We start from the raw sequence: 459347 nt of genomic DNA, 5'->3' as shown, positions 1-459347 counted from the left end.
TTGCGCCGAGATGGCCGCCCGCGCCTCGCTGTTCCGCGAAGAAAGCCGCTGGGGCCTCTACCACCACCGCGTCGACCACCCCGAGCGCAACGACGCCGAGTGGTTCTGCCACTGCCACCTGAAGAAGGGCGATGACGGCGCCATGACCAGCTTCAAGAAGCCGGTGGAGCCCTACCTGATCGCCCTGGATGCGGAAGAACAGAGTGCCTACGACCGCCTGCGGGTGAAGACCGAAGCCGCGTAATCCGCGCTTTTCATTCAACCTACATCCCAAGAACACAGAGAGCCCCAAGGCTCCAAGGACCCGTGACATGGCCTTTCAACCCCAGGAAATCTTCTTCCGCAGCAGCGCGCCGGTGACGGTCGACGAAGACAAGTGCATCGCTCACAAGGGCTGCACCGTGTGCGTCGAGGTCTGCCCGATGGACCTGCTGGCCATCAACCCGGCAACCCAGAAGGCCTTTATGGCCTTCGACGAGTGCTGGTACTGCATGCCCTGCGAGAGGGATTGCCCGACCGGCGCGGTGAAGGTGGAGATCCCCTACCTGCTGCGCTGATCCGCTTTACCCACAAGAACGACACCCGCCATCCGGCCCGCCGCCGGACGCCTTGCCTGCAAGACCCCTCGTTTCCCACCACCGACGATGTGGCGGAGACGACAACCAGACCAATGATTCGAGGGGAACCATGAGCCTACGTGCAACCATCGCCGGCCTCGCGCTGGCCGTTACCACCGCGTCCGCCTCCGCCGAGACCATCCGCATCGCCATCGGCACCCAGGACACCACCATCAACTGCGCCACCGGCGGCTTGCTGATCCGCGAGCTGGGCCTGCTGGAGAAGTACCTGCCCCATGACGGCAGGTACAAGGACGCCCACTACGAGGTGGAGTGGAAGAACTTCACCAGCGGCGCGCCGCTGACCAACGAGATGGTCGCCGGCAAGCTGGATTTCGGCGCCATGGCCGACTTCCCCGGCTCCTTCAACGGCGTCGCCCACCTCGACGCCGGCAAGCGCAGCCTGTTCATCAGCGTGCTTTCGGGCAGCACCCGGGGCAGCGGCAATGGCATCGTGGTGCCGGCCTCATCCAGCGTGCAGTCCATCGCCGAGCTCAAGGGCAAGACCATCTCCGTGCCCTTCGCCTCCACCGCCCACGGCATGCTGCTGCGCGCCATCGCCGCCCAGGGCTGGGACCCGGAGAAGGACGTGCGCATCATCGCCCAGCCGCCGGAGATCGCCGGCTCCGCCCTGCGCAGCAACCGCATCGAGGCCCACGCCGACTTCGTACCCTTCGCCGAGCTGTTCCCCAACCGTGGCTTCGCGCGGAAGATCTACGACGGCTCCCAGGCCGAGGCGCCGACCTTCCACGGCGCGCTGGTGGACGCCGCCTATGCCGAGAAGTACCCGGAAGTGGTCACCGCCTACCTGCGCGCCAGCCTGGAGGCCGACCGCCTGTTCGCCGCCGAGCCGGAGAAGTACAGCGAGCTGATCGAGAAGGTCACCGGCATCGAGGCCGAGGTGAACTACCTGTTCCACGGCCCCCTCGGCCTGCAGACCCGCGACCTCACCTGGAAGCCGGAATACCGCCAGGCGGTGGCCACCTCCATCGACACCCTCAAGCTGCTGAAGAAGACCGACCGCGGCCTGGACACCGGCACCTTCATCGATGACCGCTTCATCCGCGCGGCCTTCAAGGACGCTGGGCAGGACTACGACAAGGCGCTGAAGAACTACGCCCCGCTGCCGCTGGTGGCCAAGGACGCCGCCACCGGTAAGCCGATCACCGACTTCAAGCGCCTGGCGCAGATCTGGGTGCGCGGCGAAGACAAGGTGCGCCACTACGCCTCCCCGGAAGCGGCCCTGGCCGCCCTGGCGCAGCTGGAGCAGGAGGGCAAGGACATCCGCGCCATCTACGCCCAGGCCACCGACAGCGGCATCAAGCTGCTGGCCAACCAGGCCTGGTTCGTGCGCAACGACAAGGGCGAGCTGTCCGCCTTCCTGCTCAAGGACCAGGCCGAGCGTTACGCCCAGGCCAATGGCGGCACCGCGCTGGACTTCACCCGTGCCAACCAGAAGCAGGCCCTGGCCAGCCGCTGAATACGTAGGTCGGTGCTGAGCGGGGCCCTGCTGGGTCGCGCTCCGCTTGGCGCCAACCTGCAGGAGAAGCCCATGACATCCCTCTTTCGCTGGCCCCTGCGCCTCGCGTCTCTGGCCGCCTGCCTGCTGTTCTGGCAGCTGGCGGCCACGGCGCGGCTGGACCTGGGGCTGATCACCTTCAGCTACGTGCCCACCCCCGGCGCGGTGCTGGAGGCCGCCTGGCAGCTGGTGCATTCCAGCAAGCTGCTGCCGCACCTTTCCAGCAGCCTGGCGCGGGTGTTCGCCGGCTACCTGGCCGCCGCCATCGTCGGCGTGCTGTTGGGCCTGGCCATCGGCCGTTCGCGCTGGGCCGAGTACAGCCTGCTGCCGCCCCTGGAAGTGCTGCGGCCGATCCCGGCGGTGGCCTGGATTCCCCTGGCCATCCTGATGTTCCCGTCCTCGGAGCTGTCGATGGTGTTCATCACCTTCACCGGCGCGCTGTTCCCCATCCTGCTCAACACCGTGCACGGCGTCGAAGGCGTCGACCCGCGCCTGGTGGCCTCGGCGCGCAGCCTGGGTGCCGGGCGCCTGGCCATCCTGCGTGAGGTGATCCTGCCCGGCGCCGCGCCGAGCATCGTCACCGGCCTGGCCATCGGCATGGGCACCTCGTGGTTCTGCCTGGTCACCGCCGAGATGATTTCCGGGCAGTTCGGCATCGGCTATTACACCTGGGAGTCCTACACCATCCAGAACTACCCGGACATCGTCGTCGGCATGCTGCTGATCGGCCTGCTGGGCATGGGCAGCAGCGGCCTGGTGAAGCGCCTCGGCGGCCTCGCCACGCCCTGGTACCGCACGCGGAGGAACGCCTGATGAGCGCCTTCGAACAGGTCGTCGAATCCGGCCGCATCGAGGGCCGGCAGCTGTCCATCCGCCTCGGCGAGGGCGCCCAGGCCTTCGACGCCGTGCAGGCGGTGGATTTCTCCATCGCCCCCGGCGAGTTCGTCTGCATCCTCGGTCCCTCGGGTTGCGGCAAGTCCACCCTGCTCGGCGCCCTGGCCGGGCACCTGCGGCCGCGTACCGGCACCCTGGAAGTGGACGGGCGCGCCGTGGCCGGGCCCTCGCCGGAGCGCGGCATGGTGTTCCAGCACCACACCCTGCTGCCCTGGCGCAGCGTGCTCGACAACGTCGCCTTCGGCCTGAAGATGCAGGGCATCGGCAAGCACGAGCGGCGTCGCCAGGCCGCCGAGTTCCTGGGCCTGGTGGGCCTTGCCGACTTCGCCGGGCGCTGGCCCGCGCAGCTCTCCGGCGGCATGCAGCAGCGCGCCGAGATCGCCCGCGTGCTGATCAACCGGCCGCGCCTGCTGCTGATGGACGAGCCCTTCGGCGCCCTCGACGCGCAGACCCGCTCGCGCATGCAGGAGCTGCTGCTGGATATCTGGACGCGCATCCGCACCACGGTGGTGTTCGTCACCCACGACATCGACGAGGCGCTGTTCCTCGCCGACCGCATCCTGGTGATGAGCCCGCGCCCCGGCCGCTTCATCGAGGACCTGCGCCTCGACTTCCCACGGCCGCGCCGCACCAGCCTGCTGACCAGCCCCGGTTTCACCCACCTCAAGCGCCACTGCCTGGAACTGCTGCGCCACGAGGAAGGCCGCGAACTGCCGCGCCTCACCCCGCTCGGCCTGCCCACCGACCACCCGCCCTTGCGAGTCGCCCTATGACCCACCGTGAAACCGCCAACCCCGACATTCTCGACCTGCTGCCGCGCCTCGCCGACGACGATGCCGGCGTGCGCCGCATCGCCCTGATCCAACTGGCCGACCTGGAGGACCCCGAAGGCCTGCCCTGGCTCACCGACGCCCTGGTGGCCGACGCGGCCGCCGAGGTGCGCGCCGAGGCCGCGCGCCTGCTGGAGGCCTGGGAAGAGCCCGATGTGGTGCAGGCCCTCTGCGCCGCCCTGGCCGATGGCGACGAAGCCGTGCGCCTGGCCGCCGCGCAGAGCCTGAGCGAGCTGAAGAGCCTGGATGCGGGCGAGCTGATCCTGCCCTGGGTGCGCCATGCCGACGCCTTCGTCCGCACCAGTGCCTTGCGCGCCCTGCGCGAGCTGCGCCTGGACGCCGCCGCCACGCCGGCCCTGCAGGCCCTGGAGGACGGTGATGCCGGCGTGCGCCGCGAGGCGGTGGGCATCCTCGGCTGGCTCAAGCGCAGCGATGCGCTGCCGGCCCTGGCGCGCCTGGCCAGCGATGACCCGGACACCGACGTACGCCGCGCCGCCACCGGCGCCCTGGGCCTGGCCAGCGACGCCAGCGTGCTGCCGGCCCTGCGCGCGGCCCTGGCCGACGAGGCCTGGCAGGTGCGCGAAGAAGCCGCCACCACCCTCGGCAAGGTGGGCCTGGACGAGGCCGGCCCGGCCCTGCTCACCGCCCTGGATGACGCCTATTGGCAGGTGCGCCTGCGCGCCGCCCGCGCCCTCGGCCGGTTGCGCCACCGCCCGGCCGGGCCGGGGCTCGCCGGGCTGCTGGTGCACGGCATCGCCAACCTGCGCAAGGAAGCCGCGCTAGCCCTGGGTGAGCTGGGGGATACCTGGGCCGTGCCGGCCCTGCGCGCGGCGGAAGCCGACGGCGACCCGGAAGTGCGCAAGGCGGTGCGCATCGCCCTGGTGCAACTGCAAGGAGCGGCCTGATGGACGCCCCCGCCGGCCTGCGCAATGCCCGCAGCGAAGGGCGCCTGACCCTGGAATGGCGCGATGGCGAGCAGCAGGCCATCAGCCACGCCCGCCTGCGCGGCGCCTGCCCCTGCTCGCAGTGCAAGGCGGCGCGCCTGCGTTGCGCCATCGCCCTGGTGGACGAGGCCGTGCGCCTCACCGCCATCCACCCACAGGGCTACGGCGTGCAGCTGGTGTTCAGCGACGGGCACGAGCGCGGGATCTATCCCTGGGAATACCTGCGGGGGTTGGCCGAGGCGCCGACGGTCCCGGGCTGAAGCCCGGGCCACGGTGGGGCGACACCTTCGTAGGATGGGTCGGGCTGCGTTCCGCGAGCGAAGCGAAACCCATGCTGTTGCCGGGCACTCCGCAATGATGGGTTTCGTACCTCTCTACCCATCCTACGGGAGCGGTTCACGCGCTTCCGGGTGAGTCGGCGCTTAGAAATCCACTTCGAAGTGCCAGCGGATTTCCTGCTCGGCGAGGGCGTTGAGCACCCACTCGTATTCCTGCAGGTCTTCGAGGAAGTCGGTGGAATTGGACAGCGCGCGTGGCTCGGTGACCAGGTGGCCCTGCAGGGCACGCACGGTCTTGAGGCCGTCCTCGGCGGCGAACCATTGCTCGTCGGGCAGGCTGTCGCTGAGGTCCAGCGCCTCGCCTTCTTCCAGCAGGTCGGCGAAGTCGCCCGGGTCCTGGCTGACGAACGCCCAGAGGGATTTCACCTTGAGCCGTTTGCACAGCTCGTCGAGCTCGACCTCGTCCACGCTGGCCACGGCTTTGCCGTTGACGAAGTCATCGATGCCCGCGAGGGGCTTTTCAGGAACTATGTAGATGGCTGCACTCATGGCTGACGGGCCCTGTCTATGTTGGCTCTCACTCCGATTAGGCAGCCAGCATAGCGACAGTTCCCCCCGAAAAAGGGGGGAACGAACAGGTTTGCCAAAGGGTTCACACGCGTTTCAGGAACTGCGTTGCGACCTCAGCACATGACGACAGAAGCCTACGCAGACGATGACGAATACCACTAGGCCCAGCCACTCGGCGGTGCTTGCGAAGCCCGCGCCTACCAGGGCCAGGGGCGCGTCCTTGCCGCTGCCGCCGATCAGCCCGGCGAGCAGGATGCCCATCAGGCTCTCGCCGACGATCAGCCCCGAGGCCAGCAGCACGCCGCGCCGACGCGGGACTTCGGCATAGGCCTCCGGGTCCTGCCCGGCGGCGATGGCGCGCTTCTGCAGGCGGCTGTCGATCAGCCAGCCCAGCGCGGCGCCGATCACCAGGGTCATGCCGATGGTGGGCGGCAGGTAGATGCCCAGGCCCACCGCCAGCACCGGCAGGCTGGCCTTGCTGGTGCGGCGCAGGGCCAGGTCGACGAGGATCAGGGCGACGCCCAGCACCACGCCGATGAGGATCATGTTCCAGTTCAGCGCGTTCTTGAAAATGCCGCTGGCGATGGCCGTGAGCAGGGTCGCCTGGGGCGCGGCCAGGGCTTGCTGCGGGTCCATGCCCTCACGGGGCAGGGCGCCGGCGAAGCCGTAGGCGTTGTAGAGCAGGTCGAGCACCGGCGGGATGACCAGGGCGCCCGCCAGGCAGCCGACGATCAGCGCCACCTGCTGGCGCCAGGGCGTGGCGCCCACCAGGTAGCCGGTCTTCAGGTCCTGCAGGTTGTCGTTGGAGATGGCGGCGATGGCCAGCACCACGGCGGTGGTGAACAGGGCCAGGGCGATGGCGACCTTGCCGCCGGCCAGTTGCAGCAGGCCGGATTCCAGGCTGCCCATGCCGAGGATCAGCAGCGAGACGAGGATCACCGCGATGATGCCGATGCCGGAGATCGGGCTGCTGGAGGAGCCCACCAGGCCGGCCATGTAGCCGCAGGCGGCGGCGATCAGGAAGCCGAAGACGAAGGCGAACAGCACGCAGCCGGACACCAGGCCCCAGAAGCCGAGGCCGGTGAGTTCCGGCGCCGCCTCGTGGAGGAAGAAGCCGAACACGCCGAACAGGGCCAGCAGCAGCACGCCCGCCAGCAGCAGGATGGCCCGCGCCGACATGTCGCGCTCGGTGCGTTCGGTGCTGATCTCGCCCTTGCCGCGCACGGCCTGCAGCGAGGTCCACACGCCCTGGGCCATGGGCTTGAACAGGGTGGCCAGGGTCCAGAGCGCGGCGATGCCGATGGTGCCGGCACCGAGGAAGCGCACCTGGGAGCTCCACAGCTGGGTGGCCAGCTCGCTGATGGCCTGGCCAGCGGCCGGGGTGGCGTTGACCGTGAGCAGCGGCACCGCGACGCCCCAGCAGATGAGCACGCCGACGAGGATGGCGATGCCGGCGGTGATGCCCATCAGGTAGCCGGCGCCCACCAGGGCGAAGGAGAAACCGGTGGTGAAGCGGAAGGCCGTCTGCCCGGCGGTGGCCCAGACGCTGATGCCCTCGCCCAGCACCTTGAAGCCGCTGCTGCACAGGCTGAAGGTCGCAGCCACCAGGCCGCCACCGAGGATGTCGCGCAGGCCGGGCTCGTTCTTGTCTCGCGTGGCCGGCTTGCCATCGGTTGCGGCTTCGTCGTCGCTGCCGACGCGGAGGATTTCCGCCGCCGCCACGCCTTCGGGGTAGGGCAGTTCGCTCTGCACCACCATCACCCGGCGCAGGGGGATGGTGTAGAGCACGCCGAGGATGCCGCCGATGGCGCAGATGGCCGCCGTCTGCCAGAAGGGGAAGCCCGCCCAGTAGCCGATCATCAGCAGGCCGGGGAGGATGAAGATGATCGAGCTCAGGGTGCCGGCCGCCGAGGCCTGGGTCTGCACCATGTTGTTTTCGAGGATGTTCGAACCCTTGAAGTAACGCAGCACCGCCATGGAGATCACCGCAGCGGGGATCGACGAGGCGAAGGTCAGCCCGACCTTGAGGCCGAGGTAGACGTTGGAGGCGGTGAACACCAGGGTGATCAGCGCGCCTAGGACCAGCCCGCGCAGAGTCAGTTCGGGCAGGTCGAGATGGTCGGGGACGCGGTCCGTCATGGGGCTCTCCAGAGGTATTCCGGCGCGCATTCTGCCGGCAGGGGAAAGCCTAGACCAGCGGGTGCGGCCATTGGTTGCAGGGAACGGACGTGAACGTGCAGGGATCGGTCATGGTGTTCGCGCTGACACCCTGTAGGGGCGAATTCATTGGCTCTGTCTGCGTTAGCTGTTGTGGTTTTAATGCAAGCGCTCAAGCTTGGCCTTTTCCGGGCGCCCAAGGGTTCGTGCCACCGCCACCCCATGGGTTTCGCTTCGCTCTACACCATCCTACGAAAGCCTGTGCGCACCACGTGGCGATGCGCTGGACGAAGAAAGGTGGGGCAGCCGCCAACGCCCCTCCAGGAGGCCGAACGCAGTCGTTGCGCCGGGGGACGAGCGGCATGGATGCCGCGAGAGGCGCGCCAGGCCATGGATGGCCCATCGCGCCGGCCCCCAGAGCGGCGATGGAGTGAGGGAACCCGACGCAGTCGGGCCGGATGATGGGGCAAGCCCTTTTGGTTTCTTTTGGGGCGACTGCCAAAAGAGACTCGCCCGGGGGGGCGAAATCAGAAGCACCAACAAAACTCGGCAATCAGCTGGGCTCAATTCTTCTAGCAACACTTAACGCAGACAGAGCCAATTCATTCGCCCGAGGACCGCGTAGCGGTCCCGATCAATCCACGCAGGGCAGGCCTTCGGCCTGCTTGGCGACTGAAGTCGCCCCTACAAAAGCGCGGTGGAGCCCCTTAGAACGGCTTGTCGCCAAGGATGGTGGCGCGGTGCATCACGCGGCGGGTGGGGCGGTAGTCGTCGACGGCGAAGTGCTGGGTGATGCGGTTGTCCCAGAAGGCCACGTCGTTCTCCTGCCAGCGCCAGCGCAGGGTGAACTCCGGGCGGGTGGCGTGGGCGAAGAGGAAGCGCAGCAGGGCGTCGCTTTCCGCCGCCGACAGCTCGTTGATGCGGGTGGTGAAGCCTTCGCTGACGAACAGCCCCTTGCGCCCGGTGACCGGGTGGGTGCGCACCACCGGGTGGCTGACCGGCGGGTGCTTGCGCTTGGCCGCTTCCAGCTTCTCGCGTTCCTCCGCCGTCAGGCTGAAGCGCTCCTCGGGGAAGGAGCGGGCCAGGTCGTGGGTGGCGGTGAGGCCTTCGAGCATCCGCTGCAGCGGCGCCGACAGCGCCTCGAAGGCGGCGCTGCTGCTGGCCCAGAGGGTGTCGCCCCCCACCGGCGGCAGCAGCTTGGCGCTGAGCACGGCGCCCAGGGCCGGGGTTTCCATGAAGGTCACGTCGGTGTGCCAGAGGGCGTTGTCGCGCACGTCGGTGACGGCGGTGTCGAGCACCAGCACTTCCGGCTGCTCGGGGATGTTGGGGTAGATGGGGTGGATGTGCAGGTCGCCGAACTGGGCGGCGAAGCGTGCCTGCTGGGTGGGCTCCAGGGGCTGGGCGCGGAAGAACAGCACTTGGTGCTTGAGCAGGGCGGCCTCGATGCCATCGCGGTGTTCGGCGCTCAGCGGCTCGCGCAGGTCGACGCCGCCGACGAGGGCACCGAGGGCGGGGCTGAGGGGGGTGATGTGCAGGGGCATGACGGGCCTCGATCAGTGGTTCTGCCCGTGCCAGGGCACGAGCTTGCGTTGCAGGGTGCGCAGGCCGAGTTCCAGGGCGAAGGCGACCAGGGCGATGACCAGGATGCCGAGCACCACGACGTCGGTGACCAGGAACTGCGCGGCCGACTGGACCATGAAGCCGAGGCCCTGGGTGGCGGCCACCAGTTCGGCGGCGACCAGGGTCGACCAGCCGACGCCGAGGCCGATGCGCACGCCGGTGAGGATGTCCGGCAGGGCGCTGGGCAGGACCACGTGGCGGATCAGCTGCGCCTGGGTGGCACCGAGGGACTGCGCGGCACGCAGGCGCGCCGGGTTGACGTTGCGCACGCCGGTGGCGGTGGCGATGGCGATGGGCGCGAAGATGGCGAGGAAGATCAGCAGCACCTTGGACAGCTCGCCGATGCCGCACCAGATGACGATCAGCGGCAGGTAGGCCAGCGGCGGGATCGGCCGGTAGAACTCGATCAGCGGGTCGAAGATGCCGTGGGCGACGCGGTTGCGGCCGATGGCGATGCCCAGGGGGATGGCCGTGAGCACGGCAGCCAGCAGGGCGGTGCCGATGCGCGCGAGGCTCGCCAGCAGGTGCGCCCAGAGGCTGGAATCCATATAGCCCTGGGTGGCCAGCAGCCAGCCCTTGCGCAGCACCGCCTGGGGGCTGGGCAGGAACAGCGGCTCCACCAGGCCGGCGGTGGTGACGGCCCACCAGGCCAGCAGCAGGCCGGCGAGGGTCAGGCTGCTGATGGCGAAGGTGGAGAGGCGCCAGGGGCGCGGTGTGGGCGCCGCTGCTTTTTCCAGCAGGGGCAGGTCGAGGCTGCTCATGCGCTTCTCCTTTGCCGTTCGGCGAAGACCTGGGCGAGGACGTGTTCGCGGGTTTCGATGAAGCGCCGGTCGGACTTGATCGCCCGCGCGCTTTCACCGGCGGCGTAGCGGCGGCCGAAGTCGAGGCTCAGGCGCTCGCTGATGCGCCCCGGATTGGGCGACAGCAGGATCAGGTCGGTGGCGAGGAATACCGCTTCCTCGATGTCGTGGGTGATCAGGAACACCGGCTTGGCGGCACGCTGCCAGACCTGCAGCAGCAGCTCCTGCATCTGTTCGCGGGTGAAGGCATCCAGTGCGCCGAAGGGTTCGTCCATCAGCAGCACACGCGGGTCGGCGGCCAGGGCGCGGGCGATGCCGACGCGCTGGCGCTGGCCCCCGGAGAGCTCCCAGATCTGCCGCGTGTCGAAGCCGGCGAGGTCCACCAGGGCGAGCATCTCGCGGGCCTTGGCTTCACGCCGGGCGCGGGGGACGCCGGCCAGTTCGAGGCCGAAGGCGACGTTGCCGAGCACGTTCTGCCAGGGCAGCAGGGCGTCGTCCTGGAACACCACGCCGCGCTCGGCGGAGGGGCCCTGCACGGGCTTGCCGTCGAGGCTGATGCGACCGTCGCTGGGTGGCACGAAGCCGGCGATGAGGTTGAGCAGCGTGGTCTTGCCGCTGCCGGAAGGCCCCAGGGCGACCAGCAGTTGCTGTGGCCCGAGGCTGAGGGAGATGTCGGTCAGTACCGGCTCGGCCGTGCCGGGGTACTGTGCGCTGATGCGCTCCAGCTGGAGTAAGGCCATTTTCTTTTGCGCTCTTCTGAATGTGTCGGATCGAGCGAGCTGGAGTGGGGCCAGTCGCAAACGACCGGGGCTGCTGCCTGTGAGCAGGCCCAGGTCGTTTCAACCACGCCCCGCCGGCGCGCAGCCGATCAGTTGGTGACGTACTTGGCGCTCACGTAGGGGGCGTAGTCCGGCAGCACCGCATCGACCTTGCCCTGCTCCTTGAGGAAGGTGGCGGTCTGGTTGATGGCCTGGGTGGTCGGCGCGCCGAGGGCGGTGGCCTGGTCGGCGGCCAGCGGGAAGACGTTGCCCTGCAGCAGCAGCGGGATATCCTCGGCCTTGGCGCCGGAGAGCTTCACCACCTTGTCGATGTTGGCCTTGTCGGCCAGCCAGGCTTGCGGGTCCTTGCGGTAGGCGGCGTAGGCGTCGAGGGTGACCTTGGCGAAGGCGCGGACCACTTCGGGGTGCTTCTCGGCGAAGTCCTTGCGCACGATCCAGGCGTCGAAGGTGGGCGCGCCCAGCTTGCCCAGCTCGCCGGAGCTGATCAGCACCTTGCCGGAGGACTTGGCCACGCCGAGGGCCGGGTCCCATACATAGGTGGCGTCGATGTCGCCACGCTGCCAGGCGGCGATGATGGCCGGCGGCGCGAGGTTGAGGATGGTCACCTTGCTGGGGTCGATCTTCCAGTGCTTGAGCGCGGCCAGCAGGCTGTAGTGGCCGGTGGAGACGAAGGGCACGGCGATCTTCTTGCCGATCAGGTCTTCGGGCTTGGCGATGCCGGCACCGTTGCGGGCGACCAGGGCTTCGGCGTCGCCGATCTGGGTGGCGATGAGGAAGGTCTGGATCGGCAGCTGGCGGGTGGCGGCGGCAGCCAGGGGACTGGAGCCGACGTAGCCGATCTGCACGTCACCGGAGGCGACGGCGGTGATGACTTCGGCGCCACCATCGAACTTGCGCCAGTCGATCTTCGAGTGGCTGGCCTTTTCATAGGCGCCATCGGCCTGGGCGACCTTCGCCGGGTCGACGGTGGTCTGGTAGGCGACGGTGAAGTCCGCGGCCTGCGCGGTAATGGCCAGGCCGCCGAGGGTCAGTGCCGCCAGCAGGCGACGGGGGAACAGAGAGCTGATCATGGTGGTGCTCCTAAACAGGCGACGGGCCGGTTTGGAGGCCGGGCCACGGGACGGGAATCGGGGTTTTCTCAGGGGGTCCGGTGGTCCGGTGAAGCGAAATCTAAATGATCTAAAAACCTCTCAATAAATACTATTTGGTTATTAGTTTATGAGCGGTCGTCAGGGTGTCGGCGCCTTTACAGGCCAGGAGAGGTGTGGGACTGCGAATTCCGTCCGCTGCTGCGTCATTGGGGATGGCGCAAGACGGCCAAAGTCGGTAATTTGCGCGCCCTTTCGAGTAACCGAAGTCGCCTCTCCCAGGGGCAGCTCCCCGCCAGAGGGAGGTTATCGGCTTATTTATGCGATTTAGTTACAAGAACGTGACGATAAATTCTTTTTAAGAATTAAATCCCTTGCCCTAGATTGGCCGCCACCTGAGGCAGGCCTGCTGGCAAGGCGCTACGGAAAATTTATGACCAGCGGGTCATACCGCATCGCTATTTACTTGTGTATATAGCGTTGTCCGCCTCACCCATCAGAACAACCTAGAAACACGCACCACTGGAGCATTGCATGAACAAATCTACCCTGGCCCTGGCCATCGCTGGCGGCCTGCTGGCCCAACAGGCCGTCGCAGGCGGTTTCGTCGAAGACAGCAAGGCCACCCTCGGCCTGCGTAACTTCTACATCAACCAGGACAACCGCGAAGGCACTGCCAACCCGTCCAAGCAGGAAGAGTGGGGCCAAGGCTTCATCTTCAACTACACCTCCGGCTACACCGAAGGCACCGTAGGCTTCGGCGTCGACGCGCTGGGCCTGCTGGGCGTACGCCTGGATTCCGGCAAGGGCACCCACTACAACAACGGCAGCGATAACTACGGCGGCATCGTGTTCCCGTCGGAAGGCGATGGCCGTGCCGTGGACGATTTCGGCAGCATCGGCGTGACCGGCAAGGTCCGCGTCTCCAAGACCGAAGGCCGCCTTGGCACCCTGCAGCCCAAGCTGCCGGTCGTGACCTTCAACGACGGTCGCCTGCTGCCGCAGACCTTCGAAGGTGGCCAGGTCACCTCCAACGAAATCGACGGCCTGACCCTGATCGGCGGCCAGCTCGAGCACGCCAAGGGCCGTAACTCCAGCGACGCCCGTGGCCTGTCCATCGGTGGCGCCAACAACGCCCAGACCGGCAAGTTCGAGAACAAGTTCTACTACGCCGGTGCTGACTACAAGGTCACCAAAGACCTGACTGCCCAGTACTACTACGGCAACCTCGACGAGTTCTACAAGCAGCACTTCCTGGGCCTGACCCACGTGCTGCCGGTTGGTCCGGGCTCCCTGAAGTCCGACCTGCGCTACTTCTACAGCACCTCCGACGGCCTGAACTCCAGCGCTGCCGGCCGTAGCCAGGGTTACCGCAGTGCCGGCAAATGGGCCAGCAACGATCCGCTGCGTGGCGAAGTGGACAACCGCACCTGGAGCGGCTTCTTCACCTACACCCTGGGCAGCCATGCCGCCAGCCTGGGCTACCAGCAGGTGTCCGGCGACAGCGCCTTCCCCTTCCTGAACCAGGGTGACGGTGGTACCGCGTACCTGATCACCGACCGTCAGATCGGCAAGTTCCTCAGCGCCGGCGAGCGCACCTGGGTGGCCGAATACGGCTACGACTTCACCAAGGCCGGCGTGCCGGGCCTGAAGGCCATCGCTACCTACCTGAAGGGCAGCGGCATCGACAACGCCACCGGTGGCGACCTGGGCGAGTGGGAGCGTGACTTCCGCCTGGACTACACCCTGCAAGACGGCCCGCTGAAAGGCCTGGGCCTGTCCTGGCGTAACGCTGCCTTCCGCAGCGACGTGGGTGGCACCACCCGCGACCAGGACGAAAACCGCCTGATCGTGAGCTACACCCTGACCCTGCTGTAAGCAGCGTTATCGAGCCCCGCTTCCGCCCCTGGCGGAGGCGGGGCTTTTTTGTGGGCGCGACTCGGAGAAGGGCATCGCTCCGGCTTTCGTCGGATGGGGCGGGCGGCGTTCCGCGAGGTACGACCCATCGATGCGGAGTGCCTTGCGACCGCATGGGTTTCGCTTCGCTCTACCCATCCTACGGGTGGCCGCCCGACCCCTGCTACACGTGCTGGCGGGTGTTTGGGTGGGTGGGGATATATAGCTCTTAAAGTTATAAATAAATTGTTATTTATTCTTTTTGATTTCCTTCGAGGCTGGGCATAGTGGGCGCACAGAACGACGAATCCAGTCTCAAGGAGCTGCACAGATGAGCATCAGACTCGGCGACATCGCCCCCGACTTCGAACAGGAATCCAGCGAAGGCCGCATCCGTTTCCACGAGTGGCTGGGCAACAGCTGGGGCGTGCTCTTCTCGCACCCCGCCGACTTCACCCCGGTGTGCACCACCGAGCTGGGCCTGACCGCCAAGCTCAAGGACGAATTCGCCGCCCGTGGCGTCAAGGCCATCGCCCTGTCGGTGGACCCGGTGGACTCGCACCTGAAGTGGATCGACGACATCAACGAGACCCAGCACACCGTGGTCAACTTCCCGATCATCGCCGACGCCGACCGCGCCGTTTCCGGCCTCTACGACCTGATCCACCCGAACGCCAACGACACCCTCACCGTGCGTTCGCTGTTCATCATCGACCCGAACAAGAAGGTGCGCCTGATCATCACCTACCCGGCCAGCACCGGGCGCAACTTCAACGAGATCCTGCGGGTGATCGACTCCCTGCAGCTCACCGACAGCCACAAGGTCGCCACCCCCGCCAACTGGCAGGACGGCGACGACGTGGTGATCGTGCCTTCGCTGAAGGACGAGGACGAAATCAAGCAACGCTTCCCCCGTGGCTACAAGGCGGTCAAGCCCTACCTGCGCCTGACCCCGCAGCCCAACCGCTGATGCGGGCGCCCGTGCCTGCACGAGCAGGCCCGGGCGAATGGATGTACGAGCAGGGTTCGGACCGGTGCGCCGGTCCGTTTTTTATCGAAGAGGAACAGTCCCGATGTTGGTGGTAACCCTTTCCGGCAGTCCCAGCCTGGAGTCGCGTTCGGCAGCCCTGCTGACCCGCGCCCGCCAGTGGCTGGAGCGGCATGGGGTGGAACTGGCGGGTTTCGCGGTACGGGACTTCCCGGCCGAGGACCTGTTGCACGCACGCTTCGACAGCCCGCAGGTGCAGCACCTGATCGAACAGGTCGGCCGCGCCGACGGGTTGCTGGTGGCGACGCCGGTGTACAAGGCGTCCTTCGCCGGTGCCTTGAAGACCCTGCTCGACCTGTTGCCCGAGCGGGCCCTGGAACACAAGGTCGTGCTGCCCATCGCCACCGGTGGCAGCAAGGCCCACATGCTGGCGGTGGATTACGCACTGCGGCCCGTCCTGACGGCCCTCAAGGCCGAGGAAGTGCTGCACGGCATCTTCGCCGACGACAGCCAGGTGGAGCGCCAGAACGGTGGCGTGCAGCTGGCTCCGTCGCTGGAGCAGCGCCTGGATGAATCGCTGGAGCAGTTCCAGCGGGCCCTGGCCAGAAGGCCGCGGCCACTGGCCCCGGATGCCCTGCGCAATGCGCGCTGGAGCATCTGAGCAAGACGACACGACACTCCCTCGGGGGTGACAAGAACAAAGCCTTACTCGCCCGCCAACGGGCAAGCAGGCGCAACCACTACCCAAAGCAGAGTTCGAGGAGAGCGCCATGCGCACCATCACTTTGCGTCGGAGCCTGGTCGCCCTGTTTGCAGCGGCCATCACCTTCGGCGCCATCACCCAGGCACAGGCCGAGACCTTGCGGATCGGCTACCAGAAATACGGCACCCTGGTGCTGCTCAAGGCCAAGGGCTCGCTGGAGAAGCGCCTGGCCGACCAGGGCATCGAGGTGAAATGGACCGAGTTCCCCGGTGGCCCGCAGCTGCTGGAAGGCCTCAACGTCGGCTCCATCGACTTCGGCGTCACCGGCGAGACCCCGCCGGTGTTCGCCCAGGCCGCCGGTGCCGACCTGCTCTACGTTGCCTATGAGCCGCCGGCGCCCACCAGCGAGGCGATCCTGGTGCCGAAGGATTCGGCCATCCAGTCGGTCAAGGAACTGGCCGGCAAGAAGGTCGCCCTGAACAAGGGCTCCAACGTGCACTACCTGCTGGTCCGTGCCTTGGAAGATGCCGGCCTGAAGTACAGCGACATCCAGCCCGTGTACCTGCCCCCGGCCGATGCCCGCGCCGCCTTCGAGCGTGGCAGCGTCGACGCCTGGGTGATCTGGGACCCCTTCCAGGCCGCCGCCGAGCAACAGCTGCAGGCACGCACCCTGCGCAACGGCACCCAGCTTGTGGATAACCACCAGTTCTACCTGGCCACTCGGGCGTATGCGACCCAGCACCCGCAGGTGATCAGCACCCTGGTGGAGGAAGTGCGCGCCGTGGGCGAGGACTCCAAGGCCGACCCGGACAAGGTGACCGAACAGGTCGCACCGCTGCTCGGCCTGCCCAGGGACATCACCGCCATCGCGGTGAAGCGCCAGGGCTACGGCGCTCAGTTCCTCACCCCGGAGGTGGTCACGGCGCAGCAGAAGATCGCCGACACCTTCACCGACCTGAAGCTGATCCCGAAAAAACTCAGCATCAAGGACGTGATCTGGACGCCGCCCGCCAAGGTCGCCCAGCAGCCGTGATGTGCGCCTTGCCCCGCGCCAGGACGGCGCGGGGAAGGTCCTGATACCCGTAAACGAACCATCATCGCGCGGCTACGCCACGCCGGCGCGCTCACTCTGGAGTTATTGCGATGAGCCTCAACATCTTCTGGTTCCTGCCTACCCACGGCGACGGCCACTACCTCGGCACATCCGAGGGCGCCCGCGCTGTCGATCACGGTTACCTGCAGCAGATCGCCCAGGCCGCCGACCGCCTCGGTTTCGGCGGTGTGCTGATCCCCACCGGCCGTTCCTGCGAGGATTCCTGGCTGGTCGCCGCCTCGCTGATCCCGGTGACCCAGCGCCTGAAGTTCCTCGTGGCCCTGCGCCCGGGGATCATTTCGCCCACCGTCGCCGCACGCCAGGCCGCCACCCTCGACCGCCTCTCCGGTGGTCGGGCCCTGTTCAACCTGGTGACCGGGGGCGACCCGGACGAGCTGGCCGCCGATGGCCTGCACCTGAACCATGAAGAGCGTTACGAGGCTTCCGTCGAATTCACCCGCATCTGGCGCCGCGTACTGGAGGGCGAGACCGTCGACTACGACGGCAAGCACATCCAGGTGAAGGGCGCCAAGCTGTTCTACCCGCCGCTGCAGCAGCCGCGCCCGCCGCTGTATTTCGGCGGTTCCTCCGAAGCTGCCCAGGACCTGGCCGCCGAGCAGGTCGAGCTGTACCTGACCTGGGGCGAGCCGCCGGCCGCGGTGAAGGAGAAGATCGAGCAGGTGCGCGAGAAGGCCGCCAAGCTCGGCCGCAGCGTGCGCTTCGGCATCCGCCTGCACGTGATCGTGCGCGAGACCAACGAAGAGGCCTGGGCCGCCGCCGACCGCCTGATCGCCAACCTCGACGACGAGACCATCGCCAAGGCCCAGGCCGCCTTTGCCCGTTTCGATTCCGTCGGCCAGCAGCGCATGGCTGCCCTGCACAACGGCCGCCGCGACCAGCTGGAAGTCAGCCCCAACCTCTGGGCCGGCGTTGGCCTGGTGCGTGGCGGTGCCGGCACCGCGCTGGTGGGCGATGGCCCCACGGTGGCGGCGCGGGTCAAGGAATACGCCGACCTGGGCATCGACACCTTCATCTTCTCCGGCTACCCGCACCTGGAAGAGTCCTACCGCGTGGCCGAACTGCTGTTCCCCCACCTGGACGTGGCGCGCCCGCAGACGGGTGACGGCCTGGCCTTCGTCAGCCCCTTCGGCGAGATGGTCGCCAACGAGGCGCTGCCCGAGCGTCGCCTCAAGGTCTCCCAGAGCTGAGGATGCACAGATGAACCTCCAATCCATCCTCCAGCGCCTGGCGCCCTGGGCCTTGCCCTTCACGCTGCTGGCCGCCTGGCAGATCGCCGTGGAAACCGGCCTGCTCTCCACCCGCATCCTGCCGGCGCCCAGCGCCGTGGTGACGGCGGGCTGGCACCTGCTCTCCAGCGGTGAAATCTGGACCCACCTGGCCATCAGCGGCTGGCGCGCCGGTATCGGCTTCGCCATCGGGGGCGGCATCGGCCTGCTGCTGGGCTTCATCACCGGCCTGTCGAGATGGGGCGAGCGCCTGCTCGACAGCTCGGTGCAGATGATCCGCAACGTGCCGCACCTGGCGCTGATCCCGCTGGTGATCCTGTGGTTCGGCATCGATGAGTCGGCGAAGATCTTCCTCGTCGCCCTCGGCACCCTGTTCCCCATCTACCTCAACACCTACCACGGCATCCGCAACGTCGACCCGGCGCTGGTGGAAATGGCGCGCAGCTATGGCCTCTCCGGTTTCGGCCTGTTCCGCCAGGTGATCCTGCCCGGCGCGCTGCCCTCGATCCTGGTGGGCGTGCGCTTCGCCCTCGGCTTCATGTGGCTGACCCTGATCGTCGCCGAGACCATCTCCGCCAGCTCCGGCATCGGCTACCTGGCGATGAACGCCCGCGAGTTCCTGCAGACCGATGTGGTGGTGCTGGCGATCCTGCTCTACGCGGTACTCGGCAAGCTCGCCGACGTCGCCGCCCGTGGCCTCGAACGCCTGTGGCTGCGTTGGCACCCGGCGTACCAGGCCAAGGGAGGTGCGGCATGAATGCCCTGTCCACGCCGCAACGCCTGAAGCGCGGCATCCCGCTGGCGATACGCAGCATCGGCAAATCCTTCGGCGAGCGCGAAGTGCTCAAGGACATCGACCTGCTGATCCCCGCCGGCCAGTTCGTCGCCGTGGTCGGCCGCAGTGGCTGCGGCAAGAGCACCCTGCTGCGCCTGCTGGCCGGGCTCGACAAGCCCAGCCGTGGGCAACTGCTGGCCGGCTCCGCGCCGCTGGAAGACGCCCGCGAAGACACCCGCCTGATGTTCCAGGACGCCCGCCTGCTGCCGTGGAAACGGGTGATCGACAACGTCGGCCTCGGCCTCTCCGGCAACTGGCGGCCCAAGGCCCTGGAAGCGCTGGAGGCCGTGGGCCTGGCCGACCGCGCCCAGGAATGGCCGGCGGCGCTGTCCGGTGGCCAGAAGCAGCGCGTGGCCCTGGCCCGTGCCCTGATCCACGAACCGCGCCTGCTGCTGCTGGACGAACCGCTGGGCGCGCTGGATGCGCTGACCCGCATTGAGATGCAGCAACTGATCGAACGCCTCTGGCAGAAGCACGGCTTCACCGTGTTGCTGGTCACCCACGACGTCAGCGAGGCCGTGGCCATCGCCGACCGGGTGATCCTGATCGAAGACGGCGAGGTCGGCCTCGACCTCGCCGTGGACCTGCACCGCCCCCGCGCCCGTGGTTCGGCGCGGTTGGCGGCACTGGAGGCCGAGGTGCTGGAGCGGGTGCTGTCGCAACCCGCCTCGCCACCGGAGCCGGAACCCTTTTCACCCTTGCCCACGCAGTTGCGTTGGGCGCTCTAAGAGCAGCCGGAAGCTCGAAGCCGGAAGCCTGAAGCAGGCAGTCCTCTTCAAGCTTTCAGCTTCTGGCTTACAGCTCATTTTCGACCCCAGGAGAAAACACCATGACCATCAAAGCCATCAACGTCCGCAACCAGTTCAAAGGCACCATCAAGGAAATCATCGAAGGCCCGGTGCTGTCGGAAATCGACGTGCAGACCGCCGCGGGCATCGTCACCTCGGTGATCACCACCCGTTCCGTGCGCGAGCTGGAGCTGGGCATCGGCTCCGAAGTGATCGCCTTCGTGAAATCCACCGAGGTGTCCATCGCCAAGCTGTGATCCGCTGGATGAGGTTGCGTCAGCTGCCTTGTGCCGACATGAAGAGCCCCCGCGCATGCGGGGGCTCGTTCGTTTGGGGGACACGTGTGTGCGAATTCATTCGCGATGCGGACCGCAGGGCCGCCCGGCAGTATCGGGATCGCTACGCGATCCTTCGCGAATGAATTCGCTCACAGAGGCGTGGTTTGTAGGATGGGTAGAGCGGAGCGAAACCCATGCGGTCTTGGGCACGCCCGATGATGGGTTTCGTACCTCTACCCATCCTACGGGTAGCTGGTGCCTTGTGTCGGAATGAAAAAGCCCCGCATTTGCGGGGCTTCGTTCATCCGGGTTCGGCTCAGCGCTTCTGCGGCGCCGGTTGCTGCTGGGTGATGCAGTGGATGTTGCCGCCGCCGAGGAGGATTTCGCGGCCGGGGACCATCACCACTTCGTGCTGCGGGAACAGGCGCTTGAGGATGGCTTCGGCTTCGGCGTCCTTGGGGTCGTCGAACTTGGGCGCGACGATGCCGCCGTTGACGATGAGGAAGTTGACATAGGAGCCGGCCAGGCGGATCGACGGGTCGCGCTCCTGGGTGCCGGCCACCAGGTCGACGCCGGCGCATTCCTCGTCCGTGGCGTAGAGCGGGCCGGGGATCGGCATCTTGTGCACCACCAACTGGCGCCCCTTGGCGTCGCGGGCTTGCTCCAGCACCTTCATCGCCGCCTGGCAGCGCGGGTAGTTGGGGTTGGCCGGGTCGTCGGTCCAGGCCAGCAGCACTTCGCCCGGGCGCACGTAGCAGCAGAAGTTGTCGACGTGGCCGTCGGTCTCGTCGTTGTAGAGGCCGTCCGGCAGCCAGATGATGCTGTCCACCGCCAGGTGGTCGCGCAGCACCGCCTCGATCTCCTCGCGGCCCAGGTGCGGGTTGCGGTTGCGGTTGAGCAGGCATTCCTCGGTGGTGATCAGGGTGCCTTCGCCATCCACGTGGATGGAGCCGCCTTCCAGCACGAAGCCTTCGGTGCGGTAGCCCTGGAAGCCTTCGATGCGCAGCACCTTCGAGGCCACCTGGTCGTCGCGGTTCCACGGCGAGTAGAGGCCGCCGTCGAAGCCGCCCCAGGCGTTGAAGGCCCAGTCCACGCCGCGCACTTCGCCGGTGTCGTCGGTGACGAAGGTGGGGCCGGTATCCCGTACCCAGGCGTCGTCGGTGGTGATTTCCACCACGCGGATGTTCGGCTCGTCCAGGCGCTGGCAGGCGTTCTCGTACTGGCCGGCGCTGACGCAGACGGTCACCGGCTCGAAACGGGCGATGGCGCGGGCCACGGCGCTGAAGGCGGCCTGGGCGGGTTTGCCGCCGAGGCGCCAGTTGTCCGGGCGCTCGGGCCAGACCATCCAGGTGCGGCTGTGGGTTTCCCATTCCGCCGGCATGCGGAAGCCATCGGCGCGGGGGGTGCTGTTCAGAGGTTTCATGGGGGTTACCTGTGGTCGCCCGGCGAGAGGCGCTGCGGTGGCTGTTGAGTGGGCCCCGCGCTGGCGGGGGCCACTGGAAAGGGGTGTCAGGACTCCAGGGAGCCGTCCAGGGTCTTCAGCGGGCCGTACAGGTTCGGGCGACGGTCACGGAAGGTGCCCCAGGCGCTGCGGGTACGTTCCAGTGCGTCGAGGTCGAAGCTGTGCACCAGCACGCCTTCCTCGGTTTCGTTCAGCTCCTCGACCTTGGCACCGAACTGATCGGCGATGAAGGAGGAGCCGTAGAAGGTGATGTCGTAGCCGTCCTGCTCTTCGCGGCCGATGCGGTTCGACGCCACCAGAGGCATCAGGTTAGCGCCTGCGTGGCCCTGCTGCACGCGCTGCCAATGGTCGCGGGAGGTGATGCTGGCGTCATGGGGCTCGCTGCCGATGGCGGTGGGGTAGAACAGCACCTCGGCACCCAGCAGCGCCATGCTGCGGGCGCACTCGGGGAACCACTGGTCCCAGCAGATGCCGACGCCGATGCGCGCGTAGCGGGTGTTCCACACCTTGAAGCCGGTGTCGCCGGGGTTGAAGTAGTACTTCTCGTGGTAGCCGGGGCCGTCCGGGATGTGGCTCTTGCGGTACACGCCGAGGTTGCTGCCGTCGGCGTCGATGATGGCGATGCTGTTGAAGCGCGCGCGCCCGGCCAGCTCGAAGTAGCTGATGGGCAGCACCACCTGCAGCTCGGCGGCCACTTTCTGGAAGTGGGCGATGGCGGCGTTGACCTCGGTGGCGGTGGCCAGCAGCAGGTAGTCGGCGTTGGGCTTCTGGCAGAAGTAGGGGGTTTCGAACAGCTCCTGGATGAGGATGATCTGCGCCCCCCTGGCGGCCGCCTGGCGCACCAGTTTCTCGGCGTTGGCGATGTTCGCGGCGCGATCCCAGGAGCAGGCCATCTGGGTGGCGGCGACGGTAACGATGCGGGACATGGAAACACCTCGTCAGGACGATTGCTGTCGATGAACGGGCGCAGGTCGCCCGGGGATGGCGACTTTATAATCGATAAAAATCTGCTTTAAAAGCGATTTAAATCGGTAAAAAGAAAATTATCGCCAATAAAACGGATTTTTATCGGATTAAGGGTGGATAAAAATCGAGCGATTTCAGGGGGTATCGGCAAGCCCGATGGCCCGCTTGGGCAGGAAGGGCGGCAGGTAGAGGCCGAGGTAGGCATCGAACACGCGCATGCCTTCCTCGGCGAAGCGCGGGGTGATCTCGCCGTGCAGCTGCACCGAGCGGGCATAGACGCGATCACCCAGCTCCATGGCCAGGGCGAAGACGTCGATGTCATCCGGCAGCGCCGGCAGCTCGAAGTGGCGCTCGAACAGGCGGTGCATCAGGCGGCCCAGCTCGATGTCGTGCTGGCGGTCGGCCTGGGTCACTTCGGTGAGGCCGTGCTGGGCGAGGATCAGCTGACGCGCGGCGGTGTCGTCGGCGTAGATCGCCAGCATGCGTTCTTCCACCAGGCGCGAGAGGTCGCGCCAGCTGCCCAGGCGGCCGTGTTCCACCGGCTCCTGCAGGCAGGCGCGGAAGGCGGCGTGCACCTCGGCGGTGAGGCCTTCGAGGATGGCCGGCACGCTGGCGAAGAAGTGGTAGACGGAGGAGGGCGGCATGTCCGCGCGCTCGGCCACGCTGTAGATCGACAGGTTGGCCACGCCTTCCTCGGCCAGCAGCGCCCGTGCGGCGTCGAGAATCCCGGCGATGCGCAGCTGGCTGCTGGCGCGGGGTTTGCGGGTGGTGGCGGGACGTGGCATGACGGGCTCCTGGGCGACGCGCTATTGGACGTCAGGGCGGGAGCCCGTGCAAGGCTTGCGTCAGTTGTCGCCGGCGGGTTCCACCTTGAGTAGCACACCGTCCTGGCCGACCACGCGGACCTGGGCGCCGACGGGCAGGTCGGGCCCGACCACCAGCCACACCGAATCGCCGGCCTTGATCTTGCCGCGCCCGCCTTCGATGGCCTGGTGCAGGGCGAACTGGCGGCCGACGAATTCCTGGCCCCGGCGGTTCAGCCCCGGCTGGTCGGAGGGCTTGGCGGCGCTGCGCTGGCGACGCCACCAGTAGACGGCGGTGCACACCGAGAGCACGCCGAAGAGGAGGAACTGCACCTCCCACGGGATGCCCGGCACGAGGAAGGTGAGCACGCCCACCGCGGCGGCGGCGAGGCCGATCCACAGCAGGTAGCCGCCGGCGCCGAAGACTTCGAGGATCAGCAGCAGGGTGCCCAGGGCCAGCCAGTCCCAGAAGGACAGGGTCTGCAGGTAGCCGAGCATGGTCAGACCTTCTTGTCGCCGAAGGTGGCTTTGACGATCTCGCCGATGCCGCCCACCGAGCCGATCACCTGGCTGGCCTCCAGCGGCATGAGGATCACCTTGCTGTTGTTGGCGCTGGCCAGGCTGCCCAGGGCCTCGACGTATTTCTGCGCGACGAAGTAGTTCACCGCCTGGACGTTGCCGTTGGCGATGGCCTGGGAGACCACGCGGGTCGCCTCGGCTTCGGCCTGGGCGGCACGCTCGCGGGCCTCGGCTTCGAGGAAGGCGGCGGCGCGCTCGCCCTCGGCACGGAGGATTTCCGCCTGCTTGTGGCCTTCGGCGGTGAGGATGGCGGCGGAGCGGGAGCCTTCGGCCTCGAGGATCTGCGCGCGCTTGAGGCGCTCGGCCTTCATCTGGCTGGCCATGGCTTCCACCAGGTCGGCGGGCGGGCTGATGTCCTTGATCTCGATACGGGTGACCTTGATGCCCCAGGGCGCGGTGGCTTCGTCGACGGTGCGCAGCAGGCGCTCGTTGATGGCATCGCGCTGGCTGAGCATGGCGTCCAGCTCCATGGAGCCGAGCACGGTGCGGATGTTGGTCATCACCAGGTTGCGGATGGCGTGCTCGAGGTTGTTCACCTCATAGGCCGCCTGGGCCGCGTTGATCACCTGGAAGAAGCACACGGCGTCGATCTCGACGATGGCGTTGTCGGCGCTGATGGCTTCCTGCGGGGGGATGTCCAGCACGGCTTCCATGACGTTGAGCTTGCGGCCGATGCGGTCCATCACCGGGACGATGATGTTCAGGCCCGGCTTGAGGGTGTTGGTGTAGCGGCCGAAGCGCTCCACCGTCCACTCGTAGCCCTGCGGCACGACCTTGAAGCCCATGAAGACGATGGCCACGGCGAGCGCGACGAAGAGGAGTACGACTGTGGTGATGCCCATGACTGTTCCCTGTAGGTGAGTGCCGGCAGCGGCCTTTCTCGGTGGCCCGCCCGGATTCTGCGCCGGGCGGCGGTGGTTACTTCTGTTCGCTTTGCGGGGTGACCCGCAGCACTTCCTCGACCGTGGTGAGGCCGGCGGCGACCTTCTGCGCGCCGGACAGGCGCAGGCTGCGCATGCCTTCCTTGAAGGCGTTGCGGCGCAGGCCGACCAGGTCGGTGTCGGCGGTGATGTAGCTCTTCACCGAGTCCGACAGCAGCATGATCTCGTAGACCCCGGCGCGGCCCCGGTAGCCGGTGTCGCGGCATTCCAGGCAGCCCACGGCGCGGTGCGCCCCGGTGGGCAGCGGTGCGCTCCAGGGGCGGGTGAGGTTCTGCCAGTCCTCTTCTTCCAGCTCGATGGGCGCCTTGCAGTGCGGGCACAGGGTGCGCACCAGGCGCTGGGCCATGACCCCGAGCAGGGTGGCGCGCAGCAGGTAGTAGGGCACGCCCAGTTCCAGCAGGCGGGTGATGGCGCTGGGGGCGTCGTTGGTGTGCAGGGTGGAGAGCACCAGGTGGCCGGTGAGCGCCGCCTGGATGGCCATCTCGGCGGTCTCCAGGTCGCGGATCTCGCCGACCATGATGATGTCCGGGTCCTGGCGCATCAGCGCGCGCACGCCGCTGGCGAAGGTCAGGTCGATGTTGTGCTGCACCTGCATCTGGTTGAAGGCGCCCTCGATCATCTCGATGGGGTCTTCGATGGTGCAGACGTTCACCTCGCTGGTGGCCAGCTGCTTGAGCGTGGTGTAGAGCGTGGTGGTCTTGCCCGAGCCGGTGGGGCCGGTGACCAGGATGATGCCGTTGGGCTGGTTGGTCATGCTCTGCCAGCGCTTCAGGTCGTCCTGGGAGAAGCCCAGCTGGTCGAAGCTCTTGAGCAGCACCTCGGGGTCGAAGATCCGCATCACCATCTTCTCGCCGAAGGCGGTGGGCAGTGTCGACAGGCGCAGTTCCACCTCGCCGCCTTCCGGGGTCTTGGTCTTGACCCGGCCGTCCTGGGGCTTGCGCTTCTCCGCCACGTTCATGCGGCCGAGGCTCTTCAGGCGGCTGACGATGGCCATCGTCACCTGGGGCGGGAATTGGTAGACGGTGTGCAGCACGCCGTCGATGCGGAAACGCACGGTGCCCTGTTCGCGGCGCGGCTCGATGTGGATGTCACTGGCGCGCTGCTGGTAGGCGTACTGGAACAGCCAGTCGACGATGTTGACGATATGCGCGTCGTTGGCGTCGGGTTCCTGGTCGTTCGCCCCCAGTTTCAGCAATTGTTCGAAGTTGCCGACGCCGCTGATCTTCTGGTCCACGGCATTGGCACCGCTGACCGACTTGGCCAGGCGGTAGAACTCCACGGTGAAGCGCTGGATGTCCGCCGGGTTGGCGACGATGCGCTTGATCGGGCGCTTGAGCACGTGGGTGAGGTTGCCCTCCCAGCTGTGCACGAAGGGCTGGGCGCTGGCGATGGTGACGCTCTCGCTGTCGGCGGCCACGGCGAGGATCTTGTGGCGCTGGGCGAAGGCGTAGGACATCAGCGGGGTGACCGCGGCGACGTCGATCTTCAGCGGGTCGATGCGCAGGTAGGGCTGGCCGGCGTACTCGGAAAGCCAGACGGTCAGGGCTTCGAGGTCGAGCTTCTTGCCGGGGCGCTTGAGGTCGTCGACCTGCTGGCTGGCGAGGAATTCCAGCGGGTGCTGCTGGTTGTTCACCGCGCTGCGGCGAATCGCCATGCACTGCTCGGCGGTGTCCTGGGCGATCCGGCCCTGGTTCACCAGCTCCCGCAGGAGGTCGTTGAGGTCCAGCCAGCGATCCTGGGCGGCTGAGGCAAAAGCGGACATGCAGGCTCCTTGGTCACGCGATCCCGGTCAGGGAAGAGTAGCCAACGCACTCTTCCGTGGAGGGTGCACAGGATGCCCGAATCGGCGCCTCGGGGCGAAGGGCATTGCGTGATCGGGTGCACCGAACGGCGTGGTCAGGATGCCGCAGGCTGCACATCCACCGAAAACACGCTGACCAGGGAGCGCATTTTCTGCGCGATGACCTCGGCGCGGTGGAGAGTCAGGCCGTCCTGGCGCACCCGCAGCAGCAGCTCGTCGCCCTGGCGGCTGGACTCCAGCCACTGCGGCACCAGTTGCAGCTGGGCGAAGTAGCTGAGCAGGCGGCTGAGGATGTCCGCTTCGGCCTCGGCGAGGATGGTGAAACTCAGGGTGCGCGCCTGGCCGGGCAGGTGCGCCGGGTTCCATACGTCCTCCCGGGGCGCCAGGGCGGTGGGGAAGGGCGGCGGCAGGGTGACACAGGGCGATTCTTCGAGATCGAGCATGGGGGCGGCTCCGGAGGCGACGGCCTATTTTCCGGGCGCCGAGGGGAGAATTTCTGCCTGTTTATTGGTCGTTTCGGCTTATTGAGGAATAGAATTTCCCCGATATCCGAATATTGGGGTTTTTCATGCCTGTCGAACTCGATCCCTACGACCGCCGCATCCTCGAACTGCTGCAGGAGGACGCCGGCATCGCCACCGCCGAGATCGCCGAGCGCATCGGCCTGTCCCAGTCGCCCTGCTGGCGGCGCATCCAGCGGCTCAAGGAGGAAGGCGTGATCCGCCGCCAGGTGACCCTGCTGGACCGCCGCAAGATCGGCCTCAACGCGCAGATCTTCGCCCAGGTGAAGCTCAACGCCCACGGCCGCTCCAACCTCACCGAATTCGCCGAGGCGATGCAGGGCTTCCCCGAGGTGCTGGAATGCCACGTGCTGATGGGCGCGGTGGACTTCATGCTGCGCATCGTCACCAAGGACATCGAGGCCTACGAGCGCTTCTTCTTCGAGAAGCTGTCGCTGGTGCCGGGCATCCAGGAGGTCAACTCCATCGTCGCCCTGTCGGAGATCAAGTCGACCACCAGCTTGCCGGTAGGCGGGTAGTGCTGGGGCCTTCATGGGCACCCTTGTAGGGGCGACTTCAGTCGCCAAGCGGGCCGTAGGTCCGCCCCTCGAGGTCACGATGGGGCCGCTGCTCGGCCCTTGGGCGAATGAATTGGCTCTGTCGGTGTTAGCTGTTGTGGTTTTAATTCAAGCCCTCAAGCACGGCCCTTTCCGGGCGCCCAAGGGTTCGTGCCACCTCCACCGCATGGGTTTCGCTTCGCTCTACACCATCCTACAAAAGCTTGTGCGCACCACGTGGCAATGTCCTGGGCGAAGAAAGTTGGAGCAGCCGCCAACGCCCCTTCAGGAGGCCGAACGCAGTCGTTGCGCCGGGGGACGAGCGGCATGGATGCCGCGAGAGGCGCGCCAGGCCATGGATGGCCCATCGCGCCGGCCCCCAGAGCGGCGATGGAGTGAGGGAACCCGACGCAGTCGGGCCGGATGATGGGGCAAGCCCTTTTGGTTCCTTTTAAGGCGATTGTTAAAAGGGACTCGCCCGGGTGGGCGAAACCAGAAATATCACCAGAGCTCGGCAATCAGCTGGACTCAAATCCTCTAGCAACACTTAACGCAGACAGAGCCAATGAATTCGCCCCTACCGGTCATGGCCCTGGCCTGCATCTGCGTTGGTACGACGGGACCGCTGCGCGATCCAGCGATAGGTATGGGACGGTTCCCTTGGCATGGCGCGGCGAGCGCCGGATTTTCATGCCATGACAGGTACGCGATGGTGACTGGCTTATCAGCCAGGAGCCATGTCATGAACACGCCAGGATCAACGCTGGATACCGCCTTTGGCGATATCGCACTGATGATTGCCAGTGCCCGCCAGCGTGCCTATCAATCGGTCAATGCCGAACTGATCACGCTCTACTGGCGAATCGGGCGCCATATCAGCGAGAAGCTGGAGTCATCGGAATGGGGCGAAGGGGTCGTCGAGCAACTAGCGAAGTACCTGGCGCGCACCCAGCCGGGGCTACGCGGGTTCACCCGGCGCAACCTGTTTCGCATGCGCCAGTTCCACGATGCCTGGCCGGATGAGGCAATAGTGTCAGCGCTGCTGACACAAATACCCTGGACCCACAATCTGCTCGTGCTTGGCCAATGCCATACCCCCGAGGAGCGCGGTTTCTATCTGCGACTGGCTATACGGGAACGCTGGTCAAGCCGGGAGCTGGAACGACAGTGTCGGGCTGGATTGTTCGAACGCTCGCTGAACAGGCCTGCCAGCGCATCGAAAGCCCTGCGGCAACGGCAACCGGATGCCGTAGATGCCTTCAAGGATGCCTATGTCTTCGAGTTCCTGGATTTGTCCCCTGGGCACGGCGAGGCGGAGTTGCATCGTGGCTTGTTGTTCCGCCTGCGGGACTTTCTGATCGAGCTGGGGCGGGACTTCTGCTTCATTGGGTCCGAATACCCGTTGCAGGTCGGTGGCCGTGACTTCTTTCTTGATCTCTTGTTCTTCCATCGAGGCCTCAACTGCCTGGTGGCCATCGAACTCAAGGTGGGGCGTTTCGAGCCGGAATACCTGGGGAAGCTGGATTTCTATCTGGAGGCTCTGGACCGGGATGAACGCAAGCCTCACGAGCAGCCCGCCATCGGTGTGCTGCTGTGTGCCAGCAAGGATGATGAGGTGGTGGAGTACGCCCTCAACCGTTCCCTGTCTCCGGCGCTGGTGGCCGAGTATCGAACTCAGTTGCCGGATCAGGAGCTGCTGCAGCGCAAACTCCAGGAGTTCTATGCGCTCGATTCACGGGACTAACCCATGAAAAAGCCCCGCATCGGCGGGGCTTTTTCTGGGTGGTGCGGATCAGGCGTTGAGGCCGGTGGCCTCGTCGGCGCCGATGTGCACGTTCATGCACTGCACTGCGGCACCGGCAGCGCCCTTGCCGAGGTTGTCCAGGCGCGCGACCAGGTTGAGGCGGTCGGCGGAGCCGAAGACGAAGAGGTCGACGCGGTTGGTGTCGTTGCAGCCCTGGACGTCGAAGAAGCCGCCGTCGAGGTTGCCCTCGTCACCGGCCGGCATCACCCGCACGAACTGCTCGCCGGCGTAGTGCTGGCGGTAGATCTCGGCGATCTCGGCGGCGCCGGCCTTGCGTGCCAAGCGCTCGGTGTAGAGCGGCACGGTCACGGCCAGGCCCTTGAGGAAGGGGCCGACGATGGGGTTGAACACCGGCGCCTGGGCCAGGCGGGCCTGGACGCGCATTTCCGGCAGGTGCTTGTGCTCCAGGCCCAGGGCGTAGGGGCGCGGGCTCATGAGCCTGGCGTCGTTGCCGGCCTCGTACTGGGCGATCATGCCCTTGCCGCCGCCGCTGTAGCCGGTGAGGGAGAAGGCCGAGAGCGGGTAGTCGGCGGGCAGCAGGCCGGCGTCGATCAGCGGGCGCACGGCGAGGATGAAGGCGCTGGCGTGGCAGCCGGGTACGGCGATGCGCTTGCTGGTGCGGATCTTCTCGCGCTGGCCGGCGGCCAGTTCCGGCAGGCCGTAGGCCCAGTTGTCGTCGGTGCGGAAGGCGGTGCTGGCGTCGATGATGCAGGTGTTCGGGTTGGTCACCAGGGACACCGCCTCGCGCGAGGCGACGTCGGGCAGGCAGAGGAAGGCGACGTCGGCGGCATTGAGGAAGCGTGCGCGCTCTTGCGGGTCCTTGCGCTTGTCATCGGCGATGCGCAGCAGCTCGACATCGGCACGGCCGGACAGGTAGTCGAGCAAACGGAGGCCGGTGGTGCCTTCCTGACCATCTACGAACACTTTGAAAACCATGGCGGACTCTCTCGGACAGACGAATGAAGAGCGGGGCGCGCATTGTAACCAGCGCGGCGGCGCCTTGGCCAAGCGCGTCGGCGGATCAGTTCCGCGAGGCGTCGGGCGGCGTGGCGGTGGGGGGCGGTGTCAGGCCCATGGAGACATAGATGCTGGTCAGCGCATCGACCCCCATGTCGGCCGGGCGCAACCAGTCCACCGGTACGTAGAGCAGGCCGCCCCCCACCGGGATGGGCGCGGTGGGCACCAGGATGGCGCAGTAGGGCCGGCCTTCCAGTTCGATGGGCGCGGAGCTGGGCTGCAGGGCGAGCACCGCCGCGCCGTCGCCACCGAAGAAGCACCAGACCGGCTGCATGGTGGTGATGTCGGCGTTCTTTTCCTTGTCGAGCATGCCGACGAAGCGGTCGGCGATGTTGTAGACGTTGCCGATCAGCGGGGTGCGCCGCAGGGTCTGGTCGAACAGCCAGGCCAGCGGCCGGCGCAGGCCCAGCTGCACGGCCAGGCCCAGGGGATAGAGGCTGCCCAGCAGCACCAGGGTGCCGACGAACCAGGCCAGCACCGGGCTGCTGGCGAACGGCTGGCCGAGGGCGGCGAGCAGCTGGCCGATCAGGGTCGAGGGGCCCACCAGGCGATTGAGCAGGCTGACGATCCAGGCCAGCAGCGCCAGGGTCAGCACCAGCGGCAACAGGGCCAGCAGGCCGGTCAGCCAGGTGCCGAGCAGGGATCGGAAGCTTTGCTTGAACATCGGGTGGGTTCCTCGTCGGCACCGCGCGGGCGCGCGGTGCCGGGTCGCATCACTTGAGCAGCTGTTTCCAGCTCTTCAGCGTCAGCACGTGGTGGGCCTGGGTGACACGGGCTTCGAGGGCTTCCTCGTCGATCGGCTGGCTCGCCAGTTCGGCCAGCTTGTTCAGCTCGCCGTAGCAACGGTCGGTCTCGGGGATTTCCAGCAGCACGCTGCGGGCCAGGCGCAGCCAGACCAGCAGGCGCTCGATGCGCGGCAGCTGCTCGGCGAGGTCTTCGGGCTGGCGCTTGTAGCGGTCCAGCTGCAGGTCGCGGGCTTCGTCGCCCAGCAGGCGCGGCAGCCATTTGCCCAGCGCCGCCTTGCCCTGGCGGTTGCCACGGTCGTTGCGGTTGGCGGTCCAGCCGCGGGCCAGCAGCCAGCTGGAGGCGTCGAGGGAGAACAGGCCCCAGCGGGTGCCGGCCAGTTCGTCGGCGAACTGCTGCGGCGCGGCCTTGCGCGCGGCTTCGTCGTCCTGGCCGGCGGTCAGGCGCGGGCGCCAGTCACCGATCAGGGCGTCCAGGGCTTCACGCAGGCCATGGCTGGTGGCGCGCGGTGCGGCCTGGCCGAGGCTGCCGAGCAGGGCGCGCAGGTCGATCAGTTGCTGCAGCCATTCGCCGAGCAGCTTCCAGTGGCCGTTGAAACGGTATTGCTCGGCCAGGCGCTGGCTGCTGCCGAGCAGGTGCCAGGCGATGGCGGCGATGGCGTCGTCCAGGGGCATCTCGGCGTCCAGCACCGGGGCCGGCAGGGCGACGCTGTAGCTGTTGGCGTCGAACAGGCGGTAGCCACGCTCGGCCTTGCTGATGTCGCAGGGCATCAGGGCCAGGTCGGCGGCCAGTTCACGGGCCAGCTCCAGCAGGGCTTCGGGCTCGCCCTGGCGAAGTTCCAGCTCCAGCTCGCAGATTTCTTCCTCGGCCTTGCCGGCGATGACCTTGCCCAGGTCCAGGGCGGCTTCCACCACCACCTTGGCCTTGCCACGGCCCCAGGCGATCTCGGCGCGCTCGCGGACGAAGTCGGTGGTGAAGATCGGCGCCAGGGTCTTCTTGTCCAGCTCGGCGAGGCTGGCGGGCCAGCAGTCGTCACCGAGTTTCTTCGGGTCGAGCTTGGCCTTGGGCAGGTACCAGTCCCACTCGTTGCGCTCGGAGAGGCCGGCCACGCTCTGGCCACGGCTCTTCAGGGTCTGGATGAATTGATCACCGTCGCGGCGCAGGCGCAGGGCGACCTTGGCGCGCGACAAATCCCGCTCGGGGGTGTCGTAGTACTGGTTGAAGAGCTCGCGCTTCTCCCAGCCGCTCTTGTTGCGCTTCTTCAGCAGCGGGTGGTCGCGGAGGGCTTCGAGGGTCTCGCGGCTGGCGCGGAGCTTGATTTCGGTTTCTTTTTGCATGGCCGGAGTTTTATCAGTCGCAGCACGGGATGGCTGCCGAGGCGATGAAGTCTACAGGACGCCGAGGCGCCCTGCCGGGCGGTTTCGCCGCTGGGAGGTTGTCCCTATGATGAGCCCTCTTCCTTGGAGGTAACCGATGCCCATTCCAGACCTGAAGAGCCAGTTCGCCGCACTGATCGCCGCCCCTTCGGTGAGCTGCACCCAGCCTGGCTGGGACCAGTCCAACCAGGCGGTGATCGACCTGCTGGCGGCCTGGCTGGGCGAGCTGGGCTTCCGCTGCGAGGTGCAGCAGGTGGCGCCCGGCAAGGCCAACCTGCTGGCCACCCTGGGCAGCGGCCCCGGCGGCCTGGTGCTGGCGGGGCACAGCGACACCGTGCCCTTCGATGCCGCGCTGTGGAAGACCGACCCGCTGCAGCTCGCCGAGGCCGATGACCGCTGGTACGGCTTGGGCAGCTGCGACATGAAGGGCTTCTTCCCCCTGGTGATCGAGGCGGTGCGCACCCTGCGCGACCAGTCGTTCCGCCGCCCGCTGATCGTCCTGGCCACCTGCGACGAAGAGAGCTCGATGTCCGGTGCCCGCGCCCTGGCCGCCGCCGGGCAGCCCCTGGGCCGCGCCGCGGTGATCGGCGAGCCCACCGGTCTCAAGCCGATCCGTCTGCACAAGGGCGTGATGATGGAGCGCATCGACATCCTCGGGCAGAGCGGCCATTCCTCCGACCCGAGCCTGGGCCGCAGCGCCCTGGAGGCGATGCACGAAAGCATCGCCGCACTGGTGGCCCTGCGCGGCGAGTGGCAGCGCACGTTCAACAACCCGCTGTTCAACGTGCCCCAGCCCACCCTCAACCTCGGCTGCATCCACGGTGGCGACAACCCCAACCGCATCTGCGGCCAGTGCAGCCTGGAGTTCGACCTGCGCCCGCTGCCGGGCATGGAGCCGGAAATGCTCCGCGCGGCCATCCGCCAGCGCTTGGCGCCGCTCGCCGAGCGCCATGGCGTGGCCATCGACTACCAGCCGCTGTTCCCCGCCGTGCCGCCCTTCGAGGAGCCCGCCGGAAGTGATCTGGTGCGCCTGGCCGAACGTCTTACCGGGCATGCCGCAGAAGCGGTGGCCTTCGGCACCGAAGCCCCGTATCTTCAGCAGCTTGGTTGCGAGACCCTGGTGCTCGGCCCCGGCGACATCGCCTGCGCCCACCAACCCGATGAACACCTCGAACTGTCACGCATCGAACCTACCGTGGCGCTGTTGCGCCAGCTCATCCAGCACTACTGCCTGAACCCCGCCGACAAGGCCTGATGTGGAGGGAATCCGTTGATGTTCCTGCGACGACGATAAACGCGACGCCCCCGACTCCGTCTCCGGAGTAGCACCGCTCATTTCGCCAACGTTCACAGGCTCACGGAATCCATGCACGACTACGTCAACTGGCTGCGCCACGCATCGCCCTATATCAACGCCCACCGGGACTGCACCTTCGTGGTGATGCTGCCCGGCGAAGGCGTCGCCCATCCGAATTTCGGCAACATCGTCCACGACCTGGTGCTGCTGCACAGCCTGGGGGTGCGCCTGGTGCTGGTGCACGGCTCGCGCCCGCAGATCGAGGCGCGCCTGGCCGCGCGCGGGCTCACTCCGCACTTCCACCGCGACCTGCGCATCACCGACGGCCCCACCCTGGAGTGCGTGATCGACGCCGTGGGCCAGCTGCGCATCGCCATCGAGGCGCGCCTGTCCATGGACATCGCCGCCTCGCCCATGCAGGGCTCGCGCCTGCGTGTGACCGGCGGCAACTTCGTCACCGCGCGGCCCATTGGCGTGGTCGATGGCGTCGACTACCACCACACCGGTGAAGTGCGCCGCATCGACCGCAAGGGCGTTGGCCGCCAGCTGGACGAGCGCTCCATCGTGCTGCTCTCGCCCCTGGGCTACTCGCCCACCGGGGAGATCTTCAACCTCGCCTGTGAAGACGTCGCCACCCGCGCCGCCATCGACCTGGGCGCGGACAAGCTGGTGCTGTTCGGCAGCGAACGCGGGCTGATCGACGAAGCCGGCAAGCTGGTGCGCGAACTGCGCCCGCAGCAGGTGCCCAGCCACCTCGTGCGCCTGGGCAACAGCTACCAGGCCGAGCTGCTGGACGCCGCCGCCCAGGCCTGCCGCAGCGGGGTCAAGCGCAGCCACATGGTCAGCTACGCCGAAGACGGCTCCCTGCTCACCGAGCTGTTCACCCGCGACGGTGGCGGCACCCTGGTGGACCAGGAGCAGTTCGAGTCCCTGCGCGAAGCCACCATCGAGGATGTCGGCGGGCTGATCGACCTGATCACCCCGCTGGAAGACCAGGGCATCCTGGTGCGCCGTTCCCGCGAGGTACTGGAGCGCGAGATCGGCCAGTTCAGCATCGTCGAGCGCGACGGCCACATCATCGCCTGCGCGGCGCTCTATCCCATCGCCGACTCCGAAGCCGGCGAGCTGGCGTGCCTGGCGGTGAACCCGGAATACCGCCACGGCGGCCGTGGTGACGAGCTGCTGGAACGCATCGAGGACCGCGCTCGCGCCCTGGGCCTGAAGACCCTCTTCGTGCTCACCACCCGCACCGCCCACTGGTTCCGCGAGCGCGGCTTCCAGCCCAGCGGCGTGGAAAGCCTGCCGGCGGCGCGCGCCTCGCTGTACAACTACCAGCGCAACTCGAAGATCTTCGAAAAGGCGCTCTGAGGCTGCTCCTACAGAACTGAGGGCGCGTGCCGTAGGGTGTGCAGCACACCCTACGTCTGGAGTGAGCGACGGCTGCCCGCTCCGAGGCCCCTCTTCCAGTGGACTCGTGAAAGGGCCCGGCACCGGGCCCATCGCGGCTGAAGCCGCTCCCACAGGGGGGAGTCCCGCTCACACCATCAGGGCAATATCGCGAACACCCGCGCCGGGAAGCCGGTGCCCCGGGCGATCTTCGGGAAGCTCACCACCACCAGCGCGCCGGCTTCCGGCACCTGGTCCAGGTTGGCCAGCAGCTCGATCTGGTAGTGATCCTTGCCGAGGATGTAGGACTCCAGCGAATAGTCGTCCTTGCTGGTGGCGATGCCGGGGTCGGTGTCTGTGGTCTCGTGGCCGGAGGCGGTGATCTTGCGCGTCTCGTAGAGGTACACCAGCGCCTCCTTGCTCCAGCCCGGGTAGTGGGCCACGCCCTGGGCGTCGGCGTTCTGGATCTTTTCCTGGCTCGGCCAGCGCTTGGACCAATCGCTGCGCAGGGCCACGAAGGCGCCTTCCGGCACCGGCCCGTGCTTGGCCTCCCAGGCCTTCACGTCGGCCAGGGTCAGCACGTAGTCGGGGTTCTTCGCCGCCTGCTGGTGGATGTCCAGCACCACCAGCGGCAGCAGCTGTTCCTTCACGTCGATCTGGTCGATGCCGCGCAGGCCCTTGTGGAAGTGCACCGGCGGGTCGACATGGGTGCCCCACTGGCCGACGTGGGTGTAGAGGTCCACCTGGAAGCCGTCCTTGTCGACGGTGTAGAGCGTCTTGCGCTGGGCGTTCTCGAAGCCCTTCCAGTGCGGCACCTGCTCGTCGTAGGCGTGGGTCAGGTCGACCCAGGTCTTGGTTTTGAGCGTGGCGTAGGTGTCCCAGAGGCCGGGTTGCGCGGCCTGGGCCAGCAGCGGCAGGGACAGCGAGGCGGTGAGGGCCAGGCGGCCCAGGGTGCGTATCGACATGCGTGACCTTCTCCTTGGTTGGGATCGGGCCGGTATGGGCGCTCTGCCTATACTGGCTGACTCATAACTTAGAAGGGGAAACGCGATGTCGTCTAAGCACTTGATCGAATATGAACATGCCAGTCCGGAAGTACGCGCCGTCTATGACGACATCATGGCCACGCGCAAGGTCGACCAGGTGAACAACTTCTGGAAGGCCCTGGCCCAGCACCCGGACAACCTGCGCCGCACCTGGGAGAGCCTGAAGCAGGTGATGGCCCCCGGCGCGCTGGACCCGCTGACCAAGGAGCTGCTCTACGTGGCCGTCAGCGTCACCAACAACTGCGCCTATTGCATCGGCTCGCACACGGCGGCGGCGCGCAAGGCGGGGATGACCGAGGCGATGTTCGGCGAGCTGCAGGCGGTGATCGGCATGGCCAATGAGACCAACCGGCTGGCGACGGGTTACCGGGTTCCGCTGGACGCGGCTTTTCGCGAGGACTGATTCAGGCGATCCGCGAGGGACGCTGCAGCTCGTACTGGTCGTGGCCATCGTCCCAACCGGCTTCCCAGGCCGCGGCGAGAACTTCGGCGGGGTAGGGCTGCTGGTTGATGGACTGGCCGGTGAGGCCCGCCATGTAGCCTTGCTGATAAGCCTTGTTCAGGCTTTCGAGGCTCCATTGGGTGGCATCGTCGGGATGGGCGTCTGGGGGCGCCATGGGCAAAGCTCGCAGGCTCTGGATTTGTGCTCATGCTAGCTGCCGGTTTTCCGGCGCGGGTGGCCGCCTGTCCCCGTTGGAGCCCCAGCTTGTCGGTTTTGTGACAGGCCGCGCCTTTTTGGGGCGCGTGGGTTCGCGGGTGGTTCTGGCCTCGCTGGGCGCAGGTGCAATCCGTAGGTTGGGCTGAGGTACGAAGCCCAACGCAGCGGGGTCAAACCACGCACCGTTGGGCCTCGCTGCGCTCGGCGCCAACCTACGGTTGATGCGTAGCCCGGGCTTCAGCCCGGGGGCGGCAAGAAGCTCAGTTGCTCAGCAAACCGAGGATGCTGGCCTGGTAGGCGGCGACGAAGGTATCGAAGTCGACATCGGGCTCGGCTTCCAGGCGTGCCTGTTCCTCCAGGGACTGGCGCGCCATGGTTTCCAGGCGTTCCTGGTCGTCCGGGGCCAGGGCCTCGGCGCGGAAGTATTCGGCGTGCTGCCGGCTGTAGCGCAGGGCGAACTCGCTGAAGCTCTCGCCGCGCTCGCGCAGTTCGGCCAGGACCCGGGCCGAGGGCGTGAGGCTGGTGTCCGCGACCTTGAGGCGTTGGGCCTGGAGGGCTTCGGCGTGGGCCTGGCCGCCCTGGGCGCGGTCCAGCAGGTCGGCGGTGCGGGCGATCTGGTCGAGCAGTTCACCAGCCCATTCCTGGAGGCCGATTTCCTGGCCGTTGTGCTGCAGGTGCAGACCGGGGCGGCGGCCTTCCTTGACCACGCGCTGGAAGTTGTCGGTGCAGTCGCGGCATTCGCCGCCGGCCAGGGGCGGGCTGTCCTGCAGGGCGCAGAACAGCAGGAAGGCGTCGAGGAAGCGCGACTCTTCCAGGTCGATGCCCAGGGGCAGGAAGGGGTTGATGTCTAGGCAGCGCACTTCGACGTATTGCACGCCACGGGCCATCAGCGCCTGGATCGGGCGCTCGCCGGTGTAGGTGACGCGCTTCGGGCGGATCGACGAGTAGTACTCGTTCTCGATCTGGATCACGTTGGTGTTCAGCTGCACCCATTCGCCGTCGCGCTTGGTGCCGATCTCGGCATAGGGCGGGTAGGGCGTGGACACCGCCTGGCGCAGGCTCGACAGGTAGCTGTCGAGGTTGTTGTAGCAGGGCGTGAGGCCGGACTGGGCGTTGTTCTGGTAGCCCAGGTCGCTCATGCGCAGGCTGGTGGCCCAGGGCAGGAACAGGGTGTCGGCGTCGAGGCGGTCGAGGTCGTGGGGGCGGCCACGGAGGAAGTTCTGGTCCAGCGCCGGCGCCGCGCCGAACAGGTACATCAGCAACCAGCTGTAGCGGCGGAAGTTGCGGATCATCGCGATGTAGCGCGCCGACTGGAAGTCGCGGTCGCTATGCTCGTCGCCTTCGGCTTCCTTGAGCAGGGGCCACAGGGCTTCGGGCAGGGAGAAGTTGTAGTGGATGCCGGCGATGCACTGCATGGTCTTGCCGTAGCGCACGGCCAGGCCGCGGCGGTAGACGTACTTCAGGCGGCCGATGGGCGAGGTGCCGTAGCGGGCGATCGGGATGATCTCCTCGCTGGGCAGGCGGCCGGGCATCGAGGCGCTCCACAGCAGCTCGCCGTCGAGCTTCTGGTAGGTGAAGCGATGGATCTTCTCCAGGTCCGCCAGGGTGTCGGCCGGGTCGTGCTCGGTGGGGGTGATGAACTCCAGCAGCGACTCGGAATAGTCGGTGGTGATCTGCGGGTTGGTCAGGGCCGAACCGACGGCCACCGGGTGCGGCGTCAGGGCCAACTGGCCGTTGTCTTCGACGCGCAGGCATTCGCGTTCGATACCGTGCAGGCACTGGGTCAGCAGGGACAGGTGGGCACGCTCGCCCAGCAATGCCAGGCGGCGGGAGAGAAGGTCGCTCAATTTGGAATCCTGTGGGTCCCAGGGACAGTCGCCCCAATATGAGGGTGGACTGGTCGGTCTACAAGGGGCGGACATGACTGCGTTGTCGCTTTGTCCAGAATAGAGCCTCGCCGTCCTGGCGCTTACAGCTGGGCGAAGGTGCCTTGCCCTTTAGCGACCAGCTTGTCGCCCTGCAGCACATCGGCTTCGACCACCAGGGTCCGCGAGCCGGCGTGCACTACCCGCGCGCGGCAGAGGATGTCACCCTCGGCCACGGGGCGGATGTAGTTGATCTTGCATTCGATGGTGGCGCTGCGCCGCTCGAAACCATGGACGCTGGTGCAGGCCAGGCCCATGGCGATATCGAGCAGCGAGAAGATGGCTCCGCCGTGCATCACCTGGCCGCGATTGCGCAGGTGCTCGCCCATCGTCAGGCGCGCCTCGGCGACGCCGTCGCCCAGGCTGACTGGTTCGATGCCCAGCAGCTTGCTGTAGGCGCTGGCGGTGTGCAGGTCGGAGATTTCCATCTCAGCTCACTTCTTCTTGATCTGCTTGGCGTTGGCGAACAGCGAGGCCATGGCGTTGTTCGTCGGCGCCGCCTGTTGCTGCTGGCGCGGTGCGCCGCGATCCGCACGCTGGCCGCCCTGGGGACGACCGCCGCCGCGCGGGCCATCGACCTTCTCGCCGGGGGTGTCGCTCATGCGCATGGACAGGCCGACGCGGTTACGCGGGATGTCCACTTCCATGACCTTGACCTTGACGATGTCGCCGGCCTTGACCACTTCGTACGGGTCCTTGACGAACTTCTCCGACAGCGCGGAGATGTGCACCAGGCCGTCCTGGTGGACGCCGATGTCGACGAAGGCGCCGAAGTTGGTGACGTTGGTCACCACGCCTTCCAGCACCATGCCGGGCTTGAGGTCCTTGAGGCTCTCGACGCCTTCCTGGAACTCGGCGGTCTTGAACTCGGGACGCGGGTCGCGGCCGGGCTTGTCCAGTTCCTTGAGGATGTCGGTGACGGTCGGCAGGCCGAAGGTCTCGTCGGTGAACGTGGCCGGGTCGAGGCGCTTGAGGAAGCCCGAGTCGCCGATCAGCGAGCGGATGTCGCGGCCGGTGTCGGCGGCGATACGCTGCACCAGCGGGTAGGTTTCCGGGTGCACCGCGGAGGCGTCCAGCGGGTTGTCGCCGTTCATCACGCGGAGGAAGCCGGCGGCCAGCACGTAGGTCTTCTCGCCCAGGCGGCTGACGTTCTTCAGCTCCTCGCGGGTCTTGAAGGCGCCGTTGGCGTCGCGGTGGGCGACGATGTTCTGCGCCAGGGTCGCGTTGAGGCCGGAGATGCGCGCCAGCAGGGCGGCGGAGGCGGTGTTCACGTCCACGCCCACGGCGTTCACGCAGTCTTCCACCACCGCGTCCAGGCTGCGCGCCAGCTGCAGCTGGGACACGTCGTGCTGGTACTGGCCGACGCCGATGGACTTGGGCTCGATCTTCACCAGCTCGGCCAGGGGGTCCTGCAGGCGGCGAGCGATGGACACGGCGCCCCGCAGGGACACGTCCAGGTCGGGGAATTCCTTGGCGGCCAGTTCCGAGGCCGAGTACACCGAGGCGCCGGCCTCGCTGACCATGATCTTGGTCATCTTCAGGCCCGGCATCTTGCTGATCAGTTCGCCGGCCAGCTTGTCGGTCTCGCGGCTGGCGGTGCCGTTGCCGATGGCGATCAGGTCCACGCCGTGCTTGGCGCAGAGCTTGGCCAGGGTGGCCAGGGTGTCATCCCACTTGTTGTGCGGCACGTGGGGGTAGACGGTGGCGGTTTCCAGCAGCTTGCCGGTGGCGTCGACCACCGCGACCTTGCAGCCGGTGCGCAGGCCCGGGTCCAGGCCCAGGGTGGCGCGCGGGCCGGCCGGGGCGGCCAGCAGCAGGTCGTGCAGGTTGCGGGCAAAGACGTTGATCGCCTCGGTCTCCGCGCCTTCGCGCAGTTCGCCCAGCAGGTCGGTTTCCAGGTGGGTGTAGAGCTTGACCTTCCAGGTCCAGCGCACCACCTCGCCCAGCCATTTGTCAGCGGCGCGGGCCTGGTCCTTCACGCCGAAGCGCTCGCCGATCATCACTTCGCAGGGGTGCATGGTGCCCGGCAGCTCGTCGCCGACCTTCAGGGCGACGCTGAGCACGCCCTCGTTGCGGCCACGGAAGATCGCCAGGGCGCGGTGCGACGGCGCGCCCTTGAGGGCCTCGTCGTGCTCGAAGTAGTCGCTGAACTTGGCGCCTTCCTGTTCCTTGCCGGCCACCAGGCGGGCGGTGAGGGTGGCGTTGTCCTTGAGGAAGCTGCGCAGGCTGGCCAGCAGGGTGGCGTCTTCGGCGAAGCGCTCCATGAGGATGTACTTGGCGCCTTCGAGCACCGCCTTGGTGTCGGCGAAGCCCTTTTCGGCATCGATGAAGCGGGCGGCTTCGGTTTCCGGCGCCAGGGTCGGGTCGGCGAAGAGCGCGTCGGCCAGCTCGCCGAGGCCAGCTTCCAGGGCGATCTGGCCCTTGGTGCGGCGCTTCTGCTTGTACGGCAGGTAAAGGTCTTCGAGGCGGGTCTTGGTGTCGGCCAGCTTGATTTCGCGGGCCAGTTCCGGGGTCAGCTTGCCCTGTTCCTCGATGCTGGAGAGGATCGCGCCACGGCGGTCCTCCAGCTCGCGCAGGTAGCGCAGGCGCTCTTCCAGGTTGCGCAGCTGGGTGTCGTCCAGGCTGCCGGTGACTTCCTTGCGGTAGCGGGCGATGAAGGGAACGGTGGAGCCTTCATCGAGCAGGGCAACGGCAGCGGCGACTTGTTGCGGGCGCACGCCCAGCTCTTCAGCGATTCGGTTGTTGATGCTTTCCATATGAAAAAGACACACCTGATGACCAACGAAAGACCGGCCGGGCCTGGCCTCGGCCGGGAAACAAGCGGCGCATTATAAACACCCCGTTGCGTTGGCCAGGGCACCGTTCGGGGAAAAATCTGCTAACAATGGTCGAGCCGCGCGACACCGGCGCTGAGTAATAATGCCGCGCTTGAGAAACCAGGAGAGAACATGAGCAGCATCCCCAATGCCGAGGGCGAAAAGATCCTGATCGTCGACGACGACGCGCGTCTGCGTCGTTTGCTCGAGCGCTTTTTCGAGGAGCAGGGCTACCGCGTGCGCGCGGTGGAAAACGTCGAACAGATGGACCGCCTGCTGGCCCGCGAGCTGTTCAACCTCGTGGTCCTGGACCTGATGCTGCCCGGCGAGGACGGCCTGTCCGCCTGCCGCCGCCTGCGCGCATCGAACAACCAGGTGCCGATCATCATGCTCACCGCCAAGGGCGACGAGTCCAGCCGTATCCAGGGCCTGGAACTGGGCGCCGACGACTACCTGGCCAAGCCGTTCAACCCGCGCGAGTTGCTGGCGCGGATCAAGGCCGTGCTGCGCCGCCAGGCACCCCAGGTGCCCGGCGCTCCCGCCGCTGCCGACGAGAGCGTGAGCTTCGGCGAGTACGAGCTGTCCCTGGCCACCCGCGAGCTGAAGAGGGGCGAGGACGTGCACATGCTCACCACCGGCGAGTTCGCCGTGCTCAAGGCCCTGGTCCAGCACGCCCGCGAGCCGCTGACCCGCGACAAGCTGATGAACCTGGCCCGTGGCCGCGAATGGGACGCCCTGGAGCGCTCCATCGACGTGCAGATCTCCCGCCTGCGCCGGTTGATCGAGCCCGACCCGTCCAAGCCCCGCTATATCCAGACCGTCTGGGGCGTCGGCTACGTGTTCGTGCCCGACGGCAACAAGTGACCCACCCCGCCGCGCCCGTATTCCCGGGCGCGGCACTGCTGTGCAAGGCGCCTGAGCCTCCTGCCCGGAAAACCCGATGAAAGCGCCGTACTGGTTCCCGCAGAGTTTCTTCTCCCGCACCCTCTGGCTGGTGCTCATCGTCGTGCTGTTTTCCAAGGCCCTGACCCTGGTCTACCTGATGATGAACGAGGACGTCCTCGTGGACCGCCAGTACAGCCACGGCGCGGCCCTGACCCTGCGCGCCTACTGGGCGGCCAGCGAGTCCGAGCGGGACGACCTGGCCAAGGCCGCCGGCCTCAAGCGGGTGACCCGCGACGCCGTGCCGCCCAGCGAGCAGCACTGGCCCTACAGCGAAATCTTCGAGCGGCAGATGCAGACCGAGCTCGGCCCCGAAACCGAGGTGCGCCTGCGCGCCAAGAGCCCGCCGGCGCTCTGGGTCCAGGCCCCGGCGCTGGGCCCGGACTGGGTGCGCATCCCGCTGTATCCACACCCCTTGCGCGGGCAGCGCATCTGGAGCGTGCTCGGCTGGTTCCTCGGCATCGGCCTGCTGTCCACCGCCGCCGCCTGGATCTTCGTGCGCCAGCTCAACGCCCCGCTCAAGCGCCTGGTGTTCGCCGCCCGCCAGCTCGGCCAGGGTCGCAGCGTGCGCCTGCCGGTGAGCGACACCCCCAGCGAGATGACCGAGGTCTACCGCGCCTTCAACCAGATGGCCGAGGACGTCGAGCAGGCCGCCCGCGAGCGCGAGCTGATGCTGGCCGGCGTCTCCCACGACCTGCGCACGCCGCTGACGCGCCTGCGCCTGTCCCTGGAGCTGATGAGCAGCGACAGCGAGCTGACCGAGGACATGGTCCGCGACATCGAGGACATGGACGCCATCCTCGACCAGTTCCTCGCCTTCATTCGCGACGGCCGCGACGAGCGCCAGGAAGAACTCGACCTGGGCGAGCTGGTGCGCGAGGTGGTGGCGCCCTACAACCAGCACGAGGAGCGCGTGCGCCTGTGCCTGGAACCGCTGCCGCCGTTCCCGCTGCGGCGCGTGTCGATCAAGCGCCTGTTGGTGAACCTGATCGAGAACGCGCTGCGATATGGCGGCAACGGCGTCGAAGTGGCGGCGTTCGTGGCGGGCGATCACACCGCGCCCTATATCGTCCTCAGTGTCCTCGACCGCGGCCAGGGCATCGACCCGGCGGAGCTGGGCGACATCTTCAACCCCTTCATCCGCGGCGATCGCGCCCGTGGCGGCAAGGGCACCGGCCTGGGCCTGGCCATCGTCAAGCGCATCGCCTCGCTGCACGGCGGCAGCGTCGAGTTGCGCAACCGCTCCGGCGGCGGCCTTGAAGCCCGCGTGTGCCTGCCCATCGGCCTGCTGCTGCCCCGCGACGCCGCCTGATCACCGCGCCCCGGCCGCCTGTGCCGGGGCCTCCGCGCCGCCGGCCGCGCCTTCCGTCAGGCGGCGGTCGGCGCTTGCGTTTGTATAGTGTCACTTTGCCTTGACCCACGTACTCTAGGCGCCCTGGACTATCCTCTAGCGCGCGTAGACATGAGGTCACAATGCCCGCCGCTCAAGCCCGCTTGCCCAACTGGACCTGGTGGTCGTCACTCCCGTTGCTGCACATCGCCACCTGGCTCTCCCTGGGCACTCAGGTTTCCGGCGGCGTGGCGCTCTGGTACCTGCCATTTTCCCTGGGCCTGGTGGGTTGCCTGTGGTGGGGCCCCCGGGTATTGCTCGCAGTCTTTCTCAATGCCGCGCTGAGCGCGCCGCTGTGGGGGCTGGACTGGCGCCTCGCGCCCTTCTACGCCCTGCCCGAAACCCTCAGCATCGCCGTCGGCTGGCTGCTCCTGCGGTCGTCGCGCTTCGATGTCGCCCTGGCGGATTTCTCCAGCCTGCTGCGCTTCATGCTGCTCGGCGTGCTGGTGCCGGTGACCCTGGTGTCCACCGGGGTGCAGGGCAGTCTTCTGCTCACCGGGGTGATCAAGCCCGAAGCCTGGGGCACCGCCAGCCTGCTGATGTGGCTGGGCGACAGCCTCACCACCCTGGTCATCGCCCTGCCGCTGCTCACCTACCTGACGCCCTGGTTGCGCCGTCGGCGCTGCGCCCTGGGCACTTACTCGGGGCTGCCCGAATCGATGCTCAGGCTGCCGCCCTGGCCGGTGCTGCTGGTGTTGTGTATCGCACTGCCGCTGGCCATCGCGGTGATGCCGCTGCTGCTGACCCTGCCGCTGATCGGCCTGGTGATGCTCAGCCTGGCGCTGGTCTGGGGCTTCCCCGGCGCCCTGTGCGGCGCCGGCCTGACCACCGCCACCGTGCTCGCCCTGCCGATCCTCCGCGAGCTGGGCGAGGCGCCGCAGTGGCTGGAGCCGCAGCGCATCGAACTGCACCTCAGCGTGCTGCTGCTGATGGTCTCCACCCTGCTGGTGGGCCGCTCCCTCAGCGACCTGCGCCTGGAGCTGCGCCGCCGCAACGAGATGCAGCAAGCCCTGGCGCTGAACAGCCTGGCCCTGGAAGCCAGCCCGCTGGGGGTGATCATCGTCGACGCGCGCCAGCCCGACTTCCCCCTGACCTACTGCAACCCCGCCTTCCAGCGCATCACCGGCTACAGCCGCAAGGAAGTGATGGGGCGCAACTGCCGCTTCCTGGTCGGCCATGACCGCAACCAGCCCGACCTGCCGCGCCTGCTGGCCGCCATCCGGCGCGGCGAGCCCTGTCAGGTGGTGCTGCGCAACTACCGCAAGGACGGCAGCCTGTTCTGGAACGAAGTGACCCTGGCGCCGATGCACGACGACCATGGCATCAGCCACTTCGTCGCCCTGCAGCACGACGTCAGCCGCCGCGAGATGCTCGCCGAGGAGTTGGGCGTGCGCCGCGAGGAACTGCTGCGCCAGACCCACCTGCTGAGCCAGACCGAAGCCATCGCCGACATCGGCGGCTGGGTGCTGGAGCTGCCCGGCGAGCAGATGTTCTGGAGCGAAGGCACCTTCCGCATCTACGACCTGGACCCCGTGGGCGGCGCGCCCAACCTGGAACAGGCGATGAACTACTTCGACGAGGACAGCCGCGCCCGCGCCCAGGCCACCCTCGACCATGTGCTGCGCACCGCCGACCCCTTCGACATCGAACTGCGCATCGTCACCGCCAAGAGCATCTACCGCTGGGTGCGCCTCAAGGGCCTGGCCGAGCACGACGGCGAGCAGGTGATCCGCATCTACGGCGCGGTCCAGGACCTCACCGAGCTGAAGCGCGCCGAGCGCCGCCAGCGTGAGCGCGACGAGCGCCTGCACCTGTTCTTCGAGGCGCCGCTGATCGGCATGGCCCTGTGCTCGCCCGAGCACTGCTGGGAAGAGGTCAACTTCAAGCTGTGCAGCATCCTCGGCCGCTCCCGCGAAATGCTCCAGGGCGCCGATTGGCTGAGCATCACCCACCCCGACGACCGTGGCGCCGAGCTGGCCCTGCTGCACCAGGTGCGCAGCGGCCAGCGCGACGGCTACGAGCTGGACAAGCGCTTCCTGCGGCCCGACGAGAGCGTCATCTACACCCGCATCAACGTCCGCGCCGTGCGGGACGCCGACGGCCGTCTCCATGCGCTGCTGGCCCTGGTGGAAGACGTCAGCGCCCGCCGCGAGGCCGAGGCGCGCTACCGCATCCTGGTGGAGCACGCCCCCGAGGCGATCCTGGTGTTCGACGTCGAGCGCGGCATCACCGAAGCCAACGAAAACGCCGCCCGCCTCTACGGCCTGCCCCGCGAGGAGCTGATGGGGCGCATGCCCACCAGCTTCAGCCCGCTGCTGCAGGCCGATGGCCGCCCCTCGCGGGATGTCGGGCACGCCTACGCCCAGGCCGCGCTGGCCGGCGAGGCGCCGGTGTTCGAGTGGCTGATGCGCGATGTCGCCGGCCGCGTGCGCCCCTGCGAAGTGCGCCTGGTGCGCTTGCCGGGTGGCGGCGCGCCGTTGATCCGCCTGAGCATCACCGACATTTCCGAGCGCCAGCGCTACCAGCGCGAGATCGAACGCCTGGCCTACAGCGACGAACTCACCGGGTTGCCCAACCGCCGCCTGCTCCTCGACCGCCTGCAGCACGCCATGGCCCGAGAAGTGCGCGAAGGCCGCTACGGCTCGCTGCTGTTCATCGACCTGGACCACTTCAAGACCGTCAACGACAGCCTTGGCCATCCGGTGGGCGATGCCCTGCTGCGTGAAGTCACCGCGCGCCTGGCCAGCTGCCTGCGGGCCGAAGACACCCTGGCGCGCCTGGGCGGCGACGAATTCGTGGTGCTGCTCGAAGCCCTGGCCGACAGCCCCGAACAGACCGCCGAATACGCCGCCGAAGTGGGCACCAAGCTGCTCCACAGCCTGCACGGCAGCTACCGCATCGGCGAGCACGAGCTGTCGGTCAGCGCCAGCATCGGCATCGCCCTGCACCCCTTCGAGCGCCAGGGTGCGGCCGACGTCCTCAAGCAGGCCGACACCGCCATGTACCGGGCCAAGCAGGGCGGCCGCAACGCGCTGCACTTCTTCGCCCCGGCCATGCAGGCCGCCATCGACCAGCGCCTGCAGCTGCAAAGCGAGCTGCGCCAGGCCGTCGCCCGGGGCCAGCTGTTCCTCGAATTCCAGCCGCAGCTGTCCCTCGCCGACGAGCGCGTGGTGGGCGCCGAGGCCCTGCTGCGCTGGCGCAACCCCACCCGGGGCGTGGTGCCGCCGAGCCAGTTCATCGCCCTGGCCGAAGAGACCGGGCTGATCCTCGAACTCAGCGACTGGGTGCTCGACCGCGCCTGCGCCAGCCTGGCCCAGTGGCTGCCGCAGTGGCCCGAGCTGGTGATGGCGATCAACGTCAGCCCTCGCGACCTGCGCCAGGGTGATTTCGTCGCCCGGGTCAGCGACTGCCTGCAGCGCCACGGCGTGCCGGCCCAGCGCCTGGAGCTGGAAATCACCGAAGGCAGCCTGCTGGAAGACGTCGAGCAGTGCATCGCCGCCATGCAGGCGCTCAAGCGCCTGGGCGTGCGCTTCGCCATCGACGACTTCGGCACCGGCTATTCCTCGCTCACCTACCTCAAGCGCCTGCCCCTGGACCGCCTGAAGATCGACCGCAGCTTCGTCGAAGGCCTGGAACTGGCGGGCAGCGACGCCGCGCTGGTGGACACCATCCTCGCCATCGGCCACAACCTCGGCCTGGAATGCGTGGCCGAAGGCATCGAAGCCCGGGGCCAGTACCACAGCCTGCGCGCCCTGGGCTGCGCCCTCGGCCAGGGCTACCACTTCAGCCCGCCGCTCGATGAGGCGGCCTTCCTCGACTGGCTGCGGCAGCGCGCCCCTTGAGCCTGTTCCCGCATGCAGGGATGCCCGGACATGCGGGGCCGGCGCTGCAAAGCGTCGGCGCTGGTCTTAACTTCAACTGGGGTCGCCACCTGAGCATCAGCCTGGTGGCGGCCAATACCCTCAAGGATGTGGTGCCCGATCAGGACAGCGGACAGGTCCTGGCGCAGATCGTCATCCGTTAATCGTTTTTCTCAGGAGACCCACGTAATGACCACGCTGCTGCTGTACAAGGAAATCAAGGCGCTGAACCGCGAGGAGCACCGCTCGCTGAAACTCGCCAGCCTCCAGAACAGCGAATTCGCTTCCAGCACCCACCTGGTGCCTCTGGCGGGCCTGGAGTTCTTCCAGGCGTCGCGCCACTACCCGATCGTGTTCATCGGCGAGGGTGCCCAGGCCGTCCCCATCGCGCTGCTGGGCCTGAAGGCCGGCCACAACGGCTACGTCGACGCCAACAACCTGTGGCAGGAGAACTGCTACATCCCGGCCTTCGTGCGCCGTTATCCCTTCGTCCTGGCCCAGGACAGTGCGGAGAACTTCACCGTCTGCTTCGACGCCGCCTACTCGGGCTGGAACGAGGAAGAAGGCCGCGAGCTGTTCGACGAAGAAGGCCAGAACAGCCCCTTCCTCGAAGAGATGATCCAGTTCCTGCAGAACTTCACCACCGAGATGGAGCGCACCCGCCGCTTCGTCGACAAGCTCAACGAGCTGGAACTGCTCTCCACCCGCAGCCTCAAGCTCAGCCACAGCAATGGCGAGAGCTTCGTGCTGAGCGACTTCCTGGCGGTGGACGAGGAGCGCTTCCTGGCCCTCTCCGACGACAAGGTGCTGGACCTGCACAAATCCGGCTTCCTCGGCTGGATCTACGCCCACCTGATCTCCCTGGGCAACGCCAACCAGCTGTTCGCCCACTACCTGGCGAAGAAAGCGGCCGGCGAAACCACCACCCATTGATGGGTGCGGCTCCGCTCCCGGCCGGGGGCGGAGCCTGTTTCAGCACAACGACTTCCTTGATGCATCCGTAGGTCGGGTGAAACCCGGCGGCTTTTGTGTGGGCGCTGGATGGACTCGGCGTATGGCGGGATGTGCTGGGTGCGACCCCGTTGGTGGACGTGAAGAGCGACGTCCACAGTTGCCATGTGATTGGGGATTCGCGGGTTTCACCCGCCCTACGGGAGCGCACCGGGTAGGTCGGGTGCAACCCGGCGGGACGGGCTCAGCCCTTGCCCTTGGTACGGGTCATATTGGGGCCGGCGTGTTTTTCCAGGTGCTCGATGATGATCCCGGCAACGTCCTTGCCGGTGGTCACTTCGATGCCTTCCAGGCCGGGGGAGGAGTTCACCTCCATCACCAGCGGGCCGTGGTTGGAGCGCAGGATGTCGACGCCGGCCACCGACAGGCCCATGACCTTGGCGGCGCGGATGGCGGTCATGCGCTCTTCCGGGGTGATCTTGATCAGGCTGGCGCTGCCGCCACGGTGCAGGTTGGAGCGGAATTCGCCCGGCTTGGCCTGGCGCTTCATCGAGGCGATGACCTTGTCGCCCACCACGAAGCAGCGGATGTCGGCGCCGCCGGCCTCGCGGATGTATTCCTGCACCATGATGTTCTGCTTCAGGCCCATGAAGGCCTCGATCACCGATTCCGCCGCCTTTTCCGTCTCGCACAGCACCACGCCTATGCCCTGGGTGCCTTCCAGCACCTTGATCACCAGCGGGGCGCCGTTGACCATGCGGATCAGGTCGGGGATGTCGTCGGGGGAGTGGGCGAAGCCGGTCACCGGCAGGCCGATGCCCTTGCGCGAGAGCAGTTGCAGGGAGCGCAGCTTGTCCCGCGAGCGGCTGATGGCCACCGATTCGTTGAGCGGGAACACGCCCATCATCTCGAACTGGCGCAGCACGGCGCAGCCGTAGAAGGTCACCGAGGCGCCGATGCGCGGGATCACCGCATCGAAGCCTTCCAGGGGCTGGCCGCGGTAGTGGATCTGCGGCTTGTGGCTGGCGATGTTCATGTACGCACGCAGGGTGTCGATCACCTGGATCTCATGCCCGCGCTGCTGGCCGGCTTCCACCAGGCGACGGGTCGAATACAGACGCGGGTTGCGCGACAGAACGGCAATTCTCATTGGGCACCTGGAAGGGAGTCGAAGGCCGGTAGGGTCGGCTTGTCCTGTACGTAGCTAAGGGCCGGGTTGACCACCAGTTGGCCGTCCACCAGGGCTTTGGAACCGATCAGCACGCGATAGCGCATGGTCTTGCGGCAGGCCAGGGTGAACTCGATCGGCCAGGCGCGATCGCCCAGGGCGACCGTGGTGCTGATCACGTAGCGGCTCTGGGCCTGGCCGTTGGAGCTTTTGATGGTCTTCACCGACACCACCTGCGCCTCGCAGCGGTGACGCCGCTGCACCAGCGTGCCGAGGTGCGCGGTGAAGCGCACCCAGCGCTCGCCGTCGCGCTCGAAGGGCACGATGTCGCTGGCATGCAGGGTGGAGGTGCTGGCTCCGGTGTCGATCTTGGCGCGCAGGCCGACCATGCCGAGTTCCGGCAGGGCTATCCATTCACGCAGGCCGATCACGGAGAGTTGGTCGAAAGTCTTCAATGCAGGCTTTCCGCTAAAGTTGTCGGCATTCTAGTTGCCCCTTGTGACAACTGCATCCGGCCCGGCGTGCGCCCGGGACGCAAATTTTCAGGTTGCGAGCCAGTGCAGCCTGCCAGCATGGAAACCGTGGCATGAGCGACAAAGACGACGACAAGGTACGCCTCGACAAATGGCTGTGGGCGGCACGCTTCTACAAGACCCGCGCCCTGGCCAAGGAAGCCATCGACGGTGGCAAGGTCCACCACCGGGGCGACCGCTGCAAGCCGTGCAAGGAGCCGCGCATCGGTGACGAGTACGTGATCCGCACCGGCTTCGACGAGCGCACGGTGGTGGTCCGCGCGCTGTCCGTGGTGCGCCGTGGCGCGCCCGAGGCGCAGACCCTCTATGAGGAGACCGCCGACAGCGTGCGCCGCCGCGAAGAGGCGGCCGCCATGCGCAAGGCCGGCGCCCTGGGCGTGCAGACCGAAGGCCGGCCGACCAAGAAGCAGCGCCGGCAGATCCACTACCTGCGCGGCGGCTCCGGTGACTTCGTCGACGATTGAGCCGCCGTGGGGCCGGTAGACAACCGGCGCTTGGTCGCCTCGGGGGTTTGCACCTAAAATCGCCAGCCTTTCGGCCGAGCAGGCCCCCAGACGCAGCGAGTCCGTCATGTCCGATAACACCCAGCGCTTCCTTTTCGACGATACCGACGTGCGCGGCGAAATGGCCTCCCTCGGCGAGAGCTACGCCCACGTGCTGGCCAAGCACCCCTACCCGGAGCCGGTGGCGCAGCTGCTCGGCGAAATGCTCGCCGCCGCCTCGCTGCTGGTGGGCACGCTGAAATTCGACGGCCTGCTGGTGCTCCAGGCGCGCTCTTCCGGCGCCGTGCCGCTGCTGATGGTGGAATGTTCCAGCGACCGCGAACTGCGCGGCATCGCCCGCTACCACGCCGAACAGGTGGTGGCTGGTGCCGGCCTGCACGAGCTGATGCCCGAAGGCGTGCTGACCCTCACCGTGGACCCCAAGCAGGGCCAGCGCTACCAGGGCATCGTCAGCCTGGAAGGCGCCAACCTGGCGGAAAGCCTCTCGGCCTACTTCGCCAACTCCGAGCAGCTGCCGACCCGCTTCTGGCTCAACGCCGATGGCCGCAACGCCCGGGGCATGCTGCTCCAGGCCCTGCCGGCCGACCGCCTCAAGGACCCGGAAGCCCGTGCCGCCAGCTGGCAGCACCTCACCGCCCTGGCCGACACCCTCACCGCTGAGGAACTGCTGAGCCTGGACAACGAAACCGTGCTGCACCGCCTCTACCACGAGGAGCAGGTGCGCCTGTTCGACCCCCTCGCCATCAGCTTCCGCTGCAGCTGCTCGCGCCAGCGCTCGGCCAACGCCCTGGTCAGCCTCGGTCACGCCGACGCCGACGCCCTGCTGGAAGAGAACGGCGGCACGGTGGTGATCGACTGCCAGTTCTGCAACCAGCGCTACAGCTTCGACGCCGCCGACGTGGCCCAGCTGTTCGCCGGCGGCGGCAGCGCGGCTCCATCAAGCACAAAACACTGATCGGAAGCCGGAAGCCGGAAGCCGGAAGCTAGAAGTTGGAGGCTGCGCTGCTCTTTCTTCAAGCTTCCAGCTTCAGGCTTCCAGCTGCTTTTCATAAGTCCCCTACCAATTTGTAGTGTGTCGTAGCGCCCCCCGGGCCTGTGGATATCTCCGCCAGCGCCCGTCTGGCCTCGTCTTGACGCTTGCCGTTCCGCTCGTGACCAGTGAGTTGGAAATGGTCATTTCCAGCTATCCGTTCGTCGGTCGAGCGCGTGCCTGAGTCGCGCTGCCGGGTGCCCGGTCTGACTGAAACGCCCGTATCGTCTGCCTTACGTCCAGTCATCTCGCCTAAGCCATAGTTCCTCTGGCATAATCCGGCGCACTTTTTTCGCTGTAGCGGGTCGCATAGCCCACTACATATTTGATTGGAGGACTCGGCCTCTCGCCGACGGGGAACCACATGACGCAAGCCAATACCGCCGTGTACACCGATATCAGCGCCGCGCAACTGGTCGAAGAGGCCATTCGCCGTGGCGAGGGTGAGCTGGCCGCCAACGGTTCGCTGGTAGTTAGGACCGGTCACCGCACCGGCCGTTCTCCGGCTGACCGCTTCATCGTCCAGGAGCCGAGCACCGACTCCAAGATCGCCTGGGGCGCCATCAACCGTCCGTTCCCGGCCGACAAGTTCGATGCCCTGTGGACCCGCGTCGAAGCCTATGTGACCGAGCGCGAGCGTTTCGTTTCCCACGTTCACGTCGGTTCCGATCCCGAGCATTACCTGGCGGTCAAGATGACCACCGAGACTGCCTGGCACAACCTGTTCGGCCGTTGCCTGTTCATCAACCCGGAACAGTACAACCCGCAGGCCCGCCAGGAATGGCAGATCATCAATGCCCCGAACTTCGTCTGCGAGCCGGAGCGTGATGGCACCAATTCCGATGGCTGCGTGATCCTCAACTTCGCCGCCAAGAAAGTGCTGATCGCCGGCATGCGCTACGCCGGTGAAATGAAGAAAGCCATGTTCTCCGTGCAGAACTTCCTGCTGCCGGAAAAAGACGTGCTGCCGATGCACTGCGCCGCCAACGTCGGCGAAGACGGCGACACCACCCTGTTCTTCGGCCTGTCCGGCACCGGCAAGACCACCCTGTCCGCCGACGAAAGCCGTTACCTGATCGGTGACGACGAGCACGGCTGGGGCGTGGGCACCGTGTTCAACATCGAAGGCGGCTGCTACGCCAAGTGCATCGACCTGTCCGCGAAGAACGAGCCGGTAATCTGGAAAGCCATCCAGTTCGGTGCTGTTCTGGAAAACGTCGTGCTCAACCCGGAAACCCGCCTGCCCGACTACAGCGACGACAGCCTGACCCAGAACTCCCGCGCGGCCTACCCGCTGGAGCTGGTTGAGAAGCGCGTCGAGGCCAATCGTGCCGGCGAGCCGAACGCGGTGATCTTCCTGACCTGCGACCTGACCGGCGTACTGCCGCCCGTGTCGATCCTCAACAACGAGCAGGCGGCCTACCACTTCCTCTCCGGCTACACCGCCCTGGTGGGTTCCACCGAGATGGGGTCCGGCGGCGGCATCAAGTCGACCTTCTCCACCTGCTTCGGCGCACCGTTCTTCCCGCGCCCGGCTGGCGAGTACGCCGAGCTGCTGATCAAGCGCATCAAGGGCTTCGGCTCCAAGGTGTACCTGGTCAATACCGGCTGGACCGGTGGTGGCTACGGTGTGGGCAAGCGCTTCAACATCCCGACCACCCGTGGCGTGATCGCGGCCATCCAGAGCGGCGCTCTGATCGGTGCCGAAACCGAGCACCTGCCGCTGATCAACCTGGACGTGCCGAAGGCCGTTCCGGGCGTCGAGACCAACCTGCTCAACCCGCGCAACACCTGGGCTGACAAGGCTGCCTACGACGAAGCCGCCAAGGGCCTGGCCGAGAAGTTCATCGAGAACTTCAAGAAATTCGACGTCTCCGACGCCATCCGCAACGCCGGCCCGCAGCTGTAAGCGAGCCCGTTGTAGAAGAAGCCGCCTCCGGGCGGCTTTTTCATTGGTCGCCACGGGAATTACCGGGTGCTCGGAGTCGAGAGTGGGGTAGGGTGGATGGCGCTTTTCCCATCCACCGGCGGCGCCTGAACCGGGCGGCGATGCCAGGAGCGGGCGATGATGGTTTCGCTGCGCTCTACGCCATCCTACGGGCATACAGGCCAACGCCCTGCACTGTCGCGGCGCTGCTGCGTTGCGCTTCTGGCCATGATCGACGGCCCCTTTCGATGGAGTGAAGCCATGCCTCGCAACACCCTCGCCGCCACCTTCGGCTACGACGCCTTCCGCCCCGGCCAGGAAGCGGCCATCCGCTCGGTGCTGGCCGGCCGCTCGACGGCGGCGATCTTCCCCACCGGTTCCGGCAAGTCGCTGTGTTACCAGCTATCGGCCCTGCACCTGCCGCACCTGACCCTGGTGGTCTCGCCGCTGCTGGCACTGATGCAGGACCAGCTGGCCTTCCTCCATCGCCACGGCATCGCCGCCGCCAGCATCGACTCCGCGCAGAGCCGCGAGGACGCCGCCGCCGTCATGGCGCGGGCGCGTTCGGGCGAGCTGAAGATCCTGATGATTTCGGTGGAGCGCCTGAAGAACGAGCGCTTCCGCGGCTTCATCCAGCAGGTGCCGATTTCCCTGCTGGTGGTGGACGAGGCCCACTGTATTTCCGAGTGGGGCCACAACTTCCGCCCCGACTACCTGAAGCTGCCGGACTACCAGCGCCAGTTCGGCATTCCCCAGGTGCTGTTGCTGACCGCCACGGCGACCCCTGCGGTGATCGCCGACATGCAGAAGAAATTCGCCATCGCCGACGTGGACGTGGTCACCACCGGCTTCTACCGCAGCAACCTCGACCTCGCCGTCGAGGCGGTGCCCGGGCCGGCCCGCATGGCGCGCCTGGTGGACTGGCTGGCGCCGCGCAAGGGCCAGCCGGGCATCGTCTACGTCACCTTGCAGAAGACCGCCGAGCAGGTGGCCGAGGCGCTGGTGCGCAGCGGCCTGTCCGCCGCCGCCTACCACGCCGGCATGGGCCATGAGGCGCGCGAGGCGCTGCAGCGGCGCTTCATGGCCGGGCAGGTGGACATGATCGTCGCCACCATCGCCTTCGGCATGGGCATCGACAAGAGCGACGTGCGCAACCTGGTGCACTACGACCTGCCCAAGTCGGTGGAAAACTACAGCCAGGAGATCGGCCGCGCCGGGCGCGACGGCCAGCGCTCCGAGTGCCTGGTGCTGGCCAACCGTGATGGGCTCAACGTGCTGGAGAACTTCGTCTTCGGCGACACGCCGGAGCGCGATGGCATCCTCCGCGTGCTGCAGGAACTCAAGGGCGCGGCCGGGGAGGGGGGGCGCTGGGAGCTGACCCTCAACGCACTGTCGGACCAGAGCAACATCCGCCAGCTGCCGCTCAAGACCCTGCTGGTGCAATTGGAACTGCGCGGCATCATCGCCCCGCTGTTCGCCTACTTCGCCGAATACCGCTTCAAGTACCTGGTGGAGCCCGAGGCGCTGGTGGCCAAGTTCGAGGGCGAGCGGCGCCAGTTCGTCGAGGCGCTGGTCGCCACCTCGCAACGGGCGCGCACCTGGAGCACGGTGGATTTCGACCGGCTCTACAACGAGCACCAGGCCGAACGCGCGCGGGTGGTCAAGGCCCTGGACTTCTTCCAGGAGCGCGGCTGGATCGAGCTGGAAAGCAAGCAGATGACCGAGGTCTACGCCTCGCTGCGCAGCGACTGGGACACCGACTCGCTGGCGGACGAACTGCACGGTTACTTCAAGCGCCAGGAAGCCAGCGAGATCGGCCGCATCAACGCCATGCTGGCGCTGTTCGCCAGCGACAGCTGCCTCAGCCAGCGCCTGGCCGCCTACTTCGGTGACCACCAGGCACCCGCCCGGTGCGGCCACTGTTCGGTGTGCCGGGGCCAGGTGGCGCGCTTGCCCGAGCCGGCGGCGCTTCCCGCGCTGGAGGGGAAGGATTTTGCCGCGCTTTGCAGCGGTTTCCGCCAGCGCCAGCACGAATACGACGGCTGCGATGCGGGGGCGGAGAGCCTCACCCGCTTCCTCTGCGGTATCGCCACGCCGATCTTCACCCGCTTGAAGGCCCGCAACCTGCCGGGCTTCGCGGCGCTGGAGGACTATCCCTACGCGCAGGTGCGCGACTGGGTCAGCCGTCAGCTCGATCTGTAGCCTGGGCTTCAGCCCAGGGATCCACCACGGCCCGTACCCGGCACGGGCCATGGCCTGCCTACCGCCTCGTCAGGCCACCAGGGCCCGGTCGGTGAAGCTGGGCTGCTGCACGGCCTGGTAGGTGGAGATGGCCTGGTTGGCCAGTCGCGGCGTCACCAGGCCCAGGTCGGGCTGGGTGAAGGCCTGCGGGTTGCCGTCCAGCTGCAGACGCTGACGGGCGATGAAGTCCCCGGACAGCGGGTTGTCGGGGTTCAGGTCATCGGTCTGCTGGGCTTCGACGTAGTCGGCGATCCGCTGCTGCTGGAGCTGTTGCTGCTGCAGCCGGGCGGTCTCGGCGGCGTTCTCGCGGATCTGCTGGGCCTGTTCCTCCCGCAGCGCCTGTGCCCGTTCCCGGGCCAGCTGCTGGTTCTCCTCGAACTGCTGCTGGGCTTCTTCCCGGGCGATACGCGCCCGCTCGTTCCGGGTGTCGATGGCGTTCTGGGTGGTGACGCCGGGCTGGGCGGTGATCGCCAGCGGGTCATTGGTCCGCGGCAGCGGGGTGTTGGTGAACAGGGTCGGTCCTGTCGGTGTGATTGCGATAGCCATTGGGTTCTCCCTGGTTTTTCGGCCTGGGAGCTTCAGTCTACGGCGAGGCAAACCCTTCTTTTAGGCCGATCCCGCATAAGGCTGGTGACTCGATCGTCTAGCACTTTTCTCCCCTGCGCCTGTCCCGCCGCTTCGCTCTGGAGCGTCCCGTCGCGCCTGCATCGCCCGGCTCATGGGGGCTGCCGGCGATCAGCGTGGCGGAAGTGAATCGGCAAGGTTGTACGGACGTGCGGAAAAGGCCCTGGCAACCGTTCGTCGGTAGGCCCTCAGCCGGGTTCGCCCAATTCGAGGATCTGCCCGATCAGCCACTGCAGCGCCGCGTCCCGCTCCCGTGCCTGCACGCTGACCACATCCAGGTGGAAGGGCCCCACGGCGAAGGGCAGTTCGTGCAGCTCCAGCGGCAGCAGGCGGGCGAAGTACTGGGCCAGTTGCGTGGGCAGCACCGCCACCAGGTCGCTGCCGGCGACGATGTGCGCCGCCTGCAGGTAGTTCGGAGTGGTGTAGAGGATCTGCCGCGTCAGGCTGCGCTCGGCGAGCCATAGGTCGACCATGCCTTTGGTCTGGCCGCCATGGACCCAGAGGTGGCGTAGCCTGAGGAAGTTTTCCAGGTCCGGCTCACCGCGCAGCAGCGGGTGATCGCGGCGGGCGGTGAGGCGCAGGGTTTCGCTCATCCAGCGGCGGCTGGCGAAGCGTGGCGGAATGCTCTGGAAGCGGCCGAGCACCAGGTCCAGTTCGCCCTTGTCCAGCGCCTCGGCGGGGAGGCTGGGGCTGAGGTGGCTGATGGCGATCTGCACCCCCGGCGCCAGCACCGCGAGGCGTTCCAGCAGGCGGGTCATGCAGATCAGCTCCACGTAGTCGGTCACGGCAATGCTGAAGCGCTGGCGGCTGCTCGCGGGGTCGAAGGCCTCGCCGGCGGAAAGGCTCTGCTCGATCTGCGCCAGGGCGGTGCGGATCGGCGCCTCCAGGGCCAGCGCCCGTGGCGTGGGCTGCATGCTGCGGCCCACGCGTACCAGTAGCGGGTCGCCGAGCATTTCGCGCAGGCGGTTGAGGGCGTTGCTCACCGCTGGCTGGCTGAGGGACAGGCGCTCGGCGGCGCGGGAGACATTGCGTTCACGCAGCAGGGCGTCGAGCACGCGCAACAGGTTGAGATCGAACGTGGAGATATTCACCGTGGAAATACGACCTATCACAAGACTAAATTTCAAAAATAGTACCGGCTTCCTTAAGGTGTCTGGCGATTTTCGTTTCCCCGCGCGCAGGCCTGCGCCCTGTCAGAACAACAAGAGGACGATGCGATGACCCAGAGCCCCAACGACATTCGACAAGCCGCCGTGATCGGTGCCGGCACCATGGGCCGGGGCATCGTCATGAGCCTGGCCAACGCCGGCGTGCAGGTGCTGTGGCTGGACAACAACCCGCAGATGCTGGTGCAGGCGCTGGGCGTGGTCGCCGACACCTACGCCCACAATGTGCGCCAGGGCCGCATCGACGAAACCCAGGCCGCCGCCCGTCGCGCCTGCATCACCCAGGTGGCCGACTACGACGCCCTGGCCGATGTCGACCTGGTGATCGAGGCGGTGTATGAGAACCTCGAACTCAAGCAGCAGATCTTCCGCGAGCTGGACGCCCGGCTGAAGCCGTTGGCGATCCTCGCCAGCAACACCTCGGCGCTGGATATCGACGCCATCGCCGCCGTCACCGCGCGCCCGGAGCAGGTGCTCGGCCTGCACTTCTTCAGCCCTGCGCACATCATGAAGCTGCTGGAGATCGTGCGCGGCGCCAAGACCGCCAAGCCGGTGCTCGACGCCGCCCTGGTGCTGGGCCAGCGCATGGGTAAGGTCAGCGTCATCGCCGGCAACTGCGACGGCTTCATCGGTAACCGCATGCTCAGCACCTATGTGCGCGAGGCGCGGATGATGCTGCTCGAAGGCGCTTATCCCCATCAGGTGGACGCCGCCCTGCAGGGCTTCGGCTTCGCCATGGGCCCGTTCCGCATGTACGACGTGGTCGGCATCGACCTGGAATGGCGCGCCCGCGAGCTCTCCGGCCAGGGCCAGGACGACCCGGCGGTGCAGGTGGACAACCGCCTCTGCGCCCTCGGCCGCTTCGGCCAGAAGTCGCGCATGGGCTATTACCGCTACGCCGAAGGCAGCCGCCAGGCCGAGCACGACCCGGAAGTGGACGCGCTGGTGCTGCAGGTGTCCGAGCAGCTCGGCTTCGAGCGCCGCAGCATCGGCCAGGAAGAAATCCTCGAGCGCTGCCTGCTGGCCCTGGTCAACGAAGGCGCGAAGATCCTCGAAGAGGGCATCGCCGCGTCCAGTGCCGATATCGATACCGTCTACCTCAACGGCTACGGCTTCCCTGCCGACAAGGGCGGCCCCATGAGCTGGGCCGACGGCCAGGGCCTGGAAGCCATCCGTGAGCGCCTGGAATACCTCGCCGGCCGCTTCGGCCTGCACTGGCAACCCGCCGCCCTGATCCAGCGCCTGGCCGCCGAAGGCCGCCGCTTCGCCGATTGCCAAGAGGACGCCTGAGATGAGCTACACCGCCCCCCTGCGCGACATGCGCTTCGTGCTCCATGAGGTCTTCGACGTCGCCGGCCATTGCGAGCTGCTGGGCAACGGCCTGGACCGCGAACTCATCGACGGTGTGCTGGAAGAAGGCGCGCGCTATGCCGGTGAAGTGATAGCCCCGCTGAACCGCGCCAGCGACGAAGAGGGTGTGACCCTCGAAGGCGGCGCCGTGACCACGCCCAAGGGCTTCCGCGAGGCTTACAAGCAGTACTGCGACAACGGCTGGGCCAGCATGACCGGCCCGGTGGAGCATGGCGGCCAGGGCTTTCCGCAGATGGTCGCCGCCAGCTTCCACGAGATGCTGATGGCCGCCAGCCTGTCCTTCCGCGTCTATTCCGGCCTCACCGAAGGCGCCGTGCTGGCGCTCTACAAGCACGGCAGCGAGGCACTCAAGCAGGGCTACCTGGACAAGATGGTCGGCGGCACCTGGACCGGCACCATGTGCCTCACCGAGCCCCAGGCCGGCACCGACCTGGCGCTGCTGCGCAGCCGCGCCGAACCCCAGGCGGACGGCAGCTACAGGGTCAGCGGCAGCAAGATCTTCATCAGCGGCGGCGAACAGGACTTCTCGGACAACATCGTCCACCTGGTGCTGGCGCGCCTGCCTGATGCACCGGCCGGGGTGAAGGGCATCTCGCTGTTCCTGGTGCCCAAGTTCGTCGCCAACGCCGACGGCACGCCCGGCGCGCGCAACGCCCTGTCCTGCGGCGCCATCGAGCACAAGATGGGCATCAAGGGCGCCGCCACCTGCGTGATGAACTTCGACGGCGCCACCGGCTGGCTGATCGGCGAAGCCAACCAGGGCCTGGCCTGCATGTTCACCATGATGAACGACGCGCGCTTCCAGGTCGGCCTGCAGGGCCTGGGCATCGCCGAGCGTGCCTTCCAGGGTGCGCTGGCCTACGCCCGTGAGCGCCTGCAATCCCGTGCCCTGACCGGCGCCGCCGAGCCCGACAAGGCCGCCGACCCGATCATCCACCACCCCGATGTGCGGCGCATGCTGCTGACCCAGAAGACCCTGGTGGAAGGCAGCCGCCTGCTCGCCGCCTACTGCGGGCGTCAGCTGGACCTGGAACATGGCCACCCCGACGCGGCGGCGCGCAAGGCCGCCGGCAAGCGCGCGGCGCTGCTGATCCCCATCGTCAAATCCTTCTTCACCGACATGGGCCAGGAAGTGGCCAGCCTCGGCGTGCAGGTGTATGGCGGCCACGGCTACATCCGCGAATGGGGCATGGAGCAGCTGATGCGCGACAGCCGCATTACCCAGATCTACGAAGGCACCAACGGCATCCAGGCCCTCGACCTGATTCGCCGCAAGCTGATGGGCGACGGCGGCGCCGAGCTGTACGCCCTGCAGGACGAACTGGCCGCCATGGCCGAGGCCCAGGCCGGCCGCGCCGAGCTGGCGGAACTGGCCGGCGCCGTGCTGGCGCGCCTCAAGGAATGGCGCGACCTCACCGCCACCGTGCTCGACCGCGCGCGCCATGATCCACAGGAAATCGGCGCCTGCTCGGTGGACTTCCTCCAGTACTCGGCCTATGTGTTGTTGGCCGGGCTCTGGTTGCAGGCCGCCGCCCGCGCCCAGGACGCTCTGGACGGCGGCACCGGCGAGGCGGACTTCTACCAGGCCAAGCTGCACAGCGCGCGCTTCTACGTGCGCCGCCTGCTGCCCCGCGCCAGTGGCCACCGCGAGTCGCTGCTGGGCGGCGCGGACTGCCTGATGGCCCTGCCGGAGGCGCATTTCGCGTTCTGATGGAGTCCAACCGGCGGGGAGGGCGGTCAAGGCCGTCACCCCCGCCTGTGCAGCACCCGCTCAGCCAAACCCGACAGCACAACAACAAGAGGCCACCCCATGCAGCCCTTCAGCTTCGCCACCACAGCGCAGATCCTCTGCGAATCCGGCTCCGCCCTCCGTCTGGCCGAGCTGTGCCGCGAGCGCGATGCCCATCGCGTGCTGATCGTCACCGACCCGGGCATCACCCGGCTGAACATGCTCGACCCCATCCTCCCGGGCTTCGCCGCCGCCGGCGTGGCAGTGGAGATCTTCGACCAGGTGCAGGCCGACCCGCCCGAGGCGGTGGTGCTGCAGGCCGTGGAGCAGGCAAAGGCGCTTAAGGCTGAACTGGTGATCGGCTTCGGCGGCGGCAGCTCCATGGACGTGGCCAAGCTGGTGGCGCTGCTGGCCCACCCCGACTGCAAGCAGGCACTTAAGGACATCTACGGCGTCGGCAACGCCCGGGGCCGGCGCCTGCCGCTGATCCAGGTGCCGACCACCGCCGGCACCGGCTCGGAAGTCACCCAGATCGCCATCATCACGACCGGCGAGACCACCAAGATGGGCGTGGTTTCGCCGCTGCTGCTGCCGGACCTGGCGGTGCTCGACGCCGACCTCACCCTCGGCCTGCCCGCTGCGGTGACCGCCGCCACCGGCATCGACGCGATGGTCCACGCCATCGAGTCCTACACCAGCCGGCACAAGAAGAACCCCATGTCCGACCTGCTCGGCCGCGAGGCCCTGCGCCTGCTCTGCGCCAACCTCGACGAGGCGGTGCACAACGGCCGCAACCGCGAGGCGCGCCAGGCCATGCTGCTGGGCGCCTGCCTGGCCGGCCAGGCCTTCGCCAACGCCCCGGTGGCGGCGGTGCACGCCCTGGCTTATCCCCTGGGTGGGCACTACCACATCCCCCACGGCCTCTCGAATGCGCTGGTGCTGCCCCATGTGCTCGGCTTCAACGCCGAGGTCGCCGCGCCGCTCTATGCCGAACTGGCGCCCCTGGTACTGGGCCGCAAGCTGCAGCCCGGCAACGCCCTGCACCTCACCGAGCAACTGATCTTCGAGCTGGCCGACTTCAGCGAGCGCAGCGGCCTGCCCACGCGCCTGCGCGATGCCGGCGTCGCCGAGGCGATGCTGCCGCAGCTGGCCAGCGACGCCATGTTGCAACAGCGCCTGCTGGTGAATAATCCGCGCGAAGTCAGCGAGCGCGATGCCCTCGCGATCTACCAAGCCGCCTATTGAAAGGACCTTCATGAGCCAGCCTCAGCACCTGCGCAGCGACTACCGCCACTTCCAGCCGATCACCACCCGCTGGCACGACAACGATGTCTACGGCCACGTGAACAACGTCGTCTACTACGGCTTCTTCGACAGCGCGGTGAATACCTACCTGATCGAAGTGGGCGGCCTGGACATCCACGACGGCGAGATCGTCGGCTTCGTGGTCAGCTCCTCCTGCGACTACTTCGCCTCCATCGCCTTCCCCGAGCGCATCGAGGTGGGCCTGCGCGTCGGCAAGCTGGGCAACAGCTCGGTGCAATACGAACTGGCCATCTTCAAGGTCGGCGAAGACGAAGCCTGCGCCGCCGGCCGCTTCGTCCACGTCTTCGTCGACCGCACCAGCAACCGCCCCGTGCCCATCCCCGAACGCCTGCGCGCCGCCCTGGCGGAACTGGTGGTCCCGGGCTGATCGCAGTGCCGGCACAACCATTCCCGGGCTGAAGCCCGGGCTACGGCTCGTCATTTCGTAGGATGGGTCGGGCGGCGTTCCGCGAGGTACGAAACCCATCGATCCGGATTCGCCGGCTACCGCATGGGTTTCGCTTCGCTCTACCCATCCTACGGTGAGCCCCTCTCGGATGGCTTCGGGCAGCGGGGTATCCCGCAGCATCCTGCCTGCCGGGTTTTTCACCAGATCGACTCCGAACGACCGGAATGGCGACATTGGCGGGGTGCGCTGACCGGTCGCTCTACCCTAAATGGGCTTCTGCCCGCAGAATGCGCGGCAAATCCGTTGCGCTTCCACTGACTGCAGGGCAGAGACCTTGCGGCCTGGTGCTTCTTCCATCCTGCCGGGCCAGGGTGGCGCGACGGGGCATCTTGGGTATCGGCCGTGCTTGCGGCCCCTGTTCAGTGAATCTGCCATGACGTCTGAAAAACGCTCCATGTTCCAGCGCGTGAAAGGCACCAGCCTGGTCACGCGCATCCTTATCGGCCTGGTGGCCGGTGTCCTGCTGGCGGTGTTCCTGCCGGCGGCGGCCCAGGCCGTGGGCCTGCTCGGCAAGCTCTTCGTCGCTGCGCTGAAGGCTGTGGCGCCGGTACTGGTGTTCGTCCTGGTGATCGCCGCCATCGGCAACCACAAGCCGGGCGAGCGCACCCATATCCGCCCGATCCTGTTCCTTTACCTGATCGGCACCTTCTCGGCGGCGGTGGTGGCGGTGCTGGCTTCCAGCCTGTTCCCCTCGACCCTGCACCTGAGCGCGGCGGCCAATGACCTGGCGCCGCCCGGCAATATTTCCGAGGTGCTGCTGAGCCTGCTGGGCAGCGCGGTGGCCAACCCGGTGACGGCGCTGATGCAGGCCAACTTCATCGGCATCCTGGTCTGGGCCGTGGGCCTGGGCATCGCCATCCGCCAGGGCAGCGAGACCACCCGTGCGGTGTTCAGCGACCTGTCCCACGGCGTGTCGCTGATCGTGCGCGTGGTGATCGCCTTCGCCCCGCTGGGCATCTTCGGCCTGGTGGCCTCGACCCTGGCGGAGAACGGCCTCAAGGTGCTGGCCGACTACGCCCACCTGCTGGCGGTACTGCTGGGCTGCATGCTGTTCGTGGCCTTCGTGGTGAACCCGCTGATCGTGTTCTGGAAGATCCGCCGCAACCCCTACCCGCTGGTGCTGACCTGCCTGCGCGAGAGCGGCATCACGGCCTTCTTCACCCGCAGTTCGGCGGCCAACATCCCGGTGAACCTGCAGTTGTGCGAAAAGCTCGGCCTGCACGAGGACACCTACTCGGTGTCGATCCCCCTGGGCGCGACCATCAACATGGCCGGTGCGGCGATCACCATCACCGTGCTGGCCCTGGCGGCGGTGAAGACCCTGGGCATCGCGGTGGACATCCCCACGGCCATCCTGCTCAGCCTGGTGGCGTCCATCTGCGCCTGTGGCGCCTCGGGTGTGGCCGGTGGTTCGCTGCTGCTGATCCCGCTGGCGTGCAGCCTGTTCGGCATCCCCAGCGAGGTGGCGATGCAGGTGGTGGCGGTGGGCTTCATCATCGGCATCCTCCAGGACGCCGCCGAAACCGCGCTGAACTCCTCCACCGACGTGCTCTTCACTGCAGCGGCCTGCATGGCCAGCGGTGATGTCGACCAGCCGGCCGAAACGCGCCTCGGCTGATCTCCTCCGGCGCGTACCTCAGGGTGCGACGCCGTCCTTTCCGGCGGTGGCGGGTTCAGCGAACCCGTCGCCGCTGTTTGGGAACTGCCCCGGCAAGTCGGACTCCAGTTCGATGACCAGCCGCCCGGGCATCTTCGCCTTGTCGATCAGGTAGCCGTGATGGCGCAGGAACAGCGCCTGGAACGAGCCGTCCGCGCGTATCTGCTCGAAACCCTCGGTGAAGCGCTTCACCAGCAGCTGATTGCCTTTGGCGAAGGTGAAGTACACCGGCATGGGGTATTTCAGCGCCAGGTGCTGTTCCACCGTCAGGTCCGGCAGCGCGGCGCGGTTGGCCTCCACTTCGGCCCAGGCTTCGCTGAGGCCGCGGTGGAAGTAGTCGAAGCGACGTTGCTCGAGCATCGGCAGCAGGTTGCCGGGGTTGGCCATGCCCAGCACCGGCAGCTGGTTGCGGGCGAAGAGCGGGAAGTCGCTCCACTGGCTGCCGAAGCCGCCGGTGAGGCGGCGCAGGCCGTCGAGGTCTTTGACGCCGGCGAAATCGGCCTGGCGATCCTTGCGGATGATCAGCACGCGGTAGCCGAGCAGGCCCTGGTGCATGTCGACCGGCAGCATGCGGAAGTCGGCGAGGCGCTCGCGGTTCGGCGGGACGTAGGCGAGGTCCACCTGGCCGGCCTTGAGCATGGCCAGGCAACGCTCCTGGGACGGGTCTGGCGCCTGGCTGGTGACGATGCTGGCTTCGCCGTAGCGCTCGGCGGTGCGGGCGAGGATGAGGTTGGCCAGTTCGATGCGGTAGGCGTAGGTGACGGGGCTTTGCTGGCAGACGCGCAATTGCTGCCCGGCGAAGGCAACCGGGAGCAGGGTGGGGAGGCAGAGCAAAGCTATGGCGTAGCGGATGAAACCCATGGCGTGTCCACGGCGACCGGCGTGCATGCGCCAGCAGAGTAATGACGGAAGATTACAGTCTTCTCAGACGCTTCGCCCGCTGACTGTTGAGCATCACGACACCCGGCGCTATTCTGGCTCGCGGTCGGCAGTTCACCCAGGCGTCACCGGTGCCCATTCGGGCAGCTAAACCTGCCACGAGCCCCAGGCTCACCCTCGACCGACACTCGTCCCCGTGCCGCGTCGGAACCCGGCGACCCCCGACATCCTCTTCCGAGGACTTGGCACACACGAGGAACGAACTGTGTCCAAGACGCTTATCCCTTTCGCTACCGATGACATGTCTGCGCTCGCCCGCTCGCTGGTCCGCCAGCTGGAGGAGCGCGAACGGCCGCCCGGCCATGTGGAGATGCTCAACCTGCTGGCCCGCGCCCGGGGGTTTCGCAGCTTCCAGGCGCTGCGTGCGAGCCAGATGGCCGAACGACAACTGAGCCAGCCGCCGGCCGACGTTGCGGTGGACTACGTGCTGGTGCGCCGCCTGCTGCGGTACTTCGACCAGCAGGGCCGCCTGCGCACCTGGCCCGGCAAGCACAGCCACCGACGCCCCTGCCTGTGGATGACCTGGATGGCCCTGCCGCCCCGTACCGCGATGAGCGAGCGCGAGGTGGACGGGCATATCCGTGAGGTCGCGAGCCTGGGCGACCACGTGCTGTTGCGCCGGGAAATGGTGGATGCCGGCTGGCTGATGCGTACGCCGGACGGGCGCGAGTACCGCCGCGTGGAGTTGCGTCCGGAGCCGCTGGCGATGGCGCTGCGTGAACAGTTGGGCAGGCGCTCGGCCTGACGGAAAGGGCGCGCAGGGACGCGCGCCTTCAGGCCTCGTCGAAGTGGCTGGTGAGCAGCAGGCAACCCAGGGGCGCGGTATCGACTTGCAGGCGCGGCCAGCGTTGCAGCCAATCCTTGGCCTGCAGTCGTTCGGCGAAGACCGCCTGACGCGGGTGCAGCGGGTTGGGGGTGATGCGCAGGTCGAGCAGCCCGGACTGCACGAAAGGGGTGGCGATCTCGATGCCGCCACCCGGGCGCAGGCGCACGCCGATGGCGGTCTGTACCTCCGGCCAGTGGCTCATGGCGTCGCGGCTGTCGCGGTAGGGGTCGTCGCCGTTACGCAGGTGCATGCGCGCCTGGTTCTTCACCGACCAGGGCAGGTGCCCGGCCATGCGCCGCAGGGCCTGCTCGATGCGCAGGTCGGCTTCGGGGTCGAGGTCATCGGGGTTGAAGTGGATCAGGTCGAGATCGGCCAGCGGCGTGGCGTCGCGGTAGCCGTGCAGGCGGTCCCAGGCGAGGTTGCGGACGAAGCCGGCGGCCAGCCAGGCGTCGCGCAGGCCCAGGCTGGCGACGCAGCGCAGCGCCAACAGGCGCTGGGCGTCGCCACGCAGCCAGCGCTGCAGGTGGGGCAGGGGATTCTGGTAAGCCACCGGCAGCACCGGCCCCCGCAGCGTGCAGTGCGGAGGCTGGGTGTGTGGCTCCATGATGCTCAATCGCGGTGCCTGTGCTTGCGGTGCTTCTTGCTGCCGCTGTCCTTGTTCAGCTCGCTGGCGATGGCGCCGCCTGCCGCACCACCAAGGCCCGCGCCGATGGCGGCTCCGGTGTTGCCGCCGAGCTTGTTGCCCACCACCGAACCCCCGGCGGCACCCAGGCCACCGCCCAGCGCGGCGCCGGTCTTGTTGCCGTCACGCGCGGTGATGGCGCCACCGGCTGCGCCGCCGAGGCCGGCACCGATGGCCGCACCGGTGCTGCCACCGATGGATTGGCCGACGACGTTGCCCAGCGCACCGCCGAGACCGCCGCCGAGGGCGTTCTTGGTGGTTTCGCCGGCGACCACGGCTTGGGTCGCGAGCAGGCTCAGGGCCAGGGCGGGAAGAGTGAGGCGCATCGGGTGTTTCTCCAGGCAAGGTCACGAGGGCCACCTGCACTGCAGATGGCCCTCGAAGATTAAGAGGCTGTGAATGTGACGGGAGTTCTGTGAGGGGGGCCGATCGACCGGGATTGGCGACTAACGGTCGCGATCAGTCATCCCAGTCGTGGTGGTGGCGGTGCTTGTGCTTGCGGTGGCCCCAGCCGTGGCCACGGCCATGCTCGTGGCGATCGCCACGGCGGTCGTAGTAGCGACGATCATCGCGGTCGTCGTCGCGACGGCTCTCGTTGCCCATGTAGTTGCCCAGTGCGCCACCGGCGCCACCGCCGGCCGCTGCGCCGATCAGGCTGCCGGTGTTGCCACCGACCTGGCGGCCGATGACGTTGCCGCCCGCCGCGCCCAGTGCGCCGCCGAGGGCCGCTTCGGTGCGGTTGCGTCGGTCGGCGCCGACTGCGCTACCCGCTGCACCGCCGACGCCGGCACCGATGGCCGCGCCGGTGTTGCCACCGATGGACTGACCGACGGCCGCGCCCAGTACCCCGCCCAGCGCGCCACCCACCCCGGCTTCGGTGGTGCCGCCGGCGAAGGCGCCGCCACTGACGAGGCAGAAAGACAGAAGGAGGATCGAGGATTGCTTCATGGAGAGGAGAGCCTCTGTTGTTTGGACGAGGCGATAGTTGCCAGCGGAACGGCCCCGTACAAGCGCCTCCCGACGAATTGCACAGGGTTTTTCACATTCTCTAAATAATTGTTTTTGCTGGAGAACTTTGACTGTTTTGGCGATGTCAGAGCCCTATTCCAGAACCGCGTTTCGGGCCTTTTTCGGGCCCTTTCCTGATGGCATTGCGCCTTGTTCCTGCACCCCTTCAGTGGGGGTGATTCCGCTTTTTTCCTGGCCCTTCGATGCGTGTGATCGGTGCGATCTGCGCGTACCTGCACCTGTGTGCGAGCGGGGAGGGAGTAAGTGCGCGCAGCACACCCTACGGGAGGCTCCGTGCTCCCTTAGGGTGTGATGGGCAGCGATCCGTCAGAGGATGCGCCCGCTTTCCTGCGCTGCCTGGATGCGTATGGCGATGAACTTGGAGGTGGGCGTGTGGCTGCCGACGCCGAAGCTGTCCAGGGGCACCAGGGGGTTGGTTTCCGGGTAGTAAGCGGCGGCCTGGCCGGCCGGGATGTCGAAGGCCAGCAGGGTGAAGCCTTCCACCTTGCGTTCGATGCCGTCGTCCCAGAGCGAGACCAAGTCCACTTTCTGCCCGCTCTGGTAGCCCAGGCGTTGGATGTCGGCTTCGTTGGCGAACACCACCTCGCGCTGGCCGCGTACGCCACGGTAGCGGTCGTCGAGGCCGTAGATGGTGGTGTTGTACTGGTCGTGGGAGCGCAGGGTCTGCAGGATCAGGTCGGGCTTGAGGCCGCTGGCGCGGATGCGTTCGTGGATCAGGGTTTCCGGCAGCGGGTTGGCCTTGAAGTTGGCGCGGCCGCTGGCGGTCTTCCAGGTGCGGGCGCCGGCGCTGTTGCCCAGGTAGAAGCCGCCCGGGTGTTGCACGCGCTGGTTGAAGTCGGCGAAGCCGGGGATGGTGTCGGCGATCAGGTCGCGGATGCGGTCGTAGTTGGCGATCATCGCGTCCCAGTCCACCGGGTGGTTGCCCAGGGTGGCCTTGGCGATGCCGGCGACGATGGCCGGCTCCGAGCGCATCTCGCGGGACAGCGGCTCCAGCTGGCCGTTGGAGGCGTGGATCATGCTGAAGGAGTCTTCCACCGTCACCGCCTGCGGGCCGTGGGCCTGGTGGTCGATGTCGGTGCGGCCGAGGCAGGGCAGGATCAGCGCGTCGCGGCCGACGGTGAGGTGGCTGCGGTTGAGCTTGGTGCTGATCTGCACGGTGAGGTCGCAGTTCATCAGCGCCTGGTGGGTGCGCGGGCTGTCCGGCGTGGCCTGGGCGAAGTTGCCGCCGAGGCCGATGAAGACGCGGGCCTCGCCGTCGAGCATGGCGTTGATGGCTTCCACGGTGTTGTGGCCGTTCTCGCGGGGCACCTTGAACTGGAAGCGCTTCTCCAGCGCGTCGAGCAGGGCCACCGGCGGGCGGTCGTTGATGCCCATGGTGCGGTCGCCCTGCACGTTGCTGTGGCCACGCACCGGGCACAGGCCGGCGCCGGGGCGGCCGAGGTTGCCGCGCAGCAGTTGCAGGTTGACGATTTCCTGGATGGTCGGCACCGAGTGGTGGTGCTGGGTGATGCCCATGGCCCAGCAGATGATCACGCGCTCGGCGCGGCGGTACATGCGCGCGGCCTGCTCGATCTCGGCGAGGGTCAGGCCGGATTGGCGCTCGAGGTGTTCCCAGGTGGTGGCGTCCAGCTCGGCCAGGTAGGCGTCGACGCCGTCGGTGTGTTCGGCGATGAAGGCGTGGTCGAACACCGCCGGCTGGCCGGCGGCCTGGGCTTCGCGCTCCCACTGCAGGAGGAACTTGGCGATGCCGCGGAGGGCGGCCATGTCGCCGCCCAGGGCCGGGCGGAAGAACGCGGTGTTGAGCGGGGCGGAGCCGTTGGTGAGCATTTCCAGGGCGTGCTGGGGATGCTGGAAGCGTTCCAGGCCGCGCTCCTTGAGAGGGTTGAAGGCGACCACCTGGGCGCCACGCTTCACCGCCTCGCGCAGCGGTTCGAGCATGCGCGGGTGGTTGGTGCCGGGGTTCTGGCCGAGGACGAAGATGGCGTCGGCATGCTCGAAGTCGGCGAAGGTCACGCTGCCCTTGCCGATGCCCACGCTTTGGCCCAGGGCCACGCCGCTGGCCTCGTGGCACATGTTCGAGCAGTCGGGGAAGTTGTTGGTGCCGTAGGCGCGGACGAACAGCTGATAGAGGTAGGCGGCTTCGTTGCTGGCGCGGCCGGAGGTGTAGAACTCGGCCTGGTTCGGGTCGGGCAGGCGCTTGAGGTGGCTGGCGATCAGGGCGAAGGCGTCGTCCCAGCTGGTGGGCAGGTAGCGGTCGCTGGCGGCGTCGTAGCGCATCGGCTGGGTCAGGCGGCCCTGGTATTCGAGCCAGTAGTCGCTCTGCTCGCGCAGCTGGCTGACGCTGTAGCGGGCGAAGAAGGCGGCGTCGACCCGGCGCTTGGTGGCTTCCCAGTTCACCGCCTTGGCGCCGTTCTCGCAGAACTTGATGCGGCCGTCTTCGGGGGAGTCGCCCCAGGCGCAGCCGGGGCAGTCGAAGCCGCCGTTCTGGTTGGTCTTGAGCAGGGCACGCAGGTTCTTGAACGGCTGCTTACTGTCCAGCCAGAAGTGCGCGACGCTCTTCAGCGCGCCCCAGCCGGCGGCGGCGCCGTTGTAGGGCTTGTAGCGGGGATGCACGGGTTGCAGGCTCATGGCTGTACTTCTTCTGTCCGGGGCGCCGGGCTGTAGACCCGGGGCGCGCTGTGATGGGGCAGGTGGATCAGGTTCAGGTTGTGCCGGCGCGCCCATTGCACGGTGAGCGCAGTGGGGGCCGAGAGGCTGACCAGGGTGCCGAGGCCGGCACGCACCGCCTTGTGGATAAGTTCGAGGCTGCAGCGGCTGGTGACCACGGCGAAACCGGCGCGCGGGTCGAGCTTCTGCCGCAGGACGGCACCGATGAGTTTGTCGAGGGCGTTATGGCGACCGATGTCTTCGCGGCACAGCACCAGTTCGCCTGCGGCGTCGACGAAGAGCGCGGCATGCAGGGCGCCGCTGCGGCGGGCCAGGTCCTGCTTGGCGGCGATGCGCTGGCGCAGGTCGGCCAGGTGCTCCGCCGGGGGCAGCGGTTGCGGTTGCAGGACCTTGAGCGCGGGCAGCGCCTGTTCCAGGGCTTCGACGCCGCAGAGGCCGCAGCCGGTGGTGCCGGCCAGTTGGCGGCGCTGGTCCTTCAGGGCCCAGAAGGCGCGGTTGGCGATTTCCACCTCGGCCTGGCGGGCGTCGTCGCAGCCACCGAGGCGGCTGTCATAGATGTCATCGATCGAGTCGACGATGCCGGCGCTGAGGCTGAAGCCGACGAGGAAGTCTTCCAGATCGGCGGGCGAGACCATCATCACCGCGTGGCTGATGCCGTTGTAGGCGATGGCCAGGGCGCATTCCTCGGCCAGCAGGCCCTCGCCGGACGCAGCGGCACCGCCCAGTTCGGCATAGGCATAGCCCCGCGCCTGGGTCACGGGCTCGGTGTCGTTGAAAGCGGGAGTGGAAAGCTGGCGTGGCACGGGTGGCGCCCCTGCGACGGATTGACACAGGCAGCCTAGGCGCTGGTGCCGGGGTCCGTCTAATCGCTATTGCCGATACTCTGATCGACGCCATCTATCAAAGCGGGCTCGAACAGCCGGCGGGCCTCTTCGAAGCAGGCATCCGCCAGGGCCGAGCGGGTCTGCCCACGGCGCTGGATGAGCCCCAGCGGGGCCAGGGTGTGGGCCTGCTCGATGGGCAACAGGGCCAGGTGTTCGGTGAGTTCGTCGAGGCCGCTGGCCAACGGCATGATGGCGCAGCACAGGCCGACGTTGACCGCCTGCAGCAACTGGTGAACGGCGTCGGTTTCCAGGCGCGGCTGCGGCGCCAGGCCCCGGCTGCGGAAGCCGTGGTCGATGGACTGGCGGAAGTGCATGCCGCTGGAGAGCAGGCCCAGGGGCAGGCCGGCGAGGGCCTCCCAGGCCAGCTGCGGGGCGTCGAAGGCGAAGTGGCGCCGGTCGTACAGCAGGCCCATGCGCGTGTCGGCGATCTCCAGGCTGTCGAAGTGTTCGCGATCCAGGCGGTCGAGGTAGGAGAGGCCGAGGTCGAGCTGGTTGCGCGCCAGGCGTTCGAGGATCTGCTCGGAGCTGAGGGCGAACAGCTGGAAGCGCAGGTCGGGATGCTGCTTGGCGAAGGCTTGCACCAGGCGCATGGGGTCGTAGCCCGCCAGGGGCACCACGCCCAGGCGCAGGGTGCCCACCAGGTGGCCGCGACAGGCGGCGGCCTCGGCGTGCAGGCCGTCATGGGCGGCAAGCAGGGTGCGGGCCCAGGCGAGCACGCGCTGGCCGGCATCGGTGAAGCCTTCGAAGCGCTGGCCGCGCTGCACCAGCTCCAGGCCCAGCTCCTCTTCCAGGCTGCGCAAGCGCATGGACAGGGTGGGCTGGGTGACGTGGCAGCGCGCGGCGGCCTGGCCGAAGTGGCGGGTCTCGTCGAGGGCGACGAGGAACTTGAGCTGCTTGATGTCCATGGTCGCTCCCGCCGGGCTAGAGCCCGTCCACCAGTTCGCGGTAGCCGTCGACCGCGGCGAACTCCTCGGTGTCCTTGAGCGCGCCCCGGCTGTCGGGCTGCAGCACCGCCAGCAGGTGGGCGACGCCGTAGGCCAGTGCGCTGCGCAGGATCGGCAGGCTGTCGTCGATGAACAGCGTACGCGCCGGGTCGAAGGGCGAATCCGCCTGCAGGGCGTGCCAGAACTGCTGATCTTCCTTGGGGAAACCGTAGTCGTGGGAACTGATCAGGCGATCGAACCAGGGCGCCAGTTCGACCCGTTCCATCTTCAGCGACAGCGAGTCACGGTGGGCGTTGGTGATCAGCACCACGCGCTTGCCGGCGCGGCGCAGGGCGGCGAGGAACAGGTCGGCGTCGGGGCGCAGGGCGATCAAGTCGGCGACTTCGCGCTTGAGGTCGCGGATCGACAGCTTCAGCTCGCGGCTCCAGAAGTCCGTGCAGTACCAGTTGAGCCGGCCGGCGTGGTGCCTGAACAGCGGCACCAGTTCGGCGTCGGCCGCCTCGCGGCTGATGCCGTGGTGTTCGGCGTAGCGCTGGGGCAGGTAGTCCAGCCAGAAATGGTTGTCGAAGTGCAGGTCGAGGAGGGTGCCATCCATGTCCAGCAGGACGGTGTCGATGGCGGACCAGTTGAGCTGTGGCATGCGTGTCCGGGGCTGTAGGTGGGAGGGCTGTCGCGATTGCACCCTGGACGGTCGTCGGCGTGCAATCTCCTACGCAGATAATCGGAAAAGCCGGGGTATGATAACCCGCCGGTCATGCCAAGGAGTTCCGTTATGCGTCAGAAGCCCACCGTGCTCGCTCGCGAGATCGTCGCCAGCAGCCGCCTGTTCCGTGTCGAGGAGCTGCAGCTGCGCTTCTCCAACGGTGTCGAGCGCACCTACGAGCGTCTGGTGGGCAAGGGCTCCGGCTATGGCGCGGTGATGGTGGTGGCGATGGTGGACGCCGAGCACGTGCTGCTGGTGGAGGAGTACTGCGCCGGCACCGACGACTACCAGCTGTCGCTGCCCAAGGGGCTGATCGAGCCGGGCGAGGACGTGCTGGTGGCGGCCGACCGCGAACTCAAGGAAGAGGCGGGGTACGGCGCGCGCAAGCTGGAGCTGCTGACCGAGCTGTCGCTGTCGCCGGGCTACATGAGCCAGAAGATCCAGGTGGTGCTGGCCCGTGACCTTTACGAAGAGCGCCTGCCGGGCGACGAGCCCGAGCCGCTGGGCGTGGAGAAGGTCAGCCTGCGCGAGATTTCCAGCCTGTTGCAGCACCCGCAGTTCAGCGAGGGGCGCGCCCTGGCGGCGCTCTACCTGGCCCGCGACCTGCTGGGCCAGCGCGGGGAGTTCCTCCTATGAGCCATCCGCTGCTGCCCGCCGTCATCGAGCTGGTCGGCCTCGCCGGCCAGGCCATCCTGCCGTTCTGGCGCGCGGACGTCGCCGTGGTCGAGAAGGCCGATGCGTCCCCCGTTACCGCTGCCGACCTGGCCGCCCACCGCATCCTCGCCGCCGGGCTGGAGACACTGGATGCCAGCATCCCGGTGTTGTCCGAGGAAGCGGCGGACATCTCCCTTGCCGAGCGCAAAGGGTGGGAGCGCTGGTGGCTGGTGGACCCGCTGGATGGCACCAAGGAATTTATCTCCGGCTCCGAGGAGTTCACCGTCAACGTCGCGCTGATCGAGCGCGGGCGCGTGGTCTTCGGCGTCGTCGGCGTGCCGGTCACCGGCCGCTGCTACCTCGGTGGTGCGGGCCTGGGTGCTTGGCGCATCGATGCGGGCGAGCGCGAACCGATCAGGGTGCGTATGGCCCCTGCACAAGCCTTCACCCTGGTGGCCAGCAAGCGCCATTCGAGCCCCGCGCAGGAACGCCTGCTGGCCGGGCTGGGGGAGCGCTTCGGGGAATTGCAGCTGGCCAATATCGGCAGCTCGCTGAAGTTCTGCCTGCTGGCCGAAGGGGCGGCGGATTGCTACCCGCGCCTGGCGCCCACTTCGCAGTGGGACACCGCTGCCGCGCAGGGCGTGCTGGAAGGCGCCGGTGGCGAGGTGCTCGACCTGGCCGGCGAACCGCTGGGCTACGGCGCCCGCGAATCCTTCCTCAACCCGTCCTTCCTGGCCCTGCCGGCGGCAGCCGCATGGCGTGGCGAGCTGCTGGAGCTGGCGCGCGCCCTGGATTGATCCGGAACGCGCCTGTCGGGCCATCACGCAGGGTGGCGCGGGGTTCCACCCACCCCGCTTACCTCGTGACGATCAGTCGAGCATGTCCTTGAAGCGCTCGTCGGTGCCGTAGAGCAGCGGCTGGGCGAAGCCCGGGACCTTGATGCCCTGGGCGGTGACTTCCAGGGCCTTGTCGTCGATCAGGTCGTTGCCGAAGTTGTAGATGATGTCCAACTCACCCTTGAGCGCGCGCTCGTCGTACTGGCGGGCGGCGGCGCGGGTGGCTTCGCGCTTTTCGCTGTAGGCGGCGAAGGCCTTCTCGCCGTGGCGCTTGCGCAGCATGTTCTCGGTCAGGCGCGGGGAGATCACCACACCGCTGGCGTTGTTGCCGCCAAAGCCCTTGGAGTTGATGAAGCAGATGTCCAGGCTGCGCTGATCCAGGCGCTGGTCGCGGGTGGCGATGGACAGGTGCTGCTGGTGCACGTCGTCGGCGACCCGGTCGATGGTCTTGATGCCCGGCAGGATGCCGTAGCGGAAGGTGCCGAGGGCCGAGACCACCTGGTCGCCGCTGGCGGTGGCCAGGCTGTGGCCGACGAAGGCCTTGACCGCGGTGATGGGCCAGGACTCGATGCCGAAGGCGCTGGCGACGCGGTCCAGCAGTTCGGATTCGGTGACGCGGTTGGCCGGGGTGCTGGAGCCGTGGGCGTGGACGAAGCTGTGCTGGCGCACCGTCTCGCTGCCGAACATCTGAGTGGCGCTGGCCACGGCCTTGGCCAGGGTCAGGTAGTTGCCCGGGCCGGGCGCGGAGATGGATTTCTTGAAGCCGTCGGCGTTGATGAAGACATCGGTGACCGCGCCATGGATATCGGCGCCCAGCTCCAGGGCCAGGGCGTCGTCCATCAGCACCACGTACTGGCTGGATTCGGCCAGGGTGAAGCCGCAGTTCTCGCCGAAGGGACGGCTGGCGCGGCGGAAGTCCACGTCCTCGCGGCCGCCGACCTGGCGCAGGCCGTCTTCGGTGGCCAGGGCGCCCATGGCGCCATAGCCGTCGATGCATTCCTGGTTGATCGGCGCTTCGGCGTTGCCCACCAGGGCGACCCGCGCGCGGCCGGAGCCGATCAGCTCGATGGCTTTCTGCAGGTTGTAGAGGAAGGTGGCGCAGGCGCCGGTGACGCTACCGGTGGTGCCGACGCTGCCCAGCACGTAGGCGTTGATGAAGTCGGCGGGCATGGTGTTGAGGCCCAGGGGCAACTGCTTGGCGGTGACGCGGCCGCCCTTGAGGCGCGACTGCATGAGGCCGCCGAAACCGTTCTCGTCGAGCTGGCTCATGATGCTGCCGGAGAACACCGCGACTTCGTCGGGCTGCACGTGGTCGACGATGCGCTGCCAGGGCAGGCCGATGGAGCGGATGGCGTCGGTGGCGGCCACCACGGACATCTGCAGGCCGCGCGGGTGGAAGCGCGAGTTGTACAGCTCGCCCGGTTCGAAGCCGGTGGGCAGCTGGCCGGCGGATTTCACCGGTAGGGCGCGGAAGCTCTCGACCTTGAACTCGGTGGCGTCATTCAGGGTGACGCGCACCTCGCCGGATTCCAGCGGCTCCACCGACCAGCTGGCCGGCAGCGGCTCGGGCAGCTGCTTGCGCGAGGTGATGAAGCTGATGCGGGTGCCGGGCTCGGCGGCGACACCGATGTTCTTCTGCCAGGGGGCGGCGTCGACATCCAGGTGCTGCTTCTCGATACGGCGCACCAGGGTGGAGGCGAGGATGCGCTCGCCGAAGCGCGACTCGATGTCGGCGAGGGTCAGCGGGTTGCCGTCGGCGTCCAGGTACTGGCCGTCGACCACGGTCACCAGTTTGGTCATCACCGCCAGCCCGGCCAGGGTTTCCTGACGCGTGGCGGCGTCGACGGACTCGATCACGGTGCGGCGGAAGCCGTGGTGGAACGAGCTGCGGCCCGCTGCGTTGTAACCGCCGAAACCAACGATGACCGGAAGTCGTGACATGACTCGGAAACTCCTCAAATGGACCATTGCCTGCCGAGGCCGGGCCGAGCGCGGTGAAGAGGGGCCGTGAAGGCCGCGGGTGCGGCTGGCCAGGGAACGCGTCGGGGATATCCGGCCACCGGGGACGAACCCGGTGGCAGCTCGAAAGATTCGAATGCCTAACCTGACGCGGCAGCTGACTGTCGAGTCACTTGAGGATTGATCGGTACTGCCCGTGTGCATGAATTGCAGGCGCAGTCGCGAGGGCGGGGAGGAGGAGCCGGAGCCGCTGGCGCGGCCCCGTGGGTGAGGGCCTCAGCGGTAGCTGATGCCGGGGTTGGCGGTGCTGACGCGGGTGCCGGCCTTGCCCTGGACGATGGCTTCGATATCGGCGAGGGAGCCGATCACCGCGGCACGGCCGGTGTTGCGGGCGAACTCGCTGGCAGCCTGGACCTTGGGCCCCATGGAGCCGGCAGCGAAGCCGAGGCGCTCGAGTTCGTCGGGGTGGGCTTCGGCGATGGCCTTCTGGGTCGGTTTGCCCCAGTCGATGTAGGCCGCGTCGACGTCGGTGGCGATCACCAGGATATCGCTCTCCAGTTGCTCGGCGAGCAGCGCGGAGCAGAGGTCCTTGTCGATCACCGCCTCGACGCCCTTGAGCTTGCCGTTGTCGTCATAGAGCGTGGGGATGCCGCCGCCACCGGCGCAGATCACCACCGAGCCTTTTTCCAGTAGCCATTTCACCGGGCGGATCTCGAAGATCTGCTTGGGCCGGGGGCTGGCCACCACGCGGCGGAACTTGTCGCCGTCGGGGGCGATGGTCCAGCCCTTTTCCTCGGCGAGGCGCTCGGCCTCTTCCCTGGCGTACACCGGGCCGATGGGTTTGGTGGGTTTCTGGAAGGCGGGGTCCTTGGCGTCCACTTCCACCTGGGTGAGCAGGGTGGCGAAGGGCACTTCGAAGGGCAGCAGGTTGCCCAGTTCCTGTTCGATCATGTAGCCGATCATGCCCTCGGTCTCGGCACCGAGGACGTCCAGCGGGTAGGTGCTGACCGCCGTGTAGGCGGCGCCCTGGAGGGCCAGCAGGCCGACCTGGGGCCCGTTGCCGTGGGCGACCACCAGCTCGTTGCCGGGCTGGATCTTGGCGATCTGCTCGGCGGCGATGCGTACGTTCTCGCGCTGGTTCTCCGCCGTCATGGGTTCGCCACGGCGCAGCAGGGCGTTACCGCCCAATGCGACGACTATTCGCATGATTGTTCTCCTGTTGCGTTGGAGAAGGAGCGATAGGCTGCTTCTTTTCCGATATCAGGGATATTCCAGGAAGCCACAGGGGATGATGGCGCGAAGGCAAGCGAGCAGCGACGACCCGTACCCCGGTACGGTGAGGAGCCGCGCAGCGCAGCCGACAAAGCCAGCGCCCCTGTGGATATCTGGAATCAGACGTCGGCGAGGGTCGAGACCAGAATCGCCTTGATGGTGTGCATGCGGTTTTCCGCTTGCTCGAAGGCGATGCAGGCCGGGGACTCGAACACGTCGTCGGTCACTTCGATGCCGTTGGCCAGGTGCGGGTACTGCTCGGCGATCTGCTTGCCGACCTTGGTCTCGCTGTTGTGGAAGGCCGGCAGGCAGTGCATGAACTTGGTCCGTGCGGTGCCGGAGGCTTTCATCATCTCGGCGTTGACCTGGTAGGGCAGCAGTTGCTTGATGCGCTCGCCCCAGGCTTCCACCGGTTCGCCCATGGAGACCCAGACGTCGGTGTGGATGAAGTCGACGCCCTTGACCGCCGCCTTGGCGTCTTCGGTGACAGTGATGCGCGCGCCGCTTTCCTCGGCGAATTTCTTGCACTGGGCGATGAACTCTTCTTCCGGCCACAGCGCCTTGGGCGCGGCGATGCGCACGTCCATGCCCAGCTTGGCGCCGATCAGCAGCAGCGAGTTGCCCATGTTGTTACGGGCGTCGCCCAGGTAGGCGTAGCTGATGTCGTGCAGCGGCTTGTCGCTGTGCTCACGCATGGTCAGCACGTCGGCGAGCATCTGGGTGGGGTGGTATTCGTCGGTCAGGCCGTTGAACACCGGGACGCCGGCGAACTTGGCCAGTTCTTCGACGATTTCCTGCTTGAAGCCGCGGTACTCGATGGCGTCGTACATGCGCCCGAGCACGCGGGCGGTGTCCTTCATGGTTTCCTTGTGGCCGATCTGCGAGGAGTTGGGGTCGATGTAGGTGACATTGGCGCCCTGGTCATAGGCGGCGACCTCGAAGGCGCAGCGGGTGCGGGTGGAGGTCTTCTCGAAGATCAGTGCGATGTTCTTGCGTTTCAGGTGCTGCTGCTCGGTGCCGGTGTACTTGGCGCGTTTCAGGTCGCGGGAGAGGTCCAGCAGGTACCGCAGCTCACGGGTGCTGTGATGCATGAGGCTGAGCAGGTTGCGGTTGTGCATGTTGAAAGCCATGGTCTTTCTCCTTTTGGGCAGGTCGGAATCCGGTTCCCGTCAGAACAGCTCGTGGCTGGCGGGAAGGGCGGCCGCGGGTAGCGGCCGCCGGGGTTCGGCTTTTTGGATCAATAGTCGATCGGGTCGCGCAGGATCGGGCAGGTCATGCAGTGGCCACCGCCACGGCCGCGACCGAGTTCGCTGGCGCTGATGGTCACCACCTCGACACCGGCCTTGCGCAGCTGGGTGTTGGTGTAGGTGTTGCGGTCATAGCCGACCACCACGCCGGGCTCCAGGCAGACGACGTTGTTGCCGTCGTCCCACTGCTCACGCTCGGCCTCGAAGCTGTCGCCGCCGGTCTGCACCACGCGCAGCTGCTTGAGCCCGAGGGACTCGGCGACCACGTCGATGAAGCTCTTCTCCTCGCGACGGATGTCGATGCCGTAGGGGCGGCTTTCGTCCGGGCGCAGGATGAAGGGGACGATCTCCTTGACCACTTCCGGGAAGACCGTGACCAGGTCGCGGTCGCAGAAGGTGAAGACGGTGTCCAGGTGCATGGCCGCGCGGGACTTCGGCAGGCCGGCGACCACCACCTTCTCTACCGCGCCCTTGGCGAACAGCGACTGGGCCAGCTGGCCGATGGCCTGGCGCGAGGTGCGCTCGCCCATGCCGATGAGCACCACGCCGTTGCCGATGGGCATCACGTCGCCGCCTTCGAGGGTGGCGCTGCCGTGGTCCTGGTCGGGGTCGCCGTACCAGACTTCGAACTCGGCGTTGGTGAACTCGGGGTGGAACTTGTAGATGGCGGTGGTGAGCAGGGTTTCCTGGCGTCGCGCCGGCCAGTACATCGGGTTGAGCGTCACCCCGCCGTAGATCCAGCAGGTGGTGTCGCGGGTGAACTGGGTGTTGGGCAGCGGCGGCAGGATGAAGCTGGAGTGGCCCAGGTAGTCGCGGTACATCTTGACCGCGCTGACGCCCTCGCTGTCCGGCAGGTCGGAGCCTGCGACACCGCCGATGAGGAACTCGGCGAGTTTGCGCGGCTCCAGGCCTTCGAGCCAGGAGCGCACTTCGTTGGTCAGGCCGACACCGACCTGGTTGGCGGTGATCTTGCGGTCGAGGATCCACTTCAGGGCTTCGGGGTTCTGCACGATGTCGGTGAGCAGGTTGTGCATCTCCATCACTTCGATGCCGCGTTCGCGCATCTTGGTGACGAAGTCGAAGTGGTCGCGCTTGGCCTGGTTGACCCAGATGACGTCATCGAACAGCAGCTCGTCGCAGTTGTTGGGGGTCAGGCGCATATGGGCCAGACCCGGCGAGCAGACCATCACCTTATGCAGTTTGCCGGCTTCCGAATGAACGCCGAGTTTGACTTTGGACATGGCAGGTCTCCTTACGAGTTACAGAGTCAGGAAGCCGTCGTAGAGGCCGTAGGCCGCCGCGAGCGCGCCGATGACCACGGCGGCGAAAATCAGCTTCTCAACGTTGGTGAAGATGGGTTGGCCGAGCTCGTGCTTGGCCTTGGCGAAGAGGATCGCGCCGGGGGCGTAGAGCAGGGCCGAGAGCAGCAGGTACTTCACGCCGCCGGCGTAGAGCAGCCACACGGCGTAGACCAGGGCGACGCCGGCGATGGCGAGGTCCTTGTTGCGGTCACGGCCGTCCTGCTCGTAGGTCTCGCCACGGATGGGCAGGAGCAGGGCGTAGGCGGCAGACCAGAAGTAGGGCACCAGGATCATCGAGGTCGCCAGGTAGATCAGCGAGAGGTAGGTGCTGGCGCTGAACAGCGTGACGATGAGGAACAGCTGGACCATGGCGTTGGTCAGCCACAGGGCGTTGGCCGGCACATGGTTGGCGTTCTCGCGACGGAGGAACTCCGGCATCGTGTGGTCCTTGGCGGCGGCGAAGAGGATCTCCGCGCACAGCAGCACCCAGGACAGCAGGGCACCGACCAGGGAGATGATCAGGCCGACGCTGATCAGCACCGCGCCCCAGTGGCCGACCACGTGCTCCAGCACCGCCGCCATGGACGGGTTCTGCAGCTTGGCCAGTTCCGGCTGAGTCATGATGCCGAGGGACAGCACGTTCACCAGCACCAGCAACAGCAGCACGGTGACGAAGCCGATGATGGTGGCCTTGCCGACATCGCTGCGCTTCTCGGCACGGGCGGAGAAGATGCTCGCGCCCTCGATGCCGATGAACACCCAGACGGTGACCAGCATCATGTTGCGCACCTGGTTCATCACGCTGCCGAGGTCGGGGTTCATCGAGCCCCAGATGTCGGCGGTGAAGATGTCCAGCTTGAAGGCGAACAGGCAGATCAGGATGAACAGGAACAGCGGCACGATCTTGGCGACCGTGGTCACCAGGTTGATGAAGGCCGCCTCCTTGATCCCGCGCAGCACCAGGAAGTGCACGGCCCAGAGCACCACCGAGGCGCCGATGATGGCCGCCGGGGTATTGCCTTCGCCGAAGATGGGGAAGAAGTAGCCGAGGGTGCTGAACAGCAGGACGAAGTAGCCGACGTTGCCCAGCCAGGCGCTGATCCAGTAGCCCCAGGCCGAGGAGAAGCCCATGTAGTCGCCGAAGCCGGCCTTGGCGTAGGCGTACACGCCGCCATCGAGGTTGGGTTTGCGGTTGGCCAGGGTCTGGAACACGAAGGCCAGGGTGAGCATGCCGACGGCAGTGATGCCCCAGCCGATGAGGATGGCGCCGACATCGGCGCTGGCTGCCATGTTCTGCGGCAGCGAGAAGATACCGCCGCCGACCATGGAACCAACTACCAGCGCCACCAAAGCGCCTAGTCGGAGTTTTTGGGTGGAGTCTGACATCTTGCACCTCCAGTAGGAGTAGGAACTGTGCTTAGTTGGCTCTTCCTTTCGGGGAAGAGTTATGACGTAGGTCAATAGCTAGCTATCAATCCGCGCGGGACAATTTCCTTACAGAGTTCGGAGGGAGCGTGGCGGCTTCGGAGGCATGCTCGGAGCGAGCAAAGTAGAGGGGGCGGCAGGCCATCCCAGGCGGCGCCCCGTTCAAACTAGTTGGTTTTCGTGACAGTTCAAGTTGTAAGTATTTGTTGTAAGAAACATGGCGAAATGCCATTTGCTTATATGGGAATTGTCAGGGATTGAGTTGATTCCGAACGGATATAAGTCAGCGAGGTAGACAGTTTCTTACTTCAACTTTCCATAGGAGGTTGAATATGTTTCGCCCGGGACACCTTGAAATAGTCAGGGACCCTGTAGGCCCTTGGCCTGGTTATCACATCGATCTGGACTATGAGGTCGAGCAGCGCGACTGGGGGACTTACGTGCGCTTCGATCTCAGGGGCGATATCAGCGGTCGTTCATTCCAGGAGTGCTTCGAGTTGCACCGCGACGTTGCCTACAACTTCCTGCAGAGCGCCTGCCGGCGTCTGCGCCACCACGGCCTTGAGCCGCACCTGATGGTGCCCCTGGCTGGGCACCGGGACCACGAACGGGTGTTCGCCGACCTCCGGGAGAAATTGCACGCCGAGCCGGGCACGCCGGTTGATCTGGAGCGCTTTCTGCTGGAGCGGCCCTAGGTTCTGTACGAAAAGTGCCTGCGCTCGGTGATGCTTCGTTGAAAACGGGTTCGGAATGCTCATTTACAGCTCGTAAACTCCGCTTCCTCACCCGTTTTCGCCTCGCCTGACCGTCGCTCGACGACTTTTCGTACAAACCTAGGGAAGGCGGATTTCCGCGAGACAGAAACGACGAACCCGGCGCGAGGCCGGGTTCGACGTGGAAGGCGATGGGCTGATGGACCGTCGCCTGCCGCCAGGGCCGGGGAGGACCGAGGCTGCGCTGGGGAAAGAAACCCGGTGGCGGCTTGTGGCCGTTGCGGGCGGGCATCCCGGGGAGGGGGGCCCTGGTCAACGCCTAAGCGTTGAGATGCGGTGCATGGAGCAAGGCCTGTGCCAGCGCCCGAGAGGCCCGCCATTGCTGGCGCGGGCGGTGGGCAGCTGCTTTCTTTGAGCGGAAAGTCGCCGATCAGTCCTGTTCTTCTGCGGGATTTCCGCCGCCAAAGCTGATGTTGTGCTTGCGCAGCTTGTCCGAGAGCGTCTTGCGCGGCAGGCCCAGGGCTTCGGCCAGGCTGCGCATCGAATTGTGCGGGTTGCCCAGCTCGGCCAGGATCAGCGCCCGCTCGAAGGCTTCCACCTGCTCGCTCAGGCCGCCGCCGTTGCTGGCGGGCAGGTCTGGCGTGCCGTTGTCCAGCGCCAGGTCGAGGCCCAGGGCGAAGCGCTCCCCGGCGTTCTGCAGTTCACGGACGTTGCCTGGCCAGTCGTGGGTCAGCAGCAGGGCGCGCTGGGAGCTGTCCAACGTACGTTGCGGGCTGCCGTGACGAGTGGCCGCCGCTTCGGCGAAGTGCTGGAACAACAGGAGGATGTCTTCGCCGCGCTCGCGCAGCGGCGGGATGCGCAGGCTGGCAACGTTGAGGCGGTAATAAAGGTCGGCGCGGAAGCGACCCTGGTCGGCGGCCTGGCGCAGGTCTTCCTTGGTGGCGGCGATGACGCGGATATCGAGGGGGATCAACTGGTTGGCGCCGAGGCGCTCGACCACCCGCTCCTGCAGCAGGCGCAGCAGCTTGACCTGCACGTCCGGGCTCATGCTCTCGATCTCGTCGAGGAACACGGTGCCGCCATTGGCGTATTCGAACTTGCCGATGCGGCGCTTCTGCGCGCCGGTGAAGGCGCCCTGCTCATGGCCGAACAGCTCGCTTTCCACCACCGACTCGGCCAGGGCGCCGGCATTGATGGCGACGAAGGGGCCATCGCGGCGTGCGGAGAGATCGTGCAGGGCGCGGGCGACCACTTCCTTGCCGGCGCCGGTCTCACCGAGGATCAGCACGTCGGCGCTGGTGCCGGCGAGGGCACCGATCTGCTCGCGCAGGCGCTGAGCTGCTGGCGATTGGCCTACCAGGCGGCCACTGAGCTGCTGGCGATCGGAAAGGGCCAGGCGCAGGCTGCGGTTTTCCAGCACCAGGCGACGCAGGTCGAGGGCGCGGCGCACGCTGTCGATCAGGTCTTCGCTGGCAAAGGGTTTTTCGAGGAAGTCGTAGGCCCCGGCGCGCATGGCCTGCACCGCCAGGGGGACGTCGCCGTGGCCGGTGATCAGCAGCACGGGCAATTGGGCGTCGCGCTCGTGGAGCTGGCCTAGCAGCTCGAGGCCGTCGACGCCGGGCATACGGATATCGCTGACCACTACGCCCGGCCAGTCGGCGGGCAGGCGGGCGGCCAGGCCATTGGCATCGCCCAGGGTGAGGACCTTGAGGCCGGCGAGGTCGAGTGTCTGGCTCAGGGCCTGGCGCAGGTGCGGGTCGTCGTCGACCAGCAGGACCTGGATGCCGGCTTCGATGGGCTGGGTCATGCGGAGTGGTCCTCGGGTGAGAGGGGGTTGGCGCCGGGGATGGCGGAGCGCAGGTGCAGGGTCAGCAGGGCACCGCCTTCGGGGTGGTTGGCCAGCAGCAGTTCGCCGCCGAGGGCGCGGATCAGGCTGTCGCAGATGGCCAGGCCGAGGCCGAGGCCCTGGGCACTGGTCTTGGTGGTGAAGAAGGGCTCGCGGGCCCGTTGCAAGGCTTCCTGGCTGAAACCGGGGCCGTTGTCGCGCAGGCTCAGGGTCACGCCTTCGGCATCGGTCTCGGCGCTGAGCCAGATGCGTCGGGGATGGGGCTTCTCGCCCAGGGCGTCGAGGGCATTGGCCAGCAGGTTGCCGAGCACCTGGCGCAGGCGGGTTTCGCCGGCCTGGACCCAGAGCTGGGCTTCGGGCATGTCGCGGATCAGCTCCACGTCCATCGCCCGGCGGCGCTTGGCCAGCAGCGACAGGGCATCGTCCAGCGCCGGTTGCAGGGCGACGCTTTCCGGGGCGTGGCGGTCGCGCCGGGCGAAGGCGCGCAGGTGGGCGATGATCGAGGCCATGCGCCCGGTGAGTTCGCTGATCTGCCGCAGGTTGCCGCGGGCGTCGTCGTAGCGTTCGTGGTCCAGCAGCACGCCGGCGTTGTCGGCGTAGCTGCGGATGGCCGCCAGGGGCTGGTTGAGTTCGTGGCTGATGCTCGCGGACATGGTGCCGAGGGCGGAGAGCTTGCCGGCCTGGACCACTTCGTCCTGGGCGCGGACCAGTTCCTGTTGGGCCTGCTCGCGCTCCAGCACTTCCACCTTGAGGCGGCTGTTGAGGGCTTCCAGGTCCTGGGTGCGCTCCTGCACGCGCAGCTCCAGCTCGCGCCGGGCACGGGCGTCGAGGGCGATGCGGTCGAGGTAGTGGCGACGGCGCTGCATCATCAGGCCGAGCAAGAGGAGAAGGGCGAGCAGGGTGGCGGCGGCGATGGCATCGGTAGTGCGCACCTGGCGGTCCACCAGCACCTGCGGGGCGAGGATGCTGACCGTCCAGCCGGTTTCGCGCAGCTCACGGCTCTGGGTGATCCATTCGCCCGGACGCAGGCGGATGGGCTCGGGGGATTGGGTCGGATAGGGCTGGTTGGCGGAGATGGCGGCGCGCTCGGCGTTGTCCAGCTCGCGGGTGGCATGGAAGCGCCATTGCGGGCGCGAGGTGATGATCGCCACGCCGTTGGAGTCGGTCACCAGCAACTGCTCGGGGGTGTTGCCCCAGAGGGATTCGGCGTCATCCAGGTCGACCTTGACCACCAGAATGCCGATAATCGCCTGGCCGTCGCGCACCGGGCTGGCATAGAAATAGCCGCGCTTGCCGGAGGTGGTGCCGAGCCCGAAGAAGCGGCCCTGGCGGCCCATGAGCGCCTCGCGGTAGTAGGGGCGGAAGGCGAAGTCGCGGCCGACGAAGCTGTCCGTCTTGTCCCAGTTGGAGGAACTGAGAGTGGTGCCCTGGGGGTTCATCAGGTAGATGACGTCGGCGCCGGTCTCGTCGCGTACTTCGGCCAGCAGGCGGTTGGCGGCGTCCAGGCGGGCCGGGTCCTTTGGGTCCGCCAGCTGGCTGCGCAGGGCCGGCAGGTCGGCGAGGATCGGCGGCAGCACCTCGAAGCGGCGCAGGGTGCCCAGCAGGTTGGCGACGTAGAGGTCGAGGGTCTGCCGGTTCTGCTCGGCCAGGGCCTGGTTGTAGTAACGCTCAGCCAGGTGGTGGGCCGGCCACAGCAAGGGCGCCAGGACCAGGGCCAGCAGGACGAGGCTGCGCCAGCGGGGACGATAGGGTAGGGCGTTGGCGGTCATGGGTGTCGGAATGCGCCGGGGATGCGGCGCATTATGACACCGGCGGGCTCAGCGAGGGTGACGCAGGCACTGGTCCAGGCCCAGGCGCCAGTCGGGCAGGGCGACGTCCCAGTCGCGCAGCAGTTTGCCGCCGTCCATCCGCGAGTTGAGCGGGCGTTGGGCAGGCGTGGGATAGGCGCTGCTGGGAATGGGCTCCAGGCTGGCGCAGGGCTTGCCTTCGGCCTTGAGCGTATCGGCTATGGCACTGGCGAAGCCGAACCAGGAGGTCTCGCCGCCGGCGCTGAAATGGTAGGTGCCCCAGGCTTGGCGGCCGTCCTGCCAGCGCTGGATCAATGCGGCGGTGGCCGTGGCGATGCTGCCGGCCCAGGTGGGCGCGCCGATCTGGTCGGCCACCACGCGCAGGTGATCGCGCTCCTGCAGCAGGCGCTGCATGGTGAGCAGGAAGTTGCGGCCGTGCAGGGAGTAGACCCAACTGGTGCGCAGGATCAGGTGCGCAGCGCCGACCGCGCGGATCGCCGCTTCCCCGGCCAGCTTGCTGCGGCCGTAGACGCCCAGCGGGTTGGGCGGGTCGTCCTCGGTGTAGGGTGCGTTCTTGCTGCCGTCGAAGACGTAGTCGGTGGAGTAGTGGATCAGCGGTGCGCCCAGGGCGGCGGCTTCCTCGGCCAGCACGCCGGGGGCGGTGGCGTTGAGGGCGAAGGCGGCCTCGGGCTCGCTTTCGGCCTGGTCCACGGCGGTGTGGGCGGCAGCGTTGATGATCAGTGCGGGGCGCTCGGCGCGTACCAGGCGGCGGATGGCGTCGCTGTCGGCCAGGTCCAGGCGGTCGCGACCGAGGACGAGCAGTTCGGCCTGATCGGCCAGGGCCAGGCGCAGTTCACGGGCGACCTGGCCGCTGTGGCCGGTGATGAGGATCTTCATGGGAATACGTCGGCCTCTTCGAAGCTCAGGCCGGCCTGGTCCTTGGCGGAAAGCTGGGGCGCTTCGCTGAGCTGCCAGTCGATGGCCAGGGTCGGGTCATCCCAGCGGATGCAACGCTCGTGGGCCGGGGCGTAGTAGTCGGTGGTCTTGTAGAGGAACTCGGCGAACTCGCTGAGCACCACGAAGCCATGGGCGAAGCCTTCCGGAACCCAGAGCTGGCGCTTGTTCTCGGCAGACAGGTTCACGGCGACCCAGCGGCCGAAGTTCGGCGAGCTGCGACGCACGTCGACGGCGACGTCGAGCACCTCGCCGGCGGTGACCCGCACCAGCTTCCCCTGGGCCTGTTGCAACTGGTAGTGCAGGCCGCGCAGCACGCCCTTTTGCGAGCGCGAATGGTTGTCCTGGACGAACTCACGCTTGAGGCCGGTGGCCTCTTCGAAGGCACGGGCGTTGAAACTCTCGAAGAAGAAACCGCGCTCATCGCCGAACACGCGGGGTTCGAGAATCAGCACTTCCGGCAGTTCGGTGGCGATGGCCTTCATGCCTGCTCTCCTGCCAGCTTGTAGAGGTATTGGCCGTAGCCGGTCTTGCCGAAAGCCTTGGCCCGCTCCAGCAGCAATGCCTTGTCGATCCAGCCGTTCTGGAAGGCGATCTCTTCCAGGCAGGCGACCTTGAGGCCCTGGCGGTGCTCGATGGTCTGCACGTACTGGGAGGCCTCCAGCAGGCTGTCGTGGGTGCCGGTGTCGAGCCAGGCGAAGCCGCGGCCGAGCTTCTCGACACACAGGTCACCGCGCTTCAGATAGGCGTTGTTGACGTCGGTGATCTCCAGCTCGCCACGGTGGGAAGGCTTCACCGCCTTGGCAATCTCGATCACCTCGTTGTCGTAGAAGTACAGGCCGGTGACGGCATAGCTGGACTTGGGCTTGGCGGGTTTTTCTTCAATGGATGTGGCGCGACCTTGCTCGTCATATTCGACGACGCCAAAGCGCTCCGGGTCTTTGACCCAGTAACCGAAGACGGTCGCGCCTTTCGGATTGCTGGCAGCTTTTTGCAACTGCTCGGTGAAATGCTGGCCATGGAAGATGTTGTCGCCAAGGATCAGGCAGACGGTGTCGTCCCCGATGAACGCCTCGCCGATCAGGAAGGCCTGTGCCAGGCCGTCCGGCGAAGGTTGCTCGGCGTAGCTGAAGCGCACGCCGAACTGGCTGCCGTCACCCAGCAGGTTGCGGTACTGGGGCAGGTCCTGGGGGGTGGATATGATCAGGATCTCGCGGATACCGGCGAGCATCAGCACCGAGATGGGGTAGTAGATCATCGGCTTGTCGTAGATCGGCAGCAGCTGCTTGGACACGCCAAGGGTGATGGGGTGCAGGCGGGTGCCGGAGCCACCGGCGAGGATGATGCCTTTCATGCTTGAGCTCCCAGGCGTTCACGTTGATAGCTGCCGTCCTGTACGCGACGGCACCATTCCAGGTTGTCGAGGTACCACTGCACGGTCTTGCGCAGGCCAGTCTCGAAGGTTTCCTGCGGCGTCCAGCCCAGTTCATGCTTGATCTTGCTCGCGTCGATGGCGTAGCGCAGGTCGTGGCCCGGGCGGTCCTTCACGTGGGTGATCAACTCGTCGAAGCGGGTGATGCCGTCGGGTTTGGCCGGGGCAAGCTCTTCCAGCAGGGCGCAGATGCCGCGCACCACGTCGATGTTCTTCTGCTCGTTATGGCCGCCGATGTTGTAGGTCTCGCCGACCTGGCCACGGGTGACTACTTCAACCAGGGCCCGGGCGTGGTCCTCGACGAACAACCAGTCGCGTACCTGCAGGCCGTCGCCATAGACCGGCAGCGGCTTGCCTTCCAGGGCATTGAGGATCATCAGCGGGATCAGCTTCTCGGGGAAGTGGTAGGGGCCGTAGTTGTTGGAGCAATTGGTCAGCAGCACCGGCAGGCCGTAGGTGCGGTTCCAGGCGCGGACCAGGTGATCGGACGCAGCCTTGCTCGCCGAATAAGGCGAGCTGGGCGCATAGGGCGTGGTCTCGGTGAACAGGTCGTCCACGCCATGTAGGTCGCCATACACCTCGTCGGTTGAGATGTGGTGGAAACGGAAGGCCGCCTTGCGTTCGGTATCCAGCCCCATCCAGTAAGCGCGGGCGCTTTCCAGCAGGGCGTAGGTGCCGACAATATTGGTCTGGATGAACTCGGCCGGGCCATCGATGGAGCGATCGACATGGGACTCGGCGGCCAGGTGCATGATGGCGTCGGGCTGGAAGCGCTGCAGGGCGGCGTTGACGGCGTCGCTGTCGGCGATGTCGGCGTGTAGGAATGTGTATCTGGGATTGTTGGAGATTGACGCTAATGAGTCAAGATTACCAGCATAGGTCAACTTATCGATATTAAGGACGTGATGATTTGTATTGATTAGCAGGTGGCGAATGAGTGCTGAGCCGATGAAGCCGGCACCGCCTGTAATGATGATGCGCATGTTCTAGATCCGGTGGTTAACGTTGTTGGCGTAAGCCACGGATATGGTGGTGGGTTACGCAGGGTCTTCCAAGACTCGTAAGTCTGTACAGTGTCGTACTCAAATAATACGTGTGTTGGCTTGGGGCTTAGAGTTTTCCTAGGCTAATTTGAAAAAACGCGATTGTGAGAGTTTCAATGCCGGCGCTGCCATTAATTATTCTAGCATGTGAACATTGTGATGACTCACATCAATCAGGTCATCTCAGGCCAGAAACGGCTTCGATGCCTTCATCGATTCGCCAGAAGTGTTTGCGCTCGGAGGTAGTCCTCTGGAATGCCAATGTCGATGAAGGTTCCTTCGGTTATGAATACCTCGACTGTTGAATGCTCAATCTCTGGCATCAAGTAATCAGTCTCGATGGAAAAGGGGCGGTTTGGGGAGAAGCCCGCTAATGCATCCGTTGCCAGTACATAGCAACCTGCGTTGATCAATCCTAGCCCCGCAACTCCTTTCTCGGCGAAATTGGCGACCCGCCTTCCTTCTACTACGAGCAGTCGGCCATAGCGTGTGGTATCCGGCACCTGCCGGCCGACTACGATCGGGCATTGCTTCGCTTGCCACTGGCGCTCAAGCAATTCGACCTCAAGATCGAGAAAGGTATCGCCGTTGAAGACAAACACATGATCCTGTGTGCAACTGGTCATGGCTAGCTTCGTTGCCCCACCGGTGCCAAGCGGCGTGTCTTCCACCACATACGCTAAGTCTAGTCCTGCGAACTGCGGACCAAAATGGCCTGATATCTTTTCAGCCATGAAACCCAGAGAGAGAACCACCCGCGAAAAACCTTTTTGCGCGAGCGAACTAAGCAAAGTTTCCAAAAATGGGCGCCCAGCTACAGGAGCCATAGGTTTTGGCACGTCGGCTACAATTTGTCGCAACCGTGTACCGAACCCGCCCGCTAGAACAATCGCTTCCATTAGGAGGGTTCCTTGAACAGTGCACGTTCTACTAGGCCACACAAGATATGGCCCAATACGGCATGGCCTTCTTGGATTTTCGGTGTGTCAGCCGACGGTACGTCCAGATAATAGTCGCATAGTTCCTTCATCGGGCCACCACGATTGCCGCTCATGCCAATGCAGACAACACCGTGGTTCTTCGCCTCTTGCAGCGCGGCAATCACATTAGGTGATTTACCCGAGGTTGAATAGGCAATGAAAATGTCACCCTTTTGCGCATGCGCCTGAACTTGGCGTGCAAAAAGTTTTTCATAGCCATAGTCGTTGCCGATCGCAGTGAGAATTGATGTGTCCGTCGTCAGTGCTATCGCGGGCAACCCCGGCCTGTCAAAAGCAAAACGGCTGACAAACTCCCCTGCAATGTGTTGGGCATCAGCTGCACTGCCACCATTCCCGGCCAGCAATAATTTGTTTTTGCTCTTCATGGCGTGAATGCATGCTTCGGCCGCCGCCTCCAAACGCGCCAGTAACGCCTTATCCGCCAGCATGTTAGACAGCACCTGCTGGGTTTCTCGAATTTGGTCCAAAATGTATTTTTTCATGCAATTCGCCATGCCTGTGTTCCATGTTTTGTGAAGTGGCAATTGCTCACCTGCCCACCAAAGCTATTCAGGGTGCGGATTACATCCATCCGCTTCTCTGTGGGTACAAAGAACCACATGAATCCACCACCACCTGCCCCAGACACTTTTCCTGCTAAAGCGCCTACCTGAATGGCCTTGTCGTAGATTGCATCAATGTGAGAGTTGGACACGGTTTTGGCCGAGCGCTTCTTGTTCTCCCACCCCAGACGCATGGATTCGACCAAGCCTGGAAAGTCCCCACGTAATAAGCACTCCTTCATTGCTAGCGCTTCGCGCTTAATACCATGCATCGCTTCTACAGCGTCTGCAGCACCGAGTTTCACATTACTGCTCTGGTCGGCGATGATATGTGCTGATTCCCGTGATACGCCGGTAAAGTAGAGCACCAGAGACGACTCTAGTTCGCAGATAATCCAGTTTTTGATCCGCAGCGGATTTATAAGGGTGAGTTCATCGGCATGGAACTCCATGAAGTTGAATCCCCCAAACGTCGCCGAGTACTGATCTTGCCGACCTCCTTGTAGCCCACAGTCCACTCGCTCAATCTGGTAGGCCATACGAGCGATGGTGTAGTCGTCCATCGGCAAGTTCAGCAGCTCCACGAATACACGGATCATCGCGACAACGAGCGTGGAGGAAGAGCCCAACCCAGACCCGGCAGGGGCGTCACAGAAAGTACTCAATTCCAACGGGATCGCTTTACCTCCATTGAAATTTCTTATGACGTGGTTGTAGACAGCCTTGTGTAAGTCGAGTTTGCCATCAAGCGGTAGAGGTGCTTTCACTGGTATAACTGTTTCGACACACTGATCGGTAGCGATGAAACGAATCACAGGCTCATTTAATGTTTTGACTACGGCATAAGCGTAGCGGTCGATAGTTGCATTTAATACAAAACCACCGTATAGGTCGCAAAACGGCGACACATCGGTTCCTCCGCCAGCCAAGCCGAGGCGTAGAGGTGCACGAGCGCGGAAAATAGGCATCTTATCTCTCTGGTCAACGATTCAAGGGAATACGGCCCTTGGCGATTTCGCTGCGCCAGTGGTTCAGCAGGTCTTCAAACATTTTTCTAACGGGGATCTCTGGTGTCCATGCGATCGCTGCGCGGATCTTAGTGTTATCGAACATCTGATAGTCGGCGTCGATCGGCCGTAGGCGATCTTGATCGGTTACAACTTTGATGTCGGTGCGAACGCTGAGCCCAAGTAGAATTTCAATGACTTCCGGTAGTTGGAAAGCCTCTTCTCCCGCGATGTTGAAGTAGTCGCCGCAGGCGATCTTGCCTTGTGCGCTCGCTTCGAGCAGAAGGAAGTAGGCTCGAACGGCGTCGCGTGCATCCTGGAACGTGCGAGTGCTGGAGAGATTGCCTACGCGAATCTCTGGTATTTGATATCTGGCCTCAATCAACGCGATCTGTTTTGCTACCGTGCTCTCAAAGAACACGTCGCTGCGCCGAGGTCCGGAGTGTGTACCCATGCGGGTTACGAAGGTACGTAGTCCGTACGCCTCGCCATAGAAACGACCTAGATAGTCCGTGCCGATCTTGCTGATGCTGTAGGGGCTTGCTCCGTGAAATGGCGTATCTTCCGCAAGCGGCATTCCGGGTTTTGCGCGTCCGTAGACTTCACTCGAAGAGCAGATATGCACGACTGGATCGTAACTGTCGGCTTCTTTTTGCTGGCGAACGGCTTCCAGCAAATTCGCTGTACCGATGATATTGGTCTGCAGTGTTTCGATCGGAATGTCGAATGAAGTCTTCGGGTACGACTGCGCCGCCAGATGCGAGATGTAATCCGGTTTAACAACCTTGAGCATGCGTGCAATAGCCGGGTAATCATTCAGGTCAGCGTAGTGCAGGCTTATACGGTCCTTGCGATTAATTCGATCGGTCAAGTGATAGAGATTATCCATCGACTCCTGCCATCGCATCATACCGACGACTTCGTATGGCGTATTCTCAAGTACAAAATCAGCAAACTGCGAGCCCACTTGCCCAGTGATCCCAGTTATCAGTATTTTTTTGGTCATGAAAATCTCGAATTATCTGAAAGCGATGTAAATTCAAATCGGGCTGCTTCATTAAGCGTACGCGGTTGCCGTCCAAGCAGTCTGGCAAAGACCGGTGAGGTCATCGCAATGATTTGGGGCCGGTTTTTAAAGAAGTCTTTGCTGGGCTCTGTAACCTTGAAGCGCAGTTCATAGAGGTGGGCCTCGCGAAGGCACTCGGCGAAATCGACCCGGGAAAGCACCTGTGGTCCGCCAAAGTTAATTATCTGCTCGGGTACTTCATTCCAGCGTGTTGCCAACGCCAATGCGCCCTGAATGACATCTTCGCGGTGAACAATAGCCCGAAAAAAAGGATGGAATAGTTCGGCTTCTTCATTTCGCTCAGTGCACCCAATCAGGTAACGGCTAAACTTATCCTCTTGAGAAAATACGTACGAAAGTCGGATCGTTTTAAATAACTCCATACCCAAGAAGCGCTGCTCTAGTTCGCGCTTCATTTCTGCATATTCGCCGGCCGGAGAGCATGCTGTTGTTTCGTCGAATTCATCTTCGTGCTCACCGTAGACGGTGTCGCTGGAGAAGAATATGACGCGGGCGCCACGATCGATGGCGCTCTGGATGAAGTCCGATGTACCCGTGACATTCACATTCCTCGCTCGATTGTAGTCATGAGCACAAATGTCAGGTGCTGAAATAGCAGCAGTTAGCAGAACAACATCGCCGGAGCGGATCTTGCCGTAGTCAAACCCAGCGGGCGCATCCAAACGAAGCGGCAGAAGGTCTTCCCCGCCCGAGGATGAAGTGCCAATGGTAGAGCCAACCTTGTTTGCATTCGCAAGCAAGGAGGCACCGATATAGCCCGTGGCCCCCACTATGAATAGAGTTGGATTGCTTTTCACTGGCAGACAGCCTCCCTGCTATTGTTTGGTTGCGACGAAAATATACTGCTCGCGTCCAAGATAACCCTGCTCTTCTGACCAGTAGGCAAGGCAGCGGACATTGCTGAAGCCGACGCTGCGAAGCTTATCCAGCATTTGCCATCCAAAGTACCGGAAGCACAATGCGCCGCCTTCTGGGTCGACGGGATTTCCGTGATACTCGGGAGGCATGTGATGTGTAATTGTGCCGTCCTCTTCAAGCGTCGCTCTTATGATATCCGTCGAACTGTCCGCCGAGAACGGCACCGAGAAAATAAGCATGCCGCCTGATCTCAGAACACTAAATAGTGCACCGAACGCGCGATCCGGGTCGGGTACATGCTCAAGTACATCGAAAGACAGTACTCGGTCGAAAGAACCTTCGGCGAAACTCAAGTTCATTACGTCTTCATGACGGATGCCGTCGACTAGGCTGCCGGGCTGATGAGATGGTCCGAAGTATTCACTTCCTTGTATCCCCGGGTAACGCTCAGCAAGCCATTGGTAGGTTTTTGTAAGCCTCTCAGTGATGTAAATCTGGCTGTCTGTCTCGGGTGGAGCATAAGTATGCAGAACGTTGAGCGCTGCTCGCATGCGGTTAACCAATCCGCAATGCTCGCACTGCATGTGTTCCCGCCAATTCGGCATCGGCCTGCCGTCTGGGGTATTACCAGTCGAGTACATGAAGCTCGTAAGGAAGCGGGTATGGGTGCCGCAGGCGCAGCAGAAGCCGGATGTCCTGAAGCCGTCCGAACCATCGGTGGGCAGCAAGGTCTGTTCGCGAAGAACTCTCTGCTGGTAGTCATTCCCCATCTTGGCTGCGTGCTTTTCAAAGGCCTCCCAGCAGTCAAGTTCCACGACGTTATGGATCGCACGCCAGCCATTGGTGACAGCGAATAGAAGATTACGAACGCGCTTCTCAATGACACCTACCGAGTAATTGGCTTGCGCGAATCTGTAGCCTTCAGTGCTCAATATCTCCCAGCGCTCGGCATTCTGATAGGCATCACATACTGCGTTGGCAAACTCTTCTGGAGAGCCGCCTACCAGCACGTTCAGGCCTGCAGTGAGCCTCATGCCTTCGACTGCCATAGGTGTTGCCACGCAGGGAACTCCATAGCAAAGACTGGTACCGATCTTGCCTTTGATGCCAGCGCCGTACCGCAGCGGAGCAATTGTGAGTCGAATGTCAGCGAACATCGGCTCTAGGTCTTTAACGAAACCAAGGATCTCGATTCCGGGAGTTGCGGCGAGTTTCTGGATCTCCTCAGGCGGGTGCGCGCCGACTACTTTGAAGCGGATATCGGGAATTTGGCGCTTTATGATTGGGAAGATCGATTCTGCGAAGTAAAGGACTGCGTCGATATTGGGTTTGTGTGGGAAGCTACCAATGAACAGGATGTCACGGCGCTGATCGTAGCTCTTGGTAGTCCCTGGAATGTCCTTGAATACCACTGGCAAGACGGCCAGTGGAGCCTCTGGCCTATGCTCGCGAACCGTGTACAGTTCGTCATTACTAAGCAAAATAGTTAGGTCGCATTTGTCGATTAGCTCGAGCTCTTGATCGCGCAGGACCAGTGCAGCTTGACGAGCGAGCTCATCATTAGTCAATTCAGCTTGTCGCAACTCACGCAGATAGTGAAGGTCGACGGTATTAAATATCAGCCGAAGATCCGGGGCATATGCTTTGATCGTCTCAAGATAAGGCCATACGACAGGGCCGCGTGCCATGACGCAAACATCGTATTTGGCTGCGTTTTCTTGTAGCCACTCTTTCACAGACTGAATTGCAGGGTACACAATCACATCAATGTTGGCCGCAGTCAGATCTTCGTAATAACCTTCTTCGTACTTGAGCCCACATGGTACAAAAGTGACCTTGTAGCCAATTGAGTCAAAGATCTGCAGAAGTAGCGCTGCTGTAACCGAGGCAGCATCCTGATCGGGTTTGGGGATTGCCCAATCCAAGTACAGGAGTCGCCTCGACTTATCGTCGTGCGTGTCCGTTTGATCTAATCGCGGCATCGGCGGCATGATGGGCGGAGCTCTAAAGCCGCTGAGTTCCACTGCTTTTGTTTTTACGTAGTTCCAGCCGTGTCGTTGATAAGCAGACCATGCACGCACTATAAGCGGTGCCCATCCACCCGATAGACGCCTTGCAATCGGGAATGCCAGACACAACATAGAATAGCGGCGTCGAAGTACCGTAATGACGCCGGGATGAGTATAGTCAACCTCGGCTGCACCCCCAGCGGAGGACACTAATAGAGTTTGCTGAGTTGCTAGATCTAACTCCTTGGGTGTATGGAGATTCACCCCAGCCGCACCGTCCCAGCTATATGCATAGGGGAGGGAGCGGTAAAAAGCATGTCCTTGCTTGTATACCTCCTGCCGGTAGGCGTCGAGCAGCTCGCGTAATACTCCGATGTTGTCGATGGTAACTTGCTGGCTGTGCCTTGAGAAGGTCGTCACGTCATCCAGCTTGTTGCCGCTGAAATGCACAAAACATAGAGGTTTATCATTGGCAAGCCACTGATCGGCTTTTCGAGTAATTTTCCGCTGTGGAAGGTTCCAATATGCGACGTTATACCCTGGGTGATGCAGAATCCGTGTGCCAGGAACAAAAGCTGGGAGTAGATCTGCCCACTTTTGATCAACAAACAAGCCGTCCTCCAGGCGGATGACGCAGTCCTTTTCTAGGCGCCGGCTCCACCACTGAAGGAATGACCGGACCTGTGGTGTATTGCTGAGTGCCAGAAAACCGAGGTTGTAGATTCCGAACTGCAGCATACTTCTATCATGTATCTGATCATGCTCGGCCGGCTGCAGAATATGCGGAGTCATCACTGCCTCTGCGCCATTAGCAAGAAGCTGGTCGACTTCATGCATTCTGTCGACAAAGAAAAGGTCGGGATCGAGGTAGACAACAGACGTGAATTGGAATTTTTCCATCAAACGCAGGAAAGCAAAAGGCTTTACCGCTGTATTGAACTCTGTGATGTTGTAGCGACTCACCATTTCGGAGAGGTTAGGCAGCTCAAGATCCTCAAGGTACATGAACTCGAATGGTTCTTTTGCCGGGTCAAACAGGCCGTCAACTTTGTCGCACAGAACTAGAAAAAACCTAGAGCTAGGATAGTGTGGTCGAATTGATTTGTGCAGTGCTCGTGCATGCGCCAAGAAATTTTTTGAGCAGATAGTGAAGAAAGCGTTAGGCCCTGCTTCAGTTGCTTGATTTTCGCTTCCTTGTTCTATGTAACCAATGTCATTTTTTCTGAACATAACACTTACTTTCCGTAGTGGCGCAGTTAATTTCCAGGATTTACTTTGGCGTATGGCTCGAATAATTGTGTCGCGCTCTACCACTGCTTTACTTAAACTGCCGATCTGTATAATACGCTCTGCCATGGTTTGACTCAAAACATCGCTTTGCTCGTCGCGCTCTACCATGGCTTGATTCAGCTCGTCGATCTGCGCGTTGCGCTTTGTGACGGTTTGACTCAGCTCGTCGATCTGCGCGTTGCGCTTTGTGACGGTTTGACTCAGCTCGTCGATCTGCGCGTGGCGCTCTGTGACGGCTTGATTCAGCTCGTCGATCTGCGCGTTGCACTCTGTGACGGCTTGATTCAGCTCGTCGATCTGCGCGTTGCGCTCTGTGACGGCTTGATTCAGCCCGTCGATCTGCACATTGCGCTCTGCCATGGCTTGGCTCAGGCTTGCAATTTGCTGTTCTCGCGTGATCAGCAACTCCCGCATACGGTAAGCGTCCTCCAGAATGTCCGAGGCGGGCTGTACTAGTTCTTTCGTCGCGGGAAAAGCCTTATGGCGGGACGTCTCCAAATATTTACGTGCCGAGTCTACTAGCACACCATATTGATGAAATATCTCTAAAACCTGATCTTCTATTTTCCTGAAGCCGGCTTTTTCTCTGCTGTCAAAGATGGCGCGGTGTAGTTTTGCGTCGGAAAAATCGACTGATTTTATCCCGATTTCTTCCAGCTTTACGAGGCACTGCGTCCGGTACTCAGCGGATGTACTTAGCTCATCCATATCGATGAATACATCGCAGTATTGTTCGCCACAGACAAAGGAATGCAACCATGAGCCGAAGAAAAGAAAATAGTCTTGCTCCGGAGTAAGAGGGTGCAAAAGGCTGTATGCGATTTTCTCTTGTGTGTTGCCCTCATACAATGGCGGTGCGCCACTTTTCATGAGTACTGCTTTCAGGTGGTCGGGAGTATTGTTTTGCGCATAAATAATGCGTGGTGTGCTGGCGATGTATGGATCAACTTTATATGAGTACCACTGATCCCAAGGGTTGCGCAGCAGAAAGACATTGCTTGACTTGTAATTTTCTTTCAGCCAATCAATTCTACCGGAGGTTCTGGTGCATTGAAGAACTGGGAGTTGGGATGCGCCCTCCTTCAGTATATCTATGTATGTCTTCATATCGGGGGCTTCGTCACCCGAGCTCAAGAAGTAGTAGTCAAAGCTGAATTTTGGGTCGAAGGATCGCTTAATGTCCTGCAGGAGGCTGGCGTATTCGTCAAAATATCCGCCCTCCAAAAAATTATGACGCAAGATCGTTTTTAGCTCTTCCTTCCGGCTCGCCATTTGATCCCATGAATTTGCAAGAGAAGCAATGACCTCATGCATGGGCTCATGATAGATATGAACTTTTCCGGTTCGCTTCAGTGCGTTATAAAAGTAGGTGCTACCGGAGCGAAAAAGCGAATGTACGAAGGTCACAGCCTGTACCTTCGACTCCCTCTCCACACTAGAAATCACGGGGCTTCCTCAGTTACTTCAATTCTTGGATTCAGGTTTACCATGCCGCCCATATTGAAGTCGTCATTTTGGGTGGCCTTGAATATAAGTGCATCCATGCGACGCTGTAGATAGACAAGGCCGTCACTATTGGCCGCTGTGTGAACTCCGCATGTTAGGTAAAAAATCCCCGGGCCAAGGTGATTAGTTAGATGGAACTCTATCCGTAGTTTATCGCCCTCTAGAAATGATCGTTTAGATACAGGATGGGGCTGCGTGTTGGTACCGAAAATACAAACACCTTCTCGGTTAGTGATCATCATTCCGAATACGGGCGTGGTGACCGCTGCAAAAAATGTAACCGTATAAGAGAACACATAAGAGGTGTTTGGGGTTAATATGTTCGTTTGTTGCTGATGCTGGCTCGTGATGGAAATATCGCTAATTTGCGCTCTACCATCTCCATATGTCTTTTCATTGGTCTTAAGCAGGTCTTGGTCTAGCACCGCCTGACTTTGTTCTGATGAGGCAGGCAGTTTTGCCGTCTGCGTCGTTTCTGCGTTTCTGGATGCGCCGAACAGGTCACGTTCATATGAAATGCAGACCTGCTTGGCAGCTCCAAATTCGATAGCGACCCCCCGTGCCAGATACAGGGCTTCGCTGCAGATTTTCTTCACAGTCTCCATATCATGGCTGACGAATAGTAGTGTTACGCCAGCATCACTTAAATCGCTAATCTTCCGCATGCACTTACGTTGAAATGCAGCATCGCCAACTGCAAGCGCCTCATCGATAATTAGAATTTCAGGTGCTACATTGATGGCGACGGCAAAGGCAAGTCGTACCACCATTCCGCTGGAGTATGCTTTGACTGGTTGGTCAATGAAGTCACCGATGTCAGCGAATGAAACAATTTCGTCGAACCGGGTGTTGATCTCATCTTCGGCCAATCCGAGCACTGAGGCATTCATGTATATGTTTTCACGGCCCGTGAACTCTGGGTTAAACCCGGATCCGAGCTCCAGCAAAGCAGCGACACGCCCATTGGTGGTAATACTCCCTATAGTTGGATTGAGCGTGCCGCAGATAATCTGTAGTAGCGTGGATTTACCACTGCCATTACGGCCGACGATACCAACTGTAGCGCCTTTTTTTATCTCGAACGAGATGTCTTTCAGCGCCCAGAACTCGCGGTAGTGTTTTCGAGGTGTGATTCCAAGTAATCGCTCTGCGCGTGGTAATACAAACTGCTTGAGGCGATCGCGCGGAGTCTCGTAGATCTGGTAGCACTTACTCAAGTGTTTAACTTGAATAGCGATATCATTGCTCATGTTGGTGTTGCCCTACTATCGATGCGCTCGAATAACGTATGGAACTACAAAACATCGGAGAATCCTTTGCGGGTCTTCTGAAACCATGCAAAGCCGAGCCAGGATATGGCAATAGTGGTGATCCAATAGATCAGTAGCATCCAGAAGTTTGGAAGTTTACCCCAGTACAAAACATCTCGGCTCATTTCGATAACAGGGGTTAGCGGGTTTAGATAAAGAAGGCGTTGGTAATTTTCTGGTAGGGCGCTAGCGGGGTAGAAAATGGGGCTCAAGAACATTAGCATGGTAACTATAATGCCAATGAACTGAGTTACGTCTCTCAAGAATACACCTATAGAGGCCAAGGCCCAGCTGAGGCCCATTATGAGAAGTGAAAACGGAATGATAATCAGTGGGAATAGTAGGGCGGTGATATGGGGAGCGCCAAATAGAATTGCGTATACTGTAAGCCAAACACTTAAACTTATACATACGTGGTAGAGCGCAGATAGCAGACTTACAAAAGGCAGTATCTCCAAGGGGAAGACTACCTTTTTGACATAGTTGGGATTGGAGAGGATAAGACTCGGGCCGCGGTTGATGCACTCGGCAAACAGATTGAAGACAATCAGACCGGCAAAAAGCAGGAGAGCAAACTCGGTTTTTGAGTCGCCCCCTCCGCTCCAGCGCGCCTTAAACACTTCACTAAAAACAAAAGTATATACCGCTAGCATGCAGAGTGGATTAAAAAAAGACCAGAAAACCCCAAGGGCTGAGCCTCGGTAACGGCCCAGGACTTCGCGCTTGACCGAGGCGTGAATTAGGCTTCTGTTTCGCCAAAGGCTAGCCGCCATTTCAATGGGGGTAGCGGGGAAATTACGCATAAGATAAAAACTCGGCTTCTGTAAAAACTCCGCCATGAAGATCATTGGCAGAAATGGCTGTGAAGCGCTCAGTGAGACAGGGATGAGTCGAGAAACGACTTGCTGGCCATTTATGCGGGCACTTTTCAACAGTGAGATGAGAGGCATTCAAGTAGCCGGCCCTAGGAGCTTTGACCTCCTTGTAGGCGCGAGAGCCCTGCTGCTCCATCGAATACGGCTTGCAGAAGTATGCGCAAAGCAGGGCGGTTGCTTTGAGTTGTACCAGCTTGAGTTCTACCGAACGATCTAGTGTTGGTATAGCTACTACGCCCACGAAAACGTCTTCGTGGTTGATAGGACCTTTCAAAAGTCTATGTCCCTATAGTGTGTTGCAAGAGATTTGTTACGCGCTCGCTCGGGGGAATCCCCTCCTGCTAGCAGTGCAAACCTTCCCATTATTGGCCGATGCATCTAAGCCAAGACCCTCTTCTACTTGGCGCTCGCTCCAGCATTTGTCAATGCTAGAGTGCAGTAGGCTAGTGCTGTCTTTCTCACATCTTTGCCCTACTGCTTGGCTGTCATGCCAATCGGCCGCCTCTTCAGTGGTACCTGTCAATGATACCGTCCCTGCTGCTTGGCTACAATTTTACTACCTGTGATCCCTTTGCGTTGTGGTTGAGAGGGGTGAAAGGTCCCCCAGCCGCTTAGCGCAGCGTGTTTATACTGTCAGCCATTTGCGCTTGGAGCTCCCTAAGCCTAGGTCAGCGAATGGCTGAGGGGAAGAGGTCAGCTTTCAGCACGGGACACTGGGCCGCCTAGCGAACTTGACCGTCGCATCGAGGCCGTCGTCCTGTCGGTCTAAATTAAGCCAGTACGATGTGTATCGCTCAGGTCACGGCCAGAATAATCATAGCCGATACCGAGTGTGTCCTTTTTCGATAGGAGAAAGCCGATGTGCGGTGTCATCTTTTTCTCTGGACTTAGCCCTAAGTTAGCACGGTCCTATTTAACTTATAAACATCGGTTACTTCATTCTATGATTTTTCTGTTCTTCGGTAGGTCAGGCGCTGAGGTCCGGCCAGAAGCTTGGTGATAAAACAAACGTTGAGAACAGTGCGCTCCTCGAGTTGGGGTAGTCTCGCAGGAAGTGCGAAATGGGGAATATATGGGGCGGCCTGGGATTAATGACAATGTACCGACGTAACTAATACGCCCCAGTGGAATGTGCGCGGCAGAAAATTTCTTGGGCGTCGAGAGGCGCGTGCGAAACAAATGCCGGAGTGTGATTGGGGAGTCTGCTTCTTTTGGGGGGGGGGGCTGAATGAAGTAGTCAGTAGTAGGTCTAGCCGAGTTGCATGTTTCTGGATCTTCGACCACCTAGATAGCTCGAGATTACTTCAAAAAGAGCTTTTGGCCTCTGGGTTTTGTTAATCCCGTCAAGTAGTCCGCCCGAAATATTTTTACTTATTGCGGTGGGGAGGTGTGCGACTATTCGACTCGAGACTCTTCAGTTTTTAGATGTTACTGTGTTCGGATTTTCAGGCTAAAGCCCTAGCACGATATGAGTGGTCTCTATAATTTATCTGTTTCAGCATCAGGCATCTGCAGCAGAAATAATCTGTATGCAGGATGAAATCAGTACCCACTAATTTTTAGTGCCGCTCTCAAGGTCGAGACGCAAATATAATGCTATATAAGTTACTAGGGTCAGCGTCAGTCTCTAGCGATACCATCTTTGAGTAGTATTTCTGGTTGAATTGATATGCGACAAGTCAGTAGTCAAGTACGGGGTACATTTCTGCCCAATTGAGCGGGCATACTGATTGGCACGTTGCTCGATGTGGAGCCGTGCATCCCTTACCGTTGCTCAGCTCAAGCTAATCCTTCAGTGGTGAAGGCAGCTATGTCTACTAAATTCGGTTGAGGAGGCGACTCAGAGACCGATGCGCGCTCAGCTAGCTCTGGAAGCAGTAGGGCAGGAAATTCATGTCTAGTCCTGAAATAGGTTTACACCTTTCAGGCCAAGCTCCATACCTCAAAGCGCCCGATGCACCGCATCGGGCGTTTTGTATTTTAGAGCCAGGTGAGGCCGCTCCCGGTTATAGATATCGACGGCTTCGCGCACCATGCGACGCGCCTGTCCGAGGCCGGTGGGAGGGTGCTCCAGCAACTCGTTCTTCAGGATGCCGTTGACGCGCTCAGCCAGCGCATTCTGGTAACAGTCGTAACCATCGGTCATCGAGCAGGTTGCCCCGTGCTGCACGTGCAGGCGTTGGTACAGCTCCGAGCAGTACTGGATGCCTCGGTCGGAGTGATGCACCAGGGGGGTCCGCGTCGTGCGGTACCGCAGCGCCTGGCTGTAGGCCCGGGCCACCGACTCGGCATGCAGGCTGTCGTGGACGTGATGGCCGACGATCTTGCGCGAATAGGCATCGGTGACCAGGCTCAGGTACAGCGGACCGCTCTGGCTCGGCAGATAGGTAATGTCCGCCACCCATACCTGCTCCGGGGCGCAGGGCAACACCTGCTGCAGCCCTGGCTTGAGCAGATTCGGATGACGATAGAACCGGTGAAAGCTATGGGTGGTCTTGTGGTACGCCCGCTTGGGTTTGACCAGCAGGCGATGCTCCGCCAGCACCCTAAACAGGCGATCCCGGCCCACATGGAACGCGATCCTGGCCTGATCCTGCAGCAAAAAATGCAACTTGCGCGCCCCCAGACGGGGCTGCCGCATCCGTACCTCACGCACGACCTGGGCAATCAGCGAATCTTGCTCGGAACGCTGGTCCGCCGAGTGGTTACGCTGGTAATAGGCTTGGCGACTCAAGCCCATGAACTGGCAAGCCCTGCTAACGCTCAGCGCTAGGATTTGCCCTTGCGTGAGGACTTGCCGGGACGCTTTTTTACAACGGATACGCCGTAGTCGTTCTTCAGTACGTTCACGACCGCTTCGAAGAACTGGGCCTTCTGGCTCATGACTTCCAGCTGCTGCTCCAGCTCCTTGATGCGCTGCTCCGGCGTCAGTGGCAGGTTGGGTTCGGACATCGGCTTGCTCCTGGCGGATCGAATGGAGGCTCCCTGACTCCAGTCCTGCCGACCATGCTTGCGTAACCACACCAGCACCGTCGAGCGGCCCTGGATGCCGTAGCGAGCCTGAGCCTCCTTGTAGCTCATTTCGCCTTTTTCGACCTGATCGACCACTGCCAGTTTAAAAGCCTGCGTGTAATCACGCTGACTGCGACGGATACCTTCTGCCATCGGGGCTCTCCTGAAATAAGGGCGAAGGTGTAAACCTTATTCAGGACGGGACATCATGCACAAAAAAGCCCCGCATCACTGCGGGGCTTTTTCATGTTTGGTGCCGGCACCAGGAGTCGAACCCGGGACCTACTGATTACAAGTCAGTTGCTCTACCAGCTGAGCTATACCGGCAAGGGGCGGCCATTATAGCGATTGGTTGAGCCGAGTAAACCACCTGTTGCTGCCGCTCAGAATCAGAATGCGCATGCTTATGCACAAGTGAGTGGTTTTTGGCACGAAAGTACTCGTGAACTGTGATCTGGGTCGCGGAATGGCGTAACTGGCTGTTTTTCTGATGATTTATTTTTTGCTCAAAAAGCGATCAATTCTCAGCAGGCCTTGCCCGGATGGGCGTTCGGGCAGTTGCTCATCATTCATCAACAAAGTTATCCACAGGTTCTGTGGGCAAATCGCTGCGCTCCGCGAGTAGCAGGAGGTTGCGGGGGGTGAGGCGGTGTTCGCAGAAGCGGCCGGCCTGCACCCGGTAGCCGCGTTCCTGAAGGAGCAGGGCGCGGTCGAGCAGCAGCCAGATTTCCAGGGGGCGGCGGTAGAGGGCGCGCAGCAGCTCCAGGTTGCGTACCTGGGCCAGGCGTTGCCAGCCCCGGGCCTCCAGCCTGGCCCAGTCGCGCGGAGCAGGCGCAGCCAGGCCCTTGAGCTGGGCGAGGTCGTGGCAGTAGCGCTCGAGGGTTTTTTCCAGCCAGCTCACCGGTAACGAGGGTGTGGGCAGGTACTGGTCGAGGCCGCGTTGTTCCCGCTGCAGCAGGTCGAAGGCCAGGCGCCTGGCCATGGACTGGTCGCGTTGGCGGCGGACGCGCGCACCGGCGGTGACGGTTTCGCTCTGTACCAGGCGCAGGTCCCGCCGATCCGGGCGCAGGGTGGAGCGTTGCGCGGCGGTGGAGAGGGGCTGGTAGTGCTGTTCTGTGATGCGGTTGTAGCAGCAGGGGGCGATGGCGAGTTGTCCACAGCCCTGGTCAGTGGCCAGTTGCAGCAGGCGCACGTGCAGGTCGCCGCAGGCGTGCAGGGCGATGGTGGTGTGTTCGGGATGCAGCTGCGTTGCCGCGTCGACAGCCAGCACATCTTGTAGGCGGTGCGAGGCCGCGAGACCGAGCCGGTCGCTGAGGCGTTGGCCGTCTTCCACCAGCAGCGGATCGAACTCCAGGCAGGTGAGTGCGGCGTCGGGGTGCGCCAAGGTGCGCCCAAGGTGGCCTTTGCCGGCGCACCAGTCGAGCCAGTGGCTGGGTTTGTGAGTGAACCGCAGGCTGCCGGCGAAGGCCTGGATCTGCTGCCATTTGCGACCGGGCACGTCGAGACAGAGGGCTGCTGGCCACTGGCGCTCGAGGGCGTTATCGAATGCGCCGGTGTCGGCCAGCTCGTGGGAGCGGGCCGCCAGTTCAGGGAAGGGCGCGGGGGCATCAGGCAGGTGCAGCAGGCCGTGGCTCGCTTCCGCCTGCTCCAGGCTGCGGCCGCGTAGCCAGCGGGCCAGTTCGGGCAGCTCGTCTTCCCAGCCCAGGCGCAACTCGGTGAAGGGTTCCGGGTGCCACAGCGGGTAGCCCTGGCTGAGGAACTCATCCAGCGCTGCGAAGCGTTCGAGCAGCAGGGGGCCCTGAAGGGGCGCGGGGCTTGGCATGGAGTGTGGAAGGAGAAAGACGATCGGGCCCGCAGTATAGCGCTGCCCCTTGTGGCGAGGGGCAGCGGGCGGTCAGCGGCCTTGGCAGGCGTCGACCCGTAGCCAGCGTTCCAGCAGGCGGAAGGCACGGATGAGCACGAAGGCGATCACCAGGTAGAAGACCCCGGCGACGAAGAAGAACTCTGGTGCCATATAGGTGCGGGCAATGATGGTACGAGCCATGCCGGTGAGTTCCAGCAGGGTCACGGTGCTGGCCAGGGCGCTGGCCTTGAGCATCAGGATCACTTCGTTGCTGTAGGCCGGCAGGCCGATGCGCGCCGCACGCGGCAGGATGATGTGCACCAGGGTCTTGAATTGCGACATGCCCAATGCCCGCGCCGCTTCGATCTCGCCCGGCGGGATGGCCTGGATGGCCCCGCGGATGATCTCGGCGATATAGGCCGCCGTATGCAGGATCATGGTGATGACGGCACACCAGAACGGGTCGCGCAGGTAGGGCCAGAGCGGGCCCTTGCGCACCAGGTCGAACTGGGCGAGGCCGTAGTAGACCAGGAACAGCTGTACCAGCAGCGGCGTGCCGCGGAAGAAGAAGATATAGCCGTAGGGCAGTGCGCGCACGTACCAGTGGCGGGAGGCCCGGGCGATGCCCATGGGCAGGGCGAGAATCAGCCCGGCGACCACGGCGATAGCCACCAGTTCCAGGGTCAGCAGTGCCCCGTCGAACAGGCGCGGCAGGTACTTGATGATGACGTCCCAGTTCATGCCGCGCTCCTTTTGAAGCCGCGTCCGGCACGTTTTTCCAGCCAGTGCAGACCAATCATCGCGAGGATGGTCAGGCCCAGGTAGATGAAGGCCGCCACCAGGTAGAAGGTGAAGGGCTCCTTGCTGGCGGTCACGGCGATCTGCGAGCGACGCATGATTTCCTCAAGGCCGATCACCGAGACCAGTGCGGTGTCCTTCATCAGGATCATGAACAGGTTGCCAAGGCCCGGCAGGGCGATGCGCCACATCTGCGGCAGGATCAGGCGCCAGAGGATGCGCGAGCCGGAAAGGCCCAGCGCCAGGCCGGCCTCACGGTGCCCTTTGGGGATGGCCAGGATGGCGCCGCGGAACACCTCGGTGGCGTAGGCGCCGAAGCACAGGCCGAGGGCAATGGTGCCGGCGGCGAAGGCCGACAGCTCCAGGCCAGGCAAGTTGAGTTCTTCGCCAATGGCCAGCATGAGGTTCACGGTGCCGAAATACATCAGCAGGACCCAGAGCAATTCGGGCACACCGCGCACGATGGTGGAGTAGGCCCCGCCAAGCCACTGCAGAGGCTTCATGGGGGAAGTCTTGGCCAGCGCACCGAGCAGGCCCAGCACCAGACCGAGCGACAGCGCTGAAAGCGCCAGCTTGATGGTCATCAGGGTGCCGGCCGCCAGGGCGGGGCCGAATCCGTAGAGGTCGAGGTTCATCTGCAAGGCTACTGCTGGGGACCGGCGCCGCGTGGGCGGCGCCGGTCAGGCGGGCATCAATAGATGCTGAAAGGGAAGTACTTGTCGTTGATCTTCTTATAGGTGCCGTCAGCGACGATTTCCTTCAGTGCGGCATTCAGCTTCTCGCGCAGCGGGTCGCCCTTGCGCACGGCGATGGCGATCTTGTCGTTGTCGAACACCGGCTCGCCCTTGAATTCGAAGCCCTTGCCGGCGTCGCTCTTCAGCCATTCCCAGTTGACGAACTTGTCGGCCAGGACGCCGTCGAGGCGGCCGGAGGACAGGTCCAGGTAGGCGTTTTCCTGGGTGTCGTAGAGCTTGATGTCGACCACGTCGGCCATGTTGTCTTCGAGCCAGGTGCCGGCGATGGTGGCGCGCTGGGCACCGATGACCTTGCCTTTCAGGCTGGCCTTGTCGGTCTTGAAGTCAGCGTCCTTGGGAGCGATGAACTGCAGCTTGTTGGTGTAGTAGGCGTCGGTGAAGTCGACGGCCAGCTTGCGCTCTTCGGTGATCGACATGGACGCGGCGAGGAAGTCGAATTTCTTGGCGTTCAGGGCCGGGATGATGCCGTCCCAATCGGAGGTGACCACTTCGCATTCGGCCTTCATCTTGGCGCAGAGGGCCTGGGCGATCTCGACGTCGAAGCCGCCGACCTGGCCGCTGGCGTCGATCAGGTTGAAGGGTGGGTAGGCGCCTTCGGTACCGATCTTCAGTTTATCGGCGGCGACGGCACTGGTCCCGAAGGCCAGGGTGGCGGCAGCGGCCAGCAGGATCTTCTTGTAGTTCTTCATGCGATGTTGCTCCGTGTTTAGCGATTGCTGGACATGAATTGTTTACAGCGCGCCGAGGTCGGGTTGTCGAACACCTGCTGTGGCGGCCCCTGCTCTTCCACCAGGCCCTGGTGGAGGAACACCACCTCGCTGGAAACCTGGCGGGCGAAGTTCATTTCGTGGGTTACCAGCAGCATGGTCCGGCCCTCGTCGGCGAGCGCGCGGATCACGTTAAGCACTTCTTGTACCATCTCGGGGTCGAGCGCCGAGGTGGGTTCGTCGAACAGAATCACTTTAGGCTGCATCGCCAGAGTGCGCGCAATAGCCGCGCGCTGCTGCTGGCCGCCGGAGAGCTGGGCGGGGTAAACGTGGCGCTTATCGGCGATGCCGACCTTGGCCAGCAGGGCCTCGGCAACTTCGGTGGCTTCTGCCCTGCTCTGGCCGAGCACGCGGCGCGGCGCCTCGATGATGTTGTCGAGGACCGTCATGTGCGGCCACAGGTTGAAGTTCTGGAACACGAAGCCGATTTCGCTGCGCAGCCGGTTGATCTGCTTGCCGTCGGCGGCGACCAGTTCGCCGGAGCGGGCGGGTTTCAGCTTGAGCTCTTCGCCAGCGACGATGATCTGGCCCTGGTGGGGGTTTTCCAGCAGGTTGATGCAACGCAGGAAGGTGGATTTTCCGGAGCCGGAAGAACCGAGGATGGAGATGACGTCACCATCACGGGCGGTAAGGGAGATGCCCTTGAGCACTTCAAGATCGCCGTAGCGTTTGTGCAGGTTGCGGATTTCTAGCGCGGGCGTGGCCTCGGCCATGGGGGTTCCTCTTATTGTTCGGATGCGCTCCGGCTGCGATCGGCCTTCCTGGCGAAGGAGGCCAACCTAGCATAGGCCCCAAGGGGCGCCAAGGGCGGTACTGGCACCGCGCCGGCTCGCTTGTGGGGCTTGTCGCATGGATGCAGCCGATTGTCGCGCAAACGCAAGAAAAGACGGTTTTTGCCTGGGTTCGACGCAAAGGCGGCGCACCCTACGCGCAAAACGCTCGCAATTCCAGTGCCAGGCGCTGGCCAGAGGGGGTGTTTCAGCGGGCCTTGCCGCGCCCTTCCAGCAGGCTGGAGACCTTCTCGCGCAGTTCGTCGATGGAGAAGGGTTTGGCGATCATGTCCATCTGGGTGGCCAGCTCGCTGCCGTCGATGCTGACGATCTCGGCATAGCCGGTGGCGAACAGCACGCGCAGGCCCGGGCGCAGGTCGCGGGCCACGGCCGCCAGCTCCTGGCCGTTCATGCCGGGCAGGCCGATGTCGGTGAGCAGCAGGTCGATGGTCGCGTCGCTGCGCAGGATGGCCAGCGCCTGCTGGCCGTCGCAGGCCTCCATCACCTGGTAGCCGAACTCTTCCAGCACCTCGACCGTGAGCATGCGCACCACGTCGGCGTCTTCCACCACCAGAATGGATTCACGATTGGCCGCCCCTGTGGGCTGCTCGACTGGGCTTTGTTGTTGTTCCGACAAAACGGGACCTCGCGGTAGATAAAGGCTGACACGGGTGCCTTGGCCGGCGCCGCTTTGCAAGCGGACCTGGCCACCGGTCTGTTTGATGAAGCCATATACCATGGACAGCCCCAGCCCGCTTCCCTGACCCAGTGGTTTTGTCGTGAAGAAGGGTTCGAAGGCGTGGCTCAGCACCCTCTCGTCCATGGCTCGGCCGGTGTCATGCACTTCCAGCAGCAGGTAATCGCCCGGGTTCGGCTCCGCGCCTTCGGCGCTTTCTTCCGGGATGCTGGCGCGGATCAGCAATTGGCCACCGTCGGGCATCGCCTCGCGGGCATTGTCCACCAGGTGCTCCAGTGCCTTGCACAGCTGTTCGGCGTCGCACAGGACTGTGGCGGGCAGCGGGTCGACCTGCAGCACCAGCTTCACCGCCGGCCCGGCGCGTTCCGCCAGGTGCGGGCGATGTTCGGCGAGCCAGGCATCAAGGCGGATCGGCTGTATATCCAGGGCCTGGCGGCGGGCGAATGACAGCAGGTTGTGGGTCAGCGTGGCACCGCGCTCGGCGGAGTCGGTGGCGGCGTCGATGAAGCGCTCGAGGTCCTGGCGGGATTCGTCCGGCAGGCGTCGACGGATCAGGTCGAGGCCGACGCGGATGCCCGCCAGGAGGTTGTTGAAGTCGTGGGCGATGCCGCCGGTGAGCTGCCCGACCGCTTCCATGCGCTGGGCATTGCGCAGCGCCTCTTCGGTGCGTCGCAGCACCTCGGCGGTGCGTTTTTCCTCGGTGATGTCGCGGCCGTTGCCGTACTGGATGTCGTTTTCCGGCGTGGCGCTCCAGGACAGCCAGCGGTAGCTGCCGTCGCGGTGGCGCAGGCGGTTCTCGAAGCGCCGGATCCTCAGGCCCCCGGCCAGTTCCTGGCGGGTCTGGTCGGTACTGGGGATATCGTCCGGGTGCTCCAGCCAGTGCGTCGTGCGACCCAGCAGTTCTTCCTCGCTCCAGCCCAGGGTCGTGGTCCAGGCCGGGTTGATGCTGAGCAGGCGGCCCTGCTGGTCGGCGACGCAGAGCAGGTCCAGGGAGAGGTTCCAGATGCGGTCGCGCTCCAGGGTGCGTTGGTGCAGGCGGTCCGTCTCTTCGGCCTGGCGGGCCGCCCGTGCCAGGTCGCCGCTGAGGCTTTCCGCCAGCTCGTCGAGGAAGCGCCGGTAGCGTGCATCCAGCGGGCGCCGCGGGCTGATGGCACACACCAGCACGCCCAGGGGGCGATCATCGGCGCCATCGGCAATAAGGGGCAGCACCCGCGCGCGGGTGACCGGCTCTGGCCAGGGCGGCAGCGACTGCGGTCGCTCCAGCTCGATATCCAGGGTGTCGCCAGCGGCGGTCGCTGCCCAGGGCGCCGTGCCCGGGGCCAGCTCCAGGGGAGCCAGCGCATCGCCCGGTTCCAGGCCGCTGCAGAGGGCCAGCTCGGCCCGCCCTTCGGCGTTGAGGCGGTAAAGCAGGCAGAAGGGCAGGTCGGCGGCGGCGCCGCGGAGCACCTCCTCCGCCAGGTGGCAGGCCTCTGCGGGGCTGGCAGCGGTGCGGGTACTGGCGCGCAGTTCGCCCAGCAGCCGGCTGCGCCGCGCTTCGATGACCTGCACGGTGGTTTCGATGACGGTGTTGAACAGGCCGGTCGGGCGGCCGTCGAAGCCGAGAATCGGGCTGACGTTGTAGTTGAAGTAGCACTCCTCGACGTAGCCGAAGCGCTGCATCGGCAGCAGCCCGTCCTCGACGTGCACCGCGACGCCGGTTTGCATGATGCCGTCGAACATGGGCTCGAGCGTGTCCCAGATATCCGCCCAGGCTTCCCGCGCCGGCCGGCCCAGGGCCCAGGGGTGCTTGTCGCCCGGGATGGCGCTGTAGGCGTCGTTATAGAGGAGGTGATAGTCCCGGCCCCAGTAGATGCACACCGGGAAGCGCGAATTGAGCCCCACGCCGAGGATGGACTTCAGCGGGGCGGCCCAGTCCTGCAGGGCACCCAGCGGGGTGATGCCCCAGTCGTGGGCGCGGATCAGCGGTGCCATTTCCCCTACGCTGTTGAGGAAGTCCCCTGCTGCGGCAGCGGTGGGTGGCGGGGCGGGGAAGGCGTGATCGTTTGAACTCGCGTCCATCTGTTCTTCTGCGGCGCTCGTGCGCTTTTCGGGGCTGATCGTCTTAGAAGTTCCCGGCTTGGAAAGATTCCGTATTTTTTAATGAACCTTTTTCCCCCTCCCGGTGTTCCAAGCGGAACCTCTGCCCTTGGTGTCGATGTGCCATGTGAAGAGGGTGATTGGTTAAAGAAGGTCAGCGCATTAACATGCGGAACCCTCCGATATCCCCAACAGATCGGTGATTTTAGGCACCAGGCCAGGGAACACAGATGACCACCATGAACTCCACCGACGAGAAGAGCTTTCGGCGCATCCTCGCGCGCAACGTCGCCCTGCCGCTGGGCGTCGGCGTGCTTGGCGCCATGCTTTTCGTCGCGCTGATCTCCTACCTGCTTTATGTGCTCAGCTGGGTCGAGCACACCGATATCGTGATCAGCAATGCCAACGACGGCCTGCGCCTGTCCGTGGACCAGGAGTCCGGCCTGCGCGGCTACCTGATTTCCGGCAACGCCACGTTCCTGCAGCCTTATGAGCAGGCGCGGCCGCGCATCAAGGCGGCCATGTCCGGCCTGCGCGAGATGGTCAAGGACAACCCGCCCCAGGTGGAGCGCGTGCGCACCATCGAGGCGCTGCAGGAGGAGTGGGACCGTTTCGCCAAGGAGATGATCGACCGCAAGCGCGATGGCCTGAACGTCGTCGATGCCGTCAGCGAGGGCCGGGGCAAGCAACTGGTGGATGCCGTTCGCGAGCAGTACCGCATCTTCATCAACCTGGAGCGCCAGCTGCGCCACGAGCGCAACGAGAAGGCCAGTGATACGGCCATCCTCACCATCGCCCTCTACCTGCTCTTCAGCCTGAGTTTCAGCGGCCTGCTGGCGTTCTTCGGGCGCCGCGAGCTGTTGTCCCTCTCCACCACCTACAGCGAGTCCCTCGCCCAGCAGCGGGCCCACAGTGAGCACCTGCAACGCCAGGCCTGGCTGCGCGACGGCCAGGCGCTGCTCTCCGAACGCATCATCGGCCAGCAGACCCCGCCGGTGCTGGGGCGCAACATGCTGGAGTTCCTGGCCGGCTACCTGGACATGGCGGTGGGTGCGCTCTATGGCCGTGACGAGCACGGCAGCCTGCAGCGCGTCGCTTCCTACGGTTTCTCCCGCGAGCTGGAGAGCCGCGAGCAGAACTTCGCCAGCACCGAGACCCTGGTGGGCCAGGTGGCGGTGGAAAAGCGCATCCGTGCGCTCGACGCCCTGCCGGCCGGCTATATCAAGGTCAGCTCCGGCCTGGGCGATGTGGAGCCCCAAGCGGTGCTGCTGGTGCCGACCTTCAGCGATGGCGAGGTCAATGGCGTGATCGAGCTGGGCTTCCTGCGTCGCCTCGAACCGCGTGATTCGGCGCTGCTGGAGATGATTGCCGGCAACCTGGGTACTGCCCTGGAAGCGGCTCGCTACCGCCAGCGCCTGCAGGTGGTGTTGGAGGAAACCCAGCAACTGAACGAAGAGCTGCAGGTGCAGCAGGAAGAGCTGAAGACCGCCAACGAGGAGCTGGAGGAACAATCCCGCGTGCTGCGCGAGTCCCAGGCCCACCTGGAGACCCAGCAGGCGGAGCTGGAGCAGACCAACGAGCGCCTCGGCGAGCAGGCCCAGGAAATGGCGGCCCAGCGCGACGACCTGGACAACAAGAACAGCGCGCTGAACAAGGCCCAGGTGGAGCTGGAAGCGCGCGCCGAGGAGTTGCAGCGGGCCAGCCGCTACAAGTCCGAGTTCCTCGCCAACATGTCCCACGAGCTGCGCACGCCGCTGAACAGCTCGCTGATCCTGGCCAAGCTGCTGGCGGACAACCAGGCCGGCAACCTCAACGACGAGCAGATCAAGTTCGCCGAGTCCATCTACTCCGCCGGCAACGACCTGCTGAACCTGATCAACGACATTCTCGACATCTCCAAGGTCGAGGCCGGCAAGCTCGACGTACGCGCCGAGAACACCAATGTCCAGCGCCTGGCGGAAGGGCTGCGGGGTGTGTTCCAGCCCCTGGCCGACGAAAAGCGCCTGGCCTTCCACCTCGACATCGATGCCGATGCGCCGGACGTGCTCTACACCGACCGCCAGCGTGTGGAGCAGATTCTCAAGAACCTGCTGTCCAACGCCCTCAAGTTCACCGACAAGGGCGAAGTCGGCCTGCGCGTCAGCCGTGCCCGGGGCGGTATCGCCTTCGCCGTCAGCGACACCGGCATCGGCATCCGCGGCGACCAGCTCGGGCCCATCTTCGATGCCTTCCACCAGGCCGATGGCACCACCAACCGCCGCTTTGGCGGCACCGGGTTGGGCCTGTCCATCTCCCGTGACCTGGCGGAGCTGCTCGGCGGCTCCATCCTGGTGTCCAGCGAGCCGGGCAAGGGCAGCCTGTTCACCCTGTTGCTGCCGGAAACCTACCAGAGCCGTGGCGAGGCCGAGGCCGTGCCCCTGGCGGTGGTCGAGAGCCGGCCGTTGCAGCGCGTGGCACCGCCGCCGGCACCGGATGCGCCGCGTGCCGAGCCCATCCCCAGCTTCCCGGATGACCGTGGTCAGGCCGATCTGGGCGGGCGCTGCGTGCTGGTGATCGAGGACGAGCCCAAGTTCGCGCAGATCCTCTATGACCTGGCCCACGAGCTCGGCTACCGCTGCCTGGTGGCCCATGGTGCCGACGAGGGGTACCAGCTGGCCGACGGCCATTCGCCCGACGCCATCCTCCTGGACATGCGCCTGCCGGACGAATCCGGGCTCTCGGTGCTGCAACGCCTCAAGGGCAACCCGCACACCCGCCACATCCCCGTGCACGTCATCTCGGTGGAGGACCTCAGCGAGGCCGCCATGCACCTGGGCGCCATCGGCTATGCGGTCAAGCCCACCACCCGCGACCAGCTCAAGGATGTGTTCGGCAAGCTCGAGGCCAAGCTCACCCAGAAGGTCAAGCGCGTGCTGCTGGTGGAGGACGATGCCCTGCAGCGCGACAGCATCGCCCGCCTGATCGGCGACGACGACATTGAAATCACCGCCGTCGAGTTCGGCGAGCAGGCGCTGGAGCTGCTGCGCTCCACTCTGTTCGACTGCATGATCATCGACCTCAAGCTGCCCGACATGCAGGGCAACGACCTGCTCAAGCGCATGGGCAGCGAGGACATCTGCTCCTTCCCGCCGGTCATCGTCTACACCGGGCGCAACCTGACCCGCGACGAGGAAGCCGAGCTGATGAAATACTCGCGCTCCATCATCATCAAGGGCGCGCGCTCCCCCGAGCGCTTGCTGGACGAGGTCACGCTGTTCCTGCACAAGGTCGAATCGGAGCTCTCCAGCGAGCGGCAGAAGATGCTCAAGACCGCCCGCAGCCGCGACAAGGTGTTCGAGGAGCGGCGCATCCTCCTGGTGGACGACGACGTGCGCAACATCTTCGCCCTCACCAGCGCCCTGGAGCAGAAGGGCGCGCGGGTGGAGATCGCCCGCAACGGCCGCGAGGCCATCGACAAGCTCAATGCGGTACCGGAGATCGACCTGGTGCTGATGGACGTGATGATGCCGGAGATGGACGGCTACGAAGCCACCCGCCTGATCCGCGAGGAAGCGCGCTGGGCCAAGCTGCCGATCATCGCTGTCACCGCCAAGGCGATGAAGGACGACCAGGACCTGTGCATGCGCGCGGGCGCCAACGATTACCTGGCCAAACCCATCGACCTGGATCGGCTGTTCTCGCTGATCCGCGTCTGGCTGCCGAAGCTGGAGCGCATCTGAGATGCCCGAACGCACCCAGGAAATCGAGCTGCGCCTGCTGATCGAGGCGATCTACCTGAAGTACAGCTACGACTTCCGTGACTACTCGGGCTCCTCCCTCAAGCGCCGAGTGCTCTACGCCCTGAACCAGTTCGAGTGCGCCACCATCTCGGCCCTGCAGGAGCGCATCATCCACGACCCCCAGGCGTTCCACGAGCTGCTGCAGTACCTCACCATCCCGGTCAGCGAGATGTTCCGCGACCCCAGCTACTTCCTCGCCCTGCGCCAGGAAGTGGTGCCCATCCTGCGCACCTACCCCTCGATCAAGGTATGGATCGCCGGCTGCAGCACCGGTGAGGAAGTGCACTCGATGGCGATCCTCCTGCATGAGGAAGGGCTGCTGGAGCGCACGCTGATCTACGCCACCGACATCAACCCGCAGTCCCTGGAAAAGGCCCGGCGCGGCATCTACTCCCTCGACGACATGCGCCAGTACAGCGAGAACTATCGCAAGGCCGGGGGGCGGGGGTCGCTGTCGGACTACTACACTGCGGCATACGACGGCGCGTTGTTCGACAAGGCGCTGCGGGAGAACGTCACCTTCGCCGACCACAGCCTGGCGACCGACGCGGTGTTCTCCGAGACCCAGCTGATCTCCTGTCGCAACGTCCTGATCTATTTCAACAAGCAGTTGCAGGACCGCGCCCTCGGGCTCTTCCACGAGTCCCTGTGCCACCGCGGCTTCCTCGGCCTGGGCAGCAAGGAGAGCCTGGACTTCTCCGCCTACGCCAACCGCTTCGAGGCGCTCAACCGCCAGGAAAGGGTGTTTCGCAAACTATGAGCACGCAGCAGTGGGACGCAGTGGTGGTCGGGGCATCCGCCGGTGGCGTGGAAGCGCTGCTGACGGTGTTCAGCGGCCTGCCCGCCGACTACGCGCTGCCGCTGGTCTGCGTGCTGCACCTGCCGGAGTCCCGTGACAGCCTGCTGGCCGATCTTTTCTCCCGGCGCCTGGCGCTGCGGGTGAAGGAAGCCGAGGACAAGGAAAGCCTGCGCCCCGGCACCCTGTATTTCGCCGCGCCCGGCTACCACCTCTCCATTGAGCGCGACCACAGCCTGTCCTTCAGCCGCGAAGAGCCGCTGCACTACTCGCGGCCGTCCATCGATGTACTTTTCGAGTCGGCCGCCGACTGCTTCCAGGAACGCCTGGTGGGCGTATTGCTCACCGGCGCCAACCAGGACGGCGCGGCGGGCCTGGCGGCGATCAAGCAGGGCGGTGGCCTGACCGTCGTCCAGGACCCGCTCGAAGCGCAAGTGCCGACCATGCCCGAGGCCGCCCTGGCGAGCCACGTGCCCGACCATATTCTTCCGTTGCGCGGCATTCGCGCACTCCTGGCCCAACTGGACCCCGCCCATGCCGACTAGCCAAACGAGCAAGCTGCTGATCGTCGACGACCTGCCGGAGAACCTCCTGGCGCTGGAGGCGTTGATCAAGGGCGAGGGACGCCAGGTGTACCAGGCCAGCTCGGCCGACGAGGCGCTGGCGCTGCTGCTGGAGCACGAGTTCGCCCTGGCCATTCTCGATGTGCAGATGCCCGGCATGAACGGTTTCGAGCTGGCCGAGCTGATGCGCGGCACGGAAAAGACCAAGCACATCCCCATCGTCTTCGTCAGTGCCGCCGGGCGCGAGCTCAACTACGCCTTCAAGGGCTATGAGAGCGGCGCGGTGGATTTCCTCTACAAGCCCCTGGACCACCACGCCGTGCGCAGCAAGGTGGCGGTGTTCGTCGAGCTGCACCGCCAGCGCAAGCTGATGGCCTGCCAGCTGGATGCCCTGGAGCAGGGCCGCCGCGAGCAGGACGCGCTGCTGGCCGAGCTGCGCGCCACCCAGGCCGAGCTGCAGCGCGCGGTGCAGATGCGTGACGACTTCATGTCCATCGTCTCCCACGAGCTGCGCACGCCGCTCAACGGGCTGATCCTCGATACCCAGCTGCGCCAGATGTACATGGCCAAGGGCAATGCCGCGGTGTTCAGCGAGGACAAGCTCAAGGCCATGTTCGACCGCGACGAGCGGCAGATCAGAAGCCTCATCCGCCTGATCGAGGACATGCTCGATGTGTCCCGCATCCGCACCGGCAAGTTGTCGATCCGCCCCGAGCGCACCGAGCTCGGGCGCCTGGTGCGCAACGTCACCGAAAACTTCGAACAGCAGATGCAGGGCGTTGGCTGCGAGCTGAGCCTGGAGATCGACGGCGAACTGCACGGCGTGTGGGATGCCTTCCGGATCGAGCAGGTGGTCAGCAACCTGCTGAGCAATGCCCTGCGCTATGGGCCGGGCAAGCCGATACGGGTCCGCGTGCAGGGGGAGGGTGGTGAGGCGCGGGTGGAGGTCAGCGACAATGGCGTCGGCATCTCGCCTGCCGATCAGCGCCGCATCTTCCAGCAGTTCGAGCGGGTCAGCGGCTCGGAGAAGATCGCCGGCCTCGGGCTCGGCCTGTACATCTCCGAACAGATCGTCACCGCCCACGGTGGGCGCATCGACGTCACCAGCGAGAAGGGCGAAGGCGCCACCTTCAGCCTGGTGCTGCCCCTGGGCTGACCCCTTTCACTCCACCTGCGACTCGTCCGGGTCGCGGGGCTGCTCGCCGTCATCGCGATCTGGGTCCACGGGTTCGGGATCGCGGCCGGGGCTCTGCGGGTCCTTGTCCACCGGCAGGTCGTCTTTTCCAGTCATGTCGCACCTCCTCGGGTCATGCTGTTTCGAGCCTGACCGGCGTGAGGGCGTTCAAACAGAAACTCGGATTGGCGTCTGCCGATGCTAAATCGCAGGCAACAAAAAACCCGCACTAGGCGGGTTTTCTGTTTGCTTCCAGCTGATGCCAGCACCACCTGAAAGCTTGAAGGTGGTGCCCAGGGACGGAATCGAACCGCCGACACGGGGATTTTCAATCCCCTGCTCTACCAACTGAGCTACCTGGGCAACGGGGCGCTATTAAACGGATTTCAGAGGGGGTCGTCAAGCGTGTTTCGAAAAAATTTTTCAGCCTTTACGGGCGCTTACGCGCTCGGGGGTACATAACCGTCCGCCTGGGCGTATTCCTCGCCGGAGAAGAACTTATCCATCTCGGCCTGGAGGAACTTGCGGTCTTCGGCGTTCATCATGTTCAGGCGACGTTCGTTGATCAGCAGGGTCTGGTGCTTCTGCCATTCGTCCCAGGCTTTCTTCGAGACGTTGTTGAAGATGTCTTCGCCCTTGGCGCCGGGGTAGGGCGGGCGGTCGAGGCCGGGCAGTTCTTCGTTGTACTTGCGGCACTTGACGGTGCGGGTCATGGCTTTTCTCCTGCATTCAATACATCGGCCGCGCGCTTGAGCAGCTTCTTCACCGGGGCGGCGAGGCCCAGGCGCGGCGGGGTGGCGAGGTTATACCAGAGCCAGTCGGCATCGGCCACGACGCCTTGATCGCCTTCCACGTGCACCAGCCAGGGCTCGATGGCCAGCTGGAAGTGGCTGAAGGTGTGGGTCAGCTCCGGCAGCGCCTCGCGCTCGCCCAGGCGCAGGGCGTGCTGGCTGGCGATGGGGTCAAGGGCGGCCAGGTCGTCCAGCTCCGGCAGGCTCCAGAGCCCGCCCCAGAGCCCGGTGGAGGGGCGGCGGTAGAGGAGGATGGCGCCTTCGCGGTTGGCCAGGATGGGCATCAGGGTGCGCTTCTGCGGCAGCTCCTTGCGCGGCTTGGGGATCGGGTAGCGGATCTCCAGCCCCAGCATGTGCGCCTGGCAGCCGCTCTGCAGCGGGCACAGCAGGCAGCTGGGCTTGCTGCGGGTGCAGAGGGTGGCGCCCAGGTCCATCATCGCCTGGGTGTAGTTGTTCACCCGCTCCCGGGGCAGGAAGCGCTCGGCCACCGCCCACAGCTGCTTGGCCACCTTGGGCTCGCCCGGGTAGCCCTCCTGGGCGACGTAGCGGGCCAGCACGCGCTTGACGTTGCCGTCGAGGATAGGCGCGCGCAGGCCCATGGACAGGCTGGCGATGGCCCCGGCGGTGGAGCGGCCGATGCCGGGCAGCTCGGCGAGCTGTTCGACATCGCGGGGGAACTCGCCGCCGTGCTGCTCCATGACGATCTTCGCGGTCTTCTGCAGGTTGCGTGCGCGGGTGTAGTAGCCCAGGCCGGTCCACAGGTGCAGCACTTCGTCCTCGGGGGCTTCGGCCAGGTCGCGCACGGTGGGCAGGGCGGCCATGAAGCGGTCGAAGTAGCCGAGCACGGTGCTGACCTGGGTCTGCTGCAGCATGATTTCGGAGACCCAGACGCGGTAAGGGGTGATGCCCAGCTGCCAGGGCAGGTCGTGGCGGCCGTGGCGGTCGTACCAGTCGAGGACGGCGCTGGAAAATTGCTCGGGGCTCATCGCTTGAACAGCCCCTTGAGCGCGTCTTTGAGTTCCGGGCTGACCTTGTCGCCCAGCTTCTCCTCGAGCTTCTCGCTGATCTTGTCGCCGGCCAGCTTGGCGGCGATCTTGCCCATGCCGTCCTTGTCCAGGCGGCAGGCCTTGGCGCCGATCTCCAGCGGGCCACGGCAGTGCAGCGGCCATTCGATGCCGACGTAGCGCTTGTTCACCTGGCAGGCCGGGTCGGGCATTTCGCCCTTGTCGCCTTCGATGGTGATGCCGACGCGGTAGTCGAGGCCGAGCACGCGCAGGTCCACATCACCGTTGCCGTTCAGGCTGAGACCGGGAATGCGTGCCTTGAGGTCGGGGTTGCTGGCGACGCCACGGTTGAACACCAGGCTGCCCTGCAGCTGCTCGAAGGGGGTTTCCTTGCCGCTGTAGGTGGTGGTGAGGGCCTTGCGGTTGAGGGTGGCGATGCCCTGGCACAGCTGCTGTTCGAGGTTGGCGTCGAGCAGCGCGCCGTCGTTGAGGACGAAGCTGGCGGTGCCGTTGAGGCCGTCGACCCAGGCTTTCTGGCTGTTGCCGCTGGTGGTGATGTCGGCGCTCAGGTCCAGGGCGCCTCGTACCGGTGGCTTCTGCTCCAGGGCGGTAAGGATCTTCTCCACCGGGATGTGGTTGATGCGCTTCTGCGCGGCCAGCAGCGGTACCGGGGGACGCACGTCGAGGCTGGCCTTGGCTTCGAAATCACCGCCGTAGAGGGCGCCGCGCATCTGCTCCAGCTCGATCAGGCCGCCTTTGCCGCGAGCTTTGAGGCGGGCATCGCCCAGGGGCAGCTTGTCGAAGGTCAGTTGGCCGAAGACGAGGTCGGCTTCCAGGTCGAGTTTGCGCAGGGGCTCCAGGGGCAGTACCGGCTCTTCGCTCCAGGCGTGCTGGCTGGGCTTGTCGGGCAGCGGCGTGGTGCCGGCCTGGCCGGCAGCGGCGACGGCACCTTGCACTTCGGCCTGGCGGGCACTGGTGTCCTTGTCCTTCTTCTTCGGCGGCAGGTAGCGGTCGAGGTCGAGCTTGTCGCCCTTGAGCTGCACGCGCAGGGCCTGCTTGTCGAGGTCGGCGATGGCCAGGCGACCGCTGAAGGTGCTGTCGTCCAGCTTCAGGTTGAGCTGCTCCAGGGCGAGGCTGGTGGGCGTGCCGGCCAGCTTGGCGGCCATTTCGAATTTCTTCAGGGTGCCGGCGTCCTGCATGGCAGGCAGTTCCACGCCGAGCCCGGTGAGGAACTCGCGCAGGTCGAGCTGGGCGATGGACAGGCCGCCTTCCAGGCGCGGGGTCTTGTCCAGGTCATGCACCTTGAGTTCACCCAGGGCGCGCAGCTGGTTGGCGGAGAGCTTCAGGCCGTTCCACTCGGCGACGTTGGCGGCGAGGTCGGCCAGCAGCTGGCCCTGGGCGTTGAAGGTGAGGGTCTTGCCCTTGAGCGGCTCGCCCGAGGCTTCGCCGCTGAGCTTGGCGTCTTCGAGCTGGTAGCGCTTGAGGGCACGGTCGAAGCGCAGGCTGGCGGCCAGTTCGGTCTTGGCGCGCATCAGCGGCTGGTTGCTGCCGAAGAAGGCGGTGAGCTTGAAGGGGATGCTGGCGGCTTCACGGATGGCGCCGGTGGTCAGCTCGATGCTTTCGGCGCTGTATTGCTTGCCGGTCCTGGCGTCGGTGTAGTCGACGCGGGCGTTGTTCACCGTGAGGCTGTCGATATCCAGCTTGATCGGGCGCGCCGGGGCGTTGTCGGGCTGCTGCGCCGGGGTTTCTGCCGGTGCGCCGGGCTTGGCGGCGTCGGCAGGCGCGGCTTGGGCGGTCTGTGCCGGGCGGCCGATGTCTTCCCAGTTGCCGTGGCCCTTTTCGTCCCGTACCAGGGTGAGGTTGAGGCCTTCGACGCGGATGTCGCTCATCTGCACTTCCTTACGCAGCAGCGGCAGCACGCGCACGGAGAGGCCGAGCATCTGCAGGTCGGCGAAGGGCTTGTCCGGGGTGGCGGCGCTGGCCAGGGTGGTGTCGTGCAGCTCCAGGCCCAGCCAGGGGAACAGGCTCCAGCCGATGTCGCCCTTGAGGTCGAGTTCCAGGTTGGCCTTGTCGCGGGCGATCTGGCGGATCTCGTCCTTGTAGTCGTTAGGATCGAACAGGTGGGTCAGGGCGAAGCCCAGCGCCACGATGATCAGCAACAGTCCGAGGAGGAAGAGGCCCAGGATTTTGCCGATGGATTTCATGGACGAGTCCTTGTGGTGGGTGCATGTGGAGTGAGGGCGCCGAGTATAGCGCCAGCGAGGTCAGCTGTTTGGATGATGAAATCGCCCGGCGGTTCACCGCCTGCCCCAGCGAACCTGGCGCGCGCTGCACCGGCATTTGGCGCGAGCGGTCGGGAAGGGCGGTGGGGCGCTGATCTAGTCTGGCCGGCACAGGTACGACAATGACAATGACGAGGTGCCCATGAACGTGGCGGTGCTGGCCTTCCCGCTCTACATCCTGCTGATGCTGCTGGAGCTCGCCTACGAGCGGCATTCCGGCCGCTCCACCTATCGCCTGGCGGACGCCGCCACCAGCATCAACACCGCCGTATTGCGAGTGCTGCTGGAAGGGCCGCTGCGCCTGCTGCTGGTGCTGCCCTACGCCTGGCTCTACGAGCACGGGCGGCTGCTGGAGCTGGACGCGGCCTCGCCCTGGGTCTGGCTGGGCGGCTTCATCGCGGTGGATTTCTGCTTCTACTGGGCCCATCGCACCCTGCATCGCTACAACCTGCTGTGGGGGGCGCACCAGCCGCATCACTCCAGCGAGGACTTCAACCTGTCCACCGCGCTGCGCAAGGGCGCCTTCCAGACCGCCTTCGACTGGCCCTTCTACCTGCCCCTGGCGCTGCTCGGCTTGCCCCTGCCGCTGTTCCTGGTGCTGCTGGGCGTGCAACTGACCTACCAGTTCTGGATCCACAGCCAGCATGTGGGCCAGCTCGGCTGGCTGGAGAAGGTGTTGGTGACGCCTTCGCTGCACCGCGTGCATCACGGCCAGAACGATTGCTACATCGATCGCAACCACGGTGGCGTGTTCATCATCTGGGACAAGCTCTTCGGCACCTTCACCGAGGAGCGCGAGCCGGTGATCTACGGGGTGACCACGCCGGTGCGCACCTTCGACCCGATCCGCCTGCAGTTCAGCTGGTGGCGGCTGCTCTGGGACGACGCCCGGGCGACCCGTTCCTGGTGGGACAAGCTGCGCCTGTGGTGGATGCCCACCGGCTGGCGCCCGGCGGATGTGCGCGAGCGGCCCTGGCCGAAGATGACCGACGAGCGTTTCGAGAGCGCCTACCCCCGGCAACTGGTGGCCTATGCCTTCGTGCAGTTCCTGTTGATCAACCTGCTGGCGCTGGGTTTTCTCGCCTGCGTACGTCGCGCGGCGGTGTGGGAGCCGTGGCTGCTGGTGGTGGCGATCCTTTCCGGCTGCCTGAGCCTGGGGCTGCTGTTCGAGGGGCGCGGCAATCTCTGGCGGGTCGAGGCGCTGCGCCTGGTGGCCATGGCCGGCCTGGCGCTGGGCTGGGGCGCCTGGCTGGCGCCGGGGCTCTGGTGGCTGGGGCTGGTGCTAGCGGGATTGTGCCTGGGCAGCCTGGCCTGGCTGATGCTGCTGGGCCGCACGGCGCAGGGCGCCGCGACGGCCTGAGGCTCAGAAACTGACGAGCGGTAGGTGGGTGCGGGCGGCCAGGGCCTGGCTTTCCAGGTGCCCGGCGGGTGCGGCCAGGCGCAGTTCGCAGCCGGCTTCGCGGGCCATGTGCTGGGCTTCGTCGAGCAGGCGGCGGGCCACGCCGCGCTGGCGGGTGATGGCGCGCACGCAAAGGTGGGACAGCTGCCAGTGGCCTTCGCCCCGCTGCAGCAGGGCTGCGCCGAGCAGGCGATCGTTGAAGCGGCCGGTCATCAGGCTGCCTTCGGCGAGCGCGGATGTGACCAGGTCCTCAGTCCCGGCAAAAGGTGCGAACAGCCATTCCGGGGCGTCGGCGTAGATGCGGGCGAGGTCATTCCTGTCCTGGTCGCTGATTCGGTCGGGTGTTTCGACGATGACGGGCATGCGTGTCCTTATTGAGGCGCGGGCGGTGACGGCGGGATAATACGCGACGCAATGCCGCAGTCTCGTGGGACTTGCGGTTTTGCGTGTGGCCCGTGCTTGGGGAGCAACCAGTTTTGTACGGGCCGCCCACCTGCGTGCACCTATAAAGGATAAATAATCAATGAGCAGTACCTTGAGTCTGGACGGCAAGGCCGCCCGGCCGGCGTTCCTGTCGAAGGAACGGACGGTGGCCCGGCAGGGCTTCAACCGCTGGCTGGTTCCGCCGGCGGCCCTCGCCATCCACCTGTGCATCGGCATGGCCTACGGTTTCTCCGTGTTCTGGCTGCCCCTGTCCAAGGCCATCGGCGTCACCGCGCCGGTCGCCTGCGCCCCTGAGCTGGGCTTCTTCGCCCAGGTCTTCGCCAGCGATTGCGACTGGCAGATCTCGATGCTCGGCTGGATCTACACCCTGTTCTTCATCTTCCTCGGCTGCTCGGCCGCCATCTGGGGTGGCTGGCTGGAGCACGCGGGGCCGCGCAAGGCGGGCCTGGTTTCGGCCTTCTGCTGGTGCGGTGGCCTGCTGATTTCCGCCTTCGGCGTCTACATCCACCAGATCTGGCTGATGTGGGTGGGCCTGGGCGTGATCGGCGGTATCGGGCTCGGCCTCGGCTACATCTCGCCGGTCTCGACCCTGATCAAGTGGTTCCCAGACAAGCGCGGCATGGCTACCGGCATGGCGATCATGGGCTTCGGCGGTGGTGCCATGGTCGGTGCGCCCCTGGCTGCCGAACTGATGAGCCACTTCGCCTCCGCCGATAGCGTTGGCGTCTGGCAGAGCTTCGTGGTCATGGCGGCGATCTACTTCGTCTTCATGGTCGGTGGCGCCCTGGCCTACCGCGTGCCGCCGACCGGCTGGAAGCCCAAGGGCTGGACCGCGCCGGTGAAGAAAGCCAACAACGCGATGATCACCAAGGGCCACGTCCATGTGAACACCGCGTGGAAGACTCCGCAGTTCTGGCTGGTCTGGGCCGTGCTCTGCCTCAACGTGTCCGCCGGCATCGGCATCATCGGCATGGCGTCCCCGCTGCTGCAGGAAGTCTTCGCCGGCAAGCTGATCGGCAACCACCTGAGCTTCAACCAGCTCGATGCCGCCCAACTGGCGCAGATCGCCGCCATCGCGGCGGGCTTCACCGGCCTGCTGAGCCTGTTCAACATCGGTGGCCGCTTCTTCTGGGCGTCCTTCTCCGACCTGATCGGCCGCAAGGCGACCTACTTCGTGTTCTTCGCCCTCGGCTTCGTGCTCTACGCACTGGTGCCCTGGACCGGCCACCTGGGCAGCGTCGCGTTCTTCGTGTTCTGCTTCTGCCTGATCCTGTCCATGTACGGCGGCGGCTTCGCCACCGTGCCGGCCTACCTGGCGGACCTGTTCGGCACCCAGATGGTCGGTGCCATCCACGGTCGCCTGCTGACCGCCTGGGCCTTCGCCGGCATCCTCGGCCCGGTGTTGGTGAACTACATCCGCGAGTACCAGCTGAGCATCGGCGTCGAACGCGCTGCGGCGTACGACATCACCCTGTACATCCTCGCCGGCCTGCTGGTGCTGGGCTTCATCTGCAACATGCTGGTGCGCCCGGTGGATCCGAAGTACTTCATGACCGACGCCGAACTGGCCGCCGAGCGTGCCATCGGCCATGACGCCGCCAAGGAAGCCGCGGACCTGGAGTGGTCGGCCGACCCGTCCAGCAAGCCGCTGGTGATCGCGGCCTGGCTGGCCGTGGGCCTGCCGCTGGCCTGGGGCGTGTGGATCACCCTGCAGAAGACAGCCGCGCTGTTCAGCTGAGTGCCACACCTGTGAATCGCCGGGGCCGACTTCATGTCGGCCCCGTGCGTTTCGGCCCCCTGTAGTCCTCCCGCCGATCGGCTTCAAGCCCGTCGCATTCTCGGCCTATAATGTCGCCCCTTTTGCCCAATGATTTTGCGGAGCTGGTGATGGCCGAACGTAAGGCATCCGTCGAACGCAACACCCTGGAGACCCAGATCAAGGTCTCGATCAACCTGGATGGCACTGGCAAGGCGCGCTTCGATATCGGCGTGCCCTTCCTCGAGCACATGCTCGACCAGATCGCCCGCCATGGGCTGATCGACCTGGACATCGAGTGCAAGGGTGATCTGCATATCGACGACCACCACACCGTCGAAGACGTCGGTATCACCCTCGGCCAGGCCTTCACCCAGGCCATCGGCGACAAGAAAGGCATCGTCCGCTACGGCCACTCCTATGTGCCGCTGGACGAAGCGCTGTCGCGCGTGGTGATCGACTTCTCCGGCCGCCCCGGCCTGCAGATGCACGTGCCCTTCACCCGTGCCACGGTCGGTGGCTTCGATGTCGACCTGTTCCAGGAGTTCTTCCAGGGCTTCGTCAACCACGCCCTGGTGTCCATGCACATCGACAACCTGCGTGGCCACAACACCCACCACCAGATCGAGACCGTGTTCAAGGCCTTCGGCCGCGCGCTGCGCATGGCCGTGGAGCTCGACCCGCGTATGGCCGGCCAGATGCCCTCCACCAAGGGCGTGCTCTGATGCAGACGGTCGCTGTCATCGATTACGGCATGGGCAACCTGCACTCGGTCGCCAAGGCGCTGGAACACGTCGGCGCCGGCCGGGTAATGGTCACCAGCGACGCCGACGTCATCCGTGAGGCCGACCGCGTGGTCTTCCCCGGTGTCGGCGCCATCCGTGACTGCATGGCCGAGATCCGCCGCCTGGGCTTCGACGAGCTGGTGCGCGAAGTGAGCAAGGACCGCCCGTTCCTCGGCATCTGCGTCGGCATGCAGGCGCTGCTGGAGCACAGCGAGGAGAACGGCGGTGTCGACTGCATTGGCCTGTTCCCCGGCAAGGTGCGTTTCTTCGGCAAGGGCATGGTGGAAGACGGTGAGCTGCTGAAGGTGCCGCACATGGGCTGGAACGAGGTGGCTCGCACCCTCGACCACCCGCTCTGGCACAACATCCCCGACCAGGGCCGCTTCTACTTCGTGCACAGCTACTACATCGAGGCGGGCAACCCGCGCCAGGTCGCCGGTCGCGGCCACTACGGCAAGGATTTCGCCGCCGCGCTGGCCGAGGGCTCGCGCTTCGCCGTGCAGTTCCACCCGGAGAAGAGCCACACCAATGGCCTGCAGCTGCTGCAGAACTTCGCCGCCTGGGACGGGCGCTGGTAAGCCATGAGCCGCGCCAAGAAGGCCCCCGTACTGCAACTCGATGCCGCCCAGACGCAGGACGCCGTGCTGGCGATCAAGCAGTTCATGGCGGAGCGCTTCGAGCTGGAGCTGGGTTCCTTCGAGGCCGAGGAAGTGCTGGATTTCTTTGCCCGGGAATTCGCCCCGAGTTTCTACAACAAGGCGATCTTCGATGTGCAGGCGCACCTGAAAGACAGGTTCGAAAGCATCGAGAGCGATTTGTGGGCGCTCGAAAAAGGTAGCTGAAAGCGACAGGCAGCCAAGCTGCAAGAGACACGAATGCGCCTGCTTGCAGCTTGAGGCTCGCAACTTGTCGCTCTTTTTGACGTTAGGAAAAAAGACATGTTGATTATCCCCGCTATCGATCTGAAGGACGGCGCCTGCGTGCGCCTGCGTCAGGGCCGCATGGAAGACTCCACGGTGTTCTCCGACGACCCGGTGAGCATGGCCGCCAAGTGGGTGGACGGCGGTTGCCGCCGCCTGCACCTGGTGGACCTCAATGGCGCCTTCGAAGGCCAGCCGGTGAACGGCGAGGTGGTCACCGCCATCGCCAAGCGCTACCCGGGCCTGCCGATCCAGATCGGTGGCGGCATCCGCTCCCTGGAAACCATCGAGCACTACGTCAAGGCCGGCGTCAGCTACGTGATCATCGGCACCAAGGCGGTGAAGCAGCCGGAGTTCGTCACCGAGGCGTGCAAGGCCTTCCCGGGCAAGGTCATCGTCGGCCTGGACGCCAAGGACGGTTTCGTCGCCACCGACGGCTGGGCTGAAGTCAGCACCGTGCAGGCCGTGGACCTGGCCCGTCGCTTCGAAGCCGACGGCGTCTCCGCCATCGTCTACACCGACATCGCCAAGGACGGGATGATGCAGGGCTGCAACGTCGAGGCCACCGCGGCCCTGGCCGCCGCCAGCCGCATTCCGGTGATCGCCTCCGGCGGCATCCACAACCTGGGTGACATCGAGAAGCTGCTGGCGGCCAAGGCCCCCGGCATCATCGGCGCCATCACCGGCCGTGCCATCTATGAAGGCACCCTGGACGTCGCCGAGGCCCAGGCCTTCTGCGATGCAGTGGCAAGCGGCAAGCCATAAGCGACACGTAACGGCGCTGCTGGTCCTGGCTTGCTCCTGAAGCTTGCCGCTTGCAGCCTGCAGCTGTTTTTCGGAGAAAAAGCATGGCCCTGGCTAAACGCATCATCCCCTGCCTCGACGTGGACAACGGCCGCGTGGTCAAGGGCGTGAAGTTCGAGAACATCCGCGACGCCGGTGACCCGGTGGAGATCGCCCGCCGCTACGACGAGCAGGGCGCGGACGAGATCACCTTCCTCGACATCACCGCCAGCGTCGATGGCCGTGACACCACCCTGCACACGGTGGAGCGCATGGCCAGCCAGGTGTTCATCCCGCTGACCGTGGGCGGTGGCGTGCGCACCGTGCAGGACATTCGCAACCTGCTCAATGCCGGTGCGGACAAGGTTTCGATCAACACCGCCGCGGTGTTCAATCCGGAGTTCGTCGGCGAAGCCGCCGCGCGTTTCGGCTCCCAGTGCATCGTGGTCGCCATCGACGCGAAGAAGGTTTCCGCGCCTGGGGAAACGCCGCGCTGGGAAATTTTCACCCACGGCGGACGCAAGCCCACAGGCCTGGATGCCGTGGCCTGGTCGAAGAAAATGGAAGACCTGGGCGCTGGCGAGATTCTGCTCACCAGCATGGACCAGGACGGCGTGAAGAGCGGCTATGACCTCGGCGTCACCCGTGCCATCAGCGAAACCGTGGGCATTCCGGTGATCGCCTCCGGTGGTGTGGGCAATCTGGAGCACCTGGCGGCCGGCATCCTCGAAGGCAAGGCCGACGCGGTGCTGGCGGCGAGCATCTTCCATTTCGGCGAGTTCACCGTCCCGGAAGCCAAGGCCTATCTCGCCAGTCGCGGCATTGTCGTGCGCTGAGCACGATTCTTGCCTTTAATTGAGCTTCGGCTGCAACCGTGATCCGGTTCGCAGCCTGGGCGGCTGACGTCGTTACCCTGTACCCACGGGGACCGACTCAGCGGTTTTTCCCATCCCTCCTTACAAGGTAGTTGTATATGTCGAAACGCCTCCTGCTCGCTTTGGCGGGCACTCTCATGGTGCTGGCCGGATTCGCCCGCGCCGACGTGGATGAGAATTACTCGGTGGTGCTGCTGACGGAGAATTTCCCGCCCTACAACATGGCGATCAACGGAAAGAACTTCGCTCAGGAAGACAACGTCGACGGCATCGCCGTGGACGTGGTCAAGGAAATGTTCAAGCGCGCGGGCATCAAGTACAACCTGACCCTGCGCTTCCCCTGGGATCGCATCTACAAGCTGGCGATGGAGAAGCCCGACTACGGCATCTTCGTCACCGCCCGCCTGCCCGAGCGTGAACAGTCCTTCAAGTGGGTCGGCCCCATCGGTCCGGATGACTGGGTCCTGCTCGCCCGTGGCGACAGCACCATCAGCCTCTCCAGCCTGGAGCAGGCCAAGCAGTACAAGGTCGGCGCCTACAAGGGCGACGCCATCTCCCAGGCCCTGGCCGAGAAGGGCATCGAGGCGTCTACCTCCCTGCGCGACCAGGAAAACGCCAAGAAGCTGGAGAAAGGCCAGATCGACCTCTGGGCCACCGGTGACCCCGCCGGCCGCTACCTGGCCAAGCAGGAAGGCGTTTCCGGCCTGAAGACCGTGCTGCGCTTCAACAAGGCCGAGCTGTTCCTGGCGCTGAACAAGGAGACCCCTGACGAGGTGGTCAAGCGTCTGCAGGACGCACTGGACAAGATGCGCGCCGAGGGCGTGGTCGACCAGATCCTCAACAGCTACCTGTGACACCCAGCGACCGGCCAAGAGCCGGTCGCTTGCCATTGGAAGGCAGGACGAGTGGTGCCGTACGTCCGTGGGCTTGCTTGCCCATGCAGGGAAGTCGCTAGCCATAACCACAAATTCAAGCGAGCGGATGACAATGCATAAACTGATGAGAAGCGCCCTGACCCTGGGCCTGATGTTCCTGGCCTTCGGGGCCCGCGCCGAGCTCCCGGCCGACTACAAGGTCGTGCTGCTGACCGAGAACTTCCCGCCCTTCAACATGGCGGTGGACGATAAGAACTTCGCCCGTGATGACGGCATCGACGGCATCAGCACCGATATCGTCCGCGAGATGTTCAAGCGCGCGGGCATCCAGTACACCCTGACCCTGCGCTTCCCCTGGGACCGGCTCTACCGCCTGACCCTGGACAAGCCCAACTACGGCCTGTTCTCCACCACCTTCACCCCCGAGCGCCAGCCGCTGTTCAAGTGGGTCGGCCCCGTGGCCAAGACCGGTTGGGTGCTGCTCGCCGCGCCGGGCAACAACATCAGCCTCAAGGACCTGAAGAGCGCCGGCCAATACCGCATCGGTGCCTACAAGAACGACGCCGTCAGCCAGTACCTGGAAAGCCAGGGCCTGTCCCCGCAGAACGCCCTGCGTGACCAGGAAAACGTGAAGAAGCTGATCAAGGGCCAGATCGACCTCTGGGCCGCTACCGACCCGGTCGGCCGCTACCTGGCCAAGCAGGAAGGCGTCACCGGCCTGCAGACCGTGCTGCGCTTCAACGATGCCGAGTTGTACCTGGCCTTCAACAAGGACACCCCGGACGAAGTGATCGAGCGCCTGCAAAAGGCCCTCGACCAGATGCGCGCCGAAGGCTTCGTCGAAGAAGTGACCAAGAACTACCTGTAATCCCGCCTGCCGCTACCCACCTCGCAGGGTGGGTAGCGCTTGCACCGTTCTGGTGCGCCTAGCGCTACGCTCCGGGCCTCGCCCTCTGTGCGGGCCGCCTTCCCCGAAATGAACGTTCCGACACAGGCCGATCGGCGGACTTCGCCGTGCGCGTCAGTCCAGGCGGTAGCTGTGGATGCGCGGGTCCGGGTTGACGTCGTACCAGTCGCCTTCGGCCCAAAACACCCGGTCGGTGTGCGGGTCCAGCCCCTGCACGCCGAGGTAGCCCTCGATGGCGAGGCGGCTCCAGCTCCGCCCCCAGTCACGTGAATAGAACACCGCATCGGAGGAAATGGTCGCCGGCTCGCCGTTGGCCTTGGGGTAGAGCCACAGGGGGACGCTGTAGCTGCTGTCGGTATTGGCCAGCAGCACCCCCTTGCCGATGCTGAACCCGCGCAGGCCGGTGCTGGAGGGCAGCGGCCAGAACGGGCTGGGCAGGCTGCCCCGGGCTTGCCAGGCGAGGGTCTGCCGGTCCAGTTCGGCGACCCGGGTGGCCGCGTCCCCTTCGCGCTCGATCACCGCGATCACGCGCTTCTCGTCGTTGCTCACGACCTCGTCCAGGTGCAGGCCGAACTCCCGTTCCAGCGGGCCCATCCGCCACTGGCCGCCTTCCCGTACCAGGCGGGCCTTGCTGGTGACGAACACCGGGGTGGTCAGGTACTTGCCGCCCGGCTCGCCGTAGAGAAAGGACTGCGAGACCCAGATCGCCGCGTGCTGGTCGTCGAACTGTCGGATGTGGCTGGTGATGCGGCCGTACTCGCCGTTGTAGTCGCCCCAGTTGACGCCGTCCGGCGCCCGGCTGCGGATGTCCGCGAGGCGGAGCAGCAGGTCGTCGCTGGCGGTGATCGCCTCGCGGGTGGTGCCGAGGTCGGGCGAGTAGTAGAGGCCGCCACGCAGGTCTTCGGGCTCGCCATAGGTGCTGCTGCTCTGCGGCAGGCTGGCCCAGGCCCAGACCTGCCGGTTGTCGAAGAAATAGGGGTCGAGCGCCCAGGCCAGGTCGTTGGCCTCCGCCAGCAGGCCCTGTTCCAGGGGAGCCCAGCTGGCGCCCTGGTCGTCGCTGCGCAGGACCACCGTCTGCTGGATGTCCGCCTGCTGCGCGCCCTGGGGGCGGTTGACGCCGGTGAGCAGGAACAGGGTGCCGCCATCGGGCGTGGCCACCAGGCAGGCGGTGTCGCCGAGGCGGGCGACCTGGACGAACTCACCGTTGGCGTCGAGCCGCGACAGGTAGGTGGTCTGCGGATCGCTGGAGAGGCCGCCGCCGAAGAGGCCACCGAAGCCTGAGGGCTCCTCGTCGTCCGGTTCGGCAGCGCCGCCGCGGATCAGTGCGTCGAGGTCGATGCCGGGCTGGTCCTCGGCCTTTTCGGCGCGGTCCATTCGGCCGACCAGCCAGGTGTTCTTCGGTGTCGCCAGCACGCCGGTGCAGTATTGCTGGCGGGCCCGCTGCTCGACGCGGCTGGTGGTGCCCACGACCTCTTCGCCCGGGCTGGCACCGCCGAGTTCCAGCTTGGCGCTGACGATGATCCAGATATAGCCCGTGGGCACCGCCGCGGCGATGACGAACGCCAGGAGGAGGAAGGCCTTGATCAGGGAGACGCGACGGGACATGGAGCGGCATCCTTGCAGGAGAGGCGCTGAAGCCTAAAGACTCGCCGCACGTTTGCCCAGCCGCGATGCCGGGGAACATGCGCTGGCGCACGCCGGCTCAGCGATAGACCCCGGCCTTGCCGTGGGCGGCCATGGCGCGGTTGCTGCGCAGGGCGATCATCTGTTGCACCCTGATCAGTTCGAACCCCTGTGCCTTCAGGCGCGGCAGCTCGCGTTCGAGCAGCGCCAGGGTGACAGGGTGCGGGTGGCCGATCATCACCGCCGAGCCCTGCTTGCGAGCGAGCTTCAGGGCTGCCGCGAACTGGGCGGCGACGGCATCGGGGTGCATGTCGTCGTCGAGGAAGATGTCTCGCGAGAGGCTGGCCAGGCCGATCTTCTGCGCTTCAGCGGCGGCCACGGTGGAGGCGCTGGTGCGACTGTCGACGAAGAAGCGGTGGTCGCCCTGCAGGCGGTGCATCAGCCAGGCCATGGCCTGGGGCTGGGCGGTCATGCGGCTGCCCATGTGGTTGTTCAGGCCCTGGGCGTGGGGCACCACGCGCAAGGCGGCGTCGAGGCGGCGCTGCAACTCGTCCACCGGCATGCCCGGGTGCCAGGCGAAGGGGCCGCCGGCCGGGTCCATGGGCAGGTGCAGCATCACCGTTTTGCCGGCGGCGTGGGCGGTATTGGCCAGCTGGGTGGCGTGGGGCGCGTCGGGGATGATCGACAGGGCCACCGGGCCGGGCAGGGCGAGCACGCGGCGGTCGCGCTCGGGCGTCTGGCCGAGGTCGTCGATCACCAGGCTCAGGCGAGGGTGCTGGCGGCTATCGAGCGGGGTTGCCGGGGCAGGGGGAACGGTCTTTGCGGGCTTGTCGGCCTTGGCGGGCGGGGGTACCGGGACTGCCACCGGGGCAGGGGTGACGCTAGGCGCGGCGCTGGCCGGTTGCTCGGGGCCAAGTCGGATAGGGCCGGGCTGGATGGGTTGCGGCTGGGTGGGCACCACCTGCTCCGGCGCCGAGAGGGGCAGCCGGGGCAGGGGCGGGAGGGGTTCGCGGGCCTGGGTCGCCGACGCGCCAAGCAGCAGCGCCAGCAGCCAGGCTCCCCGGCTCACCTCAATCCCCGCGGGTGACGTTCAGGCCCTTGAGCAGGTTCAGCGCCTGGCTCAGCTGGTAGTCGTCGTCCTGCGGGCGGGCCTGTGCGGACTTGGCCTTGCCGGAGCTGGGTTTGTCCGCGCCACCGTTGCCGTTGCCGAGGTGGCCGGCGAGGTCGGCTTCCTTGAAGTTCTCGCTGTCCTGCTCGCGGGTGACTTTGGCGCGGGCCACTTCCACGTCCGGGACGATGCCCTGGGCCTGGATGGAGCGGCCGTTGGGGGTGAAATACAGCGCGGTGGTGAGCTTCAGGGCGCGGTCGTTGTTCAGCGGCAGCACGGTCTGTACCGAGCCCTTGCCGAAGCTGTCGGTGCCCATCAGCACGCCACGCTTGTGGTCCTGCAGGGCGCCGGCGACGATCTCGGCCGCCGAGGCGCTGCCGCCGTTGATCAGCACCACCAGCGGTACGCCTTCGCTGGCGTCGGCCGGGTCGGCGGAGAAGCGCAGCTCGGAGTTGGCGATACGGCCCTTGGTGTAGACGATCAGGCCCTTGGTGAGGAAGTGGTCAGCCACTTCCACCGCGGACTGCAGCACGCCGCCGGGGTTGTTGCGCAGGTCGAGGACCAAGCCGGCGAGCTTCTTGTCGCTGTTTTCCTTGCGCAGCTTGGCCAGCGCCTTGCCCACTTCCTCGCCGGTGTTGACCTGGAACTGGGTGATGCGGATGTAGCCGTAGTTCTTGTCCAGCAGCTGGCTCTTCACGCTCTTGACCTTGATCACGGCGCGCTTGAGCTCGACGTCGAAGGGCTGGCCGCCCTCGCGTACCAGGGTCAGGACGATGGGGCTGCCGGCCTTGCCGCGCATCTTATCCACGGCTTCCATCATCGACAGGCCCTTGGTGGGCTGGCCGTCGATCTTGACGATCAGGTCGCCCGGCTGGATGCCGGCCTTGGATGCGGGGGTGTCGTCGATGGGCGAGACCACCTTGATGAAGCCGTCCTCGGTGCCCACCTCGATGCCCAGGCCGCCGAACTCGCCGCTGGTGCTTTCCTGCAGTTCCTGGAAGGCCTCGGGCTCCAGGTAGGCGGAGTGCGGGTCGAGGTTGCTGAGCATGCCCTTGATGGCGTTCTCCAGCAGGGTCTTGTCGTCCACCGGCTCGACGTAGGCGGATTTGATCCGGTCCAGCACCTCGGCGAAGGTGCGCAGCTCGTCCAGGGGCAGCGGTGCCTTGCCGTTCGCCATCGGCGCCTGGGCGGGTGCCGTTGCCGGCGGCTCCTGGGCGGCGTTGGCGAACGAGGCGCCACCGATCAGTGCCAGGGCCATGGCCAGGGAGGTAAGGCGGGACAGATGCGGCATGCGAATCAACTCCTACTGGATGAAGTGGCGCTTATCCTTGCGCTCGGCACCATTGCGCGGGGTCGCTGGGGCGGCCCTGCTGGCGAATGGCGAAATACAACGCGGGCGTGTCCTGCCCGCCACTGGTGCCGACGGTGGCGATGGATTCCCCCGCCTTGACGATGTCGCCGGCATTTTTCAACAGGCTCTGGTTGTGCCCGTACAGGCTGAGGAAACCGTTGCCGTGGTCGAGGATGACCAGCAACCCGGCTCCACGCAACCAGTCGGCGAATACCACGCGCCCCCCATGTACGGCACGCACCTGGCTGCCTGCGCTGGCGCCGATGAGCACGCCATCCCACTTAGTTCGTGCGTCTTCGCCGCGAGGAGTTCCAAATCTTGCAACGAGACGGCCGTCGACCGGCCAGGGCAGCTTGCCCCGGGCGCTGGCGAAAGGGCCGCCGTAATTGCCCCCGGTGCTTGAAACCAGGGGCCCGGAGATGGATTTGGCTGTGGCCGGGGAGCGCTTGAGCTCGTCTTCCTGGCGCTGCCGTTCGGCCAGCTCGCGCTTGTGCGCTTCCTCGGCTTCGCGGGCCTGGCGGGCAAGGGTTTCCTCGATGGTCTTGAGCACCTTGCCGAGGTCGGCCTGCTCCTGCTGGCGCGCCTTGAGCTTCTGGTCGCGGTCGGTCACGTCCTTGTTGAGCTTGGCCAGGGCCAGCTGGCGCTCCTTGCGCAGGCCGGCGAGCTGCTCGCGACGGCCGTCCAGGGCGCTTTTCTGCTCGATGAGCGCGGCCTGCTGGGTGGCCATGTCGCGCTCGACGTTGGCCAACTGGCGCAGGGTCTCGTTGAAGGCGTCGAGCTGTTCCAGGCGGGCCTTGCTGAGGTAGTCGTAGTAGGTGAGGGTGCGGGCGAATTTCTCGGGGTGCTGCTGGTTGAGCAGCAGCTTGAGGTATTCCTGCTGGCCGCTCTGGTAGGCCGCGCGGGCCTGGATGCCGATCAGCCGTTGCTGTTCAAGACGCGCGCCCTGGAGTTTTTTTTTCTCCTGGTCCAGGCGCTTGACCTCGTCTTCGCCCTTGTCGAGCTCCTGCTGCAGGTCCTTGACCTGTTTCTCCAGCTGGCCCATGTCGGACTCGGTCTTCTTCAGGTCCTGCTGCACGCCGCTCTTTTCCTGCTGCAGCTGCTGCAGGAGCTTCTTCAGCTCGGCGACGTCCTTGGCGGCCTGATCCAGCTGCTGCTGGGTCTGCGCGCGCTCATCGGCGATGGCCGGGGTGAGCAGGCAGGCAAGGAGGAAGAGGGCGAGGACGCGAAACATGGGGAGGTGCGGCACCAGGGAGGAGGACCGGCCTAGTATGCCCGTCGCGCTCGGCAAAAAAAACGCCCCGAAGCCTGAGCTTTGGGGCGTTCGACACGAAACCGCTGCGCCGGTGGTCGGCGCGCTGCTCATTTCAGCTCGACGATGGTCTTGCCGGTCATCTCGGCCGGCACCGGCAGGCCCATCAGGGTCAGCAGGGTCGGCGCCACGTCGGCGAGCACGCCGCCTTCGCGCAGGCTCACCTGGCGCTTGCCGTAATAGATGAAGGGCACCGGCTCACAGGTGTGCGCGGTGTGCGCCTGGCCGGTCATTTCGTCTTCCATCTGCTCGACGTTGCCGTGGTCGGCGGTGATCAGCGCTTCACCGCCGACCTTGTCGAGGGCCGTGGTGATGCGGCCGAGGCAGGTGTCCAGGCACTCGACGGCCTTGACCGCGGCCTCGAACACGCCGGTGTGGCCGACCATGTCGCCGTTGGCGTAGTTCACGATGATCACGTCGTAGCGCAGGTTCTCGATGGCGTCGACGATGCGGTCGGTCACCTCGGGGGCGCTCATTTCCGGCTGCAGGTCGTAGGTGGCGACCTTGGGCGACGGGATGAGGATGCGTTCCTCGCCTTCGAAGGGCTCTTCGCGGCCGCCGGAGAAGAAGAAGGTCACGTGGGCGTACTTCTCGGTCTCGGCGATGCGCAGCTGGGTCTTGCCGTTGGCGGCCAGGTATTCGCCCAGCACGTTGTTCAGCGATTCGGGCTTGTAGGCGCTGGGCGCGGGGATGCTGGCGGCGTACTGGGTGAGCATCACGTAGCCGGCCAGGGCGATCTCGCGCTGGCGCGGGAACTCCTTGAAGCCGGGCTCGACGAAGGCGCGGGACAGCTCGCGGGCGCGGTCGGCGCGGAAGTTCATGAAGATCACCGCGTCGCCATCTTCCACCGGGGCGGCGTCGCCGATACGGGTGGCCTTGACGAATTCGTCGCTCTCGCCGCGCTCGTAGGCGGCGGCCAGGCCTTCGGCGGCGCTGGCGGCGGTGAACTCGGACCGGCCTTCGGTGATGAGGTTGTAGGCGGCTTCGACGCGGTCCCAGCGGTTGTCGCGGTCCATGGCGAAGTAGCGGCCGATCAGGCTGGCGATGCGGCCCTTGCCGAGGCGGGCGAAGGCGTCGTCGAGCAGCTTGATGGACGGCTCGGCGCTCTTCGGCGGGGTGTCGCGGCCGTCGAGGAAGGCGTGCAGGTAGATCTTCTCGGCACCGCGCTGGGCGGCCAGTTCGGCCATGGCGACCAGGTGGTCCTGGTGGCTGTGCACGCCGCCGTCGGAGAGCAGGCCCATGAAGTGCACGGCCTTGCCGGCGGCGACGGCCTTGTCCACGGCTTCGACGATCACCGGGTTGGTGAAGAACTCGCCATCGCGGATGGCCTTGGTGACGCGGGTGAAGTCCTGGTACACCACGCGGCCGGCGCCGAGGTTCATGTGGCCGACCTCGGAGTTGCCCATCTGCCCGTCGGGCAGGCCCACGTCCATGCCGCTGCCGGAGATCAGGCCGTGGGGCTGGGTGGCCAGCAGGCGGTCGTACACCGGTTTGGTGGCCGCGTAGATGGCGTTGTATTCGGGACTGTCGCTGTGACCGAAGCCGTCCAGGATGATCAGAACCAGGGGTTTGGGCGTGGCTGTCATAAGTCCGACTCGCATGGCACAAGAAGATCAAAAAGGGAGCGGCATTTTACGTACAAGTTCCTTGTACGTCACCGCCGTGCGGGGTTTGGTGGACCTGTGGTGCTGTGTATACTGGCCGGCATTTTACCGTCCCGGGACCCGTCGATGTTCGCCCACCTGATTGAATTTGCCACTAACCACTATGTGCTGAGCGCATCCTTCGTCGTCCTGCTGGTGCTGCTGATCGCCCACGAACTGCGTCGTGGTGGCCGCAGCATCAGCACCCGCGAGCTCACCGCGCTGGTCAACGGTGGCCAGGGCATCGTCCTCGACGTGCGCAGCAACAAGGATTTCGCCGCCGGTCGCATCGTCGACTCGCTGAACATCCCCTACGAAAAGCTGGCTGCTCGCCTTGCGGAGCTGGATAAGCATAAGGACAAGACCATCATAGTGGTCGACACCATGGGCCAGCACGCTGGCACTGTCTGCCGTGACCTGCAAAAAGCCGGCTTCACCGCCCTCAAGCTGTCTGGCGGCATCGGCAGCTGGCGCGGCGAAAACCTGCCGTTGGTGAAGTGAATATGGCTGCCGTCGTCATCTATTCCAGCGATTGGTGCCCTTACTGTATCCGGGCCAAGCAATTGCTCGGCAACAAGGGCGTCCAGTACGAAGAGATCCGTGTCGATGGCAAGCCCGACGTCCGCGCCGAGATGACCCGCAAGGCGGGGCGTACCTCGGTGCCGCAGATATGGATCGGTTCGACCCATGTGGGCGGCTGTGACGACCTTTATGCCCTTGAGCGGGCGGGCAAGCTGGATGCTCTGCTCAAGGCGTGACCCCACTAGAAACGTACGAACAAGAAGGCTCTGCCATGACTGAACAAGCAAGCAACGGCGCTTCCCAGGAAGCCCAGAACCCGCAATTCTCGCTGCAGCGTATCTATGTGCGTGACCTGTCCTTCGAGGCCCCCAAGAGCCCCGAGATCTTCCGTCAGGAGTGGACCCCGAGCGTGGCGCTGGACCTGAACACCCGCCAGAAGTCGCTGGACGGTGATTTCCACGAAGTGGTGCTGACCCTCTCCGTGACCGTGAAGAACGGCGAAGAGACCGCCTTCATCGCCGAAGTGCAGCAGGCCGGCATCTTCCTGATCAAGGGCCTGGATGCGGCTTCCATGAGCCACACCCTGGGTGCCTTCTGCCCGAACATCCTGTTCCCCTACGCCCGCGAAACCCTGGACAGCCTCGTCGTACGTGGCTCCTTCCCGGCGCTGATGCTGGCTCCGGTGAACTTCGACGCCCTGTACGCGCAGGAAATGGCGCGCCTGCAGGCCGCCGGCGAAGCCCCGGCCAACGCCTGATCCGCGCTGGATGAAAAAAAGCGCCCCTCGGGGCGCTTTTTTGTGGGCGGGCGATGGCCCTCAGTCCAGGCTGAAACCGTGCTGGCGCCAGGCCTCGTAGACCGCCACCGCCACCGTGTTGGACAGGTTCAGGCTGCGGCAGCCGGGGCGCATGGGCAGGAGCAGGCGCTGCTCGGGCGGCAGGGCGTTGCGCACCTCCTCCGGCAGGCCGCGGCTTTCTGGGCCGAAAAGAAAGGCGTCGCCCTTCTCGAAGGCAACCTCGTGGAACAGCTGCGTGCCCTTGGTGGTGAAGGCGAACACGCGGGGGTGCCCCAGGCTCGCCAGGCAGCTTTCCAGGTCGGCGTGGCGCTGCAGGGTGGCGTACTCATGGTAGTCCAGCCCGGCGCGGCGCAGGCGCTTGTCGTCGAGCTCGAAACCCAGGGGTTCGATCAGGTGCAGGTGGCAGCCCGAGTTGGCGCACAGCCTGATAATGTTGCCGGTGTTCGGCGGAATTTCCGGTTGAAAAAGGATGACGTGAAACATGCGTGGCCCCCAGCGCCAAAACCGGCGGCATTCTACTCCCGATGAGGACCCGAGGCGGCGCATGTGGCCGCGCTTTTTAGGCTCGTTGGCGATTTTCGGACTGCTGGTGGGCATGATGATCGGCCGCCTGACCGCGCCGGGGCCCGTCCACCTGGAACGGGTGGAGGAAGTGCCGGGCGGCCTGGCGCTGTGGTTCAACGACGAACCCCGCCAGCATGCGGAGCACATGGACGGCGCGCTGGCCTTTCTCTTCGATGCCAGCGCCGAGCCGCAGCAAGGCCACCTGCAGCTGGGCGACAAGCCGCTGAACTGGCGATTGCAGATGAGTCGGAACGGGCTGTTGCTGCACTTCGTGGCCACCCGCCCCCTGCATGGGGAGTGGAGTGGTGCCGAGGTGGACGGCAAGTGGCGGCTGCAGATCAGCCTGCGGGAGGGATAAGAAAGGGGATTCCCCGGCCTGCCTGTACCAAGGTCCCCGAAACGGGTCGTCGCATCGTGCCCGGCGCCGCTTTCAAAGCGCCCGTGGCGGGAGAAGAAAGGGGAATCCCCGGCCTGCCTGTACCTGGGTCCCCAAAAGGGGTGTCGCTGCGCTGTCCGGGCCTGTGGCTGCCGTTACGGCGTGGCGGTGTAAGAAAGGGGGTTCCCCGGCCTGCCTGTACCAAGGCCCCCAAAACCGTTCCCCTTCGCCGTGCGCGCGGAGCCTGGCTCGACGCGGTGACGCTGGCAGCGAAGGGTCTTGCATAAAAGAGGGATCCCCGGCCTGCCTGTACCAAGGTCCCCGAAACTGGTTGTCTCTACCAATGCAGGGGGTGTGCCAGTTTTTATTCGTGATGCCTGTTCAGGCTCGCTTCGCATCGCTCTTCAGCTCTGAAAGTCCCGTAATTCCTGGCCTGTAGCGTTTCGCGCGCTTTTCCGTTGTTACTCGACATGACCGCCTTCAGGCCGTTTCTCGCGGATTCCTGGCCATTTTCTGAGCACGTTTTTGATGCGCCGAAGCGGTGCGTGGCACCAGCGGGGATCGTTTTTTAGCGACTGCAGCCCGGCCGGGTGCAGGTCGCGCAGGCGTCTGGATGGCTGCTCTACGGGGAGTTCGGGGCGTGGGAGGGCAAGGGAGGGAGCAGGAGCGAATCCATTCGCGGTGGGCCTTTCCGAGGGGCTTGGGGATCGGCCAGCGATCCGTCGCGAACGGACTCGCTCCTACAACGCGGAGGGCGGGGTGCCGCCGGATGCGTCACGCGGGCCAGCAGGCCCGCGTATGGAAGGGGGGAGGGGGCGGAGAGAATCAGGCGTCGTCGCCGTCGTCCTCGTCGCCGCCGTCCACCTTCATGCCCAGTTCCTTGATCTTGCGGGTCAGGGTGTTGCGACCCCAGCCCAGCAGCACGGCGGCGTCGCGACGGCGGCCGGCGGTGTGCTTGAGGGCGGTCTCGATCATGATCCGCTCGAACGATGGCACGGCGCTGTCCAGCAGGCTGGATTGGCCACGGGCCAGGGCCTGGTCGGCCCACTGACGCAGGGCCTGTTCCCAGTTGGTGACCGGGGCGGCGTCCTGGGGCTGGGTCAGCAGCTCCGGCGGCAGGTCGTCCACATGCACTTCACGGCCCGAGGCCATGACGGTGATCCAGCGGCAGGTGTTCTCCAACTGGCGCACGTTGCCCGGCCAGGGCAGGTTCTTCAGGTATTCCTCGGTCTCCGGCTTGAGCAGCTTGGGCTCTACGGCCAGCTCCTGGGCCGCACGGGCGAGGAAGTGGCGGGCCAGCGCCGGGATGTCTTCCCGGCGGTCCGACATGCGCGGGATATGAATGCGGATGACGTTGAGGCGGTGGAACAGGTCCTCGCGGAACTTGCCGGCCTGCACCAGGTTTTCCAGGTTCTGGTGGGTGGCGGCGATGATGCGCACGTCCACCTTGACCGGGGTGTGGCCGCCCACGCGGTAGAACTCGCCGTCGGCGAGCACCCGCAGCAGGCGGGTCTGGGTGTCGGCGGGCATGTCGCCGATCTCGTCGAGGAACAGGGTGCCGCCATCGGCCTGCTCGAAGCGGCCGCGTCGCTGGTTGGCTGCGCCGGTGAAGGCGCCTTTCTCGTGGCCGAACAGCTCGGATTCCATCAGGTCCTTGGGGATCGCCGCCATGTTCAGGGCGATGAAGGGCGAGCTGGCGCGGGGGCTGTGGCGATGCAGCGCATGGGCCACCAGCTCCTTGCCGGTGCCGGATTCGCCGTTGATCAGCACGGTGATATTGGAATGGCTGAGGCGGCCGATGGCGCGGAACACCTCCTGCATCGCCGGCGCCTCACCGATGATCTCGGGGGTGGGCGGCTGGCTGACCGGGGCTTCGAGGCTCTGCTGTTCCTGGGCGTGCTGGTTGGCGCGCTTGACCAGTGATACCGCCTCGTCGACGTCGAAGGGCTTGGGCAGGTATTCGAACGCGCCGCCCTGGTAGGACGCCACGGCGCTGTCCAGGTCGGAATGGGCGGTCATGATGATCACCGGCAGGCGCGGGTGCAGCTCGCGGATGCGTGCCAGCAGGTCCAGGCCGCTGGAGCCGGGCATACGGATGTCGGAAATGATCACGTCGGGCTGCTGGCGACCCAGGCGGGTGAGCACGCTGTCGGCGCTTTCGAAGCTCTGGGTGGTCATGCCTTCCTGTTGCAGAGCTTTTTCCAGGACCCAGCGGATGGAGCGGTCGTCATCGACGATCCAGACGGTTTCACTACGAGTCATGAGGATGTGGCTCCTTGTTCCAGCGGCAGGAAGATCGAGAAGACGGTGTGGCCGGGGTGGCTCTCACACTCGATCAGGCCCTGGTGCTGGCTGATGATGTTCTGGGCGATGGCCAGCCCGAGCCCGGTACCGTCGGGGCGCCCGCTGACCATGGGATAGAAGATGGTTTCCTGCAGTTCGGGCGGGATGCCCGGGCCGTTGTCGATGATCTCCACCTTTGTCACCAGGCGATGCCGGGTGTGGCCGATGGTGAACTGGCGCAGGGTGCGCGAACGCAGGGTAATGCGCCCGAGGCGCAGGTCGTTGTTGGCGGAGATGGCCTGCATGGCGTTGCGCACGATATTGAGCACGGCCTGGATCATCTGCTCGCGGTCGATGAGCACATCCGGGATGCTCGGGTCGTAGTCGCGCACCAGAGTGATGCCGCCCTGGCTCTCGGCTTCCACCAGGCTGCAGACGCGCTCCAGCACTTCGTGGACGTTGGTCATCGCCAGGGACGGCAGCTTGTTGGAGCCGAGCATGCGGTCCACCAGGTTCCGCAGGCGGTCCGCCTCTTCGATGATGACGTTGGTGTAGTCCTTCAGGTGCTCTTCCGGCAGTTCCCTGGACAGCAGTTGGGCGGCACCGCGAATGCCGCCCAGGGGGTTCTTGATCTCGTGGGCGAGGCCGCGCACCAGCAGCTTGGTGGTCTCCTGCTTGGACAGTTGCGCCTCTTCCTTGGTGATGCGCAGCAGCCGGTCGCGCGGGTGTACTTCCAGCAGCAGCAGGGTGGCGCCCTTGTTGAGGATGGGCGTCACCGCGTAGTCCACCGTCAGGGTCTGCCCGGCGAGGGAGGTGAGCATGGCTTCGCGCTTGGTGAAGGGGTGCGCCTCTTCCACCGCCTGGCGCAGCGAGGTCAGCGCCTCGGGGGATTCGGTGAACAGCTCGCTGATGAACTGGCCATGGCTGCGCTGGCCGCTGACGGCCAGAAGCATTTCCGCCGCCGGGTTCATGTACTCCAGCCGCAGGTCGGCATTGAGCAGGATCACCGCGGTGGTCAGGTTGTCGAGCAGCAGTCGGTGCAGGGCGTCGTTGATGGTCATAGGTCGGGCATCTCGGCGATGGGCAGGAAAATGCAAGAAGCAAACCAAGCCCTGAAAAGACGCGCTGAAATAGGCAACCAGCCGCTTGCGGCTGCTTTTCAGCGCAGCGCGGCGGTGCGCGGGCGAACCAAAATGGGGAGAGTATAGAAATCGGTGCAGCGTGATGCACCATTGCGGTGCATCACTGGATCAGAAGAACGGGAGGATGCCGATGATGCCTTTGTCCGGCTCCTTGGGCTTGTCCTTGAGCGGGCATTCGGGACGCACGCCGTAGTCGTCCTTCTGGCAGGGGCGGGCCTGGCGTTTCTGCGCCAGCGAGATGCGCATCATGTGCACCGGCTGGTTTGGCGTGCGCTCGATCACGCGACTCTTGTCGTCGATGATCTCCACCGCCAGCTGGTGGGTGCCGCGATCCAGGTTGGTGATGGGGAATACCGGGCTGCGGCCGGGCTCGCCCTGGGGCTTGCCGTCCAGCACCAGGCGATAGCTGTGGCCATCGCGCAGGCCGGGCTCGCTCATGGCGGTGACGATGAGGTTGCCTTCCATGTCCCGCAGCGTGGCGTCCGGCTCGGGCACCAGGATGCGCAGCACCTGGTAGCCCAGCTCGCGGGGAATGGCGGCCGGCGGCAGCACGGCGGGGGCCGTTGGCTGGGCGGTCATGCCGTTGGAGGGCGCCAGTTCGATGCGCTCGGCATTGCCGGGCTTGGGCCGGTCGGTGAAGACGCGGTTACCTTCCTCGTCGACATAGGTGTAGACCTGGGCCATCGCCGGCAGGCTGGCGAACAACAGGCAGAGCAGGATCGTGCGCATGGGTTAGTTGGCTGGCTTCGGAGTGGGTTTCGGAGGGGGCGGCGGGCGCAGCGCCGGGCTGCTGGTGTTGACCCGCTGCACGGTGAAGGTGACGGTTTCGCTCTGTTGCACGACCTGGTCACCGGCCAGTACCTGGACCGCGAGGCTGTGCTCGCCACGGTCGGCGTTGACCACCTGCAGGCGCGGCACGTTGACCTTCTGGCCCGCGGGCTTGCCGTCCAGCAGCAGCTGCAGCTGATGGCCCGGGCGCAGGCGCGGAACCAGCTGCACGCCGACGGAGAAGGTGCCGTTGTTGGCGCGCAGGGCTTCTTCGCTGGGGGCGTCGGTCAGGCGGAGTTCCTTGTACGCCGCTTCCGCCGCCTGGTCTTTCGGGGTGGCGACCTGCGTCACGGGCTTCTGCGCTTCCACGGTGTTGGTGGTGGGCAGGCTGACCTCTTCGGTCTTGGTGCCATCCGGCGGCTGGTTGGTGAAGACGGTATTGCCGTTGGCGTCGGTGTACTTGTAGATCTGCGCCGTGGCGGGGAGCGTCAGCGACAGCAGCAGGCAGGCGAGCAGGAGGCGCATGGGCCGGTCTCCTCTGGATGATGCCGCTAAGCCTTGCACCCGCGCGCCAAGCTGGCAAGTTCGGCCTGATGCGGCTGTGCGGCGCAGCCGGAAAATCGCTCGGTTCGAGGGCGTTGTTGCACGCAATCCATGCCACAAAAAAAGAGGCCTCCCGAAGGAGGCCTCTCAGTCCGTGCCGCTTGCGCGGCACGTTGCCTATGCAGGCAGCGGGATCAGACGCTGTAGTACAGGTCGTATTCCAGCGGGTGCACGAAGGTGCGCACCTTGATTTCTTCTTCGCTCTTCAGCTCGATGTAGGCATCGATGAAGTCGTCGCTGAACACGCCGCCCTTGGTCAGGAACGCACGGCCCTTGTCCAGCTCTTCCAGCGCCTCTTTCAGGCTGCCGCAAACCTGCGGGATCTCTTTCGCCTCTTCCGGCGGCAGGTCGTACAGGTTCTTGTCGGCCGCATCGCCGGGGTGGATCTTGTTCTGGATGCCGTCCAGGCCGGCCATCAGCAGAGCGGCGAAGGCCAGGTAGGGGTTGGCAGCCGGGTCCGGGAAGCGCGCTTCGATGCGGCGTGCTTTCGGGCTGGACACGTACGGGATACGGATCGAGGCGGAACGGTTGCGGGCGGAGTAGGCCAGCATGACCGGGGCTTCGAAACCGGGAACCAGACGCTTGTACGAGTTGGTCGACGGGTTGGTGAAGCCGTTCAGGGCCTTACCGTGCTTGATGATGCCGCCGATGAAGTACAGGGCGGTATCGGACAGGCCGGCATAGCCTTCACCTGCGAAGGTGTTCTTGCCGTCCTTGCCGATCGACAGGTGCACGTGCATGCCCGAGCCGTTGTCGCCGTACAGGGGCTTCGGCATGAAGGTCGCGGTCTTGCCATAGGCATCGGCGACGTTGTGCACGCAGTACTTCAGGGTCTGAACTTCGTCAGCCTTGGCGACCAGGGTGTTGAACTTCACGCCGATTTCGTTCTGACCGGCAGTCGCCACTTCGTGGTGGTGAACTTCGATGACCAGGCCCATTTCTTCCATGGCATTACACATGGCAGTACGGATTTCGTGGTCGTGGTCGCACGGCGGAACCGGGAAGTAACCGCCTTTGACGGCCGGGCGGTGGCCCTTGTTGCCGCCTTCGACGTCCTGGTCGGTCATCCACGAGCCTTGCTCGGAGATGATCTTGAACATGGAGCCGGAGATGTCGGACTTGAACTTCACTTCGTCGAAGATGAAGAACTCGGGTTCCGGGCCGACGAAGACGGTGTCACCGATACCGGTGGTCTTCAGGTATTCCTCGGCGCGCTTGGCGATGGAGCGCGGGTCGCGATCGTAGCCTTGCATGGTGCTCGGCTCGATGATGTCGCAGACCAGGATCAGGGTCGGCTCTTCGGTGAAGGGGTCCAGTACGGCGGTGCTGTCGACCGGCAGCAGGATCATGTCGGAGGCTTCGATGCCTTTCCAGCCATGGATGGACGAGCCGTCGAACATCTTGCCGACTTCGAAGAACTCGTCGTCCAGCGCGTCGCGTGCCGGCATGGTCACGTGGTGCTGCTTGCCTTTGGTATCGGTGAAGCGCAGATCAACCCACTTCACGTCATGGTCTTTAATCAGTTGAAGCGACTTCGACATGGTGTCCTCCAGGTGGTCGGGGGTGGCTGTCGTGCGAGCCCCCCAATAAAAAGGTGAAGCCGGGGCGGCATAGTCCGCCAGGGCAACCTGCCTCACAAGGGAGCAAATTGCGTGCCAGTGCCCTGGAATGGGCAAAGGCCCTAGAACTCACGCGGGCCGGGGCCTGCCGATTGATTGTGTACAGTTTTGCGCACCAATTCCGTGCTCCGTGCGTCGAGATTGCACCCGTTTGGTGCGTCGCGAAGAGGTGTGATTGATTTTGGTCAAAGCTTGAACAATTTCCGCTATAATCCGCGCCCCTCTTTTTTCAGCGTCCCAGCCAGTGCTGTTTTCATGAAACTCATCATCAAGGTCTTCCCCGAAATCACCATCAAGAGCCGGCCGGTGCGCAAGCATTTCATCCGCCAGCTCGCGAAGAACATTCGCGTGGTCTTGCGTGATCTCGACCCGGAAGTCGAGGTGAGCGGCATCTGGGACAACCTGGAACTGGTCACGACGCAGACCGACCCCAAGCTCCTTGCGGAGATGATCGAGCGCCTCACCTGCACGCCCGGCATCACCCACTTCCTGGAGGTCAACGAGTACCCGCTCGGCGACTTCGACGATGTGCTGGAAAAGTGCAAGCTGCATTACGCCGACCAGATTCCCGGGAAGATCTTCTCCGTGCGCTGCAAGCGTGCCGGCAAGCACTCGTTCACCTCGATGGAGCTGGAGAGCCATGTCGGCAGCCGCCTGCGCCGTGAGTGCAACGCCGCCGGCATCTCGCTGAAGAACCCGGAAGTGGAAGTGCGCATCGAGGTGCGCGACCAGCGCCTGTTCGTCATCCACCACCAGCACGACGGCCTGGGCGGTTACCCGCTGGGCTCGCTGGAGCAGACCCTGGTGCTGATGTCCGGTGGTTTCGACTCCACCGTCGCCGCCTACCAGATGATGCGCCGCGGCCTGATGGCGCACTTCTGCTTCTTCAACCTTGGCGGTCGTGCCCACGAGCTGGGCGTGATGGAAGTGGCCCACTACCTGTGGGAAAAGTTCGGCCGCTCCCAGCGCGTGCTGTTCATCAGCGTGCCCTTCGAGGAAGTGGTGGCCGAGATCCTCGGCAAGGTCGACAACAGCCAGATGGGCGTGATCCTCAAGCGCATGATGCTGCGGGTTTCCACGCGCATGGCCGAGCAACTGCGCATCGAGGCGCTGGTCACAGGCGAAGCCATTTCCCAGGTGTCCAGCCAGACCCTGCCGAACCTCTCGGTGATCGACTCGGCCACCGACATGCTGGTGCTGCGCCCGCTGATCGCCAGCCACAAGCAGGACATCATCGACACCGCCACCCGGATCGGCACTGCCGAGTTCGCCAAGCACATGCCCGAATACTGCGGCGTGATCTCGGTGAACCCCACCACCCGCGCCAAGCAGAGCCGCATCGAGTACGAAGAGACGCAGTTCGACATGGCCGTGCTGGAACGCGCCATCGAGCGCGCGCGCCTGATCCCCATCGACCGGGTGATCGACGAGCTGGGCCAGGACCTGAAGGTGGAGGAGGTGAGCGAGGCTCTGCCGGGGCAGATCGTCATCGACATCCGCCACCCCGACGCCCAGGAAGATGAACCGCTGGAGCTGGCGGGCATCGAAGTCCAGGCCATGCCGTTCTACGCGATCAACAGCCGCTTCAAGGAACTGGACGAAAATCGCCAGTACCTCCTCTATTGCGATAAAGGCGTCATGAGCCGCCTGCATGCTCACCATCTGCTCAGCGAGGGGCATGCCAATGTGCGCGTTTATCGCCCGGCCTAAACAGCCCGGGCTGTACGGCGGCAGCATCCGCCACCGCCCCCCCGACCAGCGGGCGGGCTGAATCGAACGTTTTTCATACAGGCCGCCTAGACTCAGCGGCGAACCGAATCCTCTGATCGAGATGCACAAGTGATCGAAAAACTACGCAACATCGCCATCATCGCCCACGTCGACCATGGCAAAACCACCCTCGTCGACAAGCTCCTGAAGCTGTCCGGCACCCTCGACCGCAAAGAAGCGGAAAGCGAGCGCGTGATGGACTCCAACGACCAGGAAAAAGAGCGCGGCATTACCATTCTGGCGAAGAACACCGCCATCAAGTGGAACGGCTACAACATCAACATCGTCGACACCCCCGGCCACGCCGACTTCGGCGGTGAGGTCGAGCGCGTGATGTCGATGGTCGACTCCGTGCTGCTGGTGGTCGACGCCCAGGACGGCCCCATGCCGCAGACCCGCTTCGTGACCCAGAAGGCGTTCAAGGCCGGCCTGCGTCCGATCGTCGTGGTCAACAAGATCGACCGTCCGGGCGCGCGCCCTGACTGGGTCATCGACCAGATCTTCGACCTGTTCGACAACCTCGGTGCCACCGACGAGCAGCTCGACTTCCCGATCGTCTACGCCAGCGCCCTGAACGGCATCGCCGGCCTCGACCACGAGAAGATGGACGACAACATGGACGCGCTGTTCCAGGCGATCATCGACCACGTCCCGGTTCCGGACGTCGACGTCGACGGCCCGTTCCAGATGCAGATCTCCCAGCTGGACTACAACAGCTTCCTCGGCGTGATCGGCATCGGCCGCATCGCCCGCGGCAAGATCAAGTCCAACACCCCGGTGGTCGCCATCAGCGACGACGGCACCAAGCGCAACGGCCGCGTCCTGAAGATCATGGGCCACTCCGGCCTGCAGCGCGTCGAAGTCGCTGAAGCCGAAGCCGGCGACATCGTCTGCGTCAGCGGCATGGAAGAGCTGTTCATCTCCGACACCCTGTGCGACCCGCAGAACGTCGAAGCCCGTCCGCCCCTGACCGTCGACCAGCCGACCGTGAGCATGACCTTCCAGGTCAACGACTCGCCCTTCGCCGGTAAGGAAGGCAAGTTCGTCACCAGCCGCAACATCAAGGACCGTCTGGAGAAGGAACTGCTGCACAACGTTGCCCTGCGCGTCGAAGCGGGCGAGTCCGCCGAGAAGTTCAAGGTCTCCGGCCGCGGTGAACTGCACCTCTCCGTACTGATCGAAACCATGCGCCGCGAAGGCTTCGAGATGGCCGTAGGCCGTCCGGAAGTGGTCATCATCGAGAAGGACGGCGACAAGCAGGAGCCCTACGAGAACGTCACCATCGACATCGAAGAGCAGCACCAGGGCTCGGTGATGGAGCAGATGGGCCTGCGCAAGGGCGATCTGACCAACATGATCCCCGACGGCAAGGGCCGTGTACGCCTGGAATACACCATCCCGGCGCGTGGCCTGATCGGCTTCCGTAACAACTTCCTGACCCTGACCTCGGGTACCGGCATCCTGACCTCGACCTTCAGCCACTACGGCCCGATCAAGGCCGGCGAAGTCAGCAACCGTCAGAACGGCGTACTGGTCTCCATGGCCACCGGCACCGCCCTGACCTACTCGCTGGAAACCCTGCAAAGCCGCGGCAAGCTGTTCCTCGGCCCAGGCGACGAGATCTACGAAGGCCAGCTGGCCGGCATCAACAGCCGTGACAACGACTTGGTGATCAACCCCACCAAGGGCAAGAAGCTCGACAACATGCGCGCATCGGGCAAAGACGAAGTCATCGCCCTGGTTCCGCCGATCCGCTTCACCCTGGAGCAGGCGCTGGAATTCATCGCCGACGACGAGCTGGTGGAAGTGACTCCGAAGTCCATCCGCCTGCGCAAGAAAATGCTGAACGAGAACGACCGCAAGCGCTACGAGCGCGCCAAGGTCTGATCTCCGATCAGTAACTGAAAAGCCCCCGCCGGAGCGATCCGGCGGGGGCTTTTCATTGAGAGGCCTGCCGCCCCTGGCTGTCCGCTGTTCATCAGGAGAGAACCATGAAAGTGACTTCCCTGGCTGGCCTGGCAGGGCTGGCCTTGCTGATCCTCGGCTGCGCATCACCGCGCGCCCTCGACACCCGCCATCTCACACGCTTCGACGAGTACCACGCCAACCTCGAGATCGCGGGCCAGCGCTACACGCTGGATGCCTACATCGTGATGTTCCAGAAGCCCTTCTATATCACCGTGCAGCGGGATGACCGCCGCCCCATGTCGATCGATGAGGCGGCGCGCGCAGCGGAGGAGTACATCAAGCCTCGGGGATGCACGGAACCGCTCGTCCGTCGTGCCGATCTGGACCGCAGCAACGCTGACAAGACCCAGTGGATGGTCGGTATCGAGTGCTGATCCGCAAGGAGCGCATGAACCTGGTCAGGGGCATCACCGAGGCCGACACCGACGGGGATGGAGATGCACCCGGAGGCGGGGTTCGGCTCACCACCGTGCGATGAGGCTGGCGCCCAACAGGGGCGGCTTTCTCGATCCACTCGGAAGGCGCTGCAGTCACTGCGACGGTCGGGCCAGCAGTCGGATCATTGATTGCGTCCTGCCGCCCGTGGCACCGGCAAACCCCGCTATACCCCTGCCCATCAGGCAGGGGCACGGACTCAGAAGGCGCGCACCACCTGGGCCCAGACGCGCGGCGTGCGTTCCACGTCGCTCTCGGCTTCGGCGTTGCCCAGCTTCCAGGCCGCCACGGCATTGACCTGCCAGCCATGGGACGCCCACAGGGCGCCGAAGCCGGCGCCGGAGAGGCTGCGGTGGTTGTCGTCCGCCGTCCAGGCGTCCTTGTTCAGGCGCACTTCGCCGTGGTCGACGAAGGTGGACAGCTGCCAGGCCTCGGTGAGGGCGTAGCGCAGCTCGACGTTGGCCAGCCAGCCCTGATCGCCCGAGGCCTCGCCCTGGGGGTAGGCGCGAACGCCGTAGGCGCCGCCCAGGTAGAGTTTCTCGGAGCTGTCCAGGTTGCCGTCGGCCCACTGGCCCTGGAGCTGGGTATAGAGGCTGAAGCGGTCGCTGAGGCGCTGCAGGCGCACCAGGCTGGGGTTGAGCTTGTGGAAGCGGCCACGGGTGCCGGCGGTGGCGTCGTCGGCGCGCTGGGCCTGGGCGCCGTCGAGGGTCAGGCTGCCCTGGCTCCAGCCGAGGGCGAAGCTGTTGATGCCGCCGCCGAGCAGGTCGTCACGGCTGTTGCCGTTGAGGGTCAGAGTGACGACGCGGGCGTGCTTGTCGCTCTTCTCGTCGAACAGGTCGATGTCGTCCTTCAGGCGCTTGTCGTCGAACTGCAGCTGGGTGAACAGGCTGAAGTCCCGCGAGCGCACCAGTGGCTGGATGGCGTAGACGCTGGCGATGCGCGCGTTGCCGTGGGCGCGCAGGTCCTCGAAGTCCTTGCCCAGCTCGTAGTCCATGTCCGAGTAGGCGACGCCGAACTGGGTGGCCCAGGGGCCGAGCGGCAACTGGTAGGCCACGCGGCCGTAGTGCTGGTCCTCGTCACTGCCCATGGCCCGCAGGCTGAGGCGGTCGCCGAGGTTGAGCGGGTTGTTCAGGTTCAGGGTGCCGCCGAGGCGGTACTGGCCGACGAAGCGGTTGCCGTAGTTGTCCATGTCCACCGAGCCGGTGACCAGGGGCGCCTTCTGCAGGCCCACCAGCAGGTCGGTGGTGCCGGTGCTGGCACCGGGTCGCAGGGTGGACTTCACCTCCACGCCGGGGGTGTCCTGCAGCAGCAGCAGGCTGCGCTCCAGGGGCTGGCCCTGCACGGCATCGCCGGTTTTCAGCGCGGCCAGCGGCGCCAGCGCGCTGCCACCCAGGCCCACCGGGTTGTCGACACGGACCTCACCGTAGCGCCCTTCCAGCACGGCGATCTTCACCACCCCGCCATCGATCTCCTGGGCCGGTAGGTAGGCACGCGCCAGGGGGTAGCCCTGTTCGCGGTAACGCCGGGTGATGCGGTTGGCGGCCGCCTGCAGCTGGCCGACGCTGAGTTCCTTGCCGGGCAGGTCGGCCAGCAGGCCCAGCAGCTCTTCGCTGCCCAGTGCGCTATTGCCTTCCAGGGTGAAACCGTTGACCTGCAGGCGCGGACCGGCCTCGGCCGACGGGTCGGCGGGCGTGTCCGGGAGGTTGATCGGCAGGGACTGCCGGGGACTCAGTTGCAGGGGCTGCTGGTCGAGGCCTTGCTGCACCTGGCCGGCATCCGGAGCGGTGGCGGCGGAGACGGACAGGCTGAGCAGCGAGGCGGCAAGGCCGGCCAGCACGGGAGTCGAACGCATCTTCAGATTCCTTCGGGAAGACGAATGCCGTTGTTGACGAGGTTGAGCTGCGCGCCGAACTCGGCCGGTGCGAATAGAGCCGGGGTGACCACCACCAGCGGTCGCTCGGTTTCGCTGCCGGGTTGCTTGCCGGTCATCTGCGCGGCAGGCACGCGCGGGTCAGTGACGGTGCTGACGGGCAGCGTCCCGGTGACGGTGAGCATGCCGTCAACGTAGGTGATGTCGTAGTTGCCCAGGCCGGTGCCCTGGGCGTTGCTGGCGACGATGGCGTAGTTGCCGGCCGTGGCCCCGGCCCCGGCCCCACCGCTGTTCAGGCTGACGCCGCTGATCTGGTCGCCGGCCACCAGACCCGCACTGGAGAAGCCACTGAGGCTCGCCACCTGGCCGGCGGTCTTGCTGGCATTGCCGGCGGTGATGGCCAGCGCGGCCCTGTCGATGGTGAGGGTACCGTTGCCGTAGGTGATGTCGTAGTTGCCCAGCCCACTGCCCTGGGCGTTGCTGGCAACGATGGCGTAGTTGCCGACGCCAGCATTGAAGACCGACCCCAGGCTGGCGAGATCCACACCGCTGACCTGATCACCCGCAATCAGGCCCGAGGTGCTGAAACCGCTCAGCGATGCCGTCTGGCCGTAGGTCTTGCTGGCATTGCTGGCGGTGATGGTCAGCGCTGCCTTGTCGATGGTCAGGGTGCCGGCGAGCATCTCGATGTCATAGCCGAACTGGCTGGAATAGAGCCCGCTCGCGCGCAGGTTGGCGCCAGTGTAGGTGCCGGCGTTGGCGCTGCTGGCGGTGTAGAGGGCGCTGCCGCCGACCAGGGCCGGGTCGTAGCCGATGGGGAACACCAGGGCTCCCATGCTGCTGGTGGCGGTGCCGTCGTAGGTCTTGCTGGCATTGCCGACGTTGACGCTGAGGGCGGTCATGAAGCTGCGCAGCAGGGGTGCGCTGTGGCCCTCGTACATGCGCCAGGTGGCACCCGTGCCGCCGGCGTCGTCGATGCTCCAGCCGGCCGCCACAAAGGGCGCCAGGGTGGTGAGCTGGGTGCTGGTCAACCCCGATACGCCCGAGGCATTGCCGGCCCCGACGCCCTGTGCCAGGCCGCTGGTGGTGGTGTTCCAGAAACTGCCGGTGGCGGTGCCGGCATTGCTGCCCACCAGGCCGCCGACCGCGCCGACGCTGGAGCTGGCCGTGCCCGTGGAATAAACACGCAGCAGGCTGCCGTCGTTGAACCCGACCAGGCCGCCCGCCGTGGCGCTGCCCTGGGCGCTGCCGGTGGCGTAGCTGTCGCGGAGGATGCCGGTGCTGGTGTTGCTGCCCGCCAGGCCGCCGCCATTGAGACCGCCGCTGGCACTGCCTGTGGCCAGGGACTCGCTGAGGGTGCCGGCGTTGGTGCCGACCAGCGCGCCGACGTTGCCCGTACCGGTGACGCCGGTGTCGCTGCCGACCCGCTCGATCACACCGGCCGATGCGTTGTAGCCCACCAGGGCGCCGGTGTAAGTACCGCCGACCACGCTGCCGCCCACCAGGTTGAGGTTGCCGACATAACCGGCGTTGTAGCCGAACAGGCCGCTGTAGGTGCTGCCGGGGCGATTGATGGCCAGGCCGCCGATGCGGTGCCCCTGCCCGTCGAACCGGCCGGTGAAGGGGTTGGCCAGGCTGCCGATGGAGAGGAAGCCGGTGCCGCTGTTCCACAGCGCACTGCTGGAGGCGTCGATATCGTTCGCCAGAACGAAGCGGCTGCCCGCCAGGCTGTTGGAGGCCAGCCCCTGGAGCCCATAGACATCGGCGATGCGGTACGGGGTGGCGGCGCTGCCGTCCCCGGCCAGGGCCCGTATGAAGGTGGCGCTGGGGCTGAGGCGGAAGTCGGTTACGTTGAAACTCGGCAGGCTGGCCGCCACCTGGTTCCAGGTGCCGCCGGTGAGATTCAGCACGCCGAGGTTGACGCCTCCGTTGCTGGTCGCGGTGCCGGCAGCAGACAGGGTCAGGCTGCCGTTGGCGGCGTCGATGCCATCACCCAGGAGGATGTTGCCGCTGTTGCTGGTGCTGAGGGTCAGCCCGGCGTTGTCGCCCCAGGTCAGACGGTCGGCCACGCCGAGGTTGCCAGCCGCCGACAGCTGGCGGGTACCGCTGATGCCGAAGGCACCGCCGCTGTCGAGGCTGAGCAGCCCGCCGGAGCCGAGGTCGGTGTCCAGGCTGTAGCTGGCGGGAGTGGCGCTCAGGTAGAGGCCATAGCCGGTATCGGTGAGACCGCCGAAGTCGGAGAGCGCGAGGAAGCCCAGGTCGCTGTCGGCGTAGCTGCCCCGAGCGGCCAGGTAGCGGCTGCGGGTTGCCGTGAGGCTGCCCTGCCCGGTCACCAGGCGCATGGCCGAGGCATAGATGTCCAGGCCCTGGATACCGAGGTAGCCGACACGATCACTGAACGCGGCACCCTGGCTGGAACCACCCTCCAGGTAGGTGAGCGTGCCATTGCTGTCGAAGCGGCTGGCTTCGCCAAGGACGTAGTAGTAGCCGTTCGCCCCGGTGGAGGCGCTGCCGATCAGTTGTCCACCCGACACGGCACTGACGGTGGCGCCAGCGAGTGCCGTGCTGCCGGCGTCGCTGAACACCCGGCCGCTCACGGCGTTGGGTGTGGTGCTGTAGCGCCATTGCAGATACGGATAGAGGTTGGTGCCGATGCCCCAGATCGAGGAGGCGAAACCGGCCGGCAGGCTGCCCTGCAACTGGGCGGTGGTGCGTCCGGTGATTCCAGCCGCCACACCACCGGCGCTGCCCAGCGTCTGGCCGCTGGTCTGGATGTCCCAGTAGGCGTTGGTGATGGCACTGCTGCCACCGTTGTTGTAGCCGGCGAAGCCGCCCATCTGGCTGCCGCCGGCGACGTAGCCGGTGGAGTAGCTGTTGCCGATGGTGCCGTTGACGAAGTTGACCCCGACGAAGCCGCCGATGTTGCTGGCGGAGCCTTGGCCGATTACCGCGCCGGTGGCGTAGGAGTCGGTGATGCTGCCTTCGTTATGGCCGACGAAACCGCCGATGGGGCCCGCCGCCGCCCTCACCGTGCCAGTGGCGTAGGACTGGCTGATGGAACCGCCATCGCCGCTGTAGCCGTTGGCTCCGACCAGCCCACCGACATAGCCGAGGCCGTTGTTCGGGTTGGTGCCGGTCACATTGCCGGTGGCATAGGCGCGCGTGATGCTGCCGCCGTTGAAATTGAAGCCGACCAGGCCGCCGATCTGGTAGCCGGCGCCGGTGACGTTGCCACTGGCGGAGGCATCGGCGATGGCGCCGCCGTCGTTGGTGCCCACCAGCCCACCGGTATTGGCCTCGCCAGTGCTGGTGCCGCTGACGGTGGTGCTGGCTGATGCGCTGCCAAGGGTCCCGCCCGTCATGTAGCCGACCAGCGCACCGACACCGTCGTTGCCGGTGACACTGCCGCCCACCAGCTTGACGTTGGCCAGGGTTGCGCCGGAGGTGTAGCCGAACAGGCCCACGTAGTTGGTGCTCGCCCGGTTGATGGCCAGGCCGCTGAGGCCGAAGCCCTGTCCATTGAAGCTGCCGGTGAAGCTGCCGGTGTCGCTGCCCAGGGGCTTGAAGCCCGATGCACCCCAGACATCGCCGTAGTAACCGTTGCCGCCGGCAGCAAGCGCGGCGCCCAGGTCGAGGGAGGTGCCGAGCCGGTAGTTGCCGGCCAGGTTCGTGCCGATCAGTTGCAAGGCATGGGGGGTGTACACCGCGGTGGAGTACTCGCTGCGCAGCATCGGCCGGGTATCACCCTCGAACATCACCCAGGTGTTGGCGAAGTCGAAGCCGTTGTAGGTGGACTGGGTGCGGGCATTGGCCGAAGTGATGGCGGTGCCACCGCTGGCGCTGCTGGCCTGCCCGGTGCTGTTCACGTCCCAGTAGCTGTTGGCGAAGGTGATGGTGGACAGGAAGGTGCCGCCGATCAGGCCGCCCGTGGCGGTGTAGCCCTGGACCCGGCCGCTGGCGTAGGTGTTGGTCAGGGTCGCCGAGTCGAAGACATTGCCCACCAGCCCGCCGGCGAAGGCGCTGCTGTTGCTGATGGTGCCGGTCACCGACCCCGTGGAATAGGCATCGGCCAGGGTGCCGTTCTGCACAGTGCCGGCCAGACCGCCCACGTTGTTCAGGCCCGTCACGCTGGCGGTCGAGGACGCCCCCTGCAGCGTGCCATTGGTGACCTGGCCGACCAGGCCGCCGACGTTGGAGCCGTTGCCCAGCACCGAGCCGGTGACGTGGATGCCCGACAGCGTGCCGCTGAGGGACCCGCTGATGGCGCCGACGGTGATATTGCCGGTGATGGCGGCATTGGACAGGGTCAGGTCGCGCACCTGCCCGCTGACGGCCTGGAACAGGCCCACGTTGTTCTCGGAACCACGGGCGATGGTGAGGCCATCCACGGCGTGACCGAGGCCGGTGAAGGTGCCGCTGAAGCCTTGCAGCGGCGCGAAGCCCTGGCCGCCGTTCCAGGTGCGCGTGGCGCTGGCGTCCAGGTCGGTGGCGAGGGCGTAGTAGCCACTGGCACCGACACCCTGCAAACCGGCGAGGTCATGGATCAGGGTGTAGCTGGTGCCCCCCAGGCTGAGGCTGGCGTTGCTGCCCGACAGGGTGACGCGGGCGCCGCTGCCCAGCCGGTAGCCGTTGCCGTAGACCAGCGAGAGCCCCGCGTTGGTGCCGGTGGCGGTGATGTCCTTGTTGATGATGACGCTGCCGGCGGCGTTCAGCGTCAGGGTGGTGTCGGCGCTCCAGCTGATGGGCGCATCGACGGTGATGTTGCCGGCCTGGCTGCCACCGACTCCGGTGGTCACCGTCACCCCGGTGCTGGCCAGGGCGTTGGTCAGGGTGTTGACGTTGAGCACGCTGTCGTTGGCGTTGCCGTTGAAGCCACCCATGCCGGTGCTGCCGGCAGTGGAAATGGTCACGTTGTAGGGGTCGATCAGCCATTCGCCGGTCTTGCCCTTGCCGGGCTTGGCCAGGGTGGTGACCTTCACGTCATCGGCAACCTGCACGTGGGCACCGCTGGTCTCGATGAAGCCACCATTGCCGCCGTTCGCGGCACTGGCATCGAGGGTGCCAGCCACCTTGACCACGCCGCCGTCGAAGTCGCCCATGAGCATGATCTTGCCGTTCTTCTCGCCCAGGGTGCGGGCCTCGATCACGCCGGTGTTGTTGACCACGGTCTTGAGCAGCGCATCGCCGGCATCGGCCGTGAGCAGCACCTTGCCGCCGTCGGCGCGGATCAGCTTGTGGTTCTCCACCAGCGCATCCGCGGCGGCGCCGTCCACCTGGACGTTGAGCAGGCCGTCGCCGGCAAAGTCCAGGGTCACGGCATTGCCGGCCGCCAGGGCCACGCTGCCCTGCTGGGCGACGATCACCCCCTGGTTGCTGACGGTGCCCCCCAGCAGCGCCACGGCGCCGCCATCGGCTGCGGTGAGGGTGCCCTGGTTGACCACGGTCGCCGGCGTGCCGTCGCCCTTGAAGCGGTAGTTGCCGCGTTCGAAATCTTGCGGGTCGATGTCGAGGGTCGAGGCCACCAGGCCGCCGACCTGGACCTGGGCACCGCTGCCGAACAGCACGCCATTGGGGTTGACCAGGAAGACCCGGCCGTTGGCATCCAGCTGGCCCATGATCTTCGAGCCGTCGCTGCCCACCACGCGGTTGAGGGCGATGGAATCACTGCCGGGCTGGTTGAAGGTCACCCGCTTGCCGGCGCCGATGTCGAAGCTCTGCCAGTTGATCGCCAGCTTGTTGCTGGACTGGTCGATGACCATCTGCTGGGCGTTGGGCTGGCTGATGGCGCCACTGCCGGAAACCACCTGGCCGCCGGTCGGCAGGTCGGCCGCCAGGCCCGCCACCGGGGCCAGCAGCGCACACGCCAGGACCGCGCCGGAGCCCGCCTTGCGTCTCCGGGCATGCTCATCGGCGACACACCAGGCGCGCAGACGGGGATTCCAGACCAGCGAGAAGGCTCGATTCATGACAGCAGTCCTTTGACGGCAAGAAGGGCTCGAGAAAGCCGCCGCTGTATATCACGGCGACTTTTACCTAGGAATTGGCTGTCAGGAATTTTTTACATCATGAATTTTTGGCGTCAGCTGATTGACTCGAATACCCGTATCTCGTCCGCCATCACCCGGTTGCGCCCGGCCTGCTTGGCCTGGTAGAGCAGCTCGTCCGCGCGCTTGAGCACGTCCTGCACGCTGCGCCCGCCTCGGGGTGACCAGTGCACCACACCGAGGGAAACGGTGATCTGCCCCACCGGGTCGATCGGGGTGGCCTCCTGCCGGGCGCGGAAGCGCTCGGCCACCTCTGCTGCCGTGCGCAGGGGCGCCTCGGGCAGCAGCAGGATGAACTCCTCGCCGCCGACACGGCACGGCAGGTCCCGCTCCCGACAGCTCTGGCGCAGCAGGTCGGCGAACTGGCGTAGCACATCGTCACCCGTGTCGTGGCCGAAGGTGTCGTTGACCCGCTTGAAGTGGTCGATGTCCAGGCTGATCACGGAGAACGGCGTGCCCAGCCGTTGCCAGGCCTGCAAGCGCTCCTCCATGGCGCGGCGGTTGGCCAGCCCGGTGAGCGGATCGCTCTTGGCCTGCTGGTCCAGTTGGCCGAGCTTGGCCCGGGTAACCTCCAGCCCGGCCAGCAGCGCCTGCTTGATCATCCAGGCCTCGGCATACCAGGCTTTCACCCGCAGGGCCTTCTCCGCCCGCTCGGGCTGCGCGGCGCTCTCGGCCAGTTGCCGCAGCGGGCGGCTGATGCGCGCGGAAATCCACAGGATCAGCCCGATGCCCAGCAGGCTCATGGGCAGCAGGCCGGCGAGCAGGCGCTTCATCAACTCCTCCAGCGCCGCCTGGGCTGCAGCCAGGGGCTGCTGCGCCACCACGCCCCAGCCACTCAGCGGCACGCTGGCGTAGCCGGCCAGCATCTCCACGCCCCGTGTGTTGACCGCCTGCATGGCGCCGCTCTCGCCCTTGAGCACCGCGTCGACGATGGGGTTGGCGCCCAGGCGCTCGCCAACGCGGCTGGCGTCGGGGTGGAACAGCACCTTGCGGTCCGGGTCCACCAGGTAGACGTTGGACGCGTCATGGTGGAAGTGCTGGCTGACCAGCGAATCCAGGGCATTGGGCTTGCCCAGGTAGATGGTGCCGCCGATCAGCCCCCGGTACTGGCCATCGGGGCCCCAGATGGGGTGGGAAACGAAGACGATGAGATTGCCCGCCAGGGAGCGGAACGCCGGGCTGACCATCGCCCGGCGCTGCTGCAGGGCCTCCCGCGAGCGCAGGGCCTGGCCGTTGATGCCCAGGCTGTCCGGCTTGGAGGCCACCACGGTGCCCTCGGCATCGGCCACCAGCACGGTGTTGAAGCTGTGGTCCTGCGTCAGCAGGCGCTCCGCTTCCAGCGCCATCTGTTTCGTATCGCCCGGCACGTTGCCCAGCAGGTTGGCGCTGAAGCGCAGGCGCTCCAGGTCACCGGCCAGGTTCTCGTTGATGCTGGCGGCGAGCTTGGCCGCATAGGCGCGGTTGGCCTCCAGGGCGTTCTGCACCAGTGCCTGGCGCTGGATGCCATAGGTCACCAGCAGGTTGTTGGCCAGCGTCGCCAGGGTCGCGGCAAGGACGAACAGCAGGATGAGATTGCGCAGGTTGAGCTTGGGGGGCGGCCCGAACGGCATGGGTCATGTCCCGATGGGTCTAGCGCTCAAGGCGACTGCGATCCTTGCAGCGGGTCCTACGGGCGACGCATCGTCGTGGTGAGCGAGCGGGCTTTGGCCAGGGCCGTCACAGGCCCGTAGAAAAACCCGGGAAAACGTGTGGATTTTACTCTTCGGGCAAGGTGAAACCAAGGCCGAAACGGCGAGGTGCACATCATATGTGCGCTCCAGGATCGGGCGACACCGCTGGCCCGGGGCTGCGCTGGCAGGCTGGAGATGGGGCGCACCGAACCGAGCCGGGCTCGGTGGGTGGGTGCGGAGACTTTCAATGCTCCCAGCGCCCCGGCGCATAGGAAAACATCGGCAGCGACCAGCCGAAACGGATCGCCGAAAGTCGCAGCAGCAGGCCGACGCTGAAAGAGGCGAGCAGGTTGAGGTCGTCGTCGACGCCTTGCTGGCGCAGGCCGAGGTAGAACAGGGCGACCAGCAGGGAGACGCTGGCGTAGAGCTCCTGGCGCAGCACCTGCGGGGTGCGGTTGCAGAGGATGTCGCGGAGGATGCCGCCGAAGATGCCGGTGATGATCCCGGCCATGACCACCACCGGCAGGGCGTAGTCCAGGCCCAGGGCGACATTGCAGCCGATCACGGTGAAGGCGATCAGGCCCATGGCGTCGAGCACCAGGAACAGCTGTCGCAGGTGGTGCATGAACCTGGCCAGGAGCATGGCCGAGAGGCCGGCGCCGATGGTGAGGAAGATGTATTCGGGGTGCTGGGTCCAGCTCACCGGGTAGTGGCCGAGGAGGATGTCGCGGACGGTGCCGCCGCCGAGGGCGGTGAGGAAGGCGATGAGGCTGACGCCGAACAGGTCCATATTGCGCCGGCCGGCGGCGAGGGCACCGGACATGGCTTCGGCGACGATTGCAATCAGGTAGACGTAGGTGAGCACACAGAACTCCTGCGTTGTGCTGCCCCTCCCCCTGTCCTGTGTACCTGAGAGTTTGCGCGGCGTGGGCCGCTTGCCCCTTCGGTGGGCCGCTCGCGGGCGGCCGCTCTCCAGTTGGCGATCATGGAACCCGCAGTGACTTCTGCCTGAGCGATTATGGGAGTTTGCGCCTTCGGCGGAGGCGCATGGCGCCTCGCTCTCCTGCGGGGGCGCGGATTATAGGGGCGCTGACGAACTTGTGCGAGTGGTCAGCTTCCGCGCCTGCACCTGTCAGGTGCGGAAGGCCCCCAGCCCGCTTTTCAAGGCACGTGCCGTCTCGCCCAGTTCAGCGGCGGAGTGGTTGATGGCGTCCACATCCTGGCGGGTGTGCTCGAAGGCGCCGCGCATATCGCCCAGGCGGCCGGACATATCGGCCACCGCATGCTGGATGTGCTCGCTGCTGGTCAGCGCCTGCTCGACATTGGCGTTCACCTCGCCCATCTGCCGCACCAGGGTGTCGAGGGCTTCCAGCGCTTCGTCGGCGTTGCCCGCCAGGGCGCGCGAGCGCTCGGCGGTGCTGCCCATGCGCTGGGCAATCTGGCGGATGGCACCGGTGACCTGGTCGATCACCTTGTGCGCATCGGCCAGCACGCTCTTGGTCTGCCCCGCCAGCTTGCGCACCTCGTCGGCGACCACGGCGAAGCCACGGCCCGCCTCGCCGGCGCGCGCGGCTTCGATGGCGGCGTTGAGGGCCAGCAGGTTGGTCTGCTCGGAGATACCCGCAATCATCTGCAGCACCTGGCCGATCTGCTCGGCCTCACGGCTGAGGCCGTCGAGGTCGGTGGCCAGCTCGATGTTGGAGGAGGTGCTGCCGTGCACATCGGCGATCAGCTGTTGCAGCTCCTGGTGGGCGCGGCTGAGTTCGGCGCTGGTGCGTTCGAGGTTGCTGCGCACCGCGCCGGCCAGGCTGTGGGATTGCCCGGCGGCCTGCTGGATCGATTGTCCGTGTTGGTCGACGTCGGCCAGTTGGTGCGCTGCCTGCTGGATCTGCTGGGTGATGTCGTCGGCGCGGTGCAGGAAGGTTTCCGCCAGCTGCTGGTTGCTGTCGGCCATGCCGAGGGCGCCGGAAAGGGTTTGCCGCAGGTCCTGCAGCAGGCCGGACAGGCGCGTACCCATCTGCCCGAGTTCGTCGTTGCTGGTGACTGCCAGGGAGTGCGAGAGGTCGCGCTCCTGGGCGATGCGGTTGAGCTGCCCGGTGAGCTGGCGGATGGCGTGGACCAGCATGCGCGTGGCCAGCCAGGACAGCAGCAGGCCGATGCTCAGCGTCACCGCGCCGATGAGCAGCAGGCTGCGCAGGCTGTCGGCGATGGCCTGGTCGAGGCTGCTCAGGGTGACGTCCACGCCCACCACGTAGGGCTGGCCGCCGCTGGTGCGCATGGGCAGGAAGATCGAGCGGAAGGTCCCGTAGCTGTCGGTGTACTCGTCGAACTGCGCCTGGTTGCTGCGCGCGGCCTGGATCACCGCCGGGCTGGCGTCGGTGTACTCCTCCAGGTGCTTGGCGTAGCTGTCGCTGGCGATCTCGCTGCCGCTGGCGCCGTCGGAGAGGTAGAACACCCGGCCGCCGCTGTCGACCATCAGGGTGTAAGCGAACTTCAAGTCCACCTCGCCGGCGTACTCGCCGAGGTTGCGCACCTGTTCCAGATACTCGCCCTCGCGCAGGCCATCGGCCGTCCGCGCCCGCTCCAGGTAGTCGTTACCCAGCAGGCGCGGCACCGCATGAGCTGCCGCACGCAGGCGGTTGTCCATCTGCTCGCGGATGTCCAGGGACTTCACGTACTGCGCGTAGCTGATGAAGGTGGCGATGCTGATCAGGTTGACCAGGGTGAAGGCCAGCAGAATCTTGGTCTGCAGGCTGACGGAGCGCAGCGATGACATCGGTTCAGTTCCATCCGAGTGGAGAGTCCAGCCGCTCTTGCAGTGGCTTACTTTTGTTTCGGAATACTCTGACAGAACTTAAGTGGCAAGTGGCCAGTTGAACCCTGGCGTTTTTTGAAAGAGGAGCCGCGCTGGGGCCGTCGTGCAGGCGTCATGCCCCGTTCCGCTGTTCGATGCCCGTCTTCATGACCCCCTGCAAGCTCGCGCCGACAGGGGGCCTGATACGGGCAGTGCCCTGGTTACAGCGCCGTCTTGCAGCTCACGCCCACGGCCTTGAACGCGTTGATCACGTCCGCCGTCGGCAGGCTGCGGTTCTGTGCCGACTTGATCACGCCGCAGGCGCCCTGGTCGAAGGTGCTGGTCTCGGTCCAGTAGAAGCGGTTGGCGTCGACGAACACTTCAAAGGCCTTGCGGGTGTTCCAGCCGGTCGACTTGGCGAGCAGGTAGAAGGCGCGGTTGTACACCCCGCTGGAGTGGTGCACGTCGATGCCTTCGTAGTAGTCGCTGGCCCGGTCGATGGAGCTGCCGTCACGGCTGGGCTGGTCCATGTAGCGCAGCGAACCGTTGCCCTTGAAGATATCGGCACCCACCTTCCAGTCGTTCTGCCCCTTCATGAAGTACTCGGCGGCTTCGCCGGCCATGTCCGAGAAGGCTTCGTTCATGCCGCCGGATTGCCCCTCGTAGACCAGGCCGGAGTTCAGCTCGGTAAAGCCGTGGCTGACCTCGTGGGCCGACACGTCGAGGGAAACCAGCGGGTAGAAGCGGCTCTTGCCGTCGCCGAAGGTCATGGCCTGGCCGTCCCAGAAGGCGTTCTCGTAGCCGTTGCCGTAATGCACCTTCATGTACAGCTTCTTCTCGTTGAGCGGACGCAGCCCGCCGAACCAGTTGCCGTACATCTGGAACACCACGTTGCCGAAGTAGTGGGCATCGTTGAGGGGCGAGTAGGCGCCGTTGGTGAGCTTGTACTCGTTGTACGGGCAGGCGAAGCGGAAGGCTTTGACGCTGGTGTTGTTGGTGCTGTTGTTGAGGTTGACGGTGATCACGTCACCGCTGTTCATCTCGCAGCGGTTGTTGACGATCAGCGGGCCGTACTGGGTGCCGTAGAGGTACTTGCCGGTCTTGGCGTTGCCGCCCGGACCAGTGGCTTCGGCGTGGTTGAGGCCTTCCCAGCGCTGCAGGACCTGGCCGGTGTTGGCTTCGATCATGAAGTGCGGACGGGACGGCTCATCCCCGCCGACGAAGAACGACACCACGTAGGCGAGTTGCGCCTGCTTCTGCTCGTTCAGCCGTACCACCAGCTCGCTCTGCTCGTTGCTCACCGGCTGGCTGCTGGCGACCAGGGCCTTGGCCTGTTGCAGGGCCTGCTCCTTGGTCAGGGTGGGGGTGGCGTCACGCACCAGGTCCTGCTCGATGCCTACCAGCATGCGGCCCGTGCGCTTGGTGGCGCCGTTGCGGCTTTCGGTGATGGCTTCGCCCCAGACCCGCACGCCCTTGTAGTACTGCTGGTAGCGGGTGACCTGGGTGCCGTTCGGCAGCTTGGCGCTGGTGCCCTTGTCGAGCTCCTCGGGTGCCAGGCCCAGGTCGGAGTGGATGTCGCTGCCACCGGCTATTCCTGCCCGTGACGGCAACTTGGCTACGTCCACCAGCTCGGCCGCGAGTCCTATCGCGGGAGAGGCGAGAGTGGCCAGGATCAGCGTTTTTCCTATGAACTTCCTTTGCATTCTGTAGCTCCTTGGTGATGGTCGGAGGGTATCTCCGTGGTGCTCCAGTGGCCTTGTGGGCGCTCTAGGAGCGAGGTATCGCCGGTGCCCGGCGGATGGCCGGTTGGGGTGGCGATAAGGAGGAAGGTATAGACGCCAGGAAGGGGATATCAACGCTCGAATGCATAAATAATCGCGATATTTGCTGCAAATTTCGGCAATAAGGCGGCTATTTGTCGTGAATTGACAGGGTGTCAATTGCTAGCCGTTGCGCTTGCCCGGGTGCCGTGGCGATGACGGATGGGCTCGCAAGGGGGAGCCCGGTCCGGGATTCGGGGCTGCAGGGCCCGGAATACGGGAGGTTGCCCCGGCAACCGCGAGCGGGAGCCGGCGACAGCGAAGCGAGGGAAAGGAGGTGGGGCGACGGAGAAGCGAAGCCCTCGGCCTTCGGTCGGATCACCCAAGGCCTGCGGGAGCTGCCGACGACTGGTCAGTCGGAAGATGTGCGGCGATCGTGTCGATAGAGCCAGGCGAGCGGTGGCAGCAGGGCGAGCAGGGCAAAACCGTCGACCCACAGGTGCGCCCAGATGCCCCGCTGCGCGGAGAGCAGCATGTCCTGCGGGGCCCACAGCAGGATGCCGACCATCATCCAGCCCCAGGCCGAAGCGTTGCGCCCACGGTCGCCGATGCGCACCAGGGCGAACATGAACACCGCGTAGCTTTGCATCGTGGCGCCGAACAGGGCCTGCCACCACAGCTGCTGATCGCGCGCGCCCGCCGGCACTGCGCCGGTCCAGAAGGCGTGCTCGACGCCCTGCTGATAGGCCTCGAACAGCGGCAGGTGGTTGAACCAGGTGAGCGCGAGGCCGGCACAGAGATGGCCGAAGGCGGCGGCATACAGCCAATAAACGAGGAGCTGGCGGAGGCGTGCGTGCGGGGTGGTCATCGACATTCCGTGTCCTGCTGGAGCATGGGTGGTGGCGGAGTGTAGCGACTTTGCCCCCACGCCATTGGGATGCGTTGCGCGGGAGCGCTTACTCCCGGGCCGTATCGCCTTTCTTGACGAAGTTTTCACACGTGCTTGTGCAGAGTCCGTGCGGTTCCTGCCGGTTCGCTCGGCAGCCTGTATCCGACTGATGGAGTTCTTATGCCGTCGCATGCGCGTGATCAAGGGGCCCGGACATTCGACTGGGCCGGTCTGGGCTGGTTGTTTCTGTTCTTCTGGTGCTTCTCCGGCCTCACCCAGGTGCTGATCCTCGCCACCGATACCAGTGGCTTCACCGGCTTTCGCCAGGCCTTCCTGCTCAGCGGCCTGTGGCTGATCCCGGTGCTGCTGTTCCCGGCGCGCACCCGCACCCTCGCTGCGGTGATCGGCGTGATGCTCTGGCTCGCCTCGTTGCCGGCGCTTTTCTACTTCCTGGTGTACGGCCAGGAGTTTTCCCAGAGCGTCATCTTCATCATGTTCGAGTCCAATACCGCCGAAGCCGGCGAGTACCTGACCCAGTACATGACCTGGTGGATCCCCCTGGTGCTGCTGGCCTACGCCGGCGTCGCCTGGCTGATCTGGCGGCGCCTGCGCCCGGTGTACCTGCCCCGTGGCAAGGCGCTGGCGATCAGCGCGGCCTTGCTGGTGGCGCTGCTCGGCTACCCGGTGACCAAGCAGATGATGGTCAACGACAGCTTCGAGCAGGCCATGGACGGCATCGACAAGCGCCTGGAGCCGGCGGTGCCCTGGCAACTGGCGGTAGGCTACCGGCAATACCGCCAGCAGCTGTCCAACATGCAGGACCTGCTGGAAGGCAACGCCCGCATCGCGCCCCTGGCCAACCTGCACGACATCAACGGCAACCAGCCGTCGACCCTGGTGCTGGTCATCGGCGAATCCACCAACCGCCAGCGCATGAGCCTGTATGGCTACCCACGCTCGACCACGCCGAACCTCGACAAGCTGCGCGGCGAGCTGCAGGTGTTCGACAACGTGGTCACCCCGCGCCCCTACACCATCGAGGCGCTGCAGCAGGTGCTGAGCTTCGCCGACGAGAGCAACCCGGACGCCTACCTGAGCAAGCCCTCGCTGCTGAACATGATGAAACAGGCGGGCTACAAGACCTTCTGGATCACCAACCAGCAGACCCTGACCAAGCGCAACACCATGCTCACCACCTTCTCCAAGCAGGCCGACGAGCAGTTCTACCTGAACAACAACCGCAACCAGAATGCTCGCCAGTACGACGACGATGTGTTCGAGCCCTTCGCCAAGGTCCTCGCCGACCAGGCGCCGCGCAAATTCATCGTGGTGCACCTGCTGGGCACCCACATGAGCTACCAGTACCGCTACCCGCCGGAGTACGAGCGCTTCACCGATCGCCAGGGCGTGCCGCCCAACGTCACCGACGACCAGTTGCCCACCTACAACAGCTACGACAACGCCGTGCTGTTCAACGACCACGTGGTCTCCACCCTGATCGAGCGCTTCAAGGCCACCGACCCGAACGGCTTCCTGCTCTACCTGTCCGACCACGGCGAGGCGGTGTTCGACCCCGAGCACCCGCAGGTGCTGGGGCGCAACGAGGCGGCGCCCACCGCGCCGATGTACACCATCCCCTTCATGGTCTGGACCAGCCCCGCCTGGCAGCAGAGCCACCCGCGTAATTTCGCCGGTACCTTCGACCGCCCCTTCAGCAGTGCCGGGCTGGTGCACACCTGGGCAGACCTCGCCGGCCTGCGTTTCGACACGCTCGACCCCACCCGTAGCCTGGTCAGTGCCGACTTCAAGGCGCGCCCGTTGATGATCGGCAACCCCTACACGCCGAAGACCATGATCGACTTCAGCCTGATCAAGCCCAAACCCAAGGCCGCCGCCAAACCGGTGGAAGTGGCAAAGGAGGGCGACCAGCCCCTGCAGAGCGGCCCGCCCAGCACCCGTGGTTGAGGTGAGATAGCGTCCGGCCCCGGCCTTGACTGTGCCGGGGCGTCTGTCTGTCAGCTTTTTGCTTGGAAATCCGACGGGCCGATGGAATGGCGCCGTAGGCTGTTGCATCATTCCGCCCCTGCAACGCCTTCCCCCACTCAAGGATTTCCACATGGCCGGAGCCAGCCTGCTCACCCTGCTCGACGATATCGCCAGCGTCCTCGACGACGTTTCCCTGATGACCAAGGTCGCCGCCAAGAAAACCGCCGGCGTACTGGGGGACGACCTGGCCCTCAACGCCCAGCAGGTTTCCGGTGTGCAGGCCGAGCGCGAGCTGCCGGTGGTCTGGGCGGTGGCCAAGGGCTCGGCGGTGAACAAGGCGATCCTGGTGCCGGCTGCGCTGCTGATCAGTGCCTTCGCGCCCTGGGCGGTGACCCCGCTGCTGATGGTGGGCGGTGCCTACCTGTGCTTCGAGGGCTTCGAGAAGCTCGCCCACAAGTGGCTGCACAGCGCCGAGGAAGACGAGCAGAGCCATGCGGCCCATGTCGAGGCGCTGGCCAAGACCGACGTGGACGTGGTGGCCTTCGAGAAGGCCAAGGTCAAGGGCGCGATCCGCACCGACTTCATCCTCTCCGCTGAAATCATCGCCATCACCCTAGGCACGGTCGCCGAGTCGTCCTTCGGTGTGCAGGTGGCCGTGCTGGTGGGCATCGCCGCGATCATGACCGCCGGCGTGTATGGCCTGGTGGCTGGCATCGTCAAGCTGGACGATCTGGGCCTCTACCTCAGCCGCAAGGCCAGCCAGGCCGCGCAGAGCATTGGTCGCGCCATCCTGCGTGCCGCGCCCTACATGATGAAAGGGCTGTCGGTGATCGGCACCGCCGCGATGTTCCTGGTGGGCGGCGGCATCCTCACCCACGGCATTCCTGCGGCCCACGAGCCGATCCATCACCTGGCCGAAGCCGCGGGCGCCGCTGGCGTGGTGGTGCCGACCCTGATCAACGGCGTGGTCGGCATCGTCGCCGGTGCGCTGGTGCTGGTGGTGGTGAGCCTGGCCAAGAAGCTGTTCGCCAAGGGCTGATAGCCGCCCATGAAAAACGCCCCGCTGGCATCGCCCGCGGGGCGTTTTCGTTTTCAGGGGCTTCGGGTCGTAGCCCGGGCTTCAGCCCGGGGGGCCGGGGCATCGCGGATGAATCCCCTCCCACAAGGCAGCATCCTGGGTGGGCGCTACTTGCCGAGGTGGGTAGGGCGGGTGAAACCCGCCTTGGTCGAGGTCGCGGGATCAGGCGTTGGGCTTGAAGGCGCAGTAGCCGGGGCGCGGACCGATCCTGGGGTGGTTGCGGCAGGTTTCCGGGCGCTTGTCGTAGATGGTGCACAGGCGCGACTTGCGGTCGAGGAAGTAGCAGTCGTTGTTGGCCATGCGGGCCAGGGTGAAGATGCCCGACTTCTGGTTGAAGCGTTCCACCAGGCCGTCCTTCATCAGGCGCTTGGCGATGTTCTTCGGCGGCTCGCCGCGCTCGAAATCGGCCACCAGCTCCATGCGGATCAGATCGCTGATGCGGGCCTCCACCGGCATGGTGCAGCAACTGGAGACGCAGGCGTGGCACATGCTCTTTTCGTAACGGATCCAGGTTTCGGTGCGATCGATGTCGGCACCGACGATGAGCATGGTTTTCATGGCTTGGGCGCGGGCTTGGGGCTGGGAGGGCGCGCATCATAGCGGGATTGGCGAATTTGTGAACAGTTTGCCGCCGGCCGGCGAGACGATTTCTACTCTCTGTGCGCAATCGGATGAATTTTCTGTGTCTGTGAGATGGCCAGCATTCGTCTGTAGGGAGTGTTCCGTTTCGCTCGATATACTGGCGCGTCGCCATTTACGCCGGGCGGCGCCGTTGAACGTGCAGGGATCTGGCGTTTCTTCTCAATCACTTGGGAATTCAGTGCATGCAATGGATCTTCATGCTGGTGGGTCTGGCCATGGGAGCGGCAGCCGGTGAATCGATCACCGGAGCCCTGCTGGGCGGCCTCCTCGGATTGGGCCTCGGGCAGGCGATCCGCCTGCACGGGCTGAGTACGGAAAACGCCGCCCTGCAGAAGCAGCTGCGCGAGTTCGCGGCCCGTTTCGATGTCGGTACGCAGGCCATCCATGAGCGGCTGCTCAAGGTCGAGCGCAGCGGGGTGCAACCCGCCGCTCCCGCCGCGCCGCCCACCGAGGCGCCCGTGCCAGTGCCGGAAGCGCCCGTCGCCCATGCCCAGGCCGCCGCGCCGGAGAAGCCGGAGCAACCGGTGGACGACAGCGAGCTGGTCTGGGAACTGCCTGCGGAGCTCGAGCCGGAGCCCCTGGTGGTCACCCCCCCACCGCGCCAGCCGGATGTCAGCGACTGGACCCTGGAACCTCTCCCCGAGCCCCTGGCCGAGCCGCTGCCAACGCGCCAGCCGGAACCCATGGTCGCCCGTGCCCCGGTCACCCCGCCCCCACCACCGCCGCCCCGCGAGCCCTCGCTGTTCGAGCGGGGCTTCGAGGCCGCGCGCAACTGGCTGTTCGGTGGCAATACCGTGCTGCGGGTCGGCGTGCTGCTGCTCTTCCTCGGCCTGGCCTTCCTCCTGCGCTATGCCACCGAAGGCATGGTGGTGCCCATCGAGGTGCGCTATGCGGGCGTCGCGGCTGCCGCCATCGCCCTCCTGGGGCTGGGCTGGTGGCTGCGCCGGCGCAACCCCAACTACGGCCTGATGCTGCAGGGTGCGGGCATCGCGGTGCTCTACCTGACGGTGTTCGCGGCGATGCGCCTGCACCCGCTGCTGGACCCGAAGATGGCGCTGATCCTGCTGATCGTGGTGACGATCTGCTCGGCCATCCTCGCCGTGCTGCAGGATGCCCTGGGCCTGGCCGCCGCTGCGGCGCTGGGCGGTTTCGCCGCGCCGATCCTCACCTCCACCGGCAGCGGCAACCATGTCGCGCTGTTCTCCTATTTCGCCCTGCTCAACGCGGGCATCTTCGCCATCGCCTGGTTCAAGGCCTGGCGCCTGCTCAACCTGATCGGCTTCGTCGGCACCTTCGGCATCGGCTTCGCCTGGGGCATGCGCTCCTATAAGCCGGAGCTGTTCGCCAGCACCGAGCCCTTCCTGGTGCTGTTCTTCCTCATGTACCTGGCCATCGGCCTGCTGTTCGCCCGGCGCAAGCTGCGCGAGGCGGCGGCCGCGCCGGATGGCGAGCGTGATGCGCTGCTGCGCTGGTCGGCGCGCCAGGGCGACTACATCGACGGCACCGTGCTGTTCGGCCCGCCCCTGGTCGGTTTCGGCCTGCAGTACGCGGTGATCCACCACATCGAGTTCGGCGCCGCCTTCAGCGCCCTGGCCCTGGGCCTGCTGTACATGCTGATCGCCCGGGTGCTGTCGGGCCGCGCGCCGGGCCGCGCCTTGTTGCTGGTGGAAACCTGCATGGCCCTCGGCGTGGTGTTCGGCACCCTGGCCATCCCGCTGGGCCTGGATGCGCGCTGGACTTCCGCTGCCTGGGCCGTGGAAGGCGCCGGCATCTTCTGGTTGGGCCTGCGTCAGCGCCGGCCGCTGGCCCGCGCCTTCGCCCTGCTGTTGCAGGTGGGGGCGGCCCTGGCCTTCCTCGGCAGCCTGCGCGTGGGCGTCGACAGCCTGCTGGACGGTGCGGCGCTGGGCGCGCTGATGCTCGGCGTGGCGCTGCTGTTCAGCTTCTGGCAGCTGCGCGGTGCGCAGGAGGAAGAGGCGTCCGCCTGGGAACGCAGCGGCTTGCCGGTGCTGGCCTGCAGCGGGCTGGCCTTCCTCTACCTGATCGCGCCGCTGTGCCTGCGCGCCGAAGGCACCGCCATCGTCTGGGCCCTGGCCGGCCTGGCGACCCTCTACGTCGGCCTGCGCCTGGCCTCGCGCACCTTCCTCTTCAGCGCCTTCGCCGTGCAGCTGCTCGGTGGCGCCGTGTTCCTCCTGGGCATGGACCGCAGCGGGCTGGGCAGTGGCAGTGCGCTGGGCTGGAGTGGCCTGGTCACCGCCTCGCTGATCGGCCTGGCGCTGATCGGCGGCATGCTGGTGGCGGCTCGCGACGACATGGTGCGCAACGACAAGCGCCTGCTGCACAGCATGTCCCTGGTGCTGCTGGTGGGCCTGGTGTTCATCAACCTGGCGGTGCTCTTCGTCCTGCCCTGGCGTACGGCCAGCGCGGTATGGGGCGGCAGCGGCCTGCTGATCGTCTGGCTCAGCCTGCACCTGCAGCTGCGCGCCAGCTTCGTCTTCGGCCTGGCGCTGCAGGTGATCGCGGGCCTGAGCTTCCTCGCGGTGAGCCCGTTGCTGCTCGGCCAGTTAAGCACCGAGGGCTTGCGCCCGCTGGCCCACGCCGGCTTCTGGACGCCGCTGGTGCTGTCCCTGGCCGCCCTGGCCGGCGCCTGGCGCCTGCACCACGAGACCCGTCGCGAAGACCCGCGCCTGCAAGGCCTGAGCCTGGGGCACCTGTCGCAACTGCTGCTGGTGTGGAGCGCGGGCTGGTGGACCCTGACCTGGGTCGCCGAGATCGCCCGCTTCGCCGCGCCGGAACTGCAGGTGCCCCTGGTGCTGCTGGCGGCGGCGGTGACCGTGGCGCTGTGGATGCTGCTGGCGCTGCGCACCCAGTGGCGCACCCTGGCGCTGCTCTGCCTGCTGCTGGTGCCGGGTGCGCTGGTGGTGCTGATGCTTGCCTGGAACCCGCATTACCACCCGGCGGCGGACTTCGGCTGGCTGGGCTGGGGCGCGCTGTTCGCGGTGCACCTGCTGGCCCTGCGCAAGCTCCACGGGCTGCTGCCGGAAGGTCCCCGCAGCGCCGCCCACGTGCTGGGTTGCTGGTTGATCCTCGGGGTGCTGGCGCTGGAGCTGCGTTACCTGCTGATGCTGCTGTCCGAGCATTACAACGCCTGGCGCTGGCTGGGCTGGGCCCTGTTGCCGAGCCTCTACCTGCTGCTGGTCACCCGGGTGTCGCGCCTGCCCTGGCCGGTGGTCGCCTTCCCGCGCGAATACCGCCTGTGGGCCGCCATGCCCCTGGCGGCGATGATGCTGGCCTGGTTCTGGATCGCCAACGCCTGGAGCGACGGCAGTGCCGACCCGCTGCCCTACCTGCCGCTGGTCAACCCGCTGGAGCTGGGCCTGCTCTTCGCCCTGCTGGGCGTCTGGCTGTGGCTGCGCGAGAACCTCGGCGAGTTCGGCTTCGACACCAGCATCCAGCGCCTGGCGCCGCAGCTGGTGGTGGGCGCCTCGCTGTTCGCCCTGGCCACGGCCATCGTCTTCCGCAGCGCCCACCACTGGGGCGGCGTGCCCTTCGTGCTGGATGCGCAGCTGGATTCGATGCTGGTGCAGGCCGGCCTGTCCATCGTCTGGACCAGCATCGCCCTGGGCCTGATGATCGGCGGCCACAGGCGCGTGCATCGCGAGCTGTGGCTGGTGGGCGCCGCGCTGATCGCGGTGGTGGTGGCCAAGCTGTTCTTCGTCGAACTGGGTAACCGGGGCGGCCTGGAGCGGATCATTTCCTTCATCGGCGTCGGCGTGTTGCTGCTGGTCGTCGGTTACTTCGCGCCGCTTCCGCCCAAGCGGGCGGCGCCCGAATCGGAGCAGGTCAACGCATGAGCCGTTTCCCCCTCTTGCTGAACATCTGCCTGGGCCTGCTGTGCGTGACACAGCCGGTGCAGGCCCAGGACAGCCTGGACGACTTCGCCGCCCGGGTACCGCTCAAGGTCGAGGGCAATGGCCCCTGGTACCGCGTCGACCTGCCGATGTCGCTGCATTTCCTCGCCCGTCATGCTGACCTGCGTGACCTGCGCATCTTCAACGCCGAGGGCGAGCCCCTGGCCTATGCGCTGGCCCGGGGTGAGTCCCAGGTCACCCGCAGCGAGCAGGAGCTGGAACTCAAGTGGTTCCCCCTGCGCGGCCCGGCCGATACCAGCCTGGGTGCGCCTCGGGTGCGGGTGGAACGCAGCACAACCGGCACCGTGGTCGAGGTGCTGCCGGAAGACCCGGCCGCCAGCGGCGAGCGCCTGCGTGGCTGGTTGCTGGACGCCAGTGGCATGAAAGCGCCCCTGGAGAAACTGGTGATCGATTGGAGCGAGGAGGGTGAAGGCTTCCAGCAGTTCACCATCGAGGCCAGCGACGACCTGCAGAGCTGGCAGTCCTGGGGCACCGGGCAGATCGCCCGGCTGAGCTTCGGCAACGACCATATCTACCAGCGTGAAGTGACCCTGCCCGGGCACAAGGCGCGCTACCTGCGCCTGCTCTGGCTGGACCGCGAAGCGCCGTTGCTAACCGAAGCGCGGGTCACCGGTGCCCGCCAGGAAAGCAGCCCGGCGCCGATGGTCTGGTCCGATCCGCTGCCCGCAGGCAGCCCGGCGGCCGGCGAGTACAGCTGGGACCTGCCCTTGCCGCTGCCGGTGGAGAGCCTGAAATTCTCCCTCGAACAAGCCAATACCCTGGCGCCGGTGCGGCTCCAGGCGCGGAGCAACGACACCGCGCAATGGCAGGCGCTGACCTCCGGGCTGCTCTACCGCCTGCCCAAGGACGGCGAGGAGGTGCTGCACGACCGGCTCGAACTGGACGGCTGGATGCCGGTGCAGCACCTGAAGATGAGCGTGGACCAGCGCGCCGGCGGCTTCGGCGCCAAGGCCCCGACCCTGCAGGTAGGCATGCGTGCGCTGCAACTGGTGTTCCTGGCCCGGGGCACGCCGCCCTATACCCTGGCCGTCGGCAAGCCCGGCGCGGCCAGCGCCGAACTGCCGTTGACCACCCTGGTGCCCGGCTACGGCCCCGGCAGCCTGGCGAAGATGGGCAGCGCCCAGCCCGATGGCGACCTGCGCCTGGCCGAGGCCAAGGCGGTGGTGGTGGCCGAGGAGAAGGGCTCGGCATTGGCCTGGAAGCGCATCGGCCTGTGGGCCGTCCTGTTGCTGGGCGTGGGGCTTCTGGTGCTGATGGCGCTGAGCCTGCTGAAGGGCCAAAGCAAGGGGGGCTGAGGCCGCTCGCTGAGCGAAGTTGTCACGTAGATACTGGCTTTTTGCTGTATCTTGGCGCCGTTGCGCGACAGGGGTCGCGCAACGTTCCTTTGCGTCAGGTACGACCGGTGCTCGACTTCATTTCGCAGCTGCAAGCTGCCCGCCTCTTGGGCCAGTCCTTCTTCGGGCGGCCGGTCATTCGTCGGCTCGCCGTGGGGCGCCCGGCATGAGCATGTGCAGCGGCTCCGGCTGGGCGCTGACCACTCCCGTCCTGTTCACCGGGATGCTGAGCGTCGGCATCATGTTCCTGGCCCGCTGGATCGGCCGCCAGCGCTACTTCCCGGGCCGCGCCAGCTTCGTCGTCCTGCATGTCTGCATTCTCTGGTGGCTGACCACCGCCGGCCTCGAACTGGCCGCCCAGGGCGCCTCGTGCAAGGTGTTCTGGGCCAGCATGGCCTGGCCGGGGATCGTCGCCGTGCCCACGCTCTGGGCGGTGTTCCTCTGGCAATACGTCAACAGCATCCGCGAGCCTCTGGCGCCGCAGCGCTACCTGCCCCTGGCGATCGCGCCGCTGGCGGTATGGGGCCTGGCGCTGCTCAACCCCTGGCAGGCCTTCTATGGCCCGGCCACTGCGCCGGCTTCCAGCCTGCCGGGTGCGCCGGTGGTGTACGAGCACGGCGTGCTGTTCCACGGCACCGCGGTGTACGTCTATGTGCTGATGCTGTTCTGCCTGGCGGTGGTGAGCCGAGCGGTGATCACCAGCCACGGCCTGCATCGTCGCCACTACCTCGCCTTCGCCGTGGTCACCTGCGTGCCCTGGGCGGCCAACATCAGCTACGTGGTGTTCGGCTGGACCCTGTTCGGCTTCGACCCGACGCCCTTCAGCTTCGCCTTCACCCTGCTGGCGTTTTCCTGGCTGATCCTCGGTGTGCGCCTGTTCGACCTGTTGCCGGTGGCGCGCCACCTGTTGTTGGAGGAGCTGCCCGATCCGGTGCTGGTGATCGATGCCAAGGGCCGCGTGATCGAGGCCAACCCCGCCGCGCTGCGCCTGGCGGGCTTGCGTAACGGCTGGCAGGGCAGGGCGCTGCTGGGCTGGCCGGTGATCGGCGTCGAACTGCATGGCCTGCTGCAGGCGCAGGCCGGTGGCGAGCCGATGCTGACCCTGGGCGAGCCGCCGCGTTACTTCGAGGTGCGCGCCCGGGCCATCGAGCGGGTCACCCGCACCGGCAGCCATGTGCTGGGGCGGATGGCCTACTTGCGCGAGGTGACCGAGCGCCACCGCAGCGAGCTGCAACTGGCTGAGGCCCTGGCCCTGAGCGAGCAACGCCTGCTCACCATCTCCAGCCTGCACGAGCAGCTGCAGGAGCAGGCCCTCTGCGACCCGCTCACCGGGCTCTACAACCGCCGCTACCTCAACGAATTCTTCGCCCGCGAGCAGGCCCGCAGCCTCCGTGAGGAAACCCCCATCGCCCTGGCCCTGATCGACCTGGATCACTTCAAACAGCTCAACGACCGCCACGGCCACCTGGTGGGCGACGACGTGCTCAAGGGCGTCGCCGGCTTCCTGGAATGCAGCCTGCGCAGCACCGACGCGGTGTTCCGCATCGGCGGCGAGGAGTTCCTGCTGATCCTGCCCGGGGCCGACAGCGAAGAGGCGCGCCTGCGCCTGGAAGCCATCCGTCGCGAACTGGCCGATACCGGCCTGGCCACCCGTGGCGGCAAGCTGCACGTGACCCTGTCCGCCGGCCTGGCCATCTGGCCCAGCCAGGGGCAGAGCCTCGACGAGCTGCTGCAGGTGGCCGATGCCGCGCTGTACGACGCCAAGCGCAACGGCCGCAACCAGGTCTGCGCGCTGGCCCGGGTGAGCCTCTGAGCCGTCGCTGAACCAGTTGGCGTTTGCTGCGTCAGATGATTCTGCGTGCCGCCCAGAAGGCCTCCGGCGCCTCTGCTCCGGGCATTGCAGAAGGCTGCCGAGCGGCTTGCAGCATTGCGGCGCGAGTCGCGCTAAACTGCGCGCGTTTTTACTTCCCCTCTGGAGCCTCTTCCATGTCCCGCGTAACCCTGAGTCGCTATCTGATCGAGCAGACCCGTAGCCACAACACCCCTGCCGATCTGCGCTTCCTCATCGAGATCGTGGCGCGTGCGTGCAAGGAAATCAGCCATGCCGTTTCCAAGGGCGCCCTCGGCGGCGTGCTCGGCAGCATGGGCACCGAGAACGTACAGGGCGAGGTACAGAAGAAGCTCGACGTGCTCTCCAACGAAATCCTCCTGGAAGCCAACGAGTGGGGCGGCCACCTGGCCGGCATGGCCTCCGAAGAGATGGACAACGCCTACCAGATCCCCGGCAAGTACCCCAAGGGCGCGTACCTGCTGGTATTCGACCCGCTGGACGGCTCTTCCAACATCGACGTCAACGTCTCGGTCGGCACCATCTTCTCGGTGCTGCGCTGCCCGGACGAGTACCTCTCCCAGAACGATAGCCTCAACGAGCAGGCCTTCCTGCAGCCGGGCACCAAGCAGGTGGCCGCCGGCTACGCCATCTACGGCCCGCAGACCATGCTGCTGCTGACCCTGGGCGACGGCGTCAAGGGCTTCACCCTGGACCGCGAGCTGGGCAGCTTCGTACTGACCCACGACGACATCCGCGTGCCGACCGCCACCGCTGAATTCGCCATCAACATGTCCAACCAGCGCCACTGGGAAGCCCCGGTTAAGCGCTACGTGGACGAGCTGCTGGCCGGCAAGGAAGGCCCGCTGGGCAAGAACTACAACATGCGCTGGATCGCCTCCATGGTGGCCGACGTGCACCGCATCCTCACCCGTGGCGGCCTGTTCATGTACCCCTGGGACGCCCGTGAGCCGGAGAAGCCCGGCAAGCTGCGCCTGATGTACGAAGCCAACCCGATGTCCTTCATCATCGAGCAGGCCGGCGGCGCCTCCACCGATGGCCGTCAGCGCATCCTCGATATCCAGCCCACCTCCCTGCACCAGCGTGTGCCGGTGTTCCTGGGCTCCAAGGAAGAAGTCGAGCGCGTTACCGGCTACCACCAGGAATAAGCCATGCAGCCCTGGCAGCCGTTGCTCGACTGGTGGTTCGGCGATTTCGCCGACGCTGCCGAGACGGCTGCCGCGCGCCAGGGCCTGTGGTTCGGCAAGCGCGACAGCCAGGACCAACACGCCCGCCAGTGCTTCGGCAGCCAGGTGGAGCAGGCGCTGGACGGCGGCCTGGCCGACTGGGCGGAACAGCCCGAGGGCTGGCTGGCGCTGATCCTGCTGCTGGACCAGCTGCCGCGCATGCTCTTCCGTGACCAGCCCCGCGCCTATGCCGGCGACAGCCGTGCCCTGGCACTGGTGCGCGACGGCATCGCCCGGGGCCTGGATGCGCAGCTCACACCAATCCGCCGGGTGTTCGTCGAGATCGTCTTCGAGCACGCCGAGGACTTGGCCACCCAGGAACTGGCCGTGCAGCGCTACACCGCCCTGCGCGATGCCGTTTCCCCTGCCGAGCGCGAGCTGTTCGACGACTTCCTCGACTACGCCGTGCGCCACCACGCGGTGATCGCCCGTTTCGGCCGCTTCCCCCATCGCAACGCCATCCTCGGCCGTGCCTCCAGCGTCGAGGAAGCCGCTTTCCTCAAGGAACCCGGCTCGCGCTTCTGACTCCAATGGGCATTCCCCGTGGCGCTGTGCCAAGCTTGCCGCGGTATTCCCCACACCACGGAGTCATTCATGCAACTGCGCATCCTCGCCCTGCTGTCCGTCTGCGTCGCGCTCGTCGCCTGCAACAAGATCAACCAGGAGAACTATTCGAAGATCAAGGCCGGCATGGCCAAGGCCGAGGTCGAGCAGATCATCGGCGAACCCACCGAGTGCTCCGGCGCCGTGGGCCTGACCAGCTGCACCTGGGGCGACCAGAAGGCCTTCATCAGCATCCAGTTCGCCGGCGACAAGGTGATGATGTACCAAGGGCAGGGCCTGAAATGATCCGTCTTGCGCTGCTGCTTGGCGCGCTGCTGCTGGCCGGTTGCGCCGGCTCCAGCGAGCCCGCTGCGCCACCGCGCACGGTGGGTTCGGTGGATCTGCAACGCTACCAGGGCACCTGGTACGAACTGGCGCGGTTGCCGATGTTCTTCCAGCGCCATTGCGCACAATCCGAAGCCCACTACAGCCTGCAGCCGGATGGCGCGGTCGGCGTGCTCAACCGTTGCCGTACCGCCGAAGGCGAATGGCAGGAAGCCCAGGGCCAGGCCGTGCCCCAGGTCGCCGGGCAGACCGACAAGCTCTGGGTGCGCTTCGATAACTGGTTCAGCCGCCTGGCGCCGGACCTCACCAAGGGCCAGTACTGGGTGCTTTACCTGGACGACGGTTACCAGACCGCGCTGGTGGGCCACCCGGACCGCACCTACCTCTGGTTGCTGTCACGCGCTCCCGAGGTGCCGGAGCACACTCGCGCGCACCTGCTGAAGCTGGCCCGCGACCAGGGTTACGACACCGATGCCCTGATCTGGCGTACGCCGGACGACGAGATGCCGCGCTGAGGGTCACCCCAGCAGCGCGCGCAGCGTGTCGGCGAACTCTCGGGCCGTCGCCTCTTCCTCGGGGTGACGGCCGTCCTGCACCACCCAGCGCCCCGCCACCATCACATCGCGTACCTGACGATCGCCGCCGGCGAACAGCCAGCGGTTGAGCAGCGCATCGTCCGCAGCGGTGGCGAGGTAGGGGTCGTTGCCATCCAGCACCAGCCAGTCCGCGCGCCTGCCCACTTCCAGGGCACCACCGGGCTGCCCCAGTGCCTGGGCGCCGCCGGCCAGGGCGGCCTGGTAGAGGGCGTCGCCCACGCGCGGCTGGCCGGGCTGGTGCAGGCGGTTGCGGCGTTGATCGCGCAGGCGCTGGCCGTATTCCAGCCAGCGCAGTTCTTCCACTGGGCTCACCGACACATGGCTGTCGGAGCCGATGCCGAAGCGCCCGCCCGGGCCAGGTAGTCCACCGCCGGGAAGATGCCGTCGCCCAGGTTGGCCTCGGTGGTCAGGCACAGGCCGGCCACCGCGCCGCTGCGGGCCATCGCCTCGACCTCGTCGGCTTCCGCGTGGGTGGCGTGGACCAGGCACCAGCGCGGATCCACGTCGACGTTCTCGTACAACCACTGCAACGGGCGGCGGCCGCTCCAGGCCAGGCAGTCGTCCACTTCCTTGCGCTGCTCGGCGATGTGGATGTGGATGGGGGCATCGCCCGCATCCGCCGCCAGCACGGCGTCGATCTGCTGCGGGGTGACCGCGCGCAGGGAGTGGAAGCAGGTACCCAGTATCTGGTCGGCCGGCAGTGCCTCGCGCAGGCGCTGCTGCAGGGCGAGGTAGCCGTCGGTGCCGTTGATGAAGCGGCGCTGGCCGTCATTGGGCGCCTGGCCGCCGAAGCCGGAATGGCTGTAGAGCACCGGCAGCAGGGTCAGGCCGATGCCGGTGCGACGGGCGGCCTGGCTGATGCGCAAGGCCAGCTCCGCCGGGTCGGCATAGGGGCGGCCGTCGCGGTCGTGGTGCAGGTAATGGAATTCGGCGACGCCGGTGAAGCCCGCCTTGAGCATCTCGATATAGAGCTGCCGGGCGATCACTTCCACCTGCTCCGGCTGCATGCGGCCGACCAGGCGGTACATCAGGTCGCGCCAGGTCCAGAAGCTGTCATTGGGGTCGCCCGCCACTTCGGCCAGCCCCGCCATGGCGCGCTGGAAGGCGTGGGAGTGCAGGTTGGGCATCCCCGGCACGACCGGGCCTTTCAGGTGTTCGGCGCCATCGGCCGTGGCGCCCGGCTCGACGCGGCTCAGGCGGCCGTCCGCGGCCACCTCGAAACGGACGTCCCTGGCCCAGCCCCGGGGAAGCAGGGCTCGTTCGGTGAAGAAGGCTGGCATGATTGGCGACCTGCGAAGGTTGTTATTTGTATATACATATACAGACGTATATCGAGACCGTAAACTCGTCCAGACCCCCGGCCGCCCCCGCCGGGCACGCCGCCAAGGAGTGATCCCCGTGCCCAACCCGTCCGTCGACATCCCGTCCTTCGCCGTCCAGCCCGGCGAGGCGCCCGCGCCGCTGTACGCCCGCGTCAAGCAGATGATCTGCCGGCAGATCGACGACGGCACCTGGCCGCCGCACCACCGCGTGCCTTCCGAGAGCGAGCTGGTCAACGAACTGCGCGTCAGCCGCATGACCGTCAACCGCGCGCTGCGCGAGCTGACCGCCGAGGGCTACCTGGTGCGCATGCAGGGTGTCGGCACCTTCGTCGCCGAGCCCAAGGGCCAGGCGGCACTGTTCGAGGTGCACAACATCGCCGAGGAAATCACCGCGCGGGGCCATGCGCACCGCTGTGAAGTGATCGCCCTGGGCGAGGAGCTGGCCGGTTCCGAGCGCGCCCTGGCGCTGGATGTGCGCGAAGGCCAGCGGGTGTTCCACTCGGTCATCGTGCATTTCGAGAACGACGTACCGGTGCAGATCGAGGACCGCTACGTCAACGCCTCGGTGGCGCCGGACTACCTCAGGCAGGACTTCACCCAGCAGACGCCCCACGCCTACCTGTCCCAGGTCGCGCCGCTCACCGAGGGCGAGCACGTGGTCGAAGCCATCCTCGCCGAGGCCGACGAATGCCGGCTGCTGCAGATCGAGCGCGGCGAACCCTGCCTGCTGATCCGCCGCCGTACCTGGTCGGGCCGCAATACCGTGACCAGCGCGCGCCTGCTCTACCCCGGCTCGCGCTACCGCCTCGAAGGGCGGTTCGGCTCATGAGTGCGCCCCAGGTCCTGCGCGCGGTCGACTACCCGCGCATGCCGTGGAAGAACGGCGCCGGCTCCACCCAGGAAATCCTCCGCGACGGCGGCGCCGACCTCGAGGGTTTCGGCTGGCGCCTGTCCATCGCCGATGTCGGCCAGCCCGGTCCCTTTTCCGCCTTCACCGGCTACCAGCGCGTCATCACCGTACTGGAGGGTGACGGCATGCGCCTCGTGGTGGATGGCATGCCCTCTCGCGAGCTGAAGCCCGGCGACGCCTTCGCCTTCGATGGCGGCAGCCGCGTGGAGTGCGAGCTGCTGGGTGGCGCCATCCGCGACTTCAACCTGATCTACGCCCCGCAACGCTTCGGCGCTCGCCTGCAATGGCAGCGCGTCAACGGGCCGCTGCGCCTGTTCAGCTCCGCCCGCACCCTGGTGCTGTTCAGTGCCGGTGAGGGGCTGGATGTGCAGGTGGGCGGCGAGGCGCTGCACCTCGGCCGCCATGACTGCCTGCACCTGGAAGGTGACGGGGCCTTGCGCGAACTGGTGCTCGACGCCCTGACCGTGGTGGATTGCTGCCTGATCGAGCTGCAGCCGCGCTGATCCCGTTGGGTCGTACATGACAACCCAGGTTGGCGCCGAGCAGCGAGGCGCCAACGGTGCATCGCCTGATTTGGCTCGGCTCTGCTGCGGCCAGCTGCCTGCCTCGGCGAAACGCCTCCCGGCCCAGCCTGCGTTTCCCTCCCCCTGTTTCGCCGCTGCGTTACCGAACGCCCCATTAGCGTGCATGAAACGCTGCGCTTCGCCCCACAAGCGCGCCCCGGTAACAGGTCGGCTACTTTCCCTTCTGCTCGTCATCGATTCTCCGTCCACTGCCGAGGCCCATGTCGTTCGCTGCTTCCAGGGGTTCTGCGCGAGCAGCTGAAGCCTGTTTCGCCGAACTGGCCTTCCACTTGCATATGCTTGTATGTACAAGTTCATATGTGTGTAGATATCCGGGCACGATTCCCGTCCCTCTGCACCCCACGCCTCCCAGGAGCCTGCCATGACCAAATTCCGTGATGTCGAGATCCGCGCCCCGCGCGGTACCCAGCTCAACGCCAAGAGCTGGCTGACCGAAGCGCCGCTGCGCATGCTGATGAACAACCTGGACCCGGAAGTGGCCGAGAACCCCAAGGAGCTGGTGGTGTACGGCGGCATCGGCCGTGCCGCGCGCAACTGGGAGTGCTACGACGCCATCGTCCGCACCCTCAAGGAGCTGAACGAGGACGAGACCCTGCTGGTGCAGTCCGGCAAGCCGGTCGGCGTGTTCAAGACCCACGCCAACGCCCCGCGCGTACTGATCGCCAACTCCAACCTGGTGCCGCACTGGGCGACCTGGGAACACTTCAACGAACTGGATGCCAAGGGCCTGGCCATGTACGGCCAGATGACCGCCGGCAGCTGGATCTACATCGGCAGCCAGGGCATCGTCCAGGGCACCTATGAAACCTTCGTCGAGGCGGGCCGCCAGCATTACGACGGCAAGCTCGCCGGTCGCTGGGTGCTCACCGCCGGCCTCGGCGGCATGGGCGGCGCCCAGCCCCTGGCCGCGACCCTGGCCGGCGCCTGCTCGCTGAACATCGAGTGCCAGCAGAGCCGCATCGACTTCCGCCTGAAGACCCGCTACGTCGACGAGCAAGCCAAGGACCTGGATGACGCCCTGGCGCGCATCGCCACCTACACCGCCGAAGGCCGCGCCATCTCCATCGCCCTGCACGGCAACGCCGCCGAGATCCTCCCCGAGCTGGTGCGCCGTGGCGTGCGTCCGGACATGGTCACCGACCAGACCAGCGCCCACGACCCGCTCAACGGCTACCTGCCGGCCGGCTGGACCTGGGAGGAGTACCGCGACCGTGCACAGAGCGACCCGGCTGCCGTGGTCAAGGCCGCCAAGCAGTCCATGGCCGTGCACGTGCAGGCCATGCTCGACTTCCAGAAGCAGGGCATCCCCACCTTCGACTACGGCAACAACATCCGTCAGATGGCCAAGGAGGAGGGCGTGGCCAACGCCTTCGACTTCCCCGGCTTCGTCCCGGCCTATATCCGCCCGCTGTTCTGCCGCGGCGTCGGCCCGTTCCGCTGGGCGGCGCTGTCCGGTGACCCGCAGGACATCTACAAGACCGACGCCAAGGTGAAGGCGCTGATCCCCGACGACGCCCACCTGCACCGCTGGCTGGACATGGCCCGCGAGCGCATCGCCTTCCAGGGCCTGCCGGCGCGCATCTGCTGGGTCGGCCTGGGCCAGCGCGCCAAGCTCGGCCTGGCGTTCAACGAAATGGTGCGCAGCGGCGAGCTGTCGGCGCCCATCGTCATCGGCCGCGACCACCTCGACTCCGGCTCGGTCGCAAGCCCCAACCGCGAAACCGAGGCCATGGCCGACGGCTCCGACGCCGTGTCCGACTGGCCGCTGCTCAACGCCCTGCTGAACACCGCCAGCGGCGCCACCTGGGTGTCGCTGCACCATGGCGGCGGCGTGGGCATGGGCTTCTCCCAGCACTCGGGGATGGTCGTCGTCTGCGACGGCACCGACGAGGCCGCCGCGCGCATCGCCCGCGTGCTGACCAACGACCCGGGCACCGGCGTGATGCGCCATGCCGACGCCGGCTACCCGATCGCCATCGACTGCGCCCGCGAGCAGGGCCTCAACCTGCCGATGATCGGCAAGGGGGAATGAGCATGTTCGACCTCCATCTTCTGCCCGGCCGACTGACCCTGGCCCAGCTGCGCCAGGTCCATCTCGGGCCGGTGCGCGTGAGCCTGGACGCCAGCGCCGACGCGCCTATCGAGGCCAGCGTCGCCTGCGTCGAGCGGATCATCGCCGAGGACCGTACCGCCTACGGCATCAACACCGGCTTCGGCCTGCTGGCCTCCACCCGCATCGCCCGCGAGGACCTGGAGAAGCTGCAGCGCTCCCTGGTGCTGTCCCATGCCGCCGGTGTCGGCGAGCCACTGGACGACGCCCTGGTGCGGATGATCATGCTGCTCAAGGTCAACAGCCTGGCCCGTGGTTTCTCCGGCATCCGCCGCAAGGTGATCGACGCGCTGATCGCCCTGATCAACGCCGAGGTCTACCCTCACATCCCGCTCAAGGGCTCGGTGGGCGCCTCCGGCGACCTCGCCCCCCTGGCGCACATGTCCCTGCTGCTGCTCGGCGAGAGCCGCGCCCGCCACGAGGGCCAGTGGCTGCCGGCCACCGAGGCCCTGGCCATCGCCGGGCTGGAGCCGCTGACCCTCGCCGCCAAGGAGGGCCTGGCCCTGCTCAACGGCACCCAGGCCTCCACCGCCTATGCGCTGCGCGGGTTGTTCGAGGCCGAGGACCTGTTCGCCGCCGCCACCGTCTGTGGCGGGCTCAGCGTCGAGGCCATGCTCGGTTCGCGGGCGCCCTTCGATGCGCGCATCCATGCCGCCCGGGGCCAGCGCGGGCAGATCGACGTCGCCGCCGCCTACCGCTCGCTGCTCACCGAGAGCAGCGAGGTGGCGCGCTCCCATGCCCAGTGCGACAAGGTGCAGGACCCCTATTCCCTGCGCTGCCAGCCGCAGGTGATGGGCGCCTGCCTGACCCAGATGCGCCAGGCCGCCGAGGTGCTGGAGGTCGAGGCCAACGCCGTTTCCGACAACCCGCTGGTGTTCGCCGAACAGGGTGACGTGGTTTCCGGTGGCAACTTCCACGCCGAGCCCGTGGCCCTGGTCGCCGACAACCTGGCCCTGGCCATCGCCGAGATCGGCTCGCTCTCCGAGCGGCGCATCTCGCTGATGATGGACAAGCACATGTCGCAGCTGCCGCCCTTCCTGGTGGCCAACGGCGGGGTCAACTCCGGCTTCATGATCGCCCAGGTCACCGCTGCCGCCCTGGCCAGCGACAACAAGGCGCTGGCCCATCCGCACAGCGTCGACAGCCTGCCCACCTCGGCCAACCAGGAAGACCACGTCTCCATGGCGCCGAACGCCGGCAAGCGCCTCTGGGCCATGGCCGAGAACGTGCGCGGCATCCTCGCCGTGGAGTGGCTGGGCGCCTGCCAGGGCCTGGATTTCCGCGAAGGGCTGAAGAGCTCGCCGAAGCTGGAGGAGGCCCGCGCCCTGCTGCGGGGCCAGGTGCCCTACTACCAGGAGGACCGTTTCTTCGCCCCGGACATCGAGGCCGCCAGCGCGCTGCTGGCCAGCGGTTGCCTCAATGCGCTGATGCCGGAGGGCCTGCTGCCGAGCCTCTGAACTCACCCCAGCGGGCCGTGCGCTCGGCCCGCCTGACACAACAAGAACAAGGAGTGGTTATGAACGCGATCATCCTGGCCGTACTGGTCATGGTTGCACTGTGCATGCTGAGGGTCTCGGTGGTCTTCGCCCTGATCGCCTCGGCGCTGGTGGGCGGGCTGTTTGCCGGCCTGCCGATGGAAACCGTGGTGAAGTCCTTCAACGAAGGCCTGGGCGGCGGCGCCCCCGTGGCCCTGGCCTACGCGACGCTGGGGGCCTTCGCCATCGCGTTGTCCCGTACCGGCCTGTCCCAGCGCTTGTCCGCCAACCTCACCGACCGGCTGGGCGAGGGCGGCGGGCGCTTCATCAAATGGGCCATCCTGCTGTCCATGGTGCTGGCGGGCATCGCCTCGCAGACCCTGGTGCCGGTGCACATCGCCTTCATCCCACTGCTGGTGCCGCCCCTGCTGCACGTGATGAACCGCCTGCAACTGGATCGCCGGGCGGTGGCCTGTGCCATCACCTTCGCCATTACCACCACCTACATGACCTTGCCCCTGGGCTTCGGCGCGATCTTCCTCAACGACATCCTGGTGGCCAACATCAACGGCGCCGGCAGTGGTCAACTGGTGTCCCGCGAGATGGCGCCGGTGGCCATGCTGATTCCGGCGCTGGGCATGGTCTTCGGCCTGGCTCTGGCGTTGCTCTGGAGTTACCGCCAGCCCCGCGCCTATGCCGACCGTCCGGTCGCGGGCGAGGAAGGGGAGGCCCCGGCGCGCCTGTCCCGCCGGCAATCGGCGATGGTGCTGCTGGCGCTGGTACTGGCCCTGGTGGTGCAGCTCTGGACCGGCTCGATGGTGTTCGGTGGCCTGGTGGGGTTCTCGCTGGTGTCCATGAGCGGGGTGATCCGCTGGAACGAACAGGACGGGGTCTTCCTCCAGGGCATGCGGCTGATGGCCCTGGTGGGCTTCATCATGATCGCCGCCTCGGGGTTCGCCGGGGTGATGAAGGCCACCGGCGAAATCCAGTCCCTGGTGGCCCATTCCGCCGAACTGGTGGGCGGCAACCGCGCCCTGGCGGCGTTCATGATGCTGGTGGTGGGGCTGCTGATCACCATGGGCATCGGCTCGTCCTTTTCCACCGTGCCGATCATCGCCGCCATCTACGTGCCGCTGGCCGTAGGCTTCGGCTTCTCGCCTCTGGCGACCCTGTCCCTGGTGGGCACCGCTGCGGCCCTGGGCGATGCGGGGTCGCCGGCGTCCGACTCCACGTTGGGGCCGACGGCGGGGCTGGCCGCCGACGGCCAGCACGATCATATATGGGGCACCGTCATACCGACTTTCCTGCACTTCAACCTGCCTTTGCTGGCCTTCGGCTGGGTGGCGGCGATGGTGCTGTAGAGGGGGACTTCAATCCGTCAGGCCACCGCCTGGAGCGGTGACCGCTGTGAGGCCGCGCTGCAGGTAGGCGCGGTGTGGATCGCCCTGCTGGTCATTGCCTGGTTCATCTGGGTGCGGCCGGGCGCTGGTGAGGGGCGGCAGGAGATGCCGCCCGTGTTGAGTCTGGATGACTGAGTGGTCGTACGCGGGATGAGCGGGGCGCCTGGGCGAACCCGCCATCCACGAGAATTCGTCGTCGCCGACGTACGGGAACCGGCTCTGGCCGGTTTCCTGCCCGGAAGCCGATGGCCTGCCCTCCGGGCATTTGCTCTGCCTTAACCCTTACCAAGTTCGAGGAGCGTCGGAACATGCGATTCAACAAGAAAGTGCTGGGCCTGGTGTGTGCCGTGGGACTGCTGGCGGGCCATGGGACCGCCCAGGCCGAAAGCTGGTGCGGAGCCGGCAAGCCGGTGAAGTTCGCCGGTCTCAACTGGGAGAGCGGCATGCTGCTCACCGACCTGCTGCAGGTCATCCTCAAGCAAGGCTACGGCTGCGAGACCGACAGCCTGCCGGGCAACTCCATCACCATGGAGCAGGCCCTGGGCAACAACGACATCCAGATCTTCGCCGAGGAGTGGATCGGCCGCAGCGACGCCTGGAACAAGGCCGAGAAGGCCGGCAAGGTGGTGGGCGTGGGCGCACCGATCGTCGGTGCCGTGGAAGGCTGGTACGTGCCGCGTTACCTGGTGGAGGGTGACGCCAAGCGCGGCCTGGAAGCCAAGGCGCCGACGCTCAAGGCCATCGCCGACCTGGGCCAGTACGCCGAGCTGTTCCGCGACCCGGAAGAGCCGTCCAAGGGCCGCTTCTACAACTGCCCGGCCGGCTGGACCTGCGAGCTGGAGAACAGCGAGATGCTCAAGGAGTACGGCCTCGAGGACAGATTCACCAACTTCCGCCCCGGCACCGGCCCGGCGCTGGATGCCGCGGTGCTGTCCAGTTACCGCCGTGGCGAGCCTATCCTCTTCTACTACTGGTCGCCGACACCGCTGATGGGCCAGGCCGACCTGGTGAAGCTGGACGAGAAGCCCGGCGTCGACAAGCGCGTGACCATCCAGGTGGGCCTGTCGAAGACCTTCCACGACGAGGCGCCTGAGCTGGTGGAGATGCTCAAGAAGGTCAACCTGCCCATCGACCTGCTGAACCAGAACCTGGCGCGCATGGCCAAGGAGAAGATCGCCTCGGACAAGCTGGCCAAGGCCTTCCTCAAGGAGCACCCGGAAATCTGGCACGCCTGGGTCAGCGAGGATGCGGCGAAGAAGGTCGACGCATCGCTCTGACGCCTGACGGCACCCGCGCATCCACTCACCCGGAGAGCTCCCGATGTTTCCCGAACGCTTCACATTTTCCATCGCCGACTGGGTCAATGGCTGGGTCGATGCGCTGGTGACCAACTACGGGGATGTGTTCCGGCACATCTCCGACACCCTGCTGTGGGCCATCGTCAACCTGGAGTGGCTGCTGCGCGCCACGCCCTGGTGGCTGATGCTGGCGCTGGTGGCGGCCATCGCCTGGCACGCCACCCGCCGCGTCCTGCCGACCCTGGTGATCACCGGCCTGCTGTTCCTGGTAGGCGCGGTGGGGCTGTGGGACAAGCTCATGCAGACCCTGGCGCTGATGCTGGTGGCCACCTTCATCTCGGTGCTGATCGGCATCCCGCTGGGCATTCTCTCGGCGCGCAGCAACCGCCTGCGGGCGCTGCTGATGCCGCTGCTGGACATCATGCAGACCATGCCCAGCTTCGTGTACCTGATCCCGGTGCTGATGCTCTTCGGCCTGGGCAAGGTGCCGGCCATCTTCGCCACGGTGATCTACGCCGCGCCTCCACTGATCCGCCTCACCGACCTGGGGATACGCCAGGTGGACGGCGAGGTGATGGAGGCGGTCAACGCCTTCGGCGCCAACCGCTGGCAGCAGCTGTTCGGCGTGCAGTTGCCGCTGGCGCTGCCGAGCATCATGGCCGGGGTCAACCAGACCACCATGATGGCGCTGTCGATGGTGGTGATCGCCTCCATGATCGGGGCCCGTGGCCTGGGCGAGGACGTGCTCATCGGCATCCAGACGCTCAACGTCGGCAAGGGCCTGGAGGCCGGCCTGGCCATCGTCATCCTCGCCGTGGTCTTCGACCGCATAACCCAGGCCTATGGCCGCTCCCGCCATGAGGCCAGCCAATGAGCAAGATCCAGGTGAAGAACGTCTACAAGATCTTCGGCCCGCGTGCGGAGGAGGCCATGGCGCTGATCCGCCAGGGGCGCAGCAAGGCCGAGGTTCTGGCCGCCACCGGCTGCGTGGTGGGGGTCAACGACCTGTCGCTGTCCATCGAGGCGGGGGAAATCTTCGTCATCATGGGGCTGTCCGGCTCGGGCAAGTCCACCCTGGTGCGCCACTTCAACCGCCTGATCGACCCCACCAGCGGCGAGATCCTGGTGGATGACGAGGACATCCTGCGCTACGACATGCAGGCCCTGCGCGACTTCCGTCGGCGCAAGATCAGCATGGTGTTCCAGAGCTTCGGCCTGCTGCCGCACAAGAGCGTGCTGGACAACGTCGCCTATGGCCTCAAGGTGCGCGGCGAGAGCAAGTCGCAGTGCCAGGAGCGTGCGCAGCACTGGATCACCACCGTGGGCCTGGCGGGCTACGAGAAGTCCTATCCGCACCAGCTGTCCGGCGGCATGCGCCAGCGCGTGGGGCTGGCCCGGGCCCTGGCGGCGGACACCGACATCATCCTCATGGACGAGGCCTTCAGCGCGCTCGACCCGCTGATCCGTGCCGACATGCAGGACCAGTTGCTGGAGCTGCAGAAGGGCCTGAACAAGACCATCGTCTTCATCACCCACGACCTCGACGAGGCGGTGCGCATCGGCAACCGCATCGCCATCCTCAAGGACGGCCAGCTGATCCAGGTCGGCGCGCCCCGTGAAATCCTCCACCAGCCCGCTGACGACTACGTCGACCGTTTCGTCCAGCGCCGTGTGGCCAACCTGTGAGGGCGGCATGGATACCGTGAAGACCAGCAGCACCACCCTTGAAACCACCGTCTTCGGCAACGGCCCGCTGCGCTGGCGCGACGTGGTCGATGTGGCCCGTGACGGCCGGCGCCTGGAGCTGGCCCCGGCAGCCTGGGCGCGCATCGACAACGCCCACGCCATCGTCCGCCGCATCGTCGAGCGTGGCGAGCGCGCCTATGGCATCAGCACCGGCCTGGGGGCCCTGAGCGACATCCTGTTGGAGGGCGACCAGCTCGCCGCGCTGTCGCGCAACACCCTGCTCAGCCACGCCTGCGGCGTCGGCCCGGTGCTGGAGGACGAGCAGACCCGCGCCATCATCTGCTGCGCCATCGCCAACTACAGCCAGGGCAAGTCCGGGCTGCAGCCGCAGGTGGTGGAAGGGCTGCTCAACCTGCTCAACCGCGGCATCACCCCGTGCGTGCCGTCCCAGGGCTCGGTGGGCTACCTGACCCACATGGCCCATGTCGGCATCGCCCTGCTGGGCGTCGGCGAGGTGAGCCATCGCGGTGTCGTGGTGCCGGCCGCCCAGGCGCTGGCCGCCGAAGGGCTGCAACCGCTGCAGCTGGGCGCCAAGGACGGGCTCTGCCTGGTCAACGGCCTGCCCTGCATGACCGGCCTGGCCTGCCTGGCCCTGGCCGACCTGGAGCACCTGCTGCGCTGGGCCGACGTGATCGGCGCCATGAGCTTCGAGGCCCTGCGCGGCCAGCTCGCCGCTTTCGACCCGGCGATACTCGAACTCAAGCCGCACCCAGGCATGCAGAAGGTCGGCGCCAACCTGCGCGCGCTGCTCGCCGGCAGCGAGGTGATCGCCGCCAGCCAGGGCCTGCGCACCCAGGACGCCCTGAGCATCCGCTCGATCCCCCAGGTGCACGGCGCCTGCCGCGACCAGTTCGACCACGCCGCGCGCCAGGTGGAGACCGAGCTCAATTCCGCCAACGACAACCCGCTGGTGCTGGGCACGCCGGACCACTACCGGGTGATCTCCCAGGCCAACCCCCACGGCGAGTCCGTGGCCATGGCCGCCGACCTGCTGGCCATAGCCGTGGCCGAGTTGGGCGGCATCGCCGAGCGGCGCCTGGATCGCCTGGTCAACCCGCTGGTCAGCGGCCTGCCGGCCTTCCTCGTCAGCCGGCCCGGGGTCAACTCGGGGATGATGATCCTGCAGTACGTGGCCGCCGCCCTGGCCGGCGAGAACCGCCACCTGGCGCAGCCGGCGGTGGTGGACAACTTCGTCACCTCCGGCCTGCAGGAAGACCACCTCAGCCTGGGCACCAGCGCCGCGCTGAAGCTCGGCCGCGCCCTGGGCAACTGCCGGCAGATACTGGCCATCGAGTACCTACTGGCCGCCCAGGCCCAGGAGTTTCTCGGCGAGCTGGCCACCGGTGCCGGCACTGCGGCCGCCCGGGCGCTGTTGCGTGAGCGGGTGCCCGCCTACGAGGAGGACCGCTGGCTGGCCCCCGACATCGGTTCGGCCGTGGCGCTGCTGCGCGACGGGCCGGCTTTGGAAACGGTTTCCACACGGACAGGAGGATTGCAATGAAGAGGTTCTGGCACGGCTGCCGTCTCGCCACCCTGCAGGGCGGGCGCTACTCGATGATCGAGGACGGGGCCCTGCTCGCCGACGGCGAGCTGATCCGCTGGGTCGGTCCGCTGGCCGAGGCGCCCGACACCACGGGCGCCGAGCGCATCGACCTGGGCGGCGCCTGGGTCACCCCGGGGCTGATCGACTGCCACACCCACCTGGTGTTCGGCGGCGACCGCAGCGCCGAGTTCGAACAGCGCCTGGAGGGTGTCAGCTACGCCGAGATCGCCGCCAAGGGCGGTGGCATCGCCAGCACCGTGCGCGCCACCCGCGAGGCCAGCGAGGATGAGTTGCTGGCCAGCGCGGTGACACGCGCCCGGCAGCTGCTGCGCGACGGCGTCACCACCCTGGAGGTGAAATCCGGCTACGGCCTGGACCTGGCCAGCGAGCGCAAGATGCTGCGGGTCGCCCGGCGCCTCGCCGAAGCGCTGCCGCTGACGGTGACCACCACCTGCCTGGCCGCCCATGCGCTGCCACCGGAATACGCCGGGCGCGCCGATGACTACATCGAGCGGGTATGCACCGAGATCCTGCCGCAACTGGCCGGTGAAGGCCTGGTGGATGCGGTGGATGCCTTCTGCGAGCACCTGGCCTTCTCCCCGGCCCAGGTCGAGCGGGTGTTCCAGGCCGCGCGCGGGCTGGGCCTGCCGGTCAAGCTGCACGCCGAGCAGCTGTCGTCGCTGCACGGCTCCAGCCTGGCGGCGCGCTATGGCGCGCTGTCGGCCGACCACCTGGAGTACATGACCGAGGAAGACGCCATCGCCATGGCCGCCGCCGGCACCGTCGCCGTGCTGCTGCCCGGCGCCTTCTACCTGCTGCGCGAGACCCAGCTGCCGCCCATCGACGCCCTGCGCCGCCACGGTGTGGCCATGGCGGTGGCCAGCGACCTCAACCCCGGCACCTCGCCGGCGCTGTCGCTGCGCCTGATGCTCAACATGGCCTGCACCTCGTTCCGCCTGACCCCGGAAGAGGCCCTGGCCGGCGTCACCCTCAACGCCGCCCGCGCCCTGGGCCTGGCCGAGCGTTGCGGCAGCCTGGAGGCGGGCAAGCTCGCCGACTTCGTCGCCTGGGACATCGAGCGCCCGGCGCAACTGGCCTATTGGCTCGGTGGCGACCTGCCCAAGCGGGTGGTGCGCCACGGACAGGAGATCGACCTTGGATAACGTCCTCGACTTCACCCCCGGCCGCGTGCCGCTGCTGATCAGCATGCCGCACCCCGGCACCCGCCTGACCCCGGCGGTGGAAGCCGGCCTGGTCGACGGCGCATGCTCGCTGATCGACACCGACTGGCACATCCCACTGCTCTACGATTTCGCCGCCGAGCTGGGCGCCGGGTTGCTGGCCGCCAACTACTCGCGCTACGTCATCGACCTCAACCGCCCGGCGGACGACAAGCCGCTCTACGCCACCGCCACCACTGGTCTGTTCCCCGACGTGATGTTCGACGGCCAGCCGCTGTTCCGCGACGGCGCGGAGCCTTCGGCCGAGGAGCGTGCCGGCTACCTGGAAGGCATCTGGGGGCCCTATCACGGCCACATCGCCGAGGAGCTGGCGCGGCTCAAGCGCGAGTTCGGCTATGCCCTGCTGTTCGACGCCCATTCGATCCGCGCCTTCATCCCGCGCCTGTTCGATGGCCACCTGCCGGACTTCAACCTGGGCACCAACGCCGGCGCCAGCTGCGACCCGGGCCTGGCGGATGCCCTGGTAAGCGTCTGCGCCCGCGCCGAGGGCTACAGCCACGTGCTCAACGGCCGCTTCAAGGGCGGCCACATCACCCGCCACTACGGCCAGCCCCAGGAACACATCCACGCCGTGCAACTGGAACTGGCCCAGCGCACCTACATGAACGAAGTGGAACCCTTCGCCTTCCGCGAAGACCTCGCCGTGCCCACCCGCAAGGTCATCCGCCAACTGCTGCTGGCGATGCTCGCCTGGGGGCGGGAGCGGTACGGGAAATAGCCGGGGCCGCTTCGCGTCCCTTGGGCGAATGAATTCGGGCGTGCGTTGAAGGGCTTTCGTAGGATGGGAAGAGCGCAGCGAATCCCATCGATGGCCGGGGTGGCACTCTCGTAGGGTGGGCCGGGCGGCGCTCCGCTTCAGCCCACCGTTCGTTTTTTTCGCGTATGAATTCGCTCCCACAGGAGCCGTTCCGGGCTAGGTCTGCAACCCGAGATGGCGGATGGTGGGCAGGGTGGGCGCGATGCGGTCCCAGGTGTCGTCCAGCAGCTCGGCGGGGTAGAAGGGCAGGGCGGCCAGTTCTTCGCGGCTGATCCAGGCCAGCTCGCGGATGTCGAATTCGTCGCCGCCCAGGCCCTTGAGGTTGGCCAGGGTGGGTTCGCCGTGGCGGGCGTCGATGCGGTAGAACAGCTCTATATGGAAGCGGCCCATGGCCGGTTCGGCGAACTCGCGGACGTAGACCAGCGGGCCGACTTCCACCACCAGCCCGGTCTCTTCGAAGAACTCGCGCTTCACCGTGTCGCGGGTGCAGGCGTCGGTATCCGATTCGAAGCCGCCGCCCGGTGGTATCCAGTAGGTGTCGTCGCCGACCACGTGCTTGACCAGCAGGATGCGCCCGGCCTCCACCAGCAGGCCGGCGGCGCGGATGCGGTGTTGCAGCTTGGGGGCTATTCCCAGGTGAGCCGTGCCAGTTTCCATTCGCCGTCCTCCAGCCACCATTCGAGCTTCACGGCGTAGTGCCGCGCGGCGTCGGGGAGCAACCCCTCGGCGCCGGCCAGCCCCACCTGGGCCTCGGTGTAGCCCTTGGTACTGTAGGTCGGGTCGATGCGGTTGGCCTTGCCCAGGGCCAGGATGCGCACATTCTTGTGCCGCAGGAACAACAGCGTCATGGTGCGTTTGGCCCATTCACGGTCGAACTCCTGCTGGGCGCTGAACTGCGGGTGCAACTGGTCGATCACCGCGCTGGTCTTCTTCGCTTCGAGGTTGTCCTGCAGCTGCTGTACCGCGGCATCCAGCGCAGCGGCGGGATCGTCGCGGCCGCACCCGGTGAGCGCGACTAGAATCAATGCGATCGCGAAAATCATCTTCCCAGGTGACATGCCTAACTCCCTTTTCCTCGTTATGATGCCCGGCAGGACAGGTGGCGGAGACCCGCAAGGGGTCGAGCTTACGCAGAGTATCGGAGCCCAGAATGCAGACTTTGTTTCCGGAGATTAAGCCCTACGCCCGTCACGAGCTGGCGGTGGACGAACCGCATGTGCTCTACGTCGACGAGAGCGGTTCGCCCGACGGCCTGCCGGTGGTGTTCATCCACGGCGGCCCGGGCTCCGGTTGCGACGCCCTGAGCCGCCGCTTCTTCGACCCCAACCTGTACCGCATCGTCACCTTCGACCAGCGCGGCTGTGGCCGTTCGACGCCCCATGCCAGCCTGGAGAAGAACACCACCTGGGACCTGGTGGCCGACCTGGAATGCATCCGCGAGCACCTGGGCATCGACAAGTGGGTACTGTTCGGTGGCTCCTGGGGCTCGACCCTGTCCCTGGCCTATGCCCAGGCACACCCGGAACGTGTGCAGGCGCTGATCCTGCGTGGCATCTTCCTCTGCCGTCCCCAGGAGATCACCTGGTTCTACCAGGCGGGTGGCGCCAGCCGCCTGTTCCCCGACTACTGGGAAGACTATGTCGCGCCGATCCCGGCCGACGAGCAGGGCGACCTGCTGCAGGCCTTCCACAAGCGCCTGACCGGCAGCGACCAGATCGCCCAGATGCACGCCGCCAAGGCCTGGTCCACCTGGGAAGGTCGCACCGCCACCCTGCGCCCCAGCGGCCCGGTGGTGGAGCGCTTCAGCGAGCCGATGCGCGCGCTGTCCATCTCCCGCATCGAGTGCCACTACTTCGTCAACGATGCCTTCCTCGAGCCCAACCAGTTGCTGCGCGACATGCACAAGATCGCCCACCTGCCGGGCATCATCGTGCACGGCCGCTACGACGTGATCTGCCCGCTGGACAATGCCTGGGCACTGCACCAGGCCTGGCCCAACAGCGAGTTGCAGATCGTCCGTGATGCCGGCCACGCCGCGTCCGAGCCGGGCATCACCGATGCGCTGGTGCGCGCCACCGACCAGATCGCCCGCCGCCTGCTGGACCTGCCGCCGGAAGAAGAGGCCTGATGAAGGGCTTGCTGCAACGGGTCTCCGCGGCCCGCGTGGACGTCGCTGGCGAAACCGTCGGTGCCATCGACCAGGGCCTGCTGGTGCTGGTGGGTGTCGAGCCCCAGGACAGCCAGGCCAGCGCCGACAAGCTGCTGCACAAGCTGCTCAACTACCGTGTGTTCGCCGATGCCGAGGGCAAGATGAACCTCTCCCTCGGCGCGGTGGGGGGCGGCCTGCTGCTGGTGTCCCAGTTCACCCTGGCCGCCGACACTCGCAGCGGCCTGCGCCCGAGCTTTTCCAGCGCCGCGCCGCCCGCCCTGGGCGAGGAATTGTTCGACTACCTGGTGGCGCAGGCGCGCCTCAAGCACCCGCAGGTGGCGACCGGCCGCTTCGGCGCCGACATGCAGGTGCACCTGGTGAATGACGGCCCGGTCACCTTCCTGCTGGAAAGCTAGGCCTCGCGCTCCACCCGTCCGAATCTGGCGTACTTCTTGCCTCTGACTCGCCATCCACGGCGCGGGCGGTTAGCATCTGCCGCCTGCCCGTCGTCCGTGGGCTGCCAACAATAAAACGATCTGCCCAATCAGGAGTAAGAATGAAGAAGCTTCTCGCATCCCTGTTGCTCTCCGCCTGCGCCGTCACCGGCCTGGCACACGCTGGCGTCGTCGATGATGCGGTCAAGCGCGGCACCCTCCGCGTCGGCATGGACCCGACCTACATGCCCTTCGAAATGACCAACAAGCGTGGCGAGATCATTGGCTTCGAAGTCGACCTGCTCAAGGCCATGTCCAAGGCGATGGGCGTCAAGCTGGAACTGGTTTCCACCAGCTACGACGGCATCATCCCGGCCCTGCTGACCGACAAGTTCGACATGATCGGCTCCGGCATGACCCTGACCCAGGAGCGCAACCTGCGCCTCAACTTCTCCGAGCCCTTCATCGTGGTCGGCCAGACCCTGCTGATCCGCAAGGAGCTGGAAGGCAAGATCAAGTCCTACAAGGACCTGAACGACGCCCAGTACCGCATCACCTCGAAGATCGGCACCACCGGCGAGATGGTCGCCAAGAAGCTGATCGCCAAGGCCAAGTACAACGGCTTCGACAACGAGCAGGAAGCGGTGATGGACGTGGTCAACGGCAAGGCCGATGCCTTCATCTACGACGCCCCCTACAACGTGGTCGCGGTGAACAAGGCCGGCGCCGGCAAGCTGGTGTACCTGGAAGAGCCCTTCACCTACGAGCCCCTGGCCTTCGGCCTGAAGAAGGGTGACTACGACAGCATCAACTGGATCAACAACTGGCTGCACCAGATCCAGAAGGACGGCACCTACGATCGCATCCATGCCAAGTGGTTCAAGAACACCGCCTGGCTGAAGGATATGGAGTAATCGCAGCCGCGAAGCCCTGACGCTTCACGCTGCAGACGGCAGGTTCCGGCTCACGAGGCCGGGCCTGCCTTTTTGCCTTCTATGGCCTCCCGCCATGAAAGAGATAGCCCGTGACTAGAAAACAACGTCGCACCTGGCCCTGGCACGTACTGACCGGCCTGATCCTGGTCGTGGTCGCCTATGGCCTCTGGTATTCAACCTCCCTGATTTCGTACGAGTGGCGCTGGAACCGCGTGCCGCAGTACTTCGCCTACCACGCCGAAGAAGCCCAGCGCGCCGCCGAGTACGCGCGGGTCGATGCCATCGCCGAGGAGGGCGCCAACGCCCGGGTGACGCTGGTCAACGATGCCGGCGAGGAACAGCAGCTGGTCATCGCAAAGGACAGCCTGCAGGTTTCCCAGGGCGATGACGTCGCCGAGGGCGATGTGGTTGGCGTGACCCGCCACTGGGCCGCCGGGCCGCTGCTCTGGGGCCTCTGGACCACCCTGTGGATATCCGTCCTTTCCGGTGCCTTCGGCCTGGCCATCGGCCTGTTCACCGGCCTCTGCCGGCTTTCGCCGAACCCCACCCTGCGCGACCTCTCCACCGTCTATGTCGAGCTGGTGCGCGGCACGCCGCTGCTGGTACAGATCTTCATCTTCTATTTCTTCATCGGCACCGTGCTCGACCTGTCCCGCGAGTTCGCCGGGGTGGCGGCGCTGGCGCTGTTCACCGGCGCCTACGTCGGCGAGATCGTCCGGGCCGGCGTGCAGTCCATCGCCCGTGGGCAGAACGAGGCGGCGCGTTCCCTCGGCCTGTCTTCCGGGCAGTCGATGCGCCACGTGATCCTGCCCCAGGCCTTCAAACGCGTGCTGCCGCCCCTGGCCGGGCAGTTCATCAGCCTGGTCAAGGACACCTCGCTGGTGTCGGTCATCGCTATCACCGAATTGACCAAGAGCGGCCGCGAGGCGATCACCACCTCCTTCTCGACCTTCGAGATCTGGTTCTGCGTCGCCGCCCTGTACCTGGTGATCAACCTGCCCCTGTCGCAGATCGCCAACCGCCTGGAACGGAGGCTTGCGCAAAGTGATTGAAGTCCGTGAGCTGATAAAAGTCTTCGATGCCCGTGGCCATGAGGTGCGCGCGGTGGATAACGTCACCACCCAGGTGGCTCGTGGCGAAGTGGTGGTGGTGATCGGCCCGTCCGGTTCCGGCAAGTCCACCTTCCTGCGTTGCCTCAATGGCCTGGAAGAGCTGGACTCCGGCTCGGTGAGCATCGACGGCGTCGACCTCGCCAACCCGAAGACCGACGTGAACGCCTACCGCCGCGAGGTGGGCATGGTGTTCCAGCACTTCAACCTGTTCCCCCACATGACGGTGCTGGAGAACCTCTGCCTGGCGCAGAAGGTCGTGCGCAAGCGCGGCAAGGCCGAGCGCGAGGAGAAGGCCCGGGCGCTGCTGGCCAAGGTCGGCATCTCGCAGAAGGTGGACGAGTACCCCTCGCGCCTCTCCGGTGGCCAGCAGCAGCGCGTGGCCATCGCCCGTGCCCTGTGCATGGAGCCCAAGGTGATGCTGTTCGACGAGCCCACCTCGGCGCTGGACCCGGAAATGGTCGGCGAGGTGCTGGACGTGATGAAGCAGCTGGCCGTCGAGGGCATGACCATGGTCTGCGTCACCCACGAGATGGGCTTCGCCCGCGAAGTGGCCGACCGCGTGCTGTTCTTCGACCACGGCAAGTTGCTGGAGGATGCGCCGCCGGCGCAGTTCTTCGACCAGCCACAGGACCCGCGCGCGCAATCCTTCCTGCGCCAGGTGCTGTAACGAAAAAAAGGGCCGCGATGCGGCCCTTTTTCATGGTGTGGCGAATCAGCGAGATTTTGCAGGCTATGCATCGCGAGGTTCGTTGGCGGGATACAGGTCATTTTCCTCAAGCCAGTCCAGCGCCAGTTGCCGGATGGCATTGGCTTCGAAGGTGTACCAGGCCTGCAGTACGTCCGGATAACCCATAAGCACGTTCTTGAATGTTCTGAACGGCTTCCGGCCAGACAGGGCGTGTTCGAGGGCAAGATAGATTTCCTGCTGCGTCACCGTCTGTATGAAGTCTTCCATGATGGTGAAGCTGATTGCCGAAGTGATCGGCTCGATCAGCAGCATTCGCTCGGGTTCGGATTCAAGCAGATTCGCAACTTCGGGGTCTGGAACTTCCGAGTACATCAAGAGGACCTTGCCGCTCAGAAGATCCAGGTAGTGATCCAGATCTTCTCCGTTGGTGTTGAGGGCGAAGGCCAGTTCGTCGAGGTCGATGGTCAGTGGGCGCATGACGGGGGCCTTGGGGGAAGGATGACCGCGTGATCCTACCCCCGGGGCGCCGTTTTGTCAGACGCGGAAGCGCCCGACCATGGTGTGCAGCTCGTTGCCCAGGCGCGCCAGCTCGACGCTGGAGGCGGCGGTCTCTTCGCTGGCAGCGGCGGTCTGCTCGGAGACGTCGCGCACGCTGATCACGCTGCGGTTGATCTCCTCGGCCACTGCGCTCTGCTGCTCGGCGGCCGCGGCGATCTGCTGGTTCATTGCCTGGATGGTGGACACGGTGCGGGTGATGCTGGCCAGGGAATCACCGGCGCGGCGCGCCAGTTCCACGGTGCTGTCGGTGAGGGCGCGGCTGCTTTCCATCATGCTCGCGGCCTGCTGGGTGCCGTTCTGCAGGCCGCCGATCAGCTCCTGGATTTCTTCGGTGGATTTCTGCGTGCGCTGGGCCAGCCCGCGTACCTCGTCGGCGACCACGGCGAAGCCACGGCCGGCTTCGCCTGCGCGGGCGGCCTCGATGGCGGCGTTGAGGGCCAGCAGGTTGGTCTGGTCGGCCACCGCCTTGATCACGTCGAGCACGCTGCCGATCTTCTCGCTCTCGCGCTTGAGCTGCTGCACCGATTCGGTGGAGCGCGCCACTTCGGTGGCCAGGCGGTCCATCTGCTGCACCGCCTCCAGCACCATGCGGTTGCCGGCATTGGCTTCGCGGTCGGCGGCGAGGGCGGCTTCGGAGGCTTCCTCGGCGTTGCGCGCGACTTCCTGCACGGTGGCGGCCATCTCGTTCATGGCGGTGGCGACCTGGTCGGTCTCGACCTTCTGGCTGTTGACCCCGGCGCTGGTCTGCTCGGTGACGGCGGAGAGCTGTTCGGCGGCGCTGGCGATCTGGGTGACGCCGTCGCCGATGTGGCTGATCAACTGGCGCAGGTTGCCGGCCATGGCCTGCAGGGAGCGCTGCAGCTGGCCGAGCTCGTCGCGACGGTCGGCCTGCAGTTGGCCACCGAGATCACCCTGGGCGATGCGTTCGGCGAAGGCCAGGCTCTGGCGCAGCGGCTGGATGATCTGCCGGGTGATGACCCAGGCGGCGCCGATGGCCAGGAGCACGGCGAACAGGGTGGTGACCAGCAACTGGCCGCTGGCGGCGCTGGCGTCACCGCTGCGCTCGTCCACTTGCTGGCTGTACAGCGCCTGGCTGAGGTCGCGCATGACCTGGGCGTGGTCGGCCATGGTGGCGCTGGCCTGGCGGCTGGCAGCGGCGCCGTTGCCGAACAGGCGGATGGCGTCCTGATAGGCGGCGAAGGACTGCTGCGCACTCTGCAGGGCTTCCAGGCGCTCGCCGCTGGTGCCGGCGATGGCCTTCTGCAGGTCGGCCTGCATGGTGGCCAGCGCCGCGAGGGCCGGCTGCTCGGATTCGGGGGTCTGCTGGAAGACGAAGCCGCGCACCAGGTAGCGGATCGACAGCAGCTGGCGGTTCAGCTCGAACACCTCGCGGGCCTGGCCCAGCAATTGGCTGTCGCTGCTGTTGAGCGCCAGTTCGTCGAACAGCTGGTTCTGCAGCTTCTCGAACACCTGCAGGCTGGACTCGGCGGATTTGACCAGCACGGCGCGGGCGGCGTTGCGGGTTTCCTGGGCGCGGATCAGGTCGCCCAGGGACTGGCGGTAGGCGAGCACGGCGGCATTGAGGCCAGCCAGGCGGCGTGCGCCTTCCCCCTCGGCGAACTGCGGGCGCATGTGCTCGTTCTGCTGGAGCATGCGGTCGACCAGTTCCTCGATGTTCTTCGCGTGCTGCATGTCGCCGTTGGCGAGGAACTGCAGGCGCTCGGCGCGGGCGTCCTTGATCAGGTTGTCCACGGCGCCGACGGCGACCATCTCGTCGCTGCTGGCGATCATGCGGTCGATGCCGTGGATGCCGGTGAGCATCACCGTGAGGGTGAGCAGCAGGACCAGGCCGAAGCCGGCCACGAGTTTTTTGCTGACGGTGAGGTTGGCCAGCAGTTGCGTACACCAGTGGTACATGGATTTCTCCCGGAAATGAGCTGCGCACGGCAGTGCTTGTGGCGCTGCCGTGTTCGAGTGGGGTAGGGGCGTCTTTCGAGTTGTTGGAGCTGGGCGCGGGTGGCTGGCTGAAGGGGCCACCGGAGCTGCGACCAGGGACGCAAGGTGCGGGAGAGTAGCTGGCGGCGTAGCGGCGTCGCAAGCCTGCACGGGCATTGCGCCCTGGCCGCGAAACGCGTGCCAGGGCTGGCGGGTTATACGCGGAAGCGCGAGACCATCGATTGCAGTTCGTTGCCCAGGCGCGCCAGTTCGACGCTGGAGGCGGCGGTCTCCTCGCTGGCGGAGGCGGTCTGCTCGGAGATGTCGCGCACGTTGATCACGCTGCGGTTGATCTCCTCGGCCACCGCGCCCTGCTGCTCGGCGGCTGCAGCGATCTGCTGGTTCATCTGCTGGATGGTGGAGACGGCCTGGGCGATGGTGCCCAGGCGGCGACCGGCGCGGCGGGTCAGCTCGACGGTGCTTTCGGTCAGGCTGCGGCTGGTGTCCATCAGGCTGGCGGCCTGCTGGGTGCCGCTTTGCAGGCCGGCGATCAGCTCCTCGATCTCCTCGGTGGACTTCTGGGTGCGCTGGGCCAGGCCTCGCACTTCGTCGGCGACCACGGCGAAGCCACGGCCGGCATCGCCCGCGCGGGCGGCCTCGATGGCGGCGTTGAGGGCCAGCAGGTTGGTCTGCTCGGCCACGGACTTGATCACGTCGAGCACGCTGCCGATCTTGTCGCTTTCCTGCTTGAGGCGGCCGACGGCGTCGTTGGAGCGGCCCACTTCGGTGGCCAGGCGATCCATCTGCTCCACTGCGTCGTTGACCGCCACCTCGCCCTCGCGGGACAGGCGGTCGGCGGAGCTGGCGGCTTCGGAGGCCTGTTCGGCATTGCGCGCGACCTCCTGCACGGTGGCGGCCATTTCGTTCATGGCGGTGGCGACCTGGTCGGTCTCGACCTTCTGGTTGTTGACCCCGGCGCTGGTCTGCCCGGTAACGGCGGAGAGCTGCTCGGCGGCGCTGGCGATCTGGGTGACGCCGTCGCGGATGTGGCTGATCAGCTCGCGCAGGCTCAGGGTCATGCGCTGCATGCTCTTCTGCAGCTGGCCGAGTTCGTCGGCGCGATCGACCTTGAGGTCTTCGCTGAGGTCGCCCGAGGCGATGCGCTCGGCCACGCCCAGGGTGCGCTGCAGGGGCAGGACGATCTGTCGGGTGATGATCACCGCGGCGGCGACGCCGATGGCCAGGGCGACGGCGATGGCGGTCAGCAGCATGCTGCGGGTACGGGTGGTTTCCTTGATGCGCTTGGCCGACTGGCCCTCGAACAGCTGGTTGCTGACCTGCAGCAGCTTGTCGCCCTGGGCGGCCATGCTCTGGAAGTGCACCTGGGTGTTGTCGGTGGCGGCGCGGAAGGCGCTGATGGCGCTGCGGTAGGCCTTGAGGCCGGCGGCGACCTTGGCCAGGTCCTCGTCCTCACCCAGGGTTTCACCGAGCTTGGCCTGGCCGGCCAGGGCAGTGTCCACGGCGCTGAGGGCGGCCTGCTCCAGGCTCGGGTCGTTGCTGTAGGTGTAGCCACGCACCTGGAAGCGCGCCTGCTGCACCGAGAGGCGCAGCTCGCTGAGCTGGCGGTACTGTTCGAGGCGCGAGGCTTCGTCCAGGGCGATATCGGCGAGGATGCGCTGCTCGATTTCACCAATGGCCTGGACGGCCGCGTCGGCGCTGGCGCCCAGTTGGGTGCGTGCCGCTTCGCGGGCCTGGTAGGCCTGGGCGAGCTGGCCGAAGGCTTGCTGGTAGGTGTTTACCGCCGCTTCTTCCTGGCTGATCAGGTCGCGGTCCTTGGGATCGCTGAGCTTCTTGTTGAGCTCCAGGGCGTAGTCGTCGATGGCCTTGAGGGCGGCGTTGACCTGGTCGGCCGTGGCCGGCTCCTGCTTGATCTGGTACTGCAGGCGGGCGACGCGCAGGTCCTTGGTCAGTTCGCTGAGCTTGGCGCTGGCGCCGAGCTTGTCGCCGCGCTGCAGGGTGGCGTCGAGGGCCAGCCAGCCGGTGAGGGTGATGAGCACGGTGAGCAGCAGTACCAGGCCGAAGCCAAGGGTCAGCTTGAGGTTGACACTGATATTGCCGAACCAGCGGAACATGAGGACTTCTCCAGCGAACGAGGCAGTGCTGGGGTTATCGGCAGGCGCAGGCGCGGCTTGAAGCCAGAGGCTTCAGAACAGGCGGGCGAGCAGGGCAGTGACGGCGGTTTCCACGCGCAGGATGCGCTCACCCAGTTGCACCGGGTCGAGGCCGGCTTCCTGAAGCTTTTCCACCTCGTAGGGAATCCAGCCACCTTCCGGGCCTATGGCCAGGGTGATGGGGCCTTCCACCGCGCGCGGGCAGGCGGGCCAGGGGCCGGGGTGGCCGACCAGGCCGAGGGTGTTGGCGGTGATGGCGGGCAGGCGATCCTCGACGAAGGGCTTGAAGCGCTTCTCGATCACCACCTCGGGCAGCACCGTGTCGCGGGCCTGCTCCAGGCCGAGGATGAGCTGTTCGCGGATGGCGTCGGGTTCGAGGAAGGGGGTTTGCCAGAAGCTCTTTTCCACCCGGTAGCTGTTGAGCAGCACCAGGCGCGGGACGCCCATGGCGGCGACCGTCTGCAACACGCGGCGCAGCATCTTCGGCCGTGGCAGGGCCAGCAGCAGGGTGAGCGGCAGCTTGGCCGGTGGCGCCTGTTCCAGGCTGAACTGCAGTTCGGCGCGGTCGGCCTCCAGGCTCAGCAGGCGACCTTCGCCCATGGCGCCGCCGAGCAGGCCGACGCGCAGGCTGTCGCCGGCTTCGGCGCGGTGCACTTCATGCAGGTGCTTGAGGCGACGACCCTGCAGCAGGGCGCGATCGGGGGCGATCAGGTCGCCCTCTTCGAGCAGCAGCAGGTTCACGGCTGGGTGGCGGGCGGCTGGTCGCCGGGCTCGTCGGTGCTGTCCTCGGGGTGATCGCCACGTTTGCGGATCAGGCCGCCGAAGAACACGCCGACCTCGAACAGCAGCCACATGGGGATCGCCAGCAGGGTCTGGGAGAAGATGTCCGGCGGGGTGAGGATCATGCCGACCACGAAGCAGCCGATGATCACATAGGGGCGGATCTTCTTCAGGTAGGCGACGTCGACGACGCCGATCCAGATCAGCAGCACCACGGCCACCGGGATCTCGAAGGCGACACCGAAGGCGAAGAACAGGGTCATGACGAAATCGAGGTAGCTGCTGATGTCCGTCATCATCGACACGCCTTCGGGAGTGACGCTGGCGAAGAAGTGGAAGATCAGCGGGAACACCAGGAAGTAGGCGAAGGCCATGCCGGCGTAGAACAGCACGATGCTGGAGACCAGCAGGGGCATGGCGATGCGTTTCTCGTGCTTGTACAGGCCGGGCGCGATGAAGCCCCAGACCTGATGCAGGATCACCGGCATGGCGAGGAACAGTGCCACCACCATGGTTAGCTTGAACGGCGTGAGGAAGGGCGATGCCACGTCGGTGGCGATCATGGTCGCGCCTTCGGGCAGGTACTGGCGCAGCGGCGCGGAGACCAGGGTGTAGATCTTCTGGGCGAAGTAGAACAGCCCGGCGAAGATCAGGAAGATCGCGGCCACGCAGCGCAGCAGGCGGGTACGCAGTTCGGTGAGGTGCGAGACCAGGGGCATTTCCTGGTCCAGTTCCGGCTTGTGATCGCTCATAGGGGGCGTGGCGGCTGTGGCTGTTCGGTGGGCACGACGGGGGCGGCCGGTGCGCTGGCCGGGACGGCTTCAGCGGCGGGCGCGACGGGGCTCGCCTCGGCCGCCGCTGCTGTCGCGGGTGCGGGCACGGCCTCGGGGGCCGGCTGCGGGGCGGCCGGCGTGGGCACGGGCTCCGCAGCGGGAGGCACGATGCTCTCCTTGATCTGCTTCTCCAGCGCCATGATCTGTTCGTTATGCAGCTGGCGACGGATTTCGTCGGCGCCGATCTCGCGTTCCACTTCCTGCTTGATGGCGTTGAAGCTGCGCTTGAGGCGGCCGATCCACAGGCCGGCGGTGCGGGCGGCACCGGGCAGGCGCTCGGGGCCGAGCACCAGCAGCGCCACCAGGCCGATCAGCAGCAGTTCACCAAAGCTGATACCGAACATGCTGGGTCAGTCCTTGCGCACTACCGGCTCTTCGACCTTCTGTGCCTGGCCGTCGATGGTGTGCGGCTGGTTCAGCGGGGCGCCGGGCTGTTGCGCTTGCGGCTGGGCGGCAGCCTGCTGTTCGGCCTTCTGGTCTTCTTCGGTGTTCATCGCCTTGCGGAAGCCCTTGATGGCCTCGCCGACATCCGAACCGAGGTTCTTCAGGCGCTTGGTGCCGAACACCAGGACGACGACGATCAGAATGACCAGCCAGTGTTTCCAGTCGAAAATACCCATGGTTTGCTCCTGAGGCTAATGCGTTATGCGGAAGGCTGGCGGGCGGCTTTTTCAGCGTGCCCGGACAGGCCGAAGCGACGATCCAGTTCATCGAGCACCGCCTGGGGATGCTGGCCGAGGGCGGCGAGCATGACCAGGCTGTGGAACCAGAGGTCGGCGGTTTCGTAGATCAGGTCGCTGCAGTCGCCGCTGACGGCGGCGTCTTTGGCGGCGAGGATGGTTTCCACCGATTCCTCGCCGACCTTTTCGAGAATCTTGTTCAGCCCCTTGTGGTACAGGCTGGCCACGTAGGAGGAGTCCGCTGCGGCGCCCTTGCGCGCTTCCAGGACCTCGGCGAGGCGGGTAAGGGTGTCACTCATGGGTGTGTCCTGCGTGGTAGATCGCATCGGGGTCCTTGATGACCGCGTCGACGGTTTTCCAGTCGCCATTCTCGAAGACGCGGTAGAAGCAACTTTCACGGCCGGTGTGGCAGGCGATGCCGCCAAGCTGTTCGACCATCAGCACCACGACGTCGGCGTCGCAGTCCAGGCGCAGCTCGTGCAGACGCTGCACGTGGCCGGATTCCTCGCCCTTGCGCCATAGCCTGCCACGGGAGCGTGACCAATAGATGGCACGGTTCTCGGCGACGGTGAGCGTCAGGGATTCGCGGTTCATCCAGGCCATCATCAGGATGCGGCCGGTCTTGTGGTCCTGGGCGATTGCCGGGACCAGACCATCGGCATTCCAGTGAATTTCTTCCAGCCAGTCGTTCATTTCGGTTTCCACGAGCGGGTCAGGTGCGATGCACGGCCTGACCGGGGCGGCTAGTGTGCCAGCGCCGGCGCTGGCTTGGCTATCGGCGCAATACCAGATACAGACCACCGGCCAGCATCAGCCAGGCGGGCCAGGCTGCGGCGTGTTGCTCCAGGCCGAGGGTGGCGGCACCGACCAGCAGGGCGGCGCCGATCAGGCGCAGGGCCAGGCCGTCACGGGGCTTGTGCCAGGGCGGCGGCGGGTCGGCGGCATGGGGCTGGCTCATGCGCTCCAGCAGGTCGCGGGTCATGTTGGCGACATGCGGCACCTGTTCGACCTGGGACTGCAGGTTGTGCAGCAGGGTCCTGGGGCTCATGCGCTCGCGCATCCAGCGTTCCAGGTAGGGCTGTGCGGTGCTCCAGAGGTCGAGGTCCGGGTACAGCTGGCGTCCCAGGCCCTCGATGTTGAGCAGGGTCTTCTGCAGCAGCACCAGTTGCGGTTGCACTTCCATGTTGAAGCGGCGCGCGGTCTGGAACAGGCGCAGCAGCAGCTGGCCGAAGGAGATGTCCTTGAGCGGCCGCTCGAAGATCGGCTCGCAGACGGTGCGGATGGCGGCTTCGAAGTCGTTGACCCGGGTTTCGGCGGGCACCCAGCCGGAGTCGATGTGCAGCTGGGCGACGCGACGGTAGTCGCGCTTGAAGAAGGCGATCAGGTTGCGCGCCAGGTAGTCCTGGTCCTCGGGGGTGAGGCTGCCGATGATGCCGCAGTCGATGGCGATGTACTGCGGGTTCCAGGGCTGGCGGTTGCTGACGAAGATGTTGCCGGGGTGCATGTCGGCGTGGAAGAAGCTGTCGCGGAAGACCTGGGTGAAGAATATCTCCACGCCGCGTTCAGCCAGCAGCTTGAGGTCGGTGCGCTGGTCGGCGAGGGTGGCCAGGTCGGTGACCGGGACGCCGTAGATGCGCTCCATCACCAGCACCTTGGGGCGGCACAGGTCCCAGTAGACCTGGGGCACGTAGAGCAGCGGCGAGCCTTCGAAGTTGCGCCGCAGCTGGCTGGCGTTGGCCGCCTCGCGGAGCAGGTCGAGTTCGTCGTAGATGGTCTTTTCGTAATCGCTGACCACTTCCACCGGGCGCAGGCGGCGGGCGTCGCTGGAGAGGCGCTCGGCGATGCGCGCGAGGATGAACAGCCAGGCGAGGTCCTGGCGGATGATCGGGCGCAGGTTGGGGCGGATCACCTTGACCACCACTTCCTCGCCGCTTTTCAGCTGCGCGGCGTGGACCTGTGCCACCGAAGCGGAGGCCAGCGGGGTGACGTCGAAGCGGGCGAAGACTTCGCTGACGCGGGCGCCGAGCTGCTCCTCGATGCGGGCCACGGCCTGCTCGGGGTCGAAGGGCGGGACCTGGTCCTGCAGGCGCGCGAGCTCGTCGGCGATGTCCGGCGGCAGCAGGTCACGGCGGGTGGACAGCAGCTGGCCGAACTTGATGAAGATCGGCCCCAGGCCTTCCAGTGCCAGGCGCAGGCGTGCGCCCCGGGAGAGTTCCAGGCGCTTGCGGGGCAACCAGCGCCAGGGCAGCAGGTAGCTGAGGGCGCGCAGCCACCAGGGCAGCGGCAGGTCGAAGACCAGGTCATCGAGGCGGTAGCGGATGACCACACTCTGGATGCGCAGCAGACGGCGGACGGCGAGCAGCTTCATGCGTTGGGTTTGCTTTTCTGGGTCAGGCGCCCGATGCGGGCGTCGAGGCGGTCGAGGTCGACCTTGAGGCGGTCCAGTTCGGCGAAGCGGGCATCCGCTTCACGCTGGCCGACCAGTGTGCGCGATTCTTCGGCCAGGTAGTCGGCGAGGTTCAGGCGCAGGCTGTCGAGGCTCTGGGTGGTCCAGTCGACACGGCTGCGCAGGTGGGCGCCGAGCAGTTGGCTGGCCACCGGGCCGAGCCAGCGGGACAGCTCGTATTCCCAGTCCAGCTCCAGGTCCTGGAGGATGCCGGCGAGCTCCATGAGCGCGGCGCTATCGCCGTCCAGCTCGACTTCCGGGCGGTGCAGGACGGCGGTCTTTTCGCGGCTCAGGGCCAGGCGCAGCAAGCTGGCGGCCGGCGCGCGCAGGCGGCAGTCGGCCGGTGCGGCCCAGTTCGCCGCCAGTTGCAGGCCGTCGCCTCCGGGGAGGATGAACAGCTGCAGGGCGGGGGCCTGGCAATCGATCTCGATCACCTTGCCTTCGAGGCGCGACAGGCGCGGCAGCGCGGTGCCGTCGAGCCTGAGGACGCGGTTGATGCCGTGTTCGACGCCGGCGAGCAGGGCCTGGGTAAGCATCAGGGCTTGATGCCGCGGTGCAGGGCGACGATGCCGCCGGTCATGTTGTGGAAGGTGGTGCGCTCGAAGCCGGCCTCCACCATCATGGCCTTGAGGGTTTCCTGGTCGGGGTGCATGCGGATCGACTCGGCCAGGTAACGGTAGCTCTCGGAGTCGTTGGTGATCAGCTTGCCCATCAGCGGCAGGAGGCTGAAGGAGTAGGCGTCATAGGCCTTGGACAGCAGGTTGCTGGTGGGCTTGGAGAACTCCAGCACCAGCAGGCGGCCGCCGGGCTTGAGCACGCGCAGCATGGAGCGCAGGGCGGCGTCCTTGTGGGTGACGTTGCGCAGGCCGAAGGCGATGGTGACCACATCGAAATGGTTGTCGGGGAAGGGCAGCTGCTCGGCATCGGCCTGGACGAAGCTGACGTTGCCGGCGACGCCGCTGTCCAGCAGCTTGTCGCGACCGACCTTGAGCATCGAGGCGTTGATGTCGGCCAGCACCACTTCGCCAGTGCTGCCCACCAGGCGCGAGAACTGGCGGGTGAGGTCGCCGGTGCCGCCGGCGATGTCGAGCACGCGGTTGCCCGGGCGTACGCCGGAGAGCTCGATGGTGAAGCGCTTCCACAGCCGATGGACGCCCGCGGACATCAGGTCGTTCATCAGGTCGTACTTGGCGGCCACGGAGTGGAACACCTCGGCGACCTTGTCGGCCTTCTGGCTCTCGGGAACGCTCTGGTAGCCGAAGTGGGTGGTGGGTTCGGCATCGCTGCCTTTGCGCGGATCGTTCATGTCGCTGCCCCGGAAGAAATTGGCGGCCATTTTAGGCGCGGTTGGCCTGCTTTGTCTTGGCCCCGAACGGTGCCGGTTCGCCAGGGCCCACGGGCGGCCTGCTATAGTCGCGCGACCTTAAGTCGCAGTCAGGAGTTGGCCCATGGCCCGCATCAATGTCGAACGTTCCCACAACCTGGGCCGCAGCGCCGTCCGGGCCAAGGCCGAGCAGCTCGCCGAGCGCCTCGCCCGTGAATACGACGTGCGCTATCAGTGGCGTGGCGACACCCTGGAGTTCAAGCGCAGCGGCGCCGACGGGCAGATCGAGGTCAGTGACGACAAGGTGAATGTCGAGGTGAAGCTGGGCCTGCTGCTGTCGGCCATGAGCGGCAGCATCAAGCGCGAGATCGAGAAGGCGCTGGACGAGTACCTGGCCTGATGCCGTGAGGGCCCTTTTCACGGCACGTGGAGAGGGCGGGCACGGCGCGTTTCACCCAACCCGCGGCTAGTATGCGGTTTCTAATTTTCCTCGTTAACGTGCACCTCAAGCCCTGAGAAAGGGCGAGTCCTCCATTACCCGAGTGAGGTGCACCATGGCCAAAGCTGCCGTCGTCAAGAAGAAAGTCGAAGAAACCAAGACCACCGTCCTTTCCGATGTCCGTCTCTATGCCCGCAAGATCTGGCTGGCTGGCCTGGGTGCCTACGCCAAGGCCGGACAGGAAGGCGCCGACTACCTGCGCGACCTGGTGAAGGCCGGCGAGAGCGTCGAGAAGCAGGGCCGCAAGGTCGTCGATGCGCGCGTCGAAGCCGCCAACAGCCAGATCGATTCGGTGAAGGGCAGCGTCAAGGGCTCGGTCACCGGCGTGAAGGAAAAGGTCGAAGTGCAACTCGACAAGATCGAAAAAGCCTTCGACAACCGCGTCGCTGTCGCACTCAATCGCCTGGGTATTCCCTCGCGACAGGACGTTGAGGCACTCTCTGCTAAGCTTGACGAGCTGAGCGCGTTGCTCGAGCACGTCGCGCGAACCAAATAAGGAGAGCAGGATGGCTGGTAAGAAAAAAACCACGAAAGAAACCAACTCCTGGATCGGCGAGATCGAGAAATACTCGCGCCAGATCTGGCTGGCTGGCTTGGGGGCCTACTCGAAGGTCAGCAACGACGGCACCAAGCTGTTCGATACGCTGGTCAAGGATGGTGAGAAGGCTGAAAAACAGGCCAAGACCGAAGTCGACAAGCAGGTCGATGCGGTCAAGTCCCGGGTTGGTTCCCGCGTCGGCTCCGCCAAGTCCAAGGTCGATGAGGTCAAGGACAAGGCGATCGGCAAATGGGGCGAGCTGGAAGAGGCTTTCGACAAGCGCCTGAACAGTGCCATCTCCCGTCTCGGCGTTCCTAGCCGCAACGAGGTGAAGGACCTGAACAGCAAGGTCGACAGCCTGACCCGGCAGATCGAGAAGCTCACCGGCGTCTCCGCCAAGTCGGTCAAGCCGGCTGCCAAGCCCGCTCCGAAAGCTGCCGCTAAACCGGCCGCCAAGGTCGCCGCCAAACCTGCTGCCAAGACCGCTGCGGCGAAACCCGCTGCCAAGCCCGCCGCTAAACCGGCTGCGAAGCCGGCCGCCAAGGCTGCAGCCAAACCCGCTGCGAAGACCGCTGCGGCGAAACCGGCTGCCAAACCGGCCACCAAGCCCGCGGCGAAACCTGCCGCCAAGGCAGCAGCCAAGCCTGCGGCGAAGCCGGCAGCGGCCAAACCCGCAGCCGCTGCCAAGCCTGCAGCTGCGGCAAAACCGGCTGCCAAGCCGGCGGCGAAGCCCGCTGCAAAACCTGCTGCGAAGAAGCCTGCGGTGAAGAAAGCCGCTGCGCCGAAACCGGCAGCTGCCAAGCCGGCGACCCCGGCCGCAACCCCGGCTCCGGCCGCTGCACCGAGCGCTCCCGCCGCCACTCCGGCGCCGTCCGCTCCGGCCAGCACGCCAAGCCAGTCCTGATCGTCAGGGACCACAGACGCCCGGCCTTGTGCCGGGCGTTTGCGTTTCAGGCTTCCAGATAACGCCGGGCCATGCGCTCGGCGGCCTGGCGCGAGTCGTCCTGCAGGTGGGGGGCCACCAGCATCATGATCTGGTAGACCACCAGGCGTACTTCGCCGTCGTTGCCGAGAATGCGCTGGTAGTCGAGGGAGAACAGCAGGGTGAGGGTGATCTGCTCCACCAACTGGCCGAGGGATTCGGTGTCGCTGACCAACTGCTCCCGCGCCTTGAGCCGCGCCAGCAACGAGGCCAGGGTGCGCTTCAGTGCGTTGAGCCAGGCGCGCATGCCTCGGGCCAGCTTGGGCAGGCGACCGGCGAGGTTGGAGAGGTCCTGGAAGAGGAAGCGGTACTGCGCCAGGCGCTCGACGATCAGGTGCAGGAACAGCCAGTAGTCCTCGACACCCAGCTCCACGTCCTCGGGCGGGTCGAGCAGCGGCGCGAGCTCGTCCTGGAAGCGCTCCAGCAGCGCCATCACCAGCGGTTCCTTGCCATGGAAGTGGTAATAGAGGTTGCCCGGGCTGATGCCCAGTTCGGTGGCGATCTCAAGGGTGGTGACGTTGGGTTCGCCTTCGCTGTTGAACAGCATCAGGGCGCATTCGAGTATCCGGTCTCGGGTCTTCATCCAGTCTTCTTGTCGTCGTTGCATGCGGTCGGCCGGGTGTTCCCCGGCCGGCCGAACGTCTTCAGCGCACGTGCACGTAGGTGCCGGGTGCCGCCTCCATGGGTGGGTGGGCCTGGTTGCCGAGGGTGACCAGGGTTTCGCGCTGCTCCCCCGAGCGCGCCTGGATCCAGCTCAGCCACTCCGGCCACCAGCTGCCCTGCACGTTCTTCGCGTCGTAGTACCAGGCGCGGTGGTCCGAGCTGAGCTTGCCGTTTTCCAGGTAGTTGGCCTTGGGGTTGCCCGGTGGGTTGAGGATGCTCTGGATGTGCCCGCTGTTGGACAGCACGAAGCGGCTATCGCCACCCAGCAGCCGGGCCGAGCGATAGACCGCGTCCCAGGGGGTGATGTGGTCGTTGATGCCGGCCACGCTGAAGCTGTCCACCGTGACCTTCTGCAGGTCGATGGGGGTGCCGCAGATTTCCAGCGCGCCGCCCCGGGTCAGCGGGTTGTGCTTGAAGAAGTCCAGCAGGTCGCCGTGGAAGGCGGCGGGCAGGCGGGTGTTGTCGTTGTTCCAGTAGAGGATGTCGAAGGCCGGCGGCTGGCGGCCCAGCAGGTAGTTGTTGACGAAGTAGTTCCACACCAGGTCGTTGGGGCGCATCCAGGCGAAGATCTTCGCCATGTCGCGGCCGTCCAGTACGCCGTGCTGGTAGGAGCGGCGCTTGGCCGCCTCCAGGGTCTGTTCGTCGGCGAACAGCGCGGCGGGGCTTTCGACCTGGCTGTCCAGCAGGCTGACCAGGTAGCTGGCGCTGCTGACCTTGCGCAGCTGGCGCTTGGCTTGGAGGTGGCCCTGCAGGGCGGCGATGGTCAGGCCGCCGGCGCAGGCGCCCATCAGGTTGACGTCCTTGCTGCCGGTGATGGCGCGGGCCACGTCGACCGCCTGCTCCAGCGCCTGCACATAGGTGGACAGGCCCCATTCGCGGTGACGGGCGTCGGGGTTGCGCCAGCTGACGATGAGTACCTGCAGCCCGTTCTTCAGCGCGTACTGGACGAAGCTCTTCTCCGGCGAGAGATCGAAGATGTAGAACTTGTTGATTTGCGGCGGGACGATCACCAGAGGCTTGAGGTACTGCTTCTCGCTCATCGGCTTGTACTGGATCAGTTCCAGCAGCTCGTTGCGATAGACCACCGACCCGGGCGTGGTGGCCAGGTTGCGGCCGATCTCGAAGGAGTGCTTGCTGACCTGGCGCGGCATGGCGTTGTTGTTCAGCACATCGTCCAGCAGGTGGCGCGCGCCATTGAGCAGGCTGAGGCCGCCGGTGTTGAACAGCTCCTTCACCGCGAGAGGGTTGAGCAGGCTGTTGGAGGGCGCCATGGCGTCGCTGACCAGGGCCAGGACGAAGCGCGCGCGGGCGCGGTCATCGTCGGTGAGGTCGCTGTCCTCGACCCAGGCATAGAGTTGTTTCTGCCAGGCCAGGTAGGCCTGCAAGCCGCGACGGTAGAACGGGTTGTGGCTCCAGGAGGGATCGGCGAAGCGCGCGTCCTGCGGGTTGGGCTTGTGCGGGGTGTCGCCCATCAATACGCGGCCCAGCTGGCCGCCGAAGGCGAGGACGTGGCGGGCGCTGTGCACGGGGTGCTTCAAGCCCTGCAGGGCGAGGGTGCGGACGGTGGAAGCCAGATCCTTGCCTCGCAAGCCGACAATGGCGCTCTGCGCGTTCATGTAGTTAGCGGGGACCGGCAAGGCTCCCGACACCTGTTTCTCTCGCATGGGGGCAACGCTCCGTAATCAATCCGTCGTCAAGGAGGTTTAGGCAAGGCTCGTACCACTGAGCGCAATAGGTGCATTCCAGACTACTGCGCGGGAAATTCAAGTTCGTTACAGCGGGCGTTTTGCCGCGCGAATGCGGTGCTGCCGCCCCATCATGGAGCGGAGGCACCGCCGAGCGCGGGCTTCAGGGATTGCGCAGTTGCATCGGCTGCGGGTGGATTACCGCGCGCTGACGCTCCTGGGCGAGGAACTTCATGATGATCGGCGCCACCGTTTCCGCCCGGGTCACGAGGAACAGGTGACCGTCGTCGATGACATGGAGTTCCGAGTTGGGGATGCGCCAGGCGAGCATGCGCATGTTCACCAGCGGAATGATCGGGTCGTCGTCGCCGGCCAGTACCAGGGTGGGTTGGCGGATGCGGTGCAGCCAGTGGATGCTGGTCCAGCCGAGGCCGGCGAACAGCTGCCAGTAGTAGCCGAGCTTGCCGGAGGAGCGCACCTTGCTGGCGTGGGCCATGGCCAGGGTCGGGTCGCGGCGGAAGGCGCCACCGTAGATGTCCGGGGCGATGTGCACGCCGTAGGACGGCTGGATGTAGCGCCGCGGGCTGGCCATGCGCCAGAGCACCTTGGGCTTGCCGGGCACCATGATCGCGCCGGCCGAGGTGGCGGCGAGGATCAGCTTCTTGCAGCGCTCGGGGTAGTCGTGGGCGAACTGCTGCGCCAGGGCGCCACCCCAGGACACGCCTATGGCGTTGACCTGGCCGTAGTTCAGATAGTCGAGCATGCGGGCGGCGAGCTTGGCCAGGCCGGGGAAGCGGTAGGGCTTGCTCGGCGTGGAGGACCCGCCGACACCGGGCACGTCGAAGGCGATCACCTCCTGGTCCGGGTCGAGCGCCTGGACGAAGGGGAACACCAGCTCGAGGTTGGCACCGATGCCGTTGAAGATGAGCAGCGGCGTCAGGTGTTCCTTGCCGGGCCTGACGGCGGTGCGGATGGTCTGGCCATCGAGGTCGATGGTGCGGAAGACGAAAGGTTGCGGCATGCGCGGGCCCCTATGGATTGAAACGACGGGAGGCACCCGCGAGGGGCCTCCCTGTAGCGCCAGGCCGAGCCTGGTTCAGGCCGCCGCCGGTATTGGCGGTGGGCCTGGCTGGCACGTCCGGGTGCCGGGGCAGCAATGCGCAATGCGCGCGATCAACGTTCGTGGACATAGGTCCCTGGCGAAGCCTCGCCGGCCGGGTAGGCCTTGTTGCCGAGGGTGAAGCTGGCTTTCTTGGTCTTGCCCGAGCGCTCCGCCAGCCAGGTTTGCCAGTACAGCCACCAGGAGTCGGCGTGCTTGGTGGCGTTTTCCTGCCACTCCTTCGGGTCCGCCGGCATCTCGCTGTTGGTGGAGAAGCGCGCCTTGGGGTTGCCCGGGGGGTTGAGGATGCTCTGGATGTGCCCGCTGTTGGACAGCACGAACTCGCATTTGCCGCCCAGCAGGCGGGCGGAGCGGTAGCAGGCTTCCCAAGGGGTGATGTGGTCGGTGGTGCCGGCCACGCAGAAGAAGTCGCAGGTGACCTTCTTCAGGTCGATTGGGGTGCCGCAGACCTCCAGCCCGTCGGGGCGGGTCAGCGGGTTGGTCTTGAACATCTCCACCAACTCGCCGTGGAAGGCGGCGGGCAGGCGCGTGGTGTCGTTGTTCCAGTAGAGGATGTCGAACACCGGCGGCTCGTTGCCGAGCAGGTAGTTGTTCACCCAGTAGTTCCAGATCAGGTCGTTGGGGCGCATCCAGGCGAAGACCTTGGCCATGTCCTTGCCTTCCAGCACGCCGGACTGGTAGGAGCGGCGCTTGGCGGCCTCCAGGGTGGTTTCGTCGGCGAACAGCGCGACCTGGGTGTCCAGGTTGAAGTCGAGCACGCTGACCAACTGGGTGAAGGCGTTCACCTTGTGCTCGCCGATCGCCTGGTAGTGGCCCAGCAGGGCGACCGTGGTGATGCCGCCGGAGCAGGCACCGAGCATGTTGAGGTCCTTGGCGCCGGTGATCTTCAGCACCACCTCGATGGTTTCCTTGAGCGCCTCGATGTAGGTCGACAGGCCCCATTCGCGCTGGGCCTTGGTCGGGTTGCGCCAGCTGACGATGAAGGTCTGGATGCCGTTGCGCAGGTTGAAGCGCGCCAGGCTCTTCTCCTGGGACAGGTCGAAGACGTAGAACTTGTTGATCTGCGGCGGCACCACCAGCAGCGGGCGCTCGTGCACCTGCTCGGTGATGGGCTTGTACTGGATCAGCTCCAGCACGTCATTGCGGAAGACCACGGCGCCTTCGGTGGTGGCGAGGTTCTTGCCGACCTCGAAGGCGTCCATGTTGACCTGGCTGGGCATGCCGCCGTTGTTGACCAGGTCCTTGGCCAGGTGCGAGAGGCCGTCGAGCAGGCTCTTGCCGCCGGTTTCGAAGAAGCGCTTCACCGCCGCCGGGTTGGCCATGGTGTTGGTGGGGGCCATGGCTTCGGTCATCAGGTTGATCACGAAGTGGCCGCGGCTGGTATCGGACGACGACAGGTCGCTGTGCTCGATCCACTGGTGCAGTTCCTTGCGCCAGGCGAGGTAGGTCTGCAGGTAGCGCTTGTAGAGGGGGTTCTGGCTCCAGGCCGGGTCCGCGAAGCGACGGTCGTCGGCTTCCGGCTGCAGGGCCGAAGAGCCGAGCAGGACGTTTTTAAGCTCGACCCCGAAATGGGCGACGTGCTTGGCACTGTGGAAGGGCTGCTTGATGGCCTGCAGCATGACCATGCGCGCGGAGGTCAGCAGATCCTTGCCGCGGATGCCGATCACCGGGTTCAGCCCGAGGGTATTCTCAGAGGCTTGGCGCTGCAGGTCTTCATTGTTCTTGTTGCTCATCTACGACGCTCCATTGTCCAGAGGCGGATACCGGGTGACTGCTGTACGGGACAGTTAAGCGTGCCTGGTACTGCTCGGGTTACCGGGGGTGCGAAGAGAACTTCGCCGATTTCTATGAACCTGTGGTTGCCAAATGCATGGAACCTGCCAGTTCTTGGTTACCCGAGTTTGTGGATTTGCGCAAGCTGGCCCTGGGTCGGGCGCGCGCCGGGGAGTATGTCGCGAGCTTCTAGAAAATGCGCTCTAACCTAGTGCGGCATGGCCAGAAAGGGGCTGGCCGGCGCACCGGGTCAGAGCATCAGGCGGACGACGCTTTCGTCGGGATCGCGGGAGCGGCCGGCGGCGGAAAGCTGCTGCAGGTAATCCTCCCAGAGCGCTTCCTGGCGGACGGCGAGCTCATGGAGGTAGTCCCAGGTGAACAAGCCGCTGTCGTGGCCGTCGTCGAAGGTCAGTTTCAGGGCATAGTTGCCCGCCGGTTCGACGCCGACGAGCGCGACCCGCGCCTTGCCGTACTGCAGGATCGGCTTGCCGTGGCCCTGCACCTCGGCCGAGGGCGAATGCACCCGCAGGAACTCCGCCGGCAGGCTGTAGCTCACATCGCCATAGCCCAGCACCAGGGTGCGGGAGGCTTTATGCAATTCGATCGAAGTGGGGATGCGCATGGGTGTTAGTCCGAGTGTCAGCAGTGCTTGAAGCTTGAAGCTTGAAGCTTGAAGCGGGAAGGGCTCCTTCTTCAGGCTTCCCGCTTCAGGCTTTGAACTTTAGAGAATATACCGCGACAGATCTTCGTCCTTGGCCAGCTCGCCGAGGTGGCTGTTGACGTAGGCGGCGTCGATCAGGATCGGCTTCTCGTCGTGCTGGGCGGCCAGGTCGCCGGCGCTGAAGGAGACTTCCTCCAGCAGGCGCTCCAGCAGCGTGTGCAGGCGACGGGCACCGATGTTCTCGGTCTTCTCGTTGACCTGCCAGGCGATCTCGGCCAGGCGCTTGATGCCTTCCGGTGCGAACTCGATGTTCAGGCCTTCGGTCTTCAGCAGGGCGCTGTATTGCTCGGTGAGCGAGGCGTGCGGTTCGGTGAGGATGCGCTCGAAGTCTTCGGGCGACAGGGCCTTGAGCTCCACGCGGATCGGCAGACGGCCCTGCAGCTCCGGCACCAGGTCGCTGGGCTTGGACAGGTGGAAGGCGCCCGAGGCGATGAACAGGATGTGGTCGGTCTTGACCATGCCCAGCTTGGTGTTGACGGTGCAGCCCTCGATCAGCGGCAGCAGGTCGCGCTGCACGCCCTCGCGGGAGACATCGGCGCCGCCGACGTTGCCGCGCTTGGCGACCTTGTCGATCTCGTCGATGAAGACGATGCCGTTCTGCTCCACCGCTTCCAGGGCGCGGGCCTTGAGTTCCTCTTCGTTGACCAGGCGCGCGGCTTCCTCGTCACGCACCAGTTTCAGCGCTTCCTTGACCTTGAGCTTGCGGCTCTTGCGCTTGCCCTTGCCCATGTTGGAGAAGAGATTCTGCAGCTGGCTGGTCATCTCCTCCATGCCGGGCGGGGCCATGATCTCGACGCCGGCGGGGCTTTCGGCCACTTCGATGTCGATCTCCTTGTCGTCCAGCTGGCCTTCACGCAGGCGCTTGCGGAACAGCTGGCGGGTGTTGGAATCCTCGCGGGCGGGCTCGTCACCGAAGCCGCTGCGGGCCGGCGGCAGCAGGGCGTCGAGGATGCGATCCTCGGCGGCGTCCTCGGCGCGGAAGCGCACCTTGTGCATTTCCTGCTCGCGCATCATCTTCACGGCGGCGTCGGCCAGGTCGCGGATGATCGATTCGACGTCACGGCCCACGTAGCCCACCTCGGTGAACTTGGTGGCTTCGACCTTGAGGAAGGGCGCGTTGGCCAGCTTGGCCAGGCGACGGGCGATCTCGGTCTTGCCGACGCCGGTCGGGCCGATCATCAGGATGTTCTTCGGCGTCACCTCGGCGCGCAGCTCGGCCGGGAGTTGCATGCGCCGCCAGCGGTTGCGCAGGGCGATGGCCACGGCGCGCTTGGCGTCGTCCTGGCCGATGATGTGACGGTTGAGTTCGTGGACGATCTCGCGGGGTGTCATGGACATGTACGGAAGCTCCGGTCTGGACGGCCTCACTCGGCGGCGTCCAGCTCCTCGATGGTGAGGTTCTGGTTGGTGAACACGCAGATGGAGCCGGCGATGTTCAGGGCGGTCTCGGTGATCTCGCGGGCGGACAGCTCGGTGCGCTGCAGCAGCGCGGTGGCCGCGGCCTGGGCGAAGCCGCCGCCGGAGCCCATGGCGATCAGGCCGTGCTCGGGTTCGACCACGTCGCCGTTGCCAGTGATGATCAGCGAGGCGTCCTTGTTGGCCACGGCGAGCATGGCTTCCAGGCGGCTGAGGGAGCGGTCGGTGCGCCAGTCCTTGGCCAGCTCGACGGCGGCGCGGACCAGGTGGCCCTGGTGTTTCTCCAACTGGCCTTCGAAGCGTTCGAACAGGGTGAAGGCGTCGGCGGTGGCACCGGCGAAGCCGGCCAGCACCTGGCCGTGGTAGAGACGGCGGACCTTCTTGGCGTTGCCCTTCATCACGGTGTTGCCGAGGGAAACCTGGCCGTCGCCGCCCATGACGACTTTGCCGTTGCGGCGGACTGAAACGATTGTGGTCAAGGGGAGAGTCTCCACGCAGCGGGGCGAATTGCCCGAATGGAAACCCAGATGGGGGAGGCGGCGCGGCTTTTCAACCGCGCGCCTACGAATAGCCGATCAGCGTGCCTGTCGTTGTTGCAACAGGAGATTACCGAAGCCGCTGCCGGCCAGCTGTTTCTGTGCGCCAGCCAACTGCTCACGGGTGGCGAAGGGGCCGACCAGCACGCGGTACCAGGTCTCCTCGCGCACGGTGCCGGATTCAACCTGGACGTTCTGCCCCAGGAGGATGATCTGTGCACGTACGCGGTCGGCGTCGTCCTTCTTGCGGAAGGAGCCGGCCTGGAGGAAGAACTGGGTGACCGGCGCCTTGGCCACGGTGGGCGGGGGCGGCGGCACCTGCCCGGCCAGGGCGGCTTCGGCGCGGGCGGCGTCGATCTTCGCGGCTTCCTCGGGCGTCACCGGCTGGGTGGGCGTGGTCGGTGGCGTGTCCTTGGGCATGGCGTCCGGCGGCACTATGACTTCGGATTCCGGCAGCAGCGTGTAGAAGTCGTATTTCGGCTTGGTCGGTTCCGGCGTCGTCTGGGGCTGTTGCTGGCCACCCGCTTGCGGGCGCGGCGTCGGCTTGCCGTTCGCTGCCTGCTGCTGCTCGGGCTTGGTGCGACGGATGTCGTCGCGACCGGGCTCGAGCTTCATCAGCATGACCACGAAGCCGCCGATGACCAGGCCCATCGCCAGCCAGACCCAGCCCGGCACCGGCTTCTTCGGCGGTGCCTGGTAGCGGCTGGCCCCGCGCTTGGGTGCTGCTTTCTTCTTCGCCATAGTCCGTTACATGCGTTCCAGGGGTTGCAGGCCGAGCAGCTCCAGACCCTGTTTGAGGGTGCGGCCGGTCAGCGCGGCGAGGCGCAGGCGGCTTTGCTGGGTGGCTGCTTCCTCGGCGGCGAGGATCGGGCAGTTCTCGTAGAAGCTGGAGAACAGGCCGGCCAGGTCGTAGAGGTAGGTGCAGAGGATGTGCGGCACACCCTTGGCGGCGACGTTGTTGAGGGTGTCGGCGAATTGCGCCAGCTTGCCGGCCAGGGCCTGCTCCTGTTCGGCGGCGAGGATGATCTGCCCGCCGATCTCGTCGATGCCCTTGCCCAGCTTGCGGAACACGCTGGCGGTACGGGTGTAGGCGTAGAGCAGGTAGGGCGCGGTGTTGCCCTCGAAGCTCAGCATCTGCTCGAAGTTGAAGCTGTAGTCGCTGGTGCGGTGTTTGGAGAGGTCGGCGTACTTCACGGCGCCGATGCCGACGGCCTGGCCAATCTGGCGCAGCTCGGCCTCGTTCAGCTCCGGGTTCTTTTCCTTGACCAGGGCGTAGGCGCGCTCTTCGGCTTCGTTGAGCAGGTCGATCAGCTTCACGGTGCCGCCGTCGCGGGTCTTGAAGGGCTTGCCGTCGGCGCCGTTCATGGTGCCGAAGCCCATGTGTTCCATTTCGAAGTCGGGGCGCACGAAGCCGGCCAGGCGCGCGGCGGCGAAGACCATCTGGAAGTGCAGGGCCTGGCGCTGGTCGACGAAGTACAGGGCGCGGTCGGCCTTGAGCACGCCGCTGCGATAGCGGGTGGCGGCCAGGTCGGTGGTGGCGTAGAGGTAACCGCCGCCGGCCTTCTGCACGATCAGCGGCAGCGGGTCGCCTTCGGCGTTCTTGAACTCGTCCATGAACACGCAGAGGGCGCCGTCGCTCTCGGTGAGCAGGCCTTTGGCGCGCAGGTCGGCGACCACATTGGCCAGGTCGTCGTTGTAGGCGCTCTCGCCCTTGACGTCGGCCATGGTGAGCTTCACGCCCAGGCGGTCGTAGACGGCCTGGCAGTGGCTCAGGGAAATGTCGTTGAAGCGGTTCCACAGGCGCAGGCACTCGTCGTCGCCGGCCTGCAGCTTGACCACCAGCTCGCGGGCGCGATCGGCGAATTCGCTGGATTCATCGAAACGCTTCTTGGCGGCGCGGTAGAAGCCTTCCAGGTCGGCCAGTTCGGCGTCGCTGCCCACCGGCTGTTCCTGCATGAAGGCCAGCAGCATGCCGAACTGGGTGCCCCAGTCGCCCACGTGGTTCTGGCGGATCACCTCGTCGCCGAGGAACTCCAGTACGCGCGCCACGCCGTCACCGATGATGGTGGAACGCAGGTGGCCGACGTGCATCTCCTTGGCCAGGTTCGGCGCGGAGAGGTCGACGACCACGCGCTGGGCCGGGCCGGCCTTGCGCACATTCAGGTGGGCATCGGCCAGGGCGGCGTCCAGGCGCTGGGCCAGGGCCTGGGTGTTCTGGAAGAAGTTGAGGAAGCCGGGGCCGGCGATCTCCACCTTGCTCACCTGGTCGTCCTGGGGCAGGGCGGCGATGAGTTTTTCGGCCAGGTCGCGCGGCTTCAGGCCGGCCGGCTTGGCCAGCATCATGGCGATGTTGCTGGCGAAGTCGCCGTGGGTCCTGTCCTTGGTGTTTTCCACCTGGATGGCCGGGCTGAGGCCCTCGGGCAGCACGCCTTCGCTGGCGAGACGGGTCAGGGCTTGCTGGATCAGCTGGCGAATGGTGTCTTTCATGTTCTGCTCTCGGCCGGGGTACGGCGGCGCCTGGGCGCTGGTTGAAAACTGGGCATTATCGGTGCGCGGAGCCCGCAGCTTCAAGCGGCAAGCGCCAAGCCGCATGTGGGAAGCCCTTGGCGGCGGCCCTGGAACGCGACCTGCCGCTAGAAAAGATCGATCGGGTCGATATCCAGTGACCAGCGCACGCTGCGCCCGCCGGGCAACTGCTCCAGGGCCAGGCTCCAGGGCGTCAGCAGGCGGTGCAGGGTGGCGCGGGCGTTGGCCTGGACCAGCAACTGCGCACGGTGCTTGCCAGCACGGCGCTCCATGGGGGCGGGCACCGGGCCGAGCAACTCGATGCCGGACAGACCCTGTTCGGCGAGCAAATGTTCCGCTTCGGCGCAGGCGGCATCGAGAAATTCCTCGGCCTGCCCGGGCTTGTGCGCTTCGGCACGCAGCAGCGCCAGGTGGGCGAAGGGCGGCAGGCCGGCGGCACGACGCTCGGACAGGGCCTGCTCGGCGAAGGCGAAGTAGCCCTCCTCGGTGAGTTGCACCAGCAGCGGGTGGTCGGCGAGGTGGGTCTGGATGATCACCCGGCCCGGCTCTTCCGCACGCCCGGCACGGCCGGCCACCTGGACGATGAGCTGGGCCATGCGCTCGCTGGCGCGGAAGTCGGCGGAGAACAGCCCGCCGTCGGCATCGAGGATCGCCACCAGGGTGACACGGGGGAAGTGGTGCCCCTTGGCGAGCATCTGGGTGCCCACGAGGATGCAGGGTTCGCCCTTGTTGATGGTGGCGAAGAGTTTGTTCATGGCGTCCTTGCGCGCGGTGCTGTCGCGGTCGATGCGCAGCACGGGGACGTTCGGGAAGAGGATGTTCAGGCGCTCTTCCGCCCGCTCGGTGCCGGCGCCGACGGGGCGCAGGTCGACCTTGGCGCAGTCCGGGCAGGCGCGGGGCTGGCGCTGGGTGTGGCCACAGTGGTGGCAGCGCAGCTCGCCGGAACGCTGGTGCAGGGTCATCCGAGCGTCGCAGCGCGGGCATTGGCTGATCCAGCCGCAGTCATGGCACAGCAGGGTCGGGGCGAAGCCGCGGCGGTTGAGGAACACCAGCACCTGCTGGCCGGCCTTGAGGGTCTGCTCGATGGCTTGCTGCAGCGGCCCGGAGAGGCCCGAGTCCAGTGGTCGGCTCTTGATGTCCAGGCGCAGGAAGCGCGGCTGGCGGGCGCCGCCGGCGCGCTGGGTCAGGCGCAGCAGGCCGTAGCGGCCGGCGTGGGCGTTCTGCAGGCTTTCCAGGGAAGGCGTGGCGGAGCCGAGGAGGATGGGGATGTTGTCCTGGCGTGCGCGTACCAGGGCCAGGTCGCGGGCGTGGTAGCGCAGGCCTTCCTGTTGCTTGTAGGAGGCGTCGTGCTCCTCGTCGATGATGATCAGGCCGGGGTTCTTCATCGGCGTGAACAGTGCCGAGCGGGTGCCGATGATGATGTCGGCCTCGCCGTCGCGGGCCGCCAGCCAGGCATCGAGGCGCTCGCGGTCGTTGACCGCCGAATGCAGCAGGGCGATGCGTGCGTTGAAGCGGCGGGAGAAACGCTCCAGCGTTTGCGGGCCGAGGTTGATCTCGGGGATCAGCACCAGTGCCTGCTTGCCGGCAGCGAGGGTTTCCCGGATCAATTGCAGGTAGACCTCGGTCTTGCCGCTGCCGGTGACGCCGGCGAGGAGAAAGGCGTTGAACTGGCCGAACGTGGAATACACGGCGTCGTAGGCGGCGCGTTGTTCGGCGTTGAGCGGCAGCTCGGCCTGGGCCAGCCAGTGCTCGTGGCGCGGCGCGGCGGTGCTGCGGCGTGTCTCGATGTAGACCAGGCCCTTTTCCTGCAGCAGGTCGAGGCTGTCCTTGTTCAGTTGCAATTGGCCGAGCAACTGGTGGGCGACGCCGTGGGGGTGCTGGGCGAGGGTGGTCAATGCCTGTCGCTGGCGCGGTGCGCGGGCCAGGCGCGGGTCGTCGGCGCGGGCGCCTTCGCTGACATGCCAGAAGCGCTCCTGGCGCGCTTCGGCCGGCTCGCCCTGGCGCAGCAGCACGGGCAGGGCCCAGCTGAGGGTGTCGCCGAGGCTGTGCTGGTAGTACTGGGCGGTCCACAGGCAGAGCTTGAACAGCTCGGCGGGCAGCGGCGGTTTCTGGTCGAGCAGTTCCAGGGCCGGGCGCAGTTTGTCTTCGGGGACATCGCTGTGCTCGGCCACTTCCACCAGGACGCCGATTACCTCGCGACGGCCGAAGGGCACGCGCAGGCGCACGCCGGGCTGCAACTGCCGGGCCGATACGCCAGCGGGCGCGCGGTAGTCGAACAGGCGGCGCAGGGGCGAGGGCAGGGCAAGGCGCAGGATGGCGTTGGGCACGGGGGTCTCCGAATGGGCGCGGCGATCCTAGCACGGCCGCACGTCGCCAGGCGTGGCGGCCGACTTGCGTGATGGCGAAGCTCTGGTATTATCTCGCGCCTGTTTCCGTGCGGTGCTCGACATAGGGTCGGGTGGCGGCACGCCAGACCTGAGGATCAAGCCATGAAACCGGAAATCCATCCCGAATACGTAGCGATCGAAGCTACCTGCAGCTGCGGTAACGTCATCAAGACCCGCTCTACCCTGGGCAAGAACATCAGCCTCGACGTTTGCTCCGAGTGCCACCCGTTCTACACCGGTAAGCAGAAAGTCCTGGACACCGGCGGCCGTATCGATCGCTTCAAGCAGCGTTTCGGTGTATTCGGCGCCAAATAAGCGACCGAATAGCCGGGAAGGCTTCGATGAAACCTTCCAGCTGTACAGAGAAAGGCGCCCGATGGGCGCCTTTTTCGTTTCCGGTGTTCGCCCGCCCCTGCGCAAGGGCGGTGATTGACCGGCCCCCGGCTGCAGCGTAAAAACCGCATAGCCCCGCAGGACGCAGTGGTTGCGCGAGCGGTCGCCGAGGTGATCCATGCCCGCTTTGCCTATTCTGCTGCTCTGCCTGCTGCTCTCCCTCCTCACCGGCTGCGCCGTCAACCCGGCCACCGGTGAGCGCAACTTCGTGATGATGAGCGAAAGCCAGGAACTCGACCTCGGCAGCCGCTACAACCAGCAGATCCAGAAGGAATACCCGCGCTACGCCGATGATCGGCTGCAGGCTTATGTGCAGCGGGTGGGCGAGCGCGTGGCGAAGCACAGCCATCGCGCCAACCTCAATTACATCTTCACCGTTGTCGACTCGCCGGACATCAACGCCTTCGCCCTGCCGGGCGGCTACATCTATATACATCGCGGCCTGATGGCCTACCTGAACTCCGAGGCGGAGCTGGCGGCGGTGCTGGCCCACGAGGTGGGTCACGTCACGGCGCGCCATAGCGTGCAGCAGCAGAGCCAGTCCCAGGCCTGGAACATCCTTGGCCAGGCGGTGGCCATCGGCACCGGCGTCAGTGCTGCGGGCGACCTGACCAATGTGCTGGGCGGCGCGATGGTCCGGGGGTACGGCCGTGACATGGAGTTGCAGGCCGATGGCCTCGGCGCACAGTACCTGGCCCGCAGCGGCTACGACCCCCAGGCGATGATCGAGGTGGTCAAGGTGCTGAAGAATCAGGAGGCGTTCGCCCGCGACGAGGCCAAGCGCAAGGGGCAGGAAGTACCCGAGTCGGGCAGCTACCACGGCGTTTTCGATACCCACCCGGATAACGACACGCGCCTGCAGCAGGTGGTCGGGCCGGCTCGCGCCTTGGCCGGTGGGCAGCAGGAGGTGAATCGTGATGCCTACCTGAAGGCCATCGAGGGCTTGCCCTTCGGTGACTCCGCCGAGTCGGGCATCCAGCGCGGGCAGCAGTTCTATCACGTCGGCCTGGATTTCGCGCTGCGCTACCCGGATGGCTGGGGGCTGATCAACAGGTCTGATGCGCTGATCGGTCACACCGCTGACCAGCAGGCCTTCATCGCCATGCAGTTGGCGGAGCGCACCCCGGGGCTGACGCCTGCGGAGTTGCTGCACAAACGCGGGGGCCGCCAGCGCCTGGTGATGGAGGAGACGTTCAGCAAGGATGGCGTGATAGGCGTGACGGCGGTGATTCCCGGCGATTCCGCCCGACGTGTGGCTGTCGTCTTCAAAGGGGATCAGGCGTATCTCTTTATCGCTGGGATGAGAGGAAGGGCCTCCCTGGAAACGGAGGATGCGAACTTCCTTTCCGTCATCCACAGCTTCCGCTCGCTCAAGCCCGAAGAGAAGAACCTGGCCCAGCCCCTGCGGCTGCATCTGGTGCAGGTGAAGGCCGGTGAAACCATCAGGAGCATGGCTCGCGGCGCTGGTTTGCCGGGGGATCCCGTCGAGCTGGAAAATCGTATCCGATTGATGAATAATTTGTATCCAATCGGCGAGCCGAAAGCCGGGGATTGGCTTAAAGTCGTACGTTAGAGGGCTTGACGCAGCGTGACTGAACAGTCTTGTCGCCCCCCGGTATCTTGCGTATCCTCGCCCGTCCGTCTGTCACAACAGTAAAAGCGGAATGCCAAAATGTCTGATCTGAAAACTGCCGCTCTCGAGTACCACGCCCAGCCCCGTCCCGGGAAACTCAGCGTCGAGCTGACCAAGCCGACCGCCACCGCCCGCGACCTGTCGCTGGCCTACAGCCCGGGTGTGGCCGAGCCCGTCCGCGAGATCGCCCGCGATCCGGAGCTGGCCTTTAAGTACACCGGCAAGGGCAACCTGGTGGCAGTGATCTCCGACGGCACCGCGATCCTCGGTCTGGGTAACCTCGGCCCGCTGGCCTCCAAGCCGGTCATGGAAGGTAAAGGCGTGCTGTTCAAGCGCTTCGCCGGTGTCGATGTGTTCGACATCGAAGTCGACGCCGAGAGCCCCCAGGCCTTCATCGACACCGTCAAGCGCATCTCCATCACCTTCGGCGGCATCAACCTCGAAGACATCAAGGCCCCCGAGTGCTTCGAGATCGAGCGCACCCTGATCGAGCAGTGCGACATCCCGGTCTTCCACGATGACCAGCACGGCACCGCGATCGTGACCGCTGCCGGCATGCTCAACGCTCTGGAAATCGCCGGCAAGAGCCTGCCGGAAGCCAAGATCGTCTGCCTCGGCGCGGGCGCTGCAGCCATCTCCTGCATGAAGCTGCTGGTGAGCATGGGTGCCAAGGTCGAAAACATCTTCATGATCGACCGCAAGGGCGTGATCCATGCCAGCCGCGACGATCTGAACCAGTACAAGGCGGTCTTCGCCCATGAAACACCCAAGCGCACCCTCTCGGACGCGCTGGAAGGTGCGGATGTGTTCGTCGGCCTGTCGGGTGCCAACCTGCTGAGCGCCGAAGACCTCAAGCGCATGGCGCCGAACCCGATCGTCTTCGCCTGCTCCAACCCGGATCCGGAGATCCAGCCGGAGCTGGCCCACGCGACCCGTAACGATGTGATCATGGCGACCGGTCGTTCCGACTACCCGAACCAGGTCAACAACGTGTTGGGCTTCCCCTTCATCTTCCGTGGTGCCCTGGACGTTCGCGCTACCCGCATCAACGAAGAGATGAAGATCGCCGCCGCACTGGCCCTGCGTGACCTGGCCAAGCTGCCGGTACCCAAGGATGTGTGTGATGCCTACGGCGTGGACTCCTTGGAGTTCGGCCGTGAGTACATCATTCCGAAGCCCATGGACAAGCGCCTGATCACCATCGTTTCCGATGCCGTGGCCAAGGCTGCCATCGAGTCCGGCGTGGCGACCCTGCCCTACCCGAAACACTATCCGCTGAAGTCGGTGGATGACGTGTTCAACGGTTGATCCGTCAGTCGATGAAAAAACCCGCCTCACGGCGGGTTTTTTATTGGCTGCTATTTCGTTCTGGGGTGAAGCAAAAAGCCCGTCATGGAGACGGGCTTTTGGTTGACACCCGTGATCAGAACAGATCGATGGGTGCTGCTTCGTCTGCGGGCAGTGGGCTGCCCGGGGCGCTCATGCCTGGGTCGAACTCGCTCATCGGCGGCGGTGAGTCCTCGCTCTTGAACAGTTCGAAGAAGGCGTTGGGTGCACCTGGCGCGGCGGCTCGGCCGCTCAGGGGGTCGATGCGCAGGGTGAGTATGCCTTCGGGCTCGGGCAGCACGTGCTCCGGTTTGTCCTTCAGGGCCGCGCTCATGTAGGTCATCCAGATGGGCAGGGCAACGGTGCCGCCGTACTCGTGGCGACCGAGGCTTTCCGGTTGGTCGAAGCCGACCCAGACGGTGGTGACGTAATCGGCGTTGTAGCCGGAGAACCAGCTGTCCTTGGATTCGTTGGTGGTGCCGGTCTTGCCGGCGATGTCGCCACGACCCATGGACAGTGCGCGTCTGCCGGTGCCGCGCTTGATCACGTCCTGCAGCATGCTGTTGAGGATGTAGGTGGTGCGCGCGTCGACGATGCGCTCGGCCACCGCCGGCTCCTGATGCTCGACGCTGGGTAGGCGGCTGTCTGGTGCGGCGACCGTCTGGGCGACCTCGGTGCCTGGCGCGTCGTCTTTCGGCACGGAAGGCGGGTTGGCGGTGAAGATCACCTTGCCGTCCCGGCTTTCGATGCGATCGATCAGGTAGGGCTGGATCTTGTAACCGCCGTTGGCGAAGGTGCTCCAGCCGCTGGCGATCTCCATGGGCGTCAGCGTGGCGGTGCCCAGGGCCAGGGACAGGTTGCGGGGCAGTTCCTGTTTGTTGAAGCCGAAGCGGCTGATGTAGTTCAGCGCGTATTCGATGCCCACAGCCTGCAACAGGCGGATCGATACCAGGTTGCGTGACTTGTAGAGCGCCTCGCGCAGGCGGATCGGGCCGAGGAAGGTGTTGTTGTCGTTCTTCGGGCGCCAGACCTTGTCCAGGTACTCGTCGACGAAGACGATGGGGGCATCGTTGACCAGGCTGGCGGCGGTGAAGCCGTTGTCCAGTGCGGCGCTGTAGAGGAACGGCTTGAAGCTCGAGCCGGGCTGGCGCTTGGCCTGGACGGCGCGGTTGTAGTTGCTTTGCTCGAACGAAAAGCCGCCGACCAGGGAGCGGATCGCGCCGTTCTCCGGATCCAGGGATACCAGTGCGCTTTGAGCGGCCGGCTGCTGGACGAAGAGCAGGTTGCCATCGGCCTGGCGCTGGACGCGGATCAGGTCACCGACCTGGGCGACATCGGCCGGTTGCTGGGGGCGTGGGCCGAGGCTGTTGGTGTTGAGGAAGGGGCGAGCCCATTTCATGCTGTCCCAGCCGACGGTTTCTTCCTTGCCGCCACGGGTGAGCACGAGGAGGCCGCTTTTCTCCACCTGGGTGACGATCGCCGGTTCCAGGCCGCCAATGGTTCGCTGCTTGGCCAGCTCCTGCGTCCAGCTTTCGCGGGTCATGCCGGGGAAGCGCGATTCCGGGCCACGATAGCCGTGGCGCTGGTCGTACTCCATCAGCCCGCCGCGCAGTGCGTTGTTGGCCGCTTCCTGCAGGTCGCTCGGCACTGTGGTGGTGACGCGGAAGCCTTCGGTATAAGCCTCGCTGCCGAAGCGGCCGACCATCTCGGCGCGGGCCATTTCGGCAACATAGGGCGCGTTCACTTCCGGCGTCGGTACGTGGTAACTGGCGTCGATCGGCTCTGCTATCGCCTGGTCGTAGCGTGCCTGGTCGATGCGGCCGAGCTTGAGCATGCGGCCAAGGATCCAGTCGCGGCGCTCCTTGCTGCGTGCAGGGTTGACGAGCGGGTTGAAGCGCGAGGGGGCCTTGGGCAGGCCGGCGATCATCGCCATCTGCGCCAGGCTGACATCACGGATCGATTTGCCGTAGTACACCTGGGCGGCAGCTTCGATACCGTAGGCGCGGTTGCCGAGGTAGATCTTGTTTACGTAGAGCTCGAGGATTTCATCCTTGCTGAGCTCCCGTTCTATCTGCAGGGCGAGGAGTATTTCATTGATCTTTCTGGAGAAACTTCTCTCGCTGGTGAGGAAATAGTTCTTCGCCACCTGCATGGTGATGGTGCTGCCGCCGCTCTGGATATGACCACTTTTCAATAATTGCGTGGCAGCGCGCACCAGGCTGGTGAGGTCGACGCCATAATGGTTGGCGAAGTTGTCATCCTCGGCAGCCAACAATGCCTGGATGAATTCCGGTGGTATGTCCGCGAAACGGATGGGCGCACGGCGCATCTCGCCGAATTCGGCGATCAGCTTGCCGTCGCTGCTGTACACGCGCAGCGGGATCTGCAGCTGGATGCTGCGTAGGGAATCGACAGAAGGAAGAGTCGGGCTAAGGTAGAGGTAAGCGCCGCTGAAACTGAGCAACAGCCCACAAAAAACGGCGACGCAGGACCACCAGAAAAACTTCAGCAGGCGTATCAAGGCTCTTGGATTTCCAGATAAAAGAATGAGTTAAGCGGAAGCAGATCTTAAAAGGGAAAAACTGTTCACATTATAAGCGTTTTTTTTCCTGGGTCGCCATTTGCGCTTCTGTCAAGACTGTTATTTAATGTGGAAAAACATAAATCGTCCGTAAGTCTCGGATGCTGATAGGAAATCGGTCGTGCTAGGGCTCTTCAACAAGAAAGCGAATACGCTGCTGGGGATCGACATAAGCTCGACCTCAGTCAAGCTCCTTGAATTGAGTCGCTCGGGAAGCCGCTACAAGGTAGAGGCCTACGCCGTCGAGCCGCTCCCACCGAATGCTGTGGTCGAAAAGAACATCGCCGAACTGGAGGGGGTCGGCCAGGCGTTGTCCCGTGTTCTGAGCAAGGCGAAAGCCAGCTCCAAGTCCGTGGCTGTTGCCGTGGCGGGCTCCGCTGTAATCACCAAGACCATCGAGATGGATGCCGGTCTTTCCGACGACGAGTTGGAAAACCAGCTGAAGATCGAGGCGGACCAGTACATCCCTTACCCGCTCGAAGAAGTCGCCATCGACTTCGAGGTGCAGGGTGTGTCTTCGCGCAACTCCGAGCGGGTTGATGTGCTGCTTGCGGCATGCCGCAAGGAGAACGTCGAGGTCCGTGAGGCGGCGCTGGCACTGGCAGGTCTGACCGCCAAGGTCGTCGATGTCGAAGCCTATGCGCTGGAACGTGCCTATGGGCTGCTCGCTGCGCAGCTGGGCAGTGGCCATGACGAGCTGACTGTCGCGGTAGTGGATATCGGCGCGACCATGACGACGCTGAGCGTTCTGCACAATGGGCGGACTATTTACAGCCGCGAGCAGCTTTTTGGCGGGCGCCAGCTCACCGAGGAGATTCAGCGACGCTATGGCCTGTCCGTGGAAGAGGCTGGTCTTGCCAAGAAGCAGGGCGGTCTTCCGGATGACTACGACAGCGAAGTGTTGCAGCCGTTCAAGGATGCAGTGGTCCAGCAAGTGTCTCGCTCGCTGCAGTTCTTCTTCGCTGCGGGTCAGTTCAACGATGTCGACTACATCCTCCTGGCGGGCGGTACTGCGTCCATTCCTGATCTGGATCGGCTGATCCAGCAGAAGATCGGCACTCCTACCCAGGTTGCCAACCCCTTCGCGGAGATGGCGCTGAGCGGCAAGGTCAATGCGGGTGCATTGGCCAGTGATGCCCCGGCGCTGATGATTGCCTGCGGACTGGCGATGAGGAGTTTCGACTGATGGCACGCATCAACCTACTTCCCTGGCGGGAGCAGCTACGCGAGGAGCGCAAGCAGCGCTTCCTCGTGGCCCTGGCGGGTGTGCTGGTGGTTTCGGCTGGCCTGGTGTTCCTTGGCGATCAGTACCTGAACGCCGAGATCGAGAACCAGCAGGCGCGTAACGAGTTTGTGCGCAAGGAAATCGCCGTGCTGGATACGCGGATCAAGGAGATCAGCGAACTCAAGACCCGTCGTCAGCAACTGCTTGAACGGATGAAGATCATTCAGGACCTGCAGGGCAACCGCCCCATTATCGGTCGAGTGTTCGATCAGTTGGTTCGCACACTGCCGGATGGTGTTTATTTCAGCGGCGTGACGATGAAAGGGCAGAGTATTGCGATTGTCGGTGCGGCCGAATCCAACAACAGGGTTTCGAACCTGATGCGTAATCTTGATGCATCCGAGTGGCTGACTGCGCCGAACCTGACTGAGGTGAAGGCAATAACTGCCGGCGCTGTCGATCAGGCGAATATCTTCCAGTTGACTGTGCAGCAGACCCAGCCTGCTGTCGATGCAGAAGGAGTCAAGAAATGAGCTTGGCTGACTCCCTAGAAAGCTTGCGCAAGGTTGACCTGAACGATCTTGATTTCAATAACGTTGGCTCTTGGCCGGCTGCTGTCAAGGCAATAGCCTGTGTGCTGTTGATGGCTGCCATTCTCGCTCTAGGTTACAACTTCCACCTCAAGGATCTTGAGGTGCAACTCGACCAACAAAGAGCTGAAGAATTGGCGCTTAAGGAACAATTCTCCACCAAAGCATTCCAGGCAGCGAATCTGGAGGCCTATAAAGACCAGATGAAGGAAATGGAAACTTCCTTCGGGGCTCTTCTTCGCCAGCTGCCAAGCGATACCGAAGTGCCTGGCCTGTTGGAGGACATTACTCGAACCGGGCTGGGAAGTGGTCTTGAGTTCGAAGAGATCAAATTACTTCCTGAGGCAGCCCAGCAGTTCTACATCGAACTGCCAATTCAGATCTCCGTAGTGGGTAGTTACCACGACCTGGCAACTTTCGTCAGCGGTGTTGCCAGCTTGCCGCGTATCGTTACGTTGCATGACTTCACCATTGCGCCAGCGGGTGCTGACAGCACTTCCAAGCTGCGTATGAGTATCTTGGCCAAGACCTATCGCTATAACGACAAGGGGCTGCAGAAATGAATATCAGCGCCCGTCTTATTCTTTCTGGTCTGCTGTTGGCGAGTCTTTCCGGTTGCGGAAATAGCGGTGACTTCGCTGATCTTCAAGCGTACATGGATGAGGTTCGTGCTCGTCCGAAGGGCTCGATCGAACCGCTCCCGAAGTTTCAGCCCTATGAGGCATTTACTTACAGCGCGGCGGCCTTGCGCAGTCCTTTCCAGCCGCCGGTCAAGATCGACTTGGCGAACAGGATAAAGGGCAGCAAGGATGTGCATCCGGATGAAACCCGGGTCAAGCAATTCCTTGAGGGCTTCAATATCGAAGCATTCGAGATGGTAGGCACGCTTTCCAATGAAGGGGGCATGTTTGCGCTTGTTCGGGGTGCTGGAGGGGTGCACCGAATAAGGGTTGGCGATTTCCTGGGCCGCAATGACGGCAAAGTCATCGCTATCAATGAATCCAAGATTGACGTCGTCGAGATAGTCCCGGACGGAGAGGGCGGCTGGCTGGAGCGCCCGCGCAGTCTCACGCTCAAAGAGCGCTCTTAAGGGCGGGGTGACTTATGAACAACAAACACCGGTCTGCACAACGGAACCAGATAATGAACAGCTCGCTTTCGCGCCTCGGTATTTCTCTATTGGCCGTCATGTTGTCGCCAGTACTGCTGGCCGCTGACCTGCAGGGCCTCGATGTAGCGGCGTTGCCTGGTGGCAAGGTCGAACTGAAACTCGCTTTTGATGAGCCTATTGTGGCGCCGCGTGGCTATACCATCGAGCAACCGGCGCGCATCGCTCTGGATCTTCCCGGGGTGGCCAACAAGCTGGGCAGCAAGAACCGTGAGCTCGGCGTCGGTAACGCGCGCAGCGTCACTATCGTCGAAGCTAAAGACCGTACCCGGTTGATCGTCAATCTAGCGACACTCGTGCCTTACAGCACGCGTGTTGAGGGTAACAATCTCTTCGTCATAGTTGGTGAAGCAGCTGTTGTCGGTCAGCAAGTTGCCAGTTCCGCTCCTGTGGCGGCGCCTGCCGCAGCTGCGCCCGTCAAGGCTTTTGCGGCGGTCGGCAAGGCAATCAACAATATCGACTTCCAGCGCGGCGATCAGGGCGAGGGCAATGTTGTCATCACTCTGTCCGACCCGACTGTGAGCCCGGATATTCAGGAGCAGGGTGGCAAGATCCGCCTCGACTTCTCCAAGACCCAGCTTCCCGAGTCTCTGCGTGTCCGTCTTGATGTGAAAGACTTCGCGACCCCTGTTCAATTCGTCAGTGCTTCTGGCTCCTCGGGGAACGCCAGTATCACCATCGAACCCACTGGCTATTACGACTACCTGGCGTATCAGACCGACAACAAGCTCACCGTCAGCATCAAGCCGTTGACGCAGGACGATGTCGAGAAGCGCAAGAACGAGCGCTTTGCCTACTCCGGCGAAAAGCTTTCGCTGAACTTCCAGGATATCGATGTACGTTCGGTGTTGCAGTTGATCGCCGACTTCACCGACCTCAACCTGGTGGCCTCGGATACCGTGCAAGGCAATATCACGCTGCGCCTGCAGAATGTGCCCTGGGATCAAGCGCTGGACCTCGTCCTGAAGACCAAGGGTCTCGACAAACGCAAGGTGGGTAACGTGCTGCTGGTTGCTCCGGCAGACGAGATCGCTGCGCGTGAACGCCAGGAGCTCGAGTCTCAGAAGCAGATTGCCGAACTGGCACCGCTGCGTCGCGAGCTTATCCAGGTGAACTACGCCAAGGCGGCGGACATCGCCAAGCTGTTCCAGTCCGTGACCAGTGGCAACGAATCCTCGGATGAGCGCGGCTCGATCACTGTGGATGACCGCACCAACAGCATCATCGCCTACCAGACCCAGGACAAGCTGGACGAACTGCGCCGTATCGTTGCGCAACTCGACATCCCGGTTCGTCAGGTCATGATCGAGGCCCGTATCGTCGAAGCCAACGTGGACTACGACAAGTCGCTTGGTGTGAACTGGCGAGGCGCTCGTGTTGGTGACAATAACTTCGTCATTGGTGGCGCAGGCGCAGGCCGCCCGACTGCTACTACGCCTACCGGCGCACTGGGGACATTCGTCGATATGGGGGCTGATGGGGCCACCTCTTCCCTCGGCATTGGCTTCGTAACCGACAACACCATCCTTGACCTCGAACTCTCTGCCATGGAGAAGACCGGTAACGGCGAGATCGTATCCCAGCCGAAGGTTGTAACCTCCGACAAGGAGACTGCGAAGATCCTGAAGGGCGCTGAAATCCCATACCAGGAGGCCAGCTCCAGCGGTGCCAGCACCACGTCCTTCAAGGAGGCTGCCCTGTCCCTGGAAGTGACTCCTCAGATCACGCCTGACAATCGCATCATCATGGAAGTCAAGGTGACCAAGGATGCCCCGGACTTCTCCAACGCGTTGAATGGCGTACCGCCGATCAACAAGAACGAGGTCAATGCCAAGGTTCTGGTCAGCGATGGCGAAACCATTGTGATCGGTGGTGTGTTCTCCAATACCCAGACCAAGGCGACCGACAAGGTTCCGTTCCTCGGTGACCTGCCGTTCCTCGGCCGCATGTTCAAGCGTGATATCGTTCAGGACAAGAAATCCGAGCTGCTGGTCTTCCTCACCCCGCGTATCATGAACAACCAGGCTATTGCGGTGAGTCGCTGACATCAGTGCGTAATTTGATCCTCGTTGGCCCGATGGGAGCTGGAAAGAGCACCATCGGGCGTTTGCTTGCCAAAGAACTGCGCCTGCCCTTCAAGGATTCCGATAAGGAAATCGAGCAGCGGACGGGCGCGGATATCCCCTGGATATTCGATGTCGAGGGCGAGCAGGGCTTTCGCGATCGCGAGCAGTCGATGCTGGAAGAGCTCTGCCTCGCTGATGGCGTGGTAGTCGCGACCGGTGGCGGTGCTGTCTTGCGCCCAGCCAACCGGGAAGCGCTCAGGGGTGGCGGTCGCGTAGTCTATCTGCACACCTCGGTGGAGCAGCAGATCGACCGCACTTCCCGCGACCGCAACCGGCCTTTGCTGCGCACTGCCGATCCAGGTCGGGTGCTGCGTGACCTCATGGCTATCCGTGATCCCCTCTACCGCGAAATCGCTGACATCATCATCGAGACCGACGAGCGGCCGCCGCGCATGGTGGTGCAGGAGATACTCGAACGATTGCAGGCGCTGCCACCCCGTTAAAGCAAGGGCGGAACTGCGCTATCCTAGTGCCCTTTTCATAGCGGGGGCCCCATGCGGACACTTCAGGTCGATCTTGGCGAGCGTAGTTATCCCATCCATATCGGTGCTGGCCTGCTGTCGCAGGTCGAGCTCTTCGCGCCCCACATCGCCGGCAAGCAGGTGGCAATCGTCACCAACGAGACCGTCGCCCCGCTCTACCTCGAACAGCTGACCCGCACGCTTTCCGCCTACAAGGTGCAGCCGATCGTGCTGCCCGACGGCGAAGCCTTCAAGAACTGGGAAACCCTGCAGCTGATCTTCGATGGCCTGCTCACGGCGCGTCATGATCGTCGTACCACCGTCATCGCCCTGGGCGGTGGGGTGATCGGCGACATGGCTGGCTTTGCGGCGGCCTGCTACCAGCGCGGCGTCGACTTCATCCAGGTGCCCACGACGCTGTTGTCCCAGGTGGATTCCTCCGTGGGTGGCAAGACCGGTATCAACCACCCGCTGGGCAAGAACATGGTCGGTGCCTTCTACCAGCCCCAGGCTGTGATCATCGATACTGCGACGCTGCGCACGCTTGCGCCGCGCGAGCTCTCCGCCGGCCTCGCCGAAGTGGTCAAATACGGCCTGATCTGCGATGAGCCTTTCCTGCTTTGGCTGGAAGAGCACATGCCAGCCTTGCGCAGCCTGGAGCAGGAACCCTTGACCGAAGCCATCGAGCGGTCCTGTGCCGCCAAGGCGCGTGTAGTGGGTGCCGATGAGCGCGAGTCCGGCGTGCGTGCCACCCTCAACCTCGGCCATACCTTCGGCCACGCCATCGAGACCCACATGGGCTATGGCGTCTGGTTGCATGGCGAGGCGGTTTCGGCCGGTACGGTGATGGCCCTGGAGATGTCCCGGCGCCTGGGCTGGATCAGCGAAGAGGAGCGTGATCGCTCGATCCGCCTGCTGCGCGATGCCGGCTTGCCCATCGTGCCGCCGGAGGAGATGACGCCTGCGCAGTTCCTCGAACACATGGCAGTTGATAAGAAGGTCCTCGACGGTCAGCTGCGCCTGGTGCTGTTGCGCGCGATCGGCGAGGCCGATGTGACGGCGGATTACCCGCGAAATATTCTGGACGACACCCTGAGCGCGGACTACCGCGCCCTGGCTGACCAGCTTGGAGAGTAAAAAGAGTCCCATGACCAGCCTGCACGCCGATGAGGCCTTCCTGGCCCACTACCAGTTCACCCACGACCCCTTCGCCGCGCGGGTACCCGGCTTCAAGTTCTATCCCGCCCAGCGCAAGCCGGTGCTGGGGCAGCTGCATCACCTGGCCCGCTACAGCCAGCTGCTGCTGGTGGTGACCGGTCCCCAGGGCAGCGGCAAGACCCTGCTGCGCCAGGCGCTGGTCGCCAGCACCAACAAGCAGGCGGTGCAAAGCGTGGTGATATCCGCCCGTGGCGCAGCCGAGGCCGGTGGCCTGATGCGTTTGGTCGCCCAGGGGTTGGGTGTGGCGCAGACCGACTCGCGTTCCATCCTGGCCCAGGTCGGGCAGCTGGCGCTGACCGGTCAGGAGGTCTACCTGCTGGTGGATGATGCCGAGGAGCTCGACGATGCGGGCCTCGACAATCTGCTGGCACTGGCTGCGGGTAACAGTGAAGCGCGTCCGCACGTGTTTCTCTTCGCTGATTCCAGCCTGCTGCCGCGCCTGGAACTGCTGGCCGATGGTGAAGAACGTTTCCACGCCATTGAACTTCTGCCCTACAGCGAGGACGAAACCCGCGAATATCTGGCGCAGCGGCTCGAGGGCGCCGGACAGGGGATTGAGCTGTTGACCGAAGAGCAGATCGAGGACGTTCATCTGCAATCCGGTGGTTGGCCCGGCGGCATCAATCAGTCCGCTCGTGAACTGTTGGTCGAGGCCATGCTCGCCGAGCGGGGGGCCTCGCGCAAAGGAGGGTTCAGCTTGAATCTACCGAAGAAGCACCTGCTGGCACTGGGGGTCGTCGCGATTGGCGTGGTTGCGGCCTTGGCGATGCAGAATCGCTCGGATAGCCCGGCGTCCACCCAGCCCACCACTGCGCAACTGCCCATGGGGCAGCAGCCGGCACCCACTGCTGAAGCGCCCGCTGGCCAGGCCCCGGCACCGGGCGGTGCACCTGCCGTCGAGTTCGCCGGCTCCTCGCAACCGCTGCCGTTGCCCCTGGTGGGCGAGGCCCAGCCGGTGATCCGTGAACCGCTGGCCCAGGCCGCTGGCCAGGATGATCTCGATGATGGCGGTGCCCAGCCCGGTTCCCAGGCGACCATCCCGCCGACCGTCACCACGGTAGCGCCGCCCGTTGGCGCCGTTGCGGGTGCCACTCCGGCCGTGCCGCCGGCTCCGGTGATCACCCAGCAGCCAGCGGCGGTCAAACCGATCCAGCCGATCGCCACCGCGCCGACCTCGGCTTCCTCCGCGCCTGCTGCGGTTCCGGCAGCGCCCGCCAAGCCCACCGTTGCGGCCACCCCGCCAGCCAAGCCGGTCGAGAAGCCTGCTGCAGCCAAGCCCGCTGCCGCGCCGACCGTGGCCAGCGCCGGCACCGCATCCGCCGGTGCAGGTGATGGTTGGTACCGCTCCCAGGCTGGCGGCCACTATGCCGTGCAGATTCTCGGCACCAGCTCCGAAGGCAGCGCCAAGGCGTTCGTCCAGCAGAACGGCGGCGAGTACCGCTACTTCAAGAAGGTCCACCAGGGCAAGCCGCTGTACGTCGTCACCTACGGCAACTTCGCCAGTCGCAACGCCGCCCAGGCTGCGATCAAGGGCCTTCCCGCCAAGGTCCAGGCCGGCAAGCCCTGGCCCAAGAGCTTCGCCAGCATCCAGCAGGAAATCGCCCGCTGACAGCGGGCGCCCCCTCCCTCCCGCCTCCGTGACCGGAGGGTCGATAGCACGACCTTCCGGTCTAATCCTTCGGTTTGGCGACATAAACTTTCATTGGATCGTCGTGAAGATTTGTGACGAGCCAGGTGGATATGTACAATGACCTCCCTTTTGCCTGCGCAAAGCTGGCGCCTAGTCCTGCGCGTGTGGTAAGTGGTTGAACTACAAAGCAATTTTGCCTTTTTAACAAGGCAGTTCCTGGTGAGAGTTCCCTATGAAAGCAGGTCTGTACCATCCTGATGAGTTCAAGGATAACTGCGGTTTCGGCTTGATCGCCCATATGCAAGGCGAGGCAAGCCACCATCTTTTGCAAACCGCTATCGAAGCACTGACCTGCATGACCCACCGCGGCGGTATCAACGCCGACGGCAAGACCGGTGACGGTTGCGGCCTGCTGATCCAGAAACCCGATCTGTTCCTGCGTGCCACGGCCAAGGCCGAGTTCGCGGTCGAACTGCCGGCTCAATACGCCGTTGGCATGGTCTTCCTGAACCAGGACCAGGCCCGCGCCGAAGCCGCCCGTGCCAATATGAACCGCGAGATCGAAGCCGCCGGCCTCACGCTGATCGGCTGGCGCAAGGTGCCTACCGACACCAGCGTCCTCGGTCGCCTGGCGCTGGAGCGCCTGCCGCAGATCGAGCAGGTGTTCATCGGCGGTGAAGGCCTCTCCGACCAGGAAATGGCCATCAAGCTGTTCAGCGCCCGCCGTCGTTCCTCGGTGGCCAACGCCGACGACAGCGAGCACTACATCTGCAGCTTTTCGCACAAGACCATCATCTACAAAGGCCTGATGATGCCGGCCGACCTGCAGCAGTTCTACCCGGACCTGGGTGACGAACGCCTGCAGACCGCCATCTGCGTCTTCCACCAGCGCTTCTCCACCAACACCCTGCCGAAGTGGCCGCTGGCGCAGCCCTTCCGCTTCCTCGCCCACAACGGCGAGATCAACACCATCACCGGCAACCGCAACTGGGCCCTGGCCCGTCGCACCAAGTTCGCCAACGACCAGTTGCCCGACATCGACGAGCTCGGCCCGCTGGTCAACCGCGTAGGTTCCGACTCCTCCAGCATGGACAACATGCTCGAGCTGATGGTCACCGGCGGCATCGACCTGTTCCGCGGCCTGCGCATGATCATTCCGCCGGCCTGGCAGAACGTCGAGACCATGGACGCCGACCTGCGTGCCTTCTACGAATACAACTCCATGCACATGGAGCCCTGGGACGGCCCCGCCGGCGTCGTGCTGACCGACGGCCGCCACGCCGTCTGCCTGCTCGACCGCAACGGCCTGCGCCCGGCCCGCTGGGTCACCACCAGCAACGGCTACATCACCCTGGCGTCCGAGATCGGCGTCTGGGACTACAAGCCCGAGGACGTAATCGCCAAGGGCCGCGTCGGCCCGGGCCAGATCCTCGCTGTGGACACCGAGACCGGCCAGGTCCTGACCACCGACGACATCGACAACCGCCTCAAGTCGCGCCACCCCTACAAGCAGTGGCTGCGCCAGAGCGCCGTGCGCATCCAGGCCAAGCTCGACGACGACCATGGCGTGGCCAGCTACGACAGTGACCAGCTGAAGCAGTACATGAAGATGTACCAGGTCACCTTCGAGGAGCGTGATCAGGTCCTGCGCCCGCTCGGTGAGCAGGGTCAGGAAGCCGTCGGCTCCATGGGCGACGACACCCCGATGGCCGTGCTCTCGCGTCGTGTGCGCTCCACCTACGACTACTTCCGCCAGCAGTTCGCGCAGGTCACCAACCCGCCGATCGACCCGCTGCGCGAAGCCATCGTGATGTCCCTGGAAATCTGCCTGGGCGCCGAGCGCAACATCTTCTCCGAGTCCCGCGAGCACGCCACCCGCGTGATCCTCAGCAGCCCGGTGATCTCCCCCGCCAAGTGGCGTGCGCTGATGAGCCTCGACCGCGAAGGCTTCGAGCGCCAGGTCATCGACCTCAACTACGACGAGTCCGTCGGCCTCGAAGCTGCCGTGCGCAACATCGCCGACCAGGCTGAAGAAGCCGTGCGCTCCGGCAAGGTGCTGCTGGTCCTCACCGACCGCCACATCGCCCCCGGCAAGCTCCCGGCCCACGCCTCCCTGGCCGTTGGCGCGGTGCACCACCGCCTGACCGAGAAAGGCCTGCGTTGCGACTGCAACATCCTGGTCGAGACCGCCACCGCGCGTGACCCGCACCACTTCGCCGTCCTGGTGGGCTTCGGCGCTTCCGCCGTCTACCCCTACCTGGCCTACGAAGTGCTGGCCGACCTGATCCGCACCGGCGAAGTCCTGGGCGATCTCTACGAAGTCTTCAAGCACTACCGCAAGGGCATCTCCAAGGGCCTGCTGAAGATCCTCTCGAAGATGGGCATCTCCACCATCGCCTCCTACCGCGGTGCGCAGCTGTTCGAAGCCGTCGGCCTGTCCGAGGAAGTGGTCGAGCTCAGCTACCGTGGCGTCGCCAGCCGCATCAAGGGTGCGCGCTTCGTCGACATCGAGGCCGAGCAGAAGCTGCTCGCCAATGAGGCCTGGAACAACCGCAAGCCGATCCAGCAGGGCGGCCTGTTGAAGTTCGTCTACGGCGGCGAATACCACGCCTACAACCCCGACGTGGTGAACACCCTGCAGGCCGCCGTGCAGCAGGGCAACTACGAGAAGTACAAGGAATACGCTGCCCTGGTGGACAACCGCCCGGTGTCGATGCTGCGCGACCTGCTCAAGGTGAAACTCGCCGAGCAGCCGCTGCCCCTGGACCAGGTCGAGCCGCTGGACGCCATCTTCAAGCGCTTCGACGCGGCCGGCATCTCCCTCGGTGCCCTGTCTCCGGAAGCCCACGAGGCTCTGGCCGAGGCAATGAACCGCCTCGGTGGCCGCTCCAACTCCGGTGAGGGCGGTGAAGACCCGGCGCGCTACGGCACCGTGCGCAGCTCCAAGATCAAGCAGGTCGCCACCGGCCGCTTCGGCGTCACCCCCGAGTACCTGGTCAACGCCGAAGTGCTGCAGATCAAGGTCGCCCAGGGTGCCAAGCCCGGCGAAGGTGGCCAGCTGCCTGGCGGCAAGGTCAACGGCTTGATCGCCAAGCTGCGCTATGCGGTCCCCGGCGTGACCCTGATCTCGCCGCCGCCGCACCACGACATCTACTCCATCGAAGACCTGTCGCAGCTGATCTTCGACCTCAAGCAGGTCAACCCCAAGGCGCTGGTCTCGGTGAAGCTGGTGGCGGAAGCCGGTGTCGGCACCATCGCCGCCGGCGTGGCCAAGGCCTATGCCGACCTGATCACCATCTCCGGCTACGACGGCGGCACCGGCGCATCGCCGCTGAGCTCCATCAAGTACGCCGGCAGCCCCTGGGAGCTCGGCCTCGCCGAAACCCACCAGACCCTGCGCGGCAACGACCTGCGCGGCAAGGTCCGGGTGCAGACCGACGGAGGCCTGAAGACCGGCCTCGACGTGATCAAGGCCGCCATCCTCGGCGCCGAGAGCTTCGGCTTCGGCACCGGCCCGATGGTCGCCCTGGGCTGCAAGTACCTGCGCATCTGCCACCTGAACAACTGCGCCACAGGCGTGGCCACCCAGAACGACAAGCTGCGCAAGGACCACTTCATCGGCACCGTCGAGATGGTCACCAACTACTTCACCTACGTCGCCGAAGACACCCGCGAGTGGCTGGCCAAGCTCGGTGTACCGAGCCTGGGCGCGCTGATCGGCCGTACCGACCTGCTGGAAATGCTCCCCGGCGAGACCGAGAAGCAAGGCCACCTGGACCTGTCCCCGCTGCTGGGCAGCGACAAGGTCCCGGCCGACAAGCCGCAGTTCTGTGAAGTCGAGAAGAACCCGCCGTTCGACCAGGGCCTGCTGGCCGAGAAGATGGTCGAGATGGCCAAGGCTGCCATCGACGCCAAGAGCGGCGCCGAGTTCGCCCTGGATATCTGCAACTGCGACCGTTCCATCGGTGCCCGTGTCTCCGGCGAAATCGCCCGTGTGCACGGCAACCAGGGCATGGCCAAGGCGCCGATCACCTTCCGCTTCAAGGGCACTGCGGGCCAGAGCTTCGGCGTGTGGAACGCCGGTGGCCTGAACCTGTACCTCGAAGGCGACGCCAACGACTACGTCGGCAAGGGCATGACCGGCGGCAAGCTGGTCATCACCCCGCCCAAGGGCAGCCCGTTCAAGACCCAGGAGTCGGCCATCATCGGCAACACCTGCCTGTACGGCGCCACCGGCGGCAAGCTGTTCGCCGCGGGCACCGCAGGTGAGCGTTTCGCCGTGCGCAACTCCGGTGCCCACACCGTCGTGGAAGGCACCGGCGACCACTGCTGCGAATACATGACCGGCGGCTTCGTCTGCGTCCTCGGCAAGACCGGCTACAACTTCGGCTCGGGCATGACCGGCGGCTTCGCCTACGTGCTCGACCTGGACAACAGCTTTGTCGACCGGGTCAACCACGAACTGGTGGAAATCCAGCGCATCAGCAACGAGGCGATGGAGGCTTACCGCAGCCACCTGCAAAGCGTGCTGGCCGAGTACGTCAAGGAAACCGAAAGCGAGTGGGGTGCCCACCTGCTGGAGAACCTGGACGACTACCTGCGCAAGTTCTGGCTGGTCAAGCCCAAGGCCGCGAACCTGGCGTCGCTGCTCTCCAGCACCCGAGCCAACCCGCAATAACAAGCAGCCCAAGCCGCGAGCCCGAGCGTGATGCACGCCGGGCCCGCCGGCTAACCGTGATGAGTCTTGCAGCTTGCAACTTGTAGCTTGCCGCTGCTGTTAAGAGGTTTTTCAAATGACTGAACGTCTGAACAACGACTTCCAGTTCATCGAGGTCGGGCGCAAGGATCCGAAGAAGAAGCTGCTGCGTCAGCGCAAGCGCGAATTCGTCGAGATCCATGACCTGTTCAAGCCGCAGCAAGCGGCTGACCAGGCGCACCGTTGCCTCGGTTGCGGCAACCCCTATTGCGAGTGGAAGTGCCCGGTGCACAACTTCATTCCGAACTGGCTGAAGCTGGTTTCGGAAGGCAATATCCTGGCCGCCGCCGAACTGTCCCACCAGACCAACACCCTGCCGGAAGTCTGCGGCCGCGTGTGCCCGCAGGACCGCCTCTGCGAAGGTGCCTGCACCCTCAACGACGGTTTCGGCGCGGTCACCATCGGCTCGGTGGAGAAGTACATCACCGACACCGCCTTCGCCATGGGCTGGCGCCCGGACATGTCCAAGGTCAAGCCCACCGGCAAGCGCGTCGCCGTCATCGGTGCGGGCCCGGCCGGCCTCGGCTGTGCCGACATCCTGGTGCGCAACGGCGTGACCCCGGTGGTGTTCGACAAGAACCCCGAGATCGGTGGCCTGCTGACCTTCGGCATCCCCGAATTCAAGCTGGAGAAGACCGTCCTCAGCCGCCGCCGTGAAGTCTTCACCGGCATGGGCGTCGAGTTCCGCCTGAACACCGAGATCGGCAAGGACGTCACCATGCAGCAACTGCTGGATGAGTACGACGCCGTGTTCATGGGCATGGGCACCTACACCTACATGAAGGGCGGCTTCCCGGGCGAAGACCTGCCGGGCGTGCACGACGCGCTCGACTTCCTCATCGCCAACGTCAATCGCAACCTCGGTTTCGAAAAGGCGCCGGAAGACTTCATCGATATGAAGGGCAAGCGCGTCGTCGTCCTCGGCGGCGGCGACACCGCGATGGACTGCAACCGCACCTCCATCCGCCAGGGCGCGAAGTCGGTGACCTGCGCCTACCGCCGCGACGAAGAAAACATGCCCGGCTCGCGCAAAGAGGTGAAAAACGCCAAGGAAGAGGGTGTGAAATTCCTCTTCAACCGCCAGCCCATCGCCATCGTCGGCGAAGACAAGGTGGAAGGCGTCAAGGTGGTCGAGACCCGTCTCGGCGAGCCGGACGCCCGTGGCCGTCGCAGCCCCGAGCCGATCCCGGGCTCCGAGGAAATCATCCCGGCGGAAGCCGTGCTGATCGCCTTCGGCTTCCGCCCGAGCCCGGCTTCCTGGTTCGAGCAGTTCGACATCAGCATCGACAGCCAGGGCCGTGTGGTCGCACCCGAGCAGAACCCGTTCAAGCACCAGACCAGCAACCCGAAGATCTTCGCCGGCGGCGACATGGTCCGCGGTTCCGACCTGGTGGTGACGGCGATCTTCGAAGGCCGCAACGCTGCCGAAGGCATCCTCGATTATCTGGGGGTCTGAGCCAGTCAAGCTGGAAGCCTGAAGCTGGAGGCTTGAAGGGCGCGTAGGGTGGGTAGAGCGCAGCGAAACCCACGCGGTCGCTGTTCGGCATGACCCGAATGCTGGGCCGGTGAAGCGTGGTCCACCCTACGATCCGAGCGTCGGTGCGATGTGTTCCCGGGCTGAAGCCCGGGCTACGTGTGGAATGCGGAAATAAATAACTCCGGGGGTTGACGGTCTCCGTCGATCCCCCAGGCTTTTCCAGCTTCCAGCTTCCAGCTTCCAGCTTCCAGCTTCCAGCTTCCAGCTTCCAGCTGGCGTAGGCTTCGAGCGCGTCAAATGGTCGCGATAGACAAAAGGCACGGCACCCGCCGTGCCTTTTGCGTTGGGCTTTGCGAAAATGCCCGCACTTTTTCGTTGGACACTGCCATGACCGTCTTGAAGAACGACCGTTTCCTCCGCGCCCTGCTCAAGCAGCCCGTTGATGTCACCCCCGTCTGGATGATGCGCCAGGCCGGTCGTTACCTGCCGGAATACCGGGCCACCCGCGCCAAGGCCGGTGACTTCGTCAGCCTGATGAAGAACCCCGAGCTGGCCTGCGAGGTGACCATCCAGCCGCTGGACCGCTACCCGCAGCTGGACGCGGCGATCCTCTTCTCCGACATCCTCACCATCCCCGACGCCATGGGCCAGGGCCTGTACTTCGAGACCGGCGAAGGCCCGCGCTTCAAGAAGGTGGTCAGCAGCCTGGCCGACGTCGAGGCCCTGCCGATCCCCGATCCCGAGCAGGACCTGGGCTACGTGATGGACGCCGTGCGCAACATCCGCCGCGAGCTCAACGGCCGCGTGCCGCTGATCGGCTTCACCGGCAGCCCCTGGACCCTGGCCACCTACATGGTCGAAGGCGGCTCCAGCAAGGACTTCCGCAAGTCCAAGGCGATGCTCTACAACGATCCCCAGGCCATGCACGCCCTGCTCGACAAGCTGGCGAAATCGATCATCGCCTACCTCAACGGGCAGATCCTCGCCGGCGCCCAGGCGGTGCAGATCTTCGATTCCTGGGGCGGCAGCCTCTCGGCGGCGGCCTACCAGGAGTTCTCCCTGGCCTACATGAAGCAGATCATCGATGGGTTGATCCGCGAGCATGACGGGCGTCGCGTCCCGGTGATCCTGTTCACCAAGGGCGGCGGCCTGTGGCTGGAATCCATGGCCGACAGCGGCGCCGAGGCCCTGGGCCTGGACTGGACCTGCGACATCGGCAGCGCCCGCGCCCGCGTCGGTTCCAAGGTCGCCCTGCAGGGCAACATGGACCCGGCGGTGCTCTACGCCAACCCCGCCGCCATCCGCGCCGAGGTGGGTCGTATCCTCGCCGCCTACGGCCAGGGCAGCGGCCAGGTGTTCAACCTCGGCCACGGTGTCACCCCGGAAGTCGACCCGGCCAACGCCGGCGCCTTCTTCGAGGCCGTCCACGAGCTGTCGGCGCAGTACCACCGCTGAGTGGCACTCGCCCATGAAAAAGGCCGCTGATGCGGCCTTTTTCCTTTCTCAGTTCACCTTGATCAGTTCCGCCCTGCGGTCCTCGGGGATCTGGTCGATGGTGAGCAGCGTCAGGTCCTTGCCGCCGGCCTGGCCGACCAGCTGGTTGCCCAGGTCCGCCGCGGTGTTTTCCGGCAGCTTGTACATCGCGCCGGTCAGTGGGTCGACGATCAGCATGCCGATCAGGCCGCCGAACAGCAGGTTGCCCCAGTACCAGCCGTTGAGGCTCGAATTCAGCTTGATCTCCTGGTCGGCGAAGCCTTCCTTCTTGAAGGCGATGGTGTAGTTGGCCTTCTTGAAGTAGCCGCGGCCGGACTTCAGCGTCACCGTCCCCGGCGTGGTGCCGCTGTGGATGACGTTCCCCGTGCTGTCCTTGATCTCGAAATTCGCCCCCACCGGCGTGCTGCTCACCGATACCGGATAGGCGCTGTCACTGACGATGCTGGCGCACCCGGAAAGCAGCGTGGTGGAGAGGGCGAACGAGAGAAACAGGTTCCTTTGGAAGTTGCGCAAGATCAGCTCCTTGTCGTCTTGGCGTATGCCCGGGCCCTGATGGCTTTTCGCGTTGCGCGTGGGCAGCGGCACTATACGAAGGTGGCAATTTGATGTCATCTGCGCCGTTCATCGACAAGGAGCGCCTATCTCCGTAGTGCTCAGGAAAGGCGGATATCGCTTATCCCCAGCAGCTCGGCCTGCTGGATCACCTCTTCCTCGGTAGCGTCCGCCGGCGGCATCACCAGGCTGTTCTCGGCGTCGGCGAAGTGCAGCACCAGCAGGTGCATGGCGGCTTCCCCGGGGGCGGGCCGCCGGTCCAGCTCCAGCGCGTGGTGTCGCGGTTCGTTGTGGAAGCGGTAGTGAAGGGTGAATGTCTGTTGGGGCATGCCGGGTCTCCTCGAGGGCTGGGTCGGTCTCGATTGAGTTGACTTTTAGGTCAGCTAATTCGTTCAGGGCATTTCCCGCGCCCATGAAAAAGGCCGCTTGCGCGGCCTTCCCCAACAGCAGCAACGCCTTACTTGACGTTGGCGATGGCGCCCTTGAGGGCTACGCCGGCCACGAAGGCGCCCGCGTGGCACTCGTACTTGGCGGCGTCCTTGTATTCCTTTCTCTTGTAGTTGCTGGCGATGTCCACCACCGCGTTGGCGCCGGCCGCCTTGGCCGCGTCCTGCAGGCGGATCAGGGCGGACTGCAGCACCCAGCGGCAGGCTTCCTCGTCGCTCTTGTTGAAGGCGTTGGTCTTCTGGTTGGTGGTGATGTTGGGGTTGATCACCGTCACCTTGCCGGCCGGGGTGTTGCCGGCCAGGTAGAACTTCACGCTGCCATCCAGGCGACCCGCTTGCACGGCCTCGGTGACCACGGTGTTGAAGTCGAGGTAGTGCACGGTATCGCGGGCCTGGCTGATACCGGGCAGAACAGCGGCGGACAGTACAGCAACAGCGGTCCAGGTCTTGAGGCTCATGGTGTCTCCTTGACGGTCTTGTTGGGATATCGGTTGTTTTCTGTTCAGCGCCAGCGACGGAAGATCAACGAGGTGTTGACCCCACCGAAGGCGAAGTTGTTGTTCATCACGTACTCGTTGCTCATCTGCCGGGGCTCGCCGCGCAGGTAGTCGAGCTCGCCGCAGGCCGGGTCCACGGCATCCAGGTTGAGGGTGTGGATGTACTGGTCGCTGTTCATCATCTCGATGCTGAACCAGGACTCCAGTGCGCCACAGGCACCCAGCGTGTGGCCGAGGAAGCTCTTCTGCGAGCTGATGGGCATGCGCGCGCCGAACAGGCTGCTGGTGGCCAGGGATTCCGCCACGTCGCCCTGCTCGGTGGCAGTGCCGTGGCCGTTGACGTAGCCGATGGCCTCGGGCGCGAGGCCCGCGTCCTGTAGGGCCAGCTCCATGGCGCCGCGCATGGTCGCCTGCTCCGGCTTGGTGGTGTGCTGGCCGTCGGAGTTGCAGCCGAAGCCGACGATCTCGGCGTGGATCTTCGCGCCACGGGCCAGGGCGTGCTCCAGTTCTTCAAGCACCAAAATGCCGGCACCTTCGCCGATCACCAGGCCGTCGCGGCCGCTGTCGTAGGGGCGCGGCGAGGTGTGCGGGGCGTCGTTCTTCAGGCTGGTGGCGTAAAGCGCGTCAAACACCATCGCCTCGGTGGGGCAGAGCTCCTCGGCGCCACCGGCGAGCATCATCGGCAGGCGGCCGAACTTGATCGCCTCATAGGCATAGCCGATGCCCTGGCTGCCGCTGGTGCAGGCGCTGGAGGTGGGGATCAGGCGGCCCTTGAGGCCGAAGAAGATGCTGATATTGGCCGCCGCCGTGTGCGGCATCATGCGCACGTAGGAGTTGGCGTTGAGGCCGTCCGCCACCGAGTTCAGCAACATGTTGCCGAAGGCCTTGATCTCGTCGGTGCTGCCGGTGGACGAGCCGCAGGCCACGCCCATGCGCCCATCCTGGATCATCGCATCGCCACTCAGCCCGGCATCGGCCAGCGCTCGCTCCGCCGCGTAGACCGCCAGCTTGGAAACGCGGCCCATGCTGCGCATCTGCTTGCGGGTCCAGTGCGAGGGGGTGGCGAAGTCGTCGATGGGCCCGGCCAGGCGGGTGTTCAGCTCGGTGAAGCGGTCCCACTCGTCCATGCGGCGGATGCCGCTGCGGTTGCCCAGGAAGTTGGCCGAGATGCCGGCCCAGTCGTTGCCCAGGGAGGTGACGCCGGCCATGCCGGTAATGACGACGCGTTTCATCAGCACAACCCACCATTAACAGCGAGGACCTGGCGGGTGATGTACCCCGCCTCCTCGGACATCAGGAAATTCACGGCGCCGGCCACTTCCTCCGGCGTGCCCATGCGCTGGGCCGGGATCATCTTGAGGATCTCCTCCACCGGCACCTGCTCGTCGAGGATCTCGGTGTCGATCAGCCCCGGGGCCACGCAGTTGACGGTGATGCGGCGCTTGCCCAGCTCGATGGCCAGGGCCTTGGCGGCGCCGATCACGCCGGCCTTGGAGGCGCTGTAGTTGACCTGGCCACGGTTGCCGATCAGCCCCGAGACCGAGGTGATGCACACGATGCGGCCCGGCTTGCGGCGGCGGATCATCGGCATGCACAGCGGGTGCAGCACATTGTAGAAACCGTCCAGGTTGGTGCGCAGCACGCTGTCCCAGTCCTCCTCGGTCAGCGCCGGGAAGGCGCCGTCGCGGGTCAGGCCGGCGTTGCACACCACACCGTAGTAGGCACCGTGGACTTCGACATCGCCCTCCAGCTGCTCGCGGCAGGCGGCGCGGTCGGACACGTCGAACTGCAGCACCCGGGCATGGCGGCCCAGGGCCTCGATCTCGGCTTTCACCGCCTCGGCCTCATCGCGGCGCGAGCGGCAGTGCAGCACCAGGTCGAAGCCGGCGCGCGCCAGGCGCAGGGCGATGGCGCGGCCGATGCCGCGGCTGGAGCCGGTGACCAGGATGGTCTCGCTCATGGTTGGGGTTCCTCCAGGTAACGGGCCACCTGCGGCGGGCGGAAGACATTGAGGCGGGCGAAGGCAGCGATGCCGGGCCCGTCCAGCTGGCATTCGAAGACGCCCATGCCGTTGTCGTCCTGCAGCGTCCGGGTGGCGCGGATATGCAGCTCGACGCCGGCCGGGAAGCGGTCGACGTCGCATTGAAAGTTGCGGGTGCCGAGCAGGAAGCCCAGCTCCACGGGTTGCCCCGCCTGGCGTGCCTGGCAGCCGGCGTAGGCGGCGATGCTCTGGGCCATCAGCTCGACGCCGACCCAGGCCGGCAGGCTGCCGTCGTCCTGGCTGAACAGCCCGGGGCGCACGGTGGCGGTGGTTTCCACGTCCTCGTCGCCGAAGCGCAGCACGCGGTCGATGAGGATCATGTCCCCGGCGTGGGGGACCAGCTCGGCAATCGGCCAATCGTTCATGGCGCATCTCCGATGATCAGGCTGATGTTGCTGCCGCCGAAGGCGAAGGAGTTGCTCATCAGCCGGCGGCCGCCGGCTTTCTCCAGCGTGCCGCCGTGGCGCACCAGGTGCAGCGCGGGCAGCTCCGGGTCGGCGTCGCCGTCCCACAGGTGCGGCGGCAGCAGGCGGTCGCGGTTGTGTTCGCTCAGGGCCAGCCAGCAGAAGGCCGCCTCCAGCGCGCCGGCGGCGCCCAGGGTGTGGCCGGTCAGTGGCTTGGTGGACGACACCGGCACCCCCGCCGGGAACAGCGCGGCGGTGGCCTGGCTCTCCATGGCGTCGTTGTGCGCAGTGGCGGTGCCGTGCAGGTTCAGGTAGTCGATGCCTTCGGCACAGGTGCCGGCGTCGGCCAGGGCCTGGCGCATGGCGCGCTGGGCGCCGATGCCGCTGGGTTCGGGGGCCGAGATGTGGTGCGCGTCGGAGCAGGCGCCGGCACCCAGCAGGGCGATGGGACCCGGCTCGCGGTCGAGCAGGAACAGCGCCGCGCCCTCGCCGATATTGATGCCGTTGCGGTTGCGCGACAGCGGGTTGCAGGGCTCGGCGGAAACCGCCTCCAGCGCGCTGAAACCATTCAGGGTCAGGCCGCAGAGGGAATCCACGCCGCCGCAGATCACCGCGTCGCACACGCCCAGGGCCAGCAGCCGGCGTGCGCTCATCAGGGCGCGGGCGCTGGAGGTGCAGGCGGTGGAGATGCAATAGGCCGGGCCGCGGGTGCCCAGCCAGGCGGCGAGGAAGGCCGCTGGTGCGGCCAGTTCCTGCTGCGGGTAGCGGTAGTCGTCCGGCAGGGTGCCGCTGCGCAGGTGCTCGCCGATGCCTTCGCTGGCTTCCTGGATGCCCGAGGTGCTGGTGCCGAGGACGATGCCGACCCGGTCCAGCCCATGGCGCTCGATGGCGGCGCGCAGTTGCGGCTCGATCTCCAGGGCGGCGGCCAGCAGCAACTGGTTGTTGCGGCTCTGGCAATCCTCCAGCCCAGCCGGCATGGCCGGCAATTCGCCGGGCACGGCGCCGATGCTCAGTTCGCGCTCGGCGACCCAGCCACCCTGGCGGCGCATGCCCGAGGCGTCGCCGGCGAACAGCGCGTCGGCCACTGCCTGCTTGCCCTGGCCCAGGGCGCAGACCAGGCCCAGGGCATTGAGATTGGCGGTCATCGGGGGTCCTCGTCGAGGGCAGTGATTCGGTAATGCGGGCCATCGCGGCGCTGCAGGTCGAAGTCCTGCGGCGCGCGGTAGGCGATGCTCCAGCGGCCGGCCAGCTCGCGGCGGCCATCTTCGGCGATGCGTTGCTCGATGCCCGCGTAGGCCGCTTGCAGCGCCTCGGCCGGGGCCAGGGCGTAGAGCAGCGCGGCGAAGAGTTCGCGGGCCTCGTCGTTGGGCGGCAGCAGGCCGTCGTTGCGCCAGTTGCCGTCCTGCAGCAGCTGGCGCGACAGGGGCACGCCCAGGGGGTCGAACAGCGACCAGCGCAGTGCCGGCCCTTCGGCCTGCACCACCAGCAGCCAGTCACGCACCTCGCCGTCGGCCTGGCGCTGCACCTGCAATGACTGCGGCAGCTCCAGCCTCGGCGGCCGCTCGGGCACCGGCGTACGCGCCGCGCAGGCGGCGAGCAGCAGGCACAGGCCGGCGAGCAGCAGGCGTCTCATCGGCCGTCATTCTCCAGGGGCTTGCGTGCCACGGCGTTGACCAGGGTCTCGTTGCGCTGGCCGGGCGGCGGCGGGTTGCGCAGGCCCCAGCGCTCCAGCAAGCCGAAGTCGGCGGAGCGGCTCCACCACAGGTAGGGGTAGGACACGTTGCGCGGCTCGAAGGCGAAGCCCTGGCCGCGCAGCATCTCCAGGTATTCTTCGGCGGTGCGCTGCACGTGCATCGGGTGGCGGAACAGCCAGCGGATCACCCAGGTGTCGATGTAATAGCGGGTGGACTCGGCGAACAGCAGGTAGCCGCCCGGCTTCAGCACCCGCCAGAACTCGGCCAGGGCGCGCTCCTGCTCCACCAGGTGATGGAAGGTCTGGTGGCAGAAGAGAAGGTCGACGCTGGCGTCCGGCAGGGCGATCTCGGCGCAGTCGCTGCTCACCAGTTGCACTTCCAGGCCCAGGCGCTCGGCCTCGGCGCGGGAGCAGTCGAGGCTGTGCGGGTCGGCGTCGAGGCCGATCATCCGCGCGGGGGCGAACGCCGCATTCAGCAGGCCGAAGGACTTGCCCTGGCCACAGCCGGCGTCCAGCAGCACCGGCGCTTCCGGCAGGGGCTCGGCGAACAGGCCCTTGAGGTCGTTGATCGCCACGCGCAGCACGTGGTGCTGCCAGGTGTGGCTCTGCAGGAACCAGAAGCCGAAGCGGGTCTCCTCGACGTAGGTGGCGGCGGCGCGTTCCATGGTCGGCTCCCTCATTCGCTGGCGCAGAATTCGCTGATCATCCGCAGCCGGCGCTTGGGCTCGGCGACGAAGGGGTTGCGCTCGTCCCAGGCGTAGCCCGCGAGGATCGAGCAGATCATCCCGCGGATTTCCGGCGAGCCGCCGGCATGGAAGATCACATCCTGGAAGCTGCCTTCGTACCAGCCTTCGACATAGGCGCGGAAGGTGTCCACGCCCTTCTTCAGCGGGATGGAGAACTCGCTTTCCCAGTCCGGCGTCTCGCCGTTGAGCTGCCGGTCGAGCACGGCCGCGGCCATGCTCGCCGAACGCATGGCGATGGTCACGCCGGAGGAGAACACCGGGTCGAGGAACTCGGCGGCGTTACCCAGCAGGGCGAAGCCCGGGCCGTGCAGCGATTTGACGTTGGCCGAGTAACCGCCCAGGACGCGGGCCGGGGTGTCCCACACGGCATTGGCCAGCAGGCGGCGCAGGTTCGGCGTCTCGGCGATGAAGCCCTTGAGGCAGGCGTCCAGGTCCTCGGGGCGGCCCGCATAGTGGCTGGGCTCGCCCACCACGCCCAGGGAGCAGCGGCCGTTGCTGAAGGGGATCAGCCAGAACCAGATGTCGCGGTGCTCGGGGTGGATGCTGATGAGGATCTTCTCGCGGTCGAAGCCGGCATCGTCGATGCGGTCCTCGATGTGGGTGAACACCGCCTGGCGCACCGGGAAGCTGGAGGGCGCTTCCAGGTCCAGCAGGCGCGGCAGCACCCGGCCGTAGCCGCTGGCGTCGAGGACGAAGGCGGTCTCCACCTGGTACTCGCTGCCGTCGAGGCGGCGCACGGTGAGCAGCGGGCAATCACCCCCGAACTCGGCGGCGACTATCTCTTCCTCGTAGCGGATTTCCACGCCCTGCAGTGCGGCCTGGTCGGCCAGCAGCTTGTCGAAGTCGGCCCGCTGCACCTGGAAGACGGTGCCCTTGCCCGGGGTGAATTTGTCGCGGAAGTCGAAATCGGTGTAGCGCTCGCCCCAGGCGAAGGCCGCGCCATGCTTGATCTGGAAGCCGGCGGCCATGACCGCTTCGAGCATCCCCGCCTCCTCGATGAAGTCCAGGCAATGGGACAGCAGGCTCTCGCCGATGGAGAAGCGCGGGAAGCGCTGGCGCTCGAGGATCAGCACATCGTGGCCCTTGCGCTTGAGCAGGGCGGCGGCGATGGCGCCGGAAGGGCCTGCACCGATGACCACGACCTGACGCTGCTGGATTTCAATGGGCTTCATGGGGACTCCTTTCCGGGGCGGGGGCTGCGGGCGCGTGCGCTCTGCGCGTCAGGGCCGGCAACAGGGTGGCGATCAATCCCATCAGCATCAGCGCGAAGTACAGCTGCGCGCTGATGATGTGCTGCTGGAACAGAAGGTTGAGAAAAACGATTTCGGTGAGGCCGCGGGTGTTCAGCAGCACGGTTTCGCGCCACTTCACCGGGCTGGCCGCCAGGCGGCCCTCGGCCCAGGACAGGCCCAGCCAGTTGCCCGCCAGCTTGCTGACGATGGGCAGCACCAGCAGGGCGCCGAACTGCAGCCAGGAATAGTTCTGCCAGGCCGTGTGCCAGTCGATCTGCAGCAGGCCGAAGGCGAGGATCAGCGGCACCGCCAGCCACACCTGCACGGCGTGGAACACGCCGGCCGGCAGCGGCAGGCGGAAGGGCAGGCGCAGCGCCGCCATCACCAGCAGGTAGGCGATGCCGAACACCAGGGCGTTGAGTTTGAGCTGCTGCAGGGGCAGCAGCAGGGCGAAGAACGCCAGGCTGTAGACCAGCGGCGCCCGCACCCGCGCCAGGTACAGCGCCAGCGGCAGCAGCGCTGCCAGTAGCGGCCAGAGCAGGGAGGTGGGCGCGGCGCTGCCCTGGGCCAGGCCGAAGATGCTCCAGCACATCAGGTCCATCAGGATCGCCGCCTGCAGCAGGCGACGGATGCTCGCCTCGTCGTAGCCCAGGTGGCGCAGGTAGAGGAACAGCACGGGGATCGCCGTCAGGGCGAACAGCAGCCCCACGGCGATGGCCGAGAGCAGGCCGTCGGCCGGCAGCAGCCAGAGGGCACAGCCCAGGCCGCAGAAGAACGGCAGGAAGAAGCTCGGCAGGGCGATTTTCACGCTGGAGGCCTGCAGGCGCAGGTCGATCACATCGCTGAGGATGTGCCCCAGCAGCAGGGTGAAGGCCACTCCGTAAAGCGACTGCAGCCAGGGCGCGGCGAGCACCTGGGCGTTGTCCAGGCCCACGGGCGCGCCCAGCCAGAGCATCACCAGCGGCAGGCCGAAACTGGCCAGCAGCAGCTGGCTGACGATGGGGATCAGGCCCAGCTTGCGGCCCACCCAGGTGGCCAGGGCGAACAGCGCCAGCAGGCCGATCCAGAACAGCATGACGCTCACGCCGGCACCTCCTTGCCATGGGCTTGTGCGGCCTGTGCCCAGGGGGCGAGCAGGAAGCAGAAGAACAGGCCGAGGCTGATGGCCAGGCCGAAGTTGGCGATGGCCGGGGTCTGGCTGAGCAGCAGGAGGCCGAACGACAGCCAGCTGGTCATGCCCGACAGCAGGGTGCCCAGCAGGCTCACCGCCGCACCGCCCACCGCTTCGCGCATGAGGATGGCGTAGTCGACGCCGATGGCGGTGATCAGCAGCAGGCCGAACAGGCTGAACAGGGTCAGCGGCTGGCCCAGCCAGCCGAGGCAGGCCAGGGACGCCAGCGCCGCCAGCAGCGGCAGGGCGACGATGCGCAGCGAGCCGCCGAGGCCGAAGGGGATGCACAGCAGCACGAGAATGGCCGCGCAGGAAGCCAGCTTGAGCTCGGCGGCGCTGAACTGGGTGGCGGCGAACAGCTGGTTGAGCTCGCCGATGCGGTCGATCAGTTGCACACCGTCCAGACCTCGCGCGGCATCGGCCATCAGCGCCGGGGAGGCCAGCCCTTGCAGGCTGACGATGCCGGCGGCGCGGCCCTGGTCGTCACTGCCGAGCCAGAGCGGGCGCCAGGCCTCGCCCAGGGGGCCGGCCAGGGCTGCATCCAGCGTTTGCGGGGCTTGGCTGCGCAGCCGGTTGACCTCGTTCTCCAGCACCCCGGCGGGGATGCCCAGGTCGAGCAGCGCTTGCCAGTGCTGCGGCAGCCGCGCAAGCGCGTCGCGCAGTGCCTGCTGTTCCGCTTCGGGCGCGACCAACTGGCTGAGGGCGCGGTAGCCCTGCAGGTTGCCGTCGGCCACCGCCGCGTCGAGGCGCTCGGCCAGCGCGGCCTGGCGCTGGAGCATCTGCTCCTGGCTGTCGCCCCGCACCAGGAAGAACTGGCTGGTGGGTTGCAGGCCGGTGAGGCGGGCGATCTCGCGGGCCTCATCGAGCAGGCGCGGCTCGGCGCCGAGCCACTGGCGCAGGTCGTTCTGCGGCTGCACCTGCCACAGGCCGGCGGCGCAGAAGGCCAACAGGGCCAGCAGCCAGGGCAGGCTGCCGGTGCGCGCCAGCAGGCGCTCGCGGCAGGCCAGCAGGCGCTCGGCCAGGCGCAGGGGCGCGGTCGGCGGCGCCAGGCGCAGGTTGCCCAGCAGCGCCGGCAGCAGGCACACCGAGCAGAGGTAGGCGGTGACCAGGCCGGCGGCGGAGAACACCGCGATCTGGGTCAGCGCCGGGAAGGGGGTGAAGGCCAGGGCCAGGTAGCCGATCAGGTTGGTGCCCAGGCTCAGGCTGAGCCCCGGCAGGGTGTCGCGTACTGCCTGCCAGGCGCGCCAGGGTTGGCCGGTCCAGCTCTTGCTCAGGTAGTGCAGCGGGTAGTCGGCGGCGACGCCGGTGAGGCTGGCGCCGAGCACCAGGGTCAGCGCGTTGATCTCGCCGAACACCAGCACGCAGGCGGTGCAGCCCGCGCCCAGGGCCAGGCCCACCGGCAGCAGGCTGAGCAGGGTGCGCGGGCGGCGGAATACCACCAGCATCAGCAGCAGGGTGCCGAGGCTGGCGCCCCCGCCGATCAGGCTGATTTCACGGGCCGCCTTGGCCTGGCCGGCGGCCGCGTGGAGCAGGCCGCTGGCCGCCAGCAGGTGGCCGCCTGCGGCTTCGATCTGCTGGCGGGCGCCGGCCACTTCGCCGGCTAGCCAGGGCGGTGCCTGCATATCGAAGGCGCCGTTCTGGGTGCGGGCACGCAGCAGCACCCAGGTGGTGTCGCCGTCCTGCACCTGCAGTGCGCCACTGGCCAGCTCCGTCTGCACCCGGCTGGCGGGCACCAGGGCCTTCTGCGCGAGGCCGGCGATGCCCAGCCAGTCGTCCTCGGCAGGCACCAGGGCGACGGCGGAGAAGGGGTCGAAGAGGCGTTCGGCGCGCTGGGCGATGAAGCGTTCGGGCGCCTGCTCCAGCAGCCGGCGGTCGGCACGGGGCAGCAGCGCCAGGCGGCTGTCCTGCAGTTGCTTGCGCAGGGCGGGCAGGTCGGCCTGCAGGCTCCACTGCACGCGCTCGAAGCGCGGTTCGCCTTGCCAGCGTTCGGCGATCTGCCGGGCCAGGGCCTGGGCGCGCCCGGCGTCGGTGTGGCCCACCAGCAGCAATACCTCGCGGTTCAGCGGCTCCTGCATGCGCTGCTCGGCGCGCTGCACCCAGGCGTCACCGGCGCCCTGGGGCAGCAGGGCAAGCATGTCGGCGGCCACCGGCGGGCCGTTGCGCCATTGCCAGGCGGCCAGCGCCAGCAGGGCCACCAGGCCCAGCAGGAACAGGCGCGGCAGCAGGCGTTCAGGGCGCAAGGTCGCGTGCCTCCGTGGCATCGAGGGCGTCGCCTGGCTGGCTTGCCGGCAGGCGCAGCACGGTGCTGTCGCCTTGGGTTTCCAGCAGCTCGATGCGTTCCACCAGGGCGCCGCCCTGGATCTGGATGGCGCTGAAGATCTGCTTGAGCAGCAGCGAATTCGGGGTCAGTTGTAGCTGCCAGTGGTCGGCGTCGCCGCTGAGTTGCAGCTGGAAGTCGCGGGCCAGGCCCTGGTGGTCGCCCTTGAGCACGGCGAGGAACAGGCGGCTCTGCTGGGCGGCGACGTCCTGGCCGGGCTGCGCCTGCCAGTGGCCGTCGACGCGGCGGGCGATGCCGGCGGCGCCGATGCGGTAGTCCTGCTGCAGCGGCTTCTCCAGCAGCCAGAGCAGCCCCTGCTCGCGGGAGAGCACGAAATGCCCTTCGCTGGTCAGCGGTCTGGGCAGGGCGCGCAGGTGTTTTTCCTGCACGAAGGGGCCGCGCACCACGGCGGGCTTGCCCAGTTGCGCGGCGAGCTGGTCGAGGTCGAAGGCCTGGGCGAGCGAGCCCGCCAGCAGGGCCGGCACCAGCAGCAAGGCGCGCAGCAGGCGGGCGGTCATGGCAGCGCCCGCTCCACGGCTTCGACGAACACCTTGGGCGAGGCCAGCAGCATCTCGCGGGTGGCGATCTCCACCGCCACCTGCACGCTGCTGCCCGGGTCAGGCGCTCGCCGGTGGCGGCGTCGGTGATCAGGTAGTTGATCTTCAGGCGGTTCTCCCACTCCACCAGATCGGCGCGCACGACGATGGTCTGGCCGAAGCGGGCGCCACGGATGTAGCGCAGCTGCAGGTCGATGATCGGCCAGGCATAGCCGGCGTCACGCATCTGCGAATAGTTGTGGCCGAGCTTGTCGAGCAGGGCGCAGCGGGCGACTTCGAGGTACTTGACGTAGTGGCCGTGCCAGACCACTTCCATCATGTCGACGTCGAAGAAGGGCACGAGGACTTCCACCTCGGCCTGGATCACCCCGGCGCTACGCATAGAGCCTCCAGTGGCGGGCGCGGATGCGCTCCAGGCACAGGCGCAGCTCGCCTTCCAGGGCGCGGTCCTCGATCACCGGCGGGAAGTCCCCGGCCAGTTGCTGGTGCATGGCGGTCAGCGGCTCGGGCAGGGCGCGCGGATTCTCGCGCTGGCGCAGCCAGACGCCCTGGTTGGCGGCCAGCAGGGTGGCGGCGGCCACCTGTTCGGTGAGCTCCAGGCTGCGCAGGGCATCGCGGGCGGCGATGGTGCCCATGCTGACCTTGTCCTGGTTGTGGCATTCGGTGGAGCGCGAGAAGACGCTGGCCGGCATGGTGTTCTTCAGCGCCTCGGCGGTCCAGGCGCTGGCGCCGATCTGCACCGCCTTGAAGCCGTGGTTGATCATGGCCGTGGCCTGGGGCGCGCCGGAGAGGTTGCTCGGCAGGCCGTGGTTGTAGCGCACGTCCACCAGCAGGGCGAGCTGGCGGTCGAGCAGGTCGGCGACGTTGCCCACCAGGTTCTTCAGGCTGTCCATGGCGAAGGCGATGTGGCCGCCGTAGAAGTGGCCGCCGTGGAGCACGCGCTCGGCTTCGGCATCGATCAGCGGGTTGTCGTTGGCGCTGTTCAGCTCGGTCTCGATGAACTGCCGCAGCAGGCCCAGGCTGTCGGCCAGCACGCCCAGCACATGGGGCGCGCAGCGCAGCGAGTAGCGGTCCTGCAGGCGGTGCAGCGGCGGCGTCGGCGCGTCGATGGCCAGGTCCTGGCGCAGCCAGGCGGCCACCTGCATCTGTCCCGGGTGCGGCTTGGCGGCGAACAGGCGCTCGTCGAAGTGCTCCGGGTTGCCTTCCAGCGCCACCACGTTGAGCGCGGTGATGCGCGTGGCCAGTTGCAGCAGGTAGTCGGCGCGGGCGTAGGCGAGGCAGGCCAGGGCGGTCATCACGGCGGTGCCGTTCATCAGCGCCAGGGCTTCCTTGGGGCGCAGCACCAGCGGCTGCCAGCCCAGTTCGGCGTGCACCTCGGCGGCGCTGCGGCGCTGGCCCTTGTGGAACACGTCACGCTGGCCGGAAAGGGTCGCGGCGACATAGGAAAGAGGGGTGAGGTCGCCGCTGGCGCCCACCGAGCCCTCTTCCGGGATCACCGGCAGCACGTCCTGGTCGATGAAGGCCTGGAGGCGCTCCAGCAGTTCGACGCGTACGCCGGAAACGCCATGGCACAGCGACTGCAGGCGCGCCGCCAGCACCGCGCGGGTGGCGGCCTCGTCCAGCACCTTGCCCAGGCCGCAGCCGTGGAAGGTGAACAGGTGGCGCGGCAGGGCTTCGACCTGCTCCAGCGGCACGGCCACCACGCAGGAGTCGCCATAGCCGGTGGTGACGCCGTAGATCACGCCTTCCTTGTCCAGCAGGGTGTCGAGGAAGCGCGCGCCCTTGGCGATGCGCTCGCGCCAGGCGGCGTCGCCCTGCAACAGGGAGGGGGCGCGGCGCTGGGACAGGGCCACGACCTGCTCGATGGTCAGCGGCAGTTCGCCGAAGACCACGGGTTCAGGCTGATGTGTCGTCATGTTCGTTCCAGAACGGGTAGAAGTTGAACCATTGCTCGGGCGCCTTCAGGCACAGCTCGCCGAGGCGCTGGGCATAGCGTTGGACCCAGCCTTCGATCACCGCGTCACGTTCGCCACGGCGCCACTGCACGGCGTCGGCGAAGGGTTCGAGGAACACCTTGTAGCGGCCGTCGATCTTCAGGCAGGTCATCAGGTTGAGCGGACACTTGAGCAGCCCGGCCAGCAGCCAGGGGCCCTGGGGGAAGGCGGCGGGGTGGCCGAGGAAATCGACCTGGGTGGTGCGCCCGCCGTGCAGCGGCACGCGGTCGCCGGCGATGGCCAGCCATTCACCGCGCTCCAGGCGTTCGCTCAATTGCAGCATGATCGCCGGGTCCAGCTCGCTGACCTGGATCAGCCGCAGGTGGCTCGCGCCGGCCTCACCCAGCAGGCGGTTGAAGCGCTCGGCGTGGCGGGTGTGCACCAGCACGTTCATCTGCACCTTCTCGCCCAGCTCGGCCAGGGCGCGGCACACCTCCAGGTTGCCCAGGTGGGCGCCGACCAGCAGTTGGCCGCGCCCGCCGCGCAGTTGCTGGCGCAGGCCGGTCGGGTCCACCAGCTCGATGCGTTCCAGGGGCAGCTTGCCGCGCCAGATGTCGAGCTTGTCCAGCAGGGCGTCGGCGAAGGCCATGAACTGGGCGAACACCGAACGGAGGGTCGGCGCCAGCTCCGGGCGACCGCTCCAGGCGGCGAGGTTGGCCTGGTAGCGGCGGGCGCTGCGCCGGGCCTTGGTGCCGAAGAGGAAGAAGTAGAACACGATGACGTAGAGCAGCGGGCTGAGCACGCGACGGCCCAGGTGACGCACCGCCAGGGCGGTGAACTTCATCAGCAGGAAGCTGCCGCGTTCGTCCTGGCGTGCCCAGTGCCCCTCGCTCATGGCCGGCACCTGCGCCAGAGGATCAGCGGGGCGCGCAGGAGCATGCCGAAGAACAGCTTGGCGTGCATCTTGGAGATCAGCGCGTTGTCGTGGAACAGGCGGAAGTGCGAGAGCCCGTCCAGTGGGTAGTGCACCTTGGTCGGCAGCCAGTGCATGGGCTGGTTGCGCCAGGCCAGGCGCACGAGGATCTCCGGGTCGAAGTCCATGCGCTTGCCCAGGCTCGCGGAATCGATCAGCGCCAGGGTCGGCGCCAGCGGGTAGACGCGGAAGCCGCACATGCCGTCGCGGATCGACAGCGACAGGCTGTTGATCCACACCCAGACGTGGGTCAGGTAGCGGGCATAGAGACGGCTCTTGGGCACGCTCTTGTCGTATTGCGGGTAGCCGCACACCAGCTCCGCGGGGCGGGACTCGGCGGCGGCGAGGAAGCGCTGCACGTCGTCGAGGTCGTGCTGGCCGTCGGCGTCCACCTGCAGCGCGTGGGAGAAGCCCAGGCGCCCGGCCTCGCGCAGCCCGGCCATCACCGCACCGCCCTTGCCCTGGTTCACTGCCAGGCGCACCAGGTGGACATCGGGCTGGGCGGCCAGCGTGTCCATCACCCGTGCGCAGTCGGCGCTGGAGGCGTCGTCCACCAGCACGCAGGGCAGGCCGCGCTGGCGCAGGGCGTCCACCACCAGGGGCAGGGCGTGTTCGTGGTTGTAGACGGGGATCACCGCGCAGGGCTTAAACATGCGCGGCCACCAGCAGGATGCGCCCGGAGGAGCAGGCGGCCTCGCCATTGCGGAAGGCGAAGTAGAGCTTGCCCTTGTCGGCATCGAAGCGCAGGGACAGCTGCAGGCGATCACCGGGGCGTACCAGTTGCTGGAACTTCAGCACTTCCATGCCGGCGAAGCGTGGCGGCAGGTCCATGAGCTGGCGGGCCAGCTGCTGGGCCCAGTCGATCTGCACCACGCCAGGCAACACCGGGGTGCGCGGGAAGTGGCCGGAGAAGTGCGCCAGGTCCAGCGGCACCTCCAGCTCCAGCTGCCATTCGCCGTCGATCTCGCGGCTGGCCAGCGGCTCCACCGTTTTCGGGCGCGGCGCCTTGACCAGGGTTTCCACCAGCGCCTGGGGCAGCTTGCCCTGGCTGCTCCAGGGCAACTGGCGCAGCAGGCGCCAGCGGCGCGGCAGGGCGATGGCTTCGCAATGGCCGGCCAGGTGGCGGCGCAGGGTTTCGGTGACGGCGCGACGGCCCTGGTTGCGCAGGGCGTGGATGCCCTCGGCACTCAGGGCCACGAGGGCGCCGAGGAAGGCGCGGCCTTCCTGCACCACGCCCAGGCGGGCTTCGGCCACCCAGGGGTGTTCGCCCAGGGCCTGTTCCAGCATGGGCAGGGAGATGCGTTTCTCTTCCAGCTTGACGATGCGGTCGAGCCGGCCGAGCAGTTCGAAGCGGCCGTCGGCGTCGATGCGCACGGCATCGGCGGTCTGTTCGCGGTGGCCGGCGGGCAGGTAGGGCGAGGTGAGGTGCAGCGCGCCTTCCTCGTCCTGGCCCAGCTCGACGCCGGCGAACGGCTGCCACAGGGCGCCGCCCTGGCGCCAGGCGATGCCGCCGGTCTCGGAGCTGCCGTAGATTTCCGTGGGCCACTGGCCGAGGCGCTGCTGCAACTCGGCAGCGGCGTCGGCGGGCAGGGCGCCGCCGGAGGAAAACACCCGGCGCACGCCACCAAGGGCGGGCCAGTCGAGGTTGTCGCCCATGCGCTTGAGCAGGGCGGGGCTGGCGACCCAGGCGAAGTCGCCGGCCTCCAGGCTGGCCTGCTGCATGTCTTCGGCGAAGGGCTGGGCCCGGCGCACGAAGGGGCGGCCGGCGCACAGGGGCCAGAGCACGCGGAATAGCAGGCCGTAGATGTGCTGGGCGGAGACGCTGGCCACCAGGGTGGCGCCGACCAGGTCGCCGCCCCAGAGCGCTTCCAGGGCTTCGACTTCATTGGCCAGTTGGCGCAGGGTCTTGTCGATCAGCTTGGCTTCGCCGCTGGAGCCGGAGGTGCACAGCACCAGGCGGCAGGCGTCCAGGTCCAGCGCGGCGGGGGCCAGGGGCTCGGCATCGAGGCCATCGAGGGCGTCGAGCCAGAGGTCGCAGCGTTCGCCGAGGCGCTTGCGGGTCTGTGCCTGGGCGTCGGCCGGCAGCAGCACCTCGATGCCGGCGCGCCAGGCGCCCAGCAGGGCGGTGGCCAGCTCGGCGCCGTCTTCCAGGTACAGGGCGACGCGCTGGATGCCTCGGGCCTGGAAGGCACCGGCCAGGCGCAAGGCGCGCTGGACGAGGGTGGCCTGGTCCAGCGCCGGGGCGAGGGTGACCGGGCGGTGCGCGGCGGTGTGGAGTAGCAGGTCCTGGGGGGCGATCCAGTTCACGCGAACCTCCGCACACGCTGGCGCACCAGCCACTCGCCGGCGAACAGCAGGCCCATCAGCAGGTAGGCGATGAAGCCGGTGTAGAGGGTCCACCAGCTGAGTGGCGCCCAGAGGGTGAGGGCCGCAGCCATCAGGCCGTTGGCCAGGAAGAACAGCGCCCAGACGGCGGTGACGCGGCGGGTGTAGCGCACCGCCACCTCGGGCAGCTCGGGCTCGCGCAGGCGCGCCAGGCGTTCCACCAGCGGCATGCCATGGACCAGGCTGGCGCCGAACAGGCCCAGCAGCACGGCGCTCATCAGCACCGGGTACCAGCGCAGCAGGTCGGCCTGGTTGACCAGCCCCAGCAGCAGGCAGAAGCCCAGGGCGGCGATGGCCGTCCAGCGGTTGCCGGGGCGTTGCGCGGCGCTGAGGCTGCGGGCCAGCCAGAGGCCGCCCAGCAGCAGGGCGAACAGGCGCGGCGACAGGTGCTCCATGCCGTAGTACACGGCGAAGGGGTAGCCCAGCCCGGCCAGCACCAGCAGCAGCCCGATCAGGCGGCTCATGCGGGCTCGTTCACCAGGCGGTGCACGGCCTCGACCACGTCGCTGACGGTGCGCACGGCCTTGAAGTCCTCGGCGGCGATCTTGCGGCCGGTGTGGCGCTTGATGTGGTCGATCAGGTCGACGGCGTCGATGCTGTCGATCTCCAGGTCCTCGTAGAGGTTGGATTCCAGGCTGATCTGCGCCGGGTCCAGCTCGAAGAGTTCGACCAGGGCGTCGCGCAGGGTGGTGAAGATCTCGTCACGGGTTTGCATCGCGGTCTTTCCTCAAGCGGCTTTCTGTGCCGAGACGAAGGCCGCGAGGCTGGCCACGTTGGCAAAGTGTTTGCGGGTGTCCTTGGCATCGGCGTCGATCTTGATGCCGAAGCGCTTCTGGATGGCCAGGCCCAGTTCCAGGGCGTCCACCGAATCCAGGCCCAGGCCTTCGCCGAACAGGGTCTGTTCGGCGTCGATGTCGTCGGGGCCGATGTCTTCGAGGCCCAGGGCCTCGATGATCAGGTTCTTGATTTCAAGCTGCAGAGCGCTCATCCAGGCCGAGCTCCTTCATGAAGTGTTGATGCAGATGGTCGTTGAGGCGGCGCGAGGCGATCGGCGCCGGCCCCTGTGCGGCGAAGCTCTGCGGGTCGATGTCGTGACCGACGCGCAGGTGGAAGTGGAAGCGCCGTGCCGGGATGCTGTACCAGGGCTCGGCCTTGGTCAGGGTGGTCGGGGTCACGGTGATGGTCACCGGGGTGACGATGCGGGCGCCGCGCAGGGCGATGGCGGCGGCGCCGCGATGGAACTGCGGGGCCTGGCCCGGCGTGGTGCGGGTGCCTTCGGGGAAGACGATCAGGGTCTGGCCTTCCTGCAGGGCGGCGGCGGCCTCGTCGAGCATGTCCATGCTGCCGCTGTTGCTGATGTACTGGGCGGCGCGGATCGGGCCACGCATGCAGGGGTTGTCCCACAGGCTCTGCTTGACCACGCAGTTGGCATCGCGGATCAGGGCGATCAGCACCACCACGTCGATCAGCGAGGGGTGGTTGGCGATGATCATCTGCCCGGGGCGGCCGAGGCGCTCGGCGCCTTCCACTTCATAGGTGAGCACGCCGCTGCGGTACATGAACTGCACGAACAGCCAGAACAGCCGGCTGGTGGTGGCGCGGGCGCGGCGGCGGCGGTCGAGGGCGCTGCCGGGCAGCAGCGACAGCAGCGGGAACACGACGATACGCAACAGCACGCCACCGACCCCGAACAGGGTGAAGGACAGCGCGGTGGCGATCAGGCGCCACCAGTAGGGGGCGTTGGGGCGGGCGTTCAGGGCCGGTTGCGTTGCCAGGTCCATTTACGGCTCTTCCATTGATGCTGACGGTGGGGCAGATCGTTAAGCAGTGCTTGCAGCAGGCCCAGTGCATGGGGCCAGGGTTCCGGCGCCTGTTCCGGCGCTTCGGGGGACAGCTTCAGCTGCCACTGGTCCCCGGGCGCGAGCCGCAAGGCGACGGCGTAGGGGAAGGGCACATCCTCCACCCAGGGGCGGTAGATGTCCGGTGGGCACTCCTCGGTCACCACCAGCAGCACGGCCGGGGCGCCTTCGGCGAGCATGCCGGCGGCTTCCAGGGCCGCGTGCTCCAGGCCGTCGCCTTCGGCGGCCAGGGCGGTCATCTCGCTGGTATCACCCCGCAGGATCGACCACTGGCCGATGATCGCGTTGTGCACGGAAAGGCTGAACTGGGTGGGCGACAGCGGCTCGCCGCGCGCCAGGTCCTGCAGCAGGGCCAGGGTGCGGGGCGTTTCGCCGTGGCGCGAGGCGAACACCATGGGCAGTTGCTCACCCTCGGCGGCCAGGGGCCAGGCGACGCTCATCGCCATGCGTGCGAGGCGCGACAGGCGCCGCCGCTGCATGGCGGGAAGGAAGGAGACATCGGGTTGCACAGTGAGGTCGGCAGGCGCGAACGGTTGCCTGCACCAGGCGCGCCAGTCGTCCTCGCTTTCCAGACCCGGGGCCCAGGCACGCCATTGTTCGATACTGAAGTGAGTCACGCTAAGAGCTCTTCCCGGCCCCTGTGGGCGTCCTTGTCGACTGGCAATCCCTGAACGACAAAGGCCTTGTCGATGACGCCATAGCAAAGTGCCGCATTATCCCCGACCGTCGGGTTACTTCGCAAACTTCAGACACAATCTTCAGATGTAAGGCACATAAATTCCCGCTGGTAAGAAAGGCCCGTCAGTGCTCGCCCTTGTCACGGGCTTTGCATAGAATCCGGGACTATCCAAGGGACCCGGGAGGTGTGCGATGCGGCGAGTGGTGTTCAATCAGAAGGGCGGCGTGGGCAAGTCGAGCATCGCCTGCAACCTGGCGGCGGTGAGTGCATCGGAGGGTTATCGCACGCTGCTGATCGACCTCGACACCCAGGCCAACTCCACCCACTACCTGACGGGCCTGACCGGCGATGACATCCCCATGGGAATCGCCGACTTCTTCAAGCAGACCCTGTCGTCCGGGCCGTTCGGCAAGAAGGGCAGGGTGGATATCTACGAAACCCCCTTCGACAACCTGCACGTAATCACCGCCACGGCGGAGCTGGCCGACCTGCAGCCGAAGCTGGAGGCCAAGCACAAGATCAACAAGCTGGCGAAGTTGCTGGACGAGTTGGCCGAGGATTACGACCGTATCTACCTGGATACACCGCCGGCCTTGAATTTCTACACAGTTTCGGCGCTGATCGCGGCGGATCGCGTATTGATCCCCTTCGATTGCGACAGCTTCTCGCGCAATGCCCTCTACGGCCTGCTGGCCGAGATCGAAGAGCTGAAGGAAGACCACAACGACGGCCTGGAGGTGGAAGGCATCGTGGTCAACCAGTTCCAGCCCCGCGCCAGCCTGCCCCAGCAACTGCTGGACGAACTCATCGCCGAGGGCCTGCCGGTGCTGCCGGTGAACCTGATGAGCTCGGTGAAGATGCGCGAATCCCACCAGGCCTGCACCCCGCTGATCTATCTGGATCGCAGCCACAAGCTGACCCAGCAATTCGTCGAGCTGCACAATCTTCTAGAAGCTTGAAGCTTGAAGCTTGAAGCTTCCGGCTTCCGGCTTCCGGCTTCCGGCTTGCCGCTTGCGGCTTTGCCGCCTACTTCACCACCAACACATCACAGGGCGGGCGCTGCAGATAGTGCAGCGCCAGGCTGCCCAGCAGGGCCTGGGAGATCATGCTGCGGCCGTGGCTGCCGAGGGTGATGAACTGCGGCTGGGCGGCGGCGATGGCGTCGTCCAGGGCGCGGGGCAGTGAGCCGTGGGTGACGTCCAGGCTGACCGTCGGCGCGGCCGTGACGTTGCCCAGTTCGTCCTTCAGCAATTGCTCCAGCAGCTCGCGCTGGGTCTTCAGGTATTCGCTGGAGCTGCCCGCTTTGGCCAGCAGGCGGCCGGTAATCTCCATCACGTTTACCGCCTGCAGGTGGCCTTCGGTGGTCAGCAGGCTACAGGCGCTGCGCAGCGCATCGCAGGCGCAGAGGGAGAAGTCCAGCGCGGTGAAGCCCTTGCGGTAGGGGGCCGGCTTTTCACTCACGGCCAGCAGCAAGGGGATGTCGATATGCCGGGCCACGCGCTCCAGGGTGGTGCCGATGAACAGCTCCGGTGCGTTGTGGTGGTGGTTGCCGATCACCAGCAGGTCGGCCTGGCTCTCTTCCACTTCTTCGAGAATCTGCAGGGCCGGGCGGCCCTTGCGCAGCAGTACTTGGGCGGGCGGTGCGCCGAGCTGCTCCAGGCGCTGCTGGAACAGGCGCTGGGCGCCTTCGCGCAGGTTGTCCTGCAGGGCGTTGGGCAGGTGGTCTTCGAGCACGTGCAGCAGGGTCAGGCGGGCGTCGTACTGGCGCGCCAGGTCCACGGCACGTTGCAGGGCGAGGTCGGCTTCGCGGCTCAGGTCATGGGCGATGAGGATATGGCTGAACATGGGTGGCACCTCCGGGTGAGGTGCCACTGTGGGGCAATTGGCCGCACGGCAAGTTGATCCAGGGCAATCCGTCCGAGGCTCAGTGGGCGCGCAGCTGGTACAGCCCGCGGCTCTGCGCCACCACCTCGCCGGTGGCGTCCACCAGTTCCAGTTCCAGCAGGTAGTCGGCCTTGCCGTTGGCGCTGGCCTCGGCCTGGATGCGCTCGATCTCCTCGGCGCCGATGCGCGCCTCGACGCTGATATCACCCTTGGCCGGGCGGCGGAAGCGCAGGCTCATGTCCTTGATGATGGGGTAGAAGCGGCGGGTGTCGAAGCTGGTGATGAACAGCGCGCCGCCGGGAATCTCCGCCAGGGTGAACAGGGCGCCGGCATACATGGTGCCGATGTGGTTCTCGTTGCCGGCCAGGGGCGCCAGCAGCTTCACGTAGCCCGGTTCCAGGGCCACGGCCTTGAGGCCCATGCGGCGTACGAAGGCGATCTTGTCTTCGGTGAAGTGGCGGGCCATCTCTTCGTTGAATTGCATGACGAACTCCGGCAGGACGAATGCCAGGAGCCTAGCCGGATGCGCGTCGGCGGCAATGACCGGGACGGCCAGCGCGGGTGACCGAAACGATCAGGACCCGGCCGTTAGGTGGGACTTTCACCGGGAGGTTGAGCCTGTAACGGACGCGCTTCATTGCCTAGGGTAGTAATGGGCCTGCGCATGTCGCGCTCGCTCGAACCAGCAGGGAACGCCCATGAACACCACCTTCAAACCGCAGGGATTCAATACCGTTACCCCGAACAGCATCGTCAGCGACCTGGCCAGTGCCGTCAGGTTCTACCAGGCGGTGTTCGACGCGGAAGAGCTGCTCCGCCTGACGACGCCGGACGGCAAGGTGGTGCATTGCGAGCTGAGGTTCGGCGACTCGCGGATCAACCTCGGCGAATCGATGGAAGGCTGGCCGGAACAGCCGCTGCTGGCGCAGATCTATGTGCCCGATTCGGACGCGACCTTTGCCCGGGCGATACGCGAAGGCGCCCGGGAGCTGAGCCCGGTGGCCGATATGTTCTTCGGCTCGCGGGAAGGTCGGGTCATCGACCCGTTCGGCAACACCTGGACCATCTCCACCCACAAGCGCCAGGTCTCCGCCGAGGAGATGCAGCGGGCGCTGAACGAGATGTACACCGGGCAAGGCTAGTCGGAGCTGCGCCCGCCCCGGCGTTCTAGATGCCCTGGCTCTTCAGCCAGCCGAGCAGTTGCGGCAGGGGCAGGGCACCGCTCTGGCGGGCGACTTCGACACCGCCCTTGAACAGGATCAGCGTGGGAATGGAGCGGATGTTGAGCTGCCCGGCCAGCTGGCGGTTGGCCTCGCTGTCCAGCTTGCCCAGGCGGCAGCGGCCGTGGAGCTGGGCGGCGGCCTGCTGGTAGGTGGGGGCGAAGGCCTTGCAGGGACCGCACCAGTCGGCCCAGACGTCCACCAGCAAGGGCAGGTCGCCGCGCAGTTGCTTGGCGAAGCCGGCTTCGTTCAGGTCGAAGGGCGTGGCAGGGACCACGGCGGACTTGCAGTGACCGCAGCGGGGCGAGTCGCCCAGACGCTCGGCGGGAATGCGGTTGAGCCCGGCGCAGTGGGCGCAGGGGATCATCAGGGGGTCGGTCATGGTCGGCTCCGGAACAGATTCCCCTGATCTGGAGCCGACCCGCCGAATATCAACCCCTGGGCATCAGCCCCGTGCGGCCTCGAGGGACTGGGTGAGGTCGGCGAGGATGTCGTCGATGTGCTCGATGCCGATGGACAGGCGCACCATGTCGCGCGGCACGCCGGCCTTTTCCAGCTCCTCGTCGTTGAGCTGGCGGTGGGTGGTGGAGGCCGGGTGGCAGGCCAGGGACTTGGCGTCGCCGATGTTCACCAGGCGCACCACCAGTTTCAGCGCGTCGATGAAGCGCGCGCCCGCCTCGGCACCGCCGACGATGCCGAAGGACAGGATCGCCGCCGGCTTGCCCGCCGTGTAGCGCTGGGCCAGTTCGTGCTCGGGGTGGTCCGGCAGGCCGGCGTATTTCACCCAGGCCACCTGCGGGTGGGCCTGGAGGAAGTGGGCAACCTTCAGCGCGTTCTCGGTGTGGCGCTCCATGCGCAGGGGCAGGGTTTCCAGCCCCTGGAGGATGAGGAAGGCGTTGAACGGCGACAGCGCCGCGCCCATGTTGCGCAGCGGCACCACGCGGCAGCGGCCGATGAAGGCCGCGGGGCCGAAGGCTTCGGTGTAGGTCACGCCGTGGTAGGAGGCGTCCGGGGTGTTGAGCAGCGGGAAACGCGCCTTGTTTTCGGCCCAGGGGAACTTCCCGGAGTCGACGACGATGCCGCCGATGCTGTTGCCATGGCCGCCGATGTACTTGGTCAGCGAGTGCACGACGATGTCCGCGCCGTGTTCGAAGGGGCGGCAGAGGATGGGCGTGGCCACGGTGTTGTCGACGATCAGCGGCACGCCATGGCGGTGCGCGGCGGCGGCCAGGGCGGCGAGGTCGATGATGTTGCCCGCCGGGTTGCCGATGGATTCGCAGAACACCGCCTTGGTGCGTTCGTCGATCAGTGCTTCCAGGGCGGCGATGTCGTCGTGGGCGGCGAAGCGTACCTGGATGCCGGAGCGCGGCAGGGTGTGGGCGAAGAGGTTGTAGGTGCCGCCGTAGAGCTTGGCCACTGAGACGATGTTGTCGCCGGCTTCGGCGACGGTCTGGATGGCGTAGGTGATGGCGGCCATGCCCGAGGCCACGGCCAGGGCGCCGACGCCGCCTTCGAGCGCGGCGATGCGCTTCTCCAGCACGTCGTTGGTGGGGTTCATGATGCGGGTGTAGATGTTGCCGGGCACCTTGAGGTCGAACAGGTCGGCGCCGTGCTGAGTGTCGTCGAAGGCGTAGGAGGTGGTCTGGTAGATCGGCACCGCCACCGCACGCGTGGTCGGGTCGGGGCTGTAGCCGGCGTGGATAGCGAGGGTTTCCGGTTTCATTGTGGCTGCGTTCCTTCGGGGCTGATGAAGGAGCGCAGCATGTGAAAGCGGAAGGGGTGCGGTCAATGACCTGGAGCAATCAGCGGCTGGCGCGGCTAGACCGAAAAGTTCGGTGGCTAGAACCGCCCGATCAGCGCAGGGCCATGTAGATGTTGAAGGCGCTGATTAGGGTGATCAGGGTGCCGACCAGGGTCAGCAGGGTGCGCGCCGGCAGCTTCTTGCACAGCATGGCGGCGAAGGGCGCCGCGAACAGGCCGCCGAAGACCAGCCCGGCCACCAGCATCCAGGTGTTCAGCTCACCGGCCAGGAGGATGAAGGAGGTGGCGCTGGAAATGGTCAGGAAGAACTCGGCGAAGTTCACCGAGCCGATGGTGGTGCGCGGGTCGCTGCCCGAGCCCAGCAGGCTGCTGGTGACCACCGGGCCCCAGCCACCGCCGCCGGCGGCGTCGACGAAACCGCCGAACAGGGCCAGCTTGGCCACGTGCTTCGGCGCCCGGCGCTGGGCCACATGGCGGTAGGCCTTGCTGAGGATGTACAGGCCCATCAGCAGCAGGTAGGCGGAAATGAAGGGCTTGAGCGCGGCGCCGTCGAAGGTGGTGATCAGCACGGCGCCGAGCACCGCACCGATGATGCCGGGCAGCAGCAGGCGCAGGAACAGGGATTTGTTGACGTTGCCCAGCTTCACATGGGAAATGCCCGAGAGCCCGGTGGTGAAGACTTCGGCGATGTGCACGCTGGCGCTGGCAGCAGCGGGGGAGGCGCCGGCGGTGAGCAGGAAGGTGGTCGCGGTGATGCCGTAGGCCATGCCCAGCGCGCCATCCACCACCTGGGCGAGGAAGCCCACGGCCACCGCGCTCCAGAAGGTCGGGCTGCTGAGGGTGCGTTCGATGATGTCCAGGCCGGCGGCCCCGCCGTGGTCGCCGAAGAACAGGCGCCAGGCGAGGAAGCCCAGCAGGCTGACCAGCACCAGCACGGCGAACCACATCGCGGCGCGCAGCACCGGGTGGTTGTCGGGGTGGCTGACGAAGTCCTCGACGGGGGGGATGCCCAGTGCCTCGTGCTCGGTGTTGATCGGGCTCTGGCTGAGGTCGAGATTGCGGATCTTCATGCGGGGTACGGTGCCTGACAGTGGGTGGTAGAACAGGCTGGAATAAGCAGGCGGCGAAGATAAGCGGCTTTGCTTAGAGAGTCTAAGAAGATTTCCGCAGGTTCATATTCCATTTTCAAAGGTTCGGGTGGCCCGTTGCGGCTGTACCTGCCCATCGCCGGATAACTGTATGTCCAGGCAGCACGCCTGCCTGGGCTAGGCTGGGATTTTGCTCGGGAGAACGCGTCATGAGGTTGCTGGGTGTACTGGGTGGCATGAGCTGGGAGTCGACCCTGAGCTATTACCGCCTGCTCAACGAAGGCGTGCGCGATGCGCGGGGCGGCCTGCATTCGGCGCCGCTGCTGCTGCATTCGGTGGATTTCGCCGGCATCGCCGCCCTGCAGAAGTCCGGTGGCTGGGACGAGGCAGGGCGCCAGCTGGCTGCCGCTGCGCAAGGCCTGGAGCGTGCCGGCGCCGGGGCCCTGCTGCTGGCCACCAACACCATGCACAAGGTGGCGGCGGCGATCGAGGCGGCGGTGGACATCCCCCTGCTGCACATCGGTGACGGTGTGGGGGCGGCCCTCAAGGCGCAAGGCTGCGAGCGGGCGGCGCTGCTGGGTACGCGCTTCACCATGCAGGAGGATTTCTACCGGCAACGCCTGGGCGAGCGCTTCGGCATTCGCGTGCAGGTGCCGGATGCGCCGGCGATGGTGGAGATCGACCGGGTGATCTTCCAGGAGCTGTGCCTGGGCCGCTTCCTGCCCGAGGCGCGGGCCTTCTACCTGGCGCAGCTGCAGCAACTCAAGGACGAGGGTGCCCAGGCGGCGATCCTCGGCTGCACCGAAATCGGCCTGCTGCTGGACGGTTGTGATTCGCCCTTGCCCCTGGTGGACAGCACCGAGGAGCATGTACGCATGGGGCTGGACTGGTTGCTGGCCGGGGGCTGAAGACGGGAGCGGGGACGATGCGCACAGGGATCATCCGGTGGCTGGGGCGTGGCGCCTTGCTGATGGCATTGGCGGTGCTGTTGGTCTTCGCCGTGCGGGTGCTGGATATCCAGGGCGAGCCGGCGCTGCTGCCCTGGCACCGCTTCGTGCCGGACGAACTCGATGAGCGCGCCCTGGACCAGGCCGACTGGGCCGCGTGGATGGGCGCCGAGGCTCAGTCTTCGACCAGGTGCGCCAGCAGGTCAGCGAGCGCCTGGAGCCCGAGGAACGGGTGCCGGCGAACCGCTACTTCCCCGGTAGCCCGCTCTACCCCGGGCACTTCCACCAGGACTGGAACCGCTCCTATGTGCTGCGCCCGGAAGGCGAGCCGGTGGGCGCGGTGGTGATGCTGCATGGCCTCACCGATTCGCCCTACAGCCTGCGCCACCTGGCGCTGCGCTACCGCCAGGCGGGCTTCGTGGTGGTGGGCTTGCGCCTGCCGGGCCACGGCACGGTGCCGGCGGCGCTGACCGACGTGAGCTGGCAGCAATGGCTGGCCGCCACCCGCCTGGCCGTGCGCGAGGCCCGGCGCCTGGTGGGCGAGCCGCGGCCGTTGCGGTTGGTGGGTTACTCCAATGGCGGCGCGCTGGCGCTGAAGTATTCCCTGGATGCCCTGGAGGACCCGGCGCTGCCCCGGGCCGAGCGGCTGGTGCTGCTCTCGCCCATGGTGGGCGTGGCCGGTTATGCGCGTTTCGCCGGGGTGGCGGGCTGGCCGGCGGTGTTCCCGGCCTTCGCCAAGGCCGCCTGGCTGGATCTGCTGCCCGAGTACAACCCGTTCAAGTACAACTCCTTCCCGGTCAACGGCGCGCGCCAGTCCTACCTGCTCACGGCGGCCCTGCAGGAACAGCTGCAGCGGGCCTCGCACCGTGACGGCCTGAGTGCGATGCCGCCGCTGCTGACCTTCCAGTCGGTGGTGGATGCCACGGTGAGCACGCCAGCGGTGGTGGACGGGCTCTACCGCCTGCTGCCGGACAACGGCAGCGAGCTGGTGCTGTTCGACATCAACCGCTCGGTGGATTTCGGCCCGCTGCTGCGGCCGGAGGCGAGCCTGGCGCTGGCGCGCCTGCTGCCGCCGCCGCCGCGCAACTACCGCACGGCGGTGGTCACCAATGTCACGGCGAGCAGCCGCGAGGTGGTCGAGCGGGTGACCGAAGCCGGTGCCCGGGAAGAGTGGGTGACGCCGCTGGAGCTGACCTTCCCCCGTGAGCTGTTCTCGCTGTCCCACGTGGCCGTGCCCTTCCCCGAGAGCGATGGGCTGTACGGTCGGCGCCCCGACCCGGCCGATGACTTCGGCATCCACCTGGGTGACCTGTCGTTGCGGGGCGAGCGGGGTGCGCTGGTGATGGACATGGGCGCGCTGCAGCGTGCCACGTCCAACCCCTTCTTCCCTTACCTGCTGCGGCGCGTGGAGCAGACCCAGGGGCTGGCCCGCTGAGGCCCGCCGAGGGCTCGGAGGCTCAGGAGGAGCAGCTGATTTCCAGGTGCTTGCCCCATTCGGGCGGGCGCTCGGCGTAGCTTTCCATGCCCGGCTGCTCGTCGAACGGACGGGCGAGCACGGCGTGCAGCTGGCGCACCTCGCTGTAGTCGCCACGCTCGGCGGCCTCGATGGCGCGCTGGGCCAGGTAGTTGCGCAGGATGTACTTCGGGTTCACCGCGTGCATGCGCTGGCGGCGGGCGTCCTGGTCGTCGCCTTCGCGCGCGGCGCGCTCGACGTACTGCGCGGCCCAGGCGTCGAAGCCGGCGAGGTCGACGAAATCGTCCCGAAGCACGGCCACCGCCTGCTCGGGCGCGCTGTCGCCCAGGCGGCGGAAGAACAGGGTGTAGTCCACTGCGCTGGTCTGCATCAGTTGCAGCAGGCGCTGCACCAGCGCTTCGTCGCCATCCTCTGCCTGGATGAAGCCCAGGCGCCGGCGCATGTGGTCCAGCCAGGCCGCCTGGTACAGCGGCAGGAACAGCTCCAGCGCCTCGCGCAGGGCCTCCACGGCGATGTGCGGCGTCAGCGCCTGGGCCAGGGCGGCGAGGTTCCAGTGGGCGATGGGTACCTGGTTGCTGAAGCTGTAGCGCCCGCTGTCGTCGGAGTGGTTGCAGATGTGGTTGGCGTCGAAGTCGTCGAGGAAGGCGTAGGGGCCGTAGTCGAAGGTGATGCCGAGGATCGACATGTTGTCGGTGTTCATCACCCCGTGGCAGAAGCCATAGGCCTGCCAGCCGGCGATCATCTCGGCGTTGCGCTCGATCACCGTGCGGAACATCGCCAGCCAGGGTTCGTCGGCGTCGAGGCACTCGGGGAAATGGCAGGCCAGCACGTGCTCGCCGAGGGTCTTCAACTGCTCGTGCTGACGGGTGTAGTAGAAGTACTCGAAGTGGCCGAAGCGCACGTGGCTGGGGGCCAGGCGCATGACCATGGCGCCGCTTTCCTTCTTCTCGCGGTACACCGGGGTGCTGGAGCCGGTGACGCACAGCGCGCGGCTGCTGGGGATGCCCAGGGCGTGCAGGTGTTCGCTGGCGAGGAACTCGCGGATCGAGCTGCGCAGCACCGCGCGGCCGTCGCCCATGCGCGAGTAGGGCGTCTGGCCCGCGCCCTTGAGGTGCAGGTCCCAGTGCTCGCCAGCGTCGTTGACCACCTCGCCCAGCAGCAGGCCGCGGCCATCGCCGAGGCGCGGGTTGTAGCTGCCGAACTGGTGCCCGGAATAGACCATGGCGCGCGGTGCCGCGTCGGACCACAGCTTGTGCCCGGCGAAGAGCTCGGCGAACACCGGCGTGTCGGCCTCGGCCGGGTCCAGGTCGAGCAGCGCCATGGCCGCCGGGCTCGCCACCACCAGGTGCGGGTCGGCCAGCGGGTCGGGCAGGACTTCGGTGGAGAAGGCATCGCCCAGGCGGGCGAAGCGGTTGTCGAACTGCAGGTCGTCGAGTCGTTTCATGGGCTCAGCTTGTCACGCGGCCGGAGCCGGGGGAAGTCGCGGGGACCGGTGGTCCCCGCGTGGCAGCGGCCTACTTGGCCTGCTCTTCGGCGGCGTCGGCGGCAGCTTCCTCGACCGGGGCGTGGGCCTCGACCTTGCGGCTGAGGATGACGTCCATCTTCGGCACCGAGGAGATGTTGATGTTGTGCTCCTGGAACAGCTGGTCGATGCGCCGGTTCAGCTCGTCGGTGGCTAGGCCACGGTCGCCCAGCTCGCGCACGTAGATCTTCAGCTCGTGCTCCAGGGTGGTGGCGCCGTAGGTCTTCAGCTGCACGTTGGGGGCCGGGTCGCGCAGCACGCGGGTGTTCTCCTGGGTGGCCTGCAGCAGCAGCTTGCGCACCAGTTCCAGGTCGGCACCGCGATTGACGTTGTAGACCAGCACGATGCGGGTGACGGTGTCGGTCAGGGTCCAGTTGATCAGCTGGCTGGTGAGGAAGGTCTGGTTGGGGACTATCACCTCCTTGCGATCGCTGTCGGTGATGTGCGTGGCGCGGATGCGGATGCGGTTCACCGTGCCGGTGACGGTGCCGATGGTCACCAGGTCGCCGATGCGCACCGGGCGCTCGAACAGCAGGATCAGGCCGGAGATGAAGTTGGCGAAGATCGCCTGCATGCCGAAGCCGATACCCACCGAGAGCGCGGCCACCAGCCACTGCAGCTTGTCCCAGCTGACCCCGAGGGTGGACAGGGCGCTGACGAAGCCGATGCCGGCGATGGCGTAGGAGAGCAGGGTGGTGGTGGCATAGGCGCTGCCCTGGGCGAGCCTCAGGCGCGACAGCACCAGCACTTCCAGCAGGCCGGGCAGGTTGCGTGCGAGCACCGTGGTGATGCCGGCGATGATCAGCGCGCCGAGCACGTCGAGCAGGCTGATGGGCACCTGGGTGGCGGCGTCGCCGGTGCCGGCGGCGTACTGGTAGAGGGTCACTTCGTCGAGGTAGGCGAAGACGCTGATCAGGTCGGCCCAGACCAGGTACATCGCGGCGATGAAGGTGCCGAGCAGGGCCAGGCGGATCAGGCGCAGGGACTGCTGGTTGACCTGCTCGATGTCGAGGGTCGGCTCTTCCACCGCCACTTCCTCGCCTTCGGCGTTCTCCTTGGTCTGCGCCTGGCGCTTGGCCAGGGCACGGGCGTAGGCCAGGCGCCGGGCGGCCACGGCCAGGCCACGGACGAAGGCGGCCTCGATCACCAGCGTGAGGATCAGCAGGTAGAGCGTGTTGATCAGGCGGTCGGTGAGCTTGAGCGAGGTGTAGTAGTAGCCGAAGCCCACGGCGACGATGAACGCCAGTGGCAGCAGGGTGAAGCCCAGGCCGATGAGGAAGCGGAAGGGCGAGGTGTGCTCGCGCATCGGCTCGGCCAGCAGCAGATTGCTCAGCACCAGGGCCATCAGGGCGTAGCAGGAGATGACGACGATGATGCCGATCACATCCTCGGCCAGGGCCTGGGGCTGGTGCTCGGCGACGGTGACCACGGCCACCAGGGCCATCACCACCATGCCGAGGCGGCGGATCTGCTTGCTCAGCAGGGACACCTGCGGGCGCGGCCAGCGGAAGTGCAGCTCGGCGACGCCGCCCGGGGAGAGGATGCGGTACAGGGTGTAGAACACCAGCCAGGCCTGGGCCATTTCCATCAGCGCGGCGCCGAGGGTGGCGTTCTGGCCACGGGCGTCGATCTGCAGGGCCAGGCCGCAGAGGGCGAGGAACAGGGTCACCGGCAGGGCCAGGAGGACGTTCAGCAGCAACGCCAGGGGCGTGTGCATCTGGCTGTCGCGCTTGTAGTGGCCGATGTCCTGGTGCAGGTCGGTGAGCTTGGCGTAGATCCAGCTGCGCCGCCACAGCAGCGCACCGATCATCAGCAGCAGGGGGACGAACAGCCAGGGGCGGTCTACCAGGCCTTCGCCCAGCTCGGCCAGCCCTGAACCCCAGGGCACGTCGGCGAGCTGGCGTTGCAGGTAGTGCGGGGCGTTCTTGATCCAGGAAAGGTCCAGCGGCTTGTTGCTGGGAATCCAGAACATCTGCTCTTCCAGGGTCGCGCGCAACGCCTGGGAGGTACTTTGCAGCTGCTTCTGGTTGAGCTGCAGGGTGATGGATTCGTTGAGCAGGGCGTTGAGTTCGCGGCTCAGGCGGTCGAACAGCTCGGTGCGGGTGGTGGCCAGGTCGAGCAGGGTGGCGCGCAGTTCCGGGGTGACCTGGTCGGCGGGCTGGCGGGACAGCAGGTCGTCGACGTAGGCCTGGGGGCTGTTGAGCTTGTCGCGCTGCTGGCTGAGTTCGAACTGGTAAAGGCGGATGTCGGCGATCTCGTCGGCCAGGTCGCCGTCGAGCTTGAGGTGCGGCAGGGCCTGCTTCTGCTGGTAGAGGATCTTCGACAGCAGCAGGCTGCCCTTGAGCACGCTGATCTGCTCCTCCAGGGCCTGGTCGGCCTGGCTGAGGGTGTCCAGCTGCTGGCGGGTCTGCAGGTTCTGTTGGGTCAGCTCGTTGAGGCGGTCGGTGGCCCGCAGCAGGTAGTCGGAGAGCTTGAGGTTGGTGGCGCTCTCGGCGGCCAGCAGGCTGTCGGGCGTGGCCTTCTGCGCCTCGCGGGAGAGTTCGGCGACGGTCTGCTCGGAGCTTTCCCGGCGCTTGTCGTTGATCAGCGACTGCAGGGCCTGGGTTTCCTGCTCCAGGCGATGGATGCGCTCCACCAGCAGGTCGCGGCGGCTGTTGCCGAGGTCCTGCAACAGGCTGTTGCCGGCCAGCTCCTGGCGGCGCAGTTGGGTCTGGGCGTCGAGGGCGGCGAGTTCGGCGTTGTACTGGTCGCGCTGCTCGTCGGAGAGCGCCTTGCTGCCTTCCTTGCCGATCTTGAGGGTGGCGTTGATCTGCTGGGCGCGGGCCTGGTTGCTGGCGATCTCGGCCTGGGCGCGCTCGGGGCGGGTCTGGGCAGTGATGATCAGGCTGTTGGCCTCGGCCAGGTCCTTCTGCCAGTCGGCCAGCTGGGTGCTGCGCTGGTTGAGCAACTGGTCGAGCTGGGCCAGGGACGACTTGCTGTAGCGCTCGGTGACGTCCACCGGCTTGCTGGCCTTGAGACGGGTGAATTCGCGCTGGGCGTCGCTGGTCTGGCGCGGGGCGTCGGTGAGCTGGCGCTTGAGGTCGGCCAGGCGCTTTTCGCTCTCGGCTTCGTTGCCCAGCAGGGTCAGGGTCTGTTCCAGCACCTGCTGCACGGCCTTCTGCTCGGCTTCGGACAGCTTGCGCTCGGCCAGGGTGTCCAGACTTTGCTGGACCTTGGCGCTGGTCGGTGGTTCGGCGGCGTGCAGGTTGGTCACACCGAGGCTGAAGCCGATGAGGGCGGCGGCAATGAGGGGGCGCAGGAAAGACATGGTCGCTGGGGGCGGCTCTGGGAAAAGTGCGGTTAATGATATGCCAGGCGCGGCGCCCGTGGTGGGACGTGCCGCGCCTTCAGAGGAACAGTCCGGGGCCTGGACGGCCATGACCTTCGGGGAATTTGACGCCCACCTTGCGCACCTTGTTCCCTTCCATCAGGGCCACGGTCCAGGTCAGGCCGTTCCATTCCACCTGGTCGCCGACGATGGGCTCGCCGCCGATCTCGTGGGCGATGAAGCGTCCCAGGGGCTGGGTGCCGTCGATGTTCTCCAGCTTGAGGCCGTAGAGCGAGGCGACGGCGGAGAGCTGGGCATCGCCTTCGAGGACGAAGTCGCCGAAGAAGCGCAGGTCGAGGCCGCGCTGGGGCGCCTGGCTGAACAGTTTGCCGAGGGCGGAGAGGTCGTGCTCGTGGCCGACCACGCAGAGGATGTCGCCCGCCTCCAGCACGGTACTGCCCGAAGGGTGGAGCAGTTCGGTGCCCCGGAACAGCGCGGCGATGCGGGTGCCTTCGGGCATCTTCAGTTCGCGCAGGGCGGCGCCGATGCACCACTTCTCCGCGCCCAGGCGGTAGACGAACAGCTCCCACTCGCTGGTGGGGTGGATCTCCAGCCCGGCGCGGGAGATGGGCGCCGGCTCCGGCGGTACCGTCACCCGCAGCAGCCTGGCCGCCAGCGGCAGGCTGGCGCCCTGCAGCAGCAGGGAGACGAGGACGATGAAGAACGCCAGGTTGAAGTACAGCTGCGAGTGGGGCAGGCCGGCCATCATCGGGAATACCGCGAGGATGATGGGCACCGCGCCGCGCAGGCCGACCCAGGCGATGAAGGCCTTTTCGCGGTCATGGAAGGCGCGGAAGGGGATCAGCCCGATCATCACCGACAGCGGGCGGGCGAAGAGGATCATCCACAGCGCCAGGCCCAGGGCGGGCAGGGCGATGGGCAGCAGGTCGTGGGGCGTGACCAGCAGGCCCAGCACCAGGAACATGCCGATCTGCGCCAGCCAGGCCATGCCGTCGAGCATATGCAGGATGCTGTGGCGCGAGCGGATCGGGCGGTTGCCCAGCACCAGCCCGCAGAGGTAGGCGGCGAGGATGCCGCTGCCGTGCAGGAAGTTGGTGAGGGCGAACACCAGCAGGCCGCCACTCACCACCAGCAGCGGGTAGAGGCCGTTGGGCAGGTTGATGCGGTTGATCAGTTGCAGCAGCAGCCAGCCGCCGCCGAGGCCGAGCAGGGCGCCGATGCCGAACTCGCTGACCAGGTGGCCGAGGAAGGACAGGCTGATTTCGCTCTGCCCCTTGGCCAGCATGTCGATCAGGGTGACGGTGAGGAACACCGCCATCGGGTCGTTGCTGCCGGACTCGATCTCCAGGGTGGCGGTGACCCGTTCGTTGAGGCCCTTGCCGCCGAGCAGGGAGAACACCGCCGCGGCGTCGGTGGAGCCGACGATGGCGCCGATCAGCAGGCCTTGCATGATGTCGAGGTTGAACAGCCAGGCCGCGGCCATGCCGGTCAGCCCGGTGGTGATCAAGACGCCGACCGTGGCCAGCGACAGCGCCGGCCACAAGGCCACGCGGAAGCTGGAGACCCGTGTGCGCAGGCCGCCGTCGAGGAGAATGATGGCCAGCGCCAGGTTGCCCACCAGGTAGGCCAGCGGGTAGTTGCTGAAGCCGATGCCGCCCGGGCCATCGATGCCGGCGACCATGCCCACGGCCAGGATGATGACCAGGATGGGGATGCCCAGGCGCGAGGAAACCGAGCTCACCAGAATGCTTGCGCCGACCAGCAACGCGCCGATCAGGAACAGGCTATTGATGGTGGCTGCATCCACGTATTGAAGCTCCTGGCAATGATGTCGGGGGTGACGCTGGAGGGATGCATGCAGCGTGCATGCCAGCTGGATTCTAACCTGCTACCCGCAACGCGCCGCAAGCGCTGATCGGCATAAATCCACAGGTTTTTTGAACAGGGCCGAAGCCTGTGTTCACGGATTCGACCAGGTGGTCAGGATATTGTCCGAGGTCGATTTGACGATCCGGGGAATGCCGGTGCCGAGCCGGTCATCGGTGGGCTGGCCGATTCGCAGGCAAAAAAAGCCCCGCATGTGCGCGGGGCAGGGAAACCCTGAAAAGTTGAAATCAGAACCAGGCGTCGCGCATTTCCAGGCAGGTGTCGTCGCGGGCTTCGAGAATGGCCAGGGCGTGGTGCACACCCGGCACTTCCCAGGTGAGGAAGTAGCGCGCGGCCTGCAGCTTGCCCTTGTAGAAGTCGGCGTCGGCGGCGTTGCCACGGGCCAGGCCTTCTTCGGCGCGGATCGCCTGTTCCAGCCAGCGCCAGCCGATGACCGCGTGGCCGAAGGCGTTGAGGTACAGCGCGGAGTTGGCCAGGGCCTGGTTGACCTTGCCCTGCATCAGGTCGCCGAGCAGGGCCAGGGTCACGGCGGAGAGGCGCGACACCAGTTGCTCCAGCGGCTGGCGCAGGGCGTCGAGGGAACCGTGGGCGCTGGCGCGCTGGCAGGTGTCGTTGATCAGGCGGGTCAGCTGCTTGAGGCCGGCACCGTTGTTCTGCGCCACCTTGCGGCCCAGCAGGTCCAGGGACTGGATGCCGTGGGTGCCTTCATGGATGGGGTTGAGGCGGTTGTCGCGGTAGTACTGCTCCACCGGGTATTCGCGGGTGTAGCCGTGGCCGCCGAGGATCTGCACCGCCAGTTCGTTGGCCTTGAGGCAGAACTCCGAGGGCCAGGATTTGACGATGGGGGTGAGCAGGTCGAGCAGCTCGTGGGCCTGCTTGCGCTCCTCCTCGGTGGCGAGGGTCTGGGTGTCGTCGAACAGGCGGGCCGAGTACAGGCCGAGGTCGAAGGCGCCTTCCACATAGGCCTTCTGGGTCAGCAGCATGCGGCGCACGTCGGCGTGCTCGATGATCGCCACCTGGGCGCTGGTCGGGTCCTTGCCGTCGGGCAGGCGGCCCTGGGGGCGCTCGCGGGCGTATTCCAGGGAGTAGAGGTAGCCGGCGTAGCCGAGCATCACCGCGCCCATGCCGACGCCGATGCGTGCCTCGTTCATCATCTGGAACATGTAGGACAGGCCGGCGTGGGGCTTGCCCACCAGGTAGCCGACGCAGTCGCCGTTGTCGCCGAAGTTCAAGGCGGTGGAGGTGGTACCGCGGTAGCCCATCTTGTGGAACAGGCCGGCGAGGATCACGTCGTTGCGCTTGCCGAGGGAGCCGTCGTCGTTGACCAGGAACTTGGGCACGATGAACAGCGAGATGCCTTTGACCCCGGCGGGGGCGTCCGGCAGCTTGGCCAGCACCATGTGCACGATGTTGTCCGACAGCGGGTGGTCGCCGCCGGAGATGAAGATCTTGTTGCCCTTGATGCGGTAGGTGCCGTCACCGGCCGGTTCGGCGCGGGTGCGGATGTCCGACAGCGAGGAGCCGGCGTGGGGCTCGGTGAGCGCCATGGTGCCGAAGAACTTGCCGTCGATCATCGGCTGCAGGAAGCGCTGCTTCTGTTCGTCGCTGCCGAAGCTCTCGATCAGGTTGGCCGCGCCCATGGTCAGGAAGGGGTAGGCGGAGCTGCCGACGTTGGCCGACTGGAAGTGGGCGAAGCAGGCCTGGGACAGCAGCGTGGGCAGTTGCATGCCGCCCTGCTCGAAGCTGCGGGTGGCGTTGAGGAAGCCGGCTTCGAGGAAGGCGTCGACGGCGGGCTTCACTTCCGGGATCAGCGTGGCGGCGCCGTTGTGGTACTCCGGCTCGTTCTCGTCGCCCTTGCGGTTGTGCGGGGCGAAGTATTTCTCGGCGATGCTGCGGGCGGTGCCGATGGCGGCGTCGAAGGTTTCGCGGTTGTGGTCGGCGAAGCGCTCGCGCTGGGTCAGGGCTTCGGCGTCCAGCACTTCGTAGAGTTCGAAGGCCAGGTTGCGGGAACTGAGCAGGGTCTCGGACATGTCGGATCTCCGGTTGGATGGCCGGAGTCTAGATCGGTGAATGAAGGTCGCCTAGCAACATCCATAAGGGTGATAAAGCGGCAAAACCCGGCCAGCGTCGCGGCTGGTAAACTGCGCGCCTCGCGAGGATTCCCACACCATGAACTACCGTCACGCCTTCCATGCCGGCAACCACGCCGATGTGCTCAAACACCTGACCCTGGCCCGCCTGATCGCCCTGCTGTCACGCAAGGAGGCGCCCTTCGCCTACCTCGACAGCCACGCCGGTGTCGGCCTCTACGACCTGGCCGGCGACCAGGCCAACCGCACCGGGGAATGGGAGGAGGGCATCGGCCGGCTCTGGGGCCAGCCCGACCTGCCGGAACTGATGGTGGACTACCTCGGCGTGCTCCACGCCCTGAACCCCGATGGCGCGCTGCGCCACTACCCCGGTTCGCCGGAGCTGGCACGCCAGCTGACCCGCCCGCAGGATCGCCTGCACCTGAACGAAAAGCACCCGGAAGACGGCCAGGCGCTGAAGGAGAACATGGCCGGCGACCGCCGCGTCGCCGTGCACCTGGGCGAAGGCTGGCACCTGCCCCGCGCCCTGCTGCCCACGGCGGAGAAGCGCGCGCTGATGCTGATCGACCCGCCCTTCGAAAAAGCCGACGAGCTGGAGCGCTGCGTCACCGCGCTGAAGGAAGCCATCGGCCGCATGCGCCAGACGGTCGTGGCGATCTGGTACCCGATCAAGGACCAGCGCCAGCTCAAGCGCTTCTACCAGGGCCTGGAAGCCTCCGGCGCGCCCAAGCTGCTGCGCGTGGAACTGATGGTGCACCCGGCGGACAACGCCCTCGGCCTCAACGGCTCTGGCCTGGCCATCGCCAACCCGCCATGGGGACTGGAAGAGGAACTGCGCCAACTGCTGCCCTGGCTGAGCGAAAAGCTTGCGCAGAGTCAGGGTGGCTGGCGGTTGGATTGGATTATTGCGGACAGTTGATAGCTTGAAGCTTGAAGCTTGAAGCTTGAAGCTTGAAGCTTGAAGCCAGAAGCCAGAAGCCAGAAGCCAGAAGCCAGAAGCCAGAAGCCAGAAGCCTCAGGCCGGTGCTCCTTCTTCCAGCTTCAAGCTTCCCGCTTCAAGCTCTAAACCGGCATACAAACGCCCGTCCCCCCCAACCCGCAATACCCCCCCGGATTCTTCGCCAGGTACTGCTGGTGATACGCCTCGGCGTAATAGAAGGTCGGGGCTTCGTCGATTTCGGTGGTGATGGTGCCGAAGCCTGAGTTGCTCAGTTCGGCCTGGAAGCGGGCTTCGCTGGCCTTGGCGGCTTCCAGCTGGGCGGCGTCGCTGCAGTAGATGGCCGAGCGGTACTGGGTGCCGATGTCGTTGCCCTGGCGCATGCCCTGGGTCGGGTTGTGGGCTTCCCAGAATACCGAGAGCAGCTTCTCGTAGCTGATCACCTGCGGGTCGAACACCACCAGCACCACTTCGGTGTGCCCGGTGAGGCCGGAGCAGACTTCGTCGTAGGTCGGGTTCGGGGTGTGGCCGCCGGCGTAGCCGACCGCGGTGGACCAGACGCCTTCCTGTTGCCAGAAACGGCGCTCGGCGCCCCAGAAACAGCCGAGGCCGAACACCGCCTGTTGCAGGTGGGCGGGGAAGGGGGCTTGCAGCGGGCGGCCGTTGACGAAGTGGGCGTCGGGCACCGGCATCGGCGATTCACGGCCGGGCAGCGCCTGTGCCGCCGTGGGCAGCTCGATTTTGTGAGCGAGGATCTGCGAGCGCAGGACCATGGCGTTCTCCTGATTGGGTGGCTGGTCGATAGACCTGCGGGAATGGCCGATGTTACAGCAGGCTCAGGGCTCAGGGCTCAGGGCTCAGGGCTGCGGGCGGCAGGGGTAGCGGCGCAGGCTTTCCAGCAGCAGGTGCCCGGGAATGGGCTGGTCGAATAGGTAGCCCTGGCCGACGTCGCAGCGCTGGCGGCGGAGGAAGGCCAGCTGGGAGGCGCTCTCGATACCTTCGGCGACGACCTTGAGCTTGAGGTTGTGGGCCATGGCGATCACCGCGGAGGTGATTTCCATGTCGTCCTGGTTGTCGGGAATGTCCTTGATGAAGCTGCGGTCGATCTTGATGACGTCGATCGGGAACTTCTTCAGGTAGCTGAGGGACGAGTAGCCGGTGCCGAAGTCGTCCATGGCCAGGGTCAGGCCTAGGGTCTTGAGACGGTTGAGCTGGTGCTTGGTGTCGTCGGTGGCTTCCAGCAGCAGGCCTTCGGTCAGTTCCAGTTCCAGCAGGCCCGGGGGCAGTTGCTCCTCGTGGAGGATGGCGGCGATGGAGCCCACCAGGTCCGGGTCGCTGAACTGCTTGGGCGAGAGGTTGATCGCCACCTGCACATCGCCCATGCCCGAGGCGCTGAGGCGCCGGCTCATGCGACAGGCTTCGCGGATCACCCATTTGCCGATGGGGATGATCATCCCGGTTTCCTCGGCGACGCTGATGAACTGGTCGGGGCGGATCATGCCGCGCTCCGGGTGCTGCCAGCGCAGCAGCGCCTCCATGCCCAGCAGTTGCCCGGACTTGAGGCACAGCTTGGGCTGGTAGAAGACTTCCAGCTCGTTCTGTGCCAGGGCGCGGCGCAGGTTGTTCTCGACGAACAGCTTGTAGCTGGCCTCGGCGTTGAGGGTTTCGGTGAACAGTTGCAGCTGGTGCTTGCCGTTGGCCTTGGCCTTGTGCAGGGCGAGGCCGGCGTGCTTCATCAGGGTCTGCGGATCACGCCCATGCTGGGGCGCGCAGGCCAGGCCCAGGGAGCCGGTGACGCTGATCAGCTGGTTGTCGACGAACAGCGGCTTGTCGAGGGTGTGGAGGATCTGCCCGGCGGTCTTCTGCCCGCTCTCCAGGTCGGCGCCATCGAGCAGCACTGCGAATTCGTTGCTGGCGAAGCGCGCGAGGATGTCGCCCTGGCCGAGGGTGTTGCGCAGCCGGCGGGCGAGGCTGACCAGCAGTTTGTCGCCGGTCTGGTGGCCGAGGCTGTCGTTGATGCGCTTGAAGTTGTCGATGTCCACCAGCAGCAGGCAGAGGGGCGACTCGTGGTCGCTCTGGAAGCGCTCTTCGAGGCTGCGGATGAAGTAGGGACGGTTACCCAGCCCGGTGAGGTTGTCGGTGTAGGCCAGCTTCTCGATGCGCTGCTGGGCCAGCTTGTTGTGGGTGACGTCCTCGTAGATGCCGATGTAGTGCGTCAGTTCGCCGTTCTCGCCGAACACCTTGGAGATGGACAGCTGGCCCCAGTACGGCTCGAGGTTCTTGCGCCGGCTGCGGAACTCGCCCTGCCAGCTGTTGCTGGTGGTGAGGCTGGAGCGGGCGTCGAACAGCAGGTCGCTGAGGTTTTCCAGGGCCGGCAGCTCGGAGAGGCGGCGGCCGTGGACTTCGTCGGAGCTGTACTGGGTGATGGCGGTGAAGCTGGGGTTGACGTATTCCACCAGGCCGTCGCGGTCCACCAGCAGGAAGGCGCTGGCGCTCTGTTCGACGGCGCGCTGGAACAGGTGCAGGGCGTTGGTGGCGTCGAGGCGTTGCTGGTTGACCAGAACCTGGGCGAACTGGTCGGCCAGCTCGCCGGCGAAGGCGATTTCATCGGTCTGCCAGACGCGCTGGCCGCCGGTGTGTTCCAGGCACAGCACGCCGACCACCTCGCCACCGATGCGCACGCTGGCATCGAGCAGGGCGACCACACCCTGGGGCTTGAGGTAGTCGTCCACCAGCTCGATGGTACGCGGGTCGCGCTGGGCGTTGTGGGCGTCGATGGCGCGGCCGCTGTGCAGGGCTTCGAGGTACTGCGGGTAGCGGCTGACGTCGATGGCGCCCGGGTGTTCGTGGTGGTCCTGGTCGCGCCGGTAGAGGGTGATGGCGCGCAGCAGGTCGCCATCGAACATCCACAGGGAGGCGCGGGAGACCTCGTAGGCCTCGCAGGCGGCCTGGGTGATCAGCTTGGCCGCTTCCAGGGCCGGGTCGCCGGGGCTGTAGCGGTGGCGGGCCAGGCGCACGATCAGGCTCTGCTGCGCGCGGGAGCGGATCAGGTGCTGCAGGTGGTCTTCCTGGGAGCGCTGGTAGAGATCCAGGGAGCTTTTCAGGCGCTGGTTCTGGGCTTCCAGTTCGCTGAGGCGATGGTCATCGTCTTCACGGTCGTCGACGTCCACCGGCAGCAGGTAACCGCGCAGCAGGTTGCGGCCGTGCTGCTGGAAGGCTTCGCCGAGTTCGAGGATGGTGCGCACGCCGTCGGGGGTGTGCAGGCCGTACTGCACTTGGTAGCTGGCGCTGCCGGTCAGCTGACGCTGGATTTCGTCATGCAGGCGGTAGCGCGCTTCGGGGGACATCAGGCTGGCGTAGGGCGAGCCGACCAGGGCACATAGCTCGGTGGCCGGCAGGCCGATCTGGCGTTCGCAATTGGGGTCGAGGAACAGCAGCGCCCAGCTGGCCTCGTTGAGCCGCTCGAAACGCATGAGGCCAAGCCGCGAAGGGACTGGCAACTGCGTCACAACCTCGGCCACCGTACGGCTGGCGGCATCGGGATGGCTTTTCATCGGGCGGGTGGGTTCCAGTATGCTGACCGAGTCGGGCCTCGGCCCACTTCATATTATGGCGTCGGGCAAGGGTGCATCATGCGGATGGGGCTGACAAGACAACTTGGTGGGGCTTTGGTGCTATGTGGGCTGTTTTTTTTATCACCGGTCTCGGTGGCCGCTGCTGAGCCTGTTCTCAGCAGCGCCGAACAGACCCGTTACCTGACGGAAATCAAGCGTCTCTACCTGACCGACGACGAGCGCAAGGCGCTGTTTGCGCATACCAATGCGCTGCTCAGGACCTACGCCCTGAGCGCCGGCTACCAGGTGGGTTCCAGCGACCGCCGCGACCTGGAGTACCAGGTGAGCCTGGCCAAGCCGGGCGAGTTGATGCTGCGCGAAGAGGTGCGTGCCACCTCGGGCACCGGGGTTTCGGTACGCAACCGTTTGCTGCCGGTGTTCGGCGTCGATCCGAGCATCAGCTACGCGTGCCCTCGCGAAGGCCAGGCCTGTGTGCTCAACGTGCCCGGCTCCACGGAACCGATGCTGACCATCGTCCGGGATCTCGATGGCGCCGGACAACTGGCCAAGGCCTTCAGCTTCCTGATTCGCAATCTGCAGAAGGGCTGACCTGGCTGCAGCGACGAAGCCCATCGGCACCGGCTGATGGGCTGCATGTCTTTCCTCTCTTCTGAACGCACGATACGGGCTGCCGTAGGACGACGCCTGGGCGATGGGCGTGGGTTTCCTTCAGTGGTATTTCCAGGCAAAAAAAACCCCGCCTAAAGGGGCGGGGTCGAGGTGCGAGCGTGGCGTGCTCGCGATGAAGCAAAGGTTTACAGCAGCATGGTGCGGATATCCGCCAGCACATCGCCCAGGCGCTTGGTGAAGCGCGCGGCGGCGGCGCCATTGATCACGCGGTGGTCATAGGACAGCGACAGCGGCAGCATCAGGCGCGGCTGGAAGGCCTTGCCGTCCCAGACCGGCTGGATGGTGGCCTTGGACACGCCGAGGATTGCCACTTCCGGCGCGTTGACGATCGGCGTGAAGCCGGTGCCGCCAATGTGGCCGAGGCTGGAGATGGTGAAGCAGGCGCCTTGCATGTCGTCCGCCGAGAGCTTCTTGGTCCGGGCCTTCTCGGCCAGGGCAGCAGCTTCGGCCGCCAGTTGCAGCAGGCTCTTCTGGTCGACGTTGCGGATCACCGGGACCAGCAGGCCATCCGGGGTGTCCACGGCGAAGCCGATGTGCACGTACTTCTTGCGGATCAGCGCCTTGCCACTGGGGGCCAGGGAGCTGTTGAAGTCCGGCAATTCCTTGAGCAGGTAGGCGCAGGCTTTCAGCAGCAGCGGCAGCACGGTCAGCTTGACGCCGGCCTTCTCGGCCACGGCTTTCTGGGCGACGCGGAAGGCTTCCAGCTCGGTGATGTCGGAAGAGTCGAACTGGGTCACGTGCGGGACGTTGAGCCAGCTGCGGTGCAGGTTGGCGGCGCCGACCTGCATCAGGCGGGTCATCGCCACTTCTTCGATTTCACCGAACTTGCTGAAGTCCACGGTGGGGATCGGCGGAATGCCGGCACCGCCGGTGGCGCCTGCGGCAGCGGCCGGGGCCTCCTTGGACTTCTGCATCACGGCCTTGACGTAGGCTTGCACGTCTTCCTTGAGCACGCGGCCGTGCGGGCCGGTCGCGGTGACCGCGCCCAGCTCGACGCCGAATTCACGGGCCAGTTGGCGCACCGCCGGGCCAGCATGGACCTTGGCACCGTTGGAGCGGGCCGGGGCGCCGGCGCTGCCGGCGGCAGCGGCCGACAGCGAGGCGATGGCGTTGACCTCGGCGGCAACGGCCGGGCTGGCGCCTGCCGGTACGCGATGGACCGGTTGGCTGTCCTGCGCGGCAGGGGCCGGAGCGGCGGCCGGGGCGGAGCCCTGGGTGCGCAGCTTGAGGATCAGGTCGCCGGTACCGACTTCGGCGTCCAGCTTGACCACGATGCTCTCGACCACGCCAGCGGCGGGCGAGGGGATCTCCATGCTGGCTTTGTCGGATTCCAGGGTGATCAGGCTCTGGTCGGCTTCGACGCTGTCGCCGGCCTTGACCAGGATCTCGATGACCTTGGCCTTGCTGTCGGAGCCGATATCCGGGACGTGGACGTCCTGCACCGATTCGGCAGCCGGAGCGGCCGGAGCCGCTGCGGGAGCCTGGGCCGGTGCCGGTGCGGCGGGAGGTGCTTCAGCGGCCTTGGCGGCAGCGGGTGCAGCGCCTGCAACGCGCAGCTTGATGATCAGGTCGCCGGTGCCGACTTCGGCATCCAGCTGGACCACGACGCTCTCGACCACGCCAGCGGCGGGCGAGGGGATCTCCATGCTGGCCTTGTCGGACTCCAGGGTGATCAGGCTCTGATCGGCTTCGACGCGATCGCCGGCCTTGACCAGCACTTCGATGACCTTGGCCTTGCTGTCGGAGCCGATGTCCGGGACGTGAACGTCCTGGACGCTTTCACTGGCGGGGGTCGCCGATGCCGGTGCGGCAGCGGGCTTCTCTTCCGCCTTGGGGGCGGCAGCCGGTGCCTGGGCCGCGGGTGCCGCAGCGGCGGCGCCCTCGACGTCCAGTTCGATCAGGTCGTCGCCTTCCTTGAGGCGGTCGCCGATCTTCACCTTCAGGCTCTTCACCACGCCGGCCTTGGGCGAGGGGACTTCCATGCTGGCCTTGTCGGATTCCAGGGTGACGAGGCTCTGGTCGGCTTCGACGCGGTCGCCAACCTTGACCAGGATCTCGATCACTTCGCCTTCGCCGCCGATATCGGGTACGCGGATCAACTCACTCACAATGCGTCTCCTCAGCAGTCCAGGGGGTTGCGCTTATCGGGGTCGATGCCGAACTTGGCGATGGCCTCGGCCACCACTTTCGGTTCGATGTCGCCGCGATCCGCGAGGGCTTCCAGTGCCGCCAGGACAACCCAGTAGCGGTCCACTTCGAAGAAGTGGCGCAGCTTCTTGCGGCTGTCGCTGCGGCCGAAGCCGTCGGTACCCAGGACCTTGAATTCCTTGCTCGGCACCCACTGACGAATCTGTTCGGCGAACAGCTTCATGTAGTCGGTGGAGGCCACGACCGGACCCTTGCGGCCATTCAGGCACTGCTCGACGTAGGTCGACTTGGGCTTCTGGCCCGGGTGCAGGCGGTTGTGGCGCTCGATGGCCAGGCCATCGCGGCGCAGTTCGTTGAAGCTGGTGACGCTCCAGACATCGGCGCCGACGTTGAACTCGTCGCGGAGGATCTTCGCCGCTTCGCGGACTTCGCGCAGGATGGTGCCCGAGCCCAGCAGCTGCACGTGGTGCGCGGCTTCCTTCTTGTCCTCTTCGAGCAGGTACATTCCCTTGATGATGCCTTCCTCGACACCGGCCGGCATGGCGGGCTGGGTGTAGGCCTCGTTCATCACGGTGATGTAGTAGAAGACATCCTGCTGCTCTTCGGTCATCTGGCGCATGCCTTCGCGGATGATCACCGCGAGCTCATAGCCATAGGTGGGGTCGAAGGTGCGGCAGTTGGGGATGGTGCCGGCCAGCATGTGGCTGTGGCCGTCCTCGTGCTGCAGGCCTTCGCCGTTGAGCGTGGTGCGGCCGGCGGTGCCGCCGATCAGGAAGCCACGGGTACGGCTGTCGCCAGCGGCCCAGGCCAGGTCGCCGATACGCTGGAAGCCGAACATCGAATAGAAGATGTAGAACGGCAGCATCGGCTGGTTGTGGCTGGAGTACGAGGTACCGGCGGCGATGAAGGAGCTCATGGCGCCCGCTTCGTTGATGCCTTCCTCGAGGATCTGGCCCTTCTTGTCCTCGCGGTAGAACATCACCTGATCCTTGTCGACGGGCTCGTAGAGCTGGCCGACGGAGGAGTAGATGCCCAGTTGGCGGAACATGCCTTCCATACCGAAGGTACGGGCTTCGTCCGGGATGATGGGGACGATGCGCTGGCCGATTTCCTTGTCCTTGACCAGCTGCGAGAGGATCCGCACGAAGGCCATGGTGGTGGAGATTTCACGGTCGCCGGAGCCGTCGAGGATGGCCTTGAGGGTATCCAGCGGCGGGGTCGGGATGCTGAAGCTCTTGGCGCGACGCTGGGGCACGAAGCCACCCAGTGCGGCACGGCGCTCGCTCAGGTAACGGGCTTCGGCGCTGCCTTCCTCGGGTTTGAAGAAGGGCAGGTTTTCCAGCTCGTCATCCTTCACCGGGATGTCGAAGCGGTCGCGGAACGACTTCAGGCTGTCGACATCGACCTTCTTGGTGTTGTGCGCGGTGTTCTTCGCTTCGCCGGCACCGGTGCCATAGCCCTTGATGGTCTTGGCCAGGATAACGGTGGGCTGGTCCTTGTGGTTGACCGCCTGGTGGTAGGCCGCATAGACCTTGTACGGGTCGTGGCCACCACGGTTGAGCTTCCAGATCTCGTCGTCGGAGAGGTCGGCGACCATCGCCTTGAGCTCGGGGGTGTTGAAGAAGTGCTCACGGACGAACGCGCCGTCCTTGGCCTTGTAGTTCTGGTACTCGCCGTCGATGACTTCGTCCATGCGGCGCTGCAGGATGCCGTCGACGTCCTTGGCCAGCAGCGGGTCCCAGAAGCGACCCCAGATGACCTTGTTGACGTTCCACTGGGCGCCACGAAACACGCCTTCGAGTTCCTGGATGATCTTGCCGTTGCCGCGAACCGGGCCGTCGAGGCGCTGCAGGTTGCAGTTGATGACGAAGATCAGGTTGTCGAGCTTCTCGCGGCCGGCCAGGGAGATGGCGCCGAGGGATTCCGGCTCGTCGCACTCGCCGTCGCCCATGAAGCACCAGACCTTCTGCTTGCCGGCGGGGATGAAGCCGCGGCTTTCCAGGTACTTCATGAAGCGTGCCTGGTAGATCGCCTGGATCGGGCCGAGGCCCATGGATACGGTGGGGAACTGCCAGAAGTCCGGCATCAGCCAGGGGTGCGGGTAGGACGACAGGCCGTTGCCATCGACTTCCTGGCGGAAGTTGTTCATCTGGTCTTCGGTGATGCGGCCTTCCATGAAGGCGCGGGCGTAGACACCGGGGGAGGCGTGGCCCTGGAAGTAGATCAGGTCGCCGCCGTGTTCGTCGGTCGGGGCCTGGAAGAAGTAGTTGAAGCCGATGTCGTAGAGGGTCGCCGAGGACGCGAAGCTGGAGATGTGACCGCCCAGGTCGGAGTCCTTCAGGTTGGTGCGCATGACCATGGCCAGCGCGTTCCAGCGTACCAGCGAGCGAATGCGGCGTTCCATGAACAGGTCGCCAGGCATGCGTGCTTCGTGGGTGACGGGGATCGTGTTGCGATAGGGCGTGGTGATGGCATAGGGAAGCTGCGAACCGCTACGGGTAGCGAGTTCACCCATACGGGTCATCAGGTAATGCGCGCGGTCTTCGCCTTCTTTGTCGAGAACCGATTCCAGGGCGTCCAGCCATTCCTGGGTTTCGACGGGATCGAGGTCTTGCATGGCTTGCTCCAGGGCGGAAAGGCTTCCAGAATCGGACGCCTATGTTCACTGCCAGCCTTTTGGGCGGGCAGAAGCTAATTCTTGGATTTACCGGGGGTCGAACCGGCCTTGTGTAGTTTTACTACATTTCGACGGCCGTTTCAGCACTCTGGACACAATCTTTCGTAGTAAAACTACAGATGGGCGGTGCAAGGCCAGCAACCACAGGCCCGGCGTACGCCGATCACAGGATAGACCATGAGCCTGCCCCCGCTTGTCGCCCTTCCCCCGCAATTGCAATCGCTCGCCGACCGTGCGCGCCAGGCTTTCACCTCCGCTGGGGAGGGCCTGCCGGAATCTCCGCGGCGGGTGTTCGAGGGCTGGCCCGACGAACGGCAGCAGGCATTCCAGCGGGTGTGCGCAGCCAGTGACTTCGTGGCCGAGCAGGCGCAGCGCGATCCGGCGATGCTCATGCAGCTGGCGGAATCGGGCGAGCTGGAATGTACACTTAAATCCAATGAATTGTGTACACAATTGGATTCAGTTCTTGCTGAGTGCGAGAGTGAAGATGAGCTGGCGCGCCGCCTGAGGCGCTTTCGCAACCGCCAGCAGGTGCGCATCATCTGGCGCGACCTGACCCGCCAGGCGGACCTCGCGGAAACCTGCCGCGACCTTTCCGATCTCGCCGACGCTTGCATCGACCGCGCCTACCACTGGCTCTACGAGCGCCATTGCGCGCAGTTCGGCACCCCCACCGGGCGCCGTTCCGGGCTGCCGCAGCACATGGTCATCCTCGGCATGGGCAAGCTGGGCGCCCACGAACTGAACCTGTCCTCGGACATCGACCTGATCTTCGGCTACCCGGAAGGCGGCGAGACCGAGGGTGCCAAGCGCGCCCTGGACAACCAGGAGTTCTTCATCCGTCTCGGCCAGAAGCTGATCAAGGCGCTGGACGCCATCACCGTCGACGGCTTCGTCTTCCGCGTCGACATGCGCCTGCGCCCCTACGGCTCGTCCGGCGGGCTGGTGCTCAGCTTCAATGCGCTGGAGCAGTACTACCAGGACCAGGGGCGCGACTGGGAACGCTACGCGATGATCAAGGCGCGGGTGGTCGGTGGTGACCAGCAGGCCGGCGCGCAGTTGCTGGAGATGCTGCGGCCCTTCGTCTATCGCCGCTACCTGGACTTCTCGGCCATCGAGGCGCTGCGCTCGATGAAGCAGCTGATCCAGCAGGAAGTGCGCCGCAAGGGCATGACCGAGAACGTCAAGCTCGGCTCCGGCGGCATCCGCGAGGTGGAGTTCATCGCCCAGGCCTTCCAGCTCATTCACGGCGGGCGCGACCTGAGCCTGCAGCAACGCCCGCTGCTCAAGGTGCTGGCCACTCTGGAAGGGCAGGGCTACCTGCCGCCGGCCGTGGTGGCCGAGCTGCGCGATGGCTATGCCTTCCTGCGCTATACCGAGCACGCCCTGCAGGCCATTGCCGACCGGCAGACGCAGATGCTGCCGGACAACGACCTGGATCGTGCTCGCGTCGCCTTCATCATGGGCTTCGATGACTGGGCGGCCTTCCATGAGCGATTGATGTACTGGCGCGGCCGTGTCGAGTGGCACTTCCACCAGGTCATCGCCGACCCGGACGAAGACGAGGACGCCGGCCCGCAGGACGCCTGCATCGGCGGCGAGTGGCTGCCGCTGTGGGAAGATGCCCTGGATGAAGAGAGCGCCTGCCGGCAACTGAGCGAATCCGGCTTCCTCGACCCGCTGGCGGCCATGAAGCGCCTGATCGACCTGCGTAACGGCCCGCAGCTGCGTGCCATGCAGCGCCTCGGTCGCGAGCGTATGGACGCCTTCATTCCGCGCCTGCTGACCATGGCCAGCGAACACGCCAACCCTGATCTGGTGCTGGAGCGCGTGCTGCCGCTGGTGGAGAAAGTGGCCCGGCGCTCGGCCTACCTGGTGCTGCTCAGCGAGAACCCTGGTGCCCTGGAGCGCCTGATCACCCTCTGCGCCGCCAGCCCCTGGATCGCCGAGCAGATCGCTCGCTATCCGCTGTTGCTGGACGAGTTGCTCAACGAGGGCCGCCTCTACCACCCGCCGCTGGCGCCCGAGCTGGCGGCCGAGCTGCGCGAGCGGCTGACCCGTATCCCCGAGGACGACCTCGAGCAGCAGATGGAGGCCCTGCGCCACTTCAAGCTGGCCCACAGCCTGCGGGTGGCGGCTTCCGAAATCGCCGGCACCCTGCCGCTGATGAAGGTCAGCGACTACCTGACCTGGCTGGCCGAGGCCATTCTCGACCAGGTGCTGGCCCTGGCCTGGCGGCATACCGTGGCCCGCCACGGTGTGCCGCGGCGGGCCGACGGCAGCGGCTGCGACCCGGATTTCATCATCGTCGGCTACGGCAAGGTGGGTGGCCTGGAGTTCGGCCACGGTTCCGACCTCGATCTGGTGTTCATCCATGACGGCGACCCGCAGGCTGAGACCGACGGTGCCAAGCCCATAGACGGCGCCCAGTTCTTCACCCGCCTGGGTCAGCGCATCATCCACCTGCTCACCACCCAGACCACCTCCGGCTCGCTCTACGAGGTGGACATGCGCCTGCGCCCCTCGGGCGCGGCGGGCCTGCTGGTGAGCTCCCTGGGCGCCTTCCAGCGCTACCAGGAGAACGAGGCCTGGACCTGGGAACACCAGGCGCTGGTGCGTGCCCGCGTGCTGGTGGGCTGCAAGCGCGTGGCGACGGCCTTCGAGGCGGTGCGCCTGGCGGTGCTCGGCCGCGAGCGCGAGCTGGACACCCTGCGCCAGGAGGTCAGCGAGATGCGGGCGAAGATGCGCACCACCCTGGGAACGCGCGAGACCGCGGCGGGAACCGCTGCGAACGCCTTCGAAACCACCGCTCCCTTCGATCTGAAGCAGGACGCCGGCGGTATCGTCGATATCGAATTTATGGTGCAATATGCGGCCCTTGCCTGGTCGCGACAGCACCCGGAGCTGGTGCGCTACACCGATAACATCCGCATTCTCGACGGCCTCGAGCAGGTCGGGTTGCTGTCCGGTGAAGCGGTCAGCCTGCTGCAGGAGGCCTACAAGGCCTATCGCTCCGCCGCCCACCGGCAGGCGTTGCAGAAGCAGCCGGGCGTAGTGAGTGGTGACCAGTTCCACGCGGAGCGCCAAGGCGTGATGCGGATCTGGCGTGAGTTGGGCTTGAGCTAACAGGCCGTTGAAGAACGTAGACGAGGCAGCCGATACAAGGCGAAAACGGCCGAAAAAGCGCAGTTTACGTGTGGTAAATGAGCATTTTGAGGGCGTATTCAACGCCGTAGCGGCAACGCAGTTAGTTTTTCAGCAGCCTGCTAACTCGCCGAGCTGAATCAATCGAATCCTTGAGGAGCTGGCAAATATGTCGATGGCCGATCGTGATGGCGTGATCTGGTATGACGGCGAACTGGTGCCGTGGCGCGAAGCGACCACTCACGTACTGACCCATACCCTGCACTACGGGATGGGCGTGTTCGAAGGCGTGCGCGCCTACAACACCCCGGACGGCACGGCGATCTTCCGCCTGCAGGCACACACCGACCGCCTGTTCGACTCCGCTCACATCATGAACATGCAGATCCCGTGGACCAAGGACCAGATCAACGAGGCCACCCGCGCCGCCGTGCGTGAGAACAACCTCGAAAGCGCCTACATCCGCCCGATGGTGTTCTACGGAAGTGAAGGCATGGGCCTGCGTGCCACCGGCCTGAAGGTCCACGTCATCGTCGCCGCCTGGAACTGGGGCGCGTACATGGGCGAGGAGGCGCTGCAGAAGGGCATCAAGGTGCGCACCAGTTCCTTCACCCGCCACCACGTGAACATCTCCATGACCCGCGCCAAGTCCAACGGTGCCTACATCAACTCGATGCTGGCCCTGCAGGAAGCCATTTCCGGCGGCGCCGACGAGGCCATGATGCTGGACCCGGAAGGCTACGTGGCCGAGGGTTCCGGCGAGAACATCTTCATCATCAAGGACGGTGTGCTCTACACCCCCGAAGTGACCGCCTGCCTCAACGGCATCACCCGCAACACCGTGCTGCGCCTGGCCGAAGAGCAGGGCCTGAAGCTGGTCGAGAAGCGCATCACCCGTGACGAGGTGTACATCGCCGACGAAGCCTTCTTCACCGGCACCGCCGCTGAAGTCACCCCGATTCGCGAAGTCGACGGCCGCAAGATCGGCATCGGCAGCCGTGGTCCGGTGACCGAGAAGCTGCAGAAGGCCTACTTCGACCTGGTGACCGGCAAGACCGCCGCGCACGCCGAGTGGCGCACCCTGGTCAAATAAATAGACAAGGCTGCAAAGTGCAAGCCGCAAGCCGCAAGCAGTGGGTACTGCTTGAAGCTTGCGGCTTGTCGCTTGAGGCCCCGAAGCTGCCTTTATGAATATTCTGATCGTTGGCCCCTCCTGGGTGGGCGACATGGTGATGGCGCAGACACTCTTCCAGTGCCTGAAGGCCCGCCATGGCGACTGCCAGATCGACGTCCTGGCACCCGAGTGGAGCCGGCCCATCCTCGAGCGCATGCCCGAAGTGCGCCAGGCCCTGAGCTTTCCGCTCGGCCACGGCGTGCTGGAATTGGCCACGCGCCGCCGCATCGGCAAGTCCCTCGCCGGTCGTTATGACCAGGCGATCCTCCTGCCCAACTCGCTGAAGTCCGCGCTGGTGCCCTTCTTCGCGGGCATCCCCAAGCGCACGGGCTGGAAGGGCGAGATGCGCTACGGCCTGCTCAACGACATCCGCAAGCTGGACAAGTCCCGCTACCCGCTGATGATCGAGCGCTTCATGGCCCTGGCCTACGAGCCCGGCGCCGAGCTGCCGCAGCCCTATCCGCGGCCGACCCTGAACATCGAACCGGCGAGCCGCGACGCGGCCCTGGCCAAGTTCGGTCTCAGCCTCGACCGCCCCATCCTCGCCCTGTGCCCCGGCGCCGAGTTCGGCGAGGCCAAGCGCTGGCCGGCCGAGCACTACGCCAAGGTCGCCGAGCTGAAGGTCCGCGACGGTTGGCAGGTCTGGCTGTTCGGCTCGAAGAACGACCATCCCGGTGGCGAAGACATCCGCATGCGCCTGATCCCGGGCCTGCGCGAAGAGGTGATCAACCTCGCCGGGCAGACCAGCCTGGCCGAGGCCATCGACCTGATGTCCTGCTCCGGCGCCGTGGTCTCCAACGACTCCGGCCTGATGCACGTGGCCGCTGCGCTGAACCGCCCGCTGGTGGCCGTATACGGCTCCACCTCGCCGCTGTTCACCCCGCCCCTGGCGGAACAGGTGGAAGTGGTGCGCCTGGGCCTGGAATGCAGCCCCTGCTTCGACCGCACCTGCCGCTTCGGCCACTACAACTGCCTGCGCCAGCTCAAGCCGCGCCCGGTGATGGATGCCCTGGGGCGCCTGGTGGCCGATCCGGCCGAGGTCGCTGAATGAGGGTTTTGCTGGTCAAGACCTCGTCCCTGGGTGATGTGATCCACACGCTGCCGGCGCTCACCGATGCCGCCCGGGCCATCCCCGGCATCCAGTTCGACTGGGTGGTGGAGGAGGGGTTCGCCGAGATTCCCGCCTGGCACCCGGCGGTGGCGCAGGTCATCCCGGTGGCCATCCGCCGCTGGCGCAAGAACCTGATGCAGACCATCCGCAGTGGCGAGTGGAAGCGCTTCAAGGCGCGCCTGCGCGAGACCCGTTACGACCTGATCATCGATGCCCAGGGGTTGTTCAAGAGTGCCTGGCTGACCCGTTACGCCAAGGCGCCCGTGGCCGGGCTGGACCGCGAGTCCGCCCGCGAACCCATCGCCGCGCGCTTCTACGACCAGGCCCACTCCGTGGCCTGGGGGCAGCACGCCGTCGAGCGTGTACGCCAGTTGTTCGCCAAGGCGCTGGACTACCCGCTGCCGACCACCACCGGCGACTACGGGCTCAGCCGTTCGCAGCTGGCCGATGCACCGGGCAGCGCGCCTTACCTGCTGTTCCTGCATGGCACCACCTGGGACACCAAGCACTGGCCGGAAGCCTACTGGCGTGACCTGGCCGAGCGGGTCTGCGAGCACGGCTGGAACCTGCGCCTGCCCTGGGGCAACCCGAACGAGAAGGCGCGGGCCGAGCGCATCGCCGAGGGCTTGGAAAACGCCGCAGTGCTCCCCAAATTATCCCTGGCCGGCATGGCCAAGGTGTTGGCGGGCGCCCGTGCCTGCGTGGCGGTCGACACCGGCCTGGGCCATCTGGCAGCGGCGCTGGACGTCCCGACCCTGTCGCTCTACGGGCCGACCAACCCCGGCTTCACCGGTGCCTACGGCCGTTCGCAGGTGCACCTGGGCAGCGACTTCCCCTGTGCGCCCTGCCTGAAGAAGACCTGCACCTACCAGCCGACCGAGGAAGACAAGCGCCGCTTCGACCTGAAACGCGAGCAGCCCCTGTGCTTCACCCGGCTGAATCCGCAGCGCGTGGCCACCCAGCTGGAGGCCCTGCTGCTGACCGAGGACACTCACTGATGCAACTGGCATTCGTGCTCTACAAGTACTTCCCGTTCGGCGGCCTGCAGCGCGACTTCATGCGCATCGCCCAGGATTGCCAGCTCCGTGGGCACGCCATCCGCGTCTACACCATGATCTGGGAAGGCGACATCCCGGACGGTTTCGAGGTGCTGATCGCGCCGGTCAAGGCGCTGTTCAACCACAAGCGCAACGAGAAATTCACCGCCTGGGTCGAGGCCGATCTGGCCAAGCGCCCGGTGGACCGGGTGATCGGCTTCAACAAGATGCCCGGCCTGGACGTGTACTACGCCGCCGACCCTTGCTTCGAGGACAAGGCGCAGACCCTGCGCAACGGCCTGTACCGCAAGTGGGGCCGCTACAAGCACTTCGCCGACTACGAGCGGGCCGTGTTCGCACCTGAGTCGAAAACCGAGGTGCTGATGATCTCCGAGGTCCAGCAGCCGCTGTTCGTGAAGCACTACGCCACGCCGGCCGAGCGCTTCCACCTGCTGCCGCCGGGCATCGCCGCCGACCGCCGCGCCCCGGCCAACGCCGCCGAGATCCGCGCCGAGTTCCGCCGCGAGTTCAGGCTGGCGGACGACGAGCTGCTGCTGGTGCAGATCGGCTCCGGCTTCAAGACCAAGGGCCTGGACCGCAGCCTGCGCGCACTGGCCGCGCTGCCCAAGGCGCTGAAGAAACGCACGCGGCTGATCGTCATCGGCCAGGACGACCCCAAGCCCTTCATCCTGCAGATGAAGACGCTGGGCATTTCCGACCAGGTCGAAATCCTCAAGGGGCGCAGCGACATCCCGCGCTTCCTGCTGGGCGCCGACCTGCTGATCCACCCCGCCTACAACGAAAACACCGGGACCGTGCTGCTGGAGGCGCTGGTCGCCGGGCTGCCGGTGCTGGTGACCGACGTCTGCGGCTACGCCCACTACATCGACGAGGCCAGGGCAGGCCGCGTGGTGCCGAGCCCCTTCGAACAGGAGCAGCTGAACCGCATGCTGGCCGACATGCTCGACAACGATAACGCCCGCAACGAATGGGCCCGCAATGGCCTGGCCTTCGCCGCTGCGGCGGACCTCTACAGCATGCCGCAGCGCGCGGCCGACGTGATCTTGCAGGCGCGCCCATGAAGCTGATGCTGGAACAGCCCTTCAAGGACCTGTGGGCGGGGCGCGACGCCTTCGCCGAGGTCGAGAAGCTGCAGGGCGAGGTCTTCCGTGAACTGGAGGCCCGGCGCACCCTGCGCACCGAGGTCGACGGGCGCGGCTACTTCGTCAAGATCCACCGTGGCATCGGCTGGGGCGAGATCTTCAAGAACCTGATCACCGCCAAGGCGCCGGTGCTTGGCGCCGGCCTGGAGTGGGCCGCCATCCAGCGCCTGCAGCAGGTGGGGGTGCCGACCATGACCGCGGTGGCCTTCGGCGAGCGGGGGGGCAACCCCGCGCAGCAGCACTCCTTCATCGTCACCGAAGAGCTGGCGCCGACCGTCAGCCTGGAAGACTTCAGCCTCGACTGGCAGCAGAACCCGCCGCCGCTGAAGCTCAAACGCGCGCTGATCGACGAGGTGGCGCGCATGGTGCGCGAGATGCACCGCGCGGGCGTCAATCATCGTGATTGCTACATCTGCCACTTCCTCCTGCACACCGACAAGCCGGTCACGCCCGGGGACTTCCGCCTCTCGGTGATCGACCTGCACCGCGCCCAGGTGCGCGCGAGCACGCCGCGCCGCTGGCGCGACAAGGACCTGGCGGCCCTGTACTTCTCGGCGTTGAACATCGGCCTGACCCGCCACGACAAGCTGCGCTTCCTCCAGGTCTATTTCCAGCAACCGCTGCGCCAGGTGCTGCGCGAAGAGATCGCTCTGCTGGCCTGGATGGAACAGAAGGCTGCGCGCCTGCTGGTGCGCTACCAGCGCAAGTACGTGGAAGGAGCAGCGGATTGAGCGATTGGAAACTGGCGCCCGGACTCGACGAAGGCGTCGCCGGCCTGTTCGCCGACCTCGATGCGGTGTTCGCCCTCAAGGGCGACTGGATCACCGGTGACCCGCTTTCCGAAGTGCTGCGGATCGAGCATGCGGGCATCCGCTACTACGTCAAACGCTACTGGGGGGCGGGCAAGGGCCTGCGCCGCTGGATCGGCCGACCGCGGGTCAAGGCCGAATGGCAGAACCTCAAGAGCTTCAGCAAGTGGGGCATCCCCACGGCACCGCTGGTGGGCTGGGGCCTGGAGCGGCGCTGCGGGCTTTTCCACCGTGGCGCGCTGATCACCCGTGAGCTGGAGCGCACCGCCGATATGGCGGCGCTGGCCCTGCGTGACGACCCGCGCCTGGACGATGCGGCCTGGGTGGATGGCGTCAGCCGCCAGCTGGCCCGCGCCACTCGCGCCATGCACGACCACCACTTCGCCCATAACGACCTGAAGTGGCGCAACCTGCTGGTCAACGACGAGGGCGAGCTGTTCCTCATCGATTGCCCCACCGGCGCCTTCTGGTTCGGCCCCTTCCTGCGGCGCCGCATCACCAAGGACCTGGCCTGCCTGGACAAGGTGGCCAAGTACCAGCTGAGCCGCACCCAGCGCCTGCGTTTCTACCTGCAGTACCGCGGGCGCCAGCGCCTGAACGTCAGCGACAAGCGGCGTATCAGGCAGATCATCGGCTTCTTCGAGGGACGCGAATGAGCGACTTCATCGCCGCCAGTGACCGCGACATCCTGGCCCGTCATGGCCTCGACAACTTCGAGGCGCTGTGGAACCTGCAGCTCGAGGCGGTGGACGCCCCCAATACCGGCCGTGGCGGCTGGAGCAGCGTGTTCCGCCTCGACCTGGGGGACGCTGCCTATTACCTCAAGCGGCAAAGCAACTACCTCAGTCGCAGCTTGGCGCGCCCGTTCGGCGAGCCCACCTTCGCCCGCGAATTCCGCAATATCCAGCGTTACCAGGTGCTGGAGGTCCCGGCCTTGCGCGCGGCCTTCTTCGCCGAGCGAGAGGTGCACGGTGAGCGCCGCGCCATCCTGCTTACCCGTGCCCTGGACGGCTGGACCGAACTGGCCGAGCTGCTGGAGCGCTGGTCCAGCCTGGGCGAGGAGCCGCGCGCGGCGATCATCCTCGCCGTCGGCGCGCTCGCCCAACGGTTGCACGCGGCCGGCCAGGTGCATGGCTGCTTCTACCCCAAGCACATCTTCCTGCGCGAAAGAGGCGGCCACTACGAAAGCTGCCTGATCGACCTGGAGAAGACCCGCCCGCTGCTGCTGGGGCGTCGTGACCGGGTCAAGGACCTGGAGCCGCTGGTGCGCCGTGCCAACGCCTGGGGCGAAAGCGAGCTCCGCGAATTGCTGGTGGCCTACCTGGGCGCCGAGCACTCCAGCAGCGATATCGATACCTGGGTCCGACGCCTCGGCGCGCGTCGCCGCAACAAGGAGCGTCGCGCTTGAAGCTGGCCGAACTTGCCGGCGCCGGGCGCGCACCGAACCTGCCGTTGGCCGTGGACGCTGCGGATGGCCTGGAGCTGGTCCGCCTGTTCCGCGTGCTGCCCGGGCAGCGTTATGTCGGCCTCGCCCGCTGGCAGGGCCGCGAGGTGCTGGCCAAGCTGATGGTCGGCGCCAAGGCCGAGCGTCATTACCAGCGGGAGTTGGCCGGCGCAAAACTGCTCGCCCAGCAGGGGTTGCCGACGCCGGCGCTGCTGGCCGAAGGCTTTGCTGCGGGGCAGGGCGGCTGGCTGCTGTTCGACTACCTGGAAGGCGCCAGCAGCCTGTGGGACGAGTGGCGCGCGGTGGAAGCCGAGGCGCCGCTCTCCGATGGCCAGCAGGCCGTGCTGGGTGAGGCGCTGGCCCTGATCGGGCAATTGCATGGCAAGGGGCTGGTCCAGGAAGACCTGCATCTGGACAACATCCTTCGCCACCAAGGCGCACTGCAGCTGATCGACGGTGGTGGCGTACGCGGCGAATCCCCCGGGCAGAGCCTGGCGCGGGACAAGGTGCTGGCCAATCTCGGCGTGTTCTTCGCCCAGCTGCCGGCGGACCTCGATCCTTTCCTCGAAGAGTTGCTGGTGCACTACCTGCTGGCCAACGGCGAGCACGCGTTGCCGCTGGAGATGTTGCAGAAGGAGATCGCCCGGGTACGCCGCTGGCGCCTGCGCGACTTCCTCGCCAAGGTCGGCCGTGATTGCAGCCTGTTCAGCGTGGTCGGCTCGGCCTTCGGTTTCCGCGCCGCCCGGCGTGATGCGCTGGATGCCCTGTCGCCGTTGCTGGACGACCCCGACGCGGCGCTCGCCGCCGGTCGTCTGCTCAAGGGCGGTGGCACCGCCACGGTGGCGCAGGTGGAAGCCGGCGGGCGGCAATTGCTGCTCAAGCGCTACAACATCAAGGGCCCGCTGCACTGGCTGAAGCGCTTTTGGCGCCCCAGCCGTGCCTGGCACAGCTGGAAGGAGGGCAATCGCCTGGCCTTCCTCGGCATCGCCACCCCGCAGCCCCTGGCCATGATCGAGCGCCGCTGGTGCTGGCTGCGCAGCCGCGCCTACCTGATTACCGAATATCTGCCCGGGCACGATATAATCGCCCGTTTTCAGGAAGCCCAGGCCGATCCGCAAGGCAATGGCTTGCCGGCCGAAGCCGATCTGCAGGCGCTGGACCGCTTGTTCGCCGCGCTGATCCGTGAGCGCATCAGCCATGGCGACCTCAAGGGACACAACCTGTTCTGGCAGAACGGCGCCTGGTGCCTCATCGATCTGGATGCCGTGCAGCAACACCGAAGCGAGCGCAGTTTCGCCCGGGCCTACGCCCGCGACCGTGCCCGCTTCCTGCGCAACTGGCCCGCCGATTCGGCGTTGCACCAGTTGCTGGACCGACGTTTACCGAAAGACAGCTTCAAGCCGGGTGCTTGAAGCTGGAAGAAACAGCCCCCTGGGCCGTGAACCATATGACCGCTGGCGCCTCGTGCTTCCCGTTTCAGGCTGCCAGCTGCTTTCAAGAGGCTTAACACTGTGGCACTGACGATTCTTGGCCTTTCTGGCGCCCTCAGCCATGATCCCTCCGCCGCGCTCTACATCGACGGCAAGCTGATCGCGGCCGCCGAAGAAGAGCGCTTCGTGCGCGACAAGCACGCGAAGAACCGCATGCCTTACGAATCGGCCAAGTTCTGCCTGGAGCAGGCCGGCATCAAGCCTTCCGACGTCGATGTGGTGGCCATTCCCTTCGCCCCCATCAGCCTGTTTGGCAAGGCCCGCTGGCAGTACGCCAAGCGCTACTGGTACGCCCCGGACCGCGCCCTCGACGCGATCCTCATGGGCAACCGCCGCTACAAGCGCTACCGCAACAAGATCGTCTGGTGCCTGGAGCAACTGGGCTTCGACGCCAAGAAAGTCAAGATCGAACCGGTGGAGCACCACCTGGCCCACGCCTCCAGCGCCTACCACTGCTCCGGCTTCAAGGAGAAGACCGCGATCCTCGGGATTGACGGCAAGGGCGAGTACGCCACCACCTTCTTCGGCTGGGGCGAGAATGGCAAGATCCACAAGATCAAGGAATTCTTCGACCCGGATTCCCTGGGCGGCCTCTATGGCGCGATCACCGAGTACCTCGGTTTCGAGATGCTCGACGGCGAGTTCAAGGTCATGGGCATGGCGCCCTATGGTGACGCCGCCAAGTACGATTTCTCGCGCCTGGCCAAGTTCGAGAACGGCGAGCTGGTGATCAACACCGAATACGCCAACGTCATCGGCTTCCGTCGCTACAAGGAAAACGGCAAGGGCTACTACTTCTCGCCAAAGCTGATCGAGTGGCTCGGCCCGAAACGCCAGGGCGACATCGCCGACGACCCCTACATCCACTACGCCGCCAGCATGCAGGCCCTGTTCGAGAAGCTGGCGCTGGAGATGATGGAGTACTACCTCGGCGACATCCTCCGCGAGACCGGCAAGATCGCCTTCGCCGGCGGCTGCGCGCTGAACGTCAAGCTGAACCAGAAGATCATCGCCCGCCCGGACGTGAAGGAGCTGTTCGTGCAGCCCGCCTCCGGTGACGCCGGCACCGCCGTTGGTGCCGCCGCCTACATCTCGCACAAGCGCGGCGTGCCGGTGGAGAAGATGGAGCACGTCTACCTCGGCCCGGCCTTCTCCAACGAGGACGTCATCGCCGCCTGCGCCAAACACCCGAACAAGCCGGTGTTCAAGCGCATCGAAAACACCCCGCAGCGCATCGCCAGCATCATGGTCGCCGGCAACCCGGTGGCCTGGTTCCAGGGCCGCATGGAGTTCGGCCCCCGCGCCCTGGGCGGTCGCTCCATCATCGGCTGCCCGAGCATCCCCGGCGTCGCCGACCGCATCAACGAACAGATCAAGTTCCGCGAGCGCTGGAGGCCCTTCTGCCCGTCGATGCTCGACACCGTGGCATCGCAAATGCTCAAGGTCGACCACCCGAGCCCGTTCATGACCTTCACCTTCGAGGTCAATGACGAGTGGAAGGAGCGCGTCTCCGAAGTGGTGCACGAGGACGGCACTTCCCGCGCCCAGGTGCTGGAACGCCGCCACAACCCGCGCTGGTACGACCTGATGAAGGAGCTGGAGAACCTCACCGGCAACGGCGTCTCCCTGAACACCTCCCTCAACCGTCGCGGCGAGCCGATGATCTGCTCACCCACCGACGCGCTGAACATGTTCTACGGCTCCGATCTGCAGTACCTGATCATGGAAGATGTGTTGGTCGTCAAGGATGGCGTGGATTGGTATGACAATGTCGGATAGTCCGCTGATAAGCGTCGTTATTCCCGCTTATAACTATGCGAAGACGCTGTCGCGGGCCGTGTTGTCGGTTCTGCCGCAGCTTGAGGGCGCCTCTGCAGAGTTGTTGGTGATCGACGATGGCTCGACTGACTCGACGCCGCAGATCGTGGACGAATTGCAGGCCAAGTATCCAGGGTGTTTCAGATCGATTCGTAAGCCGAACGGTGGTCTTGCGTCGGTCAGGAATCTGGGGATTGTCGAGGCACTCGGCACCTATCTGGTGTTTCTGGATGCGGATGATGAGATGGCGTCGGATGGTATAGAGGCCCTCGTATCGCATATCGAGGCGCATCCCGAGAGCCGCCTCGTCATTGGCGCACATTGGTCGGTCTTCCCGGATGGCAGAAAGAGCCTGCATACGCCCAGGGTGCTGCCTGAAGGGGCAAGGGCGCGGGTTCGCGGCTACCTGCTGGACAAGACGATCTCCATTTCCAACGGCGCGTGTGCCATGCACCGGGAAGTCTTCAGGCTAGGAAACTACCCTGAGCAGTTCCGTAACTCGGAAGATATTCCCGTTTTTGCTCAAGTTCTGGCTCGCTATCCTTGCACTGTTCTCGAGCGCCCAGTCGCCCTGATCCATAAGCACGACGACAGCCTGCGGCACAATGTTCAGCATGCCCATGCCGTAGGGTTGAAGCTGGTAGAGGAAATGTTCGATTCACCGCGTTTGCCGGGTGAGTTGCATGATCTTCGCCGCGAATATACTGCGCAGCGCTGCCTCTCCCTGTTCCGAACCTTCATGGCAGTTGGCGACGTGGGGGCCGCTAAGCGTTACTACCGCGAGGCCGTGCGGACGAACTGGAAAGTTTTATTCAATCTTTCCTATACCCGTAAAGCACTTCGCCTGATGTTCAGAGGCTAATAGCCCAAGCGAACTCTACCTACCCAAACACCGCTACTTTTTATCCTTTGGGAGAGGACATGCAAGGCTTCATGCTTCAGTTGAACCGTTTATCCGCCGCGCAATGGACCTTCGTTATAAGTCTGTTGCTGTCCGGACTGGCCATGTACTTCCAGCCGGTTATCGGCAAGGATGCGGCCTTCTACCTCGATATATCCCAGCATTTCCTCGATCAGGATCTGGCTAGCGCATTCAGCCGCTTCGACTGGCCCTGGTTCCCTGTGCTCATCGCTATCAGCCATGCTCTTACCGGTATTGGTCTGGAGACTGTCGCGTATCTCTGGTGTGCGCTGTTCATGGCCGGGGCCTGTGCCCTGATGGTGGATATGGTGGTCCGTCGCCTGCCTGGCTCCGGCTTCTGGGCCTGCCTGGTGGTGCTGGCAATGCCGGCGTTCAATGCCTTCCGCGGCGAGATACTCCGAGAGTTCGGCTTCTGGTTCTTCAGCGTACTGACGCTTTGGTGCGCTATGCGCTGGCAGGATCGAGGCGGCTGGTTGGGGGCGCTGGGTATCCAGGTGTCCGTGGTGCTGGCGGCACTGTTCCGCTTCGAGGCTGTCCTGCTGATGCCCGCTCTGGTTCTGTGGCTGGTGCCTGGATTGCGGACCCGTGATGGCTGGTTGCGCATGGTGAAGTTGGTGGCTTTGCCGCTTTGCGCGGTCATCGTGATGATCTTGCTACTCCGAGGAATGCTGCATCTGGACCGCATCGAGAACTTCCTGGCTATGGTCGATCCGCAGCAGGTGTTCTCCAAGTTCAATGCAGTCAGCGACCGCCTTGCCAGTACCGTGCTGATGAAGTACTCGGCAGACGATGCCGGCAAGATACTGGTATTCGGCATGCTTGGTGTCACTTTGCTGGCTTTCGCCAAGCTGCTCGGGCCTTTCACCATTCCCTTCCTGACCCGTACGGGGTGGCGTGGGGTGAGGTCTAGCCTGAAGACATTCGATCTCTTTGCCTGGACCTGGCTTTGCTACCTGCTGGTGCTGATGTTCTTCTTCGTCCAGCAACTGTTCATCAATTCGCGCTATGCAAGTTTCCTCGATTGGCTGGCGGTACCGCTGGTGATCGCTGGCGTGTTTGCGTTCGTGCAGCGTTTCCCCAGGGTCGGCAAGGGACTGGCTGTGCTGGCCGTGCTTGTGTTGCTGGCCAACGTAATCTCCCTGTCGCCCAAGAAGACTCACTACATCGAAGCTGGTCATTGGGTGGCCGAGCATGTCGAGCCAGATGCATCCGTCTACTACTCGGATCCGCGCATCGGCTACTACGCCGGGCGAGGCTACGAGCTTCGGGCTCTGGAGCAGGAAGAGGCGCTAGGTGATGCCGGTCGTGGAAAATTCACCTACCTGCTCATTGAGGCCAAGTCGGATGACGCGGAGGTCGTGCAATGGTTGGCGGCCAACGGCAAGGTGCTCCTGGCGCAGTTCTCCAATGCCAAGAAGAAGGCGACCGTACTGGTACTAGGGCCCGCTCGTTGATCGAGCCCTGCTCAACTGCGCCGAGGCTATACCAGCGCCTGGATGCCCTGATCCAGGCGATCAGCGGCCTCGCTACCGCAGCGTGTCGCGTAGCCTTGTAGAAGTGCGGCACGGTGCTCCAGGGCAAGCCATTTCCGGTCTTCTTCGTAGCGCAGCAGGTGTTGCAGGTTACGTCGGCGCAAACCCCTGCTTAGGGCGCGTGTTGCGATGCGCATGTCAGAGAAGTCGATCAAGCCGAAACTCATGTCCGGAAGCAGCAGCACGTTGCCCAGATGAAGTGAGCGGAAATACACGCCCTGCTCATGCAGCAGGCCGAGGAACTCGCCGAATTTGCGGACTTCCGCTTCACGCTCGACCTTCTCCAGGGTTCGCCAATGGCTGCGTAGTGTCTGCCCAGGCAAGGGCCGATAGATGACTCCGTTCAACGAACGAGATGGCACCTTGAAGGTATCGATGATCTGTGGGACGGGAATGTCCATGCGCGCGAGTTTCGCCGCATTGCTGTGGAAGCGACCAGCCTGGGGAGACCAAAGCGCTGACGAAAGCAGGCGCTTGCGGCGGAACAGCTTCAGATAGTCGCCGTCTACCAGGCTGGCCACCTTCACGCCGTGCCCATCAGCCTCGATCGTGGTGGCATCACTCAGAAGTGAGTCGAGTTGGTGCTCGTCAAGCGATCTCATTGTCCTGCTCTGAATTGAAACCTGTGGGAATGCGCCGATTCAGGCCGCAGGCGGCGCATCTTAAAGCATCCCCACCGAAGAGGCAGCCCGCGCTGTGGTAAGCTCTGCGCCTTTTCTGCCACCCCCAGGCTGAGCGAATGACCGAGCAACAACTGACGGAATCCCAGCCGTCCAGCATGAAGATCTACCTGCGGCTGCTGAGCTACGTCCGCCCTTACATCTGGCAGTTCGTGCTGAGCATCGTCGGCTTCGTGATCTTCGCCACCACCCAGCCGATGCTGGGGGCGATCCTCCAGTATTTTGTCGATGGTCTCAACGACCCGAGCGTGGTGCTGTTCCCCAATGTGCCGGTGTTGCGCGACCTGCAGTTGCTGCAGATGGTGCCGCTGCTGATCGTGCTGATCGCCGCCTGGCAGGGTGTTGGCTCGTTCCTCGGCAACTACTACCTGGCCAAGGTTTCCCTCGGCCTGGTGCACGACCTGCGCGTTGCGTTGTTCAACAACCTGCTGGTATTGCCCAACCGCTATTTCGACAACCACAACTCCGGGCACCTGATCTCGCGCATCACCTTCAACGTCACCATGGTGACGGGGGCGGCGACCGACGCTATCAAGGTGGTGATCCGAGAGGGCATGACGGTGGTCTGCCTGTTCGCCTACCTGCTGTGGATGAACTGGAAGCTGACCCTGGTGATGGTGGCGATCCTGCCACTGATCGCCTTGATGGTGACCACGGCCAGTCGCAAGTTCCGCAAGCAGAGCAAGAAGATCCAGGTGGCCATGGGCGATGTCACCCACGTGGCCTCCGAGACCATCCAGGGTTATCGCGTGGTGCGCAGCTTCGGTGGCGAACCTTATGAGGAGGCGCGCTTCCTCGATGCCAGCCAGAGCAACACCGACAAGCAGTTGCGCATGACCAAGACCGGCGCCATCTACACGCCGATGCTGCAGCTGGTGATCTTCTCCGCCATGGCCGTGCTGATGTTCCTCGTGTTGTTCCTGCGTGGTGATGCGTCGGCCGGTGAGCTGGTGGCCTACATCACCGTGGCGGGCATGCTGCCCAAACCCATCCGTCAGCTGTCGGAAGTCAGCTCCACGGTGCAGAAGGGCGTGGCGGGTGCCGAAAGCATTTTCGAACAGCTGGATGAGGTGCCGGAGACCGATACCGGTTCCGTCGAGCGCGAGCGGGTCGTTGGCCGGCTGGAGGTGCGTGACCTGAGCTTCCGCTACCCCGGTACCGAGAAGGCCGTTCTGGATAGCATCAGCTTCACCGCCGAGCCGGGGCAAATGATCGCCCTGGTGGGGCGCTCGGGCAGCGGCAAGTCCACGCTGGCCAACCTGATCCCGCGTTTCTACCAGCACAGCGAGGGGCAGATCCTCCTCGACGGTGTCGAGGTCCAGGACTACCGTCTGCGCAACCTGCGCCGGCATATCGCCTTGGTCACCCAGCAGGTCAACCTGTTCAACGACTCGGTGGCCAACAACATCGCCTATGGCGACCTCGCCGGTGCGCCGCGCGCGGATATCGAGCAGGCGGCCGAGGCGGCCTATGCCAGCGAGTTCATCGAAAAGCTGCCTCACGGCCTGGACACCGACGTCGGCGAGAACGGCGTGCTGCTGTCCGGTGGCCAGCGCCAGCGCCTGGCAATCGCCCGTGCATTGCTTAAGAATGCGCCGCTACTGGTGCTGGACGAAGCCACCTCTGCACTGGACAACGAATCCGAGCGCCACATCCAGAAGGCGCTGGATCGCGTTATGGATGGCCGCACCACCCTGGTCATCGCCCACCGCCTCTCCACCATCGAGAAGGCCGACCTGATCCTGGTCATGGACCAGGGCCGTATCGTCGAGCGTGGCAACCATGCCGAGCTGATCGCCCTGGATGGCTACTACGCGCGCCTGCATGCCAACCAGTTCGCCGAGGACAAGGTCCAGGCGGCGGAGCGCGGTTGAGCCGTCGATGTGTCTGAGATGAAGTTTCCATTCCCAGGGACCGGGCTGTGCTGAACCTGATACGCGCCTGCCGTGAGCGCGGCTGGCATTCCCTGAGTGCCGCCGACTACGCCGTCGTCTGGGCGCGTTTCGGCGGCAGCCTGATGACCCACCCGGATGTGGTGGAGCGGCTTTCCTCGATGGCTGGTATCCCGGTGCGCTACCTCGGCTGGTTCGAGGGTGATGAGCCGGTGGCGGCCATCCCCACCTGGGGCCGTTATCTCGCGCTGTCGCGGGACGTGCTCAAGCGTGCTGGCAAACGCCACCTGTTTGACCTCGGTAACGCCGAGGTCATCCTGCCGGCACGTGCTGATAGCGGCGCCGTCCTACGTCATCGCAGCAGCTACCTGGGTGAGCCCAACCACAACAGCTTGCTAGGCTTGCGCCTGCAGAAAGAGTCGCTGGCGCTGTGCCGTGCTCCCGAGGAGTTTTCCAAGAAATTCCGCTACAACCAGCGCCGTGAGTTGCGGTTGCTGGAAGAGGCGGGCGGCACCTTGCGCCCGGTCGCTGAACTCAGCGCTGCCGAGCTGGCCGCCATCTATACCGACCTGTTCGAGCGCCGCTGGGGGTTCGATGTGCCTGGCAAGGGGAGTCTGGAAGAGGTGTTTGGGCTGCTTCGGGAGTTCCTCAGCGGCAGCCTGTTAATGCTGGAGGGTGCGCCCATCGCCGTTCAGGTGGTGTACAGGGTGGAATCTCCAGAATGGATCAGCGCCGAATACATCAACGGCGGCGTCGATCCACAAAGCCGGGACTTCAGCCCCGGCAGCGTTCTCAGCTTCGTCAATACGCAGGCCGCCTGGGAAGATGCCCGGGCCAGAGGCAAGGCCCTGCGTTATTCGTTCGGGCGCGCGGACGTGGAATACAAGGATCGTTGGTGCAACAAGGTTCCCGTCTTTCGGGTGTGAGTGAATGGAAACACGCAAGCAGCTGCTCCTGCGCCGTCATCGGCGCCATAAGCGTTTGTTCATGTTCGGTGCCTTGCTGGTGTTGGTGGCGCTGGACTGGTTCGGCTCCTGGAGCACCACACCGGTGCTTCTGGTGCTCGGCTGGATAGCCCACGAGGCCTGGTTCGCCGACCACCTGTTCTACTCCCCGCGCGACGACTACCAGTATCGCTTTCCGACAGGAGTCGAACCGCTGCCGGTGCGCCTGGTGGACGGGCGCGTCGAGGCGGCAGCCGGAGAACTGCCGGTGGGCGTCGATACCCTGATGCTGGAGGTCAATATCCGCTGCGGCTGGCTTGGCCGCTGGCTGGACCCCCACGTACTGATCGACTGCGGTGAGTGCACCGACCGTCAGGATTTCGAGCGCGGGGTGAATGGGCGCCGCTACCTCAATCTTTCCGGGGCGCAGGCCGCGCTCGCCGCTGGGACTTTGCGTCTGCGCGGGCGCTTCTGCCGCCTGGCTCCCGGTGCTTCGCTCTATGCCTTCAGCAACCCCGACTACGCCAAGCAGAAGGTGCTGGTCATCGCGCCCCATGCGGACGATGCCGAACTGGCGGCCTTTGGCCTCTATAGCCGCTGCAGCGATGTGCATATCGTCACCCTGACCCAGGGCGAGATCGAGGCCCAGGTGTATCGCCGCCTGGGTTTGGATAGCGCCGCTGCCGCGCGCCTGAAAGGCCGCCTGCGCAGCTGGAGCAGCCTGGCGGTGCCGCTCTGGGGCGGTGTGCCGGCCACCCGCTGCCTGCAACTCGGCTACTACTGCCTGCGCCTGGAGGCCATGGAGGCTGAACCGGAGCGTGCCTTCGCCTCGCTGGAGTCCGGCGAGACGGATATCCGCAGCGTGCGCCGCTTCAATGCCCTGGCCCTACCCGGCGACCTCGACGGCGCATCGAGCTGGCGCAACCTGGTGGGCGACCTGGCGGCCCTGCTGGCGCGCCTGCAGCCCGACGTGGTGGTGGTGCCGCATCCGCAGCTCGATCCGCACCCCGACCATATCCAGGCCAGTCGCGCCCTGGACCAGGCCATCGAGCAGAGTGGCTGGACCCCCTCCGTGCAACTGCTCTACGCCAACCATCTGGTGGACAACGACCGCTGGCCCATGGGCCCGGCGGGTGGCGGCATCGCCCTGCCGCCCTGCATCGATCCGCTGCCGGCGGATGCCCTGTGGAGCCCCGTGCTGTGTGAACAGGCACGCCTGGACAAGGCCCAGGCGCTGGCCATGCAGCATGACCTGCAGATGCCGCTGTCGTTCAAGAAGCGCTTGCGTCGGACCATCCAGTGGCTGCTCGCCGCACGGCGCTGGCCGGAGAGTGGCGAGGACGACTTCTTCCGCAAGGCGGTGCGTCGCCACGAGCTTTTCTGGGTGAGACGCCTTTCCGATTGACGGCCTCCGGCGACGGGGCGGGTCAGCTGCTATGTTATGATCCGCGCCGTTTTTCCATGCTCCTGGAGTCTTCATGAAGCTCACCATGCCCCGTTTCGATCTGGCCCCCGTTCTGGTGGTGGGCGATGTCATGCTCGACCGTTATTGGCATGGCGGCACCTCGCGTATTTCCCCTGAAGCGCCGGTGCCTGTGGTACGTGTCGACCAGATCGAGGATCGCCCGGGTGGTGCCGCCAACGTGGCGCTGAACATCGCCGCCCTCGGCGCGCCGGCTGCCCTGGTGGGCGTGACCGGTGAGGACGAGGCCGCCGCCAGCCTGCTCGCCAGCCTCGGCGCGGCTGGCGTCGACGCGCGTTTCCAGCGCATCGCCACGCAACCGACCATCGTCAAGCTGCGGGTCATGAGTCGCCACCAGCAACTGCTGCGCATGGACTTCGAAGAGCCCTTCGAGACCGATGCCGAAGCGCTGGCCGCCGAGGTCGAGCGCCTGCTCTCCGGGGTCAAGGTGCTGGTGCTCTCCGACTACGGCAAGGGCGCGCTGAAGAACCACCAGGCGTTGATCCAGGCCGCCCGTCGCAAGGGCATCCCGGTGCTGGCCGACCCCAAGGGCAAGGACTTCGGTATCTACCGCGGTGCCAGCCTGATCACCCCCAATCTCAACGAGTTCGAAACCATAGTCGGGCGTTGCACCGACGAGGCCGACCTCGTCGCCAAGGGCGCGCAGCTGATGCGTGAGCTGGACCTAGGCGCGCTGCTGGTGACCCGTGGCGAACACGGCATGACCCTGCTGCGCCCGGACCAGCCCGCCCTGCACCTGCCGGCCCGCGCTCGCGAGGTGTTCGACGTCACCGGCGCTGGCGACACCGTGATCTCCACCCTGGCCGCCAGCCTGGCTGCCGGCGAGGACCTGCCCCAGGCCGTCGCCCTCGCCAACCTGGCCGCCGGCATCGTGGTCGGCAAGCTGGGTACCGCCGCCATCAGCGCACCCGAGCTGCGCCGTGCCGTGCAGCGCGAGCAGGGCTCCGAGCGCGGTGTGCTCAGCCTGGACCAATTGTTGCTGGCCATCGAGGACGCCCGCGCCCACGGCGAGAAGATCGTCTTCACCAACGGCTGCTTCGACATCCTCCATGCCGGCCACGTGACCTACCTCGAGCAGGCCCGTGCCCAGGGTGATCGCCTGGTGCTGGCGGTCAACGACGACGCCTCGGTCAGCCGCCTCAAGGGCCCCGGCCGGCCGATCAACTCCGTGGACCGGCGCATGGCCGTGCTCGCCGGCCTCGGTGCCGTCGACTGGGTGGTGAGCTTCAGCGAAGACACCCCCGAGCGCCTGCTGGGCCAGGTCAAGCCGGACATCCTGGTCAAGGGCGGCGACTACGGCATCGAGCAGGTGGTGGGTGCCGACATCGTCAAGGCCTACGGCGGCGAAGTGCGCGTGCTCGGCCTGGTGGAGAACAGCTCCACCACCGCCATCGTCGAGAAGATCCGCAGCCGCTGATCCTCCCCCGGGTGGGTGGCCGTCGTGCCACTCGCCCGCGTCCCGACGGTCATAGGCGCGCCCATTCGCGGCGCGCATCATCGAGGCATCCTCACCCCGCGTGGAGCGAGATGCCCATGAGTACCGATGCACAGGGACGCGCCCTGTCCGTGCTGAACCGCGTTGCCCAGGCCGACTGGCCGGACCGGTTCAAGCTGCGCAAACCCTTCGAAAAACTCCTCTACACCGGCAGCCGTGCCGGCTTCCAGATGGTCGCCGAGCGTTCCGGCAAGGCCGCCAAGAAGCCGCGTGCGGCCGACCCGGATGCGCTGTTCGACCTGTCCCTGTCCGACGAGCAGCAGATGATCCGCGAGATGCTCCAGGGTTTCGCCCTGGAGGTGCTGCGCCCGGCGGCCCATGACGCCGACGCCCGTGGCGCCATCCCCGCCGAGCTGCTCAACCAGGCGCTGGAGCTGGGTCTTGCCCACTACGGCGTGGGTGAGGGGCACGGCGGCATGGCTGGCGAACGTACCGTCATCAGCAACGCGCTGATCGCCGAGGCCCTGGGGCAGGGCGACCTGTCCCTGGCCGCTTCCCTGCTGGTGCCGCTTTCCGCCGCCAACTGCATCCGTCGTTCCGCCTCGCCCGAACAGCAGGCCCGCTGGCTGCCGGCCTTCGTGGGCGAAGAGCGCCCGCCGCTGATGGCCATCGCCGTCAGCGAGCCGGGGTTGCTGGCCGATCCCCATCGCCTGGCCACCAAGGCGCGGCGCAAGGGCAAGCACTACCAGCTGTCCGGTGAGAAGAGTCTGGTGCTCGAAGGGCTCAATGCCAGCCAGCTGATCGTCGCGGCCGAGGCCGAAGACGGCCCGGCGCTGTTCCTCGTGGAGGGCGGTGCCAAGGGGCTGGAACGCCAGGCTGAGCCCGGCATGGGCCTGAAGGCCTGCTCCACTGCGCGGGTGCAGCTCAAGGGCGTCAAGGTGCCGCTGGAGAACCGCCTGGCTGCGGCCGATTTCGACTACCAGCGCTTCCTCGATCTCACCACCCTGGGCTGGTGTGCACTGGCCCTGGGCACCGGGCAGGCGGCGCTGGATTACGTGGTCACCTACTGCAACGAGCGCGTCGCCTTCGGCGAGCCCATCAGCCACCGCCAGGGCGTCGCCTTCATGGTCTCGGATATCGCCATCGAGCTCGACGCCATGCGCATGATGGTCTGGCGTGCCTGTGCCCGGGCCGAGCGCGGCGAGCCGTTCCAGCGCGAGGCCTACCTGGCGCGGCTGCTGTGCGCCGAGAAGGCGATGAAGATCGGCACCGACGCGGTGCAACTGCTCGGTGGCCATGGTTTCACCAAGGAGCACCCGGCCGAGCGCTGGTACCGAGACCTGCGTGCTGTGGCGATCATGGCCGGCGGCCTCCATCTGTGAGAGCCGGTTGCGATCGCGTGCTGACTCGCATGATCGATAGCCGGCCCTGAGGACTTTGCGATGAACCTTGAAACCCCGAAGAAATTCCGTGGCCTGGCCAACCAGGCGCACCAGGTGGCGGCCAACTATTTCCGCCCCATCTCGCGCAAGTACGACAAGGCTGAGCACGCCTATCCCAAGGAACTGGACCTGCTGGCTGCGCTGCTGGACGGCATGAACGCCGGCTCCCCCGACGCCGTCGGTGCCACCTCCGCCAGCAAGCGCGGCAGCGGCCAGGTGGAGGAGGGCGTGCGCAACGGCGGCAACCTCTCGGCGCTGCTGGGCGTGATCGAACTCTGCTGGGGCGACGTCGGCCTGTTGCTGGGCATGCCGCGCCAGGGGCTGGGCAATGCCGCCATCGCCGCGGTGGCCAACGAGGAGCAGCTCAAGCGCTTCGGCAGCACCTGGGCGGCCATGGCCATCACCGAGCCGGGTTGCGGCTCCGACTCCGCGGCCATCCGCACTACGGCGGTGAAGGATGGCGACCACTACGTGCTCAATGGCGAGAAGATCTTCGTCACCTCCGGCGAGCGCGCCGATGCGGTGGTGGTCTGGGCGACCCTGGACAAGAACCTGGGCCGCGCGGCGATCAAATCCTTCGTGGTGGAGAAGGGCACGCCCGGCATGAGCGTCACCCGCTTGGAGAAGAAGCTCGGCATCAAGGCCTCGGACACCGCGTCCATCAGCTTCAGCGATTGCCGGGTGCCGGCGGCCAACCTGTTGGGCAATGCCGAGATCGATGTGCAGAAGGGCTTCGCCGGGGTCATGGAGACCTTCGACAACACCCGCCCGCTGGTGGCCGGCATGGCCATTGGCGTGGCCAAGGCCTCCCTGGACCGCACCCGTGAGCTGCTGAAAAAGGCCGGCTGCAAGTTCGACTACCGCAAGCCGCTGCTCAGCGTCAGCCATGTGGAGGCGACCCTCTACCGCCTGGAAGCCGAATGGGAGGCCGCGCGCCTGCTGACCCTCAAGGCTGCGTGGATGGCGGACAACAAGCTGCCCAACTCCAAGGAGGCCTCCATCGCTAAGGCCAAGGCCGGGCGCGTGGCCAACGAGGTGACGCTCAAGTGCGTGGAGTTGGTCGGCGCCCTCGGCTACGGCGAGGACGAGCTGCTGGAGAAGTGGGCGCGGGATTCGAAGATCCTCGACATCTTCGAGGGGACCCAGCAGATCCAGCTGCTGATCATCGCCCGTCGCCTGCTGGGCAAGAGCTCAAGCGAACTCAAGTGATTCTGTTGTAGTGCCCGATTGACCCCGCCTCGGCGGGGTTCTTTTTTTGTGGCGACGGGTTTATCAGGGGCTCAGCAGGCCAGGCGCTTGGCCTGCTCGGCGGTGCCGACGCGGGCCAGCCAGTCCTTCCAGCGGATGCGTTCGTCGCGCACCAGCCAGCCGTCCTGCTCGGCGAAGCTTTCCGAGAGCCAGATGCCCCGGGTGCTGGCGGGCTTGAGTTCGCCATTGCGCAGGGTCAGCAGTTCGCCGGTGGGTTTGCCGTGGTCACGGGCCAGCAGGTAGATGCCCGGGCGGCGCCGCTCCAGCGCGGCCACCAGCTCGCCGTCGCGCAGGCTTTCATCGACGTGGAAGAAGCTCAGCTGGCGGGCGTCGCGGGGCAGCTCCAGGCTCATGTCGTAGACCAGCTGCAGCGAGGCGGTGGGCAGGTGCACGTAGGCGCGGGGGCGCTCCAGCAGGGTCAGGCTGCCGCTCTGCACCGGGCGTGCGGCGCCGGACAGCGGGCTCAGGCGGAAGTGGCTGGCCTCGCGGTAATGCAGTTGGCGCTGGTAGGGCGTGGGCAGCCAGGTATCGGCGAAGCGCCCGCCGAGCCAGCCTTCGGGCGTCTCGATCAGGCATTCCTCGGCCACTTCTTGGATGGCAGTGAGCAGCGGCAGGTTGAGCTCATGGGCCGGCACGTAGCCGGAGATCAGCTTGAGCACGGTGTCGCCGCGGTCCAGCCGGCGCTGGCGCACCAGCACCCAGTATTCTCGGCCCTGCAGCTCCAGGGTCAGGCGCACGGAGACGCCCAGGTTGGCCAGCTCGACAGCGAAACGCTGGCTGTCGGCGATCTCCACCGGGCGCCGGCGGCGTTCGAGCATCTGGGTGAAGTTCAGCGGCAGCCCCAGGGCCTGGTAGGCCAGGCCATCGGCCGTGGCCTCGACATGGAGGGGCAGGGTCTTGAACGCCCCCGGGTCTTTACGGGCGAGTATTCGCGGCATGTCGGCTCCTTCTTGCGTCGGGGTCGGCCGCAGTTGCGGCGCTCTAGGGACGGCCTTTCAGCACCTCGGCGGCCGTCGTGACATTGTGGGACAGGTGCAGCGGATTGATGGTTCCGATGATGGCGCTGCCGACGCCCGGGTGGCCGAAGATCAGCTCGAAGCTCGCCTTCACCGGGTCGACGCCGGCTCCCACGCAGGCATGGCCGCTGGCCAGGCCCTTCTTGATCAGGATGCCCTTGGCGTGACTGGCAGCATAGTCCAGCACCGGCTTCTCGCCCTGTTCGGCGAGGTTGTAGGTGACCATCGCGCAGTCGCCGCGCTCCAGCGCCAGCAGGCCGCCTTCCACGGTCTTGCCGGAGAGGCCGAAGGCGCGGATCTTGCCCTCGCGCTTGAGCTCGGCGAGGGTCTCGTAGGCGCCGCTGTCCTGCAGGATGCGCAGGTCGTCACCGTCGGAATGCAGCAGCAGCAGGTCGATGTAGTCGGTCTCCAGGCGCTTGAGGCTGCGCTCCACCGAGCGGCGTGTGTGCGCCGGGCTGAAGTCGTGGCTGGAGCGGCCCGCCTCGAACTCCTCGCCGCTTTTGCTGACGATCACCCAGTCCTGGCGCTGGCCGCGCAGCAGCGGGCCGAGGCGCTCTTCGCTGCGGCCATAGGCCGGCGCGGTGTCGATCAGGTTGATGCCCAGCTCGCGGGCCAGGCCGATCAGGCGGCCGGCTTCGTCGTCATCGGGGATGGTGAAGCCGGACGGGTATTTGACGCCCTGGTCGCGGCCCAGCTTGACGGTGCCCAGGCCCAGCGGCGAGACCACCAGGCCGGTGTCGCCCAGGGGGCGGTGCAGGTGATGCAGGCTGCTCTGGCTCACAGCAGTTCCTCCCATACCGGTTGCGCCAGGTTCGGGCGCGGCAGTTCGGGCAGGGGCGGCTGCTGGGTCGGTTGCACCCCGTCGCGCTCCAGGGCGGCGATCACCCGGTCGGCGAAGTCCGGGGCCAGCGCCAGCTTGGTCGGCCAGCCCACCAGCAGGCGGCCCTGGTCGGCGAGGAAGGCGTTGTCCGGGCGCACCAGGCCGGATTGGCTCGGTTCGGCGCGGTCCACCCGCAGGGTCGCCCACTGGGCGGCGGAGAGGTCGATCCAGGGCAGCAGGTCGCGCAGTTCCTTCTCGGCGGCGGCGATCTGCTCGGCTTCGTTGCGCGCCACGCCATCGGCTTCGGCGATGTCGCCGCCCAGGTACCAGACCCACTGGCCATCGGCGGCAGGGTGGGTGGTGACGGTGACGCGCGGTTTGGGGCCGCCACCGAGGCAGTGGGCGTAGAGCGGCTTCAGGCTGGGCGCCTTGACCATCACCATGTGCAGCGGGCGGCGTTGCATGCCGGGCTGCTGGATGCCCAGGGCCTGCAGCAGCGCCTCGTTACCGGCGCCGGCACTGAGGACGATGCGCTGGGCGCGGATGGCGCGGCCATCGACCACCAGGCCGACCAACTCGTCACCCTCGCGCAGCGGCTCGATGGCGTGCCCGGCCAGCAGGCCGTCGCCGGCCAGGTCCGCCAGGCGCTGGATCAGGCTCGGCACGTCGAGCACCAGTTCGGCGAGGCGATAGACCTTGCCCTTGAATTTCGGGTGTTGCAGCGCCGGCGGCAGGGCCTCGCCCTTGACCTGGTCGACGCGGCCGCGCACCGCCTTGCTGGCGAAGAAGCTGGTGATGTTGCCGGCCAGCGAGCCGGGCGACCACAGGTAATGGGCATCGGACAGCAGGCGCACCGGTCGCAGGTCCAGCTCGCCGTCACCGGCCAGGGCCTCGCGCCAGCGGCGGGGCATGTCGGCGATGGCTTCCGAGGCGCCGGTCAGCGCGCCGTGCAGGGCGTACTTGGCGCCGCCGTGGATGATGCCCTGGGACTTTACGCTCTGGCCGCCGCCGAGGCTGGCGTTCTCCACCAGCAGGGTGGAGTAGCCCTGGCCGCGCAGGCGTGCGGCGAGCCAGAGACCGGCGACGCCGCCGCCGACGATGAGGACGTCGGTGCTGAGAACCTGGGACATGGAAGCTGCCTCGAAGAAAACCGGCGCGCAGTATAACGCGCGCCGTGAGGCGGGGCCGACGTGGATCAGTGGCCGGTGCTGTTGGAGAACAGCTGGATCACCACCACGCCGGAAACGATCAGGCCCATGCCGAGCATGGCCGGGAGGTCCAGCTTCTGCTGGTAGAGGAAGACCGCGGCGATGCTCACCAGAACGATGCCCAGGCCCGCCCAGATCGCATAGGCGATGCCCACGGGAATGCTTTTCACCACCAGGCTGAGCATCCAGAAGGAGATGCTGTAGCCGATCACCACCAGCAGCAGCGGAACGGGTTTGCTGAAGCCGTCGAGGGCCTTCATCGAGGTGGTGGCGATCACTTCGGCGGTGATGGCGATGGCGAGGTACAGATAGCCGGTCATGATGGCCTCCTTTGAAATCAGGCTGCCGATTCTAGTCATCTGGATGATGGGATAAAGTGATTACCTATCTGAATAGGAGATAGGTCATGCAGTGGAACCTGGAGCAGATCCGCCTGTTCGTCAGCGTCGCCGAGGGCCACTCGTTCTCATCGGCGGCGCGCCGGCTCAACCGCGTGCAGTCGGCGGTGAGCAGCGCCATCGCCCTGCTGGAGGCCGATCTCGGCGTCACCCTGTTCGAGCGCAGCAGCGGGCGCCAGCCACGCCTGACGGCCGCGGGCAGCACCTTGCTGGAGGAGGCGCGGGAAGTGTTGCGCCAGTGCGAGCGCCTGGAGGGGCGCGCGCTGGGGCTGGTGCGCGGTGAGGAGGTGCGCCTGCGCCTGGCCCAGGACGAAGCCATGCCCTACCAGCCGGTGCTCGACAGCCTGGAGGCCCTGGCCCAGGCCTTCCCTCTGCTGGAGGTGCAACTGGCCAGCGGTGCCCAGGGCGATGTGGCGCGCAAGCTGCTGGAGCGCCGCGCCGACCTGGGCCTGCTGTTCCACCACGAGCAGATGCCCGAGGCACTGGAGCGCCAGCGCCTGGGCACCATCGAGATGGTCACCGTCTGTGGCGTCGGCCATCCCCTGGCGGGCGTCGGCCATGTCGACCGCCGCGAGCTGGCCCGGCATCGCCAGTTGCTGATGGCGCCCCAGGACAGCCGCTACCCCGGCGGCGAGCAGCTCAGCCCGTCGATCTGGCGTACTGACAGCTTCTACACCATGGCCGAGCTGCTGATGCGCAACCTCGGTTGGGCCTGGCTGCCACGCCACGTGGTGCAGTACCCGACCTACCAGAACCAGCTGGTGGAGCTGAGCAGCGACTGGACGCCGCCGCCGCTGGTGGTGGAGCTGGTGTGCCGCCGCGACGAGGCGCTGGGCCCGGCGGCGCTGTGGCTGGCCGACTGCTTCGCCGAGCACCTCAAGGCCGTCGGCTGATCCCGGGCCCGTGCTCTGATAAGCTCCGCGCCCATGAATCGCACCCTCTATACCCTGCTGTTCCACCTCGGCCTGCCCATCATCGCCCTGCGCCTGGCCTGGCGGGCCTGGCGCGCGCCGGCCTATGCCCGGCGCATCGCCGAGCGCTTCGCCTTCGGCCTGCCGCCCCTGCAACCGGGCGGCATCTGGGTCCATGCGGTATCCGTGGGCGAAAGCATCGCCGCGGCGCCGATGATCCGCGCCCTGCGCGAACGCCACCCGCAACTGCCGATCACCGTCACCTGCATGACCCCCACCGGCTCGGAGCGCATCCGCGCGATGTTCGGCGACCAGGTGCAGCACTGCTACCTGCCCTATGACCTGCCCTGGGCGGCGGCGCGCTTCCAGCGCCTGCTCAAGCCGAAGCTGGCGGTGATCATGGAAACCGAGCTGTGGCCCAACCATATCCACCAGTGCCACACGCGCGGCGTGCCGGTGGTGCTGGCCAATGCGCGGTTGTCCGAGCGTTCCGCCCGTGGCTACGCACGCTTCCACAAGCTGACGGCGCCCATGCTCGCCGAGCTGAGCTGGCTCGCGGTGCAGACCGAAGCCGAGGCCGAGCGCTTCCGCACCCTCGGAGCCCGTCCCGAAGCGGTGACGGTGACCGGCTCGATCAAGTTCGACCTGCGCATCGACCCCGAGCTGCCCGTCCGCGCCGCCGACCTGCGCCGGCAGTGGAGCGCCGAGCAACGCCCGGTCTGGATCGCCGCCAGCACCCATGCGGGGGAGGACGAGATCATCCTCGCCGCCCATCGCCAACTGCTGGCCGAGCGCGCCGATGCGCTGCTGCTGCTGGTACCCCGTCACCCGGAGCGCTTCAACCCGGTATTCGAACTGTGCCGCCGCGAAGGTTTCGCCGCCGTGCGTCGCTCCACCGGCGAGCCGCTGACCGCCGCGACGTCGGTGCTGGTGGGCGACACCATGGGCGAGCTGCTGTTCCTCTTCGCCCTGGCCGACATTGCCTTCGTCGGTGGCAGCCTGGTGCCCAATGGCGGGCACAACCTGCTGGAACCCGCGGCGCTGGGCAAGCCCGTGCTCAGCGGCCCGCACCTGTTCAACTTCCTCGATATCGCCGCGCAGTTGCGCGACAACGGCGCCCTGATCGAAGTGGCCGACGCCGAAGCGCTGCAAAGCGCCGTCGCCAGCCTCTGGCGCGACAGCGCTGCCGCGACCCGCATGCACGATGCCGGGCTGGCGGTGCTCAGGGCCAACCAGGGGGCGCTGGAGCGGTTGCTCGCGGGGCTCGCCCGCCTGCTGGGGTGAGCCCGGGCCAGGCCTGCCTCAGAAGGTCGGCGGAGTGATGATCCAGAGGATCAGCGTGTCCTTGTCGCCGGGGTTGCCATAGCGGTGGGGTTCCTGGCTGGAGAAGGCAAAGCTGTCGCCTTCACCCAGCAGGAAGTGGCGTTCGCCGACCCAGAGCTCGAATTCACCGCTGAGTACGTAGCCGGCTTCTTCGCCTTCGTGGCTGTAGCTCTCTTCGCTGTAGGTGCCCGGGGGGAATCGCGAGTGGAGGATTTCCAGCGAGCGGCTTGGTTGCGGGCTGAGCAGCTCGTCGGTGATGCCGTCGTCGTAGTGCAGGCTCATGCGGCTGTTCTTGCGCACCACATAGCCTTTGTCCGCCTCGGCGGTGGGGGCTTCGCTGGCAAAAAACCACTGGATGGTCACGCCCAGGCTGCGGGCGATATTGAACAGAGCGGGGATCGAGGGATAGGCCAGGTTGCGTTCCAGCTGGCTGATGTAGCCGGCGGTCAGCGAGCTCTGTTCGGCCAGCTCGGCGAGGGTCATGTCGCGGCGCTTGCGCAGGGCGCGGATGCGCGTACCGAGGAACTGGCTCTCGGGCGCATTGGCGGTGCCGGGCGGCGGCAGGCTGGGGCTCATGATCCCTCCGGTCCTTGGGGCTGGGCGGAGGGCTGGCCCCGCGCGAACGCGGCATTGTAAAGCAGGCGCGGGCCCGTCGCGCCCTAGATTTCCCAGGCCGCCTGCAACCCCTCGAATATGGCTTCCTCCGCCGTGCGTGCGGCCAGGCAATCGCCGATGCGCTGGAAGGGCACCAGGCCTTCCAGGGTCGCCCCCAGCTCATCCAGCGGCTGGTGGCCCTGGCACAGCACCAGGGTATCCACGGCCTCGAACAGCATGGGCTCGCCGCTGGCGGTGTGCATCATGTAGACGGTGTCGTCATCGCAGCCATAGAGCCGTGCGTAAGGCGTGATGGGGATGCCGAGGCGGTGCAGCTCGCCCACCATCTGGTCGCGCACATAGAGGGGTAGGCTTTCGCCGCAGTGGGTGCCATTCACCGCCAGGCGCACCTGGTGGCCGTTGCGCGCCAGGTGCTCGGCGATGCCGGGGCCGATCCAGTCGCAGCGCCAGTCGGCGACCACCACCGAAGGGCCGAGCTGCACCTCGCCCCTGAGCACCTGCCAGGCATCCACCACCTGCAGTGCCCCACCGCGCTCGAAATCCGGCCAGTAAGGCGTGGCGCCCGTGGCGATGATCACCCGGTCCGGGCGCTCGCGCTCCACCAGGGCACGGTCGACGCGGGTGTTGCGCACGACCTTCACGCCGGCCAGTTCCATTTCCCGCTGCAGGTTGGTGGCGGCACCGCCGAACTCACTGCGCCGGGGCAGCAGTTGCGCCAGCAGCACCTGGCCGCCGAGCTGCGCAGCCGCTTCGAACAGCGTCACCTCATGGCCACGCTGCGCGGCCACGGCGGCGGCCTTCATACCGGCCGGGCCGCCGCCGACCACCATGATGCGCTGCGCCCGCGTGGCCCTGGCCGGCTGGCCATAGCGCAGCTCGCGGCCGGTTTCCGGGTGCTGGATGCAGGAGATCGGGTAGCCCTTGTGGAAGTGGCCGATGCAGGCCTGGTTGCAGGCGATGCAGGCGCGCACGTCCTCGACGCGGCCGCCGACGGTTTTCTCCGGCATCAACGGGTCGCAGATCAGGGCGCGGGTCATGCCGCAGACATCGGCCTGGCCGTTGGCGATGATCTGCTCCGCTTCCTGGGGCTGGTTGATGCGCCCGGTGACGAACAGGGGGATGTGCAGTCGTGCCTTGAACCCGGCCGCAGTCGGCGCGAGGTAGGCCGCCGCGATGGCCATGGGCGGCGCGATGTGCACGGCGCCGCCGAGGGAGGCGGAGGTGCCGGCTACCAGGTGCACGTAGTCCAGTTCGCTTTCCAGGGCGAGCACGGCCTGCAGCGATTCATCCTCGCTGAGCCCCTGCGGATCGCGCTCGTCGGCGGAGATACGCAGGCCGACGATGAAGTCATCGCCGCCGGCCTGGCGAACCGCCGCCAGCACCTCGCGGAGAAAGCGCAGGCGCGCGTCGAGGTCGCCGTTGTAGCCATCCTCGCGGTGGTTGACCCGGGGGTTGAGGAACTGGGCGGGCAGGTAGCCGTGGCTGGCCACCACTTCCACTCCATCGAGGCCGGCCTGGCGCAGGCGGCGGGTGGCGGCGCCGTAGCCGGCGACTATCTCGTCGATCATCCGCTGGTCGAGTGCTCGGGGCATCACCCGGAAGCGCTCGTTGGGGCTGACCGAGGGCGCATAGGCCACCGCCAGCAGGCCACTGGCGGTCTCCATGATTTCCCGCCCGGGGTGGAACAGTTGCGACAGCACCAGGGTGCCGTGGGCCTGGCAGGCTTCGGCCAGTTCGCGGTAGCCCTCGATGCAGGTGTCGTCGGTGGCCATCAGCACGTGCGAGGTGTAGCGGGCGCTGTCGTGCACACCGGCCACCTGCAGCACGATCAGCCCGACGCCGCCTTCGGCGCGGGTGCGCTGGTAGGCGATCAGCGCGTCGTTGACCCGGTTGTCGGTGGGCAGGCTGGTGTCGTGGCCGCTGGACATGATGCGGTTCTTCAGGCGTTTGCCACGGATGTGCAGGGGTTCGAACAGGTGCGGGAAGGCGTGCATGGCAATCCTCGTCGGGGTTGCTGGAATTCTTATTAATCCATTACTGATTTACCTATAGTAAAAAATCAACTTGTTTTTTAACTGAGTGACAACTAGCGTGATGCGTGCCCCCTGATGGGCCATCCCTGCACAACAAGAACAATGGGAGAACCTCATGCGACACGACTCTTCGCGCCCTTCGCGCGGCTTCTCGAACCTGCCTCTCATCACTCTGCTGGCCGCGCTGATGCCCGCCGTGGCGGCCCAGGGTGCACCCGACATGGTGGTGGTCGGCTACGGCGGTGACGGCCAGAAGGCCCAGGACGAGGCCTTCTTCAAACCCTTTGTGGCCGAGGACGGCAAGCCGCTGATCCAGAGCGAATACAACGGTGAAATGGCGCGCATCCGGGTGATGGCCGATACCGGCCACGTCGATTGGGACCTGGTGCAGATCGAAGGGCCGGACCTGGTGCGGGGCTGTGAAAGCGGGATGTTCGAGCGGCTGGACTGGCAACGCATGGGCGGCAGTGAACGGCTGATCGAGGATGCCGCCCAGGAGTGCGGCTCGGCCGCGCTGGTGTGGGGTGTTGCGCTCGCCTATGACGCCGACCGGCTGAAGGCAGCGCCCACGTCCTGGGCCGATTTCTGGGACTTGGAGAAATTCCCCGGCAAGCGCGGGTTGCGCAAGCGTGCGGTGTACAACCTCGAGTTCGCCCTGCTGGCCGATGGCGTGCCGGTGACCGACGTGTACAAGGTGCTCGCCAGCCCGGGCGGCGTGGACCGCGCTTTCGCCAAGCTCGACCAGATCAAGCCGCAGATCCAGTGGTGGGAGGCGGGCGCCCAGCCGACCCAGTGGCTCGCCGCCGGTGACGTGGTGATGACCTCGTCCTATACCGGGCGCGTGGCGGCGGCGCACCAGGCCGGACGCAACCTCGACCTGGTGCTGCCGGGCAGCCTATACGGCATGGATTACTGGGCGATCATCAAGGGCTCCCGGCATGCGCAGCAGGCCGAGCGACTGATCGCCTTCGCCAACCGCAAGGCGCCGCAGCTGGAGTACATCCGCCGTATCCCCTACGGGCCGACCAACCGCGATGCTGCCGCCGCGCTGGACGCTGAACAGGCCCGCTGGATCCCGGTGACGCCCGATGCGCTGGCGGCGAGCCTGCCGATGGATGTGGAGTTCTGGGTCGATCATGGCGAGGAGTTGGAGGAGCGCTTCAACGCCTGGGCGGTACGCTGATAGGGTGCCCCTTGCCCGGCCCACCTCGGCGGTGGGCCGCTTCCTTTTCGATCGACCCTGGAGCCTTCCATGACGCCGCTGCACGCCCCGCTGCCCCCATCGTCCTGCTCCCCCGAGGAGCGCGCCCTGCGCCAGCAACTGGCCGCCTGCTACCGGCTGATCGCCCACTTCCGCATGACCGACCTGATCTTCACCCACATCTCGGTGCGGGTACCCGGGCCGGAGCATCACTTTCTTATCAACCCCTACGGGCTGATGTTCGATGAGATCCGCGCCAGCGACCTGGTGAAGATCGACCTGCAGGGCAAGGCGGTGGAGCCCACCCGCTACAAGGTCAATCCGGCTGGCTTCGTCATCCACAGCGCCATCCATGCCGCCCGCGAAGATGCCCAATGCGTGTTGCACACCCACACCCGCGCGGGCTGTGCCGTGGCCGCGCAGCCGGCGGGGCTGTTGCCGGTGAACCAGATTTCCATGGAGTTCTACGGCCGCGTCGCCTACCACGACTACGAAGGCGTGGCGCTCAACCTCGATGAGCAGAAGCGCCTGGTGGCGGACCTGGGCGACAAGCCGGTGATGATCCTGCGCAACCACGGCCTGCTCACCGTTGGCGAGACGCCCGCACAGGCCTTCCTGCGCATGTACTACCTGGAGAAGGCCTGCGACATCCAGGTGGCGGCCCAGGCCGGCGGCGAATTGCTGCTGCCGCCCCATGAAGTCTGCGAGCACACCCAGCGCCAGTTCAACGAGCCCGCGCAACCGGCCGGGGAGGGCGAGTTGACCGACCCGGATGCGATGGACCTGGCCTGGCAGGCGTTGCTGAGGCTGCTGGAGCGGGTGGCGCCCGACTACCGGGACTGAAACGGCCCCGGCGATGAATCGTTCGATCGGGGTCGGTTTTTCCCGGAGTCTCCACGTATCATTCTGCGGGGCCGGGCTCCGGCGTTTTTGTGGTTGCACCAACAGGACCTGACATGAATACGGAAGTGCGGTTTTCCCGGCTGGAGCCGGAGCAGCGCAAGGCCCTGCTGGTGGACGCTACCCTGGTCTGCCTGAAGCGCTACGGTTTCCAGGGCGCCTCCGTGCGCAAGATCTGCGCCGAGGCCGGCGTTTCCGTTGGCCTGATCAACCATCACTACGAGGGCAAGGATGCGTTGGTGGCCGAGGCCTACCTGGCGGTCAGTGGGCGGGTCATGGGCCTGCTGCACTGTGCCGTCGAGTCTGCCCCTGCCCCGGCCCGCAGGCGCCTCTCCGCCTTCTTCCAGGCCTCGTTCTCGCCGGAGATGCTCGATCCCCAACTGCTCGACGCCTGGCTGGTGTTCTGGGGTGCGGTGACTCGCCTCGAGTCGATCAGGAGCATTCACGATCAATCCTATGGCGATTATCGCAACCTGCTGGCCGGGGCCCTGGCCCTTTTGGCAGACGAAGAGGGTTGGCACGCGTTCGACGCCGGTCTGGCCGCTATCAGCCTGAGCGCGCTGCTGGATGGATTGTGGCTGGAGTCCGGGCTCAACCCCACGACCTTCACACCCCACCAGGGCGTATTGATTTGCGAGGCCTGGGTCGATGGCCTTCAGGCTGGCGCGTACCGGCGCTTTCAGGGCGGAACATCCGCTTGTTGATCGTTTGTTCAGTAGTGACTAGTCTGCTGCTGCCACCAGGCCATGGCCTCGGTGTCACCGTCCGAAAACCAGAATAAGAAACATCTCCGGTACGCCGGAGGTGAAGGGTGATGGCGATGGTTCCCCGTGTATTGGTCGTCGACGACGATCCGGTGATTCGTGAGCTGCTCCGGACCTACCTGGGCGATGAAGGCTACGAGGTCTTCTGCGCGGCCGATGCCGAGCAGGCTGAAGTCCTGTTGGCCGAGACCTCCCATCTTGGCCAGCCTGTCGAGCTGGTGTTGCTGGACATCCGTCTGCCAGGCAAGGACGGGCTGACCCTGACCCGCGAGCTTCGGGTCAGGTCCGAGATCGGCATCATCCTGATCACCGGGCGCAACGATGAGATCGACCGCATCGTCGGCCTGGAGTGCGGGGCGGACGACTATGTGATCAAGCCCCTCAACCCTCGTGAGCTGGTGTCCCGGACGAAGAACCTGGTTCGCAGGGTTCGCCATGCCCAGGCGGAGCACAATCCCGTCCGCCAGGTCCTCAAGCAGTTCGGCGATTGGCTGCTGGATGCCGACAGGCGGCGCATCATCGACTCTTCCGGCCATGAAACGCTGCTGACGCAAGGCGAGTTCCAACTGCTCAGTACCTTCTTGCGCAACAGTGGCCACACCCTCAACCGCGACCAGTTGATGGACCAGATCCGCAACCGTGAATGGTTGCCCAACGACCGCTCCATCGACGTGCTGGTCGGGCGCCTGCGCCGCAAGTTGCGCGATGATCCCGCCGACCCGCAACTGATCATCACCATCCACGGCGCCGGCTACCTGTTCACGGCCACCCCCAGCGAGGCTTGAGCATGCGTTGGCTGGCACTCCTGGCCTGGGGCTGCTGCAGTCTCGGGTTGTCGGCCGAGGCCATGCGCTACTGCGACTACCCGGTTTACCCGCCCGTGTCCTGGAGCGATGGCCAGGCCGTGCGCGGCCTGGCGCCCCAGGTGGTGAAGCGGGTGCTCGAGGAGCTGGGCTACGAGATGCAGGTGGTGGTCCTCGGCAACTGGAAGCGATGCCTCATGGACGCCGCCAGCGGTCGCGTCGACCTGGTGCTGGCCTACCGCACCGAGGAGCGCCAGCAGCACCTGGCGTTCGCCGAGGCGCCGGTGCTGCGGGAGGAGGTCGCGCTGTTCTACAACCGCCATAAGCCCCTGGCGGTGAGGAGCCTGGCCGACCTCGCCGGTTACCGTGGCGGGCTGCTGTTCGGGGAAAGCTACGGCACCGAGTTCGACCGCTTCGTCACCCGCCAGGGGCGCATCGAATACGTCTCGGACAGCCGGCAGAACTTCGGCAAGCTGATCCGCCAGCGCATCGACTTCATCCCCTACGAGCGGCGCACCGGGCGGCTGTTCGTGGCGGGCATGCCGGGAGGCGAGGCCGTCGTCGACGCGCCCGAGCCCTTGGCGGTGGACTCCCTGCGGCTGGCCGTGTCGCGGCGTTCGCCGCTCCTGGCGAGGCTCGACGACATCGACCGCATCCTGCTGGCGCTGCAGGCCGACGGCAGCCTGCAGCGCTGGCTGGAGGAGAGCGAGCGCGACTACCGTACCCAGGGACGCCCCCTGGAGGCGCCATGAACGCCTGGCATGCGCCCGGGCCGCTGGCCCGGCGCCTGCTGCAGCGGGTTCTCGGTTTCAGCCTGTGCTTCACCCTGCTGGCCGGGGCGGTGCAGCTTGGATTCGAGTACCGGCGCGAGATGCAGGCCATCGAGCAGCGCCTGGAACTGATCCGCAGCGGCTACCTAGCCAGCTTCGAGCGCAGCCTCTGGGACCTCGACCAGGCCCAGCTCAAGGTGCAGCTGCGAGGGCTGGTGGACTTTCCTGATGTCGCCTGGGCGAGCTTGGCCAGCGAGGATTTCACCCTGGTCCAGGGCGATATCCAGGTGGCTGGCCCAGTGCGGGTGGAGCATTTCTCGCTGGACTATCAGCCGCCCGACGGGGAGCAGCGTCACCTTGGCGAGCTGACCCTGGCCACCGATCTCGGGGCCATTCATCGGCGCCTCTGGCAAAGCGGCCTGGACGGGCTGCTCTGGATGGGCGTGTTCCTTTGCGGTCTGGCTGTAGCCCTGAGCCTGCTTTTCCACAGCCTGGTGACGCGCCATCTGGAGCGCATGGCCGGTTTTGCCCAGCGCATGGCCGAGGGTGACCTTCAGCAGCCGCTCCTGCTGGACAAGCGTGCTCGGACTAGGCACGACGAGATCGACACCGTGGCCCAGGCCCTCGACACGATGCGTCAGGCCCTGGGGCACGAGCGCAGCGAGCTGCAGCGGCAGGTCGAGCGGCGCACCGCCAGCCTGCAGCGCGCCAAGGAGGAGGCCGAGGCCGCGAACGAGGCGAAGATGCGCTTCCTGGCCACCATGAGCCACGAGATCCGCACCCCGCTCAACGGCATCCTCGGCATGGCCGAACTGCTGCGCGACGCCGACCTGGGCACGCTGGAGCGCAAGCGCCTGCATGCATTGCACAAGGCCGGGGAAGGCCTGCTGGCGGTGCTGGACGAAGTCCTGCTGTTCGCCCGCCTGGAAGACGGGGTGAGCCTGCCGGAGGCCGTCGAGTTCGACCTGGGCGAGCTGCTGGACGAGGTGCTGACGCTGCTGGAGCCCCGCGCCGAGGCCAACGGCACCGTGCTCTCGCTGCGCCTGGACCCGTCTGTGAACCGCCGCTGCCTAGGGGCCGAGCAGTTCCTCCGCCAGGTGCTGAGCAACCTGATGGCCAATGCCGTGAAGTTCACCGCCGACGGCGATGTACGGGTGGAGGTGACCGCCAGCCCCGCGCCGGGTGCAGCCCAGCGGGTGCGCTTCGTGGTCAGCGACAACGGCATCGGCATCCCCGAGGCGGCCCAGGCGCGGATCTTCGAGCGCTTCGTCCAGGCCAGTGATGACGTCACCCGCCGCTACGGTGGCAGCGGCCTGGGGCTGGCCATCAGCAAGCGGCTGGTGGACGCCATGGGCGGGCAGATCGGCCTGCAAAGCCGGGAGGGCGAGGGCAGCCGCTTCTGGTTCGACATCGAACTGCAGCCCGCGACGTCGCCGGTCGCCCGACCGCAGGGCAATGCGCCCGTGGGTCGTGCCCTGCAGGTGCTGCTGGTGGAGGACGTGGCCCTGAACCGCGACGTGGCCCAGGGGCTGCTGGAGCGGGACGGCCACCGGGTGCAGGCCGTGGAGGACGCCCAGCCAGCGCTGGCCGCCTGCCGCCAGCAGGCGTTCGACCTCATCCTGCTGGACATGCACCTGCCGGGCATGGACGGCATCGAGCTGTGCCGGGCGATCCGCCGGCAGGTGGACGGGCTCAACTGGGCGACGACCATCCTTGCCTTCACCGCCAGCGTCCAACCGGCCAGCGTTCGCCGCTACTTCGAGGCCGGCATGCAGGGCGTACTGGCCAAGCCCCTGCGCCTGGACGCCCTGCGTCGCGCACTGGCCATGCCGGGCAGCCCGCCGCCGGACGAGGCGGACGACGGAACCGCGCTCGACATCCGGCTGCTGGCCACTCACCGCGAACTGCTGGGGGACAACCGCCTCGCCGCGCTGGTCGGCGCCCTGCGCCAACTGCTGGCCGAGCAGATGCCGCTGCTGCACGAGGCCATCCGCGCCGACGACCGGGACGACGTCGCCGGCCTGGCCCATCGCCTTGCCGGCAGCTGCCGGTCACTGGGCTGGCGTGGCCTGGGGAACTGCCTGGCGGAACTGGAGAGCGCCGCCCTGGCAGGCGAGGCGCTGCAGGGCTGGAGCGAGCGTGTGCAACGTGAGCGGGCGACGGCCGAGGCCCAGATGCAACAGTTCGCCTGACGCGAGACAGCTTCATTACAGCTTTTTACAACTTCGATCCCGGCGATCAACGGCGCCTTACATCTCCTTCGAATAATCCGGCGGTATCCGTGCTCGAGCCACGGCCTCTGATCGATTGGAGATAACAACAATGACCCAACGTAGAGTTCCGCTCACCCGCACCCGCCGTTCCCCGGAGGTGCGCCATGTCTGAGACCCATCACGCCGGCAGCGGCGAGAAAATCCAGCTCACCCGGGCGCTCAAGAGCCGGCACATCTTCATGCTCTCGCTCGGCGGGGTGATCGGCACCGGCCTGTTCATGGGCTCGGGCGTCACCATCGGCTCCGGTGGCCCGATGGGCGCCATCCTCGCCTACCTGGTCGCCGGCCTGCTGATGTACCTGGTGATGGTCTGCCTCGGCGAGCTGTCGGTGCAGATGCCGGTCTCCGGCTCGTTCCAGGCCCATGCCACGCGCTTCATCGGCCCGGCCACGGGCTTCATGATCGGCTGGGTCTACTGGATGAGCTGGGCGTCCACGGTGGGCCTGGAGTTCACCGCCGCCGGGATGCTGATGACGCGCTGGTTCCCTGATGTGCCGATCTGGCTATGGTCGGGGCTGTTCGTCGTGGTGCTGTTCTCCCTAAACGCCCTGGCGACCCGGGCCTTTGGTGAGGCCGAGTACTGGTTCTCCGGCATCAAGGTGGCGGCCATCCTGGTGTTCATCCTGGTCGGTTTGCTTGTGGTATTCGGCGCCATTCCCATCGAGGGACGGGACGTTGCTCCGGGCCTGGGCAACCTGGTGGCCGATGGCCTTTTCCCCAACGGGCTGGCCGCCGTGTTCGCGGTGATGATGACGGTGGTCTATGCCTTCCAGGGCTGCGAGATCATGGGTGTCGCAGCCGGCGAGACCGACCAGCCGGAGAAGAGCATCCCCCAGGCAGTGCGCAACGTGGTCTTCCGCGTGCTGATCTTCTACGTGCTGGCCATCGGCGTACTGGCCGCCATCGTCCCCTGGCGGGAGGCCGGGCTGATGGAGAGCCCGTTCGTCCAGGTGTTCGACAGGGTGGGCATTCCCTATGCCGCCGACCTGATGAACTTCGTGATCCTCACGGCGATCCTTTCCGTGGGCAACTCCGGGCTCTACGCCTCCACCCGCATCCTCTGGGCCATGTCCAAGACCGGCATGGCGCCGCGCCAGCTGTCGAAGCTGAGCGCCCGGGGCGTGCCGCTGTATGCGCTGCTGATCACCCTGTGCTTCGCCCTGCTGTCGCTGCTGACCAGCATCGTCGCCGCCGACACCCTGTTCATGGTGCTGATGGCGGTGAGCGGCATGGCCGGCACCGTGACCTGGATCGTCATCGCCTACGCCCAGTACCGCTTCCGCCGCGAGCACATGGCCAAGGGTGGCACCCGGGCCGACCTCAAGTACTCGGCGCCGTTGTTCCCGCTGGTGCCGCTGGCCTGCATCGCCATCTGCTGCTCGCTGTTCGTCTTCCTCGCCCTGGACCCCACCCAGCGGCCGTCGCTGTATTGGGGCTTCGGCTTCATCGCCGTGTGCTACGGCGCCTACTTCCTGATCCGCCGCAGGCGTGGTGGTGATGTGGGGGAGGAGATCGTTCCCAGCATCGGCTGACCCTCTGTGTTACGACCAAGGCCCCGCATTGCGGGGCCTTTTTCGTGGCGGGGATCTTTGTTCGAAGTTGTAACGCCCGTCGCCGGCCGATTCCCTTCAGGCCCCGCCAACGCCAGGGCTGGCGCTCTCCGGCTGCTGTGCAGAGGGTGTTACAGGCCTCGGCAGGGGCGGATTGTGGTCTTGTTGAACGGGTGTTTAGTATGGCCGTGCACGCATTCGCCTCCGCACAATCAACGACAAGAACGAGGGCCGCATGACACAGCCATCCCCGCTCAGCCGGGTCCAGGGCGGTATCGCCTGGATCACCCTGAACCGCCCTGCACAGCGCAACGCGCTGGACATCCCCACGCTCAAGCACCTGCTGGCCCTGCTGGACGCCCATGAGGCCGACCCGGCGGTGCGCGTCATCGTGCTGACCGGCGAGGGCCGCAGCTTCTGCGTCGGCGCCGACCTCGCTGAATGGGCCGAGGCCGAAGCCCGGGGCGAACTGGAGACCTACGGCTGGACCGAAACCGCCCACGCCCTGATGCGCCGCCTGCATGGCCTGGACAAGCCGACCATCGCCGCCGTCAACGGCACCGCCGTGGGCGCGGGGATGGACCTGGCGCTGTGCTGCGATTTCCGCATCGCTGCCGCCTCCGCGCGCTTCAAGGCCGGCTACACCGGCATGGCCTACTGCCCGGATGCCGGCGCCAGTTGGCACCTGCCGCGCCTGATCGGCAGCGAAGCGGCCAAGCGCCTGCTGTTCCTCGACGAGCTGTGGAACGCCGAGCGCGCGCTGGGTGCCGGCCTGGTCGGCGAAGTGGTTGCCGATGAACACCTGCTGGAACAGGTCGGCGAATTCGCCGCGCGCCTGGCCGCCGGGCCGACCTTCGCCTTCGCCCAGACCAAGCGCCTGATGCGCGACGGCGCCAGCCGCACCCTGGCCCAGCAACTGGAGGCCGAGCAGGCCGCCGGGCTGCTCTGCGGCCGCAGTGAAGATGCCGCCGAGGCGCTGCGCGCCGTGGCCGAGAAACGTTCCCCCCAATTCAACGGCCGCTGACGGCTGCAGGTGATGCCATGGATTTTCAACTGACCCAGGAACAGGACATGCTCGTCGAGGCGGTCAAGGCCTTCGTCGAGAAAGAGCTGCTGCCCCACGAGGAAGCAGTGGACCGCGCCGACGCCGTATCCCCGGAGCTGGCCGCGCAGATTCGCGGCAAGGCCCTTGCGGCCGGCTTCTACGCCTTCAACATGCCCGAGGACGTCGGCGGCGGTGGCCTGGACTACCTGTCCCAGGCGCTGGTCGAGCGCGAGCTGTCGAAGGTGTCCTGGGCGCTGCACGTGTTCGTTGCGCGGCCGTCGAAGATCCTCATGGCCTGCACCGGCGCGCAGATCGGCGACTACCTGCTGCCGTGCGTGCAGGGCGAGAAGATCGACTGCTTCGCCCTCACCGAGCCGGGCGCCGGTTCCGACGCCAATGCCATCAAGACCCGTGCCGTGCGTGACGGCGACGACTTCATCATCAACGGCGCCAAGCACTTCATCAGCCACGCCGGGCATGCCGACTTCGCCATCGTCTTCGCGGTGACCGACACCTTTGAACGCAACGGCAAGAAGCGCAACGCCGTGACCGCCTTCCTGGTGGACAAGGGCACCGCCGGCATGACCGTGCGCCGGGGGCCGAAGTGCGTGAGCAACAAGGGCTACCACACCTACGAGATCTTCTTCGACGACTGCCGCGTGCCGGCCTCCAAGGTCCTCGGTGAAGTGGACAAGGGCTGGGAAGTGGCCAACGCCTGGCTCACCGCCGGCCGCGTGATGGTCGCCGCCAACTGCGTCGGCCAGGCCCAGCGCGCGCTGGACCTGGCGCTGCAGTGGTCCGCCGACCGCAAGCAGTTCGGCCAGCCCATCGGCAGCTACCAGGGCATCTCGTTCAAGCTCGCCGACATGGCCACGCAGATCCGCGCCGCCGAGCTGATGACCCTGCACACCGCCTGGAAGATGGACCGCGGCACCATGAGCGACGGCGAGGCCGGCATGGCCAAGCTGTTCGCCAGCGAAGTGCTGGGCAAGGTGGCCGACGAGACGGTGCAGATCTTCGGCGGCATGGGCCTGATGGACGAAGGGCCGGTGGAGCGCATCTGGCGCAACGCGCGCATCGAGCGCATCTGGGAAGGCACCTCGGAGATCCAGCGCCACATCATTTCCCGCGAACTGCTGCGTCCGCTGCTGCGCTGAGGCCCGTGCCATGAAACGCGAAAACCTCCAGCGCCTGCTGGCGCCCCGTCACCTCGCCTTCGTCGGCGGCCGCAGCATGGCGCGCGCGCTCAAGCGCTGCGCTGAAGGCGGCTTCGCCGGGCCGATGTGGCTGGTCAACCCGCAACACGACGCGCTCGAAGGCGTGCCCTGCGTGCGCACTATCGCCGACCTGCCCGAAGGCCCCGACGCGGTGTTCGTCGCCACCAACCGCGAGCTGACCCTGCAGGCCGTCGCCGAGCTGGCCGCCAAGGAGGCCGGCGGCGCCATCTGCTACGCCTCCGGCTTCGCCGAGACCGGCGCCGAAGGAGAGGCCCTGCAACGCCGCCTGCTCGCCAGCGCCGGCGACATGGCTGTGCTCGGCCCCAACTGCTACGGCCTGCTCGACTACCTGCACGGCGCCGCGCTGTGGCCGGTGGCCCACGGCGGGCAGCGGGTGGAGAAGGGCGTGGCGGTGCTCACCCAGAGCGGCAACTTCGCCTACAACCTGTCCATGAGCGACCGCTCGCTGCCCATCGCCTACATGGCCTCGGTGGGCAACCAGGCGCAGCTGGGCGTGGCCGAGCTGATGGACGTGCTGCTCGACGAGCCGCGCGTCACCGCCATCGGCCTGCACCTGGAAGGGCTGAGGAACGTCCCCGGCTTCGCCCGCGCCGCCTACAAGGCGTTGCAGAAAGGCATCCCGGTGATCGCGCTGAAGACCGGCGTGTCGCAGATCGGCGCCGAACTGGCGCTCAGCCACACCAGCTCCCTGGCGGGCTCCGATGCGCTGTACGACGCGCTGTTCGAGCGCCTCGGGGTGATCCGCGTCAGCGGCCCGGTGAGCTTCATCGAAACCCTCAAGGCCGCCGCCTGCGGCAACCTGCCGGCCGGTCCGCGCCTGGCGGCGCTGGCCTGCTCCGGTGGCGACGCCGGGCTGATCGCCGACTACGCCGAGCGCAACGGCCTGGGCCTGCCCGCGCTGGTTGACGCCCAGCGCGCCGAGCTGGCCCAGGTGCTGCCGGACTACGCCAACATCGCCAACCCGCTGGACTTCACCACCGCCATCTGGGGCGACGGCCCGGCACTGGAGAAGATGCTCGACAGTGCCCTGCAGACCGACGCCGATGCCGCCCTGCTGGTGCTGGACTACCCCGGCGAGGAGACCGGGGAGCGCCCGCAATGCGACCTGCTGCTGGAGTTGTACTGCGCGGCGCTGGAGCGCCACGGCAAGGTGGGCTTCATCGCCTCCGCGCTGCCGGAGCTGCTGCCCAGGCCGGCCCGTGAACGGCTGCATGCCCACGGAGTTGCCGCGCTGCAAGGTGTGGAAGACGGCCTCGCCGCCTGGGGGCGCATCGCCCATTACCGCCAGCGCCGCGACGCGCTGCTGGCCCGTGGCGAAGCGGCGCTGGTGCCGCTCTGCCCGCAGGCGCTGGAAGGCGAAGGCCGCTTGCTGGACGAGTGGCAATCCAAGCAGGCGCTGAAAGCCTTTGGCCTGCCGCTGCCGCGCGCGGCGTTGAGCACACCGGCGCAAGCCCGTGAAGCGGCCACCGATGTCGGCTTCCCGTTGGCGCTGAAAGTGGTCAGCGCGCAGCTGCCGCACAAGACCGAGGCTGGCGGCGTGGCACTCAACTTGCGCAACGAGGCGGCGCTGGAAGCCGCGCTGTTCGACATGCGCGAGAACATCACCCGCCACGCGCCCGGCGTGCCCTTCGAGCAGGTGCTGCTGGAGCGCATGGCCAACCCGCCGCTGGCGGAGCTGATCGTCGGCATCAAGCGCGAGAACGGCTTCGGCCTGGCGCTGGTGCTGGGGGCCGGCGGCATCCTCGTCGAGTTGCTCAAGGACAGCCGCAGCCTGCTGCTGCCCACCACCGATGCGGCGATCCACGATGCCTTGCTCAGCCTGCGCAGTGCGCCGCTGCTCACCGGCTTCCGTGGCCGCCCGGCGGTGGACCTGGAGGCGCTGGTGGAGGCCATCCGCGCCGTCGCCGACTACGCCTGCGAACACGTGGACAGCCTGCTTGAGCTGGACGTGAACCCGCTGCTGGCGGACGCCGAAGGCGCCGTGGCGGTGGATGCACTGATCCGCCTTGCCGAATGACCGTCACGCTTCAGCCCTTGGGGAGACGACCCATGCAACAGACCACACCTCTCACCGGCGGCCAGGCCCTGGTCCGCCTGCTGGCCAACTACGGGGTCGACACCGTGTTCGGCATTCCCGGTGTGCACACCCTGGAGCTGTACCGGGGCCTGCCCGGCAGCGGCATCCGCCACGTGCTGACCCGCCACGAGCAGGGCGCCGGCTTCATGGCCGACGGCTATGCGCGGGTCAGCGGCAAGCCGGGCGTGGCCTTCATCATCACCGGGCCGGGGGTGACCAACGCCGCCACCGCCATCGGCCAGGCCTACGCCGACTCGATCCCGCTGCTGGTTATCTCCAGCGTCAACCACACCGCCAGCCTCGGCAAAGGTTGGGGCTGCCTGCACGAGACCCAGGACCAGCGCGCGATGACCGCGCCGATCACCGCGTTTTCCGCCGTCGCCCTGAGTGCCGAGGATTTGCCCGAACTGATCGCCCGCGCCTTTGCCGTGTTCGACAGCGAGCGCCCGCGGCCGGTGCACATCTCCGTGCCGCTGGACGTGCTCGCCAACCCGGTCGCCCGCGACTGGACCCACGAGGTGGTGCGCCGCGCCGGCCGTGGCCAGCCCAGCGCCGCCGCGCTCCGGCAGGCGGTGGATAAACTCCAGGCCGCCCGGCGCCCGATGATCATCGCCGGCGGCGGTGCGCTGCAGGCCGCCGATGCCCTGGCCGCGCTGAGCGAGCGCCTGGCTGCGCCGCTGTTCACCAGCGTCGCCGGCAAGGGCCTGCTGGCGCCGGAAGCGCCGCTCGCCGCCGGCGCCACCCTGTGCACCCAGGCCGGCTGGGACATGATCGCCGAGGCCGATGTGGTGCTGGCCATCGGTACCGAGATGGCCGACACCGATTACTGGCGCGAGCGCCTGCCGCTGACCGGCGAGGTGATCCGCGTCGACGTCGATTCGCGCAAGTTCAACGACTTCTACCCGTGTGCGGTGGCGCTGCTGGGGGATGCGAAGGCCACCGCCGAGGCGTTGCTCGTCGCGCTGCCGGCTGCCGCGCGGGATGCGGCCAGCGCCCGTGAACGCATCGGCCGGCTGCGTGAGCAACTGGAGGCCAGTCACGCCCCGCTGCAGCGCATCCACCTGGCGATCCTCGAACGCATCGCCCTGGCGCTGCCGGACACCGCCTTCATCGCCAGCGACATGACCCAGCTGGCCTACAGCGGCAACTACCTGTTCCCCAGCCGGGCGCCGCGCAGCTGGCTGCACCCCACCGGCTACGGCACCCTCGGCTACGGCGTACCGGCCGGCATCGGCGCCAAGTTCGGTGCGCCGGAGCGCCCCGGCCTGGTGCTGGTGGGCGACGGCGGCTTCCTCTACACCGCCCAGGAGCTGGCCACCGCCACCGAGGAGCTGGACAGCCCGCTGGTGGTGCTGCTGTGGAACAACGATGCGCTGGGGCAGATCCGCGACGACATGCTCGACCTGGACATCGAGCCCATCGGCGTGCTGCCACGCAACCCGGATTTCGCCCTGCTCGGCCGCGCCTACGGCTGCGAGGTACGCCAGCCGCAGAGCCTGGACGCGCTGGAGCAGGACCTGCGCGAGGGCTTCCGCCATCCAGGGGTGACCCTGATCGAGCTGAAACACGCCTGCGCCCAACAGGCCCGCTGACCCAAGGAGCTGCCCATGCGCTACTCGAACTTCACCCAACGCATCGCCGGCGACGGTGCTGCCGCCTGGGACATCCACTACCGCGCCCTGGCGCGTATGGAGCAGGGCGACGACATCCTGCTGCTGTCGGTGGGCGATCCGGACTTCGACACGCCGGTGCCCATCGTGCAGTCGGCCATCGACAGCCTGCTGGCCGGCAACACCCATTACGCCGACGTGCGCGGCAAGCGTTCGCTGCGTGAGGCCATCGCCCGCCGTCACAGCCAGCGCAGCGGCCAGGCCGTCATCGGCGATGACGTGGTGGTGCTGGCCGGTGCTCAGTGCGCGCTCTACGCCGTGGCGCAATGCGTGCTCAACCCCGGCGATGAAGTGATCGTCGCCGAGCCGATGTACGTCACCTACGAGGCGGTGTTCGGGGCCTGTGGCGCCACCGTCGTGCCGGTTCCGGTGCGCTCCGAGCACGGCTTCCGCGTGCAGGCCGAGGACGTCGCCGCGCGGATCACCCCGCGTACCCGCGCCCTGGCGATCAACAGCCCGCACAACCCCTCCGGTGCCAGCCTGCCGCGCGCCACCTGGGAAGCACTCGCCAAGCTGTGTGTGCAGCATGACCTGTGGATGATTTCCGACGAGGTCTACAGCGAGTTGCTGTTCGAGGGCGAGCACATCAGCCCCGCCAGCCTGCCGGGCATGGCCGAGCGCACTGCGACCCTCAACAGCCTGTCGAAGTCCCACGCCATGACCGGCTGGCGTGTGGGCTGGGTGGTGGGCCCGCGGGCGCTCTGCGGGCACCTGGAGAACCTGGCCCTGTGCATGCTCTACGGCTCGCCGGACTTCATCCAGGACGCCGCCTGCACCGCGCTGGAGGCCCGCTTGCCGGAGCTGGAGGCCATGCGCGAGGCCTACCGCCAGCGCCGCGACCTGGTGCTCGACTGCCTGGCCGATTGCCCCGGCGTGCGCGCCCTGCGACCGGACGGGGGCATGTTCGTGATGGTGGACATCCGCGCCACCGGGCTCTCCGCCCAGGCTTTCGCCGACCGGCTGCTGGACCGCCACGGGGTCTCGGTGCTGGCCGGCGAGGCCTTCGGCCCCAGTGCGGCCGGGCACATCCGCCTGGGCCTGGTGCTGGGTGCCGAGCCCCTGCGCGAGGCCTGCCGGCGCATCGTACGCTGCGCCGCCGAGGTGCTTGAACAGGGCGCGCCCTCTTCCAATGACCCTGCGCGACGGGAGTTCGCATGAATGTATTGATCGTCCACGCCCACAACGAACCGCGCTCCTTCTGCGCCGCGCTGTGCCGGCTCGCCGAGCAGACGCTGCGGGAGCAGGGCCACGCGGTGAAGGTGTCGGACCTGTATGGGATGAACTGGAACCCGGTAGCCGGCGAGGCGGACTTCCTCGAACGGCGCAACCCGGACTACCTGGTGTACGCCCTGGAGCAGCGCGAGGCGGTGACGGCCCGGACCCTGGCCGCCGACATCCGCGAGGAGCTGGACAAGCTGCTGTGGGCGGACCTGGTGATCTTCAACTTTCCGGTCTACTGGTTCTCCGTGCCGGCCATCCTCAAGGGCTGGTTCGACCGGGTGCTGGTCTCCGGCATCTGCTACGGCGGCAAGCGCTTCTACGACCAGGGCGGGCTGGCGGGCAAGCGCGCCCTGCTGACCCTGACCCTGGGCGGGCGCGACCACATGTTCGGCCCGGGGGCGATCCACGGCCCGCTGGAGGACATGCTGCGACCGGTCCTGCGCGGCACGCTGGCCTACACCGGCATGACGGTGCTGCCGCCGTTCGTCGCCTGGCACGTGCCCTATGTGAGCGACGAGGTGCGGGCCGGCTACCTGCAGGCGTACCAGGCGCGGCTCGCCGGGATCGAGCTGGACGAAGCGCTGGTCTTCCCCCGTCTCGACCAGTTCGACGCGCGGCTGTACCCGTTGCCCGCAGAGAGCTGAGCGGCCCAGGAACGAAAAAGCCCGGCATGTGCCGGGCTTTTTCATGGGGCGGTGACGACTCAGTAGTCGGCCTTGTTCTTCAGGCTGGCTTCTGCGGCCTTGGCCAGGTCCGGGGGCAGGAAGTCCTTGTCCGGGTCGTAGTCGGATTTGAGGAAGCTGGCGAGGGCTTCCAGGTCCGAGGGGGCCAGGGTGCCGGCGGCCTGCTTCAGGCGCAGGTTGTCGAGGATGTAGTCGTAGCGCGCGTTGTTGTAGTCGCGCACCGAGCCGTACAGCTGGCGCTGGGCATCGAGCACGTCGACGATGTTGCGGGTACCGACCTGGTAGCCGATCTCGGTGGCTTCCAGGGCGCTTTGGTTGGAGATGATCGACTGCTTACGGGCCTTGACCTGCTCAACGTCGGTGTTCACCGCGCGGTGGTAGTTGCGGGTGTTCTGCACCACCTGGCGACGCAGGCTTTCGCGCTGCTGCTCGGTCTGGCTCAGGCGCTGGTAGGACTCGCGCACCTGGGAGCTGGTCAGGCCGCCGCTGTAGATCGGGATGTTCAGCTGCAGGCCGATGGTGCGCTGCTCGACGTCGCTGCCGTAGCGCACCGGGCTGGAACCGGTGTTGCTGAAGCCGAGGCTGTCGTTGTCGCCTTTCTGGTACTGGGCGACGGCGTCCAGGGTCGGTGCGTGGCCGGCCTTGCGCTGGCGCAGGGTTTCTTCGGCGGCGTCGACGGCGTAGTTGCTGGCCTGCAGATTGAGGTTCTGCTGGGCGGCGGTGTCGACCCAGGCCTTGGCGTCGTTCGGCGCGGGCACCACCACCGGCAGGGTGTGCTGGATGCCCTCGATGGAGGCGTATTCGCGGTTGGTCAGGGTGACCAGGGCCTGGAAGGCGTCATCCACGTTGCGCTCGGCGATGATGCGGTTGGCGCGGGCGGTGTCGAAGCCGGCCTGGGCTTCCAGCACGTCGGTCTTGTCGGAGAGGCCGACATCGAAGCGCTCGTTGGCCTGGTCGAGTTGGCGTTTGAACGCCGCTTCTTCAGCCTTGGTGGACGCCAGGTTGTCCTGGGCGCGGAGCACGGCGAAGTAGCCTTCGGCGGTCTGCAGGATCAGGTTCTGCTGGGTCGCGGAGAATTCCAGGGAGGCCTGCTCGGTGCTGGCCTCGGCGGCCTGCAGCTGGAACCAGCGGTCGGCGCGGAAGATCGGCTGGCTCAGGCTGGCCTGGTAGGCGATGCCGCTGCGGGAGCTGGTGGCCGACGGCTCATCGAGCTTGGTGCGGGTGTCGTTGGCGGTGGCGCCACCATTGATCTGCGGCAGCAGGCCGGAACGGGCCTGGGGCACGGCTTCGCGCACGGCTTCGAAGTTGGCGCGCGCGGCAGCGAGATCGGCGTTGTTGTCTACGGCGTCCTTGTAGACGGTCACGAGGTCCGTCTTGGCTGACAGCGGGGCCTCTGCTGCCCAGGCGCTACCCGCGAAAGCGGAGGCCACGGCAACAGCCAGTGAGAGTCTGCGCAGCATGATCAATCCTAGATTCAGTGAAGTCGGGCAAGGCTACGGCTGCCATGGTACGCGGTCAAGACGGCTCCATGGCGGGGTCAGTGTAGTTTGCAACACGTTATGTTGCTTGCCGGGAACAATGAATGCGCGACGCGGTCCGGGCGTCGGTTTCGGACGGGCTGGTCATTTATTTCTGACCTTGGGGTTGGTTTTGTTCGAGGGGCTTGTTTAGACTGGCCGCGTTCTTGTCGGGGTGCCTCGAATCGGAGGCTGAGATCGGAAAGTTCCGGATCCCGTTGAACCTGATCAGGTTAAGGCCTGCGTAGGGAACAAGATGCGCCTCCCCCGCCTTGCAGCATTCTTGGGAGGTTCCTCTCGGCACCGGTCCCGGTGCACTCTGCCTTTCAGGTTCGCTCCGACATCACCCAGGAGCTAGCCGATGACTGCAAAACAACAAGCGAACCTGAGCGAGAGCGCCCAGGTCGACCAGCAATCCATCCAGCCTTTCCCCCGTTCCCAGAAGGTCTACGTGCAGGGCTCGCGCCCGGACATCCGCGTGCCGATGCGCGAGATCAGCCTGGACGTGACCCCCACTGCCTTCGGCGGCGAGATCAACGCCCCGGTGATGGTCTACGACACCTCCGGCCCCTACACCGACCCGAGCGTGACCATCGACGTGCGCAAGGGCCTGGCCGACGTCCGCTCGAAATGGATCGACGACCGTGGCGACACCGAGCTGCTCGCCGGCCTGTCCTCCAGCTTCGGCCAGGAGCGCCTGGCCAGCGCCGAGCTGACCGCCATGCGCTTCGCCCACGTGCGCAACCCGCGCCGGGCCAAGGCCGGGCGCAACGTCAGCCAGATGCACTATGCCCGCCAGGGGATCATCACCCCGGAGATGGAGTTCGTCGCCATCCGCGAGAACATGAAGCTGGCCGAGGCGCGCGCCGCCGGCCTGCTCAAGGAGCAGCACGCCGGGCACAGTTTCGGCGCCAGCATCCCGGCGGTGATCACCCCCGAGTTCGTGCGTGAGGAGATCGCCCGCGGCCGCGCGATCATCCCGGCCAACATCAACCACACCGAGCTGGAGCCGATGATCATCGGCCGCAACTTCCTGGTGAAGATCAACGGCAACATCGGCAACTCGGCCCTGGGCTCCTCCATCGAGGAAGAAGTGGCCAAGCTGACCTGGGGCATCCGCTGGGGCTCGGACACGGTGATGGACCTGTCCACCGGCAAGCACATCCACGAAACCCGCGAGTGGATCATCCGCAACTCGCCGGTGCCCATCGGCACCGTGCCGATCTACCAGGCCCTGGAGAAGGTCGGCGGTATCGCCGAGAACCTGACCTGGGAGCTATTCCGCGACACGCTGATCGAACAGGCCGAGCAGGGCGTCGACTACTTCACCATCCACGCCGGCGTGCTGCTGCGCTACGTGCCGCTGACCGCCAAGCGCGTCACCGGCATCGTGTCCCGTGGCGGCTCGATCATGGCCAAGTGGTGCCTGGCGCATCACCAGGAGAACTTCCTCTATACCCACTTCGAGGAAATCTGCGAAATCATGAAGGCCTACGACGTCAGCTTCTCCCTGGGCGACGGCCTGCGTCCGGGCTCCATCGCCGACGCCAACGATGCCGCGCAGTTCGGTGAGCTGGAGACCCTCGGCGAGCTGACCAAGATCGCCTGGAAGCACGACGTGCAGTGCATGATCGAAGGCCCGGGCCACGTGCCCATGCAGTTGATCAAGGAGAACATGGACAAGCAGCTGGAGTGCTGCGACGAGGCGCCGTTCTACACCTTGGGTCCGCTGACCACCGACATCGCCCCCGGCTACGACCACATCACCAGCGGCATCGGTGCCGCCATGATCGGCTGGTTCGGCTGCGCCATGCTCTGCTACGTCACGCCCAAGGAGCACCTGGGCCTGCCGAACAAGGATGACGTGAAGACCGGGATCATCACCTACAAGATCGCCGCCCACGCCGCCGACCTTGCCAAAGGCCACCCGGGCGCGCAGATCCGCGACAACGCCCTGTCCAAGGCGCGCTTCGAATTCCGTTGGGAGGACCAGTTCAACCTCGGCCTTGACCCCGACACCGCTCGCGCCTTCCATGACGAGACCCTGCCGAAGGACTCGGCCAAGGTGGCGCACTTCTGCTCCATGTGCGGGCCGAAGTTCTGCTCCATGAAGATCACCCAGGAAGTGCGCGACTACGCCAAGGAAAATGGCCTCTCCGAGGAGAGCCAGGCCATCGAGGCGGGCTTCCAGGAGCAGGCGGCGCGCTTCAAGGACGAAGGCTCGGTGATCTACAAGCAGGTCTGACCGGCCTCGTGGCTGCACCCACGGGCCCGGCGCACTGCGCCGGGCCTTCTTCGTCCACTCTCCAGGGCCTTCAACGTGACCACCCCCAGCTACTCGCCGTCCCTGCCGGTTCCCGCCGGCCAGCGCGTCTTCGGCGCGCGTGATCTGTTCTCCCTCTGGTTCTCCCTCGGCGTCGGCCTGATGGTGTTGCAGCTTGGCGCGCTGCTGGCACCGGGGCTCGGCCTGGCCGGCTCACTGGCGGCCATCGCCTGCGGCACCGCCGTTGGCGTGTTGCTGCTGGGCGCTGCGGCGGTGATCGGCAGCGACACCGGCCTCTCCGCCATGGGCACCCTCGGCCTTGCCCTGGGCAAACGCGGCGCGGTGCTGCCGGCGCTGCTCAACCTCCTGCAACTGGTGGGTTGGGGCGCATTCGAGATCATCGTCATGCGCGATGCCGCCAGCCTGCTGGCCACCCGTGCCTGGGGCGAGGGCAGCGCCTTGGCCTCGCCGGCGCTCTGGACCCTGTTCTTCGGGGCGTTGGCGACGTTGCTGGCGGTGACCGGCCCGCTCATCTTCGTGCGCCGCGTGCTGCGCAAGTGGGGCATCTGGCTGCTGCTGGGCGCCTGCATCTGGCTGACCTGGAACCTGTTCGACAAGGCCGACCTGGGCGCCATCTGGGCGCGTGGCGGTGACGGCTCGTTGCCCTTCGCCCTGGGCTTCGACATTGCCATCGCCATGCCGCTGTCCTGGCTGCCGCTGATCGCCGACTACTCGCGCTTCGGCAAGCGCGCACGCAATGTGTTCGGCGGTACTGCCCTGGGCTTCTTCCTCGGCAACTTCTGGCTGATGAGCCTGGGCGTCGCCTACACCCTGGCCTTCGCCCCGAGCGGCGAGGTCAACGCACTGTTGCTGGCACTGGCCGGTGCCGGCCTGGGCATCCCGCTGCTGCTGATCCTGCTGGACGAGTCGGAGAACGCCTTCGCCGACATCCATTCGGCGGCGGTTTCCAGCGGCATCCTGGTGCCGGTGAAGGTGGAGCACCTGGCCCTGGCCATCGGCGCGCTGTGCACCTTGATCGCCTGGTTCGCGCCGCTGGCCGAGTACCAGAACTTCCTGCTGCTGATCGGCTCGGTGTTCGCGCCGCTGTTTGGCGTGGTGCTGGTGGATCACTTCGTGCTGCGCCGCCGTCGCGAGGGGCTGGCACCGCGCCGGGCCCTGCGTTGGGACACGCTGACCGCCTGGGCCTGCGGGGTGACCGTCTACCACCTGCTGGCGGGTTTCATGCCCGAGGTGGGCGCCACCCTGCCGGCCTTGCTGCTGGCCGGCGGGCTGCAGTTGGTGCTGGGCTCCCTCAGCCGCGGCCGGGGAAGTATTGCGGCTTCAATATCCCGTTGAGTTGCGGGTAGGGGATGGTCAGCTCCGGGTGCCCGCCCGCATAGGGCGCGATGCTGTAGACGTCGTACTTGAGCAGCAGCGCGCCACGGCCGAGGGCGATGTGCTCGGTGCGCTGGAAGGGCCAGGTGCTCGCGTATTCCGGGTCCTGGTCCAGCTTGTTGGCGACCAGCCAGCGCTGGTGGGCCTGCTCGGCGAGCTTCCAGAACTCGGCTTCCTGGCCGGGGACGAGCATGTCGCGCAGGGTCAGCACCTTGTCCAGCGTGCGGTCGTAGTTGATCAGGCCGCGCCCGGGCATGCCGTGGGCACCGCCGGTGGCCAGGTAGCTGGACAGTTCGATGATGGTCAATTGGTCACGTTGTTCACGCACCTTGGCTTGCAGGTAGCTGGCCCAGCCCGGCTCGGCGCGTTGCAGGAAGTCCTTCTCGTAGGACTGCAGGGAGGCCGGCAGCGGTGCATCCGGTGCGTCGGCCGTCATGCGCAGCAGGCGCTGGGTCACCCGTTCGCTGAGCTGCGGGTGATCGGGAAAGCTGATGACGTCGATGTTCACCAGCGGGCAGCTGTCGCCCTGGCAACCGGGCTTGAGGTGCTCCCAGGCATCACGCTTGACGGCCAGGCCGCTGTCGCCGGGCGTCAGGGTCTGGCAGGCGCCGAGGAGGAGGGCGAAGCCGAGAAGGAGCAGTTTCTTGTGCATCGGGATTGAATTCGTCATCGGGTGGAGAGTCGTTATGGATTGCGAGCTTCGACTGCCTGGGGCGGTTCGAGTTCGCTCGCGGTGGGCCATGATCCCAGCCGCGAATCCATCTGCAAAGAGGCTGCGCAAGGCGAGTCGCCAGAGTAGGATGCGCGAAAAGCGGGACCATCAGATCGAGTGAGACTCAGATGATAGATACCTTCAAACCCGGACCGGACGCGGTCGAGATCATCAAGCGCGAAGAATGCTTCCGTGGCTTCTATCGCCTGGATCGCCTGCACCTGCGTCATCGCCAGTTCTCCGGGGAGATGGGGCCGACCCTCAGCCGCGAGCTCTTCGTGCGCCACGATGCCGTGTGTGTGCTGCCCTACGACCCGCAGCGCGACCAGGTGGTGCTGATCGAGCAGTTCCGCGTCGGCGCCATGCAGAAGAGCGCCAACCCCTGGATGCTGGAGCTGGTGGCCGGGCTGATCGACAAGGACGAGGAGCCGGACGAGGTGGCCCGCCGCGAGGCCGTCGAGGAAGCCGACCTGACGCTGACGTCGTTGTGGCCGATCACCGCCTATTATCCTTCTCCAGGGGGATCGGACGAATTCGTGCATCTCTACGTCGGGCGCTGCGACAGCGGCGCTGCCGGTGGCGTGCACGGTCTGGCGGAAGAGGGCGAGGACATCCGCGTCCACGTGCTGTCCTTCGCCGATGCCCTGGCCGCGCTGCGCGACGGCCGGATCATCAATGCCGCCGCCATCATCGCCCTGCAATGGCTGGCACTGAACCGGGATGAAGTTCGGGGGATGTGGACGTGAATCTGCTGCGCGATCGCTACCGGGTGGACCTCGTCGGGCTGCAAGCGGCCTGCGAGGCGAACTATGCCCGGCTGATGCGATTGCTGCCGCACATGCGCGAAGCCCAGTCTTCGCGCCGCGTGGCCCTCAGCCAGGGCGAACGCCTGGTGGGGGTGCTGGCACTGGATGTGGTCGAAGCCTGCCCCTACACCACCACGCTCAAGGTGCGCCAGGAGCTCAGCCTGCCCTGGTTGCCCTCTCCGCAGCTGGAGGTGCGCGTCTACCACGATGCGCGCATGGCCGAGGTGGTCAGCGCCGAGAATGCCCGGCGCCTGCGCAGCTTCTACCCCTACCCGAACGCCGATATGCACCAGCCCGACGAGAAGAGCCAGCTCAACCTCTTCCTCGGTGAGTGGCTCAGCCATTGCCTGGCCTGTGGCCACGAACTGGAACCCGTGCTTTAGAAAATCCGCCCCCTGCCGATTTCCTGGCGCTCGCTAATGTGATCCAGTCCCGGTTCTCGGGTTTACCGTTTCACGCCTGAACCACCATAATTCACATGATTTCGCCCAAGGAGACCGCCTTGTCGAGCGCGTCCACTCTCGCCATTGATTCATCGGTGCTGCTGGTGCAGCTTTCCGATAGTCATCTATTTGCCGAAGAGGACGGACGACTCCTGGGCATGAATACCTCCGACAGCCTGCAGCGGGTGATCGAGCGGGTACTGGAAGAACAGCCACGCATCGACCTGGTGCTGGCCACCGGCGACCTGTCCCAGGACGGCAGCATCGAGTCCTACGAGCGTTTCCGCGACCTGTGCTCGGTGATCCCCGCCAACAGCCGCTGGTTCCCCGGCAACCATGATGAAGTGCAGGTGATGGAACAGGTTTGTGCCGGCACCGACCTGCTCGAGCCGATCATCGACTTCCCGGCGTGGCGCGTGGTGCTGCTGGATTCCACCATCAGCGGTGCGGTTCCCGGGCACATGCCGCCGGAACAGCTGGAGCTGCTGGAGCGCGCCGTGAGCGAGGCGCCGGACAAGCACGTGCTGATCAGCTTCCATCATCACCCGGTGCCCATCGGCTGCCGCTGGATGGACCCGATCGGCGTACGCAACCCGGATGCCCTGTTCACCGTGCTGGACCGCTTCCCCCAGGTGCGCGCCGTGCTCTGGGGCCATGTGCACCAGGAGTTCGACCAGATGCGCAAGGGCGTGCGCCTACTGGCGTCGCCTTCCACCTGCGTGCAGTTCGCGCCGGGCAGCGAGGAGTTCCAGGTCGACACCGAGGCGCCGGGCTATCGCTGGCTGCGTCTGCGGGACGACGGCGTGCTGGAAACCGGCGTATCGCGGGTGACCGGTATCGACTTCGAAGTGGATTACAGCGTCAAAGGTTATTGACCTTAGCGCTGCGGCACGGCAAGAAGTACAGCTTGCCCGCCAGACTTGCCAGGATGCCGCGTGTCGACCGAACAGCCCTCCCTTCTCTATATCCACGGCTTCAACAGCTCGCCCGAGTCGCAGAAGGCGCGCCAGCTCAGCGCGCTCATGCAGCGCCTGGGCCTGGCTGAGCAGCTGCGCGTACCGGCCCTGCACCACCAGCCACGCGAGGCCATCGCGCAGCTCGAGGAGGCCCTGGCCGCGCTGGGTCGGCCGACGCTGGTAGGCAGCTCCCTGGGCGGCTACTATGCGACCCACCTGGCCGAGCGGCACGGGCTCAGGGCCATCCTGATCAACCCGGCGGTGGCCCCGCACCGGTTGTTCGATGGCCAACTGGGACCGCAGAAGAACTATTACAGCGGCGAGACCTGGGAGCTGACTCAGGCGCATGTGGATGCCCTGGCCGAGCTCGAGGTGCCGCCCCCGCAGGACCCGGCCCGCTACCAGGTGTGGTTGCAGACGGCCGACGAAACCCTGGACTACCGCCATGCCGAGCGCTACTACCGCGCCTGCGCCCTGCGCATCGAGGCCGGTGGCGACCATGGTTTCCGGCAGTTCCCTGCCCACCTGCCGGCCTTGCTGGCGTACGCCGGTTTTCCCGCCCAGTTATGGCGTGATATCGACTTTTCCACCCTTTGACGAAGAGACCCCATGGCCCAGCAGAACGCTTACAACGCAGACGCCATCGAAGTCCTTTCCGGCCTCGACCCGGTGCGCAAGCGCCCGGGCATGTACACCGATACCAGCCGGCCCAACCACCTGGCCCAGGAAGTCATCGACAACAGCGTCGACGAAGCGCTGGCCGGGCACGCCAAGAGCGTGCAGGTGATCCTCCATGAGGACAACTCGCTGGAAGTGATCGACGACGGCCGTGGCATGCCGGTGGACATCCACCCCGAAGAAGGCGTGCCCGGTGTCGAGCTGATCCTCACCAAGCTCCACGCGGGCGGCAAGTTCTCCAACAAGAACTACCAGTTCTCCGGCGGCCTGCACGGCGTGGGCATCTCGGTGGTGAACGCCCTGTCGACCCTGGTCGAGGTGCGGGTCAAGCGCGATGGCAGCGAATACCGCATGACCTTCGCCGACGGCTTCAAGTCCAGCGACCTGGAAGTGATCGGCAGCGTCGGCAAGCGCAACACCGGCACCAGCGTGCACTTCTGGCCCGACGCCAAGTACTTCGACTCGCACAAGTTCTCCGTCAGCCGCCTCAAGCACGTGCTCAAGGCCAAGGCGGTGCTCTGCCCGGGCCTGCTGGTGAGCTTCGAGGACAAGGCCAGCGGCGAACGCATCGAGTGGCACTACGAAGACGGCCTGCGCTCCTACCTGGTCGACGCCGTCAGCGAATTCGAACGCCTGCCGGCCGAGCCGTTCTGCGGCAGCCTGGCGGGTAACAAGGAAGCGGTGGACTGGGCCCTGCTGTGGCTGCCCGAAGGCGGCGACAGCGTCCAGGAAAGCTACGTCAACCTGATTCCCACGGCCCAGGGCGGCACCCACGTCAACGGCTTGCGCCAGGGCCTGCTGGATGCCATGCGCGAGTTCTGCGAGTTCCGCAACCTGTTGCCTCGTGGCCTGAAACTGGCCCCGGAAGACGTCTGGGAGCGCATTGCCTTCGTCCTCTCGATGAAGATGCAGGACGCCCAGTTCTCCGGCCAGACCAAGGAGCGCCTGTCCTCCCGCGAGGCTGCGGCCTTCGTCGGTGGCGTGGTCAAGGATGCCTTCAGCCTGTGGCTCAACGCCCACCCGGAGCTGGGGCTGCAGCTGGCCGAGCTGGCCATCAGCAACGCCGGTCGCCGCCTTAAGGCGGGCAAGAAGGTCGAGCGCAAGAAGATCACCCAGGGCCCCGCATTGCCGGGCAAGCTGGCCGATTGTGCCGGCCAGGACCCGATGCGCTCGGAGCTGTTCCTGGTGGAGGGTGACTCCGCCGGCGGCTCGGCCAAGCAGGCGCGGGACAAGGAATTCCAGGCGATCCTGCCGTTGCGCGGCAAGATCCTCAACACCTGGGAAGTGGACGGCAGTGAAGTCCTGGCCAGCCAGGAAGTGCACAACATCGCCGTGGCCATCGGGGTCGACCCGGGGGCCGAGGACATGAGCCAGTTGCGCTACGGCAAGATCTGCATCCTCGCCGACGCCGACTCCGACGGCTTGCACATCGCCACCTTGCTCTGTGCCCTGTTCGTCCAGCACTTCCGCCCGCTGGTGGATGCCGGCCACGTCTACGTCGCCATGCCGCCGCTGTACCGCATCGACCTGGGCAAGGAGATCTACTATGCCCTGGATGAAGCCGAGCGCGACGGCATTCTCGACCGCCTGGTGGCGGAGAAGAAACGCGGCAAGCCGCAGGTCACCCGATTCAAGGGGCTGGGTGAAATGAACCCGCCGCAACTGCGCGAGACCACCATGGACCCGAACACCCGGCGTCTGGTGCAGTTGACCCTGGAAGACGTCGAGGCCACCGCGGAAATCATGGACATGCTGCTGGCGAAGAAACGCGCCGGTGACCGCAAGTCCTGGCTGGAGTCCAAGGGCAACCTGGCCGAGGTCCTGGCGTGAAGGTGAGTTTCCTTCTCGCCCTGCTGCTGGTCGTCTCGCCCCTCTGGGCCGCAGCGCCGATCGAGGAGCTCAAGCTCAGTGCCGAGTACCCGGTGGAGGGGGTCGCCGAAGGCAACCTCTCCGGCATCGCGCTCTGCGGCAAGGAGCTGTTGGTGGTGTCCGACCGGCTCGATGATCGCCTGTTCCACCTGACGGCAGTCGACGGTGTGATGCGCGCCGAGGCCGAGCTTTTCGCCGCGCCGCCGCCGCCCGAGAGCGGCTTGCCCTGGGGCGTGCGTGCGCGCACCTGGGCGATGAGCATGATGCGCGGCAACGAACTGGATTTCGAGGGCATCACCTGTGATGCCGCCGGCAATCGCTACCTGGTCAGCGAGGCCCACGCCGCCGTGCTGCAGGTGAACGCCATGGGCAGCGCCGAGTGGCTGCGCATTTCCGCAAGCCTGGTTCGCCAGGCGCGTGCCAGTGGCATGTTGCTGCACTTCAATGCGTTGCTGGAAGGCATCGCCATCGACCCTGCCGGCGAGCGCCTGTGGCTGGCGGCCGAGCGTGAGCGCCGTGGCCTGATGGTGCTGCACAAGAAACCATCCACCTGGGCATGCGCGGGCGGTTGCGTGCTGTTCAGCGAGGCCGGCGAGGATATCCCGCCACCCGACCTGGGCCGCGCCGTACCCATGCCCAAGGACTTCTCCGACCTGGCCGTGCACAAGGGCAAGCTGTTCACCCTGGAGCGCCATGCCCACCGTATCTGCCGCCGCGACCCGGCCAAGGGCAGTGTCGAGCGCTGCTGGTCCTTCGCTGCCGAGGCGCTCACGCCACCCCGTCGCTACGAGGCCGACTGGGGCCTGGCGGAAGGGCTATGGGTGGACGCCGACGGCGCCTGGATCGTTCTCGACAACGGCGGCATGACCCGCGCCGATGGCGAGCAGCGGCCCATCGTCTGGCGCTTCGCCAAGCCCACTGGAGGCTGGGACGCGCCATGAGCGAACAAGCGCCGGGCAAGCGCGCGGGGAGGGTCATGCTGATCCTCGCCTGGGGCATCGCCATGCTCCTGGCCACGCACTTCTTCGGCCGCTGGGAAGATGGTCAGCGCAACCCCAATCAGGTGCCCGAGTCGGTACGCGGCGACGGCTTCGTGGAAGTGCGTCTGGCCAGCAGCCGCCAGGGGCACTACCTGATGAACGGGCGCATCGACGGCCAGCAGGTGACCTTCCTGCTGGATACCGGCGCCACCGCCGTGGCGGTGCCCGAAGCTCTGGCCGGCGAACTGGGCCTGGAGCCCGGCGAACCCATCACCCTGAGCACCGCGAATGGCCGCAGCAGCGGTCATCGCACCCGGCTGCGCGAGCTGCAGCTGGGGGAGATCGTCCTCGCCGATGTGCCCGCGATCATCGCCCCGGGCATGGACGGCGACGAGGTGCTGCTCGGCATGAGCGCCCTCAAACAACTCGAATTCACCCAGCGCGACGGCACCCTGGTGCTGCGCCAACACCTGTCACCGTGAGGCACGCATGAGCGAACCCCTCGATCTGAGCCTGGATGGCGTGGAGCGTCGCTCCCTCGCCGAATTCACCGAACAGGCTTATCTCAACTATTCCATGTACGTGATCATGGACCGCGCCCTGCCGCACATCGGCGACGGCCTCAAGCCCGTGCAGCGGCGCATCGTCTATGCCATGAGCGAACTGGGCCTGGATGCCGACTCCAAGCACAAGAAGTCGGCGCGTACCGTCGGCGACGTGCTCGGCAAGTTCCACCCCCATGGCGACTCCGCCTGCTACGAAGCCATGGTGCTGATGGCCCAGCCCTTCAGCTACCGCTACACGCTGGTGGATGGCCAGGGCAACTGGGGTGCGCCGGACGACCCCAAATCCTTCGCCGCCATGCGTTACACCGAGGCGCGGCTGTCGCGCTATTCCGAAGTGCTGCTCAGCGAACTGGGCCAGGGCACCGTGGATTGGGGCCCGAACTTCGACGGCACCCTGAACGAGCCGCTGGTGCTGCCGGCGCGTCTGCCGAACATCCTGCTCAACGGCACCACCGGCATCGCCGTGGGCATGGCCACCGACGTGCCGCCGCACAACCTGCGCGAGGTTGCTGCCGCCTGCGTGCAGCTGCTGGATGAGCCCAAGGCCACCATCGAGCAGCTGTGCGAGCACATTGCCGGGCCGGACTACCCGACCGAGGCGGAAATCATCACGCCGCGCGCCGACCTGCTGAAAATCTACGAGACCGGCCGTGGCTCGGTGCGCATGCGTGCCGTGTACCAGATCGAGGATGGCGACATCGTCGTCACCGCGCTGCCGCACCAGGTCTCCGGTGCCAAGGTGCTGGAGCAGATCGCCGCGATGATGCAGGCCAAGCCTTCCAAGGCGCCGCAGATCGCCGACCTGCGTGACGAGTCCGATCACGAGAACCCCTGCCGCATCGTGATCATCCCCACCAGCAGCCGTGTCGATCACGAAGCGCTGATGCAGCACCTGTTCGCCAGCACCGACCTCGAGTCCACCTACCGGGTGAACATCAACATCATCGGCCTGGACGGCAGGCCCCAGGTCAAGGACCTGCGCACCCTGCTTACCGAGTGGCTGACCTTCCGCGTCGGCACCGTGCGCCGGCGCCTGCAGTTCCGCCTGGACAAGGTTGAGCATCGCCTGCATTTGCTGGAAGGCCGCCTGATCGCCTTCCTCAACCTCGACGAAGTCATCCGCATCATCCGCACCGAGGACCAGCCCAAGCCGGTGCTGATGGAGCGCTTCGGCCTCACCGAGATCCAGGCCGAATACATCCTCGAGACCCGCTTGCGCCAACTGGCCCGCCTGGAGGAGATGCAGATCCGTGGCGAGCAGGAAGAGCTGGCCAAGGAACGTGACAAGCTCCTGGCCCTGCTGGGCAGCGAAGCCAAGCTGAAGAAGCTGGTGCGCAAGGAAATCCTCGAGGACGCCGAGAAGTACGGCGACGACCGTCGCTCGCCCATCGTCGCCCGTGCAGAAGCCAAGGCGCTGACCGAGCACGACCTGCTGCCGAACGAGAAGGTCACCGTAGTGCTGTCGGAGAAGGGCTGGGTCCGCTCCGCCAAGGGCCACGAGATCGACGCCACCAGCCTGTCCTATAAGGCCGGTGATGGCTTCAAGGTTGCCGCGCCGGGGCGCTCCAACCAGTACGCCGTGTTCATCGACTCCACCGGCCGCAGCTACTCGCTGGCTGCCCATACCCTGCCGTCTGCCCGTGGCCAGGGCGAGCCGCTTACCGGCCGCCTGACCCCGCCGCCGGGGGCGACCTTCGAATGCGTGCTGCTGCCCGAGGACGATGCGCTCTACGTGATCGCCTCGGACGCCGGCTATGGCTTCGTGGTAAAGGGCGAGGACCTGCAAGCCAAGAACAAGGCCGGCAAGGCCCTGGTCAGCCTGCCCGCCGGTGCTCGAGTGGTCGCGCCACGCCCGCTCACCAGCCTCGAGGAAGACTGGTTGGCAGCGGTGACCACCGAAGGCCGCCTGCTGCTGTTCAAGGTCGCCGACCTGCCGCAGCTGGCCAAGGGCAAGGGCAACAAGATCATCGGCATCCCCGGTGATCGCGTGGCCAGCCGCGAGGAGTACCTGACCGACCTGGCAGTTTTGCCGGCCGGCGCTACGCTGGTGCTCCAGGCCGGCAAGCGCACCCTTTCGCTCAAGGCCGACGACCTGGAGCACTACAAGGGTGAGCGTGGCCGGCGTGGCAACAAGCTGCCACGCGGCTTCCAGCGCGTCGATGCGCTGCTGGTTGAGGTGCCGGCCTAAGCCTGCACCTGCCGCTCGTCGGCTGCCATTCGACGCACGAGGCTGGAGTCATCCGTCACATTGGCGGATGATATGTCCCCTCGGGCCGAACGCGGTTGTGGCGGGCGCCCCGAACATCAATGAATCCGACTGCGGGTCGCCGTGCGGCGGCCCTGGGTGAGAAAGATGAAGCGTCTTCCCTTGTTAGCGCTGCTGACCGGCCTTCTGGGCCTGGGCGGTTGCGTTCACAACGCGCCGGTACCCATGTACCAGCTCGACAGCGGCACCGCCGAACTGCCGGACCAGTCCGCCGGCATGGCCGTGCTGCTCGGGCCGGTTTCGGTTGCCGATTACCTGCAGCGCGAAACCCTCCTGCAACGCCAGCCCGATGGCAGCCTGACCGCCTCCACCGATGGCCGCTGGGCCGGTAGCCTGGCCGGTGACATCGACCAATTGCTGCTGCGCCAGCTGTCGTGGCGCCTGGACAGCCAGCGTCTGGTCCTGGCCCCCGCCAACCCCGGCTTCACGCCCGAGATCCAGGTGCTGTTGAGCATCAGCCGTCTCGATTCGGGCCCTCAGCGCCCTGCGGTGCTGGAGGCCCAATGGCGCGTGCTGGACAAGGCCGGCCAGCTGCGTGACAGCCGCCTGGTGCGCCTGGAGCAGCCCCACAGCGGCACCGCCGCCGACCAGGTGCGGGCCCAGAGCCAACTGCTGCAACAACTGGCCGAGCAACTGGCCGGTGCGGTCAAACCCCTCTCTGGCCAGCCTGCCGCTGCCGCCGAGGAGCCGCGCAAGGCCACTGCCGCCCCGGCGCGTGCCCGTGAGCCCGTACCGCCGAAGATCCCCATGGCCGCCCCGGTGCGCACCGATGTGGAAGTGTTCCGCTTCTGATCGCCGCCGATGAACGAAAAAGCCCGCATGATGCGGGCTTTTTCATGGGCTGCGAATTGTGCTGATTGGCCGGGCATTCACTCGGCGCGGCGCTTGCCGAACAGGCGCCGCAGGCCAAAGCCGCCGAGAGCCAGGACCAGGCAGGGCAGGCCCACCCAGCGCGCTTCGGAGAGCAGCACATCCAGCCCACGCTGGGTGAAGAAGCCGCCGATGAAGGGTGACACCTCGATGGGACGCCAGGGCAGGAAGTAGCGCTGCAGGTCCCAGGGCCAGAACCAGGCCACGCCCAGGCCGCCGTCGGTCAGGGCGTCCAGCAGGCTGTGGCTGAGGGTCGAGAGTCCGACGAACAGGCCGGCCTTCAGCGGGCCGCAGCGCAGCAGCGGAGCGATCAGGGCGCCGAACAGGGCGCAGCAGCCGGTGAATAGCAGTGAATGGCTGAAGCCCCGGTGGCCGAAGGCGTCGGCGTAGGCGATGCCCAGCTTGAAGGCAGCAACGTCGGCGTCCGGCAGGCAGGCGAAGAACAGCCCGGCCAGGAGCAGGCGCGGCGGGATCACGCGGCTGCCGAGGGCGATGCCCACCGCGAGGACGGGCAGGGGATGGGTGATCAGGGTGGTCATGGCGCCTTCCTTGGCGCCGGGGCTCAGCGGCGCCCGGCGTCGTGCATGCGGGCCAGCTGGCGTTCCAGCAGCGAGGGGTAGGGGTCCAGCAGGCGTTCGACGCAGCAGGCGCCTTCCGGGCTGGCGATGGGGCGTACACGGGCACGCTGGCGCACCAGGCCGTCGTCGGCGATGGCGCGCTCCACCAGCAGCAGGTTGCGGCTGTGCTGGCTCAGCGCCAGGGCGTTCTGGGTGGTGTCATCCAGCAGCAGGTCGCCCTGGCCGAGGCCGGCGAGGCTGTCGCCGAGGGTCAGGCCGAGCTGCAGCTGCAGGGTGATGCCACTGTCGGCCACTTCGATCTGCAGGGCGTGGCCGAGGGCACGCAGCAGCTCGCCGCAGCAGAGCGCGTGGGTCAGGTGGTCCTCACCGCTGTCGGCGCTGTGGAACAGCATCAGGCTGCTGCCATCGTTGAGGGTGTGCAGTTCGCTCTGATAGAGCTGGGCGGCCTGGTCGAGGCAGTCACGGTAGCGTTGCAGCAGGTCCAGCAGGCGGGTGCGGGGCAGACGGCGCAGCTGGTCCTGGGCGCCCAACTGGACGGCCAGCACGGCACTGCGGTGCAACTCGTCGCGCGCTTCGGGCTCGGCTTCCGGCTCTGGAGCCACCACGGCGGGTGGCGCTTCCTCGCGCGGACGCAGGTCGGCGAAGGGATCGTCCTCGTCCGGGGTGAACAGGCGGCTGGGGCGCTCTTCCTCGACGGCGTCGCTGTCGTAGCTGTCATCGCGCAGGTCGCGGATCTCGAAGGCCGGCTCGTCGTCGCCCTGCTCTTCGGAGAAGTCTTCTTCCTCGTCCAGGTACTGCTCTTCGATCTCGGGTTCCGGCTCGGGCTCGGGCTTTTCCGGCACCAGGCGTGCCTGCAACTGGCGGGCGAGGTCGCCGATTTCGTCCTGGCGGCCGGCGCCGGGTGCGGGGTCGTCCGGGTCGCGCAGCCACACCCGCAGTTGCAGCAGCGGCGTGGAGATGTGCCGGCCGAGGCGCAGGCTGAGGGACAGCGCCAGGGCCAGGAGGATGAGGCTGAGCAGGCCCATGCTCTGCAGGCTGATGGTCATGGGCTGCTGGAACTGCTGCATGTCCAGGCTCAGGCGCAGGTGCCCGGCTATCACTTCCTGGAAGGTGATGGGCGTGGAATACAGCCCTTCGACCTCACCCAGCAGGCCCTGCTTCGGGCGCGAGCCGGCTTCGGCGAGGATGCGGTTGTCCACGCTGTAGATGGCCGCATGGGCCACCAGGGGGTTCTTCACCAGGTTGTTGAGCAGCACGTTGAGGCTGAGGATGTCGTTGGACACCAACAGCTCGGTGGCGGAAGCGGCGGTCTGCGCGGTGAGGCTCTGGCCCAGGGCGTCGGCTTGCTGCTGCATCGCCTGCTTGAACTGCATGCCCATCACCCAGGCGTAGATCACCAGGGCCAGGGCTACCAGCAGGAGGCTGTGGCTGGCGATGCGCAAGGCGATCGGCACACGGCGCTGGCGCAGGGCGTGGAAGATCAGCAGGAAGAAGTTGTCGGGTTTGACGGGCGTAGGCCGGTTCACAGAGCTCGGCTCTTCTCGGACGGAATTGTGGCGCAGTATAACGGCGCCCCCTAGCAGGGCAAAGCGCCCGGCATGCTCGTCAGACCGTGAAAGTGGGTAGAATGTGCGCCTTTTCCACTGCGGGAGGTGCGCCTTGCGCGAAATAGTCCTGATCAACATCACCGGGGAAGACCGTCCCGGCCTCACCGCCGCGATTACCGGTGTACTCGCACAGGGCGGGGTGAACATTCTCGACATCGGCCAGGCGGTCATCCACGACACCCTGTCGTTCGGCATCCTGGTGGAGATCCCCGATACCGAGCAGGCTTCCTCCGTGCTCAAGGACGTGCTTTTCACGGCCTACAAGCTGGACCAGCAGGTGCGTTTCACCCCGGTTTCCGAGGAGGATTACCAGGTGTGGGTCGGTGGCCAGGGCAAGCCCCGGCACATGGTGACCCTGCTGACCCGCAAGGTCACCGCCGAGCAGCTGCAGCGCGTCAGCGCCATTACTGCCAAGTACGGCCTGAACATCGACCATATCGATCGCCTGTCCGGGCGCATGCCGCTGGACATGCCGGCGAGCCAGGGCAAGGGCTGCATCGAGTTTTCCGTGCGCGGCGAGCCGGCCGACCCGGTGGCGCTGCGCGCCGAATTCCTCAGCGTGGCCCAGGAGCTGAACGTCGATATCGCCTTCCAGCGCGACTCGGTGTTCCGCCGCAACCGCCGCCTGGCAGTGTTCGACATGGATTCCACGCTGATCGAAGCCGAAGTGATCGACGAGCTGGCCAAGGCCGCCGGGGTCGGTGAGCAGGTGGCCGAGATCACCGAACGCGCCATGCGTGGCGAACTGGATTTCCGCGCCAGCTTCAAGGAGCGCCTGGCGCTGCTCAAGGGCCTCTCCGAGGACGTGCTGGAAGAGATCGGTGCCTCGCTGCGCCTGACCGAAGGCGCCGAGACTCTGTTCGCCGAGCTCAAGCGCCTCGGCTACAAGACCGCGATTCTCTCCGGTGGCTTCAGCTACTTCGCCAAGCAGTTGCAGGCCAAGCTGGGCATCGACTACGTATTCGCCAACGAGCTGCAGATCGAGGACGGCAAGCTCACCGGCGTGGCCGTCGAGCCGATCGTCGACGCCCAGCGCAAGGCCGACCTGCTGCGCGAGCTGGCGGAGAAGGAAGGGCTGCGCCTGGAGCAGACCATCGCCGTGGGCGACGGTGCCAACGACCTGCCGATGCTGGCGCTGGCCGGCTTGGGCGTGGCCTTCCGCGCCAAGCCGCTGGTCAAGCAGTCGGCGAAGCAGGCCATCTCCACCCTGGGGCTGGACGGCATCCTCTACCTGCTGGGCTTCCGCGACCGCGACGGCCTGGAGTGAGTGACGCTTAAACGAGAAAGCCGCCCGAGGGCGGCTTTTTCTTTGGGCGGTTGGGAAGGCGGCTTATTCGTCGCCGGACGAGAAGTCGTAGTCCATCGACTGGCTCGGGCCCTGCAGGTAGTAGCCCTGGATGTAGTTGACCCCGGCCTGCCAAAGGGTGGCCAGGACACTGGCGCTCTCGACATAGGGCACGATGGTCAGCTTGGCCTGGGAGTGCAGGCTGGCAAGCAGGGTCTTCAGCGCTTCCTGGCTTTCCGCCTTGCTCAGGTCCTGGGTGAAGGAGCCATCCACTTTCACGAAGTCGATGTTCAGGTGCTTGAGCGTGTTGAACGGGTTGAGCGCGCAGCCGAACTGGCTCAGGGCGACCTGGCAGTGCAGCTCGGCGAGGCCCTGGGTCAGGGCCTTGGCCTGCTTCAGGTAGGCGATGGCGTCCGGCTCGCTGAACTGGAAGATCAGCGCATCGGACGGCAGGCGTGCGGCCTTGAGGGCGACGCTGAGCCACGGCAGCAGGGTCTGGTCCTGCAGGCTGACGCCGGACAGGTGGACGAACAGGCGCGTGCTGTGGCCCTTGGAGCGGTGCTCGGACAGCAGCTTGATGGAGTTGAGGATCACCCAGCGGTCGATCTTCTCGGCCAGCCCGGCTTCCCGTGCCGCGCCGAGGAAGTCGGCTGGCGGTACTTCGTCGCCCTGGGGGCTGAGCAGACGCAGGAGGACTTCGTAGTGTTCGAAGTTGTCGCCGCGCAGGCTGATGATCGGCTGGAACAGCAGGCGGAAGCTGTTGTTCTCCAGGGCCTGCTGGACCATGGCCACCAGGCTGCCGCGGTTGGCGGCGGCGGCCAGTTCGCTGGCCGGGTTGTACAGGCGCACTTCATTGCCGTCGGTGATCTCGTCCGCGCAGCGATGGGCGCGATCGATCACTTCCTGGGCCTTGGGCGTGGTCTCGTTGAGGCCGGCGACACCGATGGACAGGCTGAACTGCACGGTGCGGCCGCTGACGTCGAACAGGTGGCCTTCGACCTTCTTCAGCAGCGTACCCAGGCCTTCGCGGGCCTGCTCCGGGGTGATACCCGGTTGCAGCACGCTGAACACGTCGTCACCGAAGCGCGCCAGTTGCGCGTCGGCCGGGAAGTGGGCGCGCAGCAGGTTGGCCAGGTCGGTGAGCAGCAGGTCGCTGCCGGCGATACCGACGTCCGCCAGCAGGCCGGAGTAGCGGTCGACGCGGATGTAGGCGAGGGAGGCGGGCTGGCCGGCATTCACCGCGCGGTCGGCGGCGGCGTCCATCAGCTCGCTGAAGTGGTTGCGGTTGTACAGGCCGGTGACCAGGTCCTGGCTGCTGATCTCGCGCAGTTTCTCTTCCAGCTCGGCGCTGGCCGTTTCCGCGCGGATCACCACCTGGATGCACGGCTCGCCGTCATAGGTGGCGGGGGAGAAACTCATGCGCGCCTGGAAGCTCTGGCCGTCGACCTTGGCACCCGAGCAGGTCAACTCGGCGCTGCCGTCGCCACTGCGGTAGTTCTTGAGGAAGTCCTTGAACACCACCTGGTCGCAATTGGCGATCAGGTCGATCATCGGCATGCCTTCCAGCTCTTCCGCATCCTCGTAGCCGAACATCTCGACATAGGCGCGGTTGGCGTAGATGTGCATGCCGTCGTGGACGTAGGTGATGGCGTCGACCGAGCTGTCCAGCAGCAGCTGGCAGCGTTTCTCCGCTTCACGCAGGCTCACTTCGGCTGCGCGACGGGAGCGACGTTCTTCGAGGTTGGCCAGTTCACGGTTGGCGACCAGCACCAGGCGCTCGTCCTCGCCCTGGGGCAGGGCATCCTGGGCGCCAAGGGCCAGGGCCTCGGTGATCAGGTCCGAGTCGTTCTCCGTCACCAACTGGATGAAGGGAATGTCCTTGGCCTGACGGCGGATGGCGTTGAGGGCTTCGCCAGGGGAGAGGTTGTCACTCTCGGGGGCGGCGATGAGCAGGTCCCAGCTCTGCTGGAGGACCTCGGCGAGGTCATCGCTGGAGACCAGGCGATGCACACGGGTCGCGCGACCCGAGTTGCGAAACAGGCTGACCAGGCGCTCGGCTTCGTTCTGCGAGTCTTCCAGGATCAGCAGACGGATGGTTTTCTTTTCGATTGCCATGGCGTGTGCTTAGACCGCGCCGAACGGGCGCTAATAGGCGACAAATGGTGATGGCACGGGAATCTACAGCGACTTCCAGAGGGAGTCAAAATCTTCCTCCCCCGCAGCGCTTTGCTCGCTGGAAGCTGTGACGGGCTTCCCGGGATTCTCGCTTTCCTGCTCGAAGGCGCGGTATTCGAACTGGTTGAAACTGCCGGTGGTGGTCTGACGGCTGGTGAGTACCGCGCGACGCTCCTTGCCCTGAATGTTGATCTGTACCTTGTTGCCCTCCTGGAAGGGCAGGCGCGGGGTGATCAGGGTGGCCGGGCGCGAGATGGCGCTGATTTCCGGCAGCAGCAGGGCGCGCAGGTAATGGCTGTGCTGGTCGGCCTTGCGCAACAGCTGCAGGCCGCAGGCCTGGGCGTGGGGGGCGATCAGTTCGATACCCATCTGCGTGCCGCCACCGCGGACCTGGCGGATCCAGCGCACCACGGCAACGCTCCAGCCCTGGCCGGGGGCGTCCTGCACACCCAGGAGCTCGCCGGCCTGCAGCTGGCTGGGGACTTCCTTGGGCCAGCTCAGGCAGTAACCGCCCGGGCTGTGGTTGACGATGGTCAGGGCGAAGGTCGGGTAGCTCTCTGCGCTGGGGGCTGCGGCGGCGTGCTGCGGCGAGGTGTCGCCGCTGACCACGGGCTTGCTGTACTGGATCTCTTCGTAGGGCAGGCCGGCTTCCCAGTTCTGGTTGGGTTGGGCGTCGAAGGCGTTGCCCCAGATATCGCCCTCGTCCTTGTTGATCGGCTTGAACACGGCCTGGCCGACTTCGACCGGGAGCTTGAGGATTTCGCTGAACGGCTTGCTGCCGGAGATGAAGAAGTGCAGGGCGCTCATGCCGATGCACAGGGTCAGGGTGCCGCGGCCCGGGTTGCGCTGGAAGGTGCGCTCGGAAATGTCGCCCCACGCGGAGCTCAGGTGCTGCAGCAGATCCAGGGTGATGCCTTCGGGAACCTGCAGGCGCGCCTTGTCACGGCTTTCGTTGGGCAGCAGCAGGTATTCCTTGATCGCGTCCACCAGCGGCAGCGGGTCGATGCCCAGCAGGTTGGGCAGCTCGCTGTCCTGGAACAGCGACTTGTAGCGCGGCGGGCCGTCCACCTGGGTGGCGACGGCGAACAGCGTGGTCGGCTCGTTGCCGCGTTGCAGACGCACCAGCCCGCTCCAGGGTTCGAGCACCTCGGCAAGGCGGGCGATGTTGTTCTGGCGCATCTGGTTGCAGCGCGAGCAGCCCAGCAGCAGGGCCACGAGGTAGGTCTGCTCGACGCTCAGGCCTTCGGTGTGACGGGCTAGGTTGTCGCGGATGATGGCGCGCTGGACTTGGCGGGAGACGGCAATCTGGTAGAGCTGATGCAGCTCCAGCCACAGGCCTTCGGGCACGGGGCAGTAGAGCTGGCTGGCGCGGATCAGTGCACCGTTGAGGCTGTGCATGGCCCGCTGCAGGGCGATGGTCAGCAGTTGCGCGCCTTCCTTGGACTGGCGCGACGATTCCTGGGCAACGATCTGCTTGTAGCCGATGGCAAGGTGGTTCTGCAGGGCCTGGCAGAGGTTGGCGACCTTGCGCGGTCGCTCGTCGAGGACGATGGCCTGGTTGAGGAAGTGACGCTCCAGGTGCTGGCAGACGTAGTAGACCTCGGGGCGCAGCAGTTCGAGCAACTGCAGGCGGTTTTCACTGGCGGTGACGAGCTGGTTGAGCTCCACGAGGGCCTGGTAGAGCTGGCGCGCGGTCTCGCCGAGGTTGGCCTTGGGCAGTCCGGAAATCCAGCGTTTCAGATCACGCGGGGAGGCATCGCAGAAGGACAGGCTCTGCTTGTTCGGAGTAGGAACACGCAATAACAGGTGGGGACTCTGTTTGTCCATGTAGCTCGAATACTCCAACTGCAGCGGGCAAGACGTGCGGAAATTTCACTCGCACTCTAGCAGCATCCCTTGCGGCCCGCAGCCCATCGCGGGGTTGGTATGGCAAAGTGCTGCTACGGAATGGACGGCGAGCCGGGCGGCTGCACTGCAAGGTTGGACATTCGGTCGCAGCCTTGCGTTCAACCCGGCCCGCCCGGTTTATCAGGCCTGCGCGGGCTGTGCCAGCAGTTCGCCCATGCTCACCGCGCTGCCGGCGGCGAGGCCTTCGGCCCAGCGGATCTGCTGCGGGCCGAAGAGCACGATGGCGGTGGAGCCCAGCTTGAAGCGGCCCAGCTCGGCGCCCTTCTCCAGGCTGATCGGCGCACGTGCGGCTTCGTCGTAGCGGAAGGTCTTCAGCTCGCGCTTGGGGGGCGTTACCAGGCCAGCCCAGACGGTCTCGATGGAGGCGACGATCATCGCACCCACCAGCACCACGGCCATCGGGCCACGTTCGGTGTCGAACAGGCAGACCACGCGTTCGTTGCGGGCGAAGAGTTCGGGCACGTTCTCGGCGGTGCTCTGGTTCACCGAGAACAGGCGGCCGGGCACGTAGACCATTTCACGCAGGGTGCCGCCCAGGGGGGCGTGCACACGGTGGTAGTCGCGGGGCGACAGGTAGATGGTGGCGAAGTCACCGCCCATGAAGGGCGCGGCGCGCTCGGCGTCACCGCCCAACAACTCCAGCACGCTGAAGCTGTGGCCCTTGGCCTGGAAGATACGGCCGTGCTCGATGGGGCCGAGCTGGCTGACCGCACCGTCGGCCGGGCAGAGGATGGCGCCGGGCGTCGGGTCGAGCGGGCGCGCGCCCTCTTTCAGGGCGCGGGTGAAGAAGGCGTTGAAGTGCTCGTAGGCGGTGAGGTCTTCGACCAGGGCTTCGCTCATGTTCACCTGGTAGCGGCGGGCGAACCAGGCGGTGAAGGCGTTCTTGAACCAGCGCACGCGGCACTCCGCCACGCAGCCGGCCAGGCGCGAGAGCAGGTGATGGGGCAGCAGGTATTGGCTGATGATGAACAGGCGTTCTTTCATGGGTGTTCCTTGTTTACCGGAGGCTCAGGCCTCGACAGGGGTATCCGGGTGGTTGCCCCACTCCGACCAGGAGCCGGCGTAGCCCTTGACGCGGGGGTAGCCCAGCGCCTTGGCCACCAGGTAGGTGAAGCCGGAGCGGTGGTGGGTCTGGCAGTGGGTGACGATTTCCTTGTCCGGGGTGATACCGAGCGATTGCAGGATCTCGGCGATGTCTTCACGGATGCGCAATGCGCGCTGAGGGTCCATGCCGGCGGTCCATTCGAAGTTCACCGCGCCGGGGATGTGTCCACCCTTGGCCGCCAGCACCTTGGTGCCGGCGTATTCGCCGGGGCCGCGTGCGTCCCAGATGGCCAGGTCGGCGGCACCGAGGCGACTCTGCAGGTACTCGCGGGTGGCGGTGGGCTCGTCGTGGATCACCAGCGGCAGCGGGCCGCCGGCCGGGGCCGGAGTTTCGGTCGAGGTGGCGCGGCCATCGGCCAGCCAGGCGTGCAGGCCGCCGTTCAGGTAGTGGTAGCGGCCGTGGCCGATCACATCCAGCAGCCAGATGAAGCGCCCGGCCCAGCCACCGCCCTCGTCGTCATAGACCACATAGGTGGCGTCGCTGCGCTGGCCTAGTTCGCCGAACAGGGTTTCGAGGTCCGCCTTGGCGGGCAGCAGGCCGGGGGCCGGGGCCTGGCCGAGCTGGGTGCGTTTGGGGTCGACGAAGCGGGCGCCGGGAATGTGGCCTTCGGCGTAGCGCGCGGCGCTGGTCAGGTCCACCAGGATCAGGTCGGGCGCATCGAGTCGAGCTGCCAGGTCGGCCGGTTCGATCACCAGTGGCAGGCCGGAAAAGGCGGACATTGAACACTCCGGAAGAGAATGAAAGAGGCGGATTGTAGCGGAAAGGTCAGCGCCCGCGCGTGGCAAAGCTGGCCAGGGCGCGCTCGATGCATTGCACGGTCTTTCCGAAGGCCTGGAGGCTGACATCGGCGAAGGACTGGCCGCCCTGGTCGGCGATCAGCAGCAGGGCGACACGACCGTTGGCAGGGATGGAGCGCAGCAGCACGTGGTCGGCCGGGAACAGTGCCTTGAGGTTGCCAGGTATCAGTGCGGAGTACTGGGCGGCGTTCTCCGGCGTCAGGCGCAGCTGGCCGGGTTGCGCGAGCAGGCGGCGCAGCACCTGGCTCTGGGTCGGGTCCAGTTGCAGGCCGGCGGCTTCCCTGGGCAGCCCGGCGCTTTGCTGCACCGCCAGCCGGCTCTGGGTGCGATCGGTGAGCAGGATCAGGCAGCGGCGCATGCCGCAGGCCGTGAGGGCGTCGCGGGCACAGCCGGTAAGCTGGACGATGTTGGCGAAGGGGCTGGGCTCCTTCAGCAACTGACCACAATGCTGGCGCCATTCGCTGAGTGCGGCGGCGGGGGGCGGGGTCGGCTTCACTTTCTCGGTCGGCCAGCGGCTGCAATCCCAGGGCCAGATCAACGCCTGGGCCGGGTGCCAGAGGTCACTGCGCGCGTGCTTGCGGGCGCTGTCGGCAGCGTGCTGGTGGATGAGCTGCTGCAGCTCGGTCAGCGGCAGTTGCATGTAGAGGCCGGTGAGGCGCTGCCAGCGCAGGCTGTGGTCGCAGGCCCAGGAGTCGTGGGCGGACAACGCCAGCCCGTTGGCCAGCAATACCGTGTTGCCCGGCTGGGTGAGCCAGCGGCGCAGGGCCGGGTCGGCATCGAGCATCTGCTGCTGATGCAGGGGGTGCTCGTTGTCACGGGCGATGTGCAGGGCCTTCACCAGCATGCGCCGGTCGGCGTTGAGCAGGCGGTAGCCGTAGGTGATCCAGTCCGGCAGCTTCCAGTGTTCGGCCAGGGCCTGGCACAGGCGCAGCAGTGGTACGCCGAGCAGTTCGAGTTCCACCTTGCGCGCCGGCTCGCCACGGACGATGACGCGGGTTTCCCAGGCGGCGAACAGCTGCGGGTGCAGGGCCAGCAACGGCCAGAGCGGGGACAGGAACAGCAGGCTGTTCCAGTGGATTTCCTGCCACAGGCGCGCCAGGCGGGCGGCGAACAGGCCGCTGGCCTGTTGCGACGCGTGCTGGCTGATCAGTTGCAGTTGGCGCAGTGCCAGGGGGATATCGGTTTCGTTGACGGCTGGCAGGCGGTTGAGCAGCTCTTCTGATCGCTTCAGACCGAGGCGCGTGAGGGCCACTTCCAGGCTTTCCGCCGGGCTGTCGAGGGAGGAACCGGTGCGGTTGGCCTCACGCATGATGCTCAGTGCCAGGCCGGGACTATCCTGAATCAGGTCAGCGATCTCGCGCATCGAACGGCGGCTGTCGCCCAGGGCGCGGCGCACCCGTTCATGGCTTTCCGCCGGAATCGGGAGGCGGACGCCGTCGAGTTGTTTGATCCAGGCGTCGAGGCTGCTGGGTGGGGGCATCTGCGTCTTCATGAGGTTTGAGCCAAACTGGCTTTTCGCCTTAACTGGCTATAGTCTGGCGCATAAGTTCCGATAATTAGAAGGGTTGTTTTCATAACCCTATTACTGACCCTTCAAGTCTCACTTTATGGCAAAAATAATCGGCATCATCGTCGTATTCGCCACCGTTCTCGGCGGATATGTCCTTTCCCACGGTAAGATCGGTGCCCTGATACAGCCTTTCGAGGTGTTGATCATCGGTGGCGCGGCGCTCGGGGCCTTCCTCCAGGCCAACCCGGGCAGCACCTTCATGCATGTGCTGAAAAAGTCGCTGAAGATGTTCGGCTCGCGCTTCACCCATGCCTTCTATCTGGAAGTGCTGCGCCTGCTCTACGAGATTCTCAACAAGAGCCGCCGCGAAGGGATGATGGCCATCGAGGCCGATATCGAAGACCCGGCCGCCAGCCCGATCTTCAGTAAGTACCCGGGCATCCTCAAGGATGCCGGGATGGTCGCGTACATCAGCGACTATTTGCGCATCATGTCTTCCGGCAACATGGCGCCCCACGAACTCGAAGGTTTGTTCGACATGGAACTGAACAGCCTGAAGGAAGACCTCGAACACCCCTCCCACGCCGTTACCCGCATCGCCGATGGCCTGCCGGGCTTCGGTATCGTTGCGGCGGTACTGGGTATCGTGGTGACCATGGCGCTGCTCGGCCAGGTCGAGCAGTCTGCGCTGGGCCAGCACGTGGGTGCGGCCCTGGTGGGTACCTTCCTCGGTATTCTCGCGGCCTACGGTTTCTTCGGCCCCTTGGCCGTCTGCCTGGAGCACGACGCGAAGGAAGAGCTCAACGTCTACGAAGCCATCAAGGCTTGCCTGGTTGCCTCGGCGTCCGGGATGCCTCCGTCGCTGGCGGTGGAGTTCGGGCGCAAGGTTCTATACCCCGCACATCGCCCGAGCTTCAGCGAGCTCGAGCAGGCCGTTCGCGGTAGCTGACCGGGGCTGAACCATGGATAACAACCAGCCGATCATCGTCAAGCGGGTCAAGAAGATCGCCGCTGGGCACCATGGCGGTGCCTGGAAGATCGCCTTCGCCGACTTCGCCACCGCGATGATGGCGTTCTTTCTGGTGCTCTGGCTGATGTCCTCGGCCACGCCCGAGCAGAAGAAGGCGATTTCTGGTTACTTCCAGGACCCCATCGGTTTCACCGAAAGCGCCAGCCCTTATGTGATCGACCTCGGCGGTACGCCGACGCCGGCGCCGGACCGTACGCTCAACCCCGAGCTGAAGGACGCCCCTGACGCCCAGGAGGCGGCGATCGACTCGACCAACAAGCAGGTGGACGCCAAGCAGGTGGAAACCCTGGCCGACCAGATCGAGAAGGAACGCCTCGAGATGCTGCTGCAGGAGCTGCAGAACAAGGTCGACGAGAACCCCGAGCTGCGCAAATTCAAGGATCAGATCCTCTTCGAGATCACCCAGGATGGTTTGCGCATCCAGATCATGGACGCCGCCAACAGGCCCATGTTCGACCTCGGCAGCGCGCGCCTGCAGCCCTATTTCGAAGACATCCTGCTGATCATGGCCGAGACCATCAAGGCCGTGCCGAACAAGATCAGCATCAGCGGCCACACCGATGCCAAGCCCTTCGCCGGGGTCGGCGAGTTCGGCAACTGGGAGCTTTCCGCCGGCCGCGCCAACGCTGCCCGTCGGACACTGGTGGCGGGCGGGTACCCCGATGATCAGGTCGCACGGGTGGTGGGCTACGCCTCCTCGGCGCTGTTCGACCGCGAGGACCCCTTCAACCCGGTCAACCGGCGTATCGACATCATCGTGCTGACCAAGAAGGCCCAGCGCGATATCGAAGGCTCCCATGGCGACCAGAACGCACCCGCTGAAGAGGGTACGCCGCCGGCTACGCCTGCCAGCGGCACTCAGCCCGCCATCCCGGGTGCGACTTCGGGAACCCAGGCCACGCCGCCGGGCGTCGCCGCGCCGCTGCAACCCCAGGAACTGCAGCAGAAGCTGAACATCTTCGAGGACGGCGTGCTGAAGATGGACGAGAACAATCAGCCCTGACCGGCAGCCACCCTGAATGAAAAAGGCCACGCGATTGCGTGGCCTTTTCGTTTTCGGCGCCTGTCAGTACTCGGGTTCCGGCAGGCTTTCGAGGATGTGCCGGTAGCTCGACATGCGCTGGGGCTGCACGCGGCCGTCCTCCAGCGCCTTGAGCAGGGCGCAGCCGGGCTCGCGGTCGTGCTTGCAGTCGCGGAAGCGGCAGGTGCCGAGCAGGTCGCGGAACTCGATAAAGCCGGCTTCCACATCGTGGCGGCTGACGTGGCCCAGGCCGAATTCGCGGATGCCGGGGGAGTCGATCAGCTCGCCGCCACCGGGGAAATGGAACAGTCGCGCGGTGGTGGTGGTGTGGGTGCCCTTGCCGGTCAGCTCCGAGAGCGGGCCGACGCGGGTGTCGACACCGGGCAACAGGCTGTTGACCAGGGAGGATTTACCGACGCCGGACTGGCCGACGAACACGCTGACGTGGCCGTCGAGGCGTGTCTGCAGATCTTCCATGCCACCGCCGCCGTGTGCCGAGACTTCCAGCAGCGGATAGTCGAGCTGCCGATAGACGCCCAGCAGCGAGTCGAGCATCGCGCTGTTGTCATCGTCCACCAGGTCGGCCTTGTTCAGCAGCAGCAGCGGCTGGATGCCGGCATGCTCGGCGGCTACCAGGTAGCGGTCGATGAGGTTGGCGTGCGGGTGGGGCAGGGGAGCGAAGACGATGACGATCAGATCGACGTTGGCCGCCACCGGCTTGAGCAGGCCGCGCATGTCCGGCCGGCACAGCTCGCTGGTGCGCGGCAATTGCGCGACGATCACGCCGCTGCTCTGGTTGCCCGAGCGCCAGACCACGCGATCGCCGGTAACCAGCGCTGGCAGGTTGGCGCGCAGGTGGCAGCGGAATACCTGGCCGGCGATCTCGCCTTCCAGCGCCTCGACCTCGACCTGCACGCCGAAGTGGGCGATCACCAGGCCGGTCTGTTCGGGGCCGAGATCGCCGCCTTCCAGCTCGTCGAGCGCGCGTGATTCGCGCTTGGCCGCACGGGCGGCGCGCTCTTCCTGGATCTTCTCGATGCGCCAGCTTTGCCGGCGGCTGAGGTGGCGTTTGGCCATGGAACTTCCACTGATTGAAAACGGCGGCGAGTTTAGCACGGGCAGCCCGGCGCACCGGGCTCTAAGCTAGAATGCGCGCCTTGCCTTGGAGAGCGAACATGCAGAACGCACAGAACCTGATCTGGATCGACCTGGAAATGACCGGTCTCGATCCCGATAACGACGTCATCATCGAAATGGCCACCATCGTCACCGACAGTGATCTCAACGTGCTCGCCGAAGGCCCGACCATCGCCGTGCACCAGAGCGACGAGATTCTTGCCGGCATGGACGAGTGGAACACCCGCCAGCATGGCCAGAGCGGCCTGACCCAGCGCGTGCGCGAGAGCCGCATCAGCGCCGCCGAGGCCGAGGCGCAGACCCTGGCCTTCCTGGAGCAGTGGGTGCCCAAGGGCAAGTCGCCGATTTGCGGCAACAGCATCTGCCAGGACCGCCGCTTCCTCTATCGCCATATGCCCAAGCTGGAAGGCTACTTCCACTACCGCAACCTGGACGTCTCCACCCTCAAGGAGCTGGCCGCGCGCTGGGCGCCCCATGTGCGTGACGGCTTCAAGAAAAGCAGCACCCACCTGGCCCTGGACGACATCCGCGACTCCATCGCCGAGCTGCGCCACTACCGCGAGCACTTCATCAAGGTCTGAGCCGTTTCAGGCGGCCTGGTGTCGGGCGAGGGCCCACTCCACGTGTTCGCGCACCAGTTCCGAGGGGTGCTCGCGCCGGGCGCGCAGGGCCTCCAGCACCGGGATGGTCGAGGGGGCGTTGCCCAGGCCGACCGCCAGGTTGCGCAGCCAGCGTTCGTAGCCGGCGCGGCGTAGCGGCGAGCCTTCGGTACGGGTGAGGAACTCCTCCTCGTTCCAGGTGAACAGCTCCGCCAGGGCCGCATTGTCCAGGCCGTGGCGGGGCTGGAAGTCGCCCTGGTCGGTGGGGCGGGCGAAGCGGTTCCAGGGGCAAACCATCTGGCAATCGTCGCAGCCGAATACGCGATTACCGATCAGCGGGCGCAGCTCTTCCGGGATCGAGCCCTTGAGCTCGATGGTCAGGTAGGAGATGCAGCGCCGCGCGTCCAGTTGATAGGGCGCGACGAAGGCGGCGGTGGGGCAGATGTCCATGCACGCCGAGCAGCGGCCGCAATGTTCGCTGCCGTGGGGTGCATCCACCGGCAGCGGCATGTCGACGAACAGTTCGCCAAGAAAGAAGTAGCTGCCGGCCTTGCGGTTGAGCACCAGGGTGTTCTTGCCGATCCAGCCGAGGCCCGCCTGTTCGGCGATGGCCTTCTCCAGTACCGGCGCGCTGTCGACGAAGGCGCGATAGCCGAAGGGGCCGATGGCCTGCTGGACCCGCTCGGCCAGTTGCTGCAGGCGCTTGCGGATCAGCTTGTGGTAGTCGCGGCCCAGTGCGTAGCGCGAGACGTAGGCCTTCTCCGGCTGCCCCAGTACCTGCGCCATGCGCGTGTCGCCGGGCAAATAGTCCATGCGCAGAGAGACCACCCGCAGCGTGCCGGGGACCAGCTCGTCCGGGTGGGAGCGCTTGCTGCCGTGGGCGGCCATGTAATCCATCTCGCCCTGGTAGCCCGCGTCCAGCCAGCGCTGCAGGTGCGCCCCGTGCTCGCCCAGCTCCACCCCGGTGATGCCCACTTGCTGGAAACCGAGCTCGCGTCCCCAGTCCTTGATGGACTGCGCGAGGTCGGTGAGTTGTTCGGGAGATAGGGGCATGCTGGAGGGAAACCGCAATCGAGGTGCGTATAATTCTGCCAGACCTAGCCCTGAACGCCGAATCGCATGCCCGACCCAATCGATGACCTGCCGCTCGTCCTCTATTCATCTGCCCAGGTACGCGAGCTGGATGCACGCCTGATCGCCGCCGGTACGCCGGGGTTCGAGTTGATGCAGCGTGCCGCCCACGCCACCTGGCGCGCCCTGCGTCGTCGCTGGCCGAATGTGGCTGAGCTGACGGTTCTAGCTGGCCGTGGCAACAACGCCGGGGATGGCTACCTGATCGCTGCGCTGGCCCTGCGCGCGGGGTGGCGCGCCCAGGTGCTGGCCGTGGGTGATGCCACTGCTCTCGAAGGGGACGCTGCGCTGGCGCGGGATGAGGCGCTGAGCGCCGGTGTGCCCATCCTGTCGTGGAACGAGACGGCAGACCTGCAGGGCGTCGTGGTCGATGCGTTGCTGGGAACCGGACTCGTCGGTGAGGTTCGCGAGCCTTATGCCGAGGCCATCCATTGCATCAATGCCAGCCACCTGCCGGTGCTCGCGGTGGATGTCCCTTCCGGCCTCTGCGCCGATACTGGCCGCGTGCTTGGCGTTGCAGTGCGCGCCGACCTCACCGTGACCTTCATTGGCCTCAAGCTGGGCCTGTTTACCGGCGCTGCACCCGATCGGGTCGGCGAACTGGTTTTCGACGGCCTGCAGGCGGACGAAGCGATCGTCGCCAGCCAGCTGTTCGTCGCCCGGCGCCTGGCCGTCGATGGGCTCGACCTCCTGGCCTCGCGCCCGGCGACTGCTCATAAGGGGCGCTACGGCCGCCTGCTGGTGGTGGGCGGTGACCTGGGCACCGGTGGTGCGGCCTTGCTCAGCGCCGAAAGCGCGCTGCGCAGCGGGGCCGGCATGGTGTCGCTGGCCACCCGGGGCGAGCACGTTGGCGCGGCACTGTCGCGCATGCCCGAGGTGATGAGCGTGGGGGTTGCGTCCGCCAACCAACTGCGTGGCCTGGCGGCTGCGTCCAGCGTATTGGTGGTCGGCCCCGGGCTCGGCCAGGGCGCCTGGGGGCGCAGCCTGCTGAGCGCCGTGACTGCACAGGAGATACCCCAGGTCTGGGATGCCGATGCCCTCAATCTGCTGGCCGCGGGTGGGGTCGTTTTGCCCGAGGGGTGCGTGATCACGCCGCACCCGGGGGAGGCCGCGCGGCTTCTGGGTACCAGCATTGCTGAAGTCCAGAAGGATCGTCCCGCCGCCGCCCTCGCGCTTGCCCGTCGCTATCGCACCACCGTGGTGTTGAAGGGCGCCGGCAGCCTGATCGCGGGTGCCGATGGCCGCCTGGCGCTCTGTGATCGCGGCCATCCCGCCATGGCCGGCGCCGGGCTGGGAGATGTGCTCGCGGGTGTCATCGGTGCCCTGCTGGCCCAGGGCATGGCGCCGTTCGAGGCTGCCTGTCTGGGCGTCTGGCTGCATGCCAGCGCTGGCCAACTGCTGGGTGCCCAGGGGCGTGGGCTGGCAGCCAGTGACCTGATTCCTACCATTCGTCAGCTGCTCGAGGAGTGCTCGCCGTGCCTGAGTTGAATCTTTTTGCCGACGGCGAAGACGCCATGCTGGCGCTGGGCGCGCGTCTGGCGCAGGCGACCGGAGGCCGCGGCATCATCTACCTGCACGGTGACCTTGGGGCCGGCAAGACTACGTTGTCGCGCGGCATCCTGCGTGGCCTGGGCCATGGCGGTTCGGTGAAGAGCCCCACCTTCACCCTGGTGGAGCCCTACGAGATCGGCGAGTTGCGCGCGTTCCACTTCGACCTGTATCGCCTGGCCGACCCGGAAGAGCTTGAATTCCTGGGTATCCGCGACTATTTCGAGGGCGATGCGCTGTGCCTGATCGAGTGGCCCCAGAGGGGCACCGGCATTTTGCCAAAGGCCGACATGGACATTACCATTAGCCCCCATGCAGGCGGCCGTACGCTGCATCTGTCGCCGCATACTGAGCGCGGCGAGTCCTGGTGCGCCGCCTTGGCCACGGGAGTATGAACAAGAGAATGGGGTGGGGTATGCGCTCGCGCGCGCTGTTTGCCGGGATTGGGGTTCTGCTTGCGGTGTTTGCCGCTGATGTCCTGGCCGCTGCGGAGGTTCGTGGCGTTAGGCTTTGGCGCGCCCCTGACAATACCCGGCTGGTGTTCGACCTGTCTGGCCCCGTGCAGCACAGCGTGTTCACGCTGGCAGCACCTAATCGCATCGTCATCGACATCAGCGGCGCCCAGCTGGCCACCAAGTTGGAGCAACTGTCGCTGAGCAATACACCCATCACCAGCGTGCGCTCCGCCCAGCGCAGCCCCACCGAGCTGCGTGTGGTGATAGACGTATCCGCCGCCGTCGTACCCAAGAGCTTCTCCCTGGCGCCGAACCAGCAGTACGGCAACCGCCTGGTAGTGGACCTGTTCGACCAGGAAGCCGCTGCCAATGAAGCGTCCACACCCCAGGTCGCCGTAGCGCCAAGTACGCCGCAGCCGCCGGTGTCACCGACCCAGCCCGCCACCAACAAGCTGCCGCCGGTACCCGGTGGCAACCGCGACATCATCATCGCCATCGACGCCGGCCACGGCGGCGAGGACCCGGGTGCCCTCGGGCCCAAGGGGCAGCATGAGAAGGACGTGACCCTGGCCATCGCCAAGGAGTTGCAGCGCCAGATCAACCAGGAGAAGGGCTTCCGGGCCGAGCTGGTGCGGACCGGCGACTACTTCATCCCGCTGCGCAAGCGCACCGAGATCGCCCGCAAGAAGGGCGCGGACCTGTTCGTTTCCATTCATGCCGACGCCGCCCCCAGCCGCAGCGCCTTCGGTGCCTCGGTGTTCGCCCTGTCGGACCGTGGCGCCACTTCGGAGACCGCCCGCTGGCTGGCCGACAACGAAAACCGTTCCGACCTGATCGGCGGCGTCGGCAGCGTCAGCCTGGACGACAAGGACCGCATGCTCGCAGGGGTGCTGCTGGACCTGTCGATGACCGCGTCGCTGTCCTCCAGCCTCAACGTCGGGCAGAAGGTGCTGACCAACATCAGCCGCGTCACGCCGCTGCACAAGCGCCGCGTCGAACAGGCCGGCTTCATGGTGCTGAAGTCCCCGGACATCCCGTCGATCCTGGTGGAAACCGGCTTCATCTCCAACCACAACGAATCGCAGAAGCTGGCCAGTGCCGGTCACCAGCAGGCCCTGGCGCGCTCCATCCAGGGCGGGATCAAGCAGTTCTTCCAGCAGAACCCGCCGCCTGGCACCTACATCGCCTCTCAGCGTGACCAGGGCAAGATCGCCGCCGGCCCGCGTGAGCATCTGGTCACCTCCGGCGAAAGCCTCGCGTTGATCGCCCAGCGCTACCAGGTCAGCCTCGCGGCCCTGCGCAGCGCCAACGGCCTGAAAAGCGACAACATCAAGGTCGGCCAGACCCTGGACATTCCCGCCACTGCCCTGGCTGCCCAGCCATGAGTGAGCTGCGCCGCATCCAGCTATTGAGCCCACGCCTGGCGAACCAGATCGCCGCCGGCGAGGTGGTCGAGCGCCCGGCCTCGGTGATCAAGGAACTGCTGGAGAACAGCCTCGACGCGGGCGCCCGGCGCATCGACGTGGAGGTCGAGCAGGGCGGCATCAAGCTGCTGCGGGTACGCGACGACGGCGGCGGCATTCCGGCCGATGATCTGCCGCTGGCCCTGGCACGCCACGCCACCAGCAAGATCCGCGACCTCGAAGACCTCGAGCGGGTGATGAGCTTGGGCTTCCGTGGTGAAGCGCTGGCGTCCATCAGCTCCGTGGCGCGGTTGACCATGACCTCGCGCACCGCCGATGCCGAACAGGCCTGGCAGGTGGAGACCGAAGGGCGTGACATGGAAGCCCGTGTGCAGCCTGCGGCGCACCCGGTGGGCACCTCGGTGGAAGTGCGCGACCTGTTCTTCAATACCCCGGCGCGGCGCAAGTTCCTGCGTGCCGAGAAGACCGAGTTCGACCATCTGCAGGAAGTGATCCGGCGGCTGGCTCTGGCTCGCTTCGATGTCGCCTTCCACCTGCGGCACAACAACAAGACGGTCTTCGCCCTGCACGAAGCGAAGGACGAGATCACCCGCGCGCGGCGCGTGGCCAGCGTATGCGGCCCGGCCTTCCTCGAACAGGCGTTGCCGATCGAGGTGGAGCGCAACGGTTTGCACCTGTGGGGCTGGGTCGGCCTGCCGACCTTCTCCCGCAGCCAGGCGGACCTGCAGTACTTCTACGTGAATGGCCGCATGGTGCGCGACAAGCTGGTGGTGCACGCGGTGCGCCAGGCTTACCGCGATGTGCTCTACAACGGTCGTCACCCGACCTTCGTGCTGTTCCTGGAAGTGGACCCGGCCGTGGTGGACGTCAACGTGCACCCGACCAAGCATGAAGTGCGCTTCCGTGAAAGCCGCATGGTCCATGACTTCCTCTACGGCACGTTGCACCGTGCGCTGGGCGAGGTGCGGCCTGAAGATCACCTGTCTGCACCCGCGGCTGTGGGCGGGATGGTCCGTGCCACCGGGGCCGAGGCGGGTGAATTCGGCCCCCAGGGTGAAATGAGCCTGGCCGCGACCGTTCTGGAACAGCCGGTCAGCCAGCCTGCCTGGACGCCATCGTTCGGTGGCGCAGGGGCCGGCTACCAGGCGCCACGACCCTCACCGGTGCTGGGCACCGCCGAGGCCCAGGGCGCCTACCGTGAATATTTCGCGCCCATGACGGGCCAGCCCGCTGCCGCATTGCCGGACAGCCAGGGCGACATCCCACCGCTGGGCTATGCCCTGGCGCAGCTCAAGGGCATCTACATCCTCGCCGAGAACGCCCAGGGGCTGGTGCTGGTGGACATGCACGCGGCCCATGAGCGCATCACCTACGAGCGCCTGAAGGTCGCCATGGCCAGCGAAGGGCTCAAGGGGCAGCCGTTGCTGGTGCCCGAATCGCTGGCCGTGAGCCAGCGTGAGGCCGACTGTGCCGAGGAGCATGGCAACTGGTTCCAGCGCCTGGGCTTCGAGCTGCAGCGTCTTGGGCCTGAAACCCTGGCCATCCGCCAGACGCCCGCATTGCTCAAGCAGGCCGAAGCGACCCAGCTGGTGCGCGACGTGCTCTCCGATCTGCTGGAGTACGGCACCAGTGACCGCATCCAGGCTCACCTGAACGAGCTGCTGGGCACCATGGCTTGTCACGGCGCCGTGCGGGCCAATCGCCGCCTTACCCAGCCCGAAATGAACGGCCTGCTGCGCGACATGGAACACACCGAGCGCAGCGGCCAGTGCAACCATGGCCGCCCCACCTGGACGCAGCTGGGCATGGATGACCTGGACAAGCTCTTCCTGCGTGGCCGCTGAGATGGGGCAGCCCCTGCCACCGGCCATCTTCCTGATGGGGCCCACTGCCGCCGGCAAGACCGACCTTGCCCTGGGCCTGGCGCGCCACCTGCCTTGCGAGCTCATCAGCGTCGACTCGGCGCTGGTCTATCGCGGCATGGACATCGGTACGGCCAAGCCCGAGAAGGCCATTCTTGAGGCATTTCCCCATCGTTTGATCGATATCCGCGACCCGGCGCAGAGCTACTCTGCCGCCGAGTTCCGCAGCGATGCGCTGGCCGCCATGGCCGAGATCACCGCCAAGGGGCGTATCCCCCTGCTGGTCGGCGGCACCATGCTCTATTACAAGGCGCTGCTGGAAGGCCTGGCGGACATGCCCAGTGCCGACCCGGCCGTGCGCGCGGAGCTGGAGGCGCGCGCCGAGCGTGAGGGTTGGGAAGCGTTGCATCGCGAGTTGGCGGAGGTGGACCCGGAGTCCGCCGCGCGCATCCACCCGAACGACCCCCAGCGGCTTACCCGCGCCCTGGAGGTGTACCAGGTGAGTGGGATGACGATGACCGCACATCGTCAGCGACAGGCGTTGCAAAATCCCGACTCGGGCCCCTCTGGCCGGGGGCAATTGCCTTATACTGTGGCCCACTTGGCGATCGCTCCGACGCAGCGCCAGGTGTTGCACGCGCGAATCGCGCAACGATTTCGTCTGATGCTGGAACAGGGCTTTGTCGAAGAGGTCGAAGCTCTGCGCGAAAGACGTGACTTGCACGCCGGACTGCCGTCTATAAGAGCTGTCGGTTATCGCCAGGTATGGGAATACCTGGACGGCGACCTGACCCGGGCCGAAATGGAAGAGCGAGGCATCATTGCAACGCGCCAATTGGCCAAGCGGCAGTTCACCTGGTTACGTAGTTGGGCTGATATACATTGGCTGGACAGCCTGGCTTGCGACAATCTGCCGCGCACCTTGAAATACCTGGCGTCGGTCTCCATATTGGGCTGAGACCTCACCAGTTACCGTCTATCCTTGGGGGTAGGGCGGCCTAACTTTCTCGTCATTTGACAACTAAATCGATTTATATCCCTACAGGAGTGCGGCATATGTCAAAAGGGCATTCGCTACAAGACCCTTACCTGAATACCTTGCGTAAGGAACGCGTACCGGTTTCCATCTATCTGGTTAACGGCATCAAGCTGCAAGGCCAGATCGAATCCTTCGACCAGTTCGTGATTTTGCTGAAGAACACTGTCAGCCAGATGGTCTACAAACACGCAATCTCCACCGTGGTACCGAGCCGCCCCGTGCGTCTGCCGAGTGCCACCGAGCAAGAAAACCCCGAGCCTGGTAACGCCTGATAGGAGTCTGCATTGTTTTTCGAACGCCCTGGTGGTGGTGAACGGGCCATCCTGGTTCATCTGGACGGCCAAAATCCCGAGGCGCGAGAAGACCCGCAGGAATTCCAGGAGCTGGCTCGGTCGGCTGGCGCCGACACGGCAGCATTCATTTCCGTGTCGCGCCACCAGCCGACGGCAAAGTATCTGATCGGCACTGGCAAGGTCGAAGAGCTGCATGACCTGGTCAAGGCCGAGCAGGTCGAACTGGTCATCTTCAACCACACCCTTTCGCCCAGTCAGGAACGCAACCTCGAGCGAGCGCTCGAATGCCGCGTTCTCGATCGCACCGGCCTGATCCTCGATATCTTCGCCCAGCGCGCCCGCACCCATGAGGGCAAGCTGCAGGTGGAGCTCGCCCAGCTCGAACACATGAGCACGCGGCTGATCCGTGGCTGGACCCACCTCGAGCGGCAGAAAGGTGGTATCGGCCTGCGTGGGCCGGGTGAAACCCAGCTCGAAACCGACCGCCGTCTGCTGCGTGTGCGCATACGCCAGATCAAGCAGCGTCTCGACAAGGTGCGCAGCCAGCGCGAACAGGCTCGCCGCGGGCGCAAGCGTGCCGATATCCCTTCCGTTTCCCTGGTTGGCTACACCAACGCCGGCAAGTCCACGCTGTTCAATGCCGTGACCTCGTCCGAGGTCTATGCTGCGGACCAGTTGTTCGCCACGCTCGACCCGACGTTGCGTCGCCTGGAGCTGAACGATTTCGGGCCCATCGTGCTGGCCGATACCGTGGGCTTCATCCGTCACCTGCCGCACAAGCTAGTCGAGGCCTTCCGGGCTACCCTTGAGGAGTCCAGCAACTCCGACCTGCTGCTGCACGTGATCGACGCCCATGAGCCTGAGCGCATGGCGCAGATCGAGCAGGTCATGGCGGTGCTGCATGAAATCGGTGCCGATGGCTTGCCGATGCTCGAGGTGTACAACAAGATCGACCTGCTCGATGGCATGGAGCCGCAGATCCAGCGGGACGCAGATGGCAAGCCTGAACGGGTCTGGCTGTCGGCGCGTGAGGGGCTCGGGCTCGATCTGCTCAAGCAGGCGATTGCCGAGTTGCTGGGGGATGATCTGTTCGTAGGTACCCTGAGGCTGCCGCAGAAGCTGGGCAGGCTCAGGGCTCAGTTCTTTTCCCTTGGCGCGGTGCAGAGCGAGCAGCACGATGAGGCGGGCGACTTCCTCCTGGCGCTGCGTGTGCCGCGTGTGGAGCTCAATCGTCTGGTCAGCCGTGAAGGCTGGAAGCCGCAGGAGTTCCTGGAGCAACACACTTTGCAATAAAGCCCGCGGGTGCGCTTTTTGCCGCGGGTGGCGGGCTTTCGGTAGCATTGGCGGGCGTGCCGTGGGTGCGTCTTTGCTTTATCAGTATGGAGAGCGCTATGGCTTGGAATGAGCCGGGTGGCAACTCGAACAATCAGGATCCCTGGGGTGGACGCCGTGGTGGCGATCGCAAGGGGCCGCCGGATCTGGACGAAGCCTTCCGCAAACTGCAGGACAGTCTCAATGGGCTGTTCGGCGGCAAGAAACGTGGTGGTGGCGAAAGCAGTGGCAAGGGCGGCGGCTTCGGCCTGGTCGGCATTGCCCTGTTCCTTCTCGCCATGGTCTGGCTCTACAGCGCCGTGTACGTGGTCGATGAGCAGGAGCAGGCCGTGGTGCTGCGCTTCGGCAAGTACTACGACACCGTCGGCCCGGGCCTGAACATCTATTTCCCGCCCATCGATCGCAAGTACCAGGAAAACGTCACCCGCGAGCGTGCCTATAGCAAGCAGGGTCAGATGCTCACCGAAGACGAAAACATCGTCGAGGTGCCGCTCACCGTCCAGTACAAGATCACTGACCTGCAGAAGTTCGTACTGAACGTCGACCAGCCTGAAGTCAGCCTGCAGCACGCCACCGAAAGCGCGCTGCGCCACGTGGTCGGCTCTACCGAGATGGACCAGGTCCTGACCGAGGGGCGCGAGCTGATGGCCAGCGAGATCAAGGAGCGCCTGCAGCGGTTCCTCGACACTTACGGCACCGGCATCACCGTCACCCAGGTGAACGTGCAGAGCGCAGCCGCCCCGCGTGAGGTGCAGGAAGCGTTCGACGACGTGATCCGCGCCCGTGAAGACGAGCAGCGTGCCAAGAACCAGGCCGAAGCCTACGCCAACGGCGTGATCCCCGAGGCCCGTGGCCAGGCGCAGCGCATCATCGAAGACGCCAACGGCTACCGCGATGAAGTCATCTCCCGTGCCAAGGGTGAGGCGGATCGCTTCACCAAGCTGGTGGCCGAGTACCGCAAGGCGCCGGAGGTCACGCGTCAGCGTCTGTACCTCGACACCATGCAGGAAGTCTTCAGCAACACCAGCAAGGTGCTGCTGACCGGCGACAAGGGGCAGAACAACCTGCTCTATCTGCCGCTGGACAAGATGATCGACAACCGTGGTGGCAGCGGCAGTGCCGTTCCCGGCGCAGCTGCCAGTGGCGCCGCCGATCTCGGGGCGCGCGTCACCACCGATCTGCAGCAGCGCGATCTGCGTTCTAGGGAGAGTCGCTGATGGGTAACAAATCGCTGATCGCCCTGATCGGAGCCGTTGTCCTCGCCCTGGTGGCCTGGAGCAGCTTCTACATAGTGGCGCAGACCGAGCGCGCGGTGCTCCTGCAGTTCGGTCGTATCGTCGAAGCCGACGTCAAGCCGGGTCTCCACGTGAAGATTCCGTACGTCAACCAGGTGCGCAAGTTCGACGCTCGCCTGCTGACTCTGGATTCCCCGACCCAGCGCTTCCTGACCCAGGAAAAGAAAGCGGTCATGGTGGATGCCTACGCCAAATGGCGCGTGGCGGATGCCGAGCGTTTCTACACCGCGACTTCCGGCCTCAAGCAGATCGCCGACGAGCGTTTGTCGCGCCGCCTGGAAGCAGGCCTGCGTGACCAGTTCGGCAAGCGCACCCTGCACGAAGTGGTATCCGGTGAGCGTGACGGCCTGATGGCTGACATCACACGCTCGCTGAACACCATGGCCAGCAAGGAGCTGGGCATCGAAGTGGTGGACGTTCGCGTCAAGGCCATCGACCTGCCCAAGGAAGTGAACCGCAGCGTGTTCGAGCGCATGAGCACCGAGCGTGAGCGTGAAGCCCGTGAGCACCGCGCCAAGGGCAGCGAGCTGGCCGAGGGTATCCGCGCGGATGCCGATCGTCAGCGCCGCGTGCTGCTGGCCGAGGCTTATCGCGAATCGGAAGAGGCTCGTGGTGATGGTGACGCCCAGGCGGCTGCCATCTACTCCAAGGCGTACAGCCAGGACCAGGAGTTCTATAGCTTCTATCGCAGCCTCAAGGCCTACCGCGAGAGCTTCTCGAGCAAGGGCGACGTGATGGTCCTGGACCCGAACAGCGAGTTCTTCCAGTTCCTCAACAAGGCCAAGTGATGGTCTTCCCCGGCGGACGGTCCTGTCCGCCGGGGTGACCCGCCGGGAAAACGTGGTATCATGCGTCAGCCGGGAAATCCCGGCTTTTTTGCGTCCGCGAGAATCATGTGGCAGGAAATCGGCATAGCGTTTTGTTTCGTGCTGGTGCTGGAAGGCATCCTGCCCTTCCTCTATCCGCGCCGTTGGCGCGCCGCGGTGCACGGGTTGGTAGGGTTGAAAGACCGCCAGCTCCGCCTCATGGGCCTCGTCAGCATGTTGCTGGGGACCGGCCTCCTGTATCTGCTTCACTGAAGGCTTGCCGCCCGGCTGAGAGGGGAATGGCGTAATGGCAACGGTAGATCGCTGGCTGCTGCCAGATGGAATCGAAGAAGTACTGCCGCCCGAAGCGGCGCGCATCGAAGCAGCCCGCCGCCAGGTACTGGACCTGTTCCAGCGCTGGGGCTACGACTTCGTGGTCACCCCGCACATCGAATATCTCGAGTCACTGTTGACCGGTGCCGGCCAGGATCTGGACCTGCGCACCTTCAAGGTGACCGACCCGCAATCCGGTCGCCTCATGGGCTTCCGCGCCGACATCACCCCGCAGGTGGCGCGTATCGACGCCCACACCCTGCGTCGTGAAGGTCCCAATCGCCTGTGCTATGCCGGCAGCGTGCTGCACGCCAAGCCGCGTGCACTTTCCACTTCCCGCAGCCCCATCCAGCTGGGTGCCGAGCTCTATGGCGACGCCAGCCCGGCCAGTGACGTCGAGGTCATCAGCCTGATGCTGGAGATGCTCGAGCTGGCGGCCGTGCCGGATGTGCACATGGACCTCGGCCACGTCGGTATCTACCGCGGCCTGGCCCGTGCCGCCGAGCTGTCGGGCGAAGTGGAGCAGCAACTGTTCGACGCCCTGCAGCGCAAGGCCGTGGACGAAGTGGCCGATCTGACCGCCGATCTACCCAGTGAACTGGCTTCCATGCTGCGCGCGCTCGCCGAGCTGTGTGGCGACCGCCAGGTGCTGGAGCTGGCCCAGGGCGTGCTGATGGATGCGCCGGATGAGGTGCATGTCGCCCTCGACGAGCTGATCGCCATCGCCGACGAGCTGGAACTCCGTTACCCCGAACTGCCTCTGTATTTCGACCTGGGCGAGTTGCGCGGCTACCACTACCACACGGGTGTGGTATTCGCTGCCTTCGTGCCGGGCGAGGGGCAGTCCATTGCTCAGGGCGGTCGCTATGACGATATCGGCGCCGACTTCGGTCGTGCCCGTCCGGCTACCGGCTTCTCCACCGACCTGAAGACCCTGGTCACCCTGGGGCGGATGGATCTTGACGAAATCCCGACTGGTATCTGGGCGCCCGACGTCCATGACGTCTACCTTTGGCAGGCTGTGAAACGGCTGCGCAGCGAAGGTCAGCGCGTGGTCCAGGCGTTGCCGGGGCAGGATGTAGATAGCGCGCAGGAGGTCGGCTGCGATCGCCAGCTGTCCCTGCGTGACGGGCGCTGGCAGGTTGCGCCCCTGGTTTCCTAAGGTTTTCCCGCCGGCCGTTGCCGGCATCGAGCTTCCGAAGAGGACAAGTGTTATGGGTAAGAATGTCGTGGTCCTGGGCACCCAGTGGGGTGATGAGGGCAAAGGCAAGATCGTCGACCTGTTGACCGACCAGGCAGCCGCTGTCGTGCGCTACCAGGGCGGCCACAATGCCGGTCACACGCTGGTGATCGACGGCGAGAAGACCGTGCTCCACCTGATCCCGTCCGGCATCCTGCGCGAGAACGTGCAGTGCATGATCGGCAACGGCGTGGTTGTCGCGCCGGATGCGCTGATGCGCGAGATCACCAAGCTGGAAGAGAAGGGCGTGCCGGTTCGCGAGCGCCTGCTCATCAGCCCTTCCTGCACCCTGATCCTGCCGTACCACGTCGCCCTCGACCAGGCGCGTGAGAAGGCCCGTGGCGATGCCAAGATCGGCACCACCGGCCGTGGTATCGGCCCGGCCTATGAAGACAAGGTCGCCCGTCGTGGCCTGCGCATCGGTGACCTGTTCCACCGCGAGCGCTTCGCCGCCAAGCTCGGCGAGCTGCTGGACTACCACAACTTCGTCCTGCAGAACTATTACAAAGAGCCGGCCGTCGACTTCCAGAAGACCCTCGATGAAGCCCTGGGCTACGCCGAAGTGCTGGAGCCGATGATCACCGACGTCGCCGCCCGCCTGCACGAACTGCGCAAGCAGGGCGCCTACATCATGTTCGAAGGCGCGCAAGGCTCGCTGCTGGACATCGACCACGGCACCTACCCCTTCGTCACCAGCTCCAACACCACCGCTGGCGGCACCGCCACCGGTTCCGGTTTCGGCCCGCTGTACCTGGACTACATCCTCGGTATCACCAAGGCCTACACCACTCGCGTGGGTTCGGGTCCGTTCCCCACCGAGCTGTTCGACGAGACCGGCGCCTTCCTGGCCAAGCGTGGCCATGAGTTCGGCTCCACCACCGGTCGCGCCCGTCGTTGCGGCTGGTTCGACGCCGTCATCCTGCGTCGCGCCATCGAGATCAACAGCATCTCCGGCCTGTGCCTGACCAAGCTGGACGTACTGGACGGTCTTGAAACCATCCGTATCTGCGTCGGCTACAAGGACCAGAACGGTGATGTGCTGGTCGATGCGCCGACCGACGCCGACAGCTACATCGGCCTGCAGCCGGTTTACGAAGACATGCCGGGCTGGAGCGAATCCACCGTTGGCGTGAAGTCGCTCGATGAGCTGCCGGCTGCTGCCCGCGCCTACATCAAGCGCATCGAGGAGCTGGTCGGTGCCCCCATCGACATCATCTCCACCGGCCCGGATCGCAACGAAACCATCGTCCTGCGCCACCCGTACGCCTGAGTCGACCGACTCGAAAAAGGGCCGCCTCGTGCGGCCCTTTTTCATGGGCGAAAGAAAATATTGCGGCACGGCCCTTGCTGGCGCTCTATAAATCCCTGAAGTCGCCGTTAAAGAAGAACGGTCGTAGAGGAGCATCGTCGTGTCCGCCATCCTTTCCCTGCTCAGAAGCCGCTTGCTGCGGCCTGTTTTCATCGCTCTCGGCGTCTCCCTGCTGGTGCAGGTGGTGGTGGCCGTTGCCCTGACTCGGGGCACGGTCGACTCGTTGGTCGAGGATCTCGGTCAGCGCCTGGGTGACGACACCCGCCGCCTGTCGGGTGAACTGGAGCAGGCTGGTCAGGAGGTTTCCGGCAGCCTTTCCAGTCTTTCCAGCAAGACCCGTGAGCGCCTCAGTGCCTCCCTGTCCGAGCGCCTCAAGGCGGAGCAGGGGCAATTGCGCTCCACGCTGGAAGAGAACCTCAAGGCGTCCGCCACTGATCTCGCCCAGTTGCTCGCCGCGGTCGCGCCACGCGCCATGTGGGACAACGACATACCCACGCTCTCCGAATTCGCCCGCCGCGCCCAGCGCAATCCCAACGTGCTCTTCGTGGTGTATGACGATGCCCAGGGTCAGCACCTGACGCGTTACCTCAACCGCGAAAACGCCGCGATCAAGGCCCTGCTGGCCAAGGGGCAGGGCGAGCGTGCGCTGGATAAGGTGCTCAACGCCGCCGCCAGCGACCCGTCCGTCTACATGGTCGAAGCCTCCATCAGCCCCAATGGCGTGGAGATCGGCAAGGTGCGCCTAGGGGTCTCCACGGCCACCATCGAAGACCAGTTGAAGGCGCTGGACTCACGCTTCAGTGCGCTGATCGCCAGCGGTGGTGAGCTGGTGGGGCAGAGTCTTTCCGGTGCGGCAACCGACAGCACGGCGGTGCTGACGGCGCGGCTCAAGTCCGCCCAGGAGGCCGCCAATGGCATGAGCACTGGTACCCAGAAGACGGTGGAAGGTGCCGCCAATGAGCTGCGCTGGCGCATCGGCCTGGCCCTGGTGCTGGTGGGGCTTGGTGTGCTGCTGGTGCTGGCGGTGGTGCTCGGCCATCGCGTGGTCAATCGCCTGCGCCTGCTGATCGCCGCATTGAATGACCTGGCCGCCGGTGAGGGCGACCTGACCCGCCGCGTGCGCTTGGACAGCACCGATGAGCTGGGCGAGATGGCTACGGCGGTGAACCGCTTCATCGACAAGCTGCAGCCCATCGTCCGCGAGGCCGGGGATGTGGCGGTGCGCACGGGCAGTGAAATCCGCTCCCTGTCCGAGCGCAGCCTGGCGGCCGCGGCGGCTGCCGAGCGCCAGCGCAATGAAGTCGCCGGCAGTCTCGATGCGCTGGCGCAGATGACGGCCGAGGCCCAGGGTGAAAGCCAGGCCATGCAAACGGCCTTGCAGCAGGTTGGCGAGATTCGCCAGGCGACCCAGGACAATGCCGCCATCGCCCGCAAGGTGGGTGGCCTGATCGAGACCCTGGAAGAGCGTGTGCAGAACGGTGCCGAAGTGATCGAGCGCCTGGCGCGGCAAAGCGAGCAGATCGAAGTGGTGCTCTCGGTCATCCACGGCATCGCCGAGCAGACCAACCTCCTGGCGTTGAACGCGGCGATCGAAGCGGCGCGGGCGGGGGAGAGTGGTCGCGGCTTCGCGGTGGTGGCCGACGAGGTGCGTGCGCTGGCCAGCAAGACCCAGCAATCCACCGGTGATATCCAGGCGCATATCGGTGCACTGCAGAAGGGCGCCAAGGAGGCGGTCGCGGCCATTGCCCAGGCGCGCGCCCGCGCAACCGAGGGGATCGATGCGCTGCGGGACAGCGAGCGCCTGCAGCAGAGCGTGCAGCAGGCGGTGGAGGAAGTGCACGAGGCGGTGAGGGCGGCGGCGCGAGCGGCCGAGCACCAGGCCGAAGGGGCGCATGCCGTGCGGGGGCGGGTCGATGTCATTCATTCCGAGGCGCGCCTGGCGGCGGACGCCGTGGCGGCAACCGTCAGCAGCGGGCGTGTGCTCGACGGGCTGGCGGCGCAACTGAAATCCAGCCTCGGCCAGTTCAAGGCCTGATGGCTGGATGCCAGAAAGCACAAAGCCGAGCAGAGCTCGGCTTTGTGTTGAAGAGTGGTGCCCAGGAGAAGACTCGAACTTCCACGGTGTTGCCACCGCTAGGACCTGAACCTAGTGCGTCTACCAATTCCGCCACCTGGGCACATTGCGATGATCGCTCATCGACTTTTTTGCTGCACTTGATCGACCAGGTCGACAGGGTGTGCTGCTACCCTTTGTACTGCAAACCAAGCCAAAGGCTCAGTCGCTTGAATAATGGTGCCCAGGAGAAGACTCGAACTTCCACGGTGTTGCCACCGCTAGGACCTGAACCTAGTGCGTCTACCAATTCCGCCACCTGGGCACTCACAACGTCTCAGCAACGCTGTGGGCGCGAACTATACGGTTCGACTTTTTGCTTGTAAACCCCTGACTGCAAAAAAAATTATTCTTGGATGAAAGCTGACCGCTGAACGGATTTCGCGCTTCAATAGACAGATGGCAAACATAACTATGAATGAAAAGGTGAATCCCCTCTGATGGCCGATTGGCAAAACCTCGATCCCGAGGCCGCCCGCGAGGCGGAAAAGTATGAAAACCCCATCCCCAGCCGCGAGCTCATCCTGCAGCGTCTCGATGAACGTGGCGCCCCGGCCAACCGCGAGCAGTTGGTCGAAGAGTTCGGTCTGACCACCGAAGACCAGCTGGAGGCTCTGCGTCGGCGCTTGCGCGCCATGGAGCGGGACGGCCAGCTTATCTATACGCGCCGTGGCACCTATGCACCGGTCGACAAGCTCGACCTGATCTGCGGCCGCATCAGCGGCCACCGCGACGGTTTCGGCTTCCTTATTCCCGATGACGGCAGTGACGACCTCTTCCTCAGCCCCGCGCAGATGCGCCTGGTGTTCGACGGCGACCGCGCCCTGGCGCGCGTATCCGGTCTCGACCGCCGTGGCCGCCGCGAAGGCGCGCTGGTGGAAGTGATCGAGCGCGCCCATGAAACCCTGGTCGGCCGCTTCTTCGAAGAAAGCGGCATCGCCCGCGTGGTGGCCGACAACCCGAAGATCCAGCAGGAAGTGCTGGTGCCCCAGGGCAAGCAGGGCAGCGCCAAGCACGGCCAGTTCGTGCAGGTGAAGATCGAGCAGTGGCCGAGCAACTTCCGTGTCGCCCAGGGCGAAGTGGTCGAGGTGCTGGGCGACTACATGGCGCCGGGCATGGAAATCGAAGTCGCCCTGCGCAGCTACGACATCCCCCACGAATGGCCCGAGGCCGTGGTCAAGGAAGCCGCCAAGCTGAAGCCGGAAGTGGCCGAGAAGGACAAGGAAAAGCGCATCGACCTGCGCCACCTGCCTTTGGTCACCATCGACGGCGAAGACGCCCGTGACTTCGACGACGCCGTCTATGCCGAGGCCCGCAAGGGAGGTGGCTGGCGCCTGTTCGTGGCCATCGCCGACGTTTCCCACTATGTAAAGGTGGGCTCGGCGCTGGACGAAGAGGCCGCCAAGCGCGGCAACTCGGTGTACTTCCCCGAGAAGGTCATCCCGATGCTGCCGGAGGCGCTGTCCAACGGCCTCTGCTCGCTGAACCCGCTGGTCGATCGCCTGGCCATGGTCTGCGAGATGACCCTGTCCCGCGCGGGCAAGATGACCGGCTACGAGTTCTACGAAGCGGTGATCCACTCCCACGCGCGGCTGACCTACAACAAGGTCAGCCAGTTGCTGGAAACTCCCGACTCCATCGAAGGCAAACAGCTCGCCGAGCAGATGCCGCAGGTCGTTCCGCACCTGCAGCAGCTCTACAAGCTGTACAAGGTGCTGCTGGCTGCACGCCAGGTACGCGGCGCCATCGACTTCGAAACCCAGGAGACGCGCATCGTCTTCGGCGCCGATCGCAAGATCGCCGAGATCCGCCCGACCCAGCGCAACGACGCCCACAAGCTGATCGAGGAATGCATGCTCTGCGCGAACGTGGCCACCGCCCGTTTCATGCAGGACCACGACATCCCCTCCCTCTACCGTGTGCACGACGGCCCGCCGGCTGAGCGCCTGGACAAGCTGCGCCTGTTCCTTGGTGAGCTGGGCCTGACCCTCAATCGCGGCAAGGGCGAACCCACACCGAGTGATTACCAGGCTCTGCTGGAAACTATTCGCGGACGCCCGGACTATCACCTGATCCAGACCGTGATGCTGCGCTCCCTGAGCCAGGCGGTGTACAGCGCCGACAACCAGGGCCACTTCGGCCTCAACTACGACGCCTACACCCACTTCACCTCGCCGATCCGTCGTTATCCGGACCTGCTGGTGCACCGTGCCATCCGTAGCGTGGTCCGCTCCAAGCGCGAGACGGTGCACGTCAAGCGTGCCGGCGCCACGGCCATGGTCAAGGCGCGTATCTACCCGTACGACGAGGCCGCCCTGGAGAAGCTCGGCGAGCAGTGCTCGATGACCGAGCGCCGCGCCGACGAAGCCACCCGTGACGTCACCAACTGGCTGAAGTGCGAGTACATGCGCGAGCGCGTGGGCGAGACCTTCCCCGGGGTGATCTCGGCGGTGACCGGCTTCGGCCTGTTCGTCGAACTGACCGACATCTATGTAGAAGGCCTGGTGCACGTCACCGCATTGCCGGGTGACTACTACCACTTCGACCCGATCCACCACCGCCTGGCAGGTGAGCGCAGCGGTCGCAGCTTCCGCCTGGGCGACACGATCGAAGTGCTGATCGCGCGCGTCGACCTGGACGAGCGCAAGATCGACTTCGAGCTGGCCGAGAATCCCCTTAATGCACCGGGCGGCCGCAAGAAGCGCGGTGCCGAGAAGTCCGCGCCCGCTCCCGAGGTCAAGCCGGCCAAAGGTTCCAAGACCCGGAGCCGCGGCAGCAAGCCTGCGGCCCTGGCGAAGAAGGCCGCCGCACGCGACCCGCAGCCCGAGCAACTGGCCCCCGGCGTCGCCGTGGCGCCGCGCCGCAGCAAGGCGGGCAAGGTCCAGGCACTGCCGGCCGTATCGCCGGAAATCCTCGCCCAGGCCGACGAAATGCTTGGCAACACCGACGTCAACCGCAGCCGCGCGTTGAAACAGGCGTTGCTCAGCGAGGCGCGTCATGGGGGTGAGAAGCCCCGTGGTGGCAAGCCTCAAGGCGGCAAGGCCCAGTCCCGTCCCGCCAAGGGGGCGCTTTTCGGTGCGGGTGGCCAGGATCCGACCGCCAAGGATCGCGACGCCAAACCAGGCAGCAAGCCAGGCAGCAAACCAAGCGGCGGCAAGCCGAAGAAGGCCAAGCCGGCGAGCAAGCCCGGCAAGCCGACCAAGCACCGCAAAGGACCGCCCAAGACGAAAGCCGCTGGCGGCAGTGACAAGGTCAAACCATGAGTGATTTGGAAAAGGTCTACGGCGTGCATGCCGTGGAAGCGCTGTTGCGCCACCACCCCAAGCGGGTCAAGCAGCTGTGGCTGGCGGAAAGCCGGCATGATCCACGCGTCCAGGCGCTGGTCGAGCTTGCTGGTCAATTCCGTGTGCCCGTTGGGCAGAAGGATCGGCGCGAGCTGGATGAATGGGCCGAAGGCGTCCACCAGGGTGTGGTCGCCGAGGTCAGCCCCAGCCAGGTGTGGGGCGAGAACATGCTCGACGAACTGCTGGAGGGGGCTGAAGGGCCGCCCCTGCTGCTGGTGCTCGACGGTGTGACCGACCCGCACAACCTCGGCGCCTGCCTGCGCACCGCCGATGCCGCCGGCGCGCTGGCGGTGATCGTGCCCAAGGACAAGTCCGCCACCCTTAACGCCACCGTGCGCAAGGTGGCCTGCGGTGCCGCCGAAGTGATTCCCCTGGTCGCCGTGACCAACCTCGCGCGCACCCTGGAGAAGCTGCAGAAGAAAGGCCTGTGGACCGTCGGCACCGCCGGCGAAGCCGAACAGGAACTTTACCAGCAGGACCTGACCGGCCCGACCGTGCTCATCATGGGCGCGGAAGGCAAGGGCATGCGCCGCCTCACCCGCGAGCACTGCGACTACCTGGTGAAGCTGCCGATGTCCGGCAGCGTCAGCAGCCTCAACGTCTCGGTCGCCACTGGCGTCTGTCTGTTCGAGGCGCTACGCCAGCGCAAGATGAAAGCGAAGCCTGAAGCCTGAAGCCTGAAGCTGGAAGTGAGTGGGCGGATGCCGCCATGTCTCCGTTGTGTGTGACCCTGGCGCTGGTGTGAGGCTTTCCCGGGCTGAAGCCCGGGCTACGTGCTGAAGCCTGAAGCGGGTTTTGCGCGTAGGGTGGATGCCGCTCTTTGCATCCACCAGCGGTGCCGATCGAGGCTCCGTTGCGGTGGACCGGTGAAGCGTGGTCCACCCTACGTCCAGGCTCCGAAAACAGATGAGTCCAGGGGTTGACGGTCTCCGTCGATCCCCCAGGCTCTTCCAGCTTCCAGCTTCCAGCTTCCAGCTTCCAGCTTCCAGCTTCCAGCTTCCAGCTTCCAGCTTCCAGCTTCCAGCTTCCAGCTTCCAGCTTCCAGCTTCCAGCTTCCAGCTTCCAGCTTCCAGCTTCCAGCTTCCAGCTTCCAGCTTCCAGCTTCCAGCGCCCCCGGCGCTGTTCAAATATTCACCAGTTTTTCTTGCGCGCCCCCGGGCGCTTCTCTAGAATGGCGCCCCTTGCCGCACCGGCGGGCGTTTGCGCGCCTTCCTCGCCGGCAAGCCAAAACGAAACATTCACTCCTTGCCTGACCACATAGTTGGCAGGCTACAACCCGTAAGGAGCATTTATGCGTCATTACGAAATCATCTTCCTGGTTCACCCGGACCAGAGCGAGCAGGTTGGCGGCATGGTCGAGCGCTATACCAAGCTGATCGAAGAAGACGGTGGCAAGATTCATCGCCTGGAAGATTGGGGCCGTCGTCAACTGGCCTATGCAATCAACAACGTTCACAAGGCTCACTACGTGATGCTGAACGTCGAGTGCAGCGGCAAGGCCCTGGCCGAGCTGGAAGACAACTTCCGCTACAACGATGCCGTCCTGCGTAACCTGGTCATCCGTCGCGACGAAGCCGTTACCGGTCAGTCCGAGATGCTCAAGGCCGAGGAAAACCGCAACGAGCGCCGCGAGCGCCGTGAGCGCGTTGAAACTGACTCCGCCACCGATGGCGATGACAGCGACAACGACAGCGACAACGCTGACGAGTAATCCACGGATCTATTGAGGAGCCAAGTTCATGGCACGTTTCTTCCGTCGTCGTAAGTTCTGCCGTTTCACCGCTGAAGGCGTGAAAGAGATCGACTTCAAGGATCTCAACACCCTGAAGGCGTACATCTCCGAAACCGGCAAGATCGTTCCTAGCCGTATCACCGGTACCAAAGCCAAGTATCAGCGTCAGCTGGCTACCGCTATCAAGCGCGCCCGCTACCTGGCCCTGCTGCCCTACACCGACAGCCACGGCCGTTGAGACCGGGTAGTCGACGCTTCAAAGGATAGATCGCATGCGCGCACTGGCTGAATTCACCATGCGAGGCCGTATGCAGGCAACGCTGGCCGTGGCTGGCGCTGCACTGGTTCCGTTGTTGTTCTGGCTGAGTGCCTCCGCAGGTAGCCTGGTGCTGCTGCGGCGGGGCTTCAGTGATGCCTTCGGCATCCTGGCCTTGGCGGTACTGCCGGCTGCGTGCTGGTGGTACCTGGGTGATCCGAGCATCCTTCTGGCCCTGCTCGGGACCCTGACGCTGGCGCAGATTCTGCGTGTCAGCGAGTCCTGGAGCCATGTGCTGATTGGCAGCGTGGCATTGGGCCTGGTGTTCGCACTGGTGCTCGGCAACGCCTACTCCGAGATGATCGGGGTGCTGGCGACCGAGGTCACCAAGGTGCTGGCTCAGGTCCGCGGCGATGCCCAGCTGTCGGGTGAGGAACTCGACAGGTTGCAGGCCGCGATGGTGCCGACCCTTACCGGGGTCATGGCGTCTTCGCTGCAGGCCACCTGCCTCCTCTGCCTGGTGCTGGCGCGCTATTGGCAAGCGGCGTTGTACAACCCGGGCGGCTTCGGTCGCGAATTCCGGAGTCTGCGCCTGAGGCCCGCGGTTGCCGTGGCCCTGCTGCTGGGATGCATTCTGATCCCGGCGCTGGATGCACGAGCCGCGTTGCTTGGGCCGCTGTGCAGCGTGCCGCTGTTGTTCGCAGGTGCTGCCCTCGGGCACGGGCTCATCGCCCTGAAGCGCCTGTCGGGTGGCTGGCTGATAGTGCTGTACCTGGCCGTGCTGCTGATCGGGAACTTGATCTGTCTTTTGGCTGTGATCGACAGCCTGTTTGATTTTCGCGGACGCCTGGCACGTAAGAACGGCGCCGGTCCCGCGAACGGTGAAGGTTAATAGTTAAGAGGATTCCCAAATGGAAATCATTCTGCTCGAAAAAATCGCCAACCTGGGCAACCTGGGCGACAAGGTGAACGTCAAGGCTGGTTACGGTCGTAACTACCTGCTGCCGCAAGGCAAGGCCACCCGCGCTACCGCCGAGAACGTTGCTGCGTTCGAAGCTCGCCGCGCTGAGCTGGAAAAACTGGCTGCCGAGAAGAAAGCTTCGGCTGAAACTCGCGCTGCCCAACTGGCTGAGCTGGAAGTGACCATCACTGCCACCGCCGGTGACGAAGGCAAGCTGTTCGGTTCCATCGGTACCCACGACATCGCTGACGCCCTGACCGCCTCCGGCGTTGAGGTTGCCAAAGCCGAAGTTCGTCTGCCGAACGGCACCATCCGTCAGGTTGGCGAGTACGACGTAGCTGTGCACCTGCACACCGACGTTGAAGCTACCGTCAAGCTGATCGTCATCGCTGCCTAAGTCAGCGCGCCTGGTCGGCGTTCGCGCCGTCCAGGCGGAGCGTGCTTGCACTCAGGTGCGAGCACGCTAACAATCGGGCACGTCATTGCGAGAGCGGTGACGTGCCCGTTGTCTTTCTACCGCATGCATTCCCGAGCCCATGAACGAAATCAGCCTTCCCGAACAGTTCGACCTGGAAACCTCCGCCCTCAAGGTGCCGCCGCACTCCATCGAGGCCGAGCAGGCAGTGCTGGGGGGCCTGATGCTCGACAACAACGCATGGGAGCGGGTACTCGACCAGGTCTCCGATAGCGACTTCTATCGCCATGACCACCGCCTGATCTTCCGCGCCATCTTCAAGCTCGCCGAGCGCAACGCGCCCTTCGACGTGGTGACCCTGTCCGAGCAGTTGGACAAGGAAGGGCAGCTGCCCCAGGTCGGTGGCCTCGCCTACCTGGGCGAACTGGCGAAGAACACCCCCTCGGTGGCCAACATCAAGGCCTATGCGCAGATCATTCGCGAGCGCGCCACCCTGCGCCAGCTGATCGGCATCAGCACCGAGATCGCCGACAGCGCCTATGCACCGCAGGGGCGCACGGGCGAAGAGATTCTTGACGAAGCCGAGCGGCTGATCTTCCAGATCGCCGAGGCGCGGCCGAAGACCGGCGGCCCGGTGGGCATCAACGACATCCTGGTCAAGGCCATCGACCGCATCGACGAGCTGTTCAACAACGGCGATGCCATCACCGGCCTGTCCACCGGCTTCGACGAACTGGACAGCCTCACCAGCGGCCTGCAGCCGGCCGACATGATCATCGTCGCCGGCCGTCCCTCCATGGGTAAGACCACCTTCGCCATGAACCTGGTGGAGAACGCGCTGATGCGCAGCGACAAGTCGATCCTCGTCTACTCGCTGGAAATGCCCTCCGAATCCATCGTCATCCGTATGCTCGCGTCCCTCGGGCGCATCGACCAGACCAAGGTCCGCGCCGGCCGCCTGGACGACGACGACTGGCCGCGCCTCACCTCGGCGGTCAACCTGCTCAACGACCGCAAGCTGTTCATCGACGACACCGCCGGCATCTCGCCGTCGGAGATGCGCGCGCGCACCCGTCGCCTGGCCCGCGAACACGGCGAGATCGGCCTGATCATGGTCGACTACCTGCAGCTGATGCAGATTCCCGGCTCCAGCGGCGACAGCCGGGTGAACGAGATCTCCGAGATCTCCCGCTCGCTCAAGGGCCTGGCCAAGGAATTCAACTGCCCGGTCATCGCCCTGTCCCAGCTCAACCGGGGCCTGGAACAGCGCCCGAACAAACGCCCGATCAACTCCGACCTTCGCGAATCCGGGGCCATCGAGCAGGACGCCGACATCATCCTCTTCGTCTACCGCGACGAGGTCTACCACCCCGAGACCGAGTACAAGGGCGTGGCCGAGATCATCATCGGCAAGCAGCGTAACGGCCCCCTCGGCACCGCGCGCCTGGCCTTCCTCGGCAAGTACTCGCGCTTCGAAAACCTCGCGCCGGGCAGCTACAACTTCGAAGATGAGTAAGGCTTGAGCCTGAAGCCTGAAGCCTGAAGCCTGAAGCCTGAAGCAGGATGCGCGCGCGTGGGCTTCAGCCCAGGTTACATCGTGGTCAGGCTTAACTTACTTGTTCCCCAAGCTTTGATGCGGCGCTGTCCCGGGCTGAGGCCCGGGCTACGCGCGGAATGCGGAATGCGGAAATAAATAAGCCCAGGCGTTGACTGTATCCGCCGATCCCCCAGGCTCTTCCAGCTTCCAGCTTCCAGCTTCCAGCTTCCAGCTTCCAGCTTCCAGCTTCCAGCTTCCAGCTTCCAGCTTCCAGCTTCCAGCTTCCAGCTTCCAGCTTCCAGCTTCCAGCTTCCAGCTTCCAGCTTCCAGCTTCCAGCTTCCAGCTCCAATCCCGCCATGGATCAATGAAGATAGGCGCCGTGCAGTTATCATGGACACCCGTTTTCGTTCCTGAGCCATGCCCATGCGCCCGCTGATCGCCGCTGTCGACCTTTCCGCCATCCGCCACAACCATGCCGTCGCCAAGCGCTGTGCGCCGGAGCGCCAGGTGTTTGCGGTGGTCAAGGCCAATGCCTATGGGCACGGGGTGCGTGAGGTGGTCAGCGTGCTGCACGACGTCGCCGATGGCTACGCAGTGGCCTGCCTGGAGGAGGCGGCGGAGGTCCGTGCCATGGACGACCGCGCGCGCATCCTGCTGTTGGAGGGCTGCTTCGAGCCCCGCGAGTACCTGATCGCCGCCCAGCTGGGACTGGATGTGGTGGTGCAGGGCGAACGCCAGGCCGAGGCCCTGCTGGCTGCCGAGACCAGCCGCCCGCTGAATGTCTGGCTGAAGCTGGATTCCGGCATGCACCGCCTCGGTTTCGATGCCGAGGCCCTGCGCGAGTGGCACGGGCTCCTGCGTGGCGCCAGCAAGGTCGCCGAACTCAACCTGATCAGCCACTTCGCCTGCGCCGACGAGCGCGGCCACGCACTCACCGAGCAGCAGGTGGAGTGTTTCCTCGGCCTGCTGGACCTGGATTTCGACCAGCGCAGCCTGGCCAACTCCGCCGCCATCCTCACCATTCCCGCCGCGCACATGGACTGGGTGCGCCCCGGCATCATGCTCTACGGCGCCACGCCGTTCGCCGACCTCACCGCGCGCGAGCTGGGGCTCAAGCCGGCCATGAACCTGACCGCCGAGCTGATCGCCGTGCGTGATGTCGCGGTGGGGGAAAGTGTCGGCTATGGCGCCACCTGGGTCGCCGAGCGCCCTTCGCGCATCGGCATCGTCAGCTGCGGTTATGCCGACGGCTACCCGCGCAATGCCCCCAGCGGCACGCCGGTGGTGATTCGCGGCCAGCGCGTGCCCCTGGCGGGGAAGGTGTCGATGGACATGCTCGCGGTGGACCTCAGCGACCTGCCGGAAGCCGTCGAAGGCGATGCCGTGGAGCTGTGGGGCAAGCAACTGCCGGTGGACGAGCTGGCGGCAGCCTGCGGCACCATCGGCTACGAGCTGCTCACCAAGGTCACCGCGCGGGTGCCGCGGCGCTACCTGAGCTAAGGCTCAGACCAGCCCGCTCGGCACCTTGAGCACGTCCAGCTCCAGGCGTGCCTCGCTGGACAGCTCGCCGTCGGCGCCGAAGATCGCGAAGCCCGAGCGGCCCTTCTCCTTGACCTTGTACATCGCCTGGTCGGCGGTCTTGTAGAGGCCGGCGAACTGCCGCGCATGTTGCGGGTAGAGCGCCACGCCTATGCTGATGGTCACCGTCAGGCGCTGGGTGCCGTAGAGCACTGGCTCCGCCAGTTCAGCCAGCAGCCGCTCGGCGATCTCCCGGGCATGGGGCTCGGAATCCGGCCCGCAGATCAGCACCGCGAATTCGTCGCCGCCCAGGCGCGCCACGCTGTCGCCGCCGCGTACATGCTCGCGCAGGCGCTGGCCGATGGTACGCAGCATCGCGTCGCCGGCGTCGTGCCCGTACTTGTCGTTGATCGGCTTGAAGTGGTCCAGGTCGATCAGCATCAGCGCCACCGTCTCGCCACGACGGCCGGCGTTGGCCAGGGCGGTCTCGGCGCGTTCGATCAGGTAGCGGCGGTTGGGCAGGTCGGTCAGGGCGTCATGGAAGGCCGCGTGCTCCAGCTCCTGCTCGCGCTCGCACAGGCGCAGGTTGGCGGCCGCCAGCTCGGCGGTGCGGTTGGCCACGGCGGCCTGCAGCTCGTCGGCGCTGGCCTGCATCTGCGCCAGGCGCGCGGTCTTCTCGCGGTCCACCTGTTCCAGCGCGGCGGCCTTCTCCTGCTTGAGCATCTGGATGCGGTAGGCGAGGGCGAAGGAGAATAGGATCGACTCCGCCGCCACGGCGATGGGGAACATGTAGGCGGTGAAGTTGGTGGGCTGGATGATCCCCGCCGCGCGCATCACCAGCACCGCCGTGCTGACCAGCACGGTGCCGTAGCCGACCAGGTAGAAGCGCGCCGGAATGAAGCCCTGGTACCAGCGCACACCGGCGCTCACCAGCGCGGTGGGCACGGTGACGATGGGCGTGATGGCGATCAACAGGGCGCCCTCGGCGCGGTAGCCGAAGGCGTTGATGAGGATGGCGATGGCGTAGAGCACGCAGCTGACGTTGAAGGCGCGGTCGGCCCAGACCAGGCCGCGCCGTGTGTACAGCAGCTCCTGGGTGAAGCGCATGACGAAGATGCCCCAGAGCGAGGGCAAGCTGATGCGGTCGAGCCAGAAGGGCACCGGCGATCCGCCCCAGAAATACTGGAAGCCATGGCCGGTCATGCTGAGGATGAACACCAGCGCGCAGCCGGTGGCCAGCACGTACCAGAGGTAGGCCTTGTCGCGCAGGGCCACGAGGATGAACAGGTTGTAGAGGAACAGCGCCAGGATCACCCCGTAGATCAGGCCGAAGCCCATGTCCTCGGTGGCGCGCAGGTCCTGCAGGTCATCCAGCTGCCAGGCCTTGAGCGGAAAGGAGTTGCCGGCCGGGTCGTAGCTGCGGAAGTAGAAGGTCAGGGGCTCTGTGCCGAGGTCCGGCAGGCGGAACACCATGCGCCGGTAGTCGAAATCACGGCCCTCGGCGAAGGGCACGCTCTCGCTGGTCTCGCGCTCGGTCCAGCCGCCCTGGCCGTCGGGCAGGTACAGGCGCACACGGAACACGGTGATGCCGGAGTTCTCCAGCCACCATTGGGCGGGCGCATCGGCGGCGCGGGCCAGTTGCACCTTCACCCACCAGGCGCTGCGGCTCTGCCCCACGGAGGCGCGGCCGTCTGCGGGAACGAAGCGCGACTGCACCGCCGGATCGGCCATGTCGGCGATGCCGAGGCTGCCGCTGGGGTCTTCCAGCAGCTCTATATGGGTATTCAGGGGCGTGCCGCTGCTATCGGCCTGCAACAGGAAAGGGGCCGCACTGGTCTGGCCGCAGAGGCCGAATATGCCCAGCAGAAACACTGAGAGATGGATTAAGCGAAGCACCGCACGCTCCTTGTGCCCGTAACCTCTGGAGGGGCGGGCGGTATTGTTATCGGCAGGAGTATAGCCATTAGGTATCAGCCTGATGACAGCTATATGTCGCCTGGCGCAAAGGGTTGTGTAAAACCCAGTGGGGAAGTCGGACTTGTTCATTTTTTGTGCTATATTTCGCGCCCGCTTTTTCACCTGAGATCCGACGGTCCCTGCCATGCAAGCCGCCAAGCCGCTGTTCGACTATCAGAAGTACTGGGCCGAATGTTTCGGTCCTGCACCTTTCCTGCCAATGAGCCGGGCGGAGATGGACCAACTTGGCTGGGACTCCTGCGACATCATCATCGTCACCGGTGATGCCTACGTCGATCATCCTTCGTTCGGCATGGCGATCATCGGCCGCCTGCTGGAGGCCCAGGGCTTCCGCGTCGGCATCATCGCCCAGCCCGACTGGCGCTCGAAAGACGACTTCATGAAGCTCGGCGAGCCCAACCTGTTCTTCGGCGTCGCCGCCGGCAACATGGACTCGATGATCAACCGCTACACCGCCGACAAGAAGATCCGCTCCGACGACGCCTACACCCCCGGCGGCCTGGCGGGCAAGCGCCCGGACCGCGCCAGCCTGGTGTACAGCCAGCGCTGCAAGGAGGCCTACACCCACGTGCCCATCGTGCTCGGTGGCATCGAGGCCTCGCTGCGCCGCATCGCGCACTACGACTACTGGCAGGACAAGGTCCGCCACTCGATCCTGATCGACGCCTGCGCCGACATCCTGCTCTACGGCAACGCCGAGCGCGCCGTGGTGGAGATCGCCCAGCGCATGGCCTACGGCGAGAAGATCGACTCGATCACCGACATCCGCGGCACCGCGTTCATCCGCCGCGATACGCCCGAGGGCTGGTACGAGGTCGACTCCACGCGCATCGACCGCCCAGGCAAGGTCGACAAGATCATCAACCCCTACGTCAACACCCAGGACACCGCCGCCTGCGCCATCGAGCAGGAAAAGGCCCCGGTCGAAGACCCGAACGAACCCAAGGTCGTGCAACTGCTGGCCAGCCCGCGCATGACCCGCGAAAAGACCGTGATCCGCCTGCCGTCCTTCGAGAAGGTGCGCAACGACCCGGTGCTCTACGCCCACGCCAACCGCGTGCTGCACCTGGAAACCAACCCGGGCAACGCCCGCGCGCTGGTGCAGCGTCATGGCGAGACGGACGTGTGGTTCAACCCGCCGCCCATCCCCATGACCACCGAGGAAATGGACTACGTGTTCGGCATGCCCTACGCCCGGGTGCCGCACCCGGCCTATGGCAAGGAAAAGATCCCCGCCTACGAGATGATCCGTTTCTCGGTGAACATCATGCGTGGCTGCTTTGGCGGCTGCACCTTCTGCTCCATCACCGAGCACGAAGGCCGCATCATCCAGAACCGCTCGGAAGAGTCGATCATCCGCGAGATCGAAGAGATCCGTGACAAGGTGCCCGGCTTCACCGGCGTCATTTCCGACCTCGGCGGCCCCACCGCCAACATGTACCGCATCGCCTGCAAGAGCCCGGAAATCGAATCCGCGTGCCGCAAGCCGTCCTGCGTGTTCCCGGGCATCTGCCCGAACCTGAACACCGATCACTCCTCCCTGATCCAGCTGTACCGCAGCGCCCGTGCGCTGCCGGGGGTGAAGAAGATCCTCATCGCGTCGGGCCTGCGCTACGACCTCGCCGTCGAGTCGCCGGAATACGTCAAGGAGCTGGTCACCCACCACGTTGGTGGCTACCTGAAGATCGCCCCGGAACACACCGAGGAAGGCCCGCTCAACCAGATGATGAAACCGGGCATCGGCAGCTATGACCGCTTCAAGCGCATGTTCGAGAAGTACTCCAAGGAGGCCGGGAAAGAGCAGTACCTGATCCCCTACTTCATCGCCGCGCACCCGGGCACCACCGACGAAGACATGATGAACCTCGCCTTGTGGCTCAAGGGCAATGGCTTCCGCGCCGACCAGGTGCAGGCCTTCTACCCCTCGCCCATGGCCAGCGCCACCGCCATGTACCACTCGGGCAAGAACCCCCTGCGCAAGGTCACCTACAAGAGCGACGGCGTGACCATCGTCAAGAGCGAGGAGCAGCGCCGCCTGCACAAGGCCTTCCTGCGCTACCACGATCCCAAGGGCTGGCCGATGCTGCGTGCCGCGCTGGAGCGCATGGGCCGCGCCGACCTGATCGGTAACGGCAAGCACCAGCTGATCCCGTCCTACCAGCCGGAAACCGACAGCTACCAGAGCGCCCGCCGCAAGAACTCCACCCCGGCCGGCAGCAAGAAGGTCGGCAAGGCCATGCTCACCCAGCACACCGGCCTGCCGCCCCGCGCCAGCGATGGCAGCAAGCCCTGGGACAAGCGCGAGGAAGCCAAGGCCGCGGCCCAGGCCCGTCGCCAGGCGGAGAAGGGTGGCGCCGGCAAGGGCGGCAAGAAGCCCGGCAAGCGCCCCGCCGTACCGCGCTGATCGACCTGCCCCGCGAAAACGCCAGCCCCGAGCTGGCGTTTTCATTTCCGGCCACGGTCCAAGGCCTGTGGGAACGACTTCAGCCGCCCGCTGTTCTATGCGAAATAGGCTTCGCTGAAGGGACTAGTTACAAAATGTTTTTGGCACTATAGTTCCAATCTCATAAAAACAACGACGGAGCCCGCCATGCGTATCGCCTCCCTTTCCCTTCTCGCGCTCTCGGTGCTGCTGGCCGGCTGCGGCGAGCAGGACAAGACGCCCACCACCCACGTGGATTTCCAGAAAGAACTGCAGGCCAAGCTGATCAAGGCCAAGCCGGGCACCGTCATCGAAATACCCGCCGGCACCTACCAGCTCGACCGCAGCCTCAGCCTCAAGGCCAGCGGCGTCACCATCAAGGGCGCCGGGATGGACAAGACCATCCTCAACTTCAAGGGCCAGAAGGCCGGTGCCGAAGGGCTGCTGGTGGACGCCTCCGACTTCACCATCGAAGACCTCGCCCTGGAAGACACCAAGGGTGACGCGCTCAAGGTGGTGGGCGGCAAGAACATCGTCATCCGCAACGTGCGCACCGAATGGACCAACGGCCCGGCCACCGAGAACGGCGCCTACGGCATCTACCCGGTGCAGACCGAAAACACCCTGATCGAAGGCGCCGTGGCCATCGGTGCCTCCGACGCCGGCATCTACGTCGGGCAGTCGCGCAACGTCGTGGTGCGCAACAGCCGCGCCGAACGCAACGTCGCCGGCATCGAGATCGAAAACACCATCGGCGCCGATGTCTACGACAACCTCGCCACCGGCAACACCGGCGGCATCCTCGTGTTCAACATGCCCAACCTGCAGCAACCGGGGCACGGCACCCGCGTCTACCGCAACCAGGTCAAGGACAACGGCCACGACAACTTCGGCCACAAGGGCACCCCGGTGGCCAGCGTGCCGGCGGGCTCCGGCGTGGTGATCAACTCCAACGACGATGTGGAAATCTTCGACAACGACATCAGCGGCCACCGCACCGCCAACATCATCGTCAGCAGCTACTTCAGCACCGGCTACACCAACCTCTCCACTTCGGAGAACTTCGACCCCTACCCCGAGCGCATCGCCATCCACGGCAACCGCTTCGGCCCCGGCGGCGACAGCCCGGACAACCTCGAGCTCAAGGCCCTCAAGGTGGCCAAGTTCGGCCTCAGCGGGCGCCTGCCCGACATCCTCTGGGACGGCTACGTCAACCCGGCCAAGCTGGTGGACGGCAAGCTCCCGGCGGACCAGGGCATCTGCGTCGACAACGGCGAAGCCACGCTGATCAACGTCGACGGTCCCAACGGCTACAAGAACATCACCACCGACATGACCGACCACCGCTGCAAGCTGCCGGCGCTGCCGGAAATCGTCCTCGGCGCGGCCAAGGAGGCGCCCGGCGCATGAAGCGAGGCCTGCTGTTGATCGCCCTCCTGCTGCTGGCCGCTTGCGGCCGGCAGCCGGAGCCGCGGTTCATGCCCGAAGGCGATGCCTACCCCGAGAAACTCAGCGAATGGGGCATGCTGCGCCTGGCCGACGGCCACCTGCAGCCGGTGGCCGCCGTGCTGCCCTATGACCTCAACACCCCGCTGTTCACCGACTACGCCCACAAGATGCGCACCCTGTGGATGCCCGAAGGGCAGGCGGCGCAATACGGCGAAGACCACTTCGACTACCCCGTCGGCACCGTGCTGACCAAGACCTTCTACTACCCTCGCGACGACCAGGGCCGCCTGCTGAAGAACGGCCAGGACGACCGCGACCCCCGCGAAGGCCTGGCCCTGGACCGCGTGCGCCTGGTGGAAACGCGCATCCTGCTGCGGCAGAAGGACGGCTGGATGGCGCTGCCCTACGTCTGGGACGAAGCGCAGAAGGAAGCCACCCTGGAATGGGCCGGTGCCAGCTTCGACCTGGAACTGCTGGACGAGAAGGGCCAGCGCCTCGCGGTCGACTACCAGGTGCCCGACGCCAATCAGTGCGCCGGCTGCCATGAAGAGCGCCATGGCGAAGGCGTGCGTCCCCTCGGCCCCAAGGCGCGGCACCTGAACAAGGACCTGGCCTACGCCGATGGCCTCGACAACCAGCTCGCCCATTGGCAGAAGCGCGGCTTCCTCACGGGCCTGCCCGAGGTGGCCGGCATCCCGCGCAACGCCCTGTTCGGCCAGCCCCGTGACGGCGAAAGCCTGGAGCTGCAGGCACGCAGCTACCTCGACGCCAACTGTGGCCACTGCCACAACCCCAAGGGCCCGGCACGCACCTCCGGCCTGTTCCTCGACGCCGCCGCGCAGATGGGCATCAACTACGGCCTGTGCAAGCAGCCCGTGGCCGCCGGCAAGGGTTCCGGCGACCGCCTGGTGGACATCCACCCGGGCAAGCCTGAGGAGTCGGTCCTCACCTACCGCGTCGAAAGCACCGACCCCAGCGTGATGATGCCCGAGCTCGGTCGCTCCGCCGTCCACCGCGAAGGCCTCGACCTGCTGGAGCGCTGGATCGCCGGCCTGCCCGGTGCCTGCCGCAGCTAGCGGCAGTCACCGGGGCTTCTGTGGGAGCGGTTTCAACCGCGATGGGCGTGCACGGCGCTGATCGCGAATGAATTCGCTCCCACAGGGCACCATCCCCGTCATCTTCACTGTCTATGCTCACCCGCACTTCATGGTCGTCGGCACGCGACACGAACCATTTTCGTGCACGCCGTTCGAAGCAGTGCGGCCCGAGCCCCGTTCCAGTGCCGGCGCGGGGCGCACCCATCGACAAAACAGCACCTTGCGCGCTGGCATGAGACTTGCGCAGCAAGGCCATCGCTCAGGCTCGCAGGAGGCACGCCGTGTCGATCCACGTCGCACTGCACCACGTCACCCATTACCGCTACGACCGCGAGGTCGCCCTCGGTCCGCAGATCGTCCGCCTGCGCCCGGCGCCCCACAGCCGCACGCGCGTCCTCGGCTACTCGCTGAAGGTCGAGCCGGGCAAGCACTTCATCAACTGGCAGCAGGACCCGCAAGGCAACTACCTGGCGCGCCTGGTGTTCCCCGAAAAGACCCGCGAACTCAAGGTCGAGGTGGACCTGGTGGTCGAAATGGCGGTGTTCAATCCCTTCGACTTCTTCCTCGAGCCCTATGCCGAGCAGGCGCCCTTCGCCTACACCGCCGACGAGCAGCGCGAGCTGGCGCCCTACCTCAGCCGCCAGCCGGCCACGCCGCTGTTCGCTAAATACCTCGCCGCTGTCGACCTCACACCGCGCGCCAGCGTCGACTTCCTGGTGGAACTCAACCAGCGCGTCTCCCGCGACATCCGCTACCTGATCCGCATGGAGCCTGGCGTGCAGACGCCCGAGCAGAGCCTGGAGCTGGGCTCCGGCTCCTGCCGCGACTCCGCCTGGCTGCTGGTGCAGCTGCTGCGCCATATCGGCCTGGCGGCGCGCTTCGTCTCCGGCTACCTGATCCAGCTCACCGCCGACCAGAAGGCCCTCGACGGCCCCAGCGGCACCGAGGTGGACTTCACCGACCTGCACGCCTGGTGCGAGGTCTACCTGCCCGGTGCCGGCTGGATCGGCCTCGACCCCACGTCCGGCCTGTTCGCCGGCGAAGGCCACGTGCCGCTGGCCTGCAGCCCCGAGCCCTCATCGGCGGCGCCCATCAGCGGTGCGGTGGACGAATGCGAGTGCGAGTTCTCCCACGAGATGCGCATCGAGCGCGTCTGGGAAGCGCCCCGGGTCACCCGGCCCTACAGCGACGAACAGTGGGCGGCGATCCTCGACCTCGGCCGGCGCATCGACCGCGACCTGCAGGCCCGCGACGTGCGCCTGACCATGGGCGGCGAACCCACCTTCGTCTCCATCGACCATCCCGATGATCCGGAATGGAACACCGCCGCCCTCGGCCCCAACAAGCGGCGCCTGGCCGCCGAGCTGTTTCACCGCCTGCGCGGGCAGTACGCCCCCAACGGCCTGGTGCATTTCGGCCAGGGCAAGTGGTACCCGGGCGAGCAACTGCCGCGCTGGTCGCTGAACTGCTTCTGGCGCCGTGACGGCGAGCCGATCTGGAACGACCCGGCGCTGTTCGCCGACGAAACCCGCAGCTACGACGCCAGCGCCGAGCTGGCCGGGCGCTTCCTCGCCCAACTGGCCGAGCGCTTGGGGCTGGCCGACGACGGCATATTCCCGGCCTACGAGGACTGGTACTACTACCTCTGGCGCGAGCGCCGGCTGCCGACCAACGTCACCCCGGAAGACCCGCGCCTGGCCGACCCGCTGGAGCGCGAGCGCCTGCGCAAGGTCTTCGAGCAGGGGCTCGGCGAAATCGTCGGCCAGGTGCTGCCCCTGGGCCGCAACAGCGAAGGCGACGGCTGGCAGACCGGGTCCTGGTTCCTGCGCGACGAACACTGCCGCCTGCTCCCCGGCGACTCGGCCATGGGCTACCGCCTGCCGCTGGACTCGCAACCCTGGGTCAGCGAGGCCGACTACCCCTATATCCACGCCGCCGACCCCGGCCAGGCCTTCCCGCCGCTGCGCCGTGCCGCCGAGATCCGCCCCCAGCCGCGCCGTGCTGCCCCGGGCAAGGGCGAGCCCGCGCGCGCACCGGAGCTGTATCAGTCGGCGGCTGATGTCACCCGCACCGCGATCTGCGCCGAACCCCGCGACGGGCGCCTGTACCTGTTCATGCCGCCCCTGGCGGAGCTCGACAGCTGGCTGGAGCTGGTGGCCGCCATCGAGGCTACCGCTCGCGAGCTGGAATGCCCGGTGCTGCTGGAAGGCTACGAGCCCCCCGGCGACCCGCGCCTGAACACCTTCCGCGTCACCCCCGACCCGGGCGTGATCGAGGTGAACATCCACCCGTCCGGCAACTGGGACGAACTGGTGGAGCGCACCGAATTCCTCTACGAGGCCGCGCGGCAGACGCGCCTGGCCAGCGAGAAATTTATGGTGGATGGTCGCCACGTCGGCACCGGCGGCGGCAACCACTTCGTCCTCGGTGGCGCCACCCCGGGCGACTCGCCCTTCCTGCGCCGGCCCGACCTGCTGCGCAGCCTGATCAGCTACTGGCACAACCACCCCTCGCTGTCCTACCTGTTCTCCGGCCTGTTCATCGGCCCCACCTCCCAGGCGCCGCGGGTGGACGAGGCGCGCAACGACGCCCTCTACGAACTGGAAGTGGCCTTCGCGCAGATGCCCGAGCCGGGCGCCGAATGCCCGCCCTGGCTGGTGGACCGCCTGCTGCGCAACCTGCTGGTGGACGTCAGCGGCAACACCCACCGCGCCGAGTTCTGCATCGACAAGCTCTACTCGCCCGACAGCGCCTCCGGCCGCCTCGGCCTGCTGGAGCTGCGTGCCTTCGAAATGCCGCCCCACGCGCGCATGAGCCTGGCCCAGCAACTGCTGCTGCGGGGCCTGGTGGCGCGCTTCTGGGAGGAGCCCTACGCACCGCCGAAACTGGCGCGCTGGGGCACCGAACTGCACGACCGCTTCCTCCTCCCGCACTTCGTCCAGCAGGATTTCGACGACGTGGTGCACGAGCTCAACCAGGCCGGCTACCCGGTGCGTGGCGAGTGGTTCGCGCCGCACTTCGAATTCCGCTTCCCCAAGTACGGCGACTTCATGGTCAAGGGCATCGACCTGGAGCTGCGCCAGGCCCTGGAGCCCTGGCACGTGCTGGGCGAGGAGGGCGCCGCCGGCGGCACCGTGCGCTACGTGGATTCGTCCCTGGAGCGGGTGCAGCTCAAGCTCTCCGGCCTGGCGCCGGACCGCTACGTGCTCACCTGCAACGGCGAGGCGGTGCCCCTGCAGCCCACCGGCCGGGTCGGCGAGTTCATCGGCGGCGTGCGCTACCGCGCCTGGCAGCCGGCCTCCTGCCTGCAGCCCACCATCGGCGTGCACGCGCCCCTGGTGTTCGACCTGGTGGACACCTGGATGCAACGCTCCCTCGGCGGTTGCCAGTACCACGTCGCCCACCCCGGCGGGCGCAACTACGACAGCTTCCCGGTCAACGCCTATGAAGCGGAAAGCCGCCGCCTGGCGCGCTTCTTCCGCCTCGGCCACAGCCCCGGCACGCTCCAGGTGGAGCCGCTGCAACGCAACGACGAGCTGCCCATGACCCTGGACCTGCGTCGCCACTGATCGGGTCGCCGCCGCAGCTGGCATTCGGCCAGCTGTCGGCGGTACCTTGGATGACAGTTGAGAACGGGCGCATCCATTCGCGAGTACCAGATGTCCGACCTGCTTGCCCACTACCCCCTGACCGCCACGGCCTACCACGAGCTGCTCGACGCCAATGGCGACGTGCGCCCGCACTGGCAGCGCCTGTACCGCCAACTGCAGCGCAGCAGCGCCGCCCAGCTGCGCCAGCGCCAGGAGCTGCTGGCGCGGCAGATCCAGGAAAACGGCGTCACCTACAACGTCTACGCCGACCCCAAGGGCACCGACCGCCCCTGGGAGCTGGACCTGCTGCCCAATCTGCTCTCCGCCGAGGAGTGGCAGCCCATCGCCCATGGCGTGGCCCAGCGCGCGCGCCTGCTCAACGCCGTGCTGGCGGATGTCTATGGCGAGCAGAAACTCATCGCCGAGGGCCTGCTGCCCAGTGAGCTGGTGTTCGGCCACACCAGCTTCCTCTGGCCCTGCCAGGGCCTGCAGGCCATCGGCGGCACCTACCTGCACAGCTACGCGGTGGACCTGGCCCGTGACGCCGACGGCCATTGGCACGTGCTGGCCGATCGCACCCAGGCACCCTCCGGTGCCGGCTATGTGCTGGAGAACCGGCAGATCGTTTCCCGTGCCTTCCCGGAGCTCTACCGCGACCTGCGCGTGCAATACCTGGCCGGCTATTTCCGTGCCCTGCAGGAGACGCTGATCCGCCAGGCCCCCAGTGACGGCGAAACGCCCCTGGTGGTGCTGCTCACCCCTGGGCGCTTCAACGAAACCTACTTCGAGCACCTCTACCTGGCGCGCCAGCTGGGCTTCCCGCTGGTGGAGGGCCACGACCTGACGGTGCGCGACGCCACCCTCTACCTCAAGACCCTGGGCGGCCTGAAGCGCGTGCACGCCGTGCTACGGCGCCTGGACGACGACTTCTGCGACCCCCTGGAACTGCGCACCGACTCCACCCTCGGCGTGCCCGGCCTGCTGGATGCCGTGCGCCGTGGCCGCGTGCTGGTGGCCAACGCCCTGGGCAGCGGCGTGCTGGAGTCCCCCGGCCTGCTGGGCTTCCTGCCCGCCGTCAACCGCCGCCTGTTCGGCGAAGAGCTGCTGCTGCCCACCGTCGGTACCCGCTGGTGTGGCACCCCCGGCGTGCTGCAGGAAACCCTCGACGGCCTGGACCACCTGGTGATCAAACCGGCCTTCCCCTCGCAAAGCTTCGAACCGGTGTTCGGCCACAACCTGCCGCCCCACGCCCGGGACGCCCTGCGCAAACGCCTGCAGGCGCGCCCCCACGCCTACGTCGCCCAGCGCCAGGCGCAGCTCTCCCAGGCGCCGGTGTGGCAGGCCGAGGGCGAGCACGGTGCCCTGCATTCGCGGGCCATCGGCATGCGCGTGTTCGCCGTGGCCACCGCCGATGGCGGCTACTGGGTGATGCCCGGCGGGCTGACCCGGGTCGCCTCCGAGGCGAATGCCGAAGTGGTCTCCATGCAGCGCGGCGGTGCCAGCAAGGACACCTGGGTGCTGGCCGATCGCCCGGTGACCGGCGAACCCCTGCGGCCGCGCACCCTTGGCGTGCGCGACCTGATCCGCCAGGACCCCTACCTGCCCTCGCGGGTGGTGGAAAACCTGTTCTGGTTCGGCCGCTACACCGAGCGTTGCGACGATGCCGCGCGGCTGCTGCGCGTGGTGCTCTCACGCTATGTCGATGCCGATGGCGACGAACAGGCCCGGCAGGCCGCCCTGGAGCTGGCCGAGGTCCTGGGCCAGCTGCCGGCCGGTGACCAGCCCCTGGATCGGCGCCTGCTCAACGCCCTGCTCGATGACGACTGGCCCTTCAGCCTGCGCAGCAACCTGCGCCGCCTGCACTGGGCCGCAGCCCAGGTGCGCGGGCGCCTGTCGCGGGAGAACTGGCACGCGGTGCTGGAGCTGCAGCAGGAAGTGCAGGGCCTCGACCCGGCGCGCATGGACCTGGGCGACGCCCTGGACTTCCTCAGCCGCCTGCTGATGTCCCTGGCCGCGCTCTCCGGCTTCGCCCTCGACGACATGACCCGTGACGACGGCTGGCGCTTCCTGATGATCGGCCGGCGCATCGAGCGCGTGCGCTTCTTCGCCGACAGCATCGCCGGCTTCCTGCGCGGCGGCGCCGCCTGGGACCCGGGCGCCCTGGAATGGCTGCTGGAGCTGGGCAACAGCACCATCACCTACCGTTCGCGCTACCTGGCCTCGCCGCAGCTGATCCCGGTGCTCGACCTGCTCCTGCTGCACGAGCAGAACCCCCACGCCCTGCGCTTCCAGCTGCAGGCCCTGGAGCGTTCCCTGGGCCGCCTGCACGAAGAGTTCGGTGCACCCCAGGAACTGATGCTCAGCGGCCTGATCGGGCGCCTGCTGGCCTTCGACCTGGGCACCCTGGAAAACCCCTTGTTCGGCAGCGACAGCCTCGACGAGGTGCTGGAAGGGCTGGCGCAACTGCTGGGCGACATCGGCCAGATGGTCGGCCAGGTCTCGGATCGTCTTGCTTTGCGCTATTTTGCCCATGTCGACGACGTCAGCCAGCAAACGGTGTCCGCGTGATGCAATCCCGAGCCGCCTCCCTCGCCCCCCAGGGCGCGCGCTACCAGGTGTTCCACGACACCCACTACCGCTATGCCGCGCCGGTGTCGCTGGCCCAGCAACTGGTGCACCTGTGGCCCCGCGAGTGCCCCTGGCAGCTGTGCAGCGGGCAAGACCTGGAGATCAACCCGACGCCGTCTTCCCGCAGCGATGGGCTGGACGTGTTCGGCAACCCCCTGTGCCGCCTGGCCTTCGAACGGCCCCATGACGAACTGCAGGTCAACGCGCGGCTGCTGGTGGAAGTGCTGCCCCGCGGCCCCCACGCCCTGGACAGCTCGCCCCCCTGGGAGCTGGCCCTGGCCGGCCAGGCCTTCACCGGGCGCCCCCTGGGTGCCGAGGTGCTGGAGGCCTGCCGCTACCGGGTCGAGTCGCCCTATGTGCGCATCAAGCGCCAGTTCGCCGACTTCGCCGAGGACTGCTTCCCCCTCGGCCGGCCGCTGCTGCTCTGCGCCGCCGCGCTGATGGAGAAGATCTTCACCGGCTTCGACTTCGACGCCGAGGCCACCCAGGTGGCGACCCCGTTGACCGAAGTGCTGGAGCGCCGTCGCGGCGTGTGCCAGGACTTCGCCCACCTGATGCTCGCCTGCCTGCGCTCCAAGGGCCTGGCCGCCCGCTACGTCAGCGGCTACCTGCTGACCCAGCCGCCCCCCGGCCAACCCCGCCTGATCGGCGCCGACGCCTCCCACGCCTGGGTGTCGGTGTACTGCCCGCGCAACGGCTGGGTGGATTTCGACCCCACCAACAACATCCTTCCCGACCTCGAGCACATCACCCTGGGCTGGGGCCGCGACTTCTCCGATGTATCCCCCTTGCGTGGGGTGATCCTCGGCGGCGGCAGTCATGATCCCGAAGTCCGGGTGACGGTGATGCCGCTCTGGGAAGTGGCCATCTAGGCTCTGTAAGGAAAGTGCCTGCGCTCGGTGATGCTTCGTTAAAAACGGGTTCGGAATGCTCATTTACAGCTCGTAAACTGCGCTTCCTCACCCGTTTTCGCCTCGCCTGACCGTCGCTCGACGACTTTTTTACAAACCCTAGGGGCGCTCCGGCACCCGCGCTTGTCTCAAAGATGAAACACCCGGCCCGCTGGCGGCACCGGGGGCGGGGTATTTTGCGTGTCTGCCGTTGCGCTTGGGCCGGGCGTTGCTAGCGTCAAACGAGCCACCTGCCACGGAGCGCTCGCCATGGACGAAACAACGATAGTGACGGTCGGGACCGAGAAGGTCAGCGCCTTCATGAGCACCGTCATGCAATACGCCACCAGCTTCGGCGTGAAGATCATCGTCGCCATCCTCTTCTGGGTGCTGGGGCGCTGGCTGATCGGCTTCGCGGTGGGCCTGGTGCAGAAGTCCCTGGAGCGCCAGCGGGTCGACCCCACGGTGCTGCGCTACGTCGGCTCCTTCATCACCGTGACCCTGAACGTGCTGCTGGTGGTGGGCATCCTCGGCTACTTCGGCGTGCAGACCACCAGCCTGGCGGCACTGATCGCGGCGGTCGGCCTGGCCATCGGCATGGCCTGGTCGGGGCTGCTGGCCAACCTCGCGGCGGGCGGTTTCATCATCGTGCTGCGGCCGTTCAAGGTCGGCGACTTCATCAGCGCCGGCGGTGTCACCGGCACGGTGAAGGAGATCGGCCTGTTCGCCACCGCCATCAACACGCCGGACAACGTGATGACCCTGGTGGGCAACAACAAGATCTTCACCGACAACATCCAGAACTTCACCCACAACGCCTACCGCCGCGTCGACCTCAAGGCGCAGCTCTCCGGCGCGGCGGACCATGCAGCGGCCGTGGCCTTGCTCAAGGCGCGGGTGGCGGCCATCGCCAACGTGCTGGCCGAGCCGCCGGTGGAGGTGGAAATCCTCGAATTCAACCTGGTGGGCCCGGTGCTGGCGGTGCGCCCCTACTGCCACAACGACCACTACTGGCAGGTGTACTTCGACACCAACCGCACCATCAAGGACGCCCTCGGCAGCGACTTCCCCGCACCCATGCCGGCGCAGACGGTGATCGTGCAGCAGGGCTAGGCCGGGCGAGTGAAGTGATCGGCGCGGAGTCTCGCTTTTGTAGGGGGGATGACGCTCTTTTCATCCACCAGCGGTGCTCCCGCCGGGCTCCGTTCGCGACGAACGCAGCCGCGTAGCCCGGGCTTCAGCCCAGGAGCGTCTGGCGGGCCTGAACTCTGCACTGTTGGTGCCTCGCTGTGCTCGGCGCCAACCTACGAAACGCTGCTGCTCCCGACGCTACGACCCCTTCAAGCGCAGATGCAGGATGGGAAACGGCTTGCCCGAGCCATCCAGCTCCGAGCGGCTGGCCACTTCGAAGCCCATGCGCAGGTAGAAGCCCACCGCCTGCGGGTTCTGCTCGTTCACGTCCACCGTCGTCGCACCTTTGTGGTCGATGGCGTGGAGCAGCAGGGCGCGGCCGATGCCCTTGCCGTGCTGCGCCGGGTCGACGAAGAGCATCTCCACCGTGCCACCGGCGGTGCCGATGAAGCCCTGGATACGCCCGTCGGCGTCGCGGCTGCAGGCCAGTTTCACCGAGTCCAGGTAGGCGTCGCGCACCAGGGGTTTGAAGAACTGGATGTCGTCCTCGACGAGAAAGTGGTGGGTGGCGCGCACGGCAGCCTCCCATACCTCCACCAGGCGCTGGCGGTCGCTGTCGTCGATCTGTTCGATCTGTTCGATCTGTTCGATCTGTTCGAGGTGCTTCATGTTCACCAATGCCGCTTCGAGCGGTTCCAGAGATAGAGCAGGCGGGCGAAGGCCTTGTAGCCCAGCTGTGCCAGCCCGTGGATCAGCGGCAGGGACAGCAGGCGGGCCTTCCAGCGCTCCCTGGGGGAGTGGCGCCAGAGCACGATGAAGGCGTCCACGCCCATACGTTTCACGCCCTGCTCGTCCACCAGGTGCAGGCGCTCGCGGACGTACTCCAGCTCCTCGCCTATTTCCTCCACCGCCTGGTTGTCGGCGTGCACGTCGGCCCACTCCACCTGGCAGGCGGTGGTCTTGTCCTTCTGCCCGTCGATGCCCGCCCGGCACACCGGGCAGGCGCTGTTGTAATAGACCTTGATGCGTGCCTCTTCCTCGCTCATCACCCGCTCCCTATTGGTAGGTCCTGCCGTTGTGCTTCAGCCAGCCACCCGGGTGGCGGCCGCGCGGGTCGTGGTGGGTCCAGTGGATCACCCCGCCCTTGTCGTTCCATTCGTATTCGCCGGCGAACTCGATCTCGTCGCCTTCGCGCAGGCCCTCGACGCGCGGCGCCAGGTCGATGTTGTGCGCCACCAGCAGGCTCAGGCCGTCGTCGGTGCGCATCAGGAAGCGTTGGTGGCGGCTGTCCTTGAGGTCGTCGCGCAGCACGCGGGTGACCACGGCGCGGCCTTCGACCTGCAGGTTGCTGCGGCGATCCTCATAGGCCTGGCGCAACTGGGCGCTGGTGCTGGATGCGGTGGTGGCGGGGGCGCCGGTGAGGCCCTGGAGCAGGCCGGGATGGCGCTGTTGCACGCCATAGAGCGCAAGGCCCACAAGCAGGGCGATGAAGAGCTTCTTCATGGGGCGGGCCACGTCCGTTCGGCGGGCCGGGTCAGCCCAGGCGGCATGCTGGGGCAAGGCCGTCCGGGCTGTCCAGAGGGGTCAGTGGGTTTTGCGGTCGACCCACTTCGGCGCCACGGTGGGGCGCCAGGCTTCCAGGCGTTCCAGCAGGCTTTCCGGGGTGCCGCCGACCTGCAGCATGCCGCGGTGCTGGTCACGCACGAAGCGCTCTTCCACCAGGTGGTCGAGGAACTCGGTGAGCTTGCCGTAGAAGCTGTTCACTTCCAGCAGGCCCAGGGGCTTGCTGTGGTAGCCAAGCTGGCCCCAGGTCCAGATTTCGAACAGCTCTTCCAGGGTGCCGAGGCCGCCGGGCAGGGCGATGAAGGCGTCGGCCAGCTCGGCCATGCGGGCCTTGCGCGCGTGCATGCCGTCCACCACTTCCAGGCGGGTCAGGCCCGTGTGGCCGATCTCGGCTTCCTTGAGGCTCTGCGGGATGATGCCGATCACCTCGCCACCGGCCGCCAGGGCGGCATCGGCCACGGTGCCCATCAGGCCGACGGCACCGCCGCCATAGACCAGGGTCAGGCCGCGCTCGGCCAGGGTACGACCGAGGTCGCTGGCAGCACGTTGGTAGATGGGGTTGGCGCCGGGGCTGGCACCGCAGAATACGCACACGGAGCGCAAGGTCATGGTCGACTCCCGAAAAAAGTCGGCAAGATTAGCGGCTCGGGCGGCGTCCCGGAAGCGGCGCGTGGACGCAGCTTCCGAACGGTAGTGGGCGCGGTGGGGCGATCAGTCGTCGCAGTTGCCGCTGGCACCGGCGGCGTAGGCAGCGAGCAGGCTTTGCAGGACGTTCATGGTGGCGCTCCTCGGTTGGGGTGCGGCCATTTTCCGCGCCGCCTGGAACGGGCGCTCTTAGATTGTCTCGATGGCCGTGATAGACCTTGCGCCGGGCATGGAATTCCTGCGGTTTGTTGACGCAGGTTATGGGAACTCGGCGCCGACTCAGGCAGTCTCCCCTCTGGGCTGATCCGGCCCTACCTGCCAAGGAGACTCCAATGATTCGCAAGCTCGTCGTTGCATCCGTGCTGGCCCTGGCCAGTGCACCTCTGCTGGCTGCTGAATGTTCGGTGGACGTGGAAGGCACTGATCAGATGACCTTCAACACGAAGGAAATCAAGGTCAGCAAAAGCTGCAAGACCTTCACCGTGAACCTCAAGCACGTCGGCAAGCTGCCGAAGAACGTGATGGGCCACAACTGGGTCCTGAGCAAGACCGCTGATGCCCAGCCTATCGCTACCGAAGGCATGACCGCCGGTGTCGACAAGGACTACCTCAAGGCCGACGACGCCCGCATCATCGCTCACACCAAGCTGATCGGTGGCGGCGAGACCGCGAGCACCACCATCGACGTATCCAAGCTGGCTGCTGGCGAGAGCTACGAGTTCTTCTGCTCGTTCCCCGGCCACGTCTCGATGATGAAGGGCACCCTGGCCCTGGTCGACTGACCCGACAGGCGAAGACAAGAGGCCGCTCCGTGAAGCGGCCTTTTTCATGCCCGGCGAAAACCGCTCACGCCAGCACAATGGTGGTAGCTGGGGAGGGTGGATAACGCTTTTTTCATCCACCGGGCGGAGCTTCGTCTCATGTACTCCTCGCCGGCGAGCACCTTGTAGGGTGGGGTGGGCGTAGGGTGGGCTTCAGCCCACCGCTCTTTAAGTGTTGCTAGAAGATTTGAGCCCAGCCGATTGCCGAGTTTTGCTGGTGCTTCTGGTTTCGCCCACCCGGGCGAGTCCCTTTTTTCAGTCGCCATGTATAGACCGGAGACATGGTGGACACATGTGCGGGGACATGGTTGACACATTATGGTCCGTAGTCAGGGTTGTTCAGGTCGATAGTTCGTAGAAATTGATGGCAGAAGTACACGTCGTACAACGCATCGCTTTCAGGCCTGGGACGTATAGCGATCAGGTGCCCAGCAAGCCCCTTGGCGATGCGGAAGTAGTGTTTTCTAAAGCGGAATCGGCTGTGATAAACCTTTGTCACTTCGTCATCCGGGGCATATTCGAAGTCCTCCAGTTTTTCTGGAAATGGCCAGGGGCTTGTGCGGTATCGCTCCATGGGAACCTGATAGCCCAGCGCTTCGTGGGGCCGTTGAAGGTTGTAGATCTCCCTCCATTGATCGAAAGCAGCCTGGGCTTCGATCAAGTCGTGAAAGCGCTTTCCCTTGAGTACTTCAGCTTTGAGCGCGCGATGAAAGCGCTCGTTTTTGCCATTGGTTTGTGGATGGTAAGGCCGGCTGAAACTCAGGCGAATGCCCAGCCGGACCAGCCAAACACCCAGCTCGGATAGTTCACCCGGATTACGTGGCGAGCCCCAAGGGGAGCCGTTATCGGTGTTGATTCGGGCAGGCAAACCATAGCGGCGGAAGACTTCGCTCAGCTTTTCCTGAACCGTTTCCTTGCGCTCATTGGCGCAGGCCTGGATCGCCAGGTTGAAGCGGGAATGGTCATCCACAACCGTCAACGGATGACACTGGCCTTGCTGGGTCGGAAAGTAGCCCTTGAAATCCATCTGCCAGAGGTCATTGGGGGCCTCGTGCTCGAAGCGCTGCCAGGGCTTCTTGGCTTCCTTTTCAGGCGGCAGGATCAGCAGATGGCGGTGCAGGACGTTAGTCACAGTGCTGGGGGCAATACCGCAGTTAAGGACATAGCTGATCTTGCGTCCGCCCCACGCAGGATGCGCCTGACGCAACGCAACCACCTCCGTTTCCAGCGCGGGAGGGGTCCGCTTGGGGCTATTGAGCGGCCGGCGGGATTTCTCGTGCAGGCCATCTCTCCCGCTCTGTTCGTATCGCTTAAGCCACTTGTAAGCCGTTTGCGGGCTGATACCGAAGCGTCGGCACAGTTCTCGCCTGTTGCTGTCAGGCTGTAAGGCCAACGCAATGAATTCCTCTTTCAAGCTCATGGCGTCTCTCGTGTTCCAAGGCATGGTATGGATCCCCGGCAAGGCAGCTCGCCGGAAAGTGTCAACCATGTCTCCGTACACCTGTCAGCTATGTCCTCGGTCTATACATCAGTCGCCAAAAAAGGAACCAAAAACGCTTGCCCCATCATCCGGCCCCGGCTTCGCCAGGGTTCCCTCACTCCATCGCCGCTCTGGGGGCCGGCGCGATGGGCCATCCATGGCCTGGCGCGCCTCTCGCGGCATCCATGCCGCTCGTCCCCCGGCGCAACGACTGCGTTCGGCCTCCTGGAGGGGCGTTGGCGGCTGCTCCAACTTTCTTCGTTCGAATCTTTACCTTGAGGTGCGCACCAACCCAGCGCGCACGTGACGGCGGCTTTCGTAGGATGGGTCGGGCGGCGTTCCGCGAGCGGAGCGAAACCCATGCGGTGGAGGTGGCACAAACCCTTGGGCGCCCGGAAATGGCCGTGCTTGAGCGCCTGCATTAAAACCACAACAGCTAACGCAGACAGAGCCAATGAATGCGCCCCACAGGCTGTGTCCGGGGCGAGTCCGCTTGGTGGAGGTAAAACGACTCCACCCTGCGTGGGCTGGGAGGCCCTGCTAGGTCCCCGCCGTCATCTTGAAGATGCCCTGGGCGTTGCTGCTGTCGAAGGCGAGGTCGATGCGGCCGTTGTCCTCGTCGACCTTGCGCTGGATGAATTCGACGAAGGAGCCGGGCACCTGGCGCTGCACCGTGGCGCCGGCCGCGTCGATGAATTCGCGCTCCACCTGCACCGCGCGGTAGGCGGTCTGCATCACCCGGCCGGAGCTGGAGACCTCGATGCTGGCCTTCATCGGCCGGCCCTTGGCGTTCTGCCCGGCGACCACCTGTTCCAGGTCGGCGACGCGGTCGGTGAGGTGGTTGAACATGTTGCCCTCGGTGGCGATCCAGGCCATCTCGGCGCTTTCCTCGCGCAGCAGCTCGTAGTCGCTTTCCAGCGGCGCGTCGTGCTGGCAGCCGAAGGCGTCGAACAGCGCCGGCAACAGGTCGAGGGCCTGCTCGCGGCTGCAGTGGCGGGTGCGCCAGAGCTGGTCCAGGGTCGCCAGGTGGCGGGGCTGCAGCGGGTCGCGGCTGCTGCCCACCACGCGGCTCACCGCCCGCTGGAAGGCTTCGCCGAAGCGCCCCGGGTGCAGCTCCGAGACGAAGAACTGGGCGATGTCCTCGGGCAGGTCCAGTTGCCGGTAGGCGTAGCCGGTCATGTTCAGGCGGGTCAGCGGGTAGGTGCGCACATCGGTGAAGCCCAGGGGCTCGAGGATGCGCACGAAGGCCTGGCGGCCCCGGGGCAGGGCGCCGTTGTCGGGCCAGTCCACGGTGCGGATGGCGCCGTGGTCGAACAGCACCTGGCGGCCGGCGGCCCGTTGTTCCTCGACGTAGGTGCGGCCGATGGGCACCGCCTCTACCAGCTTGTGGAACAGACACAGGTTCAGCGCTTCGGCCAGCCAGGCGCGGTGGATGCGTGCCTCCTCGAAGGTGAAGCCGTCCAGGGCGGCGGGCACTTCGACGTGGGCGTCGACCCAGCGGGCGGCGGGCTCGCCGACCACATGGGCGACCAGGGGCAGGAGGCGTTCACGGGTGTTCATCGGCACGGGCTCGGGGGTGGCTGTACGGGCCTGCTATCCAAGCAGCCGGGCGGGCGCGGGGCAAACGAAAAAATCCGGCGGGTTCATTCCGTTTTTTCCTGAATGAGCGGCTGGCGCTGCCTAGGCCTCGTTATCCAGCTGCTCCAGCATCCAGCGCACGAAGTCGCGCACCTTGGGCACCTCGGCGGCGTGCTCGGGGTAGGCCAGGTAATAGGCGTTGCGGCTGGGCATGGCGTGGTCCCAGGGGATCACCAGCTTGCCCTCGTCCAGCTCCTCTTCCACCAGGAAGCGTGGCAGCAGCGCCACGCCGCAGCCGGCCTGGGCCGCGCGGATGCACATGTAGGAGGTGTCGAAGCGCGGCCCGTGGTAGCTGTGCTCGGTGTGCCGGCCCTGGTTCTGGAACCACTCGTGCCAGGCCTCCGGGCGGGTGGCGTTCTGCAGCAGCACCAGGGTGGTGAGCTGGGCGGGGTCGGTGAAGGGCTCGGCGGGCAGGGCCGACGGCGCGCAGACCGGTACCACTTCCTCGCTGAACAGGCGGATGCACTCCGCCCCCGGCAGCGCGCCCTGGCCGAAGAACAGCGCCACGTCGGCGCGGCCCTGGAGCAGGGCATCCGGCTCCAGCTCGTTGCGCACGTCCAGGTGGATATTGGGGTGGCGCAGGCGCCAGCCCTTGAGCCGGGGGATCAGCCAGCGCGCGCCGAAGGTGGGCGGGGTGGCCACGCGCAGCACCTCGGTTTCGCCGCCGTAGGACAGCATGTAGTGGGTGGACATCTCCACCTGGGTGAGGATCTTGCGCACCTCGGAGAGGTACAGCGAGCCCGCCGGGGTCAGTTGCAGGCGCCGGCGCACACGGCGGAACAGCAGGTGCTGGAGCATCTCCTCCAGCTGCGCCACCTGCTTGCTGACCGCGCTCTGGGTCAGGGCCAGTTCCTCGGAGGCGCGTGTGAAGCTGAGGTGGCGCGCCACGGCTTCGAAGCACTGCAGGGCGGTGAGGGAGGGCATGTGGCGCTTGAGCATGTTCGGGTCCGCGGGTTCATGAGCAAAAGGAATGATATGTGGAGCAAAGGTCGTTTGTTGGCAAGCCCCCGGTGCGGCTAATACTGGCGCCGACCTTTTTCCGAAGCGCTTTCCAGGAGTTCCAATGGTTGCTGCATTGCTAGACCGCCTAGGCGTCGACCCGAAGCTCTACCAACAGGGCGACCACGCCGTGCACACCCCCATCGACGGCAGCCGCATCGCCCGTGTGCAGCTGGAGGGCCGCGCCGAGGTCGAGGGCAAGATCGCCCTCGCCGCCGAAGCCTTCCAGGCCTGGCGCAAGGTGCCGGCGCCGCGCCGTGGCGAGCTGATCCGCCAGTTTGGCGAGGTGCTCCGTGAGCACAAGGCCGCCCTCGGCGAGCTGGTGTCCTGGGAAGCCGGCAAGATCACCCAGGAAGGCCTGGGCGAAGTGCAGGAAATGATCGATATCTGCGACTTCGCCGTCGGCCTGTCGCGCCAGCTCTACGGCCTGACCATCGCCTCCGAGCGCCCCGGCCACCACATGCGCGAGACCTGGCAGCCCCTGGGCGTGGTCGGCATCATCAGCGCCTTCAACTTCCCCGTCGCGGTCTGGTCGTGGAACGCCGCGCTGGCGCTGGTCTGCGGCAACCCGGTGCTGTGGAAGCCCTCGGAGAAGACCCCGCTCACCGCCCTGGCCTGCCAGGCGCTGTTCGAGCGCGTGGCGAAGAACTTCGACGGTGCCCCTGCACACCTCAGCCAGGTGCTGATCGGTGACCGCGAAGCCGGCGAGGCGCTGGTGGACGACCCCCGCGTGGCCCTGGTCAGCGCCACCGGCAGCACCCGCATGGGCCGCGAAGTGGCACCGCGCGTGGCCTCCCGCTTCGCCCGCAGCATCCTCGAGTTGGGCGGTAACAACGCGATGATCCTGGCCCCCAGCGCCGACCTCGACCTGGCGGTGCGCGCCATCCTCTTCAGCGCCGTCGGCACCGCCGGCCAGCGCTGCACCACCCTGCGCCGGCTGATCGCCCACGAGTCGGTGCGCGACGAAATCGTCCGCCGCCTGCAGGCCGCCTACGCCAAGGTGCGCATCGGCCACCCGCTGCAGGGCAACCTGATCGGCCCGCTGATCGACAAGGCCGGTTTCGACGCCATGCAGCGCGCCCTGGAACAGGCCCGTGCCGAGGGGGGCGAGGTGTTCGGTGGCGAGCGCCAGCTGGCCGGCGAATTCCCCGACGCCTATTACGTCTCGCCGGCCATCGTGCAGATGCCCGGGCAGAGCGCAGTGGTGCGCCACGAGACCTTCGCGCCGATCCTCTATGTGGTCGGCTACCGCGATTTCGACGACGCGCTACGCCTCAACAACGAAGTGCCCCAGGGCCTGTCGTCCTGCCTGTTCACCACCGATGTGCGCGAGGCCGAGCTGTTCACCTCGGCGGTGGGCAGCGACTGCGGCATCGCCAACGTCAACATCGGCCCCAGCGGCGCGGAGATCGGCGGCGCCTTCGGTGGCGAGAAGGAGACCGGTGGCGGGCGCGAGTCCGGCTCGGATTCCTGGAAGGCCTACATGCGCCGGCAGACCGCCACGGTGAACTACTCCCACGAACTGCCGCTGGCCCAGGGCATCACCTTCGACTGACCGGGCCGCCGCCCTAAGGAATGCCGTCCATGCCCCTGCGCCAGGAGTGCCTCTGGGAGTATCTGACGCCGGCGCTGCCGAAGACCGAGACGCTGAACGGCGAGGTTCGCGCCGATGTCTGCGTCATCGGCGGCGGCATCACCGGGCTCAACGCCGCCATCCGCTTGCTGGAACAGGGCAAGCGGGTCTGCGTGCTGGAGGCCCACGACGTGGGCTACGGCGGTTCGGGGCGCAACGTCGGGCTGGTCAATGCCGGGCTGTGGATTCCGCCGGACGAGATCGAAGCGGGCCTGGGCGAGCAGGTCGGTGCCCAGCTCAACCGCACCCTGGGCGGCGCGCCGGCGAAGGTCTTCGCGGTGATCGAGAAGTACGGCATCGAGTGCCAGTTGCGTCGCGAAGGCACCCTGCACATGGCCCACAACGCCCGGGGCCAGGCCGACCTCGCCAGCCGCTGCGAGCAATGGCAGCGCCGTGGCGCGCCGGTGGAACTGCTCACCGGCCAGGCCTGCCGGGATGCCACCGGCACCGAGCGTATCGCTGCCGCGCTGCTCGACCGTCGCGCCGGCACCCTCAACCCCATGGCCTACACCCGGGGCCTGGCCCAGGCGGTGCGCTACCTGGGCGGCTCGCTGTTCCAGCACAGCGCCGTGTCCCGCCTGGAGCGCCAGGGCGATGCCTGGTGTGTGGTCACCGAACACGGCAGCGTGATCGCCCCGCAGGTGGTGATCGCCTCCAACGCCTACACCGAAGGCGAGTGGACCGAGCTGCGCCGCAACTTCTTCCCCGGCTACTACTACCAGGTCGCCTCCGAGCCCCTGCACGGCGAGGCGGCGGCGCGCATCCTGCCGGGCGGGCAGGGTTCCTGGGACACGCGCCAGGTGCTCAGCAGCATCCGCCGCGACGCCGACGGCCGCCTGCTGCTGGGCAGCCTGGGCAACGGCGCGCGCAAGCCCTTGTGGTTCCTCCAGGCCTGGGCCGACCGCATCCAGGGCCACTACTTCCCCTACCTGGGCAAGGTGCAGTGGGACTTCAGCTGGACCGGCTGCATCGCCTTCACCCCCGACCACCTGATGCGCCTGTTCGAGCCGGCGCCGGGCCTGGTGGCGGTGACCGGCTACAACGGCCGTGGCGTGACCACCGGCACCGTGGTCGGCCAGGCCTTCGCCGACTTCCTCAGCAGCGGCTCCGCCGCCTCGCTGCCCATGCCCTTCCAGCCGATGCGCGATGTCGGCGCACCGGCGCTGCGCAGTGGGCTATACGAGCTCGGCTTCTCGCTTTACCACGCGGGCCAGTGCCTGCGCGTGGTGATCTGAAACGGGTTTTCTTCACACTGCATCGACATAGAGCGGCCGTCCTGGCCGCCATGCACTAGCCTGTATTGGTGCGTCAGCGCGCTTGCCGCGCACCAGCGGTGTGCACTTCGGTGACAGTGACGGTTACGGCAGGTTGCGCTTTTCGCGCAGTGGGTTGCTATTCCTTTGCGAGCCTGGCTTTGCGCTGGGTTGCGCTAGGTTGCACCAAGTGTTTTTGCCGGGTTGCACGTGCGCGCCGCTCCGCATTTCAGAGGGGGTGGGCGGGCTGCCCAGGGTTTTTTCCTACAACAAAAAATGAGTGGCACGACGCTTGCTCAAAGAACTTCCTGTTAGTTGAGGAACTTCCCGTTAGTTCGAGTATCGCGCCATCACATAACCCCTCAGGAGCAAAACTCCCATGCCTCACAAGACTTTCAAGAAAGGTATTTTGGCTGTTGCGGTTACCAGTGTTCTGAGCTTGTCCAACCTTGCTTTCGCTGACGTGGTCATCGGCGTCGCCGGTCCTCACACCGGCGCCAACGCTTCCTTCGGTGAGCAGTACTGGCGCGGTGCGAGCCAGGCCGCCGAGGACATCAACGCCGCCGGTGGGGTCAACGGCGAGAAGATCAAGCTGGTCAAGGCGGACGACGCCTGCGAACCCAAGCAGGCCGTGGCCGTGGCCAACCGCCTGGTGGACCAGGACAAGGCCATCGGCGTGGTCGGTCACTTCTGCTCCTCCTCCACTATCCCGGCGTCGGAGATCTACGACGAGGCCGGCATCATTGCCATCACCCCCGGTTCCACCAACCCGCAGGTCACCGAGCGCGGCCTGACCGGCATGTTCCGCATGTGCGGCCGTGACGACCAGCAGGGCATCGTCGCCGGTGACTACATCGTCGATGTGCTCAAGGCCAAGAAGGTCGCGATCATCCACGACAAGGACACCTACGGGCAGGGCCTGGCCGACGCCACCAAGGCGCAACTGGCCAAGCGCGGCGTGAAGGAAGTGCTGTACGAAGGCCTGACCCGTGGCGAGAAGGACTTCAACGCCCTGGTCACCAAGATCCGCGCCACCGGTGCCGAGGTCGTCTATTTCGGTGGCCTGCACCCCGAAGCCGGCCCGCTGGTCCGGCAGATGCGCGAGCAGGGCCTGACCGCCAAGTTCCTCTCCGGCGACGGCATCGTCACCGACGAACTGGTCACCACCGCCGGCGGCCCGCAGTACACCAAGGGCGTGCTGATGACCTTCGGCGCCGACCCCCGCAAGATCGCCGACGGCAAGGCCGTGATCGAGAAATTCCGTGCCGGCGGCTTCGAGCCGGAGGGCTACACCCTGTACGCCTATGCCTCCCTGCAGGCCCTCGCCGCCGCGTTCAACGGCGCCGGTGCCAACGAAGGCGCCAAGGCCAGCGAGTGGCTGAAGGCGAACCCGGTGCAAACCGTGATGGGCAAGAAGGAGTGGGACGGCAAGGGCGACCTGAAGGTCTCCGACTACGTGATCTACGAATGGGATGAACAAGGCAAGTACCACCAGCAGTAAGCGCGCGCTGGCTGCGCGTCGGCTGGGGCCGCTCGGCTCCGGCTCGCTCAGCCCCGGCTCTTCGTTTGCTGTACTGGCTCGGCCGGCTGACCAGGCGCCACACGCGCTCGGCCAGCCGGTGTATTCCGGGTGGCTGCTGAAACCTCTCCCTGCTTGTGCCGCGCAGATGACTGCCGACGTAATCCAGTGATCCAGTTCAGTGGTACCCGTCTGATTCCACTCGCGGAGGCTGGCCGAACCCCAGGCCGGTCCCCCAGAAGACGAGACTGAATGATGGACGGTATCTTCCTGCAACAGCTGATCAACGGCCTGACCCTCGGGTCCGTCTACGGCCTGATCGCCATCGGCTACACCATGGTTTACGGCATCATCGGCATGATCAACTTCGCCCACGGCGAGGTGTACATGATCTCCGCCTACCTCTCTGCCATCACCCTGGCGCTGCTGGCGTTCTTCGGGCTCGAATCCTTCCCGCTGCTGATCCTCGGCACCTTGCTGTTCACCATCACGGTGACCGGCGTATACGGTTTCGTGATCGAACGCATCGCCTACAAGCCCCTGCGCAACTCCACGCGCCTGGCGCCCCTGATCTCCGCCATCGGCATGTCGCTGATCCTGCAGAACTACGTGCAGATCAGCCAGGGCGCTCGCCAGCAGGGCGTGCCCACGCTGCTCGACGGCGCGCTGAAGTTCCATGTCGGTGACGGCTTCGTCCAGCTCACCTACACCAAGGTGTTCATCCTGGTGGCCGCCTTCCTCGGCATGGGCGTGCTGACCTATGTGATCCAGCGCACCAAGCTCGGCCGCATGTGCCGCGCCACCCAGCAGGATCGCAAGATGGCCTCGATCCTCGGCATCAACACCGACCGGGTGATCTCCTACGTGTTCGTCATCGGCGCCGCCATGGCCGCGCTGGCCGGCGTGCTGATCACCATGAACTACGGCACCTTCGACTTCTATGCCGGCTTCATCATCGGCATCAAGGCCTTCACCGCTGCGGTGCTCGGCGGTATCGGCTCGCTGCCCGGCGCGATGCTCGGCGGGATCATCCTCGGCATCGCCGAGGCGCAGTTCTCCGGCATGGTCAACACCGACTACAAGGACGTGTTCAGCTTCTCCCTGCTGGTGCTGATCCTGATCTTCCGTCCCCAAGGCCTGCTTGGCCGCCCGCATGTCGCCAAGGTGTAAGCATGTCCTCTGCCATCGCTAGAAAACCCATCGATATCAAGAAGTGCATCGTCGATGCGGTGCTCGCCGGGCTGCTGGCGCTCATCGTCTTCGGCCCCATCGTCGGCGTGGTGCTCGACGGCTACAGCTTCAACCTGGAGTTCGGCCGTGTCGGCTGGATGATCGGCATCGTCATGCTCGGCCGCTTCCTGCTCAGCCTCTACCTGCAGAGCGCCGGTGGCGCCGCGTTGCTGGAGCGTTTCGAAAGCGCCGGCTCCGGCGTCCATGTGCGCTCGCCGGACTTCAAGAGCAACCTGCGCTGGGTGCTGCCGCTGATCCTGGTGGCGGCGGTGATCTTCCCGTTCTTCGCCAGCAAGTACCTGCTGGCGGTGGTCATCCTCGGGCTGATCTACGTGCTACTGGGCCTGGGGTTGAACATCGTGGTCGGCCTCGCCGGCCTGCTCGACCTGGGCTACGTTGCCTTCTACGCCATAGGCGCCTATGGCCTGGCGCTCGGCTACCAGTACCTGGGGCTGGGCTTCTGGACGGTGCTGCCGCTGTCGGCCCTGGCCGCCGCGCTGGCGGGTTGCCTGCTGGGCTTCCCGGTGCTGCGCATGCACGGCGACTACCTGGCCATCGTCACCCTGGGCTTCGGCGAGATCATTCGCCTGGTGCTCAACAACTGGCTGAACTTCACCGGTGGCCCCAACGGCATGCCGGTGCCGTCGCCGACCTTCCTCGGCCTGGAATTCGGCCGTCGCGCCAAGGACGGGGGCGTGCCTTTCCATGAGTTCTTCGGCATCGCCTACAACCCCAACCTGAAGTTCCTGTTCATCTACGTGGTGCTGTTCCTGGTGGTGATGCTGGTGCTCTACATCAAGCACCGCCTGACCCGCATGCCCGTCGGCCGCGCCTGGGAAGCGCTGCGCGAGGATGAGATCGCCTGCCGTTCCCTGGGCCTCAACCACGTGCTGGTGAAACTCTCCGCCTTCACCCTGGGTGCCTCCACCGCCGGCCTGGCCGGGGTGTTCTTCGCCAGCTACCAGGGCTTCGTCAACCCGTCGTCCTTCACCTTCTTCGAGTCGGCGCTGATCCTCGCCATCGTGGTGCTGGGCGGCATGGGCTCGACCGTGGGCGTGGTGATCGCCGCCTTCGTCCTCACCGTCGCTCCGGAGTTGCTGCGCAGCTTCGCCGACTACCGCGTGCTGCTGTTCGGCATCCTCATGGTGGTGATGATGATCTGGCGACCGCGCGGGCTGATCCGCATCAGCCGCAGTGGCTTCACCCCGCGTAAAGGAGTAGCGCCATGAGCGACGACAACATCCTCAGCGTCGAACGCCTGATGATGCACTTCGGCGGCATCAAGGCGCTCAACGACGTCAGCCTCGACATCAAGCGCCATTCCATTTCCGCCCTGATCGGCCCCAACGGCGCCGGCAAGACCACGGTGTTCAACTGCCTCACCGGCTTCTACAAGGCCACCGGCGGCAGCATCAAGCTCAACGCCCGGGGCACCAGCACCGACGTGATCAAGGTGCTGGGCGAACCCTTCCAGGCCACCGACTTCATCAACCCGGCGCAGTTCGGCAGCCGCCTCTGGTTCAAGATGTTCGGCGGCACCCACCTGGTGAACCGCGCCGGCCTCGCGCGCACCTTCCAGAACATCCGCCTGTTCCGGGAGATGTCGGTGGTGGAAAACCTGCTGGTGGCCCAGCACATGTGGGTCAACCGCAACCTGCTGGCCGGCATCCTCAACACCCCGGGCTTCCGCCGCGCCGAGGAAGACGCGCTGAACCACGCCTTCTACTGGCTGGAGGTGGTGGACCTGGTGGACTGCGCCAACCGCCTGGCCGGCGAACTCTCCTACGGGCAGCAACGCCGCCTGGAGATCGCCCGCGCCATGTGCACGCGGCCGCAACTGATCTGCCTGGACGAACCCGCCGCCGGCCTCAACCCGGCGGAAACCGAGGCGCTCAGCCGGATCATCCGCAAGCTGCGCGACGAACACGAACTGACCGTACTGCTGATCGAGCACGACATGGGCATGGTAATGAGCATTTCCGACCACATCGTGGTGCTGGACCACGGCGTGGTGATCGCCCAGGGCGGCCCCGAGGCGATCCGCAACGATCCGAAGGTGATAGCCGCCTACCTGGGCGCCGACGAGGAGGAAGTGGCATGACCGCACCCCTCCTGGCATTCAAGGACGTCGACGTCTTCTACGGCCCCATCCAGGCGCTGAAGAAGGTCAGCCTGCACATCAACGAAGGCGAGACGGTGAGCCTCATCGGCTCCAACGGCGCGGGCAAGTCGACGCTGCTGATGTCGATCTTCGGCCAGCCCCGCGCCGCCGCCGGGGAGATCCTCTACGGCGGTGTGGATATCTCGCGCAAGTCCTCGCACTACGTGGCCTCCAACGGCATCGCGCAGTCGCCGGAAGGGCGCCGGGTATTCCCCGACATGAGCGTGGAGGAGAACCTGCTGATGGGCACCATCCCCATCGGCGCCGAGCACGCGGACGAGGACATGCAGCGCATGTTCGACCTCTTCCCGCGGCTCAAGGAACGGCGCAACCAGCGCGCCATGACCATGTCCGGTGGCGAACAGCAGATGCTCGCCATCGCCCGCGCGCTGATGAGCCGGCCCCGGTTGCTGCTGCTCGACGAACCCTCCCTGGGCCTCGCGCCCATCGTGGTCAAGCAGATCTTCCAGACCCTGCGCGAGCTGGCGAAGAGCGGCATGACCATCTTCCTGGTGGAGCAGAACGCCAACCACGCCCTGCGCCTCTCCGACCGCGCCTACGTGATGGTCACCGGGGAAATCCGCATGAGCGGCACGGGTGAGGAACTGCTCGGCAACCAGGACGTGCGCAACGCGTATCTGGGGGGGCACTAAAGCAGCTGGAAGCCAGAAGCTGGAGGTAGGAGCCGCTCGCTTCAGGCTTCCAGCTTCTGGCTTCCGGCTCATTCGGAGAATATGAATGTCCCACCTACGTTTTTTCACCAACGCCGAGGTCGCCGGTGCCCTCGGCTATCCCGCCCTGATCGAAGCGCTGCGGGTTGGCCTCGCCGAGCCTTGCGCGGCGCCGATGCGGGGCTGTCATGAGCTGCCGGAGGGCGCGTCCCTGCTGACCATGCCGGTGTGGCAGGCGGGGCAGGGTGTCGGCGTCAAGCTGGTCACCGTGTTCCCCGGCAATGGCGCGCGGGGGCTGCCGTCGGTGGCGGCGTTGTTCACCCTGTTCGATGACGAGACCGGCCAGCCCCTGGCCGTGCTCGAAGCCTCGGAGCTCACCGCTCGCCGCACCGCCTGCACCTCGGCGCTGGCGGCCGCTCACCTGGTGCGCGAAGACGCCGAGCGCCTGCTGGTAGTGGGCAATGGCACCCTGGCCACGCACATGGTCCGTGCCCATTGCCAGGTGCGTGATTACCGGCGTGTGGATATCTGGGGGCGTGACGCCGACAAGTCCGCCCGGCTGGTGGCGGCCCTGCGTGAAGAGGGCTACCCGGTGCAGGTGGGCGGCGACTTGCAAAGCCTGGTGCAGCAGGCCGACTGCATCAGTTGCGTCACCACTTCGCGCTCGCCGCTGGTGCTGGGCGACTGGCTGCGCCCCGGCACCCATCTGGACCTGGTGGGTGCCTTCCTGCCCAGCATGCGCGAGACCGACTCCGCCGCCGTGGCCCGCGCGCGCATCGTCGTCGACACCCGCGAGGGAGCCCTGGAGGAAGCTGGCGACCTGCTCTTCGCCATCGCCGACGGCCTGCTCGACGAAGACGCGATCGGCACCGAGCTGCGCGAGCTCCTGCACGGCCGTGGCCACCGGCGTAACGCCGAGGAAATCACCCTGTTCAAGTCCGTCGGCTACGCCCTGGAAGACCTGGTGGCGGCACGTTTCCTGCTGGCCAGCACCTGAGCGAGCGGCTTTGTAGGGTGGATGACGCTCTTTTCATCCACCAAACGGAGTTCGATCCCACCATTCACCTCACATCGGGACACGCCCTGTAGGAGCGAGCTCTGCTCGCGAAGCCCTTGGGCAGCGCTTCGCGCTGCTTGGGCGAATGAATTCGCCCCTACAGGTGCTGGGTGATGCGCTGGATGCGGGGCGGGCATGGTGCTGTTGGGCCTCGCTGTGCTCGGCACCAACCTACAGGGTCGGCGGCGCAGGGTAGGTCGGGTGAAACCCGACGGCTCTGTGCCTCGACCTTCGCGGGTTTCACCCGCCCTACGTGAGACCGGCCATCGCGCCGTGAACCGAGCCGGGCCGCCCACAAAATCTGTGGAGCGAACTGTGGAAAAGGTGTGGGCAGGTGGCTGCCAGGCCGGACCGGCGGTCGTCCGGGCGGTCTGGTCGAGATTCGTACAGTCATGCTTTTTTCAAGCGGAACAGTTACTTGGCAGAGACCCTTGAAGTGCTCCTGCAGTTATCCCCGCGAGCTGTGGATAACTCTGTGGGCAAGCTCTGGAGCCCTGGCCAGGCGCCAGTATCGCCAGGGGCTGGCGCGGGCTGGTCGAAAATCAGCCACTCTTGTCCCGGGTGCTGGCCTGCAAGCGGCGCTGCTGTTGGGTTTGAGAAGATCCTGGAAACTCTGCGGGCGCGTCTGCGCTACGCAATGACTTGTCCCCAATCGCTGTGGATCAAGCTGTTATCGAGCTGTGGATAAGCTGGGTATGGATGGCCCTGATGCAGGCCTGGCAAGGGCTCTGGCGAGCTGTGCAGCCATCGTCCGGCCGGCGTTGCCCGGGCTATGAGAAGGGCGCCGGTTTCTGGCACTGTGGATACCTTGCATGCCCATCCGGCCGAGCGCTGCCTGATGCGTCCAATGGCCAACGATCCGAGGAGATTTCCATGACGTCCACCCTGTTCATCACCGGTGCCACTTCCGGCTTTGGCGAGGCTTGCGCCCGTCGTTTCGCCGAGGCGGGCTGGTCGCTGGTGATCACCGGCCGCCGCGAGGAGCGCCTGCAGGCACTGGCCGAGGAGCTTGGCGAGAAGGTCGAGGTGTTGCCGCTGGTGGTCGACGTGCGTGACCGTGCGGCAATGGAGGCGGCCATCGGTGGCCTGCCGGAACGTTTCGGCAAGCTGCGTGGCCTGATCAACAACGCCGGCCTGGCCCTGGGTACCGACCCGGCGCCCAAGTGCAGCCTGGATGACTGGGACACCATGGTCGACACCAACATCAAGGGCTTGCTCTACACCACCCGTCTGCTGCTGCCGAAGCTGATCGCCCACGGGCGCGGCGCCGGCATCGTCAACCTCGGCTCCATCGCCGGCAGCTACCCCTATCCGGGCAGCCACGTGTATGGCGGCACCAAGGCCTTCGTGCGGCAGTTCTCGCTGAACCTGCGCAACGACCTGGTGGGCACCGGCGTGCGCGTCACCGACATCGAGCCGGGGTTGTGCGAGAGCGAGTTCTCCCTGGTGCGCTTCGGCGGCGATCAGGCCAAGTACGACGCCACCTACGCGGGCGCCGAGCCAATCCAGCCGCAGGACATCGCCGAGACCATCTTCTGGGTGCTGAACCAGCCGGCACACATCAACATCAACACCCTGGAGCTGATGCCGGTGAGCCAGACCTGGGCCGGCTTCTCTATTGATCGCTCAGTGAAGTGATGCGGGTCGAGCGCCCGAGCAGTTGCAGGGCGCGATCCGGGTAGTCGGTGATCAGGCCGTTCGCGCCCATGTCCAGCAGGTGGCGCATGGCCGGTTGCTCGTTGATGGTCCACAGCTGCACGTTGAGGCCGCGGTCGAGGGCGGTGGCCAGCAGGCTCGGCGTGGCCACTTCCAGGCCACTGCTGCGCTCGGGAATCTGCAGCGCCTGGTAGGAGGGTGACAGCAGGCGGCCGAGGCCTACCCAGTTCAACGCCAGCAGCAGCTTCACCGAGCCCGGGCTGGCCGAGGTGGCCACGTCCGGGCACTGCTCGCGGAAGCGTTTCAGGCTGCGCTCGTAGAAGCTGCCGACTATCACTTTGTCGTGCTGCTTCGCCTCGGTCAGCGCCGCGCAGAGGCGATCCTCCAGGCCCACGTCGGGCACCTTGATTTCGATGACCTTGGCCCTGTCCGGGAAGCGCTGCAGCACCGCCTGCAAGGTGGGGATGCGGATGCCCTGGCCACGATAGGGGTGGTTCTCGTCACCGTCGGCAGTCCAGTGGTAGCCGGCGTCCAGCTGTTGCGCGCGCTCCAGGGTCAGCCCGGCGATGGGGCCGCTGCCATCGGTGGTGCGGTCCACGTCTTCGTCATGCAGCACCACCATCTGGCCGTCGGCGGTCAGGCGGATGTCCATCTCCAGCATGTCCACGCCCAGCGCATCGGCGCGCTCGAAGGCGAACAGCGTGTTCTCCGGCCACAGGCCGCGGCCACCGCGATGGGCGATCACCAGCGGCTGGTCGCCCAGGGCCTGGATCACCGGCGGCGGCGAGGCCGGTTGGCTGGTCAAGGCGAGTACCACGATGGCGACGGCGATCAGCAGCAGGGGAATGAGCAGGAAACGGGCGAAACGCATGGCGATATTCCGAGGAAGAGGGACGGGCGTGCCGAATCAGACGCGAGGACTATGACAAAGGTGTGACGGGAAGGCGAGGCCCTGCCGCTGCGCTTGTGCACACGGGGGAAACACGGCGGGAGAAGAGGAGAGCGGCCGGCCAGGGGAGGATGGGGGAGCCCCTGGCCAGCCGCTGCAACGCGGGGGAAATCAGCCCGCCAGCAGCCAGGCACCGGCCACGGCGGAGGCGCCACCGGCAACGCGAACCAGGGGGGCGGCGGCTTGCGGCAGCACGCGCACCAGGCCGTAGCCGGCGGCGTGCAGGGCGGCGGTGGCGGCGACGAAGCCGGCGGCATAGCCCCAGGGGCTGGCCAGCTCAGGCAGCTCCAGGCCGTGGGCGACGCCGTGGGCCAGGGCGAACAGGGCGGTCAGGCTGACGGCGACGAACATCGGCGGGCGCACGGCCACGGCCACCAGCAGGCCGAGTGCGAGCACCGAGGCGGCGATGCCGGTTTCCATGAAGGGCAGCTCCAGGCCTTCGAAGCCCAGCAGGCCGCCGAGCAGCATGGTGCCGACGAAGGTCACCGGCAGCGCCCAGCGCGCGGCACCCTGCTGCTGCGCGGCCCAGAGGCCCACGGCGAGCATGGCCAGCAGGTGGTCGAGACCGGTGATGGGGTGGGCGACGCCCGCCATCAGGCCCGAGGAATCATGCCCGGGGTGGGCGAAGGCCAGCGCCGGGGTGAGGAACAGGGCGAGGGCGTAGAGGGTTTTGCGAAGGGTCATGTGTGGCTCCTTGTTGTTCGGGTCAGGCAGCGCCGAGCAGGCCCTGCTTCTCGATGAAGGCGATGATCTCGTCGAGACCCTGGCCGACCTTCTGGTTGCTGAAGACGAAGGGCTTGTCGCCGCGCATCTTGCGGGCGTCGCGGTCCATCACCTCGAGGGAGGCGCCGACCATGGGCGCCAGGTCGACCTTGTTGATCACCAGCAGGTCGGACTTGCAGATGCCCGGGCCACCCTTGCGCGGCAGCTTGTCGCCGGCGGAGACGTCGATCACGTAGAGGGTCAGGTCCGACAGCTCCGGGCTGAAGGTGGCGGAGAGGTTGTCACCACCGGACTCGACGATGATCAGCTCCAGGCCGGGGAAGCGGCGGTTGAGCTGGTCGACGGCTTCGAGGTTGATCGAGGCGTCTTCGCGGATAGCCGTGTGCGGGCAGCCGCCGGTTTCCACGCCGATGATGCGCTCGGGGTCCAGGGCCTCGTTGCGCACCAGGAACTGGGCGTCTTCCTGGGTGTAGATGTCGTTGGTCACCACGGCCAGGTTGTAGCGGTCGCGCAGGGCGCGGCAGAGGGCCAGGGTGAGGGCGGTCTTGCCGGAACCGACGGGGCCGCCGATGCCGACGCGCAGGGGGTGGCTGTGCATGTTGCTCTCCTAGGAACGGAACAGACGGCTGTACTGGCGCTCGTGCGCCATGCTCGCCAGGGCCAGGCCGAAGGCGGCGCTGCCCCACTGGTTTTCGGGAATCTCGCTGGCCGTCTCCTGCGCCTTCTGCAGGGCCGGCAACAAGGTGGACGTCAGGCGCTGGGCGGCTTGCTGGCCCAGCGGCAGGGTTTTCATCAGCACCGCCAGCTGGTTTTCCAGCCAGCCCCAGAGCCAGGCGGCGAGGGCGTCCTGCGGGGGGATGCCCCAGGCGCGGGCGGCCAGGGCCCAGGCCACGCCTAGCACCGGTTCGTCGAGGGCGGCGAGGGCGTTGCGACCGGCTTCGTCCAGCTCGGGCAGGCCTTCGAGCAACTGCTGCAACGAGTAGCCCATCTGCCGGTTTTCCAGCTGCAGCTCGCGGGTTTCGCGGCTGGCGCGCTGGCAGCCGCCCAGTTGCGCGAGGCCGGCCCAGTCCTCTTCGGCGGCAGCTTCGCAAAGCGCCAACAGCAGCGGGGCTTCGAAGCGGGCGAGGTTGAGGCGCAACTGGTCGGTGATCCAGCGTTCGGCGCTCGGTGCGTCATGCACCTGGCCCTGGTCCACCGCCAGCTCCAGCCCTTGGGAGTAGCTGTAGCCACCGATGGGCAGTTGCGGGCTGGCCAGGCGCAACAGTTGCCAGGCGTTGTTCACGTCCGCACTCCGAACTGGTGCAGGCGCGGGGCGTAGTTGAAGTCGGCGTCGCCGTGGTGGGAGTGGTGGTGGCCGCCGCCGTAGGCACCGTGCTCCGGCTGGAAGCCGGCTTCGATGCGTTCGACCTGGGCGCCGAGCTGTTCGAGCATGGCCAGCAGCACGTAGTCGTCCAGCAGGCGCAGCCAGCCGTCGCCGATCTGCAGGGCGACGTGGCGGTTGCCCAGGTGGTAGGCGGCGCGGGTCAGTTCGAAGGCATTGGCGCAGGTGACGTGGAGCAGCGCCTCGGGGCGGGCGCACACCCGCACCACGCGGCCGTCCTGGGCCAGCAGGCAGTCGCCATCGCGCAGGGGCGGTTGGCCGCGCTCGAGGAACAGGCCGACGTCTTCACCCTTGACGCTGAAGCAGCGCAGGCGGCTCTTGCTGCGCGCCTCATAGGTGAGCAGCAGTTCTTCGTCCCAGCGCGTGCGGGCTTCGGTTCTTTCCTGGATGACCAGCATGGGGTGGTTCCGGCAGTGTGCAATGCCGGTGCTAGAGCAAGGTGCTTGCCAAGACACGGCAGAGCCCCGTAGCGCGGGCTCTGGGGCAGAGGCTGCCTGTTATCGGGGCGTGGTTCTGCGTTGTCCTGGTGCGCGCTGTTCCGTTTTGGTGCGCGCTGTCGGCTCGGTCAGCTTTTCGCCTTGCCGAGGCCTTGCCAGTGCTTGCCGCCGACCATGATGAAGCGCAGCTGCTGGATCATTTTCACCTCGGGGGTGAGGTGCGCGGGCAGGCCCTGGGCGGGCGGGTCGATGAGTTCCGGCAGGGTGGCGAACACCGTTTTCACCACCAGGTCGGAGATCACGTCCAGGGCGGGCTCGTCCAGGTGCGGCATGCGGTTGATCAGGCGCAGGTCGGCGGCGAGGTCGTCGGTGATGCGCTGGCGCAGGGTGGCGATGGCCTGGCGCACCGGCTGCGAGCCACCGTACTGCTCGCGGGCGAGGAACAGGAACTGGCCGCGATTGGCTTGCACCGCGTCGAGGAAGATGCGCACCGAGGCGTCGATGATGCCGCCCATCTCGAATTCGTTGTGGCGAACCATGCGGATGGTGTCGCGGAAGGTCTCGCCCACTTCGCTGACCAGTTCCAGGCCGAGCTGGTCCATGTCGACGAAGTGGCGATAGAAGCCCGTGGGCACGATGCCGGCGGTGCGCGCCACTTCGCGCAGGCTCAGGCTGCCGAAACCGCGGCCGCTGTCCATCAGCATGCGCGCGGCATCCATCAGGGCCTGACGGGTCTGCTGTTTCTGTTCCGAGCGTGGGGTCATGGAGCCGGTTCGCGGGGTGAGGGTGCGGCGCACTCTAGCAAATGCCCCCTGTCGGTGCGAACCGCTTTCAGTGAACAGTTGTTGACTGAAAGCGGGGCGCTCATGCAGGCTAGTGAACAAGTGTTCACTGGTGTTGCCGATGCCCCTCATTCCCCTGTCCCTCGCCCGCCACCTGGCGCCCGGCCTGAAGCCCCTGCGGGCGCTCGCCGAGCGTGCCTGGCTGCGTGAAGCCGAGGTCGATTTCTTTCTCGCCGCGCTGCACCCGCTGTTGCGCCTGAACCGTGTCTTCGCCCGGCTGGAGGCGCGCCAATGGGTCGCGGACGACATGCTGGCGTTGACCTTTCGCGTCAACGGCAACGCCCGGGGTTGGCGCCCCGGTCAGCATGTGCAACTGCACCAGACCCTCGATGGCGTACGCCTGGGGCGCAGCTACAGCCTGACCGCCGTGCACGGCGATGGCCGCGTGGAGCTGGCGATCAAGCGCCAGCCGGGCGGGCGCCTGTCCAACCGCCTGGTGGATTTCCTCGAGATCGGCACGCTGGTGGAGATGGGCCAGGCCGATGGCGAACTGCACTGGCCGCAGGGGGCTGCCGGCGTGTTGCTGCTGGCCGCCGGCAGCGGCATCACGCCGGTGCTGGGCATGCTGCGCGAGGCACTGGCCCAGGGCTTCACCGCGCCGGTGACCTTGCTGCACTACGTGCGCCAGCGCGGCCAACGGGCCTTCGCCGATGAGCTGCAGGCGTTGGCGCGGCGCTACCCGAACTTCACTGTGCGCTGGTCCATCAGTGGTGAAGCGCCGGTTGCCGATGAGCTGACCGGGCGCTTCCAAGCCGATCATCTGCGGCACAGCGTCGCCAGTGACTTGTTGGCCTGCGGGCCCCATGGCTTCGTCTCCCTGGTGCGCCAGTGGTGGCAGGCCGAACCGCGCCAGGGCAGCCTGCAGCTGGAGGCCTTCAGTGCCGCGCCGGTGAACACGGCCGAGCCCGCGCGCCAGGTGCGCCTGGGCTTCGCCCGCTCGCGCAGCGAGATGCAGGGCGACAGCCGCTACAACCTGCTGGAGCAGGCCGAGGCCCATGGCCTGCGCCCGGCCCACGGTTGCCGCCAGGGCGTGTGCACCGCCTGCACCTGCCAACTGGTCAGCGGCACGGTGCGCGACTTGCGCACCGGCGCGCTGTTCGCCGAACCGGGCCAGCCCATTCGCCTGTGCGTCAGCGCGCCCCACAGCGACCTGGTGATCGACCTCTGAACCGGCGCTACGCCGACAACGCCTCAACGAGCGAGAACGACATGCGTATCGACCGAGAATTGGGCCCCGCAGAGCTGCAGGCCTTCGCTGCCGAGCTGGACGCCTTGCGCCAGCGCACCCTGGACGACCTGGGCGAGGCGGACGCCCGCTACATCCGCCGCATCCGTGCCGTGACCCGCGCCTGTTGCTGGGCCGGCCGGCTGCTGTTGCTGCTCGGCTGGTTCCCGCCCACCTGGCTGCTGGGCAGCGCCCTGCTGGGGCTGGGCAAGATCCTCGAGAACATGGAACTGGGCCACAACGTGATGCACGGCCAGTACGACTGGATGAACGACCCGGAATTCTCCGGGCAGCGCTACGAGTGGGACATCGTCGGGCCGGGGGATTTCTGGCGGCACACCCACAACCACATCCATCACACCTACACCAATGTGCTGGGCCGCGACGACGATGTCGGCTATGGCCTGGTGCGGCTGTTCCCCGAGCAGCGCTGGAAGCCCTTCTACCGCTGGCAGCCGCTGTGGGTGACCTTGCAGGCGCTGCTGTTCCAGTTCTCCGTGGCGGTGCAGCACCTGCGCCTGGACCAGTACTTCAAGGGCCGCATGAGCCGCGATGAGCTGCGCCCGCGCCTGCGCCAGTTCAATGCCAAGGTGCTGCGCCAGCTGGTCAAGGACTACCTGTTCTTCCCCCTGGTCGCGCTGGCGCTGGGTGCCAACGCCTGGGCGGTGGTGGCGGGCAATGCCCTGGCCAACCTGATCCGCAACCTGTGGACCTTCACCGTGATCTTCTGCGGCCACTTCACCGAGCAGGCCGTAGTGTTCCCCCCCGAGGTGCTGGAAGGCGAGACCCGGGGCCAGTGGTACCTGCGCCAGCTGCGCGGCTCCAGCAACCTCGCCGGCGGGCCGCTGCTGCATATCCTCACCGGCAATCTCAGCCACCAGATCGAGCACCACCTGTTCCCCGACCTGCCGGCGCGTCGCTATGCCGCCCTGTCGCGGGAGGTGAGGGAGATCGCCCGGCGCTACGGCCAGGTCTACAACAGCGGCCGGCTCTCGGCGCAGTTCGCCACCGTGCTCAAGCGCATCTGGATCTACCGTTCGCCACCGGCGGCCGTCCCGGCCTGACCCCAGAAATGCGAAAGCCCGGCGTGTGCCGGGCTTTCAGTCTGTGGAGGGACGCCGTGTGGGCGGCGCATCTGTTCTCGCCTCAGTGAGCGAACCCACTTCAGACGGCGCGGAAGCCAGGAGTACGGTCGGCACCATCTTCGGCGACGCGGAAGCCCGGAGTGCGGTCGGCACCGTCTTCGGCAATGCGGAAGCCAGGGGTGCGGTCAGCGCCGTCTTCGGCAACGCGGAAGCCAGGGGTGCGGTCGGCACCGTCTTCGGCAACGCGGAAGCCAGGAGTGCGGTCAGCGCCGTCTTCGGCAACGCGGAAGCCGGGAGTACGTTCGGCGCCACCTTCGGCGACACGGTTCAGGGTGCGTTCGGCACCGCCTTCGGCAACGCGCAGGCCGGGGGTGCGATCGGAGCCGTTTTCGGCAACCGGCTCGACGACCTGGATGAAGCCGCTGTTGTCGCGGGATTCGCCCAGAACCGGTTGCGGCTCGGAGGGCAGGGCAAAGGCGGTGGCGGAAAGGCTGGTCAGGAACAGGGCGGCAATGGCATGGGCTTTCATGATCTGTGGCTCCTCGTGGGGGGCTGGTAAGTGACTACGGAGCCAATGTTACGGAGCACCCGGAAAGGCCAGAAGTGAAGGCGGGCGATAGTGAGCATCGATCTCTTTAATGGTTGAATTTTCCATTCAAGATCAATGGGTTGAAGGTGTTTTTGGCGCTTCTTCGCAGGCCTGGAACAGGCTTTGCGGGCTTCTTATCGATGGCGGTGATGCGGGCCGTGGCAGTCGGTGAGCGATGGAGGCGCGCGTGTCGGGTTGCACCCGACCTACAGGTTCCGGCTACCGATGATGGGGGCGTAGGGCGGGTGAAACCCGCGTGTGTATCAGGGCAGGGTGTGCCAGGTTGGCGGCGGGGGAATGGCGGGCAATAAAAAGCCCGGCCGGTGCCGGGCTTTGACTGCAGGGTGAAGCAGGGGTGCTGTCAGACCACGCCGTGGGCTTGCAGCAGACGGTCGGAGCCACCTTCGGCAACACGGTTCAGGGTGCGTTCGGCACCGCCTTCAGCGACACGGAAAGCCGGGGTGCGTTCGGCGCCACCTTCGGCAACGCGGTTCAGGGTACGTTCGGCACCGCCTTCAGCAACGCGGAAGCCAGGGGTGCGTTCAGCGCCGCCTTCGGCGACACGGAAGCCAGGGGTACGTTCGGCACCGCCTTCGGCGACACGGAAGCCAGGGGTACGTTCGGCACCGCCTTCAGCAACGCGGAAGCCAGGGGTACGTTCGGCGCCACCTTCGGCGACACGGAAGCCAGGGGTGCGTTCAGCGCCGCCTTCAGCGACACGGAAGCCAGGGGTACGTTCAGCGCCGCCTTCAGCGACACGGAAGCCAGGAGTACGTTCGGCGCCACCTTCGGCAACACGGTTCAGGGTGCGCTCTGCACCGCCCTCGGCGACGCGGTCGATGACCATGTAGGCGCCTTCGCCTTCAGCGACCAGCGGATAGGAAACAGCGGATTGGACGACCGGGATGGCGAACAGGCCGGTGAGGAACAGGGTGGCGAGGACTTGGGTTTTCATGTCGGTATCTCCTGGGTTGTGGGGGGTAGCAAGTGGCTACGGGGCCCATGTTACGGACGGCCAGGCGATTAAAAAGTGATCACTCGCGATAGTCGGCATCGACGCCGGTGATGATTGGAAAAGCGCTTTCGAATCAATCGTTTGCTTGTTTCCATGGCGCTTCCTGAGGGGGCCTTGGGCGGTTTAAGCTGCGCGCCCCGGTGAATTTCCGCCTGTATTTACCGGAGTCATCCGCCGCGTTTGCCAGTCGATAGATCAACAAGCCTCGTGTATCGAACCCGCCTCCGGGGCCCGATGCCGCCATAAGAAGGAGACGTGCATGTCGCGTGGACGTAGGATCCTCGCCTGGACCACCGCCAGCCTGGTGCTGCTGTTGGCCGCCCTGGTGGTGTTCGTCGCCACCTTCGATTGGAACCGCATCAAGCCGACGCTCAATGCCCGGGTTTCCGAAACCCTGGGCCGCCCCTTCGCCATCAATGGCGACCTTAGCGTGAGGTGGCAGCGCGAGCCGGAGGAAGAGGGCCTGCGCGCCTGGGTGCCCTGGCCCCACGTGAAGGCCGAGGACCTGACCCTGGGCAACCCCGAGTGGGCCAAGGAGCAGCAGTTCGTCACCCTCGCGCGCGTGGAGGCGAGCGTGTCGCCGCTGCCGTTGCTGTGGAAGACCGTGACCATCCCGCGTATCGACCTGACCGAGCCGCGCGCCGACCTCAAGCGCCGCGCCGACGGCAGCAACAACTGGACATTCGATAAGCTCGCCAGCACCCCCGAGCAGGCCGACGAGAAACCCTCCGCCTGGACCCTGGACATCGGCGCCATCGGTTTCGACAAGGGCCAGGTGAAGGTGGACGACCAGCCCACGCAGACGCGCCTGGAAGTGCTGGTGGACCCGCTGGGCAAGCCGATCCCCTTCAGCGACATCGTTGGCGAGAAGGCCGCTGGCAAGGCGGCGGGGCAGGGCGACGCGCCCCAGGACTACGCCTTCGGCTGGAAGGTCAAGGGCAGCTACAAGGGCCAGGCGCTGGATGGCAGCGGCAAGATCGGCGGGCTGCTGGCGCTCAAGGACGCGCGCAAGCCCTTCCCCCTGCAGGCCGACCTGCGCATCGGCGCCACCCGCATCGCCCTGGTCGGTACCCTCACCGACCCGACGCACCTGGGCGCCCTGGACCTGCGCCTGAAGCTGGCCGGCAACAGCCTGGGCAACCTCTACCCGCTGACCGGCGTGACCCTGCCCGATACGCCGGCCTATTCCACCGATGGCCGCCTGGTGGCGCAGCTGCAGGATCCGGCGGGCCCGCAGTTCCATTACCAGGGCTTCAACGGTGCCATTGGCGACAGCGACATCCATGGCGACCTGCACTTCGTCGCCCGCCAGCCCCGGCCCAAGCTGTCCGGTGCGCTGACCTCCAACCAGCTGCGCTTCGCCGACCTGGCGCCGCTGATCGGTGCCGACTCCAATGCCGAGAAGAAGGAGCGCGGCGTGGCCAGCAAGCAGCCGGCGGACAAGGTGCTGCCGGTGGAGGAATTCCGCACCGAGCGCTGGCGGCAGATGGATGCCGACGTGCGTTTCACCGGCAAGCGCATCGTCCACAGCGACAAGCTGCCCTTCAATGACCTCGACACCCATGTGGTGCTCAACGACGGCAAGCTGAGCCTGGAGCCCCTGCGCTTCGGCATGGCCGGCGGCAGCCTGGATTCCACCATCCGCCTGGACGGCAGCAGCGTGCCCCTGCAGGGCAGTGCCCGGCTCAGCGCGCGGCACTTCAAGCTCAAGCAGCTGTTCCCCAGCTTCGAGCCCATGCGCACCAGCTTCGGTGAACTCAACGGTGACGCCGACCTGGCGGGCACCGGTAACTCGGTGGCCGCCCTGCTGGGCAGCGCCAACGGCAACCTCAAGCTGCTGATCAACGACGGTGCGGTGAGCCGTGGGCTGATGGAGATCGCCGGGCTCAACGTGGGCAACTACCTGGTGGGCAAGCTGTTCGGCGACGACGAGGTGAAGATCAACTGCGCCGCTGCCGACCTCAAGCTGACCAAGGGCCTGGTGACGCCGCGGGTGTTCATCTTCGATACCGAGAACGCGCTGATCCAGATCGACGGTTCGGCCAACCTCGCCAGCGAGCGCCTGGACATGACCGTCACCCCGGAATCAAAGGGCGTGCGCATCTTCTCCCTGCGCTCGCCGCTCTATGTGCGCGGCACCTTCAAGAAGCCGGACGCGGGGGTCAAGGCGGTGCCGCTGATCGCCCGTGGCGCCGGCATGGTGGTGCTGGGCGCCGTGGTGGCCCCGGCCGCCGGGCTGCTGGCCCTGGTCGCGCCGAGCGGTGGAGGCGATGTCACCAACACCTGCACGCCGCTGCTGGAGAAGATGCGCAAGGCCAATTGAGGCGGGGGCTTTCCGTAGGTTGGCGCCGAGCGTAGCGAGGCCCAACGACGTGGCGCTTGGCATCGCTGCGTTGGGTTTCGTGCCTCTACCCAACCTACGGGATGCGCGCGTGCGGAATAGCGGATGCTCGTGACTCCCGGGCTGAAGCCCGGGCTACCCGGTTGCGAAGTTCGTGCGCGGGCTGGCGGGTTGCCCGTGACCCGGGCTGAAGCCCGGGCGACGGGGTGGGGGAGGGGTTACTTCAGGTCGGCGAGGATATCGGCCATGTCGTCGGCGTGTTCTTCCTCCTGCTCGAGGATTTCTTCGAACAGGCGGCGGGTGGTCGGGTCCTTATCGCCGAGGTACTGGATGATCTCGCGGTAGCTGTCGACGGCGATGCGCTCGGCGATCAGGTCTTCGGTGACCATCTCGCGCAGGTTTTCTCCGGCGACGTATTGGGCATGGGAGCGGGCTTCCAGGCCGGCGGGGTTGAAGTCCGGTTCGCCACCCAGTTGCACGATGCGTTCGGCCAGGCGGTCGGCATGCTGCTGTTCCTGCTGGGCGTGTTCGAGGAATTCGCTGGCAGCGATGCTCGCCTTGAGCCCGGTGGCCATGTAGTAGTGGCGCTTGTAGCGCAGGTAGCAGACCAGCTCGGTGGCCAGCGACTCGTTGAGCAGGCGCAGCACGGTGGCGCGGTCAGCGTGGTAGCCCTCGGTCACGGCGCCGTCCAGCACGTTCTGCCGGGCGCGCTGACGCAGGGTGTTCACATCGGTCAGTTGCACATCACTCATCAGGGTTCTCCTTGGCTAATCAGGCCCGGGTGCCTGGCTCTGGCGGCCGGTGGCGTCGTGGGCCCTACCTGGGATGTGAGTGATACGCAGCGGGAAAAGTTTAGGAAATCTGCGCACCTGGGGCGTCAGTCCAGGCGATCGCGTTCCACGTTCTCGCGCTGCCTGCAGGTCATGAACCCCATGTGCTGGACCCGGCCGCTGGCGCCGAAGCTGACGTGGTAGGCCTGCTGGTGGCCCTCGTGATTGAGGATGTAGTTGTTGCAGGAGCCGGGGTGCACGCTGCGCTGGACGATGGAGGAGGGGCGCCCGCCGATGGCCTGTACCTGCTCCTTGGTCATGCCTTCTTCCACCTGCCGCACCAGGGGTTCATTGCGGTAGGTGATGTAGTCGGTGGGGTTCTCGATCTTGCTGGCGCAACCGGACACCGAGCCCAGAGCGGCCGCGAGCAGGAGCGCGCGCTTGAACATGCTGATGGTCCTCGATGATCCGCTGTAAATAACAGCGCTTGGACATCAACGAGGCTCGCCGGTTCGCTATTTATTTGCGCCGGGGCTGTGCGTGGGTTGGCAATTCTGGCATTTGGCCACTGCGGCGCCCGGTGATCCGGGCGCCGCAACGGATCAGATCTTCGCCGCCTCGGCTTCGTGCTTCTGCCATTGCTCGCAGGTCATGAAACCCTTGCTGTCGACCCGGCCGGCATCGCTGAAGCTGACGTAGTAGGGCTGCTGGTGGCCCTCCTTGTTCAGCACGTAGTTGTTGCAGGTGCCGGGGTGCACGGTGCGCTGGATTTCAGTGGAAGGCGGGCCGCCGATGGTCAGCACCTGGTCCTTGGTCATGCCGTCCTCGACCTTTTCCACCAGGGGTTCATGGCGGTAGGTGACGTAGTCGGTGGGGTTCTCGAACTTGGTGCTGCAACCGGCTACCGATGCCAGCACGAACACTGCCGCGAGCGTTTCCTTGTACATGGTGGTTTTCCTCGTAGTGGCCGTTGAAGCCGTCACGACTTCTGAGTGGCGAATGGCCAGACGAGTTCGAAGAATTTGTCGCCCCGGGCTACTGGGCGGCCTTCTCGGCATCCTGCAGGCGCTGCTGGTTGACGGCGTTGGCCTGGTCGATCTGCTGCTTGAGCTGGTCCATCTGCTGCTGGGCCTGCTGCGCCTGCTCGGCTTGCAGCTTGGCCTGGGCCGCACCGGTGGCGGCGGTTTCGCCGAGGCCGCAGCCGGCGAGCAGGAGTAAGGGGAGGCAGGTCAGCAGGCGTTTCATGGCGGGGCTCCGCAGGTGGGCGATGCCGGCGAAGGTAATCCAGCGGCGGGGTCGCCGCCAGGGGCGCCGCACGAACGTCGTGGGGCGCCCGACGTCCGGCTCAGCCGTAGCGTTTGCGCGCCTCGATGGCCAGGCCGCTGCCGATGCTGCCGAAGGTGTTGCCTTCGACATGGCGGGCATTGGGCAGCAGGGCGGCGACGCTGTCACGCAGGGCAGGGATGCCGCTGGAACCGCCGGTGAAGAACACCGTGTCCACCTGTTCCACGCCGACGCCGGCATCGGCCAGCAGGCGCGTGACGCTGTCGCGGATGCGCTGCAGCAGCGGCTCGATGGCGTCTTCGAACAGGTGGCGGGTCAGTTCCACGCGCAGGCCCGGCTCGATGCGTTCGAGGTCGATCACGCGGTGACGCGCTTCGGTCAGCTCGATCTTGCTGTCTTCCACCTGCATCGCCAGCCAGTGCCCGGCGCGTTGCTCGATCAGGCGGAACAGGCGGTCGATGCCACGGGTGTCGACGATGTCGTAGCGCATGTTCTTCAGCGACAGCTGCGACTTCTGCGCATAGACGGCGTTGATGGTGTGCCAGGTGGCGAGGTTGAGGTGGTAGCTGGTGGGCATGAGGGCATCGCTCTTCATGCGGCTGCCGTAGCCGAATTGCGGCATCACGCCTTGCAGGCTGAGCTGCTTGTCGAAGTCGGTACCGCCCACGTGCACGCCGCCGGTGGCGAGGATGTCGCCCTGGCGGTCGGCCACGTCGCGACGCTCGGGGGACAGGCGCACCAGGGAGAAGTCGGACGTACCCCCGCCGATGTCGACGATCAGCACCAGCTCTTCGCGCTCGATGCTGCGCTCGTAGTCGAAGGCGGCGGCGATGGGCTCGAACTGGAAGGAGACGTCCTTGAAGCCGAGCTTGTTGGCCACGGCCACCAGGGTCGCCTGGGCTTCCTGGTCGGCGGCCGGGTCGTCGTCGACGAAGAACACCGGGCGGCCCAGTACCACCTGGTCGAACTCATGGCCGGCGAGCGCCTCGGCGCGCTTCTTCAGCTCGCCGATGAACAGGCCCAGCAGGTCCTTGAAGGGCATGGCGCTGCCCAGCACGGTGGTCTCGCTCTTCAGCAGCGTGGAGCCCAGCAGGCTCTTCAGCGAGCGCATCAGGCGGCCTTCGTAGCCTTCCAGGTACTCGTGCAGGGCCAGGCGGCCATAGACCGGGCGGCGCTCTTCGATGTTGAAGAAGATCACCGAGGGCAGGGTGATCTTGCCGTCTTCCAGTGCGATCAGCGGCTCCACGTCCGGGCGCCACCAGCCGACGGTGGAGTTGGAGGTGCCGAAGTCGATGCCCAGGGCACGGGCTGCGGTGAAGTTGCTCATGGCGCGAGAAGTCCGGTGGAAAAAACGGCCGCGCAGTGTACGCGAGCCGAAGGCGCTTTGCTCAGGCGGCGAGGCGCAGTTCGTCGCAGTGGCTAGACTCCAGCTGACGCTTCGTCATCCCCCCATGGACCACCCGGGAGACCGCCCATGAAGTCGATCCGCCTGCCCCTGCTCGTACTCGCGCTGCTGGCCGCCAGCCAGGGTTTCGCCGCGACCCAGCAGGAGAAGATGAAGAGCTGCAACGCCGAGGCCACCGCCCAGGAACTCAAGGGTGATGCGCGCAAGACCTTCATGAGCAACTGCCTCAAGGCCACCCAGCAGGAGAAGATGATCAGCTGCAACAAGACCGCCAGCGAGAAGGCCCTCAAGGGCGATGAGCGCAAGGCCTTCCTCAGCGACTGCCTGAAGAAGAAATAGTCTCAGGCCAGGCCCAGGGTCAGCGCCGCCACCGCCAGGTAGCGGCCGGCCTTGGCCAGGGTCACCAGCAGCAGGAACACCCAGGGCGACTCGCGCATCAGCCCGGCCACCAGGGTCAGCGGGTCACCGATCACCGGCAGCCACGACAGCAACAGGGTCCAGCGCCCGTAGCGGCGATAGGTGGCCTGCGCCCGCGCGATGGCGGATTCGGACACGGGAAACCACTTCTTGTGGCGGAAGTCCGCCAGGAACCGGCCGAGCACCCAGTTCACCAGGGAGCCGAGCACGTTGCCCAGCGTCGCCACCAGTAGCAACGCCCACAGCGGCTGGCCACCCGCGAGCAGCAGTCCGGCCAGCACCGCTTCCGATTGCAGTGGCAGCAGGGTGGCGGCGCCGAAGGCGATGAGGAACAGGCTGGCGTAGGTAATCAGGTCCGGCATGCGGCGGGTTCCGGAGCGGTGGGAGCGAGGGCCGGGCGGCCCTCGCGAACGGCTTAGTGGCTGCTGTTCAGCTTGACCACGTCACCGGAAACGGTGGTGGTGTAGCCGGTCAGGACCCAGGCCCAGAACCAGTCTTCCTGGATCTGGGTGTTGATCATCGCGTCACCGCCCTTGGCCTTGATCGCGGCGTTCTGGGCCCGGATGAAGCGGTTGTTCTGCTGGACCGGAATCAGGCCGACGACCAGCAGGCCGGTAGCGCTGGCCTCGCTGTGGCCGATCACGGTGTATTGGCTGCTGTCGAGGTTCTGGGTCTTCATCGGGGTGCCGGTGCAGCCGGCGATGGCCAGTACGGACAGCAGGCCTGCGATCATCTTGAAGCTGTGTTTCACGTCATTCTCCTTGGTGAATCATCCCGCGATTCGTTCGCCGGGGCGCGCAATGTAGATGCGCTGGATGCAAAGGTGAACCCGGTGTGGCAACGCGTCACTGAATACAGATTGCGCCTACAGCCGATCGGAGGCCCGTTCGGCTAAAGGCAACTGAAAGCCTGGAGGGCTAGAATCTGTAACCTTGCTGCCATTGCTGTCGGACAATGTGACCGAGGGTGTGATACTTGCATCCCTGTGTCTCAACCATCCGCACCTGCCGTTTTGGAACCTCTAATGCGAAGAGCCTCTCACCACGAGTTGCGCACGGCCTTTCGTGCGCTGTTGAACTCGAAGACCTGCTATCACACCGCGTCCGTCTTCGACCCCATGTCCGCCCGCATCGCCGCCGACCTCGGCTTCGAAGTCGGCATCCTCGGCGGCTCGGTCGCCTCGCTGCAGGTACTGGCCGCCCCCGACTTCGCGCTGATCACCCTCAGCGAGTTCGTCGAGCAGGCCGTGCGTATCGGTCGCGTCAGCCGCCTGCCGGTGATCGCCGACGCCGACCACGGCTACGGCAACGCACTGAACGTGATGCGCACCGTGGTCGAGCTGGAGCGTGCCGGCATCGCCGCGCTGACCATCGAGGACACGCTGCTGCCGGCCCAGTTCGGGCGCAAGTCCACCGACCTGATCAGCGTCGAGGAAGGCGTCGGCAAGATTCGCGCGGCCCTGGAAGCCCGCGTCGACCCGGACCTGGCGATCATCGCCCGGACCCACGCCGGCGTGCTGACCACCGAGGAGGTGATTACCCGCACCAAGGCCTACCAGGCCGCCGGCGCCGATGGCATCTGCATGGTCGGCGTCACCGACTTCGAGCACCTGGAAACCATCGCTTCGCACCTCAGCGTGCCGCTGATGCTGGTCACCTATGGCAACCCGCAGCTGCGCGACAACCAGCGCCTGGCCGACCTCGGCGTGCGCATCGTGGTCAACGGCCACGCGGCCTACTTCGCCGCCATCAAGGCCACCTACGACTGCCTGCGCGAGCAGCGCCAGATCGACACCGCCGCCTCCGAGCTGAGCGCCACCGAGCTGACCCACAAGTACACCCTGCCCGAGGACTACATCATCTGGGCGCGGGAATACATGGATGTGAAGGAATAGCCCGGAACGACCTCCACTTGTCGCCCACCGGCCCGCGGCCTTGCAAAAGGCCGCCCGCCGCCCCCATAACCTTCCAATGAGCGGAATGAGATCGGGAGGTCGACATGGCCAGTGGTTGGGCGGGAGACGGTGCCGTACAGGAACAGATCGACAGCACCATCGAAGACGCCATCCAGCGGGCGCGCAGCCAGTTGCCCAAGGGCGAGAGCCTGACGCACTGCGAAGAATGCGACGCCATCATCCCCCAGGCACGGCGCGATGCCGTACCGGGCGTGCGCCTGTGCATCGCCTGCCAGAGCGAGCACGACCGCGAGCAGTCCAGCCACGCGGGCTATAACCGCCGGGGCAGCAAGGACAGCCAGTTGCGCTGAGGCGTTAGACGCGGATCAGAACAGCGCGCCGATATAGACCGCACCGCCGGCACCGGCCTGGATGCCCAGGTTGGCGCCACCCATCAGCAGGGCGCCGCGCGCCGACTGCATCAGTTGGCGGGTCAGCATCGGCGAGACGGTGAGGCTGGTCACCGGGCTGGCGTTCATCAGCATCACCGCGGCCAGCAGCTTGGCGTCGAGGCCGAACAGCATGGCCGTGCCGGATACGCCGACGGCGACGCCTGCGCCGATCTCCACGTACATGCAGGGCCCGGTGATGTCGTCACGGGTGAGGTCGCGGTCCACCAGGTCGTCCGCCACGAAAACCGCGCCGTCACTGGGGAAGGCTTCCGCCGCACCGGCACCGCCGATGCTCTTGCCCTTGATCTTGATATCCACCTTGCCGAAGCGCGGCAGCTTGGCGCCGAAGCCCACGCCGGCACCGAGGCCGCCATAGCGCAGGGCGACGTTCTCCCCCGAGGGCGAACGCAAGGTGATGGAGCCGCCACCGCCGGCGACGAAGGCGACCGTCAGGCCACCGCCACTGGCGGTGACATAGCCCCAGCGGCTCGGGTTGACGGGCAGGGGGATGGGCATCTTGGGCATTGCGGCTTCCTTGTGCGGTTCAGGCGATGTCGTAGCGGGGGCGCCTGAAGAGGGTCATCAATCCGGTGACCGTGAAGATGGAGCCCAGCAGGCCGAGGAAGGCCGAGGTGCCCCAGAGAGCGCCGAAGTCATCGACCACGGCCGAGGTGGCCGGAGCGTCGGCCTGGTAGTGCACCTTCACCGGCATGCCGACCTGGTAGCCGTAGATCCAGCCCCCCTGGGGGTAGGAGATGCGCGTACCGGTGCCGTCGGTGAATTCGATCTCCGGGTGGGAGCCGCCGGCATTCAGCGCGACGACGCTGCCGTCTGCCTCCAGGGCCGACTGCAGGAATCCCACGCGGGAAGAGGTCTGTATGGCCATCGCCGCGAGCAGCGCGATGCCGATCAGGGCGAAGAGACCGCCCTTGAGGCGGGGAAGCGGGGTATCGGACATCCTGTGGCGTTCCTGATCATCCGTGGGCATGGCCGGGGGAACTCCCGGCCACTGCGCTGGGACAGGCATCTGTCCCTGAGGTTCCCGTCAGGGCGACGGGAACCTGACCCATCAGGCCTTGGGGTTGGGGCCGTAGGCGTTGGTCTCCGGCACGCTGTCCTGAACCAGCAGGAACAGCAGGTACAGGCCGCCGAGGATCGGAACCAGGGCGATCAGCATCCACCAGCCGCTCTTGCCGATGTCGTGCAGGCGACGCGCGGTGACGCCCAGGGCCGGCAGCAGCACGGCGAGGCTGTACAGGTTGGCCAGCAGGGCCAGGTTCTCGTTGATCATGCCCAGGACCACGGACAGCACGACGGAGATCACGACGTTCACCAGGGTGAACATCCAGTACTCCTTGCGACGAGCGCGGCCGTTAAAGTCGAAGTAATGCTGCTTGATGCACTTCAAATACCATTCCATAACAAACTCCCTTTATTTGGCCGCGCTGAGCGGCACTCTCGTCTTCGTGGCAAGGCTTTGTCCTACACCGACGGTGTAGCTGGCTGACTATAGCGTTTCGTAACAAGGCATTGCGTGGGGGAGTTCACGACACGGCAAATTGCCATCGAGTCAATTCTGGAAGGGCGCTCAGCCCCGGGAAATGGGCTTTTGTCGGTAATGCCGGCAAGAAATCACCAGGATGCCGTCCGTTTCGACACGAAAGGTCAGGCTGTAGGGAAATTGCCGAAACAGGGCGCGGCGGACTTCGCCGTGTACGAGAGGGTGGGCCTGTGGATAAAGCAGGATTCCTTCCAGGCAGGTATCGAGCGCCCTGAGGAATTCGCGGCCCAGGCCGGGGGCGCAGGCGGCATACCAATCGCGGGCCTGTGTCAGCTCGCGTTCGGCCTCTGGGCGGAACCTGACCTTCACGCCTGGTCGGACCAGAGCCGTTTGCGCACGTCTTCCCAGTCGATGGCGGTTTCGGGGGCGTCGTCGTGGGCGGCCAGGCGCCGGTCGATTTCGCGACGTTCCTCGTCGGTCAACGGCGGAAGGTTTTCCGGGTGGGCGGCGACGCTGTCCCAGAGGTCTTCGGCCAACTGGATGCGTTCAGCGGGCGAGAGCTTGAGCAAGGCGTTGGGGAGGGCGGGGCGAGGCTGGGGCATGGCGGGCTCCCGGTGCGGGGAAATGGCGAAATCCTAGCACAGGGCGCTCATCCCCCCGCCGTGGCGGCAAGGGGGGATGGGCGCAAGCCTCAGAACAGGAAATACCGCTGCGCCATCGGCAGCACCTCGGCGGGTTCGCACCAGAGCAGCTGGCCGTCGGCTTTCACCTGGTAGGTTTGCGGGTCCACGTCGATGTCCGGGGTGTAGTCGTTGTGGATCAGGTCCTTCTTCTGCACGGTGCGGCAGCCCTTGACCACGGCGATGCGTTTCTTCAGGCCGAGCTGCTCGGGCACGCCGGCCTCCAGCGCGGCTTGGCTGATGAAGGTCAGGCTGGTGGCGTGGCGGCTGCCGGCGTAGCTGGCGAACATCGGGCGGTAGTGCACCGGTTGCGGGGTGGGGATCGAGGCGTTGGCGTCGCCCATCAGGCTGGCGGCGATGGCCCCGCCCTTGAGGATCAGCGTCGGCTTCACGCCGAAGAAGGCCGGGCGCCAGAGCACCAGGTCGGCCCACTTGCCCACTTCGATGGAGCCCACTTCATGGCTGATGCCGTGGGTGATGGCCGGATTGATGGTGTACTTGGCGATGTAGCGCTTGACCCGGAAGTTGCTGTTGCCGGCACCGTCGCTCTTCAGTGGGCCGCGCTGCTTGTGCATCTTGTCGGCGGTCTGCCAGGTGCGGGTGATCACCTCGCCCACACGGCCCATGGCCTGGCTGTCGGAGCTGATCATCGAGAACGCGCCGAGGTCGTGGAGGATGTCTTCGGCGGCGATGGTTTCGCGGCGGATGCGGCTTTCGGCGAAGGCCACGTCCTCGGCGATGCTCGGGTCCAGGTGGTGGCAGACCATGAGCATGTCCAGGTGCTCGTCGATGGTGTTGCGGGTGAAGGGCCGCGTCGGGTTGGTGGAGCTGGGCAGCACATTGGCGAAACCGCAGGCCTTGATGATGTCCGGCGCGTGGCCGCCGCCCGCGCCTTCGGTGTGGTAGGTGTGGATGGTGCGGCCCTTGAAGGCGCCCAGGGTGGTTTCGACGAAGCCGGATTCGTTGAGGGTGTCGGTGTGGATCGCCACCTGCACGTCGTACTGGTCGGCCACGCTCAGGCAGTTGTCGATGGCGGCCGGGGTGGTGCCCCAGTCCTCGTGCAGCTTGAGGCCGATGGCGCCGGCCCTGACCTGCTCGATCAGCGGCTGCGGCAGCGAGGCATTGCCCTTGCCGGTGAAGCCGATGTTCATCGGGAAGGCGTCGGCAGCCTGGAGCATGCGCGCCATGTGCCAGGGGCCCGAGGTGCAGGTGGTGGCGTTGGTGCCGGTGGCCGGCCCGGTGCCACCGCCGATCATGGTGGTGACGCCGCTCATGAGCGCCTCTTCGATCTGTTGCGGGCAGATGAAGTGGATATGGGTGTCGATGCCGCCGGCGGTGAGGATCATGCCCTCGCCGGCGATCACCTCGGTGCTGGCGCCGATGGCGATGGTGACGTCGGGCTGGATGTCCGGGTTGCCGGCCTTGCCGATCGCCGCGATGCGCCCGTCCTTCAGGCCGACGTCAGCCTTGACGATGCCCCAGTGGTCGATGATCAGCGCATTGGTGATCAGCGTGTCGACCACCTCGGCCGCCAGCAGCTGGCCCTGGCCCATGCCGTCGCGGATCACCTTGCCGCCGCCGAACTTCACTTCCTCGCCATAGGTGGTGAAGTCCTTCTCGACCTCGATCCACAGCTCGGTGTCGGCCAGGCGCACCTTGTCGCCGACGGTGGGGCCGAACATGTCGGCATAGGCTTGGCGGGAGATTTTCATGCTGAGTCCTGTCCGTAGGATGGGTTAGTCACGCAGTGACGTAACCCATCGATTGTTGGCAGTGATGGGTTTCGCTTCGCTCTACCCATCCTACGAATGCTGTGCGGCTGCGATCAAAGATCGCCCATCACCCTTCCGGCAAAGCCGAACACCCGGCGCAGGCCGGCGAGGTCCACCAGTTCCACCTCGCGGCTCTGGCCCGGCTCGAAGCGCACGGCGGTGCCGGCCGGGATGTTCAGGCGCATGCCGCGGGCGGCGGCGCGGTCGAAGGCGAGGGCGTCGTTGGTTTCGAAGAAGTGGTAGTGCGAGCCGACCTGGATCGGCCGGTCGCCGGTGTTGGCCACGCTCAGGGTCAGGGTGCGGCGGCCGGCGTTGAGTTCGATCTCGCCGTCCTGGATCTGGTATTCGCCGGGAATCATGGAAGTCACTCCAGGATGAGTTGCATGAAGGTGAGGTCCAGCCAGCGGCCGAACTTGCGACCGACCTGGGGCATCTGGCCGGTGATGGCGAAGCCGAGGCGCTGGTGCAGGCGGATGGAGGCGGTGTTCTCGGATTCGATGGCCCCCACCATCACATGCAGCCCGGCTGATCGGGCGCGTTCGATCAGTGCCTGCATCAGCTGCGGGCCGAGGCCCTTGCCGCGCTGATCGGCACGCACGTAGACCGAGTGCTCGACGGTGTGCTTGTAGCCGTCATGGGGCCGCCAGGCGCCATAGCTGGCATAGCCGACCACCTCGCCGGCAGCGTCACGCGCTACCAGCACCGGGAAGCCGGCGCCGCTGCGTTCGGCCAGCCAGGCACGGCGGTTGGCCAGGTCCACCAGGTTTTCGTTCCAGATCGCCGTGGTGTGCTCCACGGCGGCGTTGTAGATGGCCAGGATGCCGGGCAGGTCGGCTTCGCTGGCGTCACGGATCTCGTTGTTCATCACGGTCATCACACAATCGGCTGGTGCACGGTCACCAGCTTGGTGCCGTCGGGAAAGGTGGCTTCGATCTGGATCTCCGGGATCATCTCCGGCACGCCTTCCATCACCTGGTCGCGGGCCAGCAGCGTGGTGCCGAAATGCATCAGCTCGGCCACGGTGCGGCCGTCGCGGGCGCCTTCGAGCAGGGCGGCGGAGATGTAGGCCATGGCTTCCGGGTAGTTGAGCTTCACACCACGGGCCAGGCGCCGCTCGGCGACCAGGCCGGCGGTGAAGATCAGCAGCTTGTCTTTCTCTCTTGGGGTGAGGTCCATCAGGTACTCCAGATTCGTGGCGGCACGGCGTCGCGGCCGAGCAGGGCAGGGCGCAACAGGCGCCAGAGGTCGATCAGCCAGGCGCGCGCGTGCAGGGCTTCGCTGGCCAGGCAGCGGGCCACCAGCAGGCCGGGCAGTTGGGTCAGGTCGCCGCGCACCGCCGAGGGCAGTTCGCGGCAGCGTTCCAGCAGCTCCGGGTCGAGCTGGCCGGTGGCGATCAGGGTGGCGAACACCGGTTGCCCGGCGAGGCCGATGGGCGAGTCGAGCAGGCCGTCGTCGCCGCTGATGCGCTGGCGCTCGTGCCACAGCGCGCGGCCGTCTTGGCAGATGTCCAGCTGTGCCTGGAAGTGGCCGCTGGCGAAGTGCTCGCCGGCGGCGGGGCGGCCGAGGGCGACCACGTCCCAGTAGAACAGCCGGGCGTCGGCGGCCAGGTCGATGCGGGTGCTCAGCTCGGCCTGGGCGCCGGAGAAGACGATGGTTTCCTGGGGCAGCCACTCCAGGGTGGCGCCGGCCTCGACCCGCAGCGCCAGCGTTTGGAAGGCCGGGCCATGGGCGCGGTACCACTTGGTCGCGCCGGGGCTGGTGAGCTGGGCCCAGGCGCCGTCGCCGACGCGAGCCGATAGGTCCAGGCGATCACCGCCGGCGATGCCGCCAGGCGGGTGCACGATGATGTGCTGGCACACCTCGGGGCCTTCGGCATGGAGGTGCTTTTGCACCCTCAGGGGGCCGAGGTGGCGGCGAAGCACCGGAATGGTGCGTTCGTCCCGGCGGGCGTAGCCCAGCTCCAGTTCGGCGTGCCAGCTCGGCGTGAACAAGGCTGCGGGCAGGTTCATGGCAGTGGAGGCATCCGCAAAATAGTTGACCGACCGGGCAAAGCAAGAGGCGTGCCCTGAACCCATTCGGTGCACGGGGCCGGCCTGCGCTCAGATCGTCACCAGGCCGCGCACGCCTTCGGCTTCCATGTTTTCTCCGCGCCCCTGCTGGATGATTTCGCCCCGGCTCATCACCAGGTACTGGTCGGCCAGCTCGGCGGCGAAGTCGTAGAACTGCTCCACCAGCAGGATGGCCATGTCGCCGCGCTCGGCCAGTTTGCGGATCACCGCGCCGATCTCCTTGATCACCGAGGGCTGGATGCCTTCGGTGGGCTCGTCGAGGATCAGCAGGCGCGGCCGGCTGGCCAGGGCGCGGCCGATGGCCAGTTGTTGCTGCTGGCCGCCGGAGAGGTCGCCGCCGCGGCGGTGCTTCATCTCCCGCAACACCGGGAACAGCTCGTAGATGAACTCGGGCACTGCCTTGGCTTCCTTGGCGCTGAAGCGGGAGAGGCCCATGAGCAGGTTCTCCTCCACCGTCAGGCGCGGGAAGATCTCGCGGCCCTGGGGTACGTAGGCGATGCCGGCGTGCACGCGCTGGTGCGGCTTGGAAGCGGTGATCGGCTTGCCCTCCCAGTTCACCGCGCCTTCCTTCGCGGGGGTCAGGCCCATCAGGCACTTCAGCAACGTGGTCTTGCCCACGCCGTTGCGCCCGAGCAGGCAGGTGACCTCGCCAACCTTCACCTCGAACGACAGGCCGCGGAGGATGTGGCTGCCGCCGTAGTATTGATGCAGCTGTTTCACTTGAAGCATGTCTAGTCCTCGGTGGAGGAGCTGGAAGTCAGAAGCTTGAAGCTTGAAGTAAGAGCTGCGTTGTGCCGCTTTTTCTTCCAGCTTCTGGCTTCAAGCTTCCAGCTCAACGTCCCAGATAAACCTCGATTACGCGCTCATCGCTCTGCACCTGCTCCAACGAGCCCTCGGCCAACACATGCCCCTGATGCAGCACGGTGACGTGGTCGGCGATGCTGCCGACGAAGCCCATGTCGTGCTCCACCACCATCAGCGAGTGCTTGCCGGCCAGGCCCTTGAACAGCTCGGCGGTGAATTCGGTTTCGGCGTCGGTCATGCCCGCCACCGGTTCGTCGAGCAGCAGCAGCTGCGGGTCCTGCATCAGCAGCATGCCGATCTCCAGGAACTGCTTCTGGCCGTGGGACAGGAGGCCGGCCGGGCGGCGCCGCGAGTCCTGCAGGCGGATGGTGGCGAGCACCTCGTCGATGCGGTCCTTCTGCTCGCCGGAGAGCGTGGCGCGCAGGCTGGCCCACACCGATTTGTCGGTCTTCTGCGCCAGCTCCAGGTTTTCGAACACCGTCAGCGCCTCGAACACCGTGGGCTTCTGGAACTTGCGGCCGATGCCGGCCTGGGCGATCTGCACCTCGCTCATGCGGGTCAGGTCCAGGGTCTCGCCGAACCAGGCACTGCCAGTGGTGGGGCGGGTCTTGCCGGTGATCACGTCCATCAGCGTGGTCTTGCCCGCGCCGTTGGGGCCGATGATGCAGCGCAGCTCGCCGACGCCGATGTACAGGTTGAGGTCGTTGAGCGCCTTGAAGCCATCGAAGCTGACGCTGATGTCTTCCAGCGTGAGAATGGTGCCGTGGCGGGTGTTCAGGCCCTTGCCGGCGCTCTGGCCGAGGCCGAGGGCGTCGCGGCCGGTGCCGGCGTCGCTGTTGGGGTCGTAGGCGGGTTCGAGCATGAGTTCGGGTACCGGGGTCGCTCTCATTGGTCCTTCTCCTTGCGCAGCAGGCCGAACAGGCCCTTGGGCAGGAACAGGGTGACGACGATGAACAGGGCGCCGAGGAAGAACAGCCAGTATTCCGGGAAGGCCACGGTGAACCAGCTCTTCATGCCGTTGACCAGGCCGGCGCCCAGCAGCGGGCCGATGAGCGAGCCGCGCCCGCCCAGGGCCACCCAGACGGCGGCTTCGATGGAGTTGGTCGGCGACATCTCGCTGGGGTTGATGATGCCCACCTGGGGCACGTACAGCGCGCCGGCCAGGCCGCAGAGCACAGCCGACAACACCCAGATGAACAGCTTGTAGCCGCGCGGGTCGTAGCCGCAGAACATCAGGCGGTTCTCGGCGTCGCGCAGGGCGGTGAGCACCCGGCCGAACTTGCTCTTCGACAGGCGCCAGCCGAGCAGCAGGGCGCCCATCAGCAGCGCCACCGTGGCCAGGAACAGCACGGCGCGGGTGCCCGGCGCGGTGATGTCGAAGCCGAGGATGCGCTTGAAGTCGGTGAAGCCGTTGTTGCCGCCGAAGCCGGTCTCGTTGCGGAAAAACAGCAGCATGCCGGCGAAGGTCAGGGCCTGGGTCATGATCGAGAAGTACACGCCCTTGATCCGCGAGCGGAAGGCGAAGAAGCCGAACACCAGGGCCAACAGGCCGGGGGCGAGCACCACCAGGCACAGCGACCAGAGGAAGCTGGAGGTGCCGGTCCAGTACCAGGGCAGTTCGCTCCAGGCGAGGAAGCTCATGAAGGCCGGCAGACCGTCGCCGGCGCTCTGGCGCATCAGGTACATGCCCATGGCGTAGCCGCCGAGGGCGAAGAACAGCCCGTGGCCCAGGGACAGCAGCCCGGCGTAGCCCCAGACCAGGTCCAGGGCCAGGGCGACGATGGCGTAGCAGAGGATCTTGCCCACCAGGGTGAGGGTGTAGGCGGAGACCTGCAGCGGGTTGTCGGCCGGCAGCAGGTGCAGCAGCGGCAGGGCGATGAGCACCGCCAGCACCAGGGCGCCAACGCCCAGGGTTACTTTCGGGCCGGCCTTCTGCGCGGCGGTGAGGGTCAGGGGCTGGTTCATCAGTCGATCACCCGTCCTTTCAATGCGAAGAGGCCCTGGGGGCGTTTCTGGATGAAGAGAATGATCAGCGCGAGGATCAGGATTTTGCCCAGCACGGCGCCGATCTGTGGTTCGAGGATCTTGTTCGCCACGCCCAGGCCGAAGGCCGCCATCACGCTGCCGGCCAGCTGGCCGACGCCACCGAGCACCACCACCAGGAATGAGTCGATGATGTAGCCCTGGCCGAGGTCGGGGCCGACGTTGCCGATCTGCGACAGGGCCACGCCGCCGAGCCCGGCGATGCCGGAGCCGAGGCCGAAGGCGAGCATGTCCACGCGGCCGGTGGGCACGCCGCAGCAGGCGGCCATGTTGCGATTCTGGGTGACGGCGCGGACGTTGAGGCCCAGGCGCGTGCGGTTCAGCAGCAGCCAGGTCAGCGCCACCACGAACAGGGCGAAACCGATGATGACAATGCGGTTGTACGGCAGCACCAGGTTGGGCAGCACCTGGATGCCGCCGGAGAGCCAGGCCGGGTTGGCCACCTCGACGTTCTGCGCGCCGAACACCACGCGTACCAGCTGGATCAGCATCAGGCTGATGCCCCAGGTGGCGAGCAGGGTTTCCAGGGGGCGGCCATAGAGGTGGCGGATCACCGTGCGCTCCAGGGCCATGCCGATGGCGGCGGTGACGAAGAAGGCCACCGGCAGCGCCACCAGCGGGTAGAGGGCGAGCAGGTCCGGCGCCAGGCGCTGGAACATCAACTGCACGATGTAGGTGGAGTAGGCGCCGAGCATCAGCATCTCGCCGTGGGCCATGTTGATCACCCCGAGCAGGCCGAAGGTGATGGCCAGGCCGAGGGCGGCGAGCAGCAGGATGGAGCCCAGGGACAGGCCGCTGAAGGCCTGGCCGAGCACTTCGCCCAGCGCCAGCCGGCGCTTGACCTGGGCCAGGCTGGTTTCGGCGGCGGTGCGCACCGCGGCGTCGGTTTCCACTGCCGGGTCGAGCAGCGCTTCGAGGCGGGTGCGGGCCAGCGGGTCGCCGGTTTCGCCCAGCAGGCGCACGGCGTTGAGGCGGATGGCCGGGTCGGGGTCGACCAGCTGCAGGTTGGCCAGGGCCAGGCCGATGGCGTCACGCACGGCGGCGTCTTCCTCGGCGACCATGCGCTGGTTGAGCAGCGGCAGTTGTGCGGGCTTGGCACTCTTCTGCAACTGGCGGGCGGCGTCCAGGCGCGCGGCGGGTTCGGCGGCGAGCAACTCGTGGCTGGCCTGGGCGGTGATCAGCAGGCCGCGCAGGCGGTTGTTCAGGCGCAGCTTCTTCGGCGTGGCGGCGGGGGCGGCGTCGCCCTCGGCGGCTTGCCAGTTGCCGTCCTGTTCGAAGTAGGCCAGCTTGGCGTCGACGGCAAAGCGGTTCTGTTGCAGGGCATCGAGCAGGGGCTGGCGCGTGGCCTCGGGCTGGGCGGCCCAGCTTTCCAGCAGTTTGGCCTGCTGGCCCGGGTTGGCGGCAGCGAAGTCATTGGCGTCACCG

General features: G+C 66.2%; 397 protein-coding genes, 4 tRNA genes, 4 pseudogenes and 2 riboswitches (2 of these 407 cut by a window edge). Of the genes and pseudogenes, 198 read left to right on the top strand and 207 right to left on the bottom strand.

The features are described 5' to 3' along the window. The 7 genes from ACXI0U_RS22445 to ACXI0U_RS22415 all read left to right on the top strand — a co-directional run. Window positions 1-244, top strand: the 3' portion of a protein-coding gene (locus tag ACXI0U_RS22445; RefSeq protein WP_043240355.1) for a fumarate reductase/succinate dehydrogenase flavoprotein subunit. The gene continues 1481 nt to the left of window position 1, outside the view; the window shows 244 of its 1725 coding nt (coding positions 1482-1725); the start codon falls outside the window, past its left edge; it ends in the stop codon at window positions 242-244. A gap of 67 nt (window positions 245-311) precedes the next feature. Further along, entirely contained in the window at window positions 312-557 is a 246-nt protein-coding gene (locus ACXI0U_RS22440) for a 4Fe-4S dicluster domain-containing protein (protein ID WP_479550832.1), read from the top strand. Between the two features lie 130 nt (window positions 558-687). After that, complete coding sequence (locus tag ACXI0U_RS22435) at window positions 688-2097, top strand: ABC transporter substrate-binding protein (protein ID WP_479550831.1); 1410 nt, start codon at window positions 688-690, stop codon at window positions 2095-2097. A 72-nt stretch (window positions 2098-2169) separates the two neighbouring features. Continuing rightward, the gene (locus ACXI0U_RS22430; protein WP_031289091.1) at window positions 2170-2949 is read left to right on the top strand and encodes an ABC transporter permease; all 780 of its coding nucleotides are present in this window, start codon (window positions 2170-2172) and stop codon (window positions 2947-2949) included. Further along, the gene (locus ACXI0U_RS22425) at window positions 2949-3803 is read left to right on the top strand and encodes an ABC transporter ATP-binding protein (protein WP_479550830.1); all 855 of its coding nucleotides are present in this window, start codon (window positions 2949-2951) and stop codon (window positions 3801-3803) included. Before ACXI0U_RS22430 ends, ACXI0U_RS22425 begins: the two co-directional genes overlap by 1 nt. Further along, complete coding sequence (locus ACXI0U_RS22420) at window positions 3800-4765, top strand: HEAT repeat domain-containing protein (protein ID WP_479550829.1); 966 nt, start codon at window positions 3800-3802, stop codon at window positions 4763-4765. Before ACXI0U_RS22425 ends, ACXI0U_RS22420 begins: the two co-directional genes overlap by 4 nt. Further along, entirely contained in the window at window positions 4765-5064 is a 300-nt protein-coding gene (locus tag ACXI0U_RS22415) for a DUF971 domain-containing protein (protein WP_479550828.1), read from the top strand. The genes ACXI0U_RS22420 and ACXI0U_RS22415 overlap by 1 nt, the downstream gene beginning before the upstream one ends. 162 nt (window positions 5065-5226) lie before the next feature. Here the strand turns inward: ACXI0U_RS22415 and ACXI0U_RS22410 are convergent, their stop codons facing one another. The 6 genes from ACXI0U_RS22410 to tauA form a co-directional block, all read right to left on the bottom strand. Next, a complete protein-coding gene (locus tag ACXI0U_RS22410; protein ID WP_021222835.1) occupies window positions 5227-5631 on the bottom strand; it encodes a hypothetical protein in 405 nt (134 codons plus the stop codon). Between the two features lie 114 nt (window positions 5632-5745). Beyond that, window positions 5746-7791 carry an OPT family oligopeptide transporter gene (locus ACXI0U_RS22405; protein WP_479550827.1) on the bottom strand — a complete coding sequence of 682 codons (2046 nt, stop codon included), beginning with the start codon at window positions 7789-7791 and terminating at the stop codon, window positions 5746-5748. A 725-nt stretch (window positions 7792-8516) separates the two neighbouring features. Then, window positions 8517-9350, bottom strand: coding sequence for a taurine dioxygenase (tauD, locus tag ACXI0U_RS22400; RefSeq protein ID WP_479550826.1), 834 nt, complete (start codon window positions 9348-9350; stop codon window positions 8517-8519). Window positions 9351-9362: 12 nt separating this feature from the next. Further along, the gene (gene tauC / locus ACXI0U_RS22395; protein ID WP_479550825.1) at window positions 9363-10190 is read right to left on the bottom strand and encodes a taurine ABC transporter permease TauC; all 828 of its coding nucleotides are present in this window, start codon (window positions 10188-10190) and stop codon (window positions 9363-9365) included. Continuing rightward, window positions 10187-10969: a taurine ABC transporter ATP-binding subunit gene (gene tauB / locus ACXI0U_RS22390; protein ID WP_479550824.1), complete on the bottom strand. Its 783-nt coding sequence runs from the start codon at window positions 10967-10969 to the stop codon at window positions 10187-10189. Before tauB ends, tauC begins: the two co-directional genes overlap by 4 nt. 128 nt (window positions 10970-11097) lie before the next feature. Then, window positions 11098-12078, bottom strand: a complete 981-nt coding sequence (gene tauA / locus ACXI0U_RS22385) for a taurine ABC transporter substrate-binding protein (protein WP_479550823.1) — start codon at window positions 12076-12078, stop codon at window positions 11098-11100. A 552-nt stretch (window positions 12079-12630) separates the two neighbouring features. Between tauA and ACXI0U_RS22380 the strand changes: the two genes are divergently transcribed. The 8 genes from ACXI0U_RS22380 (at window position 12631) to ACXI0U_RS22345 (ending at window position 19903) form a co-directional block, all read left to right on the top strand. Then, window positions 12631-13974 carry an OprD family porin gene (locus ACXI0U_RS22380; RefSeq protein WP_021222841.1) on the top strand — a complete coding sequence of 448 codons (1344 nt, stop codon included), beginning with the start codon at window positions 12631-12633 and terminating at the stop codon, window positions 13972-13974. Window positions 13975-14323: 349 nt separating this feature from the next. After that, on the top strand, window positions 14324-14962 hold the full coding sequence (locus ACXI0U_RS22375; RefSeq protein WP_350447253.1) for a peroxiredoxin: 639 nt from the start codon (window positions 14324-14326) through the stop codon (window positions 14960-14962). Between the two features lie 103 nt (window positions 14963-15065). Further along, window positions 15066-15641, top strand: coding sequence for an NADPH-dependent FMN reductase (gene ssuE / locus ACXI0U_RS22370; RefSeq protein WP_021222843.1), 576 nt, complete (start codon window positions 15066-15068; stop codon window positions 15639-15641). 109 nt (window positions 15642-15750) lie between these two features. Continuing rightward, window positions 15751-16716 carry a sulfonate ABC transporter substrate-binding protein gene (locus ACXI0U_RS22365; protein ID WP_374979306.1) on the top strand — a complete coding sequence of 322 codons (966 nt, stop codon included), beginning with the start codon at window positions 15751-15753 and terminating at the stop codon, window positions 16714-16716. Between the two features lie 110 nt (window positions 16717-16826). Further along, a complete protein-coding gene (ssuD, locus tag ACXI0U_RS22360; protein ID WP_479550822.1) occupies window positions 16827-17984 on the top strand; it encodes an FMNH2-dependent alkanesulfonate monooxygenase in 1158 nt (385 codons plus the stop codon). A 10-nt stretch (window positions 17985-17994) separates the two neighbouring features. Continuing rightward, window positions 17995-18780 (top strand): aliphatic sulfonate ABC transporter permease SsuC, encoded by a 786-nt coding sequence (gene ssuC, locus ACXI0U_RS22355; RefSeq protein WP_479550821.1) that lies wholly within the window; start codon window positions 17995-17997, stop codon window positions 18778-18780. Further along, complete coding sequence (gene ssuB, locus ACXI0U_RS22350; protein ID WP_431482904.1) at window positions 18777-19586, top strand: aliphatic sulfonates ABC transporter ATP-binding protein; 810 nt, start codon at window positions 18777-18779, stop codon at window positions 19584-19586. Before ssuC ends, ssuB begins: the two co-directional genes overlap by 4 nt. Window positions 19587-19687: 101 nt before the next feature. Beyond that, a complete protein-coding gene (locus tag ACXI0U_RS22345) occupies window positions 19688-19903 on the top strand; it encodes a TOBE domain-containing protein (RefSeq protein WP_003455791.1) in 216 nt (71 codons plus the stop codon). A 337-nt stretch (window positions 19904-20240) separates the two neighbouring features. Here the strand turns inward: ACXI0U_RS22345 and aguA are convergent, their stop codons facing one another. The 7 genes from aguA to ACXI0U_RS22310 form a co-directional block, all read right to left on the bottom strand. Further along, window positions 20241-21347, bottom strand: a complete 1107-nt coding sequence (gene aguA / locus ACXI0U_RS22340) for an agmatine deiminase (protein WP_263401026.1) — start codon at window positions 21345-21347, stop codon at window positions 20241-20243. Window positions 21348-21433: 86 nt separating this feature from the next. Next, window positions 21434-22312, bottom strand: a complete 879-nt coding sequence (gene aguB / locus ACXI0U_RS22335) for an N-carbamoylputrescine amidase (protein WP_021222849.1) — start codon at window positions 22310-22312, stop codon at window positions 21434-21436. 174 nt (window positions 22313-22486) lie between these two features. Next, the gene (locus ACXI0U_RS22330; RefSeq protein WP_431482902.1) at window positions 22487-23137 is read right to left on the bottom strand and encodes a TetR/AcrR family transcriptional regulator; all 651 of its coding nucleotides are present in this window, start codon (window positions 23135-23137) and stop codon (window positions 22487-22489) included. A 60-nt stretch (window positions 23138-23197) separates the two neighbouring features. Further along, the gene (locus tag ACXI0U_RS22325; RefSeq protein WP_263401023.1) at window positions 23198-23653 is read right to left on the bottom strand and encodes an NfeD family protein; all 456 of its coding nucleotides are present in this window, start codon (window positions 23651-23653) and stop codon (window positions 23198-23200) included. 2 nt (window positions 23654-23655) lie between these two features. Continuing rightward, complete coding sequence (locus ACXI0U_RS22320) at window positions 23656-24576, bottom strand: SPFH domain-containing protein (RefSeq protein WP_021222852.1); 921 nt, start codon at window positions 24574-24576, stop codon at window positions 23656-23658. Window positions 24577-24652: 76 nt separating this feature from the next. Then, window positions 24653-26437: a type IV pilus assembly ATPase TfpB gene (tfpB, locus tag ACXI0U_RS22315; RefSeq protein ID WP_021222853.1), complete on the bottom strand. Its 1785-nt coding sequence runs from the start codon at window positions 26435-26437 to the stop codon at window positions 24653-24655. A gap of 134 nt (window positions 26438-26571) precedes the next feature. Next, entirely contained in the window at window positions 26572-26919 is a 348-nt protein-coding gene (locus tag ACXI0U_RS22310; protein WP_479550820.1) for a hypothetical protein, read from the bottom strand. A gap of 125 nt (window positions 26920-27044) precedes the next feature. On the opposite strand from ACXI0U_RS22310, the gene ACXI0U_RS22305 reads away from it, so the two are divergent. Then, window positions 27045-27515, top strand: a complete 471-nt coding sequence (locus ACXI0U_RS22305; protein WP_111260816.1) for an Lrp/AsnC family transcriptional regulator — start codon at window positions 27045-27047, stop codon at window positions 27513-27515. Between the two features lie 760 nt (window positions 27516-28275). Continuing rightward, the gene (locus ACXI0U_RS22300; RefSeq protein WP_184489789.1) at window positions 28276-29277 is read left to right on the top strand and encodes a PDDEXK nuclease domain-containing protein; all 1002 of its coding nucleotides are present in this window, start codon (window positions 28276-28278) and stop codon (window positions 29275-29277) included. A gap of 48 nt (window positions 29278-29325) precedes the next feature. Here the strand turns inward: ACXI0U_RS22300 and argC are convergent, their stop codons facing one another. The 3 genes from argC to ACXI0U_RS22285 form a co-directional block, all read right to left on the bottom strand. Then, window positions 29326-30273 carry an N-acetyl-gamma-glutamyl-phosphate reductase gene (argC, locus tag ACXI0U_RS22295; RefSeq protein ID WP_374979298.1) on the bottom strand — a complete coding sequence of 316 codons (948 nt, stop codon included), beginning with the start codon at window positions 30271-30273 and terminating at the stop codon, window positions 29326-29328. Between the two features lie 85 nt (window positions 30274-30358). Beyond that, the gene (locus ACXI0U_RS22290; RefSeq protein ID WP_479550819.1) at window positions 30359-31018 is read right to left on the bottom strand and encodes a DUF502 domain-containing protein; all 660 of its coding nucleotides are present in this window, start codon (window positions 31016-31018) and stop codon (window positions 30359-30361) included. Window positions 31019-31067: 49 nt separating this feature from the next. After that, window positions 31068-32435 (bottom strand): CYTH domain-containing protein, encoded by a 1368-nt coding sequence (locus ACXI0U_RS22285; protein WP_479550818.1) that lies wholly within the window; start codon window positions 32433-32435, stop codon window positions 31068-31070. Between the two features lie 136 nt (window positions 32436-32571). On the opposite strand from ACXI0U_RS22285, the gene argE reads away from it, so the two are divergent. After that, complete coding sequence (gene argE / locus ACXI0U_RS22280) at window positions 32572-33729, top strand: acetylornithine deacetylase (RefSeq protein ID WP_479550817.1); 1158 nt, start codon at window positions 32572-32574, stop codon at window positions 33727-33729. Between the two features lie 111 nt (window positions 33730-33840). Beyond that, window positions 33841-35139 (top strand): amino-acid N-acetyltransferase, encoded by a 1299-nt coding sequence (gene argA / locus ACXI0U_RS22275; RefSeq protein ID WP_021218597.1) that lies wholly within the window; start codon window positions 33841-33843, stop codon window positions 35137-35139. A 176-nt stretch (window positions 35140-35315) separates the two neighbouring features. Here argA and ACXI0U_RS22270 read toward each other — a convergent pair whose 3' ends face one another. Further along, a complete protein-coding gene (locus ACXI0U_RS22270) occupies window positions 35316-36122 on the bottom strand; it encodes a cyclase family protein (protein WP_021218598.1) in 807 nt (268 codons plus the stop codon). Between the two features lie 85 nt (window positions 36123-36207). Between ACXI0U_RS22270 and ACXI0U_RS22265 the strand changes: the two genes are divergently transcribed. Beyond that, window positions 36208-36606, top strand: a complete 399-nt coding sequence (locus ACXI0U_RS22265; RefSeq protein ID WP_479550816.1) for a carboxymuconolactone decarboxylase family protein — start codon at window positions 36208-36210, stop codon at window positions 36604-36606. Between the two features lies 1 nt (window position 36607). Here ACXI0U_RS22265 and rmf read toward each other — a convergent pair whose 3' ends face one another. The 4 genes from rmf to ACXI0U_RS22245 all read right to left on the bottom strand — a co-directional run bounded on the left by rmf (window position 36608) and on the right by ACXI0U_RS22245 (window position 41542). Further along, on the bottom strand, window positions 36608-36820 hold the full coding sequence (rmf, locus tag ACXI0U_RS22260; RefSeq protein WP_479550815.1) for a ribosome modulation factor: 213 nt from the start codon (window positions 36818-36820) through the stop codon (window positions 36608-36610). A 301-nt stretch (window positions 36821-37121) separates the two neighbouring features. Next, complete coding sequence (gene gshA / locus ACXI0U_RS22255; protein WP_479550814.1) at window positions 37122-38708, bottom strand: glutamate--cysteine ligase; 1587 nt, start codon at window positions 38706-38708, stop codon at window positions 37122-37124. A gap of 122 nt (window positions 38709-38830) precedes the next feature. After that, window positions 38831-39214: a PaaI family thioesterase gene (locus tag ACXI0U_RS22250; RefSeq protein WP_021218602.1), complete on the bottom strand. Its 384-nt coding sequence runs from the start codon at window positions 39212-39214 to the stop codon at window positions 38831-38833. A gap of 6 nt (window positions 39215-39220) precedes the next feature. Then, a complete protein-coding gene (locus ACXI0U_RS22245; RefSeq protein WP_271659342.1) occupies window positions 39221-41542 on the bottom strand; it encodes a Tex family protein in 2322 nt (773 codons plus the stop codon). 153 nt (window positions 41543-41695) lie between these two features. Here ACXI0U_RS22245 and ompR point away from each other — a divergent pair, with 153 nt between their 5' ends. From ompR to ACXI0U_RS22220, 5 genes are all read left to right on the top strand, one after another. Then, window positions 41696-42466, top strand: a complete 771-nt coding sequence (ompR, locus tag ACXI0U_RS22240) for an osmolarity response regulator transcription factor OmpR (protein WP_371877119.1) — start codon at window positions 41696-41698, stop codon at window positions 42464-42466. A gap of 76 nt (window positions 42467-42542) precedes the next feature. Further along, complete coding sequence (locus ACXI0U_RS22235; RefSeq protein ID WP_021218605.1) at window positions 42543-43856, top strand: ATP-binding protein; 1314 nt, start codon at window positions 42543-42545, stop codon at window positions 43854-43856. 161 nt (window positions 43857-44017) lie between these two features. Next, a complete protein-coding gene (locus tag ACXI0U_RS22230) occupies window positions 44018-47776 on the top strand; it encodes a bifunctional diguanylate cyclase/phosphodiesterase (RefSeq protein WP_479550813.1) in 3759 nt (1252 codons plus the stop codon). Between the two features lie 20 nt (window positions 47777-47796). Beyond that, window positions 47797-47958: a hypothetical protein gene (locus tag ACXI0U_RS22225; protein WP_021218607.1), complete on the top strand. Its 162-nt coding sequence runs from the start codon at window positions 47797-47799 to the stop codon at window positions 47956-47958. 25 nt (window positions 47959-47983) lie between these two features. Continuing rightward, complete coding sequence (locus ACXI0U_RS22220) at window positions 47984-48727, top strand: SapC family protein (protein ID WP_021218608.1); 744 nt, start codon at window positions 47984-47986, stop codon at window positions 48725-48727. A 262-nt stretch (window positions 48728-48989) separates the two neighbouring features. On the opposite strand, the gene rimK is transcribed toward ACXI0U_RS22220, so the two are convergent. Both rimK and rimB read right to left on the bottom strand, forming a co-directional pair. Then, entirely contained in the window at window positions 48990-49895 is a 906-nt protein-coding gene (gene rimK / locus ACXI0U_RS22215; protein ID WP_021218609.1) for a 30S ribosomal protein S6--L-glutamate ligase, read from the bottom strand. Beyond that, window positions 49892-50368: a retropepsin-like aspartic endopeptidase RimB gene (gene rimB / locus ACXI0U_RS22210; RefSeq protein ID WP_021218610.1), complete on the bottom strand. Its 477-nt coding sequence runs from the start codon at window positions 50366-50368 to the stop codon at window positions 49892-49894. Before rimB ends, rimK begins: the two co-directional genes overlap by 4 nt. 131 nt (window positions 50369-50499) lie before the next feature. Between rimB and ACXI0U_RS22205 the strand changes: the two genes are divergently transcribed. The 4 genes from ACXI0U_RS22205 to ACXI0U_RS22190 all read left to right on the top strand — a co-directional run bounded on the left by ACXI0U_RS22205 (window position 50500) and on the right by ACXI0U_RS22190 (window position 56108). Next, window positions 50500-50910, top strand: a complete 411-nt coding sequence (locus ACXI0U_RS22205) for an RNA-binding S4 domain-containing protein (protein WP_479550812.1) — start codon at window positions 50500-50502, stop codon at window positions 50908-50910. 106 nt (window positions 50911-51016) lie between these two features. Further along, a complete protein-coding gene (hslO, locus tag ACXI0U_RS22200; protein WP_021218612.1) occupies window positions 51017-51904 on the top strand; it encodes an Hsp33 family molecular chaperone HslO in 888 nt (295 codons plus the stop codon). Between the two features lie 439 nt (window positions 51905-52343). After that, on the top strand, window positions 52344-53888 hold the full coding sequence (locus ACXI0U_RS22195) for a phosphoenolpyruvate carboxykinase (RefSeq protein ID WP_271659335.1): 1545 nt from the start codon (window positions 52344-52346) through the stop codon (window positions 53886-53888). Between the two features lie 279 nt (window positions 53889-54167). After that, window positions 54168-56108: a RecQ family ATP-dependent DNA helicase gene (locus tag ACXI0U_RS22190; RefSeq protein ID WP_479550811.1), complete on the top strand. Its 1941-nt coding sequence runs from the start codon at window positions 54168-54170 to the stop codon at window positions 56106-56108. Between the two features lie 69 nt (window positions 56109-56177). Here the strand turns inward: ACXI0U_RS22190 and ACXI0U_RS22185 are convergent, their stop codons facing one another. Together ACXI0U_RS22185 and ACXI0U_RS22180 are read right to left on the bottom strand one after the other, a co-directional pair. After that, a complete protein-coding gene (locus ACXI0U_RS22185) occupies window positions 56178-56693 on the bottom strand; it encodes an ATP synthase subunit B family protein (protein WP_479550810.1) in 516 nt (171 codons plus the stop codon). Window positions 56694-56959: 266 nt separating this feature from the next. Further along, on the bottom strand, window positions 56960-57862 hold the full coding sequence (locus ACXI0U_RS22180) for a LysR family transcriptional regulator (RefSeq protein ID WP_479550809.1): 903 nt from the start codon (window positions 57860-57862) through the stop codon (window positions 56960-56962). A 126-nt stretch (window positions 57863-57988) separates the two neighbouring features. Between ACXI0U_RS22180 and ACXI0U_RS22175 the strand changes: the two genes are divergently transcribed. The 5 genes from ACXI0U_RS22175 (at window position 57989) to sstT (ending at window position 64429) form a co-directional block, all read left to right on the top strand. Continuing rightward, window positions 57989-59227, top strand: coding sequence for a 3-hydroxyacyl-CoA dehydrogenase (locus ACXI0U_RS22175; protein WP_479550808.1), 1239 nt, complete (start codon window positions 57989-57991; stop codon window positions 59225-59227). A 1-nt stretch (window position 59228) separates the two neighbouring features. After that, entirely contained in the window at window positions 59229-61019 is a 1791-nt protein-coding gene (locus ACXI0U_RS22170; protein WP_043240455.1) for an acyl-CoA dehydrogenase C-terminal domain-containing protein, read from the top strand. 99 nt (window positions 61020-61118) lie between these two features. Then, window positions 61119-62282, top strand: coding sequence for an iron-containing alcohol dehydrogenase (locus ACXI0U_RS22165; RefSeq protein ID WP_021218619.1), 1164 nt, complete (start codon window positions 61119-61121; stop codon window positions 62280-62282). A 10-nt stretch (window positions 62283-62292) separates the two neighbouring features. Continuing rightward, a complete protein-coding gene (locus ACXI0U_RS22160; RefSeq protein WP_374979284.1) occupies window positions 62293-62730 on the top strand; it encodes an acyl-CoA thioesterase in 438 nt (145 codons plus the stop codon). A 454-nt stretch (window positions 62731-63184) separates the two neighbouring features. Then, a complete protein-coding gene (gene sstT, locus ACXI0U_RS22155) occupies window positions 63185-64429 on the top strand; it encodes a serine/threonine transporter SstT (protein ID WP_431482894.1) in 1245 nt (414 codons plus the stop codon). A gap of 18 nt (window positions 64430-64447) precedes the next feature. On the opposite strand, the gene ACXI0U_RS22150 is transcribed toward sstT, so the two are convergent. After that, complete coding sequence (locus ACXI0U_RS22150; protein WP_271659328.1) at window positions 64448-65329, bottom strand: substrate-binding periplasmic protein; 882 nt, start codon at window positions 65327-65329, stop codon at window positions 64448-64450. 283 nt (window positions 65330-65612) lie between these two features. Between ACXI0U_RS22150 and ACXI0U_RS22145 the strand changes: the two genes are divergently transcribed. Further along, a complete protein-coding gene (locus ACXI0U_RS22145) occupies window positions 65613-66152 on the top strand; it encodes a DUF2087 domain-containing protein (protein WP_031287429.1) in 540 nt (179 codons plus the stop codon). 28 nt (window positions 66153-66180) lie between these two features. Here the strand turns inward: ACXI0U_RS22145 and ACXI0U_RS22140 are convergent, their stop codons facing one another. The 7 genes from ACXI0U_RS22140 to yrfG all read right to left on the bottom strand — a co-directional run bounded on the left by ACXI0U_RS22140 (window position 66181) and on the right by yrfG (window position 73079). Next, window positions 66181-66783 (bottom strand): nucleotidyltransferase family protein, encoded by a 603-nt coding sequence (locus ACXI0U_RS22140; RefSeq protein WP_350447233.1) that lies wholly within the window; start codon window positions 66781-66783, stop codon window positions 66181-66183. Window positions 66784-66842: 59 nt separating this feature from the next. Next, the gene (locus tag ACXI0U_RS22135) at window positions 66843-67241 is read right to left on the bottom strand and encodes a hypothetical protein (protein ID WP_184489764.1); all 399 of its coding nucleotides are present in this window, start codon (window positions 67239-67241) and stop codon (window positions 66843-66845) included. Between the two features lie 133 nt (window positions 67242-67374). Beyond that, the gene (locus tag ACXI0U_RS22130; protein ID WP_021218626.1) at window positions 67375-67863 is read right to left on the bottom strand and encodes a glycine zipper domain-containing protein; all 489 of its coding nucleotides are present in this window, start codon (window positions 67861-67863) and stop codon (window positions 67375-67377) included. A gap of 387 nt (window positions 67864-68250) precedes the next feature. After that, a complete protein-coding gene (locus ACXI0U_RS22125; RefSeq protein ID WP_479550807.1) occupies window positions 68251-70572 on the bottom strand; it encodes an FdhF/YdeP family oxidoreductase in 2322 nt (773 codons plus the stop codon). Next, on the bottom strand, window positions 70569-71414 hold the full coding sequence (fdhD, locus tag ACXI0U_RS22120) for a formate dehydrogenase accessory sulfurtransferase FdhD (protein ID WP_081672139.1): 846 nt from the start codon (window positions 71412-71414) through the stop codon (window positions 70569-70571). Before fdhD ends, ACXI0U_RS22125 begins: the two co-directional genes overlap by 4 nt. A 59-nt stretch (window positions 71415-71473) precedes the next feature. Beyond that, window positions 71474-72400 (bottom strand): LysR family transcriptional regulator, encoded by a 927-nt coding sequence (locus tag ACXI0U_RS22115; protein WP_479550806.1) that lies wholly within the window; start codon window positions 72398-72400, stop codon window positions 71474-71476. 16 nt (window positions 72401-72416) lie between these two features. Beyond that, a complete protein-coding gene (gene yrfG / locus ACXI0U_RS22110; protein WP_479550805.1) occupies window positions 72417-73079 on the bottom strand; it encodes a GMP/IMP nucleotidase in 663 nt (220 codons plus the stop codon). A 132-nt stretch (window positions 73080-73211) separates the two neighbouring features. On the opposite strand from yrfG, the gene nudE reads away from it, so the two are divergent. Further along, complete coding sequence (gene nudE, locus ACXI0U_RS22105; RefSeq protein WP_021218631.1) at window positions 73212-73778, top strand: ADP compounds hydrolase NudE; 567 nt, start codon at window positions 73212-73214, stop codon at window positions 73776-73778. Further along, entirely contained in the window at window positions 73775-74593 is an 819-nt protein-coding gene (gene cysQ / locus ACXI0U_RS22100; protein ID WP_431482888.1) for a 3'(2'),5'-bisphosphate nucleotidase CysQ, read from the top strand. Before nudE ends, cysQ begins: the two co-directional genes overlap by 4 nt. Before the next feature lie 72 nt (window positions 74594-74665). Here cysQ and ACXI0U_RS22095 read toward each other — a convergent pair whose 3' ends face one another. The 5 genes from ACXI0U_RS22095 to arcD all read right to left on the bottom strand — a co-directional run bounded on the left by ACXI0U_RS22095 (window position 74666) and on the right by arcD (window position 81797). Further along, a complete protein-coding gene (locus tag ACXI0U_RS22095; RefSeq protein WP_374979278.1) occupies window positions 74666-76573 on the bottom strand; it encodes a beta-ketoacyl synthase in 1908 nt (635 codons plus the stop codon). 294 nt (window positions 76574-76867) lie between these two features. Continuing rightward, window positions 76868-77797, bottom strand: coding sequence for a carbamate kinase (arcC, locus tag ACXI0U_RS22090; protein WP_479550804.1), 930 nt, complete (start codon window positions 77795-77797; stop codon window positions 76868-76870). Window positions 77798-77982: 185 nt separating this feature from the next. Further along, window positions 77983-78993: an ornithine carbamoyltransferase gene (locus ACXI0U_RS22085; RefSeq protein WP_263400984.1), complete on the bottom strand. Its 1011-nt coding sequence runs from the start codon at window positions 78991-78993 to the stop codon at window positions 77983-77985. A 107-nt stretch (window positions 78994-79100) separates the two neighbouring features. Continuing rightward, a complete protein-coding gene (gene arcA, locus ACXI0U_RS22080) occupies window positions 79101-80351 on the bottom strand; it encodes an arginine deiminase (RefSeq protein ID WP_479550803.1) in 1251 nt (416 codons plus the stop codon). A gap of 18 nt (window positions 80352-80369) precedes the next feature. After that, the gene (gene arcD / locus ACXI0U_RS22075; protein ID WP_271659321.1) at window positions 80370-81797 is read right to left on the bottom strand and encodes an arginine-ornithine antiporter; all 1428 of its coding nucleotides are present in this window, start codon (window positions 81795-81797) and stop codon (window positions 80370-80372) included. Window positions 81798-82168: 371 nt separating this feature from the next. Between arcD and ACXI0U_RS22070 the strand changes: the two genes are divergently transcribed. After that, window positions 82169-82531, top strand: coding sequence for a DUF5064 family protein (locus ACXI0U_RS22070; RefSeq protein WP_374979275.1), 363 nt, complete (start codon window positions 82169-82171; stop codon window positions 82529-82531). A gap of 448 nt (window positions 82532-82979) precedes the next feature. On the opposite strand, the gene ACXI0U_RS22065 is transcribed toward ACXI0U_RS22070, so the two are convergent. The 22 genes from ACXI0U_RS22065 to ACXI0U_RS21960 form a co-directional block, all read right to left on the bottom strand. Then, entirely contained in the window at window positions 82980-84356 is a 1377-nt protein-coding gene (locus ACXI0U_RS22065) for a sigma-54-dependent transcriptional regulator (protein ID WP_431482884.1), read from the bottom strand. After that, window positions 84353-86164, bottom strand: a complete 1812-nt coding sequence (locus ACXI0U_RS22060; protein WP_479550802.1) for a sensor histidine kinase — start codon at window positions 86162-86164, stop codon at window positions 84353-84355. Before ACXI0U_RS22060 ends, ACXI0U_RS22065 begins: the two co-directional genes overlap by 4 nt. Before the next feature lie 48 nt (window positions 86165-86212). Then, window positions 86213-87079, bottom strand: a complete 867-nt coding sequence (rfbD, locus tag ACXI0U_RS22055; RefSeq protein WP_423727772.1) for a dTDP-4-dehydrorhamnose reductase — start codon at window positions 87077-87079, stop codon at window positions 86213-86215. Beyond that, window positions 87076-87621 carry a dTDP-4-dehydrorhamnose 3,5-epimerase gene (gene rfbC / locus ACXI0U_RS22050; protein ID WP_431482883.1) on the bottom strand — a complete coding sequence of 182 codons (546 nt, stop codon included), beginning with the start codon at window positions 87619-87621 and terminating at the stop codon, window positions 87076-87078. The genes rfbD and rfbC overlap by 4 nt, the downstream gene beginning before the upstream one ends. Further along, window positions 87618-88490: a glucose-1-phosphate thymidylyltransferase RfbA gene (gene rfbA, locus ACXI0U_RS22045; RefSeq protein ID WP_431482882.1), complete on the bottom strand. Its 873-nt coding sequence runs from the start codon at window positions 88488-88490 to the stop codon at window positions 87618-87620. Before rfbA ends, rfbC begins: the two co-directional genes overlap by 4 nt. Then, window positions 88487-89551, bottom strand: a complete 1065-nt coding sequence (gene rfbB, locus ACXI0U_RS22040) for a dTDP-glucose 4,6-dehydratase (RefSeq protein ID WP_431482881.1) — start codon at window positions 89549-89551, stop codon at window positions 88487-88489. The genes rfbA and rfbB overlap by 4 nt, the downstream gene beginning before the upstream one ends. Window positions 89552-89820: 269 nt before the next feature. Beyond that, window positions 89821-90510 (bottom strand): nucleotidyltransferase family protein, encoded by a 690-nt coding sequence (locus ACXI0U_RS22035; RefSeq protein WP_431482880.1) that lies wholly within the window; start codon window positions 90508-90510, stop codon window positions 89821-89823. Continuing rightward, window positions 90510-91094, bottom strand: a complete 585-nt coding sequence (locus ACXI0U_RS22030) for a D-sedoheptulose 7-phosphate isomerase (protein ID WP_431482879.1) — start codon at window positions 91092-91094, stop codon at window positions 90510-90512. The genes ACXI0U_RS22035 and ACXI0U_RS22030 overlap by 1 nt, the downstream gene beginning before the upstream one ends. After that, entirely contained in the window at window positions 91091-92122 is a 1032-nt protein-coding gene (locus tag ACXI0U_RS22025) for a GHMP family kinase ATP-binding protein (RefSeq protein ID WP_431482878.1), read from the bottom strand. The genes ACXI0U_RS22030 and ACXI0U_RS22025 overlap by 4 nt, the downstream gene beginning before the upstream one ends. A gap of 13 nt (window positions 92123-92135) precedes the next feature. Beyond that, a complete protein-coding gene (locus ACXI0U_RS22020; RefSeq protein ID WP_431482877.1) occupies window positions 92136-93167 on the bottom strand; it encodes a GDP-mannose 4,6-dehydratase in 1032 nt (343 codons plus the stop codon). Further along, window positions 93164-94045, bottom strand: coding sequence for an NAD-dependent epimerase/dehydratase family protein (locus ACXI0U_RS22015; RefSeq protein WP_431482876.1), 882 nt, complete (start codon window positions 94043-94045; stop codon window positions 93164-93166). The genes ACXI0U_RS22020 and ACXI0U_RS22015 overlap by 4 nt, the downstream gene beginning before the upstream one ends. Before the next feature lie 18 nt (window positions 94046-94063). Further along, window positions 94064-98812 carry a glycosyltransferase gene (locus ACXI0U_RS22010; protein WP_479550801.1) on the bottom strand — a complete coding sequence of 1583 codons (4749 nt, stop codon included), beginning with the start codon at window positions 98810-98812 and terminating at the stop codon, window positions 94064-94066. A gap of 35 nt (window positions 98813-98847) precedes the next feature. Beyond that, window positions 98848-100161: an ABC transporter ATP-binding protein gene (locus tag ACXI0U_RS22005; RefSeq protein WP_431482874.1), complete on the bottom strand. Its 1314-nt coding sequence runs from the start codon at window positions 100159-100161 to the stop codon at window positions 98848-98850. A 44-nt stretch (window positions 100162-100205) separates the two neighbouring features. Continuing rightward, a complete protein-coding gene (locus ACXI0U_RS22000; RefSeq protein WP_479551112.1) occupies window positions 100206-101024 on the bottom strand; it encodes an ABC transporter permease in 819 nt (272 codons plus the stop codon). A 2014-nt stretch (window positions 101025-103038) separates the two neighbouring features. Continuing rightward, a protein-coding gene (locus tag ACXI0U_RS21995) for an IS3 family transposase (RefSeq protein ID WP_431484071.1) occupies window positions 103039-104261 on the bottom strand; the annotation gives its coding sequence in 2 pieces (ribosomal slippage) (window positions 103039-103910 and window positions 103910-104261; 1224 coding nt in all). A gap of 98 nt (window positions 104262-104359) precedes the next feature. Further along, window positions 104360-104435, bottom strand: a tRNA-Thr gene (locus tag ACXI0U_RS21990). Between the two features lie 238 nt (window positions 104436-104673). Beyond that, complete coding sequence (locus ACXI0U_RS21985; RefSeq protein ID WP_431482873.1) at window positions 104674-105930, bottom strand: methyltransferase; 1257 nt, start codon at window positions 105928-105930, stop codon at window positions 104674-104676. Window positions 105931-106002: 72 nt separating this feature from the next. After that, window positions 106003-106692, bottom strand: coding sequence for an ABC transporter permease (locus ACXI0U_RS21980; protein ID WP_021218647.1), 690 nt, complete (start codon window positions 106690-106692; stop codon window positions 106003-106005). Then, window positions 106689-107384, bottom strand: coding sequence for an ABC transporter permease (locus ACXI0U_RS21975; protein ID WP_021218648.1), 696 nt, complete (start codon window positions 107382-107384; stop codon window positions 106689-106691). Before ACXI0U_RS21975 ends, ACXI0U_RS21980 begins: the two co-directional genes overlap by 4 nt. 56 nt (window positions 107385-107440) lie before the next feature. Beyond that, window positions 107441-108193 (bottom strand): ABC transporter substrate-binding protein, encoded by a 753-nt coding sequence (locus ACXI0U_RS21970; RefSeq protein WP_431482872.1) that lies wholly within the window; start codon window positions 108191-108193, stop codon window positions 107441-107443. A gap of 17 nt (window positions 108194-108210) precedes the next feature. Next, window positions 108211-108984, bottom strand: coding sequence for an ABC transporter ATP-binding protein (locus tag ACXI0U_RS21965; protein ID WP_021218650.1), 774 nt, complete (start codon window positions 108982-108984; stop codon window positions 108211-108213). 265 nt (window positions 108985-109249) lie between these two features. Next, the gene (locus ACXI0U_RS21960) at window positions 109250-111796 is read right to left on the bottom strand and encodes an ATP-binding protein (RefSeq protein WP_479550800.1); all 2547 of its coding nucleotides are present in this window, start codon (window positions 111794-111796) and stop codon (window positions 109250-109252) included. Window positions 111797-112044: 248 nt separating this feature from the next. Between ACXI0U_RS21960 and ACXI0U_RS21955 the strand changes: the two genes are divergently transcribed. The 4 genes from ACXI0U_RS21955 to ACXI0U_RS21940 are packed head-to-tail and all read left to right on the top strand — an operon-like array spanning window position 112045 to window position 118108. After that, entirely contained in the window at window positions 112045-115533 is a 3489-nt protein-coding gene (locus ACXI0U_RS21955; protein WP_479550799.1) for a response regulator, read from the top strand. 1 nt (window position 115534) lies between these two features. Next, the gene (locus tag ACXI0U_RS21950; protein ID WP_021218653.1) at window positions 115535-116353 is read left to right on the top strand and encodes a CheR family methyltransferase; all 819 of its coding nucleotides are present in this window, start codon (window positions 115535-115537) and stop codon (window positions 116351-116353) included. After that, window positions 116350-116934 carry a chemotaxis protein CheB gene (locus ACXI0U_RS21945; protein ID WP_021218654.1) on the top strand — a complete coding sequence of 195 codons (585 nt, stop codon included), beginning with the start codon at window positions 116350-116352 and terminating at the stop codon, window positions 116932-116934. Before ACXI0U_RS21950 ends, ACXI0U_RS21945 begins: the two co-directional genes overlap by 4 nt. Next, entirely contained in the window at window positions 116924-118108 is a 1185-nt protein-coding gene (locus ACXI0U_RS21940; protein WP_043240521.1) for a hybrid sensor histidine kinase/response regulator, read from the top strand. Before ACXI0U_RS21945 ends, ACXI0U_RS21940 begins: the two co-directional genes overlap by 11 nt. A 6-nt stretch (window positions 118109-118114) precedes the next feature. On the opposite strand, the gene ACXI0U_RS21935 is transcribed toward ACXI0U_RS21940, so the two are convergent. From ACXI0U_RS21935 to ACXI0U_RS21915, 5 genes are all read right to left on the bottom strand, one after another. Further along, the gene (locus ACXI0U_RS21935; protein WP_021218656.1) at window positions 118115-118243 is read right to left on the bottom strand and encodes a hypothetical protein; all 129 of its coding nucleotides are present in this window, start codon (window positions 118241-118243) and stop codon (window positions 118115-118117) included. A gap of 170 nt (window positions 118244-118413) precedes the next feature. After that, a tRNA-Phe gene (locus tag ACXI0U_RS21930) sits at window positions 118414-118489 on the bottom strand. Window positions 118490-118566: 77 nt separating this feature from the next. Next, window positions 118567-118839 carry an oxidative damage protection protein gene (locus tag ACXI0U_RS21925; protein ID WP_021218657.1) on the bottom strand — a complete coding sequence of 91 codons (273 nt, stop codon included), beginning with the start codon at window positions 118837-118839 and terminating at the stop codon, window positions 118567-118569. Then, entirely contained in the window at window positions 118836-119903 is a 1068-nt protein-coding gene (gene mutY / locus ACXI0U_RS21920) for an A/G-specific adenine glycosylase (RefSeq protein ID WP_184489742.1), read from the bottom strand. Before mutY ends, ACXI0U_RS21925 begins: the two co-directional genes overlap by 4 nt. Continuing rightward, window positions 119900-122125 carry an AsmA family protein gene (locus ACXI0U_RS21915; protein WP_479550798.1) on the bottom strand — a complete coding sequence of 742 codons (2226 nt, stop codon included), beginning with the start codon at window positions 122123-122125 and terminating at the stop codon, window positions 119900-119902. Before ACXI0U_RS21915 ends, mutY begins: the two co-directional genes overlap by 4 nt. 220 nt (window positions 122126-122345) lie before the next feature. Here ACXI0U_RS21915 and ACXI0U_RS21910 point away from each other — a divergent pair, with 220 nt between their 5' ends. Beyond that, window positions 122346-123563, top strand: coding sequence for a sterol desaturase family protein (locus tag ACXI0U_RS21910; protein ID WP_271659304.1), 1218 nt, complete (start codon window positions 122346-122348; stop codon window positions 123561-123563). Between the two features lie 3 nt (window positions 123564-123566). On the opposite strand, the gene ACXI0U_RS21905 is transcribed toward ACXI0U_RS21910, so the two are convergent. Then, a complete protein-coding gene (locus ACXI0U_RS21905) occupies window positions 123567-123965 on the bottom strand; it encodes an acetyl-CoA sensor PanZ family protein (protein WP_479550797.1) in 399 nt (132 codons plus the stop codon). 160 nt (window positions 123966-124125) lie between these two features. Between ACXI0U_RS21905 and ACXI0U_RS21900 the strand changes: the two genes are divergently transcribed. The 8 genes from ACXI0U_RS21900 (at window position 124126) to ACXI0U_RS21865 (ending at window position 130908) form a co-directional block, all read left to right on the top strand. Next, window positions 124126-125784, top strand: a complete 1659-nt coding sequence (locus tag ACXI0U_RS21900) for an OFA family MFS transporter (protein WP_021218662.1) — start codon at window positions 124126-124128, stop codon at window positions 125782-125784. Between the two features lie 149 nt (window positions 125785-125933). Then, window positions 125934-126527, top strand: coding sequence for an imidazoleglycerol-phosphate dehydratase HisB (gene hisB / locus ACXI0U_RS21895; RefSeq protein WP_021218663.1), 594 nt, complete (start codon window positions 125934-125936; stop codon window positions 126525-126527). Next, window positions 126527-127165, top strand: coding sequence for an imidazole glycerol phosphate synthase subunit HisH (gene hisH / locus ACXI0U_RS21890; protein ID WP_316925671.1), 639 nt, complete (start codon window positions 126527-126529; stop codon window positions 127163-127165). The genes hisB and hisH overlap by 1 nt, the downstream gene beginning before the upstream one ends. Before the next feature lie 3 nt (window positions 127166-127168). Then, a complete protein-coding gene (locus ACXI0U_RS21885; RefSeq protein ID WP_043240538.1) occupies window positions 127169-127429 on the top strand; it encodes a DUF2164 domain-containing protein in 261 nt (86 codons plus the stop codon). 96 nt (window positions 127430-127525) lie between these two features. Further along, a complete protein-coding gene (hisA, locus tag ACXI0U_RS21880; RefSeq protein WP_021218666.1) occupies window positions 127526-128272 on the top strand; it encodes a 1-(5-phosphoribosyl)-5-[(5-phosphoribosylamino)methylideneamino]imidazole-4-carboxamide isomerase in 747 nt (248 codons plus the stop codon). Between the two features lie 83 nt (window positions 128273-128355). Then, window positions 128356-129126 carry an imidazole glycerol phosphate synthase subunit HisF gene (hisF, locus tag ACXI0U_RS21875; protein ID WP_021218667.1) on the top strand — a complete coding sequence of 257 codons (771 nt, stop codon included), beginning with the start codon at window positions 128356-128358 and terminating at the stop codon, window positions 129124-129126. Between the two features lie 137 nt (window positions 129127-129263). Further along, entirely contained in the window at window positions 129264-130019 is a 756-nt protein-coding gene (locus ACXI0U_RS21870) for a substrate-binding periplasmic protein (RefSeq protein ID WP_021218668.1), read from the top strand. A gap of 133 nt (window positions 130020-130152) precedes the next feature. Next, window positions 130153-130908 (top strand): substrate-binding periplasmic protein, encoded by a 756-nt coding sequence (locus tag ACXI0U_RS21865; RefSeq protein ID WP_031287441.1) that lies wholly within the window; start codon window positions 130153-130155, stop codon window positions 130906-130908. 153 nt (window positions 130909-131061) lie between these two features. Here ACXI0U_RS21865 and ACXI0U_RS21860 read toward each other — a convergent pair whose 3' ends face one another. From ACXI0U_RS21860 to gpmI, 5 genes are all read right to left on the bottom strand, one after another. Next, a complete protein-coding gene (locus ACXI0U_RS21860; RefSeq protein ID WP_431482864.1) occupies window positions 131062-132552 on the bottom strand; it encodes a hypothetical protein in 1491 nt (496 codons plus the stop codon). Window positions 132553-132649: 97 nt separating this feature from the next. Then, on the bottom strand, window positions 132650-133336 hold the full coding sequence (locus tag ACXI0U_RS21855) for a divergent polysaccharide deacetylase family protein (protein WP_431483531.1): 687 nt from the start codon (window positions 133334-133336) through the stop codon (window positions 132650-132652). Window positions 133337-133640: 304 nt separating this feature from the next. Next, window positions 133641-134969 (bottom strand): S41 family peptidase, encoded by a 1329-nt coding sequence (locus ACXI0U_RS21850; protein WP_021218672.1) that lies wholly within the window; start codon window positions 134967-134969, stop codon window positions 133641-133643. Window positions 134970-135000: 31 nt separating this feature from the next. Further along, window positions 135001-136260: a murein hydrolase activator EnvC family protein gene (locus tag ACXI0U_RS21845; protein ID WP_021218673.1), complete on the bottom strand. Its 1260-nt coding sequence runs from the start codon at window positions 136258-136260 to the stop codon at window positions 135001-135003. A 128-nt stretch (window positions 136261-136388) separates the two neighbouring features. Then, the gene (gene gpmI / locus ACXI0U_RS21840; RefSeq protein WP_423727786.1) at window positions 136389-137924 is read right to left on the bottom strand and encodes a 2,3-bisphosphoglycerate-independent phosphoglycerate mutase; all 1536 of its coding nucleotides are present in this window, start codon (window positions 137922-137924) and stop codon (window positions 136389-136391) included. 144 nt (window positions 137925-138068) lie between these two features. Here gpmI and ACXI0U_RS21835 point away from each other — a divergent pair, with 144 nt between their 5' ends. The 3 genes from ACXI0U_RS21835 to secB are packed head-to-tail and all read left to right on the top strand — an operon-like array spanning window position 138069 to window position 139260. Continuing rightward, the gene (locus ACXI0U_RS21835) at window positions 138069-138482 is read left to right on the top strand and encodes a rhodanese-like domain-containing protein (RefSeq protein ID WP_021218675.1); all 414 of its coding nucleotides are present in this window, start codon (window positions 138069-138071) and stop codon (window positions 138480-138482) included. Window positions 138483-138484: 2 nt separating this feature from the next. Further along, window positions 138485-138739 (top strand): glutaredoxin 3, encoded by a 255-nt coding sequence (gene grxC / locus ACXI0U_RS21830; protein WP_021218676.1) that lies wholly within the window; start codon window positions 138485-138487, stop codon window positions 138737-138739. Between the two features lie 35 nt (window positions 138740-138774). Further along, window positions 138775-139260, top strand: coding sequence for a protein-export chaperone SecB (secB, locus tag ACXI0U_RS21825; RefSeq protein ID WP_021218677.1), 486 nt, complete (start codon window positions 138775-138777; stop codon window positions 139258-139260). A 60-nt stretch (window positions 139261-139320) separates the two neighbouring features. Here secB and ACXI0U_RS21820 read toward each other — a convergent pair whose 3' ends face one another. Continuing rightward, the gene (locus ACXI0U_RS21820; protein WP_043240558.1) at window positions 139321-139782 is read right to left on the bottom strand and encodes a tRNA (cytidine(34)-2'-O)-methyltransferase; all 462 of its coding nucleotides are present in this window, start codon (window positions 139780-139782) and stop codon (window positions 139321-139323) included. Here ACXI0U_RS21820 and ACXI0U_RS21815 point away from each other — a divergent pair. After that, the gene (locus ACXI0U_RS21815) at window positions 139781-140221 is read left to right on the top strand and encodes a hypothetical protein (protein ID WP_431482863.1); all 441 of its coding nucleotides are present in this window, start codon (window positions 139781-139783) and stop codon (window positions 140219-140221) included. The two genes, ACXI0U_RS21820 and ACXI0U_RS21815, sit on opposite strands and share 2 nt — an antisense overlap. 843 nt (window positions 140222-141064) lie before the next feature. Here the strand turns inward: ACXI0U_RS21815 and ntrC are convergent. The 5 genes from ntrC to glnA form a co-directional block, all read right to left on the bottom strand. Then, window positions 141065-142501 carry a nitrogen regulation protein NR(I) gene (gene ntrC / locus ACXI0U_RS21810; RefSeq protein ID WP_021222137.1) on the bottom strand — a complete coding sequence of 479 codons (1437 nt, stop codon included), beginning with the start codon at window positions 142499-142501 and terminating at the stop codon, window positions 141065-141067. After that, on the bottom strand, window positions 142498-143583 hold the full coding sequence (gene glnL / locus ACXI0U_RS21805; protein ID WP_021222136.1) for a nitrogen regulation protein NR(II): 1086 nt from the start codon (window positions 143581-143583) through the stop codon (window positions 142498-142500). The genes ntrC and glnL overlap by 4 nt, the downstream gene beginning before the upstream one ends. A 189-nt stretch (window positions 143584-143772) precedes the next feature. Next, complete coding sequence (locus tag ACXI0U_RS21800; RefSeq protein ID WP_479550796.1) at window positions 143773-144393, bottom strand: DUF4124 domain-containing protein; 621 nt, start codon at window positions 144391-144393, stop codon at window positions 143773-143775. A 3-nt stretch (window positions 144394-144396) separates the two neighbouring features. Further along, a complete protein-coding gene (locus ACXI0U_RS21795) occupies window positions 144397-144957 on the bottom strand; it encodes a DUF4124 domain-containing protein (RefSeq protein ID WP_479550795.1) in 561 nt (186 codons plus the stop codon). Between the two features lie 212 nt (window positions 144958-145169). Beyond that, on the bottom strand, window positions 145170-146576 hold the full coding sequence (gene glnA, locus ACXI0U_RS21790; protein WP_021222133.1) for a glutamate--ammonia ligase: 1407 nt from the start codon (window positions 146574-146576) through the stop codon (window positions 145170-145172). A 333-nt stretch (window positions 146577-146909) separates the two neighbouring features. Here glnA and thiI point away from each other — a divergent pair, with 333 nt between their 5' ends. The 3 genes from thiI (at window position 146910) to ACXI0U_RS21775 (ending at window position 150766) form a co-directional block, all read left to right on the top strand. Next, on the top strand, window positions 146910-148364 hold the full coding sequence (thiI, locus tag ACXI0U_RS21785; RefSeq protein ID WP_184489731.1) for a tRNA uracil 4-sulfurtransferase ThiI: 1455 nt from the start codon (window positions 146910-146912) through the stop codon (window positions 148362-148364). Between the two features lie 129 nt (window positions 148365-148493). Continuing rightward, window positions 148494-150311 (top strand): translational GTPase TypA, encoded by a 1818-nt coding sequence (gene typA, locus ACXI0U_RS21780; RefSeq protein ID WP_021222131.1) that lies wholly within the window; start codon window positions 148494-148496, stop codon window positions 150309-150311. A gap of 104 nt (window positions 150312-150415) precedes the next feature. Continuing rightward, entirely contained in the window at window positions 150416-150766 is a 351-nt protein-coding gene (locus ACXI0U_RS21775; protein WP_021222130.1) for a hypothetical protein, read from the top strand. A 260-nt stretch (window positions 150767-151026) separates the two neighbouring features. On the opposite strand, the gene ACXI0U_RS21770 is transcribed toward ACXI0U_RS21775, so the two are convergent. From ACXI0U_RS21770 to ACXI0U_RS21740, 7 genes are all read right to left on the bottom strand, one after another. Further along, the gene (locus ACXI0U_RS21770) at window positions 151027-152679 is read right to left on the bottom strand and encodes a ShlB/FhaC/HecB family hemolysin secretion/activation protein (protein ID WP_431482862.1); all 1653 of its coding nucleotides are present in this window, start codon (window positions 152677-152679) and stop codon (window positions 151027-151029) included. A 2-nt stretch (window positions 152680-152681) separates the two neighbouring features. Continuing rightward, the gene (locus ACXI0U_RS21765) at window positions 152682-158663 is read right to left on the bottom strand and encodes a two-partner secretion domain-containing protein (RefSeq protein ID WP_431482861.1); all 5982 of its coding nucleotides are present in this window, start codon (window positions 158661-158663) and stop codon (window positions 152682-152684) included. A gap of 113 nt (window positions 158664-158776) precedes the next feature. After that, the gene (locus ACXI0U_RS21760) at window positions 158777-160351 is read right to left on the bottom strand and encodes a diguanylate cyclase (protein ID WP_431482860.1); all 1575 of its coding nucleotides are present in this window, start codon (window positions 160349-160351) and stop codon (window positions 158777-158779) included. A gap of 304 nt (window positions 160352-160655) precedes the next feature. Then, the gene (locus ACXI0U_RS21755; RefSeq protein ID WP_431482859.1) at window positions 160656-161276 is read right to left on the bottom strand and encodes a trimeric intracellular cation channel family protein; all 621 of its coding nucleotides are present in this window, start codon (window positions 161274-161276) and stop codon (window positions 160656-160658) included. Between the two features lie 120 nt (window positions 161277-161396). Then, window positions 161397-161487, bottom strand: a riboswitch (glycine riboswitch). A 56-nt stretch (window positions 161488-161543) separates the two neighbouring features. After that, the gene (locus ACXI0U_RS21750) at window positions 161544-163187 is read right to left on the bottom strand and encodes a methyl-accepting chemotaxis protein (protein ID WP_431482858.1); all 1644 of its coding nucleotides are present in this window, start codon (window positions 163185-163187) and stop codon (window positions 161544-161546) included. A 239-nt stretch (window positions 163188-163426) separates the two neighbouring features. Then, a complete protein-coding gene (locus tag ACXI0U_RS21745) occupies window positions 163427-164908 on the bottom strand; it encodes a M4 family metallopeptidase (protein WP_021221216.1) in 1482 nt (493 codons plus the stop codon). A 469-nt stretch (window positions 164909-165377) separates the two neighbouring features. Continuing rightward, the gene (locus ACXI0U_RS21740) at window positions 165378-165833 is read right to left on the bottom strand and encodes a hypothetical protein (protein WP_021221215.1); all 456 of its coding nucleotides are present in this window, start codon (window positions 165831-165833) and stop codon (window positions 165378-165380) included. A 201-nt stretch (window positions 165834-166034) separates the two neighbouring features. Between ACXI0U_RS21740 and ACXI0U_RS21735 the strand changes: the two genes are divergently transcribed. Both ACXI0U_RS21735 and ACXI0U_RS21730 read left to right on the top strand, forming a co-directional pair. Continuing rightward, the gene (locus ACXI0U_RS21735) at window positions 166035-167819 is read left to right on the top strand and encodes a phosphoethanolamine transferase CptA (protein WP_431482857.1); all 1785 of its coding nucleotides are present in this window, start codon (window positions 166035-166037) and stop codon (window positions 167817-167819) included. A 151-nt stretch (window positions 167820-167970) separates the two neighbouring features. Beyond that, entirely contained in the window at window positions 167971-168879 is a 909-nt protein-coding gene (locus ACXI0U_RS21730) for a DUF808 domain-containing protein (protein ID WP_431482856.1), read from the top strand. Window positions 168880-169080: 201 nt separating this feature from the next. On the opposite strand, the gene ACXI0U_RS21725 is transcribed toward ACXI0U_RS21730, so the two are convergent. Then, window positions 169081-169476, bottom strand: a complete 396-nt coding sequence (locus ACXI0U_RS21725) for a YkgJ family cysteine cluster protein (RefSeq protein WP_043240585.1) — start codon at window positions 169474-169476, stop codon at window positions 169081-169083. A 299-nt stretch (window positions 169477-169775) separates the two neighbouring features. Here ACXI0U_RS21725 and ACXI0U_RS21720 point away from each other — a divergent pair, with 299 nt between their 5' ends. The 7 genes from ACXI0U_RS21720 to ACXI0U_RS21690 all read left to right on the top strand — a co-directional run bounded on the left by ACXI0U_RS21720 (window position 169776) and on the right by ACXI0U_RS21690 (window position 179301). Beyond that, window positions 169776-173411, top strand: a complete 3636-nt coding sequence (locus ACXI0U_RS21720) for a DUF2339 domain-containing protein (RefSeq protein WP_479551111.1) — start codon at window positions 169776-169778, stop codon at window positions 173409-173411. Beyond that, the gene (locus tag ACXI0U_RS21715; RefSeq protein ID WP_479550794.1) at window positions 173408-174784 is read left to right on the top strand and encodes a DUF3999 domain-containing protein; all 1377 of its coding nucleotides are present in this window, start codon (window positions 173408-173410) and stop codon (window positions 174782-174784) included. Before ACXI0U_RS21720 ends, ACXI0U_RS21715 begins: the two co-directional genes overlap by 4 nt. A 205-nt stretch (window positions 174785-174989) precedes the next feature. Continuing rightward, complete coding sequence (locus tag ACXI0U_RS21710; RefSeq protein WP_431482854.1) at window positions 174990-176636, top strand: histidine kinase N-terminal 7TM domain-containing diguanylate cyclase; 1647 nt, start codon at window positions 174990-174992, stop codon at window positions 176634-176636. Between the two features lie 173 nt (window positions 176637-176809). Then, window positions 176810-177820 (top strand): class 1 fructose-bisphosphatase, encoded by a 1011-nt coding sequence (locus ACXI0U_RS21705; RefSeq protein ID WP_021221208.1) that lies wholly within the window; start codon window positions 176810-176812, stop codon window positions 177818-177820. Window positions 177821-177823: 3 nt separating this feature from the next. Next, window positions 177824-178423 (top strand): DUF924 family protein, encoded by a 600-nt coding sequence (locus ACXI0U_RS21700; RefSeq protein WP_479550793.1) that lies wholly within the window; start codon window positions 177824-177826, stop codon window positions 178421-178423. Between the two features lie 69 nt (window positions 178424-178492). Then, on the top strand, window positions 178493-178747 hold the full coding sequence (locus tag ACXI0U_RS21695) for a hypothetical protein (RefSeq protein WP_021221206.1): 255 nt from the start codon (window positions 178493-178495) through the stop codon (window positions 178745-178747). Continuing rightward, window positions 178744-179301 carry a lipocalin family protein gene (locus ACXI0U_RS21690; protein ID WP_479550792.1) on the top strand — a complete coding sequence of 186 codons (558 nt, stop codon included), beginning with the start codon at window positions 178744-178746 and terminating at the stop codon, window positions 179299-179301. Before ACXI0U_RS21695 ends, ACXI0U_RS21690 begins: the two co-directional genes overlap by 4 nt. A 3-nt stretch (window positions 179302-179304) precedes the next feature. On the opposite strand, the pseudogene ACXI0U_RS21685 reads toward ACXI0U_RS21690, so the two are convergent. Then, window positions 179305-180662: pseudogene (locus ACXI0U_RS21685) on the bottom strand (formimidoylglutamate deiminase). Window positions 180663-180864: 202 nt separating this feature from the next. Here ACXI0U_RS21685 and hutC point away from each other — a divergent pair. The 11 genes from hutC to hutG all read left to right on the top strand — a co-directional run bounded on the left by hutC (window position 180865) and on the right by hutG (window position 193729). After that, window positions 180865-181533, top strand: a complete 669-nt coding sequence (gene hutC, locus ACXI0U_RS21680; protein ID WP_479551110.1) for a histidine utilization repressor — start codon at window positions 180865-180867, stop codon at window positions 181531-181533. Then, window positions 181530-182117, top strand: a complete 588-nt coding sequence (locus ACXI0U_RS21675; RefSeq protein ID WP_479550791.1) for a HutD/Ves family protein — start codon at window positions 181530-181532, stop codon at window positions 182115-182117. The genes hutC and ACXI0U_RS21675 overlap by 4 nt, the downstream gene beginning before the upstream one ends. Before the next feature lie 442 nt (window positions 182118-182559). Continuing rightward, complete coding sequence (gene hutU, locus ACXI0U_RS21670; RefSeq protein ID WP_479550790.1) at window positions 182560-184230, top strand: urocanate hydratase; 1671 nt, start codon at window positions 182560-182562, stop codon at window positions 184228-184230. A 2-nt stretch (window positions 184231-184232) separates the two neighbouring features. After that, on the top strand, window positions 184233-185765 hold the full coding sequence (hutH, locus tag ACXI0U_RS21665; protein ID WP_479550789.1) for a histidine ammonia-lyase: 1533 nt from the start codon (window positions 184233-184235) through the stop codon (window positions 185763-185765). 59 nt (window positions 185766-185824) lie between these two features. Continuing rightward, window positions 185825-187144 carry a Na+/H+ antiporter family protein gene (locus ACXI0U_RS21660; protein WP_236204357.1) on the top strand — a complete coding sequence of 440 codons (1320 nt, stop codon included), beginning with the start codon at window positions 185825-185827 and terminating at the stop codon, window positions 187142-187144. A 347-nt stretch (window positions 187145-187491) separates the two neighbouring features. After that, a complete protein-coding gene (locus ACXI0U_RS21655; protein WP_111262792.1) occupies window positions 187492-188460 on the top strand; it encodes an ABC transporter substrate-binding protein in 969 nt (322 codons plus the stop codon). A gap of 43 nt (window positions 188461-188503) precedes the next feature. Further along, window positions 188504-189355 carry an ABC transporter permease gene (locus ACXI0U_RS21650; protein WP_111262793.1) on the top strand — a complete coding sequence of 284 codons (852 nt, stop codon included), beginning with the start codon at window positions 188504-188506 and terminating at the stop codon, window positions 189353-189355. Then, complete coding sequence (locus tag ACXI0U_RS21645; RefSeq protein WP_479550788.1) at window positions 189352-190167, top strand: quaternary amine ABC transporter ATP-binding protein; 816 nt, start codon at window positions 189352-189354, stop codon at window positions 190165-190167. Before ACXI0U_RS21650 ends, ACXI0U_RS21645 begins: the two co-directional genes overlap by 4 nt. A 7-nt stretch (window positions 190168-190174) precedes the next feature. Further along, complete coding sequence (locus ACXI0U_RS21640) at window positions 190175-191728, top strand: HAL/PAL/TAL family ammonia-lyase (protein ID WP_021221194.1); 1554 nt, start codon at window positions 190175-190177, stop codon at window positions 191726-191728. After that, window positions 191725-192933, top strand: a complete 1209-nt coding sequence (gene hutI, locus ACXI0U_RS21635) for an imidazolonepropionase (RefSeq protein ID WP_479550787.1) — start codon at window positions 191725-191727, stop codon at window positions 192931-192933. The genes ACXI0U_RS21640 and hutI overlap by 4 nt, the downstream gene beginning before the upstream one ends. Beyond that, window positions 192926-193729 (top strand): N-formylglutamate deformylase, encoded by an 804-nt coding sequence (gene hutG, locus ACXI0U_RS21630; protein ID WP_374979187.1) that lies wholly within the window; start codon window positions 192926-192928, stop codon window positions 193727-193729. Before hutI ends, hutG begins: the two co-directional genes overlap by 8 nt. A gap of 195 nt (window positions 193730-193924) precedes the next feature. On the opposite strand, the gene ACXI0U_RS21625 is transcribed toward hutG, so the two are convergent. Both ACXI0U_RS21625 and ACXI0U_RS21620 read right to left on the bottom strand, forming a co-directional pair. Continuing rightward, window positions 193925-194398, bottom strand: a complete 474-nt coding sequence (locus ACXI0U_RS21625; protein WP_374981963.1) for an NUDIX domain-containing protein — start codon at window positions 194396-194398, stop codon at window positions 193925-193927. Further along, window positions 194395-194826, bottom strand: coding sequence for a hypothetical protein (locus ACXI0U_RS21620; protein WP_031288443.1), 432 nt, complete (start codon window positions 194824-194826; stop codon window positions 194395-194397). The genes ACXI0U_RS21625 and ACXI0U_RS21620 overlap by 4 nt, the downstream gene beginning before the upstream one ends. 92 nt (window positions 194827-194918) lie before the next feature. On the opposite strand from ACXI0U_RS21620, the gene pip reads away from it, so the two are divergent. The 5 genes from pip (at window position 194919) to ACXI0U_RS21595 (ending at window position 199065) form a co-directional block, all read left to right on the top strand. Further along, window positions 194919-195896, top strand: coding sequence for a prolyl aminopeptidase (gene pip / locus ACXI0U_RS21615; RefSeq protein WP_184489700.1), 978 nt, complete (start codon window positions 194919-194921; stop codon window positions 195894-195896). Next, the gene (gene dtd, locus ACXI0U_RS21610) at window positions 195896-196333 is read left to right on the top strand and encodes a D-aminoacyl-tRNA deacylase (RefSeq protein ID WP_184489699.1); all 438 of its coding nucleotides are present in this window, start codon (window positions 195896-195898) and stop codon (window positions 196331-196333) included. The genes pip and dtd overlap by 1 nt, the downstream gene beginning before the upstream one ends. Before the next feature lie 140 nt (window positions 196334-196473). Further along, window positions 196474-197265, top strand: a complete 792-nt coding sequence (locus ACXI0U_RS21605; protein WP_021221376.1) for a transporter substrate-binding domain-containing protein — start codon at window positions 196474-196476, stop codon at window positions 197263-197265. 110 nt (window positions 197266-197375) lie between these two features. Next, window positions 197376-198338 (top strand): amino acid ABC transporter permease, encoded by a 963-nt coding sequence (locus ACXI0U_RS21600; protein ID WP_043240630.1) that lies wholly within the window; start codon window positions 197376-197378, stop codon window positions 198336-198338. After that, window positions 198331-199065, top strand: a complete 735-nt coding sequence (locus tag ACXI0U_RS21595; RefSeq protein WP_031288441.1) for an amino acid ABC transporter ATP-binding protein — start codon at window positions 198331-198333, stop codon at window positions 199063-199065. The genes ACXI0U_RS21600 and ACXI0U_RS21595 overlap by 8 nt, the downstream gene beginning before the upstream one ends. 63 nt (window positions 199066-199128) lie before the next feature. Here the strand turns inward: ACXI0U_RS21595 and ACXI0U_RS21590 are convergent, their stop codons facing one another. The 14 genes and pseudogenes from ACXI0U_RS21590 to ubiE all read right to left on the bottom strand — a co-directional run bounded on the left by ACXI0U_RS21590 (window position 199129) and on the right by ubiE (window position 209795). Beyond that, window positions 199129-199563: a UPF0158 family protein gene (locus tag ACXI0U_RS21590; protein WP_479550786.1), complete on the bottom strand. Its 435-nt coding sequence runs from the start codon at window positions 199561-199563 to the stop codon at window positions 199129-199131. A gap of 57 nt (window positions 199564-199620) precedes the next feature. After that, window positions 199621-200334, bottom strand: coding sequence for a methyl-accepting chemotaxis protein (locus tag ACXI0U_RS21585; RefSeq protein WP_410478808.1), 714 nt, complete (start codon window positions 200332-200334; stop codon window positions 199621-199623). Window positions 200335-200475: 141 nt separating this feature from the next. Then, a pseudogene (locus ACXI0U_RS21580) lies at window positions 200476-201465 on the bottom strand (methyl-accepting chemotaxis protein); the annotation flags it as partial. A 329-nt stretch (window positions 201466-201794) separates the two neighbouring features. Beyond that, window positions 201795-202508 carry a methyl-accepting chemotaxis protein gene (locus tag ACXI0U_RS21575; protein ID WP_374981961.1) on the bottom strand — a complete coding sequence of 238 codons (714 nt, stop codon included), beginning with the start codon at window positions 202506-202508 and terminating at the stop codon, window positions 201795-201797. Window positions 202509-202649: 141 nt separating this feature from the next. Further along, window positions 202650-203711 (bottom strand): annotated as a pseudogene (locus ACXI0U_RS21570) (methyl-accepting chemotaxis protein); the annotation flags it as partial. A 72-nt stretch (window positions 203712-203783) separates the two neighbouring features. Then, a complete protein-coding gene (locus ACXI0U_RS21565) occupies window positions 203784-204491 on the bottom strand; it encodes a 16S rRNA (uracil(1498)-N(3))-methyltransferase (protein ID WP_021221370.1) in 708 nt (235 codons plus the stop codon). Beyond that, entirely contained in the window at window positions 204488-205282 is a 795-nt protein-coding gene (tatC, locus tag ACXI0U_RS21560) for a twin-arginine translocase subunit TatC (protein WP_184489696.1), read from the bottom strand. The genes ACXI0U_RS21565 and tatC overlap by 4 nt, the downstream gene beginning before the upstream one ends. Further along, entirely contained in the window at window positions 205279-205707 is a 429-nt protein-coding gene (tatB, locus tag ACXI0U_RS21555; protein WP_021221368.1) for a Sec-independent protein translocase protein TatB, read from the bottom strand. The genes tatC and tatB overlap by 4 nt, the downstream gene beginning before the upstream one ends. A gap of 6 nt (window positions 205708-205713) precedes the next feature. Beyond that, window positions 205714-205983: a twin-arginine translocase TatA/TatE family subunit gene (locus ACXI0U_RS21550; protein WP_021221367.1), complete on the bottom strand. Its 270-nt coding sequence runs from the start codon at window positions 205981-205983 to the stop codon at window positions 205714-205716. A gap of 23 nt (window positions 205984-206006) precedes the next feature. Then, window positions 206007-206342, bottom strand: coding sequence for a phosphoribosyl-ATP diphosphatase (locus ACXI0U_RS21545; RefSeq protein ID WP_021221366.1), 336 nt, complete (start codon window positions 206340-206342; stop codon window positions 206007-206009). After that, on the bottom strand, window positions 206335-206736 hold the full coding sequence (gene hisI / locus ACXI0U_RS21540) for a phosphoribosyl-AMP cyclohydrolase (RefSeq protein WP_021221365.1): 402 nt from the start codon (window positions 206734-206736) through the stop codon (window positions 206335-206337). Before hisI ends, ACXI0U_RS21545 begins: the two co-directional genes overlap by 8 nt. Window positions 206737-206815: 79 nt before the next feature. Further along, window positions 206816-208411: a ubiquinone biosynthesis regulatory protein kinase UbiB gene (ubiB, locus tag ACXI0U_RS21535; protein WP_043245830.1), complete on the bottom strand. Its 1596-nt coding sequence runs from the start codon at window positions 208409-208411 to the stop codon at window positions 206816-206818. Continuing rightward, a complete protein-coding gene (locus ACXI0U_RS21530) occupies window positions 208408-209025 on the bottom strand; it encodes a ubiquinone biosynthesis accessory factor UbiJ (protein ID WP_263400909.1) in 618 nt (205 codons plus the stop codon). Before ACXI0U_RS21530 ends, ubiB begins: the two co-directional genes overlap by 4 nt. Then, entirely contained in the window at window positions 209025-209795 is a 771-nt protein-coding gene (gene ubiE / locus ACXI0U_RS21525) for a bifunctional demethylmenaquinone methyltransferase/2-methoxy-6-polyprenyl-1,4-benzoquinol methylase UbiE (protein WP_479550785.1), read from the bottom strand. The genes ACXI0U_RS21530 and ubiE overlap by 1 nt, the downstream gene beginning before the upstream one ends. A gap of 142 nt (window positions 209796-209937) precedes the next feature. Between ubiE and ACXI0U_RS21520 the strand changes: the two genes are divergently transcribed. From ACXI0U_RS21520 to ACXI0U_RS21510, 3 genes are all read left to right on the top strand, one after another. Beyond that, the gene (locus tag ACXI0U_RS21520; RefSeq protein WP_021221361.1) at window positions 209938-210213 is read left to right on the top strand and encodes a polyhydroxyalkanoic acid system family protein; all 276 of its coding nucleotides are present in this window, start codon (window positions 209938-209940) and stop codon (window positions 210211-210213) included. A 154-nt stretch (window positions 210214-210367) separates the two neighbouring features. Continuing rightward, window positions 210368-210808: a phasin family protein gene (locus tag ACXI0U_RS21515; protein WP_021221360.1), complete on the top strand. Its 441-nt coding sequence runs from the start codon at window positions 210368-210370 to the stop codon at window positions 210806-210808. Window positions 210809-210818: 10 nt separating this feature from the next. Further along, complete coding sequence (locus ACXI0U_RS21510; RefSeq protein WP_479550784.1) at window positions 210819-211754, top strand: phasin family protein; 936 nt, start codon at window positions 210819-210821, stop codon at window positions 211752-211754. A 46-nt stretch (window positions 211755-211800) separates the two neighbouring features. Here the strand turns inward: ACXI0U_RS21510 and ACXI0U_RS21505 are convergent, their stop codons facing one another. The 10 genes from ACXI0U_RS21505 to ACXI0U_RS21460 form a co-directional block, all read right to left on the bottom strand. Further along, on the bottom strand, window positions 211801-212415 hold the full coding sequence (locus tag ACXI0U_RS21505) for a TetR/AcrR family transcriptional regulator (protein ID WP_184489693.1): 615 nt from the start codon (window positions 212413-212415) through the stop codon (window positions 211801-211803). A gap of 61 nt (window positions 212416-212476) precedes the next feature. Further along, window positions 212477-214159 (bottom strand): class II poly(R)-hydroxyalkanoic acid synthase, encoded by a 1683-nt coding sequence (gene phaC / locus ACXI0U_RS21500; RefSeq protein WP_031288434.1) that lies wholly within the window; start codon window positions 214157-214159, stop codon window positions 212477-212479. Window positions 214160-214343: 184 nt separating this feature from the next. Next, on the bottom strand, window positions 214344-215201 hold the full coding sequence (phaZ, locus tag ACXI0U_RS21495) for a poly(3-hydroxyalkanoate) depolymerase (protein ID WP_316925621.1): 858 nt from the start codon (window positions 215199-215201) through the stop codon (window positions 214344-214346). A 152-nt stretch (window positions 215202-215353) separates the two neighbouring features. Continuing rightward, window positions 215354-217033: a class II poly(R)-hydroxyalkanoic acid synthase gene (gene phaC / locus ACXI0U_RS21490; RefSeq protein WP_184489691.1), complete on the bottom strand. Its 1680-nt coding sequence runs from the start codon at window positions 217031-217033 to the stop codon at window positions 215354-215356. 290 nt (window positions 217034-217323) lie between these two features. Beyond that, window positions 217324-217695, bottom strand: coding sequence for a gamma-butyrobetaine hydroxylase family protein (locus tag ACXI0U_RS21485; protein ID WP_479550783.1), 372 nt, complete (start codon window positions 217693-217695; stop codon window positions 217324-217326). A gap of 99 nt (window positions 217696-217794) precedes the next feature. Further along, complete coding sequence (hslU, locus tag ACXI0U_RS21480) at window positions 217795-219132, bottom strand: ATP-dependent protease ATPase subunit HslU (protein ID WP_374979184.1); 1338 nt, start codon at window positions 219130-219132, stop codon at window positions 217795-217797. 26 nt (window positions 219133-219158) lie between these two features. Then, complete coding sequence (hslV, locus tag ACXI0U_RS21475; RefSeq protein ID WP_031288432.1) at window positions 219159-219689, bottom strand: ATP-dependent protease subunit HslV; 531 nt, start codon at window positions 219687-219689, stop codon at window positions 219159-219161. A gap of 96 nt (window positions 219690-219785) precedes the next feature. Next, a complete protein-coding gene (locus ACXI0U_RS21470; RefSeq protein WP_374979183.1) occupies window positions 219786-220487 on the bottom strand; it encodes an SPOR domain-containing protein in 702 nt (233 codons plus the stop codon). 6 nt (window positions 220488-220493) lie between these two features. Then, the gene (gene argS / locus ACXI0U_RS21465) at window positions 220494-222233 is read right to left on the bottom strand and encodes an arginine--tRNA ligase (protein WP_316925617.1); all 1740 of its coding nucleotides are present in this window, start codon (window positions 222231-222233) and stop codon (window positions 220494-220496) included. Window positions 222234-222379: 146 nt separating this feature from the next. Continuing rightward, window positions 222380-224599, bottom strand: a complete 2220-nt coding sequence (locus tag ACXI0U_RS21460; protein WP_316925616.1) for a primosomal protein N' — start codon at window positions 224597-224599, stop codon at window positions 222380-222382. Between the two features lie 162 nt (window positions 224600-224761). Between ACXI0U_RS21460 and rpmE the strand changes: the two genes are divergently transcribed. The 3 genes from rpmE to ACXI0U_RS21445 all read left to right on the top strand — a co-directional run bounded on the left by rpmE (window position 224762) and on the right by ACXI0U_RS21445 (window position 227993). After that, entirely contained in the window at window positions 224762-224974 is a 213-nt protein-coding gene (rpmE, locus tag ACXI0U_RS21455; protein WP_003453200.1) for a 50S ribosomal protein L31, read from the top strand. Window positions 224975-225170: 196 nt separating this feature from the next. Further along, window positions 225171-226625, top strand: coding sequence for a M48 family metalloprotease (locus ACXI0U_RS21450; RefSeq protein WP_479550782.1), 1455 nt, complete (start codon window positions 225171-225173; stop codon window positions 226623-226625). Window positions 226626-226724: 99 nt separating this feature from the next. Next, the gene (locus ACXI0U_RS21445) at window positions 226725-227993 is read left to right on the top strand and encodes a malic enzyme-like NAD(P)-binding protein (protein ID WP_271659255.1); all 1269 of its coding nucleotides are present in this window, start codon (window positions 226725-226727) and stop codon (window positions 227991-227993) included. A gap of 115 nt (window positions 227994-228108) precedes the next feature. Here ACXI0U_RS21445 and ACXI0U_RS21440 read toward each other — a convergent pair whose 3' ends face one another. Beyond that, window positions 228109-230529: a penicillin-binding protein 1A gene (locus ACXI0U_RS21440; protein WP_479551109.1), complete on the bottom strand. Its 2421-nt coding sequence runs from the start codon at window positions 230527-230529 to the stop codon at window positions 228109-228111. Between the two features lie 184 nt (window positions 230530-230713). Here ACXI0U_RS21440 and ACXI0U_RS21435 point away from each other — a divergent pair, with 184 nt between their 5' ends. The 11 genes from ACXI0U_RS21435 (at window position 230714) to hemE (ending at window position 246698) form a co-directional block, all read left to right on the top strand. Beyond that, window positions 230714-231778 carry a pilus assembly protein PilM gene (locus ACXI0U_RS21435; RefSeq protein ID WP_021221345.1) on the top strand — a complete coding sequence of 355 codons (1065 nt, stop codon included), beginning with the start codon at window positions 230714-230716 and terminating at the stop codon, window positions 231776-231778. Then, on the top strand, window positions 231778-232350 hold the full coding sequence (locus ACXI0U_RS21430) for a PilN domain-containing protein (RefSeq protein ID WP_043245820.1): 573 nt from the start codon (window positions 231778-231780) through the stop codon (window positions 232348-232350). The genes ACXI0U_RS21435 and ACXI0U_RS21430 overlap by 1 nt, the downstream gene beginning before the upstream one ends. Continuing rightward, the gene (gene pilO, locus ACXI0U_RS21425) at window positions 232347-232970 is read left to right on the top strand and encodes a type 4a pilus biogenesis protein PilO (protein WP_316925613.1); all 624 of its coding nucleotides are present in this window, start codon (window positions 232347-232349) and stop codon (window positions 232968-232970) included. Before ACXI0U_RS21430 ends, pilO begins: the two co-directional genes overlap by 4 nt. A 2-nt stretch (window positions 232971-232972) precedes the next feature. Beyond that, entirely contained in the window at window positions 232973-233497 is a 525-nt protein-coding gene (pilP, locus tag ACXI0U_RS21420; RefSeq protein WP_431483528.1) for a type 4a pilus biogenesis lipoprotein PilP, read from the top strand. A 53-nt stretch (window positions 233498-233550) separates the two neighbouring features. Beyond that, on the top strand, window positions 233551-235620 hold the full coding sequence (locus tag ACXI0U_RS21415) for a type IV pilus secretin PilQ (RefSeq protein WP_431482838.1): 2070 nt from the start codon (window positions 233551-233553) through the stop codon (window positions 235618-235620). A gap of 5 nt (window positions 235621-235625) precedes the next feature. Further along, window positions 235626-236144, top strand: coding sequence for a shikimate kinase AroK (gene aroK, locus ACXI0U_RS21410; RefSeq protein ID WP_081672329.1), 519 nt, complete (start codon window positions 235626-235628; stop codon window positions 236142-236144). A gap of 51 nt (window positions 236145-236195) precedes the next feature. Next, the gene (aroB, locus tag ACXI0U_RS21405) at window positions 236196-237299 is read left to right on the top strand and encodes a 3-dehydroquinate synthase (protein WP_431482837.1); all 1104 of its coding nucleotides are present in this window, start codon (window positions 236196-236198) and stop codon (window positions 237297-237299) included. A gap of 10 nt (window positions 237300-237309) precedes the next feature. Continuing rightward, on the top strand, window positions 237310-238989 hold the full coding sequence (locus ACXI0U_RS21400; RefSeq protein ID WP_431482836.1) for an SPOR domain-containing protein: 1680 nt from the start codon (window positions 237310-237312) through the stop codon (window positions 238987-238989). A 253-nt stretch (window positions 238990-239242) separates the two neighbouring features. Continuing rightward, complete coding sequence (gene gltB, locus ACXI0U_RS21395; RefSeq protein WP_031288425.1) at window positions 239243-243688, top strand: glutamate synthase large subunit; 4446 nt, start codon at window positions 239243-239245, stop codon at window positions 243686-243688. 115 nt (window positions 243689-243803) lie between these two features. Further along, a complete protein-coding gene (locus ACXI0U_RS21390) occupies window positions 243804-245222 on the top strand; it encodes an FAD-dependent oxidoreductase (RefSeq protein WP_021221336.1) in 1419 nt (472 codons plus the stop codon). Window positions 245223-245630: 408 nt separating this feature from the next. After that, window positions 245631-246698, top strand: a complete 1068-nt coding sequence (hemE, locus tag ACXI0U_RS21385; protein ID WP_021221335.1) for a uroporphyrinogen decarboxylase — start codon at window positions 245631-245633, stop codon at window positions 246696-246698. A 48-nt stretch (window positions 246699-246746) separates the two neighbouring features. On the opposite strand, the gene ACXI0U_RS21380 is transcribed toward hemE, so the two are convergent. The 23 genes and pseudogenes from ACXI0U_RS21380 to ACXI0U_RS21270 all read right to left on the bottom strand — a co-directional run bounded on the left by ACXI0U_RS21380 (window position 246747) and on the right by ACXI0U_RS21270 (window position 266161). Continuing rightward, complete coding sequence (locus ACXI0U_RS21380) at window positions 246747-247250, bottom strand: hypothetical protein (protein ID WP_021221334.1); 504 nt, start codon at window positions 247248-247250, stop codon at window positions 246747-246749. 140 nt (window positions 247251-247390) lie between these two features. Beyond that, window positions 247391-247618, bottom strand: coding sequence for a hypothetical protein (locus ACXI0U_RS21375; protein WP_350447189.1), 228 nt, complete (start codon window positions 247616-247618; stop codon window positions 247391-247393). A 128-nt stretch (window positions 247619-247746) separates the two neighbouring features. Then, entirely contained in the window at window positions 247747-248193 is a 447-nt protein-coding gene (locus ACXI0U_RS21370; protein ID WP_043246358.1) for a hypothetical protein, read from the bottom strand. A gap of 44 nt (window positions 248194-248237) precedes the next feature. Continuing rightward, the gene (locus ACXI0U_RS21365) at window positions 248238-249464 is read right to left on the bottom strand and encodes a beta-ketoacyl-ACP synthase (RefSeq protein ID WP_043246357.1); all 1227 of its coding nucleotides are present in this window, start codon (window positions 249462-249464) and stop codon (window positions 248238-248240) included. Then, window positions 249464-250192, bottom strand: a complete 729-nt coding sequence (gene fabG / locus ACXI0U_RS21360; RefSeq protein WP_021221330.1) for a 3-oxoacyl-ACP reductase FabG — start codon at window positions 250190-250192, stop codon at window positions 249464-249466. Before fabG ends, ACXI0U_RS21365 begins: the two co-directional genes overlap by 1 nt. Beyond that, complete coding sequence (locus tag ACXI0U_RS21355; protein WP_021221329.1) at window positions 250189-250638, bottom strand: hotdog family protein; 450 nt, start codon at window positions 250636-250638, stop codon at window positions 250189-250191. Before ACXI0U_RS21355 ends, fabG begins: the two co-directional genes overlap by 4 nt. Next, window positions 250635-251822 carry a beta-ketoacyl-[acyl-carrier-protein] synthase family protein gene (locus ACXI0U_RS21350; RefSeq protein ID WP_479550781.1) on the bottom strand — a complete coding sequence of 396 codons (1188 nt, stop codon included), beginning with the start codon at window positions 251820-251822 and terminating at the stop codon, window positions 250635-250637. The genes ACXI0U_RS21355 and ACXI0U_RS21350 overlap by 4 nt, the downstream gene beginning before the upstream one ends. After that, the gene (locus ACXI0U_RS21345) at window positions 251819-252310 is read right to left on the bottom strand and encodes a DUF3261 domain-containing protein (protein WP_479550780.1); all 492 of its coding nucleotides are present in this window, start codon (window positions 252308-252310) and stop codon (window positions 251819-251821) included. Before ACXI0U_RS21345 ends, ACXI0U_RS21350 begins: the two co-directional genes overlap by 4 nt. Next, window positions 252307-253035 (bottom strand): class I SAM-dependent methyltransferase, encoded by a 729-nt coding sequence (locus tag ACXI0U_RS21340; RefSeq protein ID WP_265169979.1) that lies wholly within the window; start codon window positions 253033-253035, stop codon window positions 252307-252309. Before ACXI0U_RS21340 ends, ACXI0U_RS21345 begins: the two co-directional genes overlap by 4 nt. Before the next feature lie 11 nt (window positions 253036-253046). Then, window positions 253047-254288, bottom strand: coding sequence for an NAD(P)/FAD-dependent oxidoreductase (locus tag ACXI0U_RS21335; RefSeq protein ID WP_271659243.1), 1242 nt, complete (start codon window positions 254286-254288; stop codon window positions 253047-253049). Then, the gene (locus tag ACXI0U_RS21330; RefSeq protein ID WP_479550779.1) at window positions 254275-255432 is read right to left on the bottom strand and encodes a cation:proton antiporter; all 1158 of its coding nucleotides are present in this window, start codon (window positions 255430-255432) and stop codon (window positions 254275-254277) included. The genes ACXI0U_RS21335 and ACXI0U_RS21330 overlap by 14 nt, the downstream gene beginning before the upstream one ends. Then, window positions 255429-257759, bottom strand: a complete 2331-nt coding sequence (locus ACXI0U_RS21325; RefSeq protein ID WP_479550778.1) for an MMPL family transporter — start codon at window positions 257757-257759, stop codon at window positions 255429-255431. The genes ACXI0U_RS21330 and ACXI0U_RS21325 overlap by 4 nt, the downstream gene beginning before the upstream one ends. After that, a complete protein-coding gene (locus ACXI0U_RS21320; RefSeq protein WP_374979168.1) occupies window positions 257749-258354 on the bottom strand; it encodes an outer membrane lipoprotein carrier protein LolA in 606 nt (201 codons plus the stop codon). Before ACXI0U_RS21320 ends, ACXI0U_RS21325 begins: the two co-directional genes overlap by 11 nt. After that, window positions 258351-258775, bottom strand: a pseudogene (locus tag ACXI0U_RS21315) (acyl-CoA thioesterase). The gene ACXI0U_RS21320 and the pseudogene ACXI0U_RS21315 overlap by 4 nt, the downstream one beginning before the upstream one ends. Next, complete coding sequence (locus tag ACXI0U_RS21310; RefSeq protein ID WP_374979166.1) at window positions 258768-260309, bottom strand: HAL/PAL/TAL family ammonia-lyase; 1542 nt, start codon at window positions 260307-260309, stop codon at window positions 258768-258770. Before ACXI0U_RS21310 ends, ACXI0U_RS21315 begins: the two are co-directional and overlap by 8 nt. Continuing rightward, window positions 260290-261222, bottom strand: a complete 933-nt coding sequence (locus ACXI0U_RS21305; protein ID WP_265169974.1) for an LpxL/LpxP family acyltransferase — start codon at window positions 261220-261222, stop codon at window positions 260290-260292. Before ACXI0U_RS21305 ends, ACXI0U_RS21310 begins: the two co-directional genes overlap by 20 nt. After that, window positions 261219-261953 carry a glycosyltransferase family 2 protein gene (locus tag ACXI0U_RS21300; protein WP_271659240.1) on the bottom strand — a complete coding sequence of 245 codons (735 nt, stop codon included), beginning with the start codon at window positions 261951-261953 and terminating at the stop codon, window positions 261219-261221. Before ACXI0U_RS21300 ends, ACXI0U_RS21305 begins: the two co-directional genes overlap by 4 nt. Continuing rightward, window positions 261946-263607: an ApeI family dehydratase gene (locus ACXI0U_RS21295; protein WP_479550777.1), complete on the bottom strand. Its 1662-nt coding sequence runs from the start codon at window positions 263605-263607 to the stop codon at window positions 261946-261948. The genes ACXI0U_RS21300 and ACXI0U_RS21295 overlap by 8 nt, the downstream gene beginning before the upstream one ends. Next, window positions 263604-264149, bottom strand: a complete 546-nt coding sequence (locus ACXI0U_RS21290) for a COG4648 family protein (protein ID WP_021219837.1) — start codon at window positions 264147-264149, stop codon at window positions 263604-263606. The genes ACXI0U_RS21295 and ACXI0U_RS21290 overlap by 4 nt, the downstream gene beginning before the upstream one ends. Then, a complete protein-coding gene (locus tag ACXI0U_RS21285) occupies window positions 264146-264400 on the bottom strand; it encodes an acyl carrier protein (RefSeq protein ID WP_021219836.1) in 255 nt (84 codons plus the stop codon). Before ACXI0U_RS21285 ends, ACXI0U_RS21290 begins: the two co-directional genes overlap by 4 nt. Window positions 264401-264412: 12 nt before the next feature. Next, on the bottom strand, window positions 264413-264673 hold the full coding sequence (locus ACXI0U_RS21280) for a phosphopantetheine-binding protein (RefSeq protein ID WP_021219835.1): 261 nt from the start codon (window positions 264671-264673) through the stop codon (window positions 264413-264415). Then, a complete protein-coding gene (locus ACXI0U_RS21275) occupies window positions 264654-265466 on the bottom strand; it encodes a lysophospholipid acyltransferase family protein (protein WP_263400874.1) in 813 nt (270 codons plus the stop codon). The genes ACXI0U_RS21280 and ACXI0U_RS21275 overlap by 20 nt, the downstream gene beginning before the upstream one ends. Continuing rightward, on the bottom strand, window positions 265439-266161 hold the full coding sequence (locus ACXI0U_RS21270; RefSeq protein ID WP_021219833.1) for a beta-ketoacyl synthase chain length factor: 723 nt from the start codon (window positions 266159-266161) through the stop codon (window positions 265439-265441). The genes ACXI0U_RS21275 and ACXI0U_RS21270 overlap by 28 nt, the downstream gene beginning before the upstream one ends. Before the next feature lie 253 nt (window positions 266162-266414). Between ACXI0U_RS21270 and ACXI0U_RS21265 the strand changes: the two genes are divergently transcribed. Beyond that, window positions 266415-267182, top strand: a complete 768-nt coding sequence (locus ACXI0U_RS21265; protein ID WP_431482833.1) for a ParA family protein — start codon at window positions 266415-266417, stop codon at window positions 267180-267182. Window positions 267183-267249: 67 nt separating this feature from the next. Here the strand turns inward: ACXI0U_RS21265 and ACXI0U_RS21260 are convergent, their stop codons facing one another. Together ACXI0U_RS21260 and ACXI0U_RS21255 are read right to left on the bottom strand one after the other, a co-directional pair. Next, window positions 267250-268068, bottom strand: coding sequence for a universal stress protein (locus ACXI0U_RS21260; protein ID WP_265169959.1), 819 nt, complete (start codon window positions 268066-268068; stop codon window positions 267250-267252). Window positions 268069-268147: 79 nt separating this feature from the next. Then, a complete protein-coding gene (locus tag ACXI0U_RS21255) occupies window positions 268148-268591 on the bottom strand; it encodes a YiiD C-terminal domain-containing protein (RefSeq protein ID WP_374979162.1) in 444 nt (147 codons plus the stop codon). A gap of 214 nt (window positions 268592-268805) precedes the next feature. Here ACXI0U_RS21255 and ACXI0U_RS21250 point away from each other — a divergent pair, with 214 nt between their 5' ends. After that, the gene (locus ACXI0U_RS21250; protein ID WP_431482832.1) at window positions 268806-269249 is read left to right on the top strand and encodes a VOC family protein; all 444 of its coding nucleotides are present in this window, start codon (window positions 268806-268808) and stop codon (window positions 269247-269249) included. 25 nt (window positions 269250-269274) lie between these two features. On the opposite strand, the gene trxC is transcribed toward ACXI0U_RS21250, so the two are convergent. The 3 genes from trxC to ACXI0U_RS21235 form a co-directional block, all read right to left on the bottom strand. Further along, on the bottom strand, window positions 269275-269709 hold the full coding sequence (gene trxC / locus ACXI0U_RS21245) for a thioredoxin TrxC (RefSeq protein WP_374979160.1): 435 nt from the start codon (window positions 269707-269709) through the stop codon (window positions 269275-269277). Window positions 269710-269772: 63 nt separating this feature from the next. Then, window positions 269773-271050, bottom strand: a complete 1278-nt coding sequence (locus ACXI0U_RS21240; protein WP_021219827.1) for a bifunctional O-acetylhomoserine aminocarboxypropyltransferase/cysteine synthase — start codon at window positions 271048-271050, stop codon at window positions 269773-269775. Between the two features lie 130 nt (window positions 271051-271180). Further along, window positions 271181-272158: a sulfite exporter TauE/SafE family protein gene (locus ACXI0U_RS21235; RefSeq protein ID WP_479550776.1), complete on the bottom strand. Its 978-nt coding sequence runs from the start codon at window positions 272156-272158 to the stop codon at window positions 271181-271183. Window positions 272159-272385: 227 nt separating this feature from the next. On the opposite strand from ACXI0U_RS21235, the gene ACXI0U_RS21230 reads away from it, so the two are divergent. Both ACXI0U_RS21230 and ACXI0U_RS21225 read left to right on the top strand, forming a co-directional pair. Further along, complete coding sequence (locus tag ACXI0U_RS21230; protein ID WP_374979159.1) at window positions 272386-273084, top strand: aspartate/glutamate racemase family protein; 699 nt, start codon at window positions 272386-272388, stop codon at window positions 273082-273084. A gap of 196 nt (window positions 273085-273280) precedes the next feature. After that, window positions 273281-274558, top strand: a complete 1278-nt coding sequence (locus ACXI0U_RS21225; RefSeq protein ID WP_479550775.1) for an alpha/beta hydrolase — start codon at window positions 273281-273283, stop codon at window positions 274556-274558. A 22-nt stretch (window positions 274559-274580) separates the two neighbouring features. Here ACXI0U_RS21225 and selO read toward each other — a convergent pair whose 3' ends face one another. The 4 genes from selO to ACXI0U_RS21205 form a co-directional block, all read right to left on the bottom strand. After that, complete coding sequence (gene selO / locus ACXI0U_RS21220) at window positions 274581-276041, bottom strand: protein adenylyltransferase SelO (RefSeq protein ID WP_431482830.1); 1461 nt, start codon at window positions 276039-276041, stop codon at window positions 274581-274583. A 70-nt stretch (window positions 276042-276111) separates the two neighbouring features. Continuing rightward, on the bottom strand, window positions 276112-279426 hold the full coding sequence (gene mscK / locus ACXI0U_RS21215) for a mechanosensitive channel MscK (protein WP_021219822.1): 3315 nt from the start codon (window positions 279424-279426) through the stop codon (window positions 276112-276114). Window positions 279427-279505: 79 nt separating this feature from the next. Next, the gene (locus ACXI0U_RS21210; protein WP_374979156.1) at window positions 279506-281254 is read right to left on the bottom strand and encodes a potassium/proton antiporter; all 1749 of its coding nucleotides are present in this window, start codon (window positions 281252-281254) and stop codon (window positions 279506-279508) included. A gap of 307 nt (window positions 281255-281561) precedes the next feature. Continuing rightward, on the bottom strand, window positions 281562-283364 hold the full coding sequence (locus ACXI0U_RS21205; RefSeq protein ID WP_316925582.1) for an acyl-CoA dehydrogenase: 1803 nt from the start codon (window positions 283362-283364) through the stop codon (window positions 281562-281564). 139 nt (window positions 283365-283503) lie between these two features. Here ACXI0U_RS21205 and ACXI0U_RS21200 point away from each other — a divergent pair, with 139 nt between their 5' ends. Next, complete coding sequence (locus tag ACXI0U_RS21200; RefSeq protein WP_043242257.1) at window positions 283504-284343, top strand: 23S rRNA (adenine(2030)-N(6))-methyltransferase RlmJ; 840 nt, start codon at window positions 283504-283506, stop codon at window positions 284341-284343. Between the two features lie 143 nt (window positions 284344-284486). Here the strand turns inward: ACXI0U_RS21200 and msrA are convergent, their stop codons facing one another. After that, window positions 284487-285134 carry a peptide-methionine (S)-S-oxide reductase MsrA gene (gene msrA / locus ACXI0U_RS21195; protein WP_479550774.1) on the bottom strand — a complete coding sequence of 216 codons (648 nt, stop codon included), beginning with the start codon at window positions 285132-285134 and terminating at the stop codon, window positions 284487-284489. Window positions 285135-285218: 84 nt separating this feature from the next. Continuing rightward, entirely contained in the window at window positions 285219-287915 is a 2697-nt protein-coding gene (locus ACXI0U_RS21190; RefSeq protein WP_043242261.1) for a putative bifunctional diguanylate cyclase/phosphodiesterase, read from the bottom strand. A 78-nt stretch (window positions 287916-287993) separates the two neighbouring features. Here ACXI0U_RS21190 and ACXI0U_RS21185 point away from each other — a divergent pair, with 78 nt between their 5' ends. After that, window positions 287994-288524 carry a hypothetical protein gene (locus ACXI0U_RS21185; RefSeq protein ID WP_184490586.1) on the top strand — a complete coding sequence of 177 codons (531 nt, stop codon included), beginning with the start codon at window positions 287994-287996 and terminating at the stop codon, window positions 288522-288524. A gap of 206 nt (window positions 288525-288730) precedes the next feature. Here ACXI0U_RS21185 and aceF read toward each other — a convergent pair whose 3' ends face one another. Then, on the bottom strand, window positions 288731-290713 hold the full coding sequence (gene aceF / locus ACXI0U_RS21180) for a dihydrolipoyllysine-residue acetyltransferase (RefSeq protein WP_479550773.1): 1983 nt from the start codon (window positions 290711-290713) through the stop codon (window positions 288731-288733). Window positions 290714-290724: 11 nt separating this feature from the next. Beyond that, window positions 290725-293370: a pyruvate dehydrogenase (acetyl-transferring), homodimeric type gene (gene aceE, locus ACXI0U_RS21175; protein ID WP_021219814.1), complete on the bottom strand. Its 2646-nt coding sequence runs from the start codon at window positions 293368-293370 to the stop codon at window positions 290725-290727. 237 nt (window positions 293371-293607) lie between these two features. On the opposite strand from aceE, the gene glnE reads away from it, so the two are divergent. The 12 genes from glnE (at window position 293608) to ACXI0U_RS21115 (ending at window position 308996) form a co-directional block, all read left to right on the top strand. After that, entirely contained in the window at window positions 293608-296556 is a 2949-nt protein-coding gene (gene glnE / locus ACXI0U_RS21170; RefSeq protein WP_374979152.1) for a bifunctional [glutamate--ammonia ligase]-adenylyl-L-tyrosine phosphorylase/[glutamate--ammonia-ligase] adenylyltransferase, read from the top strand. Window positions 296557-296743: 187 nt separating this feature from the next. Next, on the top strand, window positions 296744-297667 hold the full coding sequence (gene ilvE, locus ACXI0U_RS21165; RefSeq protein WP_021219812.1) for a branched-chain-amino-acid transaminase: 924 nt from the start codon (window positions 296744-296746) through the stop codon (window positions 297665-297667). Between the two features lie 94 nt (window positions 297668-297761). Further along, window positions 297762-298799: a lipopolysaccharide heptosyltransferase II gene (gene waaF / locus ACXI0U_RS21160; protein WP_021219811.1), complete on the top strand. Its 1038-nt coding sequence runs from the start codon at window positions 297762-297764 to the stop codon at window positions 298797-298799. Then, on the top strand, window positions 298796-299857 hold the full coding sequence (waaC, locus tag ACXI0U_RS21155) for a lipopolysaccharide heptosyltransferase I (protein ID WP_031287820.1): 1062 nt from the start codon (window positions 298796-298798) through the stop codon (window positions 299855-299857). Before waaF ends, waaC begins: the two co-directional genes overlap by 4 nt. Then, entirely contained in the window at window positions 299857-300978 is a 1122-nt protein-coding gene (locus ACXI0U_RS21150) for a glycosyltransferase family 4 protein (protein ID WP_431482821.1), read from the top strand. Before waaC ends, ACXI0U_RS21150 begins: the two co-directional genes overlap by 1 nt. Then, window positions 300975-301790 carry a lipopolysaccharide core heptose(I) kinase RfaP gene (gene rfaP, locus ACXI0U_RS21145; protein ID WP_431482820.1) on the top strand — a complete coding sequence of 272 codons (816 nt, stop codon included), beginning with the start codon at window positions 300975-300977 and terminating at the stop codon, window positions 301788-301790. Before ACXI0U_RS21150 ends, rfaP begins: the two co-directional genes overlap by 4 nt. Next, complete coding sequence (locus ACXI0U_RS21140) at window positions 301787-302524, top strand: lipopolysaccharide kinase InaA family protein (RefSeq protein ID WP_374979149.1); 738 nt, start codon at window positions 301787-301789, stop codon at window positions 302522-302524. Before rfaP ends, ACXI0U_RS21140 begins: the two co-directional genes overlap by 4 nt. After that, window positions 302521-303276 (top strand): lipopolysaccharide kinase InaA family protein, encoded by a 756-nt coding sequence (locus tag ACXI0U_RS21135; protein WP_423727823.1) that lies wholly within the window; start codon window positions 302521-302523, stop codon window positions 303274-303276. Before ACXI0U_RS21140 ends, ACXI0U_RS21135 begins: the two co-directional genes overlap by 4 nt. After that, window positions 303273-304724 carry a lipopolysaccharide kinase InaA family protein gene (locus ACXI0U_RS21130; RefSeq protein WP_423727824.1) on the top strand — a complete coding sequence of 484 codons (1452 nt, stop codon included), beginning with the start codon at window positions 303273-303275 and terminating at the stop codon, window positions 304722-304724. Before ACXI0U_RS21135 ends, ACXI0U_RS21130 begins: the two co-directional genes overlap by 4 nt. 99 nt (window positions 304725-304823) lie before the next feature. Further along, the gene (locus tag ACXI0U_RS21125; RefSeq protein ID WP_021219804.1) at window positions 304824-306581 is read left to right on the top strand and encodes a carbamoyltransferase family protein; all 1758 of its coding nucleotides are present in this window, start codon (window positions 304824-304826) and stop codon (window positions 306579-306581) included. Continuing rightward, entirely contained in the window at window positions 306565-307482 is a 918-nt protein-coding gene (locus tag ACXI0U_RS21120) for a glycosyltransferase family 2 protein (RefSeq protein WP_431482818.1), read from the top strand. The genes ACXI0U_RS21125 and ACXI0U_RS21120 overlap by 17 nt, the downstream gene beginning before the upstream one ends. A gap of 59 nt (window positions 307483-307541) precedes the next feature. Next, complete coding sequence (locus ACXI0U_RS21115; protein WP_479550772.1) at window positions 307542-308996, top strand: ArnT family glycosyltransferase; 1455 nt, start codon at window positions 307542-307544, stop codon at window positions 308994-308996. Window positions 308997-309022: 26 nt separating this feature from the next. On the opposite strand, the gene ACXI0U_RS21110 is transcribed toward ACXI0U_RS21115, so the two are convergent. After that, window positions 309023-309676: a lipopolysaccharide kinase InaA family protein gene (locus ACXI0U_RS21110; protein ID WP_479550771.1), complete on the bottom strand. Its 654-nt coding sequence runs from the start codon at window positions 309674-309676 to the stop codon at window positions 309023-309025. Window positions 309677-309813: 137 nt separating this feature from the next. Between ACXI0U_RS21110 and msbA the strand changes: the two genes are divergently transcribed. From msbA to ACXI0U_RS21080, 6 genes are all read left to right on the top strand, one after another. Further along, window positions 309814-311628: a lipid A export permease/ATP-binding protein MsbA gene (gene msbA / locus ACXI0U_RS21105; protein ID WP_184490576.1), complete on the top strand. Its 1815-nt coding sequence runs from the start codon at window positions 309814-309816 to the stop codon at window positions 311626-311628. 47 nt (window positions 311629-311675) lie between these two features. Beyond that, window positions 311676-312572, top strand: a complete 897-nt coding sequence (locus ACXI0U_RS21100; protein ID WP_479550770.1) for a GNAT family N-acetyltransferase — start codon at window positions 311676-311678, stop codon at window positions 312570-312572. 4 nt (window positions 312573-312576) lie between these two features. Then, a complete protein-coding gene (locus ACXI0U_RS21095; protein ID WP_479550769.1) occupies window positions 312577-313995 on the top strand; it encodes a PIG-L deacetylase family protein in 1419 nt (472 codons plus the stop codon). 73 nt (window positions 313996-314068) lie between these two features. Beyond that, complete coding sequence (gene hldE / locus ACXI0U_RS21090) at window positions 314069-315490, top strand: bifunctional D-glycero-beta-D-manno-heptose-7-phosphate kinase/D-glycero-beta-D-manno-heptose 1-phosphate adenylyltransferase HldE (RefSeq protein WP_374979138.1); 1422 nt, start codon at window positions 314069-314071, stop codon at window positions 315488-315490. Between the two features lie 110 nt (window positions 315491-315600). Further along, window positions 315601-316890 (top strand): acyl-CoA dehydrogenase family protein, encoded by a 1290-nt coding sequence (locus ACXI0U_RS21085; protein WP_265169942.1) that lies wholly within the window; start codon window positions 315601-315603, stop codon window positions 316888-316890. A 60-nt stretch (window positions 316891-316950) separates the two neighbouring features. Further along, the gene (locus tag ACXI0U_RS21080) at window positions 316951-318159 is read left to right on the top strand and encodes an acyl-CoA dehydrogenase family protein (RefSeq protein ID WP_263403801.1); all 1209 of its coding nucleotides are present in this window, start codon (window positions 316951-316953) and stop codon (window positions 318157-318159) included. Between the two features lie 71 nt (window positions 318160-318230). On the opposite strand, the gene ACXI0U_RS21075 is transcribed toward ACXI0U_RS21080, so the two are convergent. From ACXI0U_RS21075 to ACXI0U_RS21060, 4 genes are all read right to left on the bottom strand, one after another. Next, window positions 318231-319136, bottom strand: a complete 906-nt coding sequence (locus tag ACXI0U_RS21075; protein ID WP_479550768.1) for a metal ABC transporter ATPase — start codon at window positions 319134-319136, stop codon at window positions 318231-318233. 43 nt (window positions 319137-319179) lie between these two features. Beyond that, window positions 319180-320010 carry an aldo/keto reductase gene (locus ACXI0U_RS21070; RefSeq protein ID WP_479550767.1) on the bottom strand — a complete coding sequence of 277 codons (831 nt, stop codon included), beginning with the start codon at window positions 320008-320010 and terminating at the stop codon, window positions 319180-319182. Further along, complete coding sequence (locus ACXI0U_RS21065) at window positions 319992-321164, bottom strand: NAD(P)/FAD-dependent oxidoreductase (protein WP_479550766.1); 1173 nt, start codon at window positions 321162-321164, stop codon at window positions 319992-319994. Before ACXI0U_RS21065 ends, ACXI0U_RS21070 begins: the two co-directional genes overlap by 19 nt. Window positions 321165-321229: 65 nt before the next feature. Further along, window positions 321230-321562: a DMT family transporter gene (locus ACXI0U_RS21060; RefSeq protein WP_021219791.1), complete on the bottom strand. Its 333-nt coding sequence runs from the start codon at window positions 321560-321562 to the stop codon at window positions 321230-321232. An 86-nt stretch (window positions 321563-321648) separates the two neighbouring features. On the opposite strand from ACXI0U_RS21060, the gene ACXI0U_RS21055 reads away from it, so the two are divergent. After that, entirely contained in the window at window positions 321649-322533 is an 885-nt protein-coding gene (locus ACXI0U_RS21055; protein ID WP_184490568.1) for a LysR family transcriptional regulator, read from the top strand. Between the two features lie 33 nt (window positions 322534-322566). Continuing rightward, window positions 322567-323835: a lipid IV(A) 3-deoxy-D-manno-octulosonic acid transferase gene (waaA, locus tag ACXI0U_RS21050; protein WP_479550765.1), complete on the top strand. Its 1269-nt coding sequence runs from the start codon at window positions 322567-322569 to the stop codon at window positions 323833-323835. Window positions 323836-323853: 18 nt separating this feature from the next. Here waaA and ACXI0U_RS21045 read toward each other — a convergent pair whose 3' ends face one another. Further along, window positions 323854-324450, bottom strand: a complete 597-nt coding sequence (locus ACXI0U_RS21045; protein ID WP_263403797.1) for a cupin domain-containing protein — start codon at window positions 324448-324450, stop codon at window positions 323854-323856. 83 nt (window positions 324451-324533) lie between these two features. After that, entirely contained in the window at window positions 324534-326483 is a 1950-nt protein-coding gene (locus tag ACXI0U_RS21040) for an oxidoreductase (protein ID WP_479550764.1), read from the bottom strand. Between the two features lie 154 nt (window positions 326484-326637). Here ACXI0U_RS21040 and ACXI0U_RS21035 point away from each other — a divergent pair, with 154 nt between their 5' ends. The 13 genes from ACXI0U_RS21035 to ACXI0U_RS20975 all read left to right on the top strand — a co-directional run bounded on the left by ACXI0U_RS21035 (window position 326638) and on the right by ACXI0U_RS20975 (window position 342678). Continuing rightward, window positions 326638-327705 (top strand): ABC transporter substrate-binding protein, encoded by a 1068-nt coding sequence (locus ACXI0U_RS21035; protein WP_021219786.1) that lies wholly within the window; start codon window positions 326638-326640, stop codon window positions 327703-327705. Between the two features lie 69 nt (window positions 327706-327774). Next, a complete protein-coding gene (locus ACXI0U_RS21030) occupies window positions 327775-328566 on the top strand; it encodes a class II aldolase/adducin family protein (protein WP_021219785.1) in 792 nt (263 codons plus the stop codon). Between the two features lie 113 nt (window positions 328567-328679). Then, a complete protein-coding gene (locus tag ACXI0U_RS21025) occupies window positions 328680-329327 on the top strand; it encodes a TetR family transcriptional regulator C-terminal domain-containing protein (protein ID WP_374979131.1) in 648 nt (215 codons plus the stop codon). Window positions 329328-329437: 110 nt separating this feature from the next. Further along, window positions 329438-330172, top strand: coding sequence for a response regulator (locus tag ACXI0U_RS21020; RefSeq protein ID WP_021219783.1), 735 nt, complete (start codon window positions 329438-329440; stop codon window positions 330170-330172). Beyond that, window positions 330169-330942 carry a substrate-binding periplasmic protein gene (locus tag ACXI0U_RS21015; RefSeq protein ID WP_374979130.1) on the top strand — a complete coding sequence of 258 codons (774 nt, stop codon included), beginning with the start codon at window positions 330169-330171 and terminating at the stop codon, window positions 330940-330942. The genes ACXI0U_RS21020 and ACXI0U_RS21015 overlap by 4 nt, the downstream gene beginning before the upstream one ends. Next, window positions 330939-333152, top strand: a complete 2214-nt coding sequence (locus ACXI0U_RS21010) for an ATP-binding protein (protein ID WP_479550763.1) — start codon at window positions 330939-330941, stop codon at window positions 333150-333152. Before ACXI0U_RS21015 ends, ACXI0U_RS21010 begins: the two co-directional genes overlap by 4 nt. 185 nt (window positions 333153-333337) lie before the next feature. Then, a complete protein-coding gene (locus ACXI0U_RS21005) occupies window positions 333338-334765 on the top strand; it encodes an amino acid permease (protein ID WP_350447158.1) in 1428 nt (475 codons plus the stop codon). 253 nt (window positions 334766-335018) lie between these two features. Beyond that, window positions 335019-335807, top strand: a complete 789-nt coding sequence (locus ACXI0U_RS21000) for an enoyl-CoA hydratase/isomerase family protein (RefSeq protein ID WP_431482807.1) — start codon at window positions 335019-335021, stop codon at window positions 335805-335807. A gap of 17 nt (window positions 335808-335824) precedes the next feature. Beyond that, window positions 335825-336985 (top strand): acyl-CoA dehydrogenase family protein, encoded by a 1161-nt coding sequence (locus ACXI0U_RS20995; RefSeq protein ID WP_069560637.1) that lies wholly within the window; start codon window positions 335825-335827, stop codon window positions 336983-336985. A gap of 10 nt (window positions 336986-336995) precedes the next feature. Beyond that, complete coding sequence (locus tag ACXI0U_RS20990) at window positions 336996-339083, top strand: acetate--CoA ligase family protein (protein WP_431482806.1); 2088 nt, start codon at window positions 336996-336998, stop codon at window positions 339081-339083. 32 nt (window positions 339084-339115) lie between these two features. Then, window positions 339116-340735: a 5-guanidino-2-oxopentanoate decarboxylase gene (locus ACXI0U_RS20985; protein ID WP_374979125.1), complete on the top strand. Its 1620-nt coding sequence runs from the start codon at window positions 339116-339118 to the stop codon at window positions 340733-340735. A 15-nt stretch (window positions 340736-340750) separates the two neighbouring features. Next, window positions 340751-341971, top strand: coding sequence for a pyridoxal phosphate-dependent aminotransferase (locus ACXI0U_RS20980; protein ID WP_479550762.1), 1221 nt, complete (start codon window positions 340751-340753; stop codon window positions 341969-341971). Then, a complete protein-coding gene (locus ACXI0U_RS20975) occupies window positions 341968-342678 on the top strand; it encodes an NAD(P)H-dependent oxidoreductase (protein ID WP_431482804.1) in 711 nt (236 codons plus the stop codon). Before ACXI0U_RS20980 ends, ACXI0U_RS20975 begins: the two co-directional genes overlap by 4 nt. Before the next feature lie 59 nt (window positions 342679-342737). Here the strand turns inward: ACXI0U_RS20975 and ACXI0U_RS20970 are convergent, their stop codons facing one another. Beyond that, window positions 342738-344177 (bottom strand): TolC family outer membrane protein, encoded by a 1440-nt coding sequence (locus tag ACXI0U_RS20970; RefSeq protein ID WP_031287807.1) that lies wholly within the window; start codon window positions 344175-344177, stop codon window positions 342738-342740. 218 nt (window positions 344178-344395) lie between these two features. Next, window positions 344396-344502: riboswitch (TPP riboswitch) on the top strand. Window positions 344503-344595: 93 nt separating this feature from the next. Here ACXI0U_RS20970 and thiC point away from each other — a divergent pair. Continuing rightward, window positions 344596-346479 (top strand): phosphomethylpyrimidine synthase ThiC, encoded by a 1884-nt coding sequence (gene thiC / locus ACXI0U_RS20965; protein ID WP_431482803.1) that lies wholly within the window; start codon window positions 344596-344598, stop codon window positions 346477-346479. Between the two features lie 75 nt (window positions 346480-346554). Next, a complete protein-coding gene (gene cytX / locus ACXI0U_RS20960) occupies window positions 346555-347853 on the top strand; it encodes a putative hydroxymethylpyrimidine transporter CytX (protein WP_431482802.1) in 1299 nt (432 codons plus the stop codon). Here the strand turns inward: cytX and ACXI0U_RS20955 are convergent. Beyond that, the gene (locus ACXI0U_RS20955; RefSeq protein WP_431483527.1) at window positions 347810-348532 is read right to left on the bottom strand and encodes an RsiV family protein; all 723 of its coding nucleotides are present in this window, start codon (window positions 348530-348532) and stop codon (window positions 347810-347812) included. The genes cytX and ACXI0U_RS20955 overlap by 44 nt on opposite strands. 200 nt (window positions 348533-348732) lie before the next feature. Here ACXI0U_RS20955 and ACXI0U_RS20950 point away from each other — a divergent pair, with 200 nt between their 5' ends. The 9 genes from ACXI0U_RS20950 (at window position 348733) to ACXI0U_RS20910 (ending at window position 357960) form a co-directional block, all read left to right on the top strand. After that, on the top strand, window positions 348733-349350 hold the full coding sequence (locus ACXI0U_RS20950) for an NUDIX domain-containing protein (protein ID WP_184490551.1): 618 nt from the start codon (window positions 348733-348735) through the stop codon (window positions 349348-349350). Further along, a complete protein-coding gene (locus ACXI0U_RS20945; protein WP_021219768.1) occupies window positions 349341-349793 on the top strand; it encodes a DUF1249 domain-containing protein in 453 nt (150 codons plus the stop codon). Before ACXI0U_RS20950 ends, ACXI0U_RS20945 begins: the two co-directional genes overlap by 10 nt. A 95-nt stretch (window positions 349794-349888) precedes the next feature. Further along, the gene (gene cpdA, locus ACXI0U_RS20940) at window positions 349889-350728 is read left to right on the top strand and encodes a 3',5'-cyclic-AMP phosphodiesterase (RefSeq protein WP_184490550.1); all 840 of its coding nucleotides are present in this window, start codon (window positions 349889-349891) and stop codon (window positions 350726-350728) included. Window positions 350729-350773: 45 nt separating this feature from the next. Continuing rightward, a complete protein-coding gene (locus tag ACXI0U_RS20935; protein ID WP_431482801.1) occupies window positions 350774-351406 on the top strand; it encodes a YqiA/YcfP family alpha/beta fold hydrolase in 633 nt (210 codons plus the stop codon). 12 nt (window positions 351407-351418) lie between these two features. Then, window positions 351419-353317, top strand: coding sequence for a DNA topoisomerase IV subunit B (gene parE / locus ACXI0U_RS20930; RefSeq protein ID WP_021219765.1), 1899 nt, complete (start codon window positions 351419-351421; stop codon window positions 353315-353317). Next, a complete protein-coding gene (locus tag ACXI0U_RS20925; RefSeq protein ID WP_479550761.1) occupies window positions 353314-354297 on the top strand; it encodes an esterase-like activity of phytase family protein in 984 nt (327 codons plus the stop codon). The genes parE and ACXI0U_RS20925 overlap by 4 nt, the downstream gene beginning before the upstream one ends. Then, window positions 354294-354818 carry a retropepsin-like aspartic protease family protein gene (locus ACXI0U_RS20920; protein WP_263403784.1) on the top strand — a complete coding sequence of 175 codons (525 nt, stop codon included), beginning with the start codon at window positions 354294-354296 and terminating at the stop codon, window positions 354816-354818. The genes ACXI0U_RS20925 and ACXI0U_RS20920 overlap by 4 nt, the downstream gene beginning before the upstream one ends. Window positions 354819-354825: 7 nt before the next feature. Continuing rightward, the gene (parC, locus tag ACXI0U_RS20915; RefSeq protein WP_021219762.1) at window positions 354826-357090 is read left to right on the top strand and encodes a DNA topoisomerase IV subunit A; all 2265 of its coding nucleotides are present in this window, start codon (window positions 354826-354828) and stop codon (window positions 357088-357090) included. Window positions 357091-357255: 165 nt separating this feature from the next. Further along, window positions 357256-357960, top strand: coding sequence for a PqiC family protein (locus ACXI0U_RS20910; RefSeq protein WP_031287800.1), 705 nt, complete (start codon window positions 357256-357258; stop codon window positions 357958-357960). Window positions 357961-358037: 77 nt separating this feature from the next. Here ACXI0U_RS20910 and ACXI0U_RS20905 read toward each other — a convergent pair whose 3' ends face one another. Both ACXI0U_RS20905 and ACXI0U_RS20900 read right to left on the bottom strand, forming a co-directional pair. After that, on the bottom strand, window positions 358038-358577 hold the full coding sequence (locus tag ACXI0U_RS20905) for a metal-dependent hydrolase (protein WP_479550760.1): 540 nt from the start codon (window positions 358575-358577) through the stop codon (window positions 358038-358040). A gap of 23 nt (window positions 358578-358600) precedes the next feature. Then, entirely contained in the window at window positions 358601-360142 is a 1542-nt protein-coding gene (locus ACXI0U_RS20900; RefSeq protein ID WP_479550759.1) for a histidine kinase, read from the bottom strand. 133 nt (window positions 360143-360275) lie between these two features. On the opposite strand from ACXI0U_RS20900, the gene serB reads away from it, so the two are divergent. Beyond that, on the top strand, window positions 360276-361490 hold the full coding sequence (serB, locus tag ACXI0U_RS20895) for a phosphoserine phosphatase SerB (protein WP_043242384.1): 1215 nt from the start codon (window positions 360276-360278) through the stop codon (window positions 361488-361490). A gap of 63 nt (window positions 361491-361553) precedes the next feature. Here serB and ACXI0U_RS20890 read toward each other — a convergent pair whose 3' ends face one another. The 5 genes from ACXI0U_RS20890 to ACXI0U_RS20870 all read right to left on the bottom strand — a co-directional run bounded on the left by ACXI0U_RS20890 (window position 361554) and on the right by ACXI0U_RS20870 (window position 368973). Continuing rightward, window positions 361554-363623 (bottom strand): EAL domain-containing response regulator, encoded by a 2070-nt coding sequence (locus tag ACXI0U_RS20890; protein ID WP_184490543.1) that lies wholly within the window; start codon window positions 363621-363623, stop codon window positions 361554-361556. Between the two features lie 63 nt (window positions 363624-363686). Further along, a complete protein-coding gene (locus ACXI0U_RS20885) occupies window positions 363687-365510 on the bottom strand; it encodes a molecular chaperone (RefSeq protein WP_271659189.1) in 1824 nt (607 codons plus the stop codon). A gap of 201 nt (window positions 365511-365711) precedes the next feature. Further along, window positions 365712-366575 (bottom strand): archaetidylserine decarboxylase, encoded by an 864-nt coding sequence (asd, locus tag ACXI0U_RS20880; RefSeq protein WP_021219755.1) that lies wholly within the window; start codon window positions 366573-366575, stop codon window positions 365712-365714. Between the two features lie 24 nt (window positions 366576-366599). Further along, window positions 366600-367415, bottom strand: a complete 816-nt coding sequence (gene rhdA / locus ACXI0U_RS20875; RefSeq protein ID WP_021219754.1) for a thiosulfate sulfurtransferase — start codon at window positions 367413-367415, stop codon at window positions 366600-366602. Window positions 367416-367461: 46 nt separating this feature from the next. Beyond that, window positions 367462-368973, bottom strand: coding sequence for an HDOD domain-containing protein (locus ACXI0U_RS20870; RefSeq protein WP_431482797.1), 1512 nt, complete (start codon window positions 368971-368973; stop codon window positions 367462-367464). A 127-nt stretch (window positions 368974-369100) separates the two neighbouring features. Between ACXI0U_RS20870 and motA the strand changes: the two genes are divergently transcribed. Together motA and motB are read left to right on the top strand one after the other, a co-directional pair. Further along, entirely contained in the window at window positions 369101-369952 is an 852-nt protein-coding gene (gene motA / locus ACXI0U_RS20865) for a flagellar motor stator protein MotA (RefSeq protein WP_021219752.1), read from the top strand. Window positions 369953-369965: 13 nt separating this feature from the next. Beyond that, a complete protein-coding gene (gene motB, locus ACXI0U_RS20860) occupies window positions 369966-371036 on the top strand; it encodes a flagellar motor protein MotB (RefSeq protein WP_431482796.1) in 1071 nt (356 codons plus the stop codon). A gap of 63 nt (window positions 371037-371099) precedes the next feature. Here the strand turns inward: motB and rsgA are convergent, their stop codons facing one another. Continuing rightward, window positions 371100-372131: a small ribosomal subunit biogenesis GTPase RsgA gene (gene rsgA / locus ACXI0U_RS20855; protein WP_374979110.1), complete on the bottom strand. Its 1032-nt coding sequence runs from the start codon at window positions 372129-372131 to the stop codon at window positions 371100-371102. Between the two features lie 98 nt (window positions 372132-372229). Here rsgA and orn point away from each other — a divergent pair, with 98 nt between their 5' ends. Continuing rightward, window positions 372230-372772: an oligoribonuclease gene (orn, locus tag ACXI0U_RS20850; protein ID WP_021219749.1), complete on the top strand. Its 543-nt coding sequence runs from the start codon at window positions 372230-372232 to the stop codon at window positions 372770-372772. Window positions 372773-372778: 6 nt separating this feature from the next. Here orn and queG read toward each other — a convergent pair whose 3' ends face one another. Further along, a complete protein-coding gene (gene queG / locus ACXI0U_RS20845; RefSeq protein WP_431482795.1) occupies window positions 372779-373843 on the bottom strand; it encodes a tRNA epoxyqueuosine(34) reductase QueG in 1065 nt (354 codons plus the stop codon). Window positions 373844-373909: 66 nt separating this feature from the next. On the opposite strand from queG, the gene ACXI0U_RS20840 reads away from it, so the two are divergent. The 13 genes from ACXI0U_RS20840 (at window position 373910) to ACXI0U_RS20780 (ending at window position 388892) form a co-directional block, all read left to right on the top strand. Beyond that, on the top strand, window positions 373910-375409 hold the full coding sequence (locus ACXI0U_RS20840; protein ID WP_431482794.1) for an NAD(P)H-hydrate dehydratase: 1500 nt from the start codon (window positions 373910-373912) through the stop codon (window positions 375407-375409). Between the two features lie 26 nt (window positions 375410-375435). Continuing rightward, window positions 375436-375864, top strand: a complete 429-nt coding sequence (gene tsaE, locus ACXI0U_RS20835; protein WP_021219746.1) for a tRNA (adenosine(37)-N6)-threonylcarbamoyltransferase complex ATPase subunit type 1 TsaE — start codon at window positions 375436-375438, stop codon at window positions 375862-375864. An 8-nt stretch (window positions 375865-375872) separates the two neighbouring features. Beyond that, on the top strand, window positions 375873-377309 hold the full coding sequence (locus tag ACXI0U_RS20830) for an N-acetylmuramoyl-L-alanine amidase (RefSeq protein WP_184490534.1): 1437 nt from the start codon (window positions 375873-375875) through the stop codon (window positions 377307-377309). After that, window positions 377306-379192: a DNA mismatch repair endonuclease MutL gene (gene mutL / locus ACXI0U_RS20825; protein WP_431482793.1), complete on the top strand. Its 1887-nt coding sequence runs from the start codon at window positions 377306-377308 to the stop codon at window positions 379190-379192. Before ACXI0U_RS20830 ends, mutL begins: the two co-directional genes overlap by 4 nt. 1 nt (window position 379193) lies before the next feature. Beyond that, window positions 379194-380168, top strand: a complete 975-nt coding sequence (gene miaA, locus ACXI0U_RS20820) for a tRNA (adenosine(37)-N6)-dimethylallyltransferase MiaA (protein WP_431483526.1) — start codon at window positions 379194-379196, stop codon at window positions 380166-380168. A 98-nt stretch (window positions 380169-380266) separates the two neighbouring features. Beyond that, window positions 380267-380521 (top strand): RNA chaperone Hfq, encoded by a 255-nt coding sequence (gene hfq, locus ACXI0U_RS20815; protein WP_031287790.1) that lies wholly within the window; start codon window positions 380267-380269, stop codon window positions 380519-380521. Window positions 380522-380533: 12 nt separating this feature from the next. Continuing rightward, entirely contained in the window at window positions 380534-381835 is a 1302-nt protein-coding gene (gene hflX / locus ACXI0U_RS20810) for a ribosome rescue GTPase HflX (protein ID WP_021219741.1), read from the top strand. Window positions 381836-381933: 98 nt separating this feature from the next. Then, window positions 381934-383091, top strand: a complete 1158-nt coding sequence (hflK, locus tag ACXI0U_RS20805) for an FtsH protease activity modulator HflK (RefSeq protein WP_431482792.1) — start codon at window positions 381934-381936, stop codon at window positions 383089-383091. Beyond that, window positions 383091-383957, top strand: coding sequence for a protease modulator HflC (gene hflC / locus ACXI0U_RS20800; RefSeq protein ID WP_021219739.1), 867 nt, complete (start codon window positions 383091-383093; stop codon window positions 383955-383957). The genes hflK and hflC overlap by 1 nt, the downstream gene beginning before the upstream one ends. Window positions 383958-384062: 105 nt before the next feature. After that, window positions 384063-384248, top strand: a complete 186-nt coding sequence (locus ACXI0U_RS20795; protein ID WP_374981958.1) for a DUF2065 domain-containing protein — start codon at window positions 384063-384065, stop codon at window positions 384246-384248. Window positions 384249-384282: 34 nt separating this feature from the next. After that, the gene (locus ACXI0U_RS20790) at window positions 384283-385470 is read left to right on the top strand and encodes an ATP phosphoribosyltransferase regulatory subunit (protein ID WP_021219737.1); all 1188 of its coding nucleotides are present in this window, start codon (window positions 384283-384285) and stop codon (window positions 385468-385470) included. Window positions 385471-385522: 52 nt separating this feature from the next. After that, window positions 385523-386818 carry an adenylosuccinate synthase gene (locus ACXI0U_RS20785; protein ID WP_184490532.1) on the top strand — a complete coding sequence of 432 codons (1296 nt, stop codon included), beginning with the start codon at window positions 385523-385525 and terminating at the stop codon, window positions 386816-386818. Between the two features lie 139 nt (window positions 386819-386957). Then, window positions 386958-388892 (top strand): methyl-accepting chemotaxis protein, encoded by a 1935-nt coding sequence (locus ACXI0U_RS20780; protein ID WP_263403763.1) that lies wholly within the window; start codon window positions 386958-386960, stop codon window positions 388890-388892. 55 nt (window positions 388893-388947) lie between these two features. Here the strand turns inward: ACXI0U_RS20780 and ACXI0U_RS20775 are convergent. Together ACXI0U_RS20775 and ACXI0U_RS20770 are read right to left on the bottom strand one after the other, a co-directional pair. After that, window positions 388948-389034 (bottom strand) — tRNA-Leu (locus tag ACXI0U_RS20775). A gap of 114 nt (window positions 389035-389148) precedes the next feature. Beyond that, a tRNA-Leu gene (locus tag ACXI0U_RS20770) sits at window positions 389149-389235 on the bottom strand. Window positions 389236-389410: 175 nt separating this feature from the next. On the opposite strand from ACXI0U_RS20770, the gene rnr reads away from it, so the two are divergent. The 7 genes from rnr to dnaB all read left to right on the top strand — a co-directional run bounded on the left by rnr (window position 389411) and on the right by dnaB (window position 397194). After that, window positions 389411-392233, top strand: a complete 2823-nt coding sequence (gene rnr, locus ACXI0U_RS20765; protein WP_431482791.1) for a ribonuclease R — start codon at window positions 389411-389413, stop codon at window positions 392231-392233. Further along, on the top strand, window positions 392230-392988 hold the full coding sequence (gene rlmB / locus ACXI0U_RS20760; protein ID WP_374979105.1) for a 23S rRNA (guanosine(2251)-2'-O)-methyltransferase RlmB: 759 nt from the start codon (window positions 392230-392232) through the stop codon (window positions 392986-392988). Before rnr ends, rlmB begins: the two co-directional genes overlap by 4 nt. Window positions 392989-393605: 617 nt before the next feature. After that, entirely contained in the window at window positions 393606-394025 is a 420-nt protein-coding gene (gene rpsF / locus ACXI0U_RS20755; RefSeq protein WP_021217371.1) for a 30S ribosomal protein S6, read from the top strand. Between the two features lie 28 nt (window positions 394026-394053). After that, window positions 394054-394284 carry a 30S ribosomal protein S18 gene (gene rpsR / locus ACXI0U_RS20750; RefSeq protein ID WP_003452992.1) on the top strand — a complete coding sequence of 77 codons (231 nt, stop codon included), beginning with the start codon at window positions 394054-394056 and terminating at the stop codon, window positions 394282-394284. 34 nt (window positions 394285-394318) lie between these two features. Further along, entirely contained in the window at window positions 394319-395194 is an 876-nt protein-coding gene (locus ACXI0U_RS20745) for a hypothetical protein (protein ID WP_374979104.1), read from the top strand. 19 nt (window positions 395195-395213) lie between these two features. Next, window positions 395214-395660 (top strand): 50S ribosomal protein L9, encoded by a 447-nt coding sequence (gene rplI / locus ACXI0U_RS20740; RefSeq protein WP_021217373.1) that lies wholly within the window; start codon window positions 395214-395216, stop codon window positions 395658-395660. A 139-nt stretch (window positions 395661-395799) separates the two neighbouring features. Beyond that, a complete protein-coding gene (gene dnaB, locus ACXI0U_RS20735) occupies window positions 395800-397194 on the top strand; it encodes a replicative DNA helicase (protein ID WP_043242456.1) in 1395 nt (464 codons plus the stop codon). Window positions 397195-397341: 147 nt separating this feature from the next. Here dnaB and ACXI0U_RS20730 read toward each other — a convergent pair whose 3' ends face one another. Further along, window positions 397342-397635: a hypothetical protein gene (locus tag ACXI0U_RS20730; protein ID WP_479550758.1), complete on the bottom strand. Its 294-nt coding sequence runs from the start codon at window positions 397633-397635 to the stop codon at window positions 397342-397344. Window positions 397636-397639: 4 nt separating this feature from the next. On the opposite strand from ACXI0U_RS20730, the gene alr reads away from it, so the two are divergent. Beyond that, window positions 397640-398716, top strand: a complete 1077-nt coding sequence (alr, locus tag ACXI0U_RS20725; RefSeq protein WP_431482789.1) for an alanine racemase — start codon at window positions 397640-397642, stop codon at window positions 398714-398716. A 3-nt stretch (window positions 398717-398719) separates the two neighbouring features. Here alr and ACXI0U_RS20720 read toward each other — a convergent pair whose 3' ends face one another. Further along, window positions 398720-400630 (bottom strand): diguanylate cyclase domain-containing protein, encoded by a 1911-nt coding sequence (locus ACXI0U_RS20720; RefSeq protein ID WP_431482788.1) that lies wholly within the window; start codon window positions 400628-400630, stop codon window positions 398720-398722. Between the two features lie 205 nt (window positions 400631-400835). Between ACXI0U_RS20720 and ACXI0U_RS20715 the strand changes: the two genes are divergently transcribed. The 7 genes from ACXI0U_RS20715 (at window position 400836) to ACXI0U_RS20685 (ending at window position 413900) form a co-directional block, all read left to right on the top strand. Further along, window positions 400836-403115: a YgiQ family radical SAM protein gene (locus ACXI0U_RS20715; protein WP_431482787.1), complete on the top strand. Its 2280-nt coding sequence runs from the start codon at window positions 400836-400838 to the stop codon at window positions 403113-403115. 186 nt (window positions 403116-403301) lie between these two features. After that, window positions 403302-404543: a parallel beta-helix domain-containing protein gene (locus tag ACXI0U_RS20710; RefSeq protein WP_431482786.1), complete on the top strand. Its 1242-nt coding sequence runs from the start codon at window positions 403302-403304 to the stop codon at window positions 404541-404543. Next, complete coding sequence (locus ACXI0U_RS20705; protein WP_431482785.1) at window positions 404540-405658, top strand: SO2930 family diheme c-type cytochrome; 1119 nt, start codon at window positions 404540-404542, stop codon at window positions 405656-405658. The genes ACXI0U_RS20710 and ACXI0U_RS20705 overlap by 4 nt, the downstream gene beginning before the upstream one ends. A 302-nt stretch (window positions 405659-405960) precedes the next feature. After that, the gene (locus tag ACXI0U_RS20700) at window positions 405961-409248 is read left to right on the top strand and encodes a transglutaminase family protein (RefSeq protein ID WP_431482784.1); all 3288 of its coding nucleotides are present in this window, start codon (window positions 405961-405963) and stop codon (window positions 409246-409248) included. A 90-nt stretch (window positions 409249-409338) separates the two neighbouring features. Next, window positions 409339-411837 carry a circularly permuted type 2 ATP-grasp protein gene (locus ACXI0U_RS20695; protein ID WP_043243566.1) on the top strand — a complete coding sequence of 833 codons (2499 nt, stop codon included), beginning with the start codon at window positions 409339-409341 and terminating at the stop codon, window positions 411835-411837. After that, entirely contained in the window at window positions 411837-412769 is a 933-nt protein-coding gene (locus ACXI0U_RS20690; protein ID WP_265169898.1) for a transglutaminase family protein, read from the top strand. The genes ACXI0U_RS20695 and ACXI0U_RS20690 overlap by 1 nt, the downstream gene beginning before the upstream one ends. 288 nt (window positions 412770-413057) lie before the next feature. Beyond that, window positions 413058-413900: a mechanosensitive ion channel family protein gene (locus ACXI0U_RS20685; protein ID WP_431482783.1), complete on the top strand. Its 843-nt coding sequence runs from the start codon at window positions 413058-413060 to the stop codon at window positions 413898-413900. A gap of 216 nt (window positions 413901-414116) precedes the next feature. On the opposite strand, the gene ACXI0U_RS20680 is transcribed toward ACXI0U_RS20685, so the two are convergent. The 4 genes from ACXI0U_RS20680 to ACXI0U_RS20665 all read right to left on the bottom strand — a co-directional run bounded on the left by ACXI0U_RS20680 (window position 414117) and on the right by ACXI0U_RS20665 (window position 416090). Next, entirely contained in the window at window positions 414117-414587 is a 471-nt protein-coding gene (locus ACXI0U_RS20680; RefSeq protein ID WP_374979096.1) for an acetyltransferase, read from the bottom strand. A gap of 2 nt (window positions 414588-414589) precedes the next feature. Continuing rightward, window positions 414590-414964, bottom strand: a complete 375-nt coding sequence (locus tag ACXI0U_RS20675; protein WP_184490520.1) for a thiol-disulfide oxidoreductase DCC family protein — start codon at window positions 414962-414964, stop codon at window positions 414590-414592. Between the two features lie 10 nt (window positions 414965-414974). After that, the gene (locus tag ACXI0U_RS20670) at window positions 414975-415421 is read right to left on the bottom strand and encodes a DUF3465 domain-containing protein (RefSeq protein ID WP_431482781.1); all 447 of its coding nucleotides are present in this window, start codon (window positions 415419-415421) and stop codon (window positions 414975-414977) included. Between the two features lie 81 nt (window positions 415422-415502). Continuing rightward, on the bottom strand, window positions 415503-416090 hold the full coding sequence (locus ACXI0U_RS20665; protein WP_021221633.1) for an LOG family protein: 588 nt from the start codon (window positions 416088-416090) through the stop codon (window positions 415503-415505). Window positions 416091-416458: 368 nt separating this feature from the next. On the opposite strand from ACXI0U_RS20665, the gene azu reads away from it, so the two are divergent. After that, complete coding sequence (gene azu, locus ACXI0U_RS20660; RefSeq protein WP_021221631.1) at window positions 416459-416908, top strand: azurin; 450 nt, start codon at window positions 416459-416461, stop codon at window positions 416906-416908. A 355-nt stretch (window positions 416909-417263) separates the two neighbouring features. Here the strand turns inward: azu and ACXI0U_RS20655 are convergent, their stop codons facing one another. The 3 genes from ACXI0U_RS20655 to ACXI0U_RS20645 all read right to left on the bottom strand — a co-directional run bounded on the left by ACXI0U_RS20655 (window position 417264) and on the right by ACXI0U_RS20645 (window position 421004). Next, the gene (locus tag ACXI0U_RS20655; RefSeq protein ID WP_431483522.1) at window positions 417264-418391 is read right to left on the bottom strand and encodes an IS481 family transposase; all 1128 of its coding nucleotides are present in this window, start codon (window positions 418389-418391) and stop codon (window positions 417264-417266) included. A 576-nt stretch (window positions 418392-418967) separates the two neighbouring features. Then, window positions 418968-419987: a DUF1338 domain-containing protein gene (locus tag ACXI0U_RS20650; RefSeq protein WP_431482779.1), complete on the bottom strand. Its 1020-nt coding sequence runs from the start codon at window positions 419985-419987 to the stop codon at window positions 418968-418970. Window positions 419988-420107: 120 nt separating this feature from the next. Further along, window positions 420108-421004 carry a LysR substrate-binding domain-containing protein gene (locus ACXI0U_RS20645; RefSeq protein WP_021217195.1) on the bottom strand — a complete coding sequence of 299 codons (897 nt, stop codon included), beginning with the start codon at window positions 421002-421004 and terminating at the stop codon, window positions 420108-420110. 124 nt (window positions 421005-421128) lie between these two features. On the opposite strand from ACXI0U_RS20645, the gene amaB reads away from it, so the two are divergent. The 9 genes from amaB (at window position 421129) to ACXI0U_RS20600 (ending at window position 432226) form a co-directional block, all read left to right on the top strand. Beyond that, complete coding sequence (amaB, locus tag ACXI0U_RS20640) at window positions 421129-422619, top strand: L-piperidine-6-carboxylate dehydrogenase (RefSeq protein ID WP_333945555.1); 1491 nt, start codon at window positions 421129-421131, stop codon at window positions 422617-422619. A gap of 29 nt (window positions 422620-422648) precedes the next feature. After that, complete coding sequence (gene amaA, locus ACXI0U_RS20635) at window positions 422649-423932, top strand: L-pipecolate oxidase (RefSeq protein ID WP_479550757.1); 1284 nt, start codon at window positions 422649-422651, stop codon at window positions 423930-423932. Between the two features lie 397 nt (window positions 423933-424329). Continuing rightward, window positions 424330-425451, top strand: a complete 1122-nt coding sequence (locus ACXI0U_RS20630) for a branched-chain amino acid ABC transporter substrate-binding protein (protein ID WP_031286957.1) — start codon at window positions 424330-424332, stop codon at window positions 425449-425451. A 273-nt stretch (window positions 425452-425724) separates the two neighbouring features. After that, the gene (locus ACXI0U_RS20625; protein ID WP_031286958.1) at window positions 425725-426639 is read left to right on the top strand and encodes an ABC transporter permease subunit; all 915 of its coding nucleotides are present in this window, start codon (window positions 425725-425727) and stop codon (window positions 426637-426639) included. 2 nt (window positions 426640-426641) lie between these two features. Beyond that, window positions 426642-427928, top strand: a complete 1287-nt coding sequence (gene livM, locus ACXI0U_RS20620) for a high-affinity branched-chain amino acid ABC transporter permease LivM (protein ID WP_184490514.1) — start codon at window positions 426642-426644, stop codon at window positions 427926-427928. After that, window positions 427925-428800: an ATP-binding cassette domain-containing protein gene (locus ACXI0U_RS20615; RefSeq protein ID WP_271659163.1), complete on the top strand. Its 876-nt coding sequence runs from the start codon at window positions 427925-427927 to the stop codon at window positions 428798-428800. Before livM ends, ACXI0U_RS20615 begins: the two co-directional genes overlap by 4 nt. Continuing rightward, on the top strand, window positions 428797-429513 hold the full coding sequence (locus ACXI0U_RS20610; protein WP_271659162.1) for an ABC transporter ATP-binding protein: 717 nt from the start codon (window positions 428797-428799) through the stop codon (window positions 429511-429513). Before ACXI0U_RS20615 ends, ACXI0U_RS20610 begins: the two co-directional genes overlap by 4 nt. Before the next feature lie 85 nt (window positions 429514-429598). Further along, complete coding sequence (lhpI, locus tag ACXI0U_RS20605; RefSeq protein ID WP_479550756.1) at window positions 429599-430528, top strand: bifunctional Delta(1)-pyrroline-2-carboxylate/Delta(1)-piperideine-2-carboxylate reductase; 930 nt, start codon at window positions 429599-429601, stop codon at window positions 430526-430528. 933 nt (window positions 430529-431461) lie between these two features. Continuing rightward, window positions 431462-432226 (top strand): SDR family oxidoreductase, encoded by a 765-nt coding sequence (locus tag ACXI0U_RS20600; RefSeq protein WP_021222424.1) that lies wholly within the window; start codon window positions 431462-431464, stop codon window positions 432224-432226. Here ACXI0U_RS20600 and ACXI0U_RS20595 read toward each other — a convergent pair. The 6 genes from ACXI0U_RS20595 to ACXI0U_RS20570 all read right to left on the bottom strand — a co-directional run bounded on the left by ACXI0U_RS20595 (window position 432204) and on the right by ACXI0U_RS20570 (window position 436498). Then, complete coding sequence (locus ACXI0U_RS20595; RefSeq protein ID WP_021222423.1) at window positions 432204-433115, bottom strand: glycerophosphodiester phosphodiesterase family protein; 912 nt, start codon at window positions 433113-433115, stop codon at window positions 432204-432206. The genes ACXI0U_RS20600 and ACXI0U_RS20595 overlap by 23 nt on opposite strands. Window positions 433116-433304: 189 nt before the next feature. Beyond that, complete coding sequence (locus ACXI0U_RS20590; protein WP_431482776.1) at window positions 433305-433877, bottom strand: HupE/UreJ family protein; 573 nt, start codon at window positions 433875-433877, stop codon at window positions 433305-433307. Between the two features lie 22 nt (window positions 433878-433899). Then, window positions 433900-434514, bottom strand: a complete 615-nt coding sequence (ureG, locus tag ACXI0U_RS20585; RefSeq protein WP_431482775.1) for an urease accessory protein UreG — start codon at window positions 434512-434514, stop codon at window positions 433900-433902. Between the two features lie 9 nt (window positions 434515-434523). Continuing rightward, window positions 434524-435198, bottom strand: a complete 675-nt coding sequence (locus tag ACXI0U_RS20580) for an urease accessory protein UreF (protein ID WP_423728016.1) — start codon at window positions 435196-435198, stop codon at window positions 434524-434526. Continuing rightward, window positions 435195-435695 (bottom strand): urease accessory protein UreE, encoded by a 501-nt coding sequence (ureE, locus tag ACXI0U_RS20575; RefSeq protein ID WP_043243583.1) that lies wholly within the window; start codon window positions 435693-435695, stop codon window positions 435195-435197. Before ureE ends, ACXI0U_RS20580 begins: the two co-directional genes overlap by 4 nt. Window positions 435696-435862: 167 nt before the next feature. Continuing rightward, window positions 435863-436498, bottom strand: a complete 636-nt coding sequence (locus ACXI0U_RS20570) for a TetR family transcriptional regulator (protein WP_374979088.1) — start codon at window positions 436496-436498, stop codon at window positions 435863-435865. Window positions 436499-436637: 139 nt separating this feature from the next. Here ACXI0U_RS20570 and ACXI0U_RS20565 point away from each other — a divergent pair, with 139 nt between their 5' ends. Beyond that, window positions 436638-437744 (top strand): ferredoxin reductase, encoded by a 1107-nt coding sequence (locus ACXI0U_RS20565; RefSeq protein ID WP_431482774.1) that lies wholly within the window; start codon window positions 436638-436640, stop codon window positions 437742-437744. A 41-nt stretch (window positions 437745-437785) separates the two neighbouring features. Next, window positions 437786-438865: a fatty acid desaturase family protein gene (locus ACXI0U_RS20560; RefSeq protein ID WP_374979086.1), complete on the top strand. Its 1080-nt coding sequence runs from the start codon at window positions 437786-437788 to the stop codon at window positions 438863-438865. Between the two features lie 100 nt (window positions 438866-438965). Here ACXI0U_RS20560 and ACXI0U_RS20555 read toward each other — a convergent pair whose 3' ends face one another. Together ACXI0U_RS20555 and ACXI0U_RS20550 are read right to left on the bottom strand one after the other, a co-directional pair. After that, the gene (locus ACXI0U_RS20555; protein ID WP_236209811.1) at window positions 438966-439415 is read right to left on the bottom strand and encodes a phage infection protein; all 450 of its coding nucleotides are present in this window, start codon (window positions 439413-439415) and stop codon (window positions 438966-438968) included. A 421-nt stretch (window positions 439416-439836) separates the two neighbouring features. Continuing rightward, window positions 439837-440430 (bottom strand): hypothetical protein, encoded by a 594-nt coding sequence (locus ACXI0U_RS20550; protein WP_431482773.1) that lies wholly within the window; start codon window positions 440428-440430, stop codon window positions 439837-439839. 319 nt (window positions 440431-440749) lie between these two features. Between ACXI0U_RS20550 and ACXI0U_RS20545 the strand changes: the two genes are divergently transcribed. After that, window positions 440750-442813, top strand: a complete 2064-nt coding sequence (locus ACXI0U_RS20545; RefSeq protein WP_431482772.1) for an AsmA family protein — start codon at window positions 440750-440752, stop codon at window positions 442811-442813. A gap of 236 nt (window positions 442814-443049) precedes the next feature. Here the strand turns inward: ACXI0U_RS20545 and ACXI0U_RS20540 are convergent, their stop codons facing one another. From ACXI0U_RS20540 to ACXI0U_RS20520, 5 genes are all read right to left on the bottom strand, one after another. Beyond that, window positions 443050-443583, bottom strand: coding sequence for a ferritin-like domain-containing protein (locus ACXI0U_RS20540; RefSeq protein ID WP_021222412.1), 534 nt, complete (start codon window positions 443581-443583; stop codon window positions 443050-443052). A gap of 125 nt (window positions 443584-443708) precedes the next feature. Further along, entirely contained in the window at window positions 443709-444050 is a 342-nt protein-coding gene (gene osmE / locus ACXI0U_RS20535) for an osmotically-inducible lipoprotein OsmE (protein ID WP_021222411.1), read from the bottom strand. Between the two features lie 153 nt (window positions 444051-444203). Then, entirely contained in the window at window positions 444204-444548 is a 345-nt protein-coding gene (gene osmE / locus ACXI0U_RS20530) for an osmotically-inducible lipoprotein OsmE (RefSeq protein ID WP_021222410.1), read from the bottom strand. Window positions 444549-444636: 88 nt separating this feature from the next. Next, on the bottom strand, window positions 444637-444846 hold the full coding sequence (locus ACXI0U_RS20525) for a hypothetical protein (protein ID WP_431482771.1): 210 nt from the start codon (window positions 444844-444846) through the stop codon (window positions 444637-444639). A 100-nt stretch (window positions 444847-444946) separates the two neighbouring features. Beyond that, window positions 444947-446212: an Hsp70 family protein gene (locus tag ACXI0U_RS20520; RefSeq protein WP_184492213.1), complete on the bottom strand. Its 1266-nt coding sequence runs from the start codon at window positions 446210-446212 to the stop codon at window positions 444947-444949. Window positions 446213-446359: 147 nt separating this feature from the next. Between ACXI0U_RS20520 and ACXI0U_RS20515 the strand changes: the two genes are divergently transcribed. Continuing rightward, window positions 446360-446629, top strand: a complete 270-nt coding sequence (locus tag ACXI0U_RS20515; protein WP_021222407.1) for a PsiF family protein — start codon at window positions 446360-446362, stop codon at window positions 446627-446629. Window positions 446630-446631: 2 nt separating this feature from the next. Here ACXI0U_RS20515 and ACXI0U_RS20510 read toward each other — a convergent pair whose 3' ends face one another. Then, entirely contained in the window at window positions 446632-447069 is a 438-nt protein-coding gene (locus ACXI0U_RS20510; protein WP_374979082.1) for a YqaA family protein, read from the bottom strand. Window positions 447070-447122: 53 nt separating this feature from the next. After that, window positions 447123-447440, bottom strand: coding sequence for a hypothetical protein (locus tag ACXI0U_RS20505; RefSeq protein ID WP_374981957.1), 318 nt, complete (start codon window positions 447438-447440; stop codon window positions 447123-447125). A 291-nt stretch (window positions 447441-447731) separates the two neighbouring features. Between ACXI0U_RS20505 and ACXI0U_RS20500 the strand changes: the two genes are divergently transcribed. Then, window positions 447732-448601: an isocitrate lyase/PEP mutase family protein gene (locus ACXI0U_RS20500; protein ID WP_043243596.1), complete on the top strand. Its 870-nt coding sequence runs from the start codon at window positions 447732-447734 to the stop codon at window positions 448599-448601. 104 nt (window positions 448602-448705) lie between these two features. Next, window positions 448706-448972, top strand: a complete 267-nt coding sequence (locus ACXI0U_RS20495) for a DksA/TraR family C4-type zinc finger protein (protein ID WP_043243597.1) — start codon at window positions 448706-448708, stop codon at window positions 448970-448972. Window positions 448973-448987: 15 nt separating this feature from the next. Here ACXI0U_RS20495 and ACXI0U_RS20490 read toward each other — a convergent pair whose 3' ends face one another. The 14 genes from ACXI0U_RS20490 to urtB form a co-directional block, all read right to left on the bottom strand. After that, window positions 448988-449578, bottom strand: a complete 591-nt coding sequence (locus ACXI0U_RS20490; protein WP_043243599.1) for a hypothetical protein — start codon at window positions 449576-449578, stop codon at window positions 448988-448990. Between the two features lie 19 nt (window positions 449579-449597). Further along, on the bottom strand, window positions 449598-450011 hold the full coding sequence (locus ACXI0U_RS20485) for a DUF3592 domain-containing protein (protein ID WP_021222401.1): 414 nt from the start codon (window positions 450009-450011) through the stop codon (window positions 449598-449600). Window positions 450012-450122: 111 nt separating this feature from the next. Beyond that, a complete protein-coding gene (locus ACXI0U_RS20480) occupies window positions 450123-450473 on the bottom strand; it encodes a DUF805 domain-containing protein (RefSeq protein WP_021222400.1) in 351 nt (116 codons plus the stop codon). 168 nt (window positions 450474-450641) lie between these two features. Then, a complete protein-coding gene (locus tag ACXI0U_RS20475) occupies window positions 450642-450923 on the bottom strand; it encodes a type II toxin-antitoxin system RelE/ParE family toxin (protein ID WP_431482770.1) in 282 nt (93 codons plus the stop codon). Beyond that, the gene (locus tag ACXI0U_RS20470) at window positions 450920-451156 is read right to left on the bottom strand and encodes an addiction module protein (RefSeq protein WP_431482769.1); all 237 of its coding nucleotides are present in this window, start codon (window positions 451154-451156) and stop codon (window positions 450920-450922) included. Before ACXI0U_RS20470 ends, ACXI0U_RS20475 begins: the two co-directional genes overlap by 4 nt. An 89-nt stretch (window positions 451157-451245) precedes the next feature. Then, complete coding sequence (ureC, locus tag ACXI0U_RS20465; RefSeq protein ID WP_431482768.1) at window positions 451246-452946, bottom strand: urease subunit alpha; 1701 nt, start codon at window positions 452944-452946, stop codon at window positions 451246-451248. 113 nt (window positions 452947-453059) lie between these two features. Further along, complete coding sequence (locus tag ACXI0U_RS20460; RefSeq protein WP_021222397.1) at window positions 453060-453365, bottom strand: urease subunit beta; 306 nt, start codon at window positions 453363-453365, stop codon at window positions 453060-453062. A 5-nt stretch (window positions 453366-453370) separates the two neighbouring features. After that, window positions 453371-453871, bottom strand: coding sequence for a GNAT family N-acetyltransferase (locus ACXI0U_RS20455; protein WP_031288895.1), 501 nt, complete (start codon window positions 453869-453871; stop codon window positions 453371-453373). A gap of 8 nt (window positions 453872-453879) precedes the next feature. After that, window positions 453880-454182 (bottom strand): urease subunit gamma, encoded by a 303-nt coding sequence (gene ureA / locus ACXI0U_RS20450; RefSeq protein ID WP_021222395.1) that lies wholly within the window; start codon window positions 454180-454182, stop codon window positions 453880-453882. Continuing rightward, a complete protein-coding gene (locus ACXI0U_RS20445) occupies window positions 454182-455015 on the bottom strand; it encodes an urease accessory protein UreD (protein WP_374979078.1) in 834 nt (277 codons plus the stop codon). Before ACXI0U_RS20445 ends, ureA begins: the two co-directional genes overlap by 1 nt. 90 nt (window positions 455016-455105) lie before the next feature. Continuing rightward, on the bottom strand, window positions 455106-455804 hold the full coding sequence (gene urtE / locus ACXI0U_RS20440) for an urea ABC transporter ATP-binding subunit UrtE (RefSeq protein ID WP_479550755.1): 699 nt from the start codon (window positions 455802-455804) through the stop codon (window positions 455106-455108). A 103-nt stretch (window positions 455805-455907) separates the two neighbouring features. After that, complete coding sequence (urtD, locus tag ACXI0U_RS20435; protein WP_479550754.1) at window positions 455908-456768, bottom strand: urea ABC transporter ATP-binding protein UrtD; 861 nt, start codon at window positions 456766-456768, stop codon at window positions 455908-455910. Then, entirely contained in the window at window positions 456765-457844 is a 1080-nt protein-coding gene (gene urtC, locus ACXI0U_RS20430; protein ID WP_431482767.1) for an urea ABC transporter permease subunit UrtC, read from the bottom strand. Before urtC ends, urtD begins: the two co-directional genes overlap by 4 nt. Continuing rightward, window positions 457844-459347, bottom strand: partial view of an urea ABC transporter permease subunit UrtB gene (urtB, locus tag ACXI0U_RS20425; RefSeq protein WP_431482766.1) — the 3' portion only. The gene runs 65 nt beyond the window's last position; 1504 of the gene's 1569 nt are visible here — the last part of the coding sequence; its start codon lies beyond the right edge, outside the window; the stop codon is at window positions 457844-457846. Before urtB ends, urtC begins: the two co-directional genes overlap by 1 nt.

It is taken from the genome of Pseudomonas sp. C9D1 (genome assembly GCF_056491235.1).
Note: the sequence above shows the minus strand (reverse complement) of the source record. Positions and strands in the feature narration are given on the sequence as shown.

Coding starts and splice junctions, on each gene's coding strand:
- ACXI0U_RS22440 (WP_479550832.1), top strand. CDS start 312: ATGGCCTTTCAACCCCAGGAAATCTTCTTCCGCAGCAGCGCGCCGGTG.
- ACXI0U_RS22435 (WP_479550831.1), top strand. CDS start 688: ATGAGCCTACGTGCAACCATCGCCGGCCTCGCGCTGGCCGTTACCACC.
- ACXI0U_RS22430 (WP_031289091.1), top strand. CDS start 2,170: ATGACATCCCTCTTTCGCTGGCCCCTGCGCCTCGCGTCTCTGGCCGCC.
- ACXI0U_RS22425 (WP_479550830.1), top strand. CDS start 2,949: ATGAGCGCCTTCGAACAGGTCGTCGAATCCGGCCGCATCGAGGGCCGG.
- ACXI0U_RS22420 (WP_479550829.1), top strand. CDS start 3,800: ATGACCCACCGTGAAACCGCCAACCCCGACATTCTCGACCTGCTGCCG.
- ACXI0U_RS22415 (WP_479550828.1), top strand. CDS start 4,765: ATGGACGCCCCCGCCGGCCTGCGCAATGCCCGCAGCGAAGGGCGCCTG.
- ACXI0U_RS22410 (WP_021222835.1), bottom strand. CDS start 5,631: ATGAGTGCAGCCATCTACATAGTTCCTGAAAAGCCCCTCGCGGGCATC.
- ACXI0U_RS22405 (WP_479550827.1), bottom strand. CDS start 7,791: ATGACGGACCGCGTCCCCGACCATCTCGACCTGCCCGAACTGACTCTG.
- tauD (WP_479550826.1), bottom strand. CDS start 9,350: ATGCCCCTGCACATCACCCCCCTCAGCCCCGCCCTCGGTGCCCTCGTC.
- tauC (WP_479550825.1), bottom strand. CDS start 10,190: ATGAGCAGCCTCGACCTGCCCCTGCTGGAAAAAGCAGCGGCGCCCACA.
- tauB (WP_479550824.1), bottom strand. CDS start 10,969: ATGGCCTTACTCCAGCTGGAGCGCATCAGCGCACAGTACCCCGGCACG.
- tauA (WP_479550823.1), bottom strand. CDS start 12,078: ATGATCAGCTCTCTGTTCCCCCGTCGCCTGCTGGCGGCACTGACCCTC.
- ACXI0U_RS22380 (WP_021222841.1), top strand. CDS start 12,631: ATGAACAAATCTACCCTGGCCCTGGCCATCGCTGGCGGCCTGCTGGCC.
- ACXI0U_RS22375 (WP_350447253.1), top strand. CDS start 14,324: ATGAGCATCAGACTCGGCGACATCGCCCCCGACTTCGAACAGGAATCC.
- ssuE (WP_021222843.1), top strand. CDS start 15,066: ATGTTGGTGGTAACCCTTTCCGGCAGTCCCAGCCTGGAGTCGCGTTCG.
- ACXI0U_RS22365 (WP_374979306.1), top strand. CDS start 15,751: ATGCGCACCATCACTTTGCGTCGGAGCCTGGTCGCCCTGTTTGCAGCG.
- ssuD (WP_479550822.1), top strand. CDS start 16,827: ATGAGCCTCAACATCTTCTGGTTCCTGCCTACCCACGGCGACGGCCAC.
- ssuC (WP_479550821.1), top strand. CDS start 17,995: ATGAACCTCCAATCCATCCTCCAGCGCCTGGCGCCCTGGGCCTTGCCC.
- ssuB (WP_431482904.1), top strand. CDS start 18,777: ATGAATGCCCTGTCCACGCCGCAACGCCTGAAGCGCGGCATCCCGCTG.
- ACXI0U_RS22345 (WP_003455791.1), top strand. CDS start 19,688: ATGACCATCAAAGCCATCAACGTCCGCAACCAGTTCAAAGGCACCATC.
- aguA (WP_263401026.1), bottom strand. CDS start 21,347: ATGAAACCTCTGAACAGCACCCCCCGCGCCGATGGCTTCCGCATGCCG.
- aguB (WP_021222849.1), bottom strand. CDS start 22,312: ATGTCCCGCATCGTTACCGTCGCCGCCACCCAGATGGCCTGCTCCTGG.
- ACXI0U_RS22330 (WP_431482902.1), bottom strand. CDS start 23,137: ATGCCACGTCCCGCCACCACCCGCAAACCCCGCGCCAGCAGCCAGCTG.
- ACXI0U_RS22325 (WP_263401023.1), bottom strand. CDS start 23,653: ATGCTCGGCTACCTGCAGACCCTGTCCTTCTGGGACTGGCTGGCCCTG.
- ACXI0U_RS22320 (WP_021222852.1), bottom strand. CDS start 24,576: ATGGGCATCACCACAGTCGTACTCCTCTTCGTCGCGCTCGCCGTGGCC.
- tfpB (WP_021222853.1), bottom strand. CDS start 26,437: ATGTCCGCTTTTGCCTCAGCCGCCCAGGATCGCTGGCTGGACCTCAAC.
- ACXI0U_RS22310 (WP_479550820.1), bottom strand. CDS start 26,919: ATGCTCGATCTCGAAGAATCGCCCTGTGTCACCCTGCCGCCGCCCTTC.
- ACXI0U_RS22305 (WP_111260816.1), top strand. CDS start 27,045: ATGCCTGTCGAACTCGATCCCTACGACCGCCGCATCCTCGAACTGCTG.
- ACXI0U_RS22300 (WP_184489789.1), top strand. CDS start 28,276: ATGAACACGCCAGGATCAACGCTGGATACCGCCTTTGGCGATATCGCA.
- argC (WP_374979298.1), bottom strand. CDS start 30,273: ATGGTTTTCAAAGTGTTCGTAGATGGTCAGGAAGGCACCACCGGCCTC.
- ACXI0U_RS22290 (WP_479550819.1), bottom strand. CDS start 31,018: ATGTTCAAGCAAAGCTTCCGATCCCTGCTCGGCACCTGGCTGACCGGC.
- ACXI0U_RS22285 (WP_479550818.1), bottom strand. CDS start 32,435: ATGCAAAAAGAAACCGAAATCAAGCTCCGCGCCAGCCGCGAGACCCTC.
- argE (WP_479550817.1), top strand. CDS start 32,572: ATGCCCATTCCAGACCTGAAGAGCCAGTTCGCCGCACTGATCGCCGCC.
- argA (WP_021218597.1), top strand. CDS start 33,841: ATGCACGACTACGTCAACTGGCTGCGCCACGCATCGCCCTATATCAAC.
- ACXI0U_RS22270 (WP_021218598.1), bottom strand. CDS start 36,122: ATGTCGATACGCACCCTGGGCCGCCTGGCCCTCACCGCCTCGCTGTCC.
- ACXI0U_RS22265 (WP_479550816.1), top strand. CDS start 36,208: ATGTCGTCTAAGCACTTGATCGAATATGAACATGCCAGTCCGGAAGTA.
- rmf (WP_479550815.1), bottom strand. CDS start 36,820: ATGGCGCCCCCAGACGCCCATCCCGACGATGCCACCCAATGGAGCCTC.
- ACXI0U_RS22250 (WP_021218602.1), bottom strand. CDS start 39,214: ATGGAAATCTCCGACCTGCACACCGCCAGCGCCTACAGCAAGCTGCTG.
- ACXI0U_RS22245 (WP_271659342.1), bottom strand. CDS start 41,542: ATGGAAAGCATCAACAACCGAATCGCTGAAGAGCTGGGCGTGCGCCCG.
- ACXI0U_RS22235 (WP_021218605.1), top strand. CDS start 42,543: ATGAAAGCGCCGTACTGGTTCCCGCAGAGTTTCTTCTCCCGCACCCTC.
- ACXI0U_RS22230 (WP_479550813.1), top strand. CDS start 44,018: ATGCCCGCCGCTCAAGCCCGCTTGCCCAACTGGACCTGGTGGTCGTCA.
- ACXI0U_RS22225 (WP_021218607.1), top strand. CDS start 47,797: ATGCCCGGACATGCGGGGCCGGCGCTGCAAAGCGTCGGCGCTGGTCTT.
- ACXI0U_RS22220 (WP_021218608.1), top strand. CDS start 47,984: ATGACCACGCTGCTGCTGTACAAGGAAATCAAGGCGCTGAACCGCGAG.
- rimK (WP_021218609.1), bottom strand. CDS start 49,895: ATGAGAATTGCCGTTCTGTCGCGCAACCCGCGTCTGTATTCGACCCGT.
- ACXI0U_RS22205 (WP_479550812.1), top strand. CDS start 50,500: ATGAGCGACAAAGACGACGACAAGGTACGCCTCGACAAATGGCTGTGG.
- hslO (WP_021218612.1), top strand. CDS start 51,017: ATGTCCGATAACACCCAGCGCTTCCTTTTCGACGATACCGACGTGCGC.
- ACXI0U_RS22195 (WP_271659335.1), top strand. CDS start 52,344: ATGACGCAAGCCAATACCGCCGTGTACACCGATATCAGCGCCGCGCAA.
- ACXI0U_RS22190 (WP_479550811.1), top strand. CDS start 54,168: ATGCCTCGCAACACCCTCGCCGCCACCTTCGGCTACGACGCCTTCCGC.
- ACXI0U_RS22185 (WP_479550810.1), bottom strand. CDS start 56,693: ATGGCTATCGCAATCACACCGACAGGACCGACCCTGTTCACCAACACC.
- ACXI0U_RS22175 (WP_479550808.1), top strand. CDS start 57,989: ATGACCCAGAGCCCCAACGACATTCGACAAGCCGCCGTGATCGGTGCC.
- ACXI0U_RS22170 (WP_043240455.1), top strand. CDS start 59,229: ATGAGCTACACCGCCCCCCTGCGCGACATGCGCTTCGTGCTCCATGAG.
- ACXI0U_RS22165 (WP_021218619.1), top strand. CDS start 61,119: ATGCAGCCCTTCAGCTTCGCCACCACAGCGCAGATCCTCTGCGAATCC.
- ACXI0U_RS22160 (WP_374979284.1), top strand. CDS start 62,293: ATGAGCCAGCCTCAGCACCTGCGCAGCGACTACCGCCACTTCCAGCCG.
- sstT (WP_431482894.1), top strand. CDS start 63,185: ATGACGTCTGAAAAACGCTCCATGTTCCAGCGCGTGAAAGGCACCAGC.
- ACXI0U_RS22150 (WP_271659328.1), bottom strand. CDS start 65,329: ATGGGTTTCATCCGCTACGCCATAGCTTTGCTCTGCCTCCCCACCCTG.
- ACXI0U_RS22135 (WP_184489764.1), bottom strand. CDS start 67,241: ATGCGCCTCACTCTTCCCGCCCTGGCCCTGAGCCTGCTCGCGACCCAA.
- ACXI0U_RS22130 (WP_021218626.1), bottom strand. CDS start 67,863: ATGAAGCAATCCTCGATCCTCCTTCTGTCTTTCTGCCTCGTCAGTGGC.
- ACXI0U_RS22125 (WP_479550807.1), bottom strand. CDS start 70,572: ATGAGCCTGCAACCCGTGCATCCCCGCTACAAGCCCTACAACGGCGCC.
- ACXI0U_RS22115 (WP_479550806.1), bottom strand. CDS start 72,400: ATGGACATCAAGCAGCTCAAGTTCCTCGTCGCCCTCGACGAGACCCGC.
- yrfG (WP_479550805.1), bottom strand. CDS start 73,079: ATGCCACAGCTCAACTGGTCCGCCATCGACACCGTCCTGCTGGACATG.
- nudE (WP_021218631.1), top strand. CDS start 73,212: ATGCGTCAGAAGCCCACCGTGCTCGCTCGCGAGATCGTCGCCAGCAGC.
- cysQ (WP_431482888.1), top strand. CDS start 73,775: ATGAGCCATCCGCTGCTGCCCGCCGTCATCGAGCTGGTCGGCCTCGCC.
- ACXI0U_RS22095 (WP_374979278.1), bottom strand. CDS start 76,573: ATGTCACGACTTCCGGTCATCGTTGGTTTCGGCGGTTACAACGCAGCG.
- arcC (WP_479550804.1), bottom strand. CDS start 77,797: ATGCGAATAGTCGTCGCATTGGGCGGTAACGCCCTGCTGCGCCGTGGC.
- ACXI0U_RS22085 (WP_263400984.1), bottom strand. CDS start 78,993: ATGGCTTTCAACATGCACAACCGCAACCTGCTCAGCCTCATGCATCAC.
- arcA (WP_479550803.1), bottom strand. CDS start 80,351: ATGTCCAAAGTCAAACTCGGCGTTCATTCGGAAGCCGGCAAACTGCAT.
- arcD (WP_271659321.1), bottom strand. CDS start 81,797: ATGTCAGACTCCACCCAAAAACTCCGACTAGGCGCTTTGGTGGCGCTG.
- ACXI0U_RS22070 (WP_374979275.1), top strand. CDS start 82,169: ATGTTTCGCCCGGGACACCTTGAAATAGTCAGGGACCCTGTAGGCCCT.
- ACXI0U_RS22065 (WP_431482884.1), bottom strand. CDS start 84,356: ATGACCCAGCCCATCGAAGCCGGCATCCAGGTCCTGCTGGTCGACGAC.
- ACXI0U_RS22060 (WP_479550802.1), bottom strand. CDS start 86,164: ATGACCGCCAACGCCCTACCCTATCGTCCCCGCTGGCGCAGCCTCGTC.
- rfbD (WP_423727772.1), bottom strand. CDS start 87,079: ATGAAGATCCTCATCACCGGCCACAGCGGCCAGGTCGCCCGTGAACTG.
- rfbC (WP_431482883.1), bottom strand. CDS start 87,621: ATGAAGGCCATCGCCACCGAACTGCCGGAAGTGCTGATTCTCGAACCC.
- rfbA (WP_431482882.1), bottom strand. CDS start 88,490: ATGAAAGGCATCATCCTCGCCGGTGGCTCCGGCACCCGCCTGCACCCC.
- rfbB (WP_431482881.1), bottom strand. CDS start 89,551: ATGCGCATCATCATTACAGGCGGTGCCGGCTTCATCGGCTCAGCACTC.
- ACXI0U_RS22035 (WP_431482880.1), bottom strand. CDS start 90,510: ATGGAAGCGATTGTTCTAGCGGGCGGGTTCGGTACACGGTTGCGACAA.
- ACXI0U_RS22030 (WP_431482879.1), bottom strand. CDS start 91,094: ATGAAAAAATACATTTTGGACCAAATTCGAGAAACCCAGCAGGTGCTG.
- ACXI0U_RS22025 (WP_431482878.1), bottom strand. CDS start 92,122: ATGCCTATTTTCCGCGCTCGTGCACCTCTACGCCTCGGCTTGGCTGGC.
- ACXI0U_RS22020 (WP_431482877.1), bottom strand. CDS start 93,167: ATGACCAAAAAAATACTGATAACTGGGATCACTGGGCAAGTGGGCTCG.
- ACXI0U_RS22005 (WP_431482874.1), bottom strand. CDS start 100,161: ATGAGCAATGATATCGCTATTCAAGTTAAACACTTGAGTAAGTGCTAC.
- ACXI0U_RS22000 (WP_479551112.1), bottom strand. CDS start 101,024: ATGCGTAATTTCCCCGCTACCCCCATTGAAATGGCGGCTAGCCTTTGG.
- ACXI0U_RS21985 (WP_431482873.1), bottom strand. CDS start 105,930: ATGCCAAGCCCCGCGCCCCTTCAGGGCCCCCTGCTGCTCGAACGCTTC.
- ACXI0U_RS21980 (WP_021218647.1), bottom strand. CDS start 106,692: ATGAACTGGGACGTCATCATCAAGTACCTGCCGCGCCTGTTCGACGGG.
- ACXI0U_RS21975 (WP_021218648.1), bottom strand. CDS start 107,384: ATGAACCTCGACCTCTACGGATTCGGCCCCGCCCTGGCGGCCGGCACC.
- ACXI0U_RS21970 (WP_431482872.1), bottom strand. CDS start 108,193: ATGAAGAACTACAAGAAGATCCTGCTGGCCGCTGCCGCCACCCTGGCC.
- ACXI0U_RS21965 (WP_021218650.1), bottom strand. CDS start 108,984: ATGGCCGAGGCCACGCCCGCGCTAGAAATCCGCAACCTGCACAAACGC.
- ACXI0U_RS21960 (WP_479550800.1), bottom strand. CDS start 111,796: ATGGACGCGAGTTCAAACGATCACGCCTTCCCCGCCCCGCCACCCACC.
- ACXI0U_RS21955 (WP_479550799.1), top strand. CDS start 112,045: ATGACCACCATGAACTCCACCGACGAGAAGAGCTTTCGGCGCATCCTC.
- ACXI0U_RS21950 (WP_021218653.1), top strand. CDS start 115,535: ATGCCCGAACGCACCCAGGAAATCGAGCTGCGCCTGCTGATCGAGGCG.
- ACXI0U_RS21945 (WP_021218654.1), top strand. CDS start 116,350: ATGAGCACGCAGCAGTGGGACGCAGTGGTGGTCGGGGCATCCGCCGGT.
- ACXI0U_RS21940 (WP_043240521.1), top strand. CDS start 116,924: ATGCCGACTAGCCAAACGAGCAAGCTGCTGATCGTCGACGACCTGCCG.
- ACXI0U_RS21935 (WP_021218656.1), bottom strand. CDS start 118,243: ATGACTGGAAAAGACGACCTGCCGGTGGACAAGGACCCGCAGAGCCCC.
- ACXI0U_RS21925 (WP_021218657.1), bottom strand. CDS start 118,839: ATGACCCGCACCGTCAAGTGCCGCAAGTACAACGAAGAACTGCCCGGC.
- mutY (WP_184489742.1), bottom strand. CDS start 119,903: ATGAGCCCCGAGCAATTTTCCAGCGCCGTCCTCGACTGGTACGACCGC.
- ACXI0U_RS21915 (WP_479550798.1), bottom strand. CDS start 122,125: ATGAAATCCATCGGCAAAATCCTGGGCCTCTTCCTCCTCGGACTGTTG.
- ACXI0U_RS21910 (WP_271659304.1), top strand. CDS start 122,346: ATGAACGTGGCGGTGCTGGCCTTCCCGCTCTACATCCTGCTGATGCTG.
- ACXI0U_RS21905 (WP_479550797.1), bottom strand. CDS start 123,965: ATGCCCGTCATCGTCGAAACACCCGACCGAATCAGCGACCAGGACAGG.
- ACXI0U_RS21900 (WP_021218662.1), top strand. CDS start 124,126: ATGAGCAGTACCTTGAGTCTGGACGGCAAGGCCGCCCGGCCGGCGTTC.
- hisB (WP_021218663.1), top strand. CDS start 125,934: ATGGCCGAACGTAAGGCATCCGTCGAACGCAACACCCTGGAGACCCAG.
- hisH (WP_316925671.1), top strand. CDS start 126,527: ATGCAGACGGTCGCTGTCATCGATTACGGCATGGGCAACCTGCACTCG.
- ACXI0U_RS21885 (WP_043240538.1), top strand. CDS start 127,169: ATGAGCCGCGCCAAGAAGGCCCCCGTACTGCAACTCGATGCCGCCCAG.
- hisA (WP_021218666.1), top strand. CDS start 127,526: ATGTTGATTATCCCCGCTATCGATCTGAAGGACGGCGCCTGCGTGCGC.
- hisF (WP_021218667.1), top strand. CDS start 128,356: ATGGCCCTGGCTAAACGCATCATCCCCTGCCTCGACGTGGACAACGGC.
- ACXI0U_RS21870 (WP_021218668.1), top strand. CDS start 129,264: ATGTCGAAACGCCTCCTGCTCGCTTTGGCGGGCACTCTCATGGTGCTG.
- ACXI0U_RS21865 (WP_031287441.1), top strand. CDS start 130,153: ATGCATAAACTGATGAGAAGCGCCCTGACCCTGGGCCTGATGTTCCTG.
- ACXI0U_RS21860 (WP_431482864.1), bottom strand. CDS start 132,552: ATGTCCCGTCGCGTCTCCCTGATCAAGGCCTTCCTCCTCCTGGCGTTC.
- ACXI0U_RS21850 (WP_021218672.1), bottom strand. CDS start 134,969: ATGCCGCATCTGTCCCGCCTTACCTCCCTGGCCATGGCCCTGGCACTG.
- ACXI0U_RS21845 (WP_021218673.1), bottom strand. CDS start 136,260: ATGTTTCGCGTCCTCGCCCTCTTCCTCCTTGCCTGCCTGCTCACCCCG.
- gpmI (WP_423727786.1), bottom strand. CDS start 137,924: ATGACAGCCACGCCCAAACCCCTGGTTCTGATCATCCTGGACGGCTTC.
- ACXI0U_RS21835 (WP_021218675.1), top strand. CDS start 138,069: ATGTTCGCCCACCTGATTGAATTTGCCACTAACCACTATGTGCTGAGC.
- grxC (WP_021218676.1), top strand. CDS start 138,485: ATGGCTGCCGTCGTCATCTATTCCAGCGATTGGTGCCCTTACTGTATC.
- secB (WP_021218677.1), top strand. CDS start 138,775: ATGACTGAACAAGCAAGCAACGGCGCTTCCCAGGAAGCCCAGAACCCG.
- ACXI0U_RS21815 (WP_431482863.1), top strand. CDS start 139,781: ATGCGTGGCCCCCAGCGCCAAAACCGGCGGCATTCTACTCCCGATGAG.
- ACXI0U_RS21820 (WP_043240558.1), bottom strand. CDS start 139,782: ATGTTTCACGTCATCCTTTTTCAACCGGAAATTCCGCCGAACACCGGC.
- ntrC (WP_021222137.1), bottom strand. CDS start 142,501: ATGACTCGTAGTGAAACCGTCTGGATCGTCGATGACGACCGCTCCATC.
- glnL (WP_021222136.1), bottom strand. CDS start 143,583: ATGACCATCAACGACGCCCTGCACCGACTGCTGCTCGACAACCTGACC.
- ACXI0U_RS21800 (WP_479550796.1), bottom strand. CDS start 144,393: ATGCGCACGATCCTGCTCTGCCTGTTGTTCGCCAGCCTGCCGGCGATG.
- ACXI0U_RS21795 (WP_479550795.1), bottom strand. CDS start 144,957: ATGCGCCTCCTGCTCGCCTGCCTGCTGCTGTCGCTGACGCTCCCCGCC.
- glnA (WP_021222133.1), bottom strand. CDS start 146,576: ATGTCGAAGTCGCTTCAACTGATTAAAGACCATGACGTGAAGTGGGTT.
- thiI (WP_184489731.1), top strand. CDS start 146,910: ATGAAACTCATCATCAAGGTCTTCCCCGAAATCACCATCAAGAGCCGG.
- ACXI0U_RS21775 (WP_021222130.1), top strand. CDS start 150,416: ATGAAAGTGACTTCCCTGGCTGGCCTGGCAGGGCTGGCCTTGCTGATC.
- ACXI0U_RS21770 (WP_431482862.1), bottom strand. CDS start 152,679: ATGCGTTCGACTCCCGTGCTGGCCGGCCTTGCCGCCTCGCTGCTCAGC.
- ACXI0U_RS21765 (WP_431482861.1), bottom strand. CDS start 158,663: ATGAATCGAGCCTTCTCGCTGGTCTGGAATCCCCGTCTGCGCGCCTGG.
- ACXI0U_RS21760 (WP_431482860.1), bottom strand. CDS start 160,351: ATGCCGTTCGGGCCGCCCCCCAAGCTCAACCTGCGCAATCTCATCCTG.
- ACXI0U_RS21750 (WP_431482858.1), bottom strand. CDS start 163,187: ATGTCATCGCTGCGCTCCGTCAGCCTGCAGACCAAGATTCTGCTGGCC.
- ACXI0U_RS21745 (WP_021221216.1), bottom strand. CDS start 164,908: ATGCAAAGGAAGTTCATAGGAAAAACGCTGATCCTGGCCACTCTCGCC.
- ACXI0U_RS21740 (WP_021221215.1), bottom strand. CDS start 165,833: ATGACCACCCCGCACGCACGCCTCCGCCAGCTCCTCGTTTATTGGCTG.
- ACXI0U_RS21735 (WP_431482857.1), top strand. CDS start 166,035: ATGCCGTCGCATGCGCGTGATCAAGGGGCCCGGACATTCGACTGGGCC.
- ACXI0U_RS21730 (WP_431482856.1), top strand. CDS start 167,971: ATGGCCGGAGCCAGCCTGCTCACCCTGCTCGACGATATCGCCAGCGTC.
- ACXI0U_RS21725 (WP_043240585.1), bottom strand. CDS start 169,476: ATGAAAACCATGCTCATCGTCGGTGCCGACATCGATCGCACCGAAACC.
- ACXI0U_RS21720 (WP_479551111.1), top strand. CDS start 169,776: ATGGGAGCGGCAGCCGGTGAATCGATCACCGGAGCCCTGCTGGGCGGC.
- ACXI0U_RS21715 (WP_479550794.1), top strand. CDS start 173,408: ATGAGCCGTTTCCCCCTCTTGCTGAACATCTGCCTGGGCCTGCTGTGC.
- ACXI0U_RS21710 (WP_431482854.1), top strand. CDS start 174,990: ATGAGCATGTGCAGCGGCTCCGGCTGGGCGCTGACCACTCCCGTCCTG.
- ACXI0U_RS21705 (WP_021221208.1), top strand. CDS start 176,810: ATGTCCCGCGTAACCCTGAGTCGCTATCTGATCGAGCAGACCCGTAGC.
- ACXI0U_RS21700 (WP_479550793.1), top strand. CDS start 177,824: ATGCAGCCCTGGCAGCCGTTGCTCGACTGGTGGTTCGGCGATTTCGCC.
- ACXI0U_RS21695 (WP_021221206.1), top strand. CDS start 178,493: ATGCAACTGCGCATCCTCGCCCTGCTGTCCGTCTGCGTCGCGCTCGTC.
- ACXI0U_RS21690 (WP_479550792.1), top strand. CDS start 178,744: ATGATCCGTCTTGCGCTGCTGCTTGGCGCGCTGCTGCTGGCCGGTTGC.
- hutC (WP_479551110.1), top strand. CDS start 180,865: ATGATCTGCCGGCAGATCGACGACGGCACCTGGCCGCCGCACCACCGC.
- ACXI0U_RS21675 (WP_479550791.1), top strand. CDS start 181,530: ATGAGTGCGCCCCAGGTCCTGCGCGCGGTCGACTACCCGCGCATGCCG.
- hutU (WP_479550790.1), top strand. CDS start 182,560: ATGACCAAATTCCGTGATGTCGAGATCCGCGCCCCGCGCGGTACCCAG.
- hutH (WP_479550789.1), top strand. CDS start 184,233: ATGTTCGACCTCCATCTTCTGCCCGGCCGACTGACCCTGGCCCAGCTG.
- ACXI0U_RS21660 (WP_236204357.1), top strand. CDS start 185,825: ATGAACGCGATCATCCTGGCCGTACTGGTCATGGTTGCACTGTGCATG.
- ACXI0U_RS21655 (WP_111262792.1), top strand. CDS start 187,492: ATGCGATTCAACAAGAAAGTGCTGGGCCTGGTGTGTGCCGTGGGACTG.
- ACXI0U_RS21650 (WP_111262793.1), top strand. CDS start 188,504: ATGTTTCCCGAACGCTTCACATTTTCCATCGCCGACTGGGTCAATGGC.
- ACXI0U_RS21645 (WP_479550788.1), top strand. CDS start 189,352: ATGAGCAAGATCCAGGTGAAGAACGTCTACAAGATCTTCGGCCCGCGT.
- ACXI0U_RS21640 (WP_021221194.1), top strand. CDS start 190,175: ATGGATACCGTGAAGACCAGCAGCACCACCCTTGAAACCACCGTCTTC.
- hutI (WP_479550787.1), top strand. CDS start 191,725: ATGAAGAGGTTCTGGCACGGCTGCCGTCTCGCCACCCTGCAGGGCGGG.
- ACXI0U_RS21620 (WP_031288443.1), bottom strand. CDS start 194,826: ATGTCACCTGGGAAGATGATTTTCGCGATCGCATTGATTCTAGTCGCG.
- pip (WP_184489700.1), top strand. CDS start 194,919: ATGCAGACTTTGTTTCCGGAGATTAAGCCCTACGCCCGTCACGAGCTG.
- dtd (WP_184489699.1), top strand. CDS start 195,896: ATGAAGGGCTTGCTGCAACGGGTCTCCGCGGCCCGCGTGGACGTCGCT.
- ACXI0U_RS21605 (WP_021221376.1), top strand. CDS start 196,474: ATGAAGAAGCTTCTCGCATCCCTGTTGCTCTCCGCCTGCGCCGTCACC.
- ACXI0U_RS21590 (WP_479550786.1), bottom strand. CDS start 199,563: ATGCGCCCACTGACCATCGACCTCGACGAACTGGCCTTCGCCCTCAAC.
- ACXI0U_RS21585 (WP_410478808.1), bottom strand. CDS start 200,334: ATGAACGAGATGGCCGCCACCGTGCAGGAAGTCGCGCGCAACGCCGAG.
- ACXI0U_RS21575 (WP_374981961.1), bottom strand. CDS start 202,508: ATGAACGAAATGGCCGCCACCGTGCAGGAGGTCGCGCGCAATGCCGAA.
- tatC (WP_184489696.1), bottom strand. CDS start 205,282: ATGAGCGATCACAAGCCGGAACTGGACCAGGAAATGCCCCTGGTCTCG.
- tatB (WP_021221368.1), bottom strand. CDS start 205,707: ATGTTCGGTATCAGCTTTGGTGAACTGCTGCTGATCGGCCTGGTGGCG.
- ACXI0U_RS21550 (WP_021221367.1), bottom strand. CDS start 205,983: ATGGGTATTTTCGACTGGAAACACTGGCTGGTCATTCTGATCGTCGTC.
- ACXI0U_RS21545 (WP_021221366.1), bottom strand. CDS start 206,342: ATGAGTGACACCCTTACCCGCCTCGCCGAGGTCCTGGAAGCGCGCAAG.
- hisI (WP_021221365.1), bottom strand. CDS start 206,736: ATGAACGACTGGCTGGAAGAAATTCACTGGAATGCCGATGGTCTGGTC.
- ubiB (WP_043245830.1), bottom strand. CDS start 208,411: ATGAAGCTGCTCGCCGTCCGCCGTCTGCTGCGCATCCAGAGTGTGGTC.
- ACXI0U_RS21530 (WP_263400909.1), bottom strand. CDS start 209,025: ATGCTTACCCAGGCCCTGCTCGCCGGCGTCGAACACGGCATCAACCGC.
- ubiE (WP_479550785.1), bottom strand. CDS start 209,795: ATGAACGATCCGCGCAAAGGCAGCGATGCCGAACCCACCACCCACTTC.
- ACXI0U_RS21520 (WP_021221361.1), top strand. CDS start 209,938: ATGGCCCGCATCAATGTCGAACGTTCCCACAACCTGGGCCGCAGCGCC.
- ACXI0U_RS21515 (WP_021221360.1), top strand. CDS start 210,368: ATGGCCAAAGCTGCCGTCGTCAAGAAGAAAGTCGAAGAAACCAAGACC.
- ACXI0U_RS21510 (WP_479550784.1), top strand. CDS start 210,819: ATGGCTGGTAAGAAAAAAACCACGAAAGAAACCAACTCCTGGATCGGC.
- ACXI0U_RS21505 (WP_184489693.1), bottom strand. CDS start 212,415: ATGAAGACCCGAGACCGGATACTCGAATGCGCCCTGATGCTGTTCAAC.
- phaC (WP_031288434.1), bottom strand. CDS start 214,159: ATGCGAGAGAAACAGGTGTCGGGAGCCTTGCCGGTCCCCGCTAACTAC.
- phaZ (WP_316925621.1), bottom strand. CDS start 215,201: ATGCCGCAACCTTTCGTCTTCCGCACCATCGACCTCGATGGCCAGACC.
- phaC (WP_184489691.1), bottom strand. CDS start 217,033: ATGAGCAACAAGAACAATGAAGACCTGCAGCGCCAAGCCTCTGAGAAT.
- ACXI0U_RS21485 (WP_479550783.1), bottom strand. CDS start 217,695: ATGCGCATCCCCACTTCGATCGAATTGCATAAAGCCTCCCGCACCCTG.
- hslU (WP_374979184.1), bottom strand. CDS start 219,132: ATGTCCATGACACCCCGCGAGATCGTCCACGAACTCAACCGTCACATC.
- ACXI0U_RS21470 (WP_374979183.1), bottom strand. CDS start 220,487: ATGGCGAAGAAGAAAGCAGCACCCAAGCGCGGGGCCAGCCGCTACCAG.
- argS (WP_316925617.1), bottom strand. CDS start 222,233: ATGAAAGACACCATTCGCCAGCTGATCCAGCAAGCCCTGACCCGTCTC.
- rpmE (WP_003453200.1), top strand. CDS start 224,762: ATGAAACCGGAAATCCATCCCGAATACGTAGCGATCGAAGCTACCTGC.
- ACXI0U_RS21450 (WP_479550782.1), top strand. CDS start 225,171: ATGCCCGCTTTGCCTATTCTGCTGCTCTGCCTGCTGCTCTCCCTCCTC.
- ACXI0U_RS21445 (WP_271659255.1), top strand. CDS start 226,725: ATGTCTGATCTGAAAACTGCCGCTCTCGAGTACCACGCCCAGCCCCGT.
- ACXI0U_RS21430 (WP_043245820.1), top strand. CDS start 231,778: ATGGCACGCATCAACCTACTTCCCTGGCGGGAGCAGCTACGCGAGGAG.
- pilO (WP_316925613.1), top strand. CDS start 232,347: ATGAGCTTGGCTGACTCCCTAGAAAGCTTGCGCAAGGTTGACCTGAAC.
- ACXI0U_RS21415 (WP_431482838.1), top strand. CDS start 233,551: ATGAACAGCTCGCTTTCGCGCCTCGGTATTTCTCTATTGGCCGTCATG.
- aroB (WP_431482837.1), top strand. CDS start 236,196: ATGCGGACACTTCAGGTCGATCTTGGCGAGCGTAGTTATCCCATCCAT.
- ACXI0U_RS21400 (WP_431482836.1), top strand. CDS start 237,310: ATGACCAGCCTGCACGCCGATGAGGCCTTCCTGGCCCACTACCAGTTC.
- gltB (WP_031288425.1), top strand. CDS start 239,243: ATGAAAGCAGGTCTGTACCATCCTGATGAGTTCAAGGATAACTGCGGT.
- ACXI0U_RS21390 (WP_021221336.1), top strand. CDS start 243,804: ATGACTGAACGTCTGAACAACGACTTCCAGTTCATCGAGGTCGGGCGC.
- hemE (WP_021221335.1), top strand. CDS start 245,631: ATGACCGTCTTGAAGAACGACCGTTTCCTCCGCGCCCTGCTCAAGCAG.
- ACXI0U_RS21375 (WP_350447189.1), bottom strand. CDS start 247,618: ATGCCCCAACAGACATTCACCCTTCACTACCGCTTCCACAACGAACCG.
- ACXI0U_RS21370 (WP_043246358.1), bottom strand. CDS start 248,193: ATGAGCCTCAAGACCTGGACCGCTGTTGCTGTACTGTCCGCCGCTGTT.
- ACXI0U_RS21365 (WP_043246357.1), bottom strand. CDS start 249,464: ATGAAACGCGTCGTCATTACCGGCATGGCCGGCGTCACCTCCCTGGGC.
- fabG (WP_021221330.1), bottom strand. CDS start 250,192: ATGAGCGAGACCATCCTGGTCACCGGCTCCAGCCGCGGCATCGGCCGC.
- ACXI0U_RS21355 (WP_021221329.1), bottom strand. CDS start 250,638: ATGAACGATTGGCCGATTGCCGAGCTGGTCCCCCACGCCGGGGACATG.
- ACXI0U_RS21350 (WP_479550781.1), bottom strand. CDS start 251,822: ATGACCGCCAATCTCAATGCCCTGGGCCTGGTCTGCGCCCTGGGCCAG.
- ACXI0U_RS21345 (WP_479550780.1), bottom strand. CDS start 252,310: ATGAGACGCCTGCTGCTCGCCGGCCTGTGCCTGCTGCTCGCCGCCTGC.
- ACXI0U_RS21340 (WP_265169979.1), bottom strand. CDS start 253,035: ATGGAACGCGCCGCCGCCACCTACGTCGAGGAGACCCGCTTCGGCTTC.
- ACXI0U_RS21335 (WP_271659243.1), bottom strand. CDS start 254,288: ATGAAGCCCATTGAAATCCAGCAGCGTCAGGTCGTGGTCATCGGTGCA.
- ACXI0U_RS21320 (WP_374979168.1), bottom strand. CDS start 258,354: ATGACCGCCCGCCTGCTGCGCGCCTTGCTGCTGGTGCCGGCCCTGCTG.
- ACXI0U_RS21310 (WP_374979166.1), bottom strand. CDS start 260,309: ATGACGACACATCAGCCTGAACCCGTGGTCTTCGGCGAACTGCCGCTG.
- ACXI0U_RS21305 (WP_265169974.1), bottom strand. CDS start 261,222: ATGAGCGAGGGGCACTGGGCACGCCAGGACGAACGCGGCAGCTTCCTG.
- ACXI0U_RS21300 (WP_271659240.1), bottom strand. CDS start 261,953: ATGTTTAAGCCCTGCGCGGTGATCCCCGTCTACAACCACGAACACGCC.
- ACXI0U_RS21290 (WP_021219837.1), bottom strand. CDS start 264,149: ATGAGCCGCCTGATCGGGCTGCTGCTGGTGCTGGCCGGGCTGGGCTAC.
- ACXI0U_RS21285 (WP_021219836.1), bottom strand. CDS start 264,400: ATGCAAACCCGTGACGAGATCTTCACCACCCTGCGCGACGCCCTGGTC.
- ACXI0U_RS21280 (WP_021219835.1), bottom strand. CDS start 264,673: ATGAGCGCTCTGCAGCTTGAAATCAAGAACCTGATCATCGAGGCCCTG.
- ACXI0U_RS21275 (WP_263400874.1), bottom strand. CDS start 265,466: ATGGACCTGGCAACGCAACCGGCCCTGAACGCCCGCCCCAACGCCCCC.
- ACXI0U_RS21265 (WP_431482833.1), top strand. CDS start 266,415: ATGCGGCGAGTGGTGTTCAATCAGAAGGGCGGCGTGGGCAAGTCGAGC.
- ACXI0U_RS21260 (WP_265169959.1), bottom strand. CDS start 268,068: ATGTTCAGCCATATCCTCATCGCCCATGACCTGAGCCGCGAAGCCGAC.
- ACXI0U_RS21255 (WP_374979162.1), bottom strand. CDS start 268,591: ATGCAATTCAACGAAGAGATGGCCCGCCACTTCACCGAAGACAAGATC.
- ACXI0U_RS21250 (WP_431482832.1), top strand. CDS start 268,806: ATGAACACCACCTTCAAACCGCAGGGATTCAATACCGTTACCCCGAAC.
- trxC (WP_374979160.1), bottom strand. CDS start 269,709: ATGACCGACCCCCTGATGATCCCCTGCGCCCACTGCGCCGGGCTCAAC.
- ACXI0U_RS21240 (WP_021219827.1), bottom strand. CDS start 271,050: ATGAAACCGGAAACCCTCGCTATCCACGCCGGCTACAGCCCCGACCCG.
- ACXI0U_RS21235 (WP_479550776.1), bottom strand. CDS start 272,158: ATGAAGATCCGCAATCTCGACCTCAGCCAGAGCCCGATCAACACCGAG.
- ACXI0U_RS21230 (WP_374979159.1), top strand. CDS start 272,386: ATGAGGTTGCTGGGTGTACTGGGTGGCATGAGCTGGGAGTCGACCCTG.
- selO (WP_431482830.1), bottom strand. CDS start 276,041: ATGAAACGACTCGACGACCTGCAGTTCGACAACCGCTTCGCCCGCCTG.
- mscK (WP_021219822.1), bottom strand. CDS start 279,426: ATGTCTTTCCTGCGCCCCCTCATTGCCGCCGCCCTCATCGGCTTCAGC.
- ACXI0U_RS21205 (WP_316925582.1), bottom strand. CDS start 283,364: ATGTCCGAGACCCTGCTCAGTTCCCGCAACCTGGCCTTCGAACTCTAC.
- ACXI0U_RS21200 (WP_043242257.1), top strand. CDS start 283,504: ATGAACTACCGTCACGCCTTCCATGCCGGCAACCACGCCGATGTGCTC.
- msrA (WP_479550774.1), bottom strand. CDS start 285,134: ATGGTCCTGCGCTCGCAGATCCTCGCTCACAAAATCGAGCTGCCCACG.
- ACXI0U_RS21190 (WP_043242261.1), bottom strand. CDS start 287,915: ATGAAAAGCCATCCCGATGCCGCCAGCCGTACGGTGGCCGAGGTTGTG.
- ACXI0U_RS21185 (WP_184490586.1), top strand. CDS start 287,994: ATGCGGATGGGGCTGACAAGACAACTTGGTGGGGCTTTGGTGCTATGT.
- aceE (WP_021219814.1), bottom strand. CDS start 293,370: ATGCAAGACCTCGATCCCGTCGAAACCCAGGAATGGCTGGACGCCCTG.
- glnE (WP_374979152.1), top strand. CDS start 293,608: ATGAGCCTGCCCCCGCTTGTCGCCCTTCCCCCGCAATTGCAATCGCTC.
- ilvE (WP_021219812.1), top strand. CDS start 296,744: ATGTCGATGGCCGATCGTGATGGCGTGATCTGGTATGACGGCGAACTG.
- waaF (WP_021219811.1), top strand. CDS start 297,762: ATGAATATTCTGATCGTTGGCCCCTCCTGGGTGGGCGACATGGTGATG.
- waaC (WP_031287820.1), top strand. CDS start 298,796: ATGAGGGTTTTGCTGGTCAAGACCTCGTCCCTGGGTGATGTGATCCAC.
- ACXI0U_RS21150 (WP_431482821.1), top strand. CDS start 299,857: ATGCAACTGGCATTCGTGCTCTACAAGTACTTCCCGTTCGGCGGCCTG.
- rfaP (WP_431482820.1), top strand. CDS start 300,975: ATGAAGCTGATGCTGGAACAGCCCTTCAAGGACCTGTGGGCGGGGCGC.
- ACXI0U_RS21135 (WP_423727823.1), top strand. CDS start 302,521: ATGAGCGACTTCATCGCCGCCAGTGACCGCGACATCCTGGCCCGTCAT.
- ACXI0U_RS21120 (WP_431482818.1), top strand. CDS start 306,565: ATGACAATGTCGGATAGTCCGCTGATAAGCGTCGTTATTCCCGCTTAT.
- ACXI0U_RS21115 (WP_479550772.1), top strand. CDS start 307,542: ATGCAAGGCTTCATGCTTCAGTTGAACCGTTTATCCGCCGCGCAATGG.
- ACXI0U_RS21110 (WP_479550771.1), bottom strand. CDS start 309,676: ATGAGATCGCTTGACGAGCACCAACTCGACTCACTTCTGAGTGATGCC.
- msbA (WP_184490576.1), top strand. CDS start 309,814: ATGACCGAGCAACAACTGACGGAATCCCAGCCGTCCAGCATGAAGATC.
- ACXI0U_RS21095 (WP_479550769.1), top strand. CDS start 312,577: ATGGAAACACGCAAGCAGCTGCTCCTGCGCCGTCATCGGCGCCATAAG.
- hldE (WP_374979138.1), top strand. CDS start 314,069: ATGAAGCTCACCATGCCCCGTTTCGATCTGGCCCCCGTTCTGGTGGTG.
- ACXI0U_RS21085 (WP_265169942.1), top strand. CDS start 315,601: ATGCCCATGAGTACCGATGCACAGGGACGCGCCCTGTCCGTGCTGAAC.
- ACXI0U_RS21080 (WP_263403801.1), top strand. CDS start 316,951: ATGAACCTTGAAACCCCGAAGAAATTCCGTGGCCTGGCCAACCAGGCG.
- ACXI0U_RS21075 (WP_479550768.1), bottom strand. CDS start 319,136: ATGCCGCGAATACTCGCCCGTAAAGACCCGGGGGCGTTCAAGACCCTG.
- ACXI0U_RS21070 (WP_479550767.1), bottom strand. CDS start 320,010: ATGGGAGGAACTGCTGTGAGCCAGAGCAGCCTGCATCACCTGCACCGC.
- ACXI0U_RS21065 (WP_479550766.1), bottom strand. CDS start 321,164: ATGTCCCAGGTTCTCAGCACCGACGTCCTCATCGTCGGCGGCGGCGTC.
- ACXI0U_RS21060 (WP_021219791.1), bottom strand. CDS start 321,562: ATGACCGGCTATCTGTACCTCGCCATCGCCATCACCGCCGAAGTGATC.
- ACXI0U_RS21055 (WP_184490568.1), top strand. CDS start 321,649: ATGCAGTGGAACCTGGAGCAGATCCGCCTGTTCGTCAGCGTCGCCGAG.
- waaA (WP_479550765.1), top strand. CDS start 322,567: ATGAATCGCACCCTCTATACCCTGCTGTTCCACCTCGGCCTGCCCATC.
- ACXI0U_RS21045 (WP_263403797.1), bottom strand. CDS start 324,450: ATGAGCCCCAGCCTGCCGCCGCCCGGCACCGCCAATGCGCCCGAGAGC.
- ACXI0U_RS21040 (WP_479550764.1), bottom strand. CDS start 326,483: ATGCACGCCTTCCCGCACCTGTTCGAACCCCTGCACATCCGTGGCAAA.
- ACXI0U_RS21035 (WP_021219786.1), top strand. CDS start 326,638: ATGCGACACGACTCTTCGCGCCCTTCGCGCGGCTTCTCGAACCTGCCT.
- ACXI0U_RS21030 (WP_021219785.1), top strand. CDS start 327,775: ATGACGCCGCTGCACGCCCCGCTGCCCCCATCGTCCTGCTCCCCCGAG.
- ACXI0U_RS21025 (WP_374979131.1), top strand. CDS start 328,680: ATGAATACGGAAGTGCGGTTTTCCCGGCTGGAGCCGGAGCAGCGCAAG.
- ACXI0U_RS21020 (WP_021219783.1), top strand. CDS start 329,438: ATGGCGATGGTTCCCCGTGTATTGGTCGTCGACGACGATCCGGTGATT.
- ACXI0U_RS21010 (WP_479550763.1), top strand. CDS start 330,939: ATGAACGCCTGGCATGCGCCCGGGCCGCTGGCCCGGCGCCTGCTGCAG.
- ACXI0U_RS21005 (WP_350447158.1), top strand. CDS start 333,338: ATGTCTGAGACCCATCACGCCGGCAGCGGCGAGAAAATCCAGCTCACC.
- ACXI0U_RS21000 (WP_431482807.1), top strand. CDS start 335,019: ATGACACAGCCATCCCCGCTCAGCCGGGTCCAGGGCGGTATCGCCTGG.
- ACXI0U_RS20995 (WP_069560637.1), top strand. CDS start 335,825: ATGGATTTTCAACTGACCCAGGAACAGGACATGCTCGTCGAGGCGGTC.
- ACXI0U_RS20990 (WP_431482806.1), top strand. CDS start 336,996: ATGAAACGCGAAAACCTCCAGCGCCTGCTGGCGCCCCGTCACCTCGCC.
- ACXI0U_RS20985 (WP_374979125.1), top strand. CDS start 339,116: ATGCAACAGACCACACCTCTCACCGGCGGCCAGGCCCTGGTCCGCCTG.
- ACXI0U_RS20980 (WP_479550762.1), top strand. CDS start 340,751: ATGCGCTACTCGAACTTCACCCAACGCATCGCCGGCGACGGTGCTGCC.
- ACXI0U_RS20975 (WP_431482804.1), top strand. CDS start 341,968: ATGAATGTATTGATCGTCCACGCCCACAACGAACCGCGCTCCTTCTGC.
- ACXI0U_RS20970 (WP_031287807.1), bottom strand. CDS start 344,177: ATGCTGCGCAGACTCTCACTGGCTGTTGCCGTGGCCTCCGCTTTCGCG.
- thiC (WP_431482803.1), top strand. CDS start 344,596: ATGACTGCAAAACAACAAGCGAACCTGAGCGAGAGCGCCCAGGTCGAC.
- ACXI0U_RS20950 (WP_184490551.1), top strand. CDS start 348,733: ATGATAGATACCTTCAAACCCGGACCGGACGCGGTCGAGATCATCAAG.
- cpdA (WP_184490550.1), top strand. CDS start 349,889: ATGATTTCGCCCAAGGAGACCGCCTTGTCGAGCGCGTCCACTCTCGCC.
- parE (WP_021219765.1), top strand. CDS start 351,419: ATGGCCCAGCAGAACGCTTACAACGCAGACGCCATCGAAGTCCTTTCC.
- ACXI0U_RS20920 (WP_263403784.1), top strand. CDS start 354,294: ATGAGCGAACAAGCGCCGGGCAAGCGCGCGGGGAGGGTCATGCTGATC.
- parC (WP_021219762.1), top strand. CDS start 354,826: ATGAGCGAACCCCTCGATCTGAGCCTGGATGGCGTGGAGCGTCGCTCC.
- ACXI0U_RS20910 (WP_031287800.1), top strand. CDS start 357,256: ATGAAGCGTCTTCCCTTGTTAGCGCTGCTGACCGGCCTTCTGGGCCTG.
- ACXI0U_RS20905 (WP_479550760.1), bottom strand. CDS start 358,577: ATGACCACCCTGATCACCCATCCCCTGCCCGTCCTCGCGGTGGGCATC.
- ACXI0U_RS20890 (WP_184490543.1), bottom strand. CDS start 363,623: ATGGCAATCGAAAAGAAAACCATCCGTCTGCTGATCCTGGAAGACTCG.
- ACXI0U_RS20885 (WP_271659189.1), bottom strand. CDS start 365,510: ATGGACAAACAGAGTCCCCACCTGTTATTGCGTGTTCCTACTCCGAAC.
- asd (WP_021219755.1), bottom strand. CDS start 366,575: ATGAAAGAACGCCTGTTCATCATCAGCCAATACCTGCTGCCCCATCAC.
- rhdA (WP_021219754.1), bottom strand. CDS start 367,415: ATGTCCGCCTTTTCCGGCCTGCCACTGGTGATCGAACCGGCCGACCTG.
- ACXI0U_RS20870 (WP_431482797.1), bottom strand. CDS start 368,973: ATGCCCCCACCCAGCAGCCTCGACGCCTGGATCAAACAACTCGACGGC.
- motA (WP_021219752.1), top strand. CDS start 369,101: ATGGCAAAAATAATCGGCATCATCGTCGTATTCGCCACCGTTCTCGGC.
- motB (WP_431482796.1), top strand. CDS start 369,966: ATGGATAACAACCAGCCGATCATCGTCAAGCGGGTCAAGAAGATCGCC.
- rsgA (WP_374979110.1), bottom strand. CDS start 372,131: ATGGCCAAACGCCACCTCAGCCGCCGGCAAAGCTGGCGCATCGAGAAG.
- orn (WP_021219749.1), top strand. CDS start 372,230: ATGCAGAACGCACAGAACCTGATCTGGATCGACCTGGAAATGACCGGT.
- queG (WP_431482795.1), bottom strand. CDS start 373,843: ATGCCCCTATCTCCCGAACAACTCACCGACCTCGCGCAGTCCATCAAG.
- ACXI0U_RS20840 (WP_431482794.1), top strand. CDS start 373,910: ATGCCCGACCCAATCGATGACCTGCCGCTCGTCCTCTATTCATCTGCC.
- tsaE (WP_021219746.1), top strand. CDS start 375,436: ATGCTGGCGCTGGGCGCGCGTCTGGCGCAGGCGACCGGAGGCCGCGGC.
- ACXI0U_RS20830 (WP_184490534.1), top strand. CDS start 375,873: ATGGGGTGGGGTATGCGCTCGCGCGCGCTGTTTGCCGGGATTGGGGTT.
- mutL (WP_431482793.1), top strand. CDS start 377,306: ATGAGTGAGCTGCGCCGCATCCAGCTATTGAGCCCACGCCTGGCGAAC.
- miaA (WP_431483526.1), top strand. CDS start 379,194: ATGGGGCAGCCCCTGCCACCGGCCATCTTCCTGATGGGGCCCACTGCC.
- hfq (WP_031287790.1), top strand. CDS start 380,267: ATGTCAAAAGGGCATTCGCTACAAGACCCTTACCTGAATACCTTGCGT.
- hflK (WP_431482792.1), top strand. CDS start 381,934: ATGGCTTGGAATGAGCCGGGTGGCAACTCGAACAATCAGGATCCCTGG.
- hflC (WP_021219739.1), top strand. CDS start 383,091: ATGGGTAACAAATCGCTGATCGCCCTGATCGGAGCCGTTGTCCTCGCC.
- ACXI0U_RS20795 (WP_374981958.1), top strand. CDS start 384,063: ATGTGGCAGGAAATCGGCATAGCGTTTTGTTTCGTGCTGGTGCTGGAA.
- ACXI0U_RS20790 (WP_021219737.1), top strand. CDS start 384,283: ATGGCAACGGTAGATCGCTGGCTGCTGCCAGATGGAATCGAAGAAGTA.
- ACXI0U_RS20785 (WP_184490532.1), top strand. CDS start 385,523: ATGGGTAAGAATGTCGTGGTCCTGGGCACCCAGTGGGGTGATGAGGGC.
- rnr (WP_431482791.1), top strand. CDS start 389,411: ATGGCCGATTGGCAAAACCTCGATCCCGAGGCCGCCCGCGAGGCGGAA.
- rlmB (WP_374979105.1), top strand. CDS start 392,230: ATGAGTGATTTGGAAAAGGTCTACGGCGTGCATGCCGTGGAAGCGCTG.
- rpsF (WP_021217371.1), top strand. CDS start 393,606: ATGCGTCATTACGAAATCATCTTCCTGGTTCACCCGGACCAGAGCGAG.
- rpsR (WP_003452992.1), top strand. CDS start 394,054: ATGGCACGTTTCTTCCGTCGTCGTAAGTTCTGCCGTTTCACCGCTGAA.
- ACXI0U_RS20745 (WP_374979104.1), top strand. CDS start 394,319: ATGCGCGCACTGGCTGAATTCACCATGCGAGGCCGTATGCAGGCAACG.
- rplI (WP_021217373.1), top strand. CDS start 395,214: ATGGAAATCATTCTGCTCGAAAAAATCGCCAACCTGGGCAACCTGGGC.
- dnaB (WP_043242456.1), top strand. CDS start 395,800: ATGAACGAAATCAGCCTTCCCGAACAGTTCGACCTGGAAACCTCCGCC.
- ACXI0U_RS20730 (WP_479550758.1), bottom strand. CDS start 397,635: ATGGCTCAGGAACGAAAACGGGTGTCCATGATAACTGCACGGCGCCTA.
- alr (WP_431482789.1), top strand. CDS start 397,640: ATGCGCCCGCTGATCGCCGCTGTCGACCTTTCCGCCATCCGCCACAAC.
- ACXI0U_RS20715 (WP_431482787.1), top strand. CDS start 400,836: ATGCAAGCCGCCAAGCCGCTGTTCGACTATCAGAAGTACTGGGCCGAA.
- ACXI0U_RS20710 (WP_431482786.1), top strand. CDS start 403,302: ATGCGTATCGCCTCCCTTTCCCTTCTCGCGCTCTCGGTGCTGCTGGCC.
- ACXI0U_RS20705 (WP_431482785.1), top strand. CDS start 404,540: ATGAAGCGAGGCCTGCTGTTGATCGCCCTCCTGCTGCTGGCCGCTTGC.
- ACXI0U_RS20695 (WP_043243566.1), top strand. CDS start 409,339: ATGTCCGACCTGCTTGCCCACTACCCCCTGACCGCCACGGCCTACCAC.
- ACXI0U_RS20690 (WP_265169898.1), top strand. CDS start 411,837: ATGCAATCCCGAGCCGCCTCCCTCGCCCCCCAGGGCGCGCGCTACCAG.
- ACXI0U_RS20685 (WP_431482783.1), top strand. CDS start 413,058: ATGGACGAAACAACGATAGTGACGGTCGGGACCGAGAAGGTCAGCGCC.
- ACXI0U_RS20680 (WP_374979096.1), bottom strand. CDS start 414,587: ATGAAGCACCTCGAACAGATCGAACAGATCGAACAGATCGAACAGATC.
- ACXI0U_RS20675 (WP_184490520.1), bottom strand. CDS start 414,964: ATGAGCGAGGAAGAGGCACGCATCAAGGTCTATTACAACAGCGCCTGC.
- ACXI0U_RS20670 (WP_431482781.1), bottom strand. CDS start 415,421: ATGAAGAAGCTCTTCATCGCCCTGCTTGTGGGCCTTGCGCTCTATGGC.
- ACXI0U_RS20665 (WP_021221633.1), bottom strand. CDS start 416,090: ATGACCTTGCGCTCCGTGTGCGTATTCTGCGGTGCCAGCCCCGGCGCC.
- azu (WP_021221631.1), top strand. CDS start 416,459: ATGATTCGCAAGCTCGTCGTTGCATCCGTGCTGGCCCTGGCCAGTGCA.
- ACXI0U_RS20655 (WP_431483522.1), bottom strand. CDS start 418,391: ATGCCTTGGAACACGAGAGACGCCATGAGCTTGAAAGAGGAATTCATT.
- ACXI0U_RS20650 (WP_431482779.1), bottom strand. CDS start 419,987: ATGAACACCCGTGAACGCCTCCTGCCCCTGGTCGCCCATGTGGTCGGC.
- ACXI0U_RS20645 (WP_021217195.1), bottom strand. CDS start 421,004: ATGCTCAAGCGCCACATGCCCTCCCTCACCGCCCTGCAGTGCTTCGAA.
- amaB (WP_333945555.1), top strand. CDS start 421,129: ATGGTTGCTGCATTGCTAGACCGCCTAGGCGTCGACCCGAAGCTCTAC.
- amaA (WP_479550757.1), top strand. CDS start 422,649: ATGCCCCTGCGCCAGGAGTGCCTCTGGGAGTATCTGACGCCGGCGCTG.
- ACXI0U_RS20630 (WP_031286957.1), top strand. CDS start 424,330: ATGCCTCACAAGACTTTCAAGAAAGGTATTTTGGCTGTTGCGGTTACC.
- ACXI0U_RS20625 (WP_031286958.1), top strand. CDS start 425,725: ATGGACGGTATCTTCCTGCAACAGCTGATCAACGGCCTGACCCTCGGG.
- livM (WP_184490514.1), top strand. CDS start 426,642: ATGTCCTCTGCCATCGCTAGAAAACCCATCGATATCAAGAAGTGCATC.
- ACXI0U_RS20615 (WP_271659163.1), top strand. CDS start 427,925: ATGAGCGACGACAACATCCTCAGCGTCGAACGCCTGATGATGCACTTC.
- ACXI0U_RS20610 (WP_271659162.1), top strand. CDS start 428,797: ATGACCGCACCCCTCCTGGCATTCAAGGACGTCGACGTCTTCTACGGC.
- lhpI (WP_479550756.1), top strand. CDS start 429,599: ATGTCCCACCTACGTTTTTTCACCAACGCCGAGGTCGCCGGTGCCCTC.
- ACXI0U_RS20600 (WP_021222424.1), top strand. CDS start 431,462: ATGACGTCCACCCTGTTCATCACCGGTGCCACTTCCGGCTTTGGCGAG.
- ACXI0U_RS20595 (WP_021222423.1), bottom strand. CDS start 433,115: ATGCGTTTCGCCCGTTTCCTGCTCATTCCCCTGCTGCTGATCGCCGTC.
- ACXI0U_RS20590 (WP_431482776.1), bottom strand. CDS start 433,877: ATGACCCTTCGCAAAACCCTCTACGCCCTCGCCCTGTTCCTCACCCCG.
- ureG (WP_431482775.1), bottom strand. CDS start 434,514: ATGCACAGCCACCCCCTGCGCGTCGGCATCGGCGGCCCCGTCGGTTCC.
- ureE (WP_043243583.1), bottom strand. CDS start 435,695: ATGCTGGTCATCCAGGAAAGAACCGAAGCCCGCACGCGCTGGGACGAA.
- ACXI0U_RS20570 (WP_374979088.1), bottom strand. CDS start 436,498: ATGACCCCACGCTCGGAACAGAAACAGCAGACCCGTCAGGCCCTGATG.
- ACXI0U_RS20565 (WP_431482774.1), top strand. CDS start 436,638: ATGCCCCTCATTCCCCTGTCCCTCGCCCGCCACCTGGCGCCCGGCCTG.
- ACXI0U_RS20560 (WP_374979086.1), top strand. CDS start 437,786: ATGCGTATCGACCGAGAATTGGGCCCCGCAGAGCTGCAGGCCTTCGCT.
- ACXI0U_RS20555 (WP_236209811.1), bottom strand. CDS start 439,415: ATGAAAGCCCATGCCATTGCCGCCCTGTTCCTGACCAGCCTTTCCGCC.
- ACXI0U_RS20550 (WP_431482773.1), bottom strand. CDS start 440,430: ATGAAAACCCAAGTCCTCGCCACCCTGTTCCTCACCGGCCTGTTCGCC.
- ACXI0U_RS20545 (WP_431482772.1), top strand. CDS start 440,750: ATGTCGCGTGGACGTAGGATCCTCGCCTGGACCACCGCCAGCCTGGTG.
- ACXI0U_RS20540 (WP_021222412.1), bottom strand. CDS start 443,583: ATGAGTGATGTGCAACTGACCGATGTGAACACCCTGCGTCAGCGCGCC.
- osmE (WP_021222411.1), bottom strand. CDS start 444,050: ATGTTCAAGCGCGCGCTCCTGCTCGCGGCCGCTCTGGGCTCGGTGTCC.
- osmE (WP_021222410.1), bottom strand. CDS start 444,548: ATGTACAAGGAAACGCTCGCGGCAGTGTTCGTGCTGGCATCGGTAGCC.
- ACXI0U_RS20525 (WP_431482771.1), bottom strand. CDS start 444,846: ATGAAACGCCTGCTGACCTGCCTCCCCTTACTCCTGCTCGCCGGCTGC.
- ACXI0U_RS20520 (WP_184492213.1), bottom strand. CDS start 446,212: ATGAGCAACTTCACCGCAGCCCGTGCCCTGGGCATCGACTTCGGCACC.
- ACXI0U_RS20515 (WP_021222407.1), top strand. CDS start 446,360: ATGAAGTCGATCCGCCTGCCCCTGCTCGTACTCGCGCTGCTGGCCGCC.
- ACXI0U_RS20510 (WP_374979082.1), bottom strand. CDS start 447,069: ATGCCGGACCTGATTACCTACGCCAGCCTGTTCCTCATCGCCTTCGGC.
- ACXI0U_RS20505 (WP_374981957.1), bottom strand. CDS start 447,440: ATGATCGCAGGCCTGCTGTCCGTACTGGCCATCGCCGGCTGCACCGGC.
- ACXI0U_RS20500 (WP_043243596.1), top strand. CDS start 447,732: ATGCGAAGAGCCTCTCACCACGAGTTGCGCACGGCCTTTCGTGCGCTG.
- ACXI0U_RS20495 (WP_043243597.1), top strand. CDS start 448,706: ATGGCCAGTGGTTGGGCGGGAGACGGTGCCGTACAGGAACAGATCGAC.
- ACXI0U_RS20490 (WP_043243599.1), bottom strand. CDS start 449,578: ATGCCCAAGATGCCCATCCCCCTGCCCGTCAACCCGAGCCGCTGGGGC.
- ACXI0U_RS20485 (WP_021222401.1), bottom strand. CDS start 450,011: ATGTCCGATACCCCGCTTCCCCGCCTCAAGGGCGGTCTCTTCGCCCTG.
- ACXI0U_RS20480 (WP_021222400.1), bottom strand. CDS start 450,473: ATGGAATGGTATTTGAAGTGCATCAAGCAGCATTACTTCGACTTTAAC.
- ACXI0U_RS20470 (WP_431482769.1), bottom strand. CDS start 451,156: ATGCCCCAGCCTCGCCCCGCCCTCCCCAACGCCTTGCTCAAGCTCTCG.
- ureC (WP_431482768.1), bottom strand. CDS start 452,946: ATGAAAATCTCCCGCCAAGCCTATGCCGACATGTTCGGCCCCACCGTC.
- ACXI0U_RS20460 (WP_021222397.1), bottom strand. CDS start 453,365: ATGATTCCCGGCGAATACCAGATCCAGGACGGCGAGATCGAACTCAAC.
- ACXI0U_RS20455 (WP_031288895.1), bottom strand. CDS start 453,871: ATGAACAACGAGATCCGTGACGCCAGCGAAGCCGACCTGCCCGGCATC.
- ureA (WP_021222395.1), bottom strand. CDS start 454,182: ATGGACCTCACCCCAAGAGAGAAAGACAAGCTGCTGATCTTCACCGCC.
- ACXI0U_RS20445 (WP_374979078.1), bottom strand. CDS start 455,015: ATGAACCTGCCCGCAGCCTTGTTCACGCCGAGCTGGCACGCCGAACTG.
- urtE (WP_479550755.1), bottom strand. CDS start 455,804: ATGCTTCAAGTGAAACAGCTGCATCAATACTACGGCGGCAGCCACATC.
- urtD (WP_479550754.1), bottom strand. CDS start 456,768: ATGAGAGCGACCCCGGTACCCGAACTCATGCTCGAACCCGCCTACGAC.
- urtC (WP_431482767.1), bottom strand. CDS start 457,844: ATGAACCAGCCCCTGACCCTCACCGCCGCGCAGAAGGCCGGCCCGAAA.